Source organism: Aeromonas intestinalis (assembly GCF_054052485.1).
On the sequence record NZ_JBSTYK010000004.1, the window covers coordinates 1 to 336,537 of the forward strand.

The 336,537-nt window shown below is 60.3% G+C and carries 286 protein-coding genes, 5 tRNA genes, 2 pseudogenes and 2 riboswitches; of the genes and pseudogenes, 163 read left to right on the forward strand and 130 right to left on the reverse strand.

The genetic code is table 11. From position 1 onward, the window contains the following. Positions 1–235 precede the first annotated feature (235 nt). The 4 genes from ACW5W7_RS06065 (at position 236) to ACW5W7_RS06080 (ending at position 7,060) form a co-directional block, all read left to right on the forward strand. The gene (locus ACW5W7_RS06065; RefSeq protein ID WP_456501112.1) at positions 236–2,284 is read left to right on the forward strand and encodes a type VI secretion system Vgr family protein; all 2,049 of its coding nucleotides are present in this window, start codon (positions 236–238) and stop codon (positions 2,282–2,284) included. Between the two features lie 62 nt (positions 2,285–2,346). Further along, positions 2,347–3,150 carry a DUF4123 domain-containing protein gene (locus tag ACW5W7_RS06070; protein WP_456501113.1) on the forward strand — a complete coding sequence of 268 codons (804 nt, stop codon included), beginning with the start codon at positions 2,347–2,349 and terminating at the stop codon, positions 3,148–3,150. Further along, on the forward strand, positions 3,147–6,317 hold the full coding sequence (locus ACW5W7_RS06075) for a toxin VasX (RefSeq protein WP_456501114.1): 3,171 nt from the start codon (positions 3,147–3,149) through the stop codon (positions 6,315–6,317). Before ACW5W7_RS06070 ends, ACW5W7_RS06075 begins: the two co-directional genes overlap by 4 nt. Next, a complete protein-coding gene (locus ACW5W7_RS06080; RefSeq protein WP_349921313.1) occupies positions 6,317–7,060 on the forward strand; it encodes a hypothetical protein in 744 nt (247 codons plus the stop codon). The genes ACW5W7_RS06075 and ACW5W7_RS06080 overlap by 1 nt, the downstream gene beginning before the upstream one ends. Positions 7,061–7,177: 117 nt before the next feature. Here ACW5W7_RS06080 and ACW5W7_RS06085 read toward each other — a convergent pair whose 3' ends face one another. Together ACW5W7_RS06085 and ACW5W7_RS06090 are read right to left on the reverse strand one after the other, a co-directional pair. Then, positions 7,178–7,753 (reverse strand): DJ-1 family glyoxalase III, encoded by a 576-nt coding sequence (locus tag ACW5W7_RS06085; protein WP_456501115.1) that lies wholly within the window; start codon positions 7,751–7,753, stop codon positions 7,178–7,180. A gap of 40 nt (positions 7,754–7,793) precedes the next feature. After that, positions 7,794–8,741: a ketopantoate reductase family protein gene (locus tag ACW5W7_RS06090; RefSeq protein WP_456501116.1), complete on the reverse strand. Its 948-nt coding sequence runs from the start codon at positions 8,739–8,741 to the stop codon at positions 7,794–7,796. 226 nt (positions 8,742–8,967) lie between these two features. Here ACW5W7_RS06090 and ACW5W7_RS06095 point away from each other — a divergent pair, with 226 nt between their 5' ends. Beyond that, positions 8,968–9,450 carry a YajQ family cyclic di-GMP-binding protein gene (locus ACW5W7_RS06095; protein ID WP_010673357.1) on the forward strand — a complete coding sequence of 161 codons (483 nt, stop codon included), beginning with the start codon at positions 8,968–8,970 and terminating at the stop codon, positions 9,448–9,450. 118 nt (positions 9,451–9,568) lie between these two features. On the opposite strand, the gene ACW5W7_RS06100 is transcribed toward ACW5W7_RS06095, so the two are convergent. The 6 genes from ACW5W7_RS06100 to ACW5W7_RS06125 all read right to left on the reverse strand — a co-directional run bounded on the left by ACW5W7_RS06100 (position 9,569) and on the right by ACW5W7_RS06125 (position 14,793). Then, positions 9,569–10,411, reverse strand: coding sequence for a nucleoside-specific channel-forming Tsx family protein (locus ACW5W7_RS06100; RefSeq protein WP_456501117.1), 843 nt, complete (start codon positions 10,409–10,411; stop codon positions 9,569–9,571). Between the two features lie 157 nt (positions 10,412–10,568). After that, on the reverse strand, positions 10,569–11,972 hold the full coding sequence (locus ACW5W7_RS06105) for an AmpG family muropeptide MFS transporter (RefSeq protein ID WP_456501118.1): 1,404 nt from the start codon (positions 11,970–11,972) through the stop codon (positions 10,569–10,571). Positions 11,973–12,057: 85 nt separating this feature from the next. After that, complete coding sequence (locus tag ACW5W7_RS06110; RefSeq protein WP_349922383.1) at positions 12,058–12,351, reverse strand: hypothetical protein; 294 nt, start codon at positions 12,349–12,351, stop codon at positions 12,058–12,060. A 144-nt stretch (positions 12,352–12,495) separates the two neighbouring features. Then, positions 12,496–13,047 (reverse strand): peptidylprolyl isomerase, encoded by a 552-nt coding sequence (locus ACW5W7_RS06115; protein ID WP_456501119.1) that lies wholly within the window; start codon positions 13,045–13,047, stop codon positions 12,496–12,498. A gap of 15 nt (positions 13,048–13,062) precedes the next feature. Then, positions 13,063–13,635, reverse strand: coding sequence for a YajG family lipoprotein (locus ACW5W7_RS06120; RefSeq protein ID WP_456501120.1), 573 nt, complete (start codon positions 13,633–13,635; stop codon positions 13,063–13,065). 24 nt (positions 13,636–13,659) lie between these two features. Then, a complete protein-coding gene (locus ACW5W7_RS06125) occupies positions 13,660–14,793 on the reverse strand; it encodes a methyltransferase (protein WP_456501121.1) in 1,134 nt (377 codons plus the stop codon). A gap of 204 nt (positions 14,794–14,997) precedes the next feature. On the opposite strand from ACW5W7_RS06125, the gene ACW5W7_RS06130 reads away from it, so the two are divergent. The 9 genes from ACW5W7_RS06130 (at position 14,998) to nqrM (ending at position 22,907) form a co-directional block, all read left to right on the forward strand. Further along, the gene (locus tag ACW5W7_RS06130) at positions 14,998–15,303 is read left to right on the forward strand and encodes a BolA family protein (RefSeq protein ID WP_456501301.1); all 306 of its coding nucleotides are present in this window, start codon (positions 14,998–15,000) and stop codon (positions 15,301–15,303) included. A 428-nt stretch (positions 15,304–15,731) separates the two neighbouring features. Then, on the forward strand, positions 15,732–17,075 hold the full coding sequence (locus ACW5W7_RS06135; protein WP_456501122.1) for a Na(+)-translocating NADH-quinone reductase subunit A: 1,344 nt from the start codon (positions 15,732–15,734) through the stop codon (positions 17,073–17,075). Positions 17,076–17,078: 3 nt separating this feature from the next. Next, a complete protein-coding gene (locus ACW5W7_RS06140; protein WP_456501123.1) occupies positions 17,079–18,308 on the forward strand; it encodes an NADH:ubiquinone reductase (Na(+)-transporting) subunit B in 1,230 nt (409 codons plus the stop codon). Then, a complete protein-coding gene (locus tag ACW5W7_RS06145) occupies positions 18,298–19,086 on the forward strand; it encodes a Na(+)-translocating NADH-quinone reductase subunit C (RefSeq protein ID WP_349921324.1) in 789 nt (262 codons plus the stop codon). The genes ACW5W7_RS06140 and ACW5W7_RS06145 overlap by 11 nt, the downstream gene beginning before the upstream one ends. Further along, positions 19,079–19,711, forward strand: a complete 633-nt coding sequence (locus ACW5W7_RS06150; RefSeq protein WP_100857978.1) for an NADH:ubiquinone reductase (Na(+)-transporting) subunit D — start codon at positions 19,079–19,081, stop codon at positions 19,709–19,711. Before ACW5W7_RS06145 ends, ACW5W7_RS06150 begins: the two co-directional genes overlap by 8 nt. 3 nt (positions 19,712–19,714) lie before the next feature. Beyond that, a complete protein-coding gene (gene nqrE / locus ACW5W7_RS06155) occupies positions 19,715–20,311 on the forward strand; it encodes an NADH:ubiquinone reductase (Na(+)-transporting) subunit E (RefSeq protein ID WP_100857979.1) in 597 nt (198 codons plus the stop codon). A 17-nt stretch (positions 20,312–20,328) separates the two neighbouring features. Next, entirely contained in the window at positions 20,329–21,552 is a 1,224-nt protein-coding gene (gene nqrF / locus ACW5W7_RS06160) for an NADH:ubiquinone reductase (Na(+)-transporting) subunit F (RefSeq protein WP_349921325.1), read from the forward strand. A gap of 3 nt (positions 21,553–21,555) precedes the next feature. Then, on the forward strand, positions 21,556–22,593 hold the full coding sequence (locus tag ACW5W7_RS06165; protein ID WP_456501124.1) for an FAD:protein FMN transferase: 1,038 nt from the start codon (positions 21,556–21,558) through the stop codon (positions 22,591–22,593). A gap of 89 nt (positions 22,594–22,682) precedes the next feature. Continuing rightward, positions 22,683–22,907 carry a (Na+)-NQR maturation NqrM gene (gene nqrM / locus ACW5W7_RS06170; protein ID WP_349921327.1) on the forward strand — a complete coding sequence of 75 codons (225 nt, stop codon included), beginning with the start codon at positions 22,683–22,685 and terminating at the stop codon, positions 22,905–22,907. A 79-nt stretch (positions 22,908–22,986) separates the two neighbouring features. Here the strand turns inward: nqrM and ACW5W7_RS06175 are convergent, their stop codons facing one another. Then, positions 22,987–23,193 carry a hypothetical protein gene (locus ACW5W7_RS06175; RefSeq protein WP_456501125.1) on the reverse strand — a complete coding sequence of 69 codons (207 nt, stop codon included), beginning with the start codon at positions 23,191–23,193 and terminating at the stop codon, positions 22,987–22,989. Between the two features lie 122 nt (positions 23,194–23,315). On the opposite strand from ACW5W7_RS06175, the gene dinB reads away from it, so the two are divergent. From dinB to rlmM, 6 genes are all read left to right on the forward strand, one after another. Continuing rightward, positions 23,316–24,368, forward strand: a complete 1,053-nt coding sequence (dinB, locus tag ACW5W7_RS06180; RefSeq protein ID WP_456501126.1) for a DNA polymerase IV — start codon at positions 23,316–23,318, stop codon at positions 24,366–24,368. Positions 24,369–24,434: 66 nt separating this feature from the next. Next, a complete protein-coding gene (locus ACW5W7_RS06185; RefSeq protein WP_349921330.1) occupies positions 24,435–26,576 on the forward strand; it encodes a methyl-accepting chemotaxis protein in 2,142 nt (713 codons plus the stop codon). 284 nt (positions 26,577–26,860) lie between these two features. Further along, complete coding sequence (locus ACW5W7_RS06190) at positions 26,861–27,781, forward strand: transcriptional regulator GcvA (protein ID WP_349921331.1); 921 nt, start codon at positions 26,861–26,863, stop codon at positions 27,779–27,781. Next, positions 27,774–28,409 carry an alpha/beta fold hydrolase gene (locus tag ACW5W7_RS06195; RefSeq protein ID WP_456501127.1) on the forward strand — a complete coding sequence of 212 codons (636 nt, stop codon included), beginning with the start codon at positions 27,774–27,776 and terminating at the stop codon, positions 28,407–28,409. Before ACW5W7_RS06190 ends, ACW5W7_RS06195 begins: the two co-directional genes overlap by 8 nt. Before the next feature lie 24 nt (positions 28,410–28,433). Next, positions 28,434–28,820, forward strand: coding sequence for a DUF423 domain-containing protein (locus ACW5W7_RS06200; RefSeq protein ID WP_456501128.1), 387 nt, complete (start codon positions 28,434–28,436; stop codon positions 28,818–28,820). Then, positions 28,813–29,907 (forward strand): 23S rRNA (cytidine(2498)-2'-O)-methyltransferase RlmM, encoded by a 1,095-nt coding sequence (rlmM, locus tag ACW5W7_RS06205; protein WP_349921334.1) that lies wholly within the window; start codon positions 28,813–28,815, stop codon positions 29,905–29,907. The genes ACW5W7_RS06200 and rlmM overlap by 8 nt, the downstream gene beginning before the upstream one ends. Before the next feature lie 112 nt (positions 29,908–30,019). On the opposite strand, the gene ACW5W7_RS06210 is transcribed toward rlmM, so the two are convergent. The 7 genes from ACW5W7_RS06210 to queF form a co-directional block, all read right to left on the reverse strand. Next, positions 30,020–30,463 (reverse strand): hypothetical protein, encoded by a 444-nt coding sequence (locus ACW5W7_RS06210; protein ID WP_456501129.1) that lies wholly within the window; start codon positions 30,461–30,463, stop codon positions 30,020–30,022. Positions 30,464–30,581: 118 nt separating this feature from the next. Further along, the gene (locus tag ACW5W7_RS06215) at positions 30,582–31,589 is read right to left on the reverse strand and encodes an isocitrate dehydrogenase (protein ID WP_349921336.1); all 1,008 of its coding nucleotides are present in this window, start codon (positions 31,587–31,589) and stop codon (positions 30,582–30,584) included. A gap of 150 nt (positions 31,590–31,739) precedes the next feature. Beyond that, positions 31,740–32,555 (reverse strand): flap endonuclease Xni, encoded by an 816-nt coding sequence (gene xni, locus ACW5W7_RS06220; protein WP_349921337.1) that lies wholly within the window; start codon positions 32,553–32,555, stop codon positions 31,740–31,742. Positions 32,556–32,690: 135 nt separating this feature from the next. Beyond that, the gene (gene ppnN / locus ACW5W7_RS06225) at positions 32,691–34,046 is read right to left on the reverse strand and encodes a nucleotide 5'-monophosphate nucleosidase PpnN (protein WP_349921338.1); all 1,356 of its coding nucleotides are present in this window, start codon (positions 34,044–34,046) and stop codon (positions 32,691–32,693) included. 157 nt (positions 34,047–34,203) lie between these two features. Beyond that, a complete protein-coding gene (locus ACW5W7_RS06230; RefSeq protein ID WP_349921339.1) occupies positions 34,204–35,805 on the reverse strand; it encodes a GGDEF domain-containing protein in 1,602 nt (533 codons plus the stop codon). Between the two features lie 82 nt (positions 35,806–35,887). Then, entirely contained in the window at positions 35,888–38,158 is a 2,271-nt protein-coding gene (locus ACW5W7_RS06235; protein WP_456501130.1) for a hypothetical protein, read from the reverse strand. A 115-nt stretch (positions 38,159–38,273) separates the two neighbouring features. Next, a complete protein-coding gene (gene queF / locus ACW5W7_RS06240; protein ID WP_456501131.1) occupies positions 38,274–39,125 on the reverse strand; it encodes an NADPH-dependent 7-cyano-7-deazaguanine reductase QueF in 852 nt (283 codons plus the stop codon). Between the two features lie 90 nt (positions 39,126–39,215). Between queF and syd the strand changes: the two genes are divergently transcribed. Continuing rightward, complete coding sequence (syd, locus tag ACW5W7_RS06245) at positions 39,216–39,764, forward strand: SecY-interacting protein (protein ID WP_456501132.1); 549 nt, start codon at positions 39,216–39,218, stop codon at positions 39,762–39,764. 75 nt (positions 39,765–39,839) lie between these two features. Here syd and ACW5W7_RS06250 read toward each other — a convergent pair whose 3' ends face one another. From ACW5W7_RS06250 to ACW5W7_RS06270, 5 genes are all read right to left on the reverse strand, one after another. Next, positions 39,840–40,625 (reverse strand): Zn-ribbon-containing protein, encoded by a 786-nt coding sequence (locus ACW5W7_RS06250; protein ID WP_456501133.1) that lies wholly within the window; start codon positions 40,623–40,625, stop codon positions 39,840–39,842. 7 nt (positions 40,626–40,632) lie between these two features. Further along, entirely contained in the window at positions 40,633–40,923 is a 291-nt protein-coding gene (locus ACW5W7_RS06255) for a hypothetical protein (protein WP_456501134.1), read from the reverse strand. Between the two features lie 107 nt (positions 40,924–41,030). Continuing rightward, positions 41,031–41,267 (reverse strand): DUF2789 domain-containing protein, encoded by a 237-nt coding sequence (locus ACW5W7_RS06260; RefSeq protein WP_349921346.1) that lies wholly within the window; start codon positions 41,265–41,267, stop codon positions 41,031–41,033. A gap of 80 nt (positions 41,268–41,347) precedes the next feature. After that, positions 41,348–41,644, reverse strand: coding sequence for a DUF3301 domain-containing protein (locus ACW5W7_RS06265; RefSeq protein ID WP_349921347.1), 297 nt, complete (start codon positions 41,642–41,644; stop codon positions 41,348–41,350). A 94-nt stretch (positions 41,645–41,738) separates the two neighbouring features. After that, positions 41,739–42,779 (reverse strand): DUF3549 family protein, encoded by a 1,041-nt coding sequence (locus ACW5W7_RS06270; protein WP_456501135.1) that lies wholly within the window; start codon positions 42,777–42,779, stop codon positions 41,739–41,741. A gap of 190 nt (positions 42,780–42,969) precedes the next feature. Between ACW5W7_RS06270 and ACW5W7_RS06275 the strand changes: the two genes are divergently transcribed. From ACW5W7_RS06275 to ptsG, 6 genes are all read left to right on the forward strand, one after another. Further along, positions 42,970–43,305, forward strand: a complete 336-nt coding sequence (locus ACW5W7_RS06275; protein WP_349921349.1) for a YqcC family protein — start codon at positions 42,970–42,972, stop codon at positions 43,303–43,305. A gap of 95 nt (positions 43,306–43,400) precedes the next feature. Beyond that, on the forward strand, positions 43,401–44,147 hold the full coding sequence (gene truC / locus ACW5W7_RS06280; protein WP_456501136.1) for a tRNA pseudouridine(65) synthase TruC: 747 nt from the start codon (positions 43,401–43,403) through the stop codon (positions 44,145–44,147). A 185-nt stretch (positions 44,148–44,332) separates the two neighbouring features. Then, positions 44,333–44,773, forward strand: coding sequence for a flavodoxin (locus ACW5W7_RS06285; RefSeq protein WP_456501137.1), 441 nt, complete (start codon positions 44,333–44,335; stop codon positions 44,771–44,773). 522 nt (positions 44,774–45,295) lie between these two features. After that, a complete protein-coding gene (locus ACW5W7_RS06290; RefSeq protein ID WP_456501138.1) occupies positions 45,296–46,606 on the forward strand; it encodes a maltoporin in 1,311 nt (436 codons plus the stop codon). 90 nt (positions 46,607–46,696) lie between these two features. Further along, complete coding sequence (locus tag ACW5W7_RS06295; RefSeq protein WP_456501139.1) at positions 46,697–47,677, forward strand: MalM family protein; 981 nt, start codon at positions 46,697–46,699, stop codon at positions 47,675–47,677. Positions 47,678–48,105: 428 nt separating this feature from the next. Next, the gene (gene ptsG, locus ACW5W7_RS06300) at positions 48,106–49,539 is read left to right on the forward strand and encodes a PTS glucose transporter subunit IIBC (RefSeq protein ID WP_349921354.1); all 1,434 of its coding nucleotides are present in this window, start codon (positions 48,106–48,108) and stop codon (positions 49,537–49,539) included. Between the two features lie 248 nt (positions 49,540–49,787). On the opposite strand, the gene ACW5W7_RS06305 is transcribed toward ptsG, so the two are convergent. The 4 genes from ACW5W7_RS06305 to map form a co-directional block, all read right to left on the reverse strand. After that, positions 49,788–50,171, reverse strand: coding sequence for a DUF3461 family protein (locus tag ACW5W7_RS06305; RefSeq protein ID WP_349921355.1), 384 nt, complete (start codon positions 50,169–50,171; stop codon positions 49,788–49,790). Positions 50,172–50,297: 126 nt separating this feature from the next. Next, a complete protein-coding gene (gene dapD / locus ACW5W7_RS06310; protein ID WP_434666285.1) occupies positions 50,298–51,125 on the reverse strand; it encodes a 2,3,4,5-tetrahydropyridine-2,6-dicarboxylate N-succinyltransferase in 828 nt (275 codons plus the stop codon). Positions 51,126–51,260: 135 nt separating this feature from the next. After that, complete coding sequence (gene glnD, locus ACW5W7_RS06315) at positions 51,261–53,936, reverse strand: bifunctional uridylyltransferase/uridylyl-removing protein GlnD (RefSeq protein ID WP_456501140.1); 2,676 nt, start codon at positions 53,934–53,936, stop codon at positions 51,261–51,263. Positions 53,937–53,988: 52 nt separating this feature from the next. Further along, entirely contained in the window at positions 53,989–54,777 is a 789-nt protein-coding gene (map, locus tag ACW5W7_RS06320) for a type I methionyl aminopeptidase (RefSeq protein WP_349921358.1), read from the reverse strand. A 360-nt stretch (positions 54,778–55,137) separates the two neighbouring features. On the opposite strand from map, the gene rpsB reads away from it, so the two are divergent. From rpsB to pdxY, 21 genes are all read left to right on the forward strand, one after another. Continuing rightward, positions 55,138–55,866: a 30S ribosomal protein S2 gene (gene rpsB, locus ACW5W7_RS06325; RefSeq protein ID WP_005303470.1), complete on the forward strand. Its 729-nt coding sequence runs from the start codon at positions 55,138–55,140 to the stop codon at positions 55,864–55,866. 104 nt (positions 55,867–55,970) lie between these two features. Next, positions 55,971–56,852 carry a translation elongation factor Ts gene (tsf, locus tag ACW5W7_RS06330; RefSeq protein ID WP_349921359.1) on the forward strand — a complete coding sequence of 294 codons (882 nt, stop codon included), beginning with the start codon at positions 55,971–55,973 and terminating at the stop codon, positions 56,850–56,852. Between the two features lie 71 nt (positions 56,853–56,923). Beyond that, positions 56,924–57,658 carry a UMP kinase gene (gene pyrH, locus ACW5W7_RS06335; RefSeq protein WP_349921360.1) on the forward strand — a complete coding sequence of 245 codons (735 nt, stop codon included), beginning with the start codon at positions 56,924–56,926 and terminating at the stop codon, positions 57,656–57,658. A 186-nt stretch (positions 57,659–57,844) separates the two neighbouring features. Then, the gene (frr, locus tag ACW5W7_RS06340; RefSeq protein ID WP_349921361.1) at positions 57,845–58,402 is read left to right on the forward strand and encodes a ribosome recycling factor; all 558 of its coding nucleotides are present in this window, start codon (positions 57,845–57,847) and stop codon (positions 58,400–58,402) included. A gap of 72 nt (positions 58,403–58,474) precedes the next feature. Beyond that, positions 58,475–59,251, forward strand: coding sequence for a polyprenyl diphosphate synthase (gene uppS / locus ACW5W7_RS06345; RefSeq protein WP_349921362.1), 777 nt, complete (start codon positions 58,475–58,477; stop codon positions 59,249–59,251). A gap of 26 nt (positions 59,252–59,277) precedes the next feature. Next, positions 59,278–60,135 (forward strand): phosphatidate cytidylyltransferase, encoded by an 858-nt coding sequence (locus tag ACW5W7_RS06350; protein ID WP_456501141.1) that lies wholly within the window; start codon positions 59,278–59,280, stop codon positions 60,133–60,135. Further along, the gene (ispC, locus tag ACW5W7_RS06355) at positions 60,135–61,331 is read left to right on the forward strand and encodes a 1-deoxy-D-xylulose-5-phosphate reductoisomerase (protein ID WP_456501142.1); all 1,197 of its coding nucleotides are present in this window, start codon (positions 60,135–60,137) and stop codon (positions 61,329–61,331) included. Before ACW5W7_RS06350 ends, ispC begins: the two co-directional genes overlap by 1 nt. 58 nt (positions 61,332–61,389) lie before the next feature. Further along, complete coding sequence (gene rseP, locus ACW5W7_RS06360) at positions 61,390–62,742, forward strand: sigma E protease regulator RseP (protein WP_456501143.1); 1,353 nt, start codon at positions 61,390–61,392, stop codon at positions 62,740–62,742. 34 nt (positions 62,743–62,776) lie between these two features. Continuing rightward, a complete protein-coding gene (gene bamA / locus ACW5W7_RS06365; protein ID WP_434666302.1) occupies positions 62,777–65,200 on the forward strand; it encodes an outer membrane protein assembly factor BamA in 2,424 nt (807 codons plus the stop codon). Between the two features lie 151 nt (positions 65,201–65,351). Further along, a complete protein-coding gene (locus ACW5W7_RS06370; RefSeq protein ID WP_349921367.1) occupies positions 65,352–65,864 on the forward strand; it encodes an OmpH family outer membrane protein in 513 nt (170 codons plus the stop codon). A 3-nt stretch (positions 65,865–65,867) separates the two neighbouring features. Further along, positions 65,868–66,887, forward strand: a complete 1,020-nt coding sequence (gene lpxD, locus ACW5W7_RS06375) for a UDP-3-O-(3-hydroxymyristoyl)glucosamine N-acyltransferase (RefSeq protein WP_349921368.1) — start codon at positions 65,868–65,870, stop codon at positions 66,885–66,887. A gap of 24 nt (positions 66,888–66,911) precedes the next feature. Beyond that, positions 66,912–67,373: a 3-hydroxyacyl-ACP dehydratase FabZ gene (fabZ, locus tag ACW5W7_RS06380; RefSeq protein ID WP_041206255.1), complete on the forward strand. Its 462-nt coding sequence runs from the start codon at positions 66,912–66,914 to the stop codon at positions 67,371–67,373. 5 nt (positions 67,374–67,378) lie between these two features. Further along, positions 67,379–68,170 (forward strand): acyl-ACP--UDP-N-acetylglucosamine O-acyltransferase, encoded by a 792-nt coding sequence (gene lpxA, locus ACW5W7_RS06385; protein WP_349921369.1) that lies wholly within the window; start codon positions 67,379–67,381, stop codon positions 68,168–68,170. Next, complete coding sequence (gene lpxB, locus ACW5W7_RS06390; RefSeq protein WP_434666309.1) at positions 68,163–69,302, forward strand: lipid-A-disaccharide synthase; 1,140 nt, start codon at positions 68,163–68,165, stop codon at positions 69,300–69,302. The genes lpxA and lpxB overlap by 8 nt, the downstream gene beginning before the upstream one ends. Before the next feature lie 76 nt (positions 69,303–69,378). After that, complete coding sequence (gene rnhB / locus ACW5W7_RS06395) at positions 69,379–69,969, forward strand: ribonuclease HII (protein WP_456501144.1); 591 nt, start codon at positions 69,379–69,381, stop codon at positions 69,967–69,969. Next, the gene (gene dnaE, locus ACW5W7_RS06400) at positions 69,970–73,449 is read left to right on the forward strand and encodes a DNA polymerase III subunit alpha (RefSeq protein WP_456501145.1); all 3,480 of its coding nucleotides are present in this window, start codon (positions 69,970–69,972) and stop codon (positions 73,447–73,449) included. It abuts the gene before it with no gap. Between the two features lie 16 nt (positions 73,450–73,465). Beyond that, a complete protein-coding gene (accA, locus tag ACW5W7_RS06405; protein WP_349921373.1) occupies positions 73,466–74,416 on the forward strand; it encodes an acetyl-CoA carboxylase carboxyl transferase subunit alpha in 951 nt (316 codons plus the stop codon). Between the two features lie 368 nt (positions 74,417–74,784). Beyond that, the gene (gene cadC, locus ACW5W7_RS06410) at positions 74,785–76,308 is read left to right on the forward strand and encodes a lysine decarboxylation/transport transcriptional activator CadC (protein WP_456501146.1); all 1,524 of its coding nucleotides are present in this window, start codon (positions 74,785–74,787) and stop codon (positions 76,306–76,308) included. An 815-nt stretch (positions 76,309–77,123) separates the two neighbouring features. Continuing rightward, positions 77,124–78,458: a cadaverine/lysine antiporter gene (gene cadB, locus ACW5W7_RS06415; RefSeq protein WP_456501147.1), complete on the forward strand. Its 1,335-nt coding sequence runs from the start codon at positions 77,124–77,126 to the stop codon at positions 78,456–78,458. A 76-nt stretch (positions 78,459–78,534) separates the two neighbouring features. Then, the gene (locus ACW5W7_RS06420) at positions 78,535–80,667 is read left to right on the forward strand and encodes a lysine decarboxylase CadA (protein WP_456501148.1); all 2,133 of its coding nucleotides are present in this window, start codon (positions 78,535–78,537) and stop codon (positions 80,665–80,667) included. Positions 80,668–80,736: 69 nt separating this feature from the next. Beyond that, the gene (gene pdxY / locus ACW5W7_RS06425) at positions 80,737–81,597 is read left to right on the forward strand and encodes a pyridoxal kinase PdxY (protein ID WP_456501149.1); all 861 of its coding nucleotides are present in this window, start codon (positions 80,737–80,739) and stop codon (positions 81,595–81,597) included. A 10-nt stretch (positions 81,598–81,607) separates the two neighbouring features. Here pdxY and ACW5W7_RS06430 read toward each other — a convergent pair whose 3' ends face one another. Continuing rightward, positions 81,608–83,017 carry an MATE family efflux transporter gene (locus ACW5W7_RS06430; protein ID WP_456501150.1) on the reverse strand — a complete coding sequence of 470 codons (1,410 nt, stop codon included), beginning with the start codon at positions 83,015–83,017 and terminating at the stop codon, positions 81,608–81,610. 105 nt (positions 83,018–83,122) lie between these two features. Then, positions 83,123–84,028, reverse strand: coding sequence for a LysR family transcriptional regulator (locus ACW5W7_RS06435; protein WP_349921379.1), 906 nt, complete (start codon positions 84,026–84,028; stop codon positions 83,123–83,125). 496 nt (positions 84,029–84,524) lie between these two features. On the opposite strand from ACW5W7_RS06435, the gene ACW5W7_RS06440 reads away from it, so the two are divergent. Together ACW5W7_RS06440 and yjeH are read left to right on the forward strand one after the other, a co-directional pair. Continuing rightward, positions 84,525–85,820 carry an HAAAP family serine/threonine permease gene (locus ACW5W7_RS06440; RefSeq protein WP_349921380.1) on the forward strand — a complete coding sequence of 432 codons (1,296 nt, stop codon included), beginning with the start codon at positions 84,525–84,527 and terminating at the stop codon, positions 85,818–85,820. A gap of 127 nt (positions 85,821–85,947) precedes the next feature. Continuing rightward, complete coding sequence (gene yjeH, locus ACW5W7_RS06445) at positions 85,948–87,225, forward strand: L-methionine/branched-chain amino acid transporter (protein ID WP_456501151.1); 1,278 nt, start codon at positions 85,948–85,950, stop codon at positions 87,223–87,225. Positions 87,226–87,270: 45 nt separating this feature from the next. Here the strand turns inward: yjeH and ACW5W7_RS06450 are convergent, their stop codons facing one another. The 4 genes from ACW5W7_RS06450 to ACW5W7_RS06465 form a co-directional block, all read right to left on the reverse strand. Next, entirely contained in the window at positions 87,271–87,813 is a 543-nt protein-coding gene (locus tag ACW5W7_RS06450; protein ID WP_456501152.1) for a GNAT family N-acetyltransferase, read from the reverse strand. 83 nt (positions 87,814–87,896) lie between these two features. Beyond that, a complete protein-coding gene (locus ACW5W7_RS06455) occupies positions 87,897–89,630 on the reverse strand; it encodes an ABC-F family ATP-binding cassette domain-containing protein (protein ID WP_456501153.1) in 1,734 nt (577 codons plus the stop codon). Between the two features lie 379 nt (positions 89,631–90,009). Next, entirely contained in the window at positions 90,010–90,447 is a 438-nt protein-coding gene (locus tag ACW5W7_RS06460; protein WP_456501154.1) for a PliI family lysozyme inhibitor of I-type lysozyme, read from the reverse strand. A gap of 75 nt (positions 90,448–90,522) precedes the next feature. After that, positions 90,523–92,553, reverse strand: coding sequence for a M13 family metallopeptidase (locus ACW5W7_RS06465; protein ID WP_456501155.1), 2,031 nt, complete (start codon positions 92,551–92,553; stop codon positions 90,523–90,525). A gap of 128 nt (positions 92,554–92,681) precedes the next feature. On the opposite strand from ACW5W7_RS06465, the gene tilS reads away from it, so the two are divergent. Beyond that, a complete protein-coding gene (gene tilS, locus ACW5W7_RS06470) occupies positions 92,682–94,031 on the forward strand; it encodes a tRNA lysidine(34) synthetase TilS (RefSeq protein WP_456501156.1) in 1,350 nt (449 codons plus the stop codon). A gap of 163 nt (positions 94,032–94,194) precedes the next feature. Here the strand turns inward: tilS and ACW5W7_RS06475 are convergent, their stop codons facing one another. Beyond that, positions 94,195–95,106, reverse strand: a complete 912-nt coding sequence (locus ACW5W7_RS06475; RefSeq protein ID WP_456501157.1) for a GGDEF domain-containing protein — start codon at positions 95,104–95,106, stop codon at positions 94,195–94,197. Between the two features lie 279 nt (positions 95,107–95,385). Between ACW5W7_RS06475 and ACW5W7_RS06480 the strand changes: the two genes are divergently transcribed. Then, entirely contained in the window at positions 95,386–97,338 is a 1,953-nt protein-coding gene (locus ACW5W7_RS06480; RefSeq protein ID WP_456501158.1) for a cation:proton antiporter domain-containing protein, read from the forward strand. A gap of 10 nt (positions 97,339–97,348) precedes the next feature. Here the strand turns inward: ACW5W7_RS06480 and ACW5W7_RS06485 are convergent, their stop codons facing one another. The 4 genes from ACW5W7_RS06485 to ACW5W7_RS06500 all read right to left on the reverse strand — a co-directional run bounded on the left by ACW5W7_RS06485 (position 97,349) and on the right by ACW5W7_RS06500 (position 100,840). Beyond that, positions 97,349–98,494, reverse strand: coding sequence for a patatin-like phospholipase family protein (locus tag ACW5W7_RS06485; RefSeq protein WP_456501159.1), 1,146 nt, complete (start codon positions 98,492–98,494; stop codon positions 97,349–97,351). A 125-nt stretch (positions 98,495–98,619) separates the two neighbouring features. Continuing rightward, a complete protein-coding gene (locus ACW5W7_RS06490) occupies positions 98,620–99,471 on the reverse strand; it encodes an alpha/beta hydrolase (protein WP_456501160.1) in 852 nt (283 codons plus the stop codon). A gap of 56 nt (positions 99,472–99,527) precedes the next feature. Then, positions 99,528–100,109 (reverse strand): TetR/AcrR family transcriptional regulator, encoded by a 582-nt coding sequence (locus tag ACW5W7_RS06495; protein WP_456501161.1) that lies wholly within the window; start codon positions 100,107–100,109, stop codon positions 99,528–99,530. A gap of 86 nt (positions 100,110–100,195) precedes the next feature. Continuing rightward, positions 100,196–100,840, reverse strand: coding sequence for a response regulator transcription factor (locus ACW5W7_RS06500; protein ID WP_349921393.1), 645 nt, complete (start codon positions 100,838–100,840; stop codon positions 100,196–100,198). 154 nt (positions 100,841–100,994) lie between these two features. Between ACW5W7_RS06500 and ACW5W7_RS06505 the strand changes: the two genes are divergently transcribed. Next, the gene (locus ACW5W7_RS06505; RefSeq protein ID WP_456501162.1) at positions 100,995–101,621 is read left to right on the forward strand and encodes a glutathione S-transferase; all 627 of its coding nucleotides are present in this window, start codon (positions 100,995–100,997) and stop codon (positions 101,619–101,621) included. Positions 101,622–101,679: 58 nt separating this feature from the next. On the opposite strand, the gene ACW5W7_RS06510 is transcribed toward ACW5W7_RS06505, so the two are convergent. From ACW5W7_RS06510 to ACW5W7_RS06530, 5 genes are all read right to left on the reverse strand, one after another. Further along, positions 101,680–103,791: an alpha-amylase gene (locus tag ACW5W7_RS06510; RefSeq protein ID WP_456501163.1), complete on the reverse strand. Its 2,112-nt coding sequence runs from the start codon at positions 103,789–103,791 to the stop codon at positions 101,680–101,682. A gap of 214 nt (positions 103,792–104,005) precedes the next feature. Continuing rightward, complete coding sequence (locus ACW5W7_RS06515) at positions 104,006–105,166, reverse strand: hypothetical protein (protein ID WP_456501164.1); 1,161 nt, start codon at positions 105,164–105,166, stop codon at positions 104,006–104,008. Continuing rightward, the gene (locus ACW5W7_RS06520; RefSeq protein ID WP_349921397.1) at positions 105,166–105,537 is read right to left on the reverse strand and encodes a GtrA family protein; all 372 of its coding nucleotides are present in this window, start codon (positions 105,535–105,537) and stop codon (positions 105,166–105,168) included. The genes ACW5W7_RS06515 and ACW5W7_RS06520 overlap by 1 nt, the downstream gene beginning before the upstream one ends. Beyond that, complete coding sequence (locus tag ACW5W7_RS06525; RefSeq protein ID WP_456501165.1) at positions 105,534–106,559, reverse strand: glycosyltransferase family 2 protein; 1,026 nt, start codon at positions 106,557–106,559, stop codon at positions 105,534–105,536. Before ACW5W7_RS06525 ends, ACW5W7_RS06520 begins: the two co-directional genes overlap by 4 nt. Before the next feature lie 55 nt (positions 106,560–106,614). Continuing rightward, positions 106,615–107,160: a hypothetical protein gene (locus ACW5W7_RS06530; protein WP_456501166.1), complete on the reverse strand. Its 546-nt coding sequence runs from the start codon at positions 107,158–107,160 to the stop codon at positions 106,615–106,617. 404 nt (positions 107,161–107,564) lie between these two features. Between ACW5W7_RS06530 and ACW5W7_RS06535 the strand changes: the two genes are divergently transcribed. From ACW5W7_RS06535 to ACW5W7_RS06550, 4 genes are all read left to right on the forward strand, one after another. Beyond that, positions 107,565–108,239, forward strand: a complete 675-nt coding sequence (locus ACW5W7_RS06535; protein ID WP_456501167.1) for a substrate-binding periplasmic protein — start codon at positions 107,565–107,567, stop codon at positions 108,237–108,239. A 100-nt stretch (positions 108,240–108,339) separates the two neighbouring features. After that, the gene (locus tag ACW5W7_RS06540; RefSeq protein WP_456501168.1) at positions 108,340–109,821 is read left to right on the forward strand and encodes a L,D-transpeptidase family protein; all 1,482 of its coding nucleotides are present in this window, start codon (positions 108,340–108,342) and stop codon (positions 109,819–109,821) included. Positions 109,822–109,970: 149 nt separating this feature from the next. Further along, a complete protein-coding gene (locus ACW5W7_RS06545) occupies positions 109,971–110,516 on the forward strand; it encodes a DUF882 domain-containing protein (RefSeq protein WP_349921402.1) in 546 nt (181 codons plus the stop codon). A gap of 126 nt (positions 110,517–110,642) precedes the next feature. Further along, positions 110,643–110,894, forward strand: a complete 252-nt coding sequence (locus ACW5W7_RS06550; protein WP_456501169.1) for a DUF3862 domain-containing protein — start codon at positions 110,643–110,645, stop codon at positions 110,892–110,894. A 95-nt stretch (positions 110,895–110,989) separates the two neighbouring features. On the opposite strand, the gene ACW5W7_RS06555 is transcribed toward ACW5W7_RS06550, so the two are convergent. Together ACW5W7_RS06555 and cysZ are read right to left on the reverse strand one after the other, a co-directional pair. Next, positions 110,990–111,604: a trimeric intracellular cation channel family protein gene (locus ACW5W7_RS06555; RefSeq protein WP_042639652.1), complete on the reverse strand. Its 615-nt coding sequence runs from the start codon at positions 111,602–111,604 to the stop codon at positions 110,990–110,992. A 134-nt stretch (positions 111,605–111,738) separates the two neighbouring features. Then, positions 111,739–112,503, reverse strand: coding sequence for a sulfate transporter CysZ (gene cysZ / locus ACW5W7_RS06560; protein WP_349921404.1), 765 nt, complete (start codon positions 112,501–112,503; stop codon positions 111,739–111,741). 109 nt (positions 112,504–112,612) lie between these two features. Between cysZ and ACW5W7_RS06565 the strand changes: the two genes are divergently transcribed. The 3 genes from ACW5W7_RS06565 (at position 112,613) to ligA (ending at position 119,226) form a co-directional block, all read left to right on the forward strand. After that, positions 112,613–115,987, forward strand: coding sequence for an AAA family ATPase (locus ACW5W7_RS06565; RefSeq protein ID WP_456501170.1), 3,375 nt, complete (start codon positions 112,613–112,615; stop codon positions 115,985–115,987). A 15-nt stretch (positions 115,988–116,002) separates the two neighbouring features. Continuing rightward, on the forward strand, positions 116,003–117,124 hold the full coding sequence (gene zipA / locus ACW5W7_RS06570; protein ID WP_456501171.1) for a cell division protein ZipA: 1,122 nt from the start codon (positions 116,003–116,005) through the stop codon (positions 117,122–117,124). 95 nt (positions 117,125–117,219) lie between these two features. Continuing rightward, positions 117,220–119,226 (forward strand): NAD-dependent DNA ligase LigA, encoded by a 2,007-nt coding sequence (gene ligA / locus ACW5W7_RS06575; RefSeq protein WP_456501172.1) that lies wholly within the window; start codon positions 117,220–117,222, stop codon positions 119,224–119,226. A 74-nt stretch (positions 119,227–119,300) separates the two neighbouring features. On the opposite strand, the gene ACW5W7_RS06580 is transcribed toward ligA, so the two are convergent. Beyond that, complete coding sequence (locus tag ACW5W7_RS06580) at positions 119,301–120,260, reverse strand: ABC transporter substrate-binding protein (protein ID WP_456501302.1); 960 nt, start codon at positions 120,258–120,260, stop codon at positions 119,301–119,303. Between the two features lie 446 nt (positions 120,261–120,706). Here ACW5W7_RS06580 and nrdD point away from each other — a divergent pair, with 446 nt between their 5' ends. The 5 genes from nrdD (at position 120,707) to ACW5W7_RS06605 (ending at position 124,216) form a co-directional block, all read left to right on the forward strand. After that, positions 120,707–122,824, forward strand: a complete 2,118-nt coding sequence (gene nrdD / locus ACW5W7_RS06585; protein WP_456501173.1) for an anaerobic ribonucleoside-triphosphate reductase — start codon at positions 120,707–120,709, stop codon at positions 122,822–122,824. 90 nt (positions 122,825–122,914) lie between these two features. Further along, positions 122,915–123,424, forward strand: a complete 510-nt coding sequence (gene nrdG, locus ACW5W7_RS06590) for an anaerobic ribonucleoside-triphosphate reductase-activating protein (protein WP_456501174.1) — start codon at positions 122,915–122,917, stop codon at positions 123,422–123,424. 56 nt (positions 123,425–123,480) lie between these two features. Then, a complete protein-coding gene (locus ACW5W7_RS06595) occupies positions 123,481–123,651 on the forward strand; it encodes a YqaE/Pmp3 family membrane protein (protein WP_041993510.1) in 171 nt (56 codons plus the stop codon). A 155-nt stretch (positions 123,652–123,806) separates the two neighbouring features. After that, positions 123,807–123,953, forward strand: coding sequence for a hypothetical protein (locus tag ACW5W7_RS06600; protein ID WP_456501175.1), 147 nt, complete (start codon positions 123,807–123,809; stop codon positions 123,951–123,953). Next, entirely contained in the window at positions 123,950–124,216 is a 267-nt protein-coding gene (locus ACW5W7_RS06605) for a TonB family protein (RefSeq protein WP_456501176.1), read from the forward strand. Before ACW5W7_RS06600 ends, ACW5W7_RS06605 begins: the two co-directional genes overlap by 4 nt. Before the next feature lie 57 nt (positions 124,217–124,273). On the opposite strand, the gene ACW5W7_RS06610 is transcribed toward ACW5W7_RS06605, so the two are convergent. From ACW5W7_RS06610 to slyA, 4 genes are all read right to left on the reverse strand, one after another. Next, entirely contained in the window at positions 124,274–124,633 is a 360-nt protein-coding gene (locus ACW5W7_RS06610) for an MliC family protein (RefSeq protein WP_456501177.1), read from the reverse strand. A gap of 183 nt (positions 124,634–124,816) precedes the next feature. Next, positions 124,817–125,845 carry a DUF2955 domain-containing protein gene (locus ACW5W7_RS06615; protein ID WP_456501303.1) on the reverse strand — a complete coding sequence of 343 codons (1,029 nt, stop codon included), beginning with the start codon at positions 125,843–125,845 and terminating at the stop codon, positions 124,817–124,819. A 10-nt stretch (positions 125,846–125,855) separates the two neighbouring features. Beyond that, the gene (locus ACW5W7_RS06620; protein ID WP_456501178.1) at positions 125,856–126,911 is read right to left on the reverse strand and encodes an HlyD family secretion protein; all 1,056 of its coding nucleotides are present in this window, start codon (positions 126,909–126,911) and stop codon (positions 125,856–125,858) included. A gap of 1 nt (position 126,912) precedes the next feature. Further along, positions 126,913–127,386, reverse strand: coding sequence for a transcriptional regulator SlyA (gene slyA / locus ACW5W7_RS06625; RefSeq protein WP_456501179.1), 474 nt, complete (start codon positions 127,384–127,386; stop codon positions 126,913–126,915). 272 nt (positions 127,387–127,658) lie between these two features. Between slyA and ACW5W7_RS06630 the strand changes: the two genes are divergently transcribed. The 4 genes from ACW5W7_RS06630 to ACW5W7_RS06645 are packed head-to-tail and all read left to right on the forward strand — an operon-like array spanning position 127,659 to position 132,809. Further along, complete coding sequence (locus ACW5W7_RS06630; RefSeq protein ID WP_456501180.1) at positions 127,659–128,969, forward strand: 2-hydroxycarboxylate transporter family protein; 1,311 nt, start codon at positions 127,659–127,661, stop codon at positions 128,967–128,969. Positions 128,970–128,979: 10 nt separating this feature from the next. Then, positions 128,980–130,530 (forward strand): oxaloacetate-decarboxylating malate dehydrogenase, encoded by a 1,551-nt coding sequence (locus tag ACW5W7_RS06635; protein WP_434666382.1) that lies wholly within the window; start codon positions 128,980–128,982, stop codon positions 130,528–130,530. Positions 130,531–130,547: 17 nt separating this feature from the next. Next, a complete protein-coding gene (locus ACW5W7_RS06640; protein ID WP_456501181.1) occupies positions 130,548–132,113 on the forward strand; it encodes an ATP-binding protein in 1,566 nt (521 codons plus the stop codon). Positions 132,114–132,116: 3 nt separating this feature from the next. Then, entirely contained in the window at positions 132,117–132,809 is a 693-nt protein-coding gene (locus ACW5W7_RS06645; RefSeq protein ID WP_349921417.1) for a response regulator, read from the forward strand. 233 nt (positions 132,810–133,042) lie between these two features. Here ACW5W7_RS06645 and ACW5W7_RS06650 read toward each other — a convergent pair whose 3' ends face one another. Further along, positions 133,043–133,942 carry a DMT family transporter gene (locus ACW5W7_RS06650; RefSeq protein WP_456501182.1) on the reverse strand — a complete coding sequence of 300 codons (900 nt, stop codon included), beginning with the start codon at positions 133,940–133,942 and terminating at the stop codon, positions 133,043–133,045. A gap of 162 nt (positions 133,943–134,104) precedes the next feature. Here ACW5W7_RS06650 and ACW5W7_RS06655 point away from each other — a divergent pair, with 162 nt between their 5' ends. Beyond that, positions 134,105–134,893 (forward strand): helix-turn-helix domain-containing protein, encoded by a 789-nt coding sequence (locus ACW5W7_RS06655; RefSeq protein WP_434476179.1) that lies wholly within the window; start codon positions 134,105–134,107, stop codon positions 134,891–134,893. Positions 134,894–134,963: 70 nt separating this feature from the next. On the opposite strand, the gene exaC is transcribed toward ACW5W7_RS06655, so the two are convergent. Continuing rightward, complete coding sequence (gene exaC / locus ACW5W7_RS06660; RefSeq protein WP_434666391.1) at positions 134,964–136,481, reverse strand: acetaldehyde dehydrogenase ExaC; 1,518 nt, start codon at positions 136,479–136,481, stop codon at positions 134,964–134,966. A 236-nt stretch (positions 136,482–136,717) separates the two neighbouring features. Between exaC and ACW5W7_RS06665 the strand changes: the two genes are divergently transcribed. The 19 genes from ACW5W7_RS06665 to ACW5W7_RS06755 all read left to right on the forward strand — a co-directional run bounded on the left by ACW5W7_RS06665 (position 136,718) and on the right by ACW5W7_RS06755 (position 155,079). After that, positions 136,718–138,355, forward strand: coding sequence for a sigma-54-dependent Fis family transcriptional regulator (locus ACW5W7_RS06665; protein WP_456501183.1), 1,638 nt, complete (start codon positions 136,718–136,720; stop codon positions 138,353–138,355). 236 nt (positions 138,356–138,591) lie between these two features. Further along, positions 138,592–139,872 carry a GGDEF domain-containing protein gene (locus ACW5W7_RS06670; protein ID WP_456501184.1) on the forward strand — a complete coding sequence of 427 codons (1,281 nt, stop codon included), beginning with the start codon at positions 138,592–138,594 and terminating at the stop codon, positions 139,870–139,872. Between the two features lie 69 nt (positions 139,873–139,941). Beyond that, the gene (locus ACW5W7_RS06675; RefSeq protein ID WP_349921422.1) at positions 139,942–140,352 is read left to right on the forward strand and encodes a VOC family protein; all 411 of its coding nucleotides are present in this window, start codon (positions 139,942–139,944) and stop codon (positions 140,350–140,352) included. A gap of 102 nt (positions 140,353–140,454) precedes the next feature. After that, positions 140,455–141,144 (forward strand): phosphate regulon transcriptional regulator PhoB, encoded by a 690-nt coding sequence (gene phoB / locus ACW5W7_RS06680; protein ID WP_041206225.1) that lies wholly within the window; start codon positions 140,455–140,457, stop codon positions 141,142–141,144. Between the two features lie 104 nt (positions 141,145–141,248). Next, the gene (gene phoR, locus ACW5W7_RS06685) at positions 141,249–142,544 is read left to right on the forward strand and encodes a phosphate regulon sensor histidine kinase PhoR (protein WP_349921423.1); all 1,296 of its coding nucleotides are present in this window, start codon (positions 141,249–141,251) and stop codon (positions 142,542–142,544) included. A 287-nt stretch (positions 142,545–142,831) separates the two neighbouring features. Further along, positions 142,832–143,806 carry a PstS family phosphate ABC transporter substrate-binding protein gene (locus ACW5W7_RS06690; protein WP_349921424.1) on the forward strand — a complete coding sequence of 325 codons (975 nt, stop codon included), beginning with the start codon at positions 142,832–142,834 and terminating at the stop codon, positions 143,804–143,806. 158 nt (positions 143,807–143,964) lie between these two features. Then, the gene (locus tag ACW5W7_RS06695) at positions 143,965–144,780 is read left to right on the forward strand and encodes a M48 family metallopeptidase (protein WP_456501185.1); all 816 of its coding nucleotides are present in this window, start codon (positions 143,965–143,967) and stop codon (positions 144,778–144,780) included. After that, positions 144,768–145,271, forward strand: coding sequence for an N-acetyltransferase family protein (locus ACW5W7_RS06700; protein WP_456501186.1), 504 nt, complete (start codon positions 144,768–144,770; stop codon positions 145,269–145,271). Before ACW5W7_RS06695 ends, ACW5W7_RS06700 begins: the two co-directional genes overlap by 13 nt. Before the next feature lie 105 nt (positions 145,272–145,376). After that, complete coding sequence (locus tag ACW5W7_RS06705; RefSeq protein WP_456501187.1) at positions 145,377–146,279, forward strand: ROK family protein; 903 nt, start codon at positions 145,377–145,379, stop codon at positions 146,277–146,279. Positions 146,280–146,321: 42 nt separating this feature from the next. Next, the gene (locus ACW5W7_RS06710; RefSeq protein ID WP_456501188.1) at positions 146,322–147,047 is read left to right on the forward strand and encodes a copper homeostasis protein CutC; all 726 of its coding nucleotides are present in this window, start codon (positions 146,322–146,324) and stop codon (positions 147,045–147,047) included. Positions 147,048–147,068: 21 nt separating this feature from the next. Continuing rightward, positions 147,069–147,179 carry a copper homeostasis protein CutC gene (locus ACW5W7_RS06715; RefSeq protein ID WP_456501189.1) on the forward strand — a complete coding sequence of 37 codons (111 nt, stop codon included), beginning with the start codon at positions 147,069–147,071 and terminating at the stop codon, positions 147,177–147,179. Between the two features lie 146 nt (positions 147,180–147,325). After that, positions 147,326–147,937 (forward strand): FKBP-type peptidyl-prolyl cis-trans isomerase, encoded by a 612-nt coding sequence (locus tag ACW5W7_RS06720; RefSeq protein WP_456501190.1) that lies wholly within the window; start codon positions 147,326–147,328, stop codon positions 147,935–147,937. A gap of 140 nt (positions 147,938–148,077) precedes the next feature. Next, complete coding sequence (locus ACW5W7_RS06725) at positions 148,078–148,959, forward strand: ABC transporter ATP-binding protein (protein WP_456501191.1); 882 nt, start codon at positions 148,078–148,080, stop codon at positions 148,957–148,959. A 79-nt stretch (positions 148,960–149,038) separates the two neighbouring features. After that, positions 149,039–150,052, forward strand: a complete 1,014-nt coding sequence (locus ACW5W7_RS06730) for an ABC transporter permease (RefSeq protein WP_456501192.1) — start codon at positions 149,039–149,041, stop codon at positions 150,050–150,052. Next, positions 150,037–150,348: a DUF2845 domain-containing protein gene (locus ACW5W7_RS06735; protein WP_456501193.1), complete on the forward strand. Its 312-nt coding sequence runs from the start codon at positions 150,037–150,039 to the stop codon at positions 150,346–150,348. The genes ACW5W7_RS06730 and ACW5W7_RS06735 overlap by 16 nt, the downstream gene beginning before the upstream one ends. 514 nt (positions 150,349–150,862) lie before the next feature. Beyond that, positions 150,863–151,882 (forward strand): amino acid ABC transporter substrate-binding protein, encoded by a 1,020-nt coding sequence (locus ACW5W7_RS06740; protein WP_456501194.1) that lies wholly within the window; start codon positions 150,863–150,865, stop codon positions 151,880–151,882. Between the two features lie 68 nt (positions 151,883–151,950). Beyond that, positions 151,951–153,138, forward strand: coding sequence for an amino acid ABC transporter permease (locus ACW5W7_RS06745; RefSeq protein ID WP_456501195.1), 1,188 nt, complete (start codon positions 151,951–151,953; stop codon positions 153,136–153,138). Between the two features lie 9 nt (positions 153,139–153,147). Then, positions 153,148–154,242 carry an amino acid ABC transporter permease gene (locus ACW5W7_RS06750; RefSeq protein WP_349921435.1) on the forward strand — a complete coding sequence of 365 codons (1,095 nt, stop codon included), beginning with the start codon at positions 153,148–153,150 and terminating at the stop codon, positions 154,240–154,242. A 93-nt stretch (positions 154,243–154,335) separates the two neighbouring features. After that, the gene (locus ACW5W7_RS06755) at positions 154,336–155,079 is read left to right on the forward strand and encodes an amino acid ABC transporter ATP-binding protein (RefSeq protein ID WP_456501196.1); all 744 of its coding nucleotides are present in this window, start codon (positions 154,336–154,338) and stop codon (positions 155,077–155,079) included. An 87-nt stretch (positions 155,080–155,166) separates the two neighbouring features. On the opposite strand, the gene ACW5W7_RS06760 is transcribed toward ACW5W7_RS06755, so the two are convergent. After that, the gene (locus ACW5W7_RS06760) at positions 155,167–155,382 is read right to left on the reverse strand and encodes a DUF1107 family protein (RefSeq protein ID WP_456501197.1); all 216 of its coding nucleotides are present in this window, start codon (positions 155,380–155,382) and stop codon (positions 155,167–155,169) included. A gap of 208 nt (positions 155,383–155,590) precedes the next feature. Here ACW5W7_RS06760 and yfcD point away from each other — a divergent pair, with 208 nt between their 5' ends. The 3 genes from yfcD (at position 155,591) to ACW5W7_RS06775 (ending at position 157,874) form a co-directional block, all read left to right on the forward strand. After that, complete coding sequence (gene yfcD / locus ACW5W7_RS06765) at positions 155,591–156,097, forward strand: NUDIX hydrolase YfcD (RefSeq protein WP_456501198.1); 507 nt, start codon at positions 155,591–155,593, stop codon at positions 156,095–156,097. A 210-nt stretch (positions 156,098–156,307) separates the two neighbouring features. Beyond that, on the forward strand, positions 156,308–156,781 hold the full coding sequence (locus ACW5W7_RS06770; protein ID WP_456501199.1) for a redoxin family protein: 474 nt from the start codon (positions 156,308–156,310) through the stop codon (positions 156,779–156,781). Between the two features lie 124 nt (positions 156,782–156,905). Then, positions 156,906–157,874 carry a calcium/sodium antiporter gene (locus tag ACW5W7_RS06775; RefSeq protein ID WP_456501200.1) on the forward strand — a complete coding sequence of 323 codons (969 nt, stop codon included), beginning with the start codon at positions 156,906–156,908 and terminating at the stop codon, positions 157,872–157,874. A 70-nt stretch (positions 157,875–157,944) separates the two neighbouring features. Here ACW5W7_RS06775 and ACW5W7_RS06780 read toward each other — a convergent pair whose 3' ends face one another. Continuing rightward, entirely contained in the window at positions 157,945–159,093 is a 1,149-nt protein-coding gene (locus ACW5W7_RS06780; protein WP_456501201.1) for a type III PLP-dependent enzyme, read from the reverse strand. Between the two features lie 508 nt (positions 159,094–159,601). Continuing rightward, positions 159,602–159,712, forward strand: a riboswitch (glycine riboswitch). Between the two features lie 249 nt (positions 159,713–159,961). Between ACW5W7_RS06780 and ACW5W7_RS06785 the strand changes: the two genes are divergently transcribed. Next, the gene (locus tag ACW5W7_RS06785; protein WP_434666424.1) at positions 159,962–161,338 is read left to right on the forward strand and encodes an amino acid carrier protein; all 1,377 of its coding nucleotides are present in this window, start codon (positions 159,962–159,964) and stop codon (positions 161,336–161,338) included. Between the two features lie 156 nt (positions 161,339–161,494). Here ACW5W7_RS06785 and ACW5W7_RS06790 read toward each other — a convergent pair whose 3' ends face one another. Beyond that, entirely contained in the window at positions 161,495–162,190 is a 696-nt protein-coding gene (locus ACW5W7_RS06790) for a lipoyl protein ligase domain-containing protein (protein WP_456501304.1), read from the reverse strand. A gap of 91 nt (positions 162,191–162,281) precedes the next feature. Next, complete coding sequence (locus ACW5W7_RS06795) at positions 162,282–163,682, reverse strand: nucleobase:cation symporter-2 family protein (protein ID WP_456501202.1); 1,401 nt, start codon at positions 163,680–163,682, stop codon at positions 162,282–162,284. A gap of 246 nt (positions 163,683–163,928) precedes the next feature. Between ACW5W7_RS06795 and ACW5W7_RS06800 the strand changes: the two genes are divergently transcribed. After that, positions 163,929–165,059, forward strand: coding sequence for a diguanylate cyclase (locus ACW5W7_RS06800; RefSeq protein WP_456501203.1), 1,131 nt, complete (start codon positions 163,929–163,931; stop codon positions 165,057–165,059). Positions 165,060–165,237: 178 nt separating this feature from the next. Next, positions 165,238–166,737 (forward strand): methyl-accepting chemotaxis protein, encoded by a 1,500-nt coding sequence (locus tag ACW5W7_RS06805; RefSeq protein WP_456501204.1) that lies wholly within the window; start codon positions 165,238–165,240, stop codon positions 166,735–166,737. A gap of 69 nt (positions 166,738–166,806) precedes the next feature. On the opposite strand, the gene ACW5W7_RS06810 is transcribed toward ACW5W7_RS06805, so the two are convergent. Both ACW5W7_RS06810 and ACW5W7_RS06815 read right to left on the reverse strand, forming a co-directional pair. Further along, positions 166,807–167,055 carry a DUF2498 family protein gene (locus ACW5W7_RS06810; RefSeq protein WP_456501205.1) on the reverse strand — a complete coding sequence of 83 codons (249 nt, stop codon included), beginning with the start codon at positions 167,053–167,055 and terminating at the stop codon, positions 166,807–166,809. Positions 167,056–167,175: 120 nt separating this feature from the next. Next, a complete protein-coding gene (locus tag ACW5W7_RS06815) occupies positions 167,176–168,555 on the reverse strand; it encodes an MATE family efflux transporter (protein ID WP_456501206.1) in 1,380 nt (459 codons plus the stop codon). Positions 168,556–168,675: 120 nt separating this feature from the next. On the opposite strand from ACW5W7_RS06815, the gene ACW5W7_RS06820 reads away from it, so the two are divergent. Both ACW5W7_RS06820 and ACW5W7_RS06825 read left to right on the forward strand, forming a co-directional pair. Beyond that, positions 168,676–169,533, forward strand: a complete 858-nt coding sequence (locus ACW5W7_RS06820; RefSeq protein ID WP_456501207.1) for an AraC family transcriptional regulator — start codon at positions 168,676–168,678, stop codon at positions 169,531–169,533. 55 nt (positions 169,534–169,588) lie between these two features. After that, positions 169,589–171,283 carry an NAD-dependent malic enzyme gene (locus ACW5W7_RS06825; protein WP_456501208.1) on the forward strand — a complete coding sequence of 565 codons (1,695 nt, stop codon included), beginning with the start codon at positions 169,589–169,591 and terminating at the stop codon, positions 171,281–171,283. 96 nt (positions 171,284–171,379) lie between these two features. Here ACW5W7_RS06825 and ACW5W7_RS06830 read toward each other — a convergent pair whose 3' ends face one another. The 4 genes from ACW5W7_RS06830 to ACW5W7_RS06845 all read right to left on the reverse strand — a co-directional run bounded on the left by ACW5W7_RS06830 (position 171,380) and on the right by ACW5W7_RS06845 (position 176,020). Beyond that, on the reverse strand, positions 171,380–172,426 hold the full coding sequence (locus tag ACW5W7_RS06830; protein WP_456501209.1) for an OmpA family protein: 1,047 nt from the start codon (positions 172,424–172,426) through the stop codon (positions 171,380–171,382). Between the two features lie 228 nt (positions 172,427–172,654). Beyond that, positions 172,655–173,656: a porin OmpA gene (gene ompA / locus ACW5W7_RS06835; protein WP_456501305.1), complete on the reverse strand. Its 1,002-nt coding sequence runs from the start codon at positions 173,654–173,656 to the stop codon at positions 172,655–172,657. A 447-nt stretch (positions 173,657–174,103) separates the two neighbouring features. Continuing rightward, the gene (gene ompA / locus ACW5W7_RS06840; protein ID WP_349921453.1) at positions 174,104–175,123 is read right to left on the reverse strand and encodes a porin OmpA; all 1,020 of its coding nucleotides are present in this window, start codon (positions 175,121–175,123) and stop codon (positions 174,104–174,106) included. 303 nt (positions 175,124–175,426) lie between these two features. Then, positions 175,427–176,020 carry a hypothetical protein gene (locus ACW5W7_RS06845; RefSeq protein ID WP_456501210.1) on the reverse strand — a complete coding sequence of 198 codons (594 nt, stop codon included), beginning with the start codon at positions 176,018–176,020 and terminating at the stop codon, positions 175,427–175,429. Positions 176,021–176,278: 258 nt separating this feature from the next. On the opposite strand from ACW5W7_RS06845, the gene ACW5W7_RS06850 reads away from it, so the two are divergent. Next, positions 176,279–176,545, forward strand: a complete 267-nt coding sequence (locus tag ACW5W7_RS06850) for a helix-turn-helix domain-containing protein (protein WP_010673503.1) — start codon at positions 176,279–176,281, stop codon at positions 176,543–176,545. 198 nt (positions 176,546–176,743) lie between these two features. Further along, positions 176,744–178,105, forward strand: coding sequence for a sodium-dependent transporter (locus ACW5W7_RS06855; RefSeq protein ID WP_456501211.1), 1,362 nt, complete (start codon positions 176,744–176,746; stop codon positions 178,103–178,105). Positions 178,106–178,160: 55 nt separating this feature from the next. On the opposite strand, the gene rssA is transcribed toward ACW5W7_RS06855, so the two are convergent. Together rssA and ACW5W7_RS06865 are read right to left on the reverse strand one after the other, a co-directional pair. Continuing rightward, positions 178,161–179,030 (reverse strand): patatin-like phospholipase RssA, encoded by an 870-nt coding sequence (gene rssA, locus ACW5W7_RS06860; RefSeq protein WP_349921456.1) that lies wholly within the window; start codon positions 179,028–179,030, stop codon positions 178,161–178,163. 33 nt (positions 179,031–179,063) lie between these two features. After that, positions 179,064–180,620, reverse strand: coding sequence for a sensor domain-containing diguanylate cyclase (locus ACW5W7_RS06865; RefSeq protein WP_456501212.1), 1,557 nt, complete (start codon positions 180,618–180,620; stop codon positions 179,064–179,066). 192 nt (positions 180,621–180,812) lie between these two features. Here ACW5W7_RS06865 and ACW5W7_RS06870 point away from each other — a divergent pair, with 192 nt between their 5' ends. The 4 genes from ACW5W7_RS06870 (at position 180,813) to ACW5W7_RS06885 (ending at position 188,085) form a co-directional block, all read left to right on the forward strand. Then, positions 180,813–181,877, forward strand: a complete 1,065-nt coding sequence (locus ACW5W7_RS06870) for an efflux RND transporter periplasmic adaptor subunit (RefSeq protein ID WP_434476180.1) — start codon at positions 180,813–180,815, stop codon at positions 181,875–181,877. Then, on the forward strand, positions 181,877–185,059 hold the full coding sequence (locus ACW5W7_RS06875) for an efflux RND transporter permease subunit (protein WP_456501213.1): 3,183 nt from the start codon (positions 181,877–181,879) through the stop codon (positions 185,057–185,059). The genes ACW5W7_RS06870 and ACW5W7_RS06875 overlap by 1 nt, the downstream gene beginning before the upstream one ends. 97 nt (positions 185,060–185,156) lie before the next feature. Next, positions 185,157–185,528, forward strand: a complete 372-nt coding sequence (locus ACW5W7_RS06880; RefSeq protein ID WP_434666458.1) for a hypothetical protein — start codon at positions 185,157–185,159, stop codon at positions 185,526–185,528. Between the two features lie 145 nt (positions 185,529–185,673). Then, positions 185,674–188,085, forward strand: a complete 2,412-nt coding sequence (locus ACW5W7_RS06885) for a YgiQ family radical SAM protein (RefSeq protein ID WP_456501214.1) — start codon at positions 185,674–185,676, stop codon at positions 188,083–188,085. Positions 188,086–188,167: 82 nt separating this feature from the next. On the opposite strand, the gene ACW5W7_RS06890 is transcribed toward ACW5W7_RS06885, so the two are convergent. Beyond that, on the reverse strand, positions 188,168–189,103 hold the full coding sequence (locus ACW5W7_RS06890; RefSeq protein WP_456501215.1) for a hypothetical protein: 936 nt from the start codon (positions 189,101–189,103) through the stop codon (positions 188,168–188,170). Positions 189,104–190,567: 1,464 nt separating this feature from the next. Between ACW5W7_RS06890 and ACW5W7_RS06895 the strand changes: the two genes are divergently transcribed. Further along, entirely contained in the window at positions 190,568–191,518 is a 951-nt protein-coding gene (locus tag ACW5W7_RS06895; RefSeq protein ID WP_456501216.1) for a transposase, read from the forward strand. 625 nt (positions 191,519–192,143) lie between these two features. On the opposite strand, the gene ACW5W7_RS06900 is transcribed toward ACW5W7_RS06895, so the two are convergent. From ACW5W7_RS06900 to ACW5W7_RS06910, 3 genes are read right to left on the reverse strand one after another with little or no spacing between them, the layout of a single operon-like run. Further along, positions 192,144–192,977 (reverse strand): hypothetical protein, encoded by an 834-nt coding sequence (locus ACW5W7_RS06900; protein ID WP_456501217.1) that lies wholly within the window; start codon positions 192,975–192,977, stop codon positions 192,144–192,146. Between the two features lie 2 nt (positions 192,978–192,979). After that, positions 192,980–194,575 carry a hypothetical protein gene (locus tag ACW5W7_RS06905; RefSeq protein WP_456501218.1) on the reverse strand — a complete coding sequence of 532 codons (1,596 nt, stop codon included), beginning with the start codon at positions 194,573–194,575 and terminating at the stop codon, positions 192,980–192,982. Positions 194,576–194,592: 17 nt separating this feature from the next. Further along, the gene (locus tag ACW5W7_RS06910) at positions 194,593–196,134 is read right to left on the reverse strand and encodes an OmpA family protein (RefSeq protein WP_456501219.1); all 1,542 of its coding nucleotides are present in this window, start codon (positions 196,132–196,134) and stop codon (positions 194,593–194,595) included. 632 nt (positions 196,135–196,766) lie between these two features. On the opposite strand from ACW5W7_RS06910, the gene ACW5W7_RS06915 reads away from it, so the two are divergent. The 4 genes from ACW5W7_RS06915 to aqpZ all read left to right on the forward strand — a co-directional run bounded on the left by ACW5W7_RS06915 (position 196,767) and on the right by aqpZ (position 199,647). Beyond that, positions 196,767–197,006, forward strand: a complete 240-nt coding sequence (locus ACW5W7_RS06915; protein WP_456501220.1) for a hypothetical protein — start codon at positions 196,767–196,769, stop codon at positions 197,004–197,006. Positions 197,007–197,057: 51 nt separating this feature from the next. Next, positions 197,058–197,972 (forward strand): Gfo/Idh/MocA family protein, encoded by a 915-nt coding sequence (locus ACW5W7_RS06920; RefSeq protein ID WP_456501221.1) that lies wholly within the window; start codon positions 197,058–197,060, stop codon positions 197,970–197,972. 181 nt (positions 197,973–198,153) lie between these two features. Beyond that, positions 198,154–198,675, forward strand: coding sequence for a crossover junction endodeoxyribonuclease RuvC (gene ruvC, locus ACW5W7_RS06925; protein WP_349921467.1), 522 nt, complete (start codon positions 198,154–198,156; stop codon positions 198,673–198,675). Between the two features lie 285 nt (positions 198,676–198,960). After that, on the forward strand, positions 198,961–199,647 hold the full coding sequence (gene aqpZ, locus ACW5W7_RS06930; RefSeq protein WP_434666478.1) for an aquaporin Z: 687 nt from the start codon (positions 198,961–198,963) through the stop codon (positions 199,645–199,647). Between the two features lie 191 nt (positions 199,648–199,838). Here the strand turns inward: aqpZ and ACW5W7_RS06935 are convergent. The 3 genes and pseudogenes from ACW5W7_RS06935 to ACW5W7_RS06945 all read right to left on the reverse strand — a co-directional run. Then, positions 199,839–199,959, reverse strand: a pseudogene (locus ACW5W7_RS06935) (lytic transglycosylase domain-containing protein); the annotation flags it as partial. 7 nt (positions 199,960–199,966) lie between these two features. Further along, positions 199,967–200,728 carry a transglycosylase SLT domain-containing protein gene (locus tag ACW5W7_RS06940; protein WP_456501306.1) on the reverse strand — a complete coding sequence of 254 codons (762 nt, stop codon included), beginning with the start codon at positions 200,726–200,728 and terminating at the stop codon, positions 199,967–199,969. Between the two features lie 152 nt (positions 200,729–200,880). After that, positions 200,881–202,278: an alpha-amylase family protein gene (locus tag ACW5W7_RS06945; RefSeq protein ID WP_456501222.1), complete on the reverse strand. Its 1,398-nt coding sequence runs from the start codon at positions 202,276–202,278 to the stop codon at positions 200,881–200,883. Between the two features lie 625 nt (positions 202,279–202,903). On the opposite strand from ACW5W7_RS06945, the gene ACW5W7_RS06950 reads away from it, so the two are divergent. After that, positions 202,904–203,344 (forward strand): GNAT family N-acetyltransferase, encoded by a 441-nt coding sequence (locus ACW5W7_RS06950; RefSeq protein WP_349922398.1) that lies wholly within the window; start codon positions 202,904–202,906, stop codon positions 203,342–203,344. 3 nt (positions 203,345–203,347) lie between these two features. On the opposite strand, the gene ACW5W7_RS06955 is transcribed toward ACW5W7_RS06950, so the two are convergent. Further along, positions 203,348–203,890, reverse strand: a complete 543-nt coding sequence (locus tag ACW5W7_RS06955) for a DUF1439 domain-containing protein (RefSeq protein ID WP_349921470.1) — start codon at positions 203,888–203,890, stop codon at positions 203,348–203,350. 96 nt (positions 203,891–203,986) lie between these two features. Between ACW5W7_RS06955 and cls the strand changes: the two genes are divergently transcribed. Together cls and ACW5W7_RS06965 are read left to right on the forward strand one after the other, a co-directional pair. Continuing rightward, positions 203,987–205,468 (forward strand): cardiolipin synthase, encoded by a 1,482-nt coding sequence (cls, locus tag ACW5W7_RS06960; RefSeq protein ID WP_456501223.1) that lies wholly within the window; start codon positions 203,987–203,989, stop codon positions 205,466–205,468. A 103-nt stretch (positions 205,469–205,571) separates the two neighbouring features. Further along, positions 205,572–206,840, forward strand: a complete 1,269-nt coding sequence (locus ACW5W7_RS06965) for a DUF945 family protein (RefSeq protein WP_456501224.1) — start codon at positions 205,572–205,574, stop codon at positions 206,838–206,840. A gap of 52 nt (positions 206,841–206,892) precedes the next feature. Here ACW5W7_RS06965 and purU read toward each other — a convergent pair whose 3' ends face one another. Then, the gene (gene purU, locus ACW5W7_RS06970; RefSeq protein WP_434666487.1) at positions 206,893–207,732 is read right to left on the reverse strand and encodes a formyltetrahydrofolate deformylase; all 840 of its coding nucleotides are present in this window, start codon (positions 207,730–207,732) and stop codon (positions 206,893–206,895) included. A gap of 222 nt (positions 207,733–207,954) precedes the next feature. Beyond that, positions 207,955–208,112, forward strand: a riboswitch (FMN riboswitch). 103 nt (positions 208,113–208,215) lie between these two features. Between purU and ribB the strand changes: the two genes are divergently transcribed. After that, positions 208,216–208,869: a 3,4-dihydroxy-2-butanone-4-phosphate synthase gene (ribB, locus tag ACW5W7_RS06975; protein ID WP_349921474.1), complete on the forward strand. Its 654-nt coding sequence runs from the start codon at positions 208,216–208,218 to the stop codon at positions 208,867–208,869. 223 nt (positions 208,870–209,092) lie between these two features. Then, positions 209,093–209,335 carry an Lpp/OprI family alanine-zipper lipoprotein gene (locus tag ACW5W7_RS06980; protein WP_010634682.1) on the forward strand — a complete coding sequence of 81 codons (243 nt, stop codon included), beginning with the start codon at positions 209,093–209,095 and terminating at the stop codon, positions 209,333–209,335. A gap of 165 nt (positions 209,336–209,500) precedes the next feature. Here the strand turns inward: ACW5W7_RS06980 and ACW5W7_RS06985 are convergent, their stop codons facing one another. Then, on the reverse strand, positions 209,501–210,349 hold the full coding sequence (locus tag ACW5W7_RS06985; RefSeq protein WP_456501225.1) for a tetratricopeptide repeat protein: 849 nt from the start codon (positions 210,347–210,349) through the stop codon (positions 209,501–209,503). Next, on the reverse strand, positions 210,346–211,068 hold the full coding sequence (locus tag ACW5W7_RS06990) for a 4'-phosphopantetheinyl transferase family protein (protein WP_456501226.1): 723 nt from the start codon (positions 211,066–211,068) through the stop codon (positions 210,346–210,348). Before ACW5W7_RS06990 ends, ACW5W7_RS06985 begins: the two co-directional genes overlap by 4 nt. Positions 211,069–211,345: 277 nt before the next feature. Between ACW5W7_RS06990 and ACW5W7_RS06995 the strand changes: the two genes are divergently transcribed. The 3 genes from ACW5W7_RS06995 (at position 211,346) to ACW5W7_RS07005 (ending at position 213,894) form a co-directional block, all read left to right on the forward strand. Continuing rightward, positions 211,346–211,834: a C40 family peptidase gene (locus tag ACW5W7_RS06995; RefSeq protein ID WP_349921477.1), complete on the forward strand. Its 489-nt coding sequence runs from the start codon at positions 211,346–211,348 to the stop codon at positions 211,832–211,834. A 150-nt stretch (positions 211,835–211,984) separates the two neighbouring features. After that, on the forward strand, positions 211,985–212,926 hold the full coding sequence (rlmF, locus tag ACW5W7_RS07000) for a 23S rRNA (adenine(1618)-N(6))-methyltransferase RlmF (protein ID WP_456501227.1): 942 nt from the start codon (positions 211,985–211,987) through the stop codon (positions 212,924–212,926). A 251-nt stretch (positions 212,927–213,177) separates the two neighbouring features. Next, positions 213,178–213,894 carry a MaoC family dehydratase gene (locus ACW5W7_RS07005; protein WP_349921479.1) on the forward strand — a complete coding sequence of 239 codons (717 nt, stop codon included), beginning with the start codon at positions 213,178–213,180 and terminating at the stop codon, positions 213,892–213,894. An 84-nt stretch (positions 213,895–213,978) separates the two neighbouring features. Here ACW5W7_RS07005 and ACW5W7_RS07010 read toward each other — a convergent pair whose 3' ends face one another. Next, positions 213,979–214,965: a DUF481 domain-containing protein gene (locus ACW5W7_RS07010; RefSeq protein ID WP_456501228.1), complete on the reverse strand. Its 987-nt coding sequence runs from the start codon at positions 214,963–214,965 to the stop codon at positions 213,979–213,981. Between the two features lie 7 nt (positions 214,966–214,972). Continuing rightward, the gene (locus tag ACW5W7_RS07015; RefSeq protein ID WP_456501229.1) at positions 214,973–215,890 is read right to left on the reverse strand and encodes a L,D-transpeptidase family protein; all 918 of its coding nucleotides are present in this window, start codon (positions 215,888–215,890) and stop codon (positions 214,973–214,975) included. A gap of 350 nt (positions 215,891–216,240) precedes the next feature. Between ACW5W7_RS07015 and ACW5W7_RS07020 the strand changes: the two genes are divergently transcribed. Then, positions 216,241–216,330 (forward strand) — tRNA-Ser (locus ACW5W7_RS07020). A 392-nt stretch (positions 216,331–216,722) separates the two neighbouring features. Here ACW5W7_RS07020 and ACW5W7_RS07025 read toward each other — a convergent pair. Next, a complete protein-coding gene (locus ACW5W7_RS07025) occupies positions 216,723–217,928 on the reverse strand; it encodes an ROK family protein (protein WP_456501230.1) in 1,206 nt (401 codons plus the stop codon). A 117-nt stretch (positions 217,929–218,045) separates the two neighbouring features. Here ACW5W7_RS07025 and ACW5W7_RS07030 point away from each other — a divergent pair, with 117 nt between their 5' ends. The 3 genes from ACW5W7_RS07030 (at position 218,046) to ACW5W7_RS07040 (ending at position 223,701) form a co-directional block, all read left to right on the forward strand. Then, complete coding sequence (locus tag ACW5W7_RS07030) at positions 218,046–221,324, forward strand: DUF5107 domain-containing protein (RefSeq protein ID WP_456501231.1); 3,279 nt, start codon at positions 218,046–218,048, stop codon at positions 221,322–221,324. Positions 221,325–221,395: 71 nt separating this feature from the next. Further along, entirely contained in the window at positions 221,396–222,847 is a 1,452-nt protein-coding gene (locus ACW5W7_RS07035; protein WP_456501232.1) for a sugar porter family MFS transporter, read from the forward strand. Beyond that, on the forward strand, positions 222,844–223,701 hold the full coding sequence (locus ACW5W7_RS07040; protein WP_456501233.1) for an aldose 1-epimerase: 858 nt from the start codon (positions 222,844–222,846) through the stop codon (positions 223,699–223,701). Before ACW5W7_RS07035 ends, ACW5W7_RS07040 begins: the two co-directional genes overlap by 4 nt. Positions 223,702–223,942: 241 nt before the next feature. Here the strand turns inward: ACW5W7_RS07040 and ACW5W7_RS07045 are convergent, their stop codons facing one another. Next, positions 223,943–224,545 (reverse strand): hypothetical protein, encoded by a 603-nt coding sequence (locus ACW5W7_RS07045; protein ID WP_456501234.1) that lies wholly within the window; start codon positions 224,543–224,545, stop codon positions 223,943–223,945. Positions 224,546–224,593: 48 nt separating this feature from the next. Further along, positions 224,594–225,304 (reverse strand): hypothetical protein, encoded by a 711-nt coding sequence (locus ACW5W7_RS07050; RefSeq protein ID WP_456501235.1) that lies wholly within the window; start codon positions 225,302–225,304, stop codon positions 224,594–224,596. 1,285 nt (positions 225,305–226,589) lie between these two features. On the opposite strand from ACW5W7_RS07050, the gene hcp1 reads away from it, so the two are divergent. The 8 genes from hcp1 to ACW5W7_RS07090 all read left to right on the forward strand — a co-directional run bounded on the left by hcp1 (position 226,590) and on the right by ACW5W7_RS07090 (position 238,924). Then, positions 226,590–227,108, forward strand: coding sequence for a type VI secretion system effector Hcp1 (gene hcp1 / locus ACW5W7_RS07055; RefSeq protein WP_010634822.1), 519 nt, complete (start codon positions 226,590–226,592; stop codon positions 227,106–227,108). A 288-nt stretch (positions 227,109–227,396) separates the two neighbouring features. Continuing rightward, positions 227,397–229,433 (forward strand): type VI secretion system Vgr family protein, encoded by a 2,037-nt coding sequence (locus tag ACW5W7_RS07060; RefSeq protein WP_456501236.1) that lies wholly within the window; start codon positions 227,397–227,399, stop codon positions 229,431–229,433. 9 nt (positions 229,434–229,442) lie between these two features. Then, complete coding sequence (locus ACW5W7_RS07065; protein WP_456501237.1) at positions 229,443–230,831, forward strand: PAAR domain-containing protein; 1,389 nt, start codon at positions 229,443–229,445, stop codon at positions 230,829–230,831. A 77-nt stretch (positions 230,832–230,908) separates the two neighbouring features. Continuing rightward, complete coding sequence (locus ACW5W7_RS07070) at positions 230,909–231,607, forward strand: ankyrin repeat domain-containing protein (RefSeq protein ID WP_456501238.1); 699 nt, start codon at positions 230,909–230,911, stop codon at positions 231,605–231,607. Between the two features lie 174 nt (positions 231,608–231,781). Beyond that, the gene (locus tag ACW5W7_RS07075; RefSeq protein ID WP_456501239.1) at positions 231,782–232,723 is read left to right on the forward strand and encodes a hypothetical protein; all 942 of its coding nucleotides are present in this window, start codon (positions 231,782–231,784) and stop codon (positions 232,721–232,723) included. Positions 232,724–232,726: 3 nt separating this feature from the next. Beyond that, a complete protein-coding gene (locus tag ACW5W7_RS07080) occupies positions 232,727–233,644 on the forward strand; it encodes a DUF4123 domain-containing protein (RefSeq protein WP_456501240.1) in 918 nt (305 codons plus the stop codon). A 12-nt stretch (positions 233,645–233,656) separates the two neighbouring features. Continuing rightward, positions 233,657–238,522, forward strand: a complete 4,866-nt coding sequence (locus ACW5W7_RS07085) for an RHS repeat-associated core domain-containing protein (protein WP_456501241.1) — start codon at positions 233,657–233,659, stop codon at positions 238,520–238,522. Between the two features lie 18 nt (positions 238,523–238,540). Further along, on the forward strand, positions 238,541–238,924 hold the full coding sequence (locus tag ACW5W7_RS07090; protein ID WP_456501242.1) for a hypothetical protein: 384 nt from the start codon (positions 238,541–238,543) through the stop codon (positions 238,922–238,924). A 337-nt stretch (positions 238,925–239,261) separates the two neighbouring features. Here the strand turns inward: ACW5W7_RS07090 and ACW5W7_RS07095 are convergent, their stop codons facing one another. From ACW5W7_RS07095 to ACW5W7_RS07135, 9 genes are all read right to left on the reverse strand, one after another. Next, a complete protein-coding gene (locus ACW5W7_RS07095; RefSeq protein WP_456501243.1) occupies positions 239,262–241,526 on the reverse strand; it encodes a DUF927 domain-containing protein in 2,265 nt (754 codons plus the stop codon). Next, positions 241,523–241,879: a hypothetical protein gene (locus ACW5W7_RS07100; protein WP_456501244.1), complete on the reverse strand. Its 357-nt coding sequence runs from the start codon at positions 241,877–241,879 to the stop codon at positions 241,523–241,525. The genes ACW5W7_RS07095 and ACW5W7_RS07100 overlap by 4 nt, the downstream gene beginning before the upstream one ends. Continuing rightward, positions 241,863–242,030, reverse strand: a complete 168-nt coding sequence (locus tag ACW5W7_RS07105) for a hypothetical protein (RefSeq protein WP_456501245.1) — start codon at positions 242,028–242,030, stop codon at positions 241,863–241,865. The genes ACW5W7_RS07100 and ACW5W7_RS07105 overlap by 17 nt, the downstream gene beginning before the upstream one ends. Further along, entirely contained in the window at positions 242,027–242,185 is a 159-nt protein-coding gene (locus ACW5W7_RS07110; protein WP_323939213.1) for a hypothetical protein, read from the reverse strand. The genes ACW5W7_RS07105 and ACW5W7_RS07110 overlap by 4 nt, the downstream gene beginning before the upstream one ends. After that, complete coding sequence (locus ACW5W7_RS07115) at positions 242,182–242,769, reverse strand: ash family protein (protein ID WP_456501246.1); 588 nt, start codon at positions 242,767–242,769, stop codon at positions 242,182–242,184. Before ACW5W7_RS07115 ends, ACW5W7_RS07110 begins: the two co-directional genes overlap by 4 nt. Further along, positions 242,753–243,355, reverse strand: coding sequence for a BRO-N domain-containing protein (locus ACW5W7_RS07120; RefSeq protein WP_456501247.1), 603 nt, complete (start codon positions 243,353–243,355; stop codon positions 242,753–242,755). Before ACW5W7_RS07120 ends, ACW5W7_RS07115 begins: the two co-directional genes overlap by 17 nt. A gap of 13 nt (positions 243,356–243,368) precedes the next feature. Next, complete coding sequence (locus ACW5W7_RS07125; protein WP_456501248.1) at positions 243,369–243,782, reverse strand: hypothetical protein; 414 nt, start codon at positions 243,780–243,782, stop codon at positions 243,369–243,371. A 10-nt stretch (positions 243,783–243,792) separates the two neighbouring features. Further along, on the reverse strand, positions 243,793–243,993 hold the full coding sequence (locus tag ACW5W7_RS07130; protein ID WP_456501249.1) for a helix-turn-helix transcriptional regulator: 201 nt from the start codon (positions 243,991–243,993) through the stop codon (positions 243,793–243,795). 229 nt (positions 243,994–244,222) lie between these two features. Then, entirely contained in the window at positions 244,223–245,440 is a 1,218-nt protein-coding gene (locus tag ACW5W7_RS07135) for a tyrosine-type recombinase/integrase (protein WP_456501250.1), read from the reverse strand. A 765-nt stretch (positions 245,441–246,205) separates the two neighbouring features. Here ACW5W7_RS07135 and ACW5W7_RS07140 point away from each other — a divergent pair. Further along, positions 246,206–247,780, forward strand: a complete 1,575-nt coding sequence (locus ACW5W7_RS07140; protein WP_456501251.1) for an arylsulfatase — start codon at positions 246,206–246,208, stop codon at positions 247,778–247,780. A 50-nt stretch (positions 247,781–247,830) separates the two neighbouring features. Further along, positions 247,831–249,117 carry an anaerobic sulfatase maturase gene (locus ACW5W7_RS07145; protein WP_456501252.1) on the forward strand — a complete coding sequence of 429 codons (1,287 nt, stop codon included), beginning with the start codon at positions 247,831–247,833 and terminating at the stop codon, positions 249,115–249,117. 362 nt (positions 249,118–249,479) lie between these two features. Here ACW5W7_RS07145 and ACW5W7_RS07150 read toward each other — a convergent pair whose 3' ends face one another. Next, positions 249,480–250,355 (reverse strand): helix-turn-helix transcriptional regulator, encoded by an 876-nt coding sequence (locus tag ACW5W7_RS07150; RefSeq protein WP_456501253.1) that lies wholly within the window; start codon positions 250,353–250,355, stop codon positions 249,480–249,482. Between the two features lie 287 nt (positions 250,356–250,642). Between ACW5W7_RS07150 and ACW5W7_RS07155 the strand changes: the two genes are divergently transcribed. Then, positions 250,643–252,730 (forward strand): TonB-dependent siderophore receptor, encoded by a 2,088-nt coding sequence (locus ACW5W7_RS07155; RefSeq protein ID WP_456501254.1) that lies wholly within the window; start codon positions 250,643–250,645, stop codon positions 252,728–252,730. Positions 252,731–252,823: 93 nt separating this feature from the next. Next, complete coding sequence (locus ACW5W7_RS07160; protein ID WP_456501255.1) at positions 252,824–253,876, forward strand: alpha/beta hydrolase; 1,053 nt, start codon at positions 252,824–252,826, stop codon at positions 253,874–253,876. 82 nt (positions 253,877–253,958) lie between these two features. On the opposite strand, the gene ACW5W7_RS07165 is transcribed toward ACW5W7_RS07160, so the two are convergent. Beyond that, positions 253,959–257,396 carry an ATP-binding protein gene (locus ACW5W7_RS07165; RefSeq protein WP_456501256.1) on the reverse strand — a complete coding sequence of 1,146 codons (3,438 nt, stop codon included), beginning with the start codon at positions 257,394–257,396 and terminating at the stop codon, positions 253,959–253,961. Positions 257,397–257,644: 248 nt separating this feature from the next. Between ACW5W7_RS07165 and ACW5W7_RS07170 the strand changes: the two genes are divergently transcribed. Then, positions 257,645–257,720, forward strand: a tRNA-Gly gene (locus ACW5W7_RS07170). Positions 257,721–257,776: 56 nt separating this feature from the next. Next, positions 257,777–257,850: transfer RNA gene (locus tag ACW5W7_RS07175), tRNA-Cys, on the forward strand. A 58-nt stretch (positions 257,851–257,908) separates the two neighbouring features. Here ACW5W7_RS07175 and ACW5W7_RS07180 read toward each other — a convergent pair. Further along, positions 257,909–258,196, reverse strand: a complete 288-nt coding sequence (locus tag ACW5W7_RS07180; RefSeq protein WP_434666515.1) for a hypothetical protein — start codon at positions 258,194–258,196, stop codon at positions 257,909–257,911. A gap of 214 nt (positions 258,197–258,410) precedes the next feature. Between ACW5W7_RS07180 and ACW5W7_RS07185 the strand changes: the two genes are divergently transcribed. Beyond that, on the forward strand, positions 258,411–258,611 hold the full coding sequence (locus ACW5W7_RS07185) for a YbfA family protein (RefSeq protein ID WP_349921489.1): 201 nt from the start codon (positions 258,411–258,413) through the stop codon (positions 258,609–258,611). A gap of 73 nt (positions 258,612–258,684) precedes the next feature. On the opposite strand, the gene ACW5W7_RS07190 is transcribed toward ACW5W7_RS07185, so the two are convergent. The 4 genes from ACW5W7_RS07190 to ACW5W7_RS07205 form a co-directional block, all read right to left on the reverse strand. Beyond that, positions 258,685–261,897 (reverse strand): ATP-binding protein, encoded by a 3,213-nt coding sequence (locus tag ACW5W7_RS07190; protein ID WP_456501257.1) that lies wholly within the window; start codon positions 261,895–261,897, stop codon positions 258,685–258,687. A gap of 176 nt (positions 261,898–262,073) precedes the next feature. Next, complete coding sequence (locus ACW5W7_RS07195) at positions 262,074–262,841, reverse strand: DODA-type extradiol aromatic ring-opening family dioxygenase (RefSeq protein WP_456501258.1); 768 nt, start codon at positions 262,839–262,841, stop codon at positions 262,074–262,076. A 385-nt stretch (positions 262,842–263,226) separates the two neighbouring features. After that, positions 263,227–263,697: an FKBP-type peptidyl-prolyl cis-trans isomerase gene (locus tag ACW5W7_RS07200; protein WP_456501259.1), complete on the reverse strand. Its 471-nt coding sequence runs from the start codon at positions 263,695–263,697 to the stop codon at positions 263,227–263,229. A gap of 157 nt (positions 263,698–263,854) precedes the next feature. Continuing rightward, a complete protein-coding gene (locus ACW5W7_RS07205; protein ID WP_103859023.1) occupies positions 263,855–265,003 on the reverse strand; it encodes a Na/Pi symporter in 1,149 nt (382 codons plus the stop codon). A gap of 304 nt (positions 265,004–265,307) precedes the next feature. Between ACW5W7_RS07205 and ACW5W7_RS07210 the strand changes: the two genes are divergently transcribed. Next, entirely contained in the window at positions 265,308–265,757 is a 450-nt protein-coding gene (locus ACW5W7_RS07210) for a hypothetical protein (protein ID WP_456501260.1), read from the forward strand. An 88-nt stretch (positions 265,758–265,845) separates the two neighbouring features. Here ACW5W7_RS07210 and ACW5W7_RS07215 read toward each other — a convergent pair whose 3' ends face one another. The 5 genes from ACW5W7_RS07215 to ACW5W7_RS07235 all read right to left on the reverse strand — a co-directional run bounded on the left by ACW5W7_RS07215 (position 265,846) and on the right by ACW5W7_RS07235 (position 272,409). Beyond that, the gene (locus ACW5W7_RS07215; RefSeq protein ID WP_349921493.1) at positions 265,846–267,189 is read right to left on the reverse strand and encodes an APC family permease; all 1,344 of its coding nucleotides are present in this window, start codon (positions 267,187–267,189) and stop codon (positions 265,846–265,848) included. Between the two features lie 508 nt (positions 267,190–267,697). Then, positions 267,698–269,041, reverse strand: coding sequence for an APC family permease (locus ACW5W7_RS07220; protein ID WP_456501307.1), 1,344 nt, complete (start codon positions 269,039–269,041; stop codon positions 267,698–267,700). Then, positions 269,041–269,178, reverse strand: coding sequence for a hypothetical protein (locus ACW5W7_RS07225; RefSeq protein ID WP_456501261.1), 138 nt, complete (start codon positions 269,176–269,178; stop codon positions 269,041–269,043). The genes ACW5W7_RS07220 and ACW5W7_RS07225 overlap by 1 nt, the downstream gene beginning before the upstream one ends. A gap of 234 nt (positions 269,179–269,412) precedes the next feature. Beyond that, a complete protein-coding gene (gene gabT, locus ACW5W7_RS07230; RefSeq protein ID WP_456501262.1) occupies positions 269,413–270,714 on the reverse strand; it encodes a 4-aminobutyrate--2-oxoglutarate transaminase in 1,302 nt (433 codons plus the stop codon). Positions 270,715–270,945: 231 nt separating this feature from the next. Next, positions 270,946–272,409 carry an NAD-dependent succinate-semialdehyde dehydrogenase gene (locus ACW5W7_RS07235; protein ID WP_456501263.1) on the reverse strand — a complete coding sequence of 488 codons (1,464 nt, stop codon included), beginning with the start codon at positions 272,407–272,409 and terminating at the stop codon, positions 270,946–270,948. 302 nt (positions 272,410–272,711) lie between these two features. Between ACW5W7_RS07235 and puuR the strand changes: the two genes are divergently transcribed. Together puuR and ACW5W7_RS07245 are read left to right on the forward strand one after the other, a co-directional pair. Further along, positions 272,712–273,359, forward strand: coding sequence for an HTH-type transcriptional regulator PuuR (puuR, locus tag ACW5W7_RS07240; RefSeq protein ID WP_456501264.1), 648 nt, complete (start codon positions 272,712–272,714; stop codon positions 273,357–273,359). A gap of 49 nt (positions 273,360–273,408) precedes the next feature. Continuing rightward, complete coding sequence (locus tag ACW5W7_RS07245) at positions 273,409–274,686, forward strand: NAD(P)/FAD-dependent oxidoreductase (RefSeq protein ID WP_456501265.1); 1,278 nt, start codon at positions 273,409–273,411, stop codon at positions 274,684–274,686. A 323-nt stretch (positions 274,687–275,009) separates the two neighbouring features. Here ACW5W7_RS07245 and ACW5W7_RS07250 read toward each other — a convergent pair whose 3' ends face one another. From ACW5W7_RS07250 to ACW5W7_RS07270, 5 genes are all read right to left on the reverse strand, one after another. After that, entirely contained in the window at positions 275,010–276,224 is a 1,215-nt protein-coding gene (locus ACW5W7_RS07250; protein ID WP_456501266.1) for a transporter, read from the reverse strand. Positions 276,225–276,283: 59 nt separating this feature from the next. Continuing rightward, entirely contained in the window at positions 276,284–276,943 is a 660-nt protein-coding gene (locus ACW5W7_RS07255) for a hypothetical protein (RefSeq protein ID WP_456501267.1), read from the reverse strand. A 7-nt stretch (positions 276,944–276,950) separates the two neighbouring features. Further along, positions 276,951–277,628 (reverse strand): C39 family peptidase, encoded by a 678-nt coding sequence (locus ACW5W7_RS07260; protein WP_456501268.1) that lies wholly within the window; start codon positions 277,626–277,628, stop codon positions 276,951–276,953. Positions 277,629–277,683: 55 nt separating this feature from the next. Further along, a complete protein-coding gene (locus ACW5W7_RS07265) occupies positions 277,684–278,667 on the reverse strand; it encodes a hypothetical protein (protein ID WP_456501269.1) in 984 nt (327 codons plus the stop codon). A gap of 192 nt (positions 278,668–278,859) precedes the next feature. After that, positions 278,860–279,441: a hypothetical protein gene (locus ACW5W7_RS07270; RefSeq protein ID WP_456501270.1), complete on the reverse strand. Its 582-nt coding sequence runs from the start codon at positions 279,439–279,441 to the stop codon at positions 278,860–278,862. Positions 279,442–279,808: 367 nt separating this feature from the next. On the opposite strand from ACW5W7_RS07270, the gene ACW5W7_RS07275 reads away from it, so the two are divergent. After that, complete coding sequence (locus ACW5W7_RS07275) at positions 279,809–281,110, forward strand: sigma 54-interacting transcriptional regulator (RefSeq protein WP_456501271.1); 1,302 nt, start codon at positions 279,809–279,811, stop codon at positions 281,108–281,110. 105 nt (positions 281,111–281,215) lie between these two features. On the opposite strand, the gene ybaL is transcribed toward ACW5W7_RS07275, so the two are convergent. Both ybaL and ggt read right to left on the reverse strand, forming a co-directional pair. Next, on the reverse strand, positions 281,216–282,841 hold the full coding sequence (ybaL, locus tag ACW5W7_RS07280) for a YbaL family putative K(+) efflux transporter (RefSeq protein ID WP_456501272.1): 1,626 nt from the start codon (positions 282,839–282,841) through the stop codon (positions 281,216–281,218). 360 nt (positions 282,842–283,201) lie between these two features. Beyond that, positions 283,202–284,983 (reverse strand): gamma-glutamyltransferase, encoded by a 1,782-nt coding sequence (gene ggt / locus ACW5W7_RS07285; protein ID WP_456501308.1) that lies wholly within the window; start codon positions 284,981–284,983, stop codon positions 283,202–283,204. A gap of 132 nt (positions 284,984–285,115) precedes the next feature. Here ggt and ACW5W7_RS07290 point away from each other — a divergent pair, with 132 nt between their 5' ends. Then, positions 285,116–285,712 carry a GDSL-type esterase/lipase family protein gene (locus ACW5W7_RS07290; protein WP_456501273.1) on the forward strand — a complete coding sequence of 199 codons (597 nt, stop codon included), beginning with the start codon at positions 285,116–285,118 and terminating at the stop codon, positions 285,710–285,712. Between the two features lie 80 nt (positions 285,713–285,792). Here the strand turns inward: ACW5W7_RS07290 and rdgC are convergent, their stop codons facing one another. Then, a complete protein-coding gene (rdgC, locus tag ACW5W7_RS07295; RefSeq protein WP_456501274.1) occupies positions 285,793–286,704 on the reverse strand; it encodes a recombination-associated protein RdgC in 912 nt (303 codons plus the stop codon). A gap of 180 nt (positions 286,705–286,884) precedes the next feature. Here rdgC and ACW5W7_RS07300 point away from each other — a divergent pair, with 180 nt between their 5' ends. From ACW5W7_RS07300 to ACW5W7_RS07315, 4 genes are all read left to right on the forward strand, one after another. Beyond that, entirely contained in the window at positions 286,885–287,313 is a 429-nt protein-coding gene (locus tag ACW5W7_RS07300) for a GNAT family N-acetyltransferase (protein ID WP_349921508.1), read from the forward strand. A 118-nt stretch (positions 287,314–287,431) separates the two neighbouring features. After that, complete coding sequence (locus tag ACW5W7_RS07305; protein ID WP_456501275.1) at positions 287,432–288,658, forward strand: exonuclease SbcCD subunit D C-terminal domain-containing protein; 1,227 nt, start codon at positions 287,432–287,434, stop codon at positions 288,656–288,658. After that, a complete protein-coding gene (locus tag ACW5W7_RS07310; RefSeq protein WP_456501276.1) occupies positions 288,655–288,828 on the forward strand; it encodes an exonuclease SbcC in 174 nt (57 codons plus the stop codon). Before ACW5W7_RS07305 ends, ACW5W7_RS07310 begins: the two co-directional genes overlap by 4 nt. A 4-nt stretch (positions 288,829–288,832) precedes the next feature. Continuing rightward, positions 288,833–292,591: an AAA family ATPase gene (locus ACW5W7_RS07315; RefSeq protein WP_456501277.1), complete on the forward strand. Its 3,759-nt coding sequence runs from the start codon at positions 288,833–288,835 to the stop codon at positions 292,589–292,591. 216 nt (positions 292,592–292,807) lie between these two features. On the opposite strand, the gene crr is transcribed toward ACW5W7_RS07315, so the two are convergent. The 4 genes from crr to cysK form a co-directional block, all read right to left on the reverse strand. Further along, positions 292,808–293,317 (reverse strand): PTS glucose transporter subunit IIA, encoded by a 510-nt coding sequence (gene crr / locus ACW5W7_RS07320; protein WP_042061931.1) that lies wholly within the window; start codon positions 293,315–293,317, stop codon positions 292,808–292,810. 42 nt (positions 293,318–293,359) lie between these two features. Further along, positions 293,360–295,087 carry a phosphoenolpyruvate-protein phosphotransferase PtsI gene (ptsI, locus tag ACW5W7_RS07325; protein ID WP_349921512.1) on the reverse strand — a complete coding sequence of 576 codons (1,728 nt, stop codon included), beginning with the start codon at positions 295,085–295,087 and terminating at the stop codon, positions 293,360–293,362. 44 nt (positions 295,088–295,131) lie between these two features. After that, on the reverse strand, positions 295,132–295,389 hold the full coding sequence (locus ACW5W7_RS07330) for an HPr family phosphocarrier protein (protein ID WP_005303128.1): 258 nt from the start codon (positions 295,387–295,389) through the stop codon (positions 295,132–295,134). A gap of 441 nt (positions 295,390–295,830) precedes the next feature. Continuing rightward, on the reverse strand, positions 295,831–296,799 hold the full coding sequence (cysK, locus tag ACW5W7_RS07335) for a cysteine synthase A (protein WP_456501278.1): 969 nt from the start codon (positions 296,797–296,799) through the stop codon (positions 295,831–295,833). A 163-nt stretch (positions 296,800–296,962) separates the two neighbouring features. Between cysK and ACW5W7_RS07340 the strand changes: the two genes are divergently transcribed. Genes ACW5W7_RS07340 through ACW5W7_RS07355 form a run of 4 tightly spaced genes read left to right on the forward strand, consistent with a single transcriptional unit; the run spans position 296,963 to position 301,642 of the window. Then, complete coding sequence (locus ACW5W7_RS07340) at positions 296,963–297,805, forward strand: AAA family ATPase (RefSeq protein WP_456501279.1); 843 nt, start codon at positions 296,963–296,965, stop codon at positions 297,803–297,805. Further along, entirely contained in the window at positions 297,806–298,972 is a 1,167-nt protein-coding gene (locus ACW5W7_RS07345; protein WP_456501280.1) for a vWA domain-containing protein, read from the forward strand. It abuts the gene before it with no gap. A gap of 53 nt (positions 298,973–299,025) precedes the next feature. Beyond that, positions 299,026–300,147 carry a beta-ketoacyl-ACP synthase III gene (locus ACW5W7_RS07350; protein ID WP_456501281.1) on the forward strand — a complete coding sequence of 374 codons (1,122 nt, stop codon included), beginning with the start codon at positions 299,026–299,028 and terminating at the stop codon, positions 300,145–300,147. A 13-nt stretch (positions 300,148–300,160) separates the two neighbouring features. After that, positions 300,161–301,642, forward strand: coding sequence for an HD domain-containing phosphohydrolase (locus ACW5W7_RS07355; protein WP_456501282.1), 1,482 nt, complete (start codon positions 300,161–300,163; stop codon positions 301,640–301,642). Positions 301,643–301,727: 85 nt separating this feature from the next. Here ACW5W7_RS07355 and tsaA read toward each other — a convergent pair whose 3' ends face one another. Further along, a complete protein-coding gene (gene tsaA, locus ACW5W7_RS07360; protein WP_456501283.1) occupies positions 301,728–302,432 on the reverse strand; it encodes a tRNA (N6-threonylcarbamoyladenosine(37)-N6)-methyltransferase TrmO in 705 nt (234 codons plus the stop codon). 223 nt (positions 302,433–302,655) lie between these two features. Between tsaA and ACW5W7_RS07365 the strand changes: the two genes are divergently transcribed. Next, positions 302,656–303,651, forward strand: a complete 996-nt coding sequence (locus ACW5W7_RS07365; protein ID WP_456501284.1) for an NAD-dependent epimerase/dehydratase family protein — start codon at positions 302,656–302,658, stop codon at positions 303,649–303,651. Positions 303,652–303,759: 108 nt separating this feature from the next. Here ACW5W7_RS07365 and ACW5W7_RS07370 read toward each other — a convergent pair. From ACW5W7_RS07370 to cydD, 4 genes and pseudogenes are all read right to left on the reverse strand, one after another. Further along, positions 303,760–304,143: pseudogene (locus ACW5W7_RS07370) on the reverse strand (DUF488 domain-containing protein); the annotation flags it as partial. A 7-nt stretch (positions 304,144–304,150) separates the two neighbouring features. Further along, positions 304,151–304,525: an Rcs stress response system protein RcsF gene (gene rcsF / locus ACW5W7_RS07375; RefSeq protein ID WP_349921522.1), complete on the reverse strand. Its 375-nt coding sequence runs from the start codon at positions 304,523–304,525 to the stop codon at positions 304,151–304,153. A gap of 199 nt (positions 304,526–304,724) precedes the next feature. Then, positions 304,725–306,485 carry a heme ABC transporter ATP-binding protein/permease CydC gene (cydC, locus tag ACW5W7_RS07380; RefSeq protein ID WP_456501285.1) on the reverse strand — a complete coding sequence of 587 codons (1,761 nt, stop codon included), beginning with the start codon at positions 306,483–306,485 and terminating at the stop codon, positions 304,725–304,727. Further along, positions 306,478–308,259 (reverse strand): heme ABC transporter permease/ATP-binding protein CydD, encoded by a 1,782-nt coding sequence (gene cydD / locus ACW5W7_RS07385; RefSeq protein WP_456501286.1) that lies wholly within the window; start codon positions 308,257–308,259, stop codon positions 306,478–306,480. The genes cydC and cydD overlap by 8 nt, the downstream gene beginning before the upstream one ends. 201 nt (positions 308,260–308,460) lie before the next feature. Between cydD and ACW5W7_RS07390 the strand changes: the two genes are divergently transcribed. Both ACW5W7_RS07390 and ACW5W7_RS07395 read left to right on the forward strand, forming a co-directional pair. Next, positions 308,461–308,534: transfer RNA gene (locus tag ACW5W7_RS07390), tRNA-Gly, on the forward strand. A 103-nt stretch (positions 308,535–308,637) separates the two neighbouring features. Continuing rightward, positions 308,638–308,712 (forward strand) — tRNA-Gly (locus ACW5W7_RS07395). Positions 308,713–308,882: 170 nt separating this feature from the next. Here the strand turns inward: ACW5W7_RS07395 and arcA are convergent. Beyond that, positions 308,883–309,602 (reverse strand): two-component system response regulator ArcA, encoded by a 720-nt coding sequence (gene arcA, locus ACW5W7_RS07400; protein ID WP_349921525.1) that lies wholly within the window; start codon positions 309,600–309,602, stop codon positions 308,883–308,885. A 377-nt stretch (positions 309,603–309,979) separates the two neighbouring features. On the opposite strand from arcA, the gene ACW5W7_RS07405 reads away from it, so the two are divergent. Both ACW5W7_RS07405 and ACW5W7_RS07410 read left to right on the forward strand, forming a co-directional pair. Further along, positions 309,980–310,396, forward strand: a complete 417-nt coding sequence (locus ACW5W7_RS07405) for a DUF3293 domain-containing protein (protein WP_456501287.1) — start codon at positions 309,980–309,982, stop codon at positions 310,394–310,396. Positions 310,397–310,453: 57 nt separating this feature from the next. Then, on the forward strand, positions 310,454–310,933 hold the full coding sequence (locus tag ACW5W7_RS07410) for a putative 4-hydroxy-4-methyl-2-oxoglutarate aldolase (protein WP_456501309.1): 480 nt from the start codon (positions 310,454–310,456) through the stop codon (positions 310,931–310,933). A gap of 4 nt (positions 310,934–310,937) precedes the next feature. Here the strand turns inward: ACW5W7_RS07410 and ACW5W7_RS07415 are convergent, their stop codons facing one another. Continuing rightward, positions 310,938–311,414 (reverse strand): hypothetical protein, encoded by a 477-nt coding sequence (locus tag ACW5W7_RS07415; RefSeq protein ID WP_349921528.1) that lies wholly within the window; start codon positions 311,412–311,414, stop codon positions 310,938–310,940. A 168-nt stretch (positions 311,415–311,582) separates the two neighbouring features. Between ACW5W7_RS07415 and ACW5W7_RS07420 the strand changes: the two genes are divergently transcribed. After that, entirely contained in the window at positions 311,583–311,972 is a 390-nt protein-coding gene (locus tag ACW5W7_RS07420) for an META domain-containing protein (protein ID WP_349921529.1), read from the forward strand. A 109-nt stretch (positions 311,973–312,081) separates the two neighbouring features. Here the strand turns inward: ACW5W7_RS07420 and aceK are convergent, their stop codons facing one another. Continuing rightward, the gene (gene aceK, locus ACW5W7_RS07425; protein ID WP_456501288.1) at positions 312,082–313,809 is read right to left on the reverse strand and encodes a bifunctional isocitrate dehydrogenase kinase/phosphatase; all 1,728 of its coding nucleotides are present in this window, start codon (positions 313,807–313,809) and stop codon (positions 312,082–312,084) included. Between the two features lie 194 nt (positions 313,810–314,003). On the opposite strand from aceK, the gene ACW5W7_RS07430 reads away from it, so the two are divergent. The 7 genes from ACW5W7_RS07430 (at position 314,004) to ACW5W7_RS07460 (ending at position 322,882) form a co-directional block, all read left to right on the forward strand. Continuing rightward, a complete protein-coding gene (locus tag ACW5W7_RS07430; RefSeq protein WP_456501289.1) occupies positions 314,004–314,696 on the forward strand; it encodes a tRNA/rRNA methyltransferase in 693 nt (230 codons plus the stop codon). A gap of 271 nt (positions 314,697–314,967) precedes the next feature. Beyond that, entirely contained in the window at positions 314,968–317,427 is a 2,460-nt protein-coding gene (gene thrA, locus ACW5W7_RS07435; protein ID WP_349921532.1) for a bifunctional aspartate kinase/homoserine dehydrogenase I, read from the forward strand. Between the two features lie 2 nt (positions 317,428–317,429). Then, the gene (gene thrB, locus ACW5W7_RS07440; protein ID WP_456501290.1) at positions 317,430–318,410 is read left to right on the forward strand and encodes a homoserine kinase; all 981 of its coding nucleotides are present in this window, start codon (positions 317,430–317,432) and stop codon (positions 318,408–318,410) included. Beyond that, on the forward strand, positions 318,407–319,681 hold the full coding sequence (thrC, locus tag ACW5W7_RS07445; protein WP_456501291.1) for a threonine synthase: 1,275 nt from the start codon (positions 318,407–318,409) through the stop codon (positions 319,679–319,681). The genes thrB and thrC overlap by 4 nt, the downstream gene beginning before the upstream one ends. A 94-nt stretch (positions 319,682–319,775) precedes the next feature. Next, complete coding sequence (locus ACW5W7_RS07450) at positions 319,776–320,189, forward strand: YybH family protein (RefSeq protein WP_456501292.1); 414 nt, start codon at positions 319,776–319,778, stop codon at positions 320,187–320,189. 360 nt (positions 320,190–320,549) lie between these two features. Next, a complete protein-coding gene (locus ACW5W7_RS07455; protein ID WP_456501293.1) occupies positions 320,550–320,816 on the forward strand; it encodes a hypothetical protein in 267 nt (88 codons plus the stop codon). 377 nt (positions 320,817–321,193) lie between these two features. After that, positions 321,194–322,882, forward strand: a complete 1,689-nt coding sequence (locus ACW5W7_RS07460) for an ATP-binding cassette domain-containing protein (protein WP_456501294.1) — start codon at positions 321,194–321,196, stop codon at positions 322,880–322,882. Between the two features lie 393 nt (positions 322,883–323,275). Here the strand turns inward: ACW5W7_RS07460 and ACW5W7_RS07465 are convergent, their stop codons facing one another. The 4 genes from ACW5W7_RS07465 to ACW5W7_RS07480 form a co-directional block, all read right to left on the reverse strand. Beyond that, positions 323,276–325,426: an NACHT domain-containing protein gene (locus tag ACW5W7_RS07465; protein ID WP_456501295.1), complete on the reverse strand. Its 2,151-nt coding sequence runs from the start codon at positions 325,424–325,426 to the stop codon at positions 323,276–323,278. Between the two features lie 766 nt (positions 325,427–326,192). Then, positions 326,193–326,360 carry a hypothetical protein gene (locus ACW5W7_RS07470; RefSeq protein ID WP_456501296.1) on the reverse strand — a complete coding sequence of 56 codons (168 nt, stop codon included), beginning with the start codon at positions 326,358–326,360 and terminating at the stop codon, positions 326,193–326,195. 173 nt (positions 326,361–326,533) lie between these two features. Next, complete coding sequence (locus ACW5W7_RS07475) at positions 326,534–326,830, reverse strand: winged helix-turn-helix domain-containing protein (protein WP_349921543.1); 297 nt, start codon at positions 326,828–326,830, stop codon at positions 326,534–326,536. A 39-nt stretch (positions 326,831–326,869) separates the two neighbouring features. Continuing rightward, positions 326,870–327,400, reverse strand: a complete 531-nt coding sequence (locus ACW5W7_RS07480; protein WP_349921544.1) for a DUF1523 family protein — start codon at positions 327,398–327,400, stop codon at positions 326,870–326,872. A 389-nt stretch (positions 327,401–327,789) separates the two neighbouring features. On the opposite strand from ACW5W7_RS07480, the gene ACW5W7_RS07485 reads away from it, so the two are divergent. Then, positions 327,790–328,422, forward strand: a complete 633-nt coding sequence (locus ACW5W7_RS07485; RefSeq protein WP_349921545.1) for a LysE family translocator — start codon at positions 327,790–327,792, stop codon at positions 328,420–328,422. Positions 328,423–328,616: 194 nt separating this feature from the next. On the opposite strand, the gene ACW5W7_RS07490 is transcribed toward ACW5W7_RS07485, so the two are convergent. The 7 genes from ACW5W7_RS07490 to ACW5W7_RS07520 all read right to left on the reverse strand — a co-directional run bounded on the left by ACW5W7_RS07490 (position 328,617) and on the right by ACW5W7_RS07520 (position 334,792). After that, positions 328,617–329,717: a beta-N-acetylglucosaminidase domain-containing protein gene (locus ACW5W7_RS07490; RefSeq protein ID WP_349921546.1), complete on the reverse strand. Its 1,101-nt coding sequence runs from the start codon at positions 329,715–329,717 to the stop codon at positions 328,617–328,619. A 48-nt stretch (positions 329,718–329,765) separates the two neighbouring features. Next, positions 329,766–331,493: a potassium/proton antiporter gene (locus ACW5W7_RS07495; RefSeq protein ID WP_434666625.1), complete on the reverse strand. Its 1,728-nt coding sequence runs from the start codon at positions 331,491–331,493 to the stop codon at positions 329,766–329,768. A 276-nt stretch (positions 331,494–331,769) separates the two neighbouring features. Then, complete coding sequence (locus ACW5W7_RS07500) at positions 331,770–331,916, reverse strand: hypothetical protein (RefSeq protein ID WP_005325762.1); 147 nt, start codon at positions 331,914–331,916, stop codon at positions 331,770–331,772. Positions 331,917–332,019: 103 nt separating this feature from the next. After that, a complete protein-coding gene (locus ACW5W7_RS07505) occupies positions 332,020–332,709 on the reverse strand; it encodes a M15 family metallopeptidase (RefSeq protein WP_456501297.1) in 690 nt (229 codons plus the stop codon). 68 nt (positions 332,710–332,777) lie between these two features. Then, complete coding sequence (gene dapE / locus ACW5W7_RS07510) at positions 332,778–333,908, reverse strand: succinyl-diaminopimelate desuccinylase (protein ID WP_456501298.1); 1,131 nt, start codon at positions 333,906–333,908, stop codon at positions 332,778–332,780. 22 nt (positions 333,909–333,930) lie between these two features. Then, the gene (locus ACW5W7_RS07515; protein WP_456501299.1) at positions 333,931–334,281 is read right to left on the reverse strand and encodes an ArsC family reductase; all 351 of its coding nucleotides are present in this window, start codon (positions 334,279–334,281) and stop codon (positions 333,931–333,933) included. Between the two features lie 196 nt (positions 334,282–334,477). Continuing rightward, positions 334,478–334,792 (reverse strand): hypothetical protein, encoded by a 315-nt coding sequence (locus ACW5W7_RS07520; RefSeq protein WP_434666634.1) that lies wholly within the window; start codon positions 334,790–334,792, stop codon positions 334,478–334,480. 285 nt (positions 334,793–335,077) lie between these two features. On the opposite strand from ACW5W7_RS07520, the gene dcuC reads away from it, so the two are divergent. Then, positions 335,078–336,454 (forward strand): C4-dicarboxylate transporter DcuC, encoded by a 1,377-nt coding sequence (gene dcuC, locus ACW5W7_RS07525; RefSeq protein ID WP_456501300.1) that lies wholly within the window; start codon positions 335,078–335,080, stop codon positions 336,452–336,454. The last annotated feature ends 83 nt before the right edge of the window (positions 336,455–336,537 follow it).

Sequence of the window (336,537 nt, forward strand, 5' to 3'; positions counted from 1 at the left end):
CCTGATGAAGCTCAAAACCCCGCTTGCTTAACTCCTCATCCCCTGACCCATGCCATGGCTTTCTTCTGCCCGTTTGCCGCGTGAGCGGGCAAAACAAAGAACATGACGACGGATCTGCACGCACGCCTTGGGGGCGTGCGGTAGCCATGGCGGCGAAAAAGTGGCGGCCATGGCGGATCTCTCTCCCACCTTGAGGCAGCCGGCAGCGATGCGGGCCGACAGCAGAGGCGCACCGATGGCAGACAGCACAGGATTACAATTTACCGTCAAGGTGGGGGCGCTGCCCGAGAGCACCTTCGTGGTGGCCGAGTTTGCGCTGGAGGAGGCGCTGAGCGGCCCCTTCCAACTGAGGCTGGAACTCGCCAGCCCCCAGCCGGATGTCGATTTCGGCGCCGTGCTGGACCAGCCCTGCGAGCTGCTCATCTGGTACAACGGCGAGCTGCAGCGGCGGGTCTGCGGGGTGGTGAGCGATGTTGGCCAAGGGGACAGCGGCTTTCGCCGTACCCGCTATCAGCTGCTGGTGCAGCCTGCCTTGTGGCGGCTGGGCCTTCGCCAGAATTCGCGTATCTTCCAGGCCCAGAAGCCGGACGAAATCCTCTCCATCCTCTTGCAAGAGCACGGCATCACCGACTACGCCTTTGCACTGAAAAACGAGCACGCGAAGCGTGAATACTGCGTCCAGTACCGGGAAACGGACTTGGATTTCCTGAACCGCCTCGCCGCCGAAGAGGGGCTCTTCTACTTCCACGAGTTCGAAGCCGGCAAGCATCGCATCGTCTTTGCCGACGATGCAGCCGCACTGACTCAAGGCCCCGAGCTCTTCTTCAACCTCGGCAACCGCTCGCTGGAGCAGGGCCCTTATGTACGTCAATTCCACTACCGGGAAGCGGTGCGTCCAAGCGATGTGGAGCTCAAAGACTACAGCTTCAAGACCCCGGCCTATGGGCTTTCCCACAAGCAGCGCGGTACCGAGCTCGAGCATCAGCGCGATACCTATCAGCACTTCGACTCCCCGGGTCGCTACAAGCTGGACCCGAGCGGCAAGGCGTTTGCCCAGCACCGGCTCGATGCCCTGCGCAATGACGCCGTCACCGGTCAGGGTAAGTCCAACTGCGCGGCCCTGCTGCCGGGCCAGTATTTCTCTCTGACCGAACACCCGAACGGGGTGTTCAATGCCGACTGGCAAGTCGTGCGCATCAGCCACGTGGGCCAGCAGCCCCAGGCGCTGGAGGAGGAAGGGGGCAGCGGCCCGACCGTCTATCACAACGAATTCGGGGTAGTGAAGGCGAGTACGACCTGGAGGGCGCGCATCGGCAGCCCAGAGGCGCCCTTTAAGCCCATGGTGGACGGCCCGCAAATTGCCACCGTGGTGGGGCCGCAAGGGGAAGAGATCTACTGCGACGAGCACGGCCGGGTGAAGCTGCAGTTCCCCTGGGACCGCTACGGTTCGAGTAACGAGCAGAGCTCCTGCTGGGTGCGGGTGAGCCAGGGCTGGGCCGGCGGCCAGTACGGCATGATGGCCATCCCGCGCATCGGCCACGAGGTGATAGTGAGCTTCCTGGAAGGGGATCCGGACCAGCCGATTATCACCGGGCGCACCTATCACGCCACCAACCGACCGCCCTATGAGCTGCCCGCCAACAAGACCCGCACCGTACTGCGCACCGAAACCCACCAGGGGGAGGGCTTCAACGAGCTGAGATTTGAGGACCAGGCGGGCAAGGAAGAGATCTACATCCACGGTCAGAAAGACCTGAACCTGCTCATCGAAAATGACACTGCCTGGCACATCAAGCACGACGAGCACAGGGACATCGACAACGAGCGCATTACTCGCATCAAGGCCAACGACCATCTCACCGTCAACGGTGAGAAGCGGGGCCACATCAAGGGGGATCTGTCCCTCACCGTGGATGCCTCCCTGCACCAGAAGCTCGGGCAATCTCTCTTGGTGGAGGCGGGCACCGAGGCGCATCACAAGGCGGGCATGAAGATAGTGATGGAAGCCGGTGCGGAGCTGACTCTGAAGGTGGGGGGGAGCTTTGTCAAAATCGACCCGAGCGGTGTCACCCTCTGTGGCGGCTCCATCAAGATGAACTCCGGCGGCAGCCCGGGCTCCGGCTCCGGCTGGGCGGGACAGATGCCCATCCAACCCGGTGAAGTGGAAGTGGTGGCACCGCCCCCCCCGATGGAACCTGCGCGTCAAATCGCGACGCTCAAATCGGCGGAACCGGTTTGCGAGATCTGTGAGCAATTGGCGTCGCAGGAGGGTGCCGGAGGATGACTTCTGCCCAAAATGGCATCTTCCCCGACATAGCGTTGTTCGAGGGAGAACAACTCTATCTGATGCTGGATGGAGCCCGTATTGACGGGGTGGAACGCGCCCTGTTCGAACAGGTGGAGACTCCGGCCTATCAACCCCTCTATCTCTATTCTCCTTGGGACAGCCTGCGGGAAGTAAGCCCCTGCCTGGTCAGCGTGACCCCGATACTGCTGAAATGGTTCATACAAAACCGTGAGCCATCATGGGGTTACCTGTTATCGTCTCGGCTTCCATTGTTACCCATGGCCGAGAAACTTCGCTCCCTGATCGAAGTGGAGAGCCCCTACACCAGCCGGATCCTGCTCAAACTGGCGATGCCCGAAACCATGGGACGCCTGTTCATGGATGATGAACCCTGGCTGTGGCAGGGGGTGGAGCAGGTATGGATCCCGATGCGTCAAGGAACGGACTATGTCTGGTGGCACAAAAAGGCCAAATCGGAGCTGGGTAATCCTGTTGGCGCAAGATTCAGGTTGTCTGATCCCCAGTGGGAGCGCCTGGGTGAGGTGAGTTGGCTGCATATTCTGGATGGGATCAGAGAGCATATGCTCACCTGGTTCCCTGACCGTTGGCAGGAGCAGGCCGAGCCGGAGCGCTGGTTGACCCATTGGGCAGAACAAGCCTATGACATGGGGTTTGAGAGTGAGCGGGATCTGCTGTTGTTTTTCAATGTGCTCGGGTATCTCGGCAGCCATTGGTATGAGGAAGAGGAGCATCCTGGACTCAGGGCATTGGTCACCCAATCTTCGTCACAGACACCGTCACAGCGTATTGAGCGAGCCGCCGAGCTGGCAGAAACATTGAGTAAGAAGGATCGAGACGCATGAGTTCGCCCAATCAAGCCGCCCAGTGTGCAAGCACGACCAATGGCAAGAGCCCGGCAGGGGTCTGTCCACTTAAAAACAAGCAGATAGCCATAGTGCCGGTGCGTTATGCCATTGATGAGCCCTGCTCTTCACCCAAGACGCAACCTCATCCATTGCCTGCGGGGGCCGGCTTCGTTGCCCCTGTCAAATTCAAGTCTCATCACCATACCCTGCGTCAGCTGCGTGATGGCTGGCTCTATGCCTATGACGAGACAGCCAAGAATCTTGATGAGTATGAAGTAAAAGGGGCTGCTTTCATCAGCCAGAGCAAGGGGAGCAAAGGCCATCTGCTCTATCCGGCCACCCATACGCTGTCCTTCATCTATTCTCCCCAGCGTTGGACGGGGCGCATCAAGAAAGAGATGGTGAAAAATAGCGGCTTGCGCAGTGCCTGGATGCGACAAGTCAAACTGGGCAGCTTTGCCAGTACCATGAAGGCCCCCCATTGCGGCTTGCCTGATTCGCTCGACAAGGTGGCAGATCTGGGATTGTCGAATCAGGGGTTTGTCTTGTCCTGTACACCCCTCGCCAAACCAGCCGAAGAGGATCAGCAAGGGATCAAGCTGTTGGCGCATAAACCAGCCGGTTCACCTGCTGCCTACAAGGCGGGGATGCCGGATCCCAAGAGTGCCATGGTAGTGGCGCTTAATGACTATCTGGCCGATCTGGCCGACCTCTCCATGACGGTCAATCAACTGCTTGCCAAGCGTGAAGCCTTGCTGGGTAAAGATGATGCCACCATCAAAGTTAACAGTCACAAGCTGATGATGGCGGAGGTGACGCGTAATCTTGCCAGGGTGCGACTAGACGAGAAGGACTTGCCCGCCTCCGTCAGGGGAAATGTGGCCAAGACCCAGGTATTTGAAGATGCGCTGGATGACTATCTGGGGGATCGCTATCTTGCCGATACAGAGGGTATGAGTTCGGAGCCTGGAGTTATCAACTTCAACTCCCCCATGGCGAGACAGGCCGATGCGAAGCTGAAAATCTTGCGGGAGCAATATGGTTTCAACCCCTCTCAAAAGCAGGTCAATCAATGGAAAGAGCGAGCCGCATTTCAGGACGAGGTCAACTGGGGCGGGCTCAATGCCTTTATCAAGCAGTATCAGGTGCCTCTCAATGAGCTGGAGCTGGCACTGACTCTGGCTCATGAGGACCTGTTCAATGGTATGACTCGCCTTAAGGCCGATCCATTACCCTTTGGTCTGGACCATAAAACAGACAAGGGCCAAGCCTATTTGCAGGTTCTGTTTGCCGAGGCCGGGCAGGCGCTCTCACTCAGTTGCAGCACTGAAGCCCGGAAGAAAGCGTTGGAAAAACTGCTTGGTGAAAAGGTCAGTGATAACTTGCTGGCACTGGCTCCCTATGGTTTTGATGTCGTGTTGCACAAGGGGCTGAGCGAGCAGACGGTAGACAATAATTGGCTCAGTACCTCTTCGGGGGACATGACTGCCCTCTTTGGTCGAGTGGCCGAGTTGGAGACCTTGCTGGGGGAGGAGAGGCTCAGGCAGAAGCCTTGGTTCCAGACGGTTGAGGCAGTGATCGACGCCATCAAAGGGGCGGGCCAATCCCTTGCCAAGGGCGCCCACGCCCAAATCATGGCGGCCATCTTGCCCCACACCTGGAAGAACAGCCTGGCAGGCAACCTGAGGCTGGTACTGCTGGAATCACTGCTCGGTGATAAACCGCTGGAAGTGAATCACGGTTATCGGATGCTTCACAGCAGCTTCCAGCAACGTGTCTGGGCGATTACCAAGGAAATATCAGCTATCAGCTCACCACCACCCGGGCGCAATACCACGGTGAAGGCCATCAACGGTCAGCTAAAAACCTTGCAACAACAACTTGATACCTTGATTGCCAGCGAAATGCCCCTGCTGGTGAAACTGAAAGGTGACCTGTATCAACAGCAGGCCAGGCAATATATCGGTGACTATCTGGCGAGCGTGCGCAGTGGAGTGAATCAACGCATCACCGCTATGAACGAAAGAGTTCCCAACTTGGCGACCTTTGGGGGATTGGTAGCCCTGCTCAACCTCTGGAACCTGACGGTGGTCATTGGTGGGATGGCACAAAATGCCAAGTCGATCGGCCAGTCACGAGCCAATATGCAACTGGGTTCGGCTTTTGCCTGGACGGGCAATGCCATCGCCGCGCTCTACCAGGGGGCGGCATGGGAGAAGTTAAAGCCACTCACTACTGGTCGAGCCCTGACCGAAATCTCGATAAAAGCAGCGATAAAAGAGGGTGGGCATGCGTTCTGGGTTAAAGCCTTCTCTCTACGGATGCTGGCATTTGCTAGTCTAGGGTTGGCTGCGGCAGGGCTTGAAGCCTTGGACAGTTGGCAGGCGAGCCAAGATCCATTGATAAGTGGCATGGAAAAAACACTCTTGCAGATGAAGGCAGGGGTGTTATTTGGACAAGGTGGAATCTTCCTTATCCAGCTTGCGTATTTAGGTATCAATGGTTTAGGTTTCTCATCCATCGCTGCTATTTTTGCGCCCTGGATGGTTGTTGGACTCTTTGTGCTGGGTATCGCCTATCTGGCTCTAACTGTGTTGATCAATATTTTTAAAAGATCGGATCTGGAAAAGTGGTTGCTGCAATCGACCTGGGGCAAGCAAACTGCCAACTGGGCCGCTGAGGATGAACTGGCTCGGTTTGAACAACTGGTAAATAAGCCTGGAGCTAGCTTGACGGTAGTTCGTTCAGCGCCCCAAGGCTGGATGGATACTGGCTGCTCACAGTGGCAGTTGCAACTCTCGCTCCCTTCACATTTGCGAGGGCAGACCATAGGGTTGAACATCGTTGGTCACCCTCTTGCCCGAGCTGGTCAGATGGTATCGGTACGATCCAAAGAGGAGCTGGCTCGCTATCAGTCTGCTATGCAGCCCAAAATAATTGAAATTCAAGGTGGACGTTGGAATGAGCTGGTCTATACGCTACCTCTGAAAGTCGACACCAATACAGCCATCAAGTTGGAGCTGGGCTATTTGGGGGGGATGGTACAGCGACAATTTATCTTCAAAGGAAGTGGCAATAGCAATGGCCCAATAACATTGGATACACACCAAAGGGTATTGGACTCCATGCCAGCCCTAGTAGTCGGCAAGCAAGGTAATAAATAATGGATAAGGAAAATGAATCGGTTTATGTGAGCGAGCAAGAGACCACCTTCCATCTGTTACCTCAGGAAGAGCAACAGCGCATTATCGATGCCAATCAAAAAAGGGTACGTGAGGCCCCAACGCTTTATGAATGGAATATTTGTGTGCCTACACCATTCGCTTGGATAATGATATTGGTAGTTGTAGCAACAATGGTACTGTTTGCTGTGGGTTGCGTATTGCTTACTGGTGATAATGATTGGGGTTTTGCTTATCTAGCCTTTGGTGTTGCCATGGTAATGATTCCTTATTTTCGTTATTTAGTGATGGCGGATAAAGACTACCATTATCGGCTAACTACGGAGGGTGTAGTCGTCACTTATCAAGATGCTATTCCCGAAGTGGCCTACACCATAGTGCGTGGTTTGGCTTGGCTTGGTGTGGTGGTATGTGTCGTAGCTGTTGCCATATTGGGGCCACTGGCCCTGGTTGGCGCTGGGGGTATGGCGCTCTTTGCGGTATTTTTCACTGATTTTAAGAGTGAAGTATCAGAACATGAAACCATGTTTAAAAAAGACTGGCCCTACACGCTGTCTATTTCTAAGAGAAAAAAGGCATTGAGATTTGAATCTACCCCCTTTAAAGTTGCATATAGCGATAATCTATATTGCAAGTCTGAGGATTTTGAGCGTGTTATTGAACTGATTAAAAATCAAATCAGATGCGTCGATATAAAAAACATCAAAGGTCATCCAATGACTTGATTCTTCTATGGCACCTGTAAGGGGAGAGTTATCTAGATGCAATCTGGGTCCCTATAACAGAGCGCCCTTGCTACAGGCAAGGGCGCTCTGTTGTTTTCCGGGACGAGTTTGGCGCGATTATGGCGATACCGAAGGGGGCTGCACCATGGGACCTGCTACTGCGTGGGCAGCTTCATCACCTCGCAGTGCCCGCACGATTTCGAGGGCGAATTCGATGGCGCTGCCGGGGCCCTGGCTGGTGATAAGGCGGTGGGCCTCGTCCCTCACTACCCGCTCAGTGATGAGTTGAGCAGGGGGGAGCTCGGCCTGAAAACCTGGATGGCAAGTGACCCGCGCATCTCCCAGCAGGTGGTGATGCTGCAACACCACCACGGGGGCTGCGCAAATGGCGGCGCGCCAGCGGCCACGCAGAGCCTGCTCCTTGAGCAGGTCGATGGCGAGGGGGGTATCGCGGATGGCTTCGCTACCGGGCAGGCCGCCCGGCACGATTATGGCCTCGAAATCACGGCTGGTCAGCTCGTCGATATGACAGTCCGCCACTATCTGTACCCCGCGGGAGGCGCGGATCTGGCGCTGCCCCGCCGGGCAGCAGGAGGCGAATACCACTTCGATGGAGGCCCGCACCAGGGTATCGACGATGGCGACGGTTTCGATCTCTTCCGAACCCGGGGCAACCAGTACCAAAACGCTCATTGCTCGCTCCTCCTGCTTGATGCCCGTCACTTCACCGGGTCTATTGCTTCTCTTTGATGGCCTGGTAGAGGCCCTGATTGACGGGGACCGCGATGCCGTGCTGCGCCGCCTTGGCGAGCAGGAAGCCGGTGATGGCTTCGATCTCGGTCTCTCGTCCCAGTTCCATATCCTGATACATGGAAGAGTAATTGTCGGCGGTGAGCTCCACCACCGTCATTACCCGGCGCAGCAGCTCTTCATTGCTGACGGGCAACCCTTCGGCCTGCATCACGTCCACTACTTCCACGCAGATCTGTTGCAGGGCATCGGTGAAGCGGGAGCCACTCAGTTCGCCATTCTTGACCTTGTAAAGTGCCGTGAGCGGGTTGATGGCGCAGTTGATGGCGAGCTTTTGCCATTGACGAGCCCGGATCTGTTCATCCCATCCGGCCTGGCCGAGGGCACGGGCGAGTTCATCCGCCAGATAGGCGTGAGCCTTGGCTGCCACGTTGACCGGTCCGAGCCAGGTTTCGCCCTTGCCGGTGTGGCGGAACACGAAGTGGCCGCTCTGCATGGCGCCGTGGCTGGTGACGCCGGCGATGACCGGGTTGTGCGGGAAGCGTTGAACCACCTGCTCGGCGATGCCCATGCCATTGTGCAGCAGTACGATGGGGACGCCCGCAGGCAGTCGGCCGATCAGCGGGGTCAGGGCCGGGACGACCTGGCTTGCCTTGGTCATCACCAGCAGGCGTTTGATGGCGCCGGGCTGACTGATGAAGCCGCGCTCTATGGTCAGCAGCTGGGTATGACCGTCGAGAGAGGTAAAATCGATGCCGGGGTGCAGGGTGGCCCGGTGCCGTTCGCGCAACAGGACACGGGTCGTTTGACCGCTTTGGGTCAGCAGGGATGCGAAGACACCCCCCAGAGCACCGCAGCCCAGCAGGGTCCATTGGGGAGGGAGGGGGTGACGGCTGGTTTTCAGGTTATTGTCGCGTAATCCGCTTGGCATGGAGAGACTCAGTCAGGGTAGTGGTCGCATTCCGATCAACCGCTTACCGGGGATAAAGGAAGAGGTCGCCTGGCGGACACTAACGGGTCTCGCCATTCCTGTGCGGAGAGGATTCTAGCAGAGCCATCCCATCGAAATCAGCAAATTTGCCCGTTTTCTGGTAGATTTGCCCCCTATTCGCATTACCCCAAAGCACAACATACAGCACAGCATGAGGAGCCCGGCTATGCCGTCATTCGATATTGTCTCTGAAGTCAAAATGAACGAGGTGTTGAACGCCGTCGATAACGCCAATCGTGAACTGGCGACCCGTTTCGATTTTCGTGGGGTGGAAGCCAGCTTCGAACTGAACAAAGAAGAGGTCAAGCTGGAGGCGGATGCCGATTTCCAGCTCAAGCAGATGGTCGAGATCCTGCGCGGGGCGCTGCTCAAGCGCCAGATCGAGAACAGCTCCATGGACGTGGGTGACAGCGTTCACTCCGGCAAGCGTTTCCACCTGACCGTGAAGTTCAAGCAGGGGATCGACAAAGAGGTCGCCAAGAAGCTGGTGAAGCTTATCAAAGACTCCAAGATCAAGGTGCAGGCTGCCATCCAGGGTGACGAAGTGCGCGTGACCGGCAAGAAGCGTGACGATCTGCAGGAAACCATGGCGCTGGTGCGCGGTGCCGAGCTGGGCCAACCGATGCAGTTCCAGAACTTCCGTGATTGATCGATAGCTCGATTGACGAGAAAGGGGAGGCATAAGGCTTCCCCTTTTTGTTTGGCGAAAGCCCATAAAAAAACCGGAGCAGTTGCTCCGGTTTTTTGTATCCCAGATACCCGTTCGATTAGAACTTGTAGGTAACGGAGAAGTAGTGGCTGAAGCCAGAGCTCTTCCAGGGGGTACCATCGTAGGCAGTGGAGCCATCTTTGTTGCCGTAGGCATCCATGAAGTACTTCAGGCCGTAACCAACGGCATAGCGATCAGAATGCCAGTAGATACCGTGGAAGGTAGCCAGGTTATCACTGGTACGGTCGGCACGGTCATGAGTGTCCAGATCAAAGGCATAATCCAAATAGCCTTGGTAGGAGACGAAGCTGCCGTTGGAGAAGGTGTAGAAAGGCTTGAACCAGTTCATGGCGAACCAGTAACCATTCCAATCACCCTCTTCTTCGGTGAAGAACTGGTTTTCGGTAGAATGACGGGCATACAGGTTCATGCCCACTTTACCAAACCAAGGCACTTGCACGTCGGCACCCAGACCGATCATGTTCTCCATCTGGTGGTCACCAATGTTGTTCAAAGAGGCGATGTAGACCTCTTGTACTGGGCCAAAGGAGAGATCTTTACCAGTCAATGCATCGAGAGACATGCGTGGTGCAAACTTCATGAAGAGGTTCTGACCATTGTGCTGGTTGCTGTGGCGGCTATCGAAGATATCAAACACGTCGACGTAACCGTACAGATCGAAGAGACCGGAGCGACCACCAAACTCCATTTCGAAGTAGGTATCGTTGTAATCTTCTGTGCCGGCAGTGAAAGGACGTTGGTCAATGGTGTGCATCACGTTGAACTGCATCCACTTGTAGTCGTTCTTGTGGATGTCACCGCTGTAGTCGGCAGCAAAAGCCGGGGTGGCGGATGCAGCCAGCAGACCGGCAGCGATCAGAGTCTTGGTAAATTTGGCCATTTTATTGGTCTCTTGTGTGTTTAGTTGAGGTTTTCCGTAGCCTGCCCACAAGGAGCGGGAGGGATTCTAGCCAAATAATTTCAACGGATAAACAAGAGCCAGGGAACTTTGTCAGGATTTGTGAATCTAATCACCCCCTCATTTAGGCAAACGCTTGCTATTTGTTCGTTTGTGGTGACAAACACTTGCCTCGTTTGGCAACCATGCTGATCAGCAGCATCACGGGCACCCCGAGCAGGCTGGTGCCGATGAAGAAGTGGCTGTAGCCAAACAGCTCGACAAAACGACCGGAGAACCCCGCAAGCAGCTTGGGCAGCAGCAACATGATGGAGCTGAACAGCGCATACTGGGTGGCCGAGAAGGCGACGTTGGTCAGGCTCGACAGATAGGTCACGAAGGCCGCAGTAGCGATGCCGGCGCTGAGGTTGTCGAGCGAGATGATCAGGGTCAGCAGCTCCAGGTTGTGACCGACCTCGTTGAGCAGAGCAAACAGCAAGTTGGTGCTGGCGGTGAGCACGGCACCGAGAAACAGGATGCGCAAGGTTCCCAGTCGCATCACCAGTACCCCCCCCAGCGCGGCCCCGACCAGCGTCATGATGACTCCATATACCTTGGTGATGGTGGCCACTTCCGTCTTGCTGAATTGCAGGTCCACATAGAAGCTGTTGGACATCACCCCCATCACCACGTCCGAGATGCGATAGCAGGCGATAAGCCCGAGGATCAGCAGGGCCGACCCCCCGAAGCGGCGGAAGAAATCGGCGAACGGGCACCAGATGGCCTCGTAGATCCAGGCCCCCAGGCCCGCCAGCGGGGTTGGCCAGCCTTGTTGTTGCAACAGCAGCTTGCGCTCGGCCTGCTGCTCGTTCTGGCGGGCGAGATCGATGTCGGGCTCATGACAAAACAGGGTGGTGATAATGCCGAGAGACATGAGCCCCGCCATGCACAGATAGGTGAGCTGCCAGCCGCGATAGTCGTAGCCGCTGTTGCTGCCAAGCCAGGCAGCTAGTGCCAGGGCGCCAGCGCCCGCCATGATCATCGCGAGCCGATAGCCGGTCATGTAGGAGGCCGCCATGGCCGCCTGCAGGCGTTCGGGGGCCGACTCGATGCGGTAGGCGTCGATGACGATGTCCTGGGTGGCCGAGGCGAAGGCTACCAGCAGGGCGAAGAAGGCGAGCTGAGCGAGCTGGGTCTTGGGATCGCAATAAGCCATGCCCACCAGGGCGAGGGCAGTCAGCAGCTGGGAGAGCAGCATCCAGCTGCGCCGTCGTCCCAGCAGGCGCGAGAGCAGGGGCAGGGAGAGGCGGTCGACCAGGGGAGACCACACCCACTTGAAGCCGTAGGCCAGGGCCACCCAGCTCATGTAGCCGATGTCGGTGAGACTGACGTCCGCTTCACGCAACCAGAACGAGAGGGTGCCAAAGACCAGCAGCAGTGGCAGACCGGAGGAGAAGCCCATGGCAAACAGGATGAGAACCCGGCCTTCGAGATACACGGCGAGGGCGTCTCGCCAGCTGGTGAGGCGGCCCGGGTTACGGCTGGGCGGGCGGAGAGTGTTCAAATGCCTGACTCCTCGGGGAAAAGGTGGCTATTTTGTCAGGTTCGAAGGGGATAGCCAAGGCAAGCAGAACGTCGTCCGCGGGCCTTCAGGGTCGTGAGCCGATGCAGTGAGGCGGACAGGGGCCCTGCTCGAGGAGATAGTTGGCGCAGGCCATCAACTGCAGTCGCAGCCGGGGATCGGTATCGATCTGTTGCTCATCCCATAGATGCAGGCTGTGCAGCAGGTGCCAGAAGACGGATTCTCGCTGACTGGACGGTTGTTTGTCGGTGCAGTGGGGCAGGGCTTGCCAGTGGGAGAGCAGTTGCCAGCTCACATCTTCCAGCTGTTGGTAGGCAATTTCCCGTGCCAGGAAGTGACGAACAGCCTGGGACAGCAGCATGGCATGTTGGGTTATGTAGGCCTGATAGATCACCGGCGCCTCCTTTTTCTCCTCTGGGACCCCCGGAATGGGGGCAAGGCCAGAGTATAGAAAGGGGCGCCGGTGACCTTGGCGGTGATGAGGCAGGATGTGATCCGCTCCGCGTTATTTCTCCGCCAGCAGCACGACTTTTTTCAGGATGATGGGGCTGGTCGGCACATCGTTGGCTCTCAGGATAGAGCTGTAACCCGTCTGCACCAGAGCCAGTTTGTCCAGCACCTCCATGCCTTGCACCACCTGGCCAAATACGGTGTAACCGGCGCCAGCATTGGCGTTGAGGTTGTCGTTGTCCGCCAGGTTGAAATAGAACTGGCGGGTGGCGCTGTCGACGGCCTGGGTACGGGCCATGGCGATGCTGCCGCGCTTGTTGGGCAGGCCTCCCTTGGACTCGTTTACCACGGGGTCGAAGGTCGGCAGCGGCTGGAACTGCTGGTTGTAGCCCCCTCCCTGCACCACGAAGTTCTGGATCACCCGGTGGAACAGGCTGCCGTCATAGCTGCCGTCCGCCACATAGCGCAGGAAGTTTTTCACCGTCTGTGGCGCCTGCTTGGGGGCCAGCTCCACGATGATGTTGCCGTGGTTGGTCTCCATCCTGACCTTGGGGCCGGCAAATGCCAGGGGGGCGATCAGCATGGCCAATAACCAGAGTTTTTTCATGTATCGCTTCCTCGTTTAGCTAGGTTGGCCCTTGAGATAACCGCGTAGAGCCTCGTCGGCCATGATCTGCTGCAGTACGCTGCCCAGTTGCTGGTTCAGGGTGGACTCCAGATCGGCCATGCTCGGCTCACCCGGCTCCTCCTTGCTGGAGGACATGTTGAATTGCTTGGTCAGCTTGCTGCCCTGGAAATCGGCGATCACCTGCAGACTGACCTTGGATTTGGTCACATAGGTGAAGGTCTTCTCTTCCACTGTGACGGCGGCGGTGGAGATGGCCAGGGTCAGGTTGGTGGTACCGCTGTTGCCCACTTCAAGCCCCTGACTGCGCAGGCCCTCGGCCAGTTTTTCGGCCAGCAGGTTGTTGAGGGGCTGGGCACTGTTGACCAGTACGGGGGCCTTATCTTTCTTCTTGATGGAGAAGACATAGGCGGCTTCACGCTTGTCGACCCCTTCCATGGTGATCCGGTTGCCGGAGTAGTACTGCTGGTTGGCGGGAATGACTTGCGGGTTGAGCAAGGCGGTCTCCGGCCAGTGAGTGGCACAACCACCCAGCATCAGGGCGGCCAGCAGCAAGAGTGACTTTTTCATCATGGGTTTCCTTTAGCTTTATCTTTAGCGTTTGATGGCTTTCAAAATAACGAACTTGCTGTTCGATGCAACCACTTGTGCGTTGGCAAACAAGCGCTTGAGTTTATTGTGATAATCCAGATGGCGGTTGCCTACTATCCAGAGTTCCCCCCCCTGAGGCAACACCCGGTGCGCATCGGTGAACATCTGCCAGGCGATATGGTCCGTGATCGCCTGCAGTTGGTGGAAGGGGGGATTGCAGAGAATGCGATCGGCCGCCCCCGTTTCTATCCCATCGAGACAGTTATTGACCAGGAATTGGGCGCGGGGCAGGGCATCGGGCAGGTTGTGCTCGACGTTCAGGCGCGCCGAGTCCACCGCCATGTGGGATTCGTCGATGAAGGTCACCTCCACCTCGCTGTCGCGCGCCAGCAGGGAGAGCCCCAGCACGCCGTTGCCGCAGCCCAGATCGATCACATGTCGGGCGCTGTGGATAGGCAGGTTGTCTAGCATGAAGCGGGCGCCGATATCCAGGCTGGTGCGGGAAAATACGTTGGCATGGTTGTGGATCAGCATGTCGCTGCCTTCCAGCGGCCAGGTGGTGGGGAAGGGATTATCGAGCGCAGGGCGCAGGGCGTCCGGCGTACAGTGAATGAGACGGGCCTTCTTCCAGGCCAGCGAGGTGCGGGTCTCGCCCAGGTATTTCTCGAACAGCTTGAGGGTGGAGGTGTGAATATCCTTCGCCTTGCCCGCCGCCAGGATCCGAGTGGCCGGGGTGACCACCTGGCGCAGGGCCAGCAGTTGCTGTTCCAGCAGCGCCTGATACTTGGACACCTTGATCACCACCAGAGCGGGAGCCAAGGGCAGCGGAGCCAGCGCATCCTGCAGGCGGATGGCGTGGGGATCCAGGCCATTTTCGGCCAGATTCGCCAGGGTCGCCCGTTCGCTGATATGGGAGTCGGTCACGCACCGGGGGGCATGGCCGTGCAGATAGGCAGTCAGGGCGCCGAAGCCGTCGTTCATGATGATGACGGGGCCGCTCTGCTCGAGCGGCGACTCGGCGAGTTCGTTGATGAGATATTCGTCTGCCGCATCCCAGGCCTGCAGGGGATCCTGGCTCTGCCGCGGATACCGGTAAAGGGTCAGGCGGCAATGCGCCGTGTCGAGTAGGGTCTGCATAAGAGAAGTATCCAAGGTGATGCTTATATATGGCAACGACAGCCAGCGACGAGCCGGTCGTTGAAGTGGCGCTATTCTAGCGGGGACGCAGAATTTCACCAGCCCGGTGCGTGACTGGGTCATAAGGCCCTCGGCGTGATTTATCCGGGGTCGGCTCTGGCTTACAATGGCCGGACATCCATCTTGGGAGTGTTTGTCGTGAGCATGCAACAACAGATCGAGGCCAAACTGGCCGCCTTGTCCCCCAGTCATCTGGAAGTGATCAACGAGAGCTATATGCACCGGGTGGCGCCGGGTTCAGAGAGCCACTTCAAGGTCATTGTCGTGAGCCAGGCGTTCGAGGGGCAACGACTGATCGGTCGTCATCGTCAAGTCAACGGCCTGTTGGCCGACGAACTGGCTGGTGCTATTCATGCGCTGGCCCTGCATACCTATACCGAGGCTGAGTGGCAGCAGCGGGAGCAGGCGCCAACCACGCCGAGCTGTGTCAGCAAGTCCCCCTTCGCGTGATAATTGACGTTTTTATTACCTAATTTTTCAACAATTAACGGTTCCGTCACGAATCGGGGTGGCCGGTGTTCCATCTGTGGTCGATGGCGTCTCGGATTACTTTTTCTAATTACCTGTCTGGCGCACAAAAATACCCCCATAGGGTTAGTTGAACGAAAAATCCTTTAAAACCACGGCTTGCGGAGATGAGGAGGAAATATTCAATGGGGGTTAATTTTGTGATAGCGCGGGGATTTTCCCCATTTGGCATGGCAGCTAACTTGCCTAAGGTGGTAAACTCAGGCGCTTTTGAATGATCCTGTATGTTGCTAATTTGTTTGTTTTTTCGACATTTTGTCGCGATGTAGGCGGGCTCATTCAACAACTCGTCGTGATGTATTTCTCGGCGCTAACCAACCTGTCTTCCCTTAACGGTAGTGCAAGTGAGTATGATTACAATTAAAAGAGGACTGGACATCCCCGTGCTGGGTGCTCCGGAGCAAGTAATCTACGATGGCCCGGCCATCACCCGTGTTGCTACACTCGGCGAAGAGTTCGTGGGGATGCGTCCTACTATGTTCGTCAAAGTAGGTGATCGCGTCATTAAAGGTCAGGAGCTCTTCGAAGATAAGAAGAATCCCGGCGTTAAATTCACGGCCCCTGCCACCGGTGTGGTTTCTGAGATCAACCGTGGTGCCAAGCGTGTTCTGCAATCTGTCGTCATCGATCTCGATGGCTCCGACGAGCAGGTAACCTTTGAACACTTTGCGTCTGCCGAGCTTGCACAGCTCGAGCGCAGCAAGGTGCAGGAGATCCTGGTCGCGTCAGGTCAGTGGACCGCGCTGCGTACCCGTCCATTCAGCAAGGTGCCGGCAGTGGGTTCCACCCCCCGCGCCATCTTCGTCACCGCCATGGACACCAACCCGCTGGCTGCCAATGCCGAGCTCATCATCAAGGAACAGTCCCAGGCCTTCCTCGATGGTCTGGCTGTGCTGACCCGCCTGACCGATGGCGCCGTTCACGTCTGCAAGGGCGAGGCGAGCCTGCCCCATGCGACTTTGGCACAAGTCAAAGAAGCCGTCTTCGTCGGTCCGCACCCTGCCGGTCTGCCGGGCACCCACATCCACTTCCTGGACCCGGTCGGTGCCAAGAAAGTGCAGTGGCACATCAACTATCAAGATGTGATCGCCTACGGCAAGCTGTTCACCACGGGTCAGATCTTCACCGACAAGGTGATCTCCCTGGCCGGTCCGAACGTGGTCAAGCCGCGTCTGCTGCGCACCCGTCTGGGCGCCTGCATCAGCCAGTTGACCAACAACGAGCTGCGCGCCGACGAGAACCGTATCATCTCCGGTTCCATCCTGAGTGGTTCCAAGGCAGCGGGAGTCCATGACTACCTTGGCCGTTATCACAACCAGGTGAGCGTGCTGGGCGAAGGCCGTGAGAAAGAGTTCCTGGGCTGGGTCAACCCCAGTGCCAACAAGTTCTCCATCACCCGCACCACCTTGGCGCACCTGGTGAAAGGCAAGCTCATCAACTTCACGACCACCACCAACGGTAGTGATCGCTCCATGGTGCCTATCGGCAACTATGAGCGCGTGATGCCGCTCGACGTCCTGCCGACCCTGCTGCTGCGGGATCTGATCTCCGGTGACACCGACAACGCCCAGGCGCTCGGCTGTCTGGAGCTGGATGAGGAAGATTTGGCGCTTTGTACCTTCGTCTGCCCCGGCAAGACCGAGTACGGCCCGATCTTGCGTGAGTGCCTGACCAAGATAGAACTGGAAGGTTAAGCGATGAGTTTCAAGCAACTTCTTGAAAATATGGAACATCACTTCGAGCCGGGCGGCAAGTACGCTAAGTACTATGCCCTGTTCGAAGCGGCGTACACCCTGTTTTATACCCCCGGGTCCGTGACCCGCAATGCCGCTCACGTCCGTGACGCCATCGATCTGAAACGCATGATGATCATGGTGTGGCTGGCCGTGTTCCCGGCCATGTTCTGGGGCATGTACAACGTCGGCAACCAGTCCATCGCCGCCATCGCCCATCTGGGCAGCGCGGCCGGTGCCGATACCTGGCAATACACCATCGCCACCCTGCTGGGCGCCTCGCTGGATCCGGCTGTGGCCGGCATCGGCAGCAAGATGCTGATCGGTGCGGCGCACTTCTTCCCGATCTACATCACCGTCTTCATCGTCGGTGGTTTCTGGGAAGTGCTGTTCGCCATGGTGCGCAAGCACGAGATCAACGAAGGCTTCTTCGTGACCTCCATCCTGTTCGCGCTGATCGTGCCGCCCGAGCTGCCCCTGTGGCAAGCCGCCCTCGGCATTACCTTCGGCGTGGTGCTGGCCAAGGAAGTGTTCGGTGGTACCGGCAAGAACTTCCTGAACCCGGCGCTGGCGGGTCGTGCCTTCCTGTTCTTCGCCTACCCGGGCCAGATCTCCGGTGATGCCGTCTGGGTTGCCGTCGATGGCTATTCAGGTGCAACTGCACTGAGCCAGTGGGCCCAGGGCGGCCAGATGGCGCTGATCAACGGTGCGACTGGCGAAGCCATCAGCTGGATGGATGCCTTCCTCGGCAACCTGCCGGGCTCCATCGGTGAAGTCTCCACCCTGATGATCCTCATCGGTGCGGCCATGATCGTCTACATGCGGATCGCCTCCTGGCGCATCATCGCCGGTGTGATGATCGGTATGGTTGCGACCTCTCTGCTGTTCAACGTCATCGGTTCCGATACCAACCCCATGTTCAACATGCCGTGGCACTGGCATCTGGTGCTGGGCGGCTTCGCCTTTGGTATGGCGTTCATGGCGACCGATCCGGTCTCCGCTGCCTTTACCAACAAGGGCAAGTGGTGGTACGGCGCCCTCATCGGCGTCATGGTGGTGCTGATCCGGGTGGTGAACCCCGCGTTCCCGGAAGGCATGATGTTGGCCATTCTGTTTGCCAACCTGTTTGCCCCCTTGTTTGACCATTTCGTGGCACAGGCGAACATCAAGCGGAGGATCGCACGTGGCGTTTAATAAAGACTCTACTATCGGCACCCTCACCGTCGTAACCGGTCTGTGCCTGGTCTGTTCCATCGTGGTCTCCGTGGCCGCCGTGGGACTGCGTCCGGCCCAGCTGGAAAACAAGGCGCTGGACAAGCAAAGCAATATCCTGTCCGTCGCCGGTGTCGATGTCAGTTCTGTGGCCAAGCGTGACCTGGCCCAGTTGTATGGCGACAAGATTGAAGCGCGTCTGGTGGATTTGACTACCGGTGAGTTCGTTGACGGCGATGCCGACAACTTCGACACCAAGGTCGCCGCCAAGGATCCGGCCCAGAACATCCGTCTGGCCCCGGCCGACGACAAGGCTGGCCTGCGTCAAATCTCCAAGCTGGTTCCCGTGTTCTTTGCCAAGGATGCCGACGGCAAGGTCGACAACATCATCCTGCCGATCTACGGCCAGGGTCTGTGGTCCACCATGTATGCCTTCGTCGCGGTCGCGGCCGACGGTCAGACCGTCAAGGGCATCACCTACTATGATCACGGCGAAACCCCGGGTCTGGGCGGCGAGATCGAGAACCCGGCCTGGCGCGAACTGTTCGTCGGCAAGAAGCTGTTCGATCAGGACGGTCAGCCGGCGCTGCGCGTGATCAAGGGCCATGCTCCGGCAGGCTCCGAGCATGAAATCGATGGCCTGTCCGGCGCAACCCTGACCGGCAATGGCGTACAGCACACCTTCGACTTCTGGATGGGTCCCAAGGGCTTCGGTCCCTTCCTGGCCAAGGTACGTGCAGGAGAAATCAACAATGGCTGACAAGAGCGAAATGAAAAAATTGCTGTTGACGCCTGTGCTCGGCAACAACCCCATCGCACTGCAGGTGCTGGGTGTCTGTTCCGCGCTGGCCGTTACCAGCCAGATGAAGACAGCGTTCGTGATGACGCTGGCCGTTACCGCGGTCACCGCCTTCTCCAACCTGTTCATCTCCTTGATCCGCAACCACATTCCGAACAGCGTGCGGATCATCGCCCAGATGGCGGTGATCGCGTCCCTGGTTATCGTGGTTGACCAGGTGCTCAAGGCGTATGCCTATGACATCTCCAAGCAGCTGTCGGTGTTCGTCGGCCTCATCATCACCAACTGTATCGTGATGGGTCGTGCCGAAGCCTATGCCATGAAGAGTGCCCCGCTGCCCTCCTTCCTGGATGGCATCGGCAACGGTCTGGGCTACGGTGCCGTGCTGCTGGCCGTGGCCACGGTGCGCGAGATCCTGGGGTCCGGCACCTGGTTCGGCATCGAGCTGCTGCCGCTGGTGAACAACGGTGGCTGGTATGTGCCTAACGGCCTGCTGCTGCTGCCGCCGAGTGCATTCTTCATCATTGGTCTGATCATCTGGGGCGTACGCACCAAGGATCCCAAGCAGGTGGAGGCAAAGGATTAAGGTATGGAACACTATCTGAGTCTGTTGATTCGTTCGATCTTCATCGAAAACCTGGCGCTCTCCTTCTTCCTGGGGATGTGTACCTTCCTGGCGGTGTCCAAGAAGGTCAAGACCGCCATGGGTCTGGGTATCGCCGTGATTGTGGTACAGACTGTTGCCGTACCGGCCAACAACCTGATCTACAACTATGTGCTGAAAGACGGCGCCCTGGTACAGGGCCTGGATCTGAGCTTCCTGAGCTTCATCACCTTCATCGGTGTGATTGCGGCCCTGGTACAGATCCTGGAGATGGCGCTGGACAAGTATTTCCCCGCGCTCTACAACGCCCTGGGTATCTTCCTGCCGCTCATCACCGTGAACTGCGCCATCTTCGGTGGCGTCTCCTTTATGGTGCAGCGTGACTACAACTTCGTGGAGTCTGTGGTCTATGGCGTGGGCTCGGGTGCCGGTTGGATGCTGGCCATCGTCGCGATGGCAGGGATCCGCGAGAAGATGAAGTATTCCGATGTTCCGGAAGGCCTGCGTGGCCTCGGCATCACCTTCATCACCGCGGGTCTGATGGCGCTGGGCTTCATGTCCTTCTCTGGTATTTCCCTGTAATCGGAAAGGAAATATAGATGGAAATTATTCTGGGTGTGGTCATGTTCACCGTGATCCTGCTGGCCCTGGTAGCAGTTATTCTGTTCGCCAAGTCCAAGCTGGTGACCGCGGGTGACGTGACAATCAGCATCAACGGCGACCCGGCCAAGGCTGTCACCAGCCCGGCGGGTGGCAAGCTGCTCGGCGTCCTGGCCGGCAGCGGTATCTTCGTCTCCTCCGCTTGTGGCGGCGGTGGCTCCTGTGGTCAGTGCAAGGTGCGGGTGAAGTCCGGCGGCGGCGACATCCTGCCGACCGAGCTGGATCACATCAGCAAGGGCGAGGCCCGTCATGGCGAGCGTCTGGCCTGCCAGGTCACCGTGCGCGCCGACATGGACATCGAGCTGCCCGAAGAGATCTTCGGGGTGAAGAAGTGGGAATGTACCGTCATCTCCAATGACAACAAGGCCACCTTCATCAAGGAACTCAAGCTGCAGATCCCGGATGGCGAGAGCGTGCCGTTCCGCGCCGGTGGTTATATCCAGATCGAAGCCCCTGCACACCACGTGCAGTACAAGAACTTCGATATTCCCGAGGAATATCGCGGTGATTGGGATCGCTTCAAGATCTTCGAGCTGGAGTCCAAGGTCAATGAGCCGATCATCCGTGCTTATTCCATGGCCAACTATCCGGAAGAGTTCGGCATCATCATGCTGAACGTGCGGATCGCGACCCCGCCGCCGAGCAACTGGACTGCGCCTCCCGGCCAGATGTCCTCCTACATCTTCAACCTGAAAGCAGGGGACAAGGTGACCATCTCCGGTCCGTTCGGCGAATTCTTCGCGAAAGACACCGACGCCGAAATGGTGTTCATCGGTGGTGGTGCGGGCATGGCGCCGATGCGCTCCCACATCTTCGATCAGCTGCGTCGCCTGAAGACCAAGCGCAAGATGAGCTTCTGGTACGGTGCCCGTTCCAAGCGCGAGATGTTCTATGTCGAGGACTTCGACATGCTGGCCGCCGAGAACGAGAACTTCACCTGGAACGTCGCCCTGTCTGATCCGCAACCGGAAGACAACTGGGATGGCTACACCGGCTTCATCCACAACGTGCTGTTCGAGAACTATCTCAAGAACCACGAGGCGCCGGAAGATTGCGAGTTCTACATGTGCGGGCCTCCCGTCATGAACGCGGCCGTCATCAACATGCTGAAAAACCTCGGTGTTGAAGACGAAAACATCCTGCTGGATGACTTTGGTGGTTAATCCATGCACAGCGTTGTAAAGACCTGGCTAGCCTTCGGGCTAGCCTTTTTCTTGACTGGGTGCGGTCAGGAAACGGTCCAATCCAAACCGGAGATCCACATCACCGGCAGCACCATGGGTACCTACTACTCCATCAAGGTGGCGGATGACGCCGTCCAGGATGGAGCCAAATTACAGGCCGAGGTCGATGTCCTGCTGGAGCGGGTCAACGATCAGATGTCCACCTACAGACCGGACTCCGAGCTGTCCCGCTTCAACCAGCACAAGGACAACACGCCCGTGGTGGTCTCCCGGGACACCGCACGGGTGGTGACCGAGGCCATACACATTGGCCGCGAGAGCCGCGGCGCGCTGGACGTGACCGTGGGCCCCCTGGTCAATCTGTGGGGCTTTGGCCCGGACGCGAAACCGACCAAGGTGCCGTCCGATGAATTGATAAGCCAGACTCGCCAGAAGACGGGGCTGGGCAACTTGCACGTGATTGCCTCTGCCGATGCGGATACCCTGCAAAAAGACATCCCGGATCTCTACGTGGATCTCTCCGCCATCGCCAAGGGCTTCGGGGTGGACAAGGTCGCCGAGTATCTGGAATCCTTGGGGGCACGCAACTACCTGGTGGAAATAGGCGGTGAGCTGCGCCTCAACGGGGTCAACGGCAAGGGGCACCCCTGGCGGGTGGCCATCGAGAAGCCGACCGTCAATGCCGGCTCGGTGCAGGAGGTGATCCAGCCCGGGGACAACGGCGTGGCCACCTCGGGGGATTATCGCAACTACTACGAGATGGATGGCAAGCGCTTCTCCCACACCATCGATCCGCTGACGGGCAAGCCCATTCAGCATCGGATGGTGTCGGTGACCGTGATCCACCCTTCCTGCATGACCGCGGACGGGCTGGCGACGGCGCTCACCGTCATGGGGCCAGAGAAAAGCCTGGCCTATGCCAAGGAGCAGGGGCTGGCCATCTTCGTGATCACCAAGACGGACGATGGCTTCGAAGAGTCCTACTCGGATGCCTTCAAGCCCTATCTGGTGAAGAAGTAATGAACGGCCATCCCTTCGGGGGTGGCGTTGACGTATTGAGTGCACGGGTGCCTCTCGCGGCATCCGGTTAAACAGTAAGGGGTAATAGCATGCAGACTTTTCTGATTACCTTCGGGGTGTTTCTGGCGGTGGTGGTGGCCATGGCCATCGGTTACATCTTCCAGAAGAAGACCATCTCCGGCTCCTGTGGCGGCCTTGGCACCATCGGGATCGAAAAGGAGTGCGACTGCCCGGAGCCCTGTGACAACCGCAAGCAGAAGATGGCGAAGGAAGAGGCCCGTCGCAAGATGCTGGAAGAGCACCGCATCATCTGAGCGGCACAGTCGTCATGGCGCCTGACAGAGCGAGCCAACCTTGAGGTCGGCTCGCTTTTTTGTGGGCAAGAGTCAGTGCTCAGTAATCGTATTGTTGGCAGGATTTTTTATTGAACTCGGCCTTCCTGCGGGTCAGCTCCTCCCGGGTACCCAGTTCATCCCCTTGCTTGATGGCTTTTTCCAGTATTTCGATGCGCTCGAACAGCCAGCTGCACTCGGCGGTCGGGTGATCCTTGGCCGCCGTGATGATGGGCAGCAGACAGAGTCCCAGCCAGATCTTGTTCATCCCTCTTCCTCCTTGATGATGGGTGCCTGAAGAGTCTATATGCTCCCCGCGTTGCTGCGACTGGCAGAAATCACAGCACTGGGGTAGCATGGGCTCAGTTAACTGTTTATTTGTACAGTATCATGCGCAAGATCATTCACATCGACATGGACTGCTTCTTCGCGGCGGTGGAGATGCGGGACAATCCGGCCCTGCGAGAGGTGCCGCTCGCCATCGGTGGCTCGGCGGACAGGCGCGGGGTCATCTCTACCTGCAACTATGTGGCGCGCCGCTTCGGGGTGCGCTCTGCCATGCCGAGCGGGCTGGCCAAGAAGCTCTGCCCGCCGCTGGTGCTGATCCCGGGTCGCATGGCGGTCTACAAGGAGGTCTCCCGCCAGTTGAGGGGGATCTTCCTGCGCTACACCGAACTGGTGGAGCCCCTCTCCCTCGATGAAGCCTATCTGGACGTGACGGAGAGCCCCCATTGTGGCGGCAGCGCCACCCTGATGGCCGCCGAGATCCGCGCCGCGATCAACGCCGAGCTGGGGCTGACCGCCTCCGCCGGGGTGGCGCCCAACAAGTTTCTGGCCAAGCTCGCCTCCGAGCAGCGCAAGCCGGACGGCCTGTTCGTCATCCGGCCCCAGGAGGTGGACGAGTTCGTGCGCCTGCTCCCCCTGGCCAAGTTGCCCGGTATTGGCCGCAAGACCGCCGATCGGCTGGAGTCCCAGGGGCTCTACTCCTGCGAGGATGCCAGGGCCATGAGCAGTGAGGAGCTGATCGCCCGCTTCGGCAAGTTGGGGGAGATGCTGACCGGTCGCATCTGGGGGCTGGACGATCAGCCGGTACAGGCTTCCAGGGTGCGCAAGAGTGTGGGGGTGGAGACCACCCTCAGCAGCGATGTGCTGGACGAGGAGGCTTGCTGGGCCGTGCTGAGCCGGCTCATCCCAGAGCTGGAGCTGCGCTTTGCCAGGGATTGCCCCGCCGAGATGCTGATGGGGCAGGGGATCAAACTCAAGTTTGCCGATTTTCAGCAGACCACCGTCTATCGCAAGGGGAGCTATCAGGCCGCCCGTTTTCACGATCTGCTGCACGAAGGGTTACACAGGGCTCAAGGAAAACCCATTCGCCTGCTCGGACTGGTGGTGGGGCTGCCGAGTAGCGGGGAGCGCAATCAACTTAGCCTGGATCTGGGCTGATTTAGTTAAGTTTCTGTTTCCAAATCCGATACAGTGGTTACATCTGTAGAAGTTAGGAAATCATGCATGAGTTCTCTTTCTGTTCAGGGACGGATCACCCTGATAGCCGGTTGTTGCCTCCTGGCCAGTGCCGCTGCACTGGTCGCCTCATCCCTCTTCAACGCGGCCCGTATGCAGGAGCAGGTGCTCGCTTCCACTACCCTGGAGGCGCAGCACGCGGCAGAAAACTGGATGCAGGCCATGGGCGCTACCCAGGCGGCCAGAGTGACCAGCTACCTCGACGAGGCCTATTTTCGCGCCACCTTGCTGGCCGAGAATATTTTGTTTCAGCGCAAGAATGCAGCGGATAACTTCGTTCACTCCGAGGCATTGCGCGGCGCCGTGAATCAACAGCTGCAGGATGCAGCGGAATCCTCTGCCAACATGATCGGTGTCTACGGCGTGTTCGAGCCCAATCAGCTGGATGGCGAAGATGCCAACTATCAGGGCTCGACCGCCCTCGGGGCCAACGACAAGGGACGTTTCTCCAGCTACTGGGCCAGGGTGGACGGCAAGGTGACCCTGGAGGTGATGGACGAAGCCATGCTGGCGAATGCCAAGCCGGGCGCCAACGGCCATCCCGAGAACGAGTGGTACAAGTGCAGCATCCAGTCACGGGCCCTCTGTCTGCTGGAACCCTATCTCGACGAGGTGGGTGACCAGCAGGTGTTGATGACGTCTGTGACGGCTCCCTTGCTGGAGGAGGGCAACCTGCTCGGCATGGTGGGGGTCGATATCTCGCTGACCACCCTGCAGAGCCTGGTGGAGGAGATGGGCAAGACCCTGTATGGCGGACAGGGCAAGGTGCTGCTGCTCAGCCACGAGGGGCGGGTCGCCGGGGTGGAGGGCTTCCAGATCGCCCCGGGCAGTACGCTTGAGCAGCAGGACAAGGGGTTGGTGAGCGACCTCAACGGCTGGCTCGGCAAGGGGGAGGTGGTGACGCGCTGGAGCCCGGACGGCGCCCTGCTGCAGACCTTCGTGCCGGTACGCATGCGCGGCACGGATCGCAAGTGGGGTATCTATATCGAGCTGCCTCGCGCCGTGGTACTCGCCTCCGCCCTGCAGTTGCAGGGGGATCTCGAGAGCCAGTCCGACCGTAGCGTCCTCTCCCAGCTGTTCATCGGTGGCGTCATCTCGCTGCTCGCCCTGCTCTGCATCTGGTGGATGGCGCAGCGCATCGTCGCCCCCATCCGCACCGTGGTGGCCCGTCTCAAGGACATCGCCAGCGGGGAGGGGGATCTGACCCAGCGGATCAACTTGCAGCGGGACGACGAGATTGGCGAGTTGGCCAAGTGGTTCAACAACTTCCTCGACAAGCTGCAGAGCACCATCAGTCAGGTGATCGATACCGTGGCGGGCACCCGGGCCAGTGCGGTGCAGGCGGCGCAAGGGGCGGATCGCACCAGCGCCGGCATGCAGGCCCAATATCAGGAGGTGGATCTGGTGGCGACCGCGTTCGAGGAGCTGAGCGCCACCGCCTTGCAGGTGGCGGGAGATGCGAACTCGGCGGTACAGGCTGCCAACCAGGCCGACAGGGCCGCCCAGGAGGGCAAGGCGGTGGTGGCGGATACCCAGGCGGCCATGTCCCGCCTGATGGTGGTCATCAGCGATGCCAAGCCGGTGGTGGAGCGGCTGGCCGCCAATAGCGACAACATCAACGACATCCTGGCGGTGATCCAGGGGATCGCCGAACAGACCAACCTGCTGGCCCTCAATGCCGCCATCGAGGCCGCCCGCGCCGGAGAGCAGGGCCGCGGTTTTGCGGTGGTGGCCGACGAGGTGCGCAACCTGGCGGGGCGCACCCAGAATGCCATCGTCGAGATCCAGAACCTCATCAGTCAGCTGCAGTCAGGCACCGAGGCGGTGGTCAAGGCGATCATGACGGGTCACAGCCAGGCGGACGTGACGCTGACCAAGGTGGAGCTGTCGGTGAGCGTGCTCGAGCAGATCATCCAGGCGGTCAGCACCATCCATCAGATGAACGAGCAGATCGCGACGGCAGCCCAGGAGCAGAGCGGGGTGGCGGACGAGATCAATCGCAACGTCAGCAACATCCGCGAGGTGAGCCACAGCATCCGGGCCGAGGCGGCGACCTCCGCCGACAACGGACGGGAACTGTCGCAACTGGCGGACAAGCAGCAGCATCTGGTGGGGCAGTTCAAAGTATAAGGATTACAAAAAAGGCGCCATCCAACCGGAGGCGCCAAACACATTCAGATGACAGACTGGGTTAAATCCGATGGATTTAGCCCTTTCTTCCCGCAGAGGAAGAAACACAACACCACAATCATTGTCGGCTCGCTCACAAAAACCACATGTAAACCAACATGGAAGCAAAGAATGCGAGCCATATGACAACTGATTGCGAGGCGAATTATGTTTATTCACTGGTCGACCCGCAACCGACAATTTATAATGCGCCCCATTAGAAAAATTCATCGTCGGCCGATCCCATGTCTCGTCGTTTACCTCCGCTCAATGCACTGAAAGCGTTTGAAGCAGCGGCTCGTCACCTGAGTTTCACCCGGGCAGCGGAAGAGCTGTTCGTGACTCAGGCCGCCATCAGCCACCAGATCAAGGCGCTGGAAGAGTATCTCGGCATCAAGTTGTTTCGCCGCAAGAACCGTTCCCTGCTGCTGACCGAAGAGGGTCAGAGCTACTTCCTCGACATCAAGGACATCTTCGCCTCCATCTCCGAGGCCACTGACAAGTTGCTGGCCCGCAGCGCCAAGGGGGCGCTCACCGTCAGCCTGCAGCCGAGCTTCGCCATCCAGTGGCTGGTGCCAAGGCTGGTGAAATTCAGCGAGCGTCACCCGGATATCGACGTGCGGATCAAGGCGGTCGACATGGACGAAGGGTCCCTCACCGACGATGTGGACGTGGCCATCTATTACGGTCGCGGCAACTGGCCGGGGCTGCGCTCGGACAAGCTGCATACCGAGTATCTGATCCCGGTCTGTGCCCCTCTGCTGCTGAGCGGCCCCAAGCCCCTGCGCACGCCGGAGGATCTGACCCGCCATACCCTGCTGCACGATACCTCCCGCCGCGACTGGAAGGCCTGGTTCCGTCAGCTCGATATCGATGCGCCCAACGTGAACCAGGGGCCCATCTTCAGCCACTCCACCATGGTGATCCAGGCGGCCATCCATGGCCAGGGGGTGGCGCTCGGCCACAGCGTGCTGGCCCAGCCGGAGATCGAGGCGGGTCGCCTTATCTGCCCGTTCGAGCAAGTGCTGGTGAGCAAGAACGCCTTCTACCTGGTGTGCCAGGAGCAGCAGTCCGATCAGGGCAAGATAGTGGCCTTTCGCGACTGGATGCTGGAGCTGGTGGAGCAGGAGGAGGCCCGCCGGCGGGCCCGACTCGCCGATGGCTGAGGCGCTGAATGTGATCCGGGAGGGGGCGAGCGACGCCCCCGTTCGCATTCTGCTGGCCCATGGTGCCGGTGCCAGCATGGAGCACGATTTCCTCGCCCGGCTCTCGGCCCTGCTGGCGGGGCCGGATATCGAGGTCGTGCGTTTCAATTTCCCCTACATGAGCAAGCGCGCCCTGGATGGCAAGCGCCGCCCGCCGGACCGGCAGCCCGTGCTGCTCGCCCATTGGCGGGAGATGGCGGAGGCCTTTGCCCATTCCAGGCTGTTTGTGGCGGGCAAATCCATGGGGGGACGGATGGCGGCGGAAATTGCCGACGAGATGAATGCTGCAGGATTGCTCATTCTCGGGTATCCTTTCCACCCCCCGGCCAAGCCCGACAGCTGGCGGGGCGAGGTGCTCAAGCAAATCAAGACGCCGACCCTGCTGTTGCAGGGGGAGCGCGACACCTTCGGCACTCGCGTCGAACTGGCTGACTTCCCCTTCTCACCCGCCGTATCGGTCCACTGGCTGACCGATGGTGACCATGGCTTCAAGCCGAGGAAGGCGAGCGGGCTCAGCGAGCAGGATAACCTGCGGCTGGCCGCGGACAGCATGAGAGACTTCATCACGGCTACCCCGAGCCGGGGCTGATCGCTTGATAACAAGGAGAGAAGGATGCATATCCAGCGACACTGGCTGGTACTGGCCGGGTTCTTCGGCCTGACGGCCACCATGCTGGGGGCCTATGGGGCCCACGGACTGGCGGCGACCGGGATCAGTCCCGAGCGTCTGGCGGCGTTTCATACCGCCGTGCAATATCAATTTTTTCACGCACTGGCCCTGTTGATCCTGGGTTGGTGCGGGGTGCGCGGCAAGGTGATCACCTTCACCGGTACCGCGTTTGTGCTGGGGATCCTGGGATTTTCCGGCAGTATTTATGCCATGGTGCTGCTTGGCAGCAAGGGGCTGGGGCTCATCACCCCGGCCGGTGGCCTCTGTTTTATGTTGGGATGGGCGGCTCTGATATGGGCCGGCTGTCGTCTTGGAGGAAAGAATGAATAATCTGCTGCTGTATTGCCGCCCGGGTTTTGAGAAAGAGGCGGCGGCAGAGATCACCGAGCGTGCCGGCAACATGCAGTGCTACGGTTTCGCCCGGGTCAAGGACGACAGCGGTTATGTGATCTTCGAGTTGTATGACGAGGAGCAGGCGGATCTGCTGGCGCGCAAGCTGCCGTTCCGTGAGCTCATCTTCATCCGCCAGATGCTGGTAGTGACCCATGAGCTCAAAGATCTGAGTCTCTCGGATCGGGTCACCCCCATCCTGGAGGCGGCCAGTGAGTACGCCATCTGCGGCGATCTGCGGGTGGAAACCGCCGATACCAACGAGGCGAAAGAGCTGTCGGCCTTCTGCCGCAAGTTCACCGTGCCCCTGCGCCAGGCCTTGCGCGGCAAGGATATTCTGACCAAGAAGGAGACGCCGCACCGCCCGGTGTTCCACGCCTTCTTCCTGGCGAACGACCACCTGATGCTGGGTTACTCCTACTCGTTCAACAACTCCGAATTCCACATGGGCATCCCGCGTCTGCGCTGCCCGGCGGATGCCCCGAGCCGCTCCAGCCTCAAGCTGGAAGAGGCCTTCTACGTGTTCGTGCCGAAGGAAGAGTGGGACTTGCGTCTCACCTCCGGCATGAAGGCGGTGGATCTCGGTGCCTGCCCGGGTGGCTGGACCTATCAGCTGGTGCGCCGTGGCATGATGGTGACCGCGGTGGACAACGGCATGATGGCCCAATCCCTGATGGACACCGGTCAGGTCAAGCACATCCGTGACGATGGCTTCGTCTGGCGGCCGAGCAAGAAGAACATCTACTGGCTGGTATGCGACATGGTGGACAAGCCGGCCCGGGTGACTCACATGGTGGCCGACTGGTTCAGGGAGAACGACTGCCAGGAGGCGATGTTCAACCTCAAGCTGCCGATGAAGAAGCGCTACGCCGAAGCGGTGCACAATATCGAGGTGCTGCGCGGTCTGCTCAAGGAGATCGACAACGCCTTCGTCATCCAGGCCAAGCAGCTCTATCACGATCGTGAAGAGATCACGGTACACGTCTACAACAAGTACTGGGTCTCCAAGCTGGAAGCCAAGGCATAAGCTACCCGCCGATGTCCTCTGCGCCCGAGAAGGGCTCATGGGGTCGATGGCATAAGCGATAAAAACGAAACCGGACGGGCCACCCCGTCCGGTTTCGTGCTATCTGGGACCATCAGAAGCGATAGTCGACCCGCATCATGGACTCGTCATCCGTGAGCTTGAGCTCCACCTGCAGGGGAATGGTCTTGTCGCTCGGGTTGAACTGCATCTTGACTCCATCTCCCCTGAGTTTGACGGCGGTATTGATGCCGCTGACATTGAACTTGATCCTGGGTTTCTGCTTCTCGAAGGAAAGAGTCACGCTCTTCTCGGCGGTCAGATTCAGTTTCTGGTAGGGGGTGATGGTGCGGGAGCCATTGCTGTCGGTCATGACGTCCACGCCAAAAGAGAGAGGTTTGGGGGCCTGGAGCAAGTCATTGGTATCCACGGTGGATTGCCAGACCTGCTTGGCGGGTTCGGCCTGCTGGGGCGGCGGTGTCAGCCAAGCATTGTCGATGGGCCTGTCCAGGGCCATGGCAGCGCTGCTGAAAAACAGCAAGATGAAGGTCACGCGCATAGTGGATCTCCTTATCCTCCCTTTGAACATAGTATTCATCTGGCGAGGGGGGTAGGGGGATCCGGGATAAAACAAAGGGAGCCTAAGCTCCCTTTTTAAATCAATGAGTTGCTCGCAATCACAGGCGGTCGATGATGGCCTGGGTGAACTCGCTGGTGGAGGCTGAGCCCCCGAGATCCCGCGTCACGCGATCACCGGATTCGATAGTGGCTCGTACCGCATCGCGGATACGCTCGGCCTTGTCCTGCATCCCCAGATACTCCAGCATCTGGATGGAAGCGAGGATCACCGAGGTCGGGTTGGCGATGTTCTTGCCCGCGATATCCGGCGCCGAGCCGTGTACTGCCTCGAAGATAGCCGCCCCTTCACCGATGTTGGCACCCGGCGCCATGCCGAGCCCGCCCACCAGACCGGCGCAGAGATCCGAGAGGATGTCGCCAAACAGGTTGGTGGTGACCATGACATCGAAACGCTCCGGGTACATCACCAGGTTCATGCAGGCGGCGTCGACGATCATCTCTTCGCTCTGGATGTCCGGATAGCGACTGGCCACTTCCCGCGCCACTTCCAGGAACAGGCCCGAGGTGGACTTGAGGATGTTGGCCTTGTGAATGATGGTGACCTTCTTGCGCCCTTCCTGGCGTGCCAGCTCGAAGGCGAAGGTGACGATGCGCTCGGCCCCGTCGCGGGTGATGATGCTCATCGCCTCGGCGCTCTGGTTGTCGCTGCTGCGCTTCTGGCCGGCGCCCGAGTACATGCCTTCGGTGTTCTCACGCACCGTGATGATATCGATGTTGTCGTAGCGGCTCTTGGTGCCCTTGAAGGAGATGACGGGGCGTACGTTGGCGTAGAGGTTGAACTTCTTGCGCAGGGAGACGTTGATGGAGGTAAAGCCGCCGCCGACCGGGGTGGTGAGCGGGCCCTTCAGGCTGACCTTGTTCTTCTCAATCAGATCCAGGGTAGCCTGGGGCAGCAGTTCGCCGTGCTTCTCCAGTGCGACCAGACCGGCGTCTGCGTATTCGTAGTCAAAATCACAACCGGCGTGGGTCAGGATCTGGATGGCGGATTCGATGATGCTGGGGCCGATGCCGTCGCCCGGAATGACGGTAATTTTTCTTTTTGACATGAGGCGTATCCACTTCTAGGGGACAGAGGGGGAGGATTCGGCGGTTTTATACCATTTTTGCACCACTTTCTCCATGTTTCTTTACATATCTCCCATTTATATCAACAGTCAGCCAGGCCAGAGATGGGCGTTATGCTGGCCGGTTTTCACTCATGGGATCGTGTCGGGCTGGGGCGGGTAGCGGATATCTTTCAGGTTGAAGCCGAGGGGGATGTCTCGCTGCAGCCTGACCAGCCGCTGGGCCAGCAGGGCTTCGTCTTTGTGCTGACGCAGCTTGAGCAGGGCCTTGCCTGCGTCTTCCTGCTCGCAGGCGATGAGCAGGCTGGCCAGATCCCCGTGCTGCTGCAACAGCTGGGTTGCCGTCTTGGGGCCGATGCCGGGGACCCCCTTGATGTTGGAGCCGCCTATGCCGGTCAGCGCCCAGAAGTCCACCAACTGGGCGGGGGCGACCCCATATTGCTGCTGGACGAAGGCCGCATCCAGCCAGCGCTTGTTGAAATGATCCCGAACCTGGATCTGCGGGCAGATGAGCTGGCAGAACCCCTTGTCGGTGGAGATGATGGTGGCCCTTGCCTCGTGCTGGGCCACCCCGCAGGCCAGCGTGGCGACGAGATCGTCCGCTTCGTCGGTTTCGGAGAGCAGCGCATCGACGCCGCACTCCCAGAAGGCATCCTGCAGCTCGGACAATCCCTCTTTCAACTCTGCCGGCATGGGGGTTCGCCCCTCCTTGTAGGCCGGATAGATCCCCTTGCGCCAGCTCTGCACATCGCTCTCCCCATCGAAGACCGCGATGGCGTGGGTCGGCTCACTGGCCGCCAGCAGCTTCTTGCAGGTATTGATGAGGTTGGCCCGGGTGGCGAGCAGCGCCTGGACCGGGGTGAGCCCCTGCTGGGCCTGTACGGCATGCAGGCGGCGGATGAGGTTGAGGGCATCGATGATGAGCAGGTGTGGCCTGGGCTGTGACATGGGGCTCTCTCGCAGATCTGGGAGCCCATTGTAACAACTGGGGGGCATGATGCTAACCCTCTCTTGACACAAGGTCTTGATAATGAAAGAGGAGCCTCTGGGCTCCTCTCTGGATCATCGCGTATTCGCGCTTGCCTATTTCACGATCTCGTAGCAGGGAATGTACTGGCTGCCAGGCAGCTTCATCCGCTGCTGCTTGACGAAACTTTCCAGCAGCCTGTCCATCAGGTGCATCAGCTCCTTGTCCCCGTGGATCTTGAAGGGCCCCTTCTTCTCGATGGCGCGGATGCCGCCTTCCTTCACGTTGCCCGCGACTATGCCCGAGAAGGCGCGGCGCAGGTTCGCCGCCAGCAGCTGGGGTGGCTGGTTGCGGTGCAGATCCAGGCTCGCCATGCTGGCGTGATCCGGCTCGAACGGCAGCTGGAACTCGGGCTCTATCCGCAGGGACCAGTTGAAGGAGTAGGCATCCCCCACCGACTTGCGGTACTCGCGGATCTTGGGCATGGCTTCTTTCATGACCCGCGCCACCTCGGGCGCATCGCCGATGATGATGCGATAGAGGCTGGTGGCCGTCTCGCCCAGGGTGGCCTTGACGAAATCGTCGATGGCGCGGAAGTAGTCGGCGCTCTCCTTGGGGCCGGTCAGCACGATGGGGATGGGTTGGCGCTCGTTGGCCGGGTGCATCATGATGCCGAGCAGATAGAGCAGCTCCTCGGCGGTGCCGACGCCGCCCGGGAAGATGATGATGCCGTGACCGAGGCGCACGAAGGCCTCCAGCCGCTTTTCGATGTCCGGCAGGATCACCAGCTCGTTGACGATGGGATTCGGCGGCTCGGCGGCGATGATGGAGGGCTCGGTCAGGCCGATGTAGCGGCCGTTGCGCACCCGCTGCTTGGCGTGGCCGACGGCGGCTCCCTTCATGGGGCCCTCCATGGCACCCGGGCCGCAGCCGGTGCAGATGTTGAGTTCCCGCAGCCCCAGCTCATTGCCCACCGCACGGGTGTATTGGTACTCCACCTCGTTGATGGAGTGACCCCCCCAGCAGACCACCATGTTGGGATCGGCCCCTGGCAGGATCGCCTTGGCGTTTCGCAAGATGGCGAACACCACGTTGGAGATATGGGTGGAGCTGGTCATGTTGACCTGGCGGTTGGACTCCAGCTGGGTGGTGACATAGAGGATGTCGCGCAGCACGGAGAAGAGATGTTCCTGGATGCCGCGGATGATTTCGCCATCGACGAAGGCATGCTCGGGGGCATTGAACAGCTCGAGTTTGACCCCGCGCTCGCGCCGGATCACGTGGATATCGAAAGATTTGAAGCGCTCCAGTATCTCCTTGGAGCTGTCGGTGTGACTGCCCGAGTTGAGTACCGCCAGCGAGCAGTTACGAAACAGTTGATAGATATCGCTGGAGGCGGTCTGCTTGAGGCGGTCCACCTCGAGTTGTGACAGCAAGTCCATGCTGCCGACTGGATTGATGTGGGTGATCATAATTTCCCCTTCACTCGCTTGTTATCGTTGTGTTTTCCCTGGGGAGAGAACGGGATGCAACAGCATCCCTCGTCTTCGATAGTAGAGGCAAGGAGGTGGGAAGGGGAATAGGGGGCGAGTGCGTTTGTGCGCTTTTTGACCGGCAGTCAGGCCGGATTCAGGCCAGATTGACCTGATCCCGTCCCGAATGCTTGGAGCTGTAGAGCGCCTTGTCGGCCCGTTCGAACGCATCCGTCGCGTGATCACCCGGGCGGAACAGGGTGGCACCGATGGAGATGGTGATCTCGACCCGGGTGTCCCTGAACCTGAACGGAATGTTCTTGACGGTCTGGCGCAGGTTCTCGAGGGGTTTGAAGTACTTGTCCGGATTGATGTTCGGCAGCAGCACCACGAACTCCTCCCCCCCGAAGCGGGCGATGAAGTCGGTGTCCCGCAAGGCCTTCTGCAGCGCCTTGGCGACCACTTTCAATGCCTTGTCACCGGCCATGTGGCCGTAGTTGTCATTGATGTTCTTGAAGTGATCGATGTCGATGATGGCCAGACACAAGGGGGTGCCGTAGCGCAGCCAGCGCTTGTATTCGAGCTCGATCCGCTCATCCAGCGCCGCCCGGTTGTGTACCTGGGTCAGGCTGTCCAGGAACAGCTTGTGCTTCTGGATGGTGAGCCGCTTCTTGTACTCGGCGGTCTCCTCCTTCATCAGCCGCAACTTGGCTTCCATGTTGGAGAGATGGGTCAGCAGATGGCGCTCGCGTCCCGCCATGGCCTCTCTTTCCTGTTGCAGGCGGCGGATGGTATCCAGGTGCTCGCCGATGGCCCCCTTGAGGGCTGCCGGCGAGTCATGGATGGTCAGGGTCTGATCGATGGCCGTCAGCTCCCGTTCCAGGGCCTGTCCGCTCAGATGGGAGGCATTTTGCAGGGCCCGCCCTTCGTCCAGGGATTCGGTGAAGCCGAAATGGACCGAAGAGAGGCTCTCGTTCAGGGTGCTGAGGAAAGTCTGGGAGGATTTGCGCTCCTCCCGGGTGCCCTCGATGATGAGCTCGATGATCTGCAGGCAGATCTCCGCCAGCAACTGCGGTGTGACGCCATTCAGCAACTGGCGGCGAATGTCTGCCAGGCTCTCGCCGACTGCGCCGGCGAAGTCGAGTTCGGTGATGAGTCGCTGCAACTCGTCGGCAATCTGGGCATGGGCCTTCACATCGAAGGGATCGGACGCCTCGGGGGAGGAGAGTTCAGTGGTCATCTCCTGGGTCGGGGCGAGCAGTGGCTGGCGAGGCAGCAGCTGGATCTTGATGGCCTGCTGGTAGAACTCCAGCAAGCGGATCACCTTCTTCTGATGATCGCCGATGCCATAACCCTTGGGGCTCGCCAAAAATTCCTTGAGGGAGCGACGGCTCTCTTCCGGGAACCCCTTGAGCTGCTTGAGCTGTTTGCTGCCGAGTTCGATGGCGGACAGGGTCAGCCCGATGGACTCCTCCAGCGCGTTGCTGTGTTGTTGCAGCAGCTTCTCGATGAGCGCCAGGTCGCCATCGAGTGAAGAGAGGGGAGGGTTGCCATCCAGTTTCTGCTTGAGCTTGGCGAGGCGGTTGTCCAGTTCACGATCGTGGCCGTGGCAGGCTTGCATCAGTTTGCCGATAAACTGGATGCCGCGGGTTCGTTCGGCATCGGAGAACGAGGCCATGCCATCGAGCTCCTGCTGTTTCTGCTGGAGGGATTCCCTGAGTCTTGCCAGTTGTCCTGTTACGGCAGCGATATCATTCATTGTTCAGGTCGCCCTGTTGTCATTATCGTTTTGTGTCGTCCAGCAACAGTAAGCCAATGAAAGACCCCGTTGAGTACCTTTTTTACGGATTATCCAGCACTTTCGTCCGTGTGAGTGCTTGCCAGTTAACCCATTGCTTTTCATGAGAAGAATTTACTTTTACCAGTCCCTTGTCAATCGCCATCAAGCCGCATTGCCACACATCACCATTAAAGAATGCGGCCTGCTGACAATCGATGGCAGCCAGCTCCAACCAGGCGTTTTGCTGGTGTTTTTCACTGAGTTGCATGGCTCCGGACAGTGCCAGATAGCAGAGGTCGAACAGGCCGTGATGATCGAGGGCCGTCGCCGCCTTGGGGAGGAAGGGGTGGCTGACGATCCCAAGGCTGATGTGCCTGTCCAGTTCGTAGTCGCAGGGGAAGGCGGCGAGGCTTGCCAGCAGCTCCTGTGCCAGCTGGTGCAAATGGGCTACGTGGCGCTGTGGCACCACATAGAGCAGATGCCCCTCGCGCAGGTCGTAGATCCGACCGTCCCGGGGCGTGAGCTTGTTGACGTAGTCGCCAAAGGCCTGCTCTATCTCCCGGCTGACCTGATAGCCGTGCTGTTCCAGAGCGCTGACCAGGAAAGGTACCCGGAACAGCAGGTAATGCAGCTTGTCATCAAATTCGCTGTCGGTACGTTCACTTAAATACCAACGCTCGGATTTTTGCTGGCGCTTGGCCATCTCCCGCGGCCAGCGACTCATCAGCCGTTGCCAGTTGGCAAGACCGCTGCGCGGTTCGATGAGAAGCGCTTCCTCCAGCTGTTTTACCCTCAGGCGGGCGACCCGCAGCTTGAGCCAGAGGGTGAAGAACAGATAGATGAAGAGCGCCAGCAGCAGGCCGGTACTGACACTGGACCAGAGGTAGCGCTCCTGCTGATGCTCACTGGCATCGAGCTTGCTTTCCAGCTCCTTGACCTGCTGGGCTCGCTCCACCTGGGCATAGTTGTCACGCACCGCCTCCTGCTCCAGATCCAGTTGCTGCTGACGCACCAGTTCACTGCGCTGATGGTACTGCTTGTAGCTGTCCAGCGCCTGCTTGAGGTAGCCCTTCTGTTCATAGGCGATGGCCAGCAGGCGGAAAATATTCAGCTGGCGGCGGATGTCGCCGGTGCGATTGGCGAGGCTCAGGGCATTCTCCAACTGCAGGATGGCGATGGCCGCCTCCTTTTGCTTGAGGTGCAGTTCACCGAGCAGCAGCAGGGTATCGATGAGGGATGACTTGTCATCTCCCAGCTCGTGGGATTGGCGGGCGGCGTTGAGGTAGTTGCGGGCCAGCGTCAGGTTGCCGGTCTGCAGATAGGTCTTGCCTATCTCGAACTTGAGGTGGGCGATACGGGTGCGATCGCTGCCCTCGTCCAGCAGATCCAGCGCATTGAAGAAGTAGACCAGCGCCATGTTCATCTCACCTTGTTCCCGGTTGAGGCCGGCCAGTACGATCAGTGCATCGCTCAGCAGGGATGGGTTGCCGAGGGCGTGGAAGTAGTTGGCGGCCTCATTGGCGTACTGCAGCGCCTTCTGGGGCTCCTGCTCTTCCTGGTAGAGCTTGACCATCTGGTTCGACAGCAGGCCGAGGAAGAGGGGATCCTGCACGCCTCTGGCCTGTTGCTGGGCATCGATGTATTCACCGAGGGCGAGCTGGGGCTGCTTGAGGGCATGGTAGAGATCGCCGCCGACGGCGCTGACCCAGGCCTGAGAGAGGGGGTTGCGTGCCTGTTCGGCCCAGATCCTGGCGTCGGCCAACTGCTGCTTGGCGATGTCGAACCTTTGCCCCTCGATGCTGGCGTTGATGTGAAGCAGGCGGCTGTAAACCTGAAGCTGGCTCTCTTTGAGGCTGGGGTTGGTCAGCAGCTTGTCCAGGTCATCGAGCAGGATGGCGCTGGCGTTGTGGGAACCCTGCAGCATGTTCTGGCTGCGGATCTTGAGGTAGAGGCCATGGGCCTCCAGCTCGAATTGTTGCTCTTTCTTGGCGAGGACGATGCCCCGGTCGAGGGACGCCTGGGCCTCTTTGTATTCTCCCAGCTGATCGAGACACTCTCCTTTCAGCAGGTGGGCGCCGGTTGCCTGGGTGGCGGTGCCGTAATTGAGCATGGGCTCGCGATAGCCATATTCCTGGCGATTGCTGATGATCTGCTTGGGATTATTGGTGGTGCGCTCGAGGAAGGAGGAGGCCAACTGAACGCATCTGGCGGGATCGGTCAGCACCAGGGTCTGGGCCTGCTGCAGATCGATCGACAATTGCTCCTTGGCCAGATCCAGATCCGGAGCCGACAGGGAGGTCATCATCATTGCCAGAAAAAACAGTTGATTCATTGGATTAAGAGCGGCACAGGGGTGCAGGCATGTTATCCAAGCCGACCCCTGTGCGTCCACCATTTACTGAGGGACGAAAGGCATCAGAAACCCCTTCCATGAATGCATCCGGCGCTCATTGGCGGATGAGCCGCAGGTTGGCGGGAACCGGCTCCCAGTCGCTGCGGAAGGGGTTGATGTCGAGCCCGCCACGGCGGGTGTAACGGGCATAGACGGTCAACTGAACCGGGCGGCAAAAGTGCTTGAGATCCATGAAGATGCGCTCGATGCACTGCTCGTGGAATTCATTGTGCTGGCGAAACGAGATGAGGTAGCGCAGCAGCTTCTCCCGATCAAGGCGCGGGCCGTGGTAGTGGATCACCAGCGAGCCCCAGTCCGGCTGGCTGGTGACCAAGCAGTTGGATTTGAGCAGGTGGCTGTGCAGCGTCTCTTCGACGATCTCGCTGCCTGCGGCCCCTTGCAGCAGGGTCTCGTCGAACTCGTAGTGGTCGATCGTTATATCCTGCTCATCGATACACTCACCGGGCAGGCTGGCTATCTGATGAGGCGCCTGGTCCAGGGGGAAGAGGGTGACCTGAACCGGCGCACCGGCGCAGGCGCTCAGATCCCGGGTCAGCATCGCCTGCACCGCGTCCATGGAGTCGCAGCGGGTCTGGTTGAAAGAGTTGAGGTAGAGCTTGAACGATTTGGACTCGATAAGATTCGGGCTTTGGGCCGGGACTGAGACCTCGCCGAGGGCCACCACGGGCTTGCCCCTGGCATTGAGCCAGGAGAGCTCATACAGGGTCCAGACGTCGCAGCCCTTGAAGGGCAAGTCCGCCTCGCCCAGACCGAGGTCGTCACGGTTCAGGCTGCGGGGCACGGGTTGCAGCAGGCTCGGGGTGTACTGGCTGATATAGGCCGCCTGCTGGCCCAGGCTCAGGCCCTGCAGCGCGCTGGCGCCCGCGTATCTCTCTTGTTTGCTCATGCTTGTCTGCCCAGGAGTTTGATGGTGCAATAGCCGGATTTTTCGGTCATTCAGCGCGGCTATTTGGGGTCGTTATTGTGGGGGATTTCGATGTCGGATCAAGTCTTGTCTGCCCTTGGGCAGTTTTTTTTACGCTGGCAGCGCGATGGTGAGGCGAGGCGAGGGTTGCCTCTGTGTGACTGGGAGGCGGATTGGCGCTCCCCTTGCGAACTGGACGGCCCCAAGGAGGGCAAGGTCGCCTGGCGCCCGCAGCAGCGTCCTGACCCGGCGGACTTCGGCGCCATGAACGAGGCGCTGGAATTGACCCTGCATCCCGCCGCCATCGCCCTGTTCGGCCACTGGTTCAGCCGCCCTCTTCCCTGCCTCTACAAGGGGCTGCGCATCGAGCTCATCCTGCCCTGGAACGAAGCGGATCTGGATCTGCTCAAGGAAAACCTCATCGGCCACCTGCTGATGCTGCGCAAATTGAAGCGCTCGCCGTCGCTCTTTATCGCCACGACCCGCAACGAGATGACTCTGGTGTCGCTTGACAACGAAACCGGTCAGGTGTGGCTGGAATGGCTGGATTCCGGCCGCCGCCTGACCCTGGCCCCCTCGCTGCCCGCCTTCCTGGCGCGGCTGGAAACCTTGCCCCAGTGAGCGGTCACTGACCAGGAGGCCCTCGCCATCCGGCAAGGGCCTCCTATTTTGAAACGACGGGTTAGCGAGCGTGGGTCAATCCTTGAAATCCCAGGAGAGATTGGAGACGAGGCGGCACCCATCACACTTGAAGTCGAAGATCTCGTGCAGGGGCGCGGCGAGTGTCCAGTCGCCGCCGCAGCCTGGGCAGGGGCGACGACGCTCCTCCTCGGCACTCAGGCCGCCGATCCGATAGAGGTAGTAGTAGGTCGGGATGCCGGAGAGGGCCTCCAGCCGTTTGACCAGATCGCTGCCACGGCGGTGCAGTCGGCTTCCCACCTCGCCAATCTCGTGCAGGGCGGCGTGTTCGGCGATGGAGCCATTCATCTGCAACTGGTCGCAGGCCTCCCAGTCCTCCTGCCACTTGATGATCTGCTTGTGATCGCCGTTGGCGATGGCGGGCAGGCGATAAAGTGGGATAGGGGCGAAGTGGTCACCGCAGCGCAGGGGCGAGCAACTGTGCAGGAAACTGGTATAGAGCAGCATCCAGCTGGGCTGCTCACCATCCTGGCCACAGGGATCCGTGCTGTCTGAGAGCAAGTCCATGCCCTGCAACTGTACCTTGGGGGCCAGCAGCCCGGCCTGGTGCAGGCCCTGTTCGGCCAGGGCAACCTGTTCACTCTGGTTGTCAGGGTGCAGGCTGTCCTGCTCCGGGCAGACCACCCGGCTGATGAAGCAGCCCTCCTGCATGCTGGTGGGAAACTCCCGCCCCAGGATCTGGCCCTGGTAGCGCAACATGTCGAGATAATTGACGATGGCGGCTTCGGCCTCGCCGAGGGAGGTGTCGCGATAGCATTCGAAATGCAGTTCGAGGATGTACATGGTGCCCTTATTCCGCGCGCTGCAACAGCAGGGCGGTCAGGCGATCGACTTTCTGTTCGAGGCGGTTGAGCTGATCGCTCAGGACTTGCAGGTTGATCCCATCGGGTTGGGGCTGCGCCGCCGCGGGTTCGGCGGCAGGTTCGACCGCATGCGGCTGCTGCTTCCACTGGCTCAACACCTTGAGCAGCTCGGCCATGGGCACGGGCTGGCTGAGGCGAGCCTTGACCATGGCGGTGGAGGGGGTGATCCCCTTGGCGCTCAGCTCGTTGGCAATGCGGATGATCTCTTGGGCTGACATCTGATTTTCTCACTGCGACCTGACGGGGGTCGTCTTGCTGCGGGATTAAAGAGGAGAGAGCTTAAACAAAGCCTGCCCGTCAGGAAAGCAGGCGCGATGGGGCTGCGTTAATTTGGCTGGCGCAACATCACATCCAGCTGGTCGATGGCTTCCGACCAGTCCGAATCATGCCAGAGGGCATCGCGCAGGAAACCGGCCTGGGCCGGGTTCCAGAAGCTGGCCTCGGGCAGCAGGGTCTGGTTGTCCAGGCTGTGCTCGCGGATGAAGCGGTGCAGGCTCATCTCGTCATTGGCAAGGCCGAGTTGGGCGAAGAGGGCGGCCATGTCGTGGGTCAGCAGTTCCATTTCGTCTCTCCTTGGCGGGATTTTCGAAATTATAGCCAGACTGGCCCGCCCCGTGGGCAGGTACCGCCCTGTATCAGGGGTCAGGACGGTATGCGATGGGGTGGCAGTTCGACCCCGACCACGTGCAGCCCCTGCATGCAGAGCTGGCCCTGATAGTGGCTCTCGCCATCGCTTGAGAACTCGAACTGGTAATAGGTGAGCAGACGCAGCGGCTTGTGCCCCAGCGCCCTGTGGCTGCGGGCCAGAGAGAGCAACTGCAGATCGTGGTGCTGGCAGTAGCGTCTCATGTATTGCCAGGCGATTTCTGCCTGACGGCGTTGTTGCCAGAAGGCGCCACCGGCAAGCAGCAGGAGCAGGATTCCGAGCATTTCTCCCATCAGCGGGTTCCTTGTGCTGAACATCATCTGTGATGGCCGATCGCCAAGCGACCCGTTGGGGGCGCCTGGCGATCATGCCGGTAAACTCGCAGCCCTAGGCCGAGGCGAACAGCCGACCGATGGCCTGACCGAGCGCGTCGCTACGCTCGGGATCACGCAGCCTGGCCAGCATATCATTTCGCAGGGCCGGCAGGGTGACCAGCTCGGCAAAGACCTGATTGAAAAACTGGGTGGGCTGCAGCGCAAGTTGCTCCAGGAACAGACTCAGCAGCGCCGGGGTGGCCAGATCGGGCCAGAGTCGACCGGCGATGGCGAGCAGCAGGGCCGGGCTCGGCTGGGTTTGCAGCAGGGTCAGCAGCTTGTTGGTGCGCAGGCTGTTGCCATTGCAGGCGGCGAGCGCCCGGCACAGGTAGGCCAGGGTCTCGGCATTGGGGGCCGCGCACTCCTGCTCCTTGCCAATCCGCTCGAGCAGGGCCCCTTGCAGCGCCGGGGGCAGGGGAGCGTTCTCCAGGCTTTGACACAAGGCATAGAGCGGGGCATCGGGCAATCTGGGCAGCGCCTTGCACACCAGCGCGAGGTTGCGCTCATCCTGCAGGCGTTCGGCCAGATCGGCGAAGCCTTGCAGCCCCAGGGTCTGCCAGCCTTCTTCTCCGGGCGCCGCCAGATAGTGGCAGAGGGCATCGAAGTAGGTGGAGGGAGCCTGCTCCAGCTGGCGGGCCAGCTTGGCGTGCAGGCTTGCCATCTTGGCTTCGGCCGGGCGGAAGGTGTAGGGGTTCTCGGCCAGCCGCTCGGCCTTCTCCTCGTCCAGCTCACCGGTCAGCTTGTAACCCAGGGTCTCGACCACCTGATCCATGAAGTGCTTGGGACCGGCGGCCATGAGCAGGCCGCGCTCATCGAGGGCAAACTTGAGGAACCAGAGATAGTGTCTGGCTTCATCCGGCTGGAAGAAGTGCACGGCGAGCCAGGCGTGTTGCTGCAAGGGCCAGGGGTAGGGCTCCTGTTGCTGCTCGATGCGCGAGAAGTGATCGCTCGCCAGCGGGCGCACCTGGCGGCCCATGTCGAACAACTGGAACTGGGTATTGGCCTGGGTCAGGAATTCGGTCAGCGTGTTGATGCTGGGGGGAGTGGCAGACATGAGGGGATCCGGCAGAGAGTGATGTCGGCGATTATAAGGAGGCCGCACCCGATAGCCAACCCGGGGTGAACATGACGGGGCCGTGGCAGCCGGGGGAGGGGCGGTGTATAGTAGCGCCCCTTTTTGATAGGCATGTTTGATGAGTGCGGCCCCCTGGTCGGGTGGGCCCCGCGATGAAGAGGAGGTCGAGATGAGTCAATATCTGCTGGTAGCCGGACTGTTGGGAGAACTGACCGCCGAGTTGCAGCGCCTTGAGCGCTGGCAAGCGGAACACCCGGGGAGTGACGCCCTCGCCAGCGAGCTGCCGTTTTGCGTCGATACCCTGAGCTTTGATCAGTGGCTGCAGTTCGTGCTGATCCCGCGCATGGAACAGCTGGTGATGCTGCAGGCACCGCTGCCGACCAGCATCTCCCTCTATCCCATGGCGAGCGAAGTCTATAAAGAGGAGCTGGCCGAGGTGGAGGGGCTGCTGCGTCTCATCGGCCGCTTTGATCTGCTGCTCTCCGGCAAGATAGTGGAGCAATGAGGCTGATGGCCGGTGTGGCGCCTCGCGACGAGATCCGGCTTCACAGCTCCATGCCAATATAACGTATCGAGTTATTGCCATTTGGTGGTATTTTTATGAAGTTAACCCTGCTTTATCAGGATGACTGGCTGGTGGCGGTGAACAAGCCGTCCGGTCTGCTGGTGCATCGCAGCTGGCTCGACAAGGCCGAGACCCGCTTCGCCATGCAGATGACCCGGGATCTCATCGGCGGGCGCCATGTCTACCCGGTGCACCGGCTGGACAGACCCACCTCCGGGGTGCTGCTGTTTGCGCTGGATCCTGCGGTGGCCCGCACCCTGACCGAGGCCTTCGCCGCTCGCCGTGTGCAGAAGGAGTACCTGGCGCTGGTACGTGGCTGGGCGCCGGAGCAGGGGCTCATCGATTACCCGCTCAAGGAGCAGCTGGACAAGATAGCCGACGCCATGAGCGATCCCGATCGCCCGGCCCAGGAGGCGGTGACGGCGTTTCGCCGTCTCCATCAGGTGGAGTTGCCCCATGCCGTCTCCAAGAAGCACCCCACCAGTCGCTACAGCCTGGTGCGGCTCTTCCCCAAGACGGGACGCAAGCATCAGCTGCGTCGCCATCTGGATCACCTGTTCCACCCCATCGTCGGTGATACCACTCATGGCGACGGCCGCCACAATCGCTTCTTCCGCGAGCACTATGGCTGTGATCGCCTGCTGCTGGTGGCCCATCGCTTGAGCCTCGAGCACCCTGTGCTCAAGGTGCCGATGCGGATCCAGGCACCGCTCGGGCCGCAAGTGCTGGAGCTGTTTGCCAAGCTGGGCTGGCCCGCCAGCGAGAGCGACTACGCCCTCTGACCCCCTTTATCATCTGTTGCCTCTGGCCGGGCTGTGGCATGCTGTAGACCACGTCAGTCAGAGGAACAGGTGATGATTCAACAAGATACCCTGCCAGTTACCCCCTACGCCCGGCCTGTTGCCAAGGCCTGTGCTCCCCGCGTGCCCGCATGCCTGTCTCACTTACCCCATGGGGAGGTGCGCTGATGGCCGAGATCGATATCCTGGTCGGCACCGTCTACGGTTCGGCCATGTTGGTGGCCGAAACCCTGAGCGACCATCTGCAGGCCAAGGGCCATGTTTGTCATCTGTTCGATGAGGCCGAGCTGGCCGACATCGATGCCTCTCGCTTCTTGCTGGTTGTCACCGCGACCACGGGGCAGGGGGACATCCCCCCCAATCTGCAATCTTTTGCCAGTGCCCTGAGCGACGGTGCCCCTTATATGAAGGGGTGGCGTTATGCCCTCATCGCCATGGGTGACAGCAGCTACGAACATTTTTGCGGGGCGGGTCGCAGGCTGGATGGCCTGCTGCAGGAGCTGGCGGCCGAGGCCCTGGTACCCAGGCTGGAGATCGATGCGACGGTGGAAGATGAACCTGAAGTCGCAGCCCTGGCCTGGCTGAAAACCTGGGAAGACAGGCTTTAATTTTTCTCTCTCGGCCGTTGGAAATTATCCCCCGTGGAACCATCCCGGGGGATCGTTATTTTGGGACTCACTTAACCTTCTCTTCAAATATATCCCTCAACTTGTCAGGTTATTTTTTCCCTGAAAAACGACCTGCTTATCCTCGTTATTAATCGGCACGGCGACAAATCAGAAAATTAAAAGTTCCTCATTGAAAGCGATTTCAGTCATGTTTTTGCAACGGAGTTGGCATTTGATGGCTTAATTCTCATCGAGAATTAATATTTGAAATCGATTTCAAGGGTGTGTTTTTTCTTTTATTTCATTTTTTGTGGTGATAGGTTGCTTTGTTTCTCTGTTTTTTATGGTTTTTTTGCTGCCAGGGTCTCGGGCGAGCGATTTGTCAGCATTTTGTGAATCAGCTCATGTTTGTCGCGAAATTGGCTACTTATAATCGACCCCGGTTATCACCAAAACGTTTTTACGGTGATAAGAACTTGAATATTCAGGATCACACTCCCAGCGGGAATAAGGAAAATGAAAATGAAAGCAAAGTGGCTCCCGATTGCAGCAGCAGTAACCGCTGCCCTGGCTTCCCAAGCCGCCTTCGCCGTTGATTTCCACGGCTACTTCCGTTCAGGTGTCGGTGTTTCCGGTGACGGGGACATGGTTAAATACAACGTCAACAAAGTAGGTCGTCTGGGTAACGAAAACGACACCTACGGTGAAGTGCAATTGGGTCAGGAAGTCTTCAATAAGGACGGCAAGACTTTCTACGTAGATTCCATGTTCGCCATGTCTTCCAACGGTTCTAATGACTGGGAAGGTACCGGTACCGTCTGTAACTTCGACGCCAAACAGTGCAACGGTGACTCCGACTTTGCCCTGCGCCAGTTCAACGTCCAGGCCAAGGGCCTGCTGGGCTTTGCACCGGAAGCCACCCTCTGGGCCGGTAAGCGTTACTACCAACGTCACGACATTCACATCTCTGACTTCTACTACTGGAACATCTCCGGTGCCGGCGCCGGTATCGAAGGCATCCAGGCCGGTCCTGGCAAGATCTCCCTGGCTTGGGTTCGCAACGACCGCAGCGCGGCCGATGTATTCGGTCAGTACACCCAGACCAGCCCGGGTGTGTACCAGAAGAATGAAGATCTGAACGTCAACACCTTTGATGCGCGCTATGCCGGCATCCCGCTGTGGCAAGACGGCTCTCTGGAAGTGGGCGTCATGTACGCCATGGTCAACGAGACCGACGCCCAGAAAGATCTGAAAAACGACAACATGAAAGACGGCGTCATGCTGACTGCCGAGCTGACCCAGGGCATCTTCGGTGGCTTCAACAAGACCGTGCTGCAGTACGGTACCGAAGGCTACTCCAAGACCATGGCCTACTACGGTGATGGCTCCTGGTACGGTGCCGAAGCCAAAGACGGTGCCGATGGCTACCGTATCATCAACTGGGGCGTTATCCCGATGGGCAACTCCTGGGAGATGGGTCACCAATTGGTCTACGGGGTAGGCAACGAGATGTGGGATGGCAACGACAAGGCCGAGACCTTCTCCGCCGTCGTGCGCCCGATGTACAAGTGGGATGACTTCAACAAGACCATCTTCGAAGGCGGCTACTTCAAGGACAAGACCAGCTACACCAATGGTGCTGCGTCTGACAAAGACGGTGGCTACAAGCTGACCCTGGCTCAGGCCTGGTCTGCTGGCGCCAGCTTCTGGGCCCGTCCGGAGATCCGCGTGTTCGCCTCCTACCTGGAAAACACCGAAGACAATGAAGTCTTCGAAGGCAACACCTCCAAGGATACCTGGCAAGTGGGTGTTCAAGCAGAAGCTTGGTGGTAAGCCGTTCTTTAAGTTAAGTTAGTCACTGCCCCCTTCTGGGGGCAGTTTTGTTTCGTCGGATATGGCCATCGGGTTATGGAGATAAGAAGAATGAAACTGGTAAAGATGTCTATCGCGGCCGTGGTTACCGCGCTGTTGGCCGGTTGTTCCGGTAGCATGGTAGTCCCCGTGCAAGAGCATGCGTCCATCCTGAGTAATGCCGATGAGGCCAAACAGGTGCTCGCCCAGGCGACCAGCTGCTGCAAAGGATTCAACGAATTCAACTATGTCGCCCTGCCAGAGGGAGACACGCTGCTGGCCATCGATGGCAAGCAGCCCAGTTATCAGTTTGACGAGGGCATGAGCTACTTTGCCGCCTATCGTCTGCCGATCAACACCGGCAACCTGGCCATCACGCTTGCCTCCCAGGTCAGCAAGACGGTGCTGATCCCCAAGGTGATCATGCTGGACTCCCAATTCAAGGTCACCCGCGTGCTGGGTGAATCTGTGTTCAGTTACCAGCCGGCCCACCTGCTTGACAACGATCGCATCGAAGGTCGGGTGTTCGTCGATCGCAGCATGCCGGGCAACCCCGCAAGCGAAGCCTACATGGTGGTCTATGCCCCGGCCACTGAGCTCGCCGGCAGCACCACCATACTGCACCCGGCCAAGGCCTTTGCCCGTGCCAATCACACCGTCGAGCCGGATATTGCCGACCCCGTCATCCCGCACTCGCCCTGGGGCCTGGTACAGATCAAGACCGTCGACATGGCCAAGAGCCAGGGCCTCGAGGCCGTGTTCAAGCCCGAATATGCCGACAAGGTGGAGATGAGCAAGGCCAAACCGGCTACCACCGCCGTGGTGGCGACGGCGGCCACTGCCACGACCGCTGCCGTGGTGGCCGCCCCCAGCAAGCCGGCTCCCGCCATGCTGAGCGAGACCGAAACCTTCTACAACAACCAGATCGAGAAGGCGGTCAAGGTCGGTGATATCGACAAGGCGATGCAACTGGTGAGCGAGGCCGAACGGGCCGGTTCGACCAAGGCGAAGTCGGTCTTTATCGATGCGGTGAAGCGTTCGCAAAAGAACTAAATAACCGTATTTTGTCAGCAATAATATTTATGTGAGGCCTCCTTGTTGGAGGCCTTTTTAATCGCTAGACTAGATCATAGAAAATAGCAATGTGTTACGAATGGTTACATTGAGTTTCTTTGTGTATTAATGGGATTCTCTAAAATACAATAGGAAACAGCACTTCATATTTATCCGTAATACTATAAAGATGCGGAATTATATTCTGAAAATTAGATAATCCGCCCTCTCGTAATATCTTGTGATCTCTCCTCCAAATTCATTATTCCCCTCTGCCCGATGGAAGAAATTCCGATATCGCTGGGTTATATTCAGCTGGTCAAAATAAGCAAACCCGGTCGAATTCAGTACAAGGTCAGATGACGAACGCTGTCACCTATAAATTGGCTGGATCGTGTACGGAAACAAATCCATTCAGGAGCGCACACATGTTAAAAAATGCTTTCTCTAATCTGCAAAAGGTCGGTAAGGCGCTGATGCTGCCCGTATCCGTCCTGCCTGTTGCAGGTATTCTGCTGGGGGTGGGTGCTGCCCACTTCAGCTGGTTGCCGGAAATTGTATCCCAGTTGATGGAGCAAGCCGGTGGTTCCGTATTCGGTCAGATGGCGCTGCTGTTTGCCGTGGGTGTGGCCCTTGGCTTCACCAATAACGACGGTGTATCCGGTCTGTCCGCCATCGTCGGCTACGGCATCATGGTCGCCACCCTGAAGGTCATGGCCCCTGTGATGGGTGTCGAGAGCATCGATACCGGTGTACTGGGTGGTATCCTCGCCGGTGGCGTCGCCGCCTGGGCGTTCAACCGCTTCTACAAGATCCAGCTGCCAGAGTATTTGGGCTTCTTCGCCGGTAAACGTGCCGTGCCCATCATCACCGGTTTCGTTTCCATCGGTCTGGGCGTGATCCTGTCCGTGATCTGGCCGCCGGTAGGGGGGGCCATCGGTGCTTTCTCCGACTGGGCTGCCAACCAGAACCCGGTACTGGCCTTCGGTATCTACGGCGTGGTTGAGCGCTCCCTGATCCCGTTCGGTCTGCACCACATCTGGAACGTGCCGTTCTTCTATCAGGCCGGTACCTGTGTCAATGCCGCTGGCGAAACTGTACACGGCATCATGACCTGCTTCCTGACCGCCGATGACGCTTCCCGTGCTGCCGGTAACGGCTTCGGCCAGCTGGCTGGTGGTTACCTGTTCAAGATGTTCGGTCTGCCTGCTGCTGCCTTTGCCATCGCGCACAGTGCCAAGCCGGAAAACCGCGCCAAGATCGTCGGTATCATGGCTTCTGCCGCCCTGACCTCTTTCCTGACCGGTATCACCGAGCCTATCGAGTTCTCCTTCCTGTTCGTGGCACCGGTACTGTACGCCATCCACGCCCTGCTGGCCGGTCTGGCCTATGTGCTGACCAACTCCCTGGGGATCGTACACGGTCACACCTTCTCCAACGGCTTCATCGACTTCGTGGTGCAATCCCCCCGTGCCGACAACATGCTGCTGCTGGTGGGTCTGGGTCTGGTCTACGCCGTCCTCTACTACGTGGTCTTCACCGTGGTCATCCGTGCCATGAACCTGAAGACGCCGGGCCGTGAAGACGAAACCGCGCAGGAATCCACTGCCGCTCAGAGCAAGGACGAGATGTCTGCTGCCCTGGTGACCGCCTTCGGTGGCAAAGAGAACATTGCCTCCCTGGACGCCTGCATCACCCGTCTGCGTGTCGGTGTGAAGGATGTGGCCAAGGTTGACCAGGCGGGTCTGAAGAAGCTGGGCGCTGCCGGTGTGGTGGTTGCTGGCTCCGGTGTTCAGGCCATCTTCGGCACCAAGTCCGACAACCTGAAAACCGAAATGGACATCTGGATGAAGAGCAACTAATCCTTGTCTGACATCGAGAGTTCCGAAAAGGGAGGCGCAAGCCTCCCTTTTTGCTGGCGGGATCCGGCCATGTCGCGGGGAGCATGGCTTCCCCGGCATCGACAAGGTCCGGACTGCCATTCGTGAGGCCTGGTCGTTCATCCTTTTCAGATTGTTTGACTGCCTATATTTGCTGTGGTGGTTATTCACACTGCCTCTGGCAATAAAAAAAAGCGCCTGATGGCGCTCTTTTTGCGATGGAGCAGTGCTTATAGCTTCTCCAGATCCCGCTCTATCTCGCTGATCTTGTTCTGCACCACTTTTTCCAGGTGGCGCAGGTCCCGCAAAATCTTCTGCTTGATGTCCGGATCTGCCTGGACATGCAGCCCCTGGGTCAGGTTGTCCAGCTCATCCACCACGTATTTGAGGTTGGCGTTGATCTCGGTGACATCCTTGTACTCATGGGTACCCGAATCGATGAGGATGGTCTTGCGCTGGCGCGGATACTTGAACTTGACACTCTTGGCGAAGAACTCGCCCTTCTGCTTCTTGAAGTAGATCTTGAGGATATCGTGGTTGGCTTCCTGGCGCAGGGTGTAGCTGTCGACAGAGGCGGGATCCTGGATCCCCAGGCTCTTCAGATTCTCGTACATCGGGCTTCCTCGATTTGAAACGTTCCTGACCCATCTATCTTAACCGAGTCGCCATGGCTTGCCTGTGACAGGGGCGCCAAAACAAAAAAGGCGCCATTAGGCGCCTTTTTATCCAGCCAAGGCTGCTTACTCGTCGATGGAGCGCAGCAGGGCGTTGATGCCGACCTTGGCGCGAGTCTTGGCATCCACCTTCTTGACGATGACGGCGGCGTACAGGCTGTACTTGCCGCATTTGGAGGGCAGGGAGCCGGAGACCACCACGGAACCCGCCGGCACGCGGCCGTAGTGGATCTCGCCGGTCTCGCGGTCATAGATGCGGGTGGACTGGCCGATGAAGACGCCCATGGAGATGACGGAGCCTTCCTCGACGATCACGCCTTCCACGACTTCGGAGCGGGCACCGATGAAACAGTTGTCCTCGATGATGGTCGGGTTGGCCTGCAGCGGCTCCAGTACGCCGCCGATGCCGACGCCGCCGGAGAGGTGGACGTTCTTGCCGATCTGGGCGCAGGAGCCGACGGTGGCCCAGGTATCGACCATGGTGCCTTCATCGACGAAGGCGCCGATGTTGACGTAGGAGGGCATCAGCACGGTGTTGGGGGCGATGAAGGAGCCTTTGCGGGCGGTCGCCGGCGGCACCACGCGCACCCCGGCTGCCTTGAACTGCTCGGCGCTGTAGTCGGAGAACTTGAGGGGAACCTTGTCGTAGTACTGGGCGTCGTCACCCTTGATGATGCCGTTGTCATTGATGCGGAAGTAGAGCAGTACCGCCTTCTTCAGCCACTGGTGAACCACCCACTCGCCGGCGATCTTCTCGGCGACCCGGGCCTTGCCGGTGTCCAGCAGCTCGATCGCCTCCAGGATGGCGCTCTTGGTGGCGGCATCGACGGAGCCGGGAGTGATGGTGTCACGGCGCTCGAAGGCCGCTTCTATGGTCTGTTGCAACTCGGTCATGACAGGTTTCCTTTAAAAAATTCCGTTTGTTGTATCACATTTTTCCAATTGTTTTTAAGGGCCCCGGCCGATTTCTTCGAGAGAGCGGCGATTTATTGTGCGTTGTTCGCTCAAGGGCTTGTTCTGACTGATAAATCAGAACGAAATATGGCGCCTGCCGAGACCCTCGTCGGTGCCGTCATCCCCGTTCTCAAAAGGATTGAGCTGATTGACCAGCCGCTCCTCCAGGGCCTGCTGCTCGGACGGGGTCAGGGGCTCCCCGGCGAGGGTGGTGAGGCTGAAGAAATCCTCTACCCGCTCGCCGATGGTGGTGATCTTGGCCGCATGCAAGGAGAGGCCGCACTGCTGGAACACGGCGCCGATGCGGGCCAGGAGGCCAGGGGTATCCAGCGCCGTCAGCTCCAGCAATGTGTGGCGGTTTTCCCCTTTGTGGGGCAGGAACACCACCCGGGTCGGCACGCTGAACTGGCGGTGGCGCCGGGACAGGGGTTTGCTGCGCAGCACCAGCTTGCCCGGCTCCTGCAGCGCCTTCTCCAGCGCCTTCTTGATGGTGGCGGTGCGGTTCGGGCTGATGGGGTCGCCGGTGGGCTCCAAGACGATGAAGGTATCGAGCACATAGTCGGTGCGCGAATTCATGATCTGGGCGTCGTGGATGTTGAGGTTCTTCTGATCCAGCGCCGAGGCCACGGTGGCGAACAGGTTCGGGGTGTCGCGGCAATAGATGAACACCTCGCTGCCACCCCGGGTGCTGTGCTTGCCGATGGTGACCAGGGGGGCCGGGTTGTCGCCATGCTCGATGATCTTGCGGCAGTGCCAGGCGATCTGCTCCGGGCTGTGGCGCAGGAAGTAGTCGGCCTTGAAGTCACTCCAGAGGGTGTTGACGGCGTCTTCTGATACCTCCCGCTGGGCCAGGATCTGTTTGGCCTGACGCTGGTTTTCGCGGATCTTGAGGCGCATGTCCGGCGGATTCTCCAGCCCCTGGCGCAGCGCCTTCTGGGTGGCGAAGTAGAGCTCCCGCAGCAGGGTGCCCTTCCAGTCGTTCCAGAGGGTGTCGTTGGTGGCGCAGATGTCCGCCACGGTGAGGCAATAGAGCAGGTCGAGGTGCAATTCGTCCCGCACCTTCTGGGCGAAGTCGGACACCACCTCGGGGTCATAGATGTCCCGCCGCTGGGCGGTGACCGACATCAGCAGGTGATGGCGTACCAGCCAGGCCACCAGGCGGCTCTCGTAGCGATCCAGCCCGTGCAGCTGGCAGAACTCCAGGGCATCCACGGCGCCGAGCTCGGAGTGATCCCCGCGCCGGCCCTTGGCGATGTCGTGGAACAGGGCGGCGATGCTGAGCAGCTCCGGCTTGCGCAACTGGGTGAACACCTCGTGACAGAGCGGGTGAGTCTGGCGGCTGGCCGGATTGGCGAAGCGGTGAATGTTCTGGAGCAGCCGGTGGGTGTGCTCGTCCACCGTGTAGGCGTGGAACATGTCGAACTGCATCTGGCCGACGATGAGGTTCCACTGGGGCAGATAGGCCGCCAGGATCCCGTACTTGTGCATGAGCGTGAGCGGCCGGCCGATGCCGTTGGGGTGGCGCAGCAGCGCCATGAACAGGCGCCTGCATTCGGGCAGGTCCTGCAGCCAGCAGCTGAGGGTGCGTCTGGCTTCGCGCAGCTGGCGCAGGGTGGCGGAGTGGATGCCGGCGATGTCGGGGTGCTGGGCTATCTGGTAGAAGAGGCGCAATATGGCGGCGGGATCCCGGCCAAACAGCTCGGAGTCCACCGCGTCGATGAGGCGGCCACGCAGCTGGAACTCGTCGCTGATGCGGCGCACGTCCATGGCGGTATTGCCGAGGATGGCCTCGTCAAACAGCTGCAGCAGCATCTCGTTGAGTTCCGCCACCCGCCGCACCGTCTGGTAGAAGCGCTTCATCATCTGCTCGACCGGGCCGTTGCCCTCTCCCTCGAAGCCCAGCATCTGGGCCACGGTGCGCTGCCTGTCGAACAGCAGACGGTTGTCCCCCTTGTTGATGGCCATGTGCAGGGCGAAGCGCACCTTCCAGAGGAAATTCTGGCAGTCGAGCAGTTCGCGGTACTCGGCGCGGTTGAGGAACCCGTGGCTGGTCATCTCGAACAAGGTGGTGGCCCCGAAGTGGCGGCGGGCGACCCAGGCCAGGGTCTGGATGTCGCGAAGGCCACCCGGATTGCTCTTGAGATCCGGCTCGAGCTTGTAGGCGGTGCCGAGGAACTGCCGGTGACGCAGGGTTTGCTCCTCGCGCTTGGCGCGAAAGAACTCCTCGCTCGGCCAGAAATGCTGGGGCAGGGTGGCGGCCTGCAACTGCTCGAAGCCGGCAAGACGACCCGTGATGTAGCGGGCCTCGATGAGGTTGGTGGCGACCGTGATGTCGGCCCGGCCCTGCTCGATGCATTCGCTCACGTTGCGCACCGACTGCCCCACCTCCAGCTTGAGATCCCACAGCAGGGTGATGAACTCGCCGATGCGCAGCCCCAGCACCTCGTCGAGCTCGTCCCCTTCATAGAGGATCAGGAGATCGATGTCGGAGTGGGGGTGCAGCTCGCCGCGGCCATAACCGCCCACCGCAATCAGGGTGAGGGGGGTCTTGTCGAAGCCGAACTTGCACCACAAGCGGGTCAGCAGTGCATCCATGTATTCGGAGCGGGTCGCCACCAGTTCGATGATGTTGTCGCCGGCATCGAAACGCGCGTGCAACCAGGTGAGAAAGCGGCTGAGGTACTCCTTGCAGTTCTCGCGGCTGAGCTGATCGTCGGGCAACAGGTGGGGGGAAAGCAGGCTGGCGTCCATGGCATCTCGTCGTCTTGAAAACACAAACCCCGGCATGGGCCGGGGTTTGATGTTAACCGTGTTTGATGAAGCGGTCGATAGTGTCATCGGGGCGCAGGGTCATCACCTCGCAACCGTCTTCGGTCACCAGCAGGGTGTGCTCCCACTGGGCGGAGTCGCCGCCATCCTTGGTGGTTACCGTCCAGCCATCTTTCGGGTTGATGCGGCAGTGATACTTCTTGCTGTTGACCATGGGCTCGATGGTGAAGCACATGCCGGGCTTGAGCTCCTGCTTGCCGCCGTTGCGATAGTGCAGGATCTGCGGCTCTTCGTGGAACTCGGCACCGATGCCGTGGCCACAATAGTCACGGACCACGGAGAAACCGGCTTGCTCGACGATGGGCTGGATCACGGCGCCAATTTCGGTGATGCACATGCCGGGACGGACCCGTTTGATGGCGGCGTAGAGGCTCTCCTGAGCCACCTTGCACAGTTGACGACGCAGGGGGGTGGTCTGGCCGACGATGAACATGGCGGAGGTGTCGCCGTGGTAGCCATCCTTGATGACGGTGATGTCGATGTTGAGGATGTCCCCTTCCCGCAGCTTCTTGTGGTTGGGGATGCCGTGACAGATGACATCGTTCACCGAGGTGCAGATGGACTTGGGGAAGCCGTGGTAGTTCAGCGGCGCCGGGACGGCCTGTTGCACATTGACGATGAAGTCGTGGCACAGGGTATTGAGCTCATCCGTGGTCACGCCGGCCTTTACATGGGGGGCGATCATGACCAGCACATCGGCTGCCAGTTGGCAGGCAACGCGCATTTTTTCGATCTCTTCGGGAGTCTTGATGGTGATGGACATGGATTCTCTCTTGCGACCCTGGCCTCTCATCGCGGGATGACCCAGCCAGGTAATGAAAAATAGATGCGTTTGCAATCAGGACAAAATTTTATCCCCAACCCCCGTTCACTTCCAGTGTGATCGTCATCCCAACGTCAGCCAGCGGTCGCACCCCGGTTCAGACGGGGGGATTTTTAGGCAGGCGGCCGGTGGTATCCCATGCAAACTTATGGTATAAAGCGCGCCGGAATGGGGAACTTGTTCCTCGCTCCATCACCCTTACTTAAACAACACACACACATCGACACCTGTACCGGGGTGCCCCTTTGGGGTCGGTTACATGGGATGTGTGGAGGCCTAACCCCAATACAGAGGTATAAAATGGCTAAAGTTTCTATGCGCGACATGCTGCAAGCCGGCGTTCACTTCGGTCACCAGACTCGTTACTGGAACCCGAAAATGAAGTCCTACATCTTCGGCGCCCGCAGCAAAGTTCACATCATCAACCTGGAAAAAACCGTTCCGATGTTTGACGATGCCATGAACTTCATCAGCTCCGTAGCTGCCAAGAAGGGCAAGGTACTGTTCGTAGGTACCAAGCGTGCCGCGTCTGAAGCCGTTAAAGAAGCCGCTGAGCGTTGCGACCAGTTCTATGTGAACCACCGCTGGCTGGGTGGCATGCTGACCAACTGGAAAACCGTTCGTCAGTCCATCAAGCGTCTGAAGGATCTGGAAACCCAGAGCCAAGACGGTACCTTCGACAAGCTGACCAAGAAAGAGGCGCTGATGCGTACTCGCGAAATGGAAAAGCTGGAGAAGAGCCTGGGTGGTATCAAGAACATGGGCGGCCTGCCTGACGTTCTGTTCGTTGTCGATGCCGACCACGAGCACATCGCTATCAAAGAAGCCAACAACCTGGGTATCCCGGTAGTTTCCATCGTTGATACCAACTCCAACCCGGACGGCGTTGATTACGTCATCCCGGGTAACGACGATGCTATCCGTGCCGTACAGCTGTACCTGAATGCTGCCGCTGACACCGTACTGGAAGCTCGCGCTCAGGACATCGTTGTTCAAGCCGAACAAGATGGCTTCGTTGAAGCTGAGTAATTAGTAAGGACTGAAAAGCCCTTATTAACCAAGCTGATGTAATTGGTTAGCAGGGGCCCTTGTGGCCCCTGTTTCTTGTCAAATCAAGACCGAGGATACTGGACATGGCTAACGTTACTGCCGCCCTGGTAAAAGAACTGCGCGAGCGCACCGCCGCTGGCATGATGGATTGCAAAAAAGCACTGGAAGAAGCTGCTGGTGATATCGAGCTGGCCATCGAGAACATGCGTAAATCCGGTCAGGCCAAGGCCGCCAAGAAAGCGGGCCGTATCGCCGCTGAAGGCGTGATCTTCGCCCGTACCGAAGGCAACGTTGCCGCCATGATCGAGCTGAACAGCGAAACCGACTTCGTCGCCAAAGATGCCAGCTTCATGGCCATGGGCCAGAAGATCGCCGACATCGCCGCGACCCAGAAAATTGCTGACGTTGACGCCCTGAAGGCGGCCGACTTCGGTAACGGTGAGTCTGTTGAGCTGACCATCACCAACCTGATCGCCAAGATCGGTGAGAACATGAACCTGCGTCGCGTGATGCTGGTTGAAGGTGACAACCTGGGTACCTACGTACACGGTTCCCGCATCGGTGTTATCACCAAGCTGGCCGGTGGTACTGCCGAGCTGGCCAAAGATCTGGCCATGCACGTTGCTGCCAACAGCCCGCAATTCGTCAAGCCGGAAGACGTGTCTGCCGAAGTCGTTGCCAAAGAGCGCGAAATCCAGATCGACATCGCCATCAACTCCGGCAAGCCGAAAGACATCGCCGAGAAGATGGTTGAAGGCCGCATGAAGAAGTTCACCGGTGAGGTTTCCCTGACTGGTCAACCCTTCGTGAAGGATCCGTCCATCACTGTTGCCGATCTGCTGAAGAAAGAAGGCGCTGACGTTGTCTCCTTCACCCGTTTCGAAGTGGGCGAAGGCATCGAGAAGCAAGAGACCGATTTCGCTGCTGAAGTAGCAGCCCAGATCGCGGCCGCTCAGAAGGCCTAATCGAACCGGTTTTTCCGTTTCCCCAGACCGCGACTTATGTCGCGGTCTTTATATGACCAGGAATCAGTGACATGAGTACCAATCCCAAGCCTGCATACAGACGTGTTCTTCTGAAGTTGAGTGGTGAAGCCCTGCAAGGATCCGAGGGTTTTGGCATTGATCCGGCGGTGCTGGAACGGATGGCCCAAGAGATCAAAGAGCTGGTTGAGCTGGGTGTTCAGGTTGGTCTGGTCATCGGTGGCGGCAACCTGTTCCGTGGCGCCGGTCTTGCCAAGGCGGGCATGAACCGCGTGGTGGGTGACCACATGGGCATGCTGGCGACCGTCATGAACGGCCTGGCCATGCGTGATGCCCTGCATCGTGCTTATGTGAATGCCCGCCTGATGTCGGCCATCTCCCTGCAGGGGGTCTGTGACTCCTACAGCTGGGCCGAAGCCATCAGCCAGCTGCGCGCCGGCAAGGTGGTCATCTTCTCCGCCGGTACCGGCAACCCCTTCTTCACCACCGACTCCGCAGCCTGCCTGCGCGGTATCGAGATCGAAGCCGACGTGGTGCTGAAAGCGACCAAGGTCGATGGCGTGTTCACCGACGATCCGGTCAAGAATCCGGATGCCGTGCTGTATCACGAACTGAGTTATGATGAAGTTCTTGAAAAAGAACTCAAGGTAATGGATCTTGCAGCCTTTACTCTGGCCCGTGATCACGATCTGCCGATCCGGGTGTTCAACATGAACAAGCCGGGTGCCCTGCGCCGTGTCATCATGGGTGAGCCGGAAGGCACCCTGATCCATCAGGCCAGCAAGTAAGATAGCGTCAGTCATCGGACTTTCTTATCCATGGCTGGCCAATCGGGTAGAGTGGGCAACCCTGTGCACTTGCTCATGACACCAGCTAATAAGATAACCTGGGTCATTAGGCGTGCTTATCCATTACGCCAGTCAATAAGATAGACACGAGCCGCGTACCGGCTCGTTCGCCAAAAGGAAAACACTGTGATCAACGAGATTAAAAACGACGCCAAGGACCGCATGGCCAAGAGCGTAGAATCGCTCAAAACCCAGATGTCCAAGATCCGTACCGGCCGTGCTCACCCGAGCCTGCTCGACGGCATCCAGGTGGAGTATTACGGTGCCGCCACTCCTCTGAAACAGTTGGCCAACGTCGTGGCGGAAGATGCCCGTACGCTCTCCATCTCCATCTTCGATCGCTCTATGATCCAGGCGGTGGAAAAAGCCATCCTGACCTCCGATCTGGGCCTGAACCCCTCCAGCAACGGCCAGACCCTGCGCGTGCCCCTGCCGCCGCTGACCGAAGAGCGTCGTCGCGATCTGACCAAGATCGTCCGCGCCGAAGCGGAAGGTGCCCGGGTTGCGGTGCGCAACATCCGTCGTGATGCCAACGCCGACTTCAAGTCCCTGCTCAAGGACAAAGAGATCTCCGAAGACGACGACCGTCGTGGCCAGGAAGAGATCCAGAAGCTCACCGATTCCTTCATCAAGCTGGTAGACGAAGCGCTGGCTGCGAAGGAAAAGGAGCTAATGGAAATCTAAGCCTCCGACAGGTATATTACGAGCGCCGTGTAGTGCCCCTGCACGGCGCTTTTGTCTTTGTGGGAGAAATGAATGTCGCTTTTGGCAGCGCTGGGCGATAGCGCCAGCTCGTCCTTGCCTCGTCACGTTGCCATCATCATGGATGGAAACGGTCGCTGGGCTCAAAACCGCGGCAAGATGCGGGTCTCGGGTCACAAGGCGGGTGTGAAGTCCGTCCGTGAAGCCGTGACCTTCGCCGCCCGCGCCCAGATGGAGGCGCTGACGCTGTTTGCGTTTTCAAGCGAGAACTGGCGCCGTCCCGAAGGGGAGGTGAACGCCCTGATGGAGCTGTTCATGACGGTGCTGGGACGCGAGGTGACCAAGTTGCACAGCAACGGCATCCGTCTCAAGGTGATCGGCGATACCGCCCGTTTCAGCGAACGGTTGCAGGCCAAGATTGCCAAGGCGGAGGCATTGACTGCCGCCAATCAGGGGCTGACCCTCAACATTGCTGCCAACTATGGTGGGCAGTGGGACATCGCCCAGGCTGCTCGCAAGCTGGCCCGCGCCGTGGCAGCCGGTGAGCTGGATGCGGAGGCGATCGACGAGGGGATGCTGGCAGACCAGGTCTGCATGGCCGGTCTGCCGCCGGTGGACCTGCTCATCCGCACCGGTGGTGACCATCGCATCAGCAACTTTGTGCTGTGGCAGCTGGCCTATGCCGAGCTCTATTTTACTCCGGTATTGTGGCCCGATTTCAACGAGGCCGAGTTCAGTGAGGCGGTAGCCTCCTTCGTGGCCCGCGAGCGTCGCTTCGGGTGCACGGGTGAACAGATACGGGCATTGATCGCCGAGCACCAGACCGGCTAAATCCCGCTCCCAAGAGAGAGGTTCTTTTGCTAAAACAACGAATTATTACCGTATTGCTGCTAGTACCCCTGGTGTTGGGGGCACTGTTTTTTCTGCCATTGAAATTCTTCGCCCTGCTGGCCGCCCTGGTCTTCGTGCTGGCCAGCCGTGAATGGAGCGCCTTCGTCTCTGCCCAGCCGCAGCAATGGTTGCCGCTGGTGTTCTGCCTGTTGCTCGGCGCCAGCCTGTATTGGGTGCCGGTGGAGCAACTCTGGATCCCGCAGCTGCATCCCCTGCTGATGGGGGTACTCTGGACCGCGGTCAGCTGGTGGCTGCTGGGGCTGCTGCTGGTATTGCGCTACCCCCAGAGCGCCAAGCTGTGGCAAAAGTCCATCTGGCTCAAGTCCCTGTTCGGCCTGGTCACCCTGGTGCCCTTCTTCTGGTCCCTGGTGGCCATCCGTGGCTACAACTTCTATCACGACCCCATGATGGGGGCCTGGATCCTGCTGTTCGTCATGGGACTGGTCTGGGCGGCAGATTCTGGCGCGTATTTTTTCGGCAAGGCATTCGGCAAACACAAGCTGGCGCCGGCGGTGAGCCCGGGTAAAACCATCGAGGGCATGCTGGGCGGCCTGTTTACCGCGAGCCTGCTGGCGGTCGGTGTCACCTGGTTCATGGGCTTCGTACCCGCCAAGATGGGGGTGGTGTTGCTCTGCTCTTTGCTGGCGGTGCTGGCCTCCGTGCTCGGCGATCTCACCGAAAGCATGTTCAAGCGCGAAGCGGGCATCAAGGATTCCGGCACCCTGCTGCCGGGCCATGGCGGCATCCTTGACCGTATCGACAGCCTGACGGCGGCGCTGCCGGTCTTCTTGCTCAGCTATCTGCTTCTCAGTCAGGAGTTCTAATGTCCAACCTGGTGATCCTGGGAGCCTCGGGCTCCATCGGTCAGAGCACCCTCAAGGTACTGCGACAGAACCCGGGGCGCTGGCAGGTGCTGGCGCTGACGGCGGCCCGCAGCGTGGATGCCATGCTGCGAGACTGTCTCGAATTCTCCCCCCGTTTTGCCGTCATGGTCGATGCGGGCGCGGCACGCGAGCTGGCGGAGCGCCTCAAGACCCATGGCAGCGCCACCCGGGTGCTGTCCGGTCAGGCCGCCCTGTGCGACGTGGCCGCCCATCCCGACGCCCATAGCGTCATGGCGGCCATCGTCGGCGCCGCCGGACTGGCGCCTACCATGGCCGCCGTGCGGGCGGGCAAGCGCATCCTGCTGGCCAACAAGGAGGCGCTGGTGATGTCCGGGGCCTTCTTCATGGAGGCGGTGCGCGATTGCGGTGCCACCCTGCTGCCCATCGACAGTGAACACAATGCCATCTTCCAGTGCCTGCCAGAGGATATCCAGCGCCAGCCCGGTTTCTGCGATCTGGCGGGGGCCGGCATCAGCAAGATACTGCTGACCGGTTCCGGCGGCCCCTTCCGTTATACCGACATCGCCGAGCTGGATAGGGTCACCCCGGCCCAGGCGGTCGCTCACCCGAACTGGTCCATGGGGGCCAAGATCTCGGTGGATTCCGCCACCATGATCAACAAGGGGCTCGAATACATAGAGGCGCGCTGGTTGTTCAATGCCGCCCCCGAGCAGATCCAGGTGGTGATCCACCCCCAGTCGGTCATCCACTCCATGGTGCAGTACAAGGATGGCTCCGTGCTGGCCCAGCTCGGCAATCCCGACATGTGCACCCCCATCGCCCACGCTCTGGCATATCCGGCCAGGATTGAGTCCGGCGTTGAACCTTTGGATTTCTTCAGTGTCGGAGAATTCAGCTTTATCCGTCCGGACTACGAGCGCTATCCCTGCCTGGCACTGGCCATGGCCGCCTGTGCGCAGGGACAGGCGGCGACGACCTCCCTCAATGCCGCCAATGAGGAGAGCGTCGCGGCTTTTCTTGCAGAGCGGATCGGATTTATGGATATTGCCAGAGTCAACGAGTCCATCATGGGAGCCCTGGGCGACAGCCCCGCCACCTCCCTGGACGATCTGATTGCGCTGGACACTGTGGCCCGTGCCCGTGCCCAGCAACTGATTAAGGAGCTTGCTCGATGATTGGAATGCAACTGTCGTTCCCATCCCGCCGCGCCCATGACGCCGGGGTGGCGCACTGATGGGCGGGGTTCTCTGGAATATCGGGGCCTTCATCGTCGCCCTCGGACTGCTGGTTGCGGTCCATGAATTCGGCCACTTCTGGGTGGCCCGCCGCTGCGGCGTCAAGGTGGAGCGCTTCTCCATCGGGTTTGGCAAGGCTATCTGGCGCCGTATCGGCAAGGATGGCACTGAATACGTGCTGGCCCTGATCCCCCTCGGTGGCTATGTGAAGATGCTGGACGGCCGGGTCGATGAGCTCAAGCCCGGTGAAGAGCAGCAGGCTTTCAACCACAAGAGCGTCTGGGCTCGGATGGCCATCGTCGCGGCCGGCCCCATGGCCAATTTCGTGTTTGCCCTGTTCGCCTTCTGGCTGATGTTCATGATTGGTGTCCCAAGCGTCAAACCGGTGGTTGGCGAGGTTCGCCCCGGCTCCATCGTGGCCGAGGCGGGTGTCCTGCCCGGCATGGAAATTGTCGGCGTGGGGGATGAGACCACGGGGGATTGGGAGGCGGTGACCTACGCCCTCATCAGTCACCTGGGTGATAGCTCCGTGCAGCTCAAGCTGAAAGCGGCAGATACCAGCTATGCCACCGACAAGACGCTGATGCTGGAGAGCTGGACCTTCGATCCGGACAAGGAGTCCCCCATCGGCAGCCTCGGCATCGTGCCCCTTGGCGGCAAGGTGCTGCCCGTGGTCGATGCCATCGTCCCCAACAGCGCCAGCGAGAAGGCGGGCCTGCAGGTCGGGGATCGCATCAAACGGGTAGGGGATGAGGCGATCACCGAGTGGACCCAGTTCGTCCAGCGGGTGCAGCACTCTCCGGAGCAGGCATTGCAGGTGACGGTGGAGCGGAAAGGCAGCGAGCTGACCCTGGCCCTGACCCCGGATGCGAAGAAAGTGAGGGGGGAACTGGTTGGTTTCGTCGGCCTGTCGCCACAACTGGTTCCATTACCGGATGAGTATCGAGTTCTGTTACAGTATGGGCCTTTGCAAGCCCTGTGGCATGGCCTCCAGAAGACCTGGAGCCTGATCACGCTGACCTTTGACATGATTGGCAAGCTGATTGGTGGCATCGTCTCGCTGGACAACCTGAGCGGCCCCATCTCCATTGCCAAGGGCGCCGGCAGCAGCGCCGATTACGGACTGGTCTATTTCCTCGGTTTCCTGGCGCTCATCAGCGTCAATCTGGGGATCATCAATCTGTTCCCCCTGCCGGTGCTGGATGGCGGCCACTTGGTCTACTTCCTCATCGAGGCAGTCACCGGCAAGCCGGTACCAGAAAAAATTCAGGAAGTTGGGTTCAGGATAGGCGCCGCCATTCTGATGTTACTGATGGGCATTGCGCTGTTTAATGATTTCGCTCGCCTCTGAGGCTAGAGCATCAACAAGGACACATAAGAACAAAATGGCTGTTAAAAAAGCATTGGTGTTGAGTTGCCTGCTGGGAGCCAGCTTCCTGGCTCAGGCGGCCCCTGCCTCTTTTGTGGTGCAAGACATTCAGGTCGAGGGTCTGCAGCGGGTGACCCTGGGCGCCGCCCTGTTGAATCTGCCGGTGCGGGTCGGTGACTCCGTCGACTCCGTCTCTCTGGCCAACGCCATCAAGCGGCTCTATGCCTCGGGCAACTTCGAGGACGTCAAGGTCTACCGTGACGGCCAGGTGCTGCAAGTGGTGGTGAAGGAACGCCCGACCATCTCCAGCATCGAGTTCTCCGGCAACAAGGACATCAAGGAAGAGCAGCTGACCCAGAGCCTGGAGTCCTCCGGCATCCGGGTCGGTGATCCCCTGGATCGTACCGTGCTGAGCTCCCTCGAGAAGGGCCTCGAAGATTTCTACTATGGCGTGGGCAAGTACTCCGCCAAGGTCAAGGCCATCGTCACCCCGCTGCCCCGCAACCGGGTCGATCTGAAGTTCACCTTCGTGGAAGGGGAAGCGGCCAAGATCCAGCAGATCAACATCGTCGGCAACCAGGTGTTCCCGGAAGAGAAGCTGCTGGCCCAGCTCTCCCTCAAGGATGATGTGCCCTGGTGGAACTTCACCGGCGACCAGCGCTACCAGAAGCAGAAGCTGGCGGGCGACATCGAAGTGCTGCGCTCCTACTACATGGACCGCGGCTACATCCGCTTCAGCCAGGAGTCCACCCAGGTCTCCATGACCCCGGACAAAAAGGGGGTCTACGTCACCTTGAACATCAAGGAAGGGGACCAGTACAAGGTCTCCGGCGTGCAGATCAAGGGCGATCTCATCGATCGCGGCGGCGAGATGCAGGGGCTGATCCCCATCGAAGCCGGCAGCGTCTATTCCGCGAGCCAGGTGACCCACACCGAAGAGGTGCTCTCCAAGTTCCTCGGCCGCTACGGCTACGCCTATCCCAAGGTGACCACCTTCCCCCAGGTCAATGACGCCACCAAAGAGGTCGAGCTCATCGTCAACGTGGAGCCGGGTCCCCGTGTCTACGTGCGCAACATCAACTTCACCGGCAACGTCACCACCAAGGACGAAGTGCTGCGTCGCGAGATGCGTCAGATGGAAGGCACCTGGCTCTCCTCCGACAACGTCGAGCAGTCCAAGACCCGTCTCAACCGTCTGGGCTTCTTCGAGAGTGCCGAAGTGGACACCAAGCGGGTGGCGGGCAGCGATGACCAGGTCGATCTCGACTTCAAGGTCAAGGAGCAGCCGGCCGGTTCCATCAACGCCGGTATCGGCTATGGCACCGAGTCGGGCCTGAGCCTGCAGGCGGGTCTGCAGCAGGACAACTTCATGGGTACCGGCAAGAAGATCGGTATCAACGCCAGCACCAACGACTACTCGAAGAACATCGATCTCAGCTATAACGATCCCTACTTCACCGTCGACGGGGTCAGCCTGGGCGGTCGCCTCTACTACAACAAGTTCAGCGCGGCCGACGCCAACATCGTGGACTACGAGAACACCACCATCGGCTTCCGCCTCTCCAGTGGTTTCCCGGTCAACGAGAACAACCGCCTCGACTTCAGCCTCGGCTACGAGAACAACAAGCTGTCCCAGCCCAACCCCTATGTCCAGGTGGATGAGTTCTGGAAGGTGTACCAGTCCAACCTGGATGGCGAGAACCGCATGGTGTTCAACACCGTCGACGTCACCGCCGGCTGGACCCGTTCCACTCTCAACAAGGGCCAGTTCCCGACCGCGGGGGATCGTCAGCGGGTCAATGCCAAGGTGACCGTGCCGGGCATGGACTTGCAGTACTTCAAGCTCAATGCCGAAGACGCACATTATTTCCCGTTTGATGCGGATCACCAGTGGGTCATGCTGGCCAAGGCCCGTGCCTCCTATGGCAACGGCTATGGCAGCAACGGCGACTACGATCATGTGCTGCCGTTCTTCGAGAACTACTATGCCGGTGGCTTCGATACCCTGCGCGGCTTCAAGAGCAACACCGTGGGTCCGAAGGCGCTCTACTACTACAACCTGGGTGGTAACGACGTGATCCAGGGCACCGACAGCTCGGTCGGGGGCAACGCTCTGGCGGTCGCCTCCCTGGAGATGATAGTGCCGACGCCGTTCGCGTCCGAGAGCTATCAGCCCCAGCTGCGGACCAGCTTCTTCATCGATGCCGGTACCGTGTGGGACACCACGTTCGACTACAGCGATTACCAGAACCGTTGCTTCAGTGGCTGTAACTATCTGATGGACTATTCTGACCCCAGCAATATCCGGATGTCCGCCGGCCTCTCCCTGCAGTGGCTCTCTCCCATGGGCCCCCTGGTGTTCGTGCTGGCACAACCGCTCAAGAAATACGAAGGGGACGATACCGAAGTCTTCTCCTTCAACATCGGCCGCACCTTCTGACGAGTTGCGCGGATGTTCCCCCCACCCAGGTGGGGGTATTCAATGATGGGGCGCGCAACGGGCGAGCCTCACCAGGCAACAGGCGGTCTTGAGACTGCTTGCACAATCGAGTAAATCAGGTAGCCCTCAACCGAGGGACCAAGGAGTAAGTGTGAAGAAAGCGTTGAAAGTAGCTGGTTTGAGTCTTGCACTGATGGCTGCCGGTATGGGCTCCGCCTGGGCTGATACCAAGATCGCCGTGGTCGACATGAGCGAAGTCTTCCAGAAGTTGCCCCAGCGTGACGCCGTGGCCAAGAAGCTCAAGAGCGAATTCGAGCCGCGCATGCGCGAGCTGCAGAAGCTGGAGTCCGACGGCCAGAAGCTGGTCGAGAAGTTCAAGAAGGATGAAGCCTTCATGAGCAACGACCAGAAGAAGCAGAACCAGGAGAAACTGGCCAAGCTGCAGATGGAATTCAACCAGAAGCGTCAGGCCTTCGAGCAGGACAATGGTCGTCGTCAGGCCGAAGAGCGTGGCAAGATCCTGACCAAGGTGCAGGCTGCCATCGATTCCATCGCCAAGAGCAATGGTTATGATCTGGTGCTGGAGCGCAATGCCGCCCCGTATGCCGCCAGCAAGATGGACATCTCTGCCCAGGTCATTTCTCAGGTAAGCAAGAGCAACTAATTGATGGCATTCACTCTCGCACAGCTGGCCCAGCAACTGGGGGCCCAGGTTCATGGGGATGGAACCCAGGAAATCCGCAAGGTCGCGACACTGGAAAAGGCCGGGGAGGGTGATATCACCTTCCTGTCCAACAAGAAGTACCGCCACTATCTGGAGCAGAGCAAGGCCACGGCCGTGCTCATCACCGAGGCGGACTTGCCCTTCTGTCCCACCAATGCCCTGGTGCTCAAAGACCCCTACGTGGGCTTTGCCCGGGTAGCCCAACTGCTGGACACCACCCCGCAGCCGGCCACGGATATCCATCCGAGCGCCGTCATCGCGGCAAACGTGCAACTGGGCGAGAGAGTGGCCATCGGCGCCAATGCCGTCATCGAATCCGGCGTCGTGCTGGGGGATGACGTGCGCATCGGCCCGGGTTGTTTCGTTGGCCAGAATACCCGACTGGGAGCGCGCTCCCGGTTGTGGGCCAACGTCACCCTCTATCACAACGTGACCCTGGGCACGGACTGTCTGGTGCAAGCCGGCACCGTGATCGGGGCCGACGGTTTCGGTTATGCCAACGAGCGTGGCGAGTGGATCAAGATCCCCCAGCTCGGCGGCGTGACCATCGGCAATCGGGTCGAAATCGGGGCCTGTACCACCATTGACCGAGGTGCGCTGGAAGATACCCGCATCGCGGACAACGTCATCATCGACAACCAGTGCCAGATAGCTCACAACGTCGAGATTGGCTACGGCACCGCCGTGGCGGGCTCCACCGTGATGGCCGGTAGTCTCAAGGTCGGCAAATACTGTATCATTGGCGGCGCTTCCGTCTTCAACGGGCACATGGAGATCTGCGACCAGGCCACCGTCACCGGTATGGCCATGGTGATGCGACCCATTACCGAGCCCGGTGTCTACTCCTCCGGCATCCCCCTGCAGACCAATAAAGAGTGGCGCAAGACCGCCGCCCGGGTGATGCGTATCGAAGAGATGCACAAGCGGTTGAGCCGACTTGAGAAAAAGCTGGATCAAGAATAATCACGATTGGTATAGGGTACTGTTTTGACTACTGAAAAGAAGAGCCTGGGTATCCAGGAAATCATGGACTTGCTGCCCCACCGTTATCCCTTCCTGATGGTGGACAAGGTCGAGAACTACGAGATCAGCGATGAGCGCAAGACCCTGCGTGCCATCAAGAACGTCTCCTTCAACGAGCCGATCTTTCAAGGCCACTTCCCGGCCAAGCCGGTGTTCCCCGGCGTGCTGATCCTGGAAGCCATGGCGCAAGCCACCGGCATCCTGGCCTTTACCATGGTGGGCAAGCCGTCCCCCAACGAACTCTATTACTTTGCCTCCATCGACAACGCGCGCTTCAAGCGCCCGGTCGGTCCCGGCGACCAGCTGGTGCTGGACGTGGAGTTCCTGAAAGAGCGCCGCGGCATTGCCAAGTTCACCGGTGTTGCTACCGTTGATGGTGAAATTGTCTGCACCGCCGAGCTGATGTGCGCCAAACGCGAGGTTTAACGAACGTGATCGATCAGACTGCCATCATTCACGAGACCGCCATCGTCCATGAGACCGCAGTGATTGGCAAAGGGGTTGAAATCGGCCCCTTCTCCGTCATTGGCGCCGAGGTGGAAATCGGCGACAACACCTGGGTAGGCTCCCATGTGTTGATCAAGGGGCCCACCAAGATCGGTCGCGGCAACAAGATCTTCCAGCACAGCTCCATCGGTGAGGATTGCCAGGACAAGAAGTACGCCGGCGAGCGCACCTTCCTCGAGATCGGCGACAACAACGTCTTTCGCGAGAACTGCACCGTGCACCGTGGCACCACCCAGGATCACGCCCTGACCAAGGTGGGCAGCGGCAACCTGTTCATGGTCAACGTGCACGTGGCTCACGACTGCATCATCGGTGACAACTGCATCTTCGCCAACAACGCGACCCTGGCGGGTCACGTGGTGATCGGCGACTTCGTCATCTTCGGTGGCCTCTCCGCCATCCATCAGTTCGGCCGTGTCGGCTCCCACGCCTTCGTCGGTGGCTGCGCCGCCCTGAACAAGGACGTGCCGCCCTATGTGATGGCTGCCGGCAACTACGCCAAGCCGTTCGGGGTCAACTCCGAGGGCCTGCGTCGTCGCGGTTACAGCCCGGAAGCGATTTCTGCGGTAAAACGCGCCTATAAAGAAATTTTCCGCTCCGGCAAGACCATCGAAGAGGTACTTCCCGTACTGACCGAGATGGCAGCCAGTGAACCTGCCGTTCAGCTCTATGTGGATTTCCTCAAAGACAACGAGCGCGGGATCATTCGTGCCTAAGCCCTTTCGCATCGGCATCGTCGCCGGAGAGACCTCCGGCGACATCCTGGCAGCCGGCCTGGTGCGCGAGCTCAAGGCCCGCTACCCCGATGCCCAGTTCGAAGGCATCGCCGGGCCGCGCATGCAGGCCCTCGGCGTCAAGGCCCTGTTCGAGATGGAGGAGCTCTCCGTCATGGGCATCAGCGAGGTGCTGGGGCGTCTTCCCCGCATCCTGCAGGTGCGCCGCGAGCTGCTGCGCCACTTCATCGCCAATCCGCCCGATATCTTCATCGGCGTGGATGCACCGGATTTCAATATCGGGGTGGAGCTGAAACTGCGCCGCGCCGGTATCAAGACGGTTCACTATGTCAGCCCCTCCGTCTGGGCCTGGCGTCAGAGCCGTATTCACAAGATCAAGGCCGCCACCGACATGGTGCTCGCCTTCCTGCCATTCGAGAAGGCCTTCTACGACCGCTTCGATGCCCCCTGCCGCTTCGTCGGGCACACCATGGCCGATGCCATTCCGCTGGAGCCGGATCAGGCTGCCGTGCGCAAGGAGCTGGGCATAGACCCCTCCCGCCGCTGGCTGGCGGTACTGCCCGGCAGTCGCACCGCCGAAGTGGCCTTCATGGCCCCGGTCTTCCTCGAGGCGTGCAAGCAGCTGACCGTTCACTGCCCGGATCTCGGCTTCATCGTGCCGCTGGTCAATGCCAAGCGGCGCGAGCAGTTCCTCGCCATCAAGGCCGAGGTGGCCCCGGATCTCAACATGGTGTTCCTCGATGAGCAGGGCCGTGAGGCCATGATCGCCGCCGACGTGGTGATGCTGGCCTCGGGCACCGCGGCGCTGGAAGCCATGCTGGTGAAAAAACCCATGGTGGTGGGCTACAAACTCAAGCCGTTCAGCTACTGGCTGGCCCAGTGGCTGGTGAAGACGGATTATGTCTCCCTGCCGAACCTCTTGGCGGACAAGATGCTGGTGCCCGAACTCATCCAGCACGAGTGCACCCCCTGCAATCTGGTGCAGGAGGTCAACAAGCTGCTGGACAACGACAACCGCGAGCTCATCGCCACCTTCACCCGGTTGCACCAGCAGATCCGCTGCAACGCGGATGTGCAGGCGGCAGAGGCCGTGGCCGAGCTGCTGGACAGATAGACGTGGCGGGTCGCCATCGGCGTGATGTTGTGCTGACACTGGCCCTGCGGGGCCGGTTTTGATTCAAGGCTTTGATATGCAAATCGAGATTCCACAAGACAAGCGAGTGGCCGGGGTTGATGAAGTGGGCCGTGGCCCCCTGGTGGGTGACGTGGTCACCGCCGCGGTGATCCTGGATCCGGCGAACCCGATCGCAGGCCTCGCCGACTCCAAGAAACTCTCCGAGAAGAAGCGCCTCGCCTTGTTCAGCGAAATCAAGGAGAAGGCCCTGGCCTTCGCCATCGGCCGCGCCAGCCCGGCGGAGATCGACGAGCTCAACATCCTGCACGCCACCATGCTGGCGATGCAGCGCGCGGTGGCGGGGCTCGACATCCAGCCCGAGCTGGTGTTCATCGACGGCAACCGCTGCCCGGCCCTGCCCATGGAGGCTCGCGCCGTGGTCAAGGGTGACAGCCTGGTGGCCGCCATCAGCGCCGCCTCCATCCTCGCCAAGGTGACCCGGGATGCGGAGATGACCGAGCTGGACAGCCGCCATCCCGAATATGGGTTTGCCCGCCACAAGGGCTACCCCACCGCCGAACACCTCGCCATCCTGGCCGAGCGCGGCCCCCTGCCCGAATACCGGCAGAGCTTCAAACCGGTGCGCCGCGCCCTGGGGATCGAATAAATGGCCGATCCTCGTTTCATCCACCTGCGGGTCCACTCCGATTTCTCCATGGTGGACGGCCTGCAGAAGATTGGCCCCATCGTCTCGGCGGCGGCGGCCAACGGCATGCCCGCCCTAGCCCTGACCGATCAGATGAACATGTGCGGCCTGGTGCGCTTCTATGGCTCCGCCCATGGCAAGGGGATCAAGCCCCTCGTCGGCGCGGATTTCTGGGTGCAGAGCGACGAGCTCGGCGAGGAGCAGTTCCGCCTCACCCTGCTGGCCATGGACAACGACGGCTACCAGAACATCACCCTGCTCATCTCCCGCGGCTACCAGCGGGGTCATGTGCAGGGGCGCCCGGTCATCGACAAGGCCTGGCTCAGTGATCACGCCAAGGGGGTCATCGTGCTCTCCGGCGGGCGGGAAGGGGACGTGGGCAAGTTCCTGCTCAAGGGCAACCGCCAGATGGTGGAGCAGTGCCTCGCCTTCTATCAGCAACACTTCCCGGATGCCTACTATCTGGAGCTGCTGCGCACCGGTCGGCCCGATGAGGAGGTGTATCTCCACATGGCGGTCGCCCTGGCGACCGAGTTCGAGGTGCCCGTGGTGGCCACCAACGAGGTGGTTTTCCTCAACGCCGATGACTTCGATGCCCACGAGATCCGGGTGGCCATCCACGACGGCTACACCCTGATGGACAAGCGTCGCCCGCGCCGCTACAGCCCGCAGCAGTACCTGCGCAGCCAGGAAGAGATGTGTGAGCTGTTCGCCGACATCCCCGAGGCGCTGGAGAACACGGTGGAGATCGCCAAGCGCTGCAACGTGACGGTGCGCCTCGGCGAATACTTCCTGCCCAATTTCCCCACCGGCGACATGACCACCGAAGACTTCCTGGTCATGAAATCCCGCGAGGGGCTGGAGGGGCGGCTCGAATTCCTGTTCCCGGACCCCGCGGTACGGGCAGAGAAGCGTGGCGAGTATGACGAGCGCCTCGAGATCGAGCTCAAAGTCATCAACCAGATGGGCTTCCCCGGTTACTTCCTCATCGTGATGGAGTTTATCCAGTGGTCCAAGGACAACGGCATCCCCGTCGGTCCTGGCCGGGGCTCGGGGGCGGGGTCGCTGGTGGCCTACGCCCTCAAGATCACCGATCTGGATCCGCTGGAATTTGACCTGCTGTTCGAACGTTTCCTGAACCCGGAGCGGGTCTCCATGCCCGACTTCGACGTCGACTTCTGCATGGACAGACGGGACGAGGTGATCGACCACGTCTCCGAGATGTACGGCCGGGAGGCGGTCTCCCAGATCATCACCTTCGGCAGTATGGCGGCCAAGGCGGTGGTGCGGGACGTAGGCCGGGTGCTGGGCCACGCCTACGGCTTCGTGGATCGCATCTCCAAGCTCATTCCGCCGGATCCCGGCATGACGCTGGCCAAGGCGTTCGAGGCCGAGCCCAAGCTGCCCGAGCTCTACGAGCAGGACGAGGAGGTCAAGGACCTCATCGACATGGCGCGCCGGCTGGAAGGGGTGGTGCGCAACGCCGGCAAGCACGCCGGTGGCGTGGTCATCGCCCCCACCAAGATCACCGACTTCGCTCCGCTCTACTGTGACGACGAGGGGCACCACCCGGTCACCCAGTTCGACAAGAACGACGTGGAGTACGCGGGCCTGGTGAAGTTCGACTTCCTGGGGCTGCGCACGCTGACCATCATCGACTGGGCGCTCGGCATGATAAACCCACGGCTCGCCAAAGAGGACAAGCCGCCGGTCGACATCGCCGCCATCCCCATCGACGACAAGAAGTCCTTCGCCCTGTTGCAGCGCTTCGAGACCACGGCGGTGTTCCAGCTCGAATCCCGCGGCATGAAGGACCTCATCAAGCGACTGCAGCCCGACTGCTTCGAAGACATGATCGCTCTGGTGGCCCTGTTCCGACCGGGCCCCCTGCAGTCCGGCATGGTGGACAACTTCATCGAGCGAAAGCACGGGAAGGAGGCCATCTCCTACCCGGACGAGAAGTGGCAGCACGAGAGCCTCAAACCCATACTCGAGCCCACCTACGGCATCATCCTCTACCAGGAGCAGGTGATGCAGATAGCCCAGACGCTGGCGGGCTATACCCTGGGCGGCGCAGACATGCTGCGCCGGGCCATGGGCAAGAAGAAGCCAGAGGAGATGGCCAAGCAGCGGGCCGGTTTCGAGGAAGGGGCCATCAAGAACGGCGTCGACGGTGAGCTGGCGATGAAGATCTTCGATCTGGTGGAGAAGTTTGCGGGCTACGGCTTCAACAAATCCCACTCCGCCGCCTACGCGCTGGTCTCCTACCAGACCCTCTGGCTCAAGACCCACTTCCCGGCGGAGTTCATGGCGGCGGTGATGACCGCGGACATGGACAACACCGACAAGATAGTGACCCTGGTGGACGAGTGCCAGCGCATGGGGCTGACCGTGATACCGCCGGACGTGAACACCGGTCGCTATCGCTTCAGCGTCAATGAAGATGGCCACATCGTCTACGGCATCGGCGCGGTGAAGGGGGTGGGGGAAGGCCCTATCGAGGCCATCCTCAGTGCCCGGGATCAGGACGGTCCCTTCCGGGATCTGTTCGACTTCTGCAACCGGGTGGACATCAAGAAGCTCAACAAACGGGTGATGGAGAAGCTCATCCTCTCCGGCGCCATGGACAGGCTCGGCCCCCACCGGGCCGCCCTGATGGCGACCCTGGAGGAGGCGATGCGCGCCGCCGAGCAGCACGCCAAGGCCCAGGCGGTGGGCCAGGTGGACATGTTCGGGGTGCTCACCGAGGAGATCGACGACGTCAAGAAGGCATTCGCCAACGTGCCCCACTGGCCGGACAAGATCTGGCTGGAAGGGGAGCGGGAGACCCTCGGCCTCTACCTCACCGGTCACCCCATCAACCAGTACAGCGGCGAGCTGCGTCGCTACACCTCGGGTCGATTGTGCGATCTGCACCCCACCTCCCGGGATACCGTGACCACGGCCGCCGGGCTGGTGATCGCGGCGCGCAGCATGGTGACCAAGCGTGGCAACAAGATGGGGATCTTCACCCTGGACGACAAATCCGGCCGTCTGGACGTGACCCTTTTCAGTGAAGCGCTGGAAAAATATGAAGAATTGATGCAAAAAGACCGTATTTTGGTGGTTTCTGGACAGGTCAGCTTTGATGACTTCTCCGGTGGCCTTAAAATGTCGGCCCGCGAATTGCTGGATATCAACGATGCGAGGGAGCGTTTCGCCAGGGCGATCCGGATTTCCCTCGATGAACAACGCATTGACGAGCGCTTTTTCCCGCGTTTGTGCGAGATTTTGGAGCCCGCCCGTGCCGGAGTCTGTCCGGTTCAGGTAAACTATCGTCGGCCCGGCTCCCGGGCGCGATTGACGCTCGGTACCGAGTGGCGGGTGACGCCCACCGATCAACTGATAGATGACTTGCGAGTCCTGCTTGGACGAGAGCGGGTTGAATTGGTTTTTGATTAGAGGATCTATTGTCCCTATGAGTCTTTTTCTGGATTTTGAACAGCCGATCGCCGAATTGCAGGCACAGATCGATGAACTTCGCCATGTGAGCGAGCATAACAATGCCGTGGACTTGAGCGAGGACATTCGCCGGCTGGAGAAGAAAAACGAAGAGCTGACCAAGAAGATCTTCGGCGATCTGGGGGCCTGGCAGGTATCCCAGATGGCACGTCATCCCCAGCGCCCTTATACCCTCGACTACATCGAGCAGATCTTCACCGATTTTGACGAACTGGCGGGCGATCGCGCCTATGCCGATGACAAGGCCATCGTCGGCGGTATCGCCCGTCTCGACGGCGAGCCGGTGATGATCATCGGTCACCAGAAGGGTCGCGAAACCAAGGAGAAGATCAAGCGCAACTTCGGCATGCCGCGCCCGGAAGGGTACCGCAAGGCCCTGCGCCTGATGGAGATGGCCGAGCGCTTCAAGATGCCGATCATCACCTTCATCGACACCCCGGGCGCCTACCCTGGCGTAGGTGCCGAGGAGCGTGGCCAGTCCGAGGCCATTGCCCGTAACCTGAAGGTCATGGCCGGTCTGACCGTGCCCGTGGTCTGCACCGTCATCGGTGAAGGTGGCTCAGGCGGCGCCCTGGCTATCGGCGTCGGCGATCGGGTCAACATGCTGCAGTACTCCACCTACTCCGTCATCTCGCCGGAAGGGTGCGCCTCCATCCTGTGGAAGAGCGCCGACAAGGCACCGGTGGCCGCCGATGCCATGGGCATCACCGCCCAGCGTCTGAAGGAGCTCAAGCTCATCGACCATATCGTCCAGGAGCCCCTCGGTGGCGCCCACCGGGATGTGGAGCAGATGGCCAAGAGCCTCAAGACCCGCATCAAGCAGGATCTGGACGCACTGCGTCCGCTCGACAGCGAGCAGCTGCTGGAGCAGCGTTACCAGCGTCTGCTGGGTTACGGCTACTGCTAAGCCCCCACTGCCTGCGATCTCAAGCCCCCGCACAGTCGGGGGCTTTTTTATGCCTTCATGCTGTGGCATGGCCATTTTATGGTCAATGTGATGACTTTTTTTGCAAGATGCAGTGTAAATCCCCCGTGGGATCAAGCCGGCGCCAGATAATCGGTGAAAGAAGTGGGATCTGGCTCCCGTTTTGCTTAAAGTGTTTCTCTCCCGTGCCCAGGCCGGGATCCCGCAAGGATGCTCTTAGGACGCAGGCAGGTCTCACCTGCTGACTCTCAGGCATCGCCAGATGGCCCCATTCAATGCCCTGTACCCGGTCAGCCACCCCTGTCGCGTCACTCTCATCGTGCATAGCCCCCATCTGCAGTGAGTGAAACATGAGCGAATCGGTTTTTGAAATCCATGACTGGACCCTGAGGGTCGACGACAACATGCTGTGCCGCCCCGAGCGGGAGGTCTACCTCGAGCCCAGGCTGGTCAATCTGCTGCGGTTTCTGGCGAGCCATGCCGGTACCGTCTTCTGCCGCGACACCCTAATCAACGAGGTGTGGGCCGGTGCCGTGGTGACCGATCAGGTGGTGACCCAGTCCATCTTCGAGTTGCGCAAGATCCTGAAGGATGGTCGCCACGATGCCGCCGACTACATCGTCACCGTCCCCAAGCGGGGTTACAAGCTGGTGGCGCCGGTGCGTCCGTTGCAGGTGCTCTCCGTGGTGGTGGCGGAGCCCGAGGGCACGGCCTGTCCCGAGATCATCCCCACCGGAGCAGACTCCAGTCCCCCCGCCGATGAGCAGGGCAAGACCCCTTTCCCCGCCGGTCCCCTGACCCGCGCCATCTCGACCCATGCCAGAGACAGCCGCAGCCGCCGCCGGATGCTGGGATTCGATCTCTTCGTGGTGGTTCTGCTTATCACCGTCGTCAGCCTGCTCAGCTACCAGCACGCCGCCCCCCGGGTGCATTCCATGCTGGATCCCGAATTGCTGGTGTTCCGTTTTCACACCGGCATGGATGGCACCAACGAGAACGTGCGCCTCGCCGACGGCATCACCCGTGCCCTGATGGGGGAGGTGGCGGCTGCCACCCCGCTGCGGGTGCAATACGGTGCCACCAACCTGCTGGGGGGGATCCGCCCCGGCAAGGAGCTGAGTGTGCGGGTCTCCCGCCAGCCGGGGGGCACCTATCTCGATCTGGAGTATCGCAATCTCAACACCAGCCGGGTGTTGTTCAGCCACCAGTACCTGCTCAGTCGCCACAATGTGCACGGGGTGCTGCAGGCGAGCAGTCAGGATCTGTTGCGGGTGCTGGCGCGGCCGGATGCCTCCCCGGGAGCGGGCTGGCCCACGGATGACGGGGCGCTGATGGCGCTGATGGAGGCTCACTACTACACCAACAAGCAGGATCAGGCGGCCCTCGGGCGCGGTGTCGAGTTGCTCGATGCCTCCCTGGCATTGCAGCCGGATCAGCCGCTGCTGCTGGCGGAGCGCTATCTGGCGGGGGAGGCGCTGGCGACGCTGTCCGGTCAGCCCCAGAGCGAGCGAGAACAGCAGATTGGCGTCCATCTGGCCGAGGTGGTGCAGGGCGGGGCCGTGTTGCCCGCCCGGGTGTGGGAAGCGCTGGCCCTGCAGGCCATACTGGCAGGCCAGCAGCAGCAGGCGAACCGCTTGCTGGCCCAGGCCGCCAGCCGTGGCCGCACCGTGCTCTATCACATCTTGCGCGGCAAGCTGGCAGAGCTGGACGGCAGCCCCGACCTGGCGGGGGATGCCTACAGCCAGGCCTTCCTGATGGAGGCAACCGAGCAGACCTATCTGCTGTGCCAGCGTCTGGGTTTCTACAGCCATATGGAGACCCTGGCCCCCGTGCTGTTCAACACCCTGGGACAGAGCAAGGTCAAGCTGTTCTGATGGCGTGAATGCACCCCTTGCCGTTCAAGGCCGCCTGCGGGCGGTCTTGAGCTGGGGCTCTCTACGCACTCCCGTGTCCCGACCTTGTGTAAGCGCATCCGGCCCATAAGTACCTTCTACCTCTACTTCCTCCATATCCTCCACTTCCTCCAAATCCTCCCATCTTCTACTTTCTCCAGCTCCTCCGTCATGGGACCTTCGCCTCTTTCGCTACGCCCGGGATAGTCCTTCTCCTTGCTCGCCCCTTTTTCTTCGAGACCGGGACTGGCGGTACCGACCCGAGCTCCCCATCACCTCTGACAATCAAAAACTCTGGTTTTGTCGTGATGAAAAGTGGTTTGCGCTGCACTTTGCGCATATACCATTGCGGATGTTCCTTTCAATGGCCCTCTGTGCACGGATTGTGTCGTTTCATGCCAAGCGATGCGGGGCTGGTGAGGGCCCGGGGGCTGGGTCGCCGCCGTTGCCCCAGCCGTGACTGGGTCCGGAGTGAGACGGAGTGGAACTGTTTGGCTCATCAAGGCGGTCAGGAAAAATATCAAGGCAGCGTCCGCCTCCTCATCAGGGCCATCAAGGGGCGGGGCGGAATATCAGGGTTTTATCAAGGTGATGGATGAGGCATCCATCAACTCACTGTTTCTAGACGATTTTTACGATTTTTGATGAGCCCGGGAAAAAACGTCACTCATGGTTTTATCCCTGAGCGGGCCCTTATGTTTTGTACGAAAGAGAAGCCTAGTCTGGGGGCATTCGCTGGCAGCCCGCCTCGGGGGGATGTCAGACACACGACTTTTTATCGACCCGGAGTGCTTCTTATGTCCCTAGATACGAGCAAGAAGATCGGTCTCATCGCCTGTACAGGTGTGGTGGCCGGCAACATGATGGGGAGCGGCATTGCCCTGCTGCCTTCCGCCCTCGCCACCATAGGTTCCATTTCCGTGTTCAGCTGGGCCATCTGCCTGGTGGGGGCCATGGGGCTGGCCTTCGTGTTCGCCCGCCTCGCCACCAAGAACCCGCAGGAAGGGGGGCCCATCGCCTACGCCGGCGAGATCTCCCCGGTGTTCGGCTTCCAGACCGGGGTGCTTTACTACCACGCGAACTGGATAGGCAACCTGGCCATCGCCATCACGGGGGTCTCCTACCTCTCCGTCTTCTTCCCCATCCTCAATGACCCCATTCCGGCGGCCGTGGCCACCATAGCCGCAGTCTGGGTCTTCACCCTGGTCAATTTGCTTGGGGGCAGCTGGGTGAGTCGGCTCTGTACCCTTGGCCTGGTGCTGATCCTGCTGCCGGTGGTGGGCACAGCCCTGCTCGGCTGGGATCACTTCGATGTGAACGTCTATCGCCAGAACTGGAACACCACCAGCGGCAGCGACGTCCACGCGGTCATCAGCGCCGTGCTGATCTGCCTCTGGTCCTTCGTCGGGGTCGAATCCGCCGCCGTCTCCTCCGGCATGGTGAAGGATCCCAAGCGCACCGTGCCGCTGGCCACCATGCTGGGCACCGCCATCGCCGGTGTCATCTACATCCTCTCCACCCAGGTGATCAGCGGCATGTTCCCGGCCGGTGAGGTAGCCGCCTCCGGCGCGCCCTTCGCCATGGCCTCCTCCGCCATCTTCGGTGACTGGTCCGCCCCCTTCGTTTCCGCCTTCACCGCCCTGGCCTGCTTCACCTCGCTGGGTTCCTGGATGATGCTGGTGGGGGAGGCGGGCAAGCGCGCCGCCCACGACGGCAACTTCCCGAAGATCTACGGCGAACTGGACAAGAACGGGGTGGCCAAGAAGGGGCTGATCCTGGGCTCCCTCAAGATGACGGCGCTGATGGTGGTGCTGACCGCGTTCACCTCCCAGTCCGCCCATGCCGCCGACCTGTTCAACGTGCTGACCACGGATGCGGTGCTGCTGACCATGCTGCCCTACTTCTACTCCAGCATTAATCTCATCCGCTTCGAGGGCATGACGTCCCGCAGCATGGGGGCCATGACCTTCTCCGGTATCGCCTGCGTGTTCTGCCTGGTGGCGCTGATGGGGGCCAAGGGCTCCAATCTCACCGCCACCTTCGTGGTCTCGCTCATCATCCTGATGTTCTACGCCAAGAAGCAGGGTCTGCGTCAGCACGACGCCCAGCTCAGCGAACAGACCAGCCACTAATTCTCCCTTTTCCATTCCCGCGCTCTCCCCTCGCCATCCCCGATGGAGAGCGCCTCATCATGTGTGGAGTTTCAAGATGAATATCATTGCCATCCTCAACCACCTGGGCGTCTTCTTCAAAGAAGAGCCGATCCGCCAGTTGCAAGCCTCCCTCGAGCACAAGGGCTTCGAGGTCGTCTACCCGGTCGACGTGGCCGATCTGCTCAAGCTCATCGAGAAGAACCCCCGCGTCTGCGGCGCCATCTTCGACTGGGACAAGTATTCCCTGGGCCTGTGCAAGGAGATCCACGATCGCAACGAGAAGCTGCCGATCTTCGCCTTCGCCAACGACCAGTCCACTCTGGACATCCACCTGACCGATCTGCGCCTGAACGTGCACTTCTTCGAGTACCGCCTCGGCATGGCCGACGATATCGCCCTCAAGATGGGGCAGGCCACCGAGGCGTATCAGGACGCCATCCTGCCGCCCTTCACCAAGGCGCTGTTCAAGTACGTGGAGGAGGGCAAATACACCTTCTGCACCCCGGGTCACATGGGGGGGACCGCCTTCCAGATGAGCCCGGCCGGCAGTATCTTCTATGACTTCTACGGCCCCAACGCCTTCAAGGCGGACGTCTCCATCTCCATGCCCGAGCTCGGCTCCCTGCTGGATCACACCGGTCCCCACAAGGAGGCAGAGGAGTACATCGCCCGCACCTTCAACGCCGATCGCTCCTACATCGTCACCAACGGCACCTCTACCGCCAACAAGATCGTCGGCATGTTCTCGGCGCCGGCAGGCAGCACAGTGCTGGTGGATCGCAACTGTCACAAGTCCCTCACCCATCTGATGATGATGAACGACGTGACCCCGATCTATTTCCGCCCGACCCGCAACGCCTACGGCATCCTGGGGGGGATCCCGCAGAGCGAGTTCAGCCGCGAGACCATAGCCGCCAAGGTGGCCGCCACCCCGGGTGCCCAGGCGCCGCGCTACGCCGTGGTGACCAACTCCACCTACGACGGCCTGCTCTACAACACGGGTTTCATCAAAGAGACCCTGGACACCCCCTACATCCACTTTGACAGCGCCTGGGTGCCCTACACCAACTTCAGCCCCATCTATGAGGGCAAGTGCGGCATGAGCGGCGACGCCATCCCGGGCAAGGTGGTCTACGAGACCCAGTCCACCCACAAGCTGCTGGCGGCCTTCTCCCAGGCCTCGATGATCCACATCAAGGGGGAGGTGGAGGAGGAGACCTTCAACGAAGCCTTCATGATGCACACCTCCACCTCGCCCCAGTACGGCATCGTGGCCTCCACCGAGATCTCTGCCGCCATGATGCGGGGCAACACCGGCAAGCGGCTGATCAAGGATTCCATCGATCGCGCCATCTCCTTCCGCAAGGAGATCAAGCGACTGCGGGAGCAGAGCGAGGGCTGGTTCTTCGACGTCTGGCAGCCGGATCACATCGACGGCGCCGAGTGCTGGAAGCTGGATCCCAAGGATGACTGGCATGGCTTCAAGGAGATCGATGATGACCACATGTACCTGGATCCCATCAAGGTCACCCTGCTGACCCCGGGCATGGGGCGCGATGGCCAGTTGCTGGAGAACGGCCTGCCGGCCTCCCTGGTGGCCAAGTTCCTGGACGAGCGTGGCATCGTGGTGGAGAAGACAGGCCCCTACAACCTGCTCTTCCTCTTCTCCATCGGCATCGATCAGTCCAAGGCGATGCAGCTGCTGCGCGCCCTGACCGAGTTCAAACGCAGCTATGACTTGAACCTGACCATCAAGAGCATGCTGCCGGAACTCTACCGCGAGGATCCCGCTTTCTACGACGGCATGCGTATCCAGGAGCTGGCCCAGCGCATTCACGAGCTGACCCGCAAGTACCGTCTGCCGGAACTGATGTTCAAGGCGTTCGACGTGCTGCCGGAGATGAAGATGACCCCGCACCTCGCCTGGCAGCAGGAGCTGGCCGGCAACGTGGTGGAGGTGCCGCTGCGCGACATGGTGGACCGCATCAGCGCCAACATGATCCTGCCCTACCCGCCGGGAGTGCCCCTGGTGCTGCCGGGGGAGATGGTGACCCAGGATTCCCTGCCGGTGCTGGAGTTCCTCGAGATGCTGTGCGAGATCGGCGCCCACTACCCGGGCTTCGAGACCGACATACACGGGCTCTATCGCCAGGCCGATGGCAGCTACACCGTCAAGGTACTGCGCTGATCCAGAGTGACGAAACGGGCCGACAGGCCCGTTTTTTCCCATGCAATCCATGGTTAGGAGTACGCAGTCATGAAACGAGTGTTATCCATCCAGTCCCACGTGGTGTTCGGCTGCGCCGGCAACAGCGCCGCCGTCTTTCCCATGCGGCGAATGGGCATAGAGGTATGGCCCGTCAACACGGTGCAATTTTCCAATCACACCCAGTATCGCGAAGGGTGGCAGGGGATGCGGATGCCGGACGGCCACATCGGCGAGCTGATGACGGGCCTCGCCGATATCGGCGTGCTGGGCCAGTGCGACGGGATCCTGAGCGGCTATCTCGGCTCCCCCGAGCAGGGGGAGGAGGTATTGGCGGCGGTGGCGCAGCTCAAGGCCCTCAACCCCGATGCCCTCTATTTCTGTGACCCCGTCATGGGGGATCCGGACAAGGGGTGTGTGGTGGCGCCCGGTGTCGCGACCTTCTTCAGTACGCAGGCCCTGGCTGCTGCCGACATGCTGGCCCCCAACCTGCTGGAGCTGGAGCGGCTCACCGGCCGGGTCATCAACACCCTTGAGGAGGTGTTGGCCGCCTGTGAGGCGCTAAGAGCACTGGGGCCCAGGCTGGTGATGGTCAAACACCTGGGACGGGCGGCCGTCCATCCCGATCGGTTCGAGATGGTGCTGGTGTGCGATCAGGGCGCTTTTCATCTCTCCCGTCCCCTCTATCCTTTCGAGCGTCAGCCCATCGGCGTCGGCGATCTGCTGAGCGCCACCATGCTGGCGAATCTGCTGTCGGGCTGCGATCCCGTGACCGCATTCGAGCGCACCAACGCCAGTGTGGACGGGGTGCTGGGCTGCACCTGGCGGGTGCGGGCCAGCGAATTGCAGCTGGTTGCGGCTCAGGCCGCGCTGGCCGAGCCCCAGGTTCTCACCCGCGCCACCCGGTTATGACCCCGGGGGGTCAACTCGCGCGGCGGGCCAGCAGGGCCGCCTGCGGCGAGGGGCGGTGGCGTGCGCGGGGGGCGCAGGCCTTCGCCAGGGTCTGCCACTCCCGCCACAGCAGCCAGCACACCGGCGGGGCCAGCAGCAGTACGGTCGCGGGCTGGGCCAGCAGCACGCCGTCGCGCCCCCACCAGAGCGGCAGCAGGAAGATGAGCGGCAACAGCACCAGGGTCTTGGCGATGGAGATGAACAGGGCCTGGCGGGTACGGGCCATGGCCTGCAGCAGCACGATGCCGAACATGATGATCCCCTCCAGCGGAATGGCGCCGAGGTTGAGGGTCAGGCTGCCCATGGCGGCGGCCAGCAGCTCGGGATCCTGTTCACCGGTATAGAGCATGGCCACCTGGCGGGGCAGCAGCTGGATCAACAGCCAGACCAGCATGCCGTAGATGAGCGTGATCTTGAGCCCCATCTCCATCAGGAACTTGAGATCCCGGTGACGACCGGCCCCCGTTGCCTGGCTGACCAGGGGCTGAATGCCGAAGGCGAGCCCCTGCAGCACCACGATGAACACCGCCTCGGTGTAGCCGGCCACGGTGAAGCCCGCCAGATCCTTGACCGAGCCGTGCACCATCAGCTGGCTGTTGTGCAGCATCAGCAAGAGCCCCAGGTTGAATTGGGCGATGAGGCTCGGCAGGCCGGTGAACAGCAGGCTCGGCATGGCCGGGACCTTGGGCAGCAGTTGGCGCCAGCTGAGGCGCAGGCGGGCATGGGGGGTGAAGAAGTAGCCTATCCCCAGCAGGCAGACGACCCCTTCTGCCATCAGGGTCGCCTGGGCGGTGCCCGTCAGACCCAGGCCGAGTCGGCCGACCATGATGTAGTTGAGCAGGATGTTGAGCACGGCGCCGCCGCTCACCAGCACCATGGCGAGGCGGGGGCGGCCGTCGTTGCGAAGCAGGTAGGGCACGGCGAGGTTGCCGGCGAGCAGCAGGGTGCCGCCGCCGATCCAGCTGAGATAGTCGCTGGCCTGCTGCCAGGTGTCGGTGCCCTGCTCAATGCCGAGGATGAGCAGAATGTCGGTGTGCCAGCCGTGCAGCAGCAGGGGAGCCACCACCCCGAGCAGAGCCAGCAGCCAGAGGGCGTTGACCAGCCCCTGGCGCGCCAGCGCGAGATTCCTGGCCCCCTGCTGGAAGGAGATGAGGGTCGCCGCCCCCATGGCGATCATGGCGGCGAGGCCGATGAGCACCATGATGACGGGGTAGACCAGGTTGATGCCGGCAAGGCCCGCGGCCCCCACGTAGTGACCGACGAAGATGCCGTCCACCAGGTAATAGGCGCCAGACACCAGCATGGCGAGGATGGAGGGGAGGGCGTAGCCCCAGAAGCGGCGGGTCATGGCCCGTTGACGCAGACTGATGTAGGCGGACATATCTGTTCTCGGGAAAGATCGGGAAGCGAGCAGACAGTCTAGATTGATAATATTTTGATGATAATCCGGCTTTTATTTGATGAATTAATGAGTTCTATTCAGTAATTAGCGCAGCCTGTGGTACGCCTTCAACATGTCGATCAGGGCCCGCAGCCCGCTACCCAGCTGATGCCGACTGGGATAGAAGAGGTTGAACCCGGCAAAACTCGGGCTCCAGTCGTCCAGCACGCTCTGCAGCCTCCCGTCGGCCAGCGCCTCGCTCACCTCCTCCTCCAGGCAGTAGGCCAGCCCAAGCCCCGCCTCGGCCGCCCCCAGATAGAGGGCCGGAGTGCTGGTGGTCAGGGGCCCGCTCACCTCTATCTCCAGCAACTTGTCATCGGCGGCGAAGGCCCAGCGATAGTGGTGGTGAGGAGTGAGGCGATAGCCGATGCAGTCGTGCTGGCTCAGCTCGCTCGGATGGCGGGGGATGCCGCGGGCCGCCAGATAGGCGGGCGAGCCCACCACCAGGTAGCGATGCTGGGCTCCCAGTGGCACGGCCACCATCTCTTTTGGCAGCAGGTCCCCATAGAAGAGGGCGGCGTCATAGCCATCCTCGATGAGACGGGGCATCAGCTCCATCTCCACGACTTCCACCCGCATGCGCGGGTAGCGCACCAGATAGTCGATGAGCACGGGGGCGAGCAGCTCCTGGATGGCGGCCTTGGGCCCGCAGATCTTCAGATGGCCGATTGGCTCGTCACTGTGGCGGGTGAGTTCGCAAAGTGCCTCCTCCAGCCTGCCCAGCGTGGGCAGCAACTGCCCCAGCAGCCGCTCCCCCGCATCGGTCGGTACCACGGCCCGGGTGCTGCGATTGAGCAGCCGGGTCCCCAGACGGTGCTCCAATCCCTTCAGACTGTGGCTGATCGCCGAGGCGGAGACCCCGAGTTCGAGGGCGGCCTTGCTGAAACTGCGATGGCGGGCGACGGCGGCAAACACCGCCAGTTCGGCGAGATCGGAGCGGGTAATAGTCATATGGCTCGGTGAAAAAAGGGCGAGCAACAAGGGTACGCCAAGGGGGCGGCGGGCACAATCGGCCGTCAAAACGGCGAATGTAATGCAGTTGTTGCGGCCACTAAGTATTGGAATCCATTGAAACAAATTTGAATTGTTAAAAAATACTGACAGTTTGGCATTCGAAATGTGAGCTGGCGCGTCCAGAAGGCGACGACAATCAAACTTTGGTTGATTAATTCAAAAAAACGCTGTGATTAATAGGGGTGTTTATTTAGAGTCAGCTCATCGGATGAGGTGCTTGTTTCCAGTTTGTTATGCGAAGCAGGTGCCGTACTCAACGCCAGCATGTCATGCCGCAAGATGTTGCAATCCGGTTATCACGGGAGGTGATGACAGGGTGCCGCGGTGTGAAGCAGTCATGCAGGGACGAACAGCAGCAGTTCCAGGGATGCGGAACCGGCCAGGTGGCCAATAAACAACGAGATCCCCTTTCCTTGATGACAGGAATATCCCTATGTCTGACATGAACATTGCAGTAGAAGGCAACATAACCCGTCCTGCCTCTTCCCGTGGCATCAACAAGGCCGATGTGGTCTGGATGCTGGGCCTGTACGGTACCGCCATCGGTGCCGGTGTGCTCTTCCTGCCGATCAACGCCGGTGTCGGCGGCCTGTGGCCGCTGGTGGCCATGCTGATCCTGGCCCTGCCGCTCACCTTCTTCGCCCACCGTGGCCTGACCCGCTTCGTGCTGTCCGGCTCCACCCGTGATGGCGACATCACCGAGGTGGTGGAAGAGCACTTTGGCAAGACCGCGGGCAAGTTCATCACCCTGCTCTACTTCTTCGCCATCTACCCGATCCTGCTGATGTACTCCGTGGCCATCACCAACACGGTGGAGAGCCTGATGGTGCACCAGCTGGGCATGACGGCGCCCCCTCGTGCCATTCTCTCCCTGGTGCTGATCCTGGGCCTGATGGCGATCGTGCGCCTCGGCGGCCAGGTGATCGTCAAGGCGATGAGCGTGCTGGTGTTCCCCTTCGTGGTCACCCTGATGGGCCTGGCGCTCTATCTGGTTCCCCACTGGAACGGTGCCATCATCACCGAAGCGCCGGCCCTGTCCGACGCCTTCAACGGTGACTTCATCAAGACCCTGTGGCTGGCCATTCCGGTGATGGTGTTCTCCTTCAACCACTCGCCGATCATCTCCTCCTTCGCGGTGGACAACAAAGGTCGCTACGGTGAAGGGGCCGAGAAGAAGTGCAGCAACATCCTGCTGGGCGCCCATGTCATGATGGTCATGACCGTCATGTTCTTCGTGTTCAGCTGCGTGCTGAGCCTCTCCCCGGCGGATCTGGCGGCGGCCAAGGAGCAGAACATCTCCATCCTCTCCTACCTGGCCAACCACTTCGACAACCCGGTGATCGCCACCGTGGCACCGCTCATCGCCATGGTCGCCATCAGCAAGTCCTTCCTGGGTCACTACCTGGGGGCGCAAGAAGGCATGAACGGCCTGATGGCCAAGTCCCTGCGCGAGAAGGGCAAGAACGTTGACGTCAAGCAACTGAACAAGGTCACCGCGGTCTTCATGATCCTGACCACCTGGGCCATCGCCACCATCAACCCGAGCATCCTCGGCATGATCGAAGACCTGGGCGGCCCCATCATCGCCATGCTGCTGTTCCTGATGCCGATGTACGCCATCGCCAAGGTGCCCGCCATGCGTAAATACGCCGGCAACCTCAGCAACGGTTTCGTCACCCTGATCGGCCTCATCGCCATGTCCGGCATCATCTACAAGCTGATTGCCTGACAACCGGGTTAATCCCCATGAAAAGGCCGCCTCGATTGAGGCGGCCTTTTTTATAGGCACAAGTGCTTAACAAAGCCGTGAGCGAGGCCTACCATAGTGGGCGTTTTTTCAATTCGGACAAGGGAACATGTCAACGCTCAAACAAGAGTTGGGGCTCTGGCAGGGGATGGGGCTGCTTGCCACGTCGCTGCTCGGAACGGGGATCTTCGTGGTGCCGGCGACCGCCGCCTCCCTGGCTGGAGGGGCGTCCCTCTGGGCCTGGGTGCTGCTCATCGTGCTGGTGCTGCCCATCGCCTTCACCTTCGCTCGCCTCGGGCGCCGCTATCCCCATGCGGGCGGTGCCCCCCATCTGATCGGGCTGGCCTTTGGCAATGGGGCCGAGCGTTTCTCCGCCTTCCTGTTTCTGGCGGTGCTGCCGGTGGGGCTGCCCGCCGCCCTCACCATCGCTGCCGGCTTCTGGCACTCCCTGTTTGAACTCGGCAAGTGGACGCTGTGGGCCATCCAGCTGTTGACCCTGCTCGGGGTCTTCCTGCTCGGCCTGCGGGGGGCGCGCTCCTCCGGCAACCTGCAACTGCTCATTGCCCTGGCCATCTTGGGGCTGACCCTGCTCATCGGGATCAAGGGGGAGATCAGCTGGCGCGATGCGGCCCAGCCGTTGCCGAGTGCGCGCGAGTGGCCCGCCATGGGCACGGCGCTGGCGGTGATGTTCTGGTGCTTCGTGGGGCTCGAGGCCTTCGCCCACATGGGGGAGGAGTTCAAGCGGCCACAGCGGGATTACCCCATCGCGCTGCTTGGCGGCGTGCTGCTGGCGGGGCTCATCTACTGGATCCACTCCCTGGTGGTGCTCAAATATGGCCTGTACGGGGACGAGGCGAAGAACGCCACCGCCATCCCGGCCCTGCTCTCGCTGTTGTTCGGCCCCACCGCCAAGTGGCTGGTGGCCATACTGGGCTACCTATCCTGCTTTGCCAGCATCAATATCTATCTGCAGGGATTTGCACGGCTCATCTGGAGCATGGCCCGCGAGGGCAAGCTGCCCGCGTCTCTCTCCCGGTTGTCTGCCCGGGGGGCGCCCCTCAATGCCCTGTGCTGGGTGCTCGCCATCTGCCTCGTCTCCATTACCCTGATCCTCTGGCTCCAACTGCCGCTGGATGCCCTGATCCGCTACGCCAACGGCAACTTCGTGCTGGTCTACCTGCTCTGCATGGCGGCGGGCTGGCGCCTGCTTGGCGGCACGGGCAAGGGGCTGGCGGGGCTGAGCGTGCTGCTCTGCGCCCTGGTGCTGGTGGCGCTGGCCTCCGAGGTGCTCTATGCGGTGCTGCTGAGCGCCATCTATGGCCTCTTCTCTCTGTGGCGTCGTCATCGCCGCCGCGCCGTAGGCGGCTCTCCTTGCGCCATCAAATGAACCCGTCTCTGGATAAGAAAAGCCCCGCGAGTGCGGGGCTTTTTGCTAGTCATCGGTCGGGGATGGGGGCAGGTCACTGCGCAAGATGGCGTAGTGGCGCAGGGAGATGAAGCCATCCCCTGTGCATTCGCATTCCCGCGCCGTTCCCTCGTAGTGAAAACCGGCCCGCTCGAGCAGACGGGCGGAAGGGTGATTGGGCTCCTCAACCACCGCCAGCAGTCGGTGCAGGTCGGTGGTGCGGTAGGTCATCGGCAGCCAGAGCCCCAGCGCCGTGCTCATGATCCCCTTGCCCCAGTGTTCGGGATAGAGCCAGTAGCCGATCTCCGCCCGCTTGTGCGTCGGGTCCGCATCGTTGTAGCCGATGGCCCCCAGCGGTTCCCCCGCGTGCTTGCTGCAAATGAGGTGCCAGGCACCGCGCCCCGTGCGGGTGAGCTCGGCATACCATTCCATCTGCTCCTGACAGGCGGTCAGGCTGTCGTAACTGACACCGTAGTAGGCGACGACCCGCGGATCCGACAGGCCCCGATAAATGTGGGGCAGATCGGTATCGGTGACGGGATCCAGTCTGATCTCGCGCTGTGTGGTCATGGTGGTTCCTTGTGGCCCGCCGTGGCTTGCCGTTCGTGTAGGGTCGCTCGGGGATGGACGAGCTTGTTTGTCGATGACCGCGCTCATGACTCGATCAACCCGAGCAGGTCGGCAAGCCGCGTCAGTTCAGCTCGCCACTGTTGTTGCAGACGCGGGGTCTGGTGCTTGGGTTTGCGGGCCAGATCGGCGGCGAGCAGGGCATCGAGTTCATACCAGCGTGCCAGCAGCCCCTCTTCGCCATCTGCCGTGTCGGCCAGCCTGTTTGAGGTTTCCAGGGCGCCAGAGCCTGTTGTCACTGGCAATGGCTGGTTGCCCAGCAGTTCGGCATAGGCCCGCTCGGCGCTGTGAGCCTCCACTATCCGCCCCTCACTGATGAGCCAGAAGCGATTGCAACTGCGCTCGATGAGTTCCCGGTCGTGAGAGATCAGCAACACGCCCCCCGGGAAGGCGGCGATGGCGTCGGCCAGATCCTCCTTGCCTGCCAGATCCAGGTGGTTGGTGGGCTCGTCAAGCCAGAGCATGTGGTGGCTGCCGAGCGACAGGGCGAGAAACAACAGCCGCGCCCGCTCACCCCCGCTTAAGGTATCCACCTTCTGGCCGTGCCTGACATAGGGGAAGCCCGCCCGGATCAGCGCGTGGCGGCGGCTCGCCTCGGGCAGCGGGGCCAGCGGGTAGATCGCATCGCTTAAGGTGGCAACGTCGTCCAATTGCTGCAGGGACTGATCGTAGTAGGCGATGCTGGCATCGGGATGGCAGTACCAGCCTGTCTGCGGGCGCTGAGAGGCGAGCTCGGCCCAGCACTGGCGCAGCAGGGAAGATTTGCCGGTGCCGTTGGCGCCGAGCAGGGCGATCCTGTCACCGGCGCGCAGTCTGAGCTCCTCGGCCCGCAATAGCGGTGCCAAGCCGGGGGCCGGGGAGACATCGAGCGCCTCCAGCCGCAGCAGAGTATCGGCGGGCAGGCTCAGCCCGCGCAGCTCGAGTTGCCAGGGGGCCAGCGCGGCCACCCGGCTCTGCTCTTCCTGCAGGCGGGCGATGCGTTTTTCCATGGACTTGGCCTGGCGCACCAGTTTCTCGTTGTCATGCTCGCGCCCCCAGATGGCGAGGCGCTTGCTGCTGGCGCTCAGGCGGTCGATCTCTTTTTGCTCATCGGCCCGGCGCAGGCGGGCCTGCTCATCCTCGGCGGCCAGCGCCGTCCTGGCCTGGCTGCAGGGGAGGGCGAAACGATGCAGCTCCCCATCGCGCAGGATCAGGGTCTGCTCGGTGACCCGATCCAGCAGGCGACCATCGTGGGAGACGAGCACGAAGGCGCCGCGCCAGCCCAGCAGAAACTGCTCCAGCCAGAGCAGAGAGGGGAGATCCAGGTGATTGCTGGGTTCATCGAGCAGCAGCAGATTGGGCTGGCGCAGCAGGGCCCGGCCTATCTGCAGCCGGCTGTGCTGGCCGCCGCTCAGCGCACTGACCGGCAGCGCCGCCTGTTCATCCAGTTGCAGGTCGGTCAGCATCTTGCCCACCTGCCATTCGGCGGCGGGATCGTTGGCCAGCGCATCAAACAGCACGGCGCGGGTGCTGAGGGTCGAAAGCGCGGCGGGTAGCTGCTGCGCCACGAACTCACAGCGGCAGGCGCTGGCCTGCACGATCCGGCCGGCCTGGGGGACGCGTTCGCCAGCCAGCAGAGCCAGCAGGGTGCTCTTGCCGCAACCGTTGGCGCCGATCAGGCCCAGCCTGTCACCGGTACGGATGCTGAGTTCGAGGTTGTCAAATAACGGCAGGTGCCCTGCGCTCATCTGCAGGGAGTGGGTACTCATCAGGGTTGTCATGCTCTTGCTCTCTTAAATCGCGGGATCGAAGATCCCTGTCATCAGGAGCGCTGGCGACAACGGCAGAGTCGAGAAAGGTCTCGTGTAGGAAGGAGTCGGCTTTGCTCGAACCCGCTATCGCAGCGCGATGGAATGCAGGCAAGAGCACTCGAATGTGCCGAACAGGCGAGCCGAGAACATCGGACACGCTTGGATAACCATTTTTTACCTCCTTGTGTTTCGTTATGGCTGGGTGGAGCGATTATAAGCGCAGAAAAAATAACCGTCTATCGGGAGGAGGGAGACGCAGTGACAGCATCACGGGGATGCTGCGCGAATAAAATGGCGCCACAACAAAAACGCCCCGTGGTGCGGGGCGTCTGAAAACTGAGATGCGGGATCAGTCGCGGGGTGTCTTGAGGGCCTGGATGACATCATCGGTGGGAGCCAGCTCGTTGACATGGTTGAAGCTGTCGAGCCCTTGTCGCGGGTTGATGGTGAAGGCATCGGCGCTGATATAGCCGCCTGTCCCGGCACTCTCCACGATGACGATGAGCTCGGGCTGCTTGTCGCCGTTGAGATCCAATAGTTTCAGCTCCTTGATGCTGCCATCGCGCGGCAGTACCTTGCCGTCGATGAATTGATCCAGGGGGAATTCGGGGTTGGCGCCTGAGTAGAGGCGCACGTCATAGCTGCCGGTGGAGGCGGGTTCGCCGCGCCCCTCACTGACGATGAGCACCTGACCCGCAGGCAGCGTCAGTTGCTTAAAAAAACCGTCTGCCGCCTGGCTGGTCAGGGGCAGGGCGAGCAGTCCGAGAGTAATGAGTAAGGCTTTCATGGATGTGACCCTTGTTGCTGCTTGTGTTGTTGTGTCAGTGGCAGGGGACAAGCCCCTGCCGTGTCGTGGCCCTGATTACCAGATCTTGACCCGTTTGGCCGGGTCCAGATAGAGCTTGTCACCGGGCTGGATGTTGAATGCCTCGTAGAAGGCGGGAATGTTCGGCACTACCCCGTTGACCCGATATTCGGGCGGGGAGTGGGGATCCGAGGCGAGCAGCATCTGCATCAGCTCGGGTCTATACATGCCCTTCCACACCTGGGCCCAGCCGAGGAAGAATCGCTGTTCCCCGGTGAAGCCGTCCAGTACCGGAGCCTCCTTGCCATTCAGGGAGAGCAGATAGGCCTTGTGGGCGATGGTGAGGCCGCCGAGATCGCCGATGTTCTCCCCCAGGGTGAACTGGCCGTTGACGTACTGCCCCTTGATGGGTTCGAAGCGGTTGTACTGGGCCACCAGTCGGCTGGTGCGGAAGCGGAACTCCTTGAGATCATGGGGGGTCCACCAGTCGCGCATCACGCCGTCACCGTCGGATTTCGCCCCCTGATCGTCAAAGCCATGGCCCATCTCGTGGCCGATGACGCCGCCGATGGCACCGTAGTTCACCGCATCATCCGCCTGCATGTCGAAGAAGGGAGGTTGCAGTATGGCGGCCGGGAACACGATCTCGTTGTTGCTCGGGTTGTAGTAGGCGTTCACCGTCTGGGGTGACATGTGCCACTCGTTTCTGTCCACCGGCTTGCCGAGGCGCGCCAGGTTGTCGGCGTATTCGAAGGCGCGGGCCCGCTGCAGGTTGCCCACCAGATCGTCGGCACGGATACTGATGGCGCTGTAGTCCTTCCACTTGTCCGGGTAGCCTATCTTGGGTCTGAACTTGGCGAGCTTCTCCTTGGCCTGAGCCTTGGTGGCTGGCGACATCCAGTCCAGCTCCTCGATGCTCTGGCCGTAGGCGGTGCGCAGGTTCTCCACCAGCTGCTCCATGCGTTCCTTGGCCGCAGGCGGGAAGTAGTGCTCCACATAGAGCTTGCCCACCGCCTCGCCCAGGTGATCGTCCAGTACCCCGAGGGCCCGCTCCCAGGGGGCGCGTTGCTTGGGTGTCCCGCTTAAGGTGGTGCCGAAGAAGGCAAAGTTCTGGGCATCGGTCTGGCTGTCGAGGTAGGGGGCGTAATCGGTGATGAGGTGCCACTTGAGGTAAGCCTGCCAGTCCGCCAGCGGGGTCTGGCGCATCAGGCCGTCGAGGGCACTGAGATAGCTTGGCTGGCCGATAACCAGGCTCTGCTGACCCGCGAGGCCGGCTTCACCGAGGTAGGCATCCCAAGGGATGCTGGGGGCGAGGCGCCCCAGTTCGCTCACCGGCCCCTTGTTGTAGTTCTTCTCCCTGTCCCGCAGGGCTACGTTGTCCCACTGGATCCTGGCTATCCGGGTTTCGAGGGCCAGCACCCGCTTGGCCTTGGCAGCGGCGTCCGGCTCGCCGAAGCGGCCGAGCATGCCGGCGATGTGTTGCTCGTATTTTTTGAGCAGCGCCTGGCTCGCGGCATCCGTCTTGAGGTAGTAGTCCCGGTCCGGCAGGCTGAGGCCGGCCTGGTAGAGATAGACGGCGTAGCTGTCCGGCGCCTTGGCGTCGGCGTCTATCCAGAAGCCGAAGGGGGCACCGCCGCCGCTGCGGCCGCTCTGGGCGAAGGCGCGAGCCAGCGCCTGCTGGTCGCCGATCCGGTCGATGTCGGCAAGCAGGGGCAGCAGGGGCGTCGTGCCTTTGGCATTTCGGGTCTGCTGGTCCAGATAGCTGTGGTAGAGATCGCGGATCTGCTGGGCCTCAGAGCCCGCGGTCGCCTTGGCATCCAGCCCTTCCACCAGCACCCGCACATCGGCGAGGGACTTGTCCCGGAGCATGTAGAAGGCGCCGTCGGCGGGCCTGTCGTCGGGGATCTTGGCGGTGCCGAGCCAGTGACCGTTCACGTAGCGGAAGAAGTCGTCACCGGGTTTGACAGAGGTATCCATGTTGGCCAGCGCGAGGCCGGAGTGCTTGTTGCTGACGTCCGGCGCCTGACTGCAGCCTGCCAGCAGGGCCAGTCCGATGAGGCCGGCCAATATGCTTTTCTTATTGTTCATTGTTTGATTCCAATTCGGGTTATTCAGCTTCCCTGCCCAGAGTCGGGAGGAATCTCACTCTAGCAGCCGGGTTAGCGCTTGATAAGTCCGACTCTGCTAAGATCGGCCCGACCATTTTGGGGAAGCCAATGATTTCTCGTATCTATTCTCGCTTTTGTCAGACTCTGCCCGCGCCCGAAGGTTCCAGCGGTTTGCTGGTGGCCTTCAGCGGCGGGCTCGACTCCACCGTGCTGCTGGTGCTGGCTGTGCGCTATGCCAGGGAGCAAGGGCTGCCGGTGCGGGCCCTGCACGTCCATCACGGCCTGAGCCCCCATGCGAACGACTGGGTGCGCCACTGTGAAGGGGTGTGTCAGCAACTGGCGGTACCCCTCATGGTCGAGCGGGTGCAACTGGTCAGGGGCAACGGCGAGAGCCTGGAGGCCCAGGCCCGTACGGCGCGCTACGCCCGTCTCGCCGCCCGACTGGAGGAGGGGGGGTGGTTGCTCAGCGCCCATCATCAGGACGATCAGCTGGAGACCCTGCTGCTGGCCCTCAAGCGTGGGGCCGGCCTGCGAGGCTTGGCGGGCATGGTGCCGAGCCAGTCCTTTGCGGGTGGCCTGTTGCTGCGTCCCCTGCTGGACGTGAGCCGGGCCGAGCTGGCGGAGTGCGCCGCCACCCTGCCGTATGGCTGGGTGGAAGATGAGAGCAATCAGGACACGGAGTACGATCGCAACTTCCTGCGCCAGCAACTGATCCCCCAACTCAAGGCGCGCTGGCCCGCCATGGCCCAGACGGCGGCGCGCAGCATGGCCATCTGCGCCGAGCAGGAGGCGTTAATCGACGAGCTGGCGCAGGCGGACTGGCAACAGGCGGCAGAGGGGGAGGGACTGCGCATCACCCCGCTACAGGGGTTGTCTCAGGCCAGGCGCAATAACCTGCTGCGTTACTGGATCCGCCGCCAGGGGGGAGAGATGCCGGCGCGGGATCTGCTCGCCCTGCTCTGGCTGGAGGTGGCGCTGGCGCGGGAGGATGCCAACCCGCGCCTCTCGTTGAAGCAGATGGAGTGTCGCCGTTACCAGGGCGTCCTCCATCTGGTCAGGCCCGAACTGGCCCCTCGCCACGAGATGCTCCCCCTGACGGTGGGGGAGACGCTGTCATTGCCGGATGGGCTGGGACTCTGCAGCCTGCGACCCCAGGCTGCCAGTGACGCTGAGGGGGAGAGACTGCGAGCACCGCGAGCGGACGAGCCGCTGTCGGTGCGCTTCCAGGTGGCGGCGGGCAGCATGCTCAAGCCAGTGGGTCGCGGGGGCAGTCGGCGTTTGAAAAAACTGTTGCAGGAGTATGGGGTACCCTCCTGGCAACGGGGGCGCATTCCCATCCTCTACTACGGCGAGCAGGTGGCAGCGGTGGGGGATCTTTTCATCTGTGACGGTTTTCTGGCGACCGATGGGGGCCTTGCCTGGCATTGGCAAGCCAGGATCCTGCCCGACAATGCATAGGGGCTTGGGCGGGTTTTCAGATAGGCAGCGGGCGGGCTGACCGTCGGCATGCTCCCTCGATACTGACGAAACCGCTATTGGTGATGCCTGCCTGCGAGCGTAGAGGAAGACATACGCACGCGCCTTCTTGCGGGCGTGGAGTCGGGTAGCCGCCTCCATCAAATCAGTCGGTGATGCCGGCCTTCTTGCGGGCATAGAGGTGAGCATCCGCCGCCTCATACAGGCTCTGCACATCCAGCCCCGAGTGCCAGCTGGCAGCCCCCAGACTGCATCCTACCGCGAAGGCGCTGAGCTCCTTGTGACTGTGCAGCACGTGCTGCAAACGCAGCCAGACCGGGCGCCAGGCTTCGGGATCGGCAGGCTGCAGCAAGAGGGCGAACTCGTCCCCCCCGAGACGAAACGCCTGATCCGTGCTGCGAATGCAGCCTTGCAGCAGTTGGGCGAAGCGACTCAGCACCAGATCCCCCACCGGATGACCCCAGGTGTCGTTGATCAACTTGAAGCGATCGAGATCCAGCAGCACCAGAACCAGGCCGTGGGGCTCGCGGCAGTGCTGCTCCACCGCCCGACCTATCACCTCGTCGAAATAGGAGCGATTGCCAAGCCCGGTCAGGTGATCGAGGCGTACCTGTTGCTCCAGTGCGTCGAGACGCAGATAGAGGGGCAAGGGGAGGGAGAGCAGTTGGTGACACTGACGCAGCTGGCGTTGCTGCTCCCCGCTGATGGGACGTTCCAGCTCGTATTGCAGCAGGCAGAGGCGCTGCTCGTGCTGGCCGCGCAGCTCGAAGCGATAGCTGTGCAGCGTCTGGCCAGCCCGCGGAGGATGGGAGATGAGGGCGCGAGACTGGCCGCAATCGACATGCAGGCTGTGGATGGGGACAAGGGTTGCCGCCCGCTCGGCAAAAACTGTCAGCAGGGCGTCAAGATCCCGTTGCGCCAGCAGCAGGTCGATCAGCTGATGGTTGTCCATGACAGAGGGCGGTTGAAGCCGCTCCAACCGCTGTACCCACTGCTCGACACCCTGTCCGAAGCCATTCAATGACGATGTGTTTTCCACGCTGCAACCCTTGAACATCCTATTTGCATGCCCTTTTCTAGCAATCCCTGTGCCGAAAATATGTCCGATGGGAAAAAGTCGGCTGGCTAGGCTTAACGAAGCACAGGGGGAGTAAAAACGGAGGATGGACGTCGCCCGGCTGGCGGCGGGATCCTTGGAGAAAGGCGCTGGCCGCCGGGATCCCCGCCGGGGACAAGGGGATTGTCCGCCTCCCGTCCGGGTGTCCGTACTCGGGGCGTCAAGAGGTCGCGCGTTGTGCTGCCTGGGTATTGGTTGGTAGATAGAATGGAGGCCTGAGTGTATGCAGACCTGCTGATCCTGCTGTTTTTCGCCGTCCTGCTGGTGGCGCTGTTTCGGCGTCTCGGCCAGCCGGTGATCCTCGCCTATCTGTTCGCCGGCATGTTGCTCGGCCCCCATGGCGCCGCCATCATCACGGGTCAGGCCATGATGCAGACCATAGGGGAGCTGGGCATCGTCTTTTTGATGTTCTCCCTCGGCCTCGAGTTCTCGCTGCCCAAGCTGGTCGCCATGCGCAAGCTGGTGCTCGGGGTCGGCGGCCTGCAGGTGCTCTTCACGACGACGCTCTTCTTCGCACTGGCCTGGTGGTGGGGGCTGACCCTGTCCCAGGCGTTGGTAGTGGCGGGAACGCTGGCGCTCTCTTCCACCGCCGTGGTGATCAAGCAGCTCGGGGAGCTAAAACAACTGCACACCCGGCGTGCCCAGCTCGGGGTGAGCGTGCTCTTGTTCCAGGATCTCGCCGTGGTGCCGCTGCTGGTGATGATCCCCATCCTCGCCCAGCCGGAGGTGCAGGGCAGCGCCCTGTTGGCGGAGATCGCCTGGGCCTCGTTGAAGGGCCTGCTCGCTCTCTTCACCCTGCTGGCGGTGGGCAAGTGGCTGCTGCCGCTGGTGTTTCACGAGGTGGCGCGGGCCCGCTCCGACGAGCTGTTCGTGCTCTGCGCCCTGCTGGTGGCACTGCTGGCGGCCTCCCTCACCCAGTGGATGGGGCTCTCCATGGCGCTTGGCGCCTTCCTGGCGGGCATGATGCTGGGCGAGTCCCACTATCGCCATCAGCTGGAGGTGGACATCAAGCCGTTTCGGGACATCTTGATGGGTCTCTTCTTCATCACCATCGGCATGACCATGGACTGGTTGCTGGTGGCCGCTGCCTGGTGGCAGGTTGCGCTGAGTGTGCTCGGCCTCATCCTGTTCAAGTCCCTGCTGGTCTTGCTGGCGGGTCGGCTGATGGGGGAGCGCAAACGGGACGCCATGGCGGCGGGCATCATGCTGAGCCAGGTCGGGGAGTTTGGCTTCGTGCTGCTGGCGCTGGCGAGCCACCACGGCCTGCTCGGCCACGGGCAGGTCTCCTTGCTCATCGGGATCGGGGTTTGCTCCATTGCCCTGACCCCCTGGCTGGTGCAAAAGGCGCAAGGGCTGGCCCACAGTTTTACCGACACTGTCCTGCTCTCGCGCGCCGAAGTCGCCATCTCGGGCCTTGGCAAGCATCAGCACGTCATCATCGCCGGGTTTGGTCGCACCGGCCAGACCTGTGCCCGCTTCCTGAAACTCGAGGAGCTGCCCTTCCTCGCACTGGATCTCGACCCCGAGCGGGTGAGCGAGGCCAAGCTTGCGGGGGAGCAGGTGGCATTCGGGGATGCCAGTCGTCGGGACATCTTGCTGGCGGCCGGGCTCATGCGGGCGCGGCTGGTGATCATCACCTTCGATGATCGCAAGCGGGTCGATGCCATGCTGACCCTGATCCGGGAGCTGGCGAGCGGAGTCAAGGTGCTGGTGCGCACCCGGGATGACAGCTTCCTCGAACACTACAAGCAGGCGGGGGCCTTCGAGGTGATCCCGGAGTCCCAGGAGGGGGCCCTGATGCTGGTCTCTCACCTGCTGGTCAACTGCGACATCCCTATCGGCCGGGTGATCCGGCGCATGGAGCATGAGCGCAGCAGCCAGTATCGCTTCCTGCACGGCTTCTACTGGGGGGATCAGAGCGCCAGCGACCTGGAGACGGATCAGCTGCTGGAGCGTCTGCATCCGGTATTGCTGCACGATCAGGCCTGGGCGGTGGGACGCAGTCTGGGAGAGCTCTCTCTGGTGGAGGTGAGGGTCAAGGCCATCCATCGCGGGGATCTGAGCCTGGAGCCCAGAGCCGAGCTCAGGCTGGCGGCAGGGGACAGGCTGGTGCTGTTTGGCAACGCGGTGGCCATGGAGCAGGCCGAGCAGCGCCTGCTGGAGGGACGCTAGAGGAGGCCCCTCAAGCCTCCTCTCGCGCCGGCTCTTCGATGTCCAGGAAGGCCTCGATCCGCTGGCGCTCGTTCAGGGCATCCTGATAGCCAAGCTGGATCAACTGCTGACAATAACCCGGATAGAACATCAGGAAGCTGGCCAGGCTGCTGCTCTCGTGGCCATTTACGCCGAGCACCCGCAGCAGGCGGCGCAATTGGGTCGGCAACTTGTGCAGATAGTCGAGGGCGACAAGATCCAGATCCTGGCTCGGGCGGATGACGCAGGTCTCCACCTGACGCAGCTTGAGGCGATTGCGCTCCCGCTCAGGAATGAGGGAGAGGGTCTGGTTGATGCGCCCGAGCCGCTCCAGATCCGAGTTGAGGGTGTCGGAGAAGACGGTGTTGAGCAGATGGCCCGCGATGTTGGAGCTGGTCAGATGGCCCTGACGGGGCGCCTGATTGATCTGGCCCGGACTGTCGAGGGTCACCAGCAGGATCCGCTCCGCCCCCAGATGGATGGCAGGGCTCAGCGGGCTCAGCTGGTGGATGGAACCATCCCCGTAGAAACGCTCGCCGATGCGGGTGGCCGGGAAGACGAAGGGCAGGGCGGCGGAGGCGAGCAGGTGATCCGAGGTGAGCAGGGTACGCAGGCCGCGCCGTCTGGCCCGCTCCCAGGGTTGATGCTCTGCGCGGCCCTGGAAGAAGGTGGTGGAGAGGCCGTCATCGTAGTCAGAGGCGGTGATGGCGATGGCCTCCAGGCTGCCGTAGAGGATGTTGTCATCGATGCGGTGATAGTCGATGACCTGCTCCAGCAGGCGGCGCAATGGGGCGTTGTCAAACAGGTGGAAGGCGCGGTTGTTGTCCGCGCTGATGAGACCGGCAGACCCCTGGTAGAGGGTGCGCCACAGCAGCTGGCAGGGGTGGAAGTCGAAGATGTGGTGGGTCTCGAAGCGGCGCCAGACCCACTCCAGCTTGCGCACCCCCAGATGGAAACAGGAGGCGTAGCAGGCCAGTGCCGTGACGTTGAGGGCACCCGCCGAGGTGCCGCACAGGATGGGGAAGGGGATGCCGATGTTGCGGGGGTAGAGCTCGGCCACCGCCTTGAGGACACCCACCTGATAGGCGGCGCGAGCACCACCACCGGTCAACAGAAGAGCTGTGTTGGGTCTGGCCATGGGATTGCGCCTTATCGTTGCCACCGCACGATTTAACTATAAGACGCTGTATCAAATATAAAAATGGGCCGACATATCATTTTTTACGACAGGGCTGACGGCCCATTGCCGGGCCGGGACCAGCCCTAGGCGCGGGCCTGGCTCAGCTCGTCAAAGGCTGCAAACACCGGGGGACTGGCGAGGATGCGGCCATGGCCGAGCCCCCGGGTGCTCACCAGCCGGCAGTGCCCGTCCTCGGCCGCCCGCAGCGAATCCCCATGGGGGGCGAACCTGTCCTCCTCGTCGTGGACGATGAGAGCAACCCCGTCGCGATCGGCCAGCCTGCCCATGGGATCCACGGTGCTGAGAGGGTGCTGGTACTCAAGTTCTATCTCCTTGACCACCGCATCAAACAGCCGGATGGAGTAACCGGAGCGGGCCACCATGCCGTAGAGCTGGGGCACGTAATCGAGCACAGGGGAGATGAGCAGCAGCGGCAGGGGGTCGAGGGCCGGGTGGCGGCTTGCCAGCGTGACGGCGCCCCCCATGCTGTGGGTGATGACCCCCTCGATGGGGCCGAAGCGTTCGATCAGCTCATCGAAGGCGCGCACGAAGCGGGGCAGATGGCCGGTGTGGCCCTCGCTCTGGCCGTGGGCGGGATGATCGTAGGCCAGGGCGGTGAACCCCTGGGCGGCGATGTGGCTCATCAGGGGGTAGAACTGGCTGGCGCTGCCGGACCAGCCGTGCATCAGCAGCCAGACCGGACCCTGACCGAGGCGGTAGCTCATCAGGGTGCCCTCGCTGGTGTGCACTGCTTGTTGCACCAGGCCATTTGGGGCCGTGGCATCGCGACCGGCCCGCTGCGGGGTGAGCAGCAGCTTGCTGGCGGTACGGCGGGCGTGAGCGGGAGCCAGCACGTGGTGCAAGCGGGTGCCCAGCCCCAGCAACAGCTTGCTCGGGCTGAAGCGGCGGGTGTTGAAGTAGATTTTGCTGCTCATGGTCATCCTGTGGTTTTTATGTGCGAACGGTCGTGCTTTTTGTGGGTTTTTAAAAACTAGCGCCAGCTCATCAGCAGATTTTCCACCTCGGGCCAGAAGTGGCTGGCGGGATCCTGACACAAATCCAGGGCATTGAACACCTGATCCCCGAGATAGAGGCCATAGAGCCGGTAGACGGCACGCCAGGGATCGAGATCCGCGCGCCACTCACCGCAGGCTTGACCCTGTACCACCTGGCGGGCCAGGTAGTCGAGCCAGAAGCGTACCAGCTGGCGGGCCGCCTGTTGAACGGCTCCCTCCTGGGCCGAGGTCCAGGCGTCGAGGAACATGCAGCGGCCTGCGAAGCTTTGGTTCCAGGCGAGCCAAGCCTGCAACAGGGCCACCAGCTTGCTCTGCTGGGTCTGATGGTGCTGACGGCGCACCGGCTGGATCACCCGCTCCCTGAATACCTCGGCGGAGTAGGTGAGCACGGCGATCTGCAGGTTGTCCCTGGACTGGAAGTGGGCGAACAGGCCGCTCTTTGACATCTCGCAGGCACTGGCCAGCGACCCTATGGTCAGGCTCTCCAGCCCTTGCAGGCTGGCTTGCTCGAAGGCGGTCTGCAAAATGTTTTCCCGGGTCAGTCGGCCCTTGCTCATGATCTCTCCTCGCTGTCGCTGGCAGCATAAAGTACGACCGTACTATTTGTCGAGCGGAGGAATCCAGGTCATGGACCCGGTCAGTCTCAGTCGTCCTTGATCCCCAACTGCTGCAATGCGATGACCGCCTGGGTGCGATTCTTGACCCCGAGCTTCCTGAAGATGGCGGTGATATGGGCCTTGATGGTGGCCTCGGAGACGTTGAGCTCCCAGGCGATCTGCTTGTTGAGGCTGCCGTCTCGCAACATGATCAGCACCTTGTACTGCTGGGGCGTGAGGCTGGCGAGCCTGCTGGCGAGATCGGAGCCGTCGACGGGCTCGGGCTGCAGGGAGATCCCCTCCGGCACCCAGTTATCGCCACCGATCACCGTATTGAGGGCGCTGACCAGCTCCTTCATGGGCACGGACTTGGGGATGAAACCGAGGGCACCGAGGCGCAGCACCTGGTTGATGATGGCGGGATCCTCGGAGGCGGAGACCACCACCACGGGCAGATCCGGGTATTGGCCGCGCAGATAGGCGAGTCCCTCGAAACCATTGGCCCCCGGCATCTTGAGATCGAGCAGCAACAGATCCACCTCGGGGTGATCCCCCAGCAGGTGGGTCAGGCTGTCGATGGAGTCGGCTTCCAGCAGTTGGGCATCGTCGATGGCCAGGTGCACCGCTTGATAGAGTGCGCCCCGAAACAGGGGGTGGTCATCTGCGATGCAGATGGTAAATTGGCTGTCCATTGCTCACATCATGGCTAACTGTTTGTTTTGAAAAATCAAACTAGCACCCTGCCCATATGGGGTCAAACCCGCATACGCGCAAATGTGAGACGACCGTGAGATGTCGTGCCCGCGGGGCGCACGCGCTCATCCATAACCCAAGCAGGAGGCAAACATGGGATCCCTGGTTTTGACGGTAGGTACGGGTTCCACCTGGGCGATGCGCGCGTCCATGGTGCTCGGTCTGAGCGGACTGGCCTGGCAGGAGCAGGTGTTCGATCTGGAAGACGCCAGGGAGGTGGCGCGGCTGAAGCGGGTCTCGCCGACCGGGCTGGTGCCCTGGCTCGATGACGGTGAGCTGCGCATTCACGACTCCCTCGCCATCGCCGAGTACCTGCATGAACGCTGTCCAGAACGCCCCCTCTATCCGGTGAGCGTGGCCGAGCGGGCTCTGGCCCGCAGCCTGTGCGCCGAGCTGCATGCGGGCTTTGGCCAGATCCGCAGCCGCCTGCCGTTTTTCCTGGGAGCGCCAACCCAGAGTGAACCACCGGTGGAGGTGCTCGTCGAGCTGGCCCGGCTGCAGACCATCTGGTCCCAGGCGAGGGGTGACTTCTACTTTGGCGAGGCGGGGATCATCGATGCCTTCTATGCGGTGATGGCCTATCGGTTGGCGAGCTACGGCATCGGGCTGCCCGGCCAGGCCGGTACCTATCAGCAGGCCCTGCTGGCCTGGCCCCTGTGGCAGGAGACCTTGGTCAAGGCGCGGCTGCAATGGCCTGCAAAATCCCGCCAATCGTTGTGATGGCAGCATAAAAAAGGGGAGCCGATGGCTCCCCTTTTTTCATGGTTGCGAGTGTCGACTATTTGGCCCGGCCCGCGAAGAGCACCACCACCTTGTCGGCCCCTTTTTCGCGCACGAAGCTGTAGGGGGCATCCGAGATCTTCTTGTGGCTGCCTGCCGCAACCGCCGGGTGGGCAGCGCGGAACTGACCGAGGCGCTGCCAGTGCTTGACCAGCTCCGCCTTGTCGCCGCTCGCCAGCTCCTGCCAGTTCATGTCGGAGCGCAGGGCCTGATCGAACACGCCTCCATCCTTGGCCAGCCCGCGACCGGACTCATCCCCGTAGTAGAGCTGGATGCCGCCCGGCAGCAGCATGAAGCTGCTGGCGACCCGCCGCTGCAACGGCACGTCCTGATAGTCGCCGAAGAACAGTTTGGTGTCGTGGGAGCTGATGTAGCTCAGCACGTTGAACTCCGGATCCTGATTGATGCGGCTGGCGTAGCTGGCGTAGGTGGGCTCGGCGCCTGCCAGGCACTGGGCCTGGGGCAGGGCGAACTCGCGCTGATAGTCAAAGTTGATCAGGGAATCGAAGCCGTTCTGGTACCAGAAGTCCTTGGAGACCCCGTGATCCCACACTTCCCCCACCATGTAGAAGGGCAGATTGTCGAGGGCCTTGGTGGGGTTGGCCGCCTTCCACTCTTGAAGGGCCGCCGTGCCTGCCTGCTTGAGTTTGGCCCAGACCGCCGGCTCCAGGTGCTTGACGGTATCGGCCCGGAAGCCGTCGATGCCAAAGCGGCGCACCCAGTCGGTGTGCCAGGCGATGAGGTAGTCGCTCACGCTGGCATCGGGCAGCGCCTTGGCGCCGGTGTCTTTTTTGGCCGCCAGCAGCGGCGGCAGCCCCACCGGCCTGGTCGACTCGGTCAGGAAGTCCGGCAGGCCCGCCACCGTGCCCGTCACATCGTCTGTACCGGGTTGGGGATAGCCGGGCAGACCGGCCCGCACCCAGTCCGGGCCCCACCACTTGTTCCAGTCATTCGATTGATAGTCGATGAACTGGTTGTAGCCATGCCAGTTGAGGCCGCCGCTCGGGCGCCAGTCGTTCCAGCGGGCGGGGAGTTTGCCGGTGTTCTGGGCAAGGTCGGTGAGGCCGAGATCCTGCAAGTCCGCCAGGGTGGCATAACCGGCGTGGTTCATCACCACGTCGAGGATGATGCGCATGCCACGCTTGTGAGCCTCATCCACCAGCGTCCTGAGGCTCTCCTCGTCGCCATAGTTGGGGTCGATTTTGGTGAAGTCCAGCGCCCAGTAGCCGTGGTAGGCGTAGAAGGGGAAGTTGCCCTGCTCGCCGCCGCCGATGAAGCCGTGTACCTGCTCCACCATGGGGGTGATCCAGATGGCGTTCATGCCGAGGCTCTTGATGTAGTCGAGCTTCTCGGTCAACCCCTTGAAGTCGCCGCCGTGCCAGGTGGCGACCTCATCCTGGCCATCCTTCTGGCGGCCGAAGCTGTGATCATTGCTGGGATCCCCGTTGTGGAAGCGGTCGGTCAGCAGGAAATAGACGCTGGCCTGATCCCAGTTGAAGGGTTCGGCCTTGGCCGCCGCCACCGGTTCGAGCAGCAGCAAACCGCCGCTCTCGGCGCTCGGGGTCAGGGTGAGCTTGCCACCCTTGACCACGGCCTCCTGTTTTGAATACGCATCCCGCAACCGGGTGCCATCGGGCCAGACCCCTTTCAATGAGACAGTGACCGGGCTGCCGTCCCAGGCGATGCAGGGCTCCTCCGGTGGCTGACGCTTGAATTCGCTCTTCTTGGTGGCTCTGAGCACCTTGAGGCTGGGGGTATCCGGGTTGAAGGTGAACTCGTAGTCTCCCGCCAGCATGACCCGCAGGGTGAAGCTGTTCTCCTTGGCGCACTTGTCCATGGGTTGGGCGGTGCCAAAGGGGAGCGCTTTGTTTTCGCTCGGGCCAAAGCTGGTGCCGCAACTGTTGGCGGCATCGCCGATGCGGATCTGGTGGCTGCCCTTGTCGAGCTTGTGGGTCAGGCTGACGGCACCCTTGTCCAGCGCCAGTTCCCCGGCGACCGGCTTGCCATCCACATAGAGCTGCACTGGTGAAGCCGCCAGAGCCTGACTGGCAAACAGGGGGGCAGCCAGCAGGGCGAGCCAGAGGGGCGAGGGGCGAGGGGCGAGACGCATAAGCCATTCCTTGAGCTGAGAGTGAGCGAATGAAATTCCGTTGAGCGCTCATTCTAGGGGGCCGAGGGGAGGGGCTGGATCGGGAAAATCCCGATTTGTGAGGTGAGTTCAAATGGTTACGTTTTCAAGCTCGGGAAACTGTGATGCCTGCCCAAAGATGGCAGCCATAAAAAATGCCGGTCCATGGACCGGCATTGTTTGAGCAAGGTTTTCGTCAGACGGTAAAGAACTTGAAGTTGACGAAGGCCACCGCGATGAAGGAGGCGACCATGCCGCTGACGCAGAGTACCGCCGGGCGCAGGGCGGGCCAGCGGTGGGTCAGCAAGATGATGGCCAGCAGGGTCGGGTAGAGACCGAACATGTAGCGGGGCATGGCGTTGAGCCCGGTCATCAGCGGTATGGTGCAGCAGATGAACATCAGGGTCGCCTCGGCCCAGCGCTTCTGGCTGAACAGGTAGAGGTTCAGACACCAGCCGAAGATCACCATGATGGAGAGGTAGGCCTTGCGACCACCGAGCTCGAACCCGCTCAGCCACCAGTCCAGCGGGCTGTCCATGTAGCGGCCCCAGGCCACCTGGATGTGCTTGAAGGCGAAGGCATCCCCGGTAAGGTGATACAGGAAGACCATGTAGGAGAAGAGGCCAAGCGGGATGAGCCAGATGCTGAACACCACCTTGAAGGCCCGCTCGGTGAAGCGGAAGAATTCGCGCCAGCCATAGGCCTGCAGTGCCAGGATCAGCACCGGGAACACCATCATCACCCCGAGGTTGCGGGTGCTGGAGATGAAGATGCCGATGACGCCGACCAGCAGCCACTGCTCACGGTAGGCGAACAGGAACATGAGCAGCATGAAGAGCATGAACATGGACTCGCCGTACCCGGAGACGAAGTAGGCGGAGAAGGGGGAGAAGGCCAGCAGCCAGACCCCGAAACGGGCGGTATCATCCCCCAGCTTGAGCTGGCGCAGCACCAGCAGCATGGCCGGCAGGGAGAAGAAGAAGGCGATGTTGGTCACCAGCATCAGGCCGATCAGGCTCTCGACGTTGAGCAGGTTGGAGAGACCACCGGACAGCATGGGGTAGAGGGGCATGAAGGCCCAGTTCGCCGCATTGCCCTTGCTGAGCCAGCGAGGGTAGAGGTCGTAGCCGTTTTCGATGATGCGCTGGAACCAGACGCAGTCGAACTGGCAGTAAGCCTGCAGCGGACCTATGCCGGGGGCGCCGTAGAGCTGGACGCCGAAGTAGCCCATGCCGTAGAGGGCGGCCCGGCTCAGTACGAAGGCGGCGATGATGATCAGCCAGTCGCGGCTGCTGATGGCCAGGGACGGACGATAGGGTCCCGCGGCGGCGGGAACGGGTGTTGTCATGTCATTCATCAGGCAAATACCCAGACGCGAGAGAGAAGGTAGGTGAGTATGGTCACGGCCAGGGTGGCGATGACCACGGGCAGCAGGCCGGAGAGGCCGGCAAACAGCAGGCCGCTCAGGAGCAGGTTGCGCACCGCCAGGGAGAAGAGCGCCACCAGCAGGAACTTGCCGGCCGCCCCTTGCTTCTGGAAGGTGATGTAGCGATGGCCGAAGAAGGAGAACCAGAAGGCCACCCCGAAGGCGAGGGTGGTCACCAGGTGTTCGGAAATATCCGGCCAGTTGTGAAACAGCGCGAACGAGGTGCCCAGATCGACGAGGGTAGCCCCCCCGCCGACGAAACCGAAGCGAACCAGACGCCAGAATTCCTCACGGGAGATCATTGAGGCGTCGGCTCCTGCTTGTCCTGCTGCTCGGCGCCATCCTGTGGTTTGCCTGCATCCGCTTGTTTGTCTTTGGCGTACTGGCCGTAGATGCCCTCGATGAGGTAGACAGGGCGCTGCTTCACCTCGACGAACATGCGGCCAATGTATTCGCCGATGATGCCAAGGGAGAGCAGCTGGATGCCGCCGAGGAACAGCATCACCGACATCAGGGAGGCGTAACCGGGGACGTCGATGCCGAAGAACAGCACCTGGGCCAGGATCTTGAGGATGTAGAGGAAGGCGATGAAGGAGACACCGACCCCCACATAGCTCCATACCCGCAGGGGCCAGCTGGAGAAGCTCATCAGGCCATCGAGGGCGAAGTTCCACAGTTTCCAGTAGTTGAACTTGGTCTCACCGGCGTGGCGGGCAGGGCGCTCATAGGGCACGCCCACGGCGCGAAAACCGGCCCAGGCAAACAGTCCCTTCATGAAGCGGTTGCGCTCCGGCAGCAGCTTGAGGGCCTCGACCACCTTGCGGTCGATCAGCCGGAAGTCACCGGCGTTCTCCGGCAGCTTGGTGCTGGTGGAGAGCGCATTGAAGAAACGGTAGAAGCCGCCGGCGGTGAGGCGTTTCATCGGGGTGTCGGCGCTGCGATCCACCCGGATGCCGTAGACGGTGTCATAGCCACCGGTCTGCCACAGCTTGACGAATTCCAGAATGAGGGCGGGGGGGTCTTGCAGATCCACGTCCATGGGGACGATGGCATCGCCCTTGGCCTCGTGCAGGCCAGCGGTCATGGCGGCTTCTTTGCCGAAGTTGCGGGCCAGGTTGACCAGGGTAACGCGGGGGTCGCGAGCGATGGCCTGTTCGACCACCTCGCGGGTACGATCGCGGCTGCCATCGTTGACGAAGACAATTTCAATCTGGTCTTTGAGCGGGGCCAGTTCGTCATCTATCGCGCTGATGAAGGCGTCTATGCTCTCTTCCTCGTTATAAACGGGCACGACCAGAGAGAGTCGAAAATCGGCATGCGACATGGGAACTTCCTTATTAGAAAATCACGTTTAACGGCTGATTTTTAGATTTTTGTCTTCACTGTGCCACGGTCAGGCGCACGGACTGCACGTTGAGCGGCGTCGGGGCAGACAGAGCCAGGAAATTGGGGCGCTTGGGATCGGCGGTCAGGGAGTTCCCCGGCAGGCTGAGCCGGATCTCGTTGATGCCCGCCTTGGCCAGTTTGACCGTGGTGGTGAAATCGTGGCCCAGGGCCACCTTGAGCAAGGCCCCCGCTTCCGGGCTGTTGATCCGCGCCTGGATGGTGAGTTGCTCCGGTTGCGCCTGCTGCTTGGGCAGGACGAAATAGAGGCCGCCCTGACCACTGAGTTCGGTCCCTTCGGCGCTCGGTTTCTTGGCCCAGCCTTCGCTTGAGAGGAAGCGGCTCGGCTTGGTCAGGTTGAGTTCGTTGCCCGGCTGGTAGGTCATGCTGGAATTGTGCTCCCAGAAGCGGGTCTTGCCTTCCAGGTAATAGAGCTTGTAAGCCAGGCTCACATTGGGGTGAGCGGCCAGATAGAGGGTATAAAGATAAAAGCCACTCAGTGCCATGATGGCTGCCAGAAAACCGAACTTTTTGTAGGTCATATTACTCACTCGACGCCTGACGGATGGGTAGGCAGATTTCGCGCATATGCTAATCCAATTGCAAAAAAAGCATAGTGGATCACAAAAATATATTTGCTCACATATTAACCCCGATAACCCTGCTCGCCAAATACCATTAGGGAAACGGATGGCACCTCTCTCTTCGCCCTCTGCTCATGTCATGCCGGGGGCTTACATGGCTGAGAGATTATCAGTCAACTGACTGATTTTGCTCATTGCTGTGGCAGGAACTGTCGTCATTTGACCGCCGCAGCGCTAAGATAGCGCGCTTCGTCGTCAAGGATGACTCATGAGACTGCCCCTCCTTTGTCTGCTCTGTTGTCTGCCGGTTTCATTCCCGTGGGCGCAATCCCTCTGTTCTTCCCCCCTGCGGGTCGGTTTCGATGACTGGCCCCCCTTACCACTATTATCACCAGCAGGGTGGCAAGCGGCAGTTGCGCGGCTTTGCGGTGGAGTATCTCAATGCCATCGCCACCAGGCTGGGCTGTCGCCTGACCTATGTGGAGCGTCCCTGGAAGCGGGTGTTGCAGGATCTGGAGCAGGGCCGGCTGGACATCGCCATGGAGGCTTACTTCTATGAGGACAGGGCCCGCCATGCCTGGTTCTCCAAGGCCTACAACCCTGGGCGTACCCGGCTCTGGGTCCGCAGTGCCGACATGGATGACACACCGGATCTGAGGCGCTGGCTGGCCAAGGGGCATCAGCTCGGAGTCACCAAGGAGTTCTACTACGGGAGCGGGGTGACCGCCCTGCTGCAGGATTACCGGCATCAGGTGAGCGCCGTCAATGATGCGCAAAACTATCGCAAGTTGCAGCTTCGGCGGATTGATGGGTTTCTCGGGGATAGCCTGGCGACCCCCTGGGGTCTGAAGAGAGAGGGGCTGGAGAAGGGCACCCGTCCTCACGGGATGTCGGTTTATGAGATGCCGACCTATTTCATGCTGAGCAAGCAGACCCTGTCGGCTGATTTCGTGGCGAGATTTGATCAGGCGCTTGGCGACGTCAGCCAGAGTGCGGAGCATGGGCAGATATGGCGCCGCTACGCCCTGGCCCGTTAGCATCAGGTTGTCGCCCGCTGGCAAAGTCACTGCCATTCACGCATCATGGGTGCCTGACCGCGGCGCCTGACAGGCCAAATTGAACCGATTTGAGGTAAGCATGGGGAAGAAGCATTGGCTGGCATTGGCAAATCTTATCTGGCTCGGCTGCTGGCCGGCGGGGATGGCCCATGCCAACACGGAACAGGTCGTGGTGGCCAGCCCCGGCATTCAGCACGACTGGTATCAGGATAGCGAGGCCGAGCAGGCACGCCAGGAGCTGGAGAGCCAGCTGCAGGAGGCGGTGCTTGCCCAGTTGCATCCGGATTTCTACCGGCTCTGGCAGCAGTTGCAGAAGACCCCGAGCGACAAGCGCGGTGCCCTCTACGATGAGATCTTTGCCAAGCTGGCTCGCTTCCAGCAGGCCTGGCGCGCCATGGATCTGGTCGCCCGTGAGCAGATGCAGACCCAGAAGCTCAATTTGAACAAGCCCCTGACCGACGCGCCCGAAGGCGACAATCTGCTGGACCGGGTCAAACAGCTCAGACCCCAGGTAGCCGAGTACGACGCGGTGCGTGAAGAGGTGCGCAAGTTGCTGGCCATGCCCATGGCCAGGCAGTGGCCCAGCCTCGACATACCGACCCTGCGTGCAGGGGAGAGCTCGACCGAGCTTGGCCAGATCCGCGCCATCCTCAATGCGCTGGGGGATGGTGCCCCGAGCGATGATGAAGTCATCTACGACGACGCAACCGAAGCCGCCATCAAGCAGTTCCAGCGCCGCCACGGCCTGACCGCTGACGGCATCATCGGTCGCCAGACCCGCTCCTGGCTCAATACCGGGCCCCAGGTGCGCGCCAGCCTGCTGTTGCGCAACCTCTGGCGCCGGGATCTGGTGGATCACCTTGCCAACCGCTACGTGCTGGTAAATATCCCGGATTACCGCCTGAGCGTGGTGGAGTCCGGCAACGAGGTGTTCACCAGCCGAGTCATCGTCGGCAAGGAGCAGCGGGCCACCCCCATTCTCGCAAGCGAGATCCGCTCCATCGTCCTCAATCCCGCCTGGCACGTGCCACGCTCCATTCTGAGCAAGGACATACTGCCGAAACTTGGACGGGATCCGGCTTATCTGGATCGGGAGCAGTTCGAGGTGATCGACGGTGAGGGCAATCCGGTGCAGTTCAGCGAGGATGGCTGGCACCATGCGCTGGCCTCCGGCTTCCCCTATCGCTTGCGGCAAAAGCCCGGCGATCACAACGCCCTCGGTCGCTACAAGTTCTATCTGCCGAACAACGATGCCATCTACCTGCACTCGACGCCGCGCAAGTCCCTGTTCGAGCAGGGGGCGCGCGCCTTCAGCTCGGGTTGCATCCGGGTGGAGCATGCGGACGATCTGGCGGAGCTGCTGCTGACCGATTCCCGCTATCAGCCGGACAAGGTTGCCAATATCTTGAAGGATACCCAGACCAAATGGCTGCCCCTGACCACCCCGATCCCGGTGTTTACCGTCTACTGGAGCAGCTGGATCGACGACGAGGGGCGCCAGCAACTGCGCAACGACATCTACGGATTTGATCGAGTCAGCTTCCAGAGCCGGCTGTTGTGATCTCAGCCACAGAGTGAAAAGCCCGGCCAGTGCCGGGCTTTTTCATGGCCGATTGTGGTTTGACATGGGGAGGAGCGCTGGGTAATTTCAGGCGTCAACATCAAGATTACTCATCAAATCCACTTAAATATGCGATGGACGGACCACGGATGCTGGAACAAGAGATAAGCCGACGCCGTCTGCTGCTGGGGGCCGGTTGCCTGATGGGCACCAGCCTGTTGTCGTTCCCCGCCATGGCGAGCCGCAGTACCTCGGGGCGGGAGTTGAGCTTCTTCAACCTCAATACCGGCGAGCGGGTGCAGGCCAGTTATTGGGAGAACGGCCACTATCTGACCGATGGGTTGGCAGAACTTAATCATATCTTCCGCGATTACCGCAGAAATGAAGTGTTTAATATCGATAAGAAGCTGTTTGACCAACTCTTTCTGCTGCAGCACAAGCTGGGGCGAAAAGGGGAGATCCAGCTGATCTCCGGTTATCGCTCTCCTCAGACGAACAATCAGAAGCGTCGCAAGAGCCGGGGGGTCGCCAAGCACAGCTACCATACCCTGGGGCAGGCGGTGGACGTGCGCATTCCCGGGGTGCAACTGGCCCACCTGCGCAAGGCGGCCCTCAACCTCAAGGTGGGCGGCGTCGGTTACTACCCTTCCGACAACTTCGTGCACCTGGATACCGGCCCCGTCCGCAGTTGGTGATAGTAAGCGAATGCGGTCGCGCTGAGCCGTGATGGTTTCATGTTGGGCTTCATTCGAAATCTAACCATGCTGGCAATCAGGGGGCATCAACTGCTAGGCTCTGGTCACTAGCCAGAGGAGAGAGAGATGAAGCAGATCCTGATCGGGGGAATGATCGCCTTGTTGTTGACCGGTTGCAGCAAGCTGAACCGGGAGAACTACGACAAGTTGAAGGTGGGCATGAGCTATGCCGAAGCCACTACCGTGCTCGGCAAGGCGGATCGCTGCGACGATGCGCTCGGCACCACCAGCTGTCTCTGGGGCAAGGATGGCAAGAACATCCAGGTGCGTTTCATCGCCGACAAGGCCACCTTCTTCAGCTCGGAAGGGATCAACTGAGGCGCATTCGTGCCGTCCCCCCCAATAAAAAAAGCGCCTTCCGGCGCTTTTTTTATTGGTTGTTATCCGCCCATTCTGGCCAGAAGCTGGCGTACTCAGTGGGTGGCGTACTGGTAATTGAAGGTAGGCAGCCCCCACTTGAAGCGCACCGCCAGCAGCCGCATCACGAAGCCGATCCCCAGGGCACCGAAGGCGGCCCAATCATTGGGGAGCCCCTGATCCAGCGCGAGACAGTAGAGCCCGGCCGTGACCAGGGAGACGGCGGCATAGAGCTCGCGTCGAAACACCAGCGGGATGCGTTGGCACAGGAGATCCCGCAGTACGCCGCCGAAGACCCCGGTCACTACCGCCATGATGCAGGCGATGCCGGCACCGTGCCCCATCTCCAGCGCCCGGGCCGCCCCGAAGATGGAGAAGACCACCAGTCCCAGCGCATCCAGCGCCATGAACAGCTTGCCGAGATAGCGCATCAGGGGGGCCGAGATGACCCCGACCATGGCGGCGCCCGCCACCAGCAGCACATATTCGGGATGTTCCACCCAGAGCAATGGGTAGTGCCCCAGCAGCACGTCCCGGATGGTGCCGCCACCGATGGCGGTGGCAGAGGCGATGATCACCACGCCAAACAGATCCATCCGTCGCCGGCCCGCCGCCAGCGCGCCGGTCATCCCTTCGGCCACCAGGCCGAGCAAGAAGAGTGCATGTAACATGAGTAATACCAGGGAACGAGAAAGGACCGCATCCTAACAATCCAGCAATGGCGCGGCAAGCATAGTCGATGTTGCATTAGATTAAGTAATGAAAAGGGGGCTTTCGCCCCCGCTTTAGGTTATGCCTGAACCGGTTAACGGCGCAGTTGTTCGGCCCGGTATTGATCCACCCACATGGCGGTGGCACCGCAGATGGCGACCGGCATCACGAACAGGTTCACCACCGGAATGGCGGAGAAGAGGGTCACCAGGGCACCGAAGCTCAGGCACTTGCCACGGCGCTGCTTGAGGGCGTCGCGCATGGTGGTGAAGTCGATCTTGTGGTTGTCGAACGGGTAGTCCACGTACTGGATAGCCATCATCCAGGCACTGAACAGGAACCAGAGCACGGGAGCCAGGGTCTGACCCACCACGGGGATGAGGAACAGGATGAGGCAGCCGATGGCCTTGGGCAGATAGTATTTGAGCTTGGTCCACTCGCGGCCGAAAGTGCGCGGCACATCTTTGACCACGTCCAGCATGCCGGTGTCGCTCATGGTCTCGCCGGTGAGGATCTGTTCCACCTTCTCCGCCAGCAGACCATTGAAGGGGGCGGCTATCCAGTTCGTCACCGAGCTGAAGATAAAGGAGAACACCACCAGGATGGTGATGAGGGCGATGGGCCAGAGCAGGTAGTCGAGCCAGCTGAGCCAGGACGGGATCTGCTGATGCAGCCAGGCAAACAGGCCGTCCAGCTGCAGCAGCAGCGCGTAGAAGGCACCGGCGAACAGCACCACGTTGACCAGCAACGGGATCATCACGAAGGTGCGGATCCCGGGCTGGCGGATAAGGGAAAAGCCGCGCAGGAAGTAGTCAGCACCGCTGACCGAGTCTTTGACCATCTTGGGGGATTGGCTCATCTGAGCTCCATCTGTTAACGGGAAACTGCCTGCATATTACAAACAAGCTTTTGATTTGGTAAAGTCGCCTGCCCGCCTCTTCGATATTTCGTTACCCAGATAGGCCCTCATGCGTCTGAAATTGATTAAACTCGCCGGTTTCAAGTCGTTTGTAGAGCCGACCCGCATCGAGCTTAGCGCCGACATGACCGCCGTGGTCGGGCCCAACGGCTGCGGCAAGTCCAACGTCATCGACGCGGTGCGCTGGGTATTGGGAGAGAGCTCGGCCCGCCATCTGCGGGGCGAGAACATGACGGACGTCATCTTCAACGGCTCCATCAACCGCAGTGCCCATGGCCGCGCCTCGGTGGAGCTGGTATTCGACAACCCCCACAACCGGGTTCCCGGTGAATTTGGCCGCTTTACCGAGATCTCTGTGCGCCGCGAAGTGTTGCGCGACGGCTCGAACCATTACCAGATCAACGGCCAGAAGTGCCGCCGCAAGGACGTGACCGATCTCTTCCTCGGCACGGGTCTCGGGCCTCGCAGCTACGCCATCATCGAACAGGGCACCGTCAGCCGGCTGGTGGAGTCCCGTCCCGCCGATCTCAAGCTGTTCATGGAAGAGGCGGCCGGGGTCTCCCGCTACAAGGAGCGGCGCCGGGAAACCGAACAACGTATTCGCCACACCCAGGAGAATCTGGAGCGTCTCGGCGACATCCGTGGCGAGCTGGGCTCCCGTCTCGAGCATCTCAAGGCTCAGGCCGAGACTGCCGAACGCTACAAGCAGCTCAAGCAGCGCAGTCGCGCCGCCCGTGCCGAGCTCATTGGCTCCGAATTGTGGGCGCTGGAGACCCGTCTTGGCGATGCCAAGAGCGAGTTGGCCCAGGCCGAGCAGGCGCTGGCGGCCCTCGATGCCAAGCGTACCGCCGATGAAGGGTGCCACGTCACTCTGTCGGTGGCGCGTCAGGAGGCCCAGGCCGAGCAGGCGAGCCGCCAGCAACAGATTTTCCTCGGTGGTCAGGCCATCGCCCGCCTCGAGCAGCAACAACTGCATCAGACCGAACTGGGCCGTGACTGGCAACAGAGACGGCAGGCTTTGGCTGCGCGTATAGAGGAGATCAAGGTCCAGCTCGCGAGTCAGCAGGCACAGCTTGCCGAAGGAGTCCTGAAGGGGGAGCTGGCGTCGGCACGCCTCGAGCAGTGTGAGCAGTTGCTCACTGACCAGCAAGGGCTGCGACGGGCTGCCGGCGAAGGGTTGGAACAAGCGCGCCAGCAACAGCAGCAGTGGCAGCAGCGTATCGGCGAGTCGCAGGGACGGCTCAACCAGACCCGCGTCGAATTGAGTGGTCTGCAGGAGTTGCAAGCCAAGACCCGGTTGGCTCGTCTCAAGCTGGAAGATGAGCAGGGCGGCCCCCTCGGTGGGGAGGACGAGACGCTGCAGCCCAGGCTGGATACGCTGACTGCCGAACTTGAGCTGAGTCGTGTGCGCTGCGCCGAGCAGGAGGCACAGTGGCAGGAGGCGGTGGCCCGTCATGAGGAGTGCAAGGCCAGGCAGAGCGAGCAACAGGGCCAATTACGGGAGCTGGAGGCGCGCCTCACCACCCTCAGCCAGATCCTGGGAGAGCAGATGCAGGGAGATACCCTGGCGGATCGACTGCAGGTCTCCCCCGACTGGGCCCAGGCCCTGGACAAGGTACTCGGCCGCTGGCTCACCGCCCGGCCGGCGGATCTGTGCAACCTTGAGCAAAACGGACTCTGGATTGGTCCGGCTCAGGCCCCGGTAGCGGGAACCCTGGCGGCCCGGATCGAAGGGGCGCATATTCCCGCCTTCCTCAACGCGATCTGGCTGGTGGCAAACCGGGAGGAGGCGCAGACCCGCCTCGCCGGGCTTGGCGCCGGTGAGTCCGTGCTTACCCCCGAAGGCGACTGGTTTGGTTCTAACTGGGCCGATCTTGGGGAGGGCGGGGCCCTCGGTACTCTGGCGTTGCTCGGAGAACGTGAGCGGTTACACACCGAATTGAATACGAGCCGCCAGGCGCTGGCTCATCTGGATGAGGAGTTGAGGACGAGGGATGGGACGCGCGCCAGCTTGCACAGTGCCCTCGAGCTAGGTCAGCGCCGCCTGCGGGAACAAGAGCAAGAGTGGCAGCAACTGCGAGAAGCCTGGAGTCTGCAGGAAGGTCAGCGTCAGGCGCGCTTGCAGCGTTTGGGGCAGCTCGGCGAAGAGCTGGCTCGGCTCGACAAGGAGCAGGCAGAGGAGGCGCAGCGCGCCGTCACCCTGTCCCAGCGTCTCGAACTGGAAGAGGCGCAACTGGCCGAGCGGCAGGAGCAGGGGGATGCGCTTGCCGAGGCACTGCAACTGGCCCAGGAGCGTGTCGGTACGGCGGAGCGAGGGCAGGAGGAGGCGCGGCTGCGGCGAGAGCAGCAGCAGGCCGACTGTCAGCGTCTGCAATTGGAGCAGCAAAACCTGTCGCAGCTCATCGCCTTGCGCGAACAGGAGCTATCTCGCCTCGGGTTGGAACTGGCGGAGCTCAAGGGGCCGGATGCACAGGCACTGCAGGATCTTTCCCCGCTGCTTGCCGAGCAGCAGCAACTTGAGGCGCAGCAGTTGGCTTGTCATCAGCGGCTCAGCGAACTGGAGCGGCAATTGAAGGAGCTGGATCAGGCGCGCAGTGCGGCTCACAAGCAGCTGGTGACCCTGCAGGAGAAGCTGGCCCAGCTTCGGCTTGAGCGGGAGCGTAACCTGACCCGCCGTCAGGGACTGCACGAGCAGTTCGAGGAGCTCGGGGTGCGGTTGGTGGATCTCGATCAGGCCGTGCTGATCGCCGCCGATCGGAGCAAATTGCGTCAGGAGATCCAGACCCTGGAGGCGCAAGTGGAAGCGCTTGGCGCCATCAACCTGGCGGCTCTCGAGGAATACGAAGAGGCGAAAACCCGCTCAACCTACCTGGAAAATCAGTGCCAGGATCTGGAGCAAGCACTCGAAACCCTGAGCCAAGCCATTAAAAGAATTGATAAAGAAACACAAATACGCTTCCGCGACACTTTCGATAAGGTCAACGAAGATTTAAAATCCCTCTTTCCAAAAGTGTTCGGGGGAGGCAGTGCCTGGCTCGAGTTGACCTCGGATGATCTTTTGGAGGCCGGAGTGAGCATCATGGCAAGACCTCCGGGCAAGAAGAATGCTACCATTGCCCTGCTTTCCGGGGGGGAGAAGGCGTTGACGGCCCTTGCGCTGGTCTTTGCCATCTTCAGACTCAATCCAGCGCCCTTCTGTCTGCTGGATGAGGTGGATGCACCGCTCGACGAAGTGAACGTGGGTCGCTTCTGTTCTCTTGTCAAAGAGATGTCGAGCACAGTACAGTTCGTTTACATCAGTCATAATAAGGTCTCCATGGAGATGGCTGAGCAACTGATAGGCGTCACTATGCAAGAGCCCGGGGTTTCTCGCATAGTGTCGGTCGATATCGGTGAAGCCGTCGCTTTGGCTGAGCAAAACTAGAAAGAGAAGCAGCTAATGCAGGAATTGCGTTACATCTTGGTTGCCCTGGGCGGAATTGCCATTGCGGCATTGCTCATTCACGGGTTGTGGAGCAACAGAAAGAACCGTCAGGCACCGATCAAGGAAAAACCCCTTGGCCGGATGGAATCCAAGTCGCGGGAACGTGACAACGATGCGTTTGACAGTGATGGCATCGGTCAGGTGCGGGTGGTCAGTGGTGGCCGTCGTGCCGAACCCAAGCTGCGTGGCGATGAAGCCCGCCAGCCGGAAGCCATCCGCCGTGCTCCCGCCCCCGACTTCGACGACGAGGATGATGACGCCGACCTGCCGCCCCCTGTGGTTCGCAAGCCTGCTCCCCGTCCGGTCGCGCCAGCCCCAGCTCCCGCCTATGAGGAAGAGGAGTATGACGAGCCGAGCCCCGAGCCCGTCGAGGAGGCCCCTGCCGCGCCGGTACGCAAGCCTGCCCAGGTCATTCGTCGCACCCCGGTACACAGATCCCGTCCTCAGCGTGAGCCCATGATGCAGCCGCTGGACGAAGAGCCGCTGGTGGAGCCTGCCTATGCCCAGGCGCCGACCTTCGGTGCCCGTGCGCCAGCTCCCGAACCTCAGCTCCGTCAGGCCGCCCCCGCTCCTGTTTATGAAGAGCCGGAGTACGATGACGAGCCCGCATACGAAGAAGCCGAGTCAGCCCCCATGCGGGAACCGGTCGAGAAGATCTGGCAGGATGTCTATGTCATCAACCTGATGGCGCGCCCTGGTCAGGATCTGCAAGGGGCGACCCTGCTCTCTTCCCTGCTGGCGCTTGGCTTCAAGTTTGGCGAGATGGACATCTTCCACCGTCACGAAGACTTGGGTGGTAAGGGGGAAGTGCTCTTCTCCATGATCAACATGGTCAAACCGGGCACCTTCAACCCCTATCGTATGGAGCAATTCAGCACGCCGGGCGTGTCCCTCTTCATGCAACTGCCCCTGCGCAGCAACGCCGCCTTCGCGTTCGAGCACATGTTGCAGGCCGCCGACCAGCTGGCAAGCGATCTCGATGCCATGCTGACCGACGCGAGCCGCAGCCCGCTCAGCGACGATGACATCGCCCGCTATCGTCAGGAGCTGGCGGCTTACGAGGCCAGCCGCGACTGAGCCTCTGCTGTCTGAATTGAAAAATGCGGTACCTGGTACCGCATTTTTGTTTGTGCGGTTAACTTATTATTCCAACCACAGTCCGAGACTTCCTCATGAGCGACATCCTCTCCCGCCACCGTCAACTGTGTGATCTGCTGACCGAGTACGGCCATCAATACTATGTGCTGGACAACCCCACGGTACCGGATGCCGAATACGATCGCCTGATGCGCGAGCTGCTGAGCTTGGAGGCCGAGCATCCCGAGCTGAAGACGCCGACCTCTCCAAGCGTCCGGGTCGGCGGCCAGCCGCTCTCGGCCTTTAGCCAGGTGCGCCACGAGATCCCCATGCTGAGCCTGGACAACGTGTTCAGCGACGAAGAGCTGCAGGCCTTTGAACAGCGCATGCGGGATCGCCTCAAGCGCGAGATACGCTTCCAGTTCTGCTGTGAACCCAAGCTCGACGGCCTCGCGGTCAGCCTGCTCTATGTGGACGGTCAGCTGGTGCAGGCCGCCACCCGGGGGGATGGCACCACGGGGGAGGAGATCACCGAGAACGTGCGCACCATCAAGGCGATCCCCCTGGCTTTGCGCGGCGCGGGCTGGCCTGCCCGGCTGGAGGTGAGAGGAGAAGTCTTCATGCCCAAGGCGGGCTTCGAGGCGATGAATACCAAGGCGCTGGCCGCCGGCGAGAAGGTGTTCGTCAACCCGCGCAACGCCGCGGCGGGCAGCCTGCGCCAGCTCGATTCGCGCATCACGGCGAGCCGCCCTTTAAGTTTTTACGCCTACGGTGTCGGAGTTGGTGGGGACGAGCTGGGGAATTCCCACTTTGGCCGCCTGACGCAGCTCAAGGAGTGGGGACTGCCGCTGAGCCCGGAGGTGAAACTCAAAGAGGGGGCCGCCGGTTGCCAGGCTTTCCATGATGACATTCTGGCCCGCCGTGGGGATCTGCCCTACGAGATCGACGGTGTGGTCTACAAGGTGGACGACATCACGTTGCAACTGGAGCTCGGTTTCGTCGCCCGGGCCCCGCGTTGGGCCACGGCCCACAAGTTCCCCGCCGAGGAGGAGATGACCCTGATCGAGAACGTGGAGTTCCAGGTCGGCCGTACCGGCGCCGTGACGCCGGTGGCCAAGCTCAAACCCGTGTTCGTCGGCGGTGTCACCGTCTCCAACGCCACTTTGCACAACGCCGACGAGATTGAACGCCTCGGCGTCATGATCGGCGATACCGTGATCGTGCGCCGGGCGGGGGACGTGATCCCGCAGATCGTCGCCGTGGTGGAGGCCAGGCGTCCGGAGGATGCTCGCGAGATCCTCTTCCCCACCCAGTGCCCGGTGTGTGGCTCGGCGGTGGAGCGGCTGGAGGGGGAGGCGGTGACCCGCTGCTCCGGCGGTCTCTTCTGCGAGGCTCAGCGCAAGGAGGCGATCAAGCACTTTGCCGCCCGCCGTGCCATGGATGTGGACGGCCTCGGTGACAAGATAGTGGAGCAACTGGTGGACAAGGGGCTGGTGAAGACGCCGGCAGACTTGTTCGGTCTCACCGCCATTCAGCTCGCAGACCTCGATCGGATGGGGCCCAAATCCGCCCTCAACCTGGTGGCCGCCATCGATGCGGCGCGCAGCACCACCTTGCCGCGCTTCCTGTTTGCCCTCGGCATTCGTGAAGTGGGCGAGGCGACGGCGCTCAATCTCGCCAACCATTTCTTGACCCTGGATGCCTTGCGTGCAGCCAGCGTGGATCAGTTGCTGGCGGTGGCGGATGTGGGGGACGTGGTAGCCAAGCATGTCTACTACTTCCTGCGCCAGCCCCACAACATCGAGGTGCTGGATGCCCTGCTGGCGGCCGGCATCCACTGGCCGGCCATCGAGAAGAAGGAGGCACACGAGCAGCCGTTTGCGGGCAAGACCTTCGTGCTGACCGGCACCCTCACCCAGCTGTCACGTAATGATGCCAAGGCGGCGTTGCAGGCGCTGGGGGCCAAGGTCGCGGGTTCCGTCTCTGCCAAGACGGATGTGCTGGTGGCCGGTGAAGCGGCGGGATCCAAGCTGGCGAAGGCGCAGGAGCTCGGTATTACCGTCTGGACGGAAGAGGAGTTGCAGGCAGCACTTCAGTCCTGAAACCTGGCGTTGCAAAACGACAAACCCGGCCGATGGCCGGGTTTGTCGTATTCAAGGGGCAGCCGTTGCCAGAGTCAGTCGTGCCATTGGGTCTTGGCTTGCCATTTGTCAGGGAGCTGGAGATGCCAGCGGGCCAGTTCATCACGGCTGAACACATACTCCCCACGTATGGCGGCGCGGGGTGACAGGGCACCGGGAGAGGTGCCCGCCAGGATGGCGTTGGTCAGTTCGGCGGCTCGCTCCCCCTGGGCGTGACCATTGAGTACTAGGCCGCCGATGGCCCGTCCCTTGCCCACGGAGAACTCCCAGAAGGAGAACAGGGGCACGGGGCTGTGCTGGCTGGTCCACTCCAGCACCTGTTGCTCGCTCACGTGCTCGCCCCGTTCATCCACCAGGGTATGGTAGAGACCGATGAAGAGGGCCCCGTAGCCCTTTTCCCGGCTGCTGAGCACGGCCTCTTGCCAGCGCCGGAAGTCATTGAGCTGCTGGTTGCTGACCCGGGTATGCCCCACCCGCGGTTCGGGTTGGTCATTGAACTCATCCGCGATGGCGGTGCGGGACACCTCGCTCTGATCGAACAGCACCAGGGCCTTGTCTATGCCCCCCATCAGCTGACTCATCTCGCTGATATTGCGCTTGAGCAGGGGCCGCTCCAGCACACCGGTGATCCTGGGGTGCCCCACCAATCCCTTGTGACGGGGATTCTCGTTCATGCCGAGGAAGACCACGGGGGTGCCTGCGGTGGCGATGCGTCGGGCGAGGGCATTGATGGCGTTGTCGTCCCCGAGCACCACCAGGTCCGGTTTGCGTTGCCGGTAAGCCGCCATCGCCTGTTCGGTGATAAGGGGCATCGCCGCAGTAGGCTGACGTTTGGTGTCCATGTAGAAGTAGTGGACGTGATGCCCTTCCTTGAGGTGTGCCTGCAGGCTGGCACTGTAGGTTTGATCCCACAGGTTGTCCGGGTGATAGCTGCTGATCACCAGAACCTCGGCCGCCCGAAGCGGCAGCGACAGCAAGAGCGTGAACAGCAACATCACCTTGAACACTTGAATTTCCCTCTGGAGGAGACTGTTCCCAGTATGTGTGTTTTGTCCGGCGGATGCTTCGGTCAATTGTTGTCGGATGATGCCATCCCTACCCAGAGTCGCCGGATCCGCCCCAGCCCGCCTCCCGTCTGGGGTTGGTTGTTGAGGGCTCTTTTGACGCTGGCTGTGAACTGCGCCACTCCTTCCAAAACCTGATGTGGATCAAGAAACAGGGGGCGGCTTTGGTGCCTAATAGACACCACATATAGGTATACACTCTAATTTTAACCCTATATGTTGTGTTATTAAGCTGTGCATAAGTCGTTGTCTCCCCAGTGTCAGCCCAGGCGCCAAGCCTCGGCTGCCTTTATTTGCGCCGAGGACAGAGCGTGGGGGAGGGAGCCTAACAGGGTGAGCCAAGGGCGATAGCCTGGCCTTTAACGCGGGGAATAGAGATGAAACCGGTTGTGATAAAACGTGATGGATGTCGCGCGCCATTCAATGCCCAGCTGATCGCCGAGGCGGTGAGCCGGGCGGCGGCGGCAGTCAGTCTGGCCAATCCCGGGCTGGGTGAGCAGGTGGCGACCGCCGTCAGCCTGGAGCTGGAAGGGCGGGCCGAGGTGGACATCCACGAGATCCAGAACCGGGTCGAAAATCATCTGATGGCCTCCGACGACAAGGCCATCGCCCGTGCCTACATCGAATACCGTCATGACCGGGATCTGGCCCGCGAGGCACGTGGTCGCCTCGCTCAGGATATCCGTGGTCTGGTGGAGCAGACCAATGCAGCCCTGCTCAACGAGAACGCCAACAAGGACTCCAAGGTGATCCCGACCCAGCGGGATCTGCTGGCGGGCATCGTCGCCAAGCACTACGCCACCAGCAACATGTTGCCCCGCGAGGTGGTGCAGGCCCACGAGAGCGGCGATCTGCATTTCCACGATCTCGACTATTCCCCCTTCTTCCCCATGTTCAACTGCATGTTGATAGACCTGCAGGGGATGCTGACCCACGGCTTCAAGATGGGCAACGCGGAGATCGATACTCCGAAATCCATCAGCACCGCTACTGCGGTGACGGCCCAGATCATCGCCCAGGTGGCGAGCCACATCTATGGCGGCACCACCATCAACCGCATCGACGAGGTGCTGGCCCCCTATGTGACCATCAGCTGGCAGAAGCATCGGGAAGTGGCCGAGGAGTGGGACATTGCCGACGTGGATGCCTACGCCATGGCCCGCACCGAGAAGGAGTGTCACGACGCCTTCCAGTCCCTGGAATACGAAGTGAACACCCTGCACACCGCCAACGGTCAGACCCCCTTCGTCACCTTCGGCTTCGGCCTGGGGGACAGCTGGGAGTCTCGCCTCATCCAGCGTGCCATCCTCGGCAACCGCATCGCCGGTCTTGGCAAGAACAGGAAGACGGCGGTGTTCCCGAAACTGGTGTTTGCCATCAAGGACGGCCTCAACCACAAGGTCGGGGATCCCAACTACGACATCAAGCAGCTGGCGCTGGAGTGTGCCTCCAAGCGGATGTACCCGGATATCCTCAACTACGACCAGGTGGTCAAGGTGACCGGCTCCTTCAAGACCCCCATGGGTTGTCGCTCCTTCCTCGGCGCCTACGAGGAAAACGGCGAGCTCATCCACGAGGGGCGCAACAACATCGGGGTGGTGAGCCTGAACCTGCCCCGCATCGCCTTGAAATCCCGAGACGAGGCGGACTTCTGGGACCGGCTGGACGCTGCCCTACGGGTCGCCAAGACGGCGCTCATGTATCGCATCAAACGCCTGGACGGGGTCAAGGCCCGGGTCGCCCCCATCCTCTACATGGAAGGGGCCTGCGGGGTGCGCTTGAAAGCCGACGACAACGTCAGCGAGATCTTCAAGCACGGCCGCGCCTCCATTTCGCTGGGCTACATCGGGGTGCACGAGACCATCAACGCCCTGTTCGGTACCCAGACCCATCTGTTCGACAGCGAGGCGCTGCGCCAGAAGGCCGTCGACATCATCGCCCGGCTGCGGGCCGCGACCGACGAGTGGAAAGAGGAGACCGGCTACGGTTTCAGTCTCTACTCCACCCCGAGCGAAAACCTCTGTACCCGTTTCTGCCGCATCGATGCCAAGGAGTTCGGGGTGGTGGCCGGGGTGACCGACAAGGGGTACTACACCAACAGCTTCCACCTGGACGTGGAGAAGCAGGTAAACCCCTACGACAAGCTGGACTTCGAGGCAGCTTATCCGCCCATCGCCAACGGCGGCTTCATCTGCTACGGCGAGTACCCCAACATCCAGCACAACCTGGAGGCGCTGGAGAACGTCTGGGACTACAGCTACGACAAGGTGCCCTACTACGGCACCAACACTCCCATCGACGAGTGCTATGACTGCGGCTTCACCGGTGAGTTCGAGTGCACCTCCAAGGGCTTCACCTGCCCGCGCTGCGGCAACCACGATCCGGCCAAGGTGTCGGTGACCCGTCGTGTCTGCGGCTACCTCGGCAGCCCGGATGCGCGCCCCTTCAACGCGGGCAAGCAGGAAGAGGTCAAGCGCCGCGTCAAGCACATGTAAGCCAGGCGGCCAAGCAATGAGATGGCTCCTGATGATGAGGGAGCCATTTTTATTGGCGGGCCCAGTGCCCGTGATGGGGGAAGAGACGAGATGCATTACCACCAGTACTACCCGGTCGATGTGATCAACGGGCCCGGCACCCGTGCCACCCTGTTCGTGTCGGGCTGCGAGCACCAGTGCCCCGGCTGCTACAACCAGAGCACCTGGCGCCTCGACGGTGGCAAGCCGTTCGATGAAGCCATGAGCGATCGCATCATCCGGGATCTCAACGACACGCGCATCAAGCGGCGCGGGCTGTCGCTGTCGGGCGGCGATCCGCTTCACCCCGCCAACGTGCCCTTTGTGCTGACACTGGTAAAACGGGTGCGGGCCGAGTGCCCGGGCAAGGACATCTGGTGCTGGACCGGCTATCTGCTTGGCGAGCTCAGCCCGGCCCAGCGGGAGCTGGTCGCCTTGCTGGATGTGCTGGTGGATGGCAAGTTCGAGAAGGGGTTGGCGGATCCGGGTCTGCTCTGGCGCGGCAGCAGCAATCAGCAGATCCATGATCTCAACGGCTGGCGAAAAAGCGGGGAGCGGATCCCATGCCTGGTTTGCAGTTGAGGCCAAGGCTGTTTATGGTTAGGCCAAGCCCGAATCATCTTTAACGAGGAACCCTGATGAACAATCTGCTCAAGATCCTGCTGGCCATCTTCCTGCCCCCGGTCTGCGCCTTTATCCAGGTCGGTTTCAGCCTGCATTTCTTAATCAACATAGTGCTGACTCTGCTCGGCGGTTTGCCCGGCATGGTGCATGCGCTCTGGTTGGTGGTGACCGACAAGCGCGCTTGATGGAGTCTTCGTCCTGAACAAAGGCCAGCCTCGGGGTTGGCCTTTTTGTTGCCCGCCAGATGGGGACTTCCCGAATGGGCTCCTCTACCTGACAATTCCGGGCGGGATAAGCGGCTGTTCAAGGTGTTGAACGGTCATGACACAGGGAGTGTTAAATGCGTTTGCCTGTCTTGCTGCTGGGGGCCAGCCTCGCTCTGCTGGGCGGTTGTGCCAGCCCCAGCCCTACCGTGAAGCTGAATCAGCCTCCACGAGAGATCCCCATGGATGAGCTTTGCAACTACTGGGTACAGGAGGGGAGGTGACGCGATTCTCCGTACCCGTCAAGAGACGAATGGCCAAACCGGTGGAAGGCTATGTGGATGTTCGCTACCTCATCGATTCCAACGGCAACCTGTTCAGCCCAGAGATCCTCGCGGCAGAACCCGCTGGCGTGCTGGAGATAGCTGCGCTGACGGCACTCTCAAAGCTGCGCTACCGGGCGGCTGAACAGAACCCGGATGCCATTCCGGTGCAGGTGGTGGGGCGCTTCAGCCTCAGGGCCGATCCGCCATGGGAAATGCGATAAGCAGTGCAAAAGCAGACACCCCGGCCTGGCCGGGGTGTCTGTTCAGGGAGGGGAGCCTCACTGCTCCTTGCAGTCGTTGTAGCGGCTTTGCCACTCGCCGGCCTGATCCCGCATCTCCACGAAGCCTTCCTTGCCCTTGTTCCACCAGACCACTTCATGATCATCGGTATAGCGGGCGCCGGAGGCGGACACAGCCTGGGGCAGGGTATAATCCTTGCCATCCGGCAGGGCCAGCTTGATGAAGTTCAGGCTGTCGTCCGAGAGGGAGAAGTAGCGAACCTGGATTTTTTGATTCTGTTCGCACAGATAGGTGACGGCATCACCGCCGGTCACTCCCAGCTTGCCGGCACCGAATTCGCAGCCGCTGAGCAGGGTCAATGACCCCATGGCCAGCAACCAGAGCTTGGCGTGTTTCATGTTGAATCCTTGAACGGTGTCATATGGGGTTGAGCCTAACAGGCTCGGGTACAACTGCAACCTTTGAGGGGCACGGGTGCGTCTAGATGCGTCCGTCCGATGTCCGCGGCGAGGGATAAAAAAACGCCCCGGTAGGCATAGCGGGGCGAAAAGGTGCGCATCCATGAGCAGCAGAAAAAGGGGTCAGTGGCCGAAACGGGTCGCCTCGAAGTGATTCAACAGGCGGTGAAGCAGATAGCAGGCGAGCAGGGTGACGACGATGGCAAACATGATGCTGCTCACCCGATAGAGGGCGCTGAACACCAGGTCATTGCCCGGGGTCAGGTACTGGCCAAACAGAATGCCGAGGGTGGTGAGGGCCCCGAAGCCGACGCCGGAGCCGCTGGCCTCCTTCACATGGGCATGGCTGAACAGCATGGCGCCAAGCCAGAGCAAGGGGGTCACCAGCAGCAGTTGACCTGACCAGTCATAGAGCAGCAGTTGGCCGATGAGGCCGAAGCTGACTCCCAGCAGGGTGCCCATGGCCCGCTTGCGGGCGTAGTCGAGGGCGCCGTTCCAGTGCATGGGAAACAGCAGCAGTAGGGTGGTGGCCTGGGCGGACATGGAGTCGCGCAGGTCAAACAGCTGGAACACCATGAACGACAGGGTGGCGATGCTGGCGCCGAGCAGGGCCTCATGTCGCATGCGGTGCGGCGCTTTGGGGGAGGGAACCGGTTTGGGGCGCGGTTCGACGTCCGGCAGCAGGGCCGTCATCAGGTAGGCGATGAGTACCGACAGCACGTTGGCCCAGAGATTGCCAAAGATGAGGTCGTTCAAATCGGTCCCCGGATAGCTGGCAAAGTGCAGCATGATGCTGAGACTGAGCACGCCGTTGGCGCCAAACAGAAACAGACTGCCCCTGGACATGGCGGCGAAGCGGTAGAGAAACAGCAGGGAGACGATGGGCAGCATCAGGCCGGGGTGACTGCCGAACAGACCGCCAAGCAGCCCGACCTCCAGTCCGCACATCACCCCGGCGGCGATGAGCTGGCGGGCAGCGTGACCGTTCATCACCGGCACCATGCCGAGCAGCAACATGGGGGTCACGGTAAAGAAGACCCCGTTGTTCCAGCCGAAGGTCTTGCACAGCAGGAAGCCGAGCGTGCTGCCGAAGGCGATGCGCAGGCACTGGCGCAGCTCGTTGGTGGTGAGGGGCCTGTGCCAGAGGTTCACGGTTGCCATATCAGTAGATGTAGTGCAGCAGGCTGAGCAGGCGGATCTGGCCACGGGCGAACAGGGCACTGAGGGCGTTGTCCGGCAACAGCTGGACGGTGGCGCGGGCGCCAGCCGGCAGATGGGCAGGCAACTGTTCCAGTGCAAGATGCAGGCGCAGGCGCTGGGCATCACGCACCCAGCGATCCGACTCGACGGGGTTGGCCAGCAGACCGTTGGCATCGAACTGGCCGGCACTGACCCCGGCATCCAGGCTGGAGACCCGGGCGGGGTAGAGGCGACCCGGCTCGCCATCGAAGGCGATCAGGGCCCGGCTGCCGGTGCTGATGTTGCGCAGGCTCTTCTCGCGAAAATCGGCGATCACGTCCACCTGCTCCGATACCAGCGCCAGCAGTGGTGCTCCGGCGGCAGCCACGCTGCCGGGCTTGAGCTGCAGGTTGGTGATGATGCCATCCTGGCTCGCGTGCACCTGGCTGTAGGTCAGATTCAACTCGGCCTGAGCCAGGCGATTGCGGGCCTGGCGCAGCAGCAGGTTGTCATCGCCGGTCAACCCCCGATTGACGCGGGCTTGTTCCATGCGAGCTTGGCTGGCCAGCAGGTTGGCCTGGGCGGTGCGGGCGGCGCTGTCTGCATCATCTTTTTGCTGCTCGGAGACCATGTGTCGACCATAGAGGGCGTCGATACGGGCGGCTTCCCGCAGCTTCTGGGCCGTCTGGGTCTGCAGGGAGCGGTATTCCGCGCTGGCGGCGCTCAAGCTGGCATCCAGCTGGCGGTTCTGCTGCTCGGCTTGATCCAGCGCCAGACGGGCTTGTTCCACCGCCAGTTCGAAGGGGACGGGGTCGAGGGCGAACAGCAGATCCCCCTGTTTGACGTGCTGATTATTGGTGACTTTGACCGCTACCACCTTGCCACTGACCTGGGGCGCCATCTTGGTGACGACCCGGGTCGCCATGGCTTGCGGTGTCAGCGGCATCTTGATGTCGGCCAGCAGGAAGTAGCCAAATACCAGCACGAAGCAGGCGCTGGCCCATTTGATCCAGCGCTTGAATTGTTGATCCGGGGTCATCTTATTCTCTCTCGTGGTTCTGGTTGGCAATCTTGTCGAGGGCATTGGCGCTGATGCGGTGGACGATCTCTTCAAACTGCGCCAGCTCTTGCTGGCTGATGCCGGCGAGCAGTTCCTGGCGGATCGTCATGATGCGATCCTCGATATGGTCGAGCAGGGCCTTGCCGGCCGGGGTCAGGGTGACGATACGGGCCCGCTTGTCCTGGTTGCAGCAGTGGCGCTCGATCAGACCCTGCTCTTCGAGCTGACCCAGGGTACGCATCAGGGAGGGCAACTCTATCTCGAGGGCTTCCGCCAGCGCCTTCTGGCCGAGGTGGCCACCGAGACGACTGAGTTTCCACAGGGCCGTCCAGCGGGGATGGGTCAGGCCAAGGGGGGCGAGCTCGAGATCGGCCACGGTACGCCACAACCGATACAATCGCCCCAATCGTTCGGCGAGAGAGAGCTCTCGCAGCATTTCCAGATCCTTTTCCATCTCACCGTCTCACTTACTTAGCCTGCTAAGCATTATATTTATTTCGCAGGCTAAGTAAATAGTGTGATACAGGTCACGTTAAGGTTTTTGGCGGCAAAACGTGGTAGGCACCCTGAAAATGAGCGCACATGAGGGATAGAGGGCGGGAGGCACCCCCGTGCCCAATGGTGCTTAAGGTTTCAATGTTTTTATATGGCTTTGCAGGCCTGCTAACCGACAGGGGAGGGAGGGGTCAGTAGAGTGGCGCCACACCACAACGCTGGAGCATAACAATGAAAAACCTCTCTACCCCTCAATTGCAAGCCAAGGCGGCCTGGAGCGATCAGCAGATCGCCGGCATGCCCATGATGATCTTCCTCGGGCTCGCCACCTGCGTGCTGTTCTCGGGCTGGAACGGCTCATTGCCGCTCGGCATGGTCGGGGCCCTGGCACTGATGTTCGTGCTCGGTACCCTGCTGACCGAGCTTGGCGAGCGCATCCCTCCCATCCGTGAATACCTGGGGGGTGGCACCATACTCGCCATCTTCGGCGGCGCCGCCCTGTTCGAATACGGGATCATGCCGGCGGCGGCGGGTCAGGTCATCACGGGTTTCATGAAGGAGGGGGGCTTTCTGAACTTCTTCATCGCGAGCCTGGTGACCGGCTCTGTGTTCGGCATGAGTGGCGCCCTGCTGAAAAACGCCGCCATGCGTTACCTGCCGGTGATCCTGGGGGGCGTGGTACTGGCGCTGGTCAGTGTCGGTCTGGTGGGCACCCTGCTGGGTTATGGTTTCAAGAATGCCGTGCTGCTCATCGGCCTGCCCATCATGGGCGGCGGTATGGGGGCCGGCGCCGTTCCCCTGGTGGAGATCCTCTCCGGCCCCTTGCAGATGTCGAGCGCCGATCTGCTGTCGCGCATGGTGCCGGCCGTGGTCATCGCCAATACCCTGGCCATCCTGGTCGGTTCCCTGCTGGCTCGCCTCGGTCGCCGCTATCCCTCCCTGACCGGCAACGGCAAGCTGATGGTGAATGAAAGCATCGACAACGTGGCCGAGGAGAAGGTCCAGGCGCCGACCCTGGAGAGCCTGGGGCTGGGTCTGTTCATCAGTTCCAGCATGTTCGTGCTGGGCTCGTTGCTCGGCAACTTCATCCCCATGCACCCCTTCGCCCTGATGATCCTGGCCGTGGCCATCATCAAGGTGAGCGGCCTGCTGCCACGCCGCTATGAGCAGGCGGCCGCCGACTGGTACCAGTTCGTGGTGAGCAACCTCACCCCCTCCCTGCTGGTGGGGATCGGGGTCGCCTACACCAGCATTCCCGAGCTCATTGGCGCCTTCTCCCTCAACTACTTCATCATGGTGCTGACCACTGTGGTGGGGGGCGCTCTGGGGGCGGCCATCGTGGGCCGGATGATCGGTTTCTATCCCATCGAGGCGGCCCTCACCGGCGGCCTGTGCATGGCCAACATGGGGGGCACGGGGGACGTCGCGGTGCTGTCGGCGGCCCAGCGCATGAAGCTGATGCCCTTTGCCCAGATCTCTTCCCGTCTCGGGGGCGCCTGCATGCTGATCCTGGCCACCCTTATCATCTCCCTGCTGGCTTGAGGAACAGAGCATGAACGACATCATGATGGGCACCAGCCTGCCCTATGCGGAGCGCAAGCGTCAGGGACTGATGGGGCGCATGCCCCACAAGGAGGAGTCTCTCTCCCAGCAGCGGCGCCGCATCTATCGCCTGGTCAGTGCCATGCAGAGCCCGTTCGATCAACACCTGCTGCTGCGCCAGTTGCAGGAGGACAACCCCGTGCTGTTTTACGATCTGGTACGCCACCACCTGCCGGAGCTCTTGCCCATCATCTACACCCCGGTGGTGGGGGAAGCCTGCCAGCGTCACAGCGATCTCTATCTGCGCAGCCACGGTCTCTATCTCTCCTGGCATGACAGGCACGATCTGGACGACATCTTCGCCGCAGTGGAGCAGGAAGTGGATGTCATCGTCATCTCCGACGGGGAGCGGGTGCTGGGGCTCGGGGATCTGGGCATCGGCGGCATGGGGATCTGCATCGGCAAGCTGGCGCTCTACAGCGCCGCCGGTGGCATCAACCCGGCGCGCACCCTGCCCCTGTGCGTGGATGTGGGGACCAACAACCCCGAGCTCTTGGAGGATGACTCCTACCTCGGCTGGCAGGCCCCCCGGATAGACGGGGAGCACTATTACCTCTTCATGGACAAGGTGGTGGCGGCAATACGCCAGCGCTGGCCGCAAGTGGTGCTGCAGTTCGAGGACTTCGCCGGCAAACATGCGGCCAACCTGCTGGCCCGCTACCGGGACGAGCTCTGCATGTTCAACGACGACATCCAGGGGACGGCGGCGGTGGCCTCCGCCTGTGTGCTGGCGGGGCTGCAGCAGTCGGGCAGCCAGCTTGCCGACACCCCGGTGCTGATCGTGGGGGCGGGCTCGGCGGGATGCGGCATCGCCGCCATGCTGGCCCAGCTGGCGGGCAGCTCGGAGCGGGTCTGGTTGTTCGATCAGTTCGGCCTGGTGTGCCGGGATCGCCCCAACCTGACCCCCACCCAGCAACCCTTCGCCCGCTCACCGGCCGAGGCGTGTGGATCCCTGCCTGAACTGATTCGCCAGTTCAGACCCGGGGTGCTCATTGGGGTGAGCGGTCAGGGGGGGCTGTTCGATGACGAGGTGCTGAGCGCCATGGGGGAGGTGTGCGAGCAGCCGGTGATCCTACCGCTCTCCAACCCGACCCGCAGCGCCGAGGCGACCCCGACCGAGGTGTGGCAGGCCACGGGGGGACGGGCGCTGCTCGCCACCGGTAGCCCCTTCTCGCCGGTCATGGTGGCGGGTGAGGCGCGGATCGTTTCCCAATGCAACAACGTCTATGTGTTCCCCGGTATCGGCCTCGGCGCCTGCGCGGTCAAGGCGCGGCGGATCAGCGACGGCATGTTGCAGGCGGCGGTGCGGGCGGTCGGAGCCTATCCCCTGACGCCCGGTCGCCTGTTGCCCCCCATCGAGCAGGTGGGGGAGGTGGCCCGGGCCGTGGCCAGGGCGGTGGCACTCTGCGCCCGTGAGGAAGGGCTGGCAGATTTCACCGGCGATCCCGCTCCCATGATTGACCAGACCTGGTGGCGCCCGCACTATTGGTCCGCCTCCTGAGCTTGCAAGGTAACCAGATGAAACTGCGCCACCAATTCGTCGCCCTCTCCCTCGGCCTGTCGTTGCTGCTGATCCTGATCCTGGGAGGGCTGCTCGCCCTCTTCATCCGCCACCTGCTGGAGAACACCCTGCAGGAGAAGGGAGGGGATCTGGCCCGGGTGCTGGCGGCAGACAGCCGGGTGGTGCAAGCCCTGCAACTGGGGCGGGATCCGGGCCTTCGGGACTATGTGGAAGGGGTGCGGCTGCGCACCGATGCCGCCTACATGGTGGTGACCGACGAGCATGCCAGGCGCCTGAGTCACCCCTCACCCGAGCTCATCGGCCAGATTTTTCGCGGGGAGGATATCTGGCCGGCCATCCAGGATCTGCGCAGCTACTGCTCCAAGGATGTCGGCACCCTGGGTCCGGCCATCCGCTGCTTCTCCCCCGTCATCGGCGGGGATGGCCGCGCCATCGGTGCCGTGGCGGTGGGTTACCTGATGCAGACGGTGGAGGGCATCTACCTTGAGCGCATCGCCCTGCTCCTCAGCGCCATCGGCGCCGTGCTGGGCTGTGGCCTGCTGTTGGCGTTCTGGCTGCAACATCTGCTGCGGCGCACCCTGCTGGATCTGGAGCCGGAGACCATCGTCAACCGCTTTGCCCAGCAGGATCTGGTGCTGGAGGGGATCTCCGAGGGGATAGTGGCCCTGGATGGCCAGTTCAGGATCAAGATGCTCAACAGCGCCGCGTTTTATCAGTTGCGGCTGCCGGGCACCGGTCGTCATGCCCTGCTGGGGCAATCCCTGGCCGAGCTGGCGCCAGCCCTGCTGCCGACCCTCAACCAACAGGGGAGTGTGCAGTTTACCGTGCAGGGGGAGGATTTCGTCGGTCACTGGCAGGAGCTGAGCGGCCGCGAGCCCGGACGCATGCTCATCTTCAGTCGGCCGGACGGCACCGGCAGCCTGGGGGTGCAGGTGACCCACCTGCGCCAGTATGCGGAGATGCTGCGCATCCAGACCCACGAGTTTGCCAACAAGCTCAGCAGCCTGTCGGGTCTGCTGCAGCTCGGCCACGTGGAGCAGGCGGTGGAGCTCATCCAGCAGGAGAACGAGGCGTGCCAGAACATGCTGCAGGATCTGCTGCGAACGGTGGAGAACAAGCCGGTGGCCGGCCTCATCCTCGGCAAGTTCAGCCGGGCGCGGGAGCTCGGGGTCGAGCTGGTGCTGGACTCCGGCTCAACCCTCGGGGAGTACCCGGCGGAGGTGTCGGCGGATCTCATCACCTGCATCGGCAACCTGCTGGACAACGGCATCCGCGCCGCCTGGGCCAACCGCCAGCAGCGGGAGCCCAGGGTGTTCCTCTCCCTCGATGACTTCGGCCGGCGGCTGGTGATCGAGGTGGAGGACAGCGGCGAGGGGGTGGATGAGGCGCTGGCGGATCACCTGTTCGACTACGGGGTGAGCCGCCAGACCGGCGATCATGGCGTGGGTCTCTTTCTGGTCAAGAAGACAGTGGCTCGTCGTGGGGGTGTGATAGAATGGCGGCGCACCGCCGAACAGACCACATTGTTTGGTATCTATTTGAATAAAAACCAATTGGTGTGAGTCATGAAGCCAATCTTCACGCTTATTATCGAGGACGACGAGCGGATCGGCGCCATCCTTGGCGAGCTGGTCGGATCGACCGCGGGTTACTCCTTGCTGGGACGGGCCGAGAGCCTGGCCCAGGCCGACCTCATGATGCGGGCCACCGAGCCCCAGTTGCTGATCGTCGACATCTCCCTGCCCGATGGCTCCGGGCTGGAGTGGGTCAACCGCTTGCGCAACCACAATCGGGAGGTGTTCGTGGTCATGGTCACCGCTTCCTGCGATGTGGAGACCATACAGCAGGCCCTGAACCTGGGTGTGCAGGACTACATCATCAAGCCGCTGCGGCTGTTTCGCATCCAGCAGAGTCTTGACGAAATCCTCACCCTGCATCGGCGCCTGTGCGAGCGCGGCCTGCTGGAACAGAGCGATCTGGACCGGCTGATGGGCAAGGGGCGGATCCAGCCGCGGGAGGTGCGCGACACCCCCAAGGGCATCGATGCCATCACCTTGCGTCAGGTGCTGGAATTGCTGGCGGGGGAGCCGGACACCTCTTTCTCCACCGATGCGGTGGCCCTGCGCCTCTCCCTCAGCCGTACCACGGCGCGCCGTTATCTGGAGTTTCTGGAGTCAGAGGACAAGCTGGACGTGGATCTTAACTACGGTCAGCGCGGCCGGCCGGAGCGCCGTTATCACTGGCGCCGCGCCGGTTAGGCGTACGGGGAACGCGCCGGGGTCGGGAGACCGGCTGGATGTGGATCTCAACGCTTGCAGCCAGCGTGGCCGACCGGAGCATCGTTATCACTGGCGCCGGGTGAGCCAGGAGGCGGGCGGGTTTGCCACCCTCAGCATGAGAAACAACAAGGGAGCCTCGGCTCCCTTGTTGTTTCTGATTTTTGGCAGCATCTTGCACTGCCTCACTTCAGTCTGGTGGCATTCGCCACTGCCTAGGCTTCTTCCAGCAGGGGAGTGCGTCTGCGAGGCTTGATCTGGGAGCACATAACCCCGCCGAGAATGAGGCCGCCGCCGAGCAGGTGGTAGCCGTGAATGGGTTCCCCCAGGCTGGTGACGGCGATCATGGCGGTGAACAGCGGGATCAGGTTCATGAACACCGAGGTGCGCTCGGCCCCGAGGCAGGCGAGCCCCCGCATCCAGCAGTAGGCCGCGAGCAGGGAGGAGGCGATGCCGGCGAACAGCACCATGCTCCAGCCTTCCCGTGGCACCACCAGGGAATCGGCGGACAGGGCGACCGGGATGAGCAGCAGCACCGCCAGCAGGATTTGCACATAGAGGTTGAGCCAGGGGCCGAATGGCAACTGCCAGCGGCGGATCAGGAGGCCATAGAGGGCATAGCTGGCGGCCCCCAGCAGCATCATGCCATCCCCCGGGTTGATGCCGTTGTGCAGCAGCGTCAGGGGCCGGCCCTGGCTCAGCAGCCAGAACACTCCGAACAGGGAGACGCTCATGCCCGCGATCGCCTGCTTGCCGGGCTTCTGGCCGAAGAAACAGGCACTGATCAGCAGGGTCAGCAGTGGCAGCAATGAGCCGATGACCCCCATGTTGGTGGCCGAGGTGCTGTGGGCAGCGTAGTAGGCCAGGCACTGATAGAGCACCATACCGAGCAGGGAGAGCACCAGCAGCTTGCCGAGCCAGGGCCTGAATTCGGCCCGGCGGCGCCAGAGCTGGGGCAGGCAGAAGGGCGACAGGGCCAGGGCGGCGAGCACCCAGCGATAGAAGGAGATGGCGGCGGGATCGACCACGCCGGCCGCGGCCTTGGAGACCACGGTATTGGTGGCCCAGATCAGCACCGCCATCAGCGGGAAGAGAAGGGGGGAGAAGAGTCGCATGGAAGGCTCCTTGGTATCAGGGGCCCAGTCTACCCTTGTCTTTCTATTATCAAGTAACGTAAAACTGACATTCTATCCCGCAGAAAGGACAACCCGCCGCGCCCGCTGAAGTGGGGAGGCCATACGCGGGGCGGCCACCTTATCCAGCCAGGACGATGAATCATGGTGCACCACTACCACAGCCGGGATCTCGCGCTGCCCGAGCCCAACCCCCTCTATCTGCGCTACCAGCAGATCCAGGCCGACAGCGCCTGTGCCCCCCACAGCCACCCCTGGGGCCAGCTCAGCATGATCAGCCTCGGGGTGATGGAGATCGTGCTGGACGAGCAGCGACTGGTAGCCCCGGCGGACTACCTCATCTGGGTACCCGCCAATCTGGAGCACGCCTCCTACAACCAGCAGGCGCTGGCCTACACCTCCATCTATGTCAATCAGCCCCTGGCCGCCCGCCTGCCCACTGAGCCCAGGCTGCTGGAGATGACGCCGCTCATCCGGGCCCTGCTGGCGGATTTCTGCGAGCGAAAACTGGGCCACATGGAGAACGACTGGGACAGGCGCCAGGCCGAGCTGCTCATCGAGAAGCTGGCCCACACCCGCTGCCAGGAGAGCTTCCTGCCCATGAGTCAGGACAAGCTGCTGGCCCCCATGCTGGCGGCCCTGCGCAGCGATCCCGCAGACGGGCGCACCCTGGCCCAGTGGGCGGAGCAGTTGCACAGCACCGAGCGCACCCTGGCCCGGCGCTGCGTGCGGGAGCTCGGCATGAACTTCGGCCAGTGGCGGGGGCGGCTGCGGCTGTTGAAGGCGCTGGCCTGGCTCAAGGGGGAGCTCCCCATCCAGGAGATCGGCTGGCGTCTCGGCTATGGCTCCACCTCCGCCTTCATCGCCATGTTCAACCGGGAGCTGGGCTGCTCCCCCCAGCGTTACCGCCAGCAGCTGGGCATTGAGCGGTAAGGCAGGGAGCGGGCAGCCGGGGGATCAAAAAGGGCGCCAGCGGCGCCCTTGTCGTGTCAGACAGGTTTCATCAGAAGAAGCCCAGCGGGTTGATGTCGTGGCTCACCAGCAGGTTCTTGGTGTTCTGGTAGTGATCCAGCATCATCTTGTGGGTCTCGCGGCCGATGCCTGACTTCTTGTAGCCACCGAAGGCGGCGTGAGCCGGGTAGGCGTGGTAGCAGTTGATCCAGACCCGACCGGCCTGGATGCCGCGGCCCATGCGCCAGGCCAGGTTGCCGTCCCGGGTCCAGAGCCCGGCTCCCAGCCCGTACTGGGTGTCGTTGGCGATGGCCAGGGCCTCGGCCTCATCCTTGAAGGTGGTGACCCCGAGGGCCGGCCCGAAGATCTCCTCCTGGAATACCCGCATCTTGTTCTGACCCTGGAAGATGGTGGGCTGGATGTAGAAGCCCCCCTCCAGCCCGCTCACCCGGGCGGCGTTGCCACCGATCAGCATTTTCGCCCCCTCGCCACGGCCGATCTCCATGTAACTCAGGATCTTGTCGTACTGCTCCCGGGAGACCTGGGCGCCCACCTGGGTCGCGGTGTCGAGGGGATTGCCCTGCACTATGGTGCGGGCACGGGCCAGCACGCGGTCCATGAAGTCGTCGTAGATACTCGCCTGCACCAGGGCGCGGGAGGGACAGGTACACACCTCCCCCTGGTTGAAGAAGGTCATCAGCATGCCTTCCACCGCCTTGTCGATGTACTGGCTCTCGTGCTGCATCACATCGGCGAAGTAGATGTTGGGAGACTTGCCACCGAGCTCCACGGTGGAGGGGATCAGCTTCTCGGCGGCGCAGCGCAGGATATGGGCGCCAATTTCGGTAGAACCGGTGAAGGCGAGCTTCTGGATCCGGTCGCTGGTGGCCAGCGCCTGCCCCGCCTCGGGCCCGAAGCCGTTGACCACGTTGACCACACCGGGGGGCAAGATGTCCTGGATGAGATCCATCAGCAGCATGATGGTGACCGGGGTCTGCTCGGCGGGTTTGAGTACGCTGCAGCAGCCCGCCGCCAGCACGGGCGCCAGCTTCCAGGCCGCCATCAGCAGGGGGAAGTTCCAGGGGATGATCTGGCCGACCACGCCGATGGGCTCCTTGAAGTGGTAGCTGACGGTGTTCTGGTCCAGCTCGGCGGCGGAGCCCTCCTGGGCACGGATGCAACCGGCGAAGTAGCGGAAATGATCCACCACCAGGGGGAGGTCTGCGGCCAGGGTCTCGCGCACCGCCTTGCCATTCTCCCAGGTCTCGGCGACGGCGAGGCGTTCGATGTTCTGCTCGATGCGATCGGCGATGCGCAGCAGCAGGTTGCTGCGCTCGGTGACGCTGGTCTTGCTCCAGCTGGCAAAGGCCTTGTGGGCCGCATCCAGCGCCAGCTCGACGTCGGCGGCATCGGAGCGGGCCACCTCGCAGAACACCCGGCCATCGACGGGGGAGACATTCTCGAAGTAGCGCCCGGCGCGGGGGGCTACCCAGTCGCCACCGATGAAGTTGTCGTAACGGGACTTGAAGCTGACCAGGGCGCCTGCCTGGCCGGGGGCTGTGTAGATCATCGTGTTTTCCTTGATGTGTGTGGTCCTGACCGGCCCGTTCAGGAGCCGGTTGCCTGCCGACTGTCGCAAGGGACGTGCCAGTGGGTCTGACCAGCGGTGCAAAAGTTACAAAAACGTTACCAATCAGGGCGTGGCGGCGTATCTTGATTAACCGGAGATCCCGAACTTGCCGGGGTGGCTGTGCCGTTTCTGGACAGTTGACCCCGCCACCGTACCGTTTGTGAACAGGAGGCCAGATGCGCGAATCCCCCATGTCCAGCCCCATCCAACGCTCCTGGCAGCGCTGTCTGCACCAGGGGCTCAGCCGTCAGCAGAGTGCCGAGCTGGATCTCCTGCCCCAGGGGGAGTTGTCGGCCCGGCTGGAGGCGAGCCGGGAGCTGATCGCCTGCTTCCAGCGCTTCGTGCTGCCCCTGTTCACCCAGTTGCTGGCGGGGCGTCCCTGCCGCTTGCTGCTGTGCGACGCCGAGGGGGCCATATTGGCCGCCAGCGGGGATGAGGGGTTCGCCCGTCACGCCGAGCGCATCTTCCTGCGCAGTGGCGCCCTCTGGGGGGAGGCGAGCAAGGGGACCAACGCCATCGGCACGGCGCTGGCCGAGCAGAGCGAGGTGCAGGTGCTGGGGGCCCAGCACTTCTTCGCCCAGCACAGCAGCCTCAGTTGCAGCGCCTGCCCCCTGCTCGGGCCGGACGGTACCCTGCTCGGGGTGCTGGACGTCTCCAGCGATGCGGCCCACCACGATGGCGACATGCTGGGCACGGTGCGGCTCTTGGCCATGACCCTCGAGAACGCCTTGCTGGCTCGCAAGGGGGGCTGGCTGGTGGATCTCGATCCCCAGAGTCTCTGGTCCGCCCGCCTGCTGCTGGGGGAGTCGGGGGAGTTGCTCGGTGCCAACCGGGCGGGGCGACTCTGGCTGGGGCAGCACCACTTCGATGGCGCGCAACTGCTGCGGGAGGGACGCGGCCTGCGGCTCGAGGCCCCGGCCATGCCCAGAACGGTCGTGAGCCCGCCCGCCGGGGGCGTGCCCCTCAAGATGCTGGAACGTGGCATCCCCCTGCTCGTGGAGGGGGAGACCGGCAGCGGCAAGGAGCACCTGGTGCGCGCGCTGCATGACCAGTCGAGTCGGCGAGATAGGCCTCTGGTGTGCGTCAACTGTGGTGCCCTGCCGGCGGATCTGGTTGAGGCCGAGTTGTTCGGGTATGTGGGGGGCGCCTTCAGCGGGGCGCGCAATCAGGGCAGCCAGGGGTATGTGCGGGCCGCCCACGGCGGCATCCTGATGCTGGACGAAATCGGGGAGCTGCCCCTGCCGGCCCAGACCCGGCTGCTGCGGGTATTGCAGGAGCGCAGTGTGACGCCGGTTGGCAGCCACAGGCCCGAGCCGGTGGACTTCTGGCTGGTCTGCGCCAGCCACCGGGATCTGGCGGCCATGGTGCAGACGGGGGACTTTCGGGAGGATCTCTATTACCGCATCAGCGGCTGGCGCCAAGAGGTGGCGCCGCTGCGCGCACGTCCGCACGTTGAGCGCAGCGCCCTGATGAGTCAGCTGATCGGTGAGATGGATGCCTCACTGCGCCTGGATGATGCCGCGTTGCAGCAACTGCTCGCACACCCGCTGCCCGGCAACGTGCGACAGCTCAAGCAGGTGCTGGAGGTGGCTTGCGTGCTGGCGGAGGGGCAGGGGGTGATCACCCCGGCTCATCTGCATCTGCCTGCAACCGGTCCGGAGATGGGGGGGTCGCCTGAGACGACGCTGCGCAGCCAGAGCCGGCGGCAGGCGCAGCAGACGCTGGCACTGTGCGGGGGCAATCTGAGCGAGGCGGCACGGCGCCTCGGGGTCAGCCGTACTACCCTCTATCGGCTGCTGAAAGAGGAGGGCTGAGGGTGTTGTCACGCACGACCAGGCTTGTGTAGACTGGTGGGGTAAATTGATGTTTTCCCTTATTTTTCCATGACATGGAGTGTGCGTGGTGAATATGCCCCCAGACTGATGGCGTGCAAGAGCGCTCTCTCCTGTGCCTGTTTCGGGCGCGTGTAATAACACTCTGGAAGGGGTTGGATCAATGTGTGATCCCTTGACCGAGTGTACTGTCGTGGTTCCAGCTAGGTGTGATGACGATGATCCCCTCCTACTTCCGCGTGACCAATCTGTTGTTCTGGTTCCTGTTGGCCCTCAGCGTGCTGGCGATCCTGTTGTTTGAATTTGGCCCCGAACGGCGGTTGGATATCCTCGCCAGCACCGAGTTCTCAGCCAAGGGGCAGGACGACCGCGCTCATGGCGGCCAATCCATCACCACCCTGATTCCTGACAACAGGGTCCCGACCATAGACTGCAAGTTGCGGCCGGGATATGAGTACCCCTTCTGTGAGCTGATCCTGACCCTGACCCAACCGGAGGCGGGGATCGACCTCTCCCTCTTCAGCGGGATGCGGGTCAAGCTGGCGGCCAGTGGGGCGCATCCCCAGGTCTGGCGCTTCTATCTTCGCAACTACGACCCCAGCTATTCGATCCCGGGAGACGACACTTCCCACAAGTTCAACGAGGTGATGTTCCGTCCCAACGACTATGGGGTCGTGCAGGATGTGCCGCTCGATGTGTTTGCTCCCAGCTCCTGGTGGGTGCAGCAGTACAATATCCCGCTGGCCCAGCAGGGGCCGGATCTGCAGCATGTCTATGCCATCGAGTTGGCGTCGGGGGATCGCATGTTGCCAGGAGACTATCGACTGAGCCTGGAACAGATGGAGTTCTATGGCCGTTGGGGTAAACCGGGGAACTTCTATCGCTATCTGCTGATGAGCTGGCTGGCCTACGGCATCTTGCTGTTTCTGATGCAGTACCTGCTGGTGGGAGACAAGCTGCGCAAGGCGAAGGCGGCGCGACTGGCGGCCGAGGCCCTCAGCCAGAGCCTCAGCGAGCAGAATCGGCGCACCGAAGAGGAGGCCCGTTACGATCCCCTGACCGGTGCCCTCAATCGCCTGGGCGGCGAGAAGCTGCTCGGGGAGCTTGGCGAGATGCCGCTCTCCTTCATCTATATCGACATCGACCACTTCAAGCACGTCAATGACGCTCACGGCCACCCCATGGGGGACGAGGTCCTCAAGCACATGGTGAGCGAGGTGCTGCGCCACTGTGACAACCTGTGCCGGTTGGTGCGCTGGGGCGGGGAGGAGTTCGTGCTGGTCTGCCTGCACTATGAACAAGCCCGGGCCGTGGCGCTGGCCGAGCGGATCCGGCAGGCCATCGAGGCTTATGGCGACTGGCCGCTCGGACTCAAGGTTACGGCCTCTTTCGGGGTGGCGGAGCGACGCGGCGATCCCCTGGAGAGGACCCTGAAGCGGGCCGACGAAGCGCTCTATCAGGCCAAGAAACGGGGGCGCAACCGGGTCGAAGTGGAATAGCGGGTGGAAAAACCGTTATGCTCCGCGGCCCGGGCCCTCGTGCCCACCCTTATCTGACGAGGAGTCTTCATGCCGCACTCTCTGGGGGCCCTGACCCTGCTGGTGGCCGATTACGACGAGGCCATCGCCTTCTTCACCCAGGGGCTGGATTTTGCCCTGCTGGAAGACAGCCGGCTGGATGAGCCGGGCAAACCGGGCAAGCGTTGGGTGCGGGTCGCCCCCAAGGGGGCCCCCGGTTCGGCCCTGCTGCTGGCTCGCGCCGCCACTCCCGAGCAGGAGGCCGCCATCGGTCGCCAGGGTGGAGGCCGGGTATTCCTGTTCCTCGAGACCCATGACTTCTGGGCAGATTACCGCCGCATGCAGGAATATGGCGTCCAGTTTTGTGAAGAGCCCCGTCTCGAATCCTATGGCACCGTGGTGGTGTTCGAGGACATCAGCGGCAATCGCTGGGATCTGCTGCAACGGGCTGCTGCCACCTGAATCTGAAAACGTTTATTATCCCGCCTGTCATAAAGTCATAAAAGTGTCACAGAAAGTTCTAATAATTGGCGCACCCATCTTCACAGAGGAGAGAGAAGGGATATGGCTAAGCGAATTCTGGTGGTCGAGGACGAGGCACCCATCCGCGAAATGCTCTGCTTCGTGCTCGAGCAGAAAGGATATGAGACCGTTGAGGCGGAAGATTATGCCGATGGACTGGCGAAGGTGCGCGAACCCTACCCCGAACTCATCGTGCTGGACTGGATGATGCCAGGTGGCAGTGGCATCCAGTTCATCAAGCAGCTCAAGCAGGATGAGGTGACCCGCCAGATCCCGGTGGTGATGCTGACTGCCCGTGGCGAGGAAGAGGACAAGGTGCGGGGACTGGAGGCGGGTGCCGACGATTACATCACCAAGCCCTTCTCCCCCAAGGAGCTGACCGCCCGCCTGCATGCGGTGATGCGCCGGGTCTCCCCGACCTCGGTGGACGAGGTGATCGAGGTGCAGGGGCTCAAGCTGGACCCGGTTTCCCACCGGGTCAGTGCCGAGGAGAAGGCGCTGGACATGGGGCCGACCGAGTTCAAGTTGCTGCACTTCTTCATGACGCACCCGGAGCGGGTCTACAGCCGCGAGCAGTTGCTCAACAACGTCTGGGGAACCAATGTCTATGTGGAAGACAGAACCGTGGACGTGCACATCCGCCGTCTGCGCAAGGCCATCGAAGAGACGGGACACGACAGATTGATCCAGACGGTGCGTGGGGCCGGATACCGCTTCTCCACCCGTCTCTAGGGACCCGATGTGGCAATCTCATTCGCTGTCTTGGAGGGGATGAGGTTGCAACACTGCGCCAGCTGGCGCGGACCCTTGCTCTTTGCCGTCTCTAGGAGATCTTAATGTTGCAACCTTACGCCTGGCGGCGTCAGTTGTGGCGAATGGCGTTCTTCTACGCCCCCTTCGTCTTGGTAGGTTGGTTAATCGATCATCTTGCGCTCTGCCTGCTGGTGGCGACCCTGTTGCATCTGGGCTGGCACTATCGCTTCCAGAAGCGGCTGTCGGACTGGCTGTGGCACGATCGCAGCCTGGTACCCCCCCATGGCAGCGGCAGCTGGGAATACATCTTCAACGGCATCTACAAACTCCAGCAGCGCCACCGTGCCCGTCGCCGGGAGCTGGCGGGGCTCATTCGTCGCTTCCGGGAAGGGGCCGAGGCGTTGCCCGACGCGGCCGTGGTGTTTCGCACCGATGGCAGCATCCTCTGGTGCAACCGGCTGGCGGAGCAGTTGCTCGGCTTTCGCTGGCCGGAGGATGCGGGACAGCACATCGGCAACCTGATCCGCAACCCCGCCTTCGTCGCGTATCTGGGCAAGGGGCAGTATGACGAACCCTTCGAGATGCACTCTCCCATCAACGAGGAGAAGTTTCTCGAATTCCGGATCATGCCCTATGCCGAGGATCAGGCCATGCTGGTGGTGCGGGACGTGACCCGGCTGCGCAGCCTGGAGAAGACCCGCAAGCACTTCGTCTCCAACGTCTCCCACGAGCTGCGCACCCCGCTCACCGTGCTCAAGGGATATCTGGAGATGACCGAGGAGCCGCCGCCCCCCGCCATGTGGGCCAAGGCTCACAAGGTCATGATGGAGCAGACGATCCGCATGGATAACCTGGTCAATCAGCTGCTCACCCTGTCGCGCATCGAGGCGGCACCGACCGTGGATCTCTCCCATCTGGTGGACATGCCCGCCATGCTGGGCCTGCTGGAGCAGGAGGCGAGGGCGCTCTCGGGGGAAGCTGGACACCGACTGGTGTTCAACGTGCAGCCGGATCTGTTCGTGCGAGGGGACAGGGATCAGCTGCGCAGCGCCGTCTCCAACCTGGTTTACAACGCCATTCACTACACCCCGGCGGGTCGGCAGATCACCGTGGAGTGGCGCAAGCAGGGGGCCATGGCGCTGTTCGTGGTAGCGGACGAGGGGGAGGGGATAGCTCCCGAGCACCTGACCCGGCTCACCGAGCGGTTCTACCGGGTCGACAAGGCCCGCTCACGTCATACCGGCGGCTCGGGGCTCGGCCTTGCCATCGTCAAGCATGCCTTGAGTCATCACGATGCCCAGCTCGAGATAGAGAGCCGGATTGGCAAGGGCAGCCGCTTCAGCTTCCTCATCCCTGCCCGCATGGTGGTGATAAAATAATCTTGTTTGGCAATGGGTTAGCATCAATGAAAGGGCCGTGTTCACGGCCCTTTCTCATGGGATAAAATCCCTGCCATGTCATCAAAGTGTCACATTAAATCCATAAATTTGTCATTGCCAGCCCAGATACTGGCGCCGTCTTAAAGAACGGACCTTCTGCAACCTTGAAGAGGAGGGGACGGATTTAAACTCAACAATCTGACTGATGCAGTCGGATTGACCACGGCAAGACAGTGTTTATCGGCGCCATGTATTGGCAAAGCCTTGTGTAACTTTGGAGAGATTGGATGAAACTCAACAAACTGGCTGGTGTAATCGGATTTACCGCAGCAACCCTGTTTTCTGTCAGCGCCTTGGCTGCCGGTGTGGATAAAGATCTGCCGGATTACACTCCGACCAGCGGCATCTCGGGCAACCTGTCCTCTGTCGGCTCTGACACCCTGGCCAACATGATGACCCTGTGGGCCGAAGAATTTAAGCGCATGTACCCGAACGTCAACGTGCAGATCCAGGCTGCCGGTTCCTCTACCGCGCCCACTGCCCTGACCGAAGGTGTTGCCCAGTTTGGCCCCATGAGCCGTGCCATGAAGGCCGGTGAAGAAGAGGCCTTCGAGAAGCGTTACGGCTACAAGCCCACCGCCATCCGCGTCGCCGTCGATGCCCTGGCCGTGTTCGTCAACAAGGACAACCCCATCAAGGGGTTGACCATGCCGCAGATCGACGCCATCTTCTCCAGCACCCTCAAGTGCGGCGAAGCCAAGGCCGCCACCAAGTGGGCAGACCTGGGTCTGGATGGCAGCTGGTCTTCCAAGGACTTGCAACTGTTCGGTCGCAATTCCGTCTCCGGTACCTACGGCTACTTCAAGGAGCACGCCCTGTGTAACGGCGACTTCAAGAGCGGCGTGAACGAGCAACCGGGTTCTGCCTCCGTGGTGCAGTCCGTCTCCTCCTCCCTGAACGGCATCGGCTACTCCGGTATCGGCTACGTCACCTCCGGTGTACGCGCCGTCCCGCTCTCCAAGGATGGCAAGACCTTCATCGAAGCCACCTCGGACAACGCCATCACCGGCAAATACCCGCTGTCGCGCTTCCTATACGTCTACGTGAACAAGCACCCGAACAAGCCCCTCGCCCCGATGGAGCAGGAGTTCGTGAAGATGATGCTGTCCAAGGCGGGTCAGACCATAGTGGCGAAAGACGGCTATGTGCCGGTACCGTCCAAGGTGGTGCAGGCCGACCTGAAGAAGCTGGGTATCATGTAATCCATACCCGCTGCGATCTTGCAGACAAACGAGCCCTAGGTGGGCTCGTTTTTATTTTGGCGTGACGAGATTTTTGGTCGCAACTCCTGATGAGCAGACTTGCACCCCGGGTCGGCATTTCCGAAAATAGGGGCAACTTCATGATCAAGGATCCCTTCATGCGTGCCTCTTCTCTCTCCCCGTTTGGCCTGGTGGCCCTGTGCAGCGCCCTGTTGGCCGGCTGTGCCCAGTCGCCGACCGGTCGCAACCAGATGCTGCTCTTCTCCCCCCAGCAGATGAATCAGCTGGGTGCCGACTCGTTCGAGGAAATGAAGAAGCAGGAGAAGGTGAGCACGGATGCCCGGATGAATGCTTACGTCTCCTGCGTCGCCAAGGCGGTGACCGCCCAGGTGCCCGCCAGTTACGGCATCACCAGCTGGGAGGTGGTGGTGTTTGACTCCAAAGAGGTGAATGCCTTCGCTCTGCCCGGCGGCAAGATAGGGGTCTACAGCGGACTGCTCAAGGTAGCCAAGAATCAGGATCAGCTCGCCACCGTCATCGGCCACGAGTTGACCCACGTACTGGCCCAGCACTCCAACGAACGTCTCTCTCGGGATCAGTTGACCGGCATCGGGCTGGCGGCGGCCGATGTGGCGCTCGGCGCGAGTGGCAGCAGCTATGGTGGTGCCACCATGGCGGCCCTCGGGCTTGGCGTCCAGGTAGGCATTACCTTGCCGTATGGTCGCGAGCAGGAGAGCGAGGCGGATCGTCTCGGGCTGGCGCTGATGGCCAAGGCTGGCTTCGATCCGGCGCAGGCCATCCCCCTGTGGCAAAATATGAGTGCCGCCTCCGGTGGCAAGGCGCCTCCCCAACTGCTCTCTACCCACCCGAGCGATGCCAACCGCATCGCCGAGCTACAGGCCCAGCAGGCCGAAGTGCAGCCCTTGTATCAGCAGGCGAGAGCCTCCGGACTGGCCCCCCAGTGCAAGGCATAAGCCTGCGCCTCGCACGGCCTGCCGATGCCGCCGCCATGACGGTGATGCAGCGGGCCAGCTGGTTGGCAGCCTATGGCGATATGCTGGGAGAAGATGCACTGGCCCGGCTGGCGGTTACCGATCATCTGCAGATCTGGCAGCATCGTTTGGCCGACGCCGGCCCCCTGCCCATGCTGATCTGCCAACACGAGGTGGTCATCGGTCTGCTCTACTGGCAGCCCGTGCGGGAAGAGGTGATGACTGCCCGCATCTGCGCCCTCTATCTGCATCCTGCCCATTGGCGCCAGGGTTATGGCAAGCGGCTGTGGCAGGCGGTAGCGGTGCAAATGCGACGCTCCGGCTGCGAATGCGTCAAACTGTGGCTGCTTGATGGCAACCGGATAGGCGAGGGGTTCTATCAGCGTCGCGGCTTCGTGTTCGACGGGCAGGAACGCACCCTCACCAGCCTGGGTCAGCCCTGCCTGCAGCGGCAAATGTCCCGTTTGCTTTGAGCTGGCTCCCGTTTTTGACCTCCCGTTGCTTTATTTTTTCTGCGAATTAATGCAATGTCCCCCTCTGGAATGGCTGGTCCGGTTCGTCGGCAAGGGAGTGTGGGCATGTATTACGGTTTTGACATTGGTGGCACCAAGATAGCCTTCGCGGTGTATGACGGCGGGTTGAATCTCTGCCATGAGGAGCGCATGAGCACCCCGGGGGATGACTATTCGGGGTTGCAGCAGCTCATCCGCAGCCGGGTGCTGGAGGCGGATGCCCGCTTCGGCGCCAAGGGGGTTGTTGGAATAGGCTTTCCCGGCATCCTCAACCGGGACGACAAGAGCATAGTGGCGGCGAACCTGCCCGCCATCCATGGCCGTCACCTGGGGGCTGACTTGACCGAACTGCTGGGACGCACCGTCCGGGTGGACAACGATGCCAACTGCTTCCTCTGGTCCGAAGTGCATCAGGGAGCCGCGGCCGGTGCGCAGAGCGCACTGGGCATGACCATAGGCACCGGTATCGGGGGCGCCGTCTATCTGGCCGGCCAACTGATCCAGGGCCGCAACTGGCTGGCGGGGGAGATAGGCCACTACCCGCTGCCTGCCACCATTTTGATGAAGTATCCCGACCTGCCGCGCCCCCGCTGTGGCTGTGGTCGGTTGGTCTGTTTCGAAACCTATGCGTCCGGTACTGGCCTCGAGCGTCTCTACCACCACTTCCACGGGGAGCGCGCCAGCGGTCATCAGATCGTCGCCCGCTACGAGGCGCACGAACCGAGCGCCCTGACCACCATCGACTGCTGGCTGGAGATCCTGGCGGCAGGGCTTGCCACCGCCATCTCGGTGCTCGACCCCGAAGTGGTGGTGCTGGGTGGCGGCCTCAGTGGTCTACCGGCGCTGTATGAACAACTGCCCCGGCGCCTGCCCGGCCACCTGCTGCCCGGGGTTGCCCTGCCAGCCATCCGTCAGGCCCGCTTCGGTGGGGCAGGCGGAGTGCGCGGCGCGGCTTTGCTCAATTTATGAGATCAGACACAGGGTCTGATCTCCCCTGAACAAGGAGTCATCATGACCCGTCTTGAAATCTGTATCGACAATCTGGAATCCCTGTTTACCGCCCAGCAGGCCGGCGCGGATCGCATTGAGCTCTGCTCTGCGCTGGGTCTGGGTGGTCTGACGCCCTCCTACGGTTTCATGCAGCAGGTGGCGCGCCATGCCACCATCCCCGTCTACGCCATGATCCGCCCCCGTGCCGGGGATTTCTGCTTCAATGCCTTTGAATTCGAGATCATGCTGCAGGATATAGCAGCCGCCCGCGCTGCCGGTTTGCAGGGCGTCGTGGTGGGTCTGCTGGATGAGATGGGGCGGGTGCCAGCAGTATTGCTCAAGCAGCTGGTGGACGCGGCCGACCCCCTCGGTGTCACCTTCCATCGCGCGATAGACCTTTGCTCCGACTGGCGTGCCGATCTCGAGACCATCGTTGACGCAGGCTGTGAGCGGATCCTGAGTTCGGGCCATGCTCCCACTGCGCTCGCGGGGCTCGAGACCCTGCAGGCGATGCAGCAGGCCCTGGCCGGACGCGCCAGCCTGATGCCGGGAGCCGGGGTCAATGCCGACAATGTGCGCACCATTCTCGAGTTTACCGGCGTGGACGAGGTGCACATGTCCGGTATGGGCTGGCGTGGCGGCATGGTGCCCCACGGCGTCAACATGGGTACCTCGGACGATGGCCGGGTCAATATCACAGACGGTGCCAAGGTGGCGGCGGTGCGGGCTTTGCTGGACCAAACCTGAGTATAGGTGCGGCGCCGTGGCATGGTGCCGCTCCCTGTCAGCGTCAACATGGGTACCTCGGATGATGGCCGGGTCAATATTACCGATGGCACCAAGGTGGCGGCGGTGCGGGCTCTGCTGGATCGGGGTTGAGCCCGGGCATTGCCGGAACCGTCAGCCTCGCATGTGTGAGCGCCCTCCCACGGGCAGGGAAATCGCCGTGGTCGCTGGCAGCACCCCGGGAAAAAGTCTGATATCATCCCGTCTCTTTTATTACCTGGATCTGGAGCTACATCTCAATGTCCCAATACGACTCTATCGAACAGAAGGCCAGCTACGGCATCGGCCGCAACATGGGTGATCAGCTGGCGCAGCAAGCTTTCGCCGGTCTGGATATCCCGGCCCTGCAGCAAGGTCTGGCTGATGCCCTGAACGGTCTGGAGTTCGCGGTCAGCCGTGACGATATCAACGATGCCTTCCAGGTCATCACTACCCGCATGCAGGCCGAGCAGGAAGTTGCCGCCAAGGCTGCCGCCGCCGATGGCGAAGCCTTCCTGGCCGACAACGCCAAGCGTGCCGGTGTGAACGTGACCGACTCCGGTCTGCAGTACGAAGTCATGGTCGAAGGCAATGGCGCCGTCCCGGTTGCCGGTCAGTCCGTCCGTGTGCACTACCACGGCACCTTCACCCACGGTGGCGTGTTCGACAGCTCCGTCGCTCGTGGCGAGCCGGCCGAATTCCCGGTCACTGGCGTCATCGCCGGCTGGGTTGAAGCACTGCAACTGATGCCGGTTGGCTCCAAGTGGAAGCTCTACATTCCGCAGGATCTGGCCTACGGTGCCCGCGGTGCCGGCTCCATACCGCCGTACTCCGCTCTGGTATTCGAAGTGGAGCTGCTGGACATCCTGTGATCCGGTAACTCTGTACTGACAAACGGCGACCTCTGGGTCGCCGTTTGCTTTTGTACTCTTCTCCCATGGTGGGCAGGCTGGGTCATGGGCAAGTGGATCCGTTTTGGATATATAGTCAGAGCGTCTTCAGGGAGATCCCCATGGCTGCTATCATCGAAGTCATCGACCTTATCAAGCACTTCCCCGGCGTCAAGGCGGTGGACGGACTCAGCTTTGCCATCCCCGCCGGTAGTTGCTTCGGCCTGCTTGGGCCAAATGGAGCGGGCAAGACCACCACCATCGAGTTGCTGGAAGGGATCCTCACCCCGGACAGCGGTCAGATCCTGTTCCATGGTGCTCCTCGCGATGCCGATTACCGCTCCCGCATCGGTATCCAGTTCCAGCATACGGCCCTGCAGGATTTTCTGACGGTACGCGATACCCTGCGCCTGTTCGCCAGCCTCTATCCCAATCCCTTGCCACGCGACCTGCTCATCGAACTGTGCGCCCTTGGAGAATTCATCGACCGGGACAGCCGCAAGCTCTCCGGCGGCCAGCGTCAGCGCCTGTTGCTTGCCCTGGCGCTGCTCGGGGATCCCGAATTGCTGTTTCTCGATGAGCCAACGACAGGGCTGGATCCCCAGGCGCGTCACCACTTCTGGCAACGTATCGAGGCCATCAAGGCTCAGGGCAAGACGGTGGTGCTCACCACCCACTACATGGACGAGGCACAGCAGCTGTGCGATCAGATAGCCATCGTCGATCACGGTCATCTGCTGAGCCTGGATACCCCGGAGGCCCTGCTGGCCCGCCACTTTGACGGGGTATTGGTGCGTCTCGCGGATCATCCGGCTCTGGTGCAACTGGGGCATCCATTGCAACGGCGTGGGGAGCAGGTGGAATTGACCTGCCCGGATGTGGCGCTCCTGTTGCCCCAATTGCTAAGGCTTGGGGTACCGCTGACCGGCATGCAGGTGCGCTCCCCCAATCTGGAGGATCTCTTCTTGCAACTGACCGGCCATAGCCTGAGGAGTGGTGCATGAGCAGATCCCTTAAACGTGGCGGGTCTCGCTTGTTTGTACTCGGCATGCATCTGAGCGGTGATGGCCTGAGGAGCGACGCATGAGCGGATCCTTGAGGCGCATCGTGGCACTGCTCCATGCCCGCAACCTCGAGTTTGTGCGCGATCGGGCGGCGCTGGTCTGGAATCTGGCGTTTCCCCTGCTGCTGGTGATTGGGTTTTCCCTCATCTTTTCCGGCCCACCCAAGCCCCTGGTGCAGATGGGCGTGCTGGGGGCGTTGCCTGCCGCCTATCAGCCCCTGAACAAGATCCCGCTGCTCAAGCTCATCCCCTATGAGGACGCAGAGAAGGGGCAGCTCAAGGTGCGCCATCATCAGCTGGATCTGCTGCTCTCACCCACCCGAGGCCAGTATTGGGTCAACCCGGATGCCCCCCAGGGGGCCATGGCGGAGTATTTGCTGCGTCAGGCGATCGGCTTGCCATTGCAAAAGGAGGTGCTGTCGGGGCGAGCCATCCGCTACGGTGACTGGTTGTTGCCCGGGGTGATCGGCATGAACCTGATGTTCTCAGGCCTGTTCGGGGTCGGCTTCGTCATCGTCCGCTATCGCAAGAACGGGGTGCTCAAGCGACTGAGAGCGACCCCCCTGTCGGCGGCCGAGTTTCTCGGTGCCCAGCTGCTGTCGCGGGTGCTGATCACCTTGGTGGTGAGCCTGCTGGTGTTTTTGGTGGCCTATTGGCTGCTGGGGGTGCCTCTGCTGGGCTCAGGCTGGTTACTGCTGCTGATTGCGCTGGTCGGTGGTACCGCCATGGCCTCACTGGGTCTGCTCATCGCCGCTCGCCTCCAGAATGAGGAACTGGCGAGCGGCTTGCTCAATCTTATCAGCCTGCCCATGATGTTCCTGTCCGGTGTCTGGTTTTCGCTGGAAGGTTCTCCCCCCTGGTTGCAGGCCATTGGAGCCCGTCTGCCCTTAAGCCAGATCATCGAGGCTGCCCGCGCCGTGATGCTGGAGGGGGCGGGCTGGCAAGCGGTCGCGGGTGACTTGGCCCAGGTTGCGCTGTTTGCACTGAGCTGCCTCGTGCTGGGGTCCCTGCTGTTTAAATGGAGCGCAAAATGAAGCTTCTCTGGGGTGTATTGTTGCTCGCGGCCCTGCCGGTGAATGCGGGCTCCTTGCGTTGCAAGAGTGCGCTCCTGACCGAGGGAGATACCACGGCCGAGCTCTTGATCCGCTGTGGTCAGCCGATGCTCAAGGAAGACTTGACCCGGTATGAGGAGAATGGCTTCGGGGCCCGCATGACGGTGAAATACGCCGAACGCTGGACCTACAACTTCGGCAAGAACCAGTTCATGCAGTTTGTGACCGTCGAAAACGGCGTCATCACTGAGATTGAAGATGGTCCACGGGGTGGTTGAAGCGCCGCTCATGGGGCTGATCTTCCCTCTGCCATTGTGATCTGGGCCTGCTTTCTCAACCCTTGTCTTCTCTGAAAACTAATCGCTTTCCATCCCCTCAGGGTGTGACACCTCGGTCATCCAGCCTCTGCTTTTTTACCGCAACGTCGGCTGCTCGCCATTGAAAAGATGCTCCTCCCATTGGGGCATGCCAGCAGAAATATGAGCCTAATGAGTCAGTTGGTCGCAGATCTTGCTGCCCCGTTGTGGTGCGGCCCGATTTTTTTGCGAAAATAATCCTCATGGTATGAAAGGGCTATGGCAGCAGGCTATTTCGGAAATAAGGGTCTATTTTTTATTCATAAGGTGTTTAGCCACCCATTCAAACATTTTGTGCTGCTGCACCACAATTGGGCTGGGTTGCACCGATTGACAGGTTTTTTGATGGCTGGATAAGCTGCGAAAAGTCGGGAAAAAGAGGGCATCTTGCGAGGTTTTTGATGCCAACTCAGATCAAACCACAGGGAAGAGTGACATGAAGCAGATACACAAGGCAGGTATGGTGATAGTGCTGTCGCTGGCGGCAGCCAATGTTTGGGCCGACGGCACCCTGGATGCGGTCAAGAAGAAAGGGTTCGTGCAGTGCGGGGTCGGCGATGGCCTGCCCGGCTTCTCCAACCCGGATGCGAAGGGGACCTGGACTGGTCTGGATGTGGACGTGTGCCGTGCTGTTGCGGCTGCTGTATTCGGTGACGCCAGCAAGGTCAAATATGTCTCCCTCACCGCCAAGGAGCGCTTCACCGCGCTGCAGTCCGGTGAAGTGGATCTGCTCTCTCGCAATACCACCTGGACATTGACCCGGGACGGCTCTTTGGGGCTGACCTTTGCCGGGGTGAACTACTACGACGGTCAGGGGTTCTTGGTCAAGCAGTCACTCGGGGTCAAGAGTGCCAAGGAGCTGGATGGGGCCGCAGTTTGCATCCAGTCCGGTACCACCACCGAGTTGAACCTGGCGGACTACTTCCGCGCCAATGGCGGCATGAAATACACCCCTGTGGTGTTCGACACCTCGGATCAGACCGTGAAAGGGTTTGAAGCCGGTCGCTGTGACGTACTGACCTCGGATCAGTCCCAGCTCTACTCCCTCAAGATCAAGCTGACCAAGCCGGAAGAGGCGCTGGTATTGCCAGAGGTCATCTCCAAGGAGCCACTGGGCCCGGCGGTGCGTCAGGGGGATGATCAATGGTTCAAGGTGGTGCGCTGGAGCCTCTACGCCATGCTCAACGCCGAAGAGGCTGGTGTGACCAGTGCCAACGTGGACGAGATGCTCAAGTCCACCAACCCGGACATCCGCCGTCTGCTGGGGCTGGAAGAGCCCAAGGGCACGGTACTGGGGCTGGATGACAAGTGGGCCTACAACATCGTCAAACAGGTCGGCAACTATGGCGAGTCGTTCGATCGCAACGTGGGTGCCGGTTCGCCCCTCAAGATTGACCGTGGCATCAATGCGCTCTGGAACAAGGGCGGCCTGATGTACGCACCGCCCATCCGCTGAGTCGATGATTGTTCGGGGGGCCAGGCCCCCCGTTTTCCCCTTGCCTTGGCTTTGTCGGAGTCATCCTTATGGCGTCACATGCATCAAACCATAGGAAGGAACAGGGCCGTTGGTGGTACGACGCCAAGGTGCGGGCGCTGGTGTTCCAGTGCCTGGCCATCGTCGCCGTTCTCGCGTTTCTGTTTTACATCGTCAACAATGCCCTGACCAATCTGGCCACCCGTGGCATAACCACCGGCTTCGATTTCCTGGGCAATACCGCCGGGTTCGGCATCTTGCAGAGCCTGATCCCCTACGACGAAACCTATACCTTTGGCCGCACCTTTGTCGTCGGCCTGCTCAACACCCTGCTGGTTTCCGTGCTCGGTATCCTGTTTGCGACCCTGCTGGGGTTTGTGCTCGGGGTGGCCCGGCTGTCCAGCAACTGGCTGGTGGCCAAGATAGCCACCGTCTATATCGAGACCTTTCGCAACATACCGTTGCTGCTGCAGATCTTCTTCTGGTACTTCTCGGTGTTGCGCACCCTGCCATCCCCGCGCCAGAGCGTAGAGCTGGGTGAGCTTGCCTTTCTCAATGTGCGGGGTCTCTATCTGCCCAAGCCCCTGTTTGAAGAGGGATTTGGCTATGTACTCTGGGCTCTTCTGCTGGCATTTCTCATCAGCTGGGGCCTGCATCGCTGGGCCAGGCGCCGCCAGGAGCTGACCGGCAGGATATTCCCGATCTGGAGCTGCACGCTGGGGCTCATCCTATTGTTGCCCTTCATCACCTTCCTGTTGATGGGGAGCCCCCTTGGCTGGAGCATCCCTGTCTTGCAGGGCTTCAACTTCCGGGGTGGCCTGACGGTGTTGCCGGAGCTCGCGGCGCTGCTGCTGGCGCTCACCATCTATACGGCGGCCTTCATCGCCGAGATAGTGCGTTCCGGCATCCTCGCCATCAGCAAGGGCCAGACGGAGGCGGCTTCCGCTCTGGGGCTGTCGCCCACCAAGACCCTGCGGTTGGTGGTCATCCCCCAGGCGATGCGGGTCATCATTCCGCCGCTCACCAGTCAGTATCTCAATCTCACCAAGAACTCGTCGCTGGCTACCGCCATCGGTTATCCGGATCTGGTCTCGGTATTCATGGGCACGACCCTCAACCAGACCGGGCAGGCGATCGAGGTGATTGCCATGACCATGGGGGTCTATCTCCTCATCAGCATCAGTACCTCAATCCTGATGAATATCTACAACCGCCGGATGATGCTGGTCGAACGCTAGGGAGGCGTTATGTTCGTCAATGAAATGCAAGAGGCACTGCCTCCCCCCAGCAACAGACGTGGTGTGTTGGCCTGGCTTAGACAGAATCTGTTTCCCAACTGGTGGAGCAGCCTGCTCACCCTGGTGTTGGCCTATCTGCTGCTGCCACTGCTCTGGTCTGCGTTGGACTGGGCGCTGTTTTCCGCCACCTGGCAGGGGAGCGGCCGCGCCGACTGCACTCAGGAAGGGGCCTGCTGGATCTTCATCGAGAGTCGGCTCGGGCAATACCTCTACGGTTTCTACCCGGTGGACCAATATTGGCGCATCAATGTGGCCTTCATCGGTCTGGCGGTGCTGCTGGCACTGCTCATCTGGCCACGCACCCCTCGCAAGGGTTGGCTTGCACTCTTTACCCTGCTGGTGTTCCCCGTCATCGCCTTTTTGCTGATCCACGGCGGTGCCGGCCTTGCGGTGGTGGAAACCAATCGCTGGGGCGGGCTGATGCTGACCCTGGTGCTGGCGGTGGTGGGGATTGCGGCGGCGCTGCCCCTCGGGATCCTGCTGGCCCTGGGGCGACGCTCCCACATGCCGGTGATCTCCAGTCTCTCCACCGTCTATATCGAGTTCTGGCGGGCGGTGCCGCTTATCACAGTGCTGTTCATGGCCTCCGTCATGCTGCCACTGTTCATGACGAGCCAGGTGGAGCTGGACAAGCTGCTACGGGCGCTCATCGGCATCATCTTGTTCCAGTCAGCCTATGTGGCCGAGGTGGTCCGGGGCGGGTTGCAGGCGATCCCCAAGGGGCAGTATGAGGCGGGGGAAGCCCTCGGGCTCTCCTACTGGAAGGTGATGGGTCTCATCATCATGCCCCAGGCCCTCAAGATCACCATCCCTTCCCTGGTGAACACCTTCATCTCGTTGTTCAAGGACACCAGCCTGGTGCTGATCATCGGCCTGTTCGACTTGCTCGCCATCTCCAAGGTGGCGTTGGCCGATCCGGCCTGGCTGGGGTTCTCTACCGAGGCCTATGTGTTCATCGCCATGGTCTTCTGGATGTTCTGTTTTGGCATGTCCCGTTACTCCATCTATCTGGAACACAAACTCAACACGGGTCACAAGCATTAGGAGTGGTTTCAACATGACAAAGGATGCAGGGATAGCCCTTAACAGCCCCTCTCACAAAGCATATGGGGTGCAGGTATCAGGAGTAGCTTCAAAATGACAACAGACACCGTGGTTGCACTCAAGGATGTCAACAAGTGGTATGGCGAGTTTCATGTACTGCGAAACATCAACCTGCAGGTGGGGAAGGGGGAGAAGATCGTCATCTGCGGGCCATCGGGTTCCGGCAAGTCCACCATGATCCGCTGCATCAACCGGCTGGAGGAGCATCAGAGCGGCGACATCCTGGTCAAGGGGACGGCGCTCACCTCGGATCTCAAGAACATCGAGACGGTGCGCCGGGAAGTCGGCATGGTGTTCCAGCACTTCAACCTCTTCCCCCACCTGACGGTGCTGGAAAACTGCTGTCTGGCTCCCATCTGGGTCAAACAGCTGCCACGCAAGGAGGCCGAGGAGATCGCCATGAATTTCCTGCGCCGGGTCCGGATCCCGGAGCAGGCCTTGAAGTATCCGGGGCAGCTCTCCGGCGGTCAGCAGCAGCGGGTGGCCATCGCCCGCAGCCTCTGCATGAACCCGCAGGTGATGCTGTTCGATGAACCCACTTCGGCGCTGGATCCCGAGATGGTGCGCGAGGTGCTGGATGTGATGGTGGAACTGGCTCATGAAGGGATGACCATGCTCTGCGTCACCCACGAGATGGGTTTTGCCAAGCAGGTGGCGGACAGGGTGATCTTCATGGACCGCGGTCAGATCATCGAGGAGAACGTGCCGGATCAGTTCTTCGACAATCCCCTGTCGGATCGTACCAAGCTGTTCCTCTCCCAGATACTGCAGCACTGAGCCCGTCCCCCGTCATGAAAACGGCCCGCGCGATGAGCGGCGGGCCAAAATGTTCATGGAAGCAGACTACAGATGGAAAGGAGTATGTCAGCCAGGCAACAGGGCCGTGGTGCGCAGATCCCGCACCGCCAGGTTGATCTGCCGGGCCAGCCGCAAGGCCTGATGGCAGCTCAGTGTCTTCAAATCGATGGCTCCACCGCTGAATTCGAATCGCCCCAGCGCCTCTACCATGAAGCTACCGTGGTGGAAGCTCTTGATATAGCGGGCAATCTGGCGAGGAGACAACTGCTTGAACACCTTCATGGTAAAACACCCCGTTGCTTGGACAGGGCACACTATGCCGCCATCCCGTGACACTAATGTGACATCTTATGGAGTTTCGTATGAATTCGGTTTTCCCTGCTCTCGATGATGGCAAACAAAGTGTCCGACTCATGTAAAAGTTGTGCTCGGGTGGGGGGCATGCCCGATATACTGCGGCTCACTGGATGATTGCAACAAGGTGTCTCGTGTGGAGTGGGTGGACATAGTAGATGAGCAGGACCGCGTGATCGGGGTTGCCGATCGGGCCAGGGTGCGGCGGGAGAACCTGCGCCACCGCGCCAGCTATATCCTGGTGCTGGACGATGAGGATCGCATCCTGGTGCAGCGCCGCACCCTCGGCAAGGATTTCTGTCCCGGCATGCTGGATGCCTGCGCCGGCGGCGTGGTGACCACGGGTGAGGCGATGGAGCCGAGCGCCCGGCGGGAGCTGGCGGAGGAGCTCGGGATCCTTGACGTACCGTTGCAGAGTTTTGGCACCTTCTATGCCGAGGGGGAAGGGCAGGACCATGGCTGCGCTTACCGGGTCTGGGGCGGGCTGTTCAGCTGCCGTTATCAGGGGCCTTTGCAACTGCAGGCGGAGGAGGTGAGCGCCGTCTACTGGATGAGCCTGGCCGAGATATCGGCACGGGCCGACGAATTCACGCCGGACTCTCTATTGGCCATTTCAACCTGGCAGTCCCGCCGGCAAGGCTGAGACTCGCGGCGCGAGTGACCCCATCCCCCCGTCCTTTGCGGGCTATTTCAACCTGGCAGTCCCACCGGCAAGACAAGGTGTTCGGTGCGGGGTGCCCGATGTATTTTCCATGGCTCCCGGCAGGTTATCGCCAATAGGCCAGACCTGTGTCCCCCTCTTCCGGGTTGGAGTAGACTGGGACTCCTTCCCTCCACTTAAGGACGAGAGATCATGATCGCAGTCGGCCAATCCCTGCCCGCAGGGGAATTCACCTTCATCACCGCCGAAGGCAAGCAGGTGCAGGACAGCCAGGCCCTGTTCGCGGGCAAGAAGGTGGTGCTGTTTGCGGTGCCCGGCGCCTTTACCCCGACCTGTTCCAACGCCCATCTGCCCGGCTACGTGGTGCTGGCCGATCAGTTCCAGGCCAAGGGAGTGGATGCCATCTATTGCCTCTCGGTGAACGATGCCTTCGTGATGCGGGCCTGGCAGGAGGCGCAGAATGCCTCGGCCATTACCATGCTGGCAGACGGTGACGGCAGCTGGACCCGGGCCCTCGGCCTTGCCAAGGAGACCGGTGCCTTCGGTGGCCTGCGTGCCCAGCGCTTCGCCCTTATTGCTGACAATGGCGTGGTAGAGCAGCTGTTTGTGGAGGCACCCGGCAAGTTCGAGGTGTCCGGTGCCGAGAGTCTGCTGGCAGCTTTATGAAATGTTAATCGTTGGTTGATTAACGCTTGAAATAGCAAGAAGGCCCGCTACACTGAGCCCGTTTTTGGATGGAGCCAGGCACAACGCCTGGCTCTCGTGTTTGCAGCCGATGAGATAGAAGAATATGACCCTGGCTTTTGTTGCCCTGATTGCCGGACTGGCGCTGCTGGTCTGGAGTGCGGATAAATTTGTGGATGGCGCCGCCGCGACCGCCCGTTATGCCGGCATGCCGCCGCTGCTGATCGGTATGGTGATCATCGGTTTTGGCACCTCGGCTCCCGAGATGGTGGTCTCCGCACTGGCGGCCTCCCAGGGCAACCCCGGCCTGGCGCTTGGCAACGCCTATGGCTCCAACATCACCAACATCGCGCTGATCCTGGGTCTGACCGCCCTTATCAGCCCCATCGCCGTCTCCTCCCAGGTGGTTCGCAAGGAGATCCCCATCCTGCTCGGCATCACTCTGCTCTCCGGTGCCCTGCTCATCGATGGCCATCTGGGCAGAGGGGATGCTCTGATCCTGGGGGCCGTGTTCCTAGTGCTGATGGGATGGTCCATCTGGGAAGGCATGCGCAGCAAAGGGGATGCCCTCGATGAGAACACCAGTGATGACATCGGCAGCGAGGGCATGTCCCTCAAGAACGCCATCTTCTGGCTGGTGCTCGGGCTGGTGCTGCTCATCATCGCCTCCCGTCTGCTGGTCTGGGGGGCGGTGACGATTGCCCAGGCGCTTGGCATCAGCGATCTGGTGATTGGCCTGACCATCGTCGCCGTGGGTACCTCGCTGCCGGAGCTGGCCTCCTCTCTCATCGCCATTCGCAAGAAGGAACACGATCTGGCCCTTGGCAACGTGCTCGGCTCCAACCTGTTCAATACCCTGGCCGTGGTGGGCATCGCCGCGGGGATCGCCCCGCTGGATGTCGATCCGGCCGTGCTCTCTCGCGACTGGTCCGTGATGATGGGGCTGACCCTGCTGCTGCTGGTGATGTGCCTGGGCCGCAAGGGGCAGGGGCGGATCAACCGGGTGGAAGGGGGGCTGTTGCTCGCCATCTTCGTGGCCTACACCGCCTGGCTGCTGGGCAGTCAGTTTGTCTGACGCCTTGGTGATGAAAAAGAGGGGGAAGCTGATGCTTCCCCCTCTTTTTTTGGTGTGTTGTTTCGCTAAATCAGGCTACTGCTACCAGTTTCTGCTTCTGGGCGCTGTCCAGAATGAGGATGCTCGCCTTGGGGAAGAAGTTGAAGGTGGAGGCGGAGGCCCAGGTGTAGGCCCCCATCACCCGGCCGATGACCAGCTCGCCGATCTCCAGATCCGGCAGCATGATGCCGTCCCGGATGACATCCACGCTGTCGCAGGTGGGGCCGGAGAGCACTGCGTTGTGCAGTGCACCATTGGCATAGGGGGTGCTGACCGGGTAGGTGACGTGGTCGTAGAGCTGGCCGTTGTAGCTGCCGTAGAGACCGTCATCCAGATAGTACCAGATCTTGTCGCCACGGTGGGCCTTGCCCATCACGCTCGCCACCGATGTCATGGCCGGTGCGCTGATGAAGCGGCCCGGCTCTGCAATCTTCTGTACGGTGGCGGGCAGCTTGGCCAGCGCCTCGCGGATGGGGGCGCAGAAGCCGTCGATGTCGAATTCACCGCCCTCGTAATCCACCGGGAAACCGCCACCGATATCCAGTACCCAGGGTTTGAGACCGAGTTCCCAGGCCTGTTCCATGATCTCGCGACAGGCATCGATGGCCTGTACGTGGCGACGGGCGTGGGGCACCTGAGAGCCGACATGGAAGGAAAGTCCCATCACCTTGATGCCCTTGGCCTGGGCCAGTTGCAGCAGGGGCAGCGCCTGCTCCGGGGTGCAACCGAACTTCTTGGAGAGATCGACCTTGGTCTCCGGATTCGGGAAACTGACGCGCAGCAGCAGCTTCACTTCATCCTTGTAGGGCAGGAACTTATCCAGCTCCAGCGGGTTGTCATAGACGAACACGGTGCAGCCGAACTCCAGCGCATATCGAATGTCGCTGTCGCGCTTGATGGGATGGGTGTGGATGCAGCGGCCAGGACGAACCCCTTGGCTGCGCACCAGATCAACTTCGCCATTGGTGGCCAGATCGAAACAGGCCCCCTCTTCCTTCAAGACAGAGACCACCGCCTCGTGGGGCAGGGGTTTGAGTGCATAGTGCAAACGCACATCGGGCAGGGCGGCGGCCAGTGCCCGGTACTGTTTGCGGACGGCTGCCTTGTCGAGCAGCAGCAGGGGGGAGCCAAATTGTTCAACCAGCGAGCGGTAATCTTGTGCGACCAGGGTCTCGTTCATTCTCTTTTGAAAATCCTTAGGGGGCGTGAAATGCCCAAGCCATATGCGATTGAACCGGCGACGGCCGGCTCAGGCGAGTGGTCCGGAGGGACCGACCAGACACTGTGCATAACTTGAATGCAAAGTGCTTAGTTATGCGCGGGATTATCGGGCAAGCGCGTTTATGTGCAAGCATATTGATTGGATATGTTGGCAAGTTTTTCTGGTCGAGACGAAAGGCGCTATCAATATAAAAGCATCAATCTGGTGCCGGAGAACAGTGAACTCGATCTGGAGATATAACCTGTTGATACTTAACAAACATTTAGCATTTCCCCCGACAAGGAAGTGAATGGGAAAAAAGCACTGGGGCAGGGGGGCGAATGGGAGACAGCTCACAATTTTTGGATTACCATGCCCGCTTCCTAATCCAAACTAGTTCGGATGAAGGTAGCAGGAGAGCGATGGGGGACCATCCACCGAAGAAGTGAATCTTTCAGGTACCGGGCAACCGGTGTGGACTGCTACTGGACGATACTCTGGAGAGACCCGTTAGATCGGGCGCCGAAGGAGCAAGGCACCGTGATTGCGTCGCAATCCGGGGCCGGAAACTCTCAGGCAAAAGGACAGAGGGGATGGGATGGTTGTACCTGAGCTTAGAACTGTTCACGATCTGTAACGAGAGGTTGTCAGCAAGGTAAAGAGCAGCGCAGGAACCGGAGCGTATAGATATACGTGAGGATTCCTAGCAGCACATGAGCCTTGATCACGACCTCGCAGTAAGAGCGTGAACAAGTTCTTGGCCTGCATCCGATCGCCTTTGGGGATCGCGACACCTATGGGAAGATCATCCTTCTCCTCCTTAATCGTTGTTTTTTAAGGAGGATGCATGTCATCAATTCAATCGGCGCTCAGCGCCATCGATAGCTTTGTCTGGGGTCCGCCCCTGCTCATTCTGCTGGTCGGTACCGGCATCTATCTCACCCTGCGATTGGGTCTGCTTCAGATCGTGCGTCTGCCCCTCGCCCTGCGACTGGTATTCGGTCGCGATCAGGGTCAGGGCAAGCAGGGGGATGTCTCCAGCTTCGGCGCACTCTGTACCGCGCTCTCCGCCACCATCGGAACCGGCAACATCGTTGGGGTCGCCACCGCCATCAAGCTCGGCGGCCCGGGGGCCCTGTTCTGGATGTGGATGGCGGCCCTGTTCGGCATGGCCACCAAGTACGCCGAGTGCCTGCTTGCGGTGAAATATCGCCAGCAGGATGCCAACGGCCAGATGGCGGGCGGCCCCATGTACTACCTGGAGAAGGGGCTCGGCTCCAAGCCGCTGGCCAAGCTGTTTGCCCTGTTTGGCATCGGCGTCGCCTTCTTCGGCATCGGCACCTTCCCCCAGGTCAACGCCATCTCGGATGCCATGAGCCTCTCGTTTTCGGTGCCCCGTGAAGCCACCGCCGTGGTGCTGACCCTGATCGTCGGCCTGGTGACGCTCGGTGGGATCCAGTCCATCTCCAGCGTGTCGAGCAAGGTGGTACCCTTCATGGCCATCTTCTACATCTTCGCCTGTCTTGGGGTGCTGGTGAACAACGCCAGCGCCCTGCCGGATGCGGTATTGCTGGTCATCAACAGCGCCTTCACCGGCCATGCGGCCACCGGCGGCTTCGTCGGCGCCGGCATCATGCTGGCGATCCAGTCCGGGGTGGCGCGGGGGGTCTTCTCCAACGAATCGGGTCTGGGCTCGGCCCCCATCGCGGCGGCGGCGGCCAAGACCGACTCCTGCGTGGAGCAGGGGCTGGTCTCCATGACGGGGACCTTCATCGATACCCTGATCATCTGCACCATGACCGGGCTGACCCTGGTGGTGACCGGGGTCTGGAGCGGGGATCTCAGCGGCGCCGCCATGACCAGTGCGGCCTTCGCCCAGGGGCTGGATGCCCACATCGGCCAGTACCTGGTGAGCATCGGCCTGCTGTTCTTCGCCTTCACCACCATCCTCGGCTGGAACTACTACGGCGAGCGCTGCACCGAGTACCTGTTCGGGGTCAAGGCCATCAAGCCCTACCGCCTCGTCTATCTGGTGCTGGTGGCGAGCGGTGCCTTCCTCCATCTGGACCTGATTTGGCTCTTGGCTGACATCGTCAACGGCCTGATGGCGGTGCCGAACCTCATCGGCCTCATCGGCTTGCGCCACGTGGTGATCGCCGAGACCCGCGCCTATTTCAGCCGGGATCGGGACAGCGAAAGCGAGCCCGAGCCGCAGGCCGCCTGAGTCTGGTTGAGCCGGATGCCAAGAAAAAGCCACGACCTGGGTCGTGGCTTTTTTATGTGCTGCACCATTTGCATGCACATGCGTATACGGCAGCAGGGAAGGCGTTTTCCCTTCTTCTCTCTTGGAGAGGGTCAGGGTGAGGGGAGGGCTCTTTGTTCAACTCAATAGGTTCTCAAGCCGTGCTCGCACCTTGTTTACCAGCGCCTCGTCGCTACCCTGCCAGCGGATAGCGTGGGCGAGGGTGGTGGAGGTGCCGGGTGAGAAGCGCAGTTCCCCGCCCGCCAGCTCGTAGAAACGGCTCGCCATCCGGGTGCCCTCATCCACGTCTCCTGCCACCAGCAACATGGCCTGGGCCAGCACGGCACCATTGTGATCCTGGCCCGGCGCCAGCCAGCGCTGTGCTGTACCGGTGACCTTGCGGCCCTCGATCACCAGATTGTACTGACCGTCGCAAAAGGATCCGGGCACGAAGTCGTAGCTCCCGGTGAGGCCGTGCTCCCCGAGCAGGGTCAGCAGTGGCACCCCCAGTCGCTGGTAATAGTGGCCGAGATCCGTGGTGGTGCGCGGCAGCAGCAGCGAGAGGTTGAGAATGCCGGCGCCGTGGGGCACGGCGGTGCCACCGCTGTCACGCACATACACGGGCCAGCCCTCGGCGGCGAGTTGCACGCAGGCGGCCTGATAGCGGGGCAGGCGCACATCCTTGCGGGTGACGATGAGGCACTGGGGCCCCTGCCAGAGGTGGGCGCGGGCCAGCCCGTCATGGGCACAATCCCGCAGCCACTGCTGCTCCTGGGCCAGGATCTGGGCAGGCGTATGGTGGACGGGCGGGGAGGGCAGCAGGGTATAGGGCATGAGGGGCATCCTGAAGCAGAGGCTGCCAAGCACAGTACCCGTGGCGGGCAGGGAGGTAAAGCCCCGCATGGCGGGGCCTCGCTGGAACAGATCAGGCGTGGGCCGGGCTGCGTTTTGGCAGCAGCAGATTCAAGATGATGGCGGTGAGGCCGCCGGTGGCGACGCCATAGGAGAGCACGCTCTTGGCGAGCTCCGGCAGGTGTTGCAGCACCTCGGGCACCTGGGCGACCCCGAGGCCCATGGCCAGCGATACCGCCAGTATCATCAGGGCGCGGCGATCCAGCTCCTCGCGGGAAATGATGCGCACCCCGGCGGCGGCGATGGTGCCGAACATGACGATGGTGGCACCGCCGAGCACGGGCTCGGGGATCTGCTGCACCAGGCTCGCCACTGCCGGGAACAGCCCAAGCAGAGCCAGCATGGCGGCGATGAAGAGGCCGACATGGCGACTGGCCACCCCGGTCAGCTGAATGACACCGTTGTTCTGGGCGAAGGTGGACATGGGGAAGGTGGAGAAGAGCGCTGCCAGCATGGAGTTAGCCCCGTCGGCCAGCACCCCGCCCTTGATCCGCGCCATGTAGACGGGCCCTTCCAATGGCTCGCCCGAGATGTCGGAGGTCGCCGTCATGTCGCCGATGGCCTCCAGCGCGGTCACCACGAAGATGATGGCGAGCGGCACGAACAGGTGCCAGTCAAAGCCGAGACCGTAGTGCAGCGGGATGGGCACCATCACCAGGGGGCCGTCGAAGCGGGGGGCGCTCACCTTGCCCAGCATCAGCGCCACGGCGTAGCCCACCAGCATGGCGATCATGATGGCGGAGAGTCGCAGCCAGGGGTTGCGGCTGCGCTGCAGCAGCACGATGAGGCCGAGCACCAGCAGGGAGAGAAAGAGGTTGGTGTGGCTCGCGAAGCTGCCATCGGCCAGCGCCCCGTAGCCGCCCCCCATGCTGATGAGACCCACCTTGATCAGGGTCAGGCCGATGAGCAGCACGACAATGCCGGTCACCAGCGGGGTGATGATCCGCTTGACCAGATGCAGGAAGCGGCTCATCACGACGATGGTGAGGGCCGCCGCCAGCATGGTGCCGAACAGGGTGCCCAGCAGATCTTCGGTGGGCATGGCCGCCTGCTTGAGGGCGAGGCCGGAGGCGATGATGGGGCCGAGGAAGTTGAAGCTGGTGCCCTGTACCGACAGCAGGCCGGAGCCGATGGGGCCGAAGCGACGGGTCTGGATGAAGGAGGCGATGCCGGACATGACCAGGGACATGGAGACGATATAGCGGGTGTCGGCGGCAGGGAGGCCGAGGGCATTGGCGATGATGAGGGGCGGGGTGATAATGGCGACAAACATGGCGAGCATATGCTGCAGGGCGGCGAACAGGGTCTGGGGCAGGGGCGGGACCTCCTCGATGCCGTAGACCAGTTCGCTGTGGGGGCGCCTGGGGGGATGTGGCTCAGCGACGGGAGCGCGCGAAACGGCTGCCTGTTCCATAAATACCTCAAATTTTGTGGGGGAGGGGGAGAAAAATTGGGCGCTATTGTAGTGGCTGAAATGGCGCTGACCAGCGCTAATTGAGCGGGAAAAGGTTTATTTTTGGATGGGTTGAAACGTTTGCGCGCGGTGATTATGATCTGCCGGTTTGCGTGATGCTCCCCGATGGATAAATCTGGCCCCTGCTGCTGTATCCGGGTGAGGACGGTGTAGAATGAGCGCTCAGTTGTCATGTGGAGACTCTGGATGCTGAAGTTGTCGGAGTTTTGGAGCGCCAACGCCCATTCTGAAGATTTTACCCTGACCCGAATGGGCTTCATGACGGCCCGTCTGCGGCTGTTGACCTGTCTGCTGATGATAGGGATCCCCAGCTGGGCGCTGGTGGATTGGCTGACCCTGCCTTCGGCCCAGTTCGATGCCCTGCTCCAAGCGCGGGTCTTCTGCCTGCTGGCACTCTCGCCGCTCATCCCCTTCTCCTACCTCATTCACTTCAAGCGCACGCGCATGAAACTGGCGCTCGGCTACCTGATGGCGGTGATGATGCTGTTCTCCCTCATCTGCCTGCGCACCTTCGGCTCGGAAGAGGAGTTGCAGGCGGGGTACATGGCGTTTCCCTATCTGCTCATCAGCCTGTTTGCCATCTTCCCCATTCCCCTCTCCCTCAGCTTGCAGCTGGCGGGGTGCATCCTGATCACCATGCTGGCGGGCAACTGGTGGCTGGTGGATCAGCCGCTCTGGAGCCTGCAGACCCTCAACCAGATCTGGTTGCTGGCCCTGTTCACCCTGGCGAGTGCCTGGGTGCAGTGCGGTCAGCTCCATATGTTGCTTCAGCTCTATCGGGAATCCACTACGGACGAGCTGACCGGCATGATGAACCGGCGGCTGCTGATGAAGCAGATCGAGAAAGCCAGGGGAGATCTGCTCAGCAAGCAGAAGCCCTTCGCCGTCTTGCTGCTGGATTTGGATCGCTTCAAGCGCATCAACGACACCTATGGTCACCTGGCGGGAGATGCGGTGCTCAAGGAGGTGGCGAGCACCCTGGGCGAACAGCTGGAGGCTGGCATGGTGCTCGGTCGTTACGGTGGCGAGGAGTTCTCCATCCTGCTGCCTGGCTGTGGCGATCTGGTGCAGGCCAAGCGGGTGGCCGAGCGACTGCGGGTGGCGGTGGAGGCCAGGCTGGTGAAGAGCCCCACTTCCGACGAGCTGCTGGAGGTGACGGTGAGCATCGGCCTGACCCTGGCCCGGCGCGGGGAGGGCATCGAGGCCCTGCTCAACCGGGCTGACGAGTGCCTCTATCTGGCCAAGATGGCGGGGCGCAACTGCGTGATGAGCGAGAGTGCCTTGTTGAACAAACCCTTCAATTCCAGCGTGGCTTGACGACCCCCTCCTCCCTGCGAGGGGTCCGCGTGAATGTCCATCCCTCCTGCCATCCCTGGCAGGGACGTCACGGACCCCATCCCTCGCCCCAAGATTATTCACAGTTTAATCATCTGCGCTCTGGCCGGCTTCTATCCTGTTACAGGATGAAATGATTGATGCCTCAAGGAGAGAGCCCATGATGACCACCACAGATTTTAGCGAGCATTATCGCAGCAGCGACAGGATCATGCTGGGCTTACTCTGGTTTGCGTTGCTTTGTTCTGCTGGATTGGCCTTCTGGCACCAGACCTGGCTGCAGACGGCGCTGATCGGAGCGCCGGTCTGCCTCGTGCTGACGGCGCTCTATCGGGGGATAGGGGGCAGCCGGCTGATGCGCTGTCTCATCGGGGTGGGGCTGATGGTGATGGCGGCGCTGCACATCAATCAGGCGCGGGGGGTCATCGAGATCCATTTCGGCATCTTCGTGTTGCTGGCGGTGCTGACCTTCTACCGGGACTGGCTGCCCATCGTGGTGGCGGCGGCGGTGATCGCGGTGCACCACGTGCTGTTTCATGTGTTGCAGCACGCGGGGTATCCGGTCTACGTGATGCAGTCACACGGCGGTTGGGGGATGATCTTCCTGCACGCCTTCTACGTGGTGATAGAGAGCGGAATCCTCATCTACCTGGCCCGCCTGAGCCTGGCCGACGCCACCGAAAATCAGGAGGTGCTCGGCAAGGTGCTGATGGCGGCCAATCAGCTGAGCAAGGGGGCCGACGCCCACACCGGCTCCGAGGGAGCCAGGCTCTCTTCCGGACAGCGCTTCGATCACTTTCTCCAGCAGGTGTCCAACCTGGTGGATGGCGTGGTACGGGACAGCCGCAATCTGGGAGGGCTGAGCCAGGAGCTGGCCCGGACGGGGTCGACCCTGGAGGAGGGGGCCAGGGATCAGCTGGAGGAGGTGGCCCGCATGAGCGAGGACATGGCGCTCATGCTCTCGGCCATGACGGAGATCACCGCCCAGGTCGAGCAGACCCTGCAATGTGCCGATGAGGCCAGCGATCAGGTGGGCAAGGGGCGAGCCAGCGTGGTGCAAACCGGACAGGACATCGAGGCGCTGGCGCTGTGCATGGATGAGACCGACAAGACGGTGACCTCCCTGGCCGAGCAGGCCACCCAGATAGGCAAGGTGCTGGAAGTCATTCACGACATCGCCCAGCAGACCAACCTGCTGGCGCTCAATGCGGCCATCGAGGCGGCCAGGGCCGGCGAGCAGGGGCGGGGCTTTGCGGTGGTGGCCGACGAGGTGCGCCATCTTTCCCAGAAAACCTCGGTCTCCACCCGCGAGATCCAGCAGATCATCGAGGGGCTCCAGCAGGGGAGCCGTCAGGCGGCGGGAGCCATGCAGCTCAGTCGGGAGGGAGTGAGCCGCTGTGTCCTCGCCAGCCAGTCGGCGGTGGCGATGCTGCAGGTGGTGGCCGATGATATCGACAACATCAACCGTTTCAATGGCCAGATAGCGGTCAGCACCCAGGCACAATCCAGAGTCTCGGTGGAGATTGGCGAGTGTCTTGGACGGGTCCAGCAGATTGCCGAGTGCAACGCCGGCAATATCACGGCCCTGACCCGCAGCAGCCAGTGCCTGACGCCGCTGGCACAGCGACTGGAGCACCTCGGCCGCGCCTTTCACGAATGAGGATTCGCCCCGAGCCAGAAAAGCAAAATGCCACCCCGGGGGTGGCATTTTGACGAGGGCAGACCGGGCTTATGCCAGGCGATACTTGCCGGAGAGCTGCTGGGCCAGCAGCTTGAACATGTTGAACACCGCCATGGTCTTGCCGGTCGGGGTGCCATCTTCGCTGAGGAAGAACTCGCCCTTGAATACCAGGATCTCTCCCTTCTGCTCCACGGCGTCGGCGCGCATGCCGTGGATGAAGTCTTCGTGTTCCCGGATGATCGTGTTGGCCATCTCCAGCAGGGCAGTCTCGGTGATCAGCTCTTTTTCGGGTTGCATGCTCGTCTCCTTAAACGACTACTGACGGGGCAGGGCACGCCCTGTCACTGATTGAAGAGGGCAAAGCATACTGCAAAAGGGGATTTTCTGTCATTGATATGACCCCGCATTTTGCCCCGATCAGCCCATGACCAGGTTCTTGAGCCAGCGGCGCTGACGAATGCGGCGCTGCACCAGCAGTACCTTGGCGAGCTCCTCCAGCAGCACCACGGCCACCACCCAGGCGAGAGGCCAGCCGAGCAGGCTGACGGCCACCCAGGCGAGCGGCAGGCCGATGCACCACATGCCCACCACGTCGATGAAGATGCTGTAGTTCACATCCCCGCCCGAGCGCAGCACCCCGACGATGCCCACCATGTTGAACACCTTGAGCAGCATGCCGATGCAGAGGATGCCGAGCACCTGGCCCGCTTCCCCCATCAGCTCGGTGGGCAGGTTGCCCACCCACTGCAGCAGATTGGTCTGCACCATCCAGACCGACAATCCGACCAGCAAGGCGCCCACCGGTGCAAGCAGCAGGAACAACTGGGAGTGCTGCCAGGCGGCTTCATATTCTTCTGCGCCGAGCCGGTGGCCGAGCAGGGTGGAGCAGGCTACCGCCAACCCGAAGAAGAGGGAGATGAGAATGCTCTCCAGTGTCCCCAGGGTGGTCATGATGGCCAAGGAGTCGGTGCCAAGATGGGCATAGAGGAAGCCGTAGAGCAGCATGCCGAAGGCCCAGAGCCCGTCGTGCAGCAGCAGCGGCAGGGCGATCAGGGTGAAGCGCACCACCTCCTTGCGCTTGAAGGCGGCAAGCCAGTCCGCCAGGCGCGGCACCAGCCTGGGCTCCTGGCGCAGCACATAGGCCAGCAGCAGCACCGTTTGCAGCAGGCGGGAAATGGTCGTGCCCCAGGCCGACCCCGCGACCCCCATGGCCTCGAAGCCGAAATTGCCGAAGATGAGGGCGTAGTTGAGGATGACGTTGGCGATGATGGCGATGATGCCGATGCGGGTCGGTGCCGCCGCGTTGCCCACCGAGCGCAGGGCCGCCTCCAGCGGTACCACCACGGCGGTGCAGAGAATGGTGGCCCCCGTGATCATCAGAAACTCGTCCGCCAGGGGGCGCAGCACGGGATCCTGGCTGGCAAAGCCCAGCACGCTGCCCGGCGCGAGCACATAGACCAGCGCGAAGGGCAGGCTCACCAGCAGGGCCCCCACCAGCGCCAGCGCCAGGGAGCGGCGCACCCCGGCCAGATCCCCGCGACCGTAATATTGCGCCGCCAATACCGAGACCCCGCCCGAGAGCCCCGCTATCACCAGCAGGTTGAAGAAGAAAACCCGGTTACCCAAGCCGACTGCCGCCACGGCCGTGGTGCCAAGCTGGCTCACCATCATGATATCGATGAGGCCGAGCAGGGAGAACATCATGGATTGCAGCGAGACCGGCAGCGCCAGCCGCCACAATCGGGTCATGAACTCGCGATCGGTGGTTTGTTTTAAAATCGCTTGCCAATAATTCATATCTGTTAACCGGGTTGGTAAAAGATGATATTCATCGGGGGTATGATAGGGGGAGTTGCGAGGCTTCTCACTGTGAGTGACTCTCGGCTTTCTTGTGCAAAACTATCTTGTTGAGGTGCCATGAGCTTTGCGAGCGAATGCCTGGAAATCGCCCCGGGTTGTGACGAGCGGATGCTGGGGCGAGAGGGCTTGCCCCTGCTCGGGGAGGCGGGCATCTTTCTGACCGGCCTCTCCCATATCCGGGATCACTACCTCATCCGTCGCAACCGTCCCGAGTTTCACATCCTGATGGTGAGCCACGGGGAGGGCGGGGTGCTGCTCACCGATGCCGGAGAGCAGCCCATCCCGGCGGGGGCCCTGGTGTTTCTGCCCGCCGCCGTGCCGGGAGGGCTGCGCCTTGCGGGGGAGCAGTGGCAGACCAGCTGGATCCTGCTCGATGACGTGCCGCGCTGGCGTCACCTGCACCGGCTGGGTCATCGCATCTGGCTGGGGGAGGAGGGGGAGCAGTTTTATCATCTGCTCAGCCTGATGCAGGGTGAAGGGGTGAGATCCCCCCTGCAGCCCCAACTGCTGAGCCTGCTGCTGGCCTTGCTGGACAGGACCCTGCAGGGGGAGGTGCGCGGCACCCCCGAGCTGCGGTTGCAGGCGCTGTTCCGACGGGTGGAAGCGCGCCTGGACGAACCCTGGAGCGTGGCCCTGCTCGCCAGCGAGATGGCCTGCTCGGTGCCCCATCTTCATCGGCTCTGCCAGCAGGCCTTTGGCATGGGCCCCATGGCCTGGTTGACCCAGCTTCGCATGAACAAGGCGCGCCAGCTGCTGCTCTACACCAACTGGCCCCTTGCCGAGCTCGCCAGCCGGGTCGGCTACAGCGACGGGGCCAACTTTGCGAATCGCTTTCGCCGCCTCACTGGTCAGACCCCCGGCGCCTTTCGTCGCCTGGGTCGCAAACCTTTTGCAACGGATGCGCAAACTCTTTGAAATTCGGGGCGCAAGCCCATAGGATCGGCGGGCCACACAGTCAAGGTACCGATCCATGTTTGAAGATAATAATCAGAAACGTCCTCTCTACATTCCCTACGCCGGTCCGGCCCTGCTGGAGACCCCCTTGCTCAACAAGGGCAGCGCCTTCACCAGTGAAGAGCGCAGCAGCTTCAACCTCGAAGGTTTGTTGCCCCAGAATATCGAGACCATCGAAGAGCAGGCCGTGCGTGCCTATCGCCAGTTCATGGCATTTGGCAACGACATGGACAAGCACATCTACCTGCGCAACATCCAGGATACCAACGAGACCCTGTTCTACCGCCTGCTGACCAATCACCTGCCCGAGATGCTGCCGGTCATCTACACCCCGACCGTGGGCAAGGCGTGTGAAGAGTTCTCCAACATCTATCGCCGTGCGCGCGGCCTCTTCATCTCCTATCCGGACAAGGACAGGATCGATGACATGCTGCAAAACGCCACCAAGCAGAACGTCAAGGTCATCGTGGTCACCGATGGCGAACGGATCCTGGGTCTCGGCGATCAGGGCATCGGCGGCATGGGCATTCCCATCGGCAAGCTCTCCCTCTACACCGCCTGTGGCGGCATCTCTCCGGCCTACTGCCTGCCGGTGGTGCTGGACGTGGGCACCAACAACCAGCAGCTGCTCAGCGACCCCTTCTACATGGGCTGGCGCAACCCGCGCATCTCGGGGGAGGAGTACGACGAGTTCGTCGACGCCTTCATCCAGGCGGTCAAACGCCGCTGGCCCGATATCCTGCTGCAGTTCGAGGACTTCGCCCAGGGCAACGCCACCCCTCTGCTCAACCGCTACAAGGATGAGCTCTGCTGCTTCAACGACGACATCCAGGGCACGGCCGCGGTCACTCTGGGCAGCCTCATCGCCGCCTGCAAGGCGTCCGGCGCCAAGCTCTCCGAGAAACGGGTCGCCTTCCTCGGGGCTGGCAGCGCCGGCTGCGGCATCGCCGAGCAGATAGTGGCGCAGATGAAGGCTGAAGGGCTGACGGACGCCGAGGCCCGTGGCCGGGTCTTCATGGTGGACCGTTTTGGCCTCATCACCGACAAGATCCCGAACCAGCTACCGTTCCAGCGCAAGCTCTCCCAGCCGGTCGAGCGCATCGCCGATTGGCCTGTGGGGGACAACATCTCCCTGCTGGAGGTGATGGAGCACGGTCGCCCTGACATCCTGATCGGGGTTTCCGGCCAGCCGGGGCTGTTCACCGAAGAGGTGGTCAAGACCATGCACAAGCACTGTGCCCGTCCCATCATCTTCCCGCTCTCCAACCCCACCTCCCGGGTGGAGGCGACGCCGGCGGATCTCATCCGCTGGACCGATGGTCAGGTGCTGGTCGCGACCGGCAGCCCGTTCGCGCCGGTGGAGCACAAGGGCAAACGCTACGTCATCGCCCAGTGCAACAACTCCTTCATCTTCCCGGGGATTGGTCTCGGGGTTATTGCCTCCGGTGCCAACCGGGTGACTGACGCCATGCTGATGTCGGCCAGCCGGGCGCTTGCCGAGTGCTCCCCCATGGTGAAGGGGGAGGAGGGGTCACTGCTGCCGGATCTGGCGGATATCCATCAGGTCTCCCGCCACATCGCCAAGATGGTGGCCAAGACCGCCATGCTGCAAGGCAAGGCGGTGCAGACGCCGGACGAGGTGATCGATCAAGCCATCGAGGCGAACTTCTGGCGACCGGAATACCGTCGCTATCGCCGTACCTCCTTCTGACGAAGGGCGAGGCAACAGCAAAAAAGAAGGGATGCATCAGCATCCCTTTTTTGTGCACGGTTGCGGTGAAGAAGAGAGGGGGCGCCGAGGCGGTGATCAGGCTGCCGGCGCCGTGGTTGCCGGTGCTTCCTGCACGCCGGTCACCCGTACCTCGACCCGGCGATCCGGGGCCAGGCAGTCGATGAGGGAGGCTCTGGCCTTGACGGCGTCGCACTGAACGCCGGTGACCGGGTTGCTCTCCCCATGTCCTTCGATGCTGACCTTGTCGGCGGGCAGCCCCTTGCCGATCAGGAAGTCAGCTACGGTGCGAGCCCGGGCTTCGGACAGCGCCTGGTTGTTGGCATCCGAGCCGATGCGATCGGTGTAACCCATCACCACGGCGTTGCCATCCTTGGGTTTGATGTCGGCGATCTGCTGATACAGATCTTCGAGTGCACTCATGCCTTCAGGCTTGAGATCCGCCTTGCCAAAGGCGAACAGCACGTCCGAACTCAGGTTGAAGGTCTGATCCACCGGTTCGGGGGTGGGAGGCGGGGCGGCCACCAGGGGGGCGGCAACCGGCACGACGGCCACGGTACGATTGGGGTGCAGCACCAGCTCTATGGTGGCGGTGCTGATGTCGCTGACCCAGCGCTGGGTGCCACTGCCGACCTTGTCGTTGTCCGGATCATCCCCGACCCGCACCAGATAGCGATAGCGCGCCTGGATGTCGACCCAGTCGTGCAGCTTGGCGGTCAGCCCCAGACCAGCCAACGGGGCCAGGTTGTCATCTCCCCCGTTGACGGATTTGACGTGGTAGATGTAGCCGCCGCCCTCGGCAAATACCGAGAAGATGTCCCCGAGGGGCAGGCGACCTATCACCGACAGGGTGGCGCCCTGACTGCTGAAGTCGTTGCCGGCGATGTCCCAGTCACCGGTCGACAGGTAGCCGAGCTCGGCCCCCAGGTTCTCGGTGAAGTTGTAGCCACCGAAGGCGGTAATGGCGGTGGCATCCTTGCTGACATCCTGGCTGAAGTCGTTGATGTCATGGGCGATGGCCCAGCCTCCCCCGGCCCCCAGATACCAGTCGTGGACGGGGGCCGCCTGAGCCGCTCCCGTCGCCAGTGCCAATGCAATCCATACGGGTTTCAGTCTTATGTTCATCGCGTTTCCTCGTCGATGTTGGGTGTTATAGGGCTCCCAGCCCTTTGTTATATAAGCCACCATTATGTATAGGCGATCATCGCACTTTAACCACTTAAGTGACGAATCTGTATGGAGAATTTGTGAGTGGACAGGCAGTAATAGCGATGGGGCTGGTGAGAATGGAGGAAAATCAGCATCAATAAAAAGGGGCCGAACGGCCCCTTTTTTTGTGTGTTATGGCATCGCTTACTGCTGGACTTCCTGTACGCCGGTGACGCGGACTTCCACGCGACGGTCCGGTGCCAGGCAGGAGATCAGCTGGTTCTTGCCCTTGACCCCGTCACACTGGTTGCCAGTGACCGGATTGGCTTCGCCATGACCCTCGATGGAGACCTTGCCGGCCGGCAGGCCCTTGCCAACCAGGAAGTCGGCCACGGTGCGGGCACGGGCTTCAGACAGCTTCTGGTTGTAGGCATCGGAGCCGATGCGGTCGGTGTAACCGACGACCACGGCGCTGCCGTCCTTGGGTTGAACTTCAACGATCTGCTGATACAGGGTGTTGAGTGCGGCAGCCCCTTCCGGTTTCAGGCTGGATTTGCCGAAGGCAAACAGCACGTCAGAGTTCAGGGAGAAGCTCTTGTCGACCACGACGGGCTCGGGAACGGGTTCCGGCGCCGGTGCGGCGACAGGTGCCACATAGGCCTTGCGGTTCGGGTGCATCACCAGTTCCAGCGTGGCGACGCTCATGTCGGTCTTCCAGGTCTTCTGCTCGTCACCCAGATCCCAGATGTAGCGATAACGGGCTTGCAGATCCAGCAGATCGGAGAGCTTGGCGCTCAGGCCCAGACCCGCCAGCGGGGAGGTGCCGTTGTCGCTGTCACCGTTGCCGTTGACGTGGTTGAAGTAGGCACCGCCTTCGGCGAAGACGGAGAAGATGTCACCCATGGGCAGGCGAGCGATACCGGAGAGGGTCGCACCCTGAGTCTTGAAGTCGACGCCATCCACACCGGCCTTGCCGGCATAGAGGTAGCCCAGTTCGGCACCGAAGTTCTCGGTGAAGTTGTAACCACCGAACAGGGACAGGGCGGTAGCGTCCTTGTCCGCATCCAGACCGAAGCTGTCCAGGTCGTGTCCATAAGCCCAACCAGCACCCATACCGGTGTACCAGTCATCGGCCGCCTGGGCGGTGGAAGTTCCCATGGCTGCGATAGCCAGAGCAATCAGGGTTGGTGCCATTTTCATTTTCATCATTTTATCCTCGTTGAGTTGCCGTGCTATGGGCGTACTGCGCACTCTTTTGTTATACCGATCGCAAATGACACTTCATGTTGCGACTCCGTGAGGTGATCACGGGCGGCCTGAATAAAAAATGGATGGTAACCAGGATTCTCATGAAGCCTTCACTCCATGGACAACTAACCGGGCTTTAAGCACTTTTAATAGTTCATCCAATGTCTTACAAGCCGAATAACTGTATTCTTTTGACTCGGGATGATCAAGTTTCTGAACAGATAAGCAACAAGTGATGGCGTGGTAAGGAAGGCAGGAGCGGGGGGCCGAGTGGCAGGAAAGCTGGCGCAATCATGGCGCTACGGAGATAAGACAGAAGCTGACGCCAGAGCAGGGCCAGACGCAGACAAGCAAAAGGGGGATGCCGTGGCATCCCCCTTTTTGCATTATCTGAATGAAATCAGATTATTGCTGAACTTCTTGAACGCCGGAGACGCGCACTTCTACGCGACGGTCCGGAGCCAGGCAGGAGATCAGCTCGTTCTTGCCCTTGACGCTGTTGCACTTGGTGCCAGTGACAGGGTTGGCTTCGCCACGACCTTCAACGGCAACCTTGCTGGCAGCCATACCTTTGCTGACCAGGAAGTTGGCAACGGTGCGGGCACGAGCTTCGGACAGCTTCTGGTTGTAAGCGTCAGAACCGATACGGTCGGAGTAACCAACAACAACGGCGCTGCCGTCTTTCGGCTGGAACTCAACGATCTGCTGGTACAGAGCGTTCAGGGCATCCTGACCTTCCGGCTTCAGGGTGTCTTTGCCAAAGGCAAACAGCACGTCGGAGTTCAGGGCGAAGTTCTTCTCGACAACTTGCGGAGCCGGAGCCGGAGCTTCTTCAACAACCGGAGCCGGAGCCGGCTCTACGTAGGAAGAACGGAACGGGTGGTATACGGCTTCCAGAGTCGCGATGCTTTGGTTGGCCTTGTAGCTCACGCCACCGGCTTCCAGGGCAGCCACGTCCCACATGTAACGGTAACGAGCTTGCAGATCCAGAGCGTCGTTGACCTTGTAGGTCACACCGGCGCCAGCCAGCGGGGATACTTTGGTATCGCTGGTGCCCATACCGTCGGTGTGGCCCCAGTAGGCGCCGCCTTCAGCGAACAGGGAGAAGTCGTTGCCCAGCGGCAGACGAGCGATACCGGACAGGGTGGCACCCTGGCTTTCGTAGCGGTTGCCATCGGTGTTGCCACGGCCGGTGTACTGGTAGCCCAGCTCGGAACCGAAGTACTCGTTGAAGTTGTAACCGGTGAATACGTTGACGGCAGTTGCGTCTTCTTCGCCGTTGGTCACGCCTTCGATCTTGTTCAGACCGTTGAAGTGGGTAGCACCAACACCGGCACCGAAGTAGAAATCATCAGCGGCGTGCGCTGCGGTTGCACCCATGGTAGCCATAGCGATGGCAATCAGGGAAGGAGCCATTTTCATCATAAAATTATCCTCGTTGAGATGGCACGTATGACGTGCTTCGCACTTTTTAATTTATGTAAGCTGCTGGCTCTGCCGAATAACGATGGTTGAATCGGGCAGGGATCCCGGTTCCTTCCAGGAGGCACGCATTTGGGTGCACATGTGAATGGTTCGCATTGTCACCAATGAGCGTTCCACTACAAACAGCCGTGTCATTCCGATGACGTGGCGCACTCTAAGCCCATTTCAAAACATGATCAAGCTCACAGATAATCGATAGGGCAGATTGTGTCGTAGGGATAACTGGCTGTTTATCAGAATTAATTAGTGATCCAAGTAGGCGCGGTGCAGTTTCTTTTCAAGCTTCAAATAGGCCTGAACCCAGCTGTTCTCGGAGGTTGTCCCCAATTCCCTCGCTGCAAATACCGCCAGATAGTCGGCCTCAGTTGCTTCGCACAGCAAGGGTGTGAAACTGAGCAAAAAATGACGGGCGAGATAGGGGTCGAGGGGCCAGATATTGAGAATGGCCCGTGCCACCGGTTGAATTGCAGCTGAACAGATGAAATGAAAATGCCCCGCTTCCAGCCAGGCCGTCATCTCGCCAAGTGCCTGTTCGGGGACGATCCCCCCGTCCCCCATCTCGCAGGCGAGCGTCATGCGATGGCCATTGCCAAGCAGCAGGCTGCCATCTTCTTGCAAGACGCCATCGTGACTGCGCAGGGGCACGGCGGTGGGCTGCTCCAGATACAGGCTGCTCTTGTCTGAGAGGGCCGCCAACACGGATGCCGCCTCGCTTTGCAAGGCGGCGGGCAGCCAGAAAGCCTCGGCCCGGCTCTGCTGGCCCTGATGGAGTTGGCGAGGCAGGCTGGTGGGGTCTGAATCGGAGTGGAGACGGGAGATTATACCGGGGAAAACCATGCTGATTACTCTTAAAGGGATAACTGGCGGATTATACGGGGGATGACCATGGCAACCATAAAGGTTTCTCTTCGAGACTGTTTACCTGAGGCGGCACAGCGATTACCATCCCCGATGTTTGTTAGGGTTGTCGTCGAAAGACGCTGATTAAAGATAGAGGCTCGACCATAACGAGTCCGTTCAAAACTGATACACTTGACTACGAGTCGTCGCGAAAAATAAAGGTGGAGTCAATCCGCCAAACGGAGTATGGAACACATGAATTCAAACATCGTAACTGTTGGCAAGAAGATCCGTCAGATCCGCGAAGCTGTTGGCCTGAGCCGTCCCAAGTTTGCCGATCTGCTGGGTGTCCCCCCCACCACCCTGAAAAACTATGAACTGGGTTATCGTGAAGTTGGTGGCGCCTTCCTGGTCGCCCTGGCTCACCATCCGGATCTGCACAAGTTCACCCTCTGGCTGCTGGCCGACAAGAAAGTCGCCGAAATCGGCCAGATCGGTCCGGACGACATTGCCAAGGCTTGAGTGATTGAGCCGAGATGAAAGTGCCGCCTACGGGGCGGCATTTTTTTATCCATCATTTTCAATTCTGTATTAATTAAATCCTGTTTACTGTGCTCCAAGTAGTGATTTAAACCAAAACTCCTTGCTCGCTGGCGCTATTTTCAGAGAATTCCGACTCTTTGAACGGGGCCTTCCCGGGATGCATACAGCGAGACGAGCATGAGTCACACCACCCACCAGGCCAGAGATGGCTTCACCAGTACCTTCGGCGTTCTGGCCGCCACCCTGGGCTCGGCCGTCGGTCTTGGCAACATCTGGAAGTTTCCCTATCTGACTGGCGAGAATGGCGGTGCGGGTTTCCTGCTGGTCTATGTCATCGCCACCCTGCTGGTGGGACTGCCGGTGATGATCTCCGAGATCATGCTGGGGCGTCAGGCAAAATCCGATGCGGTAACTGGGCTCATCAAGCTGGCGCCAAAGGGGCAACCCTGGTGGTTGATTGCGGCCATGGGGGTGACGGCGGCCTTCCTCATCATGTCCTTCTATTCCGAGGTGGCGGCCTGGGTGTTTGCCTACATCTTCAAGGCGATCGACGGCTCCATCCTCTCCACCGATCCCAAGATCACCGGGGCGGCCTTCGGGGCACTGATCGCCAACCCGTTGCAGAGTCTGCTCTGGCAGTGGCTGGTGCTGGCGCTGATGGGGGGCATCTTGCTGATGGGGGTCGCCAAGGGGATAGAGGCGGTGACCAAGCGGTTGATGCCGGTGCTCTTCATCCTTTTGCTGATCATCGGCCTGCGCAGCCTGACCCTGCCGGGGGCGAGCGAGGGGCTGCGTTTTCTGTTCTCCCCGGATTTCTCCAAGATCACCGCCGGCGTAGTCCTCACCGCCATGGGGCTGGCATTTTTCAAGCTCTCCATCGGCATGGGCTGCATGATGACCTATGGCAGCTATTTCCGGGACGATCAGCATATCCCGCTGACCACGGTGCGGGTGATGTGCGCGGACTTGTTCGTCTCCATGCTGGCGGGGATCGCCATCTTCCCGGCGGTATTCGCCTTTGGCTTCGAGCCCTCGGCCGGACCCTCCCTGTTGTTCATCACCATTCCGGCGGTGTTTGCCAGCATTCCCTTTGGTCACCTGTTCATGGTGCTGTTCTTCGTGCTCTCCGCCATCGCGGCTACCGGCGCCATGCTCTCCATCCTGGAGGTGCCGGTCTCGGTGCTGTCGGAGCGATTCCACATGAGCCGCAAGAAGGCGACGCTTATCAACTTGCTGGTACTGGGCGCGGTGGGCTCGACCTGCGCCCTCTCCAACAGCACGTTGGCGGACGTGCAGATCGCTGGCAAGACCTTCTTCGATCTGTTCGATTACCTCTCCTCCAACGTGCTCATGCCCCTTGGCGGCATACTGCTCTGCCTGTTCGTCGGCTGGGTCTGGGGCTTCGAGCGCATGGAGATGGCCCTGACCAACGGCGGTCAGCTGGAGATAAGGATCCTCAAGCCCCTCTTCTTCATCATTCGTTACGTCTCCCCACTGCTGATCCTGGTGGTGATGCTCAAGGGGTTGGGCCTGTTCTGAGGCGAGTTGGCGAGATGACAAAAGAGCGCCTGCGGGCGCTCTTTGTCTTGGGGGATCAGAGGATCCTGAGGCGGGAGAGCTCTTCCTTCAACTGCTCCAGATTGCGCTCGACGCAGGCCTCCCCCTCGTTGATGGCATCGCTCGCCCGGTGGAAGTCCATGATGGAGAAGCTGCCAAGGCGCGGGCAGAGTTGGATCTCCGGGGGGTCACCGGCCATGCGGGCACGGGTGATACGCTCCTGCATGATGTTGATGGAGCCCGTCATCACGCTCCACATGCCGGGGGTGCTGGGCTCGCGTTCTCCCCGATTCAGCCACTGGCTGAGCAAGCCGCCCTGGGCGGGTTCGTCGGAGTCGTCAGCCCAAGGCTGGTGCATGTCGGCATTGAGGTTGACGGCGATCACCACCTCGGCCCCCATGGCGCGGGCCAGGGAGATGGGCACCGGGTTGACCACGGCGCCATCCACCAGCCACTGATCATCGATGCGGGTAGGGGTGAGCACGCCGGGCATGCCGCAGGAGGCGCGCACGCACTGGCGCAGTGGCCCCTCTTGCAGCCAGATCTCCCGGCCGGTGTTGAGCTCGGTGGCGACGCAGGCAAAGGGGATGGGCAGGCTCTCGATGGGGGGATCGCCTAAGTGATTGGCGGCGATGCCAAACACCTTGTCACCGCGAAACAGGCCACCGGAGAGGGCGGGATCGAGCAGCCCCATCACCTGCAAACGGGTGAAGCCGCGGACCCAGCTCTCCAGCTTGTCCAGCTCGCCGGCGGCATAGGCGGCGCCCACGAAACTGCCGATGGAGCAGCCCGCCACCAGATCCGGTTTGACGCCGAGCCGCTCCAGCGCCCGTATGATGCCTATGTGTGCCCAGCCCCGGGCAGCGCCGCTGCCCAGAGCCAGTCCCAGACGGGGTTTTCGTGACACAGTGCGTCTCCTTGGATGAATGAAGGCTCCAGCTTACTCCTGCTTCTGCTGGTCGTCATCCTGCCAGGTTTCGCTGCGATTGCGGCCATTGGCTTTGGCGCGGTAGAGGGCGTGATCCGCTCGGCGTATGGATTCGTGCAGGCTGATGCCTGCGCGCTGGCGGTGATGGCCGAGGCTGACCGTCACGCTGAGCCCGGTGGCAATCTCCGTCCAGGGGTGATCGGCGATGGCGATCCTGAGCTGCTCCGCCAGATCTGCGAGGGAGGCGTGTTCGTCGCTCACCAGCAGCAGAAATTCCTCCCCGCCCCAACGGATGAGGGTATTGCCCACGTTCTTCAGGGATTGGGTGATGCGGACCAGCTGGATCAGCACCTGATCGCCAACCCCGTGGCCAAAGGTGTCGTTGACCCGTTTGAAATGGTCGCAATCAAACATGATGGCCCCCGTGGTGTGGGCGCCGCTTCGGGCCCATTTCTGCTCGAGGGCAGCGAAGTGGTGGCGATTGAAGGCCCCGGTGAGCGCATCGTGGCGGGAGAGGTATTTCAGACGCTGATTGAGGCGCATGGCCCGGAGGCTGGAGAGGGTGGCTATCACCAGGCAGAGCAGGGTGACGAGGGCGGTGACCGACTGGGAGATCAGCGCCTTGAACAGGGAGAATGGCGGGATGCGATGGATCAGGACGAGCTGGGTATCGGGAATGGCCTGGGTCAGCTGAAAGGCCCCCTGTTGCCACTGATAGTCGCTGCCCTGGTCGACATTGAAGCGCAGCGGGGCCTCACCGGGCTGGCTGCGGGCCAGCAGCTGCCCGTGCTGGTTGACCAGAAACGATGTGCCCAGCTGGGGGGCGGGCTGTTGCAGGGCCTGGTCGAGTTTTTCGAGTAATATATCGATGCTGAGCAGCCCCACCACTTTTTGACCTTTAACGATGGGTTGGGACAGGGTAATCATCTGCCCTCGGCCGGCGAAGTCCTGATACGGGCGCGAGAGGCTGACGTGCAACCGCGGCGACTGCTGGGTTAGCACATCCTGCCAGAATGGCTTGTCATAGATGGCCGGATCGAAGTGAAACCGGCTGGAGGGCACCCAGGGATAGAGGTAGATGAAGTTGTCGATGCCGGTGAAGTAGATCCAGGCCACCTCGCCGTCCAGCAGTTTGCTGGCGGTGGAGAGCAGGGGAGAGAGGCTCAGCGCCAGGTGGAAGAGATCTTCCCGCTCACTACCCGGTGCCGGCAGTGGGCCAAGCCCCGTCAGGTTGCCGATGAGGGCGGGGGGGAGGTCGGCAGGCACCTGATCGAGGGCTATCTGCCGTGCACCATCGACGCGCAGGGACTGGTAGAGGTGGCGGGAGAGGATTGACTGGGGGTGGCTGCGCAAACGCTCCTCGGCCTGGCCCCGCATGGATTCCAGAAAGGCCTCCATCTCCTGGAATTGGGATCGCAGTTCGGCGGCCATGTGGTGGGTATCGCGGCTGTTTACATCGGTGATCTGGTTGAAGGTGTGCAGCAAGGAGAGGACGAGCAGGAGACTGCTCAGGCCCAGCAGCAACCACTGCAGACGGTACCTGGTGAAGGCTTGGCTCAATCTGGACATAAACGCACCGGAACTACTGAGTTTTGGCTCATCAGTGTAAGGCACAAAAGCCGGCGCATCTTTGTTGGATATCATTTTGATGGCCGTTAGCCATCGCCGTTACGATTTGTCACATTTCTACATAGTCACGGCATATTCAGGGGGTAACATGGTGCCATCATTGATGAAGTATCTCTCTCATTCTCTTAATTCATGGATCGTTTGATGAAAATGCGCATCTGGCTGTGGCTCTTTCCCCTTCTCCTGCTGCTGGCGGCAGCAGCCTGGTATGCACGGCAACCCGGGCCGGTCAGCGTGCATCAGCCAAAAGCCCTCAGCATCCGCGCCGAGACGGTCAAGCAGAGCCTGGCCGAACCCTCCATCAAGCTGGTCAGCAAGCTGGCGGCCAACCGCTCCGTGGTGGTGAGCCCCGAGGTGACCGGTCGTATCGTCAATATCGCGGTGCGCTCCGGCCAGCAGGTCAAGCAGGGGCAGACCCTGATCGCCCTGGATACGGGCAAGCAGGAGGCGGAGCTCGCCGAACAGAGCGCCAGCGTGCGCGACGAGAGCCGCAAGTTGCGGGACATGCGCAAACTGGTGGCGCGCGGGGCCATCACCACCTCCGAGCTGGAGGGGCAGGAGGCCATCGTCGCCCAGGCCCAAGCCCGGGTCGATGCGGCCCGCTATGAGCTCTCTCTGCGCACCCTGACGGCGCCCTTTGACGGCACCGTCAGCCTCATCGACTTGAGCGAGGGGGCCCTGGTCAACAGCGGCGATGTCTTGCTGCACCTCGATGAACTGGCCAAGCTTCGCCTCGATCTGGCCGTGCCCGAGCGCTATCTCTCCCTGCTCAAGCCCGGCATGACGGTGACGGCGACCAGCTCCGCCTGGCCGGATCAATCCTTCTCCGGCGTGCTGGAAACCCTGGACAGCCGCATCTCCAGCGAGACCCAGAACATCAAGGCCCGAGTCATTCTTCCCAATGCCAGCGGGCAGTTGCGGCCCGGCATGCTGATGAACGTGGATCTCTCCCTGCCCGCCCAGAAGATGACCCTGATCCCGGCCCAGTCGGTGGAGTACGCCGGTGAGCTGCGCTATGTCTATCGCCTGGAGGCGGACGGCCATGTCAAACGCATCCCGGTGGAGCTCGGCGATACCCACGGCGAAGACGTGTGGGTGATCAAGGGGCTGAGCGTCGGGGATCGCATCGCGGTGGAGGGGCTGGTCAATTTGCGTGACGGTGCTCTGGTGCAGGATCTGGCTGAGGTGAAAGGCTGATGTGGCTCTCCGATATGTCAGTACGCCGCCCCTTGGTGGCGGTGGTCATCAGCGCCCTGCTCACGGTGTTTGGTCTGGTGGCGTTCAGCAAGTTGACGGTGCGGGAGATGCCGGACGTGCAGACGCCCTCCGTCTCCATCACCACCACCTATGACGGGGCCGCCCCCGAGGTCATGGAGAGCCAGGTCACCAAGCCCATCGAGGATCAGCTCTCCGGCATCAGCGGCATCAAGAACATCAACTCGGTGACCCGCAAGGGGCGCTCCATGATCACCGTGGAGTTCAATCTCGGCTGGAACATGCTGGAGGGCACCTCGGATGTGCGCGACGCCATCTCCCGCGCCCGGCCCAAGCTGCCGGATGAGGTGGACGAACCCATGGTCACCAAGGACAACGGCAACGGGGATGTGGCCATCTGGCTGAATTTCAGTAGCACCCAGATGGATCGCACCGCCATGACGGATTACGCGAACCGCATGCTGGTGGACTCCCTGAGTCTGGTGGACGGGGTGAGCGAGGTCTCCCTCTCCGGGGATCTGAGCCAGGTGATGTATGTGCGGCTGCGCCCCGCCGACATGGCGGCCCGTGGCATCACGGTGGCGGATGTGCAGGATGCCCTCAAGCGGGAGAATATCGAGCTGCCGGGGGGGGAAATTCGCAACAACAGCATGACCATGGCGGTGCAGATTGCCCGGCTCTACCACAGTGCCGAGGACTTCCGCTCATTGCCGGTGACCACCGCCAGCAACGGTCAGAGCATCTATCTGGCGGACATCGCCGACGTGGAGGTGGGGGCCAAGAACGAAGACAGCGCCTATCAGCGCAACGGCCGCGAGAGCCTGGGGATCGGCATCGTCGCCCAGTCCACCGCCAACCCCCTCGCGGTGGCCCAGGGGATCGAGCGGAAGATGACTGAAATGCAGCGTTTTCTGCCAGAAGGGGCCAGTCTGGAAGTGGATTATGACTCCACCATCTTTATCAAGCAGGCGATCCACGAGGTGTACGAGACCCTCGCCATCTGCGCCCTGCTGGTGGTGGCCGTGCTCTACCTGTTCCTCGGGCAGGGGCGCACCACCCTGATCCCCGCCATCACGGTGCCGGTCTCCCTCATCTCCGCCTTCATCGGCGCCTGGTACCTCGGTTTTTCCATCAACCTCATCACCCTGCTGGCGCTCATTCTCGCCATCGGTCTGGTGGTGGATGACGCCATCGTGGTGGTGGAGAACATCCATCACCACCTGCAGCGGGGGGAATCCCCCCTGATGGCCGCCTGGCACGGCACCCGGGAGGTGGGCTTCGCGGTCATCGCCACCACCGCCGTGCTGGTGATGGTGTTCGTGCCCATCGCCTTCATGGATGGCATGGTGGGGCGGCTCTTTACCGAGTTCGCCATCCTGCTATCGCTGGCCGTGCTCTTCTCCTCCCTGGTGGCGCTGACCCTGACCCCGGCCATGGGCTCCTGGTTGATGCGCGCCGTGGACAAGCCCAACCCCCTGACCGCCAGGCTGGACGCGGGCCTCGGCTGGGTGGAGTCGCACTACCGGCACCTGCTGGGCTGGGTGCTGCGCCGCTCCGTCTGGACGCCGCTGGTGCTGCTGCTCTGCCTTGGCGGCATCGGCGCGCTGTTTGGCAAGTTGCCGGCGAGCCTGACCCCGACCGAGGACAGAGGGGTGCTCTATGTGTTCGTGAAAGGGGCGGAAGGCACCAGCATCGAGCGGATGAAGCGCAACATGGAACAGGTCGAAGCCGCCATCATGCCCCTGCTTGGCAAGGGCGTGGTGCAGGCCGTGAGCTTCAGCACCCCGGCCTTCGGGCGTGGCGGGGATCAGACCGGCCTTGCCATCATCCAGCTCACCGACTGGGCGATGCGGGACGAGACCGCCACCGAGTTCGGCCGATCCTTGAGCGGTCGCCTCGCCGGCATTCCGGATGTGATGATCCGCACCTTCCAGCCCGGGTTCCGGGGGGGCTCCACCGCCGCCGTGCAGTTCGTGCTGCAGGGTTCGGATTATGCAGAAATTTACCAGCAGGGCCTGGCCCTGCAACAGGCGGCGAGCCAGAGCGGCCTGATGCTGGCACCGGATCTCGACTACGCCGAGAAGACCCCGGAGCTGCAGGTGACCATAGAGCGGGATCGGGCCAGCCAGCTCGGCATTCCGGTCTCCACGGTGGCGAGTTCGCTGCAGGCCCTGCTCGGCGGGGTCAGCCAGACCACCTATGTGGACAGAGGGGAGGAGTATGACGTCTACCTGCGTGCGAACCAGAACGACTTCAACGGCATCTCCGACATCAGCCGCATCTATCTGAAGGCGGCAAGCGGCGAGATGGTGAGCCTCTCGACGCTGGCCACCATCAAACAGGTGGCGAGCCCCCAGCGCCTGAACCACTACCAGCGCCAGAAGGCCATCGCCCTCACCGCGGATCTGGCCCCCGGCCACACCCTGGGGGAGGCGCTCGACTTCCTCGACGGCTGGGCCGCCGACCATCTGCCCACCGGCATGTCGGTGGACTACGCCGGCGAGTCCAAGGACTATCGCGACAACCAGGGCGAGATGGCGCTGGTGTTTGGCTTAGCCCTCTTGGTGGTCTATCTGGTGCTGGTGGCCCAGTTCGAGAGCCTGGTGACCCCGACCGTGGTGATGGTGACCGTGCCCCTTGGCATCTTCGGCGGCCTGCTGGGGCTCTGGCTCACCGGGCAGGAGCTCAGCATCTACAGCCAGATCGGCATGATCATGTTGATCGGCATGGTGACCAAGAACGGCATCCTCATCGTCGAATTCATCAACCAGTTGCGCCAGCGGGGGGAGACGTTTGAGGAGGCGATCATCGCAGGCTCGGTGCGCCGTCTGCGCCCCATCCTGATGACCTCGCTCACCGCCATCATCGGCGCCGTGCCCCTGATGATCTCCATGGGCGCGGGGTACGAGAGCCGGATGGCCGTGGGGACTGTGGTGTTCTTCGGTTTGTCCCTGGCGACCCTGGTGACCCTGCTGATGGTGCCCGCCATCTACCACCTGCTGGCCAAGCGGGCGGGGATGACGGGGGCGCGGGATCAGCAGGTGAACGCGGCGCTGGCGGGGGAGCTGGTGGTGATGGCGCAGGTGCCGTCGACTGCCGAGGCGGCCACGCAGCTCGACCAGACGGCAGCGTCGCCGACGACCAGAGACAAGCCGGCCGCCTAGTGCGCGCCCCCCATCTGGGGTCGGGATGGCGAAAGAGGCTGGCTCCCTGATGTGAGGTGGTTACTATGTGACCAGTTCAATATCGAGACCACCCATCATGTTGCCATCCGTGATCTACGAGCCGCTGCCTTTCCTGTATCTGGGCAGCGGTTTATGCTTGCTGGGATTCGCCGGGCAGCCAACCCTGCTGCTGGCAGGGCTGGCACTCTACCTTGCCGGCTCCCTCGTCTGGTTCAGGCGCGGTGCCCATCGCCGCCAGGACAAGCAGCGCCAGCCCCATCAGCGCAGTTGGCCTCACTGGCTCTACGAGAGCCGCCCCTTCGCCCTGATCCTGCTCGGTGTGCTGATGCTGCGCCTCTCGACTCATCCGGTCTTTCTGATCCCCGCCCTCATCTGGTGTTTGTTGGGGGGTTATCAGCTGCTGCTGCGCCACCATCACCGATTCGCACTCGCCCGCCCGCTGGGGTAGGTTCTCGCGGCCTGTGAGGAGGGGCAGCCTGCGAGAGACGCCCTGCTTCCCGCGCTGACCCTGCGAATAGTGGGGGCAAAAAGCCATCGATCCGGGCAGTCGTGACCGGTATAATGCGCGACCCGAATTGTTCCAGGTGTTCAAAATGCAGCCGGTTACCCCTCTCTTCTCCTATCCCCGCTACTGGGCCGAGTGCTACGGCACGGCGCCCTTCCTGCCCATGTCCCGCAAGGAGATGGACAAGCTCGGCTGGGACAGCTGCGATATCGTGCTGGTGACAGGCGACGCCTATGTGGATCACCCGAGTTTCGGCATGGCGGTCATCGGCCGCATGCTGGAGTCCCAGGGTTTTCGGGTCGGCATCATCGCCCAGCCGGACTGGTCATCCAAAGATGACTTCATGCGCCTGGGCAAGCCGAACCTCTTCTACGGGGTGACCGCGGGCAACATGGACTCCATGATCAACCGCTACACCTCCGACAAGAAGCTGCGCCACGACGACGCCTACACCCCGGGGGACGTGGGTGGCAAACGGCCGGATCGCGCTACCCTGGTCTACACCCAGCGCTGCAAGGAGGCTTATAAAGAGGTGCCGGTGGTCATCGGCGGCATAGAGGCGTCCCTGCGCCGCATCGCCCACTACGACTACTGGTCCGAGACCATACGCCGCTCCATCCTGATCGACGCCAAGGCCGACATCCTCATCTACGGTAACGCCGAGCGGCCGCTGATCGAGGTGGCGCACCGCATCGCCAATGGCGAGACCATGGAGACCATGCAGGACATCCGCGGCACCGCCGTGATCCGCAAGGAGCCGCTACCCGAATGGCGCGGGGTGGATTCCAGCAAGCTGGATCAGATCGGTCGCATCGATCCCATCATGAACCCCTACATGGAAGGGGCGCCCTGCTCGGATGATGAGGGCACGGCGCCGGTGGAGCAGGAGGCCAAGCCCGTGCTGGTGCAGCCGCCCAAGCAGAAACCCTGGGAGAAGACCTACGTCAAGCTGCCGGCGTTCGAGCGGGTGAAAGAGGACAAGGTGCTCTACGCCCACGCGTCGCGCATCCTGCACCATGAGACCAACCCAGGCTGCGCCCGCGCCCTGGCCCAGGCCCACGGCGATCGCATCATCTGGGTCAACCCACCCGCCTTCCCGCTCGAGACCGACGAGATGGATGGCGTGTTCGGCCTGCCGTACCAGCGGGTGCCGCACCCGGCTTATGGCAACGAGAAGATCCCGGCCTACGAGATGATCAAGACCTCGGTCAACATCATGCGTGGCTGCTTCGGCGGCTGCTCCTTCTGCTCCATCACAGAGCACGAGGGGCGCATCATCCAGAGCCGCTCGGAAGAGTCGATCATCAAAGAAATCGAAGAGATCCGTGACAAGGTGCCGGGCTTTACCGGTGTCATCTCGGATCTCGGCGGCCCCACCGCCAACATGTACAAGCTGCGCTGCAAGAGCCCCAAGGCCGAGCAGACCTGCCGCCGCGCCTCCTGCGTCTGGCCGACCATCTGCCCGCACATGGACACCGACCATACCCCGACCATCGACCTCTATCGCAAGGCGCGGGATGTGAAGGGCATCAAGAAGATCCTGATCGCCTCCGGGGTGCGCTACGACATCGCGGTGGAAGATCCGCGCTACATCAAGGAGCTGGCCAAGTACCACGTCGGCGGCTACCTCAAGATCGCGCCGGAGCACACCGAGGAGGGCCCGCTCTCCAAGATGATGAAGCCGGGCATGGGTAGCTACTACAGCTTCAAGGAGCTGTTCGACAAGTATTCCAAGGAGGCGGGCAAGCAGCAGTACCTGATCCCCTACTTCATCTCGGCCCACCCGGGCACGACCGATGAGGACATGGTGAACATGGCGCTGTGGGTAAAAACGAACCGCTTCAAGCTCGATCAGGTGCAGAACTTCTACCCGTCGCCGCTCGCGAACGCCACCACCATGTATTACACCGAGAAAAACCCGCTCAACAAGGTGAGCCGTCAGGGCGGGGACGTGTTCGTGGTGAAAGGGGAGCGTCGCCGTCGCCTGCACAAGGCGCTGCTGCGCTACCACGATCCCGCCGGCTGGCCCATGATACGCGAAGCCCTGCTGGAAATGGGCAAGGGTCACCTGATCGGCAACGGCCCCGACTGCCTGGTGCCGCCGGAAGGACGCGGCGAGGCCAAGGCCGAACGCAGCCGCAACAAGGGCCTCAAGCCTGCGTTGACCCGTCACAGCAATATCGTGCATCAGCGCGGCAATGGTGCCGGCAACAAGGGCGCCCGCAGCGAGGCTGGTGCAGCCAATGCCCCGGCAGCCAGCCGAAACGGCGGCAAGGCAGGCAATGGCAAGCCGGTGGGGTCTCAGCTCCAGAAAGGGGCTGGCAACGGCAAGCCTGCCGCACAGGGCGCAAGTCAGGGTAAACCGGCAGGGCAGGGGAAACCCGCTCACAAAGGTAAGGCGCCGACCCGCGCAGGCTCTGCCAAGCCTGGTGCCAAACCTGCCACTCAAGGCGGCAAGCTCGCCGCTAAAGGGAATGGTGCCAAACGACCGGCACGGTGAAATTCCGGATTGGGAAAACGATAGAAATAAAAAGGCGACCTGATGGTCGCCACTCTTGATATTAAATTTAAACGTCATCACTTTAGTATAAAGACCGAGCTTTATTACTAGTGTCCATTATGTTTATAGAAGGATATGTTTTGTTTATGAAGTTGCAAAAAGAGGTTATTTTTCCAGAGAGAATGGTTGTTTCTATATCTATTTCATTGTAAAGAATATCGTCTTCTTTAGTTTGACAGAAATCGCCCGGCATATGAAATGATAATGTGTTCATATGTGGGACTAAATTGTATGGGGCTTTTTTCATCAATGTTATGAGTTTTGTCCATTCTGAAATTAAACTGTCTATATTTTCGCTCAATATATCATCGCTCAAGATGAAAACTGGGCTTTTGATAACTGTGTTAATGTTGTGAAGTTGCTCAACTAGTGAGCAATGAATGTATTTTGCGCCCCATTTTAAGTGCTCATGTGTTGAGGTGAGATCAATTACATTTAAGAGGGCAGTAAGATGTGATAAATCCTTTTCTTGGGCTAGTTCTTGATGTGTTTTTGATGGGGTTGTAAAATATTGAGGAAAATGTAATCTGACTGTATTTTCATCTCGAGATAGATCGCTGACAATATCTTCCCAAAATAAAATCTCTATGGGGAATTTCCCTTGATTTTTTCTGCTTTCAGAAAGTAGTCTGGCAAATTTTTGAATATTTACATCTCGTTCTGCTGTTGTTGCGATATATAGAGTTTCCAACTTTGGGATAAATGATTCTGCCTTAGTACATTCACTCTCAATTAATTTCTGGCTGATGCTTGAGGTGGTATTTTTGCACTGAACTCCTACAAGTTTATCCAAGGAGTCTTTACCATATATATCAACACCATTCTGTTGCTGCCCCTGGCGGCCATGTTTACTTAAATTGGGGTTTGCCCATCTTAGGGAACATGCACTCTTGCATATATCTTCAAACTCATCCCATGACTTCGGTGCTGGCAATCTTGATGTGTTTATAGTGGGCATAATATAAAACTCTTCTATTTATGATATTGTCATTAAAGTAGGATTGCAGCGTATCTGAGCGATGCATTGGATGTATTTTAACCACCACTTTCAAAAACCTGGGACACCCACCTTTCTGTATGAGGTGTATCACCACTAAATCCCACGTTACCGCCCATGAATTACTGCTTCCTATATGCTCCCTTGACCCGCGAGGGCTGCAACCCATCGCAGTTCAACAGGCTCTGGATGGCTATGGTAAGCCAAATGAAACTGCGTAGGCGAGCCTTAAAGTGGCATAACCATCAGAAAAATATCGTTTTTTGACCTCTATCAAACTCTTCTTGCTCTGCGGCCTTGCCGCCAACCGGACAGTGATCGGGCGCTGGCTGCTGGCCATCCCGCGGCCATAGCCGGGCACAGGAACCCCTCAAATTGTTTTACTGGTGCAACACATAACCGAGCAGCTGTTGCGCAGGTGGAGCAATCAAGGTGGTGAGCGGGTTGGGCAACAATGCTCCCAAAGGTAGGAATCCCAATTCAAGGTTGTTCCGATTTCATATTGGCTCTTGGAAATGGCAGATGGTCATGGGTAATCAGATTCTTCTTTAACTATTTTTAGGTGTTTTATTCGTTAGCGCGTGAGAAACCATATTCACACCAATAGCGGCAAAAACAAATGGGGCCAAGTACTGAAGAAGTGAAGAGAAAAGCTCAACTCCAATCCAAAAATCGGATACATAGTTGAGGGATTCATGATATTTATTTACTGCACTGGATAGAAAACCTGTGGCGCCTACTATTAATGTTGAGTATGTAATCAGAATGAAACCATGAGTTAAATATTCCTTGTTGGTTAAATTTAACGTGTACATTCTATAAATTCGTACACAACCATAACCAAGACAAGCTAGAACACAACGGAATCTTGAACGGAATCTTGGACACCCACCTTTCTGTATGGGGCGTAACGTCACCAAATCCCACGCTACCGCCCATGGATTACAGCTTCCAATATGCTCCATTGACCATCGAGGGCAGTGACCCATCGCAGTTCAACAGGTTCCAGATAGCCACTGTAAGACCAGGAAATCTGGGACACCCACCTTTTTGACAAGAATCTGGGACACCGACAAGAATCTGGGACACCCACCTTTCTGTATGAGGCGTAATGTCACCAAATCCCACGCTACCGCCCATGGATTACAGCTTCCAATATACTCCATTGACCAGCGAGGGCAGTGACCCATCGCAGTTCAACAGGTTCCAGATAGCCACTGTAAGACAAACGAAACTACACAAGCGAGCCTTAAAATGATGTAACCATCAGAATCACATCGTTTTTTGAACTTGATCAGTAAATTGTCACAGAAATCTGGGACACCCACAGAAATCTGGGACACCAGAAATCTGGGACACCCACCTTTTTGACAGCGGCGTAGCCCTGTACTTGGCTTGAGGTGTCACTGCCCAGGGGGGTGAGCCATGACCATTGCCCGTTCACGTCAAATCAGTTTGCAGGATACGCCTTACTATCATGTGGTCAGTCGCTGTGTGCGGCGGGCGTTTCTGTGCGGGGAAGATGCCCACTCCGGCCAGAGTTACGAGCATCGGCGCCAGTGGGTAGTGGACAAGTTGGGCCAATTGTCGCGACTGTTTGCCATCGGTGTGTGTGCCTATGCGGTGATGAGCAATCACTATCACCTGGTGCTCAAGGTCGAGTCGGATACCGCTGCCAATTGGAGCGAGCGAGAGGTGGCCGAGCGTTGGGCGGCGCTATTCCAGTGGCCGCTGCTGGTACGACGCTGGTATCAGGGGGAATCCCTGATTGAGCCTGAACTCGCTGTGGTGCAACAACTGATAGGGCAGTTGCGGGAGCGGTTACATTCCATCAGCTGGTTTGTGCGGTTACTCAACGAAAACCTGGCTCGGCAGGCCAATCGGGAAGATGGTTGCAAGGGCCATTTTTGGGAAGGGCGCTTCAAGAGCCAGGCCCTGCTCACCGAATCAGCCCTGCTGGCCTGCATGGCCTATGTTGATCTCAATCCGATACGGGCGGCGATTGCCGACCGGCCCGAGCAGAGCGATTACACCAGCCTCAAGCAGCGTCTCGATGGCGAGCAGTCCGCCGCCCCATTGCTGCCGTTGCTGTTGCCATTCGCGCACGAAGCGCGACCCGATAGCCTGCCATATACCTTTGCGGATTACCTGATGCTGGTGGACTGGACAGGTCGCGCCATCCGAGTGGACAAACGGGGCCATATCCCAGTTTGTCTTGCCCCCATCCTGGCGCGGCTGGGGTTGGACGAGGTGCGCTGGCTCAAGCAAGTGACGCTGTTTCGGCGCCAGGGTATCAGAGTGGTGGGTGACAAAGAGCATTGTCAGCAGTTTGCCTGGCACTGTGGCCAGCGACGGTGTCATCAACCATCCCTTTGAGTGATGAATATTTGTGTCATAACAACGTCCGGTATAGCGCCAGCTCATCACCGGTGTGATCGCATCTGAATTGGCGTCATCGATGCCAAGACATTCTTTTTAATCCCCCGAGTTTCACAAATGCCATCGCACATGCTGGATGACGAGTTGTGCTGGGCGCTTGATGAGGGCTTTCTCCAAAAGATGGCTGTCCTGATAAGGCGGGTTGGGGAAGAGGGGCTATCGGTCCTTTGTCAACAGGCCCTTTCTCACAATGCGGCGACACCGTGGGTGTTGCTTGAGCAGGTGATTTTTGCATCAGTGAAACAGAGTGGGTGATATGGTTCCTCCAATGGAACAATCCGTACACAAAGATGGCTGTCCCAAATAAAACAAAATAAAAAAGAGACCTTATCTTGCTCGGTCCATGGAGAAGGGGGGAGATGACGACGCCCCTTGGGGATCTTTTACAAGAGTCGGCAAATATGGGGACCCACCTTTGGCTCGCATGACCAAACCTGATGCCAAGGGGCGGGTTGGCCGATATCTCGAATGGGGGCAGCGTTGGCAATAAATAGCAAGGGCGACCAGTTGGTCGCCCTTGTGTGATGGGCAGAAGCGCGGGCTCTGCCTGTGAAGGTGACGGTTATTGCAAATCCGTGCTCAGGCTGGGAGCACCGAAGTTCACCAGGGTGGCATGGGAGTGCTCGAAGTATTGTGACCAGAAGTCACCGAGAGCATCCATGGTCTTGCCGGAACGATAAGCGTGTTTCACCGCGTCGGTCACCAGCCCGGCGCCCGTGACGTAAACGCGAGCGCCTTGCAGATCGGCAAACAGCCCCTTGCTCTTGGCCTGCTGGAGCTCGTCACCGACATTGAGCTGTTTGATCTTATTGGTGGCATAGAAGCTGGTGTAATCGGAGTGTTCCAACATGTCCGAAATGAGGAACATGACGCGATCACTGACGCCTTGCTCGGCCTTCATATCCTCACCCACTTTGCGCAGCGAGTTCATGATCTCGCTCTTGGGGATGTCCTGGCGGGCATCACGCAGTGCTTTCACGAACTGTTTGCCAAAGCCGTTACGAAAGACTTTGGTCTGCGTCGTCAGGCAGGTGTCCAGACCGCGCAATTTACGCATGCTGACATCGTCCCGGATATCCCCTTCCAGCGGCATATCCAGTTGCCCCGCGTAGGCAAGGCGAAGGTATTCGCCAGGCAAAAAGGCGGAGAAGGTATAGAGCTTGACGCGATCGCCGGCCTGCACGAACCGCTCGATCTGCCCCCAACTGCTGCGCTGCAGATCGTCAGGCATCGGAATTGTCTGGTCGATGATGACCACCAGTTCGCGACCGGTGCCCTCAGGCTTGATGTCGGTCAGGCCATTGCGCTCATAGCAGCTCTGTATGTCGTTACGGTCGGCAGCCAACGCTGCACAAGGCAGCGTCAACGCCAGTAGCAATACCTGGGTGATCTTCACGATTAGGCACTCTGCTTGGTGGGAAAGAGACCCAGGGTCTTGAGGGCCATCTGCTGTTCACGGATATCACGCAACTGCGCTTCGTCCACCCCCAGTGCGCGGCTGGCCGCAGCCAGGTTCTCTTCGGGCAGGCCAGTGACATCATGGAAATCGGCGGCCTTGACGATAGCTCCGGTCTGGCCGGGGGCATCAGTGGTGAGCGGGAGTGCCGCCTCCGCCTGGGCAACTGCCGGTTGTACGGCGGGTGCCGGCTCGGCTTGCGCTGCCGGTGCGACCTGGGGGGCCGCCTGAGGTGCCGGCTTCGGGGGCACCGTGCCCGCCTTGTACTCGATAAAGGCCAGGAAATTACGATGGGCGGATTTCTCCCCTTCCAACGCCCCCAGCACACCCGAGTTGGTATGGTCACGGCTCGACAGCATGGTCTGCAAGCGGCGGAGCTTGTCATCGGCATGGCTGGCAATAGCGGTGCGTTGCTGGTCCATCGCGTCCAGCATCTCTTCGGCGGTCGCGTATTCGTGCGTCAGACGCCAGGCTGTTTTGGAATGGGTGCCCGCAAAGTGGTATTTGCTGGCAAGCCAGATGCTGATCCCCTGGATGGCGATATAGATGAGCGACAGCATGACGTAGGTGGTCAGGCTGGCCTCACGGATGGCCTGCATCTTGTCTTCGATGGTAGCCTCTTCCGCCTCGTTGTTGATGGCTTGAGACTCTTCCGGCAGATCAAACGGCGACCCCATGCTGCTGTCACTCTGGGCCGTTGTTTCGGCGCGCATGTTGTTGACCATTTCGGTTTCGATGCTGTCGAGAGTGGCTGAACGTACCACGAAGGCGCCCACTGCCATGCAGGCAACAAACGAAGCACAGACAATCAGCCAGACAAACTTGCGGCTGACACCTGAATTCACGTCTTTCAGACGGGCCAGCAGCTGCTCGTAGTCAGGTTTGTCAGAGTCCGAGAAGGAGTCTTCCAGATTGATGGCCTTGTTTGCCTTGAGTGTACGGGAGCGTTTTGAGGGTTCTTCCCCTTGCCACCAGTGACGCGCCCGGGCGATCAGGCTGTTGTGATGCAGGGAGTGTCCGGCCACTTCAGCCAGGAATGCGGATGCAACGGCGAGCAACAGAGCCGTCGCGGCTGCCAGCAGGTGACGGTCATTGGTTGATGCGTCCATGTTCATCCAGCCTGCCAGCACGTAGGCAAACCCCATGGCCTCGACCAGCACCAGCACCAGCACCAGAGCAAGCACCCACGCCGGGCGCGGGGAGCGGCCGGCCTCTCCTGCCTTGGCAAGGTAGTCGAGGGAGGCGTTATAGGCATCTGTTCCCTTTAAATGCTTCTTGTATTCGCGGTAGTACACATTCGACAGGGTCACTTCATGGTTGATCCAGCCATCGCCATCGACCGAGGCTGGTTTGCGGGCGAGGCGAGCCACTGTGCCGATCAGAGGCAGGCTGTGCCATACCCGGATCAGGAAGTAGGAGACATTCTCCCAATGCCGCCACACCACAACGGCACTGACGAGGAATGAAACAATGCCAACGGTCAGCATCTGGTTGGCGAGGATCAGCGCCTTGAGCGCTGCCAAAGAAAAGTCTTCCACTAAGTTTCTCCGTTTTCTTATTTGGAATGGGTGGCGGGAATGGGCATGTACGAAGCCACATAAGCCTCGGAATCTGCCGGATAGAACAGGGCTCCCTGGCTTACCTTGGCGTTACCTTTGCTGAACACGAGATCCATGCAGGACACCGACGCCTTGGGATCGCTGGTGAAGACGCGGTATAGCACTTCACTCTCGCCCTCATAGGTGTTGGCCACAGCCTTGAGGGTCTGGGGCTTCTTCTGACTCGAGGACTTGTAATTCTGAACGACTTGCAGGATCGGTTGACGATCGACCTGGGCGTTGTCACGCAAAATGGAAACCGGAGAGATGGTCACCAGGTGGCCGTTGACGGTATTGGCCCAGACGCGATTGTTATAGCCGGGCATGTACTCCTTGGTGGCATGGCGCGGGAGAGGCTTGTCGTCTGCCATGCTCAGTACTTGGCCTGCACTGCGTGGCTTATCTGCCTCACAGCTCGACATCGGCATGTCGCTTGCGTATGCGCTGCTGATTAGTGCAAAACCACTCACTTTGGGCTTGATGTTCTGAGCCATGTTCCACTGATAGGTGCCGGCAGGCTTGCCGCCGAAGTCCACTGCGACCTTGGCGTTAGGCAGGGCTTTGGCCGTGCTTGTGTCTGGGGCGCTCTGCTTGACGGTGGGTTGACGAGGGGCGGTTTGCGACGTAGCCGTCACCTTGCTTGAATCGCTTGCGGACTGAGCCGCGGGTCTGGTCGCAGCCACACGAGGTTTGGCGGTATCGGAAGCCCCATAACGCAGATATCGGGTGTTGTTTTCTTCGGATTGGGCCCGCATGACCAGAGCCTGTTCGTTCGCCAGTTCTACAATTTCGACCCGGCGATTCTGACCACGAAGCAAGGGATCACTGTTGTCTGCGATGGGACGCGAAGAACCCGCGCCTTGATAGTAAATGGAAGAGGCCGGGATCCCCGATGCGACCAGGACCTTGCCGACGGCTCGCGCACGTTGCTCGGAGAGTCGCAGATTGAGTTCTGCAGGGCCGGTGGCGTCACTGTGGCCGACGAGGAGAATACGGCGCTGATCCGAGGCGTCAGCGGCTGCGGGCTTGGAATAGAGCTGAGCCAGTTTAGTAACCACTCGCAGGCCGCTTTCTGTTAGTTGATTGGATCCAGTTGAGAACATTTCGGAGTCGGGGACTTGGGCAACCAGACCCGCATTCTGAGGCACATTGGTCGCAACTGCGGGTTCGGCAAGGGTCAGCTGTTCGGTGGTAATCTTGAGATTCTCTTCCTTCGCGATACGATCAAGCTCTTGCAGCCGGGACTGCCACACATAGCCTGCTGTACAGCCCAGTACACCGCCGATGGCCAGCCCTGCGACGGCCCCTTTTTCCCCATTAAGAGCGTAACCCGCTGCCCCACCTGCGATCATGCCCGCACCACAAAGAACGGGCATACCATAATCCTTGCCAATGTCATTGACCGTCGATTTGAAACTCTGCATCTGCTGAGAGCTACAGCCAACGGCAGCAATCAATACACAACAGCTGAGGGGCGCAAGACGAAACGATTTATTCATAGCTATTCCTTGCCATTTATATTTAATAGCGAGATTCAGACATACCAGTGAGGCCAGAGAAAATCGTCTTCGGGCGGAGTGAAATGTCGACACTTGCTGATATAGAAGATATTAGCGGTGACTGATATTTAATATAGGTGCCAGGCGTACTCATTCTCGCAAGCGGCTGTGTCTGATATGTCCTGAGTGTCAGAAGAGGCAATTATCTATGCGGTTCAATAGTTACCGAGTGGCAATGATAAGCCAAACGAGCCTGATTTTGCGAGTGGAAAAGCGATGCAACCATAGGAAAAGCATCAACTTTCCAACATCTTTGCCAATATCCCCGACTCTGAGCACAAAGAGCGATATTGTGACGCTCTTGTGGTTTGTTAAAGGACCTGGCCGATTATCGCTATTGAGGATGAGGGTTTGCGGGGAAAATGTGTGGTTGCTCCCTGACACCGCTGGCGAAATAATGTTCATGGGCAGGATAACGTCTGGCATCCAATTTATATAATGGATTAATTGTCGATGAATATGTCTGGCAACAGTTTATTGATTGGGAGTTAGGCAGTGCGAATCATTGTGAGACTTATGTTAAATGTACTATTTGATAATATTATCGAAAGGGTTTGGTCAGGATCAATCAGATGGCAATAAAAGCGCGATCCCGCAGGGAGAAGGTGGGTAGTGGTCTTGGGCTGGTGATGGGGCTCATTGCCTTTAACCTGATTGCGCCCCTGCTCATTGAATCAACAGATATCTCGGATATGAACCGGATGATCGGGGCCATGGCCAGCGCAATGATCTGCTCTGAGCTCGGGGCCAGAATCGGCAAGTGGCTCGATGCCAGAGAGCAGGCCAAGGAGCTGGTGAAAGAGCCCGAATAAAAAGCGCCGGATATTACTCTGTCTGCATCCCATCCATCACAAGGAGTTCCCATGCGCTTTGCCCTGATTGGCCTAGGTGATATCGCCCAGAAGGCCTATCTGCCGCTGCTCGCGAGCAACGAGCGAGTCACCCCGCTGCTCTGCACCCGCAGCCCTGAGGTATTAGGCAAACTGGCCCGCCAGTACCGGATCGCCGAGTGTTTCACCGAGGTGGAGGCCCTGCTCGCAAGCCGCCCGGACGCCGTGATGATCCACGCCGCCACCTCGGTGCACTTCGCGCTGGCCCGCCAATGCCTGCAAGCGGGCATTCCCACCTTTGTGGACAAGCCGCTCTGTTTTGATTACGCCGAGGTGGAGGCGCTCGCCGACCTCGCCATTGCGAAGGATTGCCCGCTGTTTGTCGGCTTCAACCGCCGCTACTTACCCGCCATGAGCGCCGCCCGTTCAGATAATCAGCCGCTTACCGAGATCCATTGGCAAAAACACAGACACGCCCTGCCTGGGCTGCCGCGCCAGTTCCTGTTCGATGACTGCATCCATGTGTTCGATAGCCTCTGCTTCTATGGCGGCGCGCCTGACGGGGATCTCCATGCGGTGCTGCGGCGAAGCCCCCAGCAGCCCGAGCAGCTGGCTGGGGTGAGCGTCGCCTGGCAGAGCGGGCAGACAGCGGTGAGCGGCAGCATGAACCGCAGCGCCGGCCTCACCGAGGAACGCATCGATGCCTATGGCGACAACCTCTCCCTGCATATCGAGAACTGCACTCGCGGTACCTTGGCCCGCGATAAAACCGTGCAGACCCTGGCGCCGGACGACTGGCAGCCGACGCTGGCGAGCCGGGGCTTCGTGGCGATGCTCGATCACTGGTATGGGCAGATTGAAGCGGGCCGCGCTGATGGGCGGCTTATCGAGAGCTATCTGCAGAGCCATCACTTGGCGGAGCGACTGGTGGCGATGGCGGGCAAGTGACCCGCTCCGGGTCTGCCGCGCCGCTTAGTGCGGGACGAATGGCGAAATAATCGCCACAGCACTGTATGGGATGACGGTTCCCTGCGCAGTCGGCGGGGGAGGGGGCCCGCCGTGCGAGCCAAGCGCCGGCTTGTTTGCTATCTTGGCGACCAGAGACGGCCTTCAGAGCGACAGCGAATCTATGAGCATTATTTTGGGAATAGACCCGGGTTCCCGGATCACCGGTTACGGGGTCATCCGCATCGTGGCCGGCAAGGCGGAGTACCTGGGATCGGGGTGCATTCGCACCGATCTGGGCGAGCTGCCGTCTCGCTTGAAGCAAGTCTACGACGGGGTGAGCGAGATCATCACCCAGTTCAAGCCAAACGAGTTTGCCATCGAGCGGGTCTTTATGGCGCGCAACGCGGATTCTGCCCTCAAGCTCGGTCAGGCCCGTGGCAGCGCCATCGTCGCGGCGGTCAACGCCTTGCTACCGGTCAGCGAATACTCGGCGACCCAGATCAAGCAGGCGGTGGTGGGCACCGGTGGCGCCGCCAAGGAGCAGGTGCAGCACATGGTGACTCATCTGCTCAAGCTCTCAGCTACTCCCCAGGCGGATGCCGCGGATGCCCTCGGGGTGGCGCTCTGTCACTTCCATACCCAGCAGAGCCTGATCCGGATGGCGGGACGGGCGACGGGGTCGGTGCGCGGTCGCTATCGCTAAGCCGGATGCCGGAGCCAGCCCTTGGTGGATGGCTCCGCTCTGTCAGACTTATCCCGATTGAGTCATTATCTGTCGCACCCAATCCAAAATTTCTTTGTGAACAAGACCTTGGCTTGACGACAATCATCTCAATTAATCAATAACTTGTGACACTAATCACGATTTGTCTCTCAAACCGTCCATTTCGCCTTCCCCTGTCACACTCCCATAATATGGCGCCTGTTGAATAACAGTGTCCGTATGAGCCTTGCGTTCATATCAACGTCCATCGCGGGAGAGATAAGAGTGAAACCTTTTGCAGCTGAGTTTATGGGTACCTTCTGGCTGGTATTGGGGGGTTGTGGCAGCGCTGTGCTGGCCGCCGCTTTCCCGAACGTGGGGATCGGTCTGCTGGGCGTGGCCCTGGCCTTCGGTCTGACCGTGCTGACCATGGCCTATGCCATCGGCCACATTTCAGGTTGTCACCTGAACCCGGCCGTTACCGTGGGTCTGTGGGCGGGTGGCCGCTTCCCGGCATCCAGCGTGCTGCCCTATATCGTCTCCCAGGTACTGGGCGGTATCGCCGCTGCGGCCGTGCTCTATGTGATCGCAAGCGGCCAGGCCGGTTTCGATCTGGCGGGTGGCTTTGCCTCCAACGGCTATGGCGAACACTCCCCGGGTGGTTACAGCCTGCTGGCGGCCTTGGTGTGTGAAGTGGTGATGACCGGCTTCTTCCTGTTCGTCATCATGGGTGCCACCGACAGCCGTGCCCCGGCCGGTTTTGCCCCCATCGCCATCGGCCTGTGCCTGACCCTGATCCACCTCATCAGCATCCCGGTGACCAACACCTCGGTCAACCCGGCGCGCAGCACTGGGGTTGCCCTCTTTGTTGGCGACTGGGCCATCGGCCAGCTGTGGTTGTTCTGGGTGGCGCCGATCGTCGGTGGCATTCTGGGTGCTTTGGCCTATCGCGTGGTCGCCACGAAAGAGTAAGCCGTTGCCAGTCAACGTGTGCTATCGACACGCCCTCGGGCGTGTTTTGTTTTTTCTGGGGCAGTGAAAATATGGGCTGGCCGTGACGGACCACGGAGAACACAAACGGTGCGGGGCAGTGAGGGCACCCGCGCCACATAGGCGCGGGTCTCTGCATGGTGGATGGGAAGGGATGCCGCCGTGCTTTTGTCTTACAACCCGCGCGCGTGCAGCATATCCCGGTAGCACCGGTGCAGCAGCTTGACCCGCTCTACATAGGCGCGGGTTTCTGCATGATGGATGGGAAGGGATGACGCCGTGCTTTTGTCTTGCTAAGGGCTTACAGGCCCCGGGCGTGCAGCATATCCCGGTAGCGCTGGTGCAGCAGCTTGACCCGCGCCACATAGGCGCGAGTCTCTGCATAGGGCGGAATGCCGCCGTGTTTTTGCACGGCGCCAGCGCCAGCGTTGTAGGCGGCGGTGGCCAGGGAGATATTGCCGTCGTACTGCTTGAGCAGCCCCGCCAGGTACTTCACCCCGCCGAAGATGTTCTGCTCCGCCAGCAGCGCGTTGCCGACCCCGAGCTCGCGGGCGGTGGCCGGCATCAGCTGGGTCAGACCCATGGCTCCCTTGCGGGAGACCGCCAGCGGGTTGAAGGCGGATTCGGCGTGAATGAGCGCCCGGATGAGGGCGGGATCCACGCTGTAGGTCTTGGCCGCCGCCTTGATGGTGCTGGCGTAGTCGTAGAGGAAGAGGCCTGTGGTGCGCCAGTTGACCTTGGAGGCGGGATCGCAGGCGTAGCAGTCGTTGAACTGCAGGAGCTCGTAGTGACCCTGATCCGGCATGATGTCGGAGTAGCGGATCACCCCGTTCTTTTGCACCGACTTGTAGACCTGGATCTGGCGCTGCGCCGGGGCCGATGCCTTGGCCAGTTCAGGGCCGGGCTCAGGGGCAGAGACGGCGGCGGGTGCTGGTTTAACCGTAGCCACGGGTTTCACCGTGATGGTGGGGGGGGTCTCGGTCGTCAGGATCACCACCTCGGCCGGTGATGGCATCTGGCCCCAGACAGAGAGGGAAATCAGGGGAAGGGCTCCCAGCAAGATCCATGCTTTCAACGGCTTGCTCCTTAAGCCTTGGTCGCCCGTTGAGTAAAGCATCAGGGGATGGGCAGAACAAGCCCGCGGTGTGGCGCGGTGCGAGAAAAACCCAAAAATGAGGCCGCGCAGTGGCGGCCTCGGACAAGGTGCTTGCCTGTTTACTCCAGCAGCCAGAGGCGGGCGCTGCGCGCCGGGATGGCGACCCTCACCCACTGGCTCTGCACATTGATGACGGCGCTCTGATCCAGCACGTCCTTGTAGTTGCGATACCAGTTCAGCTCGAACTTGGCGGTGTCGAGCCAATACTCCTGCTCGTAGTCACACTTGTTGACGCCAACCAGCCCCTGCTTGCCGCGCTTGAACAGCACGAAACAGTCGCCACTGCCGATGAGCTGCATGGGCTGACCCTGCACGGCGTTGTGGAAGCGGATCATCCCCTTGAGGTCGCTGCGCAGGTAGTAGTCCTGCCAGCGCAGGCCGTCCTTGTCCTGGGTCTCGCCATGATCCGAATAGACCAGGGGGGAGCCGCCATCCCGACCGAGCAGATAGGCATAGGCCAGCTTCTCGTCGGTCGGATTCAGGATCTGGTAGCGGAAGCCATCGTTGGTGGGGATGTCGTGGGTGATGGCGAAGGTGACCGCCCGACTGCCCGGCAGAGCCTGACCGTAGGCGCCGGGATCCGCCAGCTGGTTCATGCTGCCACCAAAGCCGAGCGCCCCGCGCAGGGAGGCGAACAGCGGGAAGTCATAGGCGCCCTGGCCGCTGTTGTCGAGATAGGGCTTGAGGAAGCGCTCGTAATCCGTGCTGCCGGCCCCTCCGGAGGTTATCACCTCCCCAAACACGTGCATGCCCTGCTTGATCTCGGGGGTGAACACGGCGTTGATCTGGTAATCGCTCATGTGTTTGACCGCATCGACCCGAAAGCCCTTGATCCCCATCCCCTTGAGCGCCTGGAGATAGGCCTGCTGCTGGCTCACCACCCAGTTGTTGGGATCGAGATCCGGCAGCCCCTTGTCGCCGGCGCCGCCACACAGCCGCCAGTACTGGACATGGCCGGGATCGCTCCAATCGGTGATGCAGCCCTCGGGGTGGAAGTCGGAGGCCGACAGCAAGTTCTGCCCCAGGTCGCCAAACAGTCGTTGTCTGCCGTAGTAATCAGGGTTGGCAGCATATTGCCCTAGCAATTCCGCGCCCGGATAGTTGAGGTCGCTGCGCTTCCAGCTCTCGTTGGCCATGTGGTTGAGCACCACATCCGCATAGACGGCGATGCCGCGGGCCTGCATGGCGGCGATCAGCTGCTCGAGATCCTGCTTGTTGCCGAGCGGACTGTCGACGAGTCGCAGATCCTGAGGCTGGTAACGGGCCCACCACTCGTTGCCCGAGGACTTGAGGGGCGGCGAGATGAGCACCTGCCTGTAGCCCGCATCCTTGATGAGATCGGCCTTGGCGGTGACCTCGCTGTATTGCCAATTGAAGGCGTGCAGTATGACATCGGCTTGCGCCAGTGGGGCGATCAGCATGCCTGCGATCACCATGATTCCCGCTGTGTTTTTCATTATTGTCTGTCCTTGTCTGGATACCCGAATGGGCACCCAAAGCCTCCCATCCAGACCGATCGGCAGCAATTTTGCGATGGTTGTTTTGTGAGCAGGGTCAAGGCGTAGCCGCGGGAGTTGTGACGGCCTGCATGAAACCGCCGGGGCCTTGTCATTACCGTGTTTGTTGTCATCCGGGGAGGGCCGTTCAGGTCATGGTCGCCTCATCCTGAGCGACATGAGCCGCGTCCAGCGGCGCCGGGAAAGCCTGGATGGTTATGTTCAGACTGCTCTGCCTAATGCCTGGAGTCATTGTGAGCGGTTCAATGGGGTGCAATCAGGGAGAAGCAGTGGTGGGGGAGGTTCATGGAGATCCTTTCCTTTTCATATCCGCGCCTTGTGACCTGGGTTATGGTATGCCTCCCTGAAATGGGTAGGATGGGAAGGGGGTCAGGCCGACTCGGTCAGGACGCGGTTTCATGAACAAATACAACCCGTTGTCAGCAGGATACTGGCTTCTTTGTAAGTTAAAGCCATGTTATCTTGCTGTTGCGCTGGTCTGATCTGTTGACCGGGGCAGGACGATGAATGAAAGGAGCGGGCCTGGGTGGCCAAGGGTGACATGGGTGTGATCAGCAAGCGAGCGATGGAGCTTCGCTTCGAAGAGTACTGTGATGCGGATCTCTCCCTCATCAGAGACTACTACGAGACGACATTTTCCCACTATGTGCCGGACTTGGCCGAGCGGATCTTCGTGGTGCGCGACGCTCACTGGCTGGTGGGAGCCGTGCGCCTGCGCGATGAGCAGGAGTATTACCACCTGTGTGGCTTCCGCTTGCTGCCCCACTACCAATCCCTGGGGCTGGGCTCCCGCCTGTTGCAACTGGCCTGTGCGGATCTGCAGGACAAGCCGGTGATCTGCCATGCCCTGCCGTTCGAGAAGCCCTTCTATCTCAAGGCCGGTTTCGCCCACCTGCCTCTGCATGAGCTGGAAGGGCCCCTTCATACCCTCTATCACCAGCAGCGCGAACAGGGTTACCAGATCGATCTGCTGGTGCGCGAGGCCATGCCCACTATCTACAACTGAGGGTCATTGGGACTTGGTCAGCAGGTGGATCTTGCCCGGTGACAGCTCCAGCCCCAGCAGATTGTCTTTGAGCCAGGCCTGATTGGGATCCTTGTCATCCAGCTTGTAGACGGGCTGGGTCTCCAGCCGTTTCTCCATGCTCTGCAGCAGCATCCTCAGCATGAAACCGAACTTCTGCTCCGCCGCCGCCGGCTCCAGCTTGTAGTCAATCAACTTCATGTTGTCGAGAAAGAGAGCGCTCTGGGCCTTGTCATAGCGGGGCCTGGCTTCATAGGTCATGTTCAGCAGCGCATCGTATTCGGTGTTGTCCGGCAGGGCTATCTTCAGCTTGCCCTTGCCAAATACCCTGGCGGTGTCCGGCGCCTGGCGACCTATCTGCACATCGCTCTGCTCGAGCTTGACGTGCGCCTTGATGATGCCGGGCAGCTCCAGCTGTTTGTCCACTTGTACCTGGGATTGCAGGTATTGATTTATTTGCTGCTCACTGATGTCATATGAGCCTTGGCCTAACATGGCCAGACTCAACAGCATTGATTGCAGGATCATGCTAACGACCTGATAGAATGGGTTTGTTCTACAGCATACCATTCTGGCCTCGTGGGATCTGCCCACCCCCTTTGCTCACAGTTTCAAGGAGTCGCCTTGCTCGACGGTCTGGAATACGACATCCAGTTGTTGTTCACCCGCTTTCTCGGTTGGTTGCTGCTGTTCTTTCACACCGTGATCGTCGCTGGGGTCTCGCTGCGGGTCGTGATGAAGCGGCGCCCCATCGGCGTTTCCCTGGCCTGGCTGGCACTCATCTATGCCATCCCCTTCGCGGGGGTCGGTTTCTACGTGCTGTTTGGGGAGGTCAGGCTGGGCCGCAAACGGGCCGAACGGGCCCAGGCCATGTATCGTCCTTACGCCATCTGGATCCGCCAGCTGGCGCGCCTCTTCCCCGAGCACTGCAGCGAGGTGAGCCGCAAGGCGCAGCCGCTGCACGATCTCATCCAGGGGCGGCTGGCCATGCCCATGCTCTCCGGCAACCAGATGACCTTGCTGCACAAACCCGGCGACATCTTGCAGGAGATAGTGCGCGATATTCGCGGCTCTTCCCAATCCTGCTACCTGGAGTTCTACATCTGGCACCCGGGCGGGGATGCGGACGCCGTGTGCGAGGCCCTGATCGAGGTGGCGCAGCGCGGCGTGGACTGTCGCGTCTTGCTCGATTCAGTCGGCAGCAAGGGCTTTTTCCGCTCCGCCTGGCCAAAGCAGTTGCGCAAGGTCGGAGTCAAGCTGGTCGAGGTACTGCCGGTCGGTGCCTGGCGCATCCCGTTCCAGCGCCAGGACTTGCGCATGCACCGCAAGCTGGTGGTGATCGATGACAAGGTCGGTTATACCGGCTCCATGAACATGGTGGATCCCCGCTTCTTCAAACAGAATGCGGGGGTAGGTCAGTGGGTGGACATCATGATCCGGGTGCAGGGCCCCGTGGTGCCCCTGATGTGGTCCACGTTTGTATCTGATTGGGAAATGGAAACCGGTGAGCGGCTGCTCGACAGCCTGCAACACGAGCCCGAAGCCTGGCCACAGACCGACTATCGTGCCCAGCTCATTCCTTCCGGCCCCTTCGTCGGTGGCGACTGCATCCAGCAGAGTCTGCTGCTGGCCATCTATCAGGCGCGACATCATCTGGTGCTGACCACCCCCTATTTCGTGCCGGACGATCCGCTGGCGGCGGCGCTCTCTTCTGCGGCGGCCCGTGGCGTACTGGTGCAGCTGGTGCTGCCGGCGCGCAATGACTCCCTGATGGCCAATCACGCCTGCAACGCCTTCATGGAAGAGCTGCTGGAGGCGGGGGTCGAGATCTACCGCTATGACGCCGGCCTGCTGCACACCAAGAGCGTGCTGGTGGACGACGATTTCGCCCTGGTGGGGACGGTCAACCTCGACAGGCGCAGCCTCTGGCTCAACTTCGAGATCACCCTGCTCGTCGACAACCCGGTGTTCGTGGCTGAGATGACTCAGCTGGTGCAAGGCTATATGCGGGAGGCGACGCCCATGTCACTGACCCAGTGGCGAGCCCGCCCCTGGTACAAGAAGCTGCTGGAGAACATCTTCTATCTGTTCAGCCCCTTGCTTTGATCTGACACCGGCAAAACATGGACCTGGGTCGGGAAGCCCCTTGCTTCTTGTCCCGTTCGCCCCGTAGAGTTGCGCCCATGCGCCTTTGGAGAAGAAGATAGACATGAAGAAGAGAGTGGCCCTGGCCGTGGGTGCGGCAGTGGTGGCGGGTGGGCTGGGTGCCTGCTGGTATACCGGACAGACCTTCGATCGCATGCTGGCCGAGGAGATCGCCAAGGCGACCCAGGAGACCGGGGTCGAGCTGACCTGGTTGCCGAGCAGCGAGAACCTGTTCAGCCGTGACGGTGTGTTGAAAGTGGTGGTGACGCCGCAGGCACTGGCCACCCTCGACCCTCAATTGGCGGGGAGCGATCCCATCGAGATGCAGCTCAATTTCGATAACCGTATTCTGCCGCTCTATATCAAGAGTCAGTTGCTGCTGGATACCGCCAAGGGGACCCTGGCGCCCGTCTTCACCGCGCTCGGCATGCAGCAATGGCAACTGGGGGCGGAATCCGCCAGCAGCCTCTGGACCATGAGCAACAGCTGCCGCTTCTGGATCGGGGAATTCAAGGTGAAAGAGGGGCTCAACGAGCTCAGTGTCCTGCCCCTCAACGGCACTTACAGCGGCGATCTTGAAGGTAACGGTCACATGACCTTCCAGTGGCAGGGGATGACCTTCCACGAGGCCCAGAGCAAGATGGACATGGTACTGGCGGATCTCAAGGGCAGTGCCGATCTGTCCGAGATCCAGGGGCTCTGGCTCTCCCCCCGCAGCGATGCGACCCTGTCCGCCTTCTCGTTGTCCATGCCCGAGAGCGTCAAGATCAGCCTGAAAGGGCTGACCACGGCGACCCAGATTGCCGGCGATGATGCCCAGACCCTGTCCAGCAACTATCAGATGAAGGTGGCGACCCTCAATCTGGAAAACGAGAGCGACAGCCTGGTTCTGACCGAGGGCAAGCTGGATCTGGATTTGAAGGGGCTGGATCTGGAAGGTTATCAGGCATTGCAGGCGGTGAGCGGCCAACGGGCGGATGACGCCGCCATCGGGCAGGCGCTGGACAAGCTGCTGCAACGGGGTGCCACCCTACAGCTGACCGATCTCAGCGCCAAGCTCAACGGCGAGCCCGTCTCTGTGCAGGGAGAGGCCAAATTGGCATCGACCTCCTTGCAACAGTTGATGGAGAGCGAAGCCGGGATGCACGCCCTCTCCGGCCAGCTGCACGCCAGACTCAGCGACAAGTTGGGCAAGGCCGTTCCGCAACTGGCCCCCATGCTGGCCCAGTTCACCGGCGTTGGCTATCTGAAGGCGGAGCAGGATGGGCTCAGTGCCGAGTTCAAACTCGACAAGGGCATGATGAGCATCAACGGCCTGCCGCTGCATCAGTGAATGCCAGCGACGAAAAAGGCTCCCTCGGGAGCCTTTTTGTTGCCGGCGGATCTTATGACTTGAAGACCACCGTCTTGTTGCCGTAGACGAACACCCGTTCATCCAGCATCAGCTCCAGCGCCCGGCTTAGTACGGATTTTTCCACATCCCGTCCGGCCTTGGCCATGTCGTCGGCACTGAAGGTGTGGCCGACGTGGATCACGTCCTGCTCGATGATGGGGCCTTCATCCAGATCGTCGGTGACGAAGTGGGCGGTGGCACCGATGAGTTTGACTCCGCGATCGAACGCCTGACGGTAGGGACGGGCGCCGATGAAGGCGGGCAGGAAGGAGTGGTGGATGTTGATGAGTTTGCGCGGATAGGCCTCCACGAAACTCGGCGTCAGCACCCGCATGTACTTGGCGAGGATCACATAGTCTGGCTCATAACCGTCGATGAGGGCCCGGACCTTGGCCTCGTGTTCGGTGCGGCTCAGATCATCGTGGCTGACGGTGTGGAAGGGAATGCCAAACTTGCCGGTGAGCTCGGCGAGGGTGTCGTAGTTGCCGATGACCGCCACTATGTCCATGTCCAGGGCGCCGGCGTAGTTCTTCATCAGGATGTCGCCGAGGCAGTGGGTCTCCTTGGTCACCAGGATGACGATCCGCTTCTTGCCCGCCTTGACCAGTCGACGCTGTGCTCCTTCGGGGAGGGCGTCGTCGAGATCCGCCAGCAGGGTCTCGTCATTGAAGCGTCCCTCCAGCTCGGTGCGCATGAAGAAGCGGCTGTTCTCGCGATCGACGAATTCGTCGTTCTTGTTGATGTTGAGCTGATGCTTGTAGCAGATGTTGGTGATCTTGGCGATGAGCCCCTTGGCATCGGGGCAGTCGGTCAGCAGTATTTTCTTTTCCATCTCTGTCATGATTCCGTTTGTGGTGTTGGCGCCTGAGTCTGCGCAGGCGGCACATTCTTGTTGGTACTCTTTTTTCGCACTATGCCACAAATAAAATCCGAAAAGACAGCGTGCTCTGAGCCCTTGCCACGCCTTGCTCTGGCGATGGGGTCCTTGAGGCATCCTTGATCTTTGATGGGTTTTTGGCTGGCATCCCGCGCTTTTTTTCTTTACGCTGTCTGCGCTTATTCTCAGGGCGGGGTGAAATTCCCCACCGGCGGTATCCCGATTGACTCGGGGAGCCCGCGAGCGCCCGAACCAGGCTTCCACCTGGTTCGGGGTCAGCAGATCCGGTGAGATGCCGGAGCCGACGGTCACAGTCCGGATGAAAGAGGATAAGACAGATATTGCCGGTCATGCCCCCTGGGCTGGCCGCTGCATGCCTATCTCTGTCTGCCTTTCCATGCCCTGATTCTGGTCCTTGTCTTATTTAGGAGTCTTACCATGAATCAGTCTCTACTCAGTGAATTTGGTGGTCCCATCGATCGCGTCGAAGCGGCACTCGCAGCCTTGCGTGCCGGTCGCGGCGTGCTGGTGGCCGATGATGAAGATCGGGAGAACGAAGGGGATCTCATCTTCGCCGCCGAGTCCATGACCAACGAACAGATGGCCATGATGATCCGTGAGTGTTCCGGCATCGTCTGCCTCTGCCTGACCGACGAGCGGGTACGCCAGCTCGAGTTGCCCATGATGGTGGAGGCGAACTCCAGCCACTACCAGACCGCCTTTACCGTGACCATAGAGGCGGCACAAGGGGTGACGACCGGGGTCTCTGCCGCCGATCGCATCACCACCATCCGTGCCGCCATCGCCGATGGCGCGCGTCCGTCCGATCTGCACCGTCCGGGCCACGTCTTCCCCCTGCGAGCCCGCACCGGCGGCGTGCTGACCCGCCGTGGCCACACCGAGGCCACCGTGGATCTGATGCAGTTGGCCGGGCTCAAACCGTTCGGGGTGCTGTGCGAGCTGACCAAGGCCGATGGCTCCATGGCCAGGCTGCCGGATCTGGTTGAATTTGGTCGTCTGCACCAGATGCCGGTACTGACTATTGAAGATCTGGTGCAATACCGTCAGTTATTGGCCGAGCGTTCGGCTTGAGCTTCATACGAAATTGAAATAAGTACATTTTTTGGTTACGCTTTGTCCGAACCTCATCCAGGGCACTCATTTTTGACTTAAATTTGCGCAGAAAGTGTACGTTTGAAAAAAAATGAGGGTTTTAATGTATTTATCTGTGATGGGGCCTATCCAAACTCTGATTTTTTTATGCCATAATCACGCCGCTTGCTAAACGTCTGGCGAGTTAAAGGGAGCTTTAAAAATGAAAAAAATGTTGTTGGTAGGTGTTGTTGGTCTGTCCGCTCTGCTGGGCGGTTGTGCAAACACCAGCGAACTGGAAACTTCCGTTCAGAATCTGTCTAACAAAGTTGACCAACTGGCTCAAGATGTTAGCGCTGTTCGTGCTGATCAGTCCAAGATCGCTGCTGATGTTGCAGAAGCCAAGCAAGAAGCTATGCGTGCTAACCAGCGCATCGACAACATGGCTACTTCCTACAAGAAGTAATCCATGCGAAAAAATGGCGCATGTTAATGCGCCATTTTTTTTGCCTGAAATTCGTGATTTTCCCGCTTTTTCCATGTCTCCCGGCCATTCTGGCCAGCATTTTCCCCTGTTGAGCAGGCAATGCCGATGGCTCGGCATCACCTTCATCTCTTTGGTTGCACGATCTCAATACAGCAGGCTGTAGAGCTTGCGACGATACTGCTGCGCCGCCGGATGGGTTCCCATGGTGGTCAGGATGTCGAGAAACGTCTTCTTGGCATCGCCAAAGGCCATGTCGCGCTTGAGAATGTCAAACAGCAGCGCCAGTGCCTCTTCCTGCCGGCCAACCTGGCTGTAGAGCACCGCCAGCTCCTGGCTGAGGGCATCATCCCCCGGGTTTTCACTGTGGCGCAGCTCCAGGGCACGCAGCTCCGGGCTGTCGTTGGCTTGCAGCGCCAGCGCCAGACGGGAGGAGAGAGTCTGGAAATGATCGTCCTGAGCCACCATGGGGACGGTGGCAAGCAAGGCTTGCGCCTCTTCCAGCAGATTCAATTCCAGTGACGCCTGTGCCAGCCACAGGCTGATGTCGTGGCGGCTGGGGGCAAGCTGGTGTGCCTTGCTAAGCTGGGCATGGGCCGTCTTCGCATCATCTGCCGCCAGCGCCTCTTTCCCTTGTTCAAGCAGCAGCTCTTCTTCCTTGGGGGCAAAGGCTGAGAAATATTGGCGCAGCGTGGCCTCATCCTGCGGACCCTCCAGGATGGCCTGCTCGTCCGGGCGGCCCTGATGGAACAGCACGAGGGCGGGCAGGGCGCGCAGGGCGAGCTGGCTGGCCAGGGGCTGCAACTGGGGGTCGTTCATGTCGACCTTGGCCAGGGTGACTTCGGCATTGGCCGGGCCGACCAGGGACTCGATCAGCGGGGTCATGCCCTGGCACTCGGGCATCTGGGGGGCGTGGAAATAGATGACGACCGGCTTCTTCATGGACGCATCGATCAGCTCGGCGTGGAAATTCTGGGGATTGATGTCGACGATCATGAGGCTGACTCTCGGAAAATGGTGTGAGTTAACATGGGGTTCAGGGACGTGGATTTCAAGCACGCATCCAGCAGGTAGGCACGGGTCTGTAAGGTGGGGGCGGCGAGGCTGAGCCAACCGCCGTCAAGGGACCAGTCTTGCACCTGATAGGCGTTGTCATCGAGCCGGTTATCGAGGCGCCACTCCTCCTCTGGCAGGAAACACACCTTGTCGAGCCCGGCGGCGATGCCGCTGCCCTGGGCTTTTAGCACCGCCTCCTTGCGTGACCAGAGCCGATAGAAGGCCGTATCCCGCTCCTCTTCTGGCAGGGTGAGCAGCCACTCATATTCGCTTCTCGCGTAGAAACGCTCGGCCAGAGGGAGCGTTGCACGTCGGCGTGATCCCATCTCTATATCCACCCCGAGTGGCCCCTGCTGGCAGAGGGCCAGCACCAGCCACTCCCCGCTGTGACTGAGATTGAACTGCCACTGCTGGTCGAGCAGGGCGGGCTTGCCGTGATCCTGGGTGAAAAACTTCAAGTCGGTCGCCAGGCACGCGAGTCGCTCGGCCAGCAGGCGGCGTAACAAGACCCGGCCGAGCAGATACTCCCGCTGGCGCCCGGGTTGCCGGATCCCTTGCCAGTGACTGGCCTCTTCGGGTGAGAGTTCTGCCGGCAATATATTCAGTTGCCTGGTGCCGACAAACGCGGGTTTTAACAAATAGAGATCCACAGATAACATAATTTTTCACTTAAAAAAGAGGGCGAAGCAGCGATAAAACTCAGTTTTCCAGGGCCCCCATAGGCTCTTTCGGGATTGTATATTGTTTGGGCATGATCACATTAATTATGAAAAACCGTGCATTTACTTGCAAAAATGTGAGGTTGATTAGGATTTTCGCTTGCCTCGATAGGATTCTTGGATATAGTCGGGTGCTGTTGCCTTATAAATTACCGTCCACGGTCGAATTTTAACAATGTTCTTTACTTTTTGTGGGGATAAGGGATTGCGCCACCTGATGCTACTGTTGGTCGCGCTCGGCATGGTGGGATGTGCGTCAGCACCCCAGCCCGAGGTCGCGAGCAAGATTGAAGTTTCCATGATGGAACCCGTGGTTGAGCCGGAACCTTCGCAAACACCGGACGTCAACGAAATTCTGACCGTATACAAAGAGTGGCGTGGGGTACCCTACCGCATGGGGGGGAGCAGCCAGCGTGGCATCGATTGTTCCGCCTTCGCCCGTGAGGTATTCCGCAACGCTGTGGGCATCGAACTGCCGCGAGATACCCGCTCCCAGGTCCACGAAGGCACACGTGTCGCCAAGCAGGATCTGATGGAAGGGGACCTGGTCTTCTTCAAGATCAACAAGCGTCTGAATCATGTAGGCATCTACGTGGGCAACGGTGAATTCATCCATGCTTCCACCCGTGCCGGTGTAACCCGCTCCAAACTGGACAATTCCTACTGGCGCGGCAAGTTCTGGCAAGCACGCCGGATCGAAATCTGAGTCAGGCTGGACAAACGGCTCGCAGTACGGACTGTTTTTCCAACCTCACTTGAACCGGGCTCAGCGAGCCCGGTTTTTTTATGGCCCTCTTTTAGACTTTCGGCGGCCAACTCTCTATAGTGTGGCCCCCTTGATCCTCGGCGCCCCAGCATGAAGACCCAGCACAAGAGCGGACTGCATCCGCGCAATCGCCATCAGGCCCCCTACGATTTCGATGCGCTTTGCCAGCGTACCCCTTCACTGCTCCCCTTCGTGTTCGTCAACGAGCATGGCAACCAGACCCTGGATTTTGCCGATCCCGCCGCCGTCAAGGCGCTCAACCGGGCTCTGCTGGCACTGTACTACGGCATCCATCACTGGGATCTGCCGCCGGGCTATCTCTGCCCCCCTATCCCCGGGCGCGTGGATTACCTGCATCGGGTGGCTGATCTGCTGGCGGAGAGCGCAGGGCAGGTGCCCATGGGGAAGAAGGTACGGGTACTGGATATCGGTGTCGGTGCCAACTGCATCTATCCCCTGCTGGGGGCTCGCGAATATGGCTGGCGTTTCGTGGGGTCGGACATCGATCCCGTGTCGGTCAAGGCGGCAACCCTGCTGGCGACCAGCAATGGTCTCGGCAACCAGATAGAGTGTCGGCATCAACCGGACGCCAAGCAGATATTTCGCGGTATTCTGGGCTCCAAGGAGCGTTTTATGCTGACGCTGTGCAATCCTCCTTTCCATGCCTCCCTTGCCGAGGCCAGCAAGGGGACGGAACGCAAGCTGCGTAACCTCGGCAAGGCTCAGGCTGGGGCGCCTGTGCTCAACTTCGGCGGCCAGAAGGCGGAACTCTGGTGTGAAGGGGGTGAGGCCGCATTTCTCGCAACCATGATTGCCCAGAGCCAGACCTTCGCGGCCCAGTGTCTCTGGTTCAGCTCCCTGGTCTCCAAGAAAGAGAACCTGCCGGCCGCCAACAAGGCATTGGCCAGGGTGGGGGCAAAGGAGGTGCGGGTGCTCGAGATGACGCAAGGGAACAAGACCAGCCGGATCCTCGCCTGGAGCTTCCTGGATGAGGCGAGTCGGGTCGCCTGGTGGTCAGCGTCGGGCCGCTAGATCAAAACGGGGCGCTGGCGGGAAAACCTGGCCAAACGGCGCCCTTTCATCACTCTGCTTTCCTTCCGATATTGCCATCTGGTCAATCGTTTTCCCGCCTGTTCCGCGCGAGATCTTCGACACAAGTTAGTGGGCACTTTCGGCCCCGGTACAGTTGTACGCCGAGATTTTTTTGCACTTACGGGTGAAACTTTCATAAAATAGGACTGGTTAGACCTCTTCACAGGCATTGAATCGAATAGGGATCGCACATGAAAGTTGTCGATTTTCTGAAGCACAAGCGCGAAATTCTGGCGCAACACCCCTTTGAGCTCAAGGATTGGCTCTCTCCGGCGATCCGCGACTATTGGCGTGAGTTTCAGCAAAAGGCACACCTGCATCCCCTGTTGGGCCGGGTGCTCGACTTTCAGGCTGATCAGCAACTGCAGCAACAGGCCGCCAATCAGGCACAGGCGGTCAACAGCCAACCCGTGCTCAAAGAGAACGCCATCGAGCTGAGCGGCGAGGCGGCGGCCCTCTATGTGGAACTGCAGAGCAAGATCGGGGAAGAGACCCATGTCGGTGAGTGGCTGCAGGTCAGCCAGTCACTGATCGACCAGTTTGCGGCGGTGACCGGTGATCACCAGTGGATCCACACCGATCCCGAGCGGGCAGCCGCCGAGTCGCCGTTCAAGACCACCATCGCCCACGGTTTCCTGACCCTGGCGCTGCTACCCCAGTTGACCGGTTCGGTGGATGAGGCGACCCCCGAGTTCCCGACTGCCCGCATGGTGGTGAACTTCGGGCTGGAGCAGGTGCGCTTCCCGTATCCCATCAAGGTGGACAGCAATATCCGCGCCCGCACCAAGCTGGCGCGCGTGACGCCCATCAAGGGCGGCCTCGAGCTGCTCAAAGAGATCAAGATAGAGATCGAGGGCATCCGCCGCCCCGGCTGCGTCATCGAGTCCCTCACCCGCATCTACTTCTGATGCCCCGCTTCGCTTGACGCGAAAGCAAACAGGCCCACTTCGGTGGGCCTGTTTCGTTGTGGGGATCCATCGATCCGCTCCGGGCTAGAAGCTGGCGCCCAGGGTGATGGTATGGCGCCACTCCTTGTCCCCCAGACCCTCCCGCATCCCGCCGTAGTCGAGCCAGCTGTCATCCCAGCTCAGCTCGCTCGACCAGGAGAGGCGCAGGTGATCGTTGAAGTAATACCTCAGCCCAAGGTTGCCGTTGACGGTCTGGTTGCGGGTGAGATAGGGGGAGGGCTGATCGATGAACTTCTCGTAGTGGCCCTTGCTGAACAGCTCGAACCGCTGCTGCCACAGGGAGAGCGGCTGGCGATAGTCCCATCCCAGGTTGATCACGGGGTAGTTGATGATGCGCTCGTCGAACAAGTCTGAATAGACCCATTCATCCGGGGTGAAGTAGGCCCGTTGCAGACCGAGCTGGGCGATCAGCTCCAATCGCCGTCGTTTGTCATTCCAGAAGCGATAGCCGGGCCCGGTGGCGTAACTCAGGTTCAGGTAGTTGGTATCGAGCATGTCATACTCGGCCTCGACGGAGGATCGCAGGAACCAGTTGGCATCGAAGAAGAAGTCCAGCTTGGGGCTGAGCCTGTACTCGTGGCTGTCGGTGATGCTGTTCGAGGTTTCGTAGATGTACTCCCCATCCAGGGTGTAACGCCAATCCAGGTTGGCCACCTCGGTGGAGGCCTTGAGATTGATGTTGTTGGTCTTCTTGTCGCTCTCCTTCAACTTGACGTTCAGATCCGCCGTGCCGGTCCATAGCCAGGCGTTCAGCTCGTCCGGTGAGTCCAGCAGAGGGATCCCCGTCTTGGTCAGGGGCTTGGGTTGCTCCTGCTTGTCCAGCCGCCAGCGCTTGATGGCATCGCGCCGGACACTCAATACCTGGCTGTAGGGCAGCTTGATGCTCACCTCGTCATCGGTGATCTCTTCGATGGTGCCGGTCAGCCGATCCCCGTTGTGCATCCAGAGGATATCAGCCATTGCGCTGCTGCTTGCCAGCAAGCAGAGCAGGGCGGTCAGGAGCCTCGTCATCACCGTGTCAGCCGCTGACGGGCTGAGGCAGCCCGTTCTTCTCATCGAGCAGTGCCATGACCCGTGTGCTGTCCACCTCGGGAGCGGAGACGAACTGCTCGGCTTCGGCCGAGAGCACCAGGGGGGCGCCGTCGTTCAACTCCTGCTCGGTACGAGACAGAGGGGCGTGGACCTCCAGCCAGCGCCGGCCATCCGGTTCCACCGCCATCTTGACCGGCTGGTTGATCACCCGCACCGGCGTACCGATGGGAACCTGTTTGAACAGAAACTCGATATCGTCGGGACGCAGGCGGATGCAACCCGCACTGACCCGCAGGCCGACCCCGAAGTCCTTGTTGGTACCGTGGATCAGATAGTCCTTGTTGCCATAGCCAAGGCGCATGGCAAATTTGCCGAGGGGATTGTCCGGGCCGGGTGGCACCACGGCGGGCAGGTCGATGCCCTTTTGCTCCAGCCAGGACTTGCGCACCATGGGGCCGGGCACCCAGGTCGGGTTCGGGTTCTTGGCGATGACGGTGGTCGTCATCTCCGGTGTCTCGCGGCCGATGTCACCGATGCCGATGGGCAGTACCATGACCTCCTGCTTGCCCTTGGGGAAGTAATAGAGGCGAAGCTCCGGCAAGTTGATGACGATGCCCTCTCGTGGCACGTCGGGCAGCAGCATCTGGGTTGGCAGCGTCAGTCGGCTGCCCGGGGTGGGCAAGTAGGGGTCGACCCCGGGGTTGGCTTCGAGCAGTGCCAGAAAGCTTATCTGGGTGTGCTTGCCGATGAGCTCCAGATGGTCGCCTTCTTGCACGATGTAATCTTCCAGCTCACCGATGAGGCGGCTGTCAGCCGGTGGGAGGGGATAGGTTTTGGACCAGGCCGGTGCGGCCCAGAGGCTGGCTGCGACCAGCAACAGTGAGACGATACGTGTGTACAACATGGTTTTTCCTATCTGCGTGTCTTGAGGGATCTTTCTCTCCCCGAAAATGAGCGGGAATTGTTAACCAATCGACAGGGGATTACCAGCCTTGCTGCCGTGCAGCGGTCGCCGCCTGGCTTTGACCTCTGCACTCTCCCGGGCCCCTGCCATGGGGGCGTGGCTCATCTCCCCGGCTCTTCTTGGCGAAGGGAGGGTCAAGATGGTGACGGGAAAGAGAGAAGACAACTCCTGACAAGGTTCTGCGTGGCAATTTTTGGGGTGACCACTGTCGTTTAAATCGCCAGTTGTCTGATCTGCAACGATATTTACATTGATTTCTCGCCCCGGATTGGGCCACTATGAGGGCCCGCGGAGAGATGCCGGAGTGGCCGAACGGGATTGACTCGAAATCAATTGTGGCAGCAATGCCACCCAGGGTTCGAATCCCTGTCTCTCCGCCATTTATGCCCTTCAAGCCCGCGTCCGTCGCGGGTTTGTCATTTCCAACCCATGCCAGCCCATACTTTGGCCCATACTTCTGATCTGGAAAAGCCAATATCACCCTTCTCTATTTCAGAGAAGGCCTCTTAGTCTATGGGGGAGAGGGATAGGGTCGGGTAACCCATGTAAGCCACCTCACACTTCCTTGGCTTCATTCACACCGTGTTTTTCTTTGCGCCGATGTAATTCGTTTTGCGCAGTTCTGCGCAATTGCGCACTCTCCAACCCCCCCCACCTTCTCTCCAAGCCTTGCCACACCAGGATCCTCCCATACTGAACCACCCGTTGCATTTCGTTTTTGCGCAGTTTGGATGCGCAGCAGAGTTGCCTTTATCTTCCTAAACCGACTGGCTCAAGTCGGTTGCTCCAACGCCCTTTCAACATAGAGATAGCCGATACCCATCACCTGCTGCGTGCGGGTGAGCTCACCAAAGCGGAGCTGAGTCGCGTTGACCGCGTCGCTGCAGTCGAACGGGTTGGCGCCGGTCTGGCTGATGATGGTTTGCAGCCAAGGCTCGCCAAAGCTACAGCTGCGGCCGTAGAGGTATATGCGGTTGATGTTGAGGATATTGAGGAAGTTGTAGAGGCTAAGGCCGATGGCGCGGGCCCCCTCATCCACCAAGGCGCGGATCATGGCGTCTCCCCGATGGTAGTGCTCGAGCAACTGGGCGGTGTCGAACTCCCCCCCTTCCAGCGCCGAATGATCGGCGCCTGCCTGCTGCTTGAGGAAGACCCGGGCTCGCTTCTTGATGGCAAACAGCGAGGCGACCGTCTCCAGGCAGCCGTAACGGCCACAGGCGCAGGCGCTACCATCCGGATTGATGATGGTGTGGCCTATCTGACCGCTGCCAAAAAGGGCGCCCCGGTAGATCTGGCCGTTGATGATGAAGGCGGAGCCGATGCCGTAATCGACGTTGATGACGCAAAGATCCCCGCTTTTCCCCTGTTCCTCTCCCTGCCACTTCTGTGCCAGCGCCAGCATGATGCAGTCGTTATCCACCATCACCTCGCAGCCGAGGCGCTCCTCCAGCAGATACTTGAGCTCCACCGGGGCGTGCCAGGGAGCCTGCGGCATGGTTTGGGAGACCCCACTGGCCGGATTGACCTGGCCGTGTACCGCGAGCGCCAGCCGGATCGCCACTCCCTTGTGGCGCAGCTTGTGCTGGTAGTAGCAGGCTTCGATGAGACGCAGCAGTTCATCCGGGGTCTGGGGGGCTATCTTCTGGCCGCTGAACTCACCCAGCGGGGTGATCATACCGTCCACCAGGATGCTCTCCAGGCTGGTGGGGCTGATGTTGAGGCAGAGGATGGCCCCCTGATCGCTGGCGATGCGGTAGCTGCCGCCATTGATGCCGCGCAGGGAGAGATTCTGCTCGCTGTGACTGATGGCCCCCTCCGACACCAGCTCATCGAGGATCTTGCTGACCGCCGGAATGGACAGCTCGCAGTGACGGGCCAAGGTAGATTTGCTCGCCTCTTTGAATCGGTAGAGTAGCGCCAGCAACACCTGCTTGTTGTGGTGGCGCACCCTCTGATTGTTCAGGCCGACAGTCATCATTTAACTAAACCCCGCTTACTGTATTGCGTGACATTTAAGCGATAACCGCTCTTTTCTCTATTCTAAACTCGCCTCATTCAAAGTTTTTACTAATAAATGTTGAATGAGGTGAGATTGATGAGAGCGGATGTAAATGTTTGGGTTGAAACGGTCTCCCTGCCGACCTACGAGGTCGGTGCCGAAGATCCCAACCCCATGTTTCTCGAGAAGCGGGTCTATCAAGGCTCCTCAGGCGCCGTCTATCCCTACGGTGTGATCGACACCCTCACCGGTCAGAAGCAGATGAAGTCCTATCAGGCGGTCTGGCTGGAGAACGACTTCATCAAAGTGATGTTGTTGCCCGAGTTGGGGGGCCGTATCCACCGAGCCTACGACAAGGTGATGCAGCGTGATTTCGTCTACTACAACGAGGTGATCAAGCCCGCACTGGTGGGTCTGGTGGGCCCCTGGATCTCCGGTGGTATCGAGTTCAACTGGCCGCAGCACCACAGACCGACCACTTACATGCCGGTGGACTTCACCATCCAGGAGCGGGATGGCGGCGCCAAGACCGTCTGGCTCGGGGAAGTGGAGGCGATGCGCGGCCTGCAGGTGATGGCTGGCTTCACCCTCTACCCGGACAAGGCGCTGATCGAGATCACCGGCAAGGTGTTCAACGGCAATGACACCCCTCGCCACTTCCTGTGGTGGTCCAATCCGGCCGTCAAGGGGGGGGACGATCACCAGAGCGTCTTCCCGCCCGATGTCACCGCTGTCTATGACCACGGCAAGCGTGACGTCAGTGCCTTCCCCATCGCCCACGGCACCTACTACAAGGTGGATTACTCCGCCGGAGTCGATATCTCCCGCTACCGCAACATTCCGGTGCCGACCTCCTACATGGCGGACAAGTCCGACTACGACTTCGTCGGCGCCTACTGCCATGGCGAACAGGGCGGCCTGCTCCACGTGGCGGATCACCATGTTTCACCTGGCAAGAAGCAGTGGACCTGGGGCAACTGTGATTTCGGCCTCGCCTGGGATCGTAATCTGACCGATGACAACGGTCCCTATATCGAGTTGATGACCGGGGTCTACACAGACAACCAGCCCGACTTCACCTGGCTGGATGCGGGGGAGGAGAAGGTCTTCGTCCAGAACTTCCTGCCCTACAACACTCTGGGGACCCTGCAAAATGCCAACACCCGCGCCGCGCTCAAGCTGGAGCGTGTCGAGGGTGGACTACTGTGCGGCACCTACGCAATAGCCCCGCTGTGCCGGGTGCGCTTCGAAGTGAGCGATGAAAGTGGCGTGTTGCTGAGCCAGCCCATCGACCTGCAACCAGGGCAGGCCTGGCTGGAGCCGGTCGCCATCATCAGTGAGGAACGTCTGCGGGTGCGGCTGCTGGATGAGCACGACCAGGTCATCTTGAGCTATCTGGAGCACGAGCCCGCGGGTGAGGCTCTGCCTGATCCGGCGACGGCTCCGCTGCCCGCATCTGAACTGGAGTCGGTCGATGAGCTCTATTTCATCGGCCAGCATCTGGAGCAGTACCTGCATGCGAGCCGCTCGCCGTTCGACTACTACCTGCGCGCGCTGGAGCTGGATCGCGGGGATTATCGCTGCAACCTGGCGCTGGCCACCCTCGAATACAACCGTGCTAACTACGAGCAGGCCTTGAGCCATGCTGACAAGGCGCTGGCGCGGGCCCATCGTCTCAACAAGAATCCCCAGTGTGGCAAGGCGAGCCTGATGCGCGGCCATATCGGGGAGCGACTCGGCCAGTTCGACGCCGCCTTCGACGACTTCCACAAGGCGACCTGGAGCGGCAACTGCCGGGACAGTGGCTTCCTTGGCCTGGCCCGCATTTCCATGGTGCGCCGGGACCCCGCGCAGGCGCTGCAATTTGTCGAGCGCAGTCTGGCCGTGAACGGCACCCACTACGGTGCCATCGCCCTCAAGGCACTGGCCTTGCTGGAGTGTGGGCATCGCGAGGCCGCTCTGGGCTACATCGACGAGCAGCGCGTGCGCTATCCCCTGCACTATCAGCTCGCCTTCTTGCGCTGGCTGGTCAGCGAGCAGATGGCGGATCTCGGGGCGCTGCAGACGCTGTGCAATGGTCGCGGCGTGAACCTCTGTTTCCTGGCGAGCAACCTGCTGGAACTGGGGCGTCCCGAATTGGCACAACAGCTGCTGGCCTCCGTACCGGTGGAAGAGACGCTGCCACTGCTGTTCCAGGCCAGCCTGCTGCCCGAAGGTGAGGATCAAGAAGCCCTGCTGCAGCGAGCCGAGTTGGCCTTTGCCAGCAAGGTGCGCTTCCCCAATACACTGGGGGAGGTCGCCATGCTGAAACGGCTACCCCACAGCTGGTTTGCCTGCTATCTGCTGGGTTGCTTCCACTACAGCAAGCGCGGCTACGAGCAGGCCATCACCCTGTGGCAAGGGGTTTGTGAACAGGCACCACATTTTGCCGGTGCCTGGCGCAACCTCGGAATCTACCACTTCAACAAGGGTGGCGATCTGGCGGCGGCCGAGCACTGCCTGAGTCGCGCCTTTGCGCTGCGAAACGACGATGCCCGCCTGTTGTTCGAGCTGGATCAACTTCATAAGCGAAGCGGCATGGCACCCGCCGAGCGGCTGAGCCTGCTGGAGGCGCACCGTGAGGTCGCTCTCAAGCGCGACGATCTGACCGCCGAACTGCTTGGCCTCTACCACATCGAGGGCAAGCTGGAGGCCGCAGCCGAGATATTGCGCCTGCGCGAGTTCCACCCCTGGGAGGGGGGCGAGGGCAAGGTGACGGGACAATTCCTCATCAACCAGCAGCGCAGGGCGTTGGCGCTGATGACGCAGGGGCAGCACAGGGAAGCCATCATGCTGTTGCAACAGGCGTTGCACTATCCCCTCAACCTGGGTGAAGGGCGCCTGGTGGGGCAGACCGACAACGACATCCACTTCCTGCTGGCGCTCTGTCACCTGGCCTGCGACAGCCAGAGCCTGGCCGAGCAGAGCCTGAAGCTGGCCTGTCTGGGTGAGGGGTCGCTGGGAGCCAGCCGTTACTACAACGATCAGCCGGTGGACTACCTCTTCTACCGTGGGATGGCCCTGGCCCGCCTCGGTCGGGTACAGGAGGCGCAGGATCTGTTCGCGGGTATGGTTGCTTGGGCCGACGAGGTCATGGGCGAGCGGGTCGAGGCGGACTTCTTCGCCGTCTCCCTGCCGGACCTTATCGTGCTCGACGACGACCCCCAGCACAAACACCGTCAGCACTGCTTGCTGGTACGAGCGCTCGGCCAGCTTGGCCTGGGGCAACGAGATGCCTGTGAGCAAAGCTTGCATGAGCTACTCGCCCTGAACCCAGCCCACGACAAGGGCCACCTGTTCAGCCTGATCTGCCGTCAATCTCATCTACACGCATAACAAGAAACCGGCGCCCCACCCCGGTTTGGGGCGCCGCCATACCCTACAATCGACAAGATAGAGAGTGAGTCATGAAAAGTTCACAGAATCAATTGGATACAGGTGGGCTCAATATGGGCTACGTCTGGATGATCTGCCTGGTGGCTGCCTGTGGTGGTCTACTGTTCGGCTACGACTGGGTGGTGATAGGCGGGGCCAAGCCCTTCTATGAGGCCTACTTCGGCATCACGGATCCGGCTCAGTCCGGCTGGGCCATGAGCTCGGCCCTGGTGGGTTGTGTGCTGGGCGCCGCCATCTCTGGCTGGTCCTCCGATCGCTTTGGCCGCAAGAAGCCGCTGATCCTGGCAGCCATCCTGTTCACCATATCGGCTTGGGGCACTGCTGCGGCCAGCAATTTCGATTTGTTCGTGGTCTATCGCATCATCGGTGGCATCGGCATTGGTCTGGCTTCGGCCCTTTCTCCCATGTATATCGCAGAGATAAGCCCGGCCGACAAACGGGGCAAATTCGTCGCCATCAACCAGCTCACCATCGTCATCGGGGTGCTGGCTGCCCAGCTCGTGAACCTGATGATCGCCGATCCTGTCGCGAGCCAAGCGACCCAGGCCGATATCCTGGCGACCTGGAATGGTCAGTCCGGCTGGCGCTGGATGTTCGGTGCCGAGCTGGTACCCGCACTGGCGTTCCTGGTACTGATGTTCTTCGTGCCGGAGTCCCCCCGCTGGCTGGCCAAAGATGGCCAGTATGAGAAAGCCTCCCGTATGCTCAGCAAGATTGGCGGCGATACATATTCCAAGCAGACACTGGCAGAGATCCGTCAGACCCTAGTGGGGGAGACCCACAAGGTATCACTGGCCGAACTGGGCAAGCCTTCGGTGCGTCCCATCCTCATCATCGGGATCGTGCTGGCCGTGTTCCAGCAGTGGTGCGGTATCAACGTCATCTTCAACTACGCACAGGAGATCTTCGCCTCTGCCGGGTTTGACATCAATAGCACCCTAAAATCTATCGTTGCGACTGGCCTTATCAACCTGCTGTTTACCCTGATTGCACTGCCCATGGTGGACAAGATCGGCCGGCGCAAGCTGATGCTGATAGGCTCTGCTGGCCTGACCCTCATCTACGGCATGATGGCCGCGGCTTATGCCAGCGGCGTGCTGGGTTTGCCAGTGCTGCTACTGGTGCTGGCGGCCATCGCCATCTATGCCCTGACCCTGGCCCCTGTCACTTGGGTGCTGCTCTCCGAGATCTTCCCCAACCGGGTGCGTGGTCTGGCGATGTCGGCCGGGACGCTGGCTCTGTGGATCGCCTGTTTCGTGCTGACCTATACCTTCCCATTGCTGAACGCCAGTCTGGGTGCCTCGGGTAGCTTCCTGCTCTACGGCCTCATATGCTTCGCCGGCCTCGTTTTCATCTATCGCAAGGTGCCAGAGACCAAGGGGATAACCCTGGAAGCACTGGAAGCCCAGCTGGCTCAGGGCAAGGTGGAGTTGACACAGACCAAGGTGAGCACTTCTGCATGACGGTTCATACCTTGAGCAATCCGCATCTTCGGATGCGGGTCTCTTCGCAAGGGGCCTGCCTGCTGGGGTTAGAGGATAGCGAGGGACGCCCGCTCCTGCGGGAAACGGACTCCACTGCTCCGTGGCATCCAGGCCAGAGCGCCCTGTTCCCCATGCTGCCGCTGGCCAATCGGGTCGCAGGCAATGGTTTCGAACTTTGGGGGGAGCAGCACCGACTGCCCGAGAGCGAGGTCGATCCAGCGTTTTTCCTGCACGGCGAAGGCTGGCTATACCCATGGCAACTAGTGGCATTGACCACTAGCTCGGTGACGCTGCAGCTCAGCCGGCGTAACGATCCCTTCCACTATCTCGCAGAGATCGACTACCGCCTGCACGAGCGGAGCCTGGTGGTACGTATCAGCTTGACCCATCTGGGGGAGGCCCCCTGCCAGTATGGCGCCGGTTTTCACCCCTTCTTCTGGCGCGATGAAGAGACGCAAGTGCGCTTTCTGGCAAGTGGCGTTTGGCAGGAGGGGGGGGATCACCTGCCGACGAGCTGGAGCAGTGCGCTGCCACCCTGGCTCGATTTTAGGCAATGGCAGCGTCCGGCCGGGTGGCTTAACCACTGCTATGGCGGTTGGCAGGGGCAGGCCGAAATCGACCACCCCGCACGGCAACAGCGTCTGAAAATTTCTAGCGATGGCGCCTTCCTGATGCTTTATCAGCCCGACGAGAAGTGTGGTTTTGTCTGCCTGGAGCCACAGAGCCATGCAGCTAATGCTCACCACATGGCGGGTCACCCTGGCCTACGGCTGCTGACCCGTGGTGATCGCATGAGCATCGGTATGACAATTAGATACGAAAAGGAGGAATAGATAGTCAGGGTTGATCGGACAGTGTCAGGGAAACCACGACACAGCCGATTCAGAGGGCCACCTGGTGAGCACAGCTAATGGCCAGGGAATGGCGCCGCAAGAACGGAGCCCACCAGGTGACGGCAGGGAGAATAGCTGAATTTGGCTGAAGTTTTCTTCCCCAATTGTGCTGGCCGATGAACTTCAGCCGTATCTGACTCTCTGGGCTCATTACAAAAAGGGCTGCTGCCCTGCAGAGGAGCTAGCCCAGCCGGCTCTTGATCCACTGAGTAACCACTGCAGGGTTGCTCAACAGCTCAGCAAGCGGAACATGTCGCACACAGAATTCGACCTCCGGATACTGAGTGGCGGTGGTCCACTGTTCGGTAGTCTGGGGCCATGGGATTTTGTCCCAAAGGGTATCAAAGCTATGTTCACTATCCTTGCTGCAGCGAAACAGGTGTACTTCTACTACAGCGTTGCCTTTCTCCAACCGTAACGGGTCCGGTTCTCCTTTTCGACCCAAGCGCTGGGGGGAACCGTCCCTGATGGCATCATCGACATAGAGCCGAAATGCCAAGCTCATATCGCCACTACGAGCCTTACCACCATCCCAAGTCCGGTAGCCGTGAGTGGAGGCAAACAGTGGTATATAGTCCCACGCCCAGGCACTCGAAGGCCTGGTACTTCTGGCACAGGGGCGACTATTCTCGCTAGGGGCCCAATACCAAAAATTGGCGTCGATACTCTCTTGGGCTATCTGATCAAACAGCGGCAAGATCCGCTGATAAAAGCCGGTTACTAAACGGTGGGCTTGTCCCAGTTGGTCTACTAGTTTTTCCGTCTGGACTAGATCATTACTCATCTGCTAAATCCTTATCTGGCCAATCTGGCCTGTAATGGTGAAGGCAGCCTATTGGGCGTTGGTGGCCAGCAAGCGGTGATCCAGATTCAAGCCATTGGAGAAATTCAGCAGGGGTTGCCAGCTTGGTACCATAGGCAGCATGCCAAACAGCCTGAAGGCCTCCAGCAAATCCTTACGGATAGCTCCATCCTGGCGGACAACCTCATCTTGCCGGCTGGTTGTGAAAACCTCGTCATCTTGCAATAAGCGACGTAGAGCGGCCCACTCCAGTTGAGTCATGGGGGTAAAGCGCTTGGGGTGTTCATCTATGGGCAAAGGGGTTGGCAGGGTATTGCCGAGAGCAACGAAGTGAATCTGCTCGTATTCCAGATACTCAGTTTCGACACTTAACGCCGTCATCTGTGCCCGCCACTGGTCTTGGTACTGGCCACCTCCGAAGGGAGGCTTAACCTCAACCATCACCAGTTCATGCTTAAATCGCAGGATCACATCTGGTTCGACATACCCGCGCTCTTCCCACTCATTGAGGCGAGGCCAGAGTACAATTTCAATGAAGGTAGGTGCTAGCCGCTTTGCCTGCTCCAATCCAATTAGGCAACCCAGCACAGCTTCGAAAGCACCATTTGATAAATAGGGGAGTCGGCCAAAGAAGGTGGCTGTGAGCAAGTCCTCGTTGCGCTTAAAGAGCTCACTCCAGCGGATAGACAGGCCACCTTGTTCAACTCTCCCGGCCTTGCCATGCAAAATGGCATGTAGCATCTCAACTCCTTGTTATTTAGATATTTCAGGCTGGCTATCTCCACGGAGAAAAGCCTTCGAGATCCTGCTTGAATACCCACACGACTACCAGCTGACCCGTCACAAAATGGGGCAAAATGTTTGACTGGATGGGGAGGCAGCTCAGGTGCCGCCGGCAGGGCCTCCCTGCAGCTTTGTCATGGAGGCTAGGTGAATATGGCCAGTAGGTTATCGGCGAACAGCCCCGACCGGCTGATGATGGACTTCACGGTACCCAATGGCAGGCCGGCTATGTCAGCCACCTCCCTCATTGAGTGCTGGTGGCGCAGTTCGAGCACCAGCTCTCGTTGTTCGTTGGTCAATCTCAAGGCAACCCCCTGTTGCAGTAAAAGTGTGATCTCGATCGGCTGTCTGCACTCTATGTATGAAAAAAACGGTGGCTACAGTGGCTACGCGGCTACAACTCCCCTCTAGGCCGCGCTATTGCTGGGGTTGTCGTGTAGCCACTACCCAAAAAGGTGGTGGCTACAGGTGGCTACAGCCCCCTTTTGTAGCCACTGTAGCCAATGTGTAGCCACTAAGAATCAGCCTAGTGGCTACACCTCTATCCGTTGATACATAAGGCCTACAGAGGTGTTTCGTTGTGGTGTAGCCACTGTAGCCACCATTTTTGTTTCTTCTTTCACGCGCGCATGAAGCAGAAAAGGCAAGGGCCACACTCGGTGGCCCTTTGGTTCCTATTGGCAGAGACCCTGAGGTAATAAGGTAGTTTTTGAGACTTTCAGTTGTCGCTTCAGTCGACATAGACAGGTGACAGTACAGTGTGATTCCAGCCAGCAGTTTGCTCTATATATCAAGTAGGCGCTGGTTACACTGGTTACGAGGTTACATCGCCTTCTAACCCACGCCACCATTGGCTTCTACTGTAACCATGCCCCAAAGAAATGGTGGTTACCGGTGGTTACACAACCCTCAAACAGTGGCGATAGGTTCTTGGCGAAGCCAAGTCGTCCCTATGGCTAGGGCTAAATATCTATACAGCAAGCCTGTGTGAATAATAACGATATCGGCAGTCATTAATTTCTCCTGAAGCAATTTTTAGCATGAAAATCGGAATTAATAACTATTTTTTCAAGCCTTGCCAGTCCATGACATCTGTTTGAGCAAATTATTGCGCAAGCACTATCACACAGTTCAAGTATGAGAACATAAGGTATTGATTATTAAATAATTTAGTAAGTGGCATAGTCACTGCTAATGGTTCCGGTTGAGTGTCATTACCGTTTAACCAATCAGGAGCATACCCATGCCAACTCCATGTTATATCAGCATCGAAGGTAAAACCCAGGGCAACATCACCGCCGGTGCTTTCACCTCTGACTCCGTCGGCAACATCTTCGTGCAGGGCCATGAAGACGAGATGCTGGTGCAGGAATTCCAGCACGTCGTCACCGTGCCGACCGATCCGCAATCCGGTCAGCCGGCTGGTCAGCGCGTCCATAAGCCGTTCAAATTCACCGTGGCCCTGAATAAAGCTGTACCGCTGATGTACAACTCCCTGGCCTCCGGCGAAATGCTGCCGAAAGTGACCCTGAAGTGGTACCGCACCTCTGTTGAGGGCAAACAAGAGCATTTCTTCAGCACCGTACTGACCGATGCCACCATCGTCGACATCGACTGCCAGATGCCCCACTGCCAGGATCCGGCGAAGTCTGACTTCACCCAGCTGATCCAGGTCTCTCTGGCTTACCGCAAGATCGACTGGGAGCACACCGTCGCCGGGACTTCAGGTGCCGATGACTGGCGCGCCCCGATCGAGGCATAAGACTCGCCTTTTATGCCCGTTATTTCTTCTAATCAGGCCGGTTATACAACCGGCCTATTTCCTTATTTTTCAGTTGGTTAATTTTTTTCGTGGTTTTTATGTTTTGCCATCTCCCTGCTTACGCGGAGTGATTGCAAAGCAATAAGAGGTGTCCTGTTATGCAGAGACAATCAACGTATTACCCGTCTTGTTACTTATCTCTAGTTGCCGAAAATGGACCGGAGAGGGCGGTAGCGTGTTGTTTTAGCAGGTTTCAGGTGATGTTTGGAGAAGTGATAGGGAGATATCATGGCTAATCAGACCGGACTGCAGTTCACCGTTAAAGTGGGGACGCTGCCAGATCCCACTTTTGTAGTGGCCGGCTTTACATTGAATGAGGCGTTAAGCGATCCGTTCACACTTGCGTTGGAACTGGCAAGTAGCCAGCCTGATATCGATTTTGGCGCTGTACTGGATCAGCCGTGCGAACTGTTGGTGTGGTATGAGGGCGAGCTGCAGCGGCGTGTGAACGGTGTTGTGAGCCAGTTCGAGCAAGGTGACAGTGGTTTTCGGCGTACTCGCTACAGCCTGGAAGTCAAACCAGCTCTGTGGCGATTAGGTCTGCGTCACAATGCCCGAATCTTTCAGGCACAAAAGCCGGAAGAAATCATAGGAGCCTTGCTGCAGGAGCATGGCATTACTGACTACGCCTTTGCACTCAAAAACGCCCATGCTCAGCGGGAGTACTGCGTACAGTACCGGGAGTCCGACCTTGAATTTATCAATCGCCTTGCAGCAGAAGAGGGGATGTTCTATTTCCATGAATTTGAGCAAGGCAAGCATCGTCTTGTGTTTGCAGACAATACAGCCGCACTCACCGATGGCCCCACGCTCTTCTTCAATTTGGGTAACCGCTCGCTAGAGCAAGGGCCCTATGTTCGCAAGTTTCACTATCGAGAAACGGTGCGCCAAGCTGAGGTTGAACTCAAGGACTACAGCTTTAAAACCCCGGCGTATGCCCTATCTCATAAAAAGCTAGGGAGTGAACTTGAGCACCAGCGTGACACTTATCAGCATTTTGACTATCCAGGGCGTTTCAAGCAGGACCCCAGTGGCAAATCCTTCACCCAATATCGGCTCGATTCGTTGCGCAGCGATGCCATGGCGAGTCGGGGTCAGTCGAACTGTGCGGCGCTGTTACCGGGTCAGACCTTTTCACTAAGTGAGCATCCAAATGCTGTCCTGAATACCAATTGGCAAGTAGTCAGCATTCTCCATACCGGTAAACAACCTCAAGCTCTGGAAGAGGAAGGCGGAGATGGGGCAACAACCATCACTAATGAGTTCACGGTAGTCAAAGCACTACAAACCTGGCGACCACAATTACCGCATAAGCCCATGGTAGATGGTCCCCAAGTTGCCACGGTAGTGGGCCCGGCAGGTGAAGAGATCTATTGCGATAAATATGGTCGAATCAAGCTGCAGTTCCCATGGGACAGATATGGTGCCAGCAATGATCAGAGCTCCTGTTGGGTGCGAGTCAGCCAAGGTTGGGCCGGTGGACAATATGGCATGATGGCAGTGCCGCGTATCGGTCATGAGGTCATCGTCTCATTCCTGGAGGGGGATCCGGATCAGCCCATCGTGACTGGCCGCACTTATCATGCCACTAATCAAACCCCTTATGTGTTGCCCGAGCATAAGACACGTACGCTGTTGCGAACCGATACACATAAAGGTAAAGGATTTAATGAACTGCGCTTTGAAGATGAAGCATCTAGAGAGCAGATCTACATCCATGCCCAAAAGGATATGGACGTCGTCATCAACCACATTCATCGCCAAAGTGTGGGACTGGATCAACATCTGACGGTCAATCAAGATCAGTTCCAGCGGGTAGACCGCCATAGTCATCGCACGGTAGCCCAAGATGATTTTGAACAAATTGGGCAGGATCATCATCAGCTTATAGGCCGCCATTTTGTACAAAAAGTGATGGCTTCATTCAAGCGCTTCATTGGTGGGGGAGAGATAACCCATTTAGATGGCAGCCGCCAGACATCGATCTCCGGTGGGGAAGAGCTGGTAGTTGGCGCACATCAGCGTGTAGTGGTGGGAACAGATAGCTACCTCAAGGCTACCGACATTGTGCTGGAAGCGGGGCAGGCTCTGACCATCAAAGGACCCGGTGGTTTCATCAAACTTGACGCAGCCGGGGTAACTATCTCGGGCAATGTGGTCAAGATCAATGACGGTGGCTCTCCCGGCGCCGGCACTGCGCCGGTTGCAATAGAGCCGGAAGCACCCAATAAGCCCACCTTGCCGGATGCGCCGGATCGCCGCTAAGGAGTCGATATGCCAAGTGCTGCTCGATTGGGCGATAGCTGCGCCGGTCACGGCTGTTTTCCTGCCACACCGATCATTGCTGGTAGTGGCGATGTCATCATTAATGGCAAGCCTGCTGCACGCAAAGGTGATTCCGTGTTACTCCATGCTTGCCCGTGTCCCAACATGCCCCACGGTATTCATAGCCGCGCTATTTCTGGTGGCTCCTGCAATGTGTTTATCAACGGTAAAGCGGCGGCCAGGGTAGGAGATGCCATTGGCTGTGGGGGCTCTGTCGCCGCAGGCAGTGGCAATGTGATTATCGGGGATAGCCCCTATCAATCGCCTGCCAAAAGCTGCGCCGAACAAGCCGCCAAAAAGCGACTGCCACTGCTGGCGCTTTCTCCCATGCTGGTGCCATGGCAAACACTGCTCGAGTGGGCTGCCCCTGTGGCCTTGCCAGAGGTGGAAAAAACCTTAACGGAAGCTCAGCGTAAGCTGCGCTACCAGGCGCGTAAACAATTATCCGAGCGTGCCGCCAAGGTGCCTGGGCTGGCTGATGCCGGTAAGCGGCTGGGGTTCAACAATGACAGTATCTTGCGGGCTGAAGCTGCGCAGTATGTTTATGCCGTCGATGAATTCAACCGCGGTGCTCGAACTGTATTACCCTCGGCTCCTGTTGGTCTTGAGCTGGTTGATACCAAGAAAATACCTGGTCTAGAAAATGCTGTGTTTACCGACCAAAAGAGCGGGTTTGGCGCCGCCTTATTCAAGTCCTCCATTAACAACGAGACCATGCTCACCTATCGGGGCACCAATAACGCTGTTACCGGAAAATTAGACTGGATGACTAATGCGACTCAGGGGATAGGTTCAGAAACCAAGCAATACAATCAGGCAATGTATCTGGCTCAACGAGTCAAAAGATCAGTAGCCTCGCCATCGTCGCCTCTAGTTGCTGTTGGCCATTCCTTGGGCGGTGGCTTGGCTTCAGCAGGGGTCGGCGCTACCGGTCTGCCCGGTTATACCTTCAATGCAGCCGGGTTGCATGCCAACACGGTCAGCCGCAAAGGTGGCTTACCACTGGACAAAATAGGTGAGCTGATCACGACTCAGGCAGTGGACGGAGAGGTCCTCACCATGGTGCAAGGGATAGGCAAGTTGGCTGTGCCCACCATGTTGTCCGGGATTGGTGGTGCCGTCGGAGGTTCTGCTGGTGCGGTGATTGGTGGCGCTTTGGGAGGGGCGATATTGGCTGGTGGGGCATTACCTTCTGCCGCCGGGAAAATGTTACCCTTGCCTTCGCAAGGGGGGAATCCTATTGCTCGACACGGTATGGATCAAGTTATTGCCGGTATTGAAGCGCAAAAGAGTGAGGATATTGGCACCATTACCAGCAAGCTTGGAGGAACAAAATGATATGGCTATCTCGTCTGAAAGTACTCTGCATAGGAGTACTGGGTTTGTTATCTGCGTGCCAAGTGGGAGGAAAAAGTATGCAAGCCAGTGAGTTTTTTCCAGCCCCTGTAGTGAATGTTTTGGATGCAATCCAGCGTGGTGATGAGGCTGCAGCTCGTCGTCAGGTTGAGCAAGGGGTTGACCTTAATATACAAGATGAAGAGGGTATTACCCCGTTACTATGGCTAATTCTTGAGACTAAAGATTACAAAGCGGTCGAACTTGCCCTGAAAGTAGGGGCCGATCCCAATTATAAAGATGGATTTGGTGATAACGCAGTTTGCTCCGTTGCTGGTTCTAAATATCCAGAACTGCTCAAGGTTGTTTTGGATGCAGGAGGGAATCCAAATTCTCTGGATAGAAATGGTGAGCCAGCTATATTCAATGCAATTGGTGAGGCTCGCTGGGCTGATATTAAATTATTAGTAGAGCGTGGTGCAGATCTTAATCTGACAGATGGCCCTGGTAGCAATAGCGCATTGTATGGTGCATATATTAACCAATATGAGGTTGTTTATTGGCTGTTGCAGCATGGTGCTGACTATAAAATGAGAGACAGCGGTGGTTCAGATTTAGCCTACTCAGTGGAAGACAGCCTATCTTTAATGGATAAATCATCACCTCAATACCCATGGGCTATTAAGGTAAAACAGTTTTTGATTGATAAGGGAGTTAAATTTCCACCGTTGACTCCTGCGGAAGTACGTGAGCGTTGGGCTCGCGGAGAAAAGGTATAGTGATGTGTAATAGTGGGCAGGGAAATTCCGGCCCACCGTTTAACTACTGAATTACGTTGTGTGGCTGATAATTTTAGCCATGTTCTGCAGTTACTTAAACCCCTCCTGTCCTATAGGCATGTGTATATAAGAGCAGCTTGCTCCATTAAAGCCACAACTAGATAGGCAATTCTGATGCTGTTTCCTATATTCGATATCGTCAGAAATGAAACATCGAAATTATATGTTGTTGTTGATATCACCAAATTTGAAGGTGGTATTGATTATTGGAAATCATTATGTAATAGATGCCAAGAGTATTGGCGCTTATTGCCTAATAAAAATCATGTTCAAGGTTACCCCGCCTCTGAACTTGTGCTGCTTTCCATCGAAGAAGGCGCGGCAACGGAAAGCCTGCTGTTATGGATCTTGTCACATGAATGCTACCCTGACGTGGGTGTCGTGCTACTGACAGCAACTGCTGAGATAAATGAAGTTCAGCGAGTGTGCATGGCTCGCCTCACCTGTATTTACCCGGATGAGCGTCAAACCTTTTTCCCCTTTCACGAACCCACCTTGCTAAAGACATGGCTTGCAATGGTTGACTTGCCAACGAAGCAACAGTTTGAGGCTCAATTTCTAGCGATATATGTACCCGAAGTGGTGGGTGTCGGCTATTCAAGGTCGCAATTTGAATGTCTCGGGGAGCGAGGGTTGTCCACTAACCAGCCTTCACAAGAATATGAAAACAGACTGAGCGCAGAGAATTATCGAGTATTGACCAATCAAGCTCGCTATCAATATCTAACCAAAACCCTGTTCATCAGGGCCAGCGAGTATTATCCCTTTGAGCTGAGTATTGAGTGGCTGGAGCTGCGCTTTATCAGCGGAATTACATTGGCAAAAGAGTTTTATCCCTCTGCATCGGAGGATGAGTGGGAATCCTGGTCAGCACATCGGTGGATTATAGGTTCTGATTATTATCGGCACCCTCAGTTTATCAAATTGGTTTCCCACAACTCGTTATCGATGGCCATTAAAAAATTCAAGATGGACGCTGTGCTGGTGAGTGATTCAAGAGCTCATTTTCATCGGCGTGAATGGATGTTTGGCCTGGCAGACGACAAAGGAGCGTAATGCGTGACCGATAACAAGATGATGGTATCTGGTAGGTATAACGATGATGAGTGGCAGAGCCTGCTTGATGGGCAAGGTCTGTTCATGTTTGCCGAGGCAGCCATCAATGATGCTGTGCCCAGCTTGGCTGAAAAATGGGGTGGCAGCCTCGAGCAGACCAGGCTGTATTGGGGGGAGACGGGAAAGCTGCATAGCACTATCTCGCCTTATCTCATCCCGGTTCATCGTGGAAATTGGCCAGAGCTCCAGCGCCTTGTCATCCATCAAGCCGGATGGGGGCTGATGCTGCAACTCGATTGGTTCATGTTGGCGTATACGCCGCTCCAGCAGTTGCAAGCATTGCTGGCTCATCTGCGGCAGTGGTCTTGGATAGAGACACCCGAAAATGAGACCGCCATATTGCGGCTCAGTGATTGGCAGGTGGTTAAGCCCCTTTTGATGGCAAGCTCTCCCGCCGAAGCCACTGCGCTGTTTGGCCCTAGCGCCAAGATCATCGATGTGTCACCTGAGGGCGGATGTGAACATCTCAATCTTGTTGAGCGGGTTGAACATGACCTTGCTGGACGCACACCCCAACAGTTGTCGCCCACTCAATGGTCTGCATTGAACTCGCAATCAGATCGTATTGCCCACGATGAGTATGTTGCGCATATCCAAGCGCATCATCAGGTGGTTAAGGGGTGGCAGCCAGAACAGTTGTTCTCTTTCGTCAAAGAAGGTGAGAAAGAAGCAACCTCCCATGGGTTCAAGAATCAACAGGATGTTATCCGTTTCTTGAGTCTCAAATTGGAAATGCCGGCGGGGTTTATGGCGTTTCCCTGGGCAAAAAAAATAATGGATGACCCAATCGAATTAGTTGGTCAACAAAACCGCATGGATAGGTTGTTTGAACAGGCACTGCATGAATTGGATAAGGAATAGGTTGAGGGACTCATGAGTAAAAATAAAACAGCAAGCCTGATGTCCAGTGATGAGGCTGCCAAGAACAACTTTTCGACCGATAACATCATTTCTGGCGGATGCGTAAAGTGTGGCTGTGAAGTCATCATTCATTATCATTATGACGATGGGAAACCGGTCCCTAATGCCCCTTTCGTGCTGACAGACAGCAATAAGAAAGAGATCAGTGGCAAGACGGATAAAAATGGGCTCTGTAAGATAAAGGATATGGGGTGCGGCCCTTTTGAATTACTGCTGGAAGAGGGGAGTGACTCATTCAAACCTCAGGAAACGTTGCAAAATAACCCGGTCTTTCAATCCAATCCTGCCCATGCTGCATTAGCTGCCGAATATTTCACGTTGTTTCTTATTCTGCGCCAGCAAGGACTTATTGAATATGACGCCTCTGACAGTGACGCAGATGAAGTTGATGTCGATGACGTCGGTATGCTCGGTGGGATTTTCAATAGTGTTCCGGACAAGTACAACCAGGCCTACAAGCGCTTTTGGGAATTGGATAAAAAAATAAACAAAGGTAGCCGTGAGCTCAAAGTTGCCGTCAACAAGATACATCACAGCTTAGCTGCTGAGTTAGGTGATAAGGCCAGCAGCAATGAAGCGGTACTCTTGGTGTGTGAAGTACTGCTGGGGTTTGTTCCTGTGGTTGGTCAGGTCATCGACCTGTATGCGATTGGTGAGTGGGGTTACGTCTCCTACAAGGAGCCAGCAAAGCTGGATGATAATCTGCACTTGGCGGGAGGGGCGCTGTGCTTGATAGGAGTTATCCCCGGCTTTGGTGATGCCATCAAGGTCAGTGGTAAGGCCATTATCAAGGCATTGAAACTGGGCGATAGGAAGGCGATCCAGTTTGCCATCAAGACTATTCGCAGCCTGTCTAATGGCAACCTGATTAAAGGGTTGACGGAGCTACGTTCCCAGATATCGACATATGGGCAAAAAGCCAAAGCCATTTTGCTGCAGGTGATTGCGGCCCTGAAGAAAATGCTGATAGACCCGGCGAGCAACCGCTGGTTGATTGCCATGATGAAGGAGCAAATCACCGGGATTATCCACGCGCTGGAGAAACTCTCGGCAAAATACGACTCAGCACTTGCCTATATAGCAGCAAAATTTGATGAATTTATTGGCAAGGTGGTCACCCGTGTCACCGGTTCACCTCGGGCGAAAGGGCGAGCTGAACTGCCTGAAGGCGTCAATGCCGGCCGCAACAAGGGTGATGGTGATCTCGATAAACCTCCCACCGAAACAACCAAAGCTGGGCAGGCAGATGGTAATAACTGTGCCTCAACAAAAACGTGCCAAGGGAAAGGTGAGCCGGTCGACATGGCCACCGGTTTCGTGTTCGAACGCCGGGAGGATTGGCGCTTAGCCAGCTTGTTGCCAGTTGGATTTACTCGTTACTACCGCTCTGGCGGGCCGCGTCGGCCCGGCATCCTGGGTTCACTCTGGCGTACGGAATGGGACATGTCACTGGAGCTGCAAGGAGGCATGGTTGTCTTCACCGATGGTGAATTTAACCAAGCCTTCTTTACCCTACCTGATGAGGGGGAGTGGGCGCAAAGCCTCTCTAACCCTGAGTGGCGGCTGACCCGTACTGACGGTCTGCTGCAACTGCATCATTTGGATGGTCGTCGTTATGGGTTCGAGCATGCCCGTGGTCCTCACCTCTACCTGACGTCCATGAGCGATGCCTATGGCAACACCATGCGTTGGGTATGGGAACGGGGTCGGTTGGTACGCGTACTGCTAGCCGATGGCCGCTATATTCGGGTCAGTCATCAGGGACGCTATGTCAGGGCGCTCACCTTGGTAATGTCGGAATTTGACCCTCCGCGCCAGCTCTCCCGTTATGAGTATGGTGCCAATGGTGAGCTGCTTGAGGTGCGGGCCGGTGCCGGGCGCAGTTTTGACTATCAGTATTCACCGCAAGGGTGGCTCACCCGCTGGAGTGATCTGGCCCAGACCTGGGTCGAGCATGAGTACGATGTGCAGGGGCGCTGTCTGGCCAACCGCTGCGCCGACAACTATTGGGATGGCTACTTCCGTTATGACGATACCAACCTTACCAGTTACTACCACAGTGGTTTTGGTGGTGTTACCACCTATGTGAGGGATGAGCGTAACAACATCCTGCTGCGCCGTGAGCCAGATGGCGGCGAGACCCGCTTTGAGTGGATGAACAACCAGTTAGCGGCGCTGGTCAATTCGCTGGGCCAGCGTACCGAGTTTGAGCGTAACGAATGGGGTCAAGTCACCCAGGTTATCTTGCCCGATGGCACGACACACCATTATGGCTACGATGAGGCGGGCAGGCTGGAGGCCTATATCGACCCCCTCGGTCAACCTTGGCAATATAGCTATAACCATCTGGGGCAGCTTGAGACGGTGACGAATCCTCTAGGGCAAACTTGGAGTCATGAATATACCCCCCAAGGGTTGCTTTCGGCCATGACCGATCCGGGTGGACTGCGTAGTCAATGGCAATATACCCCACGTGGCTTGCTGGTTCGCTACGAGCCAGCAGTGGGTGCGCCCTGGCGCTTTGATTACGACCCGCAGGATCGTTTGGTTGCCCGTTATCAGCAGAGTGACCAACACACCTTGGTTCGTCGCTGGGAGTATCGCCATCACGAGCAGCAGCCAAGCAAGGTTATCTATGAAGATGGCACCGAAAGCCGCTTCGATTACGATATCGAAGGCAATCTGGTGCGACTGACCGATACTCTTGGTCAGCAATATCAACTTGCCTATAGTGCTTTTGACAACCTCCAGAGCGTGACCGACCCGCTGGGGACGACTACCCGTTATTACTACAATGCCGAGAGTGAGTTTGCCGGTGTTACCAACAGCCTAGGGTGTAGTTGGCGGTATGAGTTTGACCACTGTGGCCGGGTGGCCAGAGAGGTACACTACGACGGTCGTCGCTATGACTATCGTTATGATATGGTCGGCCAGCTTGTCTTGCGTCGTGCGCCGGATAACGCCGAGCTGCGCTATCACTACGATGCGTTGGGGCGGTTGAGCCGAGTTGAAGCTTTGCGTGAGCATGGCGAGCGTGAGGGGGAGACTCATTTTGCCTATGACGCTGCCGGTCGTTTGCTGCGAGCCAGCAATGCAGATGCCCTGGTGGAATACGAGTGGGATGTGCTGGGGCGGGTGGTGTGCGAGCGCGTCAATGGCGAGAGTATCGAGAGTCGTTACGGCGAGGCTGGCCAGCGTGAGACCATCACCGGCTTGCTGGCGCCGCTGGGGCTGGCTTGGCAGCAAGGGCGACTGACCCAGCTCACCGTGGGCAGCCGTCAGCCCCTGCAGTTTGCCCATGACCAGCAAGGGCGTGAGCAGGTGCGCCAGAGTGAGGCCGGTTTTACTCTCAATCAGGGGTGGAGCGCGACTGGGCTCTTGCTCTCTCAATCCCTGGTGCCGGCGAGCGGCGCTGTGCCCGACACCCTGTCGCGTCACTATCAGTATGATGCCCTCGACCGCCTGGTTGGGGTCAACGACAGCCACTGGGGCGAACAGGGCTGGAAGCTCAATGGCAACGGTCAGGTGGTGGCTGAGCGCAGCAAGCGCGGTCACGAGCGTCAGGCCCGACTGTTTGGCTATGACAGTGAACTAAACCTCTGCGAGCTCTCCCATATTCTGCCAAGCGATGGGCAACCGCTGTCCAGCCAGCAGGCACAGGCCGAGCCGCTGCGTCAGTATGATGAAGCAGGCAGAGTTAGCCAGATTGGGCAAAGTCAGTACCGCTACGACAAGTGCGGGCGATTATGTGAAAAGGTGGTATCACGGCCCGGATTCCGCCCCCAAACCACCGAGTTCCGGTGGGATGCCCACGACCGCCTGCAGCGGGTTACTTTGCCGGATGGCAGCCGCTGGCGTTATCGCTACGACCCCTTTGGCCGCCGTATTGGCAAGGAGCGGGAAGGTCAGGTGAGCCAACTCGCCGCCATCAGCCGTGTCCATTACCGCTGGGACGGTGACCAGTTGGTACAGCAGCAGAGCTACCGAGCAAATGGTAACGCTGCCCGGCAGGTACAGTGGGTGTATGAGCCGGGGAGTTTCAGGCCACTGGCTCAGTGGGAAGCCTGTGAACAGGGTGATCGTCTGCACTACATCGTGACCGATGTAGCGGGCACGGCCAGAGAGTTATGCAGTGAAGAGGGAGATATTGTCTGGCGAGGTGAACAGCTACTGTGGGGCACCCATCGCACCGATACGATACCGCAACAACTCAGACGTTTCCTGGGGGATGCTGCGAATGAAGAAACCTACTGCGAGTTGCGCTATCAGGGGCAGCTATATGATCAGGAAACGGGTCTCTACTACAACCGTCACCGTTACTTTGACCCTGAGTTGGGGCAGTATATCTCGTCAGACCCAATAGGATTTGCAGGCGGACTGAGGCCACAAGGGTATGTGCATAACCCGCTGGAGTGGGTGGACCCTTATGGATTATCTAAGTACTCAGGTGTTGATTTCTCAGGTTCTGACGCCCTTTATCAAGGAGGAATAAATACAGTTAAAATACAGATGTCTGGTGGTAGATATGGAGATTTTAAAGCTGCTAATGATATCGCTGGGTATAAAGGGGTTTCAGGGAATGCAACAGGTAAATCTCATCCAGATGGATATACTTGGCACCATTTAGATGACTATGATCCAGCTACAAACACATCAACCATGCAACTTGTTAAGACAGAAGCACATGAGGCATCATTCCCTCACGCAGGATCTGTTAGCCAGTTTGAAAAGGAACATGGAGTGAAATACGAATCTAAAGAGGCGAAGGGCGTTGCCAAGGGATTGAATAATAAGCAACCCAAGAAATCATGTGGTTAAATATTATCGGAGATGACTATGGATACTATTGGTTTTTATGAGGATGACGAAGGTATTTGCTGTGATATTATATTGGAGTCATTTGTAGATGACCCTATCCAGGTTGTAAATCTCGAGATCTATGAAATTGATGATAAATTCATCTCGGATGTTGAGTATCTTCGTAACAACCAGCGCGAGATGAATTCGAAAGTTAATGAAGCAATATCCGAGTATATTAAAAGAAAATACCATTCTGACAGTGTTGATTTCAAATTAGTCAAAGTGTATGCCTTTCATGATGAAGAAAGTATATATGGGCTTGTCTTCACTTGGGATGGTGATTCAGAACACGGAGTTGGCGTTAAAGTCGCTAATACCGATGTAATTAAGGTCGGTCCTGCAGAGGTATCATTCACATAAGTTATATATAACTTAACTTAGAGGGTGCTTGCATAATAAAGCACCCTTTTTGATACGTCCATCTTTGAAAGAGTTTACTATCTTGACTAATACGTCAGATGCCAGAGTAAACATTTAGATCGAGATATCCCTCGACGTAACCAGTGTAACCAATGTGTAACCATTCAATTTTATGTCAGTGGTTACAGCGGAATCTCTTGATACATGAGGCTTTGGTTATTTTTCTGTAGCCATGTAACCACTGTAACCACCATTTTTTCTTCTTTCTTTCACGCGCGCACGTGGAGTGATTATGACCTGAGTATGATGTGGTCTTTATGGTCCCTGTTGGCTAACGCTATTTGTATTCTCGGCTATCATCCTCATCGGTCAATACACGTTCGGTCAGTACATAGACCCTTGATGCCTTACCCATACCCGGCAATCGATAAAGGTGTTGTAACCGATTCTTGTCTTTTCCTGTAAGAATATATCCCGCCTTAAGGCAAAGGCGAGCTGCTCGCTTAGGGTCCTTTCCCCTTGTTATCTCAACCCAGCCAGGGGGTAGAACATAGAAACTCACTCCATCTGATTCTACTTTACGGAAACCCACCATATTTGCCGGGCGATGGCTAGCATCGAACCAATCGGCAAAGCGTGTAAATTGGTGAGCTGTCACGAACCCACGTACTTGCTCTAGGATGGCTGCGTCCTCCTGGTTACCTAGGTGTCCCCGCTCTGCCAACCATGCCTTGAGGCAGACCCTCACTGCCCTGATGGCTTCCCCCTCTGGCCAGCCAGTTACCCCCAATCGGGTGGCCAACTCCCCGGCTGCAGCCACCAGCGCAAACCGGTTGATTGCTCGGCCAACCTGATTACCCGCACCCTTGGGGGTTAATTCTGCTGCCAATTGCTTGATGTCGGCCCTCAGCCGCTCACTGTGCTCATCCATGGATTGGGTCAGGGCTTGGGCATAGGTGCGAAAGGCGGTGCCGTGATGTTCTTCTGAGTTGGCTTTCAGGGTATCGGCAAAGCTGCGGCCTCCATCCATGCCATGTAGCCACTCAAAGGCGCCATGGTGCCCGGTATCGCTGGGGATCTGGATTGTCCGCACCTCCATCCCGGCCTGGGTACTCTTCCCGGCACTGGCGGCATGGTCCTCGAGGCTCAACTCACCTGTGGAGAGGAACAGCAACCGCCAGGCTTTGCGCTCTCTCAGCTCGCCATCCTGCTTGCTGCGGCCCTTGCCTTGGCCGTTAGCCAGCATGTAGGCGGTCTGTCCTGCTTCCCGGCCGTCCAGCTCACCCAATTCATCCAAGCAGAGCAGGGCATCATTTCGCCGGCTGGCAATCCCCTCGATGGCGTTACCAGTGGCCCGCCAAGTTTGGGAATACCGATCCGGGTACCCATAGACACTCGCGGCCGCCTTCATCACTGTCGTTTTGCCGTCGGTACTCTCGCCCTTGAGGTGGAAGCCACCGCCCTCCATGCCTATCAGGGAGAGCAGGGGCGCTGCAAAGGCGAGTGACAGCGCAAAGCAGAGGCGGGAGTTGCCCACGGCCAGCCCTGCAACCCCCTGTTGCCAGCCGGCCAGGGTACCGCGCTCGGTAAAGTCGCTGGCGGTGTAGCCGGCGGTCTGCAAAATGACCCCCTCAGCATCCGGCCCGATGGCGCCCCCTGGCAGCACATAGGCATGCCCATGCCACCCTGTGCGCTCGACACAGGTGATACGCCGCTTGGGTTGGCAACTCATCAGATAGGCCGTCAGCCTGCGCTTATGACTTAGCTCGATGAAGGGGAGGCCCGCATCCAGCAGCGCGGTAAACACCTCCTCACCGTTGCGCGGGACCAGGGCGCGCACCGGCATGGCCCACTGGCGCGTCCGCCCGGCACTGTCGCGCCATTCCAACAAGCGGCCATAGCCGCGGCCCTGCTCGTCAGCGGTTTCAGCCAGTACATGGACGGGGCTGGCAATGGGGATCCACTCTTGCCTAGCATCCTCACCCCGGCCCACAGTGGTCAGGGCACACAGACGCGAGCCCCGCACCTCGAACCCTGCCGGCAGCTCTGGCCCTTCCTCTGGGTTGCCTTTCACCAGATGGAGCGGAGCCACATTGTCTGACCAGGGCACCTCGTCCGATGGAGTGTCTACCGCCAGTGTCTGCTCGAAGGCCACCACATCCACCAGCTGCCAGGGCTCGGCATTCTGGCCCGGGTTACCGCGGTAGAGCTCGGCCTTAGGGGCTTGCTTGCGCAGAGCCACGATCAGCCGCTTGGCCTTCTCGGGGGCCAGGTTGCCGAACTGGTGAACGATGACTCGCTTGGTCGCATCCCGATCGGCCATCTTGTAGAGCCTGGCGCCGTCATCCAACTGAGTGGGCCCCACATACAGCGCCTGCTCCGGCTCCACCTCAGGGTCAATCGGGTTGTCTGTCGCAACCGCCTCGTTGTGGGCGCGCTGCAGGGTAGCCCTGATGCCGGCATCCCTACTGGCTTGCTCACCTGTGTGGATCACGACCACCTGCAGATCATCCAGGTCCGCAAACTTGAGGAAGGTGTCGGCCCGGGATGGTGAGCTGTTTTGATGACCGGGGCCTGAAGCTCCTTGATATACCGCTGTCATTGCATCGCCCTCCGCTTGCTCTCGCTCGCAAGCTCAACCACGGGGTCCTTTCCCTCTTCCAGCATCTGGTGAACGTCGGCGCAGAAGGCGCAATACATCTGATCCACCACCAAGGCGCCCAGCGTGGTCAAAGTCCCGTTCACCACCATGTGCCGCAGCATGAGCAAGGCATCGGCCTGCCCCTGCTGCGCCCCGGCGTTTTCGAGGTGAGCGCCCACGATGTTGTTATGAATGGCCATCGTCAGTGACTCAGCAGCAAGGGGAAGCTGGATCCCCAGGTGAGTAAACACATTGCCCCGGGCGGCCAGGTAGGCCTGGGCTAATTGCTCCACCAGCTTATTTATCTCGGTCATGGCAACCCCCTGTTGCATTGCGCTCGCCTGGTTGTTTCTGAGCCTTGGTCACCCGCTTGAAGAGTTCCCGCAGTACCGCGGGGCGCAGTGGGTTACGTGATAACTCACGCCACATGCGGCCATTCAGGGTGTTGAGCAGTCGATTACTCATGCCAGCACCTCCTGGCAGAGCCCAACCTCAATGCGCAGGGCATCCAGCAAAGCGCTGAACTGCGCCCGCTCTTGGAGACATAAGTCGGTTTGTTCCAGGGCGTCGGCAAACTGCTCGAGCAGTGCCTCTAGGCGGGATGGGGTGGATTGGTTCATGCGGCCACCCCCATGCTCGGGGTGCGGGACATAAACACCAGAGACAAGCCAGGCAAGTTAGCGCGAGCTTGGCGCTCGGTATTGGCGATGACAGAGATAGTGCGGACACGCCGAAGCTCGGCTAAACGGCAGGCGCGAGGACGCTTGATCAGGAAGGTGAAGATTTTGGGTAAGGCAGGGGTGGGGACAGTAGCCATGATGGCAGCCTCCGTAGTGGTCAGATTTTCTCTGCCACCGGAAGACGCCAATCTCCAACTGGTGGCAGCCCGGACAAGGTTGGCGTAACTGGTCACTACGGAACCCAGCGCCCCTTTCGAGGCCCTCGCCCGAACCGCCATAACACTGTAGAGGCCACCGACCAGGTAGGCCAGCAGCGCCCCAAGAAATGAGGATCGAGTACCGACAAAAAACCACGCAAGAGCGTGGGTCGGCTCCGTAGATATTTTCGAGACGCCAATCTCGGCAACGGATTTTGCCGCTGCAAGAGGAATCGTACTCCGTTGGACGTTGTGGGACAAGCCCACCCTTTGGAATTTGGGCAAGGCTTCGCCCTGGGCAGTGAGCCCATTAATGTTTCTGGTCATGGCTCATCCCCAAGAGTTCAGGCTGATATTTACGCCAAAGCTCAGTCTCTTCAGCTTTCAACCGTGCTTTCTCATCCTTGCAAGACTGCAGGGCATACCCTCTCTTGCTCGCCTCCTTGGTGTACTGGGCTTGCCGGCGGCTGTAATCGTTCAGGGTGGAGAATGGAACACCATAGGCACCGGTTTTACGGATAGAGGGGATCACCTCACGGAATACCCAGTTACTGAACCGGTGGGGCAGTGTGCCGGGTGTGCTGGCCTTGCGACTGCGGGCAATCAGCTTGTAGAAACCTGACTCGCATACGGTGCGCATTGTTTGTTTGCCGCCAAGGGAGGGTATTAAACACCCCCCCTTTTCATCACCATCAAGACGGCGCATGGCAACTTTGTGATCGGATATTTCAAGCGCCTGACATACGTCCTTGGCTACAAACCACGGCTCACCGCTGATATTCACAATGCGCACCTTCACGCCTTCAAACTTGATGACGGACATATCGCCTTCTAGGGCTGTGAAATTAACCCCTTGGCTGGCAACTGGCTGAGGGGCGGCCTCAGAAGTTAATCTGCTTTTTTCGATAGTCATATTTGGGACTCCGTTAGGCGGCGGGAGGGAGGGGAGTGGCTGCCAGCGTGCGAGCGCACAGGATGGCGGCGTAGTCATCTGCCAGTGGGGCATCCTGGCGCTGCTGTCGCCAATGGTTGATCAAGGCCACCAGCTTATGGGCTTGATCGCGGTCGGCCAGCCAATAGCGCTTGAAGTGAGTGGTCCCGCCGCCGCTATGCTGGTGCTCAAAGAACGCATCGGTGATAGCTAGCCCGTGGTTTCGACGGAGTAGGCCGATGCTGTTGCGCAAGTTGAGTTCATGCAGACCGGCCAGGCCAGACAAGGCGCTGACGCCTTGGGCTCCCTGCTCCAGTAGGTGGGTGGCGACCAATTCATACTTGGTGATATGCTGACCCTGCTCAAGCTGGGTCGTGCCGTTCGCGGTGCGGCCTTTTTCTTTTTGCATGTCAGCCTCCCTATGCTGCGCTTGCAACTTGGTGTTCGAGCCACTCAATAATGTCTCGCTCCCTCCATGCAACACGCTGAGCCCCAAGCCGGACGGGTTTTGGGAACTGCCCTTTGCTCATCATGTCGTAAATAGTGCTCCGAGACAGACTGGTTGCTGCCTCTACTTGCTGGCGTTTCAACAAGGTTACTTGGCTCAAGTCGATGCTCATTTGCTGATCTCCTGAAACGAAAAAACCCGCACGATGGCGGGTTATGGGTAGGGTAAAGCTGTTCGCTTGCTCGTTATTGATAGCAAGTCGGGGGAAGGGCCTCCATATAAAAAAACCGGCTCAGTGGCCGGGTTCGGAAATGAAAAAGGCCCAATCTCGAGAGAATGGGCCATGATGGGGAAATCCTAACGCTGGAACGATTCGGGGTCAATAGGTATGGTTTGGACAATCAGGCTATCTTGATGACAGCACCCCCAGCGTCATCCGTTACATACTGTCCCCATAGCCCCATTAGCCCACGACGTTTATCTAACACATCTCCTCGCCAGTAGGCAGCCTCGGCCCCCTGTGCCACTACGTGGGCGAGGCACATTTCACATATTTCTCTTGGGTAGTTGGTACGTTCGGCGGCCCAATCTCGGAACGACGATCTGAAACCGTGAACCGTGAATTCACCCATTCCGTGTCGCCGCATACACATGGTGAGCGACATGTCTGACATCGGACGGCCCGACCTTTTGCCGGGGAAAACAAAGGGTGACCCTTGAAGTCGTGACAGGCTTTCAAGTAAGGAGACCGCCTGCTTGCAAAGCGGTACACGGTGTTCTCTCCCAGCTTTCATTCGTTCAGCTGGAATCACCCATTCTTGTCTCTCTAGGTCGATCTCATCCCATGTTGCCTCTAGCACTTCACTGGTTCGCCCGGCGGTGAGAATAAGCAACTCAAGTGCTCGGCTACTCATGCCCTCCACTTTAGCTAGCTGGTTGATGAAAGCTGCGACTTGCCGGAAAGGCATGGCTGAATGGTGCTTTACCTTCCTCACTTTGGAACGCTTGGGCAAAAGTGCGTCCAGATGCCCTTTCCATCTGGCAGGATTCTCGCCAGACACAACCCCCCGGGCTTTTGCTGAATCCCAAATCAATTCAACGCGATTACGGACTCGTGACGCTGTTTCAGTCTTGGTCTGCCATATTGGTTGCAAGACTTTGAGGATGTGCTCAGTAGTAATCTCACCGGGCTGCAGTTTTCCAATCAGTGGGTATGCGTAATGCTCTAGGGTATTACCCCATTGCTGGGCATGCTTGACGCTTTTCCATCCAGCTCGGTGTGCCTGAATGTACAGCTCTCCCAGCTCGCGGAAGGTGATCACTCGCCTTGCCTCATCCTCAGCTGCTTTAGCTATGGCACGCTTCTGACTTATTGGATCACCGCCTTGTTGGGTAATACGTCTAGCTTCGAAGGCAAGGGTCCTAGCTTCTGCCAGATTGACTCCAGGGTATGCCCCGAGCCCCATATCCCGAAGTTTGCCTGCCTGGCGATAACGATAAATCCAAGACGCTCCACCTCCTTTGCCGATCTTGAGGTAAAGACTGTCCCCATCATTAGTCATACCGGGCAGCCCAGCCTTACATAGCCCCTCGACTGTTCTAGCAGTTAGTTTCCCCATTTTTACCCACACTCCTGTTGGTTCAATGGGTTAGGCGATTGCGCTGGGTTACAGCCCATACTGAATCCATAACTCGCCAGCCCATACTTTGGCCCATACTTTAGCGCCGGATTCGGGAGGAAGCTACAGGAATGGTTCGGAATGGTTGTCTTGTATCTATCCGCAATATATAGGGTTTTTCTGGAGTGATAAGGAATGGCTCGGAATCGATATTGGCGGACTGTCTCTCCGCCATTTATCAAACCCAGCCCCAGGCTGGGTTTTTTATTTCTGTGCCCCTGGCCGTTCGGCAATCCGCCTGGTTGTGCTGGCATCCTGAATCGTCAGGAAGCCAGCCAGGGTAAGGCTCCCATTGAAGCCCTCTGCTGAAGCGGTCAGCAGCGATCGGTCATGACGCCGCTACCCAAACCCCACCGGTGACCTCGCCTCCTTGGTCAGATAGACAGGCCGTGGCCGTACTTGCCCAAACTGGTGATCTTTCGGGGCTGGCTGCTTGCCGAAACCGCGGGAATACGCAATGTGCGCATAAGGGGTCAGGACTCTCGATTACTCATTGTTACCAGTGACCTATCGTGCTGAAGGCTTGAGGCTCATGGCTCACGATAAGTCGCGCTTGCATTGAGGTTTTTATCAGCCAGGAAGGGACAGGTGAATGATTTGTGAACCTATAGAGAAGTATGTTACTTACGGCTTGACCCAATCCCTTATAGATTATTAAGTTATCATTGCACTGAAACCCACCCCAATGGACATGGAGTCACTGCAATGCTGAATAAAATTCCATCAAAAAGGACGTTGATTGCCAGCATGTTGACGCTGGCCTTCGGCGCGACGGCGGCCTCGGCGCAGGCCGCGACCACGGCGGCAGAACAAGACAAGGGCAAGCCGAACATAGTGGTCATCTTCGGCGATGACATCGGTTACTGGAACCTGAGTACCTACAACCAGGGCATGATGGGCTACCAGACCCCGAACATCGACAAGATCGCCGCAGAAGGGGCCAAGTTTACCTCCTACTACGCCGAGCAAAGCTCCACCGCGGGCCGCTCCTCCTTCATCACCGGTCAGATGCCATTTCGTACCGGTATGAGCAAGGTGGGCATGCCGGGGGCACCGCAAGGCTTGCAAAAAGAAGATCCCACCATCGCCGAGATGCTGAAAAACCTGGGCTATGCCACCGGCCAGTTCGGCAAGAACCACCTGGGGGATCGGGACGAGTTCCTGCCCACCGCCCACGGGTTCGATGAGTTCCTCGGCAACCTCTACCACCTGAACGCGGAAGAAGAGCCGGAGAATCCTGACTATCCGAAGGATCCCGCTTACCGCAAGCAGTTCGGCCCGCGCGGCGTCATCAAGAGCAGCGCCGACGGCAAGATTGAAGATACCGGCCCACTGACCAAGAAGCGGATGGAGACCGTCGATGAGGAGACCCTGGCGGCCAACAATGACTTCATGGAGCGTCAGGTCAAGGCCAAGAAACCCTTCTTCACCTGGTTCAACACCACCCGCATGCACAACAAGACCCACATCAAGCCGGATCACCAGGGCAAGACGGGTCTCGGGGATTATGCGGACGGCATGGTCGAACATGACGCCATCGTCGGCGAAGTGATGAAGAAGATCAAAGATCTGGGGATCGAAGACAACACCATCGTCGTCTACACCACGGACAACGGCCCCATGACCGCCACCTGGCCGGATGCCGGTATTACCCCGTTCCGCGGTGAGAAGAACACCGGTTGGGAAGGGGGCTTCCGGGTACCCGCCATGGTCAAGTGGCCGGGTCATATCAAGCCGGGGACGGTGATCAGCGACATCTTCGGCAGCAACGACTGGTTCCCGACTCTGGTGGCGGCGGCCGGTGAGCCCGAGATCAAGGAAAAACTGCTCAAGGGCTACAAGACTGCCAAGATGACCTACAAGGTGCATCTGGATGGCTACAACCAGCTCGACTTCCTGCAAGGGAAAGGGGAAGGTCAGCGCAAGGAGTTCTTCTACTGGAGTGATGATGGCGACTTGCTGGCCATGCGTTATGGCCGCTGGAAGGCTCACTTCATGATCCAGGAGCACACAGGTCTGGATCTGTGGAAGTACCCCTTCACCAAACTGCGTACGCCGCTTATCTTCGATCTGGAAGTGGATCCGCTGGAGAAAGGCTCGGACGGCATGGGCTACAACGCCTGGTTCTACGACCGTCTCTACCTGCTGGGCGGCGCCCAGAAATACGCCGCGCAGATGATCCAGAGCTTCAAGGAGTTCCCGCCACGTCAGAAACCGGGCAGCTTCACCGTCTCCGACGTGAGTGCCATGATCGAGAAGGGCAACAACCAGAACAACTGATGTTCGACGTATTCGGGCGGGGACGTTTCCCGCCCGTCTTTAAGGACGATATGAAACACAGCACCACACTGCCTATCAAAGCGTTGGCATCAGCAGAGAAATATGCCGGCAAGGGACCTGCCTGGGTGCGCCGCTTCCATGTGATGGCCAAGCCCACGGGGTCCACTTGCAACATCGACTGCACCTACTGTTTCTACCTGCACAAGGAGGGGCTGCTGCACCAGGATCGCCATAGCCACATGAGCGATGAGGTGCTGGAAAACTTTATCCGCCAGTATATCGACAGCCAGGACGGGGAGCAGGTGGTCTTCTCGTGGCAGGGGGGAGAGCCCACCCTGATGGGACTGGATTTCTTCCATAAAGTGGTCAAGTTACAGCAGCAGTACAAAAAAGCGGGTCAACGCATCGAAAACGACCTGCAAACCAATGGCATCCTCATCGATGACAAATGGGCCGCGTTCCTGAAGGAACATCAATTTTTAGTGGGGTTGTCCATCGACGGCCCGCGCGAACTGCACGACAGATACCGTTTGACCCGCAGCGGCAAGCCCACCTTCGACAAGGTGATGGAAGGGGTGGCCGCCCTCAAGAAATTCCAGGTGCCCTTCAATGCCCTGGTCACGGTCAATCATACCAACGCTCGCTTTCCCCTCGAGGTCTATCGCTTTCTCACCCGTGAGCTCGGTGCGACCTATATCCAGTTCAACCCCTGTGTTGAACCGGTAGATTTTACCAAGACTGCGCCCCAGTTCTGGCACGATGACAGCATCCCGGTGACGGGGAGTCGCCGGGCCAAGCCGGGGGATCTGGACTCCATCGTCACGGACTGGTCGGTGGATCCCGATGACTGGGGGCGCTTCCTCATCGCGGTGTTCGAGGAGTGGGTGAACAACGATCTGGGCCGGGTACAGGTCAACCTGTTCGAGACCGCGGTGGCCCAGACCATGGGAATGCCCGCCCAGATCTGCATCACCTCCGAGTTTTGCGGCAAGGGATTGGCGGTGGAGAAGAACGGCGATATCTATTCCTGCGATCACTATGTCTACCCCGAATATCAGCTGGGCAACATCGCGACCACCAAGCTGGCCCACATGGCCTTCTCCGAGCGCCAGCAGGCCTTCGGGTTTGGCAAGAAAGAGACCTTGCCCGCCTATTGCAAGGCCTGCCCCTATCTCAAGCTGTGCTGGGGGGAGTGCCCGAAGAACCGGATAGTGCGTGCACCGGACGGCGAGCTGGGCCTCAACTACCTGTGTCCGGGCATCAAGGCCTTCTTTGATTATGCCCAGCCCATGGTGGTGGGGATCGCGACCCTCTTGCAGGATCCGTCCTCCAGATAGACAGGCGGCGCTGAGCACAGGAGCAATGAGCAAACGGGGGCCGGGCAGGCCCCCGTGATTTTTCACTCCGCCAGTCAGCTTCTGCTGCCGCTCCTTGATTGATACATGGTGAATCTTCCTTGCCCCATCAACCGGGCTGCGCCAGGGCCCTTTCCACATAGAGATAACCAATCCCCATCACTTGCTGGGCCCGCTTGAGCGAGCCCAGGCGGATACGCGTCTCATTGACAGCATCACTGCAATCGAACGGGTTGGCCCGGCTTGCGGCTACTGGTCCGTGGCGATCGCATGACCATCAGTATCGAGGCTCATGACTAGCCGATGCCAACAGCCCGCTGGTCAGGATGCCCAGGCCTCGCGCTTTAGTGATCCTGCGTGGTGACCGGCGAGAGGGCGCCATCGCCCTGAGTCTGCCGAACGAACTGGTTTGGCGAGAAACCAAACAGTTTTCGAAACGCCGTGATGAAGTTCGCGACATGGGCATAACCCGCGAGCTCGGCGGCCTCTTGCAGGGAGAGGCTGCGCTCCTCGAGTTTTGCCCTGGCCTCCTGCAACTTGCGCTCGCGCAGGTAACGCTGCAGGCTCATCCCCAGCTCCTTTCTGGCCGCCCGTTGCAGGGTGGAGACGCTCATGCCGAGGGCATCGGCGATGTCGGCGAGGGTCATCTCGTCCACCTTCTCATCCATCAGCAACATCTTCAGCCGGGTCGGCTGCTCGCTGTGCCTGAGGCCCGAGATCAGGGCCGCCTGCACAAGGTTGGTCATCAGACTTTCCCACAGGGTGAGGGCGAATGCCTCTCGCATCAGCATCTCGGGGGCATTCTGACTGCTGGTGAGGTTCAGGGCCTCCGCGATCTGGCCAAGGTGCGGTGACAGGGACCAGTCGAAACGGCTCAGGTGATGGTTGAAGATGCGCTCGAAGGAGGCGCGCTGCTTGCCATCCAGATGATGTTCAAGCCAGGGCAGGCTGAGGGAGAGCACTATGCTGCGGCTGCGCACATGGGCTTTGGCCGCGCCCTGCACCTTGTCGGGCCGGGTATAGAGGATGGCCGTGGCGATGATGGGGTCTGACTTGTGAAAGCGGCAGCTTCGCAGGCGATGGGTGGCGCCATAGGTCATCAGGGCCTTGCTCTCGAGGGGGAGGGCGATGATGAGCTGCGGCGGCAGCTCCCGCTCGGTGGCGAAGTCGGCCTTGTGTACGATGTCTTTGTTGTGAAAGAGGATACCATCCTGGATCATCAGGTTTTCCACTCTTCCGGTAAACAGACCCCGTTTTCTAACCTTGGTATCTCTGACCACTGAGTCAGCCATGTGCACGTCGACCATCTGAAACTTTGACCATTTCGAAGTATTAAATGACCACACCGCAAAACTACGGCGGATGATTGGGTGCTATATTAGCCCCCGCAAAATCAAATGAAAATGATTATCATCTCTGTTTGGGGGTCACTCTTACTATGGTTGTCTTTAAGGATAAAGCGCTCAGCCCACTGGCTCTGGCCGTCTCTGCCGCTCTGGCTGTCACTGTGGCTTCCCCCGCGAGGGCGGAAACCGCGAATATCGCACCGGATGAAACAGTCGTTGTCTATGGCAACCCGCTCTACGGGATGGCGTCGTCGGAAGAGACGGGGGGTTACAGCGTCGACTCGGCCACGGTCGGGACCAAGACCCCGGCCGCCCTCAAAGACATTCCCCAGTCGATCACCGTATTGACCAACGACTATATCGAGGAGCGCAATTTCGTCGCGGTGGACGATCTGGCCAAGTACACGCCTGGCCTGCGCACCATGGTCAACGACAGCGGCCGCTCCTCCATCTTCTCCCGCGGCTATGAGTACGATGAGGTGAACCTCAACGGCCTGCCGTCTCCCCTGCAAAGCAAATACGGTACCCTGCCGTCGCTGGCGGCGGTGGATCGGGTGGAGATCATGCGCGGCCCCTCCGGTCTGTTCAACAGCACCAGTGAGCTGGGGGGCGTCATCAACATGGTGCTCAAGCGCCCGACCGACGAGTTCAACGGCTCGGTCACGGCCCGTTATGGCAGCTGGGACAGGCACTATCTTGAGGCGGATCTGGGGGGCGCCCTCAACGAGGCGGGCTCCCTGCGCGGTCGCGCCGTGGTGGCCAACGCCGACATCAAGAACCAGGTCGACTACAACAACAACGACAACGGCACCTACTACGGCACCCTGGAGTTCGATCTGTCGGATCGCACCCTGCTCTCCGTCTATGCCCTGCATCAGACCAAGGACATCCTGCCTACCAACGGGTTGCCGGCCTATAAAGACGGCACCATGCTCGACATCAGCCGCAATACCTACCTAGGGTCGGATGAGGACTTCTTCGACGCCGACACCACGGATGTGGGAGGGACCCTCCAGCATGCCTTCGCCAACGGCGGGGTGGGCCAGATCTCGGCCCGCTACATGGATCACGACATGCGCCTGGAGCAGACCTTCACCAACGGTCCGGTGGATGCCGCCGGCAATACCGGCCTGATGTTCAATGGTCAGGCAAACCAGCAGAAAAATATGGCATTTGATGCCAGCTACAGCCAGATGTTTGGCCTGCTGGGTCACAAGAGCGAGTTTGTGCTGGGTTCTGACTACAAACGCTATGAGTCCGACACCCAGACCTACACCAACCGCAACATCGGCAAGATCAACGTGTTCGACTTCGAGCCGACCACGGTGGCCAAGCCGACCTACAGCTACACCAAGAACGACCATGAAGAGCAGTCCGAGCTCGGTCTCTATGGCAAGGTCACCTGGCGTCTGCTGGAACCGCTGGCGGTGATCACCGGGGCCCGCGTCTCCTGGTACGATCTGGACACCGTCAGCACCACCCTGAGTTCGGGTGCTCAAAGCAGCGAGTCCGGCGAGTTCAACGGCAAGTTTACCCCCTATGCCGGGGCCGTCTATGACCTGACTGACGAGCATGCGCTCTACGCCAGCTACTCCCAGGTGTTCAAGCCCCAGACCAGTCAGGATGAGAGCGGCAACATGCTCAAACCGCGGGAAGGGAGCCAGTGGGAAACGGGCATCAAGTCCTCCTTGCGAGATGGCCTGCTCAACACCCGGGCAACCGCCTTCCTGATGAAGGACAGCAATATCGCCGCCCAGGCCTATGACGATCAGGGCATCGCCATCACCAACACCTATTGGGCCACCGGCAAGGTGGATACCCAGGGGGTGGAGCTGGAGGCGACCGGTTACCTCAGCCAGAACTGGATGGTAATGACCGGCTACACCTTCACCGACATCGAGGAGAAGTCCGGCGATCACAACCCGAAATTCGATGCCATCCCGCGCCACTCCCTCTCGCTGTGGACCGACTACCACCTGGCGGATTGGGTGCAGGGGCTGCATCTGGGGGCGGGGATGACGGCGGTGAGCGATTACTCCTTCAACCAGAAGGGGGTCGAGACCCATCAGGGAGGCTATGCCCTGTTCGATGCGGCGGTGCGTTACGACATCAACGACAAGATGCAGGCGACCCTGAACGTCTACAACATCTTTGACCGTGAGTACTTCTACCGGGTCGGATCCACCAATACCTTCAACATGTATGGCGAACCGGCCAACCTGATGGCAGGTTTCACCTACAAGCTGTGATGACAGACGGCAGCAGGGCTCACAAGCCCTGTTGCCGTTTTCCTGTATCGTCCGGCGCCGGATCGCCAAGGCTGGCCGACCATGACCCATTCCATGACAAGACTCATTACTCTACTACTCACTATGCTCAGTCTCTCTTCTGCCCAGGCAGACCTGCTTCACTACGCCGAAGGCTTCAGCCATCACTCCACCCTGCTCGGCGAAACCCGCCAATACAGCGTCTATCTGCCGGATGACTATGCGCAAAAGCCGGATCAGCACTTCCCGGTGCTCTACCTGCTCGACGGGGAGAAGTTCTTGCTGGAGGTGGCGGGCATCACCCAGGCGCTGCGGGCCGGGCTCAATCCGGCGATCCCGTCCCTCATCATAGTGGCGGTGCACAACACCGACCGGATGCGGGACTACACCCCGAGCCACACCATGGTGCTGCCCAACGGGGCGCCGGCGGGGGCCGGCTATGCCAAGACCGGGGGAGGGCCGCGCTTCATGCAGTATCTGACCAGGGAGCTGCGCCCGCTCATCGACGGCCGTTATCGCACCGCCTCACCCGCCCTGCTGGTGGGCCACTCCCTGGGGGGCCTGCTGACCCTGGACGCGGTGGCAAAAGACGAAGGCCAGTTTCAGGGCTATCTCTCCATCGATGCCAGCCTCTGGTTCGACTACCCCCACAACTACCAGCGCATCGAGCGGGCCCTGACCCGGCCTCTCAAGCACCCGGCCTCCCTGTTTATCGCGGTGGCCAACAACCCCTTCACCCCGGGCTTTGGACGTTCCGAGTTTCATCGGGATCACTTGCAGACCTTTGCCCAGCGGGTGACGGCGCAGAGCGTCCCGAATCTGCACGTCACCAGCCGCTATTTCGAGGAGGAGGATCATCACAGCGTCTATCACCCGGCGCTCTACCAGGGGTTGCAGTGGCTGTTCAAGGGTTACCGGCTGGATCTCGCGCCTGGTCATTTCACCCGGCAGGCGGTCGTCGCCCGCTATGACGCCCTGAACCGGCAGCTCGGCAGTCAGCTTCGCCCGGAGAAGGGGGGGCTGGAGGATATCCGGGACAAGGCGAGCCGCTGGCCGCAGATGGAAATCTCACCGACGGAGGCCAGCGCCCTGCTCGAGCACTACTACGGTCATCAAGAGGGCCACTGAGAGGGCCACGGGATCAGATTGAAGAAGGCGCGCCCAGACAGGCGCGCTTTTTCATTGAGGGGAAAAAGATGGGGCGAAGGACTCACCCCTTGCGACCTGCGAGCTGACGCAGCAGCTGGGTGCTCTGGTGCAGACTCTGGCGCTGGGTCTCGTTCAGGGGGCACTGCTTGAGCACGTATTCGGCGCTCGCCACCACCGTCTTCCAGCGCGGTGCCTTGGGCAGGGTGTCCAGGCTCAGGTATTTGTCGAGGGTGCGGGTCTGGGGGCTGGATCTGTCCATGTAGACGCGCCACAGCTTGCTCTTCTCCGCCAGCACTATCTTGCCCTTGCCGGTGCTCTGCTGCCAGGCATCCAGGGTGAGGTGCATGGTGTCCACCAGAGCCCGGCGCAGGGGCTCGTCATCCTGTTGGCGGATGAGGTTGTCGGCCAGCGATCGGAACTCCCCCCCGAGCCGGCTCAGCTCGCCCAGCAGCTGGCCGTCCTCAATGATGGCCTGACGGGAGAGGCTCTTGAGGGCATTCTCCAGCGCCATCACCCGGTTGTCATCGGGGCTCGCATCGCTGCTGAGGGTGAGGGCATAGGCACTCTGACCGCCGAGGCTGATGGGCAGGGCGCGGGCGTTGAGCTCATCTTTCTGCCCGGCCACCAGGAAGCTCAGGGAGCACTCCTGTTGTTCATCCAGATCGGGCCATTGGCGGGCCAGCGGTGCGGCCAGCCACTCGTCGAGGGATTGCCCTTCCATGGCTTCCGGCTCCTGGCCGAGCAGCCGTGCCAGCACCCGCGAGGCGAACAGCACAGTGCCCCGGGGATCGATGAAGACCATGGGGTCGGCCCCCTCACCGAGCAGGGCCAGCAAGCGTTCCTGATCCTGATGGAGCTGTCCCTGCAGGCGCAGACGGTGCTCTATCTCTTGCTTGAGCAGGCGGTTTTCCACCAATGAGGCGCGACCGGCGCTTGCCTCCAGCAGGGCCTTGACCCGGGCAAACAGCTCCTCCTTGCAGAATGGCTTGACCAGGTAGTCGTTGGCCCCGGCGTTGAAGCCCTCCTCGATATCCTTTGGCTGGTTGAGGGCGGTGAGCAGCAGCACCGGCAATTGATCCTTGGGGTGCTGCTCCCGCAGGCGACGACAGACATCGAAGCCCGACAGAGTCGGCATCATCACATCCAGCAGGATGAGGTTGACCGGCTCCTGGGCCAGCTTGGCGAGGGCATCGTGGCCATCGCTGCTCGGCAGGATGCGGTAGCCGCAGGGTTGCAGCAGGTGGCGCAGTATGTGCAAGTTGATGGGCTCGTCGTCCACCACCAGGATAAGGGGGGCGCCATCGGGGGGGATAGGCAGATCGTCGCTCTCCCAGTCCGGCAGGATCAGGGGCTGTTGGCGCACCAACTGATGCTCTATCTGGCGGCTGTCCAGGGTCAGGCTGCCCGCCTTGCCGCTGGCAAGGGGCAGGGTGAAGGCGAAGGTGGAGCCGACGCTGGGCTCACTTTCCACCTTGAGCTCTCCTCCCATCAGGTGGACCAGCTGGCGGGTGATGGAGAGGCCGAGCCCGGCCCCCTGCTTGCCAAGCTCCGGGTTCATCTGCACCAGGGGCTCGAAGATGTGTTCCAGGTGTTCCCGGGGAATGCCGATACCGGTGTCCGTCACCTTGATGCGCAGGAACTGGCCTTCGACCTGGGCGCTCAGCACCACCTTGCCCTGGGGGGTGTACTTGATGGCGTTGCCCACCAGGTTGTAGAGCACCTGTTCGAGGCGCTGCTCATCCGCCAGCACGGGGGGCAGTTCGGCCGAGCTGATGTCCACCAGGGTGAGAGGCTTGGCCTGCACCAGGTGCTGGCAGAGATCCAGTACCAGCCGGATGACCCCCTTGGAGGAGACGGGCTGGGGGTGGATCTCCAACTGGCCGTAGCGCATCTGGTGATAGTCAAGCAGATCGTCTACCAGCCGGGCCAGGCCGTCGGCGCTCTTGATGATGAGGCCGAGCTGCTTTTGCTGGCCCTCGGTCAGGCTCTGCTGACTCGCAAGCATGGACTCCGCCATCCCCTTGATGCCGTGGATGGGGGTGCGCAGCTCGTGGGAGGTGTTGGCGAGCAACTCATCCTTGAGTTTGTCGGCCTGTTGCAGGCTCTGGTTCTGCCTGTGGGTCAGCTTGACCTGCTGTTGCAGTTCCTGGGTCTGGCGCTCGATGAGTTCGATCTTGTCCTTCACCGAGCGCTGCATGTGACGAAACGCCTGGGCCAGGCGGTCGATGTCATCGTCGGTGCGGGGAATGGTGATGGGGTGATCCAGGGCGCCGTCGGCCACCTGCTCGGCGGCGGCGGTGAGGGATCGCAGGGGCGCCGTGATGGAGTGGGAGAGCCAGCGGGAGAACAAAATGAGCAGCAGCAGGGAGGCGGCTCCCAGCAGGATCACCAGGGTCTCCAGCTGGCGAATGGGGGAGTAGGCCTCGCTGGTGGATATCTCGGCGATGAAGGCCCACTCGGTATCGAACACCTTGACCTGGGTATAGGCGGCCAGCACCTCGTCATCGTGATAGGAGAGGAAGGGGCCTACCCCCTGCTCGCCGGAAAGCGCCGTGAGGATGAGCGGGGTCTGCAGCGGCCTGAAGTTGGGGCTGAAGCTGTTCTCCACGCTGAATTCCGGGGCCAGCCAGGCATCGGCCCGCATCCGCTTGTCCGGGCCGATGAGGATGGTCTCCCCCGTGTTCCCGAGTCCCTCGCGTTCGGCCATGATCTGGTTCAGCTTGTCCGGCAGCAGTTCGAAGATCACCACGCCGCGCACGTCGTCGTACTGCATGACGGGGGCGGCCAGGTAGGCGACCACCTTGCCGGTCAGCTCGTTGCGGCCAAAGTCGGTGAACTCGAAGATCTGCCGCGGTGGCTGGCCACCGTCGAGGCGGCGCTTGACCTTGGCGAAGGTGTTGCCAAGTCCGCTCGCCTGATAGGGACCGGAGAGCAGGTTGGTGGCGAAGTTGGGCTGCTTGGTGACGGAATAGACCACGTCCCCGTTGAGATCCACCAGGAAGATGTCGCTGTAATTGCTCTTGCGCACCATGTCGGCATAGCCGCGGTGGAAGCGCTGATGGACCCGGCCATACATCTCGTCCGCCAGGATCAGGGCACTGATGGAGGGCTCGATGACCAGCTTGTTGTCCGGCTGCTGCAGCTTGTCCCAGGAGCCAGGCACATAGCGGGCCTGGGCGCGGGCGCGAGCACTTTGCGGTGTGGTGCCGAGCTTTTCGAAGGCGCCGGTGAAGCCGTAGAAGCGGCCTATGCTGTCGCCGGCAAAGTCCTGCTGGGAGAAGTTGGTGATCTGTTCTTTGAGGTTGCCGAAGTAATCTTCCAGCTGGCTCTTTTTGATGTTGCGCACCGAGACCAGATGGTTGGAGGTCTGGGTGGTGAGATCCTTGCCGTGGCTATAGAGGAAGAAGAGAGTAATGACCAGAAAGGGCACCATGGCCAGCATGAAAAACGCCAGCATCAGCTGCGGTCTGAGCCCACGAGGCCTGAAGGTCCATTTCATTTTGTGATTTTCAATTGAGAATCCAGTTACTAAGCCATGTGAGTTTCTGATTAAAGGCTAATTATTTCAATGACTTTATCCCGGATTCGCCTGCCAGATCACAAGGATTGGAGGGATTTTCGAGCAAGCCGTTTAAAGCCTGAGCAAACAGTCGGCAAAAGCGCTGAAACTCATAAAAAAGGGTTGTGCCCGGGCTCGGGGTACGTATAATGCGCCTCGTTGTCAGGTAACTGGCATCAGGCAGTCAGGCGGGAATAGCTCAGTTGGTAGAGCACGACCTTGCCAAGGTCGGGGTCGCGAGTTCGAGTCTCGTTTCCCGCTCCAATTTCTCATGTTCACCAAGCATGAGCATCACTCTCAAGACACTTGTCTTGCAGCATGGCGCGTTAGCAAAGCGGTTATGCAGCGGATTGCAAATCCGTTTAGTCCGGTTCGACTCCGGAACGTGCCTCCATATCTCCCCATTGTTTTCATCTTCTTGTCCAGAACGCTTCGGTCGGATTGACCCGTCTTCACTGATCCGCAATCAACTGATCGCACCCCTGCAGTCGCCACTCCTTTTGCAGATAACGCTCCAGATCGGCGATGGCCTGACCGCGAAACTGGTACTGCATCTCGGCCGAATGTTCGCCCAGCTGCCCCATCTTTTGTTTCAGCTGACCACATTGCCACAGGCTGACCGTGGGGGCGCCATGATAGGCGATCTCGATGGCGTCATTGCGATTGAGCTCCCACTCCTGCCACTGGGCCCGGATCAGCAGCGCCAGCAGCCCCAGGATCGCCACTTCTGCCAGTTTCATACCCTGTTCCTCCTTGCCGCTCCTCTCGTTGATTAACTCTGAACCAGCCCAGGCCTTTTGCCACTCTTGTTGTATTTTGGTTAATGAATGTAACCGACTTTCATTTACCTCCTGAAAAGGCATTTTTTCATAAAAAAATGGCCTTCATGGTGTAGTAATCCTACAATTTATGGCGTAATCTTTGTTCAGTGGTCTTACCAGTGAGGTGTTCATCATGTTTCATCCCTTCTCTCTGACTCAGATAATCCTTCGTCGCAGCTTTGCCATGCTGGTGGGTGTGCTGGCCTTTCCGGTGATGCTGTTTCGCAGCGATCGTGCCCGCTTCTACAGCTATCTGCATCGCATCTGGAACAAGACCAGCACCAAGCCGGTGTGGCTCAAGATGAGTGAAAAGGCAGACCGGATCTTCTACTGATCCCGGCATCGAATGAAAAAAGAGAGCCTAGGCTCTCTTTTTTATGGGCGTTTGTCACTGACGAGCCAGGCGCTTACGGGGTACGCGGTGTGATCCCCATGAGCGCCGTTTGCAGACGAGCCAGCCCGATGGGTTTGAACAGACACTCGTCCATGCCGGCTGCGAGGCAGAGCTCCCGCTCCCTCGGCAGGGCATGGGCGGTGAAGCCCCAGATGGGGAGATCATGGCCGTAGGCCCGCAAGCGACGGGCCAGCTCGAATCCATCCATCACCGGCATCTGGCAGTCGGTGATGACGAGATCGAAGTGGCTGCTGTGGATGGCTCTGAGCGCCTCGGCGCCGTTGCCACGCACGCTCACCTGGTGTCCAAGGTGTTTGAGCTGCTGGCGCAGCAGGGTCTGGTTGGTGTGGTTGTCATCCACCACCAGAATGCGCAAGGGGGGGCGATCCATCGGGGCCTGTTCGGCGGGCAGGGGATGAGGGGGCGTGACCGGGGCTTGCGCCAGTTGCAGGGGAATGCTCACTTCGAGCCGGGTGCCCGCCCCGAGAGTGCTCTCGATCCTGATGTCACCGCCCATCATCTGGCACAGGATGCGGGAGATGTTGAGTCCAAGCCCGCTCCCCTCCTGAGGCTGGGCGCTGCGACCGCGATAGAAGGGGGTGAACAGCCGCGGCAGCTGGTCGGCGGCAATGCCCACCCCGCTGTCATGGATGGAGATAAGGAGCAGCGGATCCTGCCCGTGGGTATCCAGCCTTGCCGCTACGCTCACCTCTCCCTGATGGGTGAACTTGATGGCGTTGCCGAGCAGGTTGAAGAGGATCTGACGCAGGCGCAGGGGATCCATGATTACCTGGGGCAGGGCGTCGGTGGCTATTTCGACGCGATAGCCGAGCCCCTTGTGTTCGGCCATGCCCTGGAATGCCCGGCAGACCGAATAGAGCAGGGGGCTGAGGGTGCAGGGAACGGGGTTCAGTGTCATCTGACCCGCCTCTATGCTGGAGATATCCAGCACATCCCCGATGAGATCCAGCAGCCCGTGTGCCGACTCCGAGGCAATGCTCAGCTGCTCTGCGCTGCGATGGTTCAGAGCCGGATCCTGGCTGACCAGCTCCAGCATGCCGAGGATGGCGTGCATGGGAGTGCGGATCTCGTGACTCATGGTGGCGAGGAAGTCGCTCTTGGCACGGCTCGCCCGATCGGCCTGTTCCTTGGCCAGGCGCAAGTCCTCCTCCAGTGTCTTGCGATCCGTGATGTCTATCCAGCCATCGATCACCCCGCTGACGACCCCCCCGACATCAAAGTAGGGCACCATCCAGTGATAGATGACCGAGCAGTGCTCCCCCTGATGGAACAAGCGATCCGCGAAGATGGGTTCGGCCGTCGCCAGCACCTGGGCAAAATCCTGTTCCAGTACGGCGATGTCTTCGTCATTGACCCGGCCGGCGAGCCCCTCTGCGAAGGCATGATCCAGCACCCGCTCCCGCCTCGCGCCCAGCTGCGTCAGAAACCGGTTGTTGCACATCAATACCCGGCCATCCCTGTTTCGTACCACCATGGGGTGGGGCAGGCTCTCCCCCAGCGCCTCGATGAAACGCACATGGGCCTCGAGCTGATGGCGCGAGTGTTGCTCGGATTGCGCCAGCCTCTTGAGCATGCGGTTGCGGTAGCACAGCAGCAGTGCCAGCCCGAACAGGGCCGCAAACAGCAAGTAGAGGTAGTGGGCATGGCGATCGATGAAGCTGGGCGCTGGCAGGGTTCGGTTGCGCCACTCGTAGTTCATCATGGCTAGCTCGCTTGGCGAGATGGAGAGGATGGTCTTGTCGAGGATCTGCATCAGCATGGCGTTGCGCGGCATGCCGGCAAACCCCATCTGGATGGGCTCGTCACTGGCGGGGCCGGCGATGCGCAGTTGGGCCTCGCTGCTCCCCATCATGTGCTGGGCGAAGTAGAGCGGCACGATGACGGCATCGAGGCGCCCCAGTTTGAGTGAACGTATCGCCTCGGCCGCGCTTTCCGTGAGGGTGAGTCGGCTGCTGCCAAGCCGCTTGGCGAGAGGGTTGTGGCTGGTCATGCCCACCTGTTTGCCTGCCAGATCCCCCATGCCGTGGATGCTGGCATCTGACGATTGGGCCAGGATCACGTAGATGTCGTCGGCGGCATAGGGGGCGGTTGTCTGCAGGCCATAGTGGCGGGCAACGGGGCGGGAGATGGCACCGATGAGATCGACCTCCCCGTGGCGGACCGCCTCGCTCAGCTGCTGCTCCGAGTGATAGGAGACGAAGCTGAAGTGCAGGCCGGTGCGCTTGCTCACCTTGGTCAGCATGGCGACCGCCATTCCGGTCAGCTGATCGTCATAGTCTCTGACGCCATAGGGGTAGAGGTTGTCCATCAGCCAGACCTTGATGGTGGGAGCCTGGCGCAGCCAGGCGAGTTCATCGGCATCAAAGAGGTTGGCCGGGCTGTCTACCGTATCCCGGATGGGGCCGCTCCACTGACTGAAGATGAAGTAGCGGGTCAGATCGCCGAGATCCTTCAGCGTGGTGTTGATGAGGTTCAGCAGCTGGGGGGCCTGGCTGGAGACGGCGAAGCGAAATGCGCCGGGGGCAAGACCGGATTGGGCTTCGCCGCGCGCTCTGAGCTGATCGAAGCGTTCGCCATTGAGGTAGCGCATGGCATAGGCATCGCTCAGCAAAACGTCCTGATGACCGAAGAAGACCGCGTCGAAAGCCGCCTTATTGGAGGGGTAGGTCACCAGTTTCAGGGTGGGGTAATAGCGCTTGAACTGGGCCGCATCCGCATAACCGGCGACGGTGGCCACGCTCTGACCCGGGGTCAGCAGGGGACCTTGGCGCAGCCTGAGGGCGGAGAAGATGGGGGTGCTGCTGAAATAGGGGCGACTCAGGCTGATGCCGGTCTCCTGTTCATCCAGGGCCTGGTTGCCGATATTGGCGATGTCGAGTTTGCCTTCGCGCAGGGCCGATAGCATGGCGGTTTTATCTGCATACACCGTAAACGACAGGGGTTTCTTCAGTGATTTTGCGATGATGTCGAGATAATCGGCTGAGACACCCTCGAAACGGTCATCCGGAATGAGAATGCTGAACGGTTTGTAGTCGTGGCGCAGTATGCCGACCCGCAACTGCGGGGTCTGTTGCAGCCAGCGCGCTTCGGCCGGTGACATCGGGGAATAGACAGGCTGGAAATCGTGGCGACTGTGCAGGATCAGCGCCTGTGCGGGCAGGGCGAACAGCAGGCAGAGCAGGATCAGTGATCGAAGAGGGTTCATCATGCCACCTGGAATGCGACAGCCATCCTTGCCAGTCGATATTACCCGAAAGAGGGCATTCTACCGGAAGTTCAGCACGATGAGTCTCTTATTAAGTCATTTGTCGGCGAAAACGACGGAAAAAAATGGCGGGAGTGACCCGCCATGCGCAGAGATGATTGACCCTCTTGTCGGGGTCAGCCGAAGCGGTAGGCACCCATGTAGAGGCTGCCGTAATCCCAGCTGTCGTGCAGTTTCGAGGGCTTGTCACTCCCTGCCGCCCCCAGCGCCACAAACAGCGGACGCAGGTGATCGTCATGGGGATGGGACTCCACGGCCCCCGGGGCGCGGGCCCGGTAATCTTCCAGCGCGGGGCGGTCCCCCGCTGCCATGGCTTGCTCCAGCCAGTGGGCAAAGTCGCTGGCCCAGCCGGGGACCGGGGAGCCGTCCGGCCCGAAGGCCCGCAGGTTGTGGGTAATGGCGCCAGAGGCGAGGATGCCGATCCCCTGTTCACGCAGGGCTTGCAGCGCTTCGCCCAGTCGCCACAGCTCCGCCGGGCTGAAGCTGGCGGGGATGGAGAGCTGCACCAGGGGAAGTTCGCTCGCCGGATCCATCAGGGAGAGGGGAGACCAGACACCGTGATCCAGCTCGCGCTTGACCGGGGTGGCGGGCAGGCCGCTCAGCAGCAACTGATCGCTCACCGCCTCCTGCAGCCAGGCCGGAGTGCTGGCGGGCCAGCGGATGCTGTAGAGGGGTTCCGGGAAGCCGTAGAAGTCATACATCAGGGCCGGATTGGGCTCGACGTTGATCTGCAGCTCGGTACGGCTGAACCAGTGGGCCGAGATCACCACCAGTCCCTTGACCCCTTCGAGGCGCAGGCTTTTCAGAAATTGGGTCGCCGGTTGATCCCGCAAGACCAGATCCGGGGCGCCGTGGGAGATGAACCAGACGGGAGCGATAGCCATGATGAGACTCCTGGTGGGCGGTGTAGGCATAACCGGCCGCCACCGCATGATAGGGGGTCAGGGCAGGATGCCACTGACATTGAAGTCATTATCTGCCCAAGTATCATGGTTAACAATCAGGTTATATGTATAAGCACTGTTCACTATTAATTGAAAGTGGCCGGGGTCTGGCGGGGAGTATGGGTTCAGAGAAGGGGAAATAAACCAGGCCAGCGGAGCTGGCCTGGTAGAGAACAGTGGACACTTGCCCGGGGTTACTGGATCCCCGGCAGCGCCACGTCGAAGATGAGCACGGCACTCAGTGGGTACTTGCCCGGGGTTACTGGATGCCGAGCAGCGCCACGTCGAAGATGAGCACGGCACTCAGTGGGAGCTTGTCCCGGGGTTACTGGATACCGAGCAGTTCCACGTCGAAAATGAGCACGGATCCCGGCGGGATCTTGCCGGCGGCTCTGTCGCCATAGGCCAGGTTGGCGGGGATGTAGAAGCGGGTCTTCTCCCCTTCCACCATCAGTTGTACCCCTTCGGTCCAGCCGGCAATGACTTGATTGAGGCCAAACTCGATGGGCTCACCGCGGGCGACCGAACTGTCGAAGACGGTACCGTCCAGCAGCTTGCCCTCATAGTGCACCTTCACCTTGCTGGTGGCGGTGGGGTGGACCGACCCTGTGCCCGGAGTCAGCACTTCGTATTGCAGGCCGGAGGCCGTGGTGGTGACAAGGGGCTTTTCCTTGTTGCTGGCGAGGAACTCGGCCCCGAGCCGGACGTTCTCGGCCGCCACCTTCTTGTTGTTGGCGCTGGAGTAGAAGTAGTAGGCGACCCCGGCAACCAGCAGTGCTATCAGAATGAATTTCATCAGTTTTCCCTATTCCCTGTCATACAAAGAGAGCAATGAGAGCGGCATCTTATCCCAGCGGGCCGGAGAGGGCGAGCGGGAGCGTGGAGGATGTGACCGGGCAGACAAACGACGAGGGGCAACTCGAATGTTGCCCCTCGCTGCACAGCGTCTTCCCTTACTTGACCGCCACCATCATCAGGGCGGGCAGGGCGAAGAAGAGCCCAGCCACGTAACCCAGCGCCAGCAGCTTGTTCTCGCTGCCGACCCGGGCCAGGGTCTCGGCGGCCTTGATGGGCAATTCCCGCAGGAAGGGCACGCCATAGATGAGCGCCACGGCGAAGACGTTGAACAGCACATGCACGAAGGCGATGGTCAGCGCCAGCTGGGCGCCGGCGCCGCTGATGGCGGTGGCCGCCAGCAGGGCCGTGATGGTGGTGCCGATGTTGGCCCCCAGGGTGAAGGGGTAGAGCTGACGGGTGTTGAACACGCCGCCGCCCGCCAGCGGGATCATCAGGCTGGTGGTGGTGGAGGAGGACTGCACCATGACGGTCACCAGGGTGCCGGAGGCGATGCCGGTCAGGGGACCACGGCCCAGCGCCTTGTGCAGCAGCTCCTTGGCACGACCCACCATGACCCGTTGCAGCACCTTGCCGAGGGCGGTGACGCAGCCGAGGATCAGCAGAATGCCGATGACGATGGTGGCGATGGCGGGGCCCTTGCCCGGCAGGAAGGCGACGGCGCTGTCGATGAGATCCAGGGAGGGGGAGATGATGGGCTTCATGAAGTCCATGCCCTTCATGGACATGTCGGCGGAGCCCATCAGCAGACCGGACAGCCACTCGGCGCTCTTTTGCAGCAGACCGAACATCAATTCCAGCGGCAGGAAGATGAAGACGGCCAGCAGGTTGAAGAAGTCGTGCACGGTGGCGGCGGCGAAGGCACGGCGGAACTCGCCCCTGTCACGGATATGGCCGAGGGAGACGATGGTGTTGGTGATGGTGGTACCGAGGTTGGCCCCCATCACCATGGGGATGGCCATGCTCATGGGCAGGCCGCCCGCCACCAGGCCGACGATGACGGAGGTGACGGTACTGGAGGATTGCACCAGGGCGGTGGCCAGGATGCCGAGCAGCAGGGCGACGAAGGGGTTGTTTGCGAAGGCGAAGATCTGGGCCGCGCCCTCGGCGCCGCCGGAGAACCCTTTAAAGCCGTGTGAGACGGCCCCGACGGCGACCAGGATCAGGTAAACAAAGGTGATCACCGCTAGCCAGTTGAACAGGGGGCCGGTAGCGCGGGTCTGCGGGGATGACGGTTTGCTTTGCATGGTGCCTCTTGGGACGTCTGCGTTGAATTGGACGGGCGCATTACAGCAGTGCTCTATGACAGAAATATGACAAAGTGACACTTTGATGATGATTTGATGACAGGGGGATCGGGATTTTTGACCCAGATGGGGAGAGCAGTGATTAATTCTGATTGTTTTGCTGTTTGTAGTGAATTGGTCTGCTGAATGCAGGGATGCGTTAGAAACTGACGGACTGGGTGCCACCCGCTGGTGGATCCTGTGCCGCCACTCTGCCAATGGGAGTAGACTGCCTCGTCATTTCATCAGTAATTGCGAGTCTGTCATGAAACATTGGTCCCTTCTTCTCCTGCCCCTGGCGATGGCCTCTCTCTCCTCTCATGCCGCCGTGCTGCCCTCCGATTGCAGCTCCAAAGACGTGGCGATCGGCTCAGCCGTCAACAGCGCGACCGGGGTCAACAGCCATTGCTCCGCGCAGAGCGCCAAACAGCGTGTGGACAACGCGGTCAACGATCCCGCTGGCTATGCCAAGCGCAAGGCGGCTCAGGCCACCGGCGTGGATGACGCTTACTACAAGGCCAAGAACACCCAGCAGCGGGTCGAGAATGCGGTGGACAATCCCGGTGACTACGCCAAGCGCAAGGCGGCCCAGGCCACCGGCGTGGACGAGGCCTACAACAAGGCGAAGAACACCCAGCAGCGCGTCGAGAACGTGGTGGACGATCCCGCCAAGGCGGCGGGCCGCGCCGTGCTGCGCAAGACGGGCACCTACTGAGGGGAAACCCGGCAGCGGGCGATGCGTCGTGCAAACAAGAGAGGGGAGCCCGTGGGCTCCCCTCTTTGCATCTTGCGATCGAGATGGCTTATTGGCCGTCGGCCGCTTCCTCGTACTGACGGAAGGGGATGCGGAACACCGCCAGACGCAGGAACAGATAGGTCACCCCCAGTCCCGCCCAGATGAGACCAAGCTCCAGGGAGCTCTTCTCCAGGTTGATCCACAGCGCCCCGATGGTGGCGGCGCCGAGCAGCGGCAGCACCAGGAACAGCAGGTGATCCTTGAGGCTCTTGTTGCGCTTCTCGCGCACCCAGAACTGGCCGATGACGGAGAGGTTGACGAAGGTGAAGGCCACCAGGGCGCCAAAGTTCACCAGGGCCAGCGCCATGTCCAGGTCAAACGACACCGCGGAGAGGGCCAGGGCTCCCACCAGCAGCACGTTGATGGCCGGAGTGCGCCAGGTGGGGTGAATGTAGCCAAACACCCGCTCCGGGATCATGCGATCACGACCCATCACGTAGAGGATGCGCGACACCCCGGCGTGGGCGGCCATGCCGGAGGCGAGTACCGCGACCGTGGTGCACACCAGCACCACGCTCTGGAACAGGGTGCCGCCGACGTAGAGGGCGATCTCCGGCAGCACGGCGTCCGGCTCCTTGAAGCGGGCCAGATCCGGGAAGAACAGCTGCAGGCTGTAGGAGACGGTGACGAAGATGATGCCGCCGATGAGCGCCGTCAGCACGATGGCGCGAGGGATCACCTTGCCGGCGTTCGGGGTCTCTTCAGACAGCGAGCTCAGGCCGTCGAAGCCGAGGAAGGAGAAGCAGAGGATGGTGGCGCCGGTGAACAGCGGCAACATGCTGGCGGACTCCACGTGGAACGGGCGGCTGCTGAGCAGGGTGCCGGCTCCCTCACCCTGGGTCAGGCCCCAGCCGATGAGGCCGAGGAAGGTGAGGATGATGGCGATCTGGATGAAGACGATGACGCCGTTGAAGTTCGCCACCAGGTTGATGCCGCGCAGGTTCAGGAAGGTCATCACGGTCACCAGACCGAAGATGAAGATCCAGGGCTCGACGCCGGGGAACATGGCGGTCAGGTAGATCTTGGCCAGCAGGATGTTGATCATCGGCATGAACATGTAGTCCAGCAGGGAGGACCAGCCGACCATGAAGCCGATATAGGGGTTGAACACCTTCTGGGCATAGGTGTAGGCGGAGCCCGCCGACGGGAAGCGGCGCACCAGATGGCCGTAGCTGAAGGCGGTCAGCAGGATGCCGCCCAGCGCCAGCAGATAGGCGGTGGCCACGCGGCCATCGGTGATGTCGCCGACGATGGCGAAGGTATCGAACACCGCCATGGGAGTGAGGTACGCCAGACCCATCACCACCACCTGGAACAGGGTGAGCGTCTTGAGCAGCTTGGCACCGGCCATCACGCTTTCTCCTCTGCGAACGCCTGGGTGGCGAAGGGGGACGGGATCAGGGACGCGGCAGCGCGTCGCTGGACACAGGGTGCGCCAGTCTGGGCGACAGACGGATGGCACATGCCAGCGGGGACCGGCAGGAAAGCAGTGAAAAGCCCCATGTATTTCCTCACAACGTCGGGAGATTGCGTTGCAATCTCGATATCAATTCCGGCGCAAAGTCCGGCCTCTTGGTGAATGGTGGTGTGCCCCTAAAAAGCAAAGAACCGATGCTGCAAAAAACATCGGCTCTCAAGGGGCGGCGTATTGTGCCCCCAGAGGGGGGGAGTGACAAGCAAAAAAGGCCGCTTTTGGGCATTTTGTTGACTGGGGTCAGGGTGGTGCCGCTGCCTGTGCCAGACGCCTCGAAAGCGAGGCGCACCAGGGGCTGCGGCCGGACGGTCGATGACGGCTGCCAGGGGAAGGGTATCCAAAAGAAGAGCCCGCACGGGGCGGGCTCTGTGGGTAGGGGGATGGCTTAGGAGGCATCCGTCTTGGGCTGGCGCAACTGGACCCCGAAAATGGTCAGGCGCAGCAGCAGATAGAGGGCGCCGAGGGCGGCCCAGATCAGCCCCAGTTCGAAGGAGGCAGGCTCCAGGTTGAGCCAGAGCACCCCGATGCAGGCGGCGCCGCACAGGGGCAGCACCAGGAACAGCAGGTGATCCCGCAGGCTCTTGTTGTGGCCGAGCTTGAGGTAGAAGTGGGCGATCACCGCCAGGTTGACGAAGGTGAAGGCCACCAGGGCGCCGAAGTTGATGAGCGCCAACGCCATCTCGAGATCGAACGACACGGCGGAGAGGGCCAGGGCCCCCACCAGCAGCACGTTCAGGGCCGGGGTCTGCCACCTGGGGTGAACATAGCCGAAGAAGCGGCTCGGCAGGGCCCGATCCCGTCCCATCACGTAGAGCAGGCGCGACACCCCGGCGTGGGAGGCGAGCCCGGAGGCGAGCACCGCCACCGTGGTGCACACCAGCACCACCGCCTGGAACAGCTTGCCGCCGACGTAGAGGGCAATCTCCGGCAGCACCGCATCCGGCTGCTGGAAGCGGGAGATGTCCGGGAAGAACAGCTGCAGGAAGTAGGAGACCGAGATGAAGAGCACGCCGCCGATGAGCGCCGTCAGCAGGATGGCGCGGGGGATCACCCGATCCGCATTGGGGGTCTCCTCGCACAGGGTGCTGATGGCGTCGAAGCCCAGGAACGACAGGCAGAGGATGGAGGCGCCGGTGAACAGGGGCACCAGGTGCATCTGTTCGGAGAAGAAGGGACGGCTGCTCTGGAGGGTGCCGAGCCCCTCGCCGTGATAGACGCCCCAGGCGATGAGGCCGATGAAGACGGCGATGATGCAAAACTGCATCATGACGATCAGGCTGTTGAAGTTCGCCACCAGCTTGATGCCGCGCAGGTTCAGGAAGGTCATCACCGCGGTCAGGGCCAGGATGTAGGTCCAGGGTTCTACGTCCGGGAACAGGGCCTCCATGTAGATCTTGGCCAGCAGCATGTTGATCATCGGCATGAACATGTAGTCGAGCAGGGAGACCCAGCCCACCATGAAGCCCACATAGGGGTGGAACACCTTCTGGGCATAGGTATAGGCGGATCCCGCCGAGGGGAACTTGCGCACCAGGTGGCCGTAGCTCATGGCGGTGAACAGCATGCCGACGAGGGCGAACAGGTAGGCGGTCGGCACGTGGCCTTCGGTGATCTCGGTGACGATGCCGAAGGTGTCAAACACGGCCATGGGGGTCAGATAGGCCAGACCCATGATGACTACGTGCCACAGCTTGAGGCTTTTTTTCAGACCGGTGGGGTGAGCATGCATCATGCGTTCCCCTCTGCCTTGGCCGGGGGGATCAGGGTGACCTGCTGGTCATCCTGTACAGTGGGGGCGCCAATGTGTTGCACAGACGGCAGGCGCAGACCGGCACGGGCCGGCAGGAAAGCGGTGAAATACCCCATGGTGTTCCTCACTCAAGAAGCGGGTGTCGTGAGATGGCAGCCCATCTCGCTATCATTTCCGGTCGGTTCCGGCCTCGTTATGGATTTGGTTGCCGCAAAAAAAGACCGGGCTGCGATGAGCGGACGGTCCTTGAAAGCGGAGGCGCATTGTGCATTCGTGATGCCCCCCTGACAAGCATATCAAGGGGGAAAAAACGCATTTTTTAGCACAAACGCGAGGTGCTGGTGAGCAACCTAGGCACTGGCGGCTGTCAGCGCCTGTTCGAGCAGGGCCAGGCCCTCATCGACGATGGCCGCCGAGGCGGTCAGGGGGGCCAGGAAGCGGATCACGTTGGCCCGCACACCACAGGCCAGCAGCACCAGGCCGCGTTTGCCCGCTTCGGCCACCAGTCGTTTGGTGAGATCCGGGTCGGGCTGGCTGGCATCGCGCCCCTTGACCAGCTCCATGGCCACCATGGCACCGGGGCCGCGGATGTCGCCGATGCAGTCGAAGCGCTCCGCGAGTTGATGCAGCCGGGCCTTGATCTGCTCCCCCTGGGCCAGCGCCTGCTGGTTGAGCTGCTCCTCCTCGATCACCTCCAGCACCGCCAGGGCGGCGGCGCAGGCGATGGGGGAGCCGGCATAGGTGCCGCCGAGTCCACCTGGTTTGGCGGCGTTCATGATCTCGCTCTTGCCCACCACGGCCGAGAGCGGGAAGCCCCCCGCCAGACTCTTAGCCAGGGTCATGATGTCCGGCTCGACGCCGCTGTACTCGGTGGCGAAGGTCTTGCCGGTGCGACAGAATCCGGTCTGGATCTCGTCGCAGATGAGCACGATGCCGTGCTGGTCGCAGATCTTGCGCAGGGCTTGCAGGAAGCTCGGGCTGGCGACATAGAAGCCCCCCTCACCCTGGACGGGTTCGATGATGATGGCGGCAACCCGGGCCGGTTCGATATCGGCGCTGAAGCAGAGATCCAGCGCGGCCAGGGCATCGGCCTCGCTCACCCCCAGGTAGTCGGCGGGGAAGGGCAGGTGATAGACCTCCCCCGGGAAGGGGCCGAAGCCGGTCTTGTAGGGGACCACCTTGCCGGTGAGCGCCATCCCCATCATGGTGCGGCCGTGGAAGCCCCCCTTGAAGGCGATGGTGCCGCTGCGACCGGTGTGGGCGCGGGCGATCTTGATGGCGTTCTCCACCGCCTCGGCGCCGGTGGAGAGGAACAGGGTGCGCTTGGGGGTGGGCCCCGGCACCAGGGCGTTCAATTTTTCCGCCAGTTCGATATAGCCGGGGTAGGGGGTGACCTGGAAGCAGGTGTGGCTGAACTTCTCCAGCTGATCCCGCACGGCGGCGACCACCCTGGGGTGGTTGTGGCCGGTGTTGAGCACGGCGATGCCGGAGGCGAAATCGATGTAGCGATGACCCTCCACGTCCCACAGCTCGGCGTTATTCGCCCGCTCGATAAAGACCGGCAGCAGGGTGCCGACCCCCTGCACAACGGCCGCTTCACGGCGGGCCTGCCATGCCTGATTGTGGGCCCCGTTACTTTGTGAATGACTCATCTTTCCTCCCTGAGGGGCCTTGCCCCGGATCTTCCTGTGCCGTCTGGCGATCAATCAAATCGCGCACTGCCAACGGGCAGGGCGACATGTCTGGTGTGGGGGCTGGCTGCGCCCTGACGAGCCTGTCTGGCTCACGGAGACGGTGGCCATCTCCCCCTTTTTCTATCTATAAAAGCGATGGATTGGTGCCTAAGGCATCTTTTCTATAGATGCCTTTGCCCCGCACCGGCCTCAGCGAATGCCGCCAAAGCAGAGATATTTGGTCTCGAGGTACTCCTCCAGCCCCTCAGCGGCCCCTTCCCGGCCGAGCCCCGACTCCTTGATCCCGCCAAAGGGGGCCAGCTCGGTGGAGATGATCCCCTCGTTGATGCCCACCATGCCGTACTCCAGCTGCTCGGCTACCCGCCATACCCGGGCGATGTCCCGGCCATAGAAGTAGGCGGCCAGCCCGTAGGGGGTGTCGTTGGCCAGCGCGATGGCCTCGGCCTCGGTCTCGAAGCGCACCAGGGGGGCCACGGGCCCGAAGATCTCCTCATCCAGAATGGGGTTGCCCTTGGTCACCTCGGTCAGGATGGTGGGACTGTAGAAGAGCGGGCCGGCGCCGTGGGGTTCGCCACCGACCAGCACCTTGGCGCCGGCGGCCTCGGCCTGCTTGACCAGGCTGGCCACCTTGTCGGCGGCGACCGGGTTGATGAGGGGGCCGATCTGCACGCCCTCGCCCAGACCATCCCCCACCTTGAAGGCCCGCACGGCGGCGGCCAATTTGTCGGCGAAGGCATCATAGACGCTGGCTTGCACCAGGATGCGGTTGGCGCAGACGCAGGTCTGGCCCGCGTTGCGGTACTTGGAGGCCAGCGCCCCGGTGACGGCGGCGTCGAGATCCGCATCGTCAAACACGATGAAGGGGGCGTTGCCACCGAGTTCCAGGGAGAGGCGCTTCATGGTGTCGGCACACTGGCGCATCAGCAGCTTGCCGATGCGGGTGGAACCGGTGAAGGAGAGCTTGCGTACCCTGGGATTGCTGCACAACTCGTTGCCCACCGCCGAGGCCTGATGGGAGGTGACGATGTTGATGACCCCGGCCGGGATCCCTGCCGCTTCTGCCAGTGCCGCCAGGGCCAGGGCGCAGAGCGGGGTCTCGGCGGCGGGTTTGATGACGATGGTACAACCGGCCGCGAGCGCCGGGCCCGCCTTGCGGGTGATCATGGCGATGGGGAAGTTCCAGGGGGTGATGGCGGCGACCACGCCCACCGGTTGCTTGATGGTGGCCAGGCGTCTGTCCCCGGAGAAACCGGGGATGGTGCGGCCATAGGCGCGCTTGCCCTCTTCCGCGAACCACTGGATGAAGCTGGCGCCGTAGGCGACCTCGCCCTTGGCCTCGACCAGCGGTTTGCCCTGCTCGGCGGTCATGAGGCGGGCGAGCTCGTCCTGATTGGCCATGATGAGCTCGAACCAGGCATATAGCCTGGCACTGCGTTCCTTGGCGGTGAGGGCCGCCCAGGGGGCCTGCGCCTGGTGCGCCGCCTCGATGGCACGACGGGTATCCGCTTCGTTCATGTCCGGCACCCGGGTGATGAGCTGACCGTTGGCCGGGTTCAGCACCTCGAACTGGCGACCATCTTGGGCCTCGCACCAGCGGCCATCTATATAGGCAAGAGACTTGAGCAAGGGCTGAACGGGTTGTGATGCTGACATAAGAAGCCTCGATTGTGGGTTCAGGTGGCCGACTCGTCCCAGGTGCCACCGTATAGAATAATAAGCGCACAACGACCATAAATTGAGCCGAAATGTTTTTCAAGTGTTAAATATATTTGAGTAAATCGGACGTGGCATGCTAGAAATGGAGCTGTCAGGACGATTCTACCGGTTTTTATCGAAACGGCTGTGCAAAATAATGAACAGTTTGGCCTGTGAAGGATAACGAACACCGGGACGGAGTTGGTCCACTATTTTAACCAGATAACAGCGCACTCGATCGGCACACAGGGAGGTGGGCGATGCAGCAGTCACACGGAGAGGCCAGATGGCAGGCCATGACGGACAATCCCCTTGCCCCGCAAGACGCAGAAACTGGGCACGACAAGCGGGTCGAGGAAAGAGGGGAGCCGAGCATGGGAGAGCGGCTCGCTGCCACCCGTCGCCGGCTCGGGCTTTCCCAGCGGCGGGCCGCTGAGCTGAGCGGCCTGACCCACGGCGCCATCTGCATGATAGAGCAGAACAAGGTGAGCCCCTCGGTGGCCTCCCTGCAAAAGCTGCTGAGTGTCTATGAGCTGCCCCTGTCGCGCTTTTTCGCCGAAGAGGAAGGACGCAGCCCGAGCGTGGTGATCAAGCCTGATCAGCTCATCGAGCTGGGCAGTCAGGGGGTTTCCATGAGGCTGGTGCACAACGGCAACAACCGGCGCCAACTCGGTTTCATGCTGGAGACCTATGCCCCGGGTACGGACACCGGGGGTCAGGTCAAGCATCTGGGGGAGGAGGTGGGAACCGTGCTGGAAGGGTCGGTGGTTCTGACCCTGGGCGGGCAGAGCTACAGCCTCAGCGCCGGAGACAGCTACGTCATCGACACCGGCGAGCCCCACAGTTTCAGCAACCCGTCCGGGGAGACCTGCCGCATCGTCAGCGCCCATACCCCGGCCAGTTTTTAATGTTTTGATACCTCTGATTTGGAAAAGAACCGGTAAGGAAGCAAGGATCATGACCGAACATGTAAACAGTTACTACGCCGCCAGTGCCAATCAACATGCCCTCTATCCGACCCTGACCGAGCAGCTCGAGTGCGATGTCTGCATCATAGGCGCGGGTTACACCGGCCTCTCCAGTGCGTTGCACCTGGTGGAGAAAGGCTATTCGGTGGTGGTGCTGGAGGCGGCCCGTGTCGGTTTTGGCGCCAGCGGTCGCAACGGCGGCCAGATAGTCAACTCCTACAGCCGTGACATCGACACCATAGAAGCGAATTGCCCGCCGGATCAGGCGAAGCTGCTCGGCTCCATGCTGTTTGAGGGGGGTGACATCATCCGCGAGCGGATCAAACGCTACAACATCCAGTGCGATCTGCAGCAGGGGGGCGTCTTCGTCGCCGAGAGCGAGAAGCAGCTTCATGAGCTCAAGGCCCAGCACGATCGCTGGCAGCGGTGGGGCAACGAGGAGCTGACGCTGCTCGATGCAGAGGGGGTGCGCGAGGTGGTGGCGAGCGATCGCTACGTCGGTGGCCTGCTCGACAAGCGGGGCGGCCATATCCACCCCCTCAATCTGGCGCTGGGGGAGGCGGAAGCCATCCGCATCCAGGGGGGCAAGATTTTCGAGCAATCCGCCGTGACGGCCATTACCCCGGGCCAGCCCGCTCTGGTGAAGACCGCCAAGGGGGCGGTGAAGGCACGCTTCGTGGTGGTGGCGGGCAATGCCTACCTCGGCAACCTGGTGCCCGAGCTGGCGGGCAAGAGCATGCCCTGCGGCACCCAGGTGATCGCCACCGAGGTGCTGGGGGAGGAACGGGCCCGCGCCCTGCTGCCACAAAACTACTGCCTGGAGGATTGCAACTACCTGCTCGACTACTATCGCACCACCGGTGATCACCGCCTGCTGTACGGCGGCGGCGTGGTCTACGGGGCGCGGGATCCGGCGGACATCGAGCGGCTGATCATCCCCAAGATGCTCAAGACCTTCCCTCAGCTCGCTGACGTCAAGGTGGAGTACACCTGGACCGGCAACTTCCTGCTGACCCTGTCACGCCTGCCCCAGTTCGGCCGTATCGGCCACAACATCTACTACATGCAGGGTTACAGCGGCCACGGTGTGACCTGTACCCATCTGGCAGGCAAGTTGCTATCCGAGGTGTTGAGCGGTCAGGCGGAGCGGTTCGATGCCTTTGCCAAGCTCCCTCACTACCCCTTCCCGGGAGGGCGCCTGTTCCGCATCCCCTTCACCGCCGCCGGTGCCGCCTGGTATACCCTGCGGGATCGCTTGGGGGTCTAAGTCAGAAAGGAATATATGGTTGCCGATATCGAGTGCTGGGCTTTATGACCGATGGCCCTGTGACGGCTGGTGCCGATAGCAGAGTGGGCAAGTCCCCTTTTTACAGGCCGCTGACCCTGAATGGGCAGGTGCGGGGCCGCGTCAGCTGGCTTGCTTAAGAGGTGGAGAGACCTTGCCGGCAGACCGACATTTAGATAGACAGAGGGAGGCGCTATGCCTCCCTCTTTATTGGATCCAAATCTCCCGCTTGTTGAGCATCAATGGCCGATGTCGGCTCGCTCAGCCACATCGGCAGCGGAAGAGATACCGACTGCGATATTCCATCAGAAGCGATAAGGGAAGCGGAGCCCTATGCTGTAGTCCGGTGCGTCCGTGGTGAGGCCGGCAGACCAGTTCACCGCCATGGAGAGGTTGTCGGTGATGGCCCAGGTCGAACCCATGCCGAAGCTGGCGGCGTTGGCATCCGTACCGGTGACCTTCTCCATGTCAAAGCCTTCCGCCCCTTGTTCGGATTCTAGGGTGATGCGCTGGTTGATGTTGAAAGAGAGGCTGAAGCGCTCGTTCAGGGCAAACGCGACCCCGAGCCCGTATTCATACCAGTCGCCGAGCTGGATGCTGCCGGGCTGATTCCCCGGTTGGTAAGAGACGTCGTCGAAGTCCTGCTTGAGGCTATGGCCATAGTTGAGGTTGGCAAACAGGATGGCGGGATCCAGGGTCTTGACCAGGGAGAAGCCAGTGGACAACTGCCAGAGCCCGTTGCCGGTGGCGAGCTCCTTGGGAACCATCAGGTTGCCGGATTCTGACGATTCTATCTCTATGCCGTAGGGATCCTTGCCGGTGGGGGCCTTGGCGCGCAGGTTCCACACCAGATCCGGCCAGCTTTCATCCTCGGCGAGGACACGGTAGTAGATGGCCATGCTGATGTCACCGAGCCCGCCATCGCTGACGCTCTGCTCTTCAAAGTCCCGGCTGGAGTTCTCCTTGCCGGTGCTCTGATAGTTGGTGTTGCGATACAGATAGGGGACGGCCAACTCCGCCTGCCAGCGGTCGTTGAAGGTGTAGCGGGCCACCATGTCCGCCGTCCACTGATCGGATCTCACCCTGTCCAGATTGATCTCCCCGAGGAAGATGGCATCCAGCGCCAGGAAGCCGCGCAGGGCGAGATCCTTGCGATTGTAGTGTTGGTAAGAGAGGCCGAAGTCCAGGGTCAAAGCCCGGTCGAAGACGTTGTGCTGCTCCAGCATCAGGTCTTCGGTACTGCGCCCTGCCTCGGGAGTACGGCGGGTGGTCGTTTCTTGCTGGGAGCTGGCTGCGGCAGCAGTGGCACCGGCGGCTGCCCCTGTGGCCGCGGCTGTGGTACTTGCCCCGGCGGCCTTGACGGCTTCCAGCCGGGCCTGTAACTGATGGAGAGCCTGATTCTGCTGGATCAGTTGCTGACGCAGTTGATCCAGCTGTTGTTGTAGGGCCTCTTCCTCTGCGGTCGCCCCCCAGCAGGTGAGCGGGGTCAGCGCAAGCAACAGCACGGTAGACTGTTTCATCGAGTCACATCCTTGTTGTTTATTGTCCCTCTACTGCGCACTCCACTGGGAGATCCGATTCAATGAGAGAACCAGATCCTGGTCTGATTCAGGGTCTGGAAGCCATCCCCCCTGACCCGGTTGAGTTGCAGCAAACCTCGGCTGAAGTCCGCTCCCCTCAGACTCTGTTCCAATTGGACGCGTCCATCGGACGAGTTTAGCTGCAGCCCTGCATAATTGCCGGAAACCCGATAACTGGCGGTTCCCAGGTCTCCCTGACTCTCATAATTGCCGGCTGTCACGGTTTGTCCCGTTATTGCCGGTGCCGTCAGTGCAATGCCCGCCTGATTGACCGAGCTGTTGCCGGTCCCCTCAAGCTGCATGACCTGCACCAGCCCGGATCCCTGAATGGGGGCGCTCTCGGGTGTGCTGGCCGTTGTTTTGACGTTATCCTCGATCCGGATGTCGAGCTTGGGCTGGCTCAGCGCCACGCTCAGCGCCAGGTTCATGGCTGCCGTTTGCTGGGCCTGGGCCGTTGTCAGGGTTGAAATGAATTCGATGCCAAAATAGCTGATCCCGCGGGAGCTGACGTAGCGACCCCGCATGTTGGCCAGCTCGCCGTCAGCCATCTCGGGCGCAAATTGATCTGACAGCAGTGCCAGGGGATCCGAGGCGGCCAAGAGTGGACAGGCAACACCACCTAGGCTGCAGATGAGGCAGAGAGCGGGTCGGGTGTTCATGATGACCTCACATTAACTCTTTGGACTGGAAGCCGAATTCCAGCAAGGATGTTTCATTGACGGGGGCAAAGAGTCCATCTTTGCCTCTGACGGATAGCGGTGGGGCGGGGTTGGCCAATGGGGTATCCGCCCGGTAACCGGAGCCGATAACGGCCAGCAGGATCCCGTTCCAGTTATCCTTGAACTCTTTGAACGTGATGACACGATTGCCCAAGGCAGGGTCTGCCAGATAGACGCGGTCGTGTCGGTCTATGGCTCTCAGCACGGCGAAGTGCTGGTAGCCGCGAATATTGAGCAGCACTATGGTGGGCACCCTCACTTGGCGTAGTTTCTCATCACTCAGGCGGTAACCCCGGGCGCGCATGCCGAGCATCTGTACGTACTGCTTCATGTCGAGCATGGAAAAGCCGTAGCGTTTGACCAGATCCGGGTTGGCCATGGCCATCATGCCATCCATGACCCAGCGCTCATTGGTCACCTGGCCGTAGGCATAGCGTAATATGGTGGCGACGGCGGCGGCCCCGCAGCTGAAGTCCGTATGCTGACGTTCGATATTGGCGTATTTTCGCTCCAGAAGGCTCTGTACCGGCTTGTTGAGATCCCCCAATCCCGAGAGATGTTCCCCCATGGGCAGAGTGGCACTCCAAGTCATCGGGCAGAACAACAACAGCAGTAGCCAGCGCATCTGTGTCTCCTTGTCCCAGGAAAAAAGGGGGCCTGAAAACAGGCCCCCGACTGGATTATTTGGCGAATCCAGCAGCCAGCGAGAGGTTGTTGGCTTGCAGGTTGTTGCTACCCGAAGCCACGTTCACCCCGATATTACCGACGGCACCGTTGAAGGAGCCGCCATCGATGGTGGCGTGATTGAAGGTCTCACGACTGGTGTAGGTGTTGACCACAGGGATATAGCCGGTGGCATAACCACTGAGCTTGATATCCCCCTCTTCCTTGAACTCGAACTTGCCGTCGTTTTTACCTTCATTGTCGTAGTCAATATGACCCCACATATCGCCACCATTCGGGTGGTCTCCGTCTTTCCAGATTTCCGGATAGACGTTGTTGGACTGCTTGCTGGTCCCCTCGTACTCGCCATTGGCCTTGAGCTTGAGGAAGATGGGGTTGTAGTCGACCGTCTTGGTGGCACTCAGGCTCTTGTTCTCGGTCATGTTATGGGAGACGCTCTGGCTGTTGGCCACGGTCGCGACCGCCATGTTGCCGGTGGATACGGAAGCCGCCATGTTGTTGGCCTGCACGTTACCCGAGCCGGACACCACGTTGGCCCCTATGTTGCCCGCAGCATCTTCGAAGGCCCCATCACCCACGCTGGCCTTGTTCTGATGGCCCTGATTGCTGGTCATGTTGTGGCTGGCGCTCTGATCGGAGAAGATCTCTGCATCCGAGGAACCACCCGGGGTGCCTTGTTGTTGGCCCCGTCCCATGACAAATTCGGCATCGACTTCGTCATAGGCGGCCAAGGCCCCGCTGTTGCCCTGGACGTTGGAGTCCCCGGCCGCGACGTTGGCGCCGACGTTACCGGATGCACCCTGGAACGAGCCATCGATCTTGCTCGTGTTATCGGTTCTGGTATTGGAAGTGCCGATCATGGAAGTGGATTGCTGGTTGTCCACCACCGCCATGCCGAGCTTGTTGACATTGATGTAGCCGCCGACCCTCACGTCGCCTTCATACTCTACATCGACCTCTGCCTTGACCTTCTTGGTCAAGGTTGCCCCTGTCTCATCCCTGTCACCGCGATAATCGGCGGATGCGGTGCCCGACATTGCCATGACGACCGCGGCGGCTAATGAGCTATAAATAAGTCCACGCATAATGAGTCTCTCCATTGAGCTTTCTGTGGAAGCCTTGTCCATCGACTTAACAGATGCCTCCAGACTTGGCTTCCGATCCCTGCGGCATCATGGTGATGCCGTTACTGCGCCTGCCAGAGGCAGGGAGACCAGGTTGACGGCCTGGTTTCCTTGCCCCGTGACCTGGTTCACCTGGATGACCCCTTTGCTGCCCGTCAGGGCGGAGTCATCCATATAGATGCTGGTCGTCGTGGTCGCGGGTACTTTGCCCGACGGTGTCTTTGCGATGCTGGTACTGAGATTGATATCTGTCACCACCCTCATGCCGCTGCTGTCATCCAGTGACAAGGCGAAGGCATTGAGTTGCTGATTGGCCTCACCCGCCCCCTGATTGATGCCCACCAGCCCCTGATTGTTGCTAAGCGCGGACCCCAGAATGGCGGCACTCTGGTTGCCTCTGAGATTGGTAGCAGATTGACTTTGTTGGCTGAACTGAATGACGGCGGGGCCGGAGACGGCGATGGCGGCAAGGTTGCCTTGCTGGTTGTTATTACCGGCAACCATATTGACGCCCATGGTGCCCCGGATATTGCTGAGTGCCTGTGAGCCCAAATCCACGCGATTCTCGGCTCTGGGCTGACTCGTAAATATCGAAAGGGAACAAATTGCCAGTGCAATAGATATCTTCATGCTCTTTCTCCATTTGCCACTTGGGCAAATCAGAGAGAGCAATGGATGTGCCAACGCATAATTATTTGATTTTTATTGTATTTTTAATTGACTCTGTTGTTAGCAAGTCTCAGCGTTGAGACCAATTTTTATGTCTATTACTAACCTGTTGTTTATCAAAAAATTTATTCTTTCTCAGTCATAAAATGACGTTCTCATCATTGTGGTGTCATTAGTCTATAAATGGGATGAGTTATAGTTAACATCGTCTGGCGGCTGATTGGCGCCATTTGATAACTTAAAATTTATCCGAGTAATGAATAGAGTGAGCCTTGACACGCCATGGCTTGGCTCTCTCGTTTTTAAGGTACTTCGTGGAGGTTTTCATATGACCGAAACGGCATTATTACTCATCAATTCATGTGCCGTGCTGGAAAGCCTGCTGGTGGAAGGGGAGTGGCGAATAGAGCAGGCGAATTCCTTGGAGGTGGCAGAACGAAAACTGAAGGAACAGGACTATCCGCTGGTGCTGGTGGCGATAGAACCGGATCAGCACGAGGCGCTGCACAGCCTGATTGCCGATCATGCCAGCAGCCTGTGGATTGGCTTGATCCATCGGGACTGCCTGGCGAGCGAGCCGCTGCGCAATCTGCTCGCCGCCTGCTTCCATGACTTTCACACCTTCCCCCTCGAACCGGACAGGCTCGCCCACAGTCTGGGGCATGCGTTGGGAATGGCGCAGCTTATCCGGCGTCATCGGCCCAAGTTGCCGGCACAGTTGCGCTTCATTCAAGGGGAGAGCTCCCCCATCCGGGAGCTACGGGATCAGATCATGCGTTTGCAGCATTGTCGCCTGCCGGTGCTGGTGACGGGGCCGAGCGGTACCGGCAAGGAGCTGGTCGCCAGGGAGCTGCACTACAGCACCTTCGGGGAGGAGAGTCCCTTCGTCGCCGTCAATTGTGGCGCCATGTCCCATCAGCTGATCCAGTCCGAGTTGTTTGGCCATGTGAAGGGGGCCTTCACCGGCGCCCAGAGCCGCAAGATAGGTAAAATAGAGGCGGCCGACGGCGGCACGCTGTTTCTGGACGAGATAGGTGAGTTGCCGCTGGAGGATCAGGCCACCCTGCTGCGCTTCTTGCAGGAGCAGAGCATAGAGGCGGTGGGCAGCCACCTGTCTCGCAATGTCGATGTCAGGGTCATTGCCGCCACCAATATCGATGTGGAGCAGGCGGTCGCCAATGGCGGCTTTCGCATGGATCTCTACTACCGGCTCAACGTGGTGAGGTTGCGCACCCCCGCCCTGCGCGAGCGAACCGAAGACATCCAGCTGCTGGCTGATGACATTCTGGCCGAGGTGCGCGGTGGGCGGGTGTTGAGTTTCACCCACAAGGCGCGCCAGGCCATGCAGTCCTACGGTTGGCCGGGCAATGTGAGGGAGCTGCGCAACCGGGTGCAGCGGGCAGCCGTCATGTGCTCCGGCCCCTATATCGAGGCCCACGACATGGAGCTGACCAATATGGACTCCCTGCTGCTGGATGGTTCCCTCAAGGCGGTGCGGGAGGCGGCAGAGCGCCAGGCCCTGCAGCAGACCCTGGCTCGTTTCCCGGATCAACTGGAAGAGGTCGCCCGTCAGCTCGATATCTCCCGTGCGACCCTCTATCGGCTGCTGGACAAACACGATCTGCTGTAACTCCTTGGAGGGTGTGCCTGCCACCATATGAATCGCCCGGGTTATTGACCCGGGCGATTGTATTCATGGTTCATGTCATGCTGACATGGCCTGCATAGAGAAGGATCAGGCCGGCTGAGTCGCCAGTTGACAGAGGCGGCGTGCCGCCTCCTCTTCCTGCTGCACGACATGATGTACCCCGCGTACCCGCAGATGATGCACCTCTTCGGTTTGCTGGCCACAGGCGGCAATGCGCAGCAAGGCGCCCTGTTCCCGCGCCGCCGCAGCAATTTCACCTGCCAGCAGGCTGTCTTCCAGGGTGATGAGCAACCAGCTGGCATTGGGCAGGGCCACCGACAACAGATCCTGCTGGATAGGATGGCCGGTGAGGCAGGTGATCCCCTGTGCACGCCAGGGCTCCAGCAGTCGCTCTTCCGTGTCGATCACCACAATCTCCCGCCCTTGCTCGTGCAACTGCCGAATGAGATGGCTGCCGATGGCCTCGGCCCCCACCACCACGACATGTCCCTGCAGGGCGCACTGGGGAGGAACCTCGTGTGGCTCCGGGCTGCGCTTCAGCCAGCGCTCGGCCTGGTTGAATACCAGGGGGTTGAACATGATGGAGAAGCAGGCCCCGACCAGTACCAGATCACGGGCGACATCCGGCACCAGTTCCAGCATGACCCCGAGCCCCATCAGGATGAAGGAGAACTCCCCCACCTGGGCCAGGCTGGCGGAGATGGTCAGCGCCGTGCGCTGGCTGTGGCCGAACAGCCGCACGATGGCGAAGGCGGCCACCGACTTGCCGAAGACGATGACGAAGATGGTCGCCAACACTGCCAAGGGCTCGCGCAGCAAGATGGTGGGATCGAACAGCATGCCCACGGAGACGAAGAAAAGCACGGCGAAGGCATCCTGCAATGGCAGGGTATCGTTGGCGGCCTTGTGGCTGAGGTGGGAGCTGTTCATCACAACTCCGGCGAAGAAGGCGCCGAGGGCGAAGGAGACCCCGAACAGCTTTACCGCACCGAAGGCAATGCCAAGGGAGCAGGAGAGCACGGCCAGGGTGAACAGCTCGCGGGAGCCGGTGGCGGCGGTGCGGGCCAGCAGCCAGGGGATGAGGCGTCGACCGCCGATGGCCATCAGTGCGATGAAGGCGGCCACCTTGGCCAGGGTAAAACCGATATCCCGCAGCACATGACCCAGGGTCAGGCTCTCGTCCCCCTGTTGCAGGTTGGCGAGGATGGGGAGCAGCACCAGTGCCAGCACCATCACCAGATCCTCGACGATGAGCCAGCCAATGGCGATGCGCCCCTCGTTGGTATCGACCTGGCCCCGGCTCTCCAGGGCCCGCAGCAACACTACCGTGCTGGCGGTGGAGAGAGCCAGGCCGAACACTACCCCGGCGGTGATGCTCCAGCCGAGCAACTGGGAGAGGCCGAGACCGAGCAGGGTCGCGAGCGTTATCTGGACGATGGCACCCGGGATGGCGATGTGTTTGACGGAGAGCAGATCTTTCACGGAAAAGTGCAGGCCGACCCCGAACATCAGCAAGATGACCCCGATCTCGGCGAGCTCGGGGGCGAGCTGCAGATCGGCGACATAACCCGGGGTGAACGGGCCGCATATGACCCCGGCGGCAAGATAGCCCACCATGGGGGAAATGCGCAGGCGGCTTGCCAGCATGCCGAAGATATAGGCCAGCACCAGGCCGCCAACCAGGGTCGTGATAAGGGGGAGTGAGTGGTCCATGTCGTCACCTCGCTAATGGCAGTCAGGGGCTACCAGATCGCTTGGTGGCGAAGAGGGCAGCTGTCAATGAGCAGGGGGCGAAAGAGACAGTGTTGGCCGCAGCAAGCAGGAAGTTGGGGGACAACAGTGGCCGTTTCTATTGAAAAATAATGTATTTATCTGCCTGGAACAACACTTATCCAAGTTTGAGACGAAAATTGAGATAACAGGTGCATAAACATAATTATTGTGGAGAAAAAGGGTGTCTTTTCTTCTTCCCGTGGCAGATTTAATCAATCGGTGATGAGTTGCCGTGTTGAATAGAAAGGCGGCCCCAGGCCGCCTTCGTCGTGATGGAAAGACCACGTTATGTGCGAGTCGTTATTCGCCCCTGGCGACCCCTTCGCGCCGGGGATCGGCGGCGCCAAACCAGCCGCTGGCGTTGCGCTCCACCCCCTGCAGTCCCGAGGTCTGCTCGTTGAGCACCACCTCGTGCCCTCTGGCCTTGAGCCCCTCGATGACGGTGGTGGGGGTTCGCCCCTGCTCTAGCTCGGTGGGGCCGTTGCGGCTGCCAAAGTTCGGCAAGTCGATGGCTTGCTGCAGATTGAGTCCCCAGTCCTGGGTGCCCAGCAGCGCCTTGCCCACGTAGTTGATGATGGCGGAGCCTCCCGGTGAGCCGAGGCTCATCTCAAGCTCCCCATTTTGCTTGTCAAACACCAGCAGGGGGGACATGGAGGAGCGGGGGCGCTTGCCGGGCTCGACCCGGTTCGCCACCGGCAGGCCGGCCGCATCCACCGAGGTGAAGGAGAAGTCGGTGAGCTGGTTGTTAAGGAGGTAACCGTTCACCATCAACCTGGCACCGAAGCCATCCTCGATGGAGCTGGTCATGGAGATGGCCATCCCCGCCTTGTCGACGATGGAGACATGGCTGGTGGAGGGGAGTTCCGGGGTGGCATCCCGGCCACGGGCGAGTGCCTGGGGCGGATTGCCGGCTTTGGCCACGCCCATGGAGCGCGCCCCGATGAGGCTGCCCCGCTCGGCGAGATAGCCTTTGTCCAGCATGCCCGCTACCGGTACGGAGACGACGTCGCCGTCGGCCACATACTGATTGCGGTCGGCAAAGGCGAGTCGCGCCGCCTCGCTGTAGAGGTGGATGGCCTCGGCGGAGGCGGCAAGCTTGCCGTCAGGCCCGGTCACCGGCTTGAGGGCCGCCATGTCCCGGCTCTCCAGCATGCCGAAGATCTGGCCGAGGGCGATGGTGCCGGACGAGGGGGTGGGGAAGCCGCAGATCTCGCGCTGGCGATAATCAAAACAGAGGCCGTCCCGCAGTTTGGCGCTGTAACTGGCGAGGTCCGCCGCCGCCAGCACGCCGGGGTTGGTGGGGTGCTGACGCACCTTGGCCACCATGGCGTCGGCGAGCGGCCCCCGATAGAAGGCGTCGGCCCCCTCGTTGGCCAGGGTCTTCAGTACCTTGGCCAGGACCGGGTTGGTCAGCCTGGTGCCGGCGGGCTTGGGGGAACCATCCGGTTGATAGAAGTAGGCGCGGGCCTCGGGGTCGCGCGCGAGATAGGGATCCTTGGCAATCAGAGTGGCGAGACGCGGGCTGATGACAAACCCCTGCTCTGCGAGCGTGATGGCGGGTTCAAACAGGCTGGCCCAGGGCAGCTTGCCATAGCGATGATGGGCCATCGCCAGGGCGCGCACCGTACCCGGTACGCCGACGGAGCGCCCCCCCACCACACAGTCGTAGAAGGCCATGGGCTTGCCATCCTTCATGAACAGCTGATCCGTGGCCGCCGCCGGCGCCGTCTCCCGGCCATCCACCGCCATGACCTGTTGACCGTCCCACACCAGCAGCAAGGAGCCGCCCCCGATGCCGGAAGATTGCGGCTCCACCAGGGTCAGCACCAACTGCACCGCGATGGCGGCATCGACGGCGCTGCCACCGGCCTTGACGATCTGGTAGCCCGCATCCACCGCCAGCGGGTTGGCGGCGGCCACCATGAAGTCGTGGCCCTGCCAGCCGGGCTTGTCGGTCCAGCCGCTGGCCGCCTCGGGGGCGATCAGGGTCTGGGAGGGGGGCACATAGTGGAAGGCACTCTGGGGGGCGCAACCTGCGAGCAGGCCAAGGGCTACCAGCAGGCCGAGGGGCTTGAGGGACATGACACTCTCCTTGTCGGTTTCTTGTTCAACCATCGAAATCTGTCACAACTTGAACACTATTGAAAGATTGTCTTTCTGCTCATATGGTTACAAATCTATCAATGATTGAATGCCAGGTGCCAAGGGGGAAGAATGAGAAATGCCGTGATGGGTTTGCTCTGTCTGCTGCTGGCCGGGTGTGGCGAGTCCGAGTTCAGGCCTTTGGGCGCAGGAGAAACCATTCTGGCCTTCGGCGACAGCCTGACCGAGGGACGTGGAGTCAACCCGGCCCAGAGTTACCCCAGCGTGCTGGCGACACTGAGCGGTCACCCCGTCATCAACGCCGGTGTCTCGGGGGAGCTCAGTGAGACGGGCAGGGCCAGGTTGCCCGCCTTGCTGGCCCAGCACAGGCCGGCGCTGGTCATCCTGCTGGAGGGGGGCAACGACATCCTGCGTGGCAGCGGGGAGGGGGCCCTCAAGGCCAATCTCGCCGCCATGATAGAGATGGTACAAGGCAGCGGCGCCCAGTTGCTGCTGGTGGGGGTGCCTCGCAAGTCCCTGTTCGCCGATGGGGCGCCCCTCTACGGGGAGCTGGCGGATCAGTACCGGCTGGTGCTGGACAACGAGAGCATCGGTGAGTTGCTGCGCAGCCCGGCCCTCAAATCCGATGCGGTGCACTTCAACGAGCAGGGCTACCGAACCCTGGCGGAGCGGCTGCACGGGCTGTTGCAGGAGCGCGGAGCCCTCTAGTGCGGCGAAGCCGACGAGACATGAAAAAACCGCCAGCTGGCGGTTTTTTTACGCTAGATCCTGTCGTCAGGGCGGCGTTCTCAGATGGATTGCTCTTCCCCACCCAGGGCGGCGAACAGCGCCGGGATGAACTGGGCGAGCTCCGCGGTCACCAGGGCGAAGTCGGCATCCAGACGGGCGGCGGGATCCTCGCTGGTGACATCGTCATTCTGCTCACGCAGCTCTTCGCTGAACTTCAGCCGCTTGATGGAGAGATCGTCCCCCAGCACGAAGCTCAGGGTCTCGCCCCAGTTCAGGGCCAGCTTGGTCACCAGCTTGTCGTTGGCCAGGTGGTTCTTGATCTCGTCGCTCATCAGATCCTGCTGCTTGCAGCGGATGATGCCACCGTGTTCCATGGCGCTGCGCAGCTCGGCCTCGTCCTCCAGGGTGAAGCTGGCGGGCAGGTTGCCTTCGTTGAGCCACTCGGTCATGGTGATCTCGGGCGGATTCTTGAGGGCTACCGGCACCACCGGCAGGGTGCCGATGGATTTGCGCAGCAGCGCCAGCAGATCGTCCGCCTTCTTGGCGGAGCCCGCATCCACCACCATCAGGTTGTCGGCGGGGTTGAGCCAGGCGAAGGTCTGGCTGGTGCGGCTGAAGGCGCGGGGCAGCAGGGTATGCATGATCTCCTCCTTCAGCGCCTCCTTCTCCTTCTTCTTGAGGGCACGACCCTGTTCGAACTCGATGGCCTCAACCTTCTCCGCCAGCATCTCCTTGACCACGGTACCCGGCAGCATCTTCTCTTCCTTGCGAGCACAGATGAGCAGGTGGCCAGCGGCCGCGTGGGTCAGGGTGGAACCGAATTTGCCGAGGGGCTTGACCCAGCCGAAGCGAGAGATGTCCTGGCTGCCACAGGGGGTGAAGGCGCAGGCCTCAAGCTGGGTTTCCAGCTGCTCTGCGGTCAGCTCGAAGGGGCGGGTAAAGCGATAAATCTGCAGGTTTTTAAACCACATGGCGTCCTCGGTCTCATAGATTGTCCGGCCGGCATTGTACTAGAGAGGCGCTTTGTGATCAGCCAATCATTCTCGCTAAATAAAGGATGATCATGCTCACAGGGCACCATATTGCTCCCCAAAATCAGCAGGAAACTCCCCTAGACTGCATGTGTTCAGCTTGTTAACAAGGATAAAAAAATGTTGAGACTGAGTCGGCCGGAAGACATGGAAGAGATCGTCGAAATCTGGCTGCTGGCCTCCCTGCAGGCCCATGATTTCGTCGATGCTTCCTGCTGGTGGCAGGCTCAGGAGGACTTGCGCACCCGCTACCTCGATCATGCCCGTATCTGGGTGTTTGAAGAGCGGGGGGATCTGCTCGGTTTCACGGCATTGGTGGAGGATTTCCTGGCCGCTCTCTTCGTGCGCCCCGACCGTCAGGGGCGAGGGGTGGGCCATGCCTTGCTGCAGGAGGTGAGGGCTCAGGGGCGGGAGCTGCATACCCGGGTGTTCGTGGAAAACGAGCCTGCGGTGCGCTTCTATCGCCGCCATGGCTTCGTCATCGGTGATGAGGTGTCCGATCCCCTGACGGGCCATCTGCAGTACAAGATGTCTTGTCCGGCCCTCTGACACCGAGGCTAGTGCCCTGATTTAGCGGGTTGTCTTGCTTGAAAAAAGGGAGCGCTGTCCGCATCCTGTCTGCACAGGGTAGCGCGACTACCTCCCTCTTTATCCGAGCCGCTTTCTCATGAAGATCCTGCACACAGCCGATTGGCACCTTGGCCATCAACTCCATGGCCATGAGCGCCGTTTCGAACACGATGCCTTCCTCGACTGGCTGGCCGATACCATCAAGACGCGGCAGATAGACGCCCTGCTGGTGGCCGGTGATCTGTTCGACACCGCCAACCCTCCCGCCAGCGCCTGGCAACAGCTCTATCGCTTCCTGGCACGGCTGCGCGCCGAGCTGCCTCATCTCAACATGGTGCTCATCGGTGGCAATCACGACTCTCCCTCCAAGCTGGATGCCCCCCACGAACTGCTGCGTGCCTTCGATCTGCACCTGGTGGGCAGCATCAGCCGGGACGCCGAGGGGCGGCTCGAAACCGAACGTCTGCTGGTGCCGCTGCAAGACAAGACGGGCAAGGTCGCCGCCTGGTGCGCAGCCGTGCCGTTCCTGCGCAGCAGCGATCTGCGGGTCGAATGTCTGGAAGAGGGGCAGGACAGGTTGATAGAAGGGGTTCGCCAGGTTTATGCCGCCGTGCTGGATGCCGGCCGGGCGCGCTGTGAGCCCGGTCAGGGGCTCATCGCCATGGGCCACGCCTATCTGGCGGCGGGCCAGCTCTCCGAGCTCTCCGAGCGGCGGGTACTCGGCGGCAACCAGCACGCCCTGCCCGCCGACATCTTCGCCCTGGCCGATTACACGGCTCTGGGGCATCTGCATCTGGCCCAGAGCCCGGCGCCCGGGGTGCACTACAGCGGCTCGCCGCTGCCACTGTCTCTCGCCGAGGCAAATTACAACCACCAGGTGCTGGAGGTGACGCTGGAGGAGGGCAAGCTGGCCGGGCTGGAGCGGATCCCCGTGCCCCGCGCGGTGGAGATGATCCGGCTGCCGGAGAGCGCCCTCGATGAGGCGCTCGACGCCATCGCCGCGCTCGAGGTGCCCCCATTGCCCACAGAGGCCCAACCCTTCCTCGAGGTGCGACTGCTGCTGCCCAAACCCGAGGCCCGGATCCGCGAGCGCGTATTGGCGGCCATGGCGGGCAAGCCGGTGCGTCTGGCCCGTATCAGCACCCGCTATCAGGGTTCCGGCCAGGGGCTTGCCGACGGGGTGAGTCGACGCAGGCTGGACGAGATCTCCCCCACCGAGGTGTTCAGGCTCTGTTATCAGCGTCAGTTCGAGGGGGAACCCTCTCCCGAACTGGTGTCCTCGTTTGAAGAGATCCTGGTGCAGGTGAAGGAGGAGCAGGCATGAAGATCCTCTCCCTCTCCGGCGAGAACCTCGCCAGCCTGACCGGCCAGTTCACCATCGACTTCAGCCGGGGGGCCCTCGGCGCCGCCGGCCTGTTTGCCATCACCGGCAACACGCGGGCCGATGGGGGCAAGAGCATGCGCGACATCGGCTTGCCATGGATGGAGGCGTGAACGCATGAAGATCCTTTCCCTTTCTGGCGAGAACCTCGCCAGTCTGACCGGCCAGTTCGCCATCGATTTCAACCGGGGGGCCCTCGGCGCCGCCGGCCTGTTTGCCATCACCGGCAACACGGGCGCGGGCAAGAGCACCCTGCTCGATGCCATCTGCCTTGCCCTCTATGACGAGATGCCGCGTTTTATCGCCAATCGCAAGAATGTTGAAAAAATTGGCCGAGCAGATGAGGACGAAAAAGAAAAACTAACAGCCAATGATGTTAAAAACATCCTCAGTCGCGGTCATGCCAGCGGTTTTGCCGAGGTGCAGTTTCGCGGCTGTGACGGCCGCCGCTACCTGGCTCGCTGGGCAGTGCGCCGTGCCCGCAACCGTGCTGAGGGGCGTTTCCAGGCTCAGGAGCGCAGCCTGACCGATGTCGAGAGCGGCCAGGTCTTCTCCGGCAGCAAGCGGGAGCTGCAAGATCGCATCGACGAGCTGGTGGGCCTCTCCTGGGAGCAGTTCCGCCGGGCGGTGATCCTGCCCCAGGGGGAGTTTGCCGCCTTCCTCAAATCGAGCGCAGACGAGCGCTCAGCGCTCTTGGAGCGCATGACCGGCACCGAGCTCTACTCCGCCATTTCCATCCAGACCCATGAGCGGGCCCGGGCCGAGCAGCAGGCATTGGCCACACTGGCACAACGCCTCGGCGATGTGCCCCTGATGGACGAGACGACCCGCGAGGAGTGGGTCGCTCGCCAGCAGAGCCTTGCCACCGAACTCAAGCACGAGCGCCAGCAGCAGCAGTTGCTGCAGGATTTTCGCGATCTGGGCGAGCGCATCGCGGCGTTGAGTCAGGCCTGCCAGGCCGGCCAGACTGAACTGGCCGCCGCCGAGCTGGCTCACCGTGAGGCGGCCCCCTTGCGAGAAGAGTTCACCCGCGCCGAGCAGGCCCAGGTGGCCCGTGCCGACCATGACGAGTTGGCGCGTCTTGAACGTGAGTTGCAGCAGCAAGCACTGCTCATTGGCCAGTTGGGGCCTGAGTTGATCCAGGTTGAACAGGCGCAGCAGCAGGCCGTGCTGCATGAGCAACAACTGTTGGCACAAAAGAGTGCGACCGAGCGCGAATGGGGGGCCATGCAGCCCGAACTCAAACGAGCTCAGGATCTCGACACCCGGATCAGGGAAAAAGCCGACCTGCTGCAGGAGATCAAGCAGCAGGGCACCCAGGCCCGGGCCCTGCAAGTTGCGTTGCAGCAGGAGTGCCAGCAGCAGCGCGAGCAGGTGCAGGCACTGGAAGAGAGCCGCCAGCGCTGGGCCAACTGGCTCGATGAGCGCAAGACGCTGATCCCGCTGGCGCCCCAGTGGCAACCCCTGCTGGCCGCCATGCAGGACTGGGCAGAGGGCAGGGGACAATTGCAGCGTCTGCGTCAGCTCCATGAGCAGCGGGATCTGGCCCTGCGAGAGTTGAAGGCCGATCTGGAGCAGGGGCAGCAGGAGCGGGACTATTGGCAGCAGGAGCAGATCCGGCTGCAACAGCAGCACGATCAACGGCTGGCCGAGGAGTGGGATGGCAGAGTCGCCAGCGTGCAGGAGCAGCGCCAGGCCGATACCCAGCAACTGGCGCGGGTGCATCAATTGCTGGAGCTGGCCCGAAGCGGGCGCAGCCACAGCGAGCAGCTGGAGCGTCTCTGCCAGGAGTTGAGTCAGCTTGAACAGCAGCTCGCCCGTCTCGCAACCCTGCATGACGAGCGGGAACCCGTGCTGACTCGCCTCGCCATCCAGCGCGACGAGGCACGCCTGGCGCTGGAGCAGGCCCGGGCCGTGGCCAGTTTCGAGCAGCATCGCCATGAGCTGCAAGATGAGATGCCCTGTCCGCTCTGCGGCTCAACCGACCATCCCTATCGCCAGAGCCAGCCCCAGGTCGCGGGCATTCTGGCCCAGCAGGGGGAACGTGCCCGTCAACTGGCGCTGGAGTGGGAGCAGCTCAATCACTTGCATATCCAGGGGCAGAGTGAGCAGGCCGAGCTGACCCGTCAGCTGGCGGCCCGCCAGCAACAACGGCCTGAACTGATGGCAAGATCCGAACAACTTGCCCAGCGCTGGGCCGAGCTCGGGGGGCAGCGCCTGTCGGGGCTGTCGTTGCCGCCTAACCCGAGCCCGGCTGAATGGGCCGAACTGCAGGCCCGGCTGCTGACAGAGGGAGAGTCGCTGGAGCAGCGCCTGGCGGCGTATGAGCAGCAGTTGCAGCAGGCCCGGCAGGGACAACAGGCGCTGGCGGGATTGCGGGAGCAGCTCGCCCAGCTCGGTACCCGCCTGCAGGCCTTTGAGCTGCGCTGGCACGAACAGGCGCGGCAGAAGGCCGAGTGGGAGGCCGAACTGAAGGGGCTGGAGGAGCAGGAGGCGAGCCTGCGCCAACGACTGACCCAGGGAGAGGCCAGGCTGGATCGGCAGATGGGAGCAGAGCCCTGGCGTCCCTGGGCCGAAGGGGAACGCTGGCAGGTGTGGCAAGAGAGCTGTGAGGCCTGTCTGCAGGGGCAGAGGGAGTGGGAGCGGCTCGGCGCCGAGGTGGCGAATCTGACGCCCATGCTGAGTGCACAGGAGGCGCGGACGGCGAGCCAAAACGAACTGCTGCACAAGCTGGAACGGGATTACAAGGAAGGGGAACTGCAGCGGCAAGGATTGCTCGCCACTCGAGACGCCTGCCTCGCCGGGCGCCCCATAGCCGAGGTGGAGGAGGAGTGGCAGCAGCGGCTGCATGGGCTGAACCATCAGCTGGAGGCGGCGACCCAGGCTCTGCATGCCCTGCGGGAAAAACACACCGAACTCAAGACTCGCCTGGCCCATCTGGAGCAGGACAAGCAGATAAGCAGCCGTCGTCAGCGGGAGGTGCTGGGTCATTGGGCCGCCCATGCCAGCAACCTCGGCATTGCCGAGTACGAACTGCGCCGTCTGCTGGCTCTCTCCGCCGAGGATCTCAAGGGGCGACGTGCGGCCCTGCAGCAACTGGACGAGGCCCTGGCCGAGGCGCGCACCCGACTCGGTGAACGCCAGCGAGCGCAGGCGCAGGAGGAGGCCAAGCTCGAGCGTTATCGCGAGCATCACGGCGAGCTCTGCGCCCTCTCCGTCGAGGCGCTCGGCCAATCCCTGATCATCAGCGAAGCCCGTTGCCGCGAGCTGGAGGAGCAGCTGTTCCAGTGCAAGAGCACCCTGGCCCAGGCCGAGGCGGCACAGGCGCAGGCGGGCAGCCTGCAAGCGGCGCTGGCGCGCCAGCAAGGGGTGGCGGATCACTGGCAGCAGCTCAGCGATCTCATCGGCTCCGCCAGCGGCGCCAAGTTGCGCACCTTCGCCCAGAGCCTGACCCTTGAGCGTTTGTTGCTGGAGGCCAATGCCCAGCTCGCCGAGCTCTCTCCCCGCTATCGACTGGAGCGGGTACCCGGCACGGATCTGGCGTTGCAGGTGGTGGATCTCGACATGGGGGATGAGGTGCGCTCGGTGGACTCCCTCTCCGGTGGCGAGAGCTTCCTGGTGTCGCTGGCGCTGGCGCTGGCCCTCTCCAGCCTCTCGTCGCGCCAGACCCAGGTCGAATCACTGTTTATCGACGAAGGGTTCGGCACCCTGGATCCGGACAGCCTGGATCTCGCGCTCTCCAGCCTCGACTCCTTGCAGGCGGCGGGGCGCCAAATCGGCGTCATCTCCCATGTACAGACCCTGGTGGAGCGCATCGGTGTGCAGGTGAGGGTCGAGGCCCTGGGCGGCGGTGAGAGCCGGATATGCCTGCCCTGACTCGGCGGTGACGGCCATCACAACCCTGCCGGATGAAGAGCTGGCAGGGTTTTTTATTGGGTATTTTTGTTTTGTGGTGTGTTTATGTGGTTAGTTGCCAGATGAGTGGATATCTATGCTGGCATGGTTGATGGCCTCTGACACGGGACCATAAAAAAACCGAAGCCCAGGGCTTCGGTTTTTTGTTGCAGCCAGTGGCGCGAGGCCAGGATCGCATTACTTCTTGATGCGGATCACCGGGGTCTCACCGACGGTCACGGCGCCAGTCATCTTGATCAGCTCTTTGATCTCATCCATGTTGGAGATGACCACAGGCGTCAGGGTAGACTTGGCTTTGGCTTCCAGTACGGCCAGATCGAATTCGATGATGGTGTCACCGCGCTTGACCTGCTGACCTTCCTGGGCGATACGGGTGAAGCCTTCGCCTTTCAGCTCAACGGTGTCGATACCGAAGTGAACGAACAGCTCGATACCAGAGTCGGATTCCAGAGAGAACGCGTGGTTGGTCTCGAAGATCTTGCCGATGGTGCCGTCGCACGGCGCGACCATCTTGTTGCCAGCTGGCTTGATGGCGATGCCGTCACCGACGATCTTCTCGGCGAAGACCACATCGGGCACATCTTCGATCGGTACGATTTCACCTGACAGGGGGGCAAAGATCTCGATGCCACCGGTGTCAGAGCTGTCATCGGAAACCAGTTTCTTCAGTTTATCAAACAGACCCATAGTAAAAGCTCCTAGAGATGATTGTCGCTGTTTGCTGCGATCTTAGCAGACTGCCTTCTGCTTAATAAAGTTATCTACACAGGCTTCGATTTCGGCGGCGGTCGCATAGCTCAGGGCCTGGTCTGCCATTGCCTTCACATCTTCGAAGTTGGTGTTACGGATAAGCTTCTTGATACGCGGTACAGAGATGGCGCTCATGGAGAACTCATCCAGACCCATACCCAGCAGCAGCAAGGTGGCGCGTTCGTCACCGGCCAGTTCGCCGCACATACCTGTCCACTTGCCATTGTCATGGGAAGCGTCGATGACCATCTTGATCAGGGTCAGGACGGAAGGTGACAGCGGGTTGTACATGGCGGAAATCATCTCGTTACCACGGTCGACGGCCAGGGTGTACTGGGTCAGGTCGTTGGTACCGATACTGAAGAAATCCACTTCCTTGGCCAGATGATGTGCCATCACGGCTGCAGCCGGGGTCTCGATCATGATACCCACTTCGATGGATTCATCAAAGGCTTTGCCTTCGGCGCGCAGTTCGGCTTTGAGCGTCTCCACGGTGGCCTTCAGGCTGCGGAACTCTTCGACGGAGATGATCATCGGGAACATGATGCGCAGCTTGCCGAAGGCAGAGGCACGCAGGATGGCCCGTAGCTGGGCGTTCATTATGTCGGCGCGATCGAAGAAGATCCGCACGGCACGCCAGCCCAGGAAAGGGTTCATCTCTTTCGGGAAATTCATGTAGGGCAGTTCTTTGTCGCCGCCGATGTCCATGGTACGGACGATGATCGGCTGATCCGGCATGGCCTCTGCCACTTCTTTGTAGGCCTTGAACTGCTCGTCTTCGGTCGGCAGCGCATCACGGTCCATGAACAGGAACTCGGTGCGGTACAGACCCACGCCTTCGGCGCCGTTGCGGATGGCACCCTCGGTATCCTTGACGGTACCGATGTTGGCGCACACCTCGACCTGGTGACCGTCCAGAGTGATGGCGGGCAAGTCTTTCAGCTTGGCCAGCTCATCTTTCTCAGCCTGGAACTGGGCCTGCAGCTCTTTGAACTTGGCCAGTTGTTCGGCGGTCGGGTTGAGGACGATCTGGTTGTTGATCGCATCCAGTACCAGCACGTCACCATTCTTGACGCGCTCGGTGATATCGTTTGTCCCCACGATGGCCGGCAGCTCCAGGGAGCGGGCCATGATGGAGGTGTGAGAGGTACGGCCACCGATGTCGGTAACGAAACCCAGCACGTATTTCAGGTTGATCTGAGCGGTTTCGGACGGGGTCAGGTCTTTGGCGACCAGGATGACCTCTTCGTCGATGGTGCTCAGGTTGACAACGGCGATGCCGAGCACGTTCTTCACCAGACGGGTACCGATGTCACGGAAGTCGGTGGCGCGCTCACGCAGATAGGGGTCATCCAGCTCGGCCATCATCTTGGCGTACTGCTCGATCACCTCGTAGATGGCTTTGTCGGCGGATGCCTTGTTATCTTTGATGAAGGATCTGATATCCCCTTCGAGCTCCTCGTCTTCGAGCAGCATGATGTGGCCTTCGAAGATGGCCTCTTTTTCTTCACCGAAGGTGCGACCGGCCATCACCTTGATGGCTTCCAGCTGTGCGGCTGACTTGGTGCGGGCTTCGAGGAAGCGGTTGATTTCGGCGTCAATCTGGTCAACAGAAATCTTGCCCTGATTGATAACGATTTCATCTTCTTTCAGAAGAAGCGCCTTGCCGAATGCGATACCGGGGGACGCAAGAATGCCAGATATCATAATCCTTCCTATTAAAACGACTGTGGGGGAGGAATAAAGCTGGATTACTCCAGCTCGTCCATCAGGGCAACCAGCTTCTCAACGGCTTTCTGTGCGTCCGGGCCGTCGGCCTGGATGGTCACGTTGGTGCCTTTGGTCAGGCCCAGGGTCTGCAGCTTGAACAGGCTCTTGGCGCTGGCGGATTTGCCACCGGAGACCACAGTGATCTCGCTTTGGAATTCTTTGGCTTCTTTCACGAACTGAGCTGCGGGACGGGTGTGCAGGCCGTTTTCAGCAGTAATAACAACAGACTTCTCGTACATGGTTTCACCCCATATTATTGATATTGTGTGGAGAGGTGGTTGCTTTTGAGGCTTCCAGTCTCACCGTGTCAGTATGGATATGTTGTAAAGTAACGAAATAAGACCTGCAATGGTTTAATCCAGGTCAATTTTCTGTGCAGTATTCAGCGCCCCGGCTAACTCTTTTTCGTTATCGCTCTACAGGCCGCATCAGTACTGGCTTGAGATTATTTTATAACGAAAAATAACACTTTGTTACCTTGTGATACCTAGCCGGGAATCACCTCGTGACGGGGCACAGGATATGAGATTTATCACAGAATGTCTGCTTTTTTTGTCATCCCGGAATTTGTTATTTTACCCCAAAAAATAAGGGTCGTCTGACACTGTCGGCTACAGAGTTTAGCTCATAAAGAAAACGGCGCTCCGAAGAGCGCCGTTGTTTTGATGTAAGGGGATCAATTATTGCTGCAGTTCCTGCTCGCTGAACACCCCGGCGAACAGGGCGCTGGAGAGGTAGCGCTCGGCGGCGCTCGGCAGGATGACGACGATGGTCTTGCCCTCGAATTCCGGCAGTTCGGCCAGACGGGCGGCGGCCACGACGGCGGCGCCAGAGCTGATCCCTGCCAGAATGCCTTCTTCTTCCATCAGGCGACGGGCCATCTCGATGGACTCCTCGCTGCTCACCTGCTCGACGCGGTCCAGCAGGGTCAAGTCCAGGTTGCCCGGGATGAAGCCGGCGCCAATACCCTGGATCTTGTGAGGACCGGGTTTGATCTCCTGACCGGCCAGTTTCTGACTGATGACGGGGGATTCTGACGGCTCGACGGCGACGGAGACGATGGCCTTGCCCTTGGTCTGCTTGATATAGCGGGAGACACCGGTGATGGTGCCGCCGGTGCCGACGCCCGCCACGAACACATCGACGTCACCGTCGGTGGTTTCCCAGATCTCGGGGCCTGTGGTCTTTTCGTGGATTTCCGGGTTGGCGGGGTTCTCGAACTGTTGCAGCAGCACATACTTGCCCGGCTCGGATTCCAGGATCTCGTTGGCCTTGGCGATGGCACCCTTCATGCCGAGTGGGCCTTCGGTCAGCACCAGATTGGCCCCTAAGGCCTTGAGCAGCTTGCGGCGCTCCAGGCTCATGGTGGCGGGCATGGTCAGGGTGATGGGATAGCCACGGGCGGCGGCCACGAAAGCCAGAGCAATGCCGGTGTTACCGCTGGTGGGCTCGATGATCTCCTTGCCCTTGGTCAGCACGCCGCGCTTTTCGGCATCCCAGATGAGGTTGGCACCGATCCGGCATTTGACGCTGAAGCTCGGGTTGCGGCTCTCGATCTTGGCCAGTACGCGGCCCTTGGTAACACGGTTGAGACGAACCAGCGGGGTGTTGCCTATGGTCTGGCTGTTGTCCTCAAAAATTTTGCTCATGGTGCTATCCCTGTGTTTGTTAAGGCGATGAAACAAGATTACCCTGTGATTTCTGAATGAGAAGTGACGAATCGTTATAACAATATGTTATTACAACATATAGAACTTATTCTTTATTACCGAGGTCCAGCCCGGGCCTTGTGCTACCAAGGAAATGGACACCATGGGATTTGCAGGAAGCGATCGCTATCTCGCCTCTAAAGAGCTGAGCATGGCCGTCAACGCGGCCGTGGTGCTGGAGAAACCGCTGCTGATCAAGGGAGAGCCCGGTACAGGCAAGACGGTGCTGGCGGAGGCGGTAGCCGAGTCACTTGGCGCCGAGCTCATCGCCTGGCACATCAAGTCCACCACCAAGGCCCAGCAGGGGCTCTATGAATACGACGCCGTGGCGCGGTTGCGGGACTCCCAGCTCGGAGATCCCCGGGTGGGGGATATCAATCACTACATCCGCCGTGGCAAGCTGTGGCAGGCCTTCGCTGCCGAACAGCGGCCCGTGCTGCTCATCGACGAGATAGACAAGGCGGATATCGAGTTTCCCAACGATCTGCTGCTGGAGCTGGATCGCATGGAGTTCGACGTCTACGAGACCGGCGAGCGCGTGAAAGCGCGCCAGCGCCCCGTGGTCATCATCACCTCCAACAACGAGAAAGAGCTGCCGGATGCCTTCCTGCGCCGCTGCTTCTTCCATTACATCCGCTTCCCCGACAAGGCCGAGATGCAGGCCATCGTCCAGTTGCACTATCCCGGATTGAAAGCGGCGCTGCTGGACGAAGCAATGTCTCTCTTCTTCGAGCTGCGGGCGGTGGAGGGGCTGCGCAAGAAACCCTCCACCTCGGAACTCCTTGACTGGATCCGGCTGCTGCTGGCCGATGGCATCCCCCCGGAGGCGATGCGGACCCGGGAGCCGGGCAAGCTGGTGCCGGCCCTCTACGGTGCCCTGCTCAAGACGGAGCAGGACTTGCATCTGTTCGAGAAGCTGGCCTTCCTGGCGCGGCGTGGCGGTTGAATGCTGGTTGATTTCTTCCTTCATCTGCGCCGTCACAAGCTGCCCTGCAGCCTGCGTGAATTGCTGGACTTGCACGGGGCGCTGGCAGCGCGGCTCGCCAGCCTCGACATGGATGAGTTTTACCTGCTCGCCCGCTGCCTGCTGGTGAAGGACGAGGCCCACTACGATCGCTTCGATCGCGCCTTTGCCGAGTATTATGACGGGCTGCAGGCCAGCCCCTTGTTGCCGGAGTCTCTGCCGGACGACTGGCTGCGCCAGGAGCTCACACGGCTGTTGAGCCCGGAGGAAAAAGCCCTGCTGCAATCCTTGGGGGGGCTGGACAAGTTGCTGGAGACCCTCAATCAGCGGCTGGCGGAGCAGAAAGAGCGTCACGCCGGTGGCAACAAGTGGGTGGGTACTGGCGGCAGCAGCCCCTTCGGTCACGGCGGTTTCCACCCCGAAGGGATCCGCATGGGGGGCGAGGGGCAACATGGCCGTGCCGCCAAGGTGTGGGAGGCGCGCCACTTTCGCAACTTCAGCGACGATGACTCCCCCCTGGGTCAGCGCGCCATCCAGTTGGCCCTGCGAAGGCTCAGACGCTGGGTGCGCAAGGGCAATGCAGACGAGCTGGATCTCGATGACACCATTCGCAGCACGGCCCGTCAGGGCTGGCTCGATGTGAAACTCAGACCCGAGCGCCACAACGGCATCAAACTGCTGGTGTTCTTCGATGTGGGGGGCTCCATGGACAGCCACGTGGCCGAGGTACAACGGCTGTTCTCGGCCCTGCGCCACGAGTTCAAGCACCTGGAGTTCTTCTATTTTCACAACTGCCTCTATGACTTCGTCTGGCAGGACAACCGTCGCCGTTTCGAGGAGCGCTTCGATACCTGGCGTCTGCTGCGCACCTATGGCAGCGACTATCGGGTGATCTTGGTGGGGGATGCCAAGATGGGCCCCTATGAGATCACCTGGCCCGGTGGTGCGGTCGAATACTGGAACGAAGAGGCGGGTCAGGTATGGCTCACCCGGCTGCAGCACCAATACCCCAGACTGGTGTGGATCAATCCCCTCCCGAGGCGGGAGTGGCTCTGGCATCCTTCCATCAAGCTGATGAATGACCTGATTGGCGGGCGTATGCACCCGCTGACACTGGCCGGTCTCGCCGAGGCGATCGACAGGCTATAAACCCTCATCCTACAAAACAGACAAGCCGGGATTGCACCCGGCCAGGAGCAAAGATGACTTCCATCGTGATCAGTGGCTCAGGCCTCTATACCCCTCCCTTTGCCGTCAGCAACGAAGAGTTGGTGGCCGCCTTCAATCAATATGTGGATCTCTACAACGAAGAAAACGCCTCCGCCATCGATGCGGGTCAGCTCGATGCCAAGCAACATTCAAGCTGCGAGTTCATCGAGAAGGCCTCCGGCATCAAGAGCCGCTATCTGGTGAGCAAGGAGGGGGTGCTGGATCCGGACATCATGCAGCCGCTGCTTCCGGAGCGCCCGGACGACAAGCCCTCCATCATGGTGGAGATGGCCGTGGCTGCCGCCGAGCAGGCGCTGATCGCCGCCGGTCGCGAGCCGGGGGAGATCGATCTCGTCATCGTCGCCGCCTCCAACATGCCGCGGCCCTATCCGGCGCTCTCCATCGAGCTGCAGCATTACCTCGGTGCGACCGGCATGGCGTTTGACATGAACGTGGCCTGCTCGTCGGCCACCTTCGGTATCAAGACGGCGGCGGATCTGCTGGCGGCGGGCTCGGCCCGGCTGGCGCTGGTAGTAAACCCGGAGATCTGCTCAGGTCACCTCAACTTTAGAGATAGAGACAGCCACTTCATCTTCGGCGATGCCTGCACCGCCGTGCTGCTGGAGCGGGCGGAAGATTGCAAGGTGGCCAATCCCTGGCAATTGGTGACTAGCAAGCTGGTGACCCAGTACTCCAACAATATCCGCAACAACTTCGGCTTCCTGAACCGCTTCAGCCCGCGCACCCGCTACGGGGATGACAAGCTGTTTCGCCAACAAGGGCGCAAGGTGTTCAAGGAGGTGCTGCCATTGGTGTGCGATCAGATTGCCGGCCAGCTGGCCGAGCAGGGTTGGCAGGCAGGGGAGCTGAACCGACTCTGGCTGCATCAGGCGAATCTCACCATGAACCAGTTCATCGGCCGCAAGCTGCTGGGGCACGATGCCAGTCAGCAAGAGGCACCAGTGATCCTCGACCGTTACGGCAACACCAGCTCGGCGGGCTCCATCATCGCCTTCCACCTGTTCAATCAGGACTTGCCAAGTGGCGCCCGGGGTGTGCTCTGCTCCTTCGGTGCCGGTTATTCGATAGGCAGCCTGCTGCTGGAGCGCGGGTGAGGAATTCTGTGATATGACGATACTTGCGGTCGATTTGGATAACGATCAGGAGAAGACCCTGGGGCGCAGCACCCTGCATCACGGGGTCGCCTTGCTGCTCTTTTGTCTGTATGGCTTTCAGGTTTGCCCGTTTCTGGACACCCTGACCCTGGCCCAGCTTTTTATCCCCACCCTGGTTGTGTTCGGGATCATGGCCGTCGCTCGCCACATATTGCTCAACCGTCTGACGTTGCCAGAGGTGGAGTTCAGCAGCTTCGGGCTGGAGCTTGGGATCTATCTGCTGGGGGCCGTGCTGCTCTGCATCTATAACGGATTGCTTTTTGGCAACTTTCCCCTGGAAAGCTACCTCAAGATCCTGCTCGGCATGTTCACCCTGGGCTTCCTGGTTGCCGCCGATCTCTCCCTCGAGCGGGATTGGGAGCTGGCCAGGCAGCGTGAGAAAGAGGGCATTTTTGCGTTGACCCAGTCGTCGACCATGGCGTTTTCCCGCAAGTTTTCCCTGTTTGCCTTGGCCACCCTCACGCTGCTGGGAGGGGTCATCTTTCTATTGATCAACAAGGATCTGGAGTGGTTTGTGACGGTTGGCAGCGACTTGCCCCGCGGTCTTGCCCAGCGCTACATATTGCAAGAGGTCGCCTTCATCATGGTGGTGACCTTCGGCTATCTCTGGCTCATCATCCGTGCGTTCAGCCGCAATCTTGCCTTCTCCCTGACCCATCAGATCCAGGCCATGGCGCAGGTTCAGCACGGCAATCTGGAGGTGCGGATACCCGTGACCCGGGACGATGAGTTTGGTCTGATCGCCGCGAGCACGAACGAGATGATCGAGGAGCTGAAGGCGCGCAACGACGAGATCAACCTGACCCGGGATGTGGCCATCCTCGGCCTGGCCACCCTGGCAGAGACACGGGACAACGAGACCGGCGCCCACATCATCCGCACCCAGTACTATGTCAGGGTGCTGGCGGAGCATCTGAGCCAGGCCGATCCCGCGCGCTACCCGCTGGACCAAGAGACCATAGAGCTGCTGTTCAAGTCGGCGCCGCTGCATGATGTGGGCAAGGTGGGCATTCCAGACGCCATCTTGCTCAAACCCGGCAAGCTGACCGATGAAGAGTTTGCCATCATGAAGCGCCATGCCTCGATCGGCGCCGAGGCGCTGGCCAATGCCGAATCGCAGCTCGGTTCCAACTCCTTCCTGCGACTGGCGCGGGAGATAGCGCTCACCCACCACGAAAAATGGGACGGCAGTGGCTATCCGAATGGGTTGAAGGGGGAGGCAATCCCCATTTCAGGCCGATTGATGGCACTGGCAGACGTCTATGACGCCCTCATCTCAAAGCGAGTCTACAAACCTGCGTTCAGCCATGAACAAGCCAGGGAGGTCATCCTCAAGGGACGGGGCAGCCATTTTGATCCCGCCGTGGTCGACGGGTTCCTGGCTTGTGAAGCCGCCTTCCAGCAGATTGCCGATCAGCACAGAGATCATGATTGACATGGCCTGGACCGTAGCAACACATGCCATGGTCAAGGCCCCACCATCGCCAGTCACTCAGCGCGGCGCTTGACCATGGCGGCCATCAGCAGGGGGTGATGGCCAGCACCAGGCACTCAGGCTCGGTTATCTGGAACCTGACGTTCAGGTCGAACAATCTCACTCCGTACTCTTTCTCATCCGGCTTGCCCTTCTTGTAGGCCGGACGCGGATCTTGGGCCAGCACCTCGCTCACCAGCTGGCGCAGCTCGGGATGGCGGGGGGCGAGTTGACCAAGCTGTTGCTCTGCCTCCTGGCTGAAACTTACCATCAGCGGCGGAGTGGGGGCGTCCGGCGCAAAACCGCCGCGGGCATCCGGCAGGCTGTCGGCGTAGGGAATGTAGGGCTTGATGTCGACGATGGGGGTGCCATCGAGCAGGTCGACTGCCCCGAGTTCGAGCCACAGCTTGCCGCGCTCACGGCCTACGCCGTGCAGCTCGACCACAGAGAGGCCGAGCGGGTTGGGGCGGAAGGTGGAGCGGGTGGCGAAGACCCCAACCCGTTCATTGCCACCGAGGCGCGGCGGGCGCACCGTCGGGTGCCAGCCCTGGGCCATGGTCTGGTGGAACACGAAGCTGAGCCAGAGGTGGGAAAACTGCTCGATGCCGCGCAGCACGTCCGGCTGATCGTAGGGAGGCAGCAGCTCGAGGCGGGCGCGGGCCGACTTGACCAGGCCGGGCTGGCGGGGAATGGCGAACTTCTCCTTGTAGGGAGAACGGATGATCCCCAGGGTGTCGATTTCGAACTTCATGGCACACTCGTGACTAAAAACCCCGGCAATTTAGCACAAGCAGCCCCAAAACGCAGGCTCACAGCCTCGTCCATCCCTTCGATACCATAGTGATCCCCGTCCCACCCCTGCCCGCTGGGGGCTGCCTCTTGGCGTCGACTTGCGTAGGGTAGGGACAGTAAAAACGATTGCCATCCGGCCGTGACGCTCAAGGTCGCCGGTATGGCTGACAGGGAGTCACAGGATGAAACTGCTTATCATCGGCGGCACGGGGTTTCTGGGTCGCCATCTCAGTGCGCTGGCGCTGGACTGGGGGCACGAGGTCACCTTGTTCAACCGCGGCCATCGTCAGCACCCGGACTGGCGGGATCTGGTGCAACTGCACGGAGACAGGGATGGTGATCTCGGGGCCCTGCACGGGGAGGGGCTGCACTGGGATCTGGTCATCGATACCTGCTGCTATCGACCCGAGCAGGCGGCCAGCCTCTCGGCGGCGTTGCTTGGGCGCTGCGAGCGCCTCATCTTCATCTCCACCATCAGCGTCTACCGGGACTTCGCCCGTCCCGGAATGGATGAGTCGGCCCCTTTGCACGAGATCCCCCAAGGGACGATGCCGGATGACTACGGTCCCCTCAAGGTATTGTGCGAGCAAGCGTATCAGGCCCGCTGGGGGGAGCGACTGTGCATCCTGCGCCCCGGGCTCCTGTGCGGCCCTCACGATCACACGGGTCGCCTTGCCTGGTGGGTGAGACGAGTGCAGCAGGGCGGCCCCTGGCTGCTGCCGGGGGAGGGGCAGGACAGGTTGCAATATCTGGACGTGCGGGACTGCGCCGAATTCGTGTTGCGGGCCGCCGAGCAGCGCCTGGGGGGCGTGTTCAACCTGCTCAAACCCGGCATATTGCTGGGGGACTGGGTGGAGCGTATTGCCGCCCGGTTGGCCCCGGCGTCACCTATCCAGCCCGAATGGGCCCCCTGGTCAGCGCTGCTGGCCGCCGGGGTGGAGCCCTGGCAGAGCTATCCCACCCTGCTGCCCAACGAGCTGGCCGAGTATGGGGGGTATGGCCGGATCAGCGCCGAGGCCGCCATCGTGCAGGGTCTCAACTTCCGCCCCCTGGAGGAGACGGTGGCGGATGTCGCCCTCTGGCTGGCGGAAGGGGGGCAAGGGGAGGCCGCAGGCATGACGACCGAAGAGGAGGCGACGCTGCGCCAACGGATGCTGGCCACACACGTCATGCCGTAGGCAAGTCATGCCTGTACCCTGAGCACGGCGCCATGTGTACTGGAAAACCGAATCAAAGAGAGGGCACCCCATGGGGCGCCCTCTCTTTTTGCACTGGACCTGCAGGATTCAGCGCAAGACAGCGCCGCAGCCGGCCAGCAACTCTTTCAGGATGCCGCGATGGCAGCGGGATTCATGTTCGCAGTAGCAGCCCACCGAGAGATCCGTGTGGCGGGAAAGTGCCGCCAGCAGGGCCAAATCGTGCTTTGCCGTCGGCGTGCTCATCTCGGCCTTGTACTGTTTGCAGAAGGCGGCCCACTGGGCCGGCGTCGCGGCACCCTGGCCGAGCTTCATGGTCTCGGGGCTGGGAGCCAGGTTGGGGAACCAGACGTCGTACCAATCCTGGCTCGCGAATTCAGCTTTGGGCACGCCCCGGGGCGGGCGACGCACCGTGCCGATGCGAAGCCCTTCACCGGGCAGGCGAGGGCTGCCGAGACGGACGACGGCGAGAGCCGCAGGCTTATTTCTCTTCGGCGACTTTCAGCGCCTGGCCATAGCAGATCACCTGTTTGAGGCAGCCCGGCACATCGCTGAACTCGGCGCACTTGTCAAAGCTCACGCCGTTGCCCCCCATGTCCGCCACCCGGCGGCGAGCCAGGGTACGGGCTTCACCGGCATTCGGCACCGCCTGGTTGGCATCGCTCTGGCAGGATTCCCCCTCGACGGTGCCGAGATAGAGGTAGTTGAGATCGGCCAGCTCGCCCTGTTCATAGATCCGCACGCTCCCGGGCTTGAAGTACTCGTCGAAGTTTTCCTTGTCCAGGTTGCTGTTGAAGGAGAAGTAGGAGCAACCGGAGGCGAAGAGGGGCAGCAGCAATAGAGTCAGGCGTTTCATGGCGATGTCTTGTTGAACAGTGAGGGGGTCATTATAGGGGCCAGTCGCAGCTGGCGACCAGCCCCATTTTTAACCGCCGGGACGGGGTGTGACCAAGAGCTGGCTTGGCGCGACATCGGGGTCGGCAGGTCGTCATGAGAATGGCGTCTTGCCAAAAGTAGAGAGGGGGCATGATGCCCCCCCTTTGCACTTAACGGATTCAGACCGGCGCGAGCCGCTGGTGCAGACTGCGGTAGTAGTCATCGCTCAGCAGCTCTGCGTGGGGGGCACACAGGCGAATGCGCCCCTCTTCCATCAGGGCGATCCTGTCCATCTGCTCCAGCCCCAGCAGGCGGTGGGAGATGAACAGCAGGGTGCGATCAGCGCCCAACCTGAACAGCAGGGCCATGATTTCCCGCTCGGTCTGGCTGTCGAGCCCCTCGGTGGGCTCGTCCAGCAGCCAGAGCGGGGCGTCGTGCAGCAGGGCGCGGGCGAGGCCGATACGACGACGCTCCCCGCCGGAGAGCGGTCGACCGCCATCCCCGAGCCAGGCATCCAGTCCCCCTTCCGCCAGCTCCTCCGGGTTGTCCAGGAGGCCAGCGAGGCCCACCTGCTCCAGCACGGCGACGAGCTGTTCGTCGCTGGCCGTCGGCGCCGCCAGCTTGAGGTTGCCGCGCAGGGTATCGGCAAAGAGGTGAACCCGCTGGCTCACCACCGAGAAGGAAGCCCGCAGCGCCTCTTCGCTGTAATGGGTCAGCGGTTTGCCATCCAGCAGGATTTCCCCGCTCGCCGGGGTCCACTCCCGGGTCAGCAGCCCCATCAGGGTGGATTTGCCACAGCCGGTCTGGCCAAGCAGCGCGAGTTTTTCCCCGGCCTTCAGTTGCAGGGAACAGCCGCGCAGCACGGGACTGGTGTCCGCACCAGCATGGGCACTGGGGTAGGCGAAGGTGAGGTCGTTTATCTGCAGGCTGCCCGCAGTGGCAGGCTGTTGCTCGCTACCCCATTCCGGGGCCTTGGCCTCCTGCAGGATCTCGTTGAGACGACGGGCCGAGGTGAGGCTGGTGGAGAGATGCTGGAAGGCTCCCGCCAGCGGCAGCAGGGCCTCGAAGCTCGCCAGGGTGGCGAACACCATGAGCGCCGTGATGGGGTCCGGGGTGGCACCGCCGACCCCGTGACCGGCAAGCCAGAGCATCAGGGTCAGGGTCCAGCCGCTCAGCAACTGGACGGAGGCATTGGCCAGCCCGCTCACGCTGGCCATGCGGGCCTGGGCGCGGATCAGGGCCTGCTCGGCCTGCTGCAATTCATCGAGGGCCTGGGGGGCGGCGGCAAACATCTGCAGCTCGGCCTGGCCGTCCAGGTAGTCCACCAGTCGGGTACGCAGGCGGGACTTCTCGGCGATCAGGGCCTGACCGGGTTTGCGGCCGAGGAAGTAGAACACCAGGGGCAGGGCCAGCATGCCGACCAGCAAGATGGCTCCCAGAGTCAGGGCCAGTTCGCTGTCGAAGAAGGAGAGGAAGAACACCAGGCCGGCGCAGCTCAGCAGGGCCGCCCCTATGGGGGTGATGAGGCGCAGGTAGACGTGATCCAGCGCATCGATGTCGGTCACCAGCCGGTTGAGCAGATCCGTCTGGCGGAAGCTGGCCAGGGTGCCGGTGGAGAGCGGCGAGAGTTTTTGCCAGAACCAGACGCGCAGCCGGGTCAGCACCCGGAAGGTGGCATCGTGGCTCACCACCCGCTCTCCCCAGCGGCTGGCGGTACGGATGATGGAGAAGAAGCGCACGCCCCCGGCCGGGGTCATGTAGTTGAAGGTGTCGCGGGTGGCGACGGCGAGCCCGGCCACGGCTGCGGCGGAGAGGAACCAGCCGGAGAGGGACAAGAGCCCCATGCCGGCCACCAGGGTGACCAGGGCCAGCAGCAGACCGGTGGAGAGACTCAGCCAGTGCTGGCGATAGAGGCGCAGGAAGGGCAACAGATCACGCATCGAGAGAGTCTCCATTGGCTTGGGACTGGTGTTGCGACAGCAGCTTCGCGAAGGGGCCTGCAGCCTGGCTCAACGAGGAGAAGCCGCCCTGCTCCACCAGTTGGCCGCGCTCCAGCACCAGGATGTTGTCCATCTGGCTGAGCTGATCGAGGCGGTGGGTGATCATCAGCAGGGTCTGACCCGTCGTCGCCTGCTCGAGGGTGCTCATGATGGCGCGCTCGGAGTGGCGATCCAGGCTGGCGGTGGGTTCATCCAGCACCATCATCTGGGTGGTCTTGAGCAGAGTGCGGGCGAGGGCGATGCGTTGGGCCTGACCCACCGAGAGTCCGCCAGCCTGATCCCCGACCCGATAGTCAAAGCCTTTCTCCTGTACGAACTCCCAAGCCTGCGCCCGTTTGAGCACGGCTTCGAGCTCGGCGTCACTGGCCGTGGGCTTTGCCAGCAGCAGGTTGTCGCGCAAGGATGCGTGGAACAGCTGGGGACTCTGGGAGAGCCAGCCGAGCTGCGATCGCCACTGGCCCATGTCGAACTCGGCGAGCTCCTGGCCGTTGACCCTGAGGGAACCGCGATAGGGGGTGAAGCCCAGCAGGGCATTGACCAGGGAGCTCTTGCCCGCCCCACTGATGCCGACCAGGGCCGTGCGTGAACCGGGTTCCAGCTGGAAGTCGATGGGGCCGACCAGCACCTTGCCCTCGGCGCTCAATACCTCGAGTGCGCTGGCCTCAACCAGGATGGGGCCCCGGGTATGGAAGGGGGCCGTGCCGGAGGCGGGTTCGCTGACGTCGGCCTCCAGGAATTCCAGCAACTGTTCGGCGGCGCCGATGGCCTGGGCCTTGGCGTGATAGTGGGCACCGAGCTCTCGTAGCGGTGCATAGAACTCGGGAGCGAGGAAGAGTACGAACAGGCCGGTGAACAGGGTGACCTTGATGCCGTAGCTGCCAAAGTTCAGGTGGTCGATGTAGGAGAAGCCGAAGTAGACCGCCACCAGGGCCACGGCGAGGGCGGCGAAGAACTCCAGCACGGCGGTGCTGAGGAAGGCCAGTCGCAGCACCTCCATGGTGCGCTCCCGAAAGTCTTCCGAGGCGTCGCGAATGGCTTCCCCCTCGGCCTGGGTGCGCATGAAGAGTTGCAGGGTGCGCAATCCCTTGAGCCGGTCGAGGAAGTGGCCGGAGAGGCGCGCCAGGGAGAGGAAGTTGCGGCGGTTCGCATCGGCGGCGCCGACCCCCACCAGGATCATGAACAGCGGGATCAGGGGAGCCGTGCCGAGCAAGATGATGCCGGCGGCCCAGTTGACCGGGAACACGGCCACCAGGATCACCAGGGGAATGAAGACGGCGACCGCCATCTGGGGCAGATAACGGGAGAAGAAATCCTGCATCTCTTCGATCTGTTCCAGCAACAGGCTGGCCCAGCTGCCTGCGGGGCGACGCTGGATATAGGCGGGGCCGAGGCGGGCGAGGCGGGTGAGTACCAGTTCGCGGATGGCCAGGCGCACCGCGCTGCCCGCCTTGAAACTGGCCACTTCACGGCCATAGGCCAGCAGCGCCTTGGCCGCGGTGACCAGCAACAGGCTGATGAAGAGGGGAATGGATTGCTCCGGGGTGCTGCCTGCGATGATGAAGCCATGGAGCAGGGTGGCCAGCAGCCAGGCCTGTGCCACCATCAGCATGCCCTGACCCAGGCCAAAGCCGATGGAGAGGCCGATCCAGCGTCGGCCATGGCTCGATTGCTTGCGCAACCAGCCATAGAGATGTTTCTGCGTACCTTTGTCCATTACCACCCTCCTCAAACGAGTGGCGCAAGACTATCGTCGCCCCCAAGGCTTGGCAACCTTGTCGATACGGGAGTCTGGAGTCGGTTGCCTGAAAAATAGACTTCATGCTCATTAGTTGGTCGAACAGCTTGATTTACGGCAAAAAATACCAGGGTGGTGATTGCGCTCGCCGGCAAAATGCATATAGTAGAGGCCACTGACGCGGGTGTAGTTCAATGGTAGAACGGTAGCTTCCCAAGCTGCATACGTGGGTTCGATTCCCATCACCCGCTCCAATTTCAAGACCTGATAAAGCGCCAGTCTCGTTCCTGCCTCTGCCTGGCACGCCATCCTGACGTTGACCCCATATCCGGTACTTACTGCTAGTTTTGATGCCTTGCGGGCATCGTATAATGGCTATTACCTCAGCCTTCCAAGCTGATGATGCGGGTTCGATTCCCGCTGCCCGCTCCAGCTTTCATGCAAAAAGCCCACTCCTGTGAGTGGGTTTTTTGTTTGCCGCATCCTTGTGGGAAAGCGGGATTGGCAGTGTCTTTCTCCTGTATCTCTTGGCCGTCAAATGCCAGAAACAGCAGAGGCGCCATCGGCGCCTCTTTTCAACCACACATATCATCCTGAACGGATTATTCCTGCTCCAGCTCACCACAGAAGCGGTAGCCTTCGCCATGGATGGTGGCGATGATCTCCGGGGTATCACCCACGCTTTCGAAATGCTTGCGAATACGGCGGATGGTGACATCCACGGTACGGTCGTGGGGCTTGAGCTCACGGCCGGTCATCTTCTTGAGCAGCTCGGCACGAGTCTGGATCTGGCCGGGATTCTCGCAGAAATGCAGCATGGCGCGGAATTCGGAGCGCGGCAGCTTGAACATGTCGCCCGCCGGGCTGACCAGGGCGCGGCTGTTGATGTCCAGGGCCCAGCCGTTGAACAGGTAACGTTCAACCAGCTTCTTCTCTTCACCACCGGCGGCCACGTTCATGGTGCGGCTCAGCAGGTTGCGGGCACGAATGGTCAGCTCACGGGGGTTGAAGGGCTTGGTGATGTAGTCATCGGCACCGATCTCCAGACCCAGGATCTTGTCCACTTCGTTGTCACGACCGGTCAGGAACATCAGGGCGATGTTGTCATCTTCACGCAGCTCGCGCGCCAGCAGCAAGCCATTCTTGCCCGGCAGGTTGATGTCCATGATCACCAGGTTGATGGTGTGGGCGGTCAGGGCCTGGTGCATCTCGTCGCCATTGTTGGCTTCGAGCACAATGTAACCCTCTGCCTCGAAAATGCTCTTCAGGGTATTGCGGGTAACCAGTTCGTCTTCGACGATCAGTATGTGTGGTGTTTGCATTGAGTATTCCCAGATTCTTATCAGTTAATTTTCGAAATTTTAACACTTTTTGGCGTTATCCGACCGGCCCTGAAAATTTATTACGTCATCCTGGGTATGAATATCGGGTCGAATCATCGCGAATTTGGTCACTGTGCCGGCAAACATCCATATGCCACAGACGGGGTCTCAACAAGCTTGATTGAGCGGTGCCCTGAAAGGTAGTCCATTGCAAAAGTTGCTGCATTTTATCAGTTAACAGGCGCATAACAACACTCTTTGCTGTCAGATAGCAACTTTTTAACTCTGGCTTGATATAAGTCAAACCCTGAGTTATCTGCATGATACTTGGGCTTGGCTCCATTTTCGCCCCTATGAAATGTAATGAGATGCAACATATGGTTGACATGACTTTGTGGGAAAACTACAGAAAAGTGTGCTTTATTGCCCCTTTTTCGCCGCCGGACTGGCCTGACTATGCCATCGTCACAGCCTGGAATCCGGGAAGTCAGCCCGTGGGAAGGCGTCGCAACACCCGCCGTCAGCATGCTCTTCTGCGTGTCATCCATCGCTCCGGCACCTTGTCTGCCATGGGGCCGGTATGGGGCAGTGCTCTTGATGAGAGCTGGCAGGAGGAGTCCTGGCTGCTGCGCGCTTCTCGCCTTGATGCCACCCGGTTGGCGGCCGCCTTTGGCCAACATGCCCTCTACCGGGTCGAGCGGGGAGAACTCTGGCTGGAGCCTGCGCTGCTGAATGTGCCTCCCTGCCATCTGGGGCCCCTGGCCGCTCACTGGATTGTCAGGGAGACGACATGATGGAAGAATGGCGACTCACCTGTGTATTTATCACTCACCCATGGAAGGATGACGATGATGCTGGATCTACTGCCCGATCTCTGTGATGAACACCTCGATAATGTACAAGTGGCCGAGCCGCTGTTTCGCGATTATGGCGGCAAGCCGTTGTTTCATGGGGAGGCGGTGACGCTTTCCTGTTTCGAGGACAACAGCCTGGTGCGGGAGCTGGTGAATCGCCCGGGCCATGGCAAGGTGATGGTCATCGACGGTGGCGGTTCCCTGCGCCGTGCCCTGCTCGGGGATCAACTGGCCATCAAGGCCGCGGAGCAAGGATGGGAAGGGATCCTCGTTTATGGCGCAGTGCGGGATGTGGGCACCCTGGCCACTCTGTCGCTCGGAGTGAAGGCGCTGGCGGCCTGCCCGGTCAAGACGGAAAAGCGCGGTCTGGGAGAGCTCGATGCCACCGTCTCCTTCGCAGGGGTGACCATAGCGCCGGGGAATTATGTCTATGCCGATCTCAACGGCGTGCTGGTGAGTGCCAGCCGGCTGATCTGAGAGGCTAGAAATGCAGCCCGAGCCCCAGCATGAGGAACTGTTCCGTGCTGAAGGCGCTGACACCGTAGTTGGCGGTGAGCGCGAGCTGAGGCGTCAGCAGCAGGCTGCTGTTGAGTTCAACCAGGGTGCTGGGCTTGCTCGTCTCCAGCTGCTTGACCTGGCTGCCGATGTTGAGGGACGGGGAGAGCTGATAGCGCACCCCGGAACTGATGTTGAAACCTGCCTGATCGCTGCGGGCACCGAGGGCGGGGCCTGCCTCCATGTAGAGGCTGATGTCCTCTTCAAGCGGATATTGATAGCCGGTATTGATGAGCCAGATGTCGAAGCTGTCGCTGGGGTGGGTCTGGGTACCGAGCAGTACGCCGGAATAGCTTTTGACGTAGAGCTGACTGTCGGTATCGTCCTGGAGAAAGCTCCAGTCGGCCGCCTGGGCCGAAAGCGCGAATGCAGATGCGAGTGCGATGGCGAGAGATTTGACCATTCGTTTCCCCTCCCTGGGTCCGAACAGGACTACAAGCATGGCACATCGCTTCTGCCTGTAAAGGCTACTTTCGTCACAATAAAAGAGTTTAAATTGGCACCTGACTCATGCTACACAGGCCCGGTCACTCTGAGTCTTCATTAATTTTCTTCATCAAGAGGCGATCTCATGAACAAGAAACTGACCCTGCTGGCCGCCCTGGCCCTGGGAGGCTGCGCCATGGCAACGGGTTCCAATCTGGCTAGCTTGCAAGCATCGACCTGGCAGCTGCAAGGGGCGAGCGGCGATACCTTCACCTTGCAACTGGCAGGGGACAAGGTGGCCGGCAAGGGCGGCTGCAACCGCTACTTCGGCGCCATCAAGCAGCAAGGGGACGGCGTGCTGGCCCTCGGTCCCATGGGGGCGACCCGCATGATGTGCATGGGGGATCTGGCAGGCAAGGAGATGAATTACCTGCAGGCCCTGGAGAAGGTCGCGAGCTTCGAGATCAAGGGTCAGCAACTGGTACTGCGTGATGCCAGCAAGGCACCCCTGCTCACCTTCGATGCGATGAAATAAGTCGAGGTACCGTCAATGGCTGTCGCAACCCGGCCGCCATGTCGTGCACACAAAGAGGGACGCCGCGGCGTCCCTCTTTGCATTTCGTGAAGAGCCCTATCGGACCTCTTCATCCCCCGCGCTGGAAGCGAAACCGCTTCTTGCGCCGGTAGGGATAGACATCCTCGAATACCCCTTCCTTGATGTTGCTTTGCAGCATCTTCCAGTAGTTGGCATCAAATAGATCCTTGTGCAGTTGCATCATGATCTCCCGCACCTGGGGTTTTTGCAGCAGGAAGGTGGCGAACTCCTCGGGGAAGATGTCGTTCGGTGCCACCGAATACCAGGGCTCGGCGCTCCACTCGTCTTCCGGGTAGCGCGGCGGCGGGATCTGGCGGAAGTTGCACTCCGTCATGTAGCAGATCTCGTCATAGTCGTAGAACACCACCCGGCCGTGGCGGGTGACGCCGAAGTTCTTGAACAGCATGTCACCCGGGAAGATGTTGGCGGCCGCGAGCTGCCTGATGGCGTTGCCGTATTCCTCCAGCGCGAGCCGGGTCTGCTGCTCGTCCGCCCTGTCCAGGTAGAGGTTGAGCGGGATCATCTTGCGCTCCGTGTAGAGGTGCTTGATCACCAGCTTGTCGGCGGTGATGGTCAGCGCAGAGGGGGCCACCGTCTTGAGCTCCGCCAGCAGCTCGGGGGAGATGCGATCGAGGGGAAACTCGAAGTTGGTGAACTCCTGGGTATCGGCCATGCGGCCCACCCGGTCGTGCTGTTTGACCAGCCGGTATTTCGCCTTCACCTGCTCGTGGCTCACGTCTTTCGGGGGCGTGAACTCGTCTTTGATCACCTTGAACACCACGTCGTAGGAGGGGAGGGTGAACACGCTCATCACCATGCCCTTGATACCGGGGGCGATGATGAACTGCTCCCGGCTCTCGCCGAGGTGCTGCTGATAGTGGCGATAGAGTTCCGTCTTGCCGTGTTTCTGGCAGCCGATGGCGTTGTAAATTTCGTAATCGGGCTTGCGGGGCATGATCTGGCGCAGAAACAGCACATAGAGGGCCGGCACCGGGGCATAGACCATGAAATAGGCGCGGGCGAAGCCAAAGACGATGGAGGCGAGCTCGGGCTCGAAGATGACGGTATCCACATAGATGCTCTGACCGGTGCTGAGCAGGGGCAGGATGAAGGGATATACCTCCTTTTTTACCCGGATGAGCCCCACCAGATAGGCCCCCTTGTTGCGGTAGAACACCTCCCTGAGCAGCTCGATGGCGAAGGGTTCCTCGTGCAAGATGGCCGGGCCGTTCTCGGCCAGATGACGGTGGATGTCGACAATATCCCGCTGTTTGTCCTCATAGGGCAGGGTAAAACTGTAATCCCCCAGCAACTTGCTCAGGGTCTGGGGCAAATGGGCCAGATCGGTGCGATAGATTCGCAGCAGGCTGCCGAGATCCGGGTGTTCCCCCCGGCTCACGAAGGGGTGGATGTAGAGGTTCTCGTCGCGGATGTTGCGATGGCGGAAGATGCGGCGGTAGACGGAGTTGAAGAAGGACTCCGCCACCTCGAAGTTCTCGCACTGGGGCAACAGATCGCTGAAGGCCCCCTTCACCTGCTTGAGCAGTCCCTGGCTTGGCAACTGTTCGCCCATCATCTGCTTGATCTGGGTCGTGGTCGCGCCCACGTGGTGATCGTAGAGGCGGATGCGCTCGCGCCCTGCGAGCTGGACACCCAGCCAGTCGCTGTTCTCGAAGCGGCTCTTGCTGCCCTGGGTTATCTCGAGAAAGCGGCTGTAAAACGACTCGAAGCGCTGCAAGATCGTCTCGGCGACCGCCTGTTCCAATGGCTGCTGCATCTCTCTCTTCCTTGTGACCTGTCCATCCGATGGCGTCTGCACTGGTCTGCAGTTTGTTCACATATCGGGCCACTATGGCAACATTCAAACATCCGTTCAAGTGGCATTTTTCGGGGATAAACGGTAGATTGCGCCCCTGTTTTGCCGATGGTCCCACGCCCTTTTCGACCGCGGCCCCTCCAGGAGAAAACCCGATGAAACTCTATTTTGTACTGGTGGCACCGGCCCGCGCCGCCAACGTGGGGGCCGCCGCCCGCGCCATGAAGACCATGGGCTTCGATGCCATGCGCCTGGTGGCGAGCCGGGTGCACGAAGAGGATGAGGCGAGCTGGGTGGCGCACGGGGCGCAGGAGATCCTGACCGAAGCCGAGGCGTTCGACACCCTGGAGGCGGCCCTCGCGGACATGGATCTGGTGATTGCCACCACCGCCCGCCAGCGCGGCCGTTATCAGCACTACCTCACCCCGGCCGAGATCCGCGATCAGATCCGTGCCAAACAGTCGTTGAACAAGGTTGCCATCGTGTTTGGCTGCGAGGAGTCGGGTCTCTCCAACGAGCAACTCGCCCAGGTGGATCTCATCAGTTACCTGCCCCTCAAGGTGAGCTACCCCTCCCTGAACCTGGGGCAGGCGATCATGCTGTATGCCTACGAGATGAGTCCGCTGCTGGATGAGCCCGAAGTCGTAGCAGAAAATTTTGATAACCTTGGGCAGGTTCGGGTGCTGAAATCAAAAACAGCAGAAATTCTCGGTGAGCTCGGTGTTTCGCAAGATGAAAAACTGCATCAATGGGTGATGGACCGAGTGCCCATGCTGCCGCAGCGGGATCTGAATATGCTGCATCTGCTCTGCAAAGACCTCGTTCGCCGCTTTGAACGCAAGGAGTGAAGCGGTTTAAGTTGACAGCCCATCGCCCGGCGCGGTATTGCTAAAAGCCAGCTTCGTTCAAGAGTGTTCGTCATGCAGTCATTCATCAACGTCATCACCACCACCATTATTACCGGTACCACCACAGGTGGCACTGGGGCCGGTTGATGCGCTGACGAACAAGCACAGAAATCAGAAAAGGCCCGTACCCACCCAGTACGGGCCTTTTTGTTGGATGATTTTCGGGTCAATTTGCCGGTCGGTTTGCAAAAAAATACAGGGAGAGAAAGCGATGAGAGTGTTGAAGTTTGGCGGGTCGTCACTGGCCGATGCAGAACGTTTCCTACGGGTTGCCGATATCGCGGTGAACACCCATGGTCAGTCCCAGGTCGCCCTGGTGTTGTCGGCCCCGGCCAAGGTGACCAATCATCTGGTGGCCCTGGTAGAACAGACCAGTCGCGGCATGGATGCCAGTAGTACCCTGTTCGAGATCAACGGTATCTTCTCCCGCCTGCTGGCGGGGCTCAAGGCGGCCTATCCGGCCCTGGATGACAAGGCCCTGCTGGCCCGTCTGACCAGCGAACTGGATCAGGTCGAGCGGTTGATGCAGGGCATCCGGCTGCTCGGGCTCTGCCCGGACAACGTGCAGGCCCGCATCCTGAGCCGGGGCGAGAACCTCTCCATCGCCTTCATGCACGAGCTGCTGCGGGTACGTGGTCTCGAACTGGATCTCATCGTGCCGGAACAGTTGCTGGTCACCGACGGCGGCTATCTGGAGGCGCACGTCGACATCGAGGCCTCCCGCCTGCGCTTCGCCGCCAAGGGCCTGCGTTCCGATTGTCTCTATCTGATGCCGGGCTTCACCGGTGGCAGCGACAAGGGTGAGACCGTGCTGCTGGGCCGTAACGGCTCCGACTACTCCGCCGCCGTGCTGGCCGCCTGCGTCGATGCGGAGTGCTGCGAGATCTGGACCGACGTGGAGGGCTGCTACAACTGCGATCCGCGCCTGGTGCCGGACGCTTACTTGCTCAAAACCCTCTCCTACAAGGAGGCGATGGAGCTCTCCTACTTCGGTGCCAAGGTGCTGCACCCGAAAACCATCGCCCCCGTGGCCCAGTTCCACATCCCCTGTCTCATCAAGAACAGCTTCAACCCGCAAGGGCCGGGGACGCTTATCGGGGTCGAGCAGGGGGATGATGACCTGAAAGTGAAGGCCATCTCGGATCTCTCCGGCATGTGCATGTTCAACGTCTCCGGCCCCGGCATGAAGGGCATGGTGGGCATGGCGGGCCGGATCTTCTCCGCCGTCTCCCGCGCCGGGGTCAGCATCGTCCTCATCACCCAGTCATCCTCCGAGTACAGCGTCAGCTTCTGCATCCACAGCTACGATTGCGACAAGACCCGCAAGGTGCTGGAGCGCGAGTTCGAACTGGAATTCAAGAACCAGCTGCTGGATCCCCTCGAGATCATGACCGATCTCGCCATCATCTCCCTCATCGGGGACGGCATGCGCACATCCAAAGGGATGGCGGCGCGCTTCTTCACCTCCCTGGCCCAGGCTTCCATCAACATCGTCGCCATCGCGCAGGGGTCGAGCGAGCGCTCCATCTCCGCCGTGGTGCGGGATCGCAAGGTGGCGGAAGCCATCAAGGCCTGCCACCAGAACTTCTTCGGCAGCCAGCAGTTCATCGATCTGTTCGTGGTCGGCGTCGGCGGCGTCGGTGCGGCCCTGGTGGATCAGATTGCCCGTCAGCAACCCGTGCTGGCCGAGCAGGGCACCGGCCTGCGGGTGGTCGGCATCGCCAACAGCCGCCAGATGGCGGTCAACAAGGATGGTCTCAACCTCGCCAACTGGCGCGAGCAACTGGTGGAGGCCCGGGACAGCTTCAGCCTGGAGTCGGTGAAAAAAGCGGTGGAAGAGAGTCATCTCATCAACCCTGTGATCGTCGATTGCACCTCCAGCGAAGCGGTCGCCGTCCAATATGCGGACTTCCTGGCCGCCGGTTTCCACGTGGTCACCCCGAACAAGAAGGCCAACACCGGGTCGCTCGATTACTACAAGGCGCTGCGCCGCACCGCCCGCCAGACTCGCCGCAAGTTCCTGTACGAGACCAACGTCGGCGCCGGTCTGCCGGTCATCGAGAACCTGCAGAACCTCATCAAGGCCGGCGACAAGCTGCGCGCCTTCGACGGCGTGCTGTCCGGGTCGCTCTCCTTCATCTTCGGCAAGCTGGACGAGGGGATGAGCTTCTCCGAGGCCACCGGCATTGCCCGTGGCAACGGCTTCACCGAGCCGGATCCCCGCGACGATCTGAACGGCATGGACGTGGCCCGCAAGCTCTTGATCCTGGCCCGTGAGGCCGGCATGGCGCTGGAGCTGTCCGATGTGGAAGTGGAGCAGGCGCTGCCGCCGGGCTTTGACGTCAGTGGCGACGTGGAGGCCTTTATGGCCCGTTTGCCGGAGGCAGACGGCTGGTTCCGTGACCAGTTCGCGGCTGCCCAGCGTGAAGGCAAGGTGCTGCGCTACGTGGGCTCCATCGAGGGGGGCAAGTGCAAGGTCGCCATCAAGGCGGTCGGCGCCGATGAACCGCTGTTCAAGGTCAAGGACGGGGAGAACGCGCTCGCCTTCTTCTCCACCTATTACCAGCCCATCCCCCTGGTGCTGCGCGGCTATGGCGCGGGTACCGAGGTGACCGCCGCCGGTGTCTTCGCCGATGTGCTGCGCACCCAGAACTGGAAGCAGGAGCTATAAGCATGAGTTCAGACATGTACCAGAGCCGCAGTGTAGTGGCTTATGCCCCGGCCTCCAGCGCCAATCTGAGCGTGGGCTTCGATGTGTTGGGGGCGGCACTCGCCCCCGTGGATGGCTCCCTCCTGGGGGATCGCGTTCAGGTCAAGGCGGCAGAGGTGCCGTTTGCGCTGTCGGCTGTGGGGCGCTATGCCCACAAGTTGCCGGACGATCCCAAAAAGAACATCCTCCATGACTGCTGGGTCGGTTACGGCGAGTCGCTGGCCAAGCTGGGCAAGGCACTGCGGCCGCTGGAGATGGTGCTGGAGAAGAACCTGCCGGTGGGCTCCGGCATGGGTTCCAGCGCCTGCAGCGTGGTGGCGGCCCTGGAGGGCCTCAACGCCTTCCACGACAACCCGCTGAGTGAGCACGATCTTCTGCTGCTGATGGGGGAGATGGAAGGACGTATCTCTGGCTCCGTGCACTACGACAACGTAGCCCCCTGCTATCTCGGTGGCATGCAGCTGATCGTGGAAGAAGCAGGCGTCATCAGTCAGGGTATTCCGGTGTTCGAGGAGTGGTACTGGGTGGTCTGCTACCCGGGTACCGTGGTCTCCACCGCCGCCGCCCGCGCCATCCTGCCGGCCCAGTATCGCCGCCAGGATTGCCTCACCTACGGTCGCCGGCTGGCCGCCTTCGTGCATGCAAGCTACACCCGCCAGGAAGGGCTGGCCGCCAGCGTCTTGAAAGACGTGATTGCCGAACCCTACCGCGCGGCCCTGATCGAGGGTTTCAACGAGGTGCGGGCCCAGGCCGCCCAGAACGGGGCGCTCGCCACCGGCATCTCGGGTTCCGGCCCCAGCGTCTTCGTGGTGATGAAGGATCTGGCCCAGGCCGAGCGCATGAAGGATTGGATGGACGCACATTTCGTGCAGAACGAAGATGGATTTGCCCGGGTCTGTAAATTGGACATGGCCGGGGCACGGGTAACAGGAAGCGAGCTATGAATCTTTACAATATCAAGGACAAGAGTGAACAGGTCAGCTTCGCCCAGGCGGTGCGCCAGGGGTTGGGCCGCGAACAGGGGCTCTTCTTCCCCGAGAAACTGGAACCGCTGGCCGATGTGGATGCCTTGCTGGACTTGCCGCTGGCCGAGCGCTCGGCCCGTATCATCAGCCACCTGCTGGGGGATGAGGTGCCCTTGCCTAAGGTCAGCGAGCTGATCAGCGCCGCCTTCACCTTCCCCGCGCCCCTGGTGAAGCTTAAAGACAATACCTATGCCCTGGAGCTGTTCCATGGCCCGACCCTGGCGTTCAAGGACTTCGGCGGCCGCTTCATGGCCCAGTGCCTGGCCGCCTTCCGCACCAACGACAAGATCACTATCTTGACCGCCACCTCCGGCGACACCGGCGCCGCCGTAGCCCACGCCTTCTATGGCCTGGAGGGGATAGAAGTGGTCATCCTCTATCCCAAGGGCAAGATCAGCCCCTTGCAGGAGGCGCTGTTCTGCACCTTAGGGGGCAACATCCGCACCATCGCCATCGACGGCGACTTCGACGCCTGCCAGGCGCTGGTGAAACAGGCCTTCGACGACGAGGCGCTGAAAAAGGCCATCGGCCTGAACTCCGCCAACTCCATCAATATCAGCCGCCTGCTGGCGCAGGTCTGCTACTACTTCGAAGCCGTGGCCCAGCTGCCGCGCTCAGAGCGCCATAAAGCGGTCATCAGCGTGCCGTCCGGCAACTTCGGCAACCTGACCGCAGGCCTGATTGCCAAGGCGCTGGGGCTGCCGGTGAAACGCTTCATCGCCGCCACCAACGCCAACGATACCGTGCCGCGCTACCTCAAATCCGGCCAGTGGGAGCCGCACCAGACGGTCGCAACGCTCTCCAACGCCATGGACGTGAGCCGCCCCAACAACTGGCCTAGGGTAGAGGAGCTGTGCCGCCGCAACGGCTGGGCGCTGGAAACCTTAGGGTCAGGCATGCGTGACGATGTCCAGACCCGTGATGCGCTCAAACGCCTGCACCAGCTGGACTACTTGTGCGAGCCCCACGGCGCCATCGCCTGGGATCTGCTGGGGGAGCAGCTCGGTGAGGACGAGGTGGGAGTGTTCCTGTGCACCGCCCATCCCGCCAAGTTCAAGGAGTCGGTGGACGAGATCCTGGGGCTGGATGTGCCGCTGCCTGGGCCCCTTGCCAAGCACGCCGCCCTGCCGCTCTTGTCCCACAACCTGCCGGCAGAGTTCGCGCCGCTACGGGCCTTCCTGCTCGGTTAAGCAACCTGAAACATCCCCCGGCTTCGGGGGATGTTTGTTTTTGGCCAGAGGCTGAAACCGTCTTAGATTAACCCAGAGGATTGAGGAGCAGAGCATGAGCCAGCATCCCCTTCGCACGCTTATCGAAACCTGCGACGCCGCCATCTCCCGGCGCGATTTCGACGCCCTGATGGCCTTCTACGCCGAGGACGCCGCCCTGGTGGTCAAACCCGGCATGGTGGTACGCGGCATTCCCGCCATTCGCCGCGCCTTCAGCGCTATCTCCGATTATTTTCAAGGCCAGCTCAAGGTAGAACAGGGGGCCATGGAGGTGATCGAGGGGGCCGACAATGCGTTGGTAATTATGGAGACCCGGCTGCGCTACCCGGGTGGTGAGGGAGGGGTTATCGATGAAACCCGCCGCGCCACCTATGTGTTTCGCAAAGAAGCCGATGGGCAGTGGCGCTGCACCATCGATAACTCCTACGGTACTGCGCTACTGGCGGCAGAGGGGGTCTTCCACCGTTGATGCCGGGATAACAACTTGGCCATAAAAGGCTTTTTCCAGTGTGAACTCAGAATCACAGCCTGGCTCCCGACACAAGACCCCGAATGGATGCCCATCACAACCTGCTGCCAGCAGGTTTTATGGCAGTGGTTGCTGTTGTCTGGTCATGGTTTGGTGATCACTTCTGCTATCAAAACCGGCCCCATAAGGACAATCAATATCGAGGTATATACAGGGCCACAGAAGCCCTATTGACCCTATCCCTCCCGGCTGTTAATCAGGGTGCTGCTTGAAAACCATCATGGACGAGCAAGGCCGCAGACTTCCCATGGGCGCGGCCGACTGACAACAACAAAACCACAGTGCAGGGAGCAAACCATCATGTGGCCGTACCGAAAGATAGTGACCCAATCCCTCAAGACCCCCCTGATGATCGCCAGGATCCTTTTTTACCTCGCCCTGTTATTGGTATTCCCCCTGCCAATGATGATGCTATCGGACTCTCCGGCGGCAGAGATCGGGCGTTTCTCTTACGTCCTGGTGACGTTTCCCATCGCCATGGGGCTGATGTTGATATCGAGCTTCATGGCCATCCTGATCGCCATGGTGGAGGCGAAAAACAGGAGTCATCCCCGCAGCGAGTGGTGATGCAGGGGCCGCCGTTTATCGGCGGCCTTGCACAAGGCTCTGTCATGGCCGTTATTCATGTCCAACAGCCGCCCTCGGGATGGGGGCGGCTTTCGCCCGTTTTTGAGGTGAATCAAGCGCCCCTTGAGTGTCGGTTGACCTTGCTGCCGGCATTGGGTTAGCCTCTGGGCTCCCTTTACACCTGAGTATTTCCTCCGATGCGCATTTAACCTGTCCGCACCCCTTATCGTCTTTGCCCTCGCTTTGCGAGGCCGGGTGCGTCTTTACCGTGACAGGTTGATGTTGATTCCTCATTGCTTCGTATCCGTGGACGCACGTCCCTGTCATTTGGCTTGGCTCTTGGCTTGATGCTCCGGCATTGACCCACAGGAGTACAGATGACCCCTATTTCATGTCATATCAAACAGTTGCAACTGCCTTATCTGCCCGGCATTGCGCCCCTCACGTTTTCCCTGCCCCAGGCGCCCTGTACCCTGATCGGTCGCAATGGCATCGGCAAGAGCCTGCTGCTGGCGGTGTTGGCCGGTTTGCGCTCCCCCGTATCGGGCAAGGTGGAATGGGCTCAGCCCATCGCCTGGCTTTCCCAATTCGCCCCCGACCGTGAAGGCTCAGTGGCCGACGTTATTGGCTGGGGGGAGGCCCTGGGCGCCCTTGAGCGCATCGAGCAGGGCAGTATCGACAGTCGGGATTTCGATCTGTTGGCAGAGCGCTGGACCTTGCGAGAGGACCTCGCGGCGATCCTGGCCGAGGCCAAGCTGGCTGTCGATATCAAACAACCACTGACCCGTCTAAGTGGCGGTCAACTCACCCGGCTAAGGCTGTTGGCGCTCTTTGCCAACCCGGATCACTTCCTGCTGCTGGATGAGCCTGACAATCATCTCGACGCCGAGGGCATCGACTGGCTTGGACGGCAACTGGCTCTCCACCCTGGCGGTTATCTGCTGGTGAGCCACGACCGGCGGTTGCTCAATCAAGCCCAACAACTGTTCGAGTTAAGCGAGCAGGGGCTGCAAAGCTCCCAGCTTTCATTCCAGGCCTATCTGCAGCAGCAGGCACAGGAGCAGGCCGCCAGACATGCGCGCCTGGATCTGGCCGTACGCAGTGAGAAGGCGGCCGCCCAGGCGCTGCAAAGAGTGCGCGAGCAGGCGGCAAAGCGCGCCAGTCAGGGACGGCGGGATCGCGGCTCTCAGGCCAAGGTCCTGCTGGATTTCAACGCGGATCAGGCGGGCAAGTCTCTTGGCAAGGTACTGGATCGCCATGAGCGTGGTCATCAACAGCAACTGGGCCTCAAGGCAGATGCGGCCGCCGCGCTGGCGGCGGTGCAGCCCCTGCGCATGCAGTGGCAGTATGGAGCCGATGCCCGCAAATCGGGCAGTGCCCAGCCGCTGGCGATCACGGCGACCTGTCACCCCCGTTGGCATAATCAATCGGTCAGTCTGGTGCTACAGCGGGGAGATCGCTGCCTGCTCAGCGGCAAGAATGGTAGCGGAAAATCGAGCCTGCTCAGAATGCTGCGCGGGGATCTTGCGCCCGAGTCGGGTTCCTACCGGATCAGCGACAGGCTTGCCTGTCTGGATCAGGGATTGAGTCTTATCGACACGGCGCTCAGTCCGCTTGCCAACTTGCTGGCGGTGGCGCCGACACTGGCTGAGAGCGAGGCGAGAACCCGGCTGGCGGGTATCGGATTGCGGCGAGACAGAGCCTTGCAACCAAGCCATGGCTTGAGCGGTGGCGAGCGGCTGAAATTGGGCCTCTTGATGGTGTTGGCCCAGCAGCCAGAGCTGCTGCTGCTCGATGAGCCGGACAACCACCTGGATCACGCCTCCCGCCAGTTGCTCACTCAGGTATTGGCCGACTATCCGGGCACCCTGCTACTTGTCTCCCACGATCCTGACTTTGTGGCCGGGGTGGGGATTGAAAGGGAGTATTGGTTGGAGGGAGGGGAATACCCAGACACTGAAAAGCGTATAAGCCTCTGCACAAGTCCAAGGAATCGATGGGCGAGATCCTGGGGCTGGACGTGCCGCTGCTCTCCGTTAATTTGCCTGCGGAGTTTGCCCGGTTGAGGGCATTTTTGGTGGGCTAACTGCTGTGTCGAGGTAATCGATAGAAACAAAAATCCCCCAGTAATGGGGGATTTTTGTTTTCTGTATAGGGAAAGGTGGTTCAAGTTCGAGCGGCTGTTCGATAAGCCGGACAACTGTCTGGAGTTCTCGTCGCAGCCAGCGGTTTGCTTAGGAGCAGGCCGACTATCTAGGAACTTTACTGCTGCTTTCCTACGCTCATAGTTTGTTGTTGGGGGGAGAGAAAGTAACTGATGACTTGCAGATCGCACAAACATGTGGAGGGTTAGAAAGTTAGGGGATTAGTTAAATGGGTTTAATAGCTTGATATTTATAGTTGATTTTTATGCCCCTCCCTTTTCTTAATTGAAAAAGGAGGGGCAAATAGTTATACATTCACTTTATTAGCATTTTTGCATCATCCAAGACCTTATCTCCACAAGTTGATGGAGAGCTAAGAATTCTTCTAACTCTATTTAATTCTTTTCTAACTGGTATCCAAACATTACCATCACCACGACTATATAAGTCTAACAGCCCATTCTGCTGAAGTAGTTTGATAGCATCAGATACCAATGCTCTATCATTCAGGTCTAATCCTCGGACAAGAGCTGTTTCAGAACGCCCACTTAAACTTTGAATGAAAACCTTTCTAAGTATTGACAACACCAGTTTTTCACCCCTAGACAAACTTGAGTTTAGAATAGAGCTTTGAGTGTTTACGGATTGTGAAAACTTTTCTATTACACATGTGCTATCAAATTTTGATGCGGGTAAGTCCTCAATGCAAGTTCTATCAGATACAAACATTACTAAACATCCTGAAAAATATGGTAGCTTTTCAGATTGGCATTTATCACCTATCTCTAACCATTCGAAAATACAGTCCTTAAAAGTTATCAAAGATAGATCTGAATCTTGCTCTGTAGGAGAAAACGTATAGTTCTCAAATACTGCATTTTCTATTAGCATTTTTTGCTTTGGAGCAAGAGGATGCTCAGCACATAGTATAGCTAGATCAGATTTTAATATGTCAAGTTCGGTTTTATCTTTTATGGACTGAAACGCAGACTCAATATTTGTAGATGTTAATTGTTGTTTGATATATCTACTTGCTCTTACGATCGTAGTTTTTCCTGCAAATTCATTAACTGTTCGCATGGATGAAAGCCATCCATCATTCTGTATTTCACCATATGGGTTTTCGACAAAGCTAAAAATATCTCTTGCTCGACAGACGCCAGCTAGTTCAATGTCAATAAAAGTTCTTGTTTCATCTTCATGTCTGTATATTCCTAATCCAGGTAAGCGCTGAAGCAATAAGTTTGCTTGATCATCTGGTTCAGACTCACATATTTGTACATATGCACTTCTAATCTGTTCCTGTGTTAGTGGACCTAGGCCATCTTGTGTTGACCTTGCCATTGTTGCCAATCTTTCTAGGATGAGTCTTAAGGTTGGACCATCAAGGCTAGGGCTTATCCTTGCTTCTCGCTCAAAAATTTTATCTAAAAGTATGTTCCATCCATCAATGGAGTCTATTGATGATATTATGTCCTGAGATTGTTGTAATATTCCTCGCGTGGCAAGATATGATATTAGTAAGGGTCTCGTAGGTAACCAGTCTGGGACTGCGATTTTATCACCAACTATTTTTTGTATATACCTAGCAACTTGTTTTTTATTTAATTCACCAAGTATAATAGTTTGTGATTTCTCTCTTATAGATAGGGCCGATTTTCTCTCCTCTATAGTGCTAAAAAAATGTTCTCTTCCAGATACGATATACCCAACAGATGAGGGAGTCTGTTCTAGCATTTTTCGGACAGCTTCTAAAGAGCGTCGTCTAGCCTCTCTTAGCTTGGTTTTGATTGATGAAATGCCGAGGGACGTTATTTCATCAAAACCGTCAATTAGTAATATTGCAAAACCTGCGCGCCAAGCAGCAATAAGACTGCTAGGTCTTTCAAACCCAATTTTTCGGCCATGACGCTCTAGCAATTCAGAAGGATCATCTTGCCCAGAATGTTCCCTTAAGTTTATATATATTGGGAATTTCGCTGTTTCTCCTATGCGATATTTTGCTCTAAGTTTGAAATATATTTCTCTTAGGGTCATGCTTTTACCAGCACCATAATCACCTAGGAGAACATAACTATCACCTGTTTCTAGTCCATCTATAATATTCTGTAAGCTAATAGACTCATTATTGTTTACAGGAAATAAATCGAGCTGTATATATTCTCCTTGATAGTTTATCTCTCCTGTATTTGGGTCTGCCACACTACCAAAAAGATGGTTGTCTCTTTTCTCAAAATAACTATGGACGTCAATAATAGCTTGCTGGAACTGAGCTAATGAAACTGCTTTGACTTGATTTTTGCCATATATTTTTACAACTTCTCTTTGATCTGCGGTAGGTTCATCCTTGGTTATAAACCAACCTATAGCCCCCTTTATTGAACCTGATTTTTGATGTGTTGAAATTAATTGAAATAGTTTTTTTGTATCTTCTTTTGCTTTATCTTCTCTTCTAGATGTAGTCATTTCAAGAAAATGGATCACCTCTTCAGTTTCAAAAATCCCATCTCTTTCCCTTCCGTTAATTTTGGCTGCTCCAGCATATTGAGCTTCAGGTCATCTCGCTCTAGCTATGCGCCTTACTTCATTCTCAAATAGCTCATCTTCTGCAAAGCTCATTTCATCCTCTCAGATTAAACTATAAAGACGATATAAAATATAGACAGATGATTTTCTTAACTAAAAGAATTGATTTTTTGCGTTAATTAATAGTCATAGTTTTTACTTCACATGAAAAATATCTATTTCCTTAAGCATTACTGAACCTCAATAGATTCTATGTAACAGTAAGTTCAGATTGAGTTATCCCTGAAATAGGCACCGGATGGCTATGTTAAACCAATCGAATCTGGTCTCACCAGTCAAAAATTGACGTAAATATCAGGAAGATCTGCGTTTTATGCGCCAGTTCAAAAAATGGGGAGGGGTAGGACAAGGATTCCCATGGCCCTTGATTTTATTGAGGGCGGCGGACGTGGCGGGGGCAAGAGTAGCTGGCTTGCCGCTGAGGAAGGGCTGGTTTGGGGGCACCCCGCTCTGCCAATCGGCGCTATAGTTGTGCGGCTATGGTGCCCTGCTCCTCATACGATACGGGGGCTTGCGGTAACATTTTATTGTTCACGTTTTGCGTTTGCGAAATTAGCTCAATCTATTCAATGGCCTTCAAGGCAGGAGGCGTTGCCACACTTGCTAACCAATCATGCCAGCCGATCTCTTCACTTAGTCAGAGTCATTAGCCCCCAGCCTCCGGCGGGCTGTGCTCTGGCGGCGCACTGAGCAGATCTTGTCCCTCGTCCTGACTCAGCACCAGATAGCGTTCGTACTGACGCAAGACGTTGGCGCTCAGTTCGTCTTGGGTCAGGGTGTCGTAACCGGCGCGGCCATCGGCGAAGAGGGTCATGGGCTCGAAGATGCGGGCGTCCGGGTCGTGGTTGGGGTCGGCTCCAGCGGATTGCAGGCGGAGGCGACTCGATATTCCGGATTCAGAGCATCACTGGCGGAAATGAAAGAGGGGAGCCTGGGCTCCCCTCTTTTATTGCTGATGACTTTTTCAGGGATACACCGATGACTTCCTCAGGGATACCCCAGGGTCTCCTTGACTGTCGCCAGCTGGGCTGCAATCCAGGCGGGGTTGATGGGGCCCCAGTCGCTGATGCGATAGTGCCCCTGCAGGTGGCGAGCCCCCTCGGTCTGCTCGAACAGGCAGAGGATGTCGAGTTCCGCCAGCGCCGTCAGGGTATCCTGGGCGGTGCGTCTCGGCATGCCGGTGGCGGCCATGATGGCGGGGACGGTGTCCGTCCCTTGGCTTATCAGATAGGCGACATAGAGGCGCCGGTAGAAGCTGGTGCGGGTCTTGCTGGGTTCTGTCATGGTCGATTCCTGACGTCGTTCGCGCTCAGACGGGCCGGTTTACAGCTCATCCTCGAGCCGGTCGAAATAACGCCAGGTGGCAATGGCGGCCTTGCCCATCACCAGGGCCCAGATGCCGAACCAGAACCAGCGGAAGAAGCTCCAGGTGGAGGCATCGGGCTGGGTGCTCTCAATCTTGGTGACGTTCGGGAACAGGGAGAACATGTTCACGCGCCAGCCGTAGGAGGTGATGATGGCGAGGCGCTTCTCGAACTCCATGGACTTGGCCTTGGCCTGAACATCCGCGGCATTGAACTTGAAGTAGAAGGGCCAGCCCCACTGGGTATCCTCATTGCGAAACACCCGGATCTTCTCACCAGGGCGCTCGGTGTAGATGTAGTAGACATCGGTGATGGGGCCGTCGGCCGGGTTCTTCTGGCTGATGGGGCCATCCTTGTCGGTACGCTTCACTTCCACCCCGGTGATGGTGGCGATGGTGTGTTCCGGCAGGTAGAAATCGAGCCAGATAGCGGAGAGCAGGGCGATGAGGCCCAAGGCGATAAAAGCGGGTTTCTTGAACTTCAGGCTCATGGTGTTCTCTGTGAGGGGCAGTGACGTGCCTCTACCATACCCATATTTGCCTGAGTAGCACAGCCCCTAATGAAGCCTGAAATTCAAAAACTCGTTTAAAACGTGGGGGCCCATGGCGATGAAAGAGGATGAATGAGGGCGACAGCGCCGCTGTGCCGCGCCTGGCTGTTGCCCTGATCCCACTGCCTGAGGGCGGATTGATGTCAGGCCCGCCGGGGCTCGGGTGGATTCATGATGTGCGGGCCTGCGCCAGGTTTTGCGCATCAGCGCGGGGGAACCGGGGGGAGGAGTGGTGATAATCACTGAAATCCGGCGGCGGCGCAGGTTTTTACTTGTGCGTACGGGGGGCGATGGGCAAGATTGATGGCTTGTTACCATGGAGGTGTAGTGTGTCCCACTGGATTGATCCCGCTATCTTGGCGCTGTTTATTCCCACGTTCTTCTTCGTATCCGTTACCCCCGGCATGTGCATGACCCTGGCTATGACCCTCGGCATGAGTCTGGGGGTGCGCCGCACCCTGCACATGATGTGGGGCGAGCTCATCGGCGTCGGTCTGGTGTCCGTGCTCTCCGTGGTCGGGGTGGCTGCCGTCATGCTGCACTACCCGGCCATCTTCGCGGCCTTCAAGTACGTGGGCGGGGCCTATCTGTTCTGGCTCGGCATCCAGATGTGGCAGGCCAAGGGCAAGATGGCCATTCCGGCAGATTTATCCAAGGAGCAGGAGACGAGCCGGCTGGGACTGGCGCTGCAGGGCTTCGTCACCGCCATCGCCAACCCCAAGGGCTGGGCCTTCATGATCTCCCTGCTGCCCCCCTTCATCAACGCGGCCAAGCCGATGGTGCCCCAGATCAGCGCCCTGGTGGGCCTCATCCTTGTCATCGAGTTCTCCTGCCTGCTGCTCTACGCGGGCGGTGGTCGCACCCTGCGCCATTTCCTCGCGAAAAGCGGCAACGTCACCCTGATGAACCGCATCGCGGGTTCCCTGATGCTGTTTGTCGGCGTCTGGCTGGCCTTCGGTTGAGAACCGGATCTGGCGAGTCAGCTCCATGTGCCATTCTTCGATGTTAAATCAATGGCTTATGTATGCGGATGGGCTCAGGTTACTGCGGGGCTAGCGGGCAGTCTGCCGTGACTGACAGGTGAATGTCACAGTGTAAAAAGGCCCCCCTCTGCCGTGCAGAGGGGGGCCTTTTTCGTGAACGGCGAGCGCGCGGCTCAGTCGGTCAGGCAGTCCGGGTCAAACACATACTCCCCCGCCAGCCAGCGCAGGATCTCGTCCACGCAGATCTGATCCTGGAATGGCAGATAGCGGGCCTTGAGGTAATCCTGCTGCTCCTGGGTGAGCAGACTCAGGCCAACATCCTGGAACAGCGGCAGATCGGCCTGGATCATGGCGGAGATCTGCGGGCCGCAGGTGGCGTTGAGGGAGGCATGCAGCGCCTTGTCCGGATCGTACTGTTTGCCGAGCTTGTAGCTGATGGGCAGGGTGGCGAGGGGCAGCACCGAGAGGGCCGCCTGCTTCATGGGATTGACCGCATGGCCTGCCACTAGGTCCCCGAGCTCGGTACGGTTCTCGAAGGCGCGCAGGTGCAGGAAGCTGCTGGCCTTGCTGCCGTCGTTGACCGGGTAGTTGTCCCAGAGGAAAGGCTTGCGGTGCAGCCAGTCGGCGGCCTGCTTGAGGTGCGCCGCCGGGTATTCGCTTGAGCAGACTTTGGGGCCGGTCCAGAAGATGTCGAACCGCTTGTCCAACCCTTGCCCCAGATCTTGCAAATAGTGGGGGGGCATGGCGCCGAACACCTTCTCCAGCACGGGATCCGTGGAGTAGTAGCTGGGGCAGAACAGCAACCGGCTGGCGCGGGTGTGGGCGGCGATGTCGTGGGCGATGGTGAGCTGCCAGTGGGCGAGATCCGGGGTATCTCCCTTCATGTCGTCAAACAGCACCGCCAGTATGTCGGGCTTGAGTGCCTCTTCGATGAGTCGCACCTTCTCCAGCAGGGCCGGGCGCTGACGATCGTAATCGTGATGGGCCCCCATGGGGCTCAGGCCCACCCCGAAGGCCAGGCCGTTGTCACGGCACTGCTGGGCGAGCTGACGGAGGGCGGCCAGCTGATCCGCAGGCCAGGGTTTGGCCCAGTGCTTGCGCAGATAGCCGTCTTCCTTCGGGGCATAGAGGTAGAAGCCGTAGCCGTGGCGGGGCAGCCACTGGGCGTAGCGGGCGCGGGCGTCCCAGCTCCAGCCCTTGCCAAAGAAGCCCTCGATGAGGCCGAGCCTGGGGGAGGGAGGGGTAAGACCAGACAGCAGTGTTTGGTAAGGCATGGGCAACTCCCTGCTCGCTGAGCATATTTTTATGGGCAGACTCGCGTCTTAAACCGGATCTTCTTCCAGGAAGCGTACCCCTATCTTGCGAGGCTCACCCTCTTCCATCTCGGCCACCGTCCAGAGCAATCCTTGCCAGGCAAAGTGGTCACCGACCACCAGATTATCGCCCAACTGGCCGGCGATAAAGTCGCCGAGGGTCAGATCCGCCACTTCGCTCACATCCAGCCCGTAGAGCGGGGCGAGATCCACCAGCTTGGCACCCGCCTCCAGCAGGAAGTCACCGAAGAAGCGCGGGCCCAGATCCTGCTCGGGGGCCTGGCTGAACAGCTGGCCGAGGGCGGGGAGATCGCGCTCATGACCGATGACGCAGAGGATGTCATCGGACTGCAGCCGGGTACTGCCCGAGGGGTGCAGCAGTTCCTGGCCCCGGAACAGGGCGCAGATGCGGGTCCCTTCCGGCATGCGCAGCTCCCGCAAGGGGGAGCCGATGCACCACTTCTCATCGCCGAGGCGATAGACGAAGGTCTCCCACTGGCTGTCGAGATCGATCTCGAGACCCGAGCGGTTGATGGGAGAGGGAGGGGCCGGCACCTCGACTCGCGCAAGGCGGGAGGCGAGCGGCAGCGAGCTGCCCTGCAGGATGAGGGAGACCAGCACCACGAAGAAGGCGACATTGAAGTAGAGCTGGGCGTTGGGCAGCCCCGCCATCATGGGGAAGACCGCCAGAATGATGGGTACGGCGCCGCGCAGCCCTACCCAGGAGATGAACCAGCGCTCCCGGGGGGCGAAGTTTTTAAACGGCAACAGGCCAATCCAGACCGAGATGGGGCGGGCAAACAGTATCATCCACATGGCCAGCACCAGCGCCGGCAGGGCGATGGGCAGCAGGTTGCTCGGGGTGGCGAGCAGCCCCAGCACCAGGAACATGCCGATCTGGCTGAGCCAGGTCAGGCCATCGAGCACCGACAAGGTAGTGCTGCGGCTGCGCAGGGAGAGGTTGCCGAGCAAGAGGCCGGTGAGATAGATGGCGAGGATGCCGCTGCCGCCGAGCGCCGTGGTGAGGGCGAAGATGAGCAGGCCGCCGCTCACCGTGAGCAAGGGGTAGAGGCCGGGAGCCAGGCGAGCGGTGTTGATGAGGCGCCACAGCAACCAGCCACCGGCGAGGCCGATACCGGCCCCGAGGCCAAACTGCTTGCCGAGTTGCAGCAGCAGGAAGGTCCAGTCCAGCCCCTGTTGCTGGGTGGCCAGCACCTCGATCAGGGTGACGGTGAGAAACACCGCCATGGGATCGTTGCTGCCGGACTCTATCTCCAGGGTGGCGCTGACCCGCTCGTTCAGGCTGCGCCCGCCTAGCAGGGAGAAGACCGCCGCCGCATCGGTGGAGCCGACGATGGCGCCGATCAGCATGCCCTGCATCAGGTTCAGATCGAACAGCCAGGCGGCGGCAAGGCCGGTCAGCCCCGTGGTGATGGCTACCCCGACGGTAGCGAGCGACAGGGCGGGCCAGAGGGCGACCCGAAACGACGAGACCCGGGTGCGCATGCCGCCGTCCAGCAGGATGATGGCGAGCGCCAGGTTGCCCACCAGGTAGGCGACCGAGTAGTCGGCGAAGTGGATACCGCCGGGGCCATCCTCACCGGCCAGCATGCCGACGGCGAGGAAGATGACCAGGATGGGGATGCCGATACGGGAAGAGAGCGCACTTAACAGGACACTGCATCCCACCAACAAGGCTGCGACAAAGAAGAAACTGTTGATGGTGGTGGCATCCAATGGCGAACTCCTTATGGCGGGCTGCAAAACAGGCACATTATATGCAGTTTGCGTCCCCTTGTGTGGCTTAATCGTGCATTAATTTGCACTTTTTTACCTTTCGGTGCTGTTTTTAAGCAAAAAGAAGGCGTGAAGAAGCAAGAATGAAATGAAAATGAAACAGTAACGATTGGTGCTGGTTTGGCGCAGGAATGGGGGCGAGAAGGAGAGGGCAGGCAGGTTCGGGCGGCACTAGAAATGGGCTCCGGAGGTCGTTCGGCGCCCGGAGCCTGGGAGTCAGTCGTCTTCGTCGTCTTTGACTTCCCGGATCTTGTCCCTGTATTTGGGGAGCTGTTTCTCGAGCTGTTTCATGTCCTTGATGGCGTTGAGAAACAGACCGAGCAGGAACAAGAGCGGCAGCCCTATCCATAGCCACAGACTCATGGGTTCGTCCTCCTCTTGCTAAGACAGGGGGTGACGTCATGACTGACCTGGCGCTCATCGAGCCGGGTCTGCATGGTCAATCTGCCTTCCATAAACCCCGTCTTCATGGGTGATTCCTCGCGTCGAGACCGGGAGTGACGTAACGAGCCAGGATCTCGTCCAGATGGGCCAGTATGCACTCCTTGCCTTCAATATCCGCCTGCTGCAGGCAAAGCGCCAGTGCATCCGGATCCAGCTGCAGATCGGCTGACTCCAGCCGGAAGCTCAGGTGCCAGGGTTCGTAGGCGACCCCGCAGCCCGCGCCAGAGAGCTGGGCATAGGGGAGGAAGAAGCCGAAGTCGTTCATGTGATCCCCGAGCCAGGCGCTCAGCTCCCCAAACCAGCCGTTTCCCTCGTACTCCCAGGGCTCCAGCGCCAGCTTGGTGTCCGCAGGCAGACAGTCCGGATCATAGATGTCCAGATCCGTCCCCCAGTGGTGACGGCTGGTGCCGGGCAGGGCGCTCCAGCGCAGGATGGCGTGCAGCCGCTCGGTCTCGTCGAGTTGCTGCGCATCCAGCGGCTGGCCCCTGGCGTCCAGCAATGGCCGCTCGCCGCGCCACTTGCCATTCCAGATGGCGAGCTGGCGTTCGAAACCGCGCCAGCTGGAGGCGGGTTGCAGGTTGTGGCCCTCGTAGGCGGCGGCCACCTGCATGTCGTTGAAGGCCGCCGCGGTGGCGACGGTGAGGCGGTGGGGACCGCGTCCCAGCAGGGTCAGGTGACTGTCGTCCAGCCCCAGCAGTTGATCCTGGGTCATGTCCGCTCCTTTAGTGATGAGATGGCAAGCCGGGCTGGCCCACAGCCAGCCCGGTCGGTGTGGCTTGGTCATGAGGCCAGCAGGCGCGCCAGCACCCCTTGGTACATGTCTGCCAGCAGATCCAGATCCTCGGCCTTCACGCACTCGTTCACCTTGTGGATGGTGGCGTTGACGGGACCCAGCTCGATGACTTCGGCGCCGGTGGGGGCGATAAAGCGTCCATCGGACGTTCCCCCCGTGGTGAGCAGGGCCGGTTGCTGGCCGTTGACCTGCTCGATGGCCGCCACCGCCGCGTCCAGCAGGGCGCCGGTGTCGGTCAGGAAGGGCTGGCCGGAGAGGGTCCATTTCAGTTCGAAATCCAGCCCGTGGCGGTTCAGCAGGGCCTCGACCCGATCGCGGATATCCTGATCGGTGAGCTCGGTGCTGAAGCGGAAGTTGAACTGCACCTGCAGCTCGCCCGGGATGACGTTGGAGGCGCCGGTGCCCCCCTGAATGTTCGCTATCTGGAAGCTGGTGGGGGGGAAGTAGGCATTGCCCTCGTCCCAGACGGTGGCGGCGAGTTCGGCCAGGGCCGGGGCCGCTTTATGGATGGGATTGTCCGCCAGATGGGGGTAGGCGACGTGGCCCTGTACCCCGCGCACCAGCAGATCGCCGGTGATGGAGCCGCGCCGGCCGTTCTTCACCACGTCCCCTACCTCGCTGGTGGAGGAGGGCTCGCCGACGATGCACCAGCGGATCTTCTCGTCTCTCGCCTCCAGCGTTTCGATCACCCGCACGGTGCCGTTGATGAAGGGCCCCTCTTCATCGGAGGTGATGAGAAACGCGATGGAGCCCGCATGATCCGGATGGGCCGCGACGAAGCGCTCGGTGGCCACCACCATGGCGGCCAGCGACCCCTTCATGTCGGCGGCGCCGCGGCCATAGAGCATGCCGTCCTGGATGGTCGGCTCGAACGGCGGGGTGTGCCACTTGTCCAGCGGCCCGGCCGGCACCACGTCGGTGTGACCGGCGAAGCAGAACAGGGGACCCTCGGTGCCACGACGAGCCCAGAGATTGGTGGTGTCTTCGAACACCATGGGCTCGATGACGAAGCCCAGACGCTCGAGGCGCGCCGCCATCAGGGTCTGGCACCCCTCATCCAGGGGGGTTACTGAGGGGCGGCGGATCAGATCCTTGGCCAGTGCGATGACATCCGACATCGGCGTTCCTTAAAAGAAAAAGTTAACGAGAGAAGAGGGATTGATAGTGATCGGCCTTGAAACCCAGATGCAGCTCGCCGTCCTTGTCCAGCAGCGGGCGCTTGATCATGGCCGGGTGAGCCAGCAGCAGGGTGCGGGCGCGGGCCACGTCGAGCCCTTGCTTGTCCGCCTCCGGCAGGGCGCGGAAGGTGGTGCCACGGGTATTGAGCAGGGCCTCCCAGCCGAGGCTCGCCAGCCAGCCATCCAGCGCGGCGGGATCCAGGCCATCGGCTCTGTGATCGTGAAAGCGGTATTCGACACCGGCTTCGTCCAGCCACTTGCGGGCCTTCTTGATGGTGTCGCAGTTCTTGATGCCATAGAGGGTGGTGGCCATGAGGATCCTTAAATCGCGGGGCCGGTGGCCCTGAATAAATGCAAGGCCCGATTCTGGCATCCCGATCTTCCGATGGCAACGGCGGCGCCCCGCACCCAGGCTTTTTACACAGGGATTTCGACCAGATGGAGGGCCCCTGTTAGCACAAAACGCGCCAGAGGGCGCGTTTTGTCGTATGGATGTCCAGCTATGTGGCTCAGGGGGAGACGGGCCACTGGTAATCGAATACCCGGGCACGTTCCCAGGGGGCGCCCGGCAGGCTGGAGGAGAGGCCGCCGTATTTGCCCACGTCATCCACCACTATGGTGGAGAGGATCGGCAGCTCGTGCTCGGTGCAATACATGCGGATGCGCTGCAACAGGGTGCGCAGCTCGTCCTGGCTGCTCTCCAGCCCGGCCCGCTTGGCCAGTTTGGAGTAACGAATGGTGGTGCGCTCCTTTGCAGACTCGACGAGGATGTCCCACAGCTTGTAGTCGCAGTTGGTGCTCTCTACGGTGGCCAGGTTTGTCATAACTCTCTCCGGTGCGAAATGGTCGCTTTGTGTCGATGGGCATCTTGGCCAGTTCAACCACCCCGGATGTTGATCCAAAGCAAAAAAAGTTGAGGTTGTTGGTCAAAGCCCCACGAAGAAGAATTCTAGAACCTTATTGCTGGATTTAATGGCTATTTTTTGTGATTTACCTGGAATTTAATGCTGTTGATGTGCGCTCAAGCAATCTTTATTGATAGGGATCAATAGGAAAGCCCGGCCTCACCACTAGATTTCGCACCTCGATAACCTTATCAGGAGCGCACTTTGGAACTCTTATTCGTCTCGTTCGTGCTGATCGCCGTGGTCTACGGCATCGTCAAGGACTACAACCCCCAGGCGGTGCTCGCCCTGGCGGGGATGAGCCTGTTCACCCTGGCCTACTGGCTCGGTCTGCATCCCATCCTGCCGGCGGAGAAGAGCACGGGGTTTGCCCTGTTCGACCTGTTCGAGGTGTTCAAGGGGATCTTCTCCTACCGGGCGGCGGGGCTTGGCCTCACCATCATGGCGGTGGCGGGCTTTGCCACCTACATGTCCCACATCGGCGCCTCCCAGGCCCTGGTGCGGGTGGCGGTCAAACCGGTGGCGGGCATCCAGTCCAGCTACCTGATGCTGGCCATCTGCTACCTGGTGGCGGTGTTCGTCTCCCTGTTCGTCACCTCGGCCACCGGTCTGGGTCTGCTCTTGATGGTCACCATGTACCCGGTGATGCGCAACCTCGGCATCAGCCCGGCCTCCGCCTGCGGCGTCATCGCCACCTCCCAGGCGTTCGAAATCGGCCCGACCCAGACCAACGCCATCTTCTCCGCCGGTCAGTCCGGCATGGATCCGACCAGCTACTTCGTGGATTACCAGATCTGGCTGGTGGCCCCCATGCTGCTGGTGACCATGGTGCTGCACTTCTTCTGGCAGCGTCACTGTGACCGCCAGGATGGCTGGGATCCCGCCAAGCACCGCGGCGATCACGCCGAGCTCGACGAGCAGGGGACGGACGAGGTGAAGGCGCCGACCTGGTATGCCCTGCTGCCCATCATCCCCTTCGTGCTGATGATGACCTTCTCCAAGCTGCTGGTGGATGACATCAAGATGAGCGTCGAGGTGGCCATGCTGCTGTCGGTGTTCATCGGCATGCTGTGCGAGCTGCTGCGTAGCCGCTCGGTGCGCACCTCCTTCGCGGGGCTGTCGAGCTTCCTCGACGGCATGGGCAAAGTGTTCGGCCCCGTAGTGGCGCTCATCGTCTGCGCCGAACTGTTTGCAGAATCCCTCAAGGCCATCGGTGCCATCGATACCCTGCTGCACTCTGCCAGCAACGCGGGTATCGGCAGTGGCCTGATGACCCTGGTGATGGTGGGCCTCATCATGGTGGCCGCGGTCATCATGGGGTCCGGCAACGCGGCCTTCCTGAGCTTCTCCACCCTGGCCCCCGCCGTGGCGGCCAAGTTCGGGGTGCCGGCGGTGACCATGCTGCTGCCCATGCAGCTCGCCTCCAGTATCGGGCGCAGCATCTCCCCCATCGCCGCCGTGCTCATCGCCTGCGCCGGCATCGCCAAGGTTTCCCCCTTCGTGGTGGTGAAGCGCACCAGCGTGCCCATGGCGGGCGCCCTGCTGACCGCCCTGGCACTCAATTATCTGCTGTTTATGTAATCAGCTGGGGGGGGGGGGGGGGGGGCGGGGGGGTGGCAGGGGGGTGGGGGGGGGGGGGGGGGGGGGCCCCCCCCGCGGGCGGG

Coding starts and splice junctions, on each gene's coding strand:
- ACW5W7_RS06230 (WP_349921339.1), bottom strand. CDS start 35,805: ATGAATGATATCGCTGCCGTAACAGGACAACTGGCAAGACTCAGGGAA.
- ppnN (WP_349921338.1), bottom strand. CDS start 34,046: ATGATCACCCACATCAATCCAGTCGGCAGCATGGACTTGCTGTCACAA.
- puuR (WP_456501264.1), top strand. CDS start 272,712: ATGCAGCAGTCACACGGAGAGGCCAGATGGCAGGCCATGACGGACAAT.
- ACW5W7_RS07180 (WP_434666515.1), bottom strand. CDS start 258,196: ATGAAACTGGCAGAAGTGGCGATCCTGGGGCTGCTGGCGCTGCTGATC.
- ACW5W7_RS07455 (WP_456501293.1), top strand. CDS start 320,550: ATGTGGCCGTACCGAAAGATAGTGACCCAATCCCTCAAGACCCCCCTG.
- ACW5W7_RS07085 (WP_456501241.1), top strand. CDS start 233,657: ATGAGTAAAAATAAAACAGCAAGCCTGATGTCCAGTGATGAGGCTGCC.
- ACW5W7_RS07045 (WP_456501234.1), bottom strand. CDS start 224,545: ATGAGTAATGATCTAGTCCAGACGGAAAAACTAGTAGACCAACTGGGA.
- zipA (WP_456501171.1), top strand. CDS start 116,003: ATGCAGGAATTGCGTTACATCTTGGTTGCCCTGGGCGGAATTGCCATT.
- ACW5W7_RS07160 (WP_456501255.1), top strand. CDS start 252,824: ATGACAAGACTCATTACTCTACTACTCACTATGCTCAGTCTCTCTTCT.
- ribB (WP_349921474.1), top strand. CDS start 208,216: ATGAATCAGTCTCTACTCAGTGAATTTGGTGGTCCCATCGATCGCGTC.
- crr (WP_042061931.1), bottom strand. CDS start 293,317: ATGGGTCTGTTTGATAAACTGAAGAAACTGGTTTCCGATGACAGCTCT.
- ACW5W7_RS07110 (WP_323939213.1), bottom strand. CDS start 242,185: ATGAACCAATCCACCCCATCCCGCCTAGAGGCACTGCTCGAGCAGTTT.
- ACW5W7_RS06705 (WP_456501187.1), top strand. CDS start 145,377: ATGTATTACGGTTTTGACATTGGTGGCACCAAGATAGCCTTCGCGGTG.
- ACW5W7_RS06650 (WP_456501182.1), bottom strand. CDS start 133,942: ATGCGACTCTTCTCCCCCCTTCTCTTCCCGCTGATGGCGGTGCTGATC.
- ACW5W7_RS07200 (WP_456501259.1), bottom strand. CDS start 263,697: ATGAAATTCATTCTGATAGCACTGCTGGTTGCCGGGGTCGCCTACTAC.
- nrdD (WP_456501173.1), top strand. CDS start 120,707: ATGAAACCGGTTGTGATAAAACGTGATGGATGTCGCGCGCCATTCAAT.
- hcp1 (WP_010634822.1), top strand. CDS start 226,590: ATGCCAACTCCATGTTATATCAGCATCGAAGGTAAAACCCAGGGCAAC.
- ACW5W7_RS06525 (WP_456501165.1), bottom strand. CDS start 106,559: ATGTCGCATGCCGATTTTCGACTCTCTCTGGTCGTGCCCGTTTATAAC.
- ACW5W7_RS06885 (WP_456501214.1), top strand. CDS start 185,674: ATGCAGCCGGTTACCCCTCTCTTCTCCTATCCCCGCTACTGGGCCGAG.
- ACW5W7_RS07415 (WP_349921528.1), bottom strand. CDS start 311,414: ATGGTCAAATCTCTCGCCATCGCACTCGCATCTGCATTCGCGCTTTCG.
- ACW5W7_RS07275 (WP_456501271.1), top strand. CDS start 279,809: ATGACCGAAACGGCATTATTACTCATCAATTCATGTGCCGTGCTGGAA.
- ACW5W7_RS06475 (WP_456501157.1), bottom strand. CDS start 95,106: ATGTTCAAGGGTTGCAGCGTGGAAAACACATCGTCATTGAATGGCTTC.
- ACW5W7_RS06290 (WP_456501138.1), top strand. CDS start 45,296: ATGAAAGCAAAGTGGCTCCCGATTGCAGCAGCAGTAACCGCTGCCCTG.
- ACW5W7_RS06490 (WP_456501160.1), bottom strand. CDS start 99,471: ATGAGCAGCAAAATCTACTTCAACACCCGCCGCTTCAGCCCGAGCAAG.
- truC (WP_456501136.1), top strand. CDS start 43,401: ATGAAGTTAACCCTGCTTTATCAGGATGACTGGCTGGTGGCGGTGAAC.
- ACW5W7_RS06235 (WP_456501130.1), bottom strand. CDS start 38,158: ATGAATCAACTGTTTTTTCTGGCAATGATGATGACCTCCCTGTCGGCT.
- ACW5W7_RS07105 (WP_456501245.1), bottom strand. CDS start 242,030: ATGAGTAATCGACTGCTCAACACCCTGAATGGCCGCATGTGGCGTGAG.
- ACW5W7_RS06985 (WP_456501225.1), bottom strand. CDS start 210,349: ATGATCGTCGACATCAATCCCCAGAATTTCCACGCCGAGCTGATCGAT.
- ACW5W7_RS06135 (WP_456501122.1), top strand. CDS start 15,732: ATGATTACAATTAAAAGAGGACTGGACATCCCCGTGCTGGGTGCTCCG.
- ACW5W7_RS07270 (WP_456501270.1), bottom strand. CDS start 279,441: ATGAAGATATCTATTGCACTGGCAATTTGTTCCCTTTCGATATTTACG.
- ACW5W7_RS06530 (WP_456501166.1), bottom strand. CDS start 107,160: ATGACCTACAAAAAGTTCGGTTTTCTGGCAGCCATCATGGCACTGAGT.
- ACW5W7_RS07190 (WP_456501257.1), bottom strand. CDS start 261,897: ATGAACCCTCTTCGATCACTGATCCTGCTCTGCCTGCTGTTCGCCCTG.
- queF (WP_456501131.1), bottom strand. CDS start 39,125: ATGAGCAAACAAGAGAGATACGCGGGCGCCAGCGCGCTGCAGGGCCTG.
- ACW5W7_RS07350 (WP_456501281.1), top strand. CDS start 299,026: ATGACTTCCATCGTGATCAGTGGCTCAGGCCTCTATACCCCTCCCTTT.
- ACW5W7_RS07075 (WP_456501239.1), top strand. CDS start 231,782: ATGCTGTTTCCTATATTCGATATCGTCAGAAATGAAACATCGAAATTA.
- ACW5W7_RS06195 (WP_456501127.1), top strand. CDS start 27,774: ATGGCTGAGGCGCTGAATGTGATCCGGGAGGGGGCGAGCGACGCCCCC.
- ACW5W7_RS06580 (WP_456501302.1), bottom strand. CDS start 120,260: ATGTTGCTGTTCACGCTCTTGCTGTCGCTGCCGCTTCGGGCGGCCGAG.
- ACW5W7_RS06745 (WP_456501195.1), top strand. CDS start 151,951: ATGGCGTCACATGCATCAAACCATAGGAAGGAACAGGGCCGTTGGTGG.
- ACW5W7_RS06130 (WP_456501301.1), top strand. CDS start 14,998: ATGCAACAACAGATCGAGGCCAAACTGGCCGCCTTGTCCCCCAGTCAT.
- ACW5W7_RS07355 (WP_456501282.1), top strand. CDS start 300,161: ATGACGATACTTGCGGTCGATTTGGATAACGATCAGGAGAAGACCCTG.
- ACW5W7_RS07480 (WP_349921544.1), bottom strand. CDS start 327,400: ATGAGCCTGAAGTTCAAGAAACCCGCTTTTATCGCCTTGGGCCTCATC.
- ACW5W7_RS06865 (WP_456501212.1), bottom strand. CDS start 180,620: ATGTCCAGATTGAGCCAAGCCTTCACCAGGTACCGTCTGCAGTGGTTG.
- ACW5W7_RS07040 (WP_456501233.1), top strand. CDS start 222,844: ATGACGGTTCATACCTTGAGCAATCCGCATCTTCGGATGCGGGTCTCT.
- ACW5W7_RS06850 (WP_010673503.1), top strand. CDS start 176,279: ATGAATTCAAACATCGTAACTGTTGGCAAGAAGATCCGTCAGATCCGC.
- ACW5W7_RS07130 (WP_456501249.1), bottom strand. CDS start 243,993: ATGAGCATCGACTTGAGCCAAGTAACCTTGTTGAAACGCCAGCAAGTA.
- ACW5W7_RS07060 (WP_456501236.1), top strand. CDS start 227,397: ATGGCTAATCAGACCGGACTGCAGTTCACCGTTAAAGTGGGGACGCTG.
- ACW5W7_RS06210 (WP_456501129.1), bottom strand. CDS start 30,463: ATGCGCGTGACCTTCATCTTGCTGTTTTTCAGCAGCGCTGCCATGGCC.
- aceK (WP_456501288.1), bottom strand. CDS start 313,809: ATGCAGCAGCCATTGGAACAGGCGGTCGCCGAGACGATCTTGCAGCGC.
- ompA (WP_456501305.1), bottom strand. CDS start 173,656: ATGAAAATGAAAATGGCACCAACCCTGATTGCTCTGGCTATCGCAGCC.
- ACW5W7_RS06275 (WP_349921349.1), top strand. CDS start 42,970: ATGAGTCAATATCTGCTGGTAGCCGGACTGTTGGGAGAACTGACCGCC.
- ACW5W7_RS07210 (WP_456501260.1), top strand. CDS start 265,308: ATGAAACATTGGTCCCTTCTTCTCCTGCCCCTGGCGATGGCCTCTCTC.
- ACW5W7_RS06495 (WP_456501161.1), bottom strand. CDS start 100,109: ATGAGCAAGGGCCGACTGACCCGGGAAAACATTTTGCAGACCGCCTTC.
- ACW5W7_RS06420 (WP_456501148.1), top strand. CDS start 78,535: ATGAATATCATTGCCATCCTCAACCACCTGGGCGTCTTCTTCAAAGAA.
- ACW5W7_RS06910 (WP_456501219.1), bottom strand. CDS start 196,134: ATGAATAAATCGTTTCGTCTTGCGCCCCTCAGCTGTTGTGTATTGATT.
- ACW5W7_RS07500 (WP_005325762.1), bottom strand. CDS start 331,916: ATGAGTCTGTGGCTATGGATAGGGCTGCCGCTCTTGTTCCTGCTCGGT.
- ACW5W7_RS06465 (WP_456501155.1), bottom strand. CDS start 92,553: ATGAACAATAAGAAAAGCATATTGGCCGGCCTCATCGGACTGGCCCTG.
- ACW5W7_RS06670 (WP_456501184.1), top strand. CDS start 138,592: ATGATCCCCTCCTACTTCCGCGTGACCAATCTGTTGTTCTGGTTCCTG.
- gabT (WP_456501262.1), bottom strand. CDS start 270,714: ATGAGTCATTCACAAAGTAACGGGGCCCACAATCAGGCATGGCAGGCC.
- ACW5W7_RS06520 (WP_349921397.1), bottom strand. CDS start 105,537: ATGATCTCCCGTGAGGAATTCTGGCGTCTGGTTCGCTTCGGTTTCGTC.
- glnD (WP_456501140.1), bottom strand. CDS start 53,936: ATGGACGCCAGCCTGCTTTCCCCCCACCTGTTGCCCGACGATCAGCTC.
- ACW5W7_RS06440 (WP_349921380.1), top strand. CDS start 84,525: ATGTCTGACATGAACATTGCAGTAGAAGGCAACATAACCCGTCCTGCC.
- ACW5W7_RS07120 (WP_456501247.1), bottom strand. CDS start 243,355: ATGACTATCGAAAAAAGCAGATTAACTTCTGAGGCCGCCCCTCAGCCA.
- ACW5W7_RS07470 (WP_456501296.1), bottom strand. CDS start 326,360: ATGACCCTCTTCGCCGATGGCCGCGCCGGTTACGACACCCTGACCCAA.
- ACW5W7_RS06740 (WP_456501194.1), top strand. CDS start 150,863: ATGAAGCAGATACACAAGGCAGGTATGGTGATAGTGCTGTCGCTGGCG.
- ACW5W7_RS06815 (WP_456501206.1), bottom strand. CDS start 168,555: ATGAATTATTGGCAAGCGATTTTAAAACAAACCACCGATCGCGAGTTC.
- ACW5W7_RS06100 (WP_456501117.1), bottom strand. CDS start 10,411: ATGGCCAAATTTACCAAGACTCTGATCGCTGCCGGTCTGCTGGCTGCA.
- ACW5W7_RS07100 (WP_456501244.1), bottom strand. CDS start 241,879: ATGACCGAGATAAATAAGCTGGTGGAGCAATTAGCCCAGGCCTACCTG.
- ACW5W7_RS06075 (WP_456501114.1), top strand. CDS start 3,147: ATGAGTTCGCCCAATCAAGCCGCCCAGTGTGCAAGCACGACCAATGGC.
- ACW5W7_RS06945 (WP_456501222.1), bottom strand. CDS start 202,278: ATGAAAAACACAGCGGGAATCATGGTGATCGCAGGCATGCTGATCGCC.
- ACW5W7_RS07035 (WP_456501232.1), top strand. CDS start 221,396: ATGAAAAGTTCACAGAATCAATTGGATACAGGTGGGCTCAATATGGGC.
- exaC (WP_434666391.1), bottom strand. CDS start 136,481: ATGATCTACACAGCCCCCGGCCAGGCAGGCGCCCTGGTCAGCTTCAAG.
- ACW5W7_RS06800 (WP_456501203.1), top strand. CDS start 163,929: ATGCTGAAGTTGTCGGAGTTTTGGAGCGCCAACGCCCATTCTGAAGAT.
- ACW5W7_RS06915 (WP_456501220.1), top strand. CDS start 196,767: ATGGCAATAAAAGCGCGATCCCGCAGGGAGAAGGTGGGTAGTGGTCTT.
- ACW5W7_RS06890 (WP_456501215.1), bottom strand. CDS start 189,103: ATGCCCACTATAAACACATCAAGATTGCCAGCACCGAAGTCATGGGAT.
- rcsF (WP_349921522.1), bottom strand. CDS start 304,525: ATGAAACGCCTGACTCTATTGCTGCTGCCCCTCTTCGCCTCCGGTTGC.
- ACW5W7_RS07025 (WP_456501230.1), bottom strand. CDS start 217,928: ATGATGACTGTCGGCCTGAACAATCAGAGGGTGCGCCACCACAACAAG.
- lpxD (WP_349921368.1), top strand. CDS start 65,868: ATGGCATTCACTCTCGCACAGCTGGCCCAGCAACTGGGGGCCCAGGTT.
- cysZ (WP_349921404.1), bottom strand. CDS start 112,503: ATGAGCCAATCCCCCAAGATGGTCAAAGACTCGGTCAGCGGTGCTGAC.
- ACW5W7_RS06870 (WP_434476180.1), top strand. CDS start 180,813: ATGGATCGTTTGATGAAAATGCGCATCTGGCTGTGGCTCTTTCCCCTT.
- yjeH (WP_456501151.1), top strand. CDS start 85,948: ATGTCAACGCTCAAACAAGAGTTGGGGCTCTGGCAGGGGATGGGGCTG.
- ACW5W7_RS07030 (WP_456501231.1), top strand. CDS start 218,046: ATGAGAGCGGATGTAAATGTTTGGGTTGAAACGGTCTCCCTGCCGACC.
- ACW5W7_RS06665 (WP_456501183.1), top strand. CDS start 136,718: ATGCGCGAATCCCCCATGTCCAGCCCCATCCAACGCTCCTGGCAGCGC.
- ACW5W7_RS06150 (WP_100857978.1), top strand. CDS start 19,079: ATGGCTGACAAGAGCGAAATGAAAAAATTGCTGTTGACGCCTGTGCTC.
- ptsI (WP_349921512.1), bottom strand. CDS start 295,087: ATGATATCTGGCATTCTTGCGTCCCCCGGTATCGCATTCGGCAAGGCG.
- ACW5W7_RS06775 (WP_456501200.1), top strand. CDS start 156,906: ATGACCCTGGCTTTTGTTGCCCTGATTGCCGGACTGGCGCTGCTGGTC.
- ACW5W7_RS07450 (WP_456501292.1), top strand. CDS start 319,776: ATGAGCCAGCATCCCCTTCGCACGCTTATCGAAACCTGCGACGCCGCC.
- ACW5W7_RS06510 (WP_456501163.1), bottom strand. CDS start 103,791: ATGCGTCTCGCCCCTCGCCCCTCGCCCCTCTGGCTCGCCCTGCTGGCT.
- uppS (WP_349921362.1), top strand. CDS start 58,475: ATGTCGCTTTTGGCAGCGCTGGGCGATAGCGCCAGCTCGTCCTTGCCT.
- ACW5W7_RS07010 (WP_456501228.1), bottom strand. CDS start 214,965: ATGACGAGGCTCCTGACCGCCCTGCTCTGCTTGCTGGCAAGCAGCAGC.
- ACW5W7_RS07340 (WP_456501279.1), top strand. CDS start 296,963: ATGGGATTTGCAGGAAGCGATCGCTATCTCGCCTCTAAAGAGCTGAGC.
- ligA (WP_456501172.1), top strand. CDS start 117,220: ATGAGCGACATCCTCTCCCGCCACCGTCAACTGTGTGATCTGCTGACC.
- ACW5W7_RS06175 (WP_456501125.1), bottom strand. CDS start 23,193: ATGAACAAGATCTGGCTGGGACTCTGTCTGCTGCCCATCATCACGGCG.
- ptsG (WP_349921354.1), top strand. CDS start 48,106: ATGTTAAAAAATGCTTTCTCTAATCTGCAAAAGGTCGGTAAGGCGCTG.
- ACW5W7_RS07460 (WP_456501294.1), top strand. CDS start 321,194: ATGACCCCTATTTCATGTCATATCAAACAGTTGCAACTGCCTTATCTG.
- arcA (WP_349921525.1), bottom strand. CDS start 309,602: ATGCAAACACCACACATACTGATCGTCGAAGACGAACTGGTTACCCGC.
- ACW5W7_RS07305 (WP_456501275.1), top strand. CDS start 287,432: ATGAAGATCCTGCACACAGCCGATTGGCACCTTGGCCATCAACTCCAT.
- nqrE (WP_100857979.1), top strand. CDS start 19,715: ATGGAACACTATCTGAGTCTGTTGATTCGTTCGATCTTCATCGAAAAC.
- rpsB (WP_005303470.1), top strand. CDS start 55,138: ATGGCTAAAGTTTCTATGCGCGACATGCTGCAAGCCGGCGTTCACTTC.
- ACW5W7_RS07150 (WP_456501253.1), bottom strand. CDS start 250,355: ATGATCCAGGATGGTATCCTCTTTCACAACAAAGACATCGTACACAAG.
- ACW5W7_RS07235 (WP_456501263.1), bottom strand. CDS start 272,409: ATGTCAGCATCACAACCCGTTCAGCCCTTGCTCAAGTCTCTTGCCTAT.
- ACW5W7_RS07255 (WP_456501267.1), bottom strand. CDS start 276,943: ATGAACACCCGACCCGCTCTCTGCCTCATCTGCAGCCTAGGTGGTGTT.
- ACW5W7_RS06620 (WP_456501178.1), bottom strand. CDS start 126,911: ATGACCCCGGATCAACAATTCAAGCGCTGGATCAAATGGGCCAGCGCC.
- ispC (WP_456501142.1), top strand. CDS start 60,135: ATGTCCAACCTGGTGATCCTGGGAGCCTCGGGCTCCATCGGTCAGAGC.
- ACW5W7_RS07315 (WP_456501277.1), top strand. CDS start 288,833: ATGAAGATCCTTTCCCTTTCTGGCGAGAACCTCGCCAGTCTGACCGGC.
- purU (WP_434666487.1), bottom strand. CDS start 207,732: ATGGAAAAGAAAATACTGCTGACCGACTGCCCCGATGCCAAGGGGCTC.
- ACW5W7_RS06070 (WP_456501113.1), top strand. CDS start 2,347: ATGCTGGATGGAGCCCGTATTGACGGGGTGGAACGCGCCCTGTTCGAA.
- dinB (WP_456501126.1), top strand. CDS start 23,316: ATGCGCAAGATCATTCACATCGACATGGACTGCTTCTTCGCGGCGGTG.
- nqrM (WP_349921327.1), top strand. CDS start 22,683: ATGCAGACTTTTCTGATTACCTTCGGGGTGTTTCTGGCGGTGGTGGTG.
- ACW5W7_RS06655 (WP_434476179.1), top strand. CDS start 134,105: ATGGTGCACCACTACCACAGCCGGGATCTCGCGCTGCCCGAGCCCAAC.
- ACW5W7_RS06565 (WP_456501170.1), top strand. CDS start 112,613: ATGCGTCTGAAATTGATTAAACTCGCCGGTTTCAAGTCGTTTGTAGAG.
- ACW5W7_RS06250 (WP_456501133.1), bottom strand. CDS start 40,625: ATGTACATCCTCGAACTGCATTTCGAATGCTATCGCGACACCTCCCTC.
- ACW5W7_RS07300 (WP_349921508.1), top strand. CDS start 286,885: ATGTTGAGACTGAGTCGGCCGGAAGACATGGAAGAGATCGTCGAAATC.
- ACW5W7_RS07065 (WP_456501237.1), top strand. CDS start 229,443: ATGCCAAGTGCTGCTCGATTGGGCGATAGCTGCGCCGGTCACGGCTGT.
- phoB (WP_041206225.1), top strand. CDS start 140,455: ATGGCTAAGCGAATTCTGGTGGTCGAGGACGAGGCACCCATCCGCGAA.
- thrA (WP_349921532.1), top strand. CDS start 314,968: ATGAGAGTGTTGAAGTTTGGCGGGTCGTCACTGGCCGATGCAGAACGT.
- ACW5W7_RS06215 (WP_349921336.1), bottom strand. CDS start 31,589: ATGTCAAAAAGAAAAATTACCGTCATTCCGGGCGACGGCATCGGCCCC.
- ACW5W7_RS06600 (WP_456501175.1), top strand. CDS start 123,807: ATGCGTTTGCCTGTCTTGCTGCTGGGGGCCAGCCTCGCTCTGCTGGGC.
- ACW5W7_RS07430 (WP_456501289.1), top strand. CDS start 314,004: ATGAAACTCTATTTTGTACTGGTGGCACCGGCCCGCGCCGCCAACGTG.
- ACW5W7_RS06690 (WP_349921424.1), top strand. CDS start 142,832: ATGAAACTCAACAAACTGGCTGGTGTAATCGGATTTACCGCAGCAACC.
- ACW5W7_RS06095 (WP_010673357.1), top strand. CDS start 8,968: ATGCCGTCATTCGATATTGTCTCTGAAGTCAAAATGAACGAGGTGTTG.
- phoR (WP_349921423.1), top strand. CDS start 141,249: ATGTTGCAACCTTACGCCTGGCGGCGTCAGTTGTGGCGAATGGCGTTC.
- ACW5W7_RS06610 (WP_456501177.1), bottom strand. CDS start 124,633: ATGAAACACGCCAAGCTCTGGTTGCTGGCCATGGGGTCATTGACCCTG.
- ACW5W7_RS06190 (WP_349921331.1), top strand. CDS start 26,861: ATGTCTCGTCGTTTACCTCCGCTCAATGCACTGAAAGCGTTTGAAGCA.
- ACW5W7_RS06090 (WP_456501116.1), bottom strand. CDS start 8,741: ATGCCAAGCGGATTACGCGACAATAACCTGAAAACCAGCCGTCACCCC.
- ACW5W7_RS06455 (WP_456501153.1), bottom strand. CDS start 89,630: ATGACAACCCTGATGAGTACCCACTCCCTGCAGATGAGCGCAGGGCAC.
- dapD (WP_434666285.1), bottom strand. CDS start 51,125: ATGACCGAGTTGCAACAGACCATAGAAGCGGCCTTCGAGCGCCGTGAC.
- ACW5W7_RS06770 (WP_456501199.1), top strand. CDS start 156,308: ATGATCGCAGTCGGCCAATCCCTGCCCGCAGGGGAATTCACCTTCATC.
- ACW5W7_RS07090 (WP_456501242.1), top strand. CDS start 238,541: ATGGATACTATTGGTTTTTATGAGGATGACGAAGGTATTTGCTGTGAT.
- ACW5W7_RS06710 (WP_456501188.1), top strand. CDS start 146,322: ATGACCCGTCTTGAAATCTGTATCGACAATCTGGAATCCCTGTTTACC.
- ACW5W7_RS07410 (WP_456501309.1), top strand. CDS start 310,454: ATGCTGGATCTACTGCCCGATCTCTGTGATGAACACCTCGATAATGTA.
- thrB (WP_456501290.1), top strand. CDS start 317,430: ATGAGTTCAGACATGTACCAGAGCCGCAGTGTAGTGGCTTATGCCCCG.
- ACW5W7_RS06855 (WP_456501211.1), top strand. CDS start 176,744: ATGAGTCACACCACCCACCAGGCCAGAGATGGCTTCACCAGTACCTTC.
- ACW5W7_RS06110 (WP_349922383.1), bottom strand. CDS start 12,351: ATGCTGCTGTCCCAGGCTGTTCGTCACTTCCTGGCACGGGAAATTGCC.
- cydC (WP_456501285.1), bottom strand. CDS start 306,485: ATGCGTGATCTGTTGCCCTTCCTGCGCCTCTATCGCCAGCACTGGCTG.
- ACW5W7_RS07115 (WP_456501246.1), bottom strand. CDS start 242,769: ATGACCAGAAACATTAATGGGCTCACTGCCCAGGGCGAAGCCTTGCCC.
- ACW5W7_RS06540 (WP_456501168.1), top strand. CDS start 108,340: ATGGGGAAGAAGCATTGGCTGGCATTGGCAAATCTTATCTGGCTCGGC.
- xni (WP_349921337.1), bottom strand. CDS start 32,555: ATGTCACAGCCCAGGCCACACCTGCTCATCATCGATGCCCTCAACCTC.
- ACW5W7_RS06435 (WP_349921379.1), bottom strand. CDS start 84,028: ATGACTATTACCCGCTCCGATCTCGCCGAACTGGCGGTGTTTGCCGCC.
- ACW5W7_RS07245 (WP_456501265.1), top strand. CDS start 273,409: ATGACCGAACATGTAAACAGTTACTACGCCGCCAGTGCCAATCAACAT.
- ACW5W7_RS07345 (WP_456501280.1), top strand. CDS start 297,806: ATGCTGGTTGATTTCTTCCTTCATCTGCGCCGTCACAAGCTGCCCTGC.
- ACW5W7_RS06065 (WP_456501112.1), top strand. CDS start 236: ATGGCAGACAGCACAGGATTACAATTTACCGTCAAGGTGGGGGCGCTG.
- ACW5W7_RS07250 (WP_456501266.1), bottom strand. CDS start 276,224: ATGAAACAGTCTACCGTGCTGTTGCTTGCGCTGACCCCGCTCACCTGC.
- ompA (WP_349921453.1), bottom strand. CDS start 175,123: ATGATGAAAATGGCTCCTTCCCTGATTGCCATCGCTATGGCTACCATG.
- pdxY (WP_456501149.1), top strand. CDS start 80,737: ATGAAACGAGTGTTATCCATCCAGTCCCACGTGGTGTTCGGCTGCGCC.
- ACW5W7_RS06825 (WP_456501208.1), top strand. CDS start 169,589: ATGTTTGAAGATAATAATCAGAAACGTCCTCTCTACATTCCCTACGCC.
- ACW5W7_RS07515 (WP_456501299.1), bottom strand. CDS start 334,281: ATGGCCACCACCCTCTATGGCATCAAGAACTGCGACACCATCAAGAAG.
- ACW5W7_RS07520 (WP_434666634.1), bottom strand. CDS start 334,792: ATGACAAACCTGGCCACCGTAGAGAGCACCAACTGCGACTACAAGCTG.
- ACW5W7_RS07330 (WP_005303128.1), bottom strand. CDS start 295,389: ATGTACGAGAAGTCTGTTGTTATTACTGCTGAAAACGGCCTGCACACC.
- rlmF (WP_456501227.1), top strand. CDS start 211,985: ATGAAGACCCAGCACAAGAGCGGACTGCATCCGCGCAATCGCCATCAG.
- ACW5W7_RS06450 (WP_456501152.1), bottom strand. CDS start 87,813: ATGACCACACAGCGCGAGATCAGACTGGATCCCGTCACCGATACCGAT.
- ACW5W7_RS06675 (WP_349921422.1), top strand. CDS start 139,942: ATGCCGCACTCTCTGGGGGCCCTGACCCTGCTGGTGGCCGATTACGAC.
- ACW5W7_RS06635 (WP_434666382.1), top strand. CDS start 128,980: ATGAACGACATCATGATGGGCACCAGCCTGCCCTATGCGGAGCGCAAG.
- nqrF (WP_349921325.1), top strand. CDS start 20,329: ATGGAAATTATTCTGGGTGTGGTCATGTTCACCGTGATCCTGCTGGCC.
- dnaE (WP_456501145.1), top strand. CDS start 69,970: ATGGCCGATCCTCGTTTCATCCACCTGCGGGTCCACTCCGATTTCTCC.
- ACW5W7_RS06640 (WP_456501181.1), top strand. CDS start 130,548: ATGAAACTGCGCCACCAATTCGTCGCCCTCTCCCTCGGCCTGTCGTTG.
- ACW5W7_RS07070 (WP_456501238.1), top strand. CDS start 230,909: ATGCAAGCCAGTGAGTTTTTTCCAGCCCCTGTAGTGAATGTTTTGGAT.
- ACW5W7_RS06830 (WP_456501209.1), bottom strand. CDS start 172,426: ATGAACATAAGACTGAAACCCGTATGGATTGCATTGGCACTGGCGACG.
- ACW5W7_RS06545 (WP_349921402.1), top strand. CDS start 109,971: ATGCTGGAACAAGAGATAAGCCGACGCCGTCTGCTGCTGGGGGCCGGT.
- ACW5W7_RS07205 (WP_103859023.1), bottom strand. CDS start 265,003: ATGCAAAGCAAACCGTCATCCCCGCAGACCCGCGCTACCGGCCCCCTG.
- ACW5W7_RS06990 (WP_456501226.1), bottom strand. CDS start 211,068: ATGTTATCTGTGGATCTCTATTTGTTAAAACCCGCGTTTGTCGGCACC.
- ACW5W7_RS06790 (WP_456501304.1), bottom strand. CDS start 162,190: ATGCCCTATACCCTGCTGCCCTCCCCGCCCGTCCACCATACGCCTGCC.
- ybaL (WP_456501272.1), bottom strand. CDS start 282,841: ATGGACCACTCACTCCCCCTTATCACGACCCTGGTTGGCGGCCTGGTG.
- ACW5W7_RS06430 (WP_456501150.1), bottom strand. CDS start 83,017: ATGTCCGCCTACATCAGTCTGCGTCAACGGGCCATGACCCGCCGCTTC.
- ACW5W7_RS06270 (WP_456501135.1), bottom strand. CDS start 42,779: ATGTCTGCCACTCCCCCCAGCATCAACACGCTGACCGAATTCCTGACC.
- ACW5W7_RS06555 (WP_042639652.1), bottom strand. CDS start 111,604: ATGTTACATGCACTCTTCTTGCTCGGCCTGGTGGCCGAAGGGATGACC.
- nrdG (WP_456501174.1), top strand. CDS start 122,915: ATGCATTACCACCAGTACTACCCGGTCGATGTGATCAACGGGCCCGGC.
- ACW5W7_RS07135 (WP_456501250.1), bottom strand. CDS start 245,440: ATGGGGAAACTAACTGCTAGAACAGTCGAGGGGCTATGTAAGGCTGGG.
- ACW5W7_RS07310 (WP_456501276.1), top strand. CDS start 288,655: ATGAAGATCCTCTCCCTCTCCGGCGAGAACCTCGCCAGCCTGACCGGC.
- ACW5W7_RS06735 (WP_456501193.1), top strand. CDS start 150,037: ATGGAGCGCAAAATGAAGCTTCTCTGGGGTGTATTGTTGCTCGCGGCC.
- ACW5W7_RS06820 (WP_456501207.1), top strand. CDS start 168,676: ATGAGCTTTGCGAGCGAATGCCTGGAAATCGCCCCGGGTTGTGACGAG.
- ACW5W7_RS07140 (WP_456501251.1), top strand. CDS start 246,206: ATGCTGAATAAAATTCCATCAAAAAGGACGTTGATTGCCAGCATGTTG.
- ACW5W7_RS06595 (WP_041993510.1), top strand. CDS start 123,481: ATGAACAATCTGCTCAAGATCCTGCTGGCCATCTTCCTGCCCCCGGTC.
- ACW5W7_RS06980 (WP_010634682.1), top strand. CDS start 209,093: ATGAAAAAAATGTTGTTGGTAGGTGTTGTTGGTCTGTCCGCTCTGCTG.
- ACW5W7_RS06880 (WP_434666458.1), top strand. CDS start 185,157: ATGTTGCCATCCGTGATCTACGAGCCGCTGCCTTTCCTGTATCTGGGC.
- ACW5W7_RS06895 (WP_456501216.1), top strand. CDS start 190,568: ATGACCATTGCCCGTTCACGTCAAATCAGTTTGCAGGATACGCCTTAC.
- ACW5W7_RS06305 (WP_349921355.1), bottom strand. CDS start 50,171: ATGTACGAGAATCTGAAGAGCCTGGGGATCCAGGATCCCGCCTCTGTC.
- ACW5W7_RS06845 (WP_456501210.1), bottom strand. CDS start 176,020: ATGGTTTTCCCCGGTATAATCTCCCGTCTCCACTCCGATTCAGACCCC.
- ruvC (WP_349921467.1), top strand. CDS start 198,154: ATGAGCATTATTTTGGGAATAGACCCGGGTTCCCGGATCACCGGTTAC.
- ACW5W7_RS06255 (WP_456501134.1), bottom strand. CDS start 40,923: ATGTCAGCCCAAGAGATCATCCGCATTGCCAACGAGCTGAGCGCCAAG.
- bamA (WP_434666302.1), top strand. CDS start 62,777: ATGGCTGTTAAAAAAGCATTGGTGTTGAGTTGCCTGCTGGGAGCCAGC.
- ACW5W7_RS06730 (WP_456501192.1), top strand. CDS start 149,039: ATGAGCGGATCCTTGAGGCGCATCGTGGCACTGCTCCATGCCCGCAAC.
- ACW5W7_RS06120 (WP_456501120.1), bottom strand. CDS start 13,635: ATGAAAAAGTCACTCTTGCTGCTGGCCGCCCTGATGCTGGGTGGTTGT.
- ACW5W7_RS06295 (WP_456501139.1), top strand. CDS start 46,697: ATGAAACTGGTAAAGATGTCTATCGCGGCCGTGGTTACCGCGCTGTTG.
- tsaA (WP_456501283.1), bottom strand. CDS start 302,432: ATGAAGTTCGAAATCGACACCCTGGGGATCATCCGTTCTCCCTACAAG.
- ACW5W7_RS06630 (WP_456501180.1), top strand. CDS start 127,659: ATGAAAAACCTCTCTACCCCTCAATTGCAAGCCAAGGCGGCCTGGAGC.
- ACW5W7_RS07195 (WP_456501258.1), bottom strand. CDS start 262,841: ATGGCTATCGCTCCCGTCTGGTTCATCTCCCACGGCGCCCCGGATCTG.
- ACW5W7_RS06200 (WP_456501128.1), top strand. CDS start 28,434: ATGCATATCCAGCGACACTGGCTGGTACTGGCCGGGTTCTTCGGCCTG.
- ACW5W7_RS06125 (WP_456501121.1), bottom strand. CDS start 14,793: ATGCAGACCCTACTCGACACGGCGCATTGCCGCCTGACCCTTTACCGG.
- ACW5W7_RS06140 (WP_456501123.1), top strand. CDS start 17,079: ATGAGTTTCAAGCAACTTCTTGAAAATATGGAACATCACTTCGAGCCG.
- ACW5W7_RS06285 (WP_456501137.1), top strand. CDS start 44,333: ATGGCCGAGATCGATATCCTGGTCGGCACCGTCTACGGTTCGGCCATG.
- ACW5W7_RS06645 (WP_349921417.1), top strand. CDS start 132,117: ATGAAGCCAATCTTCACGCTTATTATCGAGGACGACGAGCGGATCGGC.
- ACW5W7_RS07005 (WP_349921479.1), top strand. CDS start 213,178: ATGAAAGTTGTCGATTTTCTGAAGCACAAGCGCGAAATTCTGGCGCAA.
- ACW5W7_RS07420 (WP_349921529.1), top strand. CDS start 311,583: ATGAACAAGAAACTGACCCTGCTGGCCGCCCTGGCCCTGGGAGGCTGC.
- pyrH (WP_349921360.1), top strand. CDS start 56,924: ATGAGTACCAATCCCAAGCCTGCATACAGACGTGTTCTTCTGAAGTTG.
- ACW5W7_RS07405 (WP_456501287.1), top strand. CDS start 309,980: ATGGTTGACATGACTTTGTGGGAAAACTACAGAAAAGTGTGCTTTATT.
- thrC (WP_456501291.1), top strand. CDS start 318,407: ATGAATCTTTACAATATCAAGGACAAGAGTGAACAGGTCAGCTTCGCC.
- syd (WP_456501132.1), top strand. CDS start 39,216: ATGTCGGATCAAGTCTTGTCTGCCCTTGGGCAGTTTTTTTTACGCTGG.
- ACW5W7_RS07050 (WP_456501235.1), bottom strand. CDS start 225,304: ATGCTACATGCCATTTTGCATGGCAAGGCCGGGAGAGTTGAACAAGGT.
- ACW5W7_RS07290 (WP_456501273.1), top strand. CDS start 285,116: ATGAGAAATGCCGTGATGGGTTTGCTCTGTCTGCTGCTGGCCGGGTGT.
- ACW5W7_RS06260 (WP_349921346.1), bottom strand. CDS start 41,267: ATGGAACTGCTGACCCACGACATGGCCGCCCTCTTCGCCCAACTCGGC.
- map (WP_349921358.1), bottom strand. CDS start 54,777: ATGTCCATCACCATCAAGACTCCCGAAGAGATCGAAAAAATGCGCGTT.
- ACW5W7_RS06780 (WP_456501201.1), bottom strand. CDS start 159,093: ATGAACGAGACCCTGGTCGCACAAGATTACCGCTCGCTGGTTGAACAA.
- ACW5W7_RS07145 (WP_456501252.1), top strand. CDS start 247,831: ATGAAACACAGCACCACACTGCCTATCAAAGCGTTGGCATCAGCAGAG.
- ggt (WP_456501308.1), bottom strand. CDS start 284,983: ATGTCCCTCAAGCCCCTCGGCCTGCTGGTAGCCCTTGGCCTGCTCGCA.
- ACW5W7_RS06750 (WP_349921435.1), top strand. CDS start 153,148: ATGTTCGTCAATGAAATGCAAGAGGCACTGCCTCCCCCCAGCAACAGA.
- ACW5W7_RS06185 (WP_349921330.1), top strand. CDS start 24,435: ATGAGTTCTCTTTCTGTTCAGGGACGGATCACCCTGATAGCCGGTTGT.
- ACW5W7_RS07185 (WP_349921489.1), top strand. CDS start 258,411: ATGTTTCATCCCTTCTCTCTGACTCAGATAATCCTTCGTCGCAGCTTT.
- ACW5W7_RS06505 (WP_456501162.1), top strand. CDS start 100,995: ATGGGATCCCTGGTTTTGACGGTAGGTACGGGTTCCACCTGGGCGATG.
- ACW5W7_RS07505 (WP_456501297.1), bottom strand. CDS start 332,709: ATGACCCAGGATCAACTGCTGGGGCTGGACGACAGTCACCTGACCCTG.
- ACW5W7_RS07465 (WP_456501295.1), bottom strand. CDS start 325,426: ATGACTACATCTAGAAGAGAAGATAAAGCAAAAGAAGATACAAAAAAA.
- ACW5W7_RS06265 (WP_349921347.1), bottom strand. CDS start 41,644: ATGGGAGAAATGCTCGGAATCCTGCTCCTGCTGCTTGCCGGTGGCGCC.
- ACW5W7_RS06115 (WP_456501119.1), bottom strand. CDS start 13,047: ATGAAAAAACTCTGGTTATTGGCCATGCTGATCGCCCCCCTGGCATTT.
- ACW5W7_RS07095 (WP_456501243.1), bottom strand. CDS start 241,526: ATGACAGCGGTATATCAAGGAGCTTCAGGCCCCGGTCATCAAAACAGC.
- slyA (WP_456501179.1), bottom strand. CDS start 127,386: ATGGAAAAGGATCTGGAAATGCTGCGAGAGCTCTCTCTCGCCGAACGA.
- accA (WP_349921373.1), top strand. CDS start 73,466: ATGAGTCTTTTTCTGGATTTTGAACAGCCGATCGCCGAATTGCAGGCA.
- ACW5W7_RS06165 (WP_456501124.1), top strand. CDS start 21,556: ATGCACAGCGTTGTAAAGACCTGGCTAGCCTTCGGGCTAGCCTTTTTC.
- ACW5W7_RS06085 (WP_456501115.1), bottom strand. CDS start 7,753: ATGAGCGTTTTGGTACTGGTTGCCCCGGGTTCGGAAGAGATCGAAACC.
- ACW5W7_RS06515 (WP_456501164.1), bottom strand. CDS start 105,166: ATGAATGACATGACAACACCCGTTCCCGCCGCCGCGGGACCCTATCGT.
- ACW5W7_RS06500 (WP_349921393.1), bottom strand. CDS start 100,840: ATGGACAGCCAATTTACCATCTGCATCGCAGATGACCACCCCCTGTTT.
- ACW5W7_RS06720 (WP_456501190.1), top strand. CDS start 147,326: ATGTCCCAATACGACTCTATCGAACAGAAGGCCAGCTACGGCATCGGC.
- ACW5W7_RS06550 (WP_456501169.1), top strand. CDS start 110,643: ATGAAGCAGATCCTGATCGGGGGAATGATCGCCTTGTTGTTGACCGGT.
- ACW5W7_RS06810 (WP_456501205.1), bottom strand. CDS start 167,055: ATGCAACCCGAAAAAGAGCTGATCACCGAGACTGCCCTGCTGGAGATG.
- ACW5W7_RS06995 (WP_349921477.1), top strand. CDS start 211,346: ATGCTACTGTTGGTCGCGCTCGGCATGGTGGGATGTGCGTCAGCACCC.
- ACW5W7_RS06715 (WP_456501189.1), top strand. CDS start 147,069: ATGGTGCCGCTCCCTGTCAGCGTCAACATGGGTACCTCGGATGATGGC.
- tsf (WP_349921359.1), top strand. CDS start 55,971: ATGGCTAACGTTACTGCCGCCCTGGTAAAAGAACTGCGCGAGCGCACC.
- ACW5W7_RS06785 (WP_434666424.1), top strand. CDS start 159,962: ATGTCATCAATTCAATCGGCGCTCAGCGCCATCGATAGCTTTGTCTGG.
- ACW5W7_RS07475 (WP_349921543.1), bottom strand. CDS start 326,830: ATGACAGAACCCAGCAAGACCCGCACCAGCTTCTACCGGCGCCTCTAT.
- ACW5W7_RS06965 (WP_456501224.1), top strand. CDS start 205,572: ATGAAGAAGAGAGTGGCCCTGGCCGTGGGTGCGGCAGTGGTGGCGGGT.
- dapE (WP_456501298.1), bottom strand. CDS start 333,908: ATGTCGGATGTCATCGCACTGGCCAAGGATCTGATCCGCCGCCCCTCA.
- ACW5W7_RS07165 (WP_456501256.1), bottom strand. CDS start 257,396: ATGAAATGGACCTTCAGGCCTCGTGGGCTCAGACCGCAGCTGATGCTG.
- ACW5W7_RS06950 (WP_349922398.1), top strand. CDS start 202,904: ATGGAGCTTCGCTTCGAAGAGTACTGTGATGCGGATCTCTCCCTCATC.
- ACW5W7_RS06805 (WP_456501204.1), top strand. CDS start 165,238: ATGATGACCACCACAGATTTTAGCGAGCATTATCGCAGCAGCGACAGG.
- rlmM (WP_349921334.1), top strand. CDS start 28,813: ATGAATAATCTGCTGCTGTATTGCCGCCCGGGTTTTGAGAAAGAGGCG.
- cadC (WP_456501146.1), top strand. CDS start 74,785: ATGAGCGAATCGGTTTTTGAAATCCATGACTGGACCCTGAGGGTCGAC.
- ACW5W7_RS06955 (WP_349921470.1), bottom strand. CDS start 203,890: ATGATCCTGCAATCAATGCTGTTGAGTCTGGCCATGTTAGGCCAAGGC.
- ACW5W7_RS07365 (WP_456501284.1), top strand. CDS start 302,656: ATGAAACTGCTTATCATCGGCGGCACGGGGTTTCTGGGTCGCCATCTC.
- cydD (WP_456501286.1), bottom strand. CDS start 308,259: ATGGACAAAGGTACGCAGAAACATCTCTATGGCTGGTTGCGCAAGCAA.
- ACW5W7_RS07260 (WP_456501268.1), bottom strand. CDS start 277,628: ATGCGCTGGCTACTGCTGTTGTTGTTCTGCCCGATGACTTGGAGTGCC.
- ACW5W7_RS06725 (WP_456501191.1), top strand. CDS start 148,078: ATGGCTGCTATCATCGAAGTCATCGACCTTATCAAGCACTTCCCCGGC.
- rnhB (WP_456501144.1), top strand. CDS start 69,379: ATGCAAATCGAGATTCCACAAGACAAGCGAGTGGCCGGGGTTGATGAA.
- ACW5W7_RS06695 (WP_456501185.1), top strand. CDS start 143,965: ATGCGTGCCTCTTCTCTCTCCCCGTTTGGCCTGGTGGCCCTGTGCAGC.
- ACW5W7_RS06485 (WP_456501159.1), bottom strand. CDS start 98,494: ATGGCCAGACCCAACACAGCTCTTCTGTTGACCGGTGGTGGTGCTCGC.
- ACW5W7_RS06080 (WP_349921313.1), top strand. CDS start 6,317: ATGGATAAGGAAAATGAATCGGTTTATGTGAGCGAGCAAGAGACCACC.
- ACW5W7_RS07220 (WP_456501307.1), bottom strand. CDS start 269,041: ATGCATGCTCACCCCACCGGTCTGAAAAAAAGCCTCAAGCTGTGGCAC.
- ACW5W7_RS07125 (WP_456501248.1), bottom strand. CDS start 243,782: ATGCAAAAAGAAAAAGGCCGCACCGCGAACGGCACGACCCAGCTTGAG.
- ACW5W7_RS07215 (WP_349921493.1), bottom strand. CDS start 267,189: ATGGCCGGTGCCAAGCTGCTCAAGACGCTCACCCTGTTCCAGGTGGTG.
- cadB (WP_456501147.1), top strand. CDS start 77,124: ATGTCCCTAGATACGAGCAAGAAGATCGGTCTCATCGCCTGTACAGGT.
- rseP (WP_456501143.1), top strand. CDS start 61,390: ATGGGCGGGGTTCTCTGGAATATCGGGGCCTTCATCGTCGCCCTCGGA.
- ACW5W7_RS06760 (WP_456501197.1), bottom strand. CDS start 155,382: ATGAAGGTGTTCAAGCAGTTGTCTCCTCGCCAGATTGCCCGCTATATC.
- ACW5W7_RS07225 (WP_456501261.1), bottom strand. CDS start 269,178: ATGGGGTATTTCACCGCTTTCCTGCCGGCCCGTGCCGGTCTGCGCCTG.
- ACW5W7_RS06755 (WP_456501196.1), top strand. CDS start 154,336: ATGACAACAGACACCGTGGTTGCACTCAAGGATGTCAACAAGTGGTAT.
- ACW5W7_RS06535 (WP_456501167.1), top strand. CDS start 107,565: ATGACTGGCCCCCCTTACCACTATTATCACCAGCAGGGTGGCAAGCGG.
- ACW5W7_RS06920 (WP_456501221.1), top strand. CDS start 197,058: ATGCGCTTTGCCCTGATTGGCCTAGGTGATATCGCCCAGAAGGCCTAT.
- ACW5W7_RS07490 (WP_349921546.1), bottom strand. CDS start 329,717: ATGCCTTACCAAACACTGCTGTCTGGTCTTACCCCTCCCTCCCCCAGG.
- rdgC (WP_456501274.1), bottom strand. CDS start 286,704: ATGTGGTTTAAAAACCTGCAGATTTATCGCTTTACCCGCCCCTTCGAG.
- tilS (WP_456501156.1), top strand. CDS start 92,682: ATGATTTCTCGTATCTATTCTCGCTTTTGTCAGACTCTGCCCGCGCCC.
- ACW5W7_RS06460 (WP_456501154.1), bottom strand. CDS start 90,447: ATGAAAGCCTTACTCATTACTCTCGGACTGCTCGCCCTGCCCCTGACC.
- ACW5W7_RS06795 (WP_456501202.1), bottom strand. CDS start 163,682: ATGGAACAGGCAGCCGTTTCGCGCGCTCCCGTCGCTGAGCCACATCCC.
- ACW5W7_RS07015 (WP_456501229.1), bottom strand. CDS start 215,890: ATGTTGTACACACGTATCGTCTCACTGTTGCTGGTCGCAGCCAGCCTC.
- cysK (WP_456501278.1), bottom strand. CDS start 296,799: ATGAGCAAAATTTTTGAGGACAACAGCCAGACCATAGGCAACACCCCG.
- ACW5W7_RS06875 (WP_456501213.1), top strand. CDS start 181,877: ATGTGGCTCTCCGATATGTCAGTACGCCGCCCCTTGGTGGCGGTGGTC.